The sequence below is a fragment of the Burkholderia anthina genome, assembly GCF_001547525.1.
Classification (GTDB): domain Bacteria; phylum Pseudomonadota; class Gammaproteobacteria; order Burkholderiales; family Burkholderiaceae; genus Burkholderia; species Burkholderia semiarida.
Window position 1 is genome coordinate 630,677 of record NZ_CM003769.1, and the last position, 332,425, is coordinate 963,101.

Consider the following 332,425-nt stretch of genomic DNA (forward strand, 5'->3'; position numbering starts at 1 on the left):
TGCCGCACGAGAAGGTGAACGTGCACGGCGGCGCGTGCGCGCTCGGGCATCCGATCGGCGCATCGGGTGCGCGCGTGATGGTGACGCTGCTGGCCGCGCTCGAGACGCACGGGTTGACGCGCGGTATCGCCTCGCTGTGCATCGGCGGCGGCGAAGCGACCGCGGTTGCAATCGAGCGGATCGCTTGACACGACGCATGACGCGTCGCGTCGTACCCGCGCACGCAAGTGGCAACACGGGCGGCGCGTATCGCACGGGACATCCCCGGGTGATGCGCGCCGCCCGTCTTTTTATTCGGTGGCTCGCCGTGTCGCGCTACGGCTTCGCGTTCGGCGACACCGCGCCGCACGCACGAATCACGAGCTGCACGACCTGCTCGGTCTTTTCGTCGAACGCCTTCTTCGTGAACGCGCGCTTGCCGCTCAGCGCACGAATCTGCGCATCGAAATCCGCATAGTGTTGCGTGGTCGACCAGATCAGGTACATCAGCGCATGCGGGTCGATCGGCGCGAGCAGCCCGCGCGCGATCCAGCCTTCGATCACCTCGACGCGCGTGTCGAACCACGGCTTCACACGTTGCGACAGGATGTCCTGCATGTGCTCCGCGCCGTGGATGATCTCGTTGGCCCAGACCTTCGAGCCGAGCGGGCGCCGCCGCGACAGCGCCATCTTCGCGCGCACGTAGCTGCCGATCGCGTCCACCGGATCGTCGCCGGCCTCGAACGAACCGGCCGCGCGATGCCAATCTTCGAACAGGTCGTCGAGCACGCGGCGGTATAACGCGAGCTTGGTCGGGAAGTAGTAGTGCACGTTCGCCTTCGGCAGGCCGGCGCGCTCCGCGATCATCGCGGTGCTGGCGCCGGCGAGCCCGCGTTCCGCGAATACGGCTTCCGCGCACGCGAGCAGATGTGCTTCGTTGGACTCGCGTATGTGCGCCTTGCGTCGCCGCAAAGGCGCCGGCGTTTCGTCCCGGTCGGTGGCTTCGATCGTCGCCTCGTCATGTCTCATCGTTACCCTCGCGCGGCGGTCATGCCGCGTTGGGCTTCATTCTAGCCGCTGATTCGCATCGCACGCACAGACAGGAATGTCGTGATGCCACGGCGATGCTGCGTTGCGGTGGCACGGTTCTCGCTCTGCCGCGTCACGCAAGAAAGACGTTGCGCTGGTCATTTTGATCGTCTAAAACCTGTCCAATCGGACAGGATTTAACGTGTTTCGCGAACCGGCGGGCACCTGCACCGCATCCGTGCGGCGTGCCCCGAAAGAGGTCTCGCACGCACCGGCACAGACCGGGCCGACGACATCACCGACCCCACAGGAGCGATACGAATGAACGCGGTATCGGAAACAGTGAAGCGGGCAGCTTTCGACACGTCGATCAAGGTCGACGGCAAGCGGTTGTGGGACAGCCTGATGGAAGTCGCGAAAATCGGCGCGACGCCGAAAGGCGGCGTGTGTCGGCTCGCGCTGACCGATCTCGACAAGGCCGGCCGCGACCTGATCGTCGGCTGGGCGAAGGCCGCCGGCTGCACGGTGACGGTCGATACGATGGGCAACGTGTTCATGCGCCGTGCGGGCCGCGTGGCCGACGCGGCGCCGGTCGTCACCGGCTCGCATGCGGATTCGCAGCCCACCGGCGGGCGCTTCGACGGCATCTACGGCGTGCTCGGCGGTCTCGAAGTGATTCGCAGTCTGAACGATCACGGCATCGAGACCGAGCATCCGGTCGAGGTCGTGATCTGGACCAACGAGGAGGGCTCGCGCTTCGCGCCGGCGATGGTCGCATCGGGCGTATTCGCGGGCGTGTTCACGCTCGACTACGGGCTGTCGCGCAAGGATGTGGACGGCAAGACGATCGGCGAGGAACTCGCGCGCATCGGCTACGCGGGCGACGTACCGTGCGGCGGGCGCAAGCTGCACGCGGCGTTCGAACTGCATATCGAGCAGGGGCCGATTCTCGAGGCGGAATGCAAGACGATCGGCGTCGTGACCGACGCGCAGGGGCAGCGCTGGTACGAGATCACGTTCACCGGCCAGGAAGCGCACGCGGGGCCGACGCCGATGCCGCGCCGCCGCGACGCGCTGCTCGGCGCGGCGCGCGTGGTCGATCTCGTCAACCGGATCGGCCTCGATCATGCGCCGTTCGGCTGCGCGACGGTCGGCATGATGCAGGTCCACCCGAACTCGCGCAACGTGATTCCCGGCCGCGTGTTCTTCACCGTCGATTTCCGTCATCCGGACGACGCCGTGCTCGCGAAGATGGACGCGGCGCTGCGCGACGGCGTCGCGCGCATCGCGGCCGATATCGGGCTCGACACCGAACTCGAGCAGATTTTCTATTACAAGCCGGTCGCGTTCGACCCGGCATGCGTGGCGGCCGTGCGCGACGCGGCCGATCGCTTCGGCTACTCGCATCGCGACATCGTGTCGGGTGCGGGCCACGATGCGTGCTACCTGGCGCAGGTCGCGCCGACGTCGATGGTGTTCGTGCCCTGCGTCGACGGCATCAGCCACAACGAGATCGAGGACGCGACGCCCGCATGGATCGAGGCCGGCGCGAACGTGCTGCTGCACGCGATGCTGTCGCGTGCGTGCGAGCCGGCTTCATGACCGACCGGACATAGCGCGACAGGCAGGCCGCGCACCGCTTGACCGTAGCACGCCGAAGCATGACCGCCCCGACTGAGCATTCGCAGCCGGCGGGGACGGCTTTGTCTCCACCCAGTCGAAGGAACGCGTATGACCACTCAGCCAACCGGCGATATCGCCGCGCATCGCCTGTCGTCCACGCAACTCTCGTGCGAATTCGCCGATATCGCGCCGCTGCTCGATCCGACCGCGGCGGCGGCCGCCGCAAGTCGCTGCCACTACTGCTACGACGCGCCGTGCGTGCACGCGTGTCCGACGCAGATCGACATCCCGAGCTTCATCCGCAAGATCGGCAACGGCAACCTGAAAGGCGCCGCGACCGACATCCTGTCCGCGAATCCGCTCGGCGGGATGTGCGCACGCGTGTGCCCGACCGAGATCCTGTGCGAAGGCGCGTGCGTGCGCAACCATCAGGATGCGCAACCGGTCGCGATCGGCGCGCTGCAGCGGCATGCAACCGACTGGGCGATGCAGACCGGCGCGGTGCAGTTCCGGCGCGCGCCCGACACGGGCCGCCATGTCGCGGTGGTCGGCGCGGGGCCGGCCGGGCTCGCATGCGCGCACCGGCTCGCGCTCGCCGGACATCGCGTCACGCTGTTCGACGCGCGCCCGAAGGCCGGCGGCCTCAACGAATACGGGATCGCCGCATACAAAACCGTCGACGATTTCGCGCAGCGTGAAGTCGAGTGGCTGCTGTCGGTGGGCGGCGTCACGCTGGAAACGGGCGTGGCGCTCGGGCGCGACGTGACGCTCGACGCATTGCGCGAGCAGCACGACGCGGTATTTCTCGCGATGGGGCTCGGTGGCGTGCGTGCGCTCGAGATCGACGGCGAGCAACTGGGCGGCGTGATGAATGCAGTCGACTTCATCGAGCAGGTGCGGCAGGCAGACACACTGGCGAACGTGCCGGTCGGGCGACGCGTGGTCGTGATCGGCGGCGGCAATACGGCGATCGATGCGGCCGTGCAGAGCCGCAAGCTCGGCGCCGAGCGCGTGACGATGGTGTACCGGCGCGGCGTGGACGCGATGAGCGCGACGTGGGCCGAGCGCGAGTTCGCGCAGAAGTGCGGCGTCGCGCTCGTCACGCACGCGAAGCCGGTGCGCATCGCGGGCGTGAACGGGCAGGCGACGGGCGTCGAATTCGAGGCCGCATCGGGTGAGCGCTTCACCGTCGACGCGGACATGGTGCTGAAGGCGATCGGCCAGACGCTCGTGCCCGACGGCGTCGCAGCCGAATTGCTGACCGCGGACGGCACGCGTATCGCGGTGGATGCGGACGGGCGTACGGCGCTGCCCGACGTATGGGCCGGCGGCGACTGCGCGGCGACCGACGGCATCGACCTCACGGTCCAGGCCGTGCAGGACGGCAAGCGCGCGGCCGCGTCGATCGACGCGATGCTCGCCGCGCGCGACGCGAAGGCGGCCTGAACGCGCGTCGCATCGTCAGCACACCGAACACGACCCTTCTCACGGAGCCGAATATGGCCGATCTTCGCTGCACCATCGCAGGCATCACCTCGCCGAATCCGTTCTGGCTGGCGTCCGCGCCGCCCACCGACAAGGCCTACAACGTCAATCGCGCGTTCGAGGCAGGCTGGGGCGGCGTCGTCTGGAAGACGCTGGGGCTCGATCCGCACGTCGTCAACGTCAGTTCGCGCTACGGCGCGGTGCAGTGGAACGGCCAGCGCATCGCGGGGCTGAACAACATCGAGCTGATCACCGACCGCCCGCTCGACGTGAACCTGACAGAGATCGCGCAGGTGAAGCGCGACTGGCCGGACCGCGCGCTGATCGTGTCGCTGATGGTGCCGTGCAACGAGCGAGACTGGAAATGGATTCTCCCGCTCGTCGAGGATACCGGCGCCGATGCGGTCGAACTCAACTTCGGCTGTCCGCACGGGATGAGCGAGCGCGGGATGGGCGCGGCGGTCGGGCAGGTGCCCGAATACGTCGAGATGGTCACGCGCTGGGTGAAGGAGGGCACGAAGCTGCCGTGCCTCGTGAAGCTCACGCCGAACATCAGCGACATCCGCATGGGGTCGCGCGCCGCGTACAAGGGCGGCGCCGACGGCGTGTCGCTGATCAACACGATCAACTCGATCGTCGCGGTCGATCTCGACCAGATGGCCCCGATGCCGACCGTCGACGGCAAGGGCACGCACGGCGGTTATTGCGGGCCGGCGGTCAAGCCGATCGCGCTGAACATGGTCGCGGAGATCGCACGCGACCCGGAAACGCCGAACCTGCCGATTTCGGGCATCGGCGGCATCTCGTCGTGGCGCGACGCGGCCGAGTTCATGGTGCTCGGCGCGGGCAGCGTGCAGGTGTGCACCGCCGCGATGCATTACGGCTTCCGGATCGTGTCGGATCTCGCCGACGGGCTGTCGAACTGGATGGACGAGAAGGGCTACGCGACGCTCGACGACATCCGCGGCCGCGCGGTGCCGAACGTGACCGACTGGAAATACCTGAACCTGAAATACGACATCAAGGCGCGCATCGACCAGGACCGCTGCATCCAGTGCGGGCTGTGCCACATCGCGTGCGAGGATACGTCGCATCAGGCGATCACGGCGACGAAGGACGGCGTGCGGCATTTCAAAGTGATCGATTCGGAATGCGTCGGGTGCAATCTTTGCATGCATGTGTGTCCGGTCGAGCAATGCATCACGATGGAGCGCGTCGATTCGGGCGACTACGCGAACTGGACCACGCATCCGAACAATCCGGCGAGCGCGGACGCCGGTGCGAGCGGCGGCCCGGCCGCCGCGCCCGAGAAGCACGCGAAGGCGGCCTGACCGGCGTCCGGCGGCGCGGCAGACGTTGCGCCGCCGCTTTTCGTTTCACCGGGCCGGCATCGTACGATGCCGGCGCCGACGTTTTCGTGGAGCGCGTTCAATGAAACCAGCAGCGATTCCCGCCGATGCCGACAGCGCCGCGGCGCACGGCGGCAGCCTGTACAACGACGACCTCGCGCCGACGACGCCGGCGCAGCGCACGTGGAAGTGGTACCACTTCGCGGCGCTGTGGGTCGGGATGGTGATGAACATCGCGTCGTACATGCTCGCGGCCGGGCTGATCCAGGAAGGCATGTCGCCGTGGCAGGCGGTGATGACGGTGCTGCTCGGCAACCTGATCGTGCTCGTGCCGATGCTGCTGATCGGCCATGCGGGCGCGAAGCACGGGATTCCGTACGCGGTGCTGGTGCGCGCGTCGTTCGGCACGCAGGGCGCGAAGCTGCCGGCGCTGCTGCGCGCGATCGTCGCGTGCGGCTGGTACGGCATCCAGACCTGGCTCGGCGGCAGCGCGATCTACACGCTGCTGAACATCCTGACCGGCAACGCGCTGCACGGCGCGGCGCTGCCGCTCGTCGGCATCTCGTTCGGGCAGCTCGCGTGCTTTCTCGTGTTCTGGGCGCTGCAGCTGTACTTCATCCTGCACGGCACCGATTCGATCCGCTGGCTCGAAAGCTGGTCCGCGCCGATCAAGGTCGTGATGTGCGTGGCGCTCGTGTGGTGGGCGACGTCGCGGGCGGGCGGTGTCGGCTCGATGCTGTCGGCGCCGTCGCAGTTCGTCGCGGGCGGCAAGAAGGCGGGGCTCTTCTGGGCGACGTTCTGGCCGGGCCTGACCGCGATGGTCGGCTTCTGGGCGACGCTCGCGCTGAACATTCCCGACTTCACGCGCTTCGCGCATTCGCAGCGCGACCAGATGATCGGCCAGTCGATCGGGCTGCCGCTGCCGATGGCGCTGCTGTCGGTGGTGTCGGTCGTCGTGACGTCGGCGACCGTCGTGATCTACGGCAACGCGATCTGGGATCCGATCGACCTGACGAGCCGGATGACGGGCATCGGCGTGGGCATCGCGCTCGTGATCCTCACGCTCGATACGATGTGCTGCAACCTCGCCGCGAATCTCGTCGGCCCTGCCTACGATTTTTCGAGCCTGTGGCCGAAGGCGATCTCGTACCGGGCGGGCGGGATGATCACCGCGACGATCGCGATCGTGATGATGCCGTGGAAGATCCTCGCGACGACGGACGGCTATATCTTCACCTGGCTCGTCGGCTATTCGGCGCTGCTCGGGCCCGTCGCGGGCATCCTGATGGTCGACTATTTCCTGATTCGCGGCACGCGGCTCGACACGCGCGCGCTGTTCGACGCGCGCGGCGGCTTCAGCTACGCGCATGGCTGGAACCCGGCCGCGCTGGCCGCGCTCGCGATTGGCGTGCTGCCGAACCTGCCGGGCTTCCTGCATACGGCGTTTCCGGCGTCGTTCCCGAACGTGCCGGCGTTCTTCAACACGCTTTACACGTACGCGTGGTTCGTCGGCCTCGTGCTGGCGTCCGGCGTGTACGGCACCTGGATGAAGTGGCGCGCCGGACAGCGCGCGCAGATCGCGAGCGCATGACGCGCGAGCCGGATGCGACCCGCACGCGGCATGCGGCACCCGACAGTCAACGAGGAGGCAACGAAATGGCAATCCTGATTCGTGGCGGCACCGTGGTCGATGCGGACCGCTCCTATCGCGCGGACGTGCTCTGCGCGGACCCGCAGGACGGCGGCACGATCCTGCAGATCGCGGAGCAGATCGACGCGCCGGCCGGCGCAACCGTCGTCGATGCGCACGACCGGTACGTGATGCCGGGCGGGATCGACCCGCATACGCACATGGAACTGCCGTTCATGGGCACGACCGCGAGCGACGATTTCTACTCGGGCACCGCTGCCGGGCTGTCGGGCGGCACGACGAGCATCATCGATTTCGTGATTCCGAGCCCGAAGCAGCCGCTGATGGATGCGTTCCGGGAATGGCGCGGCTGGGCCGAGAAGTCGGCTTCCGACTACGGCTTCCACGTGGCCGTGACGTGGTGGGACGACAGCGTGCACCGCGACATGGGCACGCTCGTGCGCGAGCATGGCGTGTCGAGCTTCAAGCATTTCATGGCGTACAAGAACGCGATCATGGCCGACGACGAGATTCTCGTGAACAGCTTCACGCGTTCGCTCGAGCTCGGCGCGCTGCCGACCGTGCACGCGGAGAACGGCGAGCTCGTGTTCCAGCTGCAAAAGGCGCTGCTCGCGCGCGGAATCACGGGGCCGGAGGCACATCCGCTGTCGCGGCCGCCGGAAGTGGAGGGCGAGGCCGCGAACCGCGCGATCCGCATCGCGCAGGTGCTCGGCGTGCCCGTGTATATCGTGCACGTGTCGGCGAAGGACGCGGTGGACGTGATCACGCGCGCGCGCAGCGAGGGGCTGCGCGTGTTCGGCGAAGTGTTGCCGGGCCATCTCGTGATCGACGAGGCCGTCTATCGCGATCCCGACTGGACGCGTGCGGCGGCCCACGTGATGAGCCCGCCGTTCCGCTCGGCCGAGCATCGCGAGGCGCTGTGGCGCGGGCTGCAATCGGGGCAGTTGCATACGACGGCGACCGATCACTGCGTATTCTGCGCATCGCAGAAGGCGATGGGCCGCGACGATTTCACGAAGATCCCGAACGGCTGCGGCGGCGTCGAGGACCGCATGTCGGTGCTGTGGCATCACGGCGTGAATCATGGCCGCATCACGCCGAACGAGTTCGTGCGGATCACGTCGACGAACGCCGCGCAGATCTTCAACCTGTATCCGCGCAAGGGCGCCGTGCAGGTCGGCGCCGATGCCGACCTCGTCGTGTGGGACCCGGCCGCGACGAAGACGATCTCGGTGAAGACGCATCACCAGCAGGTCGACTTCAACGTGTTCGAGGGGATGACGGTGCAGGGTGTCGCGACGCATACGCTCACGCGCGGCGCACTCGCGTGGGCCGACGGCGAGTTGCGCGCGGTGCGTGGCGCGGGCCGCTACCTGAAGCGCCCGCCGGCGGCCGGCTACTACGAGGCCGCGCGGATCGCGAACCGGCTGCGCGAGCCGCATCCGGTCGAACGCGCGGGTTGAACGGCGCGTGTCAGGCGGGGCGTGTCCGTTCGAGCGGCGCGCCCCGCGCGTGTTTTCGAAGAGTAGGTAGAACAACTGATCAAGCCGGCGAAGGGCAAAAGAGAAACGATCGATGCCATTGATCGCGGCGATTTTGGCGACGTTGCCTGAGCACATGTCGACCGAGTAACATCCACCCACCCGATCACGCGGGTCGCGGGCACGGGCCGCCCGCCGGACAGTTCAAATAGTGAGAAAGGAGCACAAGGTGGATATTCTGCGCAGTCTCCTCGGCATGCTGTTTCTGTTGCTGGTCGCGTATCTGCTGTCGAACAACCGCCGCGCGGTCAGCGGCCGGACCATGATCGCCGCGCTCTTCACGCAGTTCGCGATCGGCGCGCTGGTGCTGTTCGTGCCGTCGGGCCGCGCGGCGCTGGCCGCGGCCGCGAACGGCGTCAATCGCGTGCTCGACATGGGCAATCACGGCATCGCGTTCGTGTTCGGCGGGCTCGTCGATGCACGCATGTTCCAGTTGTTCGGCGACGGCGGGTTCGTATTCGGCCTGCGCGTGCTGCCGATGATCATCTTCGTCACCGCGCTGATCTCGGTGCTGTACTACATCGGCGTGATGAAGTGGATCGTCGCGATTCTCGGCGCGGGATTGGCGAAAGTGCTCGGCGTGAGCCGCATCGAGGCGTGCTCGGCCGTCGCGACGATCTTCCTCGGGCAGAGCGAGATGCCCGCGCTCGTGAAGCCGTTCGTGCGCAACATGACGAGCGCCGAGATCTTCACGGTGATGGCGAGCGGGATGGCGTCGGTCGCGGGCTCGGTGCTGGTCGGCTATGCCGGCCTCGGCGTGAAGATGGAGTACCTGCTCGCCGCGTCGTTCATGGCGGTGCCGGGCGGGCTGCTGTTCGGCAAGCTGCTGTTTCCGACCGTCGAGCCGAGCCGCGTGGTGGTCGACGGGCTCGACTTCGACGACAAGCGGGCCGCCAACGTGATCGAGGCGGCCGCGTCCGGCGCGTCGGTCGGGCTGCGCATCGCGATCAACGTCGGCGCGATGCTGATCGCGTTCGTCGGGCTCATCGCGCTGATGAACCTGATCGTCGGCGGCGCGGCCGCGTTCGCGGGCTTTCCGCAGGTCACGCTGGTCGGCATCATCGGCCATCTGTTCGCGCCGCTCGCGTGGATCATCGGCGTGCCGTGGCATGATGCGACGCTGGCCGGCAACTTCATCGGCGAGAAGCTGATCTTCAACGAATTCGTCGCGTACGGCGACCTGTCGCCGTACCTGAAAGGCGGCGCGCACGCGGCGGCGGCCGGCCTGCAGGTGCTCGACCCGAAGACGCTCGCGATCGTGTCGTTCGCGCTGTGCGGCTTCGCGAACTTCTCGTCGATCGCGATTCTCGCGGGCGGCTTCAGCGCGGTCGCGCCCGAGCGCCGCTCGGACGTCGCGCGGCTCGGCTTGCGCGCGCTGACGGCCGCGACGCTGTCGAACCTCATGAGCGCGGCGATTGCCGGCCTGTTCTTTTCGCTGCATTGAACCGTGCAGCCGACTCCGACCGATCGAAGCGAGGCAACGATGTTTCTACCGCAGGAATTCATTCGCAGGAAGCGCGACGGGCAGCCGCTCGATCGCGACGGGATGGCCGCGTTCGTGCGCGGCGTGACCGACGGCAGCGTGACGGAAGGCCAGGTGGCCGCGTTCGCGATGGCCGTGTATTTCAACGACCTGAGCACGGACGAGCGCGTCGCGCTGACACTCGCGCAGCGCGATTCCGGCGACGTGCTCGACTGGCGCGCGCTCGATCTCGGCGGGCCGGTGATCGACAAGCATTCGACGGGCGGCGTGGGCGATGTCGTATCGCTGATGCTCGGGCCGATGGTGGCCGCGTGCGGCGGCTACGTGCCGATGATCTCGGGGCGCGGGCTCGGCCATACCGGCGGCACGCTCGACAAGTTGAGCGCGATTCCCGGCTACGACGTGATGCGCGAGACGGACGCGTTTCGCCGCACGGTGCGCGAGGTCGGCGTCGCGATCATCGGGCAGACCGCGCGGCTCGCGCCGGCCGACAAGCGCATCTACGCGATCCGCGACGTGACGGCGACCGTCGAATCGGTCGCGATGATCACCGCGTCGATCCTGTCGAAGAAGCTCGCGGCGGGGCTCGACGGGCTCGTGATGGACGTCAAGGTCGGCTCCGGCGCGTTCATGCCGACGGCGGAGAAATCGGCGGAGCTGGCTCGCAGCATCGTCGACGTCGGCAACGGCGCCGGCATGAAGACGACCGCGATCCTCACCGACATGAACCAGTCGCTCGCGCCATGCGCGGGCAATGCGCTCGAGGTCGCATGCGCGATCGATTACCTGACGGGCAAGTCGCGCCCCGCGCGGTTGCATGACGTGACGATGGCGCTGTCGGCTGAACTGCTCGTGACCGGCGGGTTGGCGCGCGATGCCGCCCATGCGCGAGAGAAGTTGCAGCACGCGCTCGACTCCGGCACGGCGGCCGAGCGTTTCGCACGGATGGTCGTCGCGCTCGGCGGTCCCGCCGACCTGCTCGACGCGCCCGCGCGGCATCTGGCGCGGGCGGCGGTGATCGTGCCGGTTCCGGCGCCCGCGAGCGGCGTGGTGCGGCGCGTCGATTGCCGCGCGCTCGGGCTGGCGGTGGTCGCGCTCGGCGGCGGCCGCACCCGCGCGGAGGACGCGATCGACGTCAGCGTCGGCCTGACGGCGCTCGCGGAGATCGGGCAGCGCATCGAGGCCGGCGAGCCGCTCGGCTTCGTGCACGCCCGCGACGAAGCAACGGCGGCCCATGCGGCGGATGCGATTCGCCGCAGCTATGTGCTCGGCGAGACCGGCGAAGCGCCGCCGACCCTTTACCAGCAGATCGGCTGACCTCTGCTCCGGGAGACATCACACGATGGAACGAGACGAACTGATCGAACAGGCGAAGGCGGCGCGCGAACGTGCGTATGCGCCGTATTCGCGCTTCAAGGTCGGCGCGGCGCTGCTGGCGCAAGACGGAACGGTTTTCCACGGCTGCAACGTCGAGAACGCGTCGTACGGCCTGTGCAATTGCGCGGAACGCACGGCGATGTTCGCCGCGATCGCCGCCGGCTATCGGCCGGGGGATTTCGCGCGGCTCGCGGTCGTCGGCGACACCGACGGCCCGATCGCGCCGTGCGGCGCATGCCGTCAGGTGATCGTCGAGATCGGCAAGCCCGACATCGAGGTGATCCTCGCCAACCTGAAAGGCGCCGTCGAGATCACGACGGCCCGCGCATTGCTGCCGGGCGCGTTCACGCTTTAACGGTGCGCGCGCCGCGGCGAGACCATGCGTCGCCTCACGCGCCGTCGCGCGCGTCGCCGATCGGGATCACGGTGCGCGCGCCGCACTGGCGCAGCAGGTCGCGCAGCTCGTTGATGACCGGAAACACCTCGTGGTTCCAGTCGGCGCCTTGGGCGTCGTGCGCTTCCTGCTCGCGCTCGACGATCCAGCGATCCTCGCGGAAGATGCGCTCGGTGAACCACACGAGCAACGGCCACGCGAGATCGAGCGCGAACGGGATGCCGGGCTTGTGGATCGACAGCAGCCCGAACGTGCGGTTGGTGCGCTGCTCGGCGTCGAGCGGCACGTAGACGATCCAGAGGTCCATCACGAGCGTGCCTTCGCTCGAGCGGATCTGCAGCGTCTGGTACGGATACTCGGTGCGCACCGTCATCACGCTCTTGTTGGCCTGGTCGCCGGGCTTCTTGCTCGAACCGAACACGAGCGCCTCGCCGACCGGCTGCTTGCCTTCCATCCGCGCGAACGTGTAATCGACCTCGACCCAGTCGTCGCCGCGGCGGCGGCCCACCGAGCGCGCGCGCATCTGGCCCATCTGCTTGCGATGCAGGAACTGATGGTTCATGTCCATCAGGTTCTCGTGCATGAACGAGTAGTGACACTTGACCTCGCGGCCGAAGCGGCGCGTCTTGTACGCGGGGTGGTCCGCCGATTCGAGCGCGGGGAACGGGCGTTCGTCGGCGAGCGTGGCGTCGCCCGGGAACACGAAGATCAGCCCGTGCGCCTCGCGGCACGGATACGCACGCACGCCGTTGGGCAAGCGCTCGCGGCCGAGGTAGGGCACGTCGACGCAGCGGCCGCTGTCGCACGCGTAGGTCCAGCCGTGATAGCAGCAGCGCAGCGTTTCGCCGCTCACGACGCCCGCGTGCAGCGGCACCTGGCGGTGCGCGCAACGATCTTCGAGCGCATACACGGCGCCCGATTCGGTGCGCACGAGCACGATCGGGTCGCCCGCGAAGCGCACGCCGAGCGTCTTGCCGCGCTTGAGCTCGCGCGACCACGCGAGCGGGTACCAGTGATCCGGGTGAATGGGCACGCGGCGCAGGTCGCGCACGAGCGCGCCGGTGGACGGTTCTTCGAGGGTATTGCTGTCAGGCAAAGGCACTGCGCGCATGCGTGACGCCTCCTGGCTGGGCGGTTGGTCCGGATGCCGCATCATGCGGCGAGGATCAGGAGAAGTCTACGCGAAGTTGCCGGCCGCCGCGGACGCGATGCGGGTTTGCCCCGGCATCGGGCTCGCCGATTCGTTGACGTGGCGCAAGGCGGCCGCCGCCGATGCATGGCGGCCCGGGGCGCCGCCGTGCGGCGGGCGGCGCCGCGTCACACGCAGCCGCGCGGGTCGGCAAGCGGCTCACGAGTGGCTCACGAGCGGCTCACGAGCGCGCTTCGCGCCACAGCACCGCGTCGGCACGGTACAGCGCCGGGAAGCGCTGCTTCAGCCCGGCGACCTTCGGCAGGTCGTTGAATGCGATATACGGCGCATCAGGATGCAGTTCGAGGTAGTTCTGATGATAGGCCTCGGCCGGATAGAAGCCCTTGTAGGCTTCGACGCGCGTGACCACGGGCACCGGAAACACATGCGCGCTGCCGAGCTGCGCGATGTACGCGGTCGCGACCGCGCGTTGCTGCGCGGTGGTCGGGAAGATCGCGGACCGGTATTGCGACCCTTCGTCGGGGCCCTGCCGGTTCAGCTCGGTCGGGTCGTGCGCGACCGAGAAGAACACCTGCAGCAGCCGGCCGTAGGTGATCTGCGTCGGATCGTAGACGATGCGCACCGATTCCGCGTGCCCCGTCAGCCCCGAGCCGACGAGCGCGTAGTGCGCGGTTTCGGACGCGCCGCCCGCATAGCCGGCGGTGACCTGCTTCACGCCTTTCACGTGCTCGAATACGCCCTGCACGCCCCAGAAGCAGCCGCCGGCGAGCACGGCCGTCTCGTCGTGCGACGCGCCGGGCGTTTCGTCGAGCGTGGGGGCCGGCACGGTGCGCATCGGTTCGGCGGAATTGACGATGCGCTGGTAGCCGAACACGGCGGCCGCCGCGACGGCGACGGCACCGATGCGGCGCAGCAAGGTCGCGCGCCGTCGCGCCGCGGCTTCGCGGGTGGAGATCGGGTTCATCTTTTGCTCCTGTTCAGTGGATGAGAAAACACGGCGGCCGAATGGCGGCGGCGCGCGCGATCAACCGAAAGTGAATGCATACGCATCGACGCCCGGATCGAGAAACTCGATCGCGAACGTGCGGTCGGCGATCGCGCCGGGCTGCCGGACGAGCTGGTACAGACGCTGGCCGGTGACGGTGCCGTAGCCCTGCGCGTCGACGTCGGCGCCGTGCGCGGCACCGGGCGCCGCACCGTCGAGCGTCACCCGAAAGCGCACGGGCCGGCCGTTCGCGCCCGGGCCGAGCACGAGGTGCAGATCGCGCGCATGGAAGCGGTAGACGATCCGGCCGTCCGGCGCGGCGAGCGACGCACGCTCGGCGCCGACGTTCCACGTGCCCGCGAGGCCCCAGTCGTTGAGATCCGGGCGGGTCGGTGCGTCGTAACGGTGCGTCGCATCGCGCACGGCGCCGCCCGGCGACGCGAAGCTCTCCGCGCGTGCATAGCCGACATAGGTTTCGGGCGAACGGACGTCCGCGCTGTCGGCCGCCGCGAGCGCGCCCTTCGCGGGCGCGCCGGCGAGCCCGAGCGGCACGTTCAGCGCGTCCGGATGGCCGGCTTCGGCCAACAGCGACTGGATCGCGCGTTCCGATTGCGCGTATTCGCCTTCGCCGAAGTGGTGATGGCGGATCCGCCCTTGCGCATCGATGAAGTAGTGCGCGGGCCAGTATTGGTTGTCGAAGGCGCGCCAGATCGAATAGCCGTTGTCGATCGCGACCGGGTAGTCGATGCCGAGGTCGTGCACGGCCTTCTTGACGTTGCCGATGTCGCGCTCGAACGCGAACTCCGGCGCGTGCACGCCGATCACGACGAGCCCGTACGGCGCGTACTTGCGCGCCCAGGCCGTCGTGTACGGCAGCGTGCGCAGGCAGTTGATGCACGAATACGTCCAGAAATCGACCAGCACGACCTTGCCGCGCAGCCCGGCCGCCGTCAGCGGCGGCGAGTTCAGCCACTGCACCGCGCCGTCGAGCGACGGCAACGTGCCTTCGACCGGCAGTGCGGCCGCGGTGGCGCCGGCCGTCCGCATCATCGCGCCGCCGGCCGGCGCACCGCCGCCGGTCTGCGCGCCATTGGCTGCCGCGGCCATCATCGCGCCGCTCGTCGCGTTGTCGTTGTCGGTGGCGCCGGTCGCGGCCGGTGCCGCCGGCGCGCCGTTCGCGCGCCCGCCGAGACGGTCGACGAGCTTCGTTTCGAGCCCACCCGTGGTGACGGTCGACAACTGCGCGAGGGCGCCCGTGTCGAGGCCGAGCGCGATCGCGCCGACGCCGGCCAGGAGCGTCGCGCCGATCCCGCGCCGGATCCATTCGCCGGCGCCGAGCGAGCGCTTCATCGCGGCGAACACCTTGCCGCCGATCACGAGCGCGACGCCGAGCGAGGTCGCCGCGCCGGCCGCATACGCGACGAGCAGCAGCGTCGTGCCGACGCTCGCGCCGCGCAGCGCCGCGCCGGTCAGCACGAGGCCGAGGATCGGGCCGGCGCACGGCGCCCACAGCAGGCCCGTCGCGACGCCGAGCAGCAGCGACGACGCCGGGCCGGCCGGGCGGCCGTCGCGTTGCGCGAACCCGGTGAGCCGGTTGCCGGCGGCGACGAGCGGGCGCGTCAGGTGTTCCGCGAAATGCGGCATCAGCAGCGTCAGGCCGAACACCGCGAGCAGCACGATCGCGATCCAGCGGCCAGCCTGGTTGGCCTGCGCGACCCAGCCGCCGCCGACGGCGGCGAGCGTCGCGACGACGGCGAACGTGAGCGCCATGCCGGCGAGCAGCGGCAGGCCGGTGCGCACGAACGGCTGGTCGGCGCGCGCGAACACGAACGGCAGCACGGGCAGGATGCACGGGCTCAGGATCGTGAGCACGCCGCCGAGATAGGCAAGGACGATGAGCAGCATGATGCGTTCTCCAGTCGGACGGAATGGGGCCGGATCAGGCGGCGGCCGGGTGGAAGACGAGCGCGACGCCGTTCATGCAGTAGCGCAGCCCGGTGGGCGCCGGGCCGTCGTCGAACACGTGGCCGAGATGGCCGCCGCAGCGGCGGCAGTGCACTTCGGTGCGGACCATCCCGAACGACGCGTCGGTGTCGGTGCCGACCGCGTGGTCGAGCGGTTTCCAGAAGCTCGGCCAGCCCGTATGGCTGTCGAACTTGGTGGCCGACGAGAACAGCGCGAGGCCGCAGCCGGCGCACGCGAACGTGCCGTGCCGGTGCTCGTCGTTCAGCGGGCTGGTGAATGGCCGCTCGGTGCCGGCCTCGCGCAGGACCGTGTATTGGGCCGGTGTGAGGCGGCGATGCCATTCGGCGTCGCTGTGCGTGATCTCGAACGGGGCGGCCTTCGGCGAGCCGACCGGCGGCGCGGCGAACGCGCGGCCTACCAGCGCGCGGCGGCCGGCGGACGACAGCGCCGCGAGCGCGGCGAGGCCGGTGGCGCCGGCGAACAGCAGATGTCTGCGGGTGGGCATGATGGGCTCCTGGAAGCAGGTCCTGAAAACATGCGCCCATCGTAGGCGGCGGCCGGTGTCGAAGTCCTCACGGAAAGTTAAATGAATCGTGATGTTTTTCGGGTGATCCGGGAAGGTCCGATGAAATCCGTCCAAGCCCCGTCTGACGAGGGTTTGCGGGAAATTGGTGGTCCACCAATTTCCACGGAAATCCGCCACGAGCCGCAACTTTTTGGTGTTTTTTTAGTGTTCGCGATGTGGGGTAGGCTCTGCGTACGAAGGCGCAGGCGGACCTAGTTGCGATATCAAAGGAGGGTGATCAGGCGGGAGCCGTTGACCGTGTGTCCGTAGTCCGCGTGCTGCCGGCGCGCGAACCATGCCTCCGTGCAAAATCCATAGCGAGAGGCCACTACAGCAGGGTCGCACTGGGCTTCAAGTGCCTCAATTCAACCCGCCGTCGGGGAATTTACCTCGATCAGGTATCAAATGGACTATAATCACGTATCATCTGATACCGGATTGGGAGCTGCCATGTCACTCGTTACCCCTGAAGCCGTGGCTGCGGTCATGGGACTGCGACCGGTCCCGCACACACTGGCGGAATTAGAGGCGCTCGTGCGCGACGGCCTCCCTAAGTCTGCGCTGCGTGCCGGCGTCGAACATGCGACGCAAGGTGCCGACGCCCGCCGCGCACTGCTTGCACGCATCATCCCCGAGGCGACCTACAAGCGGCGCCGCGATCGGCTGACGCAAGACGAATCGGAGAAAACCGAGCGCCTGGCCCGGATCGTCGCGACGACCACCTACGTCTGGAACGACGAAGAGGATGCACGAGAATTTCTGTCGACGCCCCACCCTGAGCTGGAGGGACGGGCACCGCTCGATGTCGCGCTGACCGAACTCGGTGCGCGCCGGGTCGAAGAACTGCTCTGGAAGCTGTTCTACGGGCTGCCGGCATGAAGTTGTTTCGCATTGCTGATACGCGACACACGATCTGGAGCGGCACCGGCGCGATGCTTGTCGGTGGCCGCTTTAATAGTCCGGGGCGGCCCGTCATCTACGCGGCGTCGACCTTCGCAGGTGCAATGCTCGAGGTACTCGTGCATGCGCGAATCGGGAAGGTGCCGAAAACACACGGTTGGGTGGAAGCAACTGTGCCCGACGATGTCAGCGTCGAACGCCACACGGCAGAAACGTTGCCGAGAGCATGGGATGCGGCGGCACTGCAGGTAGCACGGCACTTCGGCGACGCATGGCTGACCGAATCGAGGACAGCGCTCCTGATCATCCCTTCAGTCGTCGTCCGGGCAGAATTCAACGTGCTGGTGAATCCGGCGCATCCTGACGCGGCGCGAATCGTCGTGACAGATCCTCAACCCGTGGTGTGGGACGAACGCCTCTTTATCATGCCACCAGCCGGGCAGTCATAGCGCCTCGATGAAGGTCCGCTTGCGGATCATCTCAACACCCGACTCACTGGCTTCGCACAGAACTTGAGCCGCCCGTCGCGGGTCCTCACTTGCTCACAGCACCGCCACGATTCAAAGTTAAATGATTCGTGATGTCTCGCCGGTGGCGGACGGCCAGGCAGGCGCCTGAGCGATTTCATGCGCCGCCCGGAGCGGCCCCCTGCATCGAGTGCCGAATACGACCGACTACAGCGCGGAGAGCACCGCGTCCAGCTCCGTCAGCAGACGGTCGGCGTCGTTGGCGCCAAATACCAGCGGCGGCCGGATCTTCAGCACGCTCGCGTCCGGTCCGGTTGCCGAAATCAGCACGCGACGCTGGCGCAAGCCATTGACGATCTCGAGTGCGGTCGCGATGTCGGTGTCCTTTTTCGTGCGGTCGCGTACGATTTCGACGCCGAAATACAGGCCCGTGCCGCGCACGTCGCCGATACATTCGTATTTCCGTGCCAGCGCGTTCAACCCCTCCAGCAGGATCGCACCGACCCGCTGCACGTTGTCCAGCACCCGTTCGTCGCGCAGCACGTCGAGCGTGGCCTGCGCGGCGGCGATGGCCACCGAATTGCCGCCGAACGTGTTGAAGTAGCGCATGTCCTGGCCGAATCCCGCGACGATCTCGGGGCGCACCACCAGCCCGGCCACCGGATAGCCGTTGCCCATCGGTTTGCCCAGCGTGACGATGTCGGGCTCGACCGCGTGACGCTCGTGCCCCCACATATGCGTACCGCTGCGCCCGAAACCCGACTGCACCTCGTCCGCGATGAACAGGCCGCCCGCGCGGCGTACGACTTCGGCCACCGGCGCCAGCACGTCGGTCGGGTACGCGAATACGCCATCCGACGAGAAGAACGAGTCGGCGATGAACGCTGCCAGACCGCCGCCGTGGCGGCGGATGTCCTCGATCTGCAACGCGACTTGCTCGGCCATGCGCCGGCCGATCTCGGGCAGCGGCACACGGTAGGAATCCGGAGCAGGCACCGTTCGCACATAGGGGCCGAGCAGCGCCTTGCGACCCAGCGACGGCGAAAAGCCCGAGGTGAGATGCGAGTTGCCGTGATACGCCTCGCTGGTCACGATGACGCCCGTCTTGCCGGTGTAGTGCATCGCGATGCGCATGGCCAGATCGTTGGCTTCGGAGCCCGTGCAGGTGAACATCATCTGGCCGTCGCGAATCGACGTATTGAACGTCGCGCGCAGGGCCTCGGCGTAGTCGAGGATCGGCTCCTGCATGTAGCGGGTATGCGTGCAGAGCGTCGAGAGCTGACGGGCAATGGCGTCGACGATGCGCGGGTTGGCATGCCCGACGCAGACGACGTTGTTGTAGGCATCGAGATAGTCGTTGCCTCGATCGTCGTACAGATAGACCTTCTCGCCGCGCACGATCTTCACCGGCTCGGCGTAGAACAGTCGATACGACGGGCTGAGCAGCCGCAGCCGGCGAGCGATGTGCGCCTGCGTGGCGGCGTCGAGGTGAGAGATCGCCGACGGATTGAAGCCGTTCGGCATGTCGCCGCGCAGCGCGTCGGGGGCTTTGCTCGTATCGGCGGCTTCGGCCGGCGTGGTCGGTGTCGATGTCGTGTTCATAGGTCGATCAGGGCGGGTGAGGTGAGCGGGCGAACGAAAAACTAGAGCAACGCACGCGAAACGGTTTCGTGGTCGCGCTGCATGAACCAGCGCAGATGCTCCCATCCGGGACGAGTGAAACGCAGGATGTACGCTTCGTTTTCCGGAAACAGCATCGCACGCCATGAAGTGAGCAGCGCGCGCGCCGCGACGCGCGCCATGGCCAGGTGTGGAATCAAGGCCAGTTCTTCGGCACTCAGCTGAGCATGCACGAGATAGCCACGCAGAAGCTCACGCGCCTGAATGAACAGGTCGTGCGGGGCGTCGGCGTCGAAGTCGAGCGGAAACTGGTTCATGACCGCGGTGGCGACGTCGATGGCGACCGCGGTGTGCACGGTGTCGCCGAAGTCGATGATCCCGTTGACGAATTGCGGGCCGCCCGGGTTTGCGACGATGTTCGAGCGGTTGAAGTCGTTATGTACGACCTGCGTGCGACAACCCCGAAGGGCAGGCTCGATCATCGCGAAGCGGGCGAATGCCTGCTCGATCAGCGAGCGATGCAACGGGTCGGCGATATGGGTTTGCAGCCCTTTCAGGCTCGACAAGTGCTTGACGTCCCACGCCAGTACCCGATGCTCGTTTGGATGACGGAAACTGGCGAGCGCCCGTTGCAACTGCGCCAGCACTTCACCGATCTCGTAATGGTCGACCGTGTCGGCATGCAGCTTGTCGAGCGGCATGCCCTCGAGGTAGCTGTAGAGCCTCGCCGTTCGATGCGGATGGGCCGGTAACGCGAGCGGGACGACAAGCTGCCCCGCCGTACCGGGTATCACGCGCGGCACCGGCAACCGCGGCGCGACCGCGCCGACGTGCCGCATCGCGGCGACCTGCAAATCCAGCTCTTCGGCTGTCTCGCCCGGATTGGAGACCTTCAGTACGTACCGCGCGCCGTCGCGGGCATCGATGCGAAAGGTGTCGTCCTTCTCGGTCGAGAACCGTGTGGCCGATCCGTCGATGCCATAAATGCGGCGTGTGATCGCGACCGCGTCCGATTCGTCCAGACGGGTGAAGCCCACCGACAGGCCGCTGCCCGGCAGTGTGTCGGCGGCAGCCGAAGCAGCGCGGTGCGTGCCGCCGGAAGCAGGGGACGTGGACAACGGCGGCTCCGTGCGAGAGAAGTGGACGACACTGGTGCGGGACATTTTTGACGAGCGATCGGCCTGGGGAACGGCATCATTGGAAACGTGCGAGGCGAGCCCGCGGCAACCGTCGGAGACGGCGCCGGGGCGGTGCGACTTGCTCACAGGCCGAGATGCTCGGCCAGTTCGATGATGCTTTTGACGGGCGTGTAACCGTATTCCGGCGCTTCCGGCTCATGCCCGCGCAGCACATGGGCCTTGTGGACGATACCGAGGTCGTGCGCGGTCATCAGGTCGTAGCGCGGGCTGGACGAGACATGCAGGATTTCGTGAGGCTGCACGTCGAGCTTCCTGAACATGTATTCGAATCCTTGCATTCGCGGTTTGTAAGCGCCGGCGTCTTCCGCCGTGATGACCGCATGAAACGGCGCCCCGAGCTTCTCGATGTTGCTCATGATCTGCGAGTTGTCCGCGTTGCTCAGACCGACCAGCCTGTATTTCTTCGCGAGGCGCGCGAGCCCTTCGGGCACGTCCGGATGCGGTCCCCAGGATGGCACGGCCAGATAGAACTGCTCGGCCTCCCGTTCGACGAAGGCGACGCCGGTGCGCTCGCACGTGCGACGCACCGAATTGACGACGACGTCGCGAAACGGTTTCCATGCGCCGAGCACTTCGTCGCGACGATAGGCGGCGAACAGCTTGACGAAGTTTTCCATGGCGTCGCCACGAAGACGATCGCCATAGATTTCCCGAGCCGTGTCGGCCATTCGGAAGTTGACGAGGGTGCCGTAGCAATCGAAAGTTATGAACTTCGGCTCGAAGTCGATCATGTCGTCAATCTCGATGAGTGGCGAATCCCCATGAGGAATTCTTGAGTGAGGAGGATTGCCGCGATCCGCTTCGGGCAAGCGTCGGTGGCAACGTCGATACGTGAAATTTAAACGGGGGCGACTGCGCTATTCAGCCGAATTGCGCGGCGAGAAAAACAAGATTCCACGCGTTTTCGACGCGATCGACGGCAGCTTCTGCGGTGTGAAACGGCGCGCTGCCGGGTGCCGGGGACAGAACGCAAGATCGTAATTTCGTCACGCCGGCCGGTGGGCTACTATCCGTCTTGGCGCGAGTGCGCAGGCACTCGTCCGGAGGCCCCCGACTGAACGAACGCAGGGCGGAGATGAAAGCGGATTGCACACTTGACCGGCTGGACTTGCGTATTCTGGCCGAGTTGCAGGATCACGGTCGCATGACCAACGTCGAGCTGGCCGACGCCGTCGGGCTTTCGCCCAGCCCGTGCCTGACGCGCATCAAGCGGCTCGAGAACGCGGGATTCATTACGGGCTACGGCGCAACGGTGCGGATCGAGAAGATCGGCGCGTTTCAGATCGTGTTTGCCAAGGTCACCCTCACCGACCATCGTCGCGAAGACTTCGTGCGTTTTATCGACGCCATCAGCGACATCGACGAGATCATGGAGTGCCATCACGCGACGGGCGGCTACGATTATCTGCTCAAGTTCGTCACACGCGACATCGACCACTTCCGCGACCTGATGGAAGGGCTGGTGAAACGCGATATCGGTATCGAAAAGTATTTCAGCTACGTGATCATTGCGTCGCCGATCGTAAAGAGCGGCTTTCGTCTGGACGCGATCTCCGCCGCGGAGTGAAGCAAGCGGTGCACGATCCGTGGCTGAACTGAACGGCAGCGCGGGTTTGCTTCGAGCGAAGTAGCGTGGGGGCGGCCGGTTGCCGGATCGCGTGCCGCTCGTGTCGAGCGGCACGTGTCGACCGGAACCGCGTTCGGGCGCCGCCATGCTACCCGTCTGCCATCCGGGCACCGCATCATCCGGCCTCGTCCGATAGTGCGACAGGCGTTTCGCCTTGACCGCCGCGCTGCGCGGCGGGCTCGTGGCCCCGGCGCGAATGGACGTCGGCCCCGAGCGCGTGGAGAATCGATCGGCCTTTCTTCGTCAGATACGCGCGTCGGCGGCCGGGGGCGCCGTGCTCGAGCATGACGAGTTGCCGTTCGAGCAACGCATCGAGTTCGGCGCGATTCATGTCGAGCTGATCCGGCGCCTGGCACACCAGCATCAGCGTCGCGAATTCGTGCGGGCTCAGCATGGCCGCCCCCCGTCGCGCGCGGAGCCGCCCCCGGCGAGCGTGACGCGGAAAAACGAAACAGGGTGCAGCAGGCGTCCGGGCGCGGCGACCCGACGGCGCGGCGGCTTCGGCCGGCCGATCGCGGCGGGTCGGCCCGCGCCGCGCAACACGAATGGCTTGCGTGTCAAACGTATCCGGGCGCCGGTCGGCGCGAAGCGACCGGTGCCGTTGCGCGCTATCCGCAGGCCGGCCGGCAGACCGGTGACGATGCGGGCGGCGCGTCGTGGTCGGCGGCCGACCCCCGGCAGCCGATCGAAGATGAAGAAAGGATCGTTCATGATTCGCTCCCGGTTGGACCCCGCACGGAGGACGAACCGGACCACGCGCTCCAGTTCGTCGATCCGCGAGCGGTCTCGCTGACAAACAAATCGAAACACGCAGCGCGTAAGCCGCGGCTGCTTGAGCGATACCAAAATAGGACGGGACGCGCGGATTTCAAGCGTCGTCGCGCGACGATTCGCGTGGCCCGGAGCGCCGACCGTCGACGCCGTGTCGACGCTCGTGACGGGGGCGTCGCGGGAACCCCGACCGTTGCGCGAACGTCGCTTTCGCCATGAAACATTTTGTTACATATGCGCGTTCATCGCCCTCTTGAAGCGCGCTTCCCACGCCACTATTTCGCTTTTCGCCAATCGACGGCACGCCGGCGCAGCGCAGCCTTTGCGCGTGCGGGCGCCGGCGGATTCCCTTTTTCAGGTGATCTCATCGCTCAGGAGATGAAAATGCAGATTCGTCCCCTCTACGACCGGGTTATCGTCAAGCGAATCGAACAGCAGCGGACGACGGCCTCGGGCATCGTGATTCCCGATTCGGCCGCCGAACGGCCCGAGCAGGGTGAAGTGATTGCGGTCGGCAGCGGCAGGCTGCTCCAGGACGGCTCGCAGCGCCCGCTGCAGCTCCAGGTCGGCGACCAGGTTCTCTTCGGCAAGTACGCAGGCCAGACCGTGAAGGTGAACGGCGAGGAACTGCTCGTGATGCGCGAAGAGGACGTCATGGGCGTACTCGAACCCGAATCGCAGGCCGCCAGGAAAGCGGCCTGAATGCCGATTCGACCGCGTCGCACGGGTGTCTGCCCGATGCGCGCGGCATCCCGTTCAACGACTGTATCCGGAGCAAGAAAATGAGTGCAAAAGACGTGAAATTCCGCGACGGCGCCCGCCAGCAGATCGTCAAGGGCGTGAACGTGCTGGCCGACGCGGTGAAGGTGACGCTGGGCCCGAAGGGCCGCAACGTCGTGATCGAACGCGGCTTCGGCGCGCCCGTGATCACGAAGGACGGCGTGTCGGTCGCGAAGGAAATCGAGCTGAAGGACCGCTTCGAGAACATGGGCGCGCAGATCGTCAAGCAGGTCGCGTCCAAGACGGCCGACGTGGCCGGCGACGGGACGACCACCGCCACCGTGCTCGCGCAGGCGATCGTGCAGGAAGGCATGAAGCACGTCGCGGCCGGCATGAACCCGATGGATCTGAAGCGCGGCATCGACAAGGCCGTCGGCGCGGTGCTCGACGAGTTGCGCAAGCTGTCGCGGCCGATTTCGACCCACAAGGAAATCGCGCAGGTCGGCGCGATTTCCGCGAACTCCGACGACGCGATCGGCAAGATCATCGCCGATGCGATGGAGAAAGTCGGCAAGGACGGCGTGATCACCGTCGAGGACGGCAAGTCGCTGGAGAACGAACTCGACGTGGTCGAAGGCATGCAGTTCGATCGCGGCTACGTGAGCCCGTATTTCATCAACGACCCGGCGAAGCAGGCGGCCTATCTTGACGACGCGCTGATTTTGCTGCACGACAAGAAGATCTCCAGCGTCCGCGACCTCCTGCCGATCCTCGAAGCGGCGTCCAAGGCCGGCAAGCCGCTGCTGATCGTGGCCGAGGATGTCGAGGCCGAAGCGCTCGCGACGCTCGTCGTGAATTCGATGCGCGGCATCCTGAAGGTCGCCGCCGTCAAGGCGCCCGGTTTCGGCGACCGACGCAAGGCGATGCTCGAGGATCTCGCGATCCTGACCGGTGCGACGGTGATCTCGGAGGAAACCGGCAAGCAGCTCGACAAGGCCACGCTCGAGGATCTTGGCAGTGCGAAGCGTGTCGAGGTGCGCAAGGACGATACGATCATCATCGACGGCGCGGGCGATGCGGCGCGCATCGAGGCGCGCGTGAAGTCGATTCGCGTGCAGATCGACGAAGCGACGAGCGACTACGATCGCGAGAAGCTGCAGGAGCGCGTCGCGAAGCTCGCGGGCGGCGTGGCGGTGATCAAGGTCGGCGCGGTCACCGAGGTCGAGATGAAGGAGAAGAAGGATCGCGTCGACGATGCGCTGCATGCGACGCGCGCCGCGGTCGAGGAGGGCATCGTGCCGGGCGGAGGCGTCGCGCTGCTGCGCGCGCGCGCGGCGCTGTCGGACATCCGCGGCGCGAATGCGGACCAGGACGCCGGCATCCGGATCGTGCTGCGCGCGCTGGAGGCGCCGCTGCGCGTCATCGCGGCCAATGCGGGCGACGAACCGTCGGTCGTGATCTCGAAGGTGCTCGAGGGCAAGGGGAACTTCGGCTACAACGCGGCGACCGGCGAGTACGGCGATCTGGTCGAGGCAGGCGTGGTCGATCCGACCAAGGTCACGCGTACCGCGCTGCAGAACGCCGCGTCGATCGCGAGCCTCGTGCTGACGACCGATGCGACCGTCGCGCAAGCACCGAAAGAGGACAGCGCCGAGCCGGCCTCCGCGCCCGAACTCGGCTACTGACCTGCGTCGCAGGCCCGCCTGCGATGGTCGAACAGCCGCTGGCCGGAGCGGCTTTTGCCGGCGCGCGCGACAGCGGGGGCGCGTCGCGCCGTTTTTTCATGTTTGCGAGACCGACGATGAAGCTCGAACTTTCGATCGATTCCAGGCCGCTGAACGTCGAGATCGACGACGTCATCGCGGGCCTGCTCGCCGCGCGGCTCGGCCTGCCTCCGGACGGCGATCATCGCGGCGCGATCGGCCGCTACCTCGGCGACGCGGCGGGGCCGTGGACGCTCGACGACGACCATATGCGCAAGCGTGTGATGCGCCGCCTGATTCTCGACATCGCCGATCCGACGCTGGTCATCCAGTATCTGATGGCGGACCAGGGCGACCAGAGCCGGTCGGGCGAAACGGGCGCGTGATGCGCGCCGAACGCGCCGCCCGTTCGGCGAGGCGTCGGGCGCGCCGTTGTTCCTGCCGCTTCGCCGGCGCGTCGGCGTCCTCGTCGTACGGCCGGACACATCCGTTCAGGCACTGTCCGGCTTGCCCGGCTTGCGGCCCTGAGGGGCCGGCTGCCCCGCGCCGAGCTCGGCGCCCGTCACCGGGTCGCTGTCCGGATCGGACGCGAGTCGCTGCGCCATCGCCTCGATGGCCTCCGCTTGCTGCGCGTCGAGCATGCCCTCGGCAATTCCGCTGCCGCCGTCGACCGCCGGTTCCGCGGGACGGATTTCCAGTTCGCCGCCGTGGTTCCACGGGCCGACCAGCGGCGCGGCATCCGGCTGCATCCGGAAGTACACGTGATCGTACGGCGCCTTCGGCGGCAGCTTGCCCGGCGGGAAATTCGCGGTGATCGCATACAGCGCCTTCTCGAACGACATCTGGTGCGACACCTCGCGTGTCATCAGGAAGCCCAGCGCGTCGCGAATGTCCGGATCGTCGGTCACGTTGATCAACCGCTCGTAGATGATCTTCGCGCGTGCTTCGGCCGCGATGTTCGAGCGCAGGTCGGCCGTCGGCTCGCCGATCGTGTCGATGTACGCGGCCGACCATGGCACGCCGCCCGAATTGGTCAGCGGCGCGCCCGCGCCGTACAGCACCTGCGTCACGTGGCTGTCGTTGCCCGCGCCGTGCAGCTTGCGGTACAGCTCGGCCTGTTCGTCGACCGCTTCGGCGAGTTCGCCCTTGGCGCCGCGGTTCAGCATCGCGGCCATCGAGCCGATCACTTCGAGGTGGCTCAGCTCCTCGGTGGCGATGTCGAGCAACATGTCCTTGCGGCCCGGGTCTTCCTCGGTGATCGCCTGCGTGAAATAACGCATCGCGGCGGCGAGTTCGCCCTGCGGGCCGCCGAACTGCTCGAGCAGCAGATTGGCGAGGCCGGGATTCGGCGCGCCGACGCGCACCGTGTACTGAAGCCGTGTGTTGTGGATGAACATGGCATCTCCGTGGAAAGGATTGCGCGGGATTCGCGGTGTCGAAACAGCACGAACCGATCCCGCGGGCTGGCCGACGATCCCGGGCATGCGCGATGCTGGCCGCTGCCGGCTACGGTCGACGTGGTGTTGTCGCGGATGCCGAGGCGTGGGTTGTACAACGCGAATGCATCGAGCCAACCGGCAATGGCGGCGCGGCGCGGGTGGCGTCGGGCGCCGACGGCGAACGGTTCGGGAGGGCCGACTTCTCGCGGCGAAGTGGCCGGTTGCCGCCGCAAGCGTGCGGCATGCGCAAGAGCGGAAGCGGTGGTGACGCGAGCACATCGTTGTGACCTGCAATCGTCGTTGCGGGATTTTCAAACGGTTGTCATTTCGGCCGCATGGGCCATGCCATGCCGGCGCGGATGCGGCGCGGCGTGTCGGCGACGGGCGGGGCGAACCGCGTCGGCGGCGCGCGATGCCGGTTTCGTAAAGGAGTGCAGATGGCCACGCTCGACAGGAACGCGGCGACGGAGCGCACCGCGGCGGACATGCGCGCGGTTTTTGCCGGCCGGCGACGCGGGCCGCTGGCGGCGCTGCCGTTCGCTGGACCGGCGATCGTCGCGTCGGTCGCCTATATGGATCCTGGCAATTTCGCGACGAACATCCGGGCCGGCGCGCAATTCGGTTACGCGCTGCTCTGGGTCGTGCTGATGGCGAACGGCATCGCGATGTTGTTCCAGTCGTTGTCGGCGAAGCTCGGCATCGTCACCGGCAGCAATCTCGCCGAACTGTGCCGCGTGCATTTCCCGCGGCCGGTGGTCTTCGGCATGTGGGTCGCGAGCGAGCTGGCCGCGATGGCCACCGAGCTGGCCGAATTCCTCGGCGGCGCGATCGCGCTGTCGTTGCTGTTCGGCCTGCCGACCTTCGCCGGGATGTTCGTGATGGCGCTCGCGACCTACGGCATCCTGCTGGCCGACCGGAACGGGTTCCGGCCGATGGAAATCGCGGTGGGCGCATTCGTCGGCGTGACCGGTCTTTGCTATCTCGCGGAACTGTTCATCGCGCCGGTCGACTGGGCCGAAGTCGGGCGCCATATCGTCGTGCCGGAATGGCCGCGCGGCGAGGCGTTGACGGTATCGGTCGGCATCGTCGGCGCGACGATCATGCCGCATGCGCTGTATCTGCACTCCGGGCTCACGCAGCGACGCGCGTCGGGGCTCGACCACGCGCAGCGCCGGATGATGGTGCGTTTCTCGAACCGGGAAGTGCTCGTCGCGCTGTCCGCCGCCGGCGCGATCAACATGGCCATGATCGTGATGGCGAGCGCGGCGTTTCACGCCGGCCATCGCGATGTCGCGCAGATCGAATCGGCGTACCGGATGCTCACGCCGTTGCTCGGCCAGGCGGCGGCGGCCTGCTTCCTCGTGTCGCTGATGAGCGCCGGCATCTCGAGTTCCGTCGTCGGCACGATGGCCGGGCAGATGATCATGCAGGGCTTCGTGGGGTTTCGGATTCCGGTCTGGCTGCGCAGGCTGGTCACGATGGCGCCCGCGTTCGTCGTCGTCGGGATGGGCGTCGATTCGATGCAGGCGCTCGTGATCAGCCAGGTCGTGCTGTCCGTCGTATTGCCGGTGCCGATGCTCGCGCTGGTTTACTTCTGCGGCCGCCGTGACGTCATGGGCGCCTTTGCGAGCGGACCCATCGCGCGCCGCGCGGCGCTCGGCGCGACTGCCGTCGTCGTCGGGCTGAACGCCGTTTTGCTGGCGCAGCCGATCGGCGCAACGGTTTCGCGATTGGGCGGCAACTGAATGGCCGGGCGCGTCAGCGTCCGGACGGACATGGCGGCCCGTGTTTCGCGCGATGCCGCGCGTGCCGAAGGACGACAGGCGCGCGGGCTGGCTGGCGCTGGCCGGCGTGCGGGGTCATCGCGCTTTCAGCATTTCGTCGGCGAGCCGATAGGCGCTCACCGCGCGCTTCGATTCGTAGTCGGCGATCGTCGACACGTTGCGCCCGGCGTCGCGCGACAGCAATCCTTGCAGTGCGGCGGCCGCGAAGAAATCGCGCAGTTCCGGCATCGCGGATTTCGGCTCGGGCGGCGGGGCTTCGACGAGCGGCCCCGCTTTCCAGAACACAGGCGACGGGGCGGCTGCCTTGGAGACGGCGGCGGTTTGCTTGATGCTCACATCCTGGGAAAACGGCGTCATTTCTTCCCCTTCGATCACGTATCCGTTGGCGAAACAGCGTAACGTCCCCGACTGCATGAGCGAGCATCGTCTCGTGTTGTTTTTGAGCGGTACTAACTGCTTGATCGACGCGAATATTCGCTGGTAATACGGTATTCGTCAAAGAAAATAAATTGGATCCGGGTGGCCGGCGTGCGAGCACGATTCGTTCCCGCTCGCCGCGGAAGGGGGCAGCGCGTTTCGCGAACCACGGTGGAGGGTATGTCGGCGGGAATGACGTTCCGGCGAAACGAAAAGCGGGCGACGGCTCGATGCGGGGCCGGAGCGCGAACGCGCAGCCGCTTGGCCGTTATTGTTCGGGCCGCCCGCCGCTCGTGAGGCCGTTCGGATCCCGCTGCCGGACTTCGGCGGGCGAGCCGGCCGTGTGCATCGCCTGTTCGAGAAGGGCGTGCGCGGCCTGCCACGCGCGGCCGGCCGCCGCGGAATCGTTGAACGCCCGGGCTTCGACCGTGGCGCCGTCCAGCAGCATCATGAAGACGGTCGCGAGCCGGTTGGCCGTTTCGAGCGGCACGAGCGCGGCGATCAGTTCTCCGATCCATTCGACCATCTTGCGGCGATAACGAATCGCGACGTCGGAGATCGGCGCGTAAGCGGTGCCGAATTCGGCCAGCGCCCGCTCGAACAGGCAGCCGGCGAATTCGGGCGTCCTGAACCACGCCGCGTACCAGTCGAAGATGGTCTTGACGCGTTCGACCGGATCGACGACGTGCTGCAACTGCGCGTCGATGCTGCCGACGATCAGGTCGTAGCGCTGGACCAGCACTTCGCGGATCAGCTCGTCCTTGCTCGCGAAATGCCGGTACAGCGTCATGCGGGCGACACCGGAATCGTCGATGATCCAGTCGACGCCCACCGGGTGGAATCCGTGCCTCGAGAACAGTTCGGTCGCTTTGTCTACCACCAGCTGGCGTTTGTTGGCTCGCACGAACGGCTTCCTCCTCGATGTTTCAGCAGCATAGACCGATTATTCTAGCATCATGCTGCTCGATGAAATCGCCTCCCGCTCCTGTCCGACGGTACTTCCGGCTCGGCATGCTTCACGCGGCAAACCGGTTATCGAGTCGTCTTGACTATTGGATAGACCGATATGTATCATTTGAACCGAGTGAGCCGTGGTCGATATTGCGTGGATCGAAGAGACGGAACCGGGGTGGATTTCCGTTTGCGCTTTCCGCCCGATCCCACGCTGCAACGATGCGTCAAGCCGAAAAGAGAACCTGAGAGAGCCTTGGCACGGGGCCCGCGGACGATCTTCACCGCGCCCCGCACCGGCCGGGGGCATGCTCGCGGGGCGAGCGCGCAAAGCAATACGGCGCCAATAAAACTTGAGGATGGTACCCATGTATCGCCGTTTACTCGCACCGGGGCTGCTGTTGCTGTTGGCCGCCTGCGCGCAGGATCCGTCCATCACCAGCAGCACGGTACGGATCTGCGACGACACGGGGTGTTCCGATCGCCCTAAAGATCAGGTCTCCTATCAAAAAAGGGACGATGCGGACGACCGGGAAGATCCGCGCATCGCCGCGCTCAAGCAAACCGCGAAGACCCAGCCGAAGGCCGCCTACGACCTCGGCCTGCGCTATTTCCGCGGCGACGGCGTGCGCCAGGACAGCTACCAGGCCCTCAAGTGGATGCGCGAGGCCGCCGAACGCGGCGACCTGAACGCGCAGAAGGCGCTCGGCAGTTTCTACCTGTTCGGCCTCGAGGAAATGGGCTCGGATGCGCGCGAAGCGGAGAAGTGGCTGTCGATCGCGGCCGGCCGCGGCGACAAGGAATCGAAAAAGCTGCTCGATCTCGCGCGCAAGGCGAAGAAGGAAGACGAAGAAGACTGGAAATGGCGCACGCAGTGGCGTGACGTCTATTACGGCTACTGGTACTCGGGCTATCCGTACTACGGCGTCTGGCAGCAGACGTACTGGTACTACTGACCGGGCATCGGGCCTGAAGCAACGGGGGCAGCCGCGGGGAGACCACCATCGCGCGCCACGCCGGGGGGGCTTATCGAAGTTCGCACGGACCCATAAGCCGAACAACGACTCTAATCGATCGACAACGACATGAAGACCAACCTTTCCCAACGTCTGATTCAAGGTGCGCTGGTTGCAGCGCTTGGCGCGTCCGTCGCGGGGTGCGGCGGCATGGTGACGCCCGGCGGGCAGAACGCCGGGGTGACGGGCGCGGCGGCCGGCGGCGCGAGCGCCGGCGCCGATTCGCAGTTGCAGCGCTGCGCGTCGCCGCTGGGCACGATCGCGGTCGACGACGGCCGCAACGCCGACTGGTGGGGCCCGTTCGGCAGCGCGACGAAGGTGACGAGCATCGACCCGCTGCTGCGGCTGGCCGTGCAGCAGTCGAACTGCTTCGTGATCACGTCGATCGGCAACCAGAAGAGCGACGCGCGCCTGTCGCGCATCACGCAGCTGCAACGCAACTCGGGCGAGTATCGTGCCGGCTCGAAGCAGCAGAAGGGCCAGCGTGTGGCGGCCGACTACTACATGGAGCCGCAGATCGTGATCAACGATTCGCCGATCGGCGGGATCGGCAGCATGATCGGCGGGCTGATCGGCAACAGCGCGGTGGCGGCGGTGGCGGGGCACCTGCAGACGAAGGCGTCGGTGGTCACGCTGACGCTGTTCGACGTGCGCTCGGCGGTGCAGATCGCGGCGTCGGAAGGCAGCTCGACGGCGACGAACTACGGCGCGGCGCTGGGCGGCCTCGGCGGCGGGGTGGGCGGCGGGCTGGCCGGTTTCTCGACGACGCCGGAAGGCAAGGCGACGGTCGTCGCGTTCATCGACGCGTGGAACAAGATGGTCGTCGCGCTGCGCAGCTACAAGGCGCAGGACGTGAAGGGCGGGCTGGGCCGCGGTGGCCAGCTTCAGGTCAACTGACGCCGACGGGCCGGCGGGATGCCGCCGGCCGATTCTGCTTCCTGATTGGTGTGGGGCCGTGCGCGCGGGGCGATCCGTGCGTACCGGTTTCGTTCGTCTTTTTTCGTTTGAAAGGTGATCCCGATGAAAGCCGCTGCACTGATCGCATTGACCTGCCTCGCGCTGACCGCTTGCGGCGGCGACGACCATTCCTCGCCCGCTTCGTCAGGCGGATCGGGTACGAGCAACAACGGTGGCAGCGGCCCGAGCGGCGGGACGCCGACCACGGGCACGCCCGGCGGTGATTCCGGATCGACGGCCGCATCGAATGTCGAATGCGATCCGGTTTACCAGCAAGGCGACACCGTGCAGCTGCACATGTATACGCAAGCGACCGCGCAGAGCCCCGCTGTCGACAACGGCGTGTACACGCGGACCTATGGGCCTGCGACGTTCCAGGGCGTGGCGCTCACGCAGCAGGCCGAAACCACGCCCGGCTCGCCGATTCAGACCAATCATTACTATCTGGTCGGCAACGGCGTGCGCACGAACTATGGCGGCGAGGTCTACAGCGGCAGCACGCTCGTGCTGCGAGACGTGAACTCGCCGCCTTACGTCGAGACGATCGGACTCGCCGGAAGCGAGACAGCGAATTACGTTGATACGCCCGTCTTTCCGTCCGGCGGTGCGCAGACGTCCGTCTCGATCGAGCGGACTTACGTCGCGCGCGAAACGGTCAACCTCAGGAACGGCAAGGCGTTTGCGAACGCATGCCACTATCGCACCACCGAGACCTTCACCAACCCGGCATTGACGAGCAAGACGATCGCGGACGACTGGCTCGCGCCGGGCGTCGGTCTCGTCAAGTCGGTCGCCGACGTCGGCGGCAGCCAGATCATCACGCGCGAACTGGAAGCGGCGACGGTGGGCGGCAAGTCGTATTGAGTGAACGTGGGCGGCACGCCGGGATCGATCGCGTGTTCGGGGTTGTCGACGACCTGCCCGCGGCATGCAGCGGGTCACGTCGCGGCGTGGGCGACCGACCGATTCTCCGGCTTGCACGAGCATGACGACGCGTTCCGCCGTCAGCACCCGAGAGCGCCGGTGCAGCGACGGGAGCGCCGAAGGGGTGACCCGCGCCGGTTCGGGCGAGAAAGTTGCTCGACATCCTTTTGACGTCGTCGCGGCGACCGCAGCAGCAATTGATACATGTGCGGGCCGCTTGATCGAACCGTGTCGACGCGTGCGAGCCTTCGCACCGGACGGCAAAGTGGGCTCGACGAGGAGCGGAACAAAAGGGTTCGCGCTGGACGAATCCCTGCTTGCAGCGGCTCATCTCGTCCGACGAGCGTCTGTACGTTTTGATCGTCATCCCGGCGACGTGGGCGCCGGGGATGCTTCACTATTGCTGGATTCCGCGCCAGGATTCCCTGTCACGACGGTGTTCGCCGATGCGCGGCGCCGGCTTTGAGGGCCCGATTGCCGCGGGCAGGCGCCGACGCTAGGAACGCTCGGCCCGCTAGCGTGCGATCGGTGCTCCGGAGGTGCGTTATGAACTGGATCGGTACGTGGCGTAATCAATACGGCTCCACACTTTCCATCACGGACGACAAGGCGGGCGCCATCCGCGGTGTATTCAGCACCGCGTTGCGCGACAGCGCGTTCTTCGGTCACGATCTGCCTGTCTCAGGTGTCTGGTTTGACGATTGCATCAACTTCGCTTTCGGAATATCGGATGGCCTGGTGAGCGGGATCTGTTCTTTCACCGGCATGCTGCGTGACGGCAAGCTCGAGACGGTATGGCATGTCGTGACCAGCAAGGCGCCTCGGCAAGGTTCGCGAGCATTGGAGATGGGATGGGCGCATGCGGTCCAGACCAATGCGGATACATTCGAGCGAGTCGCTGGGTAACGTGCCCGCAAAACAGGTTCCGGCTTCAGACGGTGAACCAGCCAGTTAATTTGGTGCGCCGGCGCGCCCTGTGAGGGCAACCGCCGCCGCCGGCGCCGGCTCATGCACCGAAATGAGGAATGCGGATCGACGGGTTGCCCGGCTGGGTCGGTGCGGCAAGCGTTGCGCGGGGCGTGGCCCGGTTCTTGCTGGAGTCGTGTCGGGCCGCGCAACGGTTGCGCGCGCCCCGACGACATACCAGACAAGGAAGATTCACCGTGAGCCCGACGACCCGACCGTTCCCCCGACGCACCTGGCTGGCTGCGTTGATCGCCGCACCCGTGATGGCGCTGTTCGCCGCCGCGCCGGCCCATGCCGATGCGCTCGACACCATCGCGAAAAACGGCGCGCTGCGCGTCGCGGTGCCCGAGGACTATCCGCCTTTCGGCTCGGTCGGCACGGACATGCAGCCGCAGGGCTACGACATCGACATGGCCGGCCTGCTCGCCAAGGCGCTCGGCGTCAAGCTGAAGCTGGTGCCCGTGAACAGCGCGAACCGGATTCCGTACCTGACGACCAACAAGGTCGACATGGTGATCTCGTCGCTCGGCAAGACGCCGGAGCGCGAGAAGGTCATCGATTTCTCGAGCGCGTACGCACCGTATTTCCAGGGCGTGTTCGGCCCGTCCGACGTGAAGGTGAGCGCGCCCGCCGACCTGACCGGCAAGACGGTCGGCGCCACGCGCGGCGCGCTCGAGGAGATCGCGCTGTCGCAGCTCGCGCCGAACGCGACGATCAAGCGCTTCGAGGACAACAACGCGACGATCCAGGCGTTCCTGTCGGGGCAAGTGCAACTGATCGCGGCCGGCAACATCGTCGCGGCGGCGATTCTCGCGAAGAATCCGCCGCGCCGCCCCGAGGTCAAGTTCGTGATCAAGAATTCGCCGTGCTTCATCGGCGTCAACAAGAACGAACCGCGCCTGCTCGCGAAGATCGACGATGCGATCGCGCATGCGAAGCAGGACGGCACGCTGGGCGAGATGTCGCGGAAGTGGCTCGGCCAGCCGCTGCCGGCCGGACTGTGACGAATCGCCGTGTCGCCTGACACGTCGCCGCTGCCGGCATGCCGGGCGCGGCGCGTGTCGTTGTCCGAACCCGAATTCATTCCGTTCCCATGAGCTACCAGCTTCAATTCGGCGAGCTCGCCGAATACGTCGGCGTGTTCGCGAGCGGCGCGGCGATCACGCTCGCGCTGACCGCGGTCGCGACCGTGCTCGGCGTGGCGGTCGGCGTGCTCGGCGCGGCCGCGTACAGCGCCGACGCGCGCGCGGCCGTACGATTGCGCCCGCTGATCGGCGCGTACGTCGAGGCGATCCGCAATACGCCGTTCGTCGTCCAGCTTTTCTTCATCTTCTTCGGCTTGCCGGCGCTCGGCGTGCACATCGACGAATACACGGCCGCGATCCTCGCGATGACGCTCAATCTCGGTGCGTACTCGATCGAGATCGTGCGCGCGGGCGTGGCCGCCGTGCCGAAAGGGCATCTGGAGGCCGCGTCGGCACTGGCGATGTCGCGCGCGCAGATGCTGCGCCACGTCGTGCTGCCGCAGGCGCTCGCCAAGGTGTTTCCCGCGCTGTCGAGCCAGATCGTGATCACGATGCTCGGTTCGGCGGTCGTGTCGCAGATCTCGGTGGCCGACCTGACCTATGCGGCCGGCTACATTCAGTCGCGCAACTTCCGCGCGTTCGAGACGTACTTCGTGATCACGCTCGCGTATCTGGCGATGGCGCTGCTGCTGCGCGCCACGCTCGGCGCGATGGGCCGCCGCCTGTTCTCCCGTCGCCTGCGAGGTGCGCGATGACCGATTTCACGTTCGGGCAGATTCTCACGAACCTGCTGCTGGCCGCGCGCTGGACGATCGTGCTGTCGATCGTGTCGTTCGTGACGGGCGGCCTCGTCGGCCTCGGGCTGCTCGTGATGCGCGTATCGAGTTCGACGCTGCTGCGCGGCGTCGCGAAGCTCTATATCGAAGTGTTCCAGGGCACCCCGTTGCTGATGCAACTGTTCATCGTGTTCTTCGGCCTGCCGCTCGTCGGGCTCGACGTGCCGCCGTGGGTCGCGGCCACGGCAGGGCTCACGTTCTTCACCAGCGCGTATCTCGCGGAAATCTGGCGCGGCTGCGTCGAGGCCGTGCCGAAGGGGCAATGGGAGGCATCGGCGAGCCTGGCGATGAGCTACGTCGAGCAACTGCGTCACGTGATCCTGCCGCAGGCCGCGCGCATCGCGATCGCGCCGACGGTGGGCTTCGGCGTGCAGGCCGTGAAGGATACGGCGCTGGTGTCGATCATCGGCTTCACCGAGCTGACGAAGGTCGGCATCGCGATCTCGAACGCGACGTTCCGGCCGTTCGTCGTGTACGGCCTCGTCGCGCTGATCTATTTCGCGCTCTGTTATCCGCTTACCCGTTACGCGCGCACGTTGCAAAGGAGATGGCATGCCGCTCGTTGAAACCCGTGGTCTCGAAAAGAACTTCGGCACCCATCATGTGCTCAAGGGCATCGATTTTTCCGTCGAGCGCGGGCAGGTCGTCTCGATCATCGGCCGCAGCGGCTCGGGCAAGAGCACGCTGTTGCGCACGCTCAACGGGCTCGAGAGCATCGACGCGGGCTCGATCTCGGTCGACGGCGAACGCGTGGATGCGCGGCATGCGGACCTGCGTGCGCTGCGGCTCAAGGTCGGCATGGTGTTCCAGCAATACAACCTGTTTCCGCACCTGAGCGCCGGGCAAAACGTGATGCTCGCGCAGTCGGTGGTGAAGAAGGCGCATCGCCAGCAGGCGCGCGCGATCGCGGAACTGATGCTCGAGCGCGTGGGCCTCGGCGACAAGTTCGACGCGTTTCCGGAACAACTGTCGGGCGGCCAGCAGCAGCGCGTCGCGATCGCGCGCGCGCTCGCGATGAAGCCGAGCGTGCTGCTGTGCGACGAAATCACGTCCGCGCTCGATCCCGAGCTCGTCGGCGAGGTGCTGGGCGTCGTCGAGCAGCTTGCGCGCGAGGACATGACGCTGATCATGGTCACGCACGAGATGAACTTCGCGCGTGCGGTGAGCGACAGGATCGTGTTCATGCACCAGGGCCGCGTGTGGGAGAGCGGGACGGCCGACGAGATCTTCGAGCGGCCGCAGACGGTGGAGTTGACGCGGTTTCTGGGCAGCGTCCGGAACCCGGAGGCGGCCGCGCGCTGATACGCGGTGCCGGCGCGGCTGTACATGTCGATCGACGACTTCGGAACGGGTTATTCGAGCTTGCTGTACGTGTGCACCCGGCGTGGCGGCAGCGCACGCCCGCGCCCGTGTTCCGGGCGCGCCGGCGAGTATCCGTTCCGATGAAGGCCGACGGATGAATCATCCGGATTCGGTTGCCGACGCCGCGCACGGACGCGCCGTTACTCCACGGCCGGAAAATCGAGCGTCGTGTCGTTCACGCGGTTCACGAGATTCGTGAACGTGATCGACGCGATGGCAAGATTGATCTCGATCAGCTGACGTTCCGTATAGCCAGCTGCACGTACTGCATCGACGACTGCACCGGGCACCGTGCCACGCGTGCCGACGAGCGTACGGACATACGTGACCAGCGCATCCCGCGCGGCGTCGCCGGTTGCCTCGCCCGCGCGCACCTGCTTCATCTGATCGCTCGTCAGGCCGGCCAGCTTGCCCATCAGCGTGTGAGCCGCGACGCAGTAGTCACAGCCCGCGTATTCGCTGACCGCCAGCTTGATGACTTCGATGTCTGCCTTGCCGAGCGTGCTCGACGCGACAGCGGTATCGAACGCCAGCGCCGCGACGAGTGCTTCGGGGCTGTGCGTTCCGATGGTTGCGTACGCATTGGGCACCTTGCCGACGGCCTTCTTGATCTTCGCGAATACTTCGGCGGCCGGGCCGGTTGCGTCTTCGGGGCGAATGGTGGTGAGACGGGACATGATCGACTCCTTCGTTCGGATTGAGGGTTGAACCGCTTAGCCATGTCGTATGGCATGGGAGTCAGTGTAGGGGTGCGCGGCGAGTTCTTTAATGCCATAATTCCGCAACTTCATGCCCAAACGTCTCATATGGAACTGCTGGACCGACTGCTCGCGCTGATGCCGGTCACCGGACGACTGGATGTGCGATGCCACTTCGGCTCGCCGTGGCGCATCGACCATCCCGAGTCGAACGAGTGGGAATTTCCCTATCACGTGCTGTTGCGCGGCGAGGCCGTGGTGGAAGGCGACGCCGGCGCGAAAGGCGAACCCGCGCTTCGAATGAAAGCCGGCGATATCGTGCTGTTTCCTTCCGGCAGCGCGCACAGCCTGCGCGACGGCAGCGGCAAGCCGCCCCGCCCGGCACGCGAGCGGCATCAGGACGGCCTGACCATTGTCACGAACGGCCGCACACGCGACGGCGCCGATGTGCTCTGCGGCCGCTTCATCCTCCCGGCGGTGCCGCAGCAGTTGCTGCGCGACCATCTGCCGGGGCGTTTGCTGGTAAGCAGCGTGAGCGAGGGCGACGGACCGGCGCGCGACGCCGCATTCGCGGCCACCAGGCTCGCCCGCGTCATCGAATTGATGCGCGAGGAAGCGTTCGAGCAACGACCGGGCAGCGCGACGGTCGTGAACCAGTTGTCGGGCGCGCTGTTTGCGTTGACCCTGCGATGCGCGTCCGATACCGGCCACGCGCCGCGCGGCCTGCTGGCGCTTGCCCAGCGTCAGCGGCTGCAGCCGGCGCTCGCGGCCATGTTCGATGAACCTGATAAGCCGTGGACGCTTCCGCAACTGGCCGCGCTCTGTCACATGTCGCGTGCCACGTTCGCACGCCACTTTGAAGAGGCAATCAGCCGCTCGGCGAGCGATGTGCTGACGGAAATCCGCATGGCGCTGGCCGGCCGCAAGCTGGCGCAAACGACGATGTCCGTCGCGGAGATCGGCGAATCGGTCGGATATCGATCGGAGGCCGCATTCCAACGGGTGTTCAAACGGCAGGTAGGCATGACGCCAGCGAAGTGGCGCATGCGGTCGTCGCAAACCGCGGAGCCGCAGGCGCGTTCGGCGTGACGGACGATGCGTACGCTATGTTCGCCCGCCGGTTCCGCCCGCGCACGGCGTTCGCGCAATCGCGTGGATGCGGATCGGGCGCGCCATGTTGCCGCGTCGATCGTGGCCGGCCGGCGACCACGCATCCGTCGACGACGCTCGTGCATGCACGAGTCATGATCGTCGCGCACCGATCTGGTACGCGGAGCGGGTTCGAAACTTTGCTATGCTGGCCGCCGCCATGCGGCGACATGGATGCGCACGATACGCACGCTGCGCGTGAGGACACGTTCACTTCACCCGGATATCTTTCAGACATGGACAGGCTCCAGGCCATGGCCCACCTTCGTCACGGTGGTCGAGACGGAAGGATTCGCATCGGCGGCGCGCAAGTTGAACGTATCGCCGTCGGTAATCAGCCGCGTGATGACGGAGCTCGAGGAGCATCTGGGCGTGCGGCTCTTGACGCGGACGACGCGCGTGGTCCGCATCACCGATGCGGGCGCGTCGTTTTACGAAGACTGCCGGTGAATCCTGGCGGACATCGACGCGGCGGAGCTTTCCGCCACCGGCACCGGCAATACGCCACGCGGCCAGCTCACCGTCACCGCGCCGGTGCTGTTCGGCAAGACCTACGTGACGCCGATCGCGCTCGAGTATCTGGAGCAGCATCCTTTCGTCAATCTCAACTGCTGGTTTCTGGACCGCGTCGTCAATCTCGTCGATGAAGGCGCCGACGTGGCCGTGCGCATCGGCGAGCTTCCGAATTCGTCGCTGCAGGCGATCTCGGTCGGCAAGGTGCGGCGCGTGCTGTGCGCTTCTCCCGCTTATCTCAGTGCGCACGGCACGCCGCGGCATCCGGACGAGCTCGCTGACGCTCGCGAATGCGGCCGGCACGTTCAGCGGCGTGATCGGCGGCACCGGCGGCCTGACGGTTGCGGGCGGTACGCAGGCGCTGTCCGGTACGAACGGCTTTACCGGTGCAACGTCGGTCAACGCCGGCACGCTGGCATTGACCGGTTCGGGCAGCCTGGCCGCCTCCAGCGCAATCGCCAACAACGGCACGTTCGACATCTCGGCGACCGCCGCCGGGGCGACGATCAATGCGCTGACCGGCACGGGCACGGTGGCGCTGGGCAGCCGCACGCTGACGCTGGCCAATGCGGCCGGCACGTTCGGCGGAACCATCAACGGGACGGGCGCACTGACCGTCGGCGGCGGTACGCAAACACTGTCGGCGGCGAACGCCTACACGGGCGCTACCACCGTCAATGCCGGAACGCTGGCGCTGACCGGTTCGGGCAGCATTGCGGCCTCCAGCGCGGTCGTCGACAACGGGACGTTCGATATCTCGGTGACGACCGCCGGGGCGACGATCAATGCGCTCACGGGTACGGGCACGGTCGCGCTGGGCGGTCGCACGTTGACGCTCGCCAATGCGGCCGGCACGTTCGGCGGTGTGATTGACGGCACCGGCGGGCTGACCGTGGCGGGCGGCACGCAAACGCTGTCGGGCGCGAACACGTACACCGGGGCGACGACGGTCGACGCGGGCACGCTCGCGTTGTCGGGCGCCGGCCGGCTGGCGTCGTCCACGTCGGTCACGCTGGCCGGCCAAGCGGCCGCGCTCGACCTGTCCGCGGCCGGCAGCCAGACGGTCGCGCATCTGTCCGGCGTGGCAGGCAGCCGCGTGGTGGTGGGCGGCAGCGCGCTCACGCTGGCCGACGACTCGTCGCAAACCTTCAGCGGCAGCCTCGTCGGCACCGGCGGCCTGGTCAAACGAGGCGCGGGCACGCTGACGCTGAACGGTATCAGCAACGCGTTCTCCGGAACGACGACGGTGGCGGGCGGCACGTTGGCCGTTGGCGACGCGGCGAATGCCGGTGCAGTGCTGGGGGGCAATGTCGTGGTCGATGTGCTCGGCACGTTGCGCGGCCATGGCACGGTGGCGGGCGCCGTCAGCAGCAGCGGGGTGGTCGCGCCGGGCGGTTCGATCGGAACGCTGACCGTGGGCGGCAACTACACGCAGGCGGCGGGCGGCACGCTGTCGATCGAGGTCAGCCCGACGGAAGCATCGCAATTGCGCGTGGGCGGCACCGCGACGCTCGGCGGTTCGTTGGCCGTTCTGTTCGATCCCGGCACCTATACCGCCCGCCGCTACACCGTGCTGAGCGCGGCCAACGGCGTGACGGGCCGTTTCTCGAACGTCGGCACCAGCACGGCCGGCGCGAATCTCGGCGCGTTGCAATCGTCGGTGGACTACGGCGCCAATGCGGTCGACCTGCTGCTCGCCGAGCCGGCCGGGCCCGGCACGCCGGCCGGCCCAACGGTCATCGCGCCGACCAGGACGTCGATCTACACGGCGCTCGGCACGACGGCCTTGCTGCAGGCGCAAGACGCCAGTTCGACGCTGCTCGGGCGTCTCGCCGGCCGGCAGGATGACGCGGCGGGTGCCAGCAACGTGTGGGCCGTGGCCAATGGTTCCAGCACCAAGGTGGGCGGCACGGGCGGCGCGCCGGGCTTCCTCACGCACGCGTACGGGTTCCTGGCGGGCGCACAGGGGTGGCTCGGCGAAGCGACGGTCGGTGCGGCCGGCGGCTACACGCACACCACGCTGGCCGAAGACACGACAGGCGCATCGGGCGCCATCGACACGCTGCGCGTCGCGCTGTACGGCGCACGGCCGATCGGCGCCGTCAACCTGTCGGCGGCGCTCGGCTACGGTCTCGATTTCCTGTCGCAGAAGCGGCCGTTCGGCAGCGTGGGTACCGCCGAAGGCGACCATCTCGGCCACGAATTCACCGCCGCCACGCAGGCCAGCCTGCCGATGGAAGCCGGCGGTTTCCGGTTCACGCCGCACATCGGACTGCGGTATGCGTACGTGCGCGGCACCGGCTTCGGCGAGAACGGCGCCAACGGCCAGAACCTGAACGTCGGGCCCGACAGTGCGAGAAGCCTTCAGCCTTACGCGGGCGTGTCGCTCGACAAGGCGTTCGGCGACGCCGTGCGCCCGGTCGGCGTCCAGCTTCGCGTCGGCTATGCGCACGAGGTGCTGCGCGGCAGCCGCGTCGTCCAGGTGCAGAGCCAGGACGGGACCGTGTTCGCGGCGCCGGGTACCGATCTGCCGCGCGCGTTCCTGACCACGGGCGCCAGCGTCACGCTGCAGGCCGCCAAGACGACCACGGTATCGCTCGGGCTGGATGCGACGATCGATACGAGCCATGTTTCGGCGCAGTCCGCGTATGTGCGCGTCAATTCCCGGTTCTGACCGCACGGGAGCCGAGATGGCGAAACTGGGCCGTCTTTTCGAACCGGCCTTTTGGCGTTTGCGCCGGAGCGCGTCGAATCGGGTTCGAGGGGCCGGAGCGGGAAGCCTCGCCGAGATTGGCTCGCATCACGAGTACGATCCAGATTTAAACGATTTGTGATCACTCTCCGCCGCAAAATTTTGCACAATGACGGCAGCGCGGCCTTTCGCCGGGCGGTTGCCGGGCGACCGAGCGCCGCCCGGCAACCGCCCGACAACCCTTACCGAGCGTCGCTCCGACGTGCCGCCGCCCACCGCCATGGACCAACCGAAACGCATCCTGATCGTCGAGGACGACGCCGACATCGCCGACGTGCTGAGCCTGCACCTGCGCGACGAGCGCTACGAGGTCGTGCACAGCGCGGACGGCGCCGAAGGGCTGCGCCTGCTCGAACAGGGCAACTGGGACGCGCTGATCCTCGACCTGATGCTGCCGGGCGTCGACGGCCTCGAAATCTGCCGGCGCGCGCGGGCGATGACGCGCTACACGCCGATCATCATCACGAGCGCGCGCTCGAGCGAGGTGCACCGGATCCTCGGCCTCGAACTCGGCGCCGACGACTACCTCGCGAAGCCGTTCTCGGTGCTCGAACTCGTCGCGCGCGTGAAGGCGCTGCTGCGGCGCGTCGATGCGCTCGCGCGCGATTCGCGGATCGACGCGGGCACGCTCGACGTCGCCGGGCTCGCGATCGACCCGATCGCGCGCGAGGCGAGCGTCGACGGCGTACGCATCGACCTCACGCCGCGCGAATTCGACCTGCTGTATTTCTTCGCGCGGCACCCGGGCAAGGTGTTTTCGCGGATGGACCTGCTCAATGCGGTGTGGGGCTACCAGCACGAAGGCTACGAACACACGGTCAATACCCACATCAACCGGCTGCGCGCGAAGATCGAGGCCGATCCGGCCGAGCCCGTGCGGATCCTCACCGTTTGGGGCCGCGGCTACAAGCTCGCCGCGCCGGGGCAGCGGGACGCATGATGAAACTCACGCTCACGCGGCGGCTGTCGCTCGTGTTCTCGATCCTGCTGCTCGCGTGCTCGGGCGCGTCGGCGTGGCTGCAGATCCGCGCGAACGACATGCGCGAGAAGGAAGTCGTGCAGGCGCTGTCGCGCGATCTGGCCGCCAACATCGCGGGCAGCGCGCCGCTGATGGACGCGAACGGGCTGCGCCCCGACGCCGTGCGCACGCTGTTCGGCCAGTTGATGGGCGTGAACCCGAGCGTCGAGGTATACCTGCTCGACAACGCGGGGCGCATCAAGGGCGACGACGCGCCGCCCGGCCACGTGAAGCGCGACCGCGTCGATCTCGCGCCCGTGCAGCGCTTCATCGCGGGCCAGCCGCTGCCGATTCTCGGCGACGACCCGCGCAGTCCGGACGCGCGCAAGGTGTTCAGCGCCGCGCCGCTGCAGCGCGCGGGGCAGCCGCCGTCGGGCTACATCTACGTGGTGTTGCTCGGCGAGGCGCATGACCGGCTCGCCGCGCGCGTCGACGCCGGCAACGTGCTGCGCACGACGCTGTGGTCGATGGCGATCGTCGCGCTGCTCGGCCTGCTCGCGGGCCTCGTCGCCTTCAGCTTCATCACGCGCCCGCTGCGCCGGCTGACGGCCGCGATGCGCGGTTTCGACGCGAGCGGCGCGCCCGGCGCGCCAGCCATGCCCGCCATGCCCGATACGCAGCCGCCGGTGCTGCGCTTGCCGCCGGGCCGTCGCGGCGACGACATCGCGGTGCTCGAATCCGCGTTCGCGCAGATGGCCGACCGGATCGGCGAACAGTGGCGCGCATTGACGCGCCAGGACCAGCAGCGGCGCGAACTGATCACGAACATCTCGCACGACCTGCGCACGCCGCTCACGTCGCTGCATGGCTATCTGGAGACGCTGTCGCTGAAGGCCGACACGCTGGCCGAGCCCGAACGGCGGCGCTACCTGTCGATCGCGCTCGCGCAGAGCGCGAAGGTCGGGCGGCTCGCGCAGGCGCTGTTCGAGCTCGCGCGGCTCGAATCGGGCGGCGTGCAGGCCGAGCGCGAGCCGTTCTCGCTCGTCGATCTCGTGCAGGACGTGTTCCAGAAGTTCGAGCTGACCGCGCAATCGCGCGGCGTCGCGCTGCATGCGCGGATCCCGCCGCGCGTGCCGGTCGTGTCGGCCGATCTCGGGATGATCGAGCGCGTGCTGACCAACCTGCTCGACAACGCGCTACGGCACACGCCTTCGCAGGGCGAGGTCGAGATCGCGCTCGAGCCTCGGGAAGACCGTGTGGTCGTGACGGTGTCGGATACCGGGGAAGGGATTCCGGCGGCGCGGCGCGAAGGGCTGTTCCAGCGGCCGCAGCGGCCGATCAGCGGCGGCACGGCGACGAGCGGCGGGCTCGGGCTGTTGATCGTGCACCGGATGCTGGCGCTCAACGGCAGCAGCATCCGGCTCGTCGACCGGGCCGGGCACGGCGCGGTGTTCGAGTTTGCGCTGGCGGTCGCGTCGCCGGCCGCCGGCGACGCCCGCTGACCGCCGGCGGCGGCGTTACCCGCCGCGCTTGCGTCGCACGTCGGTCGGCGTCGTGCCGGTCCAGCGCTTGAACGCGTGGCGGAATCCCACCGCATCGCTGAAGCCGAGCGTCAACGCGATGTCCTCGATGCTGAGCGTGGTCGTGCCGAGGTAGTCGATCGCGAGCGCCTTGCGCACGCTCGTCAGTAGCTCGCTGTACGACGTGCCTTCGGCTTCGAGCTTGCGGCGCAGCGTGCGCGAGGTCATGCAGAGGATTTCGGCGATCGCGTCGATGTCCGGGAATTGTCCCGGCGTGCGGGTGAGCTCCTCGTATACGCGTCGCGTGATGCCCGACTGGCTGCGCAATTCGTCGAGCAACCGGGCGCAGTGCGACGACATCTGCGCGGCGGTGATCGGGTTCGCGAGCTGCGGCGCGCGCGCGAGCCATGCCGCCGGATAGCTGAGCACGTGATGCGGCTGGTCGAACGCGATCGGGCATTCGAGCGCGTCGGCCAGCAGCGCCGCGTGCGGCGGCCGCGGCTGCGCGAACTGCGCGCGCGCCGGCACGCACCATCCGCCCATCACGTCCTTGATGACCGTCACGTGCAGCGCGAACTGCATGTCGATCAGGAAACGGTACAGCGGCGCGTCGAGATCGGGCAGCGTGACCTCGTGCCGGGCCGGAAACAGCCACGACGCGGTATCGCCCTGTTCGACCCAGCGGATCGGCAGCATGCCGTTCGCGAGCCGGTGATACTTGACGGCCGAATCGAACGCGCGCGCGAGCGATTCCGAGCACAGCATCGCGTAGCCGTACATCCCGTAGCTCGACGCGTGCAGCCGGCGGCCGACGCGCACGCCGAGGTCGGTGCCGTCGTACCGGTTGACCGCATTGCGCGCGGCCGTCAGGAACTGCAGCGGCGACGTGAGCGTGAACGGGTCCGAGACGTCGGCCGGCGTGAGCCCGGTGCCGGCGAGCACCGTGGCCGGATCGAGGCCGGCGTGCGCGGCCACGTCGACCAGCACGGCCAGCTTGGCCGGCGTGAAGCGCTGCGCGCGCAACGCGTGGGCGGCCTCGGCGTCGGGCAGCCGGGCGGGACGGGCGTCGGTCGGTTTCAACAGCGCGCTGCGCGGCATGGCGGGATCCTGCGTCCGAATCGATATCGTTGACGGTCCGCAATTCTGCTCGGGAACGGTCCCGTCCGCCACAGGGTTCACCCTGATGCAGCGATGGAAAAGGCCGGCCGGACGGGTGTTCGCGGTGTGAGTGGCGCAGGCGCGTGCGTTCGCGTGTCCGTTTCGATCATGTTTTCGGCCGCGCGGATCATTTGCAACGCGCATCGCGCGGGCGATAGTCGCCGGTCAGGCGGCGGCCCGCGTCCTTTCGGCGTGCAGGCCGCCGTGAGAGCGGTACGCACGCTGGCGTGCCGCGCCCAGAGGAGTGAGACATGACGAAGAGACACTGGATCGGGTCGTATGGCTCGATCCCCGCCGAGATCGACGCCGATCGCCATCCTTCCGTAAGCGCGCTGCTGGACGACGCGATGCGCCGCTTCGCCGATCGTCCGGCGTTCCATGCATTCGGCCGCACGCTCACCTATGCCGACGTCGAGCACCTGTCGACCGCGCTGGCCGCATATCTGCAGCAGGTCGTCGGCGTGCGCAAGGGCGACCGCGTGGCCGTGATGCTGCCCAACGTGCTCGCGTTCCCGGTCGTGTTCGTCGCCGTCGCGAAGATCGGCGCGGTGCAGGTCAACGTGAATCCGCACTACACCGCGCGCGAGGTCGAGCATCAGCTCGACGACGCCGGGGTCGAGGTGGCGATCGTCTGCGGCGGGTCGATGGGCACGTTCGCGGACGTGGTCGGCCGCACGCGCGTGCGCATCGTGCTGAGCGTGGGCCGGGAGGATCTCGGCGTCGTCGATGCGCCGGCCGGCACGTGCGACACGCTGCCGCCCGGCTCGACCGCGCTCGCGCACGCCATCGCCGCGGGCGAATCGCTCGCGTGCGAGCCGGTTGCGCTGAGCGGCGCGGACCTGTTGCTGCTGCAATACACGGGCGGCACGACCGGCCTGTCGAAGGGCGCGGCGCTGTCGCATCGCAACCTCGCCGCGAACATCGCGCAGTTCGCGGCGATCGTGCCGGATGCGCGCCGGCCGGGCGAAGAGGTCGTTGTCACGGCGATCCCGCTGTATCACATCTTCGCGCTGACAGTGAACTTCCTGTCCTACTTCGCGATTGGCGCGCAGAACTGGCTCGTCGCGAACCCGCGCGACATGGACGGGTTCATCGACGTGCTGAAGGCCGCGCGGCCGTCGGTGTTCGTCGGCGTGAACACGCTGTACGCGGGGCTCGCCGGCCATCCGCGCCTGAAGGAGGTCGACTGGTCGCGGCTGAAGCTGTCGGCCGGCGGCGGCGCGGCGGTGATCGACGTGATCTCGTCGCGCTGGAAGGCGGTGACGGGCAATTTCATCCGCGAGGGCTACGGGCTGTCGGAAACGTCGCCGGTCGTGTCGTTCAACCCGCAGTCGATCGACCGCTTCACGGGCACCACGGGCGTGCCGCTGCCGTCGACCGACGTGAAGCTGCTCGACGACCAGGATCGCGAGGTGGCGATCGGCGAAGCGGGCGAGATCTGCGTGAAGGGGCCGCAGGTGATGAGCGGCTACTGGCGGAAGCCGGACGCGAACGCGGCCGCGTTCACCGCGGACGGCTATTTCCGCACCGGCGACGTCGGCGTGTTCGACGCGGCGGGCTTCCTGCGGATCGTCGATCGCAAGAAGGACATGATCATCGTATCGGGCTTCAACGTGTATCCGAACGAGATCGAGGCGGTCGCGACCGCGCTGCCGGGCGTCGCCGAATGCGCGTGCATCGGCGTGCCGGACCCGCGCACGGGCGAGGCCGTCAAGCTGTTCGTGGTGTGCGCGCCGGACGCCGACGTGACGGAGGCGCAGCTCGTCGCGCACTGCCGCGCGAGCCTGGCCGCGTACAAGGTGCCGAAGCTGGTGCGCTTTGTCGACCGGCTGCCGAAGTCGACGGTCGGCAAGATCCTGCGCCGGGAACTCGGCCGCACCGACTGATGGCGGCCACGCGCCACGCGGCCGCGGCGGCCCGGCACGGCCCGGTGCGCGTCCAAGCCCGACGGTCGCGCGCGGGCCGCTCAAGTACAATGCGGTCGGTTCGATCGACGGGGACGCGATGACCGGCTCAGATTCACTTTCCGCCCGGCCCGGGCGTGCGCTGCCGTCGCCGAGCGCGACGGTGCCGATCTCGCTCGTCAACGGCTTTCTCGCGAGCGCGGGCGCGCGGCGCGACGTGGTCGAGCGCTACCTGCGCGGCGCCGGCATTCCGATCGAGCTGCTCGGCGAGCCGCATGCGCGCGTGACGGAGGAGCAGTTCTCGACGCTGTACCGCACGCTCGCGATCGACCTCGACGACGAGATGCCCGGCATCTTCTCGCGTCCGCTGCGCGGCGGCACGCTGAAGTACCTGTGCCTGAGCCTGCTCGATGCGCGCAACCTCGAAACGGCGCTGCATCGTTTCGGGCAATTCTTCCATATCCTGCTCGACGACTTCTTCGTCGAATCGAAGCGCGACGAGCTCGTCGCGCAGGTGCTGCTGCGCCCGAACGACGCCATCGGCCCGATCGGCGCGCTCGGCCAGGAGCTGATGCTCAAGCTCGTGCACGGCGTGTGCTCCTGGCTGATCGGGCAGAAGATTCCGCTGCTGCAGATCGAGTTCGCGTGCCCGCGGCCGCGCCATGCGGTCGACCACCTGTACTTCTTCACCGGCGCCGTGCAGTTCGACTGCGCGCGTACGCTGATGCGCTTCAGCGCCGATTACCTCGACGCGCCGATCCGCCAGAGCAAGCGCAACCTGCGCAAGTTTCTCGCGCGCGCGCCGGGCGACTGGATCTTCGAATCGTTCAGCGAACAGCTCGTGTGCCATCGCGTGCGGCAGTACCTGTCGGCGGCGTTGCCCGACCTGCCCGCGATCGACCAGGCGGCCGAGCACCTGCATTGTTCGGTGCGCACGCTGAGCCGCCATCTGGCCGCCGAAGGGACGACGTTCCAGGTGCTGAAGGACGAGCTGCGGCGCGATATCGCGATCCAGCGGCTGACCGACACGCCCGACACGATCGCGGCGATCGGCGCCGATATCGGCTTCGACGATCCGAGCGCGTTTCATCGCGCGTTCCGGCACTGGACGGGCAGTACGCCGGGGACGTATCGGCGCCGGGCGTGACGCGGGCGCGGCGCGGGTATCACCGATTCGCGGGGCCGCGGATGGAATCCCATAACCGGACACCTTGGCGGTTTTCATGGCCGGTTTTTCAGAGGACACTCCCATAACCGGCTCCCTTTGCCGCGCCGAGCCGGGCCGCCGCGCGTACGCGTGGCCGTTTTTTTGGCGCGCTTCACCGCAATCTCCGATACGGGCGGATCGGGCGCCGACGCCCGCGCGACGGACTTCTCCGCCGGGCGGCAGGGTCGCCGCCGGTGCGCGGCGTGGCCGATTTTGTCACCATGTGGGCCGGATATGACAATGAAAATCCGGACCCTCGGCGTTAGGATGGCCCATCACGTCGCCCGGTTCTGGCCGGTTCTGCCGTATCGGACCCCGTGGCGCCCCCAATTCACCGCCTGATTGGAACATCGACCATGAGCTATAACGCCCCCGTCAAGGACATGCTGTTCGTGCTGAAGGAACTCGCGGGCATCGACGCCGTCGCGCAGTTGCCGGGTTTCGAGGATGCGGGTTACGACACGGCGCAGGCCGTGCTCGACGAGTCCGCGAAATTCTGCGGCGAGGTGCTGGCGCCGCTGAACGTCGAAGGCGATCGCAATCCGAGCAGCTGGAAGGACGGCGTCGTGACCGCGACGCCGGGCTTCGGCGAAGCGTTCCGCCAGTTCGTCGAGGGCGGCTGGCAGGGGCTGCAGCATCCGGCCGAATACGACGGCCAGGGGCTGCCGAAGCTGATCGCGACGCCGTGCATCGAGATGCTGAACGCATCGAACCTGTCGTTCGCGCTGTGCCCGCTACTCACCGACGGCGCGATCGAGGCGCTGCTGACGGCCGGCACCGACGCGCAGAAGCAGCGCTACGTGCCGAAGCTGATCTCCGGCGAATGGACGGGCACGATGAACCTGACCGAGCCGCAGGCAGGCTCCGACCTCGCGCTGGTGCGCTCGCGCGCGGAGCCGCAGGGCGACGGCACGTACAAGGTGTTCGGCACGAAGATCTTCATCACGTGGGGCGAGCACGACATGGCGGACAACATCGTCCACCTGGTGCTGGCGCGCACGCCGAATGCGCCGGAAGGCGTGAAGGGCATTTCGCTGTTCATCGTGCCGAAGTTCCTGGTCAACGACGACGGCTCGCTCGGTGCGCGCAACGACGTGCACTGCGTGTCGATCGAGCACAAGCTCGGGATCAAGGCGAGCCCGACGGCGGTGCTGCAATACGGCGATCACGGCGGCGCGATCGGCTATCTGGTGGGCGAGGAGAACCGCGGCCTCGAATACATGTTCATCATGATGAACGCGGCGCGCTTCGGGGTCGGGATGCAAGGGATCGGCGTGGCCGATCGCGCGTACCAGAAGGCGGCCGCATTCGCGAAGGAACGCGTGCAGAGCCGCCCGGTGGATGGCTCGGCGAAGCAGTCGGTGACGATCATCCATCACCCGGACGTGCGCAGGATGCTGGGCACGATGCGTGCGCTGACCGAAGGCGCGCGGGCGCTGGCCTATGTGGCGGCCGCGCACAGCGACATTGCCCACCGCCATGCGGACGACGCGACGCGCGCGCGTCATCAGGCGATCTACGAATATCTGGTGCCGGTGGTGAAGGGCTGGAGCACGGAGATGGTGAACGACGTGGCGAGCCTCGGCGTGCAGGTGCATGGCGGGATGGGCTTCATCGAGGAAACCGGCGCCGCGCAGTACTACCGCGATGCGCGGATCCTGGCGATCTACGAAGGCACGACCGCGATCCAGGCGAACGACCTCGTCGGCCGCAAGACGCTGCGCGACGGCGGCGCGGTCGCGAAGGCGCTGATCGCGGAGATCGGCGAGACCGTCGCGGCGCTCGGCAAGATCGACGGCGCGGCGGCCGCGTCGATGAAGGCGCAACTGGAGAAGGGCGCGCGCGCGTTGTCGACGGTGGTCGACTACGTGCTCGCGAACGCGAAGCAGGACCCGAACGCGGTGTTCGCGGGCAGCGTGCCGTATCTGAAGCTCGCGGGCGTCGTGCTGTGCGGCTGGCAGATGGCGCGTGCGCTGCTGGCCGCGCACGCGAACCGTGCGAGCGACACGGCGTTCTTCGACGCGAAGATCGCGATCGCGCAATGCTATGCGGAGCACGTGCTCGTGCAGGCGGGTGCGCTCGAAGCGTCGATCGTCGGCGCGAAGGGCAACGAGAGCGTGCTCGCGTTGACGGAAGACCAGTTCTGACCGCTGACGGTCGGGACGCAGCAGGAGACAGGATTTTGACCACACAGGACTTGCTCGCGCAGTACGGCCCGCGCGAATCGATGGAATACGACGTCGTGATCGTCGGCGGCGGCCCAGCCGGGCTGTCGGCTGCGATCCGGCTCAAGCAGCTGGCCGCCGAGAAAGGCGCCGAGATCGGCGTGTGCGTGCTCGAGAAAGGTTCCGAGATCGGCGCGCACATCCTGTCTGGCGCGGTGATGGACCCGCGCGCGATCACCGAGCTGTTTCCCGACTGGAAGGAACGCGGCGCGCCGCTCGACGTCGAGGTGACGGAAGACCGCTTCCTGTTCCTGTCCGAGAAGAGCGCGGTCACGACGCCGAACTGGGCGCTGCCCGACAACTTCAAGAATCACGGCAACTACGTGATCTCGCTGGGCAACGTCACGCGCTGGCTCGGCCAGCAGGCCGAGGCGCTGGGCGTGGAAATCTTCCCGGGCTTCCCCGCCGCGGAGATCCTGTACAACGACGACGGTTCGGTCAAAGGCGTCGCCACCGGCAACATGGGCGTGGGCAAGGACGGCGAGCCGACCGAGAACTTCCAGCTCGGCATGGAGCTGCACGCGAAGTACACGCTGTTCGCCGAAGGCTGCCGCGGCCACCTCGGCCGCCAGTTGATCGCGAAGTTCAAGCTCGACGCGAACGCCGATCCGCAGGCGTACGGGATCGGCATCAAGGAACTGTGGGAAATCGATCCGGCCAAGCACAAGCCGGGCCTCGTGATCCACACGGCCGGCTGGCCGCTGAAGTCCGATACGTACGGCGGCTCGTTCCTGTATCACATGGACAACAATCAGGTCGTGGTCGGCTTCGTCGTGGGCCTCGGCTACACGAACCCGTACCTGTCGCCGTTCGAGGAATTCCAGCGCTACAAGACGCATCCGTCGATCCGCGCATTCCTCGAAGGCGGCAAGCGCGTGTCGTACGGCGCGCGCGCGATCACGGCCGGCGGCCTGCTGTCGCTGCCGAAGACGGTGTTCCCGGGCGGCGCGCTGATCGGCGACGACGCGGGCTTTTTGAACGCATCGCGGATCAAGGGCAGCCATGCGGCGATCAAGACCGGGATGCTGGCGGCCGATGCGGCATTCGACGCGGTGCAGGCCGGGCGTCAGTCGGACGAGCTCAACGCGTACCCGGACGCGTTCAAGCAATCGTGGCTGTACACGGAGCTGTACCGCGCGCGCAACTTCAAGCAGTGGATGGCCAAGGGCCTGTACCTGGGCACGCTGATGGTCGGGCTCGAGCAGAAGGTGATGGGCGGCAACGTGCCGTGGACGCTGCATCACCAGCACGCGGACCACGAGATGCTGAAGCCGGCGTCGCAGTGCGAGCCGATCGACTATCCGAAGCCGGACGGCAAGCTGACGTTCGATCGCCTCTCGTCGGTGTTCATCTCGAACACGAACCACGAGGAAAACCAGCCGGCGCACCTGACGCTGAAGGACGCGAGCGTGCCGGTGAACGTGAACCTGCGCACGTACGCGGGGCCGGAGGCGCGTTTCTGCCCGGCGGCGGTGTACGAGTTCGTGAAGAACGACGACGGCGGCGATCGGCTCGTGATCAACGCGCAGAACTGCGTGCACTGCAAGACCTGCGACATCAAGGACCCGACGCAGAACATCGTGTGGGTCACGCCCGAAGGCGGCGGCGGGCCGAATTACCCGAACATGTAACGCAAACGCATCCCCGCGCCCGCGGGCGCGAACGAACCGGAGTGAGACGATGAGCAATGCAGCGAAGGAAGTCGTGGTGGTGAGCGGTGTCCGTACCGCGATCGGCGATTTCGGCGGGAGCCTGAAGGATTTCTCGCCGACCGACCTCGGCGCGAAGGTGGTTGCCGAAGTGCTGTCGCGCGCGAACGTGCCCGGCGATGCGGTCGGGCACGTCGTATTCGGCCACGTCGTGAACACCGAGCCGAAGGACATGTATCTCGCGCGCGTCGCGGCGATCAACGGCGGCGTCGCGCAGCACACGCCGGCGCTGACCGTGAACCGCCTGTGCGGCTCCGGCCTGCAGGCGATCGTGTCGGCCGCGCAGACGATCATGCTCGGCGACGCCGACGTCGCGATCGGCGGCGGCTCGGAAAGCATGAGCCGCGCGCCGTACACCGTGCCGGCCGCGCGCTTCGGCCAGCGCATGGGCGACGCGAAGCTCGTCGACATGATGCTCGGCGCGCTGCACGATCCGTTCCAGACGATCCACATGGGCGTGACGGCCGAGAACGTCGCGAGGAAATACGACATCTCGCGTGAAGCGCAGGACGCGCTGGCGCTCGAATCGCATCGTCGCGCGGCGCGCGCGATCGCGGAAGGCCGCTTCAAGGACCAGATCCTGCCGATCTCGATCCGCACGAAGAAGGGCGAGGTCGCGTTCGACACCGACGAACACGTGCGTCACGACGCGAGCGCTGACGATTTCACGAAGCTCAAGCCGGTGTTCGCGAAGGAGAACGGCACCGTGACGGCCGGCAACGCGTCGGGCATCAACGATGCGGCCGCCGCCGTGCTGATGATGAGCGCGGACGCCGCGCGCGCGCAGGGCGTGAAGCCGCTCGCCCGCCTCGTCGCGTATGCGCACGCGGGTGTCGATCCGGCGTACATGGGTATCGGCCCGGTGCCGGCCACGCAGAAGGCGCTCGAACGCGCCGGCCTGAAGATCGGCGATCTCGATGTGATCGAAGCGAACGAGGCGTTCGCCGCGCAGGCGTGCGCGGTCACGCAGGAACTCGGCCTCGATCCGGCCAAGGTCAACCCGAACGGCTCGGGCATCTCGCTCGGTCACCCGATCGGCGCGACCGGCGCGCTGATCACGGTGAAGGCGCTGTACGAGCTGAAGCGCATCGGCGGGCGTTACGCGCTCGTGACGATGTGTATCGGCGGCGGCCAGGGGATTGCGGCGATCTTCGAGAACATCTGATAATCGACCGCTCAGCCTCCGAATACACAGGAATCGTCATGGCCATCGAAACCGTCGGCGTCGTGGGCGCCGGAACCATGGGTAACGGCATTGCGCAAACCGCCGCCGTTGCAGGACTGAACGTCGTGATGATCGACGTCAGCGACGCCGCGCTCGACAAGGGCCTCGCGACGCTGAAGGGCAGCCTCGAGCGGCTCGTGTCGAAGGACAAGCTCGACGCGGCCACGCGTGACGCGGCGCTCGCGCGCATCACGACGTCGACCGACTACGCGACGCTCGCCGCGGTCGACATCGTGATCGAAGCCGCGACCGAGAACGTCGAGCTGAAGGGCCGCATCCTGAAGCAGATCGAGGCCGTCGCGCGCCCGGACGCGATCATCGCGACCAACACGTCGTCGATCTCGATCACCGCGCTCGCGGCGCCGCTCGCCGATCCGTCGCGTTTCCTCGGCATGCACTTCTTCAACCCGGTGCCGCTGATGCCGCTCGTCGAGATCATTCGCGGGCTGCAGACGAGCGACGCGACCGCGTCGGCCGTGCGCGCGCTGACCGAGCGTTTCGACAAGTCGCCGATCGGCGTGCGCAATTCGCCGGGCTTCGTCGTGAACCGGATCCTCGTGCCGATGATCAACGAAGCGTTCTTCGTGCTGGCCGAAGGCATCGCGTCGACCGAGGAGATCGACGCGGGGATGAAGCTCGGCGCGAACCACCCGATCGGGCCGCTCGCGCTAGCCGACCTCGTGGGCCTCGACGTGTGCCTCGCGGTGATGGACGTGTTCGCGAAGGACTTCGGCGATCCGAAGTATCGCGCGTGCCCGCTGCTGCGCGAGATGGTGTCGGCAGGGCGGCTCGGGAGGAAGACCGGGCGCGGCGTGTACGACTACGGCAAGTGAGCCGGTTGTCCCATGGTGTTTCATGCGGCCGCCTTCGGGCGGCCGCGTGCTTTGTATGGCGCGCGCGGCGTGATGACGCGTCGTGTACCGACAGGTCGCGCTACAGCAGCCGCTCGGACAGGACGCGAAATGCGACGTCGGGCACGACGAAGCACAGCGGTTCGCCGGTCGCGCCGATGCGGGCGAGAAAGTCGCCGCCGCCGGCGGGGCCGACCGTCTTCAGCGGCCGCACCGCGTCGACGTCGATCGGCAGGTCGATCGACGCATACGCGAGGCGGTCGCAGTCCTCGACGTGGGCGACGGCCGCGTGCTGCAGCGACAGCGCGGCCACGGCCGCGCGCCAGTCGTCGAAGAACGGTGCGAAGGCGGCGGGCAGCGTCCGGTCGTGCGACGCTTCGGCCGTGCAGCGGAAGTCGGGTGCGCTGCCGCCGCTTGCCGCCAGCCGCGTGTCGTACCGTCCGTCGCGCGCCTCGTGCGTGAAGGGCCGCGCGAGATGCGACGGCAGCGCGTCGCTGAACAGCCGGCTGCCGAGCGCATAGAGCGGGTGGTCGAACACGTTCTTCACGAACAGCACGGTGCGCTCGGCCGGCACGCCGTCCGGCAGCGCGTCGACGTAGAGCCGCCAGTTGCTTTGCAGCGGCGACGGAAACGCGCGGCGCAGCGGGCCGGCGAGACGCGGGCCGAAGTGGCGATGCCGGTAGGTGAGCGTCGTGAACAGCGTGCGGCCGCCTCGGCTCGCGAGTGTGACGCCGCGCGGCACGAGATGCTGGACGGCCGCGACGTCGACGACCCATGTGCAATACACGACATGCTCGACGTCGCTCGCGAGCTGCAGGAACGGCAGCCGCGACAGCAGCGCGCGGCGTGCGCGCAGCAAGGGACGGCTCGCGACGATCCGGTTGGCGAGCCGCCCGGCGATGCCGGTGGACGGGTAGACGAAGGCGTTGTCGTTGCGCATGGGCGGCATTGTGCCGGGGTTGTCGCATGCCCGGAAGAGGCGGCGCGGCTTGAGACGAACGGCGCGCGTATTTTGCCATCGGCGCGCCGCGTGCTGCCGCTTGTGCAATGGATTCCGACGGCCGAGCCCGACGCATGACGTACGCGCGCAAAGGCCCGCCGTTCGCGCGTCAGTACCCCGACCCGCCGCCGCCCTGGTCGGTCACGATTGCCACGCCCGAACTCGTGCCGAGCCGCGTCGCGCCGGCTTCGAGCATCGCCAGCGCGGCCGCGCGATCGCGCACGCCGCCCGACGCCTTCACGCCGAGCGTCGGCCCGACGGTGCGGCGCATCAGCGCGACATCGGCGAGCGTCGCGCCGCCGTGGCCGAACCCGGTCGACGTCTTCACGAACGCGACGCCGAGATCGCGACACATCTCGCACACGCGCACCTTCTCGTCGTCGGTCAGCAGCCCCGTTTCGAGGATCACCTTCAGCGGCACCGTGCCGCACGCGCGATGCACGGCGTCGATGTCGGCCTTCACGTCGTCGGCGCGGCCGCTTTTCAGCGCGCCGATGTTGATCACCATGTCGATCTCGCCGGCGCCCGCCGCGATCGCGGCGGTGGCTTCGAATGCCTTCGCGGCGGACAACCCCGCGCCGAGCGGAAAGCCGACCACGGCGCAGACGAGCACGCCGGTTTCAGCCAGCTCGCGCGCGGCGAGCGGCACGTTCGCCGAATTCACGCAGACCGAGTAAAAACGATGCTCGGCCGCCTGGCGGCAGAGTTCGCGGATCTGCGCGTCGCTCGCGTCGGGCGCGAGCAGCGTGTGATCGATGGTTTGGGCGAGCTGGGCGTTGGAAAGCGGCATGTGTCAGGACTCCACGGATCGTGTGCGGAAAGGGCACACGGAAAGTTGATGTTTTCACATCGGTTTGTTACAAATACGACATTCCGGCCGGGCCCGCGCGCCCGGCACGACGAACGACTCACGCGGCGGGCACGCAGGATACCGGCATGGAAACAAAGAAGGGCGAACGGATCAAGACCTTGATGAACGTGCTGCAAGGGCAGAACGCGATTCATCTGAGGGAAGTCGCCGAACTGTTCGGCGTGTCCGAAATGACGATCCGTCGCGATCTCGCGGACAACCCGCACGGCTTGAGCCTGATCGGCGGCTACGTGACGCGCCATTTCGCCGCGCAGCGCAGCGACATCGGCGAATACCTGATCAGCGCCGAGAACAACCGGCAGACGGAGGAAAAGCGCCGCATCGGCAAGCTCGCCGCGCAATTCGTGACGACCGGCGACACGATCTTCGTCGACTGCGGGTCGACCACGCCGTTCATCGTCGACTTCATTCCCGACGACCTCGAATTCACGGCAGTGTGCAATTCGCTGAACGTGTTCGCGAAGCTGCAGCAGAAGCCGCATTGCAACGTGATCCTGTGCGGCGGCGCGTATCACCGCCAGAACATGGTGTTCGAATCGGTCGCCGAAACGGGCATCCTCGATTCGGTGCGCGTGTCGAAGGCGTTCATTTCGGCGGCCGGCGTGAGCGAGCGCTGCGGCGTCACGTGCTTCAACTTCCACGAAGTCGACGCGAAGAAGAAAGTGATGGCGCGCGCGCAGAACCGCTTCCTGCTCGTCGATCACACGAAATTCGACGAAGTGCGCGCGGCCTATTTCGCCGAACTGACCGATTTCAACTACGTGATCTCGGACGGGCAGCTGAGCCGTCGCTACGAAACGGCGATCCGCGAGCACGGGATCGCGCTCGTGACCTGATGCGGCGCGGGCGTGCGGCGCGCCATGCAGCGCGCTTCTCGGCGCGCCTCTCATCGCATCACGCATCGCGGGCTTCCGCCGGGCTGAGGTAGCCCGTCAGCACTTCGAAGCGGCGCGATGCGCCCGGCGCGAGCGCCGCGACGTAGCCTTTGCGGCGTTCGGCTTCGTAACCCTCCGGCTCGCAGGTCGACGGCAGCGCGAACGCGGCGACCTGCTGGTCCGCGTTGTGCAGGATCCAGCGCGTCGCATGCGGAAATTGCTCGGGGCGGTATGAGGTGTGGAACGCGCCGCCGTCCGGATGCACGAGCCGGAAATGCGCGACGCCGTCGGCGTCCGTTTCAACGTCGTTCATGAAGAACACGATTTCGGGGTCGTACAGCGCGGGCGCATCGAGCGTCGCGAGCCGCGCCGGATCGCGCGCGAGCGTGGCCGTGTAGTCGCGCCACGCGGCGGTCGGCTTCACATGGGCCGGCACGCTGTCGCGCAGCCGCAGCCCGCTCGGACGCAACGCTTGCACGAAGCGCCCGCCCGGCACGTACGCGTAGTTCAGGTGGACCATGTACATCAGGTCCATCGGCGTGCCGCCGAGGTTCGTCACGTCCATCGCGATCGTCATCCGCGCATCGTGCTCGGCCAGCCGCACCGACGGACGCGCGACGTAGTGACTGCCGAAGCCTTGCACGTATTCGTACCCGCCGGTCACTTCGACCGTCGCGCCGCGCGCATCGGAGCCGACGACGAGGCTCGCGCGGTCCATCGGCGCGCACGGCATCTCGCCGTGCAGCGCATGCGTGTCGTCCGGCCCCGGGCAGCCGTTGCGCAGCAGCCCGCTGTGGAACATGAAGCAGCCGTAGGTATCGATGATCGACGCCGCGCGCTTCGGCTGCCGGAACATGTGCTTCATCGTCAGGTCGCGGCCGTCGAATTCGGCGGCCCAGATCATCTGCCCGAGATACGGCAGCAAGACGAGGTACCCCCGGCGGTTGTCGAGCTTCAGCGCCTCGACGCCGGACGGATATGCGAACGCGGTGACGGTGAGGCCGTCGGTGCGGTACAGCGTGCGCGGCGCTTCGCGGAAGTCGTCGCGCCGCAATTCGATCTCGCCCCGCATGGTCACGCTCCCGACGTGTTGCGCGTCGCGGCGTAGCGCGCGGGCGCATGGCCGTCGGCCGCCGCGTCGGGCGTGGCTGCCGGCAGGTGGCGCAGGCAGTAGAAGCCGTAGTAGACGATCACGACGAAGCATGCGAGCGGCACGACGAACGCGAGCTGCATGTTGCCGCCGGTGTGATCGGAGATCAGCCCCTGGATCAGCGGCACGACCGCGCCGCCGACGATGCTCATCACGAGGATCGAGCCGCCGTATTCGGTGTCCTTGCCGAGGCCGTCGATCGTCAGTCCGTAGATCGTCGGCCAGCACGGGCCGAGGAACATGCTCACGCACACGGCCGCATACACGGCGGTGATGTTGTGCACGCCGATCGTGTACGCGAGCAGCGCGATGCACAGGATGCCGTAGACGATCAGCACCTTGGCCGGGCCGACGCGTTTCATCACGAGCGTCGCGACCAGCTTGCCGACGAAGAACGCGAAGAACGTCGCGAGCAGGTAGCGCGACGCGCCGCGCTCGGTGAGGCCGCCGATCTGCATCGCGAGCCGGATCGTGAAGCTCCACACGCCGACCTGCGCGCCCACATACAGGAATTGCGCGACCACGCCCGCGACGAAGCGCCGGTTGCCGAACAGGCGCGCGAGCGTGCCGCGCGCGTCGATCCGGTGCGTGAGCGCGCCCGCGCCGTTGCCCTTGCACGCCGGGTACGGCGTGAGCGCGAACACGATGAACACGGCGACGAGCACGACGATCAGCCACTTGTACGGTTCGAGCGTGGCCTGGATCATCGCGAGCTGGTGCGTGTGCGCGTCGGCGGCCGACATCGCCGCGAGCTGCGCATGCGAAGCGTCGCCTTCCTTGAAGATCAGGAAGCTGCCCATGTAGACGCCGGCCATCGCGCCGAACGGATAGAACGTCTGCGAGATGTTCAGGCGCCGCGTGCTGGTGTCGCGCGGGCCCATCAGCGTCGAATACGAATTCGATGCCGTTTCGAGAAACGACAGGCCCGCGGCGATCACGAACAGCGCGACGAGGAACATCCCGTACTTCGCCATCGATGCGGCAGGGAAGAACAGCAGGCAGCCGGTCGTGTAGAGCAGCAGGCCGACGAGGATCGTCGTCTTGTAGCTGAATTTCTTCACGACGGTCGCGGCCGGAATCGCGAGGAAGAAGTAGCCGAGATAGAACGCGGACTGCACGAACGCCGATTCGAAATCGGACAGGAAGAACGATTTCTTGAACTGCGCGATCAGCACGTCGTTCAGGTTCGCGGCGGTGCCCCACAGCGCGAACAGGCAGCACAGCAGCGTGAACGCGAAAAACGGCGTGCGGTTCAGGTAATAGCCGTCGGGGGCGTGTTCGATCCGGGCTCGGCTCATGGGTGTCTCCTTCCCAATGTCTCGTCGATGAAGGCGCCGATCAGAGGCCGGCGTCGCGGAGGAAGCGTTCGAATGTCGCGGCGTCGGCGTACGACTTCTGCGTGCCGAGGCCCGTGACCGAATGTGCGGCGTACGCGGACGCGTGGCGCATCGCGTCGAGCGCGTCGCGCGACGCGGCATAGCAGCGCGCGAAGCAGCCGATATACGCGTCGCCGGCGCCCGTCGTGTCGCGCGCGTCGACCGGGACACCCGGCACGTGCCGCGCGCCGTCGCGCGACACCAGCAGCGAGCCGTTGCTGCCGAGCGTGACGAGCACGTGCTTGAGCCCGCGCGCGACCAGCGCTTCGGCGGCACGGGTGGCGCGCTCGCGCGAATCGACCGGCATGCCCGACACGATCGCGAGCTCGGTTTCGTTCGGCACGAAGAATTCGACGGAACGGATGCGTTCGAAATCGAGGTCGGCCACGGCGGGCGCGGGGTTCAGCAACACCGGAATGCCGTGCCGCGCGCCGAATTCGATTGCGTAATAGACGGTGTCGAGCTCGATTTCGAGCTGAAGCACGATCAGCGCGCATTCGGCGAGCATCGGCGCGGCCGCGTCGATGTCGGCGGGCCGCAGGTGGCGGTTCGCGCCCTTGACGATCAGGATGCTGTTGCTCGAATCGGGCTCGACGAAGATCGGCGCGACGCCGCTCGACACGCCGGCGACCTTGCGCACGTGCGTGGTGTCGATGCCTTCGCGCTCGAAGTTGCGGATCGTGTTGTCGGCGAACACGTCGTCGCCGACCTTCGTCACCATCACGACGCGCGCACCGAGCCGCGCGGCCGCGACGGCCTGGTTCGCGCCCTTGCCGCCGCAGCCGAGTTCGAAGTTCGGCGCCTCGAGCGTTTCGCCCCGAACGGGCATGCGCGAGACATAGGTCACGAGGTCGACCATGTTGCTGCCGATGACGGCGATTGTCTCCATCTGTTGTCTCTTCCTTGGTATAGGGGGGGCGACCGCGCGCGTGGTCGGCGGTTCGCGAAACGTGATAATAAAATCACATAAAGTGTGAAAATGCAATCCTGTGATGTTAGTGGGGTCACTTTGGGGACGACGGGCAGGCGGGCAAAAACCCATCCCGCCGCGTCAGGAAGGCTTCGAATTCGTCAGGGGAGCGTGGCGAATCATCACGCGAACGATGTCGGCGGGAGGACGAACTCACCGCGAAGCGGCGCGCATGCCGCGGCGGTCCATGCAGCGTCGCGCCGCAACGACGCAAACGGGAATCGCCGGCGCCTTCGTGCAAGCTGTATTCAGGGTGCTCGCCGCCATGCAGTAGCGCGATGCATGCCCACGCGTCGCGACGATCGGAGCGCTGTCAGCGGTTGACGACCGAGTACACGAGCGTGCCGGAGAACATCAACAGCACGAGCGAGGCGCCGCGCAGCAGCGTCGACGTGCGGGCGGCCCATGCGCGTTGCGAAGTGACGAGGCCGCCGAGGGACGACCAGCCCACGCCGATCGGCGCGAGCACGAGCAGAAATACGACGAGAGTCCATGCGAAATAGTGCGCCGACCGGAACGCCTCCAGCGGAAACAGCGTGCTCGAGAACAGCAGCGCCTTCGGATTCATCATCGTCGCGACGAACACGTCGCGAAAGCTCACCGGCGTGCTCGATATGTCCTGCAGCACGCGGCTGTGCGTCCACATCTTGAGCGCGAGGAAAAAGATGTAGACGGAACTCGCGAGCTTGACCACGTCATAAAGCCAGGGCCGGCCGGCAGCGAACGCGGCCAGGAAGAATCCCCATACGGAAATCGCGATCGCGTAGCCGAGCGCTTCGGCGATCACGAGCGGCCAGGTGCCGCGCAGGCCGACCTTCAACCCGGACGACAGCAGCAGCGTATTGGTCGGCCCCGGCACGATCAGCACCAGCGATACGTACATCGACATCTTCAGCAACGCTTCCTGGATGGGCATGCGGCCTCCTCGATTCGTCAGTGTCGCGGTTTGCGTCCGGTCCAGGCGGGGTGCACCGTTGAACTGGCGGTGGCCCGGTACGCGCAACCGTTCGATCTGCTTACTCGGCGCTTCCTGTCCGATGCGTCTGGCGAGCATCGTTCATGTTCGCCCGGACACATCATGACGAATTTCTCCGCAGGCGCGTTGAATTATTTTGGGGTCGAGATCAAGGCTGCCGAAATGAGAAAAGATCGTCATCTTTGTTTTGGTAATGGCGAAGGTTTTATTTCTTTCCTTTGAATTCGGTTGGTCATTTATCGTTTTTTTGTAAAACAAGTAAATTTGATGATGGACATTGAATGAAAAAGTGAATTTATTCGTTCGATAAAATTGAATCGGTTGATGCGGGATATTTCGTCGAAATTCTTCGGGATTTAGAATTTCTCTGAACAACCCTGGATTGATATGAAATTTTTCGAGATAGACCATCGTGAACGCTGCTATGGTGTGTCCCGGAGGTCAAGTGCACGGTGTGACAATCCTGACTGCAATTAGGGAAATTGATCAAATCCATGCGCTAATGGCGATCGACGCGTCGGCAAGCCAATTTGTCGACGTGGAATCCGTTGCGCGGTGTGCCGCCGCGTGAAATGGGGATTCGCATTGTTGCCTGACTTCGCTGCGATTCACGTGCCTTTTCGACGCCGTTCGTCATGATGGAAGAAACACGTCATGACGTATTGACGAACGATTTTCCGGTTCAACTCGACGAGGCGGCACTATCCATTCAGGTTTCAAATCCCATGGGAAGCGTGTCATGAGCAATCCGATCAGGAATATTGTCATCGTGGGCGGCGGCACGGCGGGCTGGATGTCCGCGTCGTACCTCGTCCGCGCGCTCCAGCAGCAGGCGAACATCACGCTCGTCGAATCCGCGGCGATTCCGCGGATCGGCGTGGGCGAGGCGACCATCCCGAGTTTGCAGAAGGTGTTCTTCGACTTCCTCGGGATACCGGAGCGGGAATGGATGCCGCAGGTGAATGGCGCGTTCAAGGCTGCCATCCGGTTCGTGAACTGGAGGAAGTCGCCCGACGGTTCGCGCAGCGACCACTTCTACCATTTGTTCGGCAACGTGCCGAACTGCGACGGCGTGCCGCTGACCCACTACTGGCTGCGCAAGCGCGAACAGGGCTTCCAGCAACCGATGGAGTACGCGTGCTACCCGCAGACGGAGGCGCTCGACGGCAAGCTCGCGCCGTGCCTGGCCGACGGCACCCGCCAGATGTCCCACGCGTGGCACTTCGACGCGCATCTCGTGGCCGACTTCCTGAAGCGCTGGGCCACCGAACGCGGGGTGAAGCGCGTGGTCGACGAGGTCGAGCAGGTTCACCTGGACGACCGCGGCTACATCTCCCGCCTGTCCACCAAGGAAGGGCGCACGCTCGAAGCCGACCTGTTCATCGACTGCTCGGGCATGCGCGGGCTCCTGATCAACCAGGCGCTGAAGGAGCCCTTCATCGACATGTCCGATTACCTGCTGTGCGACAGCGCGGTCGCCAGCGCCGTGCCCGCCGACGACGCGCGCGACGGGATCGAACCGTACACGTCGGCGATCGCGATGAACTCGGGGTGGACCTGGAAGATCCCGATGCTGGGCCGGTTCGGCAGCGGCTATGTATTCTCGAGCAAGTTCACGTCGCGCGACCAGGCCACCGCCGATTTCCTCGACCTCTGGGGGCTTTCGGACAAGCAGCCGCTCAACCAGATCAAGTTCCGGGTCGGGCGCAACCGGCGCGCGTGGGTCAACAACTGCGTTTCTGTCGGGCTGTCGTCGTGCTTTCTGGAGCCGCTGGAGTCGACGGGCATCTACTTCATCTACGCGGCGCTGTACCAGCTCGTGAAGCACTTCCCGGACACGTCGTTCGATCCGCGCTTGATCGACGCATTCAACGCCGAAATCGTCTACATGTTCGACGACTGCCGCGATTTCGTGCAGGCGCACTATTTCACCACGTCGCGCGACGACACGCCGTTCTGGCGCGCGAACCGGCACGACCTGCGGCTGTCGGACGCGATCAAGGAGAAGGTGGAACGCTACAAGGCGGGGCTGCCGCTGACCACCACGTCGTTCGACGATTCCACGTACTACGACACCTTCGACTACGAATTCAAGAACTTCTGGTTGAACGGAAACTACTACTGCATTTTTGCCGGCCTGGGGCTGCTGCCCGACCGGTCGCTGCCGCTCTTGCGGCACCGGCCGGAGTCGATCGACAAGGCCGAGGCGATGTTCGCGCGGATCCGGCGCGAGGCCGAGCGTCTGCGCACGACGCTGCCGACGAACCATGGTTACCTGCGCTCGCTGCGCGAGGGCGATGCGGGGCTGTCTCGCAGCCAGCCCGGGCCGACGCTCGCGACGCCGGAGATCCTGTAGTGGACCGCGCCCCGGACCGCGTACGCACGATCGCGGCCACGCACGCCGCGGTGGCGGCCTGCGATCCGCTGCAGGCGCGCGCGCTCGTCCTGCGGCTGCCGGGCCTGAACCGTCAACGGGACGTGCCCGGCATCGTCGGGCTGTTGCGCGCGTTCCTGCCGGCACGCGGCGTGCCTTCGGGCTGGGGCTTCGTCGAAGCCGCCGCCGCGATGCGGGACATCGGGTTCTTCCTCGGGTCGCTCAAGCGGCACGGACACGAGCCCGTGGACGTGGTGCCCGGGCTCGAGCCGGTGCTGCTCGACCTGGCGCGCGCGACCGGCCTGCCGCCGCGCGAGACGCTGCTGCACGTGACGGTCTGGAACCCCGCGGCGGCCGACGCGCAGCGCAGCTACACCGGGCTGCGCGACGAGGCGCACCTGCTCGAGAGCGTGCGCATCTCGATGGCGGCTCTCGAGGCGGCCATCGCGTTGACCGTCGAGCTGACCGACGTGCCGCTGAGGTCGCCCGCGTTCGCGCAAGGGTGCGACGCGCTCGCGGTCCATCTGCAGAAAATGGTCGACTCGATCGTCTACGCGTACCGGTTCATCTCGTTGCAGGTGTTCTACGACGAGCTTCGTCCGTTCTACGAACCGATTCGAGTCGGCGGCCAGCACTACCTGGGCCCCGGCGCGGTCGAAATGCCCCTCTTCGTGCTGGAGCACGTGCTGTGGGGTTCGCAGTCGGATCACGCCGCTTACCGGGAATTCAAGGAGACGTACCTGCCTTACGTGCTTCCCGCGTTCAGGGCGATCTACGCGCGGTTCGCCGGGCGTCCGGCGCTCATCGACCGCGTGCTCGGCGAAGCGCAGGCGGCACGCGCGCGGGGCGAGCCCGTCGAGGCCGGACTGGCGGCCCTCGACCGGGTATTCGAGATTCTGCTGCGCTTTCGCGCGCCCCACGTCAAATTGGCGGAGCGCGCGTACGAAGTCGGGCGAAGCGGCCCCACGATCGGCAGCGGCGGGTACGCGCCCAGCATGCTCGGCGATCTGCTCGCACTCACGCGTGCGGCACGGTCGCGCGTTCGCGCCGCGCTCGACGAATCCTGACGCGCGACGCGCGCGGCCATGTGTTCCATCTCAACAGGAGAGTGTGCCCTCATGACTCAACAGAGCCCCGCGAACGGGCGCGACAGCAACCACTTCGATGTGATCATCCTCGGTTCGGGCATGTCGGGCACCCAGATGGGAGCCATCCTGGCCAAGCAGCGGTTTCGCGTGCTGATCATCGAGGAATCGTCGCACCCGCGCTTCACGATCGGCGAATCGTCGATCCCCGAGACGTCGCTGATGAATCGCATCATCGCCGATCGCTACGGCATTCCCGAGCTCGACCACATCACGTCGTTCTATGCGACGCAGCGTTACGTCGCGTCGAGTACCGGCATCAAGCGCAACTTCGGCTTCGTGTTCCACAGGCCCGGCGAGGAACACGACCCGAAGGAGTTCACGCAGTGCGTGATTCCCGAGCTGCCGTGGGGGCCGGAGAGCCACTATTACCGGCAGGACGTCGACGCGTACCTGTTGCAAGCCGCCATCAAGTACGGCTGCACGGTTCGCCAGAAGACGAGCGTGACCGAATACCACGCCGACAAGGATGGCGTCGCGGTCGCGACCGCGCAGGGCGAACGGTTCACCGGCCGCTACATGATCGACTGCGGCGGGCCCCGCGCGCCGCTCGCGACCAAGTTCAATCTCCGCGAAGAGCCGTGCCGCTTCAAGACGCACTCGCGCAGCCTCTATACGCACATGCTCGGCGTCAAGCCGTTCGACGACATCTTCAAGGTCAAGGGGCAGCGCTGGCGTTGGCACGAGGGCACCTTGCACCACATGTTCGAGGGCGGCTGGCTCTGGGTGATTCCGTTCAACAATCATCCGCGTTCGACCAACAACCTGGTGAGCGTCGGCCTGCAGCTCGACCCGCGGATCCATCCGAAAACGGACATCTCCGCGCAGCAGGAATTCGACGCATTCCTCGCGCGGTTCCCGAGCATCGCGGCGCAGTTCCGGGACGCCGTGCCGGTGCGCGACTGGGTCAGGACCGATCGCCTGCAGTTCTCGTCGAGCGCCTGCGTCGGCGACCGCTACTGCCTGATGCTGCACGCGAACGGGTTCATCGATCCGCTTTTTTCCCGCGGGCTCGAGAACACCGCGGTGACCATCCACGCGCTCGCGGCGCGCCTGATCAAGGCGCTGCGCGACGACGATTTCTCCCCCGAGCGCTTCGAGTACATCGAGCGTCTGCAGCAGAAGCTTCTGGACCACAACGACGACTTCGTCAGTTGCTGCTACACGGCGTTCTCGGACTTCCGCCTGTGGGACGCGTTCCACAGGCTGTGGGCGGTCGGCACGATCCTCGGGCAGTTCCGGCTGGTGCAGGCGCACGCGCGGTTCCGTGCGTCGCGCGACGAGCGCGACCTCGATCACCTCGACGACAACCCCCCATACCTCGGGTACCTGTGCGCGGACATGGAGGGGTACTACCAGTTGTTCAACGACGCCAAAGCCGAGGTCGAAGCCGTGAGCGCCGGGCGCAAGCCGGCCGAGGAGGCCGCGGCGCGCATTCACGCCCTCATCGACGAACGGGAGTTCGCGAAGCCGATGTTCGGTTTCGGGTACTGCATCACCGGAGCCAAACCGCAGCTCAACAACTCTAAGTACAGCCTGCTGCCGGCGATGAAGCTGCTGCACTGGACGCAGACCAGCGCGCCGGCGGAGGTGAAAAGGTATTTCGACTACAACCCGATGTTCGCGCTGCTCAGGGCGTACATCACGACCCGCATCGGCCTGGCGCTGAAGTAGTCGGCCGACCTCCGGAATGAAAATGATCGAAGACATTCAATTGAACGAGGCGGGGGCCAGGGAGCGCCCCGCGGGAGCGTACGACGCGACCACGCGCGTGGCCGCGAGCTGGTACGTCGCGATGCGCTCGGCCGACCTCAGGGACAAACCGACGGCGCTGACGCTCTTCGGCCGGCCGTGCGTCGCGTGGCGCGGCGCGTCGGGACGGGCCGTGGTGATGGACCGCCACTGCGCGCACCTTGGCGCGAACCTGGCCGATGGGCAGATCAGGGACGGGTGCATCCAGTGCCCGTTTCACCATTGGCGATACGACGAGCGCGGCCAGTGCGTGCACATTCCCGGCAATAGCCCGGCGGTACACCGGCTGGAGCCCGTTCCGCGCGGCGCGCGCCAGCCGACGTGGGTCACCGCCGAGCGGTATGGTTACGTGTGGGTCTGGTACGGTTCCGCGCAGCCGCTGCACCCGCTGCCCGACATCGCCGCGGCCGACGTCGACAACGACGATTTCATGCATCTGCACTTCGCGTTCGAGACGACGACGGCGGTCTTGCGGATCGTCGAGAACTTCTACGACGCGCAGCACGCGACGCCCGTCCACGCGCTCCCGGTCTCGGCCTTCGAGCTCAAGCTGTTCGACGATTGGCGCGAATGGCCGGAGGTCGAGCCGCTGGCGCGGGCGGGCGCGTGGTTCGGCGCCGGGATCGACTTCACGGTGGACCGGTACTTCGGGCCGCTCGGCATGCTGTCGCGCGCGCTGGGCCTGAACATGTCGCAGATGAACCTGCACTTCGACGGCTATCCCGGCGGGTGCGTGATGACCGTCGCGCTGGACGGAGACGCCAAATACAAGCTGCTGCAGTGCGTGACGCCGATAAGCGACGGCAAGAACGTCATGCACATGCTGATCTCGATCAGGAAGGTGGGCGGCCTCCTGCGCCGCGCGACCGACTACGTGCTGTTCGGGCTCCAGACCCGGCAGGCCGCGGGGTACGACGTCAAGATCTGGAACGGGATGAAGCCGGACGGCGGCGGCGCGTACAGCAAGTACGACAAGCTCGTGCTCAAGTACCGCGCGTTCTACCGGGGGTGGGTCGACCGCGTCGGCTCGAGCGAACCGTGACGCGTGAGTCGACAGCGCCGGCCGGCCCTCGTTTGCGAGGACGGATAGTGACCCGATGCGGCTGCGTGTCAGCGCAAGCCGACCGACATGGCCGGCCATCTTTGCGAAATGTCTGGTCAGGCGGGAGTGCGTACATTGCAGCGAGTTTGCTTGCGTGCCGACATAACGAACAACACCACACGCTGCGCGAGTTGGTCGGCGTATTCAGGATCGGTCGCGCGCTCGCGCACTGACGGGCGCGGCCCCGATGTTCCGCGGGAAGTCGACGCGAGCGGAAGCCGAGCCGCTTCGCGGCTTTCCAGGTGATTGTCGTTGGCGAGTTCCGGCGTAAGCCGCAAACGGCTGCCTTGCCCAGCCGCTATATGGCGATCTGCGTCGAGGAAAAAACCTGTTTGAGCACCATGAAAGTCCGAATCTGGCGCACGCCGGGCAGATAAAGCAGTTGTTCGGCATGGAGTCGGTTGAAGCTTTCGCTATCGCGGGTGCGCAGCATCATGAAGTAGTCGAACTCGCCGGTCACCACGTGGCATTCCATGCAGCCGGATACGTTCTGGGCCGCTTTTTCAAACGCGGCAAAGGATTCGGGAGTCGATCGATCCAGTACGACGCCGATGATGACGACCATGCCCGCATCGAGGGCAGGCGCGTTGAGCAACGCGACGATTCCTCGGATCAAACCCAGGCTCTTGAGCCGTTCGACGCGGCGCAAACACGCCGGCGCGCTCAAATTCACCTTCGCCGCCAGAGCGACGTTCGAGATCGATGCGTCTTTCTGAAGGGCTCGCAGGATCGCTTTGTCCGTACGGTCAAGTTCGACGTGGCTCGCGTCGTCGGGGCGCGATTTGCCAGGAAATTTTGTTGTCGATTTCATTGATTCTAAAAAATATACATTCGTGAGAATGGGGGAAATTGTATTTCAAAGCGTGGCGATCGGCGGATGTTTGCAACCACGTTTCGTGGGTATTTAACTAGAATTTCTTCGTGCCCGGTCGCTCTGACGACATCGGGCGTCGGAATCCACCGCCCACCTTTCGGAGAACCTCCGTGAACCTCGATCGCTTTCCTCGCCACAAGCTGACCTTCGGACCCACCCCCATCCACGAGTTGCCCCGCCTCGGCAAGGCGCTGGGTGGAAAAGTTCATCTCTATGCAAAACGCGAAGACTGCAACAGCGGCCTGGCGTTCGGCGGCAACAAGACCCGGAAGCTCGAGTACATCGTGCCGGACATTCTGGCGAGCGGAGCCGACACGCTGGTATCGATCGGCGGCATCCAGTCGAACCAGACGCGTCAGGTCGCGGCGGTCGCGGCTCATCTTGGCCTGAAATGCGTGCTGGTTCAAGAAAACTGGGTCAACTACTCGGACGCCGTGTATGACCGCGTCGGGAACATTCAGATGTCCCGCATGATGGGCGCCGACGTTCGGCTGGTCAGCGATGGCTTCGACATCGGCATTCGTCCGAGCTGGGAACAGGCGATGGAGAGCGTTCGCAACGCGGGAGGGAAGCCGTATCCGATCCCTGCCGGTTGTTCCGAGCATCGGCTTGGCGGCCTGGGGTTCGTCGGTTTCGCGGAGGAAGTGCGCGCCCAGGAAGCTGAACTCGGATTCAAGTTCGACTACATCGTCGTGTGTTCGGTGACGGGAAGCACGCAGGCCGGCATGGTCGTCGGCTTCGCGGCAGACGGGCGCGCGGATCGCGTGATCGGTATCGATGCGTCGGCCAAACCCGAGCAGACGCGCGAGCAGATTCTTCGCATCGCACGCCACACCGCCGATCTCGTGGAACTCGATCGGCCGATCGGCGACGCGGACGTGGTGCTGGATACGCGCTACGGGGGCCCCGAATACGGCCTTCCGTCGGAAGGTACGCTCGAAGCGATTCGACTGTGCGCGAAGACCGAGGGGATGTTGACCGACCCGGTTTATGAAGGCAAGTCGATGCATGGCCTGATCGACAGGGTGCGCCGGGGCGAGTTTCCGGAAGGGTCCCGTGTCTTGTATGCACACCTCGGCGGCGTCCCCGCATTGAACGCATACAGCTTCCTGTTCAAGAACGGTTGAGGCTTGGCCGCGTTCCGACTGCAAGTGGAGTCGGAACGCGGCGTGTATATCGTCAATTCGGGGTGCAAAGTATGGACATGCAGAATCGACTTCGGACCACGACGACCGATCCCGACCCGGAGGAGCTCCGGGAATGGTGCGACGCGCTCGATGGCGTGTTGCATGCGTGGGGCGGCGATCAAGGCAAGGAACGTGCACGCCATCTTCTCGACTCGTTGTTGGCGCATGCACACGCCCGTCGCGTCGCGTGGAGGCCGCCGCTGGTCACGCCGTACGTCAATACCGTGGCGCCCGACGAACAGCCTGCCTATCCGGGCGATCTGCAAATCGAGCGGCGGATCGCGGCGTTGATACGGTGGAACGCGCTCGCGATGGTGGTCCGCGCCAACCGGGCGCAGGGCGAACTGGGCGGACACATCGCGAGCTATGCTTCGGCCGCGGACCTGTTCGAGGTCGGCTTCCAGCATTTTTTCCGGGGCCCGGATGCGGTGCACGGCGGCGATCTGGTGTTTTTCCAGGCGCACTCCGCGCCGGGTGTCTACGCTCGGGCGTTTCTCGAGGGGCGACTGTCGGAAGAATCGCTGTCCCATTATCGCCAGGAGATCGTGGCGGAGGCCGGCGGCATCCGGGGATTGAGCTCATATCCTCATCCCTTTTTGATGCCGGACTTCTGGCAGTTTCCAACCGGATCGATGGGGCTGGGGCCGCTCAACGCCATTTATCAGGCGCGGTTCATGCGGTACATGGAAAATCGTGGCTTGAAGGCGCACGGCGATCGTCGCGTGTGGGGTTTTTTCGGCGATGGAGAAATGGACGAGCCCGAGTCGATCGCCGCGTTGACACTCGCGGCTCGCGAGCGGCTCGACAACTGCATATTCGTCATCAACTGCAATCTCCAGCGACTGGATGGCCCCGTTCGCGGCAACGGCCGGGTCATCGACGAACTCGAGGCATTGTTCGCCGGCGCCGGATGGAACATCGTCAAATGCATCTGGGGCTCCGAGTGGGATGCGTTGCTCGGCCGCGATCATGGCGGTGTGCTCGAACGCGCTTTCGCGAACACCGTCGATGGTGATTTCCAGACGTTGTCGGCCAATGACGGCGCGTTCAATCGCGAGACGTTCTTCAGCCGGACGCCGGAACTGCGAGCGCTGGTGGATTCGTTGTCCGACGACGACATCGCGATGCTTCGGCGCGGCGGACACGATCCCGTGAAAATCCATGCCGCCTTTGCCGCGGCGACGGTCAGGAATGGTCGGCCGTCGGTTGTGCTTGCCAAGACCATGAAGGGCTATGGCATGGGCACGATCGCGCAAGGGCGCATGACGACGCATCAGCAGAAAAAGCTGGAGCGGGACGACCTGCTTGCCTATCGGGACCGATTCGCGCTCCCGCTTTCCGACGAAGAGGCATCGGAAGCGCGGTTCTATCGGCCGCCGCACGATAGCGATGAGCTGCGGTACTTGCGCAAGCGTCGCGAGACGCTTGGCGGCTATCTCCCTCAGCGACGTGCGGCATCCGAGCGACTGGCGGTGCCCGAACTGGCGAGCGTCGCGGGCTTCTCGCTGAATGCGGACGGCAAGGCCATGAGTTCGACGACCGCCTTCGTCAGGCAACTTGGTGCGCTGCTCAAGGACGCCAGCCTCGGCCCGCGATTGGTTCCGATCGTGGCGGACGAGGCCCGAACGTTCGGCATGGCGAATCTTTTCCGTCAGGTTGGAATCTACGCGCCGTTCGGTCAGTTGTACGATCCGGAAGACAATTCATCGATGCTCTCGTATCGTGAAGCGTCCGATGGTCAAATTCTCGAGGAAGGCATCACGGAGGCGGGGGCCATCTCGTCGTGGACGGCCGCCGCGACGAGTTACGCCGTGCACGGTATTCCGATGATGCCGTTCTATATCTACTACAGCATGTTCGGTTTTCAGCGTATCGGCGACTTGATCTGGGCGGCTGCCGACCAGCGAGCCCGAGGCTTTCTCGTCGGCGCCACGTCAGGCCGCACGACGCTGGGAGGAGAAGGATTGCAGCATCAGGATGGCTCGAGCCATCTTCTCGCGTCGACGATACCGACGTGTCGGGCGTACGATCCGTCCTTTGCCGGTGAACTGGCGGTCCTGGTCGATTACGGGTTGCGGCGCATGCTGAGTGATGCGCACGACGAGTTCTTTTACGTCACCGTGACCAATGAAAACGTCGCGCAACCGAGTATTGCCGATGCGTCGCATGAAGGTATCGTGAAAGGCATGTATCTGTTTCGACGGGGCGGCCGCTTTCAGAGGCGGGTTCAGTTGTTCGGCAGCGGCGCGATCATGGGGGAGGTTCTCAAGGCGGCGGACGAGTTCGAGCGGTTGCATGAGGTGTCCGCGGACGTCTGGAGTATTACCAGCTATGTCGAGCTGGGGCGGGATGGTGCGCGATGCGAGCGGGAATGGCGGCTCGGTTCCGGAGACATCGGGGAATCGTGGATTTCCACCCAGCTGCGCGCCACAGTTGGGCCGATCGTCGCCGCGTCGGACTATGTGAAAGCGCTTCCGGAAATGGTTCGTGCATATATTCCAGAAGGACGGCGATATGTCACGCTTGGGACCGACGGGTTCGGTCGAAGCGATTCGCGCGCGCAGTTGCGGCGGTATTTTGAGGTGGATGCTCAGGCCATCGTGCAGGCCGGGTTGAAGGCCCTCGAGGGGCCGGTGGTGGGGAATGAGGCCCGCCAACGGTCGGGGGCGTCTGGTGTCGTCGGGGTGGTGGCGTACTAACGTGTGCTTTCTGTCGAATATGTGCGTGGGTCGTTGTTTTAAGTGGTTCTCCACGCCCTTGTCGTTGAACCTGTCTTGCTATCGGTCTATCAGCGTCGCCCCTGCGCGGGGCGGCGGTCACTTTTCTTTGTCTTCCAAAGAAAAGTAACCAAAAGAAAGGCGCGTCCTTGGGCGGACGGCAAAGGTGGTTCTGCTCAGGTTCGTGGTTTCTTTGCCCACCGTAGTTCGCGGGATGTCGGGACTCGGTGGGACACGGGTACGGGTCGCCACGTGTCTAGTCGGCCGTATGCAGTTGCTTCACCAGTTCGCCAATGAAGTCGATCAGTACAGTCGACAACTCGCGGCCCGACAAGGTCTGGATCTGGATCGCACGCAACGACATGCCCGGATGGTCGATCGGTATCGCCACCAGGCCGTCCGTCGCCAGACGCGCCCGTACCGTCAGGCGGCTGGTCAGCGACACGACCCCAGACATTTGAGTGAATGCATACAGCGTGCCGGAGTTGTTGCAGGTCAGGACAGGCTCGAAAAGAAGATTCTCGAGGCTCGCCGTCGTATCGAAAAGCTGACGGATCGTCGTGCCACGGTCAAGCAACGCAATCGGGAAATTCCGCAACTCGGCCATCGATACCGTCGCGCGACCAGCCAGCGCGTGAGAACGCGGCATGACGGCGCAAATGGGCGCGCTCTGCGTGTACTCGACGTTGATCTCCGGCTCTCGTACAACACCGAAAGTCAGGCCGATATCCGCTTCGCCGCTCCGTACGTGTGCCGTCACCTCCTTCGGCGCCGTCACCGCCACCTCGAAACGGGTACCGGGCGACTTCTCCAGAAATTGCGTGATGGCGCGAGGGAGAACATCCCGGGCAAACGCTTCCGACGTCGAGACGCGGATCGTGCTCCGATCGAACGAGTTCAGCGCCTTGATCTCCTCGATCACCTGCTGACCTTCGAGCAGGGTTCTACGAACATGGGCAGCCAGCAGCTCCCCGGCCTTGTTGGGGACCATGCCGCGCGCCTGACGCTCGAACAACGGGCAGCCGACCTCCTCCTCCAGCTTCGTGATCTGACGGCTGATCGCCGAGATCGAAACGTGCAGCTTCTCGGACGCCTCGCTCAGCGAACCTGTATTGGCAACGGCAAGGAAGTATCGGAGTGCAGCGTTGTGCATGACGGGCCGCCAAGTTTGCGTTATTCGAAAGCAGGGCACGCAAAAAAGTCAATTGTAGTGCGCGTTTTGGCTCCGTACGCTTGATCCATCAAGGTCGAACAAGCCGCTCTCCCACGATACACGCGAGGATCACCATGACGCGCCATCAAGCAATCGACTCTGCCACAACATATTTCGATTCGGGGGGCTTTCTGAAAGATCTCGCGCGACGCGTCTCCATGACGACGGAAAGTCAGGATTCCGGACGGGAAGGCGAGCTTCGAGCATACCTCGTCGACGAGATCGTCCCATCGATCGACCGTATCGGCTTTGAGTCTCGTATCGTCGAGAACCCGGTTGCGGGGAGCGCGCCGTTTTTGATCGCGACGCGTATCGAGGATCCCTCGCTTCCGACGATCCTGATGTACGGGCACGGTGACGTCGTCCGTGGCCATGACGGACAGTGGAAGGACCAGATGTCGCCATGGAACGTTACGGTTGAAGGAGACCGATGGTTCGGGCGGGGCACCGCCGACAACAAAGGGCAACACACGATCAACCTGGCCGCGCTGGAGCAAGTCATCGAGGCCAGGAATCGACGCCTGGGTTTCAATGCGACGCTGCTGCTCGAGATGGGGGAAGAAACCGGATCGCCCGGGCTGCGCGCGGTCTGCGAGCAGAACAAGGACCTTCTCGCCGCCGACGTTCTGATCGCTTCGGATGGCCCTCGGGCCAGGTCGAACGTCCCCTGCGTTTTTCTCGGGTCGCGTGGATTCGTGAACTTCACGCTTTCCGTCCGGCTCCGGTCGGGCGCACATCATTCCGGAAATTGGGGAGGAGCGCTCGGCAATGCCGGAACCGTGCTCGCGAACGCGATTTCGTCGCTCGTCGACGGGCGCGGGCGGATCCTCGTCGACGCGCTGTTGCCGACGCATATTCCGGCTTCGGTACGCACGGCGCTGAAGCATATTGCCGTCGGTGGCGGGCCCGACGATCCTCACGTCGATGGCAATTGGGGCGAACCCGATTTGACGGCCCAGGAGCGCGTCTATGCATGGAACGCGCTCGAAGTACTGGCCTTTACCACCGGTAACCCGACCAGCCCGATCGGCGCGATTCCGCCCGTCGCGCACGCGCATTGCCAACTCAGGTACGTCGTCGGTACGGATTGCGAGCGTATCGAAGAAGTTCTACGGCATCGCCTCGACGAATGCGGGTTCGACAGGGTCGAGGTTTCGATCGGCGAGCGAATGGGCGCCACGCGTCTGCCGCCGGAAGATCCGTGGGTCGCATGGGCGCTCGATTCGATCGAGCGGACGACCGGAAAGCAGCCGGATTTGCTTCCCAATCTTGGCGGGTCGCTGCCCAACGACGTCTTTTCCGAGGTTCTGGGCCTTCCGACGATCTGGATTCCGCACTCATACGGAGCCTGCTCCCAGCACGCACCGAACGAACACCTGCTTGGAAGTGTCGCGCGTGAGGCGCTGCAGATCATGGCCGGCATATTTTGGGATCTCGGGGAGTCGGCATCCGCCGTCCGGGATCGGCGCAAGGAAGGAGCGCTTGTCGTCCACGCATAAGACGCCAATTTTTTAATGCACTTGTCATCGTAAGTGAACGGAGAATGAGATGCGTACTATGGAAATGGTGGATGCCGCGCCGACGAGAGAACAAGCTCCAAACGTGTTGCGACTGGTGTCCGCCGCAACCGTCGGCAATGCCTTGGAGTGGTTCGACATACTGATTTACGGGTTCTTCGCAATCTCGATTTCAAAGGCTTTCTTTCCTGCGTCGAACAGCGGGGTATCCCTTCTTCTGACGTTCGGGACGTTCGCGATCTCGTATTTGGCCAGGCCGATCGGAGCGCTGGTGCTGGGTTCGTATGCGGATCGTCGCGGCCGCAAGGCGTCGATGATGGTGTCGATCGTGACGATGATGATCGGCACGACGACGATCGCACTGATGCCGAGTTACGCGTCGATCGGCGTGATCGCACCGATTCTGGTCATCTGCGCTCGGCTGCTTCAGGGATTTTCCGCGGGCGGCGAGTTCGGCAGCACAACCGCGTTTCTGGTGGAACAGTGTCCCGAGCGCAAGGGATTGTTCGCCAGCTTCCAGTTCGCGAGTCAAGGATTGAGCTATATGCTCGCGGCCGGTTTCGGCGTTCTCCTCACGTTGATCCTCGATGGAGACGCCATCGACGCATGGGGTTGGCGCATCCCGTTTCTCTTTGGTATGCTGATCGGCCCGGTCGGCCTGTACTTGCGAAAGCACGTGCATGAAGCCGACGGCGCAAGGCGTGAAAGGCCCGCATCGTTCCCGGTGAGGGAAGTGTTCGTCAATCAGAAAGCCAGAGTGTTGCTGGCGATCGGTACGCTCGTTCTTTCCACCGGCGCCAGTTACGTCATTCTTTATATTCCGACCTACGCGGTACGTGAACTTCATCTGCCTGCCAGTTTCGGTTTCATTGCAACGACGTTGACCGGCGCCATCCTGACGTTCGTTACGCCGTTCGTCGGTCATCTCTCGGACAGGATCGGCCGCATCAGGCTGATGATCTGGGCCGGGATAGCCTTCATTCTGACCATTTATCCGGTTTTCAAATTGCTTGGCGCGCATCCCGATCTGGGAAGACTCATTGCGATGATGGCCTGGATGGGGACGCTGAAGGCGGTCTATTTTGGCGCGCTGCCAGCGCTGATGGCGGAAGTATTTCCGACCGAAACGCGAGCGACGGGCATGGCGATCAGCTACAACATCGGCGTCACGCTGTTTGGCGGTTTCGCGCCGCTGATCGTCGCGTCGCTGATCCATCAGACGGGCAATCTGGCATCGCCGGCGTTTTATCTGATACTGCTCGGCGTGCTGAGTCTGATTGCATTGCGCGGCTGTCGATCGATGTTGAATCTCCGATAAGGCAGCGCATCGAGAGAACGCCGTACGACCGGGCGATGGCTTCGCCGGGTGCGGCGCGAGACTTGTTTCGACGACATGCGAGGTGATTGGCATGAGTGCAAGGAAACTGGACGCGGTATCGTCGGGGGCTTCGACGTGGAACTGGCTGTTACCGCCTTCGGAGCGGGCTCGCGTGTGTGTCGTCATGGATCCGAGCCCCGGCGCGGCCGCGGTTTCAGCGGCCGTAGCCCGCTTCGCGGCGATGCCGGAAGTCGCGCTTCTCCAGATTGACGATCCCGTCGATGCGCATCGTGCATGGAGCGAGTCGCTCATGCCGGGTAACGTTCCCGATGCGGCGAAGACGAGGCCGGAATGCCGATTGAGTCGATTGCCGCGAGGCGTGCCGTTGCTGGTGTGGTCGACACGCCCGCAAGACCTCGACTGGCTCGGCGGCATCGACGGCAACAGGGTGCGTGCCCTCGTTACTTTCGACGGCGACGAGGTCGAAATGCAGGTATCTCGTCTGCTCGCGCTTGTTCTGAAGGAGTTGAAGCACGCGATCGCCGAGAACATGTTGATCCATTGAGGCGATGAAAATCGCTTTGCCCGGCCGTTGCAGACCGAGCGGCTGGTCAGTGACTGGTCCCGGCAAATCGGTGTCGCGGTCACGTCGTGGAAACCATGAAGGGCATCAACGACAGCTCCCGCCAAATCTCGGACATCACGGGTGTCATCGACAGCATTGCCTTTCAGACCAACATTCTGGCCTTGAACGCCGCGGTCGAGGCCGCGCGCGCCGGCGAGCAGGGCAGAGGCTTCGCGGTGGTCGCCAGCGAAGTGCGCAGCCTGGCCGGACGTTCCGCCGATGCGGCCAGGGAGATCAAGAAGGTCATCGGCTCGAGCGTGGGGCGCGTGGCTCAAGGTTCGACCGAAGTCGAGCGCGCATGGGTGGCGATGACCGAAGTCGTGAACTCCATTCGTCGCGTCACCGAGACGATGCGTGAAATCAGTGCCGCGAGCGCCGAACAATCGCTCGGCGTGGCCCAGATCGGCGAAGCCGTCGGCCAGATGGAGCGCGCCACGCATCAAAACGCCGCGTTGGTCGAGCAAACGGCGGCGGCGGCGATCAGTCTGCGCCGGCAGTCACGGGAACGGGTGGAGGTCGTCTCGGTTTTTCGGCCTGGACGCGGTGAAGCGCCGTAGAGCCGGCGTGTTTAGGCATACGCGCCGCGATCGCGCTGGACCGACGGGACGGGAATCCTCGGCCTGGCGCCGCGACCGCACGCCAGGCTGACGGGCCGATTACCGTTTTGTCATCTACGCCGCTCGGGCCTGCACGGAGCGCGGCCGTGTCGCCGTTTCCGGGTAACATCGCCGTATGTCCCCACGAATGCGACGGAGCCGGCCATGCGCATCCTGATAGTCGAAGACGAACCGAAAACGGGCGCGTACCTGAAGAAAGGGCTCGAGGAATCGGGCTTCAGCGTCGATCTCGCGAAGGACGGCGCCGAAGGGCTGATGCTCGCGCAGGAAGAGCGTTACGACGTGATCGTGCTCGACGTGATGCTGCCCGTGCTCGACGGCTGGGGCGTGCTCAAGCGGCTGCGCGAGACGCATACGACGCCGGTGCTGTTCCTGACCGCGCGCGACGACGTGCACGACCGCGTGCACGGCCTCGAACTCGGCGCCGACGACTACCTCGTGAAGCCGTTCGCGTTCGTCGAGCTGCTGGCCCGCATCCGCACGCTCGCGCGTCGCGGGCCGCCGCGCGAGACCGAGCACCTGGCGGTCGGCGATCTGGAAATCGACGTGGTGCGCCGCCGCGTGAAGCGCGGCGCCACGCGAATCGACCTGACGCCGCGCGAATTCTCGCTGCTGCAACTGCTCGCGCGCCGGCAGGGCGAGGTGCTGAGCCGCACGCAGATCGCATCGTACGTGTGGGACATGAATTTCGACAGCGACACCAATGTCGTCGAGGTCGCGATCCGGCGCCTGCGCGCGAAGATCGACGACGCGTTTCCGGTCAAGCTGATCCATACCGTGCGCGGCGTCGGCTACGTGCTCGAGCCGAAGGATGGCGCATGACGCGCCCGCGCTCGCTCGCGGCGACACTCGCGCTCGCTTTCGCCGCGACCACGCTGGCCGCGTTCGCGCTCGTCGGCGCGTATGTGTATGCGGGCCTCGAGCGGCAGGTGAACACGCAGGACGATCTCGACATCGTGCTGGCCGCGCGCCATACGCGCCGGCTCGCGGGCGAGCTCGAGTCGCTCGATGCGGTTCGCGCGCACGCGGAGCGGCTGACGAGCCAGGTGCTGGGCAACGAGGCGCTGTCGATGGTCGTCGTCGATGCGCAGGGCGACGTGCTCGCGCGCCACAACGTCCGGCTCGCCGCGCTCGACGATGTACCCGCGGCCGCATCGGTTCCGCTGGCCGACGCGCAACTGTTCGCGCCGCACGCGGCGCCGGTTCCCGCGAACGACCGGATCACGGCCGACCGGCTCGTCACGTGGACCGCCGCCGGCGGCACGCCGATGCGCGGCGTCGCGATCGAGGCCGCGCTCGGCGACCGCACGCCGATCCGCATCGCGATCGCGCGCAACATGCGCGACCGGGCCGAACTGCTCGACGGCTACCGCAACCGGCTCATGCTTGCCGGCGGCGTCGGCGCGCTGTTCGCGCTGCTGCTCGGCTACTGGCTGATCCGCAAGGCGCTCGCGCCGCTGCGCGAGATCGTCGACGACACCGGCCGGATCACGGTCGACAAGCTCGACACGCGGCTCGATGCGTCGCGCGCGCCGCCGGAGCTGCGCGCGCTCGTCGATGCGCAGAATGCGATGCTCGGCCGCCTGCAGCAGGCGTTCTCGCATCTGTCGCAATTCAGCGCCGATCTCGCGCACGACTTGCGCACGCCGCTGAACAACATGCGCGGCGCCACCGAAGTCGCGCTCGCGCGGCCGCGTTCGGCCGACGAGTACCAGACGCTGCTCGAATCGAATCTCGAGGAATACGATCGGCTCGCGCGGATGATCGAGAACGTGCTGTTTCTCGCGCGCGCCGAGCATCCGAGCTTCGTCACGCGGCAGCGCGCATTCGACGTGCGCGACGAACTCGAGCGCATCGCCGAGTATTTCGAGGGGCTCGCCGACGAAGCGGGCTCGGCGCTGCGCGTCGACGGGCACGGGCAGTTGACCGCCGACGTCGAGCTGTTCCGCCGCGCGGTCGGTAACCTGCTCGCGAACGCGCTGCGTTACACGCCCGCCGGCGGCGTCATCACGCTGAGTGTCGATGAAACCGCCGACGCGGTGCGCGTCGTCGTCGCGAATCCCGGCGAGCCGATCGATCCCGCGCTGTTGCCGCGGATCTTCGACCGCTTCGTGCGCGGCGACCCCGCGCGCAGCGGCGGCGCGCCGGGCGGCACGGCAGGGCTCGGCCTCGCGATCGTGCGCTCGGTGATGGAACTGCACGGCGGCACCGCGCAGGTCGAAAGCGACGCGCGCGGCACGCGCTTCGTGCTCACGTTCAATCGGCCGCCGGCTGTGTGACGGCGGGTTCGGGCTGCGCGGCCGCCGCGTGGTCCTTCGTGCCGGCGTTCGAAACAGGGCAGCCGTTTGCGGGGTCTTCAAACGAACCGAATGTAGAATCAATGTAGATACAAACGGCTTGCCATTTCTGCGGCGCGTGTCTACAATGGATAAACATTCGGAGCGTGATATGGAACTCAAAATTCAGAAGTGGGGCAACAGTGCGGCCGTACGGCTTCCTGCTGTGTTGTTGGAGCAGATCGGCGCGTCGGCTGGCAGTTCTCTGCACGCCGATGTACGGCCGGATGGCGTGTTGCTTTCGCCCGCGCGGCGCAAATATTCGCTGGATGAACTCGTTGCGCAATGCGATCCGAAGGCTCCGCAACCGGCAGACCTCGTCGCGTGGGGTGAAGTCAAGCCCGTGGGACGTGAGGCATGGTGAGGCGCGTCAAGTTCGACCGTGGCGATATCGTGCGGGTTAGCCTGAATCCGACAGTGGGCAAAGAACAGCAAGGGGATTTCCGTCCCGCGCTGGTTCTGTCACCCGCCGCGTTCAACACGCTTGGCGTGGCGCTCGTCGCGCCAATTACGCAAGGCGGCGAATTCGCGCGATACGCGGGATTCGCTGTGCCGCTCTCGGGTTCGGGGACGGAGACGCAGGGCGTGGCGCTGGTGAACATGGTCCGCACGCTCGACCTCGAGGCGCGCGGCGCACGCAAAGTCGAGCGTGCCCCCATTGAAGTTGTCGAAGATGCGCTCGCTCGCCTGCAAACCATTTTGGAATGACGGGAAACGCCGGCCTCGCCGGTAAGTGACATCGCCAATCGACAGTGCGATCAACGCGTCGGTTCGCTGCCCAAAATGCGGCGCGCACGGCGTTGGCGCGTGCAACCGTGGGCGGCTGTTCGATGCGGAGCGTCTCGGCGACGTCATTGCCGGCGAATTGGTCGAAGCCCTGCTCGCAGATGGACAATTACGCGAGCACGCCCCAGCATTATTGGAGCTTGATCCAGAACGAGGCCGGGGACCATTCGCTTGCCAGCGGCAGGTCAACCGGACGTACGAGACCGGAGAGTGGCACCCAACTACCGCGAGGCAATCGACCCGGGCGCAAGTGATGGGGAAGACATGGTTCGCATGACTGACGGTGATATGTCGCAGTGTGACGTCAACGAGCCGTCTTACCGACGTGCAACCTTTCGTCCGCCGATCGAAGAGTTGAAATGGTGCTACGGCTGCGCGCCTCTCACGTTCAACCGGCCGCCGGCTGCGTGACGGCGGGTTCGGGCTGCGCGGCCGCCGCGTGTTCCTTCGCGCCGGTGTTCGATTCCGCACCTGATTCCGCGCCCGCGCCCGCCTGCCAGCCGCCGCCCAACGCCTTCAGCAGGCCGACCGCCGCCTCCATCCGGCGCGCGTCGATCTGATCGGCGGTGCGCCGGTTCGTCAGCGCGATCGTCTGCGCGGTCACCACATCGAGATAGCTGACGGCGCCGGCGTTGAAACGATTCGTCGTCAGCCGCAGCGACAGATCGGCCGCGTCGGTCGCGCGTTGCTGGCTGCCGGCTTCGGACGCGAGTGCATCGAGCGCGGACAACTGATCCTCGACCTGCTGGAACGCGACGAGCACGGTTTGCCGGTAATCGGCGACTGCGCCGTCGTATTGCGCATGCGCGCCGCGCAGCGATGCGCTGCGGCGGCCGCCGTCGAACAGCGTGCCGGCGAGCTGCGGGCCGAGCGACCAGAACAGGCTCGGTGCGGTGAGCCACGGCGCGAAGAACGAACTCTCGAGCCCCGCGCTCGCCGACAACACCAGATCGGGAAAGAACGCGGCACGTGCCTCGCCGATCTGCGCGTTCGCGGCCGCGACGCGACGCTCGGCCGCCGCGATGTCGGGCCGCCGCTCCAGCAGTTGCGACGGCACGCCGGCCGGAATGGCCGGCACGTGGAACGCCTGCACGCGGGGCGGCAGCGCGAACGTCGATGCGCTTTCGCCGACGAGCGTCGCGATCGCATGCTGCAACTGCGCACGCGACGCGTCGATGTCGGTGTCCTGCGTGCGCGTCGATTCGAGTTGCGTCTGAGCTTGGGCGACGGCCGACGCGTCGATCGCACCGGCCGCGAGCTGCTGCCTGAGCAGCGTCAGCGCGTCCGCGTACGCGCGGACCGTGTCGTCGAGCAGTTGCTTTTGCGTGTCGAGCGAGCGCAGCGCGAAATAATCGGTCGCGAGTTCGGCCGTGACCGACAGCTTCACGGCCTGCAGGTCGGCCGCGCTCGCGGCCGCGTTCGCCTGCGCGCCCGTCACCGCATCGCGCACGCGACCGAACACGTCCGGCTCCCAACTCGCGGCCACGCCGGCCTGGTAGTCGGGCGTCGTCTTGCCGGCGAGCGACGAGCCGAGCCGGTTCTGCGACACGCGCGCGCGGCTTTGCGCGACGCCCGCGGTGATCGTCGGCAGGAATCCGGCGTGCTGATAGTCGACCATCGCGCGTGCCTGCTGCAGATCGGCGACGGCTTTCTTCACGGTCTGGTTCGACACGTCGACGCGCGCTTCGAGCGCGTTCAGGTCGGCGTCGCCGAACACCGTCCACCACGCGCCGCGCGCGGCGGTGTCGGCCGGCATCGCGACGTGCCAGCCGGCCTGCGCGGCAGGTGCGGCCGGCGCGCCCGCGTAGTGCGCGGGCACCGCGACGGCGGGCGGCGAGTAGGGCGGCAGCGTCGAGCAGGCGGTCAGTGCGGCGGTGGCGGCGAGCGTGACGATGCGACGTGCGAACGGAAGCGGATGACGGAGGCGCATGGCAGGTATCTCGTGATTCGTCGTCGATGGGTCAGCCGCGGGCGGGCGCGGCAGCGGGTGTCGATGTAGCCGGTGCGGCGCCGACCGCGCGCGGCGGCGGCACGTTGCGTGCATCGGCCGCAGACGCCGGTTGCGCGGCCTGCGCGGCCTGCCCGGCCTGCGCGGCGGAAGCGGCGGAAGCGGCCGAAGCCGGCGAAGCAGCGACCGGCGCCGCATCGTGCGCGGTCGACACGATCTTCACGGTCTCCCCGGCCGTGATCGCATCGCCCGGGTTGTCGATCACGCGATCGGTTGCCGCGAGCCCCGCGACGATCTCCACCCGCGTGCCGAAATCGCGCCCGATCTGCACGGTCTTCAGCGCGGTGCGCCCGTTCGCGCCGACGGTGGCCACCGTCACGCCGTTCGGGCGGAACAGCAGCGCGCTGACCGGCAGCTCGAGCGCCGGCGCCGCGCTCGGCACGACGAGATGTGCCTGCGCATACGCGCCGGGCATCAGCGCGCCGTCGCGATTGTCGACGTCGATCTCGACGCGCAGCGTGCGCGTGACGGGATCGATCGCGCCCGCGCTGCGCGCGACGCGCGCGGCGATGCGCCGCCCCGGATACTGCGGCGTCGTCAGGTAGACCGGCGTGCCGGTCGACACGCCCGTCGCGCTGTCCTGCGGCACATCGACGAACACGCGCAGCGTGTCCGTCTGTTCGAGATGGAACAGTTCGCCGGACAGGCCCGGGCTGCCCGGCGTGCCGCCCGCGGTGACGAGCGTGCCGACGTCGACGTTGCGTGCGGTGATCACGCCGTCGAACGGCGCGGTGACGGATTCGTACGACACGAGTTCGGCAAGATGCGCGACGTTCGCCTGCGCGGCGGCGAGCATCGCGCGCTTCGCGTTCATGTCCGCGACCTTCGTGTCGGTGTCCTGCTGCGACACCGATTGCGTCTTCAGCATGTCCTGCCAGCGCTGCGCGGTCGATTTCGCATAGTCGTAGTTCGCCTGCGCGCTTGCTTCGTCCGCGCGCGCCTGGCGCAACTGCGCGTCGAGATCGGGCGCCGAGATCTGCGCGAGCGTCTGGCCGGCCTTCACGTGCGTGCCGAGATCGGCGCTCCAATGCGCGATATAGCCGCTCGTGCGCGCATAGATCGATGCGTCCGCATACGGCGTCACCGCGCCGGGCAAGGTCAGCGTCTGGTCGGCCGGCGCCGTGCCGGGCACGACGACCGACACCGGCAGCGCCCGCTGCGCGGCCACCTGCGCACGCTGCGCGGCGCGCGCGTCGATACGCGGCACGATGCCGAGCGCGAGCAGCGCGGCGGCGAGCGCCGCAACCGCGAGCGGCACGGTCAGTTTGCGGCCGCTGCGGGCCGGCGGGGTGTCGGAGGCGGCGCCGCGCGCGGCAGGCGGCACGGCTGCGGCGGCGGGGGCCGCGGTGGCCGTTTCGGCGGCCGGCGGCGGGGCGACGGGTTCGATCGAGTCGTTCATGATGGGTCCGGGGTCGGGCGAATCGAAGGATGAGAAGGGGCGGCCGTGCGCGCTCAACGCAGCGCCGGCGTATCGGGCGCGGGCTGCGCGCGCCGGGCGGCCGCGGCGTCGCGGCGCCGCGCGAGCCACGCGTGGACGAAGCCGAACAGCACCGGCACGAACAGCAGCGTCGACACCGTGCCGAACGCGAGGCCGCCGATCACCGCGCGGCCGAGCGGCGCATTCTGTTCGCCGCCGTCGCCGAGCCCGAGCGCCATCGGCAGCATGCCGATCAGCATCGCGAGCGCGGTCATCACGACGGGGCGGAAGCGGTTGAAGCCGGCATCGAGCGCCGCTTGCCACGGCGACGCGCCGCCCGCGAGCAGTTCGCGCGCCGCGTTCACGACGAGAATGCTGTTCGCGGTCGCGATGCCGATGCACAGGATCGTGCCGGTCAGCGCGGGCACCGACAGCGTGGTGCGCGTGACGAACAGCATCCATGCGATGCCGGCGAGCGACGCCGGCAGCCCGCCGACGATCACGAGCGGATCGAGCCACGACTGGAAGTTCACGACCATCAGCAGGTAGACGAGCGCGATCGCGAGCGCGAGGCCGCCGAGCAGGCCCGTGAACGACTCGTGCATCGCCTGCACCTGGCCGCGCAGCACGATCGACGAGCCGGGCGGCAGTTGCGCGCGTGCGGCGTCGACGAGCTTCGTCACGTCGGCCGTGACGCCGCCGAGGTCGCGCCCCTGCACCGACGCGAAGATGTCGAGCACCGGCTGCACGTTGTAGTGCGACACCACGGCCTGCTGCGTCGAGCGCGAGAACGTGCCGAGCGAGCCGAGCAGGTTCTGCGCGGGCGCGCCCGCGGCCGGGCCGCCGGCCGGCGTCTGCGGCGCGCGCGCGGTGCCGGCCGGCAGCGGCACGTTCGCGAGCGACTGCAGCGAATTCACCGTGTATTGCGGCGTCTGCACGAGCACCGGGTAGCTGACGCCGTTGCGCGGATCGAGCCAGAAGTTCGGCGTCGTCTGCGAACTGCCGGACAGCGCGATCAGCAGGTTCTGCGCGACGTCGCGCTGTTCGAGGCCGGCCTGGATCGCCTTCGTGCGGTCGACGTTCACGTTGATCGCCGGTTCGTCGCCGGGCTGCTGGATGCGCGCGTCGACGAGCCCGCGCACGCCGCGCAGTTTCGCGAGCAGCGCATTCGCGACCGCGCGGTTCTGGTCGAGCTTGTTGCCGACGATCTGGATGTCGATCGGCGCGGGCAGCCCGAAGTTCAGGATCTGGCTGATGATGTCGGCCGGCAGGAACGCGAACGTCACGCCGGGGAACGACTGCGCGAGCACGTTGCGCAGCTTCGCGACGTACGCGGCCGTCGACGCGTGATTCGGTTTCAGCGTGACGAGCACGTCGGCGTCCTCGGTGCCGATCGGGTCCGACGAGTCGTACGTGAGGTTGATCCCGCTCACCGGCACGCCGATGTTGTCGAGCACGCCGGCGAGTTCGTTCGCCGGAATCACGCCGCGGATCTTGGCTTCGACTTCGTCGGTCAGCCGCGCGGTTTCCTCGATTCGCGTGCCGGTCGGCGCGCGCAGGTGCAGGCGGATTTCGCCGGTGTCGACCGACGGGAAGAAGTCCTGCCCGGCGAACGCGTAGAGGCCCGTCGACGCGACGCACGCGAGCAGGAACGCGGCCGCGAAGCGGCGGCGCCGCGCGATCGCCGCCGAGAGCAATGCGCGATAGCGCAGCCGCACGGCCTCGAAGCGATGCTCGAACGCGGCCTGGAAACGCGCGACGCGCGCGAATACGCCGCGCGGCGGCCGGCCTTGCCCCTTCGCGCGCATCAGCGCCATCGCGAGCGTCGGCACCAGCGTGCGCGAGAAGAAGTACGACGCGATCATCGCGAAGATCACGGCCTCGGCCAGCGGCACGAACAGATAGCGCGCGACGCCCGTGAGCAGGAACATCGGCACGAACACGATGCAGATCGACAGCGTCGACACGAAGGTCGGCACCGCGATTTCGCCCGCGCCGGTCAGAATGGCTTCCTCTAGCGGCGCGCCGAGCTCCAGATGATGCGTGATGTTCTCGATCGCGACGGTCGCGTCGTCGACGAGGATCCCGACCGCGAGCGCGAGCCCGCCGAGCGTCATGATGTTGATGGTCTGGCCGAGCACGGACAGCGCGAGCAGCGACGTGAGCACCGCGAGCGGAATCGATACCGCGATGATCAGCGTCGCGCGCCAGCTGCCGAGAAACAGCAGGATCATCAGCGCGGTCAGGCACGCGGCGATCAGCGCCTCGCGCACGACGCCCTGGACCGCCGCCTTCACGAACACGGACTGATCGTCGAGCGGCGAAATGTGCAGCGCCTTCGGCAGGCCGGCCGCGATCTTCGGCAGCATCGCCTTCACCTGGTCGATGATCGTCAGCGTCGACGCGCTGCCGGTCTTCTCGACCGTCAGCAGCGCCGCGCGCTTGCCGTCCACGCGCACGATGTTGGTCTGCGGCGCGTAGCCGTCGCGAACGTGCGCGACGTCGCGCACGTACACGACATTGCCGCCGATCGTCTTCACCGGCAGGTCGTTCAGCGCGGCGACCGTCTGCGTGCTGCCGTTCATCTGCACGTTGTATTCGTGCGTGCCGATCTTCGCGGTGCCGCCCGGCAGGATCAGGTTCTGCGCGTTGATCGCGTTCACGACGTCGATCGGCGCGAGCCCCTTCGCCTGCAGCGCGCGCGTATCGAGATCGACGACGATCTGGCGGATCTTGCCGCCGAACGGCAGCGGCACGGCCGCGCCCTGGACGGTCGCGAGCTGCGTGCGGATGAAGCTGTTGCCGAGGTCGTACAGCTGCTGCTCGGCGAGCGTGCGGCTCGACAGCCCGAGCTGCAGGATCGGCACCGTCGACGCGTTGTACGTGATGATGTTCGGCGGCAGCGTGCCGGGCGGCAGGATGCGCAGGATCGACGCGGCGTTGCTCGCGGCTTCCGCGATCGCGCGATTGATGTCGGCGCCCGGATGGAAGAAGATCTTCACGACGGACACGCCGTTCAGCGACTGCGACTCGATGTGCTCGATGTCGTCGACGTCGGACGTGAGCGCGCGCTCGTAGTTCGACGTGATCCGCTTGGCCATGTCCTCCGCGGAGAAGCCGTTGTACGACCAGACGATGCTGACGACCGGAATGTCGATGCTCGGAAAAATGTCGGTCGGCGTGCGCAGCAGGGCAAGCGGCCCCGCGATGAAGATCAGCAGCGCGAGTACGACGAACGTGTAGGGCCTGCGTAACGCCAGCCGGACGATCCACATGATGGTGCTCCTCGAAGCAGGGCTCGGATGCGCATTCGATGCGACGAGCATGCAGTCTGCCGGCGCGGCGTTGACCCGACCCTGACCCGAAGATTACGAAGTCGTTATCTGTGCAGGCGCGGCGGCGCCGGCCGCGCCGCTTCGTCCCTATAATGTCCGGCCGTGAACCTTCACGCGTTCCCGTATCCCGCCGCTTTTAGGAGCCTGACCGATGTCGTTGCGCACCGATGCAGATTTCTTCCTCCTTCTCGCCGACTCCTACCGCCGGCTGTTGCACCATCCGCTCGTTCCCGACGGCATGAGCGCGTCCGACGGCGCCGCGTGGCTGTACGAGACGGCGCCGTTCGGCGTGCTAGCGCACGACACGTCGGCCGATCCGGTGTTCGTGTACGGCAACCGGCGCGCGCAGGCGATTTTCGAATACGACTGGGACGAACTGACGGCGTTGCCGTCCCGCCTGTCGGCGGAGCCGATGGAGCGGCGCGAGCGGCAGATATTCCTCGACAAGGTGATGCGGGACGGCTTCGTGTCCGGATACCGCGGCGTGCGGGTCACGAAATCCGGCAAGCGGTTCTGGATCGAGCGCGCGACCGTATGGCAGGTCACGGACGCAGACGGAATCGTGCGCGGCCAGGCCGCGATGATTCCGGAAGTGCGGCCGCTCGACGCGTCCGCATGAACGCGACGGTCGTCCGACGTGCGCGCCTGCGCCGTGCCCGGCGAGCCGGGCGCCCCTGCACAACGGGCGCCGGCGCCCGGATAACAAAACCGTAATCGAAGCCTCACCTTCAGGAAAGCGCGCGAATCGCAGAATGATCCCAACTCTTCATCACATCGATGGGGAGCGGATGTCCGGCCTGATCTGCGGACGCGAACACGCCATCTTTGAGAGGTGAACATCATGAACAACCTGATTCGTGCAGTCCTGCTTTCCTGTGCGCTGAGCGCACCGATCGTCGCATTTGCGCAAACCGCCGACCATGCGCTCACACGGGCCGACGTGCGCGCCGATCTCGTCCGTGTCGAAAAGGCCGGTTATCGGCCGGTCGGCAGCGATCCTTACTATCCCGAGGACATCCAGGCAGCGGAGGCGAAGGTCGCCGCCCAGCATCCGCAGTCGGTCGCTGCACGGCCGGATGCCGCCGCCGCGACGGGCGTGCCTTCGCTCGCGTCGCTCGACACGCAGCAATTGTTCGAGCACCACTGAACGCGGTTTTTTCAGCCGCCGTCCGCCGCCGGCGTCGGGTCATTCGACGCCGGCAACGCACACGTGACGCAACGAATCGCTTTCGCTCGTGCGGTCGTGCCGGCGGCGCGTCCCCATCGAATCGTTCTCGGGAGTGTCATCATGAACCGCAAGCTTGTCGCCGCCGCATTGCTCGCTCTTTGCGTCGGCACGGCCGCCGCCACGCCGGCCTTCGCGCGCGGCCAGCCGCAACTGCCGGATGACGACGGCGGGCGCGCGAGCGTGCTGCACGCGCTCGACCCGGAGTCCGATGCGCCGCGCCGGGCGCATGACACGCGGCCCGCGAACGCTCAGGCCGTGCCCATCAAACGTGCGCCGAGCGCGATTCCGCGCGCGGCGATCGATGCGCTGGCGGCGCGCTGACGGGCGTCCCAGCCCGCCAGCCCGGCGTCCAACGTGCTGCCGGGGGCGACGTCGCGCAACGCCTGCGCGAGACCGACCGCATCGTCGGCCGCTTTCGCGACGCCCGCCGCCGTGTGCGGGCGCACCATGCAGGCGGCGTCGCCGAGCAGCACCGCGCGCCCGAACGCCATCCGCTCGACCGCGAGATCGAGGATCGCCTGCGCGAACGGCGCGGGTGTCGCATCGACGAGCGCGGCGAGCGTCGGCGCGAGCATCCGGTCGGCGGCGTCGACGAGTTCCGCGCGGTTGTCGTCGCGCATCGCGCCGGGCGGCAGCGACCCGTCGCGCTGCGTGCCGTCGCGTGCAAGGAACAGCGATGCCAGCCGGTCGGACGCGAGACGCCGGTACCACACCCAGTTCACGCGCCGCTCGCCCGGTTCGAGCGCGCCGTCGGCGCCGGGCACCAGATAGGTGAGGAACAGGTGCCGGTCGCCTTGCTGGAACGTGAAGCGTTCGCGCAGCAGAACCAGCACCTGCTCGGGCAGCGCGCGTTCGTCGACGAGCCCGCGCCACGCGACATAGCCCGCATACGTCGGCCGCACGTCCGGCAGCAACTGCGCGCGCACGGTGGAGCGGCCGCCGTCCGCGCCGATCAGCAGGTCGGCCGTCTCGGCATGGCCGCTCGCGAAGTGCGCGACGATGCGCTCGCCGTCCTGCTCGAACCGCTCGAACGCGTCGCCGGCGTGGAGGATGCCGGCCGGCAGCGCACGCTTGAGCGCCGTGTAGATCACGTTCCACGCGGTCTGCGTCTGCGGCATCGCGAAGCGTTGCACGATCCGGTCCTGTGCGTCGACGTAGATCCGGTCGATCGAATCGACGCCGGCCGCGCGCGGCAGCGGCACGCCGCCGAACGCGAACGCGCGCTCGATCGGCGGCTGCAGCACGATGCCGCCGCCGCGGCTGTCGAGTTCGTGCGGCGATTGCTCGAATACGCGGACGTCCCAGCCGGCCGCGCGCAACGCGGTCGCCGCGAACAGCCCGCCGACCGATCCGCCGGCGATGACGGCCTTGCGGCCCGATCCGTGTCCCATCCGATGGTCCTCCGATGATGCCGCAGGCAGCGGCGGTGCGTCAGCCGGCCCAGCCGCGCAGGAAATCGAGCAGCAGCATGTTCACGCGCTCGGGCTGCTCCTCGTGCGGCAGGTGTCCGCACTGCGCGATCGGCTCGGCCCGCAGGTTCGCCGCCATGCCTTCCCATACGGCCTTCATGTCGAACATCTTGCCGACCGCGTAGAAATCCTCGCCCCAGATCGCCATGGTCGGGCACCCGATCCTGACATCCGCATCGACGAGATCCTGCTGCACGTCTTCCGCGTTCGCGCGATAGTCGGCCAACGCGCCGCGCACGGCTCCCGGGCGCCGATACGCGCGTACGTACGTGTCGAATGCATCGCCCGAGATCGCATGCGGGTTGTAGCACCAGTCGGCGAAGAAATAGCTGAGCCATTCGGCTTCCTTGCCCGCGATCAGCGCCTCCGGCAGGTCGGGCACCTGGTGGAACAGGAAGAACCAGTACGCGCGCGCCGTTTGCGCGGTCATGTTCTGCGCGACGATGCGCGTCGGCACGTTGTCCATCACGACGAGCCGCTCGACGCGCGCGGGGAAGTCCTTCGCGAAACGCGTCGCGACGCGTGCGCCGCGATCGTGGCCGACGAGCGCGATGCGGTCGATGCCGAGCGCTTCGAGCAGCGCGGCGAGATCGCGCGCCATGTTGCGCTTGTCGTAGCCGGCCGCGGGCTTGTCGGTTTCGCCGTAGCCGCGCAGGTCGGGCGCGATCACGCGATAGTGCCGCGCGAGCACCGGGATCTGGTGGCGCCACGCGAAGCTGGTTTCGGGAAAGCCATGCAGCAGCACGACGACGGGCCCGGCGCCGGCATCGATGACGTGCTGGCGGATGCCGTTCGCGGTAATGGTGTGATGGGTGAGTGCGAGCGTGTCGGTCGTCATGTGGGAGCCCCGGTTCGATGCGGACGGTGCGCGGTACGGCACGCGTCCAATGCTGTCCGAGCATAGGGCAAGCAGCGACCGTCGCGGCTGAATCGTTCTGAATCGGCCCGGGCGCGGTGCAACGCCACGCCGGGCCGCGGCATCACGAGCGGCGGGCGCGCTTCGCGGCTGCGTCGGACGCGACACGCTTCAGCGCGGCCGGCGTGCCGTTCAGGAACGCGTCGATCTGCCGTTCGATTTCCGCGTCGAGATCGTCGGGCACCGGCAGCCCGTATACCCACTTGCGCACGCCGAGATAGAAGATGCTCGCGTGCAGGCTCCACACCAGTTCGATTTCCGCATTGCGCTGCGCTTCCGACGCCGGCGTCGCGATGTCGTACGCGTGCCGCAGCTCGCGCAGCACCGGCAGGAACACGCGTTCGCGCAGCCGCGACAGATAGCGCGTGTTGAAGCCCTCGCGGCTGAGCCCCGCGAAGATGAATGTGCGGATCCATTCGCGCCGCAGGATCGTCTGCGCATACGACCGGTAGAACGCGACGAGCCGCTGCTGCAGCGGAACCGAGCGGTCGGCGATCAGTTTTTCCCACTCGGGATCCCACGTGTAGACCTCGTCGTATACGCGATCGATCAGCGCTTCCTTGCTCGGGAAATACCGGTAGAGCAGCGGCTGGGTCACGCCGATCTGCCGCGCGAGCTCACGCGTGCTGCCGGAAAAACCGTGGGTCGCGAAGTGTTCGACCGCCTTTTCGACGATCTGCCGCTCGCGCGCTTCCGGCGTGAGGCGGCGGCCCGATGTGGCGGCGGTGTCGTCGGCGGTCGCCCCGCGCGTGCGGGGCGCTGCCTTGCGCTTGGTGTCGGTCATGCGTCGGCTCCTGAATGCGGCCATTCTGCACTTATCGATCGAAAAATAGCAAGGCGCGCCATCGCGAAGCCGGCCACGCGGCGCGGGCGTCGCCGCCCCGCGCGTTCAGAACGATTCAGTTCGCCGCCATGACTTTCAGGCCCGCATTCCGTAGTCTTGCTCCCGAGCCGCCGCACGCGGCCGAATCCCTTCGGCCGGCCCGGCCGGCGGCGCAACCGGAACGGACCATGCCTTACCTGATCTCGCCGGGAGCCGGCATCGCAGTCGGCCTCCCGCACCCCCTCGTGCACGTGCAATCGCCCGCGCCGCCGCCGATCGCCCTGGCGGGCCTGCTCGGCCTCGTCTCGCGCGAGCATGCGGTCGCGCTCGCGCGGGCGCAATGGCGCGCGCGCGCCGCGCAGGTCCGCGATGCGGGCACCGTCGACCCAACCGCGGAAGCCACGACATGCAGCCCGCGCAAGTAACGGCAGCGGGCGCGGCGGCCCCCGATCGCCTGCGCGGCGAGGATGTGTTTCTCGCCTCGATCGCCGGCTACGTCGACACGCTCGGCTTCGTCGCGCTGTTCGGGCTCTTCACCGCGCACGTTACCGGCAACTTCATCCTGATCGGCTCGGGCCTCGCCGGTGTCGGCCAGGGCCTGATGATCAAGTGGCTCGCGTTTCCGGCATTCATCGCGGGCATCGTGGCCGCCCGCCTGCTCGATCACCGGATGCGCGTGCGCGGGCATGGCCCGCGGGCGCGCTCGCTGTACGCGCTGCAGACGATCCTGCTGGCCGGCTTCATGCTCGCGGGCGTCGCGGCGTCGCCGATCGGCAGCGCCGATGCGCCCGCGACGATCGTCTGCGGGCTGCTGGGGGCGGCGGCAATGGGCGTGCAGAACGCGCACGGCCGGCTGACCGCGCGCACCGTCGTCGCGAATACCGTGATGACCGGCAACGTCACGCAGGCGGTCATCGATGCATTCGACTGGCTCGTGCCGATCGCCGCGCCGGCCGAACGGGAAGCCGCGCGCGCGCGGCTGCGACGCACGTTGCCGCCGGTCGCCGGGTTCGCGCTCGGTGCGGGCGCCGGCGCGAGCGCCTACCTGTACGCCGCGTTCTGGGCGCTGGCGCTGCCGCTCGCGATGCTCGTTTTCCTCACCTGGCGCGCCGGCCGGACCGGCGACACGTCCGCGGCGCGCTGAGCGCCGATACTGCGCGCGGCGTCGGCTGTGCGCGACATCGGGGGCGGCGAAGCCGCTCCCGTTTCTTCATTCCGTCAACGCTGGCTTCAAGATTGGCTTGATTCAGGTCGGCAAGCGCCAGACGCCTCGACCGTTCACGGCTGATCTCCCGGAAACCGACACTCGGGGTGACGGATGCGCAAATCACGCACAACGCGCGACTTCGCGCGCTGCGCCTTCCGTTCAAGCTGTTCGGCAGCATCGAGAAGATGACGGCCTTCGTCGACGACGACGCGGCCCATGCGCGTGAGCTTCGCTCGACGTGTGCCTGTCACGTCGGTGTCGATTCGCGGTGCTTCACGGAAGCGTCGGAGGTGTGAGCGCCAGGTAACGGGCCGAACATGTGCTGACTGCACTTCGCGTCGCGCCACGCGGTTCCCGGTCGAATGCCGTCGAGCATCCGTCGCACCACGGGAAGAATCTGTTCGCCGGCCAGAATGCCAAGCAGGCCGGCGAGGGCGACGGCGGGCGGCGCCGGCGATTGCACGCCGATCAGCGCGTAGACGACGCCGGCGAGGATGCCGGCGAAAAGCGAAGCAGTGTACGGTTTCATCGTTCTGGAATGAAATGACAGCCGTTAAAAATACGGATACCTACCGGTCTGGCGTCGATCCGAAAGTCTTGGGCCAGCCTATCAGGTCGGCGCGCTCGTCGTTGGCGCATTCAATGAAATTCAGAACTTTTCAGTCTGAATGTCGAGCGTGGCGAGAATCAGAACAATTAACTGGTGCGGCCGCACGTTCGCGTATTGAATGACGCAGGCCGGCTGCCGACGCTTCCGACACCGCGCATTGGACGCCTCGCGGATTCGTCGGCCAGGCGAGTCTCATTTTTCTCCGCGTCAAAGGACATCATCACCATGAGCAATCCCAAGCTTGAAGTACTTACCCCGCACAACAGCCAGCTGATCTTCATCGACCAGCAGCCGCAGATGGCCTTCGGCGTGCAGTCGATCGATCGGCAGACGCTGAAGAACAACGTCGTCGGGCTCGCGAAGGCCGCGAAGGTCTTCAACATTCCCACCACGATCACGACGGTCGAAAGCGAGAGCTTCTCCGGCCACACCTATCCCGAGCTGCTCGACGTGTTCCCGAACCAGAAGACGCTCGAACGCACGTCGATGAACTCGTGGGACGACCAGAAGGTGCGCGACGCGCTCGCCGCGAACGGCCGCAAGAAGGTGGTCGTGTCGGGCCTGTGGACCGAAGTCTGCAATACGACGTTCGCGCTGTGCGCGATGCTCGAGGGCGACTACGAGATCTACATGGTGGCCGACGCTTCGGGCGGCACGACGCAGGCCGCGCACGATATCGCGATGCAGCGCATGGTGCAGGCCGGCGTGGTGCCCGTCACGTGGCAGCAGGTGCTGCTCGAATGGCAGCGCGACTGGGCGCACCGCGAGACGTACGACGCGGTGATGGCGATCGCGAAGGAGCATTCGGGCGCATACGGGATGGGCGTGGACTACGCGTACACGATGCTCCACAAGGCGCCGCAGCGTACCGCGACGCCGCACGAGTCGATTGCGCCCGTTCCGGCGAAGTAAGCGCGGACGGCCTGCAACCGCGGATGCCGGTGCGACGGGTTCGATGCGAACGCGCCGCATCGGCTCCATTGCCGCGGGCGGCGGACGTGACCGAAACACGAATGCCGCCCGCGGCATGCCGTTCGGCACACCGCGCCTGCATTTGAAATTGTCCGGGAGATTGATCGCATGAAACCTTATCTGGTTTCCCTTGGTGCGGGCCTGCTGATCGGTGTGATTTACAGCGCCATCAAGGTTCGCTCTCCCGCACCGCCGCTGATTGCGCTGGTCGGGTTGCTCGGCATGCTGATCGGCGTGCAAGCGTTACCCACCGTGAAACAGCTGTTTGGCTTCTGATCAACAAGAGGTGATGCACATGACCGCAACCGTGACCCAACCGGATCTGATCCTGCATAACGGACGATTCACGACGCTCGACCGCGCGAACCCCGTCGCGACGGCCGTCGCGATTGCCGCCGGCCGCTTCGTCGCCGTCGGCAGCGACGCGGACGTCATGCCGCTCGCGGGCCGCGCGACGAAAGTGGTCGATCTCGGCGGCCGCGGCGTGCTGCCGGGCCTGATCGACAACCACTGCCACGTGATTCGTGGCGGCCTGAACTACAACATGGAGCTGCGCTGGGACGGCGTGCCGTCGCTCGCGGTCGCGATGGAGATGCTCAAGCGCCAGGTCGCCGTGACGCCCGCGCCGCAATGGGTGCGTGTGGTCGGCGGCTTCACCGAGCACCAGTTCGTCGAGAAACGGCTGCCGACGATCGATGAGCTCAATGCGGTCGCGCCCGATACGCCCGTGTTCATCCTGCGCCTGTACGACCGCGCGTTGCTGAACGCGGCCGCGCTGCGCGTGGTCGGCTATACGAAGGACACGCCGGAGCCGCCGGGCGGCACGATCCTGCGCGATGCCGCGGGCAATCCGACCGGCCTGCTGCTCGCGAACCCGAATGCGACGATCCTCTACGCGACGCTCGCGAAGGGGCCGAAGCTGCCGTTCGAGTATCAGTACAACTCGACGCGCCATTTCATGCGCGAGCTGAACCGGCTCGGCGTGACGGGCGTGATCGACGCGGGCGGCGGCTCGCAGAATTATCCCGACGATTACGAAGTGATCCGCAAGCTGCACGACGCGGGCGAGATGACGATCCGGATCGCGTACAACCTGTTCACGCAGAAGCCGAACGCGGAGAAGGAAGACTTCGTGAACTGGACGAAGAGCGTCAAGTACCACGACGGCACCGACTACTTCCGCAATAACGGCGCGGGCGAGATGCTGGCGTTCTCGGCGGCAGACTTCGAGGATTTCCGCGTCGCGCGGCCGGATTTGCCCGCGCAGATGGAGGACGACCTCGAAGGCGTCGTGCGCGTGCTCGCGGAAAACCGCTGGCCGTGGCGCATGCACGCGACCTATGACGAAACGATCAGCCGCGCGCTGGACGTGTTCGAGAAGGTCAACGAAGACATCCCGCTCGACGGTCTGAACTGGTTCTTCGATCATGCGGAAACCATCTCCGAGAAATCGATGGACCGGATCGCCGCGCTCGGCGGCGGCATCGCGGTGCAGCACCGGATGGCGTACCAGGGCGAATACTTCGTCGAGCGTTACGGCGCTCAGGCCGCCGAGGCGACGCCGCCTGTCGCGAAGATGCTCGGCAAGGGGCTCAAGGTATCGGCCGGCACGGACGCCACGCGCGTCGCGTCGTACAACCCGTGGGTGTCGCTCGCGTGGCTCGTGACGGGCAAGACGGTCGGCGGCATGCGCCTGTATCCGCAGCGCAGCCTGCTCGATCGCGAAACCGCGCTGCGGATGTGGACCGAGTACGTGACGTGGTTCTCGAACGAGGAAGGCAAGAAAGGGCGCATCGCGGTGGGGCAGCTTGCCGACCTCGTGGTCCCCGATCGCGATTTCTTCGCGTGCGCGGAAGACGATATCGCCGGCACGACCGCGTTGCTGACGGTGGTCGACGGGAAGATCGTGTGGGGCGCGGGGCCGTTCGCGTCGCACGACGCGCCGATTCCGCCGGCGATGCCGGACTGGTCGCCGGTGCGCGAGTTCGGCGGCTATGGCGGCTGGGGCGCGACGCAGCGCGCCGGCGCGCCGTTGCAGCGCGCGGCGGCCGCCGCGATGTGCGGCTGCGCGAACGAATGCAACGTTCACCAGCATGCGCACGCGAGCGCATGGGCGAACGCGTTGCCGACGTCTGACGCGAAGGGTTTCTGGGGCGCGTTCGGCTGTTCGTGCTGGGCGGTCTGACAGGGCGATGCGTGCCACTTGCGACACCGCGGCGCAGGTCCGCGCGCTGCCGTCGCGGCCATGGGAAATCCAGCAGCGCGTCATCGTGCTCGACGATATACGACGCCAGACCGGCAGCGTTCCCGCCATTCGGTGACGTTGCGGCGACCGCGCTGAAACGACGAGTCTGCGCCGTCTCCCGCCGGGCGGGAAGCCGCGCGCGCCGCTCGTGTTTCTCGCCGGTCGTCCGGCCGCCCGGACGCGTGGCCCGTATCCCGCTGAATCCGAATCCGCGCGCGGCGCTGGCCGCGCGCATCACCATCAAGGAGAAAACCGATGAGTTCATTGAACCTGCGCACCATGCTGCGCATGACCGCCGCGTCGTCGGCCGTGCTCGCCGCGCTGCTGGCCGGCGCGCCGGCGCTCGCCGACGAAACCCATCTCGACGACATCGCGTCGCCGGCCGCCGCGGCGCGGTTCCCCGCCGTTGCGGTCGGCCCGCAGTACGACACGACCCACGTGTGCGTCGCGCCTGAGGACTTCGACCGCTTCACCGACAGCTTCGTCGCGACGTTCGGCGGCAAGAAGTCGAAGCAGGGCGTGTTCCAGGTCACGCCGACGCCAAGCCAGACGATGTCGCAGCTCGTGCTGACGCCGGTCGGCACGATCTCGGTGTTCGGTTTCAAGACACCGATTCCGTATCCGTTCTGCGAGGAGCGCACCGGCTATCTCGTCACCGACATGGACGTCGCGGTGAAGTCGGCGCGCGCGCATGGCGCGGACATCGTCGTGGCGACGTTCCCCGACCCGATCGGCCGCGACGCGATCGTCCGCTGGCCGGGCGGCGTGAACATGCAGCTGTACTGGCATACGCAGGCGCCGAACTACGACCCGCTGCAGACGGTGCCGGAGAATCGCGTGTACGTGTCGCCGGAAAGCGCGGGCAAGCTCGCGCGCGACTTCGCGGCGTTCTCGCACGGCAAGATCGTGTCGGACGTGCGCCATGCGCCGGGCATCGAGATCGGGCGGCCGAACGACACGTATCGCCGCATTCGCATCGAATCGGGCTTCGGCAAGATGACCGTGCTCGCGACCGACGGCCATCTGCCGTACCCGTTCGGCCGTGAGATGACGGGCTACGAAGTGGCCGATCTCGCGGCGACGCTGAAGCAGGCCGAAGCCGCGGGCGTGACGGTGCTCGTGCCGCCGTTCAAGTCGGACGGGCGCGACGCGGCGCTCGTGCAGTTCCCGGGCGGCTACGTCGCCGAGATCCACGCGCGATCGAAATGACGGTGCACCGGCCGATGAAGCGATCGTGGCGCGGCGCGCTGTCGTGCGTCGTGCTGGCGGGCGGTGCCGCGTCGCACGCGGGTACCGCCGTCGGCGCCGAGGCCGATGCGGCGTCGGCCGGCGCGGCCGCGTCGCCGGCTGCCGCCGCCGCGTCGTGCACCGCGAAACGCCCGACGGTGCTGTTCAACCGCTGGCAGGAAGACTGGTCGGCGCTCGCGAATCCGTGCGTGCCGCGCAAGCCGTTCGACGCGCTGAAATACGTGCCGCTCGGCGACGACCCGTCGACCTATCTGTCGCTCGGCGCGAACCTGCGCGAGCGATTCGAGCTGAACAACGCGCCGCTGTTCGGCCTCGGCGCCGCGCACGACGACAACTACGTGATCCAGCGCGCGAACGTGCATGCGGACCTGCGCTATCGCGGGCACCTGCAGGCGTTCGTGCAGTTCGTCGATGCGCGGCCGTTCGGCAAGGATACGGTCGGCCCGGTCGACAAGGACCAGCTCGACCTCGAGCAGGCGTTCGTCGCGTACGTCGATCAACTCGGGCCCGGCACGTTCAAGACGCGGATCGGCCGGCAGGAGATGGCGTTCGACTTGCAGCGCTTCGTGTCGGTGCGCGACGGCCCGAACGTGCGCCAGGCGTACGACGGACTGTGGACCGATTACGAGATCGGCAAATGGCGCGTGATCGGCTATGTGACGCGTCCGGTGCAGTATCGCAACGCGGCCGCGTTCGACGACGTGTCGAACCGGCACCTGCGATTCGACGGCGTGCGCGTCGAGCGCACGGGCACGGGGCCCGGCGATCTGTCCGCGTACTGGTCGCGCTACACGCGCGACAACGCGCGCTATCCGGATGCATCCGGCACCGAGCGGCGCGACGTGTTCGACATGCGCTACGCGGGCAAGACCGACGGGTTCGACTGGGACGTCGAGGCGATGCTGCAGACGGGCCATGTCGGGCAGGACACGATCGGCGCGTGGGCGTTCGGCGCGCTGGGCGGCTACACGTTCGCGAAGACGGCCGGCACGCCGCGCGTCGGCATCCAGGTCGACGGCGCATCGGGCGACGCGCATCCGGGCGACCGGCGCGTCGGCACGTTCAACCCGATGTTTCCGAACGGCTATTACTTCACGCTCGCCGGGTATACCGGATACAGCAACCTGATCCACGTGAAGCCGTCGCTGACCTTCAAGCCGGCAAGCTCGGTGACGGTGCTCACCGCCGTCGGCTTCCAGTGGCGGCAGACGACGGCCGACGCGATCTACGGGCAGGGGATGTCGGCGGTGCCGGGCACGGCGGGCAAGGGCGGCGCGTGGACGGGGATGTACGCGCAGGCGCGCGTCGACTGGCTCGTGAACGCGAACGTCGCGCTCGCGCTCGAAGCCGTGCACTTCCAGCTCGGCTCGTCGATTCGCGCGCTCGGCGCGCGCAATGCCGACTATGTCGGGATGGAAGCGAAGTTCGGCTGGTGACGCGCCGCGCCCGGCTCTCGCGTATCAGGGCTGCGCGCGGGCGAGCGATTCGACGAAATCGATGAACGCGGTCACGCGCTTCGAGCCGCGCTGGTTTGGCAGGTACAGGGCCGTGATCACCGCGCGCGCCGAGCCCGGCGTCACGTCGTACTGGTCGAACAGCCGCTGCAGGCGGCCGGCTTCGATATCCGCCCCGACCAGCCAGTCGGGCAGCAGCGCGATGCCGGCGCCGTCGAGCGCGGCCTCGCGCAGCACCTCGCTGTGATTCGATTTCAGCCGCCCGGTGACGACGACCTGCGTCGTGCGTGGCGGGCCGGCGAACGTCCACGCCTGCTGATCGACGCCGAAATGAAAGCGCAGGCACGCGTGATCGACGAGTTCGCCGGGTGTCGCCGGCGTGCCGTGCGCGTCGAGGTAGCCGCGGCTCGCGACCACGTAGCGCCGGAACGTGCCGAGCGGACGCGCGACGACGTCCGCGGTCGGGGCCGCGTCGCCGAGCCGGATCGCGACGTCGATCCGCGCGGACACGAGATCGACGCGTTCGTCGGTCAGTTGCAGATCGAGGTCGAGCTTCGGATGGCGCGCGACGAACGCGGCGACGTGCGGCGCGATGCGGCGCAGCCCGTAGGCGACCGGGACCGATACGCGCAGCGGGCCGGACGGCGCGTCGCCGCGGTCGGCCACCAGCGCGTCGGCATCGGCGAGCTCGCCGAGCACGCGTTTCGCCCGCGCATAGTAGACGGCGCCCGCGTCGGACAGCGTGACTTGCCGCGTCGTGCGGTTCAGCAGCACGGTGCCGAGCGACGCCTCCAGCGCGTCCACCGCGCGCACGACCGACGAAGCGGCGAGATCGAGCCGGCGCCCCGCGCTCGAGAAGCCGCCGGCTTCCGCGACTTCGACGAACGCGCGCAGCGCGGAGAATTTGTCCATGAGATCGTCCTTGGGCGGGTGGCAACGTCGCGTTGCATGCGGTTCGCATTCTAGCGCCGGGCGGCGCGGCGGCCGGATCGCGTGCGGCGTGTCTTCAGGACAATTCAGGCGTCGCTCAGGATTTTCGCCGCGGCGGCCGATAAGCTGCGCGACATCGCGTGTTGCGCTGGCCGTTCCGTTCGTGACGGGCCACGCGCACGATTCGTCACGGAGATCCGATGAAGAACCTGTTTCGGCACGCGTGCGTCGCGCAGGCGGCCCGTTGGTTGATCGTGGCCGGGTGCGCGGGCCTGTTGGCGCCCGCGGCGCATGCGCAGGCCGGCGTGCGGGCCGATGCGGCGTCCGGCGTGCAGCCCGACGCGCCGGTGCCCGCCGCGGGCCGGCAGCCGCCCGGCTTCTATCGGCTGAAGATCGGCGACTTCACGGTGATCACGCTGTCCGACGGCACGCATCCGTTTCCGGTCGATTCGGTGTTTCGCGACATCTCGAAGGACGAGATCCGGCGCGACCTCGACCGCGCATTCCTCGAGCCGCCCGTGCAAGGGTCGATCAACGCGTTCCTCGTCGATACCGGATCGAAGCGGATCCTCGTCGACGCGGGCGCCGGCACGCTGTACGGCGACTGCTGCGGCAAGCTGCTCGACGACCTGCGCGCGGCCGGCTACGCGCCCGCGCAAATCGACGAAGTGCTGCTCACGCACCTGCACAAGGACCATGTCGGCGGCATTGCGTCGAATGGCGCGATGACGTTTCCGAATGCCGTCGTGCGGGTGAACGCCGTCGAGGCCGCGTACTGGCTCGATCCGGCGAACAAGGCGCACGCGCCGGCGTTTCTCGCGTCGTTCTTCGATGCGGCCGCCGCGGCGGTCGCGCCGTACGTCGCGGCCGGCCGCTTCAAGACGTTTCGCGGCGACGCGACGCTCGCGCCCGGCATTCGCGCGGTGCCGATGCCCGGCCATACGCCGGGCCATACGGCTTACCTGATCGAGAGCGGCCGCGCGGGCCTGCTCGCGTGGGGCGACATCGTGCACGTGGCGGCGATCCAGTTGCGCGACGTCGACGCGACGGTCCAGTACGACAGCGATGCCGAGGCCGCCCGCCGCACGCGGCGGGATACGCTGAAGCGCGTCGCCGAGCGGCGCTATCTCGTCGGGGCCGCGCATATCGCGTTTCCCGGGCTCGGCCACCTGCGTCGGGACGGTGCGCAATACGACTGGGTGCCGGTCAACTACGACGCGACGCCGGTGCGGTGACGTCCCGGCGTGCGGCCCGGCGTGCGCCATGCCGCCGGTCAGCGTGCCCGTGCGCGCCGCCACGCGCCGGGCGGGTGCCCGACGATCCGCGCGAATACGCGGTTCAGGTGGCTCTGGTCGGCGAAGCCGCACGCGACCGCGATGTCGGCCAGCGTCATGTCGGACGTCTCGATCAGCTCGCGCGCGCGCATCACGCGCTGTTCGAGCAGCCACTGGTGCGGCGTGCGGCCGGTCGTGCGCGAGAACGCGCGGATGAAATAGCCGCGCGACAGGTCGCATTCGTTCGCGACTTCCTCGATCGACACGCCGAGGTCCGCCTTTTCCATCAACAGCTCCTTGGCGAGCGCCACCTTCGCGGGAGACAGCGCGCCCTTGTGCTCGAGTTCGCGCGCGCGCACGTTGCCGTAGCGGCGCACGAGATGCGTGCCCATCGCGAGCCCGACCTGCTCGATGAACAGCGCGTTCAGCGGGCCGGGCGCGTCGAGGCTGTCGGCCACCGCGTGCGCGAGATGCCCGAGCACCGGGTCGCGCGCATCGACGCGGCACGTGAGGCCGTCGACCGGGCTGCCGCCGTGTTCGGGGCCGATGCGCGCCAGATACGGGTGCGGCAGCTCGATTAGCACGAAGTCGAAATTGCCGTACAGGTCCGCGTGGAAATGGCGCGAGAAGTCGCGAATGTAGATCGAGTGATGCTGGAACCGGCGTTCGCTCGCGCCGGCGCGCCCATAGAGCGTGCGGCGGTGGCCGCCGTTCAGCGACACGCCGACCAGGAAGCCGCGGTCGCACGCGGGCATGTCGATCCGTTCGACGTGCGCTTCGCGCATGCATTTGCGGTGGAGCTTCAGGCCGCCGGATGCCGTCTCGACATCCTTCGCCAGCAGGCTCGACACGCACCCGAGCGTGTCTTTCGGCCGTGGCGGAGGCGATGCCGTCGGGGCTGCGATGACGGAGTCTGACATGGAATTCCCCAGCGAGGGACTCGGAGCGTGAAATGACGAGTCCAGTTTAGATGCGCGCGCGAACGTTCAAAATGAATTTGCATAAACGTCCGCTCTTCATCCTGACAAATTGCTTTCAATGCGTGCGCGCGGTGAGTGCGTGCCCCGGCGCGACGCCTGCGCGAGCGGCCCGGCAGAGTATAGCGCCCCACTTTTACACGCAAGCGATCGTGCCGGCCGCGCGTGCGCGGCATGCGCGGACAGCGCATTTTCCTTCAAGATTTTCACGGCACGCCCCTCTACACTCGACCCGTATTTCGACATTTATCGTCCGGCGCGGCAGCACGCCGGACTTGGACTCTCCGCCGGGCGAACTGCCGCGTTCACCCGGCGCTCATCCCGAGGTACCCGGAGGCGGCCATGGTCCAGATCGGAACTTTGTCGGTGGATTTCGAGCAGCGGGACATTCGCCGTCACGGCGCGTCGCTGCGCATCGGCGCGCGCGCGCTCGACATTCTCGAGGTCCTGCACCGCGCGAGCGGTTCGGTCGTGTCGAAAGACGACATCATGGATGCGGTCTGGCCGGGCCTGATCGTCGAGGAAAACCGGCTGCAGGTGCATGTGGCGACGCTGCGCAAGGCGCTCGGCGCGAGCCGCGATCTGATCAAGACGGTGCCCGGGCGCGGCTATCTGCTGGTCGCGAGCCCGTCGCCCGGCCCGGACCTCGTGCCCGCGGCCGACGCGCCGGCCGTCGCGGCGCCGCCCGACGCTCCCGCGTCGTCGCTGCTTGCGCCGCTCGTCGGGCGCGACGCCGAAATCGCGCAGATCGTCGACATGCTCGAGCGCACGCCGGTCGTCACGCTCGTCGGCGCGGGCGGCATCGGCAAGACGAGTCTTGCCGTACGCGTCGCGCACGGCGTGCGCAGCCGCTCGCGCGAGCGCGTGCTGTTCGTCGAGCTGGCGCGCGCGTCGACGCGCGACGACATGCTGATCGCGCTGGCCGCCGAGCTCGGTCTCGACACGCAGGGCGTGCCGGCCATCGAGCGCATCGGCGACGCGTTCGCGACGTCGCGCTGCCTGCTCGTGCTCGACAACGCGGAGCACATCGTCGATCTGGTGGCGAGCCTCGTCGAAACGCTGACGTCGCGCGCCGGCTCGCCGCGCGTGCTCGTGACGAGCCGCGAGCCGCTGCACATCTCGGCCGAAGCGGTGCTGCGGATGAGCCCGCTCGCGGTGCCGGACGGCGGCGCGTCCGTCCCGGAAATGGTCCGCTGTTCGGCCGTCGAGCTGTTCCTGGAGCGCGTGCGCACGGCCGCGCCGGATTGTCCGGTCGACGAAGCCGGCGTGCGGGTGATCGCGGACATCTGCCGGCGCCTCGACGGGCTGCCGCTCGCGATCGAGCTGGCCGCGGCGCGCGTGGCGACGCTCGGGCTCGCGGTCGTCGCGTCGCGTCTCGACGACCGGCTGAACCTGCTGACGGGCGGGCTGCGCTCGGCGCTGCCGCGTCATCAGACGCTGCGGGCGACGTTCGACTGGAGCTACGTGCTGCTCGATCCGGCCGCGCGCGCGCTGTTTCGCCGGATGGGATGCTTCATCGGGCCGTTTTCGTTCGATGCCGCACGCGCGGTCGCGACCGAGCCCGGCACGTCGGCCGCGGACATGATCGCGGTGCTCGGCGAGCTGGTGGCGAAGTCGCTGGTGACCGTCGAGTTCCATGGCGCGTATGCGCGCTACCGGCTGACCGAATCGACGCGCGCGTACGCGCTCGAAAAACTGCACAACGAAGGCGAATTCGAACGCATCGTCGCGCGCCACGCGGCGTACGAGCGCGAGCATGCGCCCGCGCGTCCCGCGACGCTCGCCGACGCGCTGCCCGCGGATGCACCCGCGCCGGCCGCGGACGAACCGGCGGAGGCCGCCGTGGCCGCCGTGGCCGCAGGCGTGCCCGAGCCCGACCGGCTGGCGCGCGCGCTGCTCGAGCCGGCGCGGATGCGCGCGTGTACGGCGCGCGCGCGCCAGGTACTCGACGCGCTCGACACGGGCGCCGCGGGCCCGGTCGACGCCGCGCGCGAGATGCGGCTGCGGGCGGCCTGCGCGTCGGCGCTGCTGCATACCGATGGCGATGCGCCGGCCGCCGCCGCTATGTGGAACCGCACGCTCGGTCTCGCCGCGCATATCGGCGACGATGCGTTCGACGCGCGCGCGCTGGTCGGGCTGTGGCATACGATGCTGACGCTGTCGGACATCCACGAATCGCTGCGCTACGCGACGCGCTTCGAGCGCGCGGCCGAGCGGCGCGGGGACCGGTCGCAGCGGTTGCTGGCGAACACGATGGTCGCGACGTCGCTGCATTACTTCGGCGAGCATGCGCAGGCGCGCGAGCGGCTGGAAGCGGCGACGGCCGAACTCGCCGACGCGGACGAACCGGCGTGCGCGCAGGCCGCGCTCGGCGTCGACATGGCGACGCTGGGGCGCACGATGCTGATCCGTCTGCTCTGGATGCAAGGCGAGCCCGAGCATGCGATGCGCGTCGCCGCGCAGGCGGTCGAGTGCGCGCGCCGCGGCCCGTCGGCGCTCACGCTGTGCATCGTGCTCGGTGCGGCCGCCGCGCCGATCGCGCTGCGCTACGGCGATCACGACATCACCTCCGACTATCTCGCGACGCTGCGCGCGACCGCCGACGCGCACGGCTTCGACATCTGGCGCAGTCACGCGGAATGCCTGACCGGACAGTTCGACATCCAGGCCGGCCATCCCGGCGCCGGTCTCGCCCGCCTCGAACCGGCGCTGCGGCGCGTCGAGGCGAGCGGTTTCCGGCGTCTGCTCGCGCCGTTGACCGTTGCGTACGCGGAGGGCCTCGTGCGGACCGGCCGCGCGAACGAAGCGCGCTCCCGGCTCGATGCGACGCTCGCGCGCTGCCGCGCGCACGGCGAGCACCTGTTCGTCCCGGAATTGCTGCGGGTGAACGGCGTCGCGATGCTCGAACAGGCGCGCACCGTCGGCGCGGATCTCGCGGTGGCGTACGAGGCCGACGGCCATCGTCATCTGCAGATGGCGATCCAGACCGCGAATGCGCAGGGCGCCGCGATGTGGGCGCTGCGCAGTTCGCTCGATCTCGCCGATCACCTGATCGAGCGCGGGCACACCGCGCAGGCGTCGACGCTGGTTGCCGCGGGCGCGCGGCACTTCGATCCGGATTCGCGCGCGCACGACGTGCGCCGCCTGCTGCGCGTGCAGAACTTCGTCCGTCAGGAGGCGCCGCTCGCGCCGTGCCGGACGCGCGCGCGACGCGATGCCGCCGACGCGGCGCAGCAGGCGGCATAGCGATGCGCGAATCCGGTGCAGCAGCGCGCCCGCGCGATCGCGGCATGCGTGCCGACGCGCGCGGTGCGGCCGCGTTTCAGGCAGCGGCGCCGAGCAGCGCGTCGCGCGCGGATGCGCACGGGAGGCCCGACGGTGCTTAGGGCGACGGAACCCGCGCGCTCGGCGGACCTCGTCGTCTTCAACGGCAAGATCGCGACCCAGGACGAACGACGCTCGTTCGTCCGCGCGCTCGCCGTGAAGGACGGGACCATCGTCGCGACCGGCGACGATCGCGACGTGCTGCGCCATGCGCGCGACGGCACGACCCGTATCGATCTGAACGGCCGTACCGTGATACCGGGCCTGATCGATGCGCACCTGCAGGCGATCCGCGGCGGCATGAACTTCAACCTCGAGGTGCGCTGGGACGGCGTGCCGTCGCTTGCCGACGCGCTCGAACTGCTGGGCCGGCAGGTGCGACGCACGCCCGCGCCGCAATGGGCGCGCGTGGCGGGCGGCTGGACGGCGCTGCAGTTCGCGGAAAAGCGCGGCCCGACGGTGGCCGAGCTCAACGCGATCGCGCCCGACACGCCCGTATTCATTCAGCATCTGGGCGACAGCGCGTGGCTGAATGCGGCCGCGCTGCGCGCGCTCGGCTACGGCCGCGACACGCCCGATCCGCCCGGCGGCGAACTGCGGCGCGATCGCCACGGGCGGCCGACCGGGCTGCTGCTCGCGCGTCGGGATCCGGCCGTGCTGTTCGCGGCGCTCGCCCGCGCGCCCATGCTCGATGCGGCCGACCGGCTCAACTCCACGCGGCAGTTCATGCGCGCGCTGAACCGCGTGGGCGTGACGAGCGCGATCGACGCCGGCGGCGACGGCCTCGCGTATCCGGACGACTATGCGGCGGTCGCGACGCTCGCGCGGCGCGGCGAACTGACGACGCGCATCGCCTATGCGCTGGGCGCGCGGCACGCCGGCCGCGAGCTCGACGATTTCGCGACATGGATCGCGCGGACGGCGCCCGGCGACGGCGACGCGTTCCTGCGCGTGAGCGGCGCGGGCGAGCGGCTGCTGTGCTCGGCGATCGATCTCGGGAATTTTCTCGAACCGCGCGTCGAGCTGGCCGCGTCGGTCGACGCGGACCTGGCGGCCGTCGTCCGGCTGCTCGTGCGCCATCGCTGGCCGTTCCGGCTGCATGCGACCTACGACGAATCGATCGGCCGCTTCCTCGACGTGTTCGAAGCGGTGGATCGCGACACGCCGTTCGACGGGCTGCGCTGGTGCTTCGACCGCTGCGAGACGATCTCGGATGCCAATATCGCGCGTGTCGCGGCGCTGGGCGGCGGCATCACCGTGCAGCCGCGCATGGCGTTCCAGGGCGAAGCCTTCATCGCCCGCCACGGCGCGGCGGCGGCCACGCGCGCGCCGCCGATCCGCGCGATGCTCGCGGCCGGGCTGCCGGTCGGCGCGGGCTCCGGGGCGACGGGCGCGGCGAGCTACAACCCGTTCGTCGCGCTGTACTGGATGGTGTCGGGGCGCTCCGTCGGCGGCACCGCGCTGTATCCGGCGCGCAACCGGCTCGGCCGGATGGAGGCGCTGCGCCGCTATACGGTCGGCAGCGCATGGTTCTCCGCCGACGAGCACCGCAAGGGCGCGCTGGTGCCCGGCCGGTACGCCGACTTCGCGGTGCTGAGCGACGACTACTTCACGATCGACGCGCGGCGCATCCCCGCGTTGTCGTCGGTGCTGACGGTCGTCGACGGCAAGGTCGTGCACGCGGAGCAGGAATTCGCGCCGCTGGCGCCGCCGCCGCCGCCCGTCAGTCCCGCATGGTCGCCGGTCGCGGAAGGCGGCGTCGGCGGCGCGGCGCTCGCCCGTCCGCATGCGTCGGCGGCGGGCGACGCATGCGCGGCGCCCGGCAGCGATGCGTGCCGGGCGCGCGGTCACGGCCGCCGTTTCGCGCGGCCGCGCTATCCGACGGCAAGTGCGGCCGCCGAGCGCTGCGAAGCGTTCGGCCGCTGCTGCGTCGCGTTTTGAGCGGCGCGTGCCGGTGTGCGACGCGCCGCGCGCCGGACGCCCCCGGGCATTGAACGATTTTCCGCCCCGTGCGCGGGGCATGAAGGAGACAGGATGAATGCTGCGCACCCGCGCGCACCGGCCATCGGCGACGAAGTGGCCGGCGTTCGCATTCCGCGCACGCCCGTTGCGCTCGATGCGGCCGACGCGGCCCGCGCGTCGTTGCCCGCCGTGCTGGTCGATCACGCGGCGCGCGTGTTCGTGTTCGCGTCGCTCGCCGCGCGGCGGGCAGGCGACGCATGCAACGCATGCGACGCCGACGCGCTGTACGTCGCCGCGATGTACGCGAACATGGGGTTGAGCCACGCGTATTGCCGCTCGACCGAGCGCTACGAGCTCGACGGCGCGGATGCCGCATGCGCGCTGCTGTTGCGCCATCGGCGCTCGCGGCGCGTGCGCGACGACGTGTGGCAGGCGATCGCGCTGCATACGACGCCCGGCGTGGCCGCCCGCGCGTCGCCGCTCGCGCGCGCGCTGGCGGCCGCCGTGTCGACCGATCTGATGGCGACCGACTTCGACGCATACACGCTCGACGAGCGTGACGCGTTGCTCGCCGCGTATCCGCGCGGCAGCGGTTTTCGCGAAACGTTCCTCGCGACGGTCGCGCGCGGCGTCGAACATCGGCCGCAATCGACGTTCGGCACGTGGAGCGCCGACGTGCTCGAACGCGCGGATCCGGATTTTCATCGGCCGAATTTCTGCGGGCGCGTGCTGGGCGCGCGGTGGAACGATACGTGACGGCGCCGCTCCGGCACGCGGCGGCCGGACGCGTCGCGGCACCGCGTCCGGCATGCCGGGCCCTGCGCGCCGCATGCGCGGATCATGCGTGCGACTGCACGGCGTCGTGCCGCGCATAGTCAACGTAGCCGGCGCGGTCGCCGCCGTACCAGCCGATGGTCTTCGGCTCCGCGAGCGGTGCGCGGGCCGCGATGCGCTCCACGAGATCCGGGTTCGCGATGTACGCACGCGCAAACGCGACGAGATCGGCGTCGCCCGCGTCGATCAGCGCGTTCGCCGCGTCCGGTGAAATGCCGCCGTTGACGATCAGCGTGCCGCGGAACGACCGGCGCGCGTGCTCGACGATGCGCGGCAGATCGGGCTCGCCGCTCCAGCCGTTGGTATCGGCCGCGTGCAGATAGGCGACGCCCGCCGCGTCGAGCATCCGGCCGACGTAGGCGAGCGTCGCGTCCGGATCGGCGTCGCGCACGTTGTTGTATTTCGCGTACGGCGAGATGCGCACGCCGACGCGGTTCAACGGCATCACGCCGCCGACCGCGTCGACGATTTCCTCGAGAAAGCGCGCGCGGTTCGCGACCGAGCCGCCGTAGCGATCGTCGCGGCGGTTCAGCGTCGACGACAGGAACTGGTGCGGCAGGTAGCCGTTGGCCGCATGGATCTCGACACCGTCGAAGCCCGCGACCATCGCGCGCGCGGCCGCCTGCCGGAACTCGTCGACGGTCGCGACGACTTCATCGGTCGTCATCGCGCGCGACGGCGTCGCATGAATCTTCGTGTAGTAGCCGTTCTGCAACTGTGCCCAGACCTGCAACTGTTCGAGGTCGTCGTTCACGCCGGACGGCGACAGCGGCGCGGCGCCGCCGAGCAGCGTCAGCGAGCTGACGCGGCCGCCGTGCCACAGCTGCGCGAAGATGCGCCCGCCGTTCGCGTGGACGGCGTCGGTGACGATTTTCCAGCCGGCGGCCTGTGCATCGTCGACGAGGCCGGGCGTCAGCTCGAACGCCGCGGAGGCCGCGCTGACGTTGGTGGCCTCGGTCACGATCAGGCCGGCCGACGCGCGCTGCGCGTAGTACTCGGCCATCAGTTCGGTGGGCAGGCCGCGCGACGGCGCGCGCGAGCGCGTCATCGGCCCCATCACGACGCGGTTCGGCAGCGCGAGGCCGCGCAGATCGTAGGCACTGAGCAGGGAAGACATGATGGACTCCTGTGGTTCGACGTGGAGCGGGGCGGCGGCGCGCCCCGCGAACGGATCGATTCGATGGGTGAGGGCGGCTCAACCCGCGGCGTGACGTTGCGCGTGCGGCCGCCCGACGAGCAGGTAGTGGGCGAGCGCGACGATCGGGAACGCGCCGGCCGCCGCGGCGACGAGCGGCCAGCCGCCACGCTCGTACAGCGGGCTCGCGAGCGCGGAGCCGACGGCGCCGCCGACGAAGATGCTCGTCATGTACAGCGCGTTCAGCCGGTTGCGGCTCGCCGCGTGCAGTGCGTAGATCTCGCGCTGGCCGAGCACCATGTTCATCTGCACCGCGAAGTCGAGCACGATGCCGGTGACGACGAGCCCGTACAGGCCGGTGCCGTGCACGAACCCGACCGCATACGACAGCGCGCCGGCCACGAGCGCGATCAGCGTCGCGCGCACCGTATGGCCGGCATCCGCCAGACGCCCCGCTACCGGCGCCGACGTCGCGCCGATCGCACCGACCAGCGCGAACAGGCCGATCGCCGATTGCGAAAGCCCGTAGTGACGCGTCAGTTCGACCGGCACGGCCGTCCAGAACAGGCTGAACGACGCGAACATCAGGCCCTGGTAGAACGCGCGGTGGCGCAGCACCGGCATCGTGCGAACGAGGTGCAGCAGGGAGCCGATCAGCTCGAAATAGGTCGCGCGGTGATCGGGCTGGCGCGACGGAATCGTCAGCGCGAGCACGGCCGTGACGAGCGTCATCAGCACGGCCGCGGCCGCGAACACGAAGCGCCAGCCGAACGCGTCGGCCACCACGCTCGACAGCGGGCGGGCCAGCAGGATGCCGAGCAGCAGCCCGCTCATGATCGTGCCGACGATGCGGCCGCGCGAATGATCCGGCGCGAGGTGCGCGGCGAGCGGCACGAGAATCTGCACGGCCACCGAGCTGAACCCGATCAGCAGCGAAACCGCGAGAAAGAGCCCGGGCGTGCGCACGAGCGCCGCCGCCGCGAGGCTCGCGATCGACACGACGGCCGTCACGATCATCAGCTTGCGGTTCTCGAGCAGGTCGCCGAGCGGCACGATGAAGAACAGGCCGAACGCATAGCCGATCTGCGTCAGCGACACGATCAGGCTCGCCGTGTCGCCGGACATGTGCAGGCTCGGCGCGATGAGCTCCGTGATCGGTTGCGCGTAGTACAGGTTCGCGACGATCGCGCCGCAACTGAAGGCGAACAGCAGGATCAGCCCCTGCGTGAGCCTGGCGCCGTGCGCGGGCGGCGCGAGCGGTGTTGAATCCGTTGACATGGTCGACTCCTGGAAAAGGGAAAGGCCGGCTACCGGAGCGCCGCGCCGTCATGGAGGCCGGCCGCGATACGGTGCACCGCATTGCCGTCAATACTATTGATCAATCGATAAAGCCGGAAGCGGAACGCCGCGCAATCGAGCGTTGCGCGGCACGCAAAGGTGCCGCGCCGGGCGGGTTCAGCCGCGTTTGCCCTGCAGCGTCGGAATCTGCTCGAACAGCCCCGCGAGCCAGTCGACGAACACCTTCAGCTTGACCGGAATGTGGCGATTGGGCGGATACAGCACCGAGATCGGTCGGGCCGGCGCGTTGAAATCGGTCAGCACCTCGCGCAGCCGGCCCGATTTCAGGTACGGCTCGACGAGGTACAGCGACGTCTTGATCAGCCCGATGCCGGCGACGCCGCACTCGATGTAGTTGTCCGCGTCGTTGACGGCCACGGTGCCGCACATCTGCACGATGCGCGGCTCGCCGTCGACCACGTAGTCCCACGCGCGTGGCCGCCCGGTATCGGCGGAGATGTGACTGACCGCGACGTGCCGCGCGAGATCGTCGACGGTCTCCGGCTCGCCGAACCGCGCGAAATACGCGGGCGAGCCGCACGTGCAGGTGGTCAGGCTGCCGATCCGCCGCGCGATCATCCCCGAATCGTCCAGCGCGCCGATGCGCACCACGCAGTCGACCCCTTCGCCGACGAGGTCGATCTGCCGGTCGGTCACGCCGAGTTCGAGCATGATGTCCGGATGGGCGTCGAGAAACGCCGGCAGCGCGGGCACCACGACCTGCTTCGCCATCGCCGGCGGCAGGTTCACCTTCAGCCGGCCGCGCGGCACGTTGCGCGCCTGCGAGACCGACGCCTCCATGTCGTCGATCTCGCGCAGCACCGCGACGGACCGTTCGTAGTAGGCCTGGCCGTCCTCGGTCAGCGAGATGCGGCGCGTGGTGCGGTTCAGCAGCCGGCAGCCGAGGTGCTGCTCGAGACCGCTCAGCAGCGCCGACACGCGCGGCGTGGTGAGGCCGGTCGTGTCGGACGCGCGCGTGAAGCTGCCGGTTTCGACGATGCGCGTGAACACGCGCATCGAAAGCAAGGTATCCATCGTCGGAAGTTCTCCAGCCTGTCGGCATGCGGCGCCGGTGCGTGCCGGCGCCGTCTGGTCGGATATCGGGTATCGCGTAGCGGGGGCGACCGGGCCGCTATGCGTCGATGCGCTTTCTCAGCGCGTCGCCGGCAAACGGCATTTCGCGCATGCGCTGGCCGGTCGCGTCGAAGATCGCGTTGGCCAGCGCGCCGGCGGTCGGCCCCATCGACGCCTCGGCCGCGCCGAGAAACGGCGCGCCGGGACGATTGATCAGATGAACCTTCACGCTTTGCGGCGCCGCCGAGAAACGCAGGATCGGATAGCTGCTCCAGTCGAAGCTGCGAATCCGTGCGGTGTCGTACTTCAGCGCCTCGTACAGCGTCCAGCTCGCGGCCTGCACGATGCCGCCCTCGATCTGGTTGCGGATCCCGTCCGGCGACACGACCTGGCCCGCGTCGACCGCCGCTTCCGCGCGCTCGAGCGTCACCTGGCCGGTTTCCGGCACGACCGACACCTCGACCGCGATCGCGACGTAGGCCATCAGGTTCTTGTACTTGCCGAACGCGAAGCCGACGCCGCGGTTGCGCGCTCGCGGCGGCCGCGGCCAGCCGAAGTGCGTCGCGGCGAGCTTGATCACCTGCCGCGCGCGATGGTCGTCCATGTGGCGCAGCCGGAATTCGACCGGATCGACGCCGGCCGCGTGCGCGAGCTCGTCCATGAAGCTCTCGATCGCCCAGACGTTGGTGTGCGCGCCGAGCGAGCGCATCGCGGAGGTCTGCAGCGGCATCGTCGGCGAGAAGTTGTTGACGATGTGCTGGTTCGGCAGCGCATACAGCGGAATCGCGTTGCGGTCGCCGCCGCCTTCCGGTTGCAGCATCGGCGTCGACGGCGCGGGCACGAACGGCGGCTCCAGCATGCGCGCCGGCAGCAGCCGGCCGGCGTTGACGATCCGCTCGTTGTGCGAGCTGCTCCACAACGCATAGTTCCAGTCGACGATGCGCCCGCTCGCGTCCAGCGATGCGCTGACCTCCGTCACCATCGCGGGCGTGAAGTGGTCCCACGTGTGTTCCTGTTCGCGCATCCATTGCACGCGAATCGGCTTGCCCGGCATCGCGGCGGCGATCAGCGCGGCGTGCGCGGCCGCGTCGTCCGCCGCATTGTGCCCGTAGCAGCCCGACCCCTCGGTGTGAATGCAGCGGATGCTCGCCTTCGGCATCGACAGCATCTCGGCGAGCGCGTCGCGCAGCGGGTAGACGCCCTGCGAGTGCGTCCACACCGTCATCATCCCGTTCTCGAGATGCGCGACCGAACACGACGGCCCGATCGACCCGTGCAGCAGGTAGTTCTTCAGGAACGTCGCATTGAGCGTCTTCACGGCCGGCGCGGTGGCCGCGTGCGTGTTCGCGATCTCGATGCGCTGCGTCGCGATCCGCTTCAGGTCCGCGTGCACGGTGCCGCGCTCGGGCAGCGTGCGGCCCGGCGACCAGCGGCAGCCGGCGGCGAGCGCGCGCTGCGCGACCACCGCCTGCCATTCGCCCTGCGCGACGACCGCGAGCATGCTGCCGTTGCGCACGATCCGCACGACGCCCGGCAGCTTCAGGATCGCGGCTTCGTCGAACGACAGCAGCTTCGCTTCATATACCGGCGGCATCACGACGCGCGCGTGCAGCATGCCGGGCAACTGCATGTCCTGCACGTAGCTGACGCCGCCCGTGACCTTGTTCGGGATGTCGACGCGCGGCAGCGACGTGCCGATCACGGCGAACGTCGCCGGGTTCTTCAGCGGCGACGTGGGCGTCGCATTGCGATGCAGGTCGACCGTGCGGATCGCGTCGCCGTAGGTCATCGTGCGTCCGTCGGGCGCCGTGATCACCGCGTCGGCGGTCGTCAGCGCGCGCGGTTCGACGCCGAAGCGCTTCGCCGCGCCTTCCACCAGCAGCGCACGCACCTGCGCGGCCGCGTTCAGCAGCGCGGAGCCGCTGTCGGCCATCGTGTGGCTGCCGGCCGTCAGGCCCTCGTCGGGCGACGCGCCGGTGTCGGCCGTCAGGAACGTGATCAGCGACGGCTTCATGTCGAGTTCCTCGGCGGCCACCTGCAGCAGCGCCGTGCGCACGCCGGTGCCGAGCTCGACCTTGCCGGTAAACACGGTGACCTTGCCGTCGGGCGCGATCTTGATCCATGCGTCGAGCAGCGGATTGGTCTTCAGGCTGCCGGCGAGCGCCTGCGTGGCTTTCGCCACGTGCACGGCCGCGCCTTCGTCGGCGATCACCAGCTGCGCGGCCGCGCGCGACGCGGGCGCGAGACTGAACGCGACGAACAGCGCGCCGGAGACGATGAAGTGCCGGCGGCCTTCGTCGATGTCGTCGTGGGAATTCATTACAGCCCCTTGCTGATCGTGACAGGAGCGGAAGCGGGTTCGGGGGCCGGCAGCCCCGCGACCGAGCGCACCGCCGCGAGAATCCGCATGTGCGTGCCGCAGCGGCACAGGTTCGGTTCCATGTGCGTGCGCAGTTCCTGTTCGGTCGGTTTCGGGTTGCGTTCGAGCAGCGCCTGCGCGCGCATGATCATCCCGGCGATGCAGTAGCCGCACTGCGCGGCCTGGTGCTCGATGAACGCGCGTTGCAGCGGGCCCGGACGCTCGGCGGTGCCGAGGCTCTCGATGGTGCGCACGCTGCGCGAACCGACCGCGGCCACCGGCATCAGGCACGAGAACGTCGGTTTGCCGTCGACGATCACGGTGCACGCGCCGCACTGCCCGAGGCCGCAGCCGAATTTCGCGCCGTGCAGGTGCAGGTCGTTGCGCAGCGCGTACAGCAGCGGCGTGGACGGGTCGATGTCCAGCGTGTGGCGCACGCCGTTGACGGTGAGGGTGATCATCGTGCGGTGTCCTCTTTTCTGAGCTTCGCGGCCATCGCGTCGACGCCCGACCACGCGGGGCGGTCGGTATAGGTTTCGCGCACGTACGCGGCGAGATCGGCGATCTGCGCGTCGTCGTACTGGTCGATGAACGACGGCATGTAGTTGAGCGTGTCCTCGCCGTGCCAGCCGATGCCGTTGAACATCATCTGGATCGCGTTGCGCGGCGTGTCTGCGTTGACCGCCGTGCTGAACGCGAGCGTCGGCCGTTCGCCGATCGACTGCATCGGCGCCGCCGGCCCGTGGCACTGCGCGCACGATGCCTGGAACAGCACCGCGCCGCGCTGCGCAGCCGGTGTCGTCGCGACGCGTTCGACCGGTTGCGCGGCCGCGGCCGCACGCGCGTTCGCCGGTTTCTGGATCGACAGGATGTAGGCGGCGATCGCCTCGACGTCCTCCACCGGCACCGTCGCGAGGTCGCGCGTGACAGGCAGCATCGGCCCGGCCGCCGCGCCGTGTTCGCTCGCGCGGCCGGTGCGCAGGTAGGTGACGAGCTGCGCCTGCGTCCACGGCCGCGCGGCATCGCCGAGCGCATTGAGCGGCGGCGCTTCCCAGCCGTCGACGATGCCGCCGTCGAACGCGCGGCCGCGCTGCTCGCCGCCGATCGCGTTCAGCGGCGAATGGCACGATGCGCAGTGGCCGAGCCCGTCGACGAGCATCCTGCCGCGGTTCCATTGCGCGGACTGCGCAGGGTCGGGTTGATATGCGCCTTCGCGCAGGAACAGCACGTTCCAGAACGCCACCAGCGGCCGGAAGTTCAGCGGGAATATCAGGTCGTTGGCGGGCGCCGTCGCGCGCACCGGCTCGCGGGTCATCAGGTACGCATACGCGGCGGCGATGTCGTCGTCGGACATCCGCGTGAAATGGATGTACGGAAACGCCGGGTAGAGCGGCTGGCCGTTGCGTCCGATGCCGGTGCGCAGCGCGCGGGCGAACGCGTCGCGCGACCAGCGGCCGATCCCCGTTTCGGCATCCGGCGTGATGTTGGTCGCGTAGATCGTGCCGAACGGCGTCGCGAGCGGCAGCCCGCCCGCGAACGGCTTGCCGTCCTTCGCGGTGTGGCACACGACGCAGTCGCCGAGCGCGACGACGCGCGCGCCGGCGCGCACCAGTTGCGGATCGAACGAAGCGGGGGCGGGCGGGTCGATCGGCGCGATCGACGGCCGCACCATGATGCCGATCGCGATCGCCAGGCCGGCGACCGCGATGCCGCCCGCGCCGAACCAGAGTCGTTTGTGCTTCATGCGCGCTCCGCGCGAAGCGGTACGCCGCACGTCGCGCGCGGCGTGCCCGGGCCGTCGTGCGTCGGCCGGCCGGGCCGCGAACGCGTTGCGGCGAGGCGGTAATTGGCAACTGGATTCACGTCGTCACTCCATCAGTCGAAAAGGCGCGCGGGCTGGCCAGCGCGGTCGCTCTTGCAGCCAGTCTACGCAGACGCCCGCATCATTTCCTGAAGTCCGGCTGAAACGTTCTGAACGGCGGGCCGGGCCGGTTCGGCGACATCCGGCACGCGCGCGCCAGCTAGATCCGCAGCAGCCGGCCCGCATTGCCGCCGAGCACCATCGCGCGCTGGTCGTCGGGCAGGTCCAGCCGATCGAGAAAACGCACCGGTTGCGCGTAGCCCATGTCGAAGCAATAGTCGCTGCCGAGCACCAGCCGGTCGATGCCGACGTTCTCGATCAGGAAGCTCAGCACCGGCCCCGAGTGGGACACCGTGTCGTAGCTGAAGCGCCGCAGGTAGCTGCTCGGCTTGTGCGCGAGCCGGCGCGTTTCCGGCCGGACGGTCCAGCCGGCGTCCAGCCGGCCGACGAGGATCGGCAGCGCGCCGCCCGCATGCGGCAGCGTGACATGCAGCGCCGGATGGCGGTCGAGCACACCGCCGAGTATCAGGTGCGAAGCGGCGATGGCCGTATCGAACGGATTGCCGAGCAGGTTGCTCAGGTAGAAGTCGCCGAGGCGCGCGCCGCCGACGGTTTGCTGCGGATGCAGGAACACCGGCAGCCCGAGCTGTTCGATGCGCGCGAACACCGGCGCGAACCTCGGATCGTCGAGGTCGCGGTTGTCGATGTTCGTGCCCATGTACACGCCGCGCACGCCCGGCAGCGTCGACGCGCGCTCGAGCTCGTCGATCGCGTCGGTCGCGTCGAGCATCGGCAGCGTCGCGAGTACGACGAAGCGCGCCGGATGCCGCTGGTGCACGCGCGACGCGGCCGTATTCCATGCGCGCGCCAGTTTCGCGTTGAACGGCCGGTCGCCCCAGTACGCCATCGGCACGCTCAGCGACAGCGCCTGCACGTCGACGCCCGACGCGTCCATGTCCGCGAGCCGCGCATCGACGTCGATGAATTTCATCGGCAGCGGCCCGAGGCCGCCGGCCGGCGTGCGGAACGTGAACGTCGTGCCGTCGCACGCGAATGCGCCGCCGAAGCGCTTGCCTTCGCCGCCGACGAGGTCGCAGAAGCTTTCCGGGTAGTAATGCGCGTGGATGTCGATCGCGCGCGGACGCCGGCCAGCCAGCGTGGCCGAAGCGGCCGACGCGGCCGACGCGGGCGACGCGGCCGACGCGGGCGCCGGTTGCGCCGCTGCGGCGGGGCGTCCGGCAACGGCCGCGCCGGCAAGCGCGGCGAACGCGCCGAGCATGCGGCGGCGCCCGGCGGACAGACAGCAGGGGCAGGTCATCGAATCGTCTCCAGGTCGGGATTGTCGTGTTGCCGCGCGCCGTGGCGCGGCAGGGTGCCGAGTTCGCATGCGACGAGCTGCGCGTCGAAGCGCGCGCGTTCGCGTCGCGCGCGGGCCGACCTGTCGGTGGCCGATACCGCGACGATCGCGATGAACGCGGCGGCCATCGAGAACAGCGCCGGATATTCGTACGGGTAGGGCGCGTGCGCATGGCCGAGCACCTGGACCCAGACGGTCGGGCTCAGCACGGTGAGCGTGACCGCCGTGACGAGGCCGATCGTGCCGCCGGCCACCGCGCCGCGCGTCGTCAGGCCGCGCCAGTAGATCGAGAGCAGCAGCACCGGAAAATTCGAGCTGGCGGCGATTGAGAACGTGAGGCTGACGATGAACGCGATGTTCTGCTTCTCGAATGCGATGCCCAGCACGATCGCGAGCACGCCGAGCACCAGCGTCGTCGCGCGTGCGACGCGCATTTCGTCGCGGTCGGTCGCCCGGCCGCGGCGCAGCACGTTCGCATAGAGGTCGTGCGAGATCGCGGACGAGCCGGCGAGCGTCAGCCCGGCGACCACGGCGAGAATCGTCGAGAACGCGACCGCGCAGATGAAGCCGAGGAAAAAGTTGCCGCCGACCGCATGCGCGAGATGGATCGCCACCATGTTCGCGCCGCCCGCGACCGCGCCGGACGCATCGTGATACCGCGGGTCCGCCGCGACGAGCGCGATCGTGCCGAAGCCGATCACGATGATCAGCGCATAGCCGGCCCCGACGATGCCCGTCGCATGGAGGATGCTCTTGCGCGCCGCGCCGACGTCGCCGACCGTGAAGAAGCGCATCAGGATGTGCGGCAGGCCGGCCGTGCCGAAGATCAGCGCGAGGCCGAGCGATACCGCGGACACCGGATCGGACACGAGGCCGCCCGGCCGCATGATGGCCGCGTGCTTCGGATGGACGCGCAACGCCTGCGCGAACAGCGCGTCGAGGCTGAAGCCGAAGCGGCTCAGCACCATGAACGCCATGAAGGCCGCGCCGGCGAGCAGCAGCACGGCCTTGACGATCTGGATCCACGTGGTGGCGAGCATGCCGCCGAAGAATACGTAGACGACCATCAGCACGCCGACGATCACCACCGCGACCGTGTAGTCGAGCCCGAACAGCAGCTCGACGAGCTTGCCGGCGCCGACCATCTGCGACACGAGATACAGCAGGACGATGACGATCGAGCTCGACGCGGCGAACGCACGGATCGGCCGTTGCTGCAGCCGATACGACACGACGTCGGCGAGCGTGTACTTGCCGAGATTGCGCAACGGCTCCGCGATCAGGAACAGGATGATCGGCCAGCTCGCGAGAAAGCCGACCGAATAGATCAACCCGTCGTAACCGCTCGTGAACACGAGCGCCGAGATGCCGAGCAGCGACGCGGCCGACATGTAGTCGCCGGCGATCGCCCAGCCGTTCTGCAGCGCGGTGATGCGCCCGCCGGCCGCGTAATGATCGGCGACGCTGCGGTTCTGCCGGGCGGCCCAGCGCGTGATGACGAGCGTCGACGCGACGAACAGCACGAACATGCCGATGGCGACCGGATTGTGCGGATGCGCGAGCGCGGCGGGGCCGGCCGCGAACGCCGGCGCCGTGGCGATCGCGGCCGCGGTGACGAGGATGGCGACGATGCGTTTCATTGGCCGCCTCCGTCGCGGATCGACGCGACGAGCGCGTCGTGCACCGCATTCGCACGCCACACGTACAGCGCGACGAGCGCGAACGTCGCGACGAACATGCCGAAACCGACCGGGATGCCCCACGTGGTCGGGCGGCCCGCCACGATCGGCCGGCCGAGCCATGCCGGCGAGAACGCCAGCGACAGGATGAATGCGAAGTAAAGCGCGAGCATGACCGCGGTCAGCGACCACGCGAATCGCCTCCTTCGCGTGACGAGATGGCGGAAGCGGGCATCGCGCGGCAGCGGATGCGTGGCCGCGGCGGGCAGGTCCGGATCGGGTGCGGGGCCGGCGGCAGCCGGAATCGAGCGGTTCACGGTGTCTCCTTGTCGGTATCGGATGGGGCGCGATGCGGCGGGCGCGACACGTCGTGCATGCGCCCGCCGGTGGTCAGAGCGACGGCGGCACGGCCGTTTCGCGCATCACGACTTCCGCGGTGCGGTAACGCTCGGCCATCTCGCGTTCGGTGTCGTTCTTCAGTTGCGCCTGCATGTACGCGCCGAGATGGCGCGCGTGTTCGACGATCGCGGCGCCGAACGCGGTGCGCGTGTCGCTGTACGCGTGCAGTGCGTCGAGCGGATCGGCATGCGCGGCCAGCGCGCCGACGAGCGCCAGCGCGTCGCCCGCGGCCTTCGTGACGCCCATTCCGCAATGCGGCCGCGCGACGAATGCGGCATCGCCGAGCAGCGCGATGCGGCCGAACGCCATGCGCGGCACCTCGAGATCGTAGATCGGCTGGAACAGCGGCTGCGCGGCGCGCGACACGACTTCCGCGAACTGCGGCGCGAGCAATGCATGCGCGGCGTCTTCCATGTCGGCGAGCACGTCGCGGCGGATCAGCGTCGGTGGAATGCCGGCCGCCCACAGCTTGCCCGTCGCGTCGGTGAGCAAGTTCGGCAGGTCGGTGTCCTCGCGGGTCGCGCGATACCACACGAAGTTGTAGCGGCGCTCGCCGGGCTGCGTGCTGTTGTGCTGGCCGGCGACCGGGTAGCCGAGGATCTGCTCGTGCGGCGGCAGGCCGAACGCGAACTTGTCGAACAGCGCCGCATGCGTGCGCCCGGACAGTTCGCGTTCGTCGACGAGGCCGCGCCACGCGACATAGCCCGCGTACTGCAGACGCGCGTCCGGCAGCAACCGTTCGCGGATCGCCGAACGGAAGCCGTCGGCCGCGACGACGAGGTCGGCATGCACGACCGATCCGTCGGCCAGCGTGAGCGTCGCGCGCTCGGGCCCGTCCGCGACGTCGGCGACGACGGCCCCCGCGTGATGGTGCTGATCGGGCAGCGCGGCGCGCAACACGTGGTACATCTTGCTCCAAGCGGTCAGCGTCTGCGGCTGTGGCCGCTCGGCGGCGAGCGAACCGTCCCGCGCCAGCGTGATGCGCGATTCGACGTTCACGCCGATCGATGCGTCGATGCGCACGCCGGCCGCGCGCAGCACGTCGAACAGCTCCGGATGCGTGACGATGCCGGCGCCGCGGCCGGACAGCGCGTCGGGCACGCGCTCGAACACGTCCACGTCCCAGCCGTGGCGCAGCAGCAGGTTCGCGGCGAACAGCCCGCCCAGCGAGCCGCCGACGATGGCGGCCTTGCGATGCGTCGAAATGGTGCGCATGTCAGTCTCCACGGGTGGCGGCGGCCGCTGCGGCGCCGCGCATGTCGAGGCCGGCGACTTCGGCGGCCGGGTAGTTCAGTTCGATCGTCACGCCCGACGGATCCTCGATGAAGACCTGATGCAGCCCGAGGCTCGGCACGGTGCGGTCGCGCCACGCGATGCGCGCGTCACGCAGCGTGCGCCACATCGCCTCGACGCCGGTCGCGACGAACGCGATGTGGTCGACGGTGCCGGTGCCCGCGGCCGGCACGGGCTTGTCGCCGAGATACGCGGCCAGCCCGTGGGGGTTGGCCGGATCGATGCCGATCAGGTGGACCGTGCCGTAATCGGCTTCGTCGTCGCCGAGATAGAGCCACGCGCCCGGAAAGTCGAACGGCGGGCGGTAGCCGCGTCTGAAGCCGAGCACGCGTTCGTAGAAGCGGCACGAGGCTTCGAGATCGGGCGTGCGGATCGAGTAATGCGCGAGTCGCGAGACAGGCATGGCGAACCTCTTGTTTATCGAAGGATAAGTTATCGTTCGATAAATTCTAGGCCGAAAACGGCGCGGCGCAAAGCCGTGATCCAGCCGTGTTAACCCTTGGCCCGGAACCGGGGGCGAATCGGCGACGAACGGGCGCCGATTGCGCCGCGCGTCACGTTACGACGGCACCTCGCCGGCGACGACTTCGTCCGCGTAGCACCAGATCCAGCGCTCGCCGGGCTCGATCGAGCGGACGAGCCGGTGTCCGGTGTCGCGGAAATGCCGGCTCGCGTGGCGATTCGGCGACGAGTCGCAGCAGCCGACGTGTCCGCAGATCAGGCACATCCGCAAATGCACCCAGCCGCTGCCCGATTTGATGCATTCCTCGCAGTAGTCCTTGTCGGTGTCGAGCACGCGTGCTTCGTCGAGATGCGTACAGGCGTTGGCCATCTTGCGCTCCGGTGCCGGCGCGGGGAACGACGCTTGCGACGCGGCCGGCGCGATGCCGCAAGCGGGGACGGGGATGCCGCATTGTGCGGCGCCGCTCGGCGGCCGCGCCTTAATTGTTATGAAATCGCGCGTGCGGCGCGTCGGCGCGGCGTACAGTCGCGGTGCGTCCGGCTCACCCTTTCACCCTGGCGACGGCCGGACCGTATCCAGCATCGATTTCTTCGGGAGCCGCACATGATTCAGTCGCAACTGGTCCGGATCGTCGGCCTGCCGCACAGCAAGGACGCGTACGCGATCCGCGATTTCCTGCAGCGGCGCATGGTCGCGTACGACTGGTGCGAGCTGACGTCCGACGCGGACTGCGCGCGCGAGCTCGGCATCGCGCCGCTGCGCGACATCCGGCTGCCGGTCGTGATCTTTCCGGACGGCTCGCGCCTGTACCAGCCGACGCTGGCCGACATCGCCGCGCGGCTCGGCTGGGTCGCGCGGCCGCGCTTCGTCGAATACGACGTGTCGATCTACGGCGCCGGGCCGGCCGGGTTGTCGGCGGCGGTCTACGCGGCGTCCGAAGGGCTGCGCGCGGTCGTGATCGAGCGCGGCGCGGTGGGCGGGCAGGCCGGCACGAGTTCGCTGATCGAGAACTACATGGGCTTCCCCGACGGCATTCCGGGCGCGGAACTCGCGGAACGCGCGCGCGAGCAGGCGGTCAAGTTCGGCGTCGAGCTGCTGACGATGCGCGAGGGCGTGCATGCGACCTTCGTCGACGGCAAGATCCGCGTCGAGCTCGCCGACGGGTCGACCCTGGTCGCGCGCGCGAACATCTGCGCGACCGGCATCGAATATCGCAGCCTCGGCCTGCCGGAAGAGCCGGCGTTCCTGAATGCAGGGCTGTTCTACGGCGCCGGTTCGAGCGAAGCGCCGATGTGCGCGGGCGAGCAGGTGTTCATCGTCGGCGGCGGCAACTCGGCCGGCCAGGCCGCGATGAATTTCTCGCGGCACGCGCGTCAGGTGACGATGCTCGTGCGCGGTGCGTCGCTCGCCGACACGCTGTCGCGCTACCTGATCGACCGGATCGAGCGGACGCCGAACATCGAGGTCCGCTACCAGTCGAGCGTCGTTGCCCTGCACGGCGACGGCTGGCTCGAAGCGATCGAGCTTCGCTCGGCGGACGGCACGCGCGAACGGCTGCCGGCCACGCGCCTGTTCGTGTGCATCGGCGGCGCGCCGAACACCGACTGGGCGAAGGATACCGACATCATCCGCAATCCGGACGGCTATCTCGTGACCGGCGGCGACCTGTACGACTGTCCGGCGTTCGAGCGCGTGTGGCCGCTCGAGCGCCGGCCGTACCATCTGGAAACCAGCGTGCCGGGATCGTTCGCGGCCGGCGACGTGCGATCGGGGTCGGTCAAGCGCGTCGCGTCGGCGGTCGGCGAAGGCGCGATGGCCGTGACCTTCGTGCACCGGTTTCTCGGCGAGGACGCGCATCGCCTCGCGAGGGCCTGACGCGCGTGCGAAGGCGTCGCGACCGCCCCGGATCGCCGTTTCATCCGGCGTCGGCCTGCGCCGAATCGCGCGACCCGTCGCGGCCCGCCCGCGCCGGCGGCGTCCACCCGCCGCCCAACGCACGCACGAGGCTCACCGTCGCGATCGCGAGCGCCTGCCGGCTGTGAATCAGCTGGCGCCGCGCGTTCAGTGCGTCGCGATCGGCATCGATGACTTCGAGGTAGCTGACGTAACCGTGCGCGTAACGGCTCAGCGACAGGCGCGCCGCGGCGTCGGTCGCGCGCGCGGCGCTGGCGTAGCGTGCGATCCGTTCCTTTTGCGCGGCGATGTCGTTGAGCGCGTCCTGCACGTCGCGCAGCGCGCCGAGCGCCGTCGCGCGATAGTTCGCGTCGGCGATGTCCGTGCCGGCCCGCGCGGCGGCAATCGCCGCGTCGCGCTTGCCGCCGTCGAACAGCGTCAGTGCGACGTTCGCGCCGAGGCTCCACAGCGAGCTGTTGCGGTCGAGAAACGAGCGCAGGTCGCGGGTGGCGAAGCCGCCGTCGGCGGTCAGCGTCAGCGTGGGCAACCACGCGGTGCGCGCGATGCCCAGTTCGAGCGACGCCGCATCGGCGCGTCGCGCGGCCGCGAACACGTCGGGGCGTCGCGCCAGCAGCGCGGACGGCAGCCCGGCCGGCACGTCCGGCACGCGCACTGGCACCGGCACGGCGCGCGTGTCGACGTCGAATGCAGTCGGCGACACGCCGGTCAGCACCGCGATGGCGTCGACGAGGTTGTCGCGCAGCCGGCGGCTTTCCGCGAGATCGGCATGCGCGGTATCGAGGTCGGCCGACGCGCGCAGCCCGTCGAGGTCGCTCGCCGCGCCGGCCCGCACGCGTGCGGCGATCACGTCCAGCGCGGTGCGGCGCAACCCGATCGCTCTGTCGAGCGTCGCGAGATCGTCGTCGACGTAGCGTAGCGTCAGGTAGTCGACGGCGACTTCGGTCGCGATCCTCAAGCGGATCGCATCGCGATCGGCCGCGGCCTGCAGCACGTTCTGTTCGCCGACGTCGGCGTCGCCGCGCAAGCGCCCCCATAGATCGACTTCGTAGCTCGCGGCGACGGGAACAGACCAGTTGTGCATCGTCCGCTTCGGCAGCGCGTTGTCGACCGTGCCCGATACGCGCGTGCGGCTGAACGACGGATCGACGCGCACGGTCGGCGCGAGCGCGGCATCGCGGATGCCGAGCAGCGCCCGCGCCTGGTCGACGCGCGCGGCCGCCGCGCGGATATCGAGGTTGTGCGCGAGCGCGGCGTCGACGAGGCGGCCGAGCTGCGGATCGCCGAACCACGCGGGCCATGCCGCGAGCGACGGCGCACCCGCATCGGTCGACGGATCGGCATGGCGGAACCCGTCGTGTCCGACCGGGACGGGCGCGAGCGGTTGCGGCGCGATCGAGCACGCGGCCAGCACGCTCGCGGCGACGAGGATGCATGCGCGCTTCATCGCGATTCACCGCCGGGTTGCAGCGTGACGACGACCGACAGCCCGGGCCGGATGCGCGGTTCCGTCGCCGCCGGGCCGTCGAGCAGGATCTTCACGGGCACCCGTTGCGTGACCTTCGTGAAATTGCCGGTCGCGTTGTCGGGCGGCAGCAGCGCGAACTGCGCGCCCGTCGCGGGCGACAGGCTGTCGATGCGGCCGGTGAACGCGCGCTGCGGCAGCGCATCGAAGCGCAGTTGCACGGCGTCGCCGGCGCGCACGTGCCGCAGTTGCGTCTCGCGGAAATTGGCGACGATCCACGGATGCGGCTCGACCAGCGTGAGCAGCGCCTGACCGGGCGCGACATGCTCGCCGGTCTCGACGGTCTTCTTGCCGACGTAGCCGTCCGACGGCGCGACGACCGTCGTGTACCCGAGCTGCAACTGCGCGTCGCGCAGCTCGGCATCGTTCTGGCTCGACGCGGCATCGGCGGCCTGGGCGGCGGCGGCGGCGCTCCGCCGTTGCGCATCGGCCGCCGCGACGCGCGCGCGGGCCGACTTGCGTGCGGCATCGGCCGCATCGAACTCCTGCTTCGACAAGCCGCGCGGCGTTTCGCGGGTCAGCTCGCGGGCACGTGCGTAATCGAGTTCGGCTTTTTCGGCATCGGCGTGCGCCGACACGAGCGCCGCGTCCGCCTGTTCGATCAGCGCGCGTGCGCGACTCGCATCGGCATGCGCCTGTGCGACGCGTGCGCGCTGCGCCGCGACGCGCACGTCGAAATCGCGGCGGTCGATCTGCACGAGCGCGTCGCCGGCATGCACGAACTGGTTGTCGTCGACGAGCACGCGCTCGACCGTGCCGGCCACGCGCGGCGAGATCACGTGCAGGTGGCCGGTCACGTACGCGTCGTCGGTGCCGCGATCGCGTGCGTCGAACTCGTACACGAGCAACGCGACGAGCAGCAGCGCGAGCACGGCGATCGCGACGACGGCCGGCCGGCGCGAGCGCGCGGGCGCGGGCGTGGAAGGCGCGGAGGCCGCGGAAGATCGGGTATCGGGCGAGGGCGGGGTCATGATCGGCACACTCCATCGTACGGACGGGATTCGGCGCATCGCGTTATGCTTGCGCCAGCTTGACAAACGGGAGCCGCTCGACGATGAACACGACGTTCGCCACCGGCAGTGCCGCGCCAGTGCCGGCCGCGGGCGCGGCCTCCGACGTTCCGACGTTCCGGTCGATCGCCGCGATCGCGGCCGTGCTGCTCGGTGCGGTCATCGCGACGCTGACGTCGCGCATCACGTCGCTCGGCTTGGCCGACGTGCGCGGCGCGCTCGGCATCGGCGTCGACGAAGGCGCGTGGATCAACACCGCATTTACCGCGTCGCAGATGTTCGTCGGGCCGCTGGCGATCGCCGCGGCCTACCTGTTCGGCACACGCCGCGTGCTGCTCGCGGGCGCCGTGGTGTTTCTCTGCGCCGAAAGCGTGCTGCCGCTCTGCACGCGATTCGGTGCGTTCATCGTGTTTCAGGCGCTCGCCGGGTGCGCATCGGGCGTGTTCGTGCCGCTGACGATCGGCTTCGTCGTGCGCACGCTGCCGCCGCGGCTCATTCCGTTCGGCATCGCCGCGTATGCGATGAATCTCGAGATGTCGCTGAACCTGTCCGCCACGCTCGAAGGCTGGTACAGCGAGCACCTGAGCTGGCGCTGGCTGTTCTGGCAGAACGCGGTGCTGACCTTGCCGTTCATCGCCTGCCTGATGCTGTCGCTCGCCGACGAGCCGGTCAAGCGCTTCGCGTCCGGCATCGACGCGCGCGGCATGCTGCTCGGCGCGGGCGGGTTCGCCTGCCTGTGCATCGCGCTCGACCAGGGCGAGCGGCTGTTCTGGCTGCAGTCGCCGCTGATCGTCGTGCTGCTGGCCGTCGGCATCCTGATGGTCGCCGCGTTCCTGATCCACGAGCTCGCGTCGCCGCGCTCCGGCATCGATCTCGGCTACCTCGCGCGGCCGAACGTCGCGCTGCTGATCGTGCTCGTCGGCCTCGTGCGCTTCACCGTGCTCAACACGAGCTTCATCCCGTCGCTGTTCCTCGCGAGTACGTACGGGCTGCGCCCGCTGCAGATCGGCGATACGCTGCGCTGGATCGCGATTCCGCAGTTGCTGTTCGCGCCGTGCGTCGCGCTGTTGCTGCAGCGTGTCGACCCGCGCCGGCTGATCGTCGCCGGCTTCGCGATGGTGGCGATCGCGTTCGCGCTCGGCTCGCGGCTCACGCCGGTGTGGGCCGAACCCGACTTCATTCCGTCGCAATTGCTGCAGGCGCTCGGCCAGACGATGGCGCTCACGTCGGTCATCGTCTTCTTCGGCAGGCACGTGACGGCCGAGCATGCGCTGACGTTCGGCGCGGTCGTGCAGACGACGCGCCTGCTGAGCGGGCAGCTCGGCACGACGTCGATCGCGGTGATTCAGCGGATCAGGGAGGCTACCCATTCGAATCTCGTCGGTCTGCATGTGTCGCTGTCGGATCCGGAAACGCTCGAACGGCTGCGGGCCGGCGCGGCGTCGCTGGTGGCGCACGGCGCCACGTTCGCGACGGGCAACGAGGCGGCCTATGCGCTCGTCGATCGTGCGGTGCGCGTGCAGGCCACGACGCTCGCGCTGGCCGACAACTTTCGCGTGGCGATGGCGTTCGCGCTCGCCGGCGCACTGCTCGGCATCCTGTTGCGCCCGGTGCGGGCGCCGTGAATGCGGCGCCGCATGGGCTGAAATGTCCTGAAAAATCCTGAACGGCACCTGCGGCGTCCGTCGCGGCGGCATGCGCGCCGCCGCGACGGACGGCAGGCTTACGCCTGCAGGAACGCGAGCAACTCGGCGTTGATGCGATCGGCGCTCACCACGCACATGCCGTGCGAGCCGCCTTCGATCACCTTCAGCACCGCGTGCTTCACGATCTTCGACGACAGCCGGGCCGAATCGTCGATCGGCACGATCTGGTCGTCGTCGCCGTGCAGCACGAGCGTCGGCACGTCGATCTTCTTCAGGTCGTCCGTGTAGTCGACTTCGGAAAACTCCTTCACGCACAGGTACTGGCCATGGATGCCGCCCATCATCCCCTGCGACCAGAATGCGTCGATCGTGCCCTGCGACACCTTCGCGTTCGGGCGATTGAAACCGAAGAACGGCACGGCCAGATCCTTGTAGAACTGCGAACGGTTTTCCGCGACGTTCTTGCGGATGCCGTCGAATACTTCCATCGGCAGGCCGCCCGGATTGGTCGCCGATTTCACCATCTGCGGCGGCACCGCGCCGATCAGCACCGCCTTCGACACGCGTTTCGTGCCATGTCGGCCGATGTAGCGCGCGACTTCGCCGCCGCCGGTGGAGTGGCCGACGAGCGTCGCTTCGCGCACGTCGAGCGCGTCGAGCAGCGCGGCGAGATCGTCCGCGTACGTGTTCATGTCGTTGCCGTTCGACGGCTGGCTCGAACGGCCGTGGCCGCGGCGGTCGTGCGCGATCACGCGATAGCCGTGCTGCACGAGGAACAGCATCTGCGCGTCCCACGCGTCCGCGCACAGCGGCCAGCCGTGCGAGAACACGACCGGGCGGCCGCTGCCCCAGTCCTTGAAGTAGATCTGCGTGCCGTCCTTCGTGGTGATCGTGTTCATCGTGTGCGCTCCTGAATGCGCGGAAGAGGGGTGGCGGGAGGGCGTGCCGGCCGCGGCCGCCATCGCGGGCAGCGCGGCGGCCGCGACGGCGGTCGCGCCGGCGAGCAGCATGTCGCGGCGGCGAGCCGACGAAACGGCGTCGGTCTGTTCGGGATGCATCTGGACTCCTGAGGTGTGCGGCGGCGAGGCCGCGCGGGATGGTGGATCGGTGGCGGCCGGCCGCGGCCATCCCGCCCGGCGGCCGTCCGGCGTGCGCCGCCGCGTCGGCTGGTGCGCGCGGACGAACGAATGCCGTCAGGAGCGTATCCCGGCGCGGTGCGCGCCGTACTGAAATCCGGCTGAATTTTCTTGAACGCCGCGGCGCCGCGAGCGGCATTGCCGCACTGCAGAAAAATTAAGCGCGCGACCGGGACTCTTCAGCGCACGGCGACTATCGTCAGCATCGGGTCACCCGCCGTGCGTTTGCCGCGACGCGAGCGGGCCCCCACGCCCGCACCGCCCGTCACTTGCCTGGATAAGCCGCCATGGACGCCTTCAATCGTTGGGAGCACATGATCACGTCGCTCAGGCCGTCGCCCGCCGCGAGCCTCCGGATGATGCCGCGCGAGCGGACGGCGGACGGCTCCTGTCGTCCGCATCGGGACGACGCGCCGACGCCATCGAGCGGCGACGTGCGCCGCCGCAGCGCGATCGTCGCCGTCGAGCGGCAGACCGATTCGTCGATGCTGGTGTCATGGAGCGATCCGACGCGCTGTCGCTACGACGAGCAACGCTGGATCTGCGCGAAGGCGCGCAGGCTGGCGCGCTGCGCGCTCACCGGGCAACCGATCCGGGTGGGCGACGTGATCTACAAACCCCAATGGCGCGGCGAGAGACGCCCCGCGAACTGCCGCGAGATGATTCTCGCGGCGGCGCTCGAGCAGTTCGCCTCCCGGCAGTCCCGGGCATGACGCGCCGCGCCGCACGCTTCGGCCGCGCCCACATCCGCGGGCGCGGCTTCCCTATTCGAAAGGAACCCTCATGAGCACGTTCACCACCCGCGACGGCGTGTCGATTCACTACAAGGACTGGGGCAGCGGCCGCCCGGTCGTGTTCATTCACGGCTGGCCGCTGAATGCCGACATGTGGGACGTGCAGATGCACCATCTCGCGTCGCACGGCCTGCGCTGCATCGCATACGACCGGCGCGGCTTCGGCCGCTCCGGCCAGCCGTGGGGCGGTTACGACTACGACACGCTGGCCGACGATCTCGCGACGCTGCTCGACACGCTCGACCTGCATGACGCGACGCTCGTCGGCTTTTCGATGGGCGGCGGCGAGGTGGCCCGCTACATCGGCCGGCATGGCACGAAGCGCGTGTCGAAGGCGGTGCTGATCGGTTCGGTGACGCCGCTCATCGCGCGCCGCGACGATCATCCGGAAGGCGTGGACGTCGCGCTCTTCGACGGCATTCGCGCGGGCATCGCGGCCGATCGCGCCGCCTTTCTCGACGGCTTCTGGCCCCTCTTTACCGGGTCGAACCGCGACGGTTCGACGGTTTCGCGCGCCGCGCTCGACTGGACGTCGTTCATGGCGTGGCAGGCCGGGCTGAAGGGCACGCTCGATTGCGTTCGCGCGTTTTCCGAGACCGATTTTCGGGCCGACCTGCAACGATTCGACGTGCCGACGCGCGTGATTCACGGCGAGGACGACCAGACGGTTCCGCTCGCGCTGACCGGCGCCGCGACGGCGAAGCTGATCCCGCATGCGACGCTGAGCGTCTACGAAGGCGGTCCGCATGCGCTTTACCTGACGCACGCGACGCGGCTGAACGACGAGCTGCTGGCGTTCGCGCGGTCCTGAGCGCGCGCCGCGGCGCCGCGCGGCCAATCGATTCGAGGCGGATGCCGATAATCCCGCGGATATTCGGCCGGTGCAACGGATCGAGCGGAAAATGAATCGGGAATCGGCCGGGCGAATCGAAAAGGAAAATGCGCGGCATTTCCGCGCTCGGCAATTTCGTCTGATATATCGAAATCGCGTTCATGGGCGCATCCATGATTTGCACATGAAACGGGCATCGTCGTGCCGCATGCCGGTGCATGCGGACGTGTCGGGCGCCGCGCCTGCCGCGGCATTTTCGTCATTTCAAAAAATTCGAGCCGTCCATTCTGATAATTTGAATCATTCGATCATGCAAATACCGTAGCATTGATGGCGAACCGGCACCCGATTTCAGCCGGGCGCCGTTGAATGTCACCCTCAAGAAATTCCCATGATCCGGATTGGAACACTTCACGTTTTTCTCGACAGACGTGAAATTCGTTCGAACGGCAAGCTGCTGCGCATCGGCAGCCGCGCATTCGAAATTCTCGAACTGTTGATTCGGGCGAACGGTGCGCTGGTATCGAAAGATGAAATCATGCAGCGCGTGTGGCCGCACACCGTGGTGGAAGAAAACAACCTGCAGGTGCACATCGCATCGCTGCGCAAGGCGCTGGCCGGCGACCGGAACCTGATCGTGACGGTACCCGGTCGCGGCTATCGGCTGGTTTCCGGGCAGGACGCGGGCGCCGCGCCCGTGCGCCCGGCGACGTGGCGGCCGTCCGCCGCGCCGGGCGCGTTGTTCGGCCGCGAACAGACGGTCGCCGACGTGCTGGCCGCGCTGCGCACGGCGCGCATCGTGACGCTCGTCGGCGCGGGCGGCATCGGCAAGACGCGGGTCGCGATCGAAGCGGCGGCGCGCGCCGACGCGCGCTTTCCGGAAGGCACCGTATTCGTTTCGCTCGCCACCGTCGCGTGTCCGCGCTTCGTGCCGGACGCGCTCGCCGGCGCGTTCGGCATCACGCAGCCGACCGGCTCGCTGACGCTCGAAGCGGTGCTCGCCAGCGTCGCGCGGCGCCGGATGCTGCTCGTGCTCGACAACTGCGAGCACCTGCTCGACGCCGCCGCGCGGATCGCGAGCGCGCTCACCGATGCGGACGACGGGCTGTGCGTGCTCGCGACGAGCCGGGAATCGCTGCGCATCCATGGCGAGCGCGTGTGCCCGGTGCCGCCGCTCGACATACCGGGCGAAGACGCCGGCGATCACGAGGCGATGAGCGCGAGCGCGGTGCAGTTGTTCGCCGCGCGCGCCCGCGCGGCCGATCCGCGCTTTCCGCTCGATGCGCGCAGCCTGTCGTTGATGGCGTCGGTCTGCCGCCGCCTCGACGGCCTGCCGCTCGCGATCGAGCTGGCCGCGGCACGCGCCGCCGTGCTCGGCATCGACGTGCTGGCCGCGCATCTCGACGATCACTTCCGGCTGCTCACCGGCGGTTTTCGCACCGCGTTGCCGCGCCATCAGACGCTGCAGGCGATGTACGACTGGAGCTACCGGTTGCTCGGGGAGTCCGAGCGCCTGCTGCTGCGATGGCTCGGCGTGTTCCGCGACAGCTTCGCGATCGAGGCCGTGCGCGAGGTCGTCGGCGCCAACGGGCTGGCCGGCGCCGACCTGCTCGATACGATCGCCGGCCTCGTGTCGAAGTCGCTGCTGATCCTCGAGACCGCGCACGGCGCGCCGCGCTACCGGCTGCTGACGACCACGCGGGCCTACGCGCAACAGCAGCTCGACAGTCACGGCGAGGGCGAGGCTGCCGCCCGCGCGCATGCGGCCTACTTCCTCGCGCTGTTCCGGAGCGCGACCCACGGCGGCGAGCAGCCGGGCGTCGAGCCGGGCGGCACGACCCGGCTCGACGCGGTCCGGCGCGAACTCGGCAATCTGCGTGCCGCGCTCGACTGGGCATTTTCGGCGCGCGGCGACGCGGCGCTCGGCATCGCGCTCGCGGCCGTCGCGGTGCCTTGCCTGTTCGATCTGTCGCTCGTCGACGAATGTCGGGAGCGCGCGCGCGTCGCGCTCGATGCGATGCGCGACGCGGATGCCGCCCTGGTGTCCGACGATGCGCGCGTGCGATTGCTGGCCGCGTATGCGGCTGCGCTCGCGCATACGGCGGAGTCGACGCAGGCGGCGCATGATGCGTGGTCGGAAGTGCACGCGCTCGGATTCGATGCGGCCGAGGCCGAGTTGCCGTCGCGCGAGTCGTGACGCCGGGTTCGCGCGCCGCTCGTCTGTTTCAGAACGATTCAGCCCGGATACAGGACAGCGGCAGGCGGCACGCGTAGATTGCCTGAACGGCGGGCGCCGGCATGCCGTCGGCATGCGCCGCCACGGCGTGCCCGCGCGGCATGCCACCCGGCGCACGCCGCCGTGCATCCCGCTCAATCGACGAAACGCCGCATGAATCCTGCCCACTCCGACCTTTCCAGCCACGCGACCGATCTCGGCCTGCTGTTCCTGCGTGTATCGGCCAGCGTGCTGCTGCTCGTGGTTCACGGCCTGCCGAAGATCCTGCATTACACGGCCGAAGCCGCCGCCATCGAGGATCCGTTCCATCTCGGCCGCACGCTGTCGATCGTGTTCGCGATCTTCGCGGAGGTCGTGTGCCCGATCCTCATGATCGTCGGCCTGTTCCCGAGGCTCGCGGCGCTGCCGGTGATGATCGTCACGCTCGTCGCGCTGGTGTTCGTGCACCCGGACTGGCCGCTGCGCGAAGCGCAGTTCGCATGGATGCTGCTGATCCTGTTCGGCACGATCGCGATCGCGGGCGCCGGCCGCTACGTGTTGCCGTTGCCGGGCGTCGCGCGCCGGCGCGACTAGCCGCGACCGGCGCGACGACGGCCGGCACGCGATGCGTCCGATGATTCCGTTCCCGCGGCGACGTTCGTCTTGCCGCCTTGACCCTTTCGCGCGCCGCGATGGCGATCCGACATGTTGAATTTCTCCGATACGGCGATCTACGGCGCGCCGATCGTGCTGGCCGATCTCGCCGCGTGGCGGCTGTTCGGGCGCGCGCGCCCCGTGACGCGCGCGATCCGGCGCTGTGCGGCGTTCGCCGCGCTGAGCGCCGTGCTGTTCGCGACCGGCGTGAGCCCGCTCGCGGTGCCCGCATCGATCGGCGGGCTCGACAGGATCGCGGTCCAGGCGATCTGCATCGCATGGTGGCTCCAGTGCGCGATCGTGTTCAGCCTGCTGCTCAATCATCTGCTGCTGCCGCGTGCATGGCACAGCCAGCGGCTCTTTCACGACATCGCCGCGGGCATTGTGTTCGGCACGGCTGCGGTGGCCGCGCTGGGCTACGTGCTCGGCCTGCCGTTGAGCGGCCTCGTCGCGACCTCCGGCGCCGTCGCGGTGATACTCGGTCTCGCGCTCCAGAACACGCTGAACGACGTGTTCTCCGGGCTCGTGCTGAATACCACGCAACCGTTCCGGCTCGACGATACGGTGTCGATCGGCGAGCTCGAAGGGCGGATCGTCGAGAGCAACTGGCGCGCGACGAAGCTGATCGACAGCCTCGGCAACCTCGTTGTCGTGCCGAACAGCGCGGCGGCGCGCGCCACGATCGTGAACCTCAGCGAGCCGGCCGGCCTGCACGGCGTCACGCTCGCGCTCGACCTCGATCCCGCGGTGCGGCCGGCCGTCGCCGTCGGCGCACTGGAGCGCGCCGCGGCGAGTTCGCTCGACGTGCTCGCGCGCCCCGCGCCGATCGCCGTCGTGAAGGCGTTCCGCGCGAACGCGATCCAGTACGAACTCATCTGTTACGTCGACGCACTGCAGAAGAAAACCACCGTGCGCAACGCGCTCTACGATCTCGCGCATCGGCACCTGGCTGCGGCGGGCGTCGCGTGGCGGCCGCTCGCGGGCGCCGCGCCGGCGTGTGCGTCGTCATCCACATCGCAAGCGCATCCGGTATCGCGCCGGCTGCTGCTGTTGCGGGCGGTCGAATTGTTCGCATGCGTCGACGACGACGATCTGGCTGTGCTGGCCGATGCGCTGGTATCGCGTTCGTTCGGCAAGGGCGACGTGATCTATGCGTCGAATGCCGAGTCGCGCGTGCTGACGATCGTCGAATCGGGCGTCGCGGCGGTGTTCGTGCCGGGCGCGGCGGGCGACGTCGAAGTCCGGCGGATGGCGCCCGGCGATGCGATCGGGCAGTCGGTCGTGCTCGCCGGCACGCGGCTTCATGCGACCGTCCACGCGGTGACCGCGATGACCGTGCATCAGCTTCGCAGCGAGGATCTGGCGGCGCTGATCGGCAGGAAGCCGGCGCTCGGCAGGCTGATGTGCGAGTCGCTCACCGAACATGTCGCGACCGAGGAAAGGATGATGATGCCGCCGGTCGAGCAGGCGCACGCGGGGTTCAGCCTGATCGGATGGCTCGAGAAGGAAATGAAGCGGCTGCACGATTCGCTCGGCTGACGCGCGGCGTGGATCGTGAGGGTCGCCGGCGGGACGGGATGGACGTGCGCTTGCCGTCGCGGCGCGTGGCGCCGTGCCGGGGCGCTGCGTGACGCGTGCGATGCCGGGCCGTCAGTCGTCGGCGGTCGGCCGGGCGGCAGCGCTTGCGGCCTCGGCGTGCCGGCGGGCGGTGAACGGGCGCGTCAGTCGGGTGTCGTGAAACGCTCGACGAGATCCGGCTGGTCGAGTTGCTCGACCCACCAGTGCAGCGCGCGGCCCGCCTCGTCGCCGCGCCACGCGAGATAGCAGTGCGTGGTGTCGCGCATGCCCGTCACCTGGCGCGCGACGAGCTTGCCGTCGGCGATCGCGCGCGCCGCGATGCATTCCGGCAGCGTGCCGACCGCGAGCCCTTCGCATTGCGCTTCCAGTTTCGCGGCCAGCGTCGGTACCGCGAGGTAAGGCTGGCCCGCATCGATCGCGACCGACTGCGGCTGCAATTCGCGCGACGTATCGCTGATCACCGCGCCGCGATACTGGACGACCGACGCCATCGCGAGCGGTTCGGGCAACGCCGCGAGCGGATGGGACGGCGCGACCGCGAACACGTGCCTGAGCGAGCCGATCGGCCGCGCGACGATGCCCGGCAATTCCGGCGGTTCGCCCGCCGCGCCGACGACGAGATCGGCCCGCCGCGAAATCAGCGCATCCCACGCGCCGCCGAGCACTTCGGTCGACAGCCGCAGCCGCGTGTCCATTCCGAGCGCGTAGAAGCGGTGGACGTACGGCCACAGCGCGCCGAACGGCAGGATTTCGTCGATGCAGACGCGCACTTCCGTTTCCCAGCCCTGTTGCGCACGCAGCGCCTTCAGTTCGAGTTGCTCGGCCGCGCGCAGCAGGCGGCGGCCTTCCTCGACGACGATGCGTCCCGCATGCGTGAGTTTCGCGCGCCGGCCGCTGCGGTCGAACAGCGCCACGCCGAGATCGCTTTCAAGTTTCTGCACGAGGTAGGTCAGCGCGGACGGCACGCGATGCAGCAGTTCCGCGGCTTCGGCAAAGGTTCCGGTGCGGTCGATCGCGTCCAGGGCTTCGAGCGCTTCGAATGACAGCTTCATCGCAAATTCCGGTAGGGGGTGGCTGGCGCATCATACCAGTGCCGCCGCGGCGCGAGCGGCGTGCGTCACCGGGATTTGCTAGAGTGGCCACTCCTGCCATTCGTGTCTTCGCATCGTCCCATGACCACCGCTCAGCCGGACACCGCATCCTCCGATTTCATCCCGGCCGACGTCAGGCAGACCATCGTCACGCAGGCGTTGCCGAAGGGGCAAATCGGTATCGTCCGACTCAAGACCTTGCGCCGGAACATGGGGCTGACCGCGCCCTATGAACTGGAGAATACGGATCTGATCGTCTTGCAGTTGCATGCGTTCGGCGAACAGGATCTGTGGCTCGATGGCCGCCCCGCGCCGTTCGTCCCGTACGACGCGGGAACCGTGTCGATCTACGATCTCGACCGTCGCTGGGTGGCCGACCTGAAGGGCGCGTTCGATTGCCTGCATTTCCATCTGCCGCGCCACACGCTCGAGGAAACGGTCGACGACCTCGGCGGCCGACGGCGGCCGCAGCTTTATCTGCCGCCGCATCTGAGCACCCACGATTCGGTCATCCATGCGCTCGGACGCGCGCTGCTGCCCGCGCTGGCCCGGCCGGACGAGGCGTCGCAGATCTTCATCGATCACGTGGGGCTGGCGTTTCAGGCGCACGTCGCGTGCCGGTACGGCGGCATCGGCGAACGGCGGGAAAAGTCGGACGGCAAGCTCACGCCGTCGCAGGCACGCCGCGCGAAAGAGCTGCTGCTCGCGCATCTCGACGGCAACATCGGGCTGGCCGACGTGGCGAGCGCGTGCGGGCTGTCTCGCAGTCATTTCGTCAAGGCGTTTCATCGGACGACCGGGCTGCCGCCGCATCGCTGGCTCATCGTGCAGCGCGTCGAACGGGCGAAGGAATGGATGCGCAACCCGGACGTGCCGTTGAGCCTGATCGCCGCCGCGTGCGGCTTCGCGGATCAAAGCCATTTCTCGCGAACCTTCACGCGCTTGACCGGTGTCACGCCTCGCCGGTGGCGCGCGGACCATACGTGATCGTGATCGTCGCGATGCGGAGGCGGCGTGCGCCGGTCCGCACCGCGCGCTGCCATGGCGGATCGGCGGCGTATGTTTCGGGCAGCCGGTGCGACTGCGTGGCCAGCACGAGATCGCGGGCCATGGACGGATGCGATGCGTGCGCGTGCAACCATGACGCGGTACAGTGCGTGTTCGCGACCCGCACGAGCGCTGCGCGCTTCGTTGTCTGCGTCGTCCTGCAGCGTCGTCGCGTAGACGACGTCATGGGCCCTTGCCGCGAACTCGATGGCCGGCCACGGCGGTTCCGTACGATACGGCGCGAGGTGCGCGAACAATTCCGCCGGATGCGCGAGCGTGTGATCGAAGCGCCGCGGCTCGCCGTATGCGCGCTCGACGAGCGGCCACACGGCCGCCGCGCCGAAGCAGGCATCGCGGGCGGCGCGCAGCGTGCGTGCGATATCGGCGGAGACGGCGTTCATGGCGGCGCTCGCTCGGGCGGACGATGCGCGCAGCATGGCAAACGTGGCGCCGTGCGGGCATGCAACTTGCGCGCCTGCACGGGCCGCACCACCTTGGAGATTTTCATGAAACGACGCTGGCCGCGACAACCGATGCTCGCGATAGGTGTGTTCGCAACGTTCGGGCTGCACGCAGCCGTCGCATCGGCGGCGCCCGACGTGTCGATCAGCCGCGCCGATTACGGGACGACCGCGAGCGGGCAGGCGGTGAGCCAGTACACGCTCGCGAACCGGCACGGCGTGACGCTGAAAGTCATCACGTACGGCGGCATCGTGACCGCGCTCGACGTGCCCGACCGCACCGGCCACGTTGCCGACATCGTGCTCGGCTTCGATTCGCTGCGCGACTACGAAGCGCACAACGGCAACATCCATTTCGGCGCGCTGATCGGCCGGTATGCGAACCGCATCGCGGGCGGGCGTTTCACGCTCGGCGGCAAGACGTGGACGCTGCCGGTCAACGACGGGCCGAACACGCTGCACGGCGGCCCGGACAGTTTCGACGCGAAGGTGTGGAAGGTCACCGGCACGCACAGCGACGCGGCCGGTTCGAGCGTCACGCTGCGCTACGTGAGCCCCGACGGCGAGAACGGCTTCCCCGGCACGCTGACGACGGACGTCACCTACACGCTGACCCGCGACGACGAGATCCGCATCGACTACCGCGCGACGACCGACCGGGACACGGTCGTCAACCTGACCAACCACAGCTACTTCAATCTGGCGGGGCAGGCGGCCGGCAGCGTCGAGCGGCAACTGATCGAGATCGCCGCATCGCGTTTCACGCCGACCGACGGCACGTCGATTCCGACCGGGCAACTGGCGAGCGTCGCGGGCACGCCGATGGATCTGCGCCAGTTGACGCCGATCGGCGCGCATTTGCGCGATGCGTATCCGCAGCTTGCGATCGCGCATGGCTACGATCAGAACTGGGTGCTCGATCAGGGCGGCCAGACGGCGCCGGCGTTTGCCGCGCGCGCTTACGACCCGGCGTCCGGGCGGTTCCTCGAGCTGTACACGACGCAGCCGGGGCTGCAGTTCTATACGGCCAACGGGTTGAACGGCAGTGTCGCGGGCAAGGGCGGGACGGCCTACCGGCAAACCGATGCGTTCGCGCTGGAGGCCGAGCATTTTCCCGATTCGCCGAATCATCCGGCCTTCCCGTCGACGGCGCTCAAGCCGGGCGAGACGCTGCACGAAGTGACGGTGTGGCGGGTAGGCGCGCGATGAGCGTCGGCGTCGGCATCGGCGGGCGTGCGTCGGTCACACGTTGATCACGCCGCGCCCGATTTCGATCACGCGCCCGCCGACGCCGATTTCGCCCGCGGCATCGACCGACAAGCGCAGCAGGCAGGGCCGGCCGACGGCTTCGCCTTGCTCGACCCGAAACGCGGCCGGCAGATCGTGTCCGGCGGCGAGCAGCCAGCCGCCCAGATTCGCGCAGGCCGATCCGGTGCCTGGGTCTTCCGACACGCCGCCGCCTTGCTTCACGAAGAAGTAGCGGGACACGACCGTTCCCGGGCGCGCGGCGTCGAACGCGAACACATAGGCGGTCTTGCGGCCGAGGCTGCTTCGCGGCCAGACGTCGAGGTGCGCGCTATCGGGCTGCGCGCGCCGCACGGCGGCCGGGTCCTTGAGCGCGACCAGCAACTGGTCGGCACCGGTGTCGACCCACAGCGGCGGCGCGAGCAGATCGCTTTCCGCGAGCCCTAGCAGCGCCGCGACCTGCGCATTCGGCAACGCGCACGGCGCGGTGTTCGGCATGCCGGCGTGCGGCGCGATGAAGGTCCACACGTCGCCGCGCGCGGCGACGTCGACGACGCCGGCCTTGAATTCGAGCGACAGCGCATCGCCTGCCTCGAGCAGGTCCCGCACGACGTGCGCGGTGCCGAGCGTCGGATGGCCCGCGAAAGCCATCTCGTAGCCGGGCGTGAAGATGCGCACGCGTGCATGCGCGCGCTCGGACGGCAGCACGAAGGTCGTCTCCGACAGATTAAACTGCACGGCCAGCGCCTGCATGGTCGCGTCGTCCATGCCGCGCGCATCATCGAACACGCACAGCGGGTTGCCGCCGAACGTCGATTCGGCGAAGACGTTCAGCAGGCGGAAGGTGTACTGGGTCATCGGTATCTCGTGTGGGTCAGCCCTGTTTGTCGAGCGGTGCGAGCATCGCCTGCATGTGGGGATGCTTCAGCACTTTCCGGTATTCTGCCGGACTCATCGCGTCGATCAAGACGCGGCCACTCACGTCGGCCTTGATGGACTCGACCGCGAGCAGCGCGATGACCGGATGGGTCGTCAGCGTCGCGTGGTCGGGCGACTGGTCGCCGAATTCTGCCATCACTGCCTCGGTATTGTCCGCGACCGCGACGGCCAGCCGCCGGCCCGAGAGCCGAAGTCTCGCGCTGGCGCCGCAGGGCATCCGGGGCGTGACCGCGTTCATCCTGAAGTCGCCGCCCGGCCGCGCGCTCGATGCGGCGCGATGAACGCGTGCGTCGCGGCCGGGGTTCGGCACACGTCAACGACGTCAATGCGACGACACGAACACCGCATCGTCGAACGCTTCCGGAATCGCGAAGCTCGCGCGCATGCGCTGCGCTTCCTTCGCCGGCGTCAAGCCGAACAGGCGCTTGAATTCCCGGCTGAACTGCGACGGGCTCGTATAGCCGACCGCATAGCCGGCCGCCTCCGCCGTCAGGTCCTGGCGCACCATCAACAGCCGCGCCTGATGCAGCCGCGTCGATTTCAGGTACTGCATCGGCGACACTTGCGTGATCGCCTTGAAGTGACTGTGAAAGCTCGGCACGCTCATGCCGGCTTCGTCGGCCAGTTGCGACACGTCGAGCGGCCGCGCGTAATCGGCGTGGATCATGCGCAACGACCGCCCGATCCGGCCGTATTGCCCGCGCATCGCCAGCGCGCTGCGCATCGCGTGGCCCTGCGCGCCGGTCAGCACGCGGAAATACAGCTCGCGCAGCAGCGCCGGGCCGAGCACGGCGGCGTCGAGCGGCCGCTGCATCGCGTCGACGAAACGCAGCACCGACGCGTGCATCGCTTCGTCCATCGGCGTCGACATCATGCTCTTCGGCGCCTGCACCGTTTCCGCGACGCCCACGCGGTCGATCTGCGCGGCGAGTTCGGCGGCCAGCGTGAAATCGAGGTGCAGGTACAGCGCGAGCAGCGGGCGCTCCGGCGTCGCGTCGGTTTCCATGCTGAACGGGACCGGCACGGAGACGGCCAGGTAATGGTGTTCGTCGTACAGATAGCACTCGCCGCCGAAGTAGCCGCGCTTCGACCCCTGGCACACGATCACGATGCCCGGGTCGTACAGCACCGGCGTGCGCGACTGCGCGCGGTTCGAGCGCAGGATGCGCACGCTCGGCAGCGCGGTCAGGTTGTAGCCCTCGTTCGGCGCCAGCGCGCGCAGCAGCGCCAGCAGGCGCTTCCGGTCGCGCGGCGACAGCGCTGGAGGTTGGGCGGAGACGGACACGGTGCTCATAGTTTTGTGCAAGAAAATCAGCGGAATCGGGCTTATTTAGCGTCGTTCGTCAGACTAGTATGCACGCTTGAATCGACATTCGGGAGAAGCTCACATGGCATCCGGCAACATCATGCTCATTACCGGCGTCAGCAGCGGTTTCGGCCGCGCGCTGGCCCAGGAAGCGCTGGCCGCCGGCCACACGGTGGTCGGCACGGTGCGCAGCGCGCAGGCGGCGCGCGACTTCGAGGCGCTGTCCGCGCAGGCGGCCGTCGCACGCGTGCTCGACGTGACCGATTTCGAGCGGATCGACGGCGTCGTCGCGGACATCGAGGCGAACGTCGGGGCCGTCGACGTGCTGGTGAACAACGCGGGTTACGGGCACGAAGGGATCATGGAGGAGTCGCCGCTCGACGAGATGCGCCGGCAGTTCGACGTGAACGTGTTCGGCGCGGTCGCGATGATGAAGGCCGTCGTGCCGTTCATGCGCGAACGCCGGCGCGGCCGCATCCTGAACATCACGTCGATGGGCGGGCACATCACGATGCCGGGCATCGCGTACTACTGCGGCAGCAAGTTCGCGCTGGAGGGCATTTCCGAGACCCTCGGCAAGGAACTCGAGCCGTTCGGCATCGCGGTGACGGCCGTCGCGCCCGGTTCGTTCCGCACCGACTGGGCCGGCCGCTCGATGGCGCGCACGCCGCGCTCGATCGCCGACTACGACGCGCTGTTCGACCCGATCCGCCGTGCGCGCGAGGAAAAGAGCGGCAAGCAGCCGGGCGACCCCGCGAAGGCCGCGCGGGCGATGCTCGCCGTCATCGCGGCGGACCATCCGCCCGCGCATCTGCTGCTCGGCAGCGACGCGCTGCGGCTCGTGCGGAGCAAGCTGGCGGCGCTGGACGACGAAATCCGCGCGTGGGAGGCGCTGACGGTGTCGACGGACGGCTGACGCGTGCCGCCGCGTCCGTTTCCTGCTGGTGGAGGATCGGCCATCGCATTGCACGATGGCGTCGTGGTTTCACAATAAAGCCGATAATGGCAGCGGCCCGTTCGCCACGTTCATCCACCTCACAGGAGTACCGCGATGCCATACGTCACCACGAAGGACAACGTCGAGATTTTCTACAAGGATTGGGGTCCGAAAGACGCGCAGCCCGTCATGTTCCACCACGGCTGGCCGCTTTCCAGCGACGACTGGGATGCGCAACTGCTGTTCTTCGTCCAGCACGGCTATCGCGTGATCGCGCACGACCGGCGCGGGCACGGCCGCTCGGCGCAGGTCTGGGACGGCCACGACATGGACCATTACGCGGCGGACGCGTTCGCGGTCGTCGAGGCGCTCGACCTGCGCAATGCGGTGCATGTCGGCCATTCGACGGGCGGCGGCGAAGTGGCGCGCTACGTCGCGAAGCACGGCGAGCCGGCCGGCCGCGTCGCGAAGGCCGTGCTGGTCAGCGCGGTGCCGCCGCTGATGCTGAAAACCGAATCGAACCCCGAAGGCCTGCCGCTGGAGGTGTTCGACGGCTTCCGGAAAGCGCTCGCCGACAATCGCGCGCAGTTCTTCCTCGACGTGGCGAGCGGTCCGTTCTACGGGTTCAATCGCGAAGGCGCGACCGTGCACCAGGGCGTGATCCGCAACTGGTGGCGGCAGGGGATGGAAGGCGGCGCGAAGGCGCATTACGACGGCATCAAGGCGTTTTCGGAAACGGACCAGACCGACGACCTGAAGTCGATCTCCGTCCCGACGCTCGTGCTGCACGGCGAGGACGATCAGATCGTGCCGATCGCGGATGCCGCGCTGAAGTCGATCAAGCTGCTGAAGAACGGCACGCTGAAGACGTACCCGGGCTATTCGCACGGCATGCTGACGGTCAATGCGGACGTGCTCAACGCCGATCTGCTGGCGTTCGTGCGGGCATGACGGTGGCGGCGCCGGCACCCCGCGGCGGGCGGCGCCGCGATTGAAAGCAGGCGATCCGGCCGCGCGTGCAAAAGGGCCGATCGCCCGCCCTCTGTTTCACCCCAAATCGACGAAGCGAACGCCCGGATGCGCGAGGCGCGGCATCCGGCCGGCCAGGAACGCATGCAACTCGCGCACCTGCGCGGCCTTCGCTGAGTCTTCCGGCCACACGAGGTAGTACGCATCGCCGGTGCTCACGGCCGTCTTGAACGGCAGCACGAGCTGCTTCTGGTCGAGGGCCGTCGCGCACAGCGCGAGGTCGCCGATCGACATCCCGTGGCCGGCGATGGCCGCCGCGATCCCCTGTTCGAGCATGTCGAACACCTGCCCGCGCGTGATGTCCACATCGAGATCGTGACCGCTGCCGTTGAGCCAGCGGCGCCAGTCGCGCCGGTCGGGCGACGGATGGATCAGCTCGCACGCGGCGGGATTCGTACGCGCGAGCGTGGCGGTGGCCCGCGAGCACACCGGAATCAGCCATTCGTCGAACAGCTTCACGCAATGCGTGCTTTCGCCGAACTTGCCCGCGCCGAGCAGGATCGCGCAATCGTAGGATTCGCTGAAAAAATCCACGGTATCGACATCCATCCACACGCTCGCGATCTGCACCTCGAACGCCGGCCGCGTGCCGCGAAAGGCGGCCAGCGCGTCGAGCAGCCAGCGCATCGTGAGCGTGGAGGGCGCCTTGAGCCGCAGCACGTCGCGTTGCGTGCGGAACAGCATGCACGCTTCCTCGATCTGCCGGAACCCGCGCCTGAGGCCGGCCGCGAAGATATGGGCTTCCGCCGTCACGGTCATCCTGGGCCCGCGTCGGACGAACAGCTTCCGGCCGAAGTAGGCCTCGAGCGTCTTCACGTGCTTGCTGACCGCGCTTTGCGTCAGGCTCAGTTCCTCGGCGGCCAGCGTGAACGAGCCGGTGCGCGCGGCGCTCTCGAATGCGCGCAACGCATAGACGGGCGGAAGCGGTTTGGCTTTCATGGATTTCGAGTATGAATAAAACTCATGTCATCAGACAGGATTTTCCGTTTTAGCTCGGCAGATCGGGCGCGTGATACTGCTTATCGCCGTGTCTTTCGCGATATCGGGCCTCCATGATGCCACTGTGACGTGTACGTCCGCGACTCATCAAACTGAACTTTTTGTCATGACGTTCCATTACCCGCTGCTGTTCGCCTACCTCGCCGCGATCGTGTTGCTCATCGCGACGCCCGGCCCGGTCGTGATGCTCGTGACGGGCACCGTCGCGCGACGCGGGTTCCGTCAGGGCGTGCTGACCGCGGTGGGCGCGAACGCCGCGAGCCTCGTGATGATCGCGGGTGCGATGCTGATGGTGTTCGGCGTCGTGATGGTCAGCGCCCGCCTGCTTGCCGGGCTGCATGTCGCGGGGTGCCTGTTCATCGCGGGGCTCGCCATCCGGACGCTGCTCGGCGAATGGCGCGCCGCCCGTGAGCGTGGCGGCGACGGCGCGGCCGCGGGGGAAGCGGCCGCGGGCGAACCCGCGGCGGGCGAACCCGCGGCGGGCGGCCCCGGGGCGCGGCCGCGCGGTTTGCCGGGCGTCGTGCGCGGTTTCCTCGTCGGCATCGCGAACCCGAAGGACCTGCTGTTCTTCGTCGCGTTCTTTCCGCAGTTCGTCGCCATCACGCCCGATTCGCGCGTGAGCCTCGCGATCCTCGCCGCGTTGTGGATCGCGGTCGATTTCACGATCCTGACCGGCTATATGGCGGCGATCAACCACCCGGCGATGCATCGGAAGCAGCGATGGATCTCGGCGTCGTCGGCGCTCGCGCTGCTCGCGATTGCGCTCGCCGGGCTCGGCAGCATGATCGCGGGCGCCGCTTAGTGCAGCGTACTGCCGCGGCGTTCGGCGTTACCGCTTCGTTGGCGTCGCGTGCGGCCCGTTATCAGCGTGGACGGGTTTCAGCCGTTGCGCAGGAACACGACGTAGCCGCGGAACCACGGGTTCGTCGCGAGATACGGCGGCGCGTCCCAGTCGCCGCCCTGGATCACGCCGATGCGAAACGGCAGTTGCAGCCGCGCGACGCGCGGCAGGTACGCCGCATAGTCGGGGATCGTGCGGCGGCCCTGGTAGGTCTGCACGACCACCTCGTCGACGATGCCCTTGAGCGCGTTGACCTGGTCGGTATCGATGCGGCTGCTCCAGTCGAGCAGCCCCGTGATGCTGAGCCGGCAATCGGCGGGCAAGGTCTCGCGCAGCGTGCGCAGGAACGCGAGGTAATCCTGCAGGTGGCGCGTGCCCGCATCGAAATCGATCTGGATGCCGGCGATCGTGCGGCCCGATGCACGCCAGCGCGCGAGCTGCGCGAGCATGATCCGCGTGACGCGCGGCGTCCAGCGCAGCGTATGCGCACGATAGACGAGCCACACGCGCGCGTGGGGCGCGGGCGGCAGCGCGACGCCCTGCGCGATCACGCGCACCTGCGACTCGTCCCGCGGCGACGCCTCGATCTGTCCTTGCAGCACGTAGACGATGCGCGCGTCGCGCACGACCGCCTGCGGCTTCACGCCGGCCCATAGCCAGAACGCGTCGTACCGCGCGGCGTCGACGGTGCCGGCCAGCGCGACGCGCGCGGCCAGCAGCAGCGCGACGCACGCGATGCGCTTCATGCGACCTACCAGTAGTAGCGGAGCTTCTGCGCCCACGGGCTGCCCGGATAGGCGGTCTTCAGCGTGTCGAACCAGCGCTTGCGCGTGCTCTTCGACACCTCCTTGCCGCCACATTCGTTGGCGCCGGCCGGCGCATAGCACCTGATCGCACGGTAGAACGCGTACGCGCGATCGTTCGGGTTCGCCTGCGTATCGGCCATCACCGTCACGTAGCTCGACATCCGCTCGTACGGCTTGCCGGCGAACTGCGACGGCGCCGCGCCGAGTGTCGGCGGCACGCGCGTGGCGGCCGCGCTCGATCCGTTGCGGACCCACGCGGGCACCGGATCGATTTCGAGGCCCGACGCCGGCGGATGCACGCGCACGAAATCGGCGAGGCAGTTCAGCCCTTTCGGATCGGCCGGATTCTGCTGCAGCGTCGCGGCGATGTCGCGCGCCGAGGGGCACGTGTAGCCGTCGTCGTTTTTCGCGCCGGCGGCGATGAACGGCTTCAACGGATCGGCGGGCGTGCCCGACACCAGCGCGGTATCGGCGAGGAAGTCCGCGTAGTGCGAACGCGTGAGTTCCTTGTACAGCAGCGTATACAGCGCGGTGTCGCGCAGCGCGCCGCTCGTCGCCTGATTCTGCGCCTGCGCGCGCAACAGGTCGGCATTGGCCGCGCGCTGCAGCAGCACCGCACGGATCGCGGCGTTCTGCACGAGCGAATCGTCGGCGAACGCGTCGTTGACGAGCCCGGCCTGTTCCAGGTTGATCGCGAGCGCGAGTTCCAGCATTTCGCGCTGGAAGCGGAATTTCGCGAGCGGGATCAGGTCGCGCCACAGCTGGCGGGCCGTGTCGTTCTGGCCGCTGTCCTCCAGCGCGAACCCGCGCAGCGCCTGCTGGCTGAGGCCGAAGTAGTCGAGCGGCGCGGCGGGCGTCCGCGGCAGCAGATCGAGGGCGGCGTCCGGCTTGTGCCCGATCTGCACGTACCAGGTCGCGAGCAGGTAGTCGTACAGCGCGGGCGCGTTCGCGAAGCGCGGCTTCTGCGCCTGCAGTTCGTCGAGGGTCATCGGCTTGCGGCTCGCATCGCTGCTGTCCGACGCGCGCATGCGCAGCAGGTCGACGGTGGCGAGCACGGTCGGCGACTGGATCTGGCCGGCGTCGAATTCCGGGCCGAACAGCAGCTTGCTGTCGAGTTCGTTCGCCAGTTGCATCAGCGGTACGTTCGACGTCGCCGGCGACCAGCGCGCGAGTGCATGGCCGTACAGGTCGGCCTGCTGCGTGACGTTGCCGCCGAGCCACGCGACCCGTCGCAACAGCCCGGCCGCGGACACCGCATAGCGTCCCTTCGGATACACCTTCAGGTAGGTGCGGAACACGGTGTTCGCCGCGTCGAGCGACACCTTCGTCACGCGCGCGCGCGTCGGCGTCGGGCTGTCGTGGTCGAATACGTTGGCTTGCGCGGCGTTCAACTGCGCGCGCCCGGCCATGTAGAGGCCGGTTTCCTTCAGCCACGGGTCCGCGCTGTGCGATGCGTTCGCGAACGCGCGGGTCGCGGTGAGGAAGTCGGCGCGATAGAACGCGTTCGTGCCGTCGAGGTACGCGGCGAACTGCTGGCCGAGCGGCGACTTGACCGGCGGCTTCGCCCACGCGGCGCTCGCGGCGCCCGCGCCACAGGTTTTCTGCGCGATGTCGGCGCGTGCCGCGCGCAGGCGGGCGGCTTCGTCGGCGGGCAGGCCGCCGGCGCTGCCGAGTGCTTCGTTGAACGCGTCCGCGCCGGCGCTCATGCTGCGGCAGATGCTGCCTTCGCCGTCCGCGTACCGGTTCGACGACGCATCGGCGTCCGCCGCGCTACCGATCTTGTCGGGCTCCTTCTGGCCGATGTAGATCCATCCGGAGAAATCCATCGGGAACGGCACGACGATCTGGTTGATCCGCTCTTTCGCCGGGATGGTCTTCGGGTCCGGGAACACCTGCGCGACCTTGGCGCTGTCGGCCATCATCAGCATCGCGTTGATGCGCGTGTCGTTGGCGGGCGTCAGCATCGGCACGTTGCCGCACGAGTATGAAGCCTGCCGGAGCGTGGTCGGCACGTAGCAGCCGTCGTCGCCGCTGGCATGGGCGGCCGGCATCCAGAGCAGGCTGGCCGCCAGCGCGGAGAACAGGTGGCGGTGCAGCGTCGGTGTTTTTCGCATTTTTCTTGTGCTGGTTAGGGGCCGCGACGGCCGGGTCTCTCAGGGGGGGGCGCGCTGCCCCGGCGCGTATCGTACCTCACGCCGCGTGACGGCCGGCGGGGCGCCAACCGAGCCGGGCGCGCGCGAGCGTCGCGGCCGTGCCCGCGCCTCACGCGCACACGCTGCTGGCGATGCCTCCGTCGTCCATTTCGTCGAGCGTGGCGCGCAAATCGTCGATGGCCACCATCAGCTCGCGCACTTGCCGCAACGACGGGTACTGATGCAGCACGGCTTGCCATTGCGGCAGCGTCAGCAGGGCATGCCAGATGACGCCGAGGCCGTCCGGATCGGCGTCCGGCCGCCGCGCGAGCGCGCTCGCGTATTCGAGGCTCGCCTGCGCGGACAGCAACTGCATCCGGCTCGCGGCGCCGAGCAGGCGCGGCGTCGCGTCCGCGGACGCGTCGCAGCAATACAGCACTTCGCGCGGCAGCGCCGCTTCGTCGGTCGTCAATGCGTGCAGCGATGCGCCATGCACGCGCACCGTGCCCTGATGCGTCTCGAATGCATAGACCGTGTCGGGATCCGCCTGCGCGAGCAGGTTCAGGCCGCGCAGCAGCCGCGGCAGATCGGTCGTCGCGGCATCCGCGGAGGCCTTCGCCTCGACGAGGAAGCGCACGTTCCACGCAGGCGCCGGGTCGCCGCCGCGCGCCCGTTCGAGCAGGATCGCGTCCCATTCGGTTTTCGCGCGGTCGTGCCGGCCCGGGATCGACGACGGCACGCGCATCGACGTGACCACGCGGTAGGTACGCTGCTCGTCCACCGCGTCGAGCCGGCTCGCCACCGCGCGGAGCGCCTGTGCCGCCAGCGCTTCGACGGCCGCGCCGCGCCGCTGGGACGCGGCGCCTTGCGCGACGGCCACCGTGCTGCCGACGAGCGGCCCTTGCCGCACCCACAGCGCGCGGTAGCGACGGACGTCCTCGTCCGCGGCGAGCGCATCGAGCCGCAGCATGCGTTCGAGCGCGGGGCTGTCCTTGAGCCTGACGATGTCCTGCTCGAATGCCGCGTCGGTCGCCGTCTCGGGCCGCGCGAGCAGGTGCGCGAGCGCCGCGTGCAGTTCGGCCCACGACGCCGCGGCCGCGGCCGCGTGCAGGCGCGCGAGGCCGTCGCGTTGCCATGCGTGGGCGCTGCGCTCGAGCTTGGCCGGGTGCGCGATCGCATTGACGGCCGAGTGCAGCGCGCGCCGGTCCTGCTCCGCGTGCGCGGACAACGACGCGTATTCGCGCACGTTCGGCGCATCGTGGCGCAGCACCGATGCCTGAAACGACGGATCGCCGGACGACGGATCCATCGCATCGCGGATCATCCGCCCGAGCGCGTCGATGAAGCGCTGCCGCAAGTCCGCGCCGGGCGCGTGGCCGTCCGCCCGCATGCTGCGCGCTTCCTCGATCACGATCGCCAGCGCGGTGGCCGGGTTCGTCGCGTCGGTCAGCGCCGACGCGCGGTCGAGCGGCGGCAGCCGGTAACGGCGCGCGACGGTGCGCAGCGTCGCGTCGAGCAGGGCGGGAAGCGGTGTCAGCGACATGGCGGACGGGAGCGTGAAAGCGACCGAACCGTCACGCGGTCAACGTCACCGACAGGCTGCCGAGCTCGCCGAAGCGGACCGTCAGCGCATCGCCGAGCGGCACGTCGATCGCGCCCGCGTACGAGCCGGTCGTCACGATCTGGCCGGCGCGCACCGCGTCGCCGCGCGACGCGAGGAAATTGACGAGCCACACCAGCGGCTTGAGCGGATCGCCGTCCGGATGGCTGCCGTCGATCGTGCGGTTCAGCGCGCCTTCGAACGACAACGCCAGCGTCGCGAGCGGCACGTTCAACCCATCGGGCACGACCGGGCCGACGCACAGGCCCTGGTTGAATTGCCCGTCGGCCAGCAGCTCGAACTTCGACGCGCGCGCGGGCTCCGCGTAGCGGCAGCCGAGCACCTCGAGCACGATGCGCACCTCGCGGATCGCCGCGCGCACGTCGTCTTCGTCGTACGGGTGCTCGCGCGCGGGCAGGTCGCGATCGAGCACGAATGCGATTTCCGGTTCGATCCGCACGATCGGTCCGCCGACGACGCGGTACGGTGCATCGGCTTCGCGGATCGTCGACGCGAAGATCGGCGCGAGGATCACGCGATCGGGCGGCGGCAGCGCGCATTTCCATCCGCCGACGGGTTCGCCGAGCAAATCGGCCACGCGCTGCTGGATCGCGAGCGCGGTCTCGATGTCGTCGGGACGCAGTGCATCGGGCAACAGCGGGCCGGGCGAGCCGGCATGGCGGGCGGCGACGAGATGCTGGGCGGCGCCGTCCACGCGTTCGATAGTCGTTGTCATGTCGGTTGAGCGAGTTGAAAGTGGGGCCGGCAAAAAAGGGCCGGACGAAAGTCGCATGGTTGATGATAGCGCCTTCGGCGCGATGGCTGTTCGGTCGTGTCGGGATCGAGAGCGGCAACGCGAGCACGGAAGCCGGCGGAATCCGCCCGGACGCTCCGACCGACATGCGGATCGGCGGCCTGATCGACGACGTGGCTCGCACTGCCGGTTCCGCTTGGCCGCTTGTCCGGGCGCCCGCGTCGTCCGGTCGCAGGCCGGACGTCTGCCGGCTTGATCGTCGTCAAGACGGGAACCCGCTGTCGGCCGATGATGGTGACATGGCCGCGCGACAGGGCGCACGGCAGTTCACCCCAGCGAGGTTCGCATGTACGAGAAAATCATGGTGGCCGTCGATGGCAGCGCTTCGTCGAAACAGGCGCTTGCCGAGGCCGTGAAGGTGGCGCTGGCGGGCAATACGCACGTCAGCGCCGTGTATGTGGTCGACAAGTCGGTGCTGTTCACGTATGCGGGCCGTATCGATCCGCATGCGCTCGTCGAGGAAATCCGCGACGACGGGCGCAAGGTGCTGCGCGAAGCCGAACAGGTCATCGCGCTGGCCGGCGCGAAGGGCGACGCGGAACTGGTCGAGACCGAGAGCATCGGCGAGGACATCGCGGAACGCCTGCAACGCTACGTGAAGGAGCGCGGGATCGATCTCGCGGTGGTCGGCACGCACGGGCGGCGCGGCATCCGGCGCGTGCTCCTCGGCAGCGTCGCCGAGCGCTTCGTCCGCGGCTCGAAGTGCCCGGTGCTGCTGATTCGCGGCGACGACGCCGACGTGCCGGCCGCCTCGGCCGCGGCATGACGCGGCGCGCGCGATGATACGCCGCCAGTACCGCATCGTCGTCGCGGCGATCGCCGTGTTCATGTCGCTCGCCGGAATGATGGCCGTCGTGACGGGCCTGCTGTTCGATGCCGCGACGGTGCTGCGCGGCGGCGCCCTCGCGTTGATCGTCGGCGTGGCCGGCTTCGTCGTGATGTTGAACCCGGGGCCGAAAGGCGAGGAGTGATGCGTCGCGTCGCGCGCGATGGCGAACGCATCCGCACACGTCGACATGCTCTCCCGCGACGATCCGCGCCAGCTGTGACGTGGGGTTTCCCGACGATCGCGGCTTGCCGCGCGTGTCGTCACGTGCGGCTCGTACCGCGTGCCGTCGCACCGGCCGAGCGCGCCTGCACGTTCAACCGCTTCAACGTTTCCGCCAGCGCGGCGTTCGCCGGCTGAATTTTCTCCGCCTGCGCGAACGCATCGCGCGCTTCATCCCGGTGGCCTAGCTTCCACAGCACTTCGCCCTTGTGCTCGAGTCCGATCGCCAGGGCTTCGCGCGCGTCGTCGTCCTTCGCGAGGATCGCGATCGCGCGGTCGAACCATGCGAGCGCATCGTCGTTGCGGCCGAGGCGATACAGCGCCAGCCCTTGCTGTCGAGCGCATACGCGTCGTCCGGCGATTGCGCGAGATGCGTCGATCATCGCGAGCCCGCGCTCGACCGCGACGCCCGCATTGGCGAGCCGATAGCCGACGTCGTTCAGCCGATCGTATGGAATCCTGTCGAAAGATCGACGTTGCTCGGCGTGCGCGACTGCGCGTAGTCGGTGTATCCGTTCGCATCCGAATGGCCGCCCGCCAGATATCCGTTCTCCACGTCTAGCAGACACGGGACGCCGACGTGCACCTTTTGGCAGCCCGGGTCGACCAGACGGAACGACTCGCCGAGGTCGCCGTCGCCAACGATCGCGTTGAACACCCACTTCTTTTGCGGATGCCATTTCGGCAGGCGGATCCTCGCCGTGCGGCCGGCCGCGTCCGTCGTGCCGAAGATCACGCTGTCGTGCTGGTCCGGCTTGACGGGCACCCCCGCAATGACCTGGCCGGGCAGAAACAGCCGGTCGCGCACGTTCGGCCGCGGTTGTTGCGCGCAGCATAGCAGGCGGCGCGATTCGAGCGCTCTCCCTTTGCCCTCATTGTTGCGGGCAGATGAACGATTCCGTGATTTGTATCAACTTGTGATATTTGGATCCGTCTGACAATGGGTTCGACCACGGTGAGCAGGGCGAAATGATCGAAATCCGATCGTCCTTTACAACCGGCATTTCACCTCCTTAAATAATCAGGGTCTGCAAAAAGACCGGAAAAACGAGATCCCCATGAGCCATTTCCTGGATAGATTGCGTTATTTCTCCACCACGAGGCCACGCTTTTCCGATGGACACGGCGCCGTCACAGACGAAGACCGCAAGTGGGAAGACGGTTACCGGATGCGCTGGCAGCACGACAAGATCGTCCGTTCGACCCACGGTGTGAACTGCACGGGTTCGTGCTCGTGGAAGGTCTACGTGAAAGGTGGGATCGTCACGTGGGAAACCCAGCAGACCGATTATCCGCGCACGCGCCCCGACATGCCGAACCACGAGCCGCGCGGCTGCTCGCGCGGCGCATCGTACTCGTGGTATCTGTACAGCGCGAACCGTCTCAAGCACCCGATGGTGCGCAGCGCGCTCGTGAAGCTGTGGCGTGAACGCCGCCGCACGCTGGGCGCCGTCGACGCGTGGCGCTCGATCGTCGAGGACGACGAAGCACGCCGGTCGTACCAGAGCCGGCGCGGGCTCGGCGGGTTCGTGCGCGCGAGCTGGGACGAGGTCAACGAGATCGTTGCGGCCGCAAACGTCTACACGGTCGAGCGTCATGGCCCCGATCGCGTGGTCGGCTTCTCGCCGATCCCGGCGATGTCGATGGTGTCGTACGCCGCCGGCTCGCGCTACCTGTCGCTGATCGGCGGCGTGTGCCTGAGCTTCTACGACTGGTATTGCGACCTGCCGCCCGCGTCGCCGCAGACCTGGGGCGAGCAGACGGACGTGCCGGAATCGGCCGACTGGTACAACTCGACGTTCATCATGATGTGGGGCTCCAATGTCCCGCAGACGCGCACGCCCGACGCGCACTTCCTCGTCGAGGCGCGCTATCGCGGCACCAAGGTCGTGTCGGTGTTCCCCGACTACTCGGAAGGCGCGAAATTCGGCGACCTGTGGCTGCACCCCAAGCAGGGCACCGACGCGGCGCTTGCGCTCGCGATGGGGCACGTGATCCTGAAGGAGTTCCATTTAGCGGGCAAGAGCGACTACTTCATCGACTACTGCAAGCGCTACACCGACATGCCGGCGCTCGTGCGCCTCGTGCCGCACGGCGACGGCTACGTGCCCGAGCGCCTCGTGCGCGCGTCCGACTTCGACGACGCGCTCGACGAAGCCGCGCATCCGGAGTGGAAGACCGTGATGATCGACGACGCGACCGGTGAATTCGTCGTGCCGGTCGGCTCGATCGGCTTCCGCTGGGGCCAGCAGGGCAAGGACGGATCGAGCGACAAGGGCAAGTGGAACCTGCGCGGCGAGACGTCGAAGGGCGCGGCGCTGTCGCCGCGGCTGTCGTGCACGACCGCGCACGACGACGTGGTCGACGTGCTGTTCCCGTACTTCGGCAACCAGCCGCATGCGCACTTCAATTCGACGCAGCACGCATCCGAGCTGTCGCGCCGGATCGGCGTGCGGCGCGTGGCGAACCGCGACGGCGACATGCTGGTCGCGACCGTCTACGACCTGTTCGTCGCGAACTACGGGCTCGACCAGGGGCTCGGCGGGCGCGACGTGGCCGCGAGCTACGACGACGACCTGCCCTACACGCCCGCATGGCAGGAGGCAATCACCGGCGTGAAGCGCGCGGACGTGATCTCGGTCGCGCGGCAGTTCGCGGAGAACGCGCACAAGACGCAGGGCAAGTCGATGGTGATCATCGGCGCGGGGATCAACCACTGGTTCCACATGGACATGTCGTACCGCGCGATCATCAACATGCTGATCATGTGCGGCTGCATCGGCAAGCCGGGCGGCGGCTGGTCGCATTACGTCGGCCAGGAGAAACTGCGCCCGCAGACCGGCTGGACCGCGCTCGCGTTCGCGCTCGACTGGAGCCGGCCGCCGCGGCACATGAATGCAACCTCGTTCTTCTACGCGCACACCGACCAGTGGCGCTACGACACGATGGACCCGGGCGCGCTGCTGTCGCCGCTCGCGGACAAGGCGCAGTTCCACGGCTCGCCGATCGACTACAACGTGCGTGCGGAACGGATGGGCTGGCTGCCGTCCGCGCCGCAGCTCGCGGCGAATCCGCTGAAGGTCGGCGCGAACCTGGACGACCCGTCGCAGGCCGGTGCGGACATCGCGCAACGGTTGAAGGCCGGCACGCTGCAGATGGCGTGCGAGGACCCGGACGCGCCCGGCAACTTCCCGCGCAACCTGTTCGTGTGGCGCTCGAACCTGCTCGGCTCGTCGGGCAAGGGCCACGAGTATTTCCTGAAGCATCTGCTCGGCACCACCAACGGTGTGCAAGGGGAGGACCTCGGCGCGACGGGCGGCGCGCGCCCCGAGGAAGTGAATTGGCGCGACGACGCGCCGCGCGGCAAGCTCGACCTGCTCGTCACGCTCGACTTCCGGATGTCGACGACCTGCATGTATTCGGACATCGTGCTGCCGACCGCGACGTGGTACGAGAAGGACGACATGAACACGTCCGACATGCATCCGTTCATTCATCCGCTGTCTGCGGCGGTCGATCCTGCATGGGAATCGAAGAGCGACTGGGAGATCTTCAAGGGGATCGCGAAGCGCTTCTCCGAGCTGTGCGACGGGCATCTCGGCGTCGAGCGCGACGTCGTGCTCGCGCCGATCGCGCACGACACGCCGGGCGAGCTCGCGCAGCCGTTCGACGTGCAGGACTGGAAGCGCGGCGAATGCGAACCGGTGCCGGGCCGCACGATGCCGAACGTGATCGCGGTCGAGCGCGACTACCCGAACACGTATGCGCGCTTCACGTCGCTCGGGCCCCTGATGGACAAGCTCGGCAACGCGGGCAAGGGCATCGGCTGGGATACGCGGGATGAAGTGAAGCTGCTCGGCGAGCTCAACTACACGGTCGCTCAAGGCGCCGCACAAGGCCGCCCGCGCATCGACACCGCGCTCGACGCGGCCGAGGTGATTCTCGCGCTCGCGCCGGAGACCAACGGGGAAGTGGCGGTGAAGGCATGGCGCGCGCTGTCCGGCATCACCGGTATTGACCACACGCACCTGGCCGCCGCGCGCGCGGACGAGAAGATCCGCTTTCGCGACATCCAGGCGCAGCCGCGCAAGATCATCTCGTCGCCGACGTGGAGCGGGATTGAATCGGAGCACGTGTCGTACAACGCGGGCTACGTGAACGTGCACGAGCTGGTGCCGTGGCGCACGCTGACGGGCCGTCAGCAGTTGTACCAGGATCACCCGTGGATGCGCGCGTTCGGCGAATCGCTGTGCGCATACAAGCCGCCGATCGACACCGGCAGCTACGCGCACATGGTCGGCAAGCGTTCGAACGGCAACCCGGAGCGCGTGCTGAACTTCCTGACGCCGCATCAGAAGTGGGGGATCCACAGCACGTACACCGACAACCTGCTGATGCTGACGCTGTCGCGCGGCGGCCCGATCGTATGGATGTCGGAGGACGACGCGAAGGCGATCGGCGCGACCGACAACGACTGGATCGAGTGCTACAACTCGAACGGGGCGTTGTGTGCGCGGGCCGTCGTGAGCCAGCGGATTCCGTCCGGGATGGTGATGATGTACCACGCGCAGGAAAAGATCGTGAACACGCCGGGATCCGAGATCACCGGCACGCGCGGCGGCATTCACAACTCGGTCACGCGCATCGCGCTGAAGCCGACTCACATGATCGGCGGCTATGCGCAACTGTCGTACGGCTTCAACTACTACGGCACGGTCGGCTCGAATCGCGACGAGTTCCTGATCGTGCGCAGGATGAACAGGATCGACTGGCTCGACGGGGAAGACGCCGCGAGCGACCCGACAACGCAGGCCGTTCGCATCGGAGAAACGTCATGAAAATCCGCGCACAGATCGCGATGGTGCTGAACCTCGACAAGTGCATCGGCTGCCATACCTGCTCGGTGACCTGCAAGAACGTGTGGACGAGCCGCGAAGGAATGGAATATGCGTGGTTCAACAACGTCGAGACGAAGCCGGGCATCGGCTATCCGAAGGACTGGGAGAACCAGGATCGCTGGCGCGGCGGCTGGCAGCGGCGCGCGGACGGCAGGATCGAGCCGCGCCTCGGCGGCAAGTGGCGGCTGCTCGCGCAGATCTTCGCGAACCCGCACCTGCCCGAGATAGACGATTACTACGAGCCGTTCACGTTCGATTACGCGCACCTGCAGGAAGCCGGCAACACCCGCGCGATGCCGGTCGCGCGGCCGCGCTCGGTGATCAGCGGCCAGCGGCTCGAGAAGATCGAGTGGGGGCCGAACTGGGAGGAAATCCTCGGCGGCGAGTTCGAGAAGCGCGCGAAGGACATCAACTTCGAGAACGTGCAGAAGGACATCTACGGGCAGTTCGAGAACACCTTCATGATGTACCTGCCGCGCCTGTGCGAGCACTGCCTGAACCCGGCGTGCGTCGCGTCGTGCCCGTCGGGCTCGATCTACAAGCGCGAGGAAGACGGCATCGTGCTGATCGACCAGGACAAGTGCCGCGGCTGGCGCATGTGCGTGTCGGGCTGCCCGTACAAGAAGATCTACTACAACTGGCAGAGCGGCAAGGCCGAGAAGTGCATCTTCTGCTATCCGCGCATCGAGGCCGGCCAGCCGACCGTGTGCTCGGAAACCTGCGTGGGCCGCATCCGCTACCTCGGCGTGCTGCTGTACGACGCCGACCGGATCGGCGAGGCGGCCAGCGCCGAGAACGAGAAGGATCTGTACGAAGCGCAACTGTCGCTGTTCGTCGATCCGGACGATCCGGCCGTGATCGCGCAGGCCGAGCGCGACGGCGTGCCGGCCGCGTGGATCGACGCCGCGCGGCGTTCGCCGACCTACAAGATGGCGATCGACTGGAAGATCGCGTTCCCGCTGCATCCGGAATACCGGACGCTGCCGATGGTGTGGTACGTGCCGCCGCTGTCGCCGATCAACGCGGCCGCCAATAGCGGCGACCTGGGGATGAACGGCTACCTGCCGGACGTCGAATCGCTGCGCATCCCGCTGCGCTATCTGGCCAATCTGCTGACGGCCGGTGACGAGGTGCCCGTGAAGCGCGCGCTCGAACGGCTGCTGGCGATGCGCGCGTTCATGCGCGCCCGCCACGTGGACGGCATCGATGCACGCGGCGTGCTCGACCAGGTCGGGCTGTCGCTCGCGCAGGTCGAGGAGATGTATCGCTATCTGGCGATCGCGAACTACGAGGATCGCTTCGTGATCCCGACCACCCACCGCGAATACGCGGAGAACGCGTACGACCTGCGCGCGTCGTGCGGCTTTTCGTTCGGCAACGGCTGCTCGGACGGCCGTTCCGAGACGAGCCTGTTCAGCCCGAGGAAGGGGAACAAGACGATTCCGATTCACGAGGCTGCCCGATGACGAGCACCGCACCCGATCCGACCTATGCGGCGCTCGCGGCGCTGCTCGACTATCCCGACGAATCGCTGGTCGCCGCGCTCGATTCGATCGACGCGCACCTGCGCGAGCGCACGCGTTTGCCGAAAGCGGTGCGCGCGGGCCTCGACCGGTTTTTTGCGTACGTGCGCGAGCGCGATCTGCTGACGCTGCAGGAGAACTACGTCGGGCTGTTCGACCGTGGCCGCGCGACGTCGCTGTACCTGTTCGAGCACGTGCACGGCGAATCGCGCGACCGCGGGCAGGCGATGGTCGACCTGCTGCAGATGTACGAGCGGCACGGGCTGTTCCTGAATCAGGGCGAGCTGCCCGACTACCTGCCCGTGTTTCTCGAATACCTGTCGCGGCTGCCGGCGCCCGATGCCCGCAAGCTGCTTGCCGAAACCGGCGAGATCCTGAGCGCGCTGGCCGGCCAGCTCGCGCAGCGCGGCAGCCATTACAGCTTCGTCGTCGGCGCGCTGCTGCCGATGGCCGGGCTCGCGCCGGCCGACGCGCCCGACGCTGCCGACGACGACGTTGCCGCCGAGCGGCCGAGTGCCGACGACTACCGCACGCTCGACGCGTCGTATGCGGACGAGGCCGTGCGCTTCGTCGGCGCGGCAACGCCGGCGTCGACCGAGCAGACCGTGCGGTTCCACGACAAGCGGCCGGCCCGCGGCGCGTGAGCGCGGGCCCAATTGGGGAATGACATGAACGCTTACTTGCATCAGTTCCTGTTCGGGATCTACCCGTACATCTGTCTCGCCGTATTGCTGGTCGGCAGCCTGATCCGCTTCGACCGCGAGCAATACACGTGGAAAAGCGATTCATCACAGCTGCTGCGCCACGGCATGCTGCGACTCGGCAGCAACCTGTTCCACTGGGGCGTGCTGGTCGTCGTGCTCGGGCACTTCGGCGGTTTTCTGGCGCCGCACTGGCTCGTGTCGCCGTTCCTGTCGGCGTCCGGGCACCAGCTAGTCGCGATGGTTGCGGGCGGCGCGGCCGGCGTCGCGGCGATCATCGGATTGACGATCCTGATCTGGCGCCGCCTGGGCGACGCACGCATCCGCAAGAACAGCCGCACGTCGGACATCCTGATCGTGTTGATGCTGTGGGTGCAGCTCGCGCTTGGGCTCGGCACCGTCGTGCTGTCGACGCGCCACATGGACGGCGTGATGTTCGAACAGCTCACCGATTACGTGAAGGGCGTCGTCACGTTCCGTCCGGACATCGCGAGCCTGCTCGTCGGCGTGCCGCTCACGTACCGGCTGCACATCCTGCTCGGCTTCACGATCTTCCTCGTATCGCCGTTCACGCGGATGGTGCACGTCTGGAGCGGGATCGCGTCGGTCGCGTACCTGATCCGCCCGTACCAGCTCGTGCGCAAGCGCTGAGGAGGCTGCATGAACGACGTTCTCTCCGAAGTCGTCACGGCGCCGCTCACGGTCAACGGCGTAGCGATCGGCAACGACGCGATCGCGGCCGAAGCCGCGCATCACGGCGATGCGCCCGATCCGCTCGATGCGGCGCGGCGCGCGCTCGCGGTGCGCGAATTGCTGCGGCAGCGCGCGGTGTCGCTCGCGCTGCTCGACGAAAGCGCGGCGCTCGACGACGCGGCGGTCGACGCATTGCTCGAACGCGAACTCACACACGTGCCCGACCCCGACCGCGAGGCGTGCGAGCGCTATTACGCGCGGCATCCGGCGCGCTTTCGCCGCAACGACATCGTCTATGCGAGCCACGTGCTGTTCGCGATGACGGACCGCGTGCCGCTCGCGCCGCTGCGGCAGCGCGCGGAACGGGCGCTCGCCGGCATCGTGGCCGCGCCCGACACGTTCGAGGCGGTCGCGCGCGCGTCGTCGAACTGTCCGTCGGCCGAAGTCGGCGGTAGCCTCGGGCAACTTCTGCGCGGCGACACGGTGCCGGAATTCGAGGCCGCGCTGTTCGACACCGACAGCATCGGCGTGCTGCCGAAGCTCGTCAACACGCGCTTCGGCTTCCACATCGTGCGCATCGAGCGCCGCGTGCCGGGCGATGCGGTGCCGTTCGACGAAGCAGCCGATCAGATCGCCGCGCACCTGGCCGCGCGCGTACGGCAGCAGGCGATGCGGCAGTACGTGGCGATTCTCGCGGGCGGCGCACGGGTCGAAGGCGTGACCTTCGACGGTGCGAACGGGCCGCTGGTCCAATGAAAACGAGGTTGACGTATGGCAACTCAACAAGGTAACGCCGGGCCGGTCGTGAGCGCGCCGGCCGTCCCGCTGCGCGCGTGGTCGGTGCTGGCCGCGAGCACGCTCGCATTCATGGTGTGTTTCGTCGTGTGGATGATGTTCGGCGTGCTCGGCGTGCAACTGCGCGCCGATCTCGGCCTGAACAGCACCGAGTTCGGGATGCTCACGTCGACGCCGGTGCTGACCGGCGCGCTGATGCGTTTGCCGCTCGGCACCTGGACCGACCGCTTCGGCGGTCGCATCGTGATGACGGTGCTGCTCGTCGTGTGCGCGGTGCCTGTCTATGTCGTCAGCTACGCGACGCAGCTGTGGCAGTTCCTGCTGATCGGGCTGTTCCTCGGCTGCGTCGGTGCGTCGTTCGCGGTCGGCACGCCGTATGTCGCGCGCTTTTTCCCGCCGCAGCGGCGCGGGCTTGCGATGGGCGTGTTCGGCGCGGGGACGTGCGGCGCGGCGGTCAACCTGTTCGTCACGCCGGTGCTGCTCGACGCGTACGGCTGGCGCGTCGTGCCGCGCATCTACGCGGTCGCGCTGCTCGTCACGGCGCTGATCTTCTGGTTCGCGTCGGCGCCCGATCCGGGCGCGGGCAAGCGCGGCGGATCGATGCTCGATTCGTTCAAGGTGCTGCGCGACCCGCGCGTGTGGCGGCTCTGCCAGTACTATTCGATCACGTTCGGCGGCTTCACCGCGCTGTCGCTGTGGATCCCGCAGTACCTGAAGAGCGAATACGGGATGTCGCTGGTGATGGCGTCCGCGTTTGCGGCCGGCTTCTCGCTGCCGGGCTCCGTGCTGCGCGCGCTCGGCGGCGCGCTGTCCGATCGCTTCGGCGCGCATGCGGTCACGTGGTGGGGGCTGTGGGTCGCGTGGATCGCGCTGTTCCTGCTGTCGTATCCGGCGACCGATTTCGTGATCCACACGATCGACGGCACCGCGACGCTGAACGTCGCGATGCCGGTGGCCGGCTTCGTCGCGCTGACCTTCGTGCTCGGTGCGGTGTTCGCGCTCGGGATGGCCTCGACGTTCAAGTACGTCGCCGACGATTTCGCGGACAATATGGGCGTCGTCACCGGCATCGTCGGGCTCGCGGGCGGGCTCGGCGGCTTCCTGCTGCCGATCCTGTTCGGCATGTTGCTCGACCTGCTGCGCGTGCGCACGACCTGCTTCATGTTTTTGTACGGAATCGTGTGGGTGTCGCTGATTCTCATCTACCTGTCCGAAGTGCGCCGCACGCCTGTCGTCACGGGTTGAGGTCGGTTCGAACGGTCCGATGCGCTCGCGTGATGCCCGGAGGAGGGTTCGGGGTCGCGCACGCGCATCGTTGCGTTCTGGAGATTCGCGCGCGACGTACCCGACCGCCCGTGCTTCTGTCAAACTGGCGCCCATGAAACCGCGCCTCATTTCACAGCTTTCCCCCGGTTCCACGCCTGCGCCCGCAGGCTTTCCCGATGCCGACGAACTGGCCGCGCTGCGCGCGTGGTACGCGGGCATGGCCGTGCGCCAGGCCGTCGAGTGCTATCTGCCCGACCGGCTCGGCGACGGGCGCTCGGCGCGCGGCGTGATCGGCGCGATTCGCCGCCGCCTCGTGCGCGTCGCGCGGCAGGTCGGCCGCCCCGATCTCGCGGAACGGCTCGGCCATCCGGACGGCGAGCGTTTGCGGCAGGCGAAAGCGGCCACCGACGCGATCGGCCAGTTGCGTCATGCGCGCGCGCCGGTGCCGCAGATGGGCGACGATGTCGGCCTGTGGCTGCCGGCACGCGCGGTCGTTGCGTTGCGTGCGCACGGCATCGCGACGCTCGCCGACCTGACGGTGCGGATTCCGCGCCGGCGCCAGTGGTGGCGCGCGATCGCGGGCCTCGGCATGGCCGGCGCGCGGCGCATCGAGGCATTCTTCGCCGCGCATCCGGACCTGACCGAACGGGCGCGTGCGCTGATCGCCGCGACGCCGCGCGGCAGCATCGTGCCGTGGGAGCAATTGAAGCTGCCGCACGAAGTCGACGGCTCGGCCGGCACGTTCCGCGCGCCGCGCGCGACCTGCACGCTCGACGCGGACAACGATTACGCGGCCGTGCACGCGTGGCTGTCGCTGCACGAATCGGCCGCGACGCGGCGCGCGTACCGCAAGGAGGCCGAGCGGCTGATCCTGTGGGCGATCGTCGAGCGCGGCCGGGCGCTGTCGTCGCTGACGACCGAGGACGCGCTCGCCTATCGCGCGTTCATCCGCCGCCCGACGCCGCACGAACGCTGGGTCGGGCCCGTGCGGCCGCGCGGCGCGCCCGACTGGCGGCCGTTCTCGGGTGCGTTGTCCGCGCGGTCGGCGGCGTACACGCTGTCGGTGCTCGGCGCGCTGTTCCGCTGGCTGATCGAGCAGCGCTACCTGCTCGCGAATCCGTTCGCGGGCGTGAAGGTGCGCGACACGCGCGGCGTGACCGCACTCGATACGTCGCACGCATTCACCGAAGGCGAGTGGCTGCTGGTCCGCACGATCGCCGACGGGCTCGAATTCGGCAAGCGCACGGCCGACGGTGCGCCGCGGTCGGGCTGGACGCCGGCCGCCGCGCAACGGCTGCGCTTCATTCTCGATTTCGGCTATGCGACCGGGCTGCGCGCGAGCGAACTGGTCGGCGCGACGCTCGGCGACATCGAGACGGACGCGCACGGCGACGCGTGGCTGAAGGTCGTCGGCAAGGGCAGCAAGGCCGCCCGCGTCGCGCTGCCGCCGCTGGCGCGCACGGCGCTCGATCGCTATCTGGTCGCGCGCCGGTTGCCGGTCACTCCGGCGCGCTGGCGGCCCGATACGCCGCTGATTCCGAGCCTCGCCGAAGACGACGCGGCCGCGATCACGAGCGTGCGGCTGTGGAAGGTGATGCAGCGCTTCTTCGCGCAGACGGCCGATGCCGTCGAAGCCGACAACCCGGCGCTCGCGCACAAGCTGCGCCAGGCGAGCCCGCACTGGATGCGGCATACGCATGCGACGCACGCGCTGGCGCGCGGCGCGGAGCTGACGACGGTGCGCGACAACCTGCGGCACGCGTCGATCTCGACGACGTCGATCTATCTGCATGGCGACGACGTGAAGCGGGCACGGCAGATGTCGAGCGCATTCGGCATCGACAAATGAGTGGAACGGCACGGCATCGACGCAGGTCAGACGAATTTTCGATTCCGGAGATCGCTATGGCATCGAGCCAGGGTACGTCGATTTCATCGTCGAGCAGATCGAGGCGGCCGGTACGGTATCGGCGCGCAAGCTGTTCGGCGATCGCCGGGACGATCGCGCATGGCTGGCGACGCTGATCCGGATCACCGCCGCGCGCTTGCCGCTGCCGGTGAAGCGCGGCCGATGACGAACGCGCCGCATGCCGCACCGCATAGCAGGCAGGCGTATTCTGTGACACATGCGCGCGACCGTCGTGCGCCAGGGAGTACCAACATGGAGACATCCGGAGTTTCGCATGGCATGCGGCTGGCGCGCCGCGCCTGGCGCGCGCTCGTCGTGACCGTGTGCGTGGGCTGGAGCGCGCTGTCGTTCGGCGCGGAGGGCGCGAACGGCGCGGCCGCGCTGCTCGAGCGCTATCGCAGCCTCGGCGCGCAACTGAAGGACAACGCGTTTCACCGGCCGGTGGTGCTCGAATCGTCGGAAGCGTCGTCTTCGCTGAAGGGCGACATCTATGCGGTCGTCGATTATCCGTTCGCAGTGGTGAACGGCCAGCTCAACGATCCCGCGCAAGGCCCCGCGAACTGGTGCGCGGTGCTGATCCTGCACCTGAACACGAAGTACTGTCGCGCGTCGAGCGGCGGCAACGGCCCGGTGCTCGACGTGAACCTCGGCCGCAAGGTCGAGCAAAAGCTGTCGGATACCTATCGCGTGCAGTTCCGCTATCGCGTGGCGGCCGCGACGCCCGATTATTTCCAGGTCGACCTGACCGCCGACAGCGGCCCGATGGGCACGAAGGATTACCGGATTGCGCTCGAAGCCGTGCCGGTCGGCGCGTCGCGCACGTTCCTGCACCTCACGTATTCGTATGGTTTCGGCACGGTCGGCCGGATGGCGATGAAGACCTACCTCGCGACGGTCGGCAGCGACAAGGTCGGGTTCACGCCCGCCAGCGGCGCGTCGGCCGCGCAGCCGCAGTACATCGGCGGCGTGCGCGGGCTGCTGGAGCGCAACACGATGCGCTACTACCTCGCGATCGACACCTACCTCGCGACGCTCGACAAGCCGCTCGACCAGCGCCTCGCGCGCTGGTTCGACGCGACCGAGCAGTATCCGCAGCAACTGCATGAAGTGGAGCGCGGCGCGTATCTGCAGATGAAAGCGCAGGAGGTGCAGCGGCAGCAGACGGCGCGATGACGCCGCCTGCCGCCTGCCGCTCGGCGTCGATCAGTTCGACGCGCCGCCGACCGTGCGAATGCTGCGCCACTGTCCTTGTTCGACACGGAACAGCGTGTACGGCGGCTTGACCAGGTCGCCTCGCTCGTCGAACGAGATCTTGCCGTGCGCAACCGATTCGACGAATACGAGCGACAGCACCTGCCTGCGCTGTCGCGCCATCACACCCAGCGGTAAATCCAACAACCGGTTCAGCAGCGCCAGTGTTGCGTCCCGATATCGAGCTGGCGGACCGGATTCGTCGCGCGGGCACCGGCCGCCGTACGGGGCGCATCGTCGTCGAGCGCGAACGTGGACACGGACACGGACACGCTGACGAGCAGGTTGACCGCACGCGCGACTTCCAAAAACACCACCGAATCAAGCCCGCCTATCGGCAACGGCGCCCCGGCGCGCGCCGTGCCGGTGAAGCGCGGGCGGGCATCCCGGGCCGATCCGGCCGCACGGTGCCGGCCAACCGGCCGTCCGGCCATTTCATAAGACGTACAGTTTCCCCGCGATGCGCGATTCGCGCGGAACTGTACTCTTGTTCGCGCGCTCGATGTGTGTACTCGCCGCCAACTGTTCTTCTCTTAAGATTCCATCATAAAGTGCACAGTGCTGCAGATCCAGCCGTATCGGAACCCTGCCGGCGCATCTTCAAGAGAGAGCCAGTGCGATGGAAAAGGCAAAACCGGAGGGAAAGATCAGGAATCACGGCGGCCCGGTCGGCGGGCGAAACATCTGCAACACGTGCGTATGGGACGCACACGGCGGAGCGGTGCGATGGCGCGTGCCGGCAGGAGAGGCACGATGAAACTCTATGAAAAACTCGCGGACGATATCGAGCGCCTGATCCGCCAGGGCGTGTACCGGCACGGCGACCGGATTCCGTCGGTGCGCCAGGCGAGCCAGCAGCACCGGATCAGCATCACGACCGTGCTGCATGCGTATCTGCTGCTGGAAAGCCGCGGGCTGCTCGAAAGCCGTCCGCAGTCCGGCTATTTCGTGAACCTGCGGCGCGACGACGGCCATGCGCCGGTGCGCGAGCTGCGGCCGTCGAAGCCGATCGCGATCTCGTCGTCGGTCGACGTGAGCCGGCTCGTGCTGTCCACGCTGCGCTCGATCGGCACGGACGATGCGGTGCCGCTCGGCTCGCCGTATCCGGACCCGAGCCTGTTTCCGTTCGAGAAGCTGAACCGCTACGCGTATGCGGCCGGTCGCGACAAGTCGCTGTGGGGCGTGACCGACGGGCTGCCGCCCGGCCATCCGCGGCTGATCCGGCAGATCGCCCGCCGCTACCTGGAAAACGGGATGTCGGTGGACCCGAACGAGATCATCGTGACGGTCGGCGCGACGGAGGCGATCAACCTGTGCCTGCAGGCGGTGGCGAAGCCGGGCGACACGATCGCGGTGGAGTCGCCGACGTTCTACGCGATGCTGCACGCGATCGAGCGGATGGGGATGAAGGCGATCGAGGTGGCCACGCATCCGGAATACGGGATCGACATCGCGGCGCTGGCCGCGATCGCGAAGTCGCAGCCGATCGCCGCGTGCATGGTGATGCCGAATTTCCAGAACCCGCTCGGCTTTCAGATGCCGGACGAGCGAAAACGCGAACTGGTTGAGTTCGCAACGAAGGCTGGCATGCCGATCATCGAGAACGGCGTGTACAACGAACTGTATTTCGGCGACACGCATCCGAGTTCGTTGAAATCCTACGACCGGACCGGGATCGTGCTGCATTGCTCGTCGTTCTCGAAGAGCCTGACAGCGGCGTACCGGATCGGCTGGGCGCTGCCGGGCCGTTACCGAGATCAGGTCGAGAAGCTGAAATTCCTGAATACGCTGGCGACGCCGTCGTTGCCGCAGCTCGCGATCGCGGAGTTTCTCGAACGTGACGGCTACGAGCATCACCTGCGGCGGATCCGGAAGGCGTATGCGCAGCAGGCGAACCTGATGCGCGCGATGGTGTCACGGTTCTTTCCGGAGGGCATGCGCATTTCGAGCCCGGCGGGCGGGTACGTGCTGTGGGTCGAGCTGCCCGCGCAGGTCGATGCGATGCGGCTGTACCAGCTCGCGCTGGAGCAGGGGATCACGATCGGCCCCGGCTACATGTTCTCGATCACGGACAACTACCGGAACTTCATCCGGTTGAACTACAGCAGCCCGTGGTCGCCGGAGATCGAGCAGGCGGTGATCACGGTCGGGAAGCTGGCCGCGGCATGCATGCGGTGAACGGGCGCGCGCGGTACGCCGCGCTTCGATGACACAGCCGGCCTTGTGCCGGTTTTGTTGTTCCCGGCGGGCGCCGACGACCGCGGTCGTGGTTGGGGCGTCGATCGATGCGAAGCGGCTGCATCGAAGCGCGCAGCCCCGCGCGTCCCGTCATCCCCCCGTCACCGGCGGAAAGAACGCAACCTCGCTATCCTCCCGCACGACGAATTCCCCCGTCACCATTTCGAGGTTCACGGCCGCCCGCACGGGGCGGTTCATCCGCAGCGCGTCCGCGCTGCGCGCGTCACGCGCGGCCAGCGTGCCGCGCAGCGCGTCGACGGTGAGTTCGCAGGCATCGATCTCGACGGTTTCTTCGTCGATTGCCAGTTGTTCGCGAATGCTTGCGAAGTATTTGATCGTAAGATAATGTCCGTTCATTTACTCCGCACGGAAAGCATGCCGATCAGCCCTTGCTATCTCTTCAAGAACTCCTTTGAATTTAAGCCACGAGGGCAGGTAGAAAGCGTGCCGGCCTACGTCCGTGGGATCTACGTCTTGTATGAGCAACAAGAGGACGGCGCGATGGATGTGGTCTACATTGGGATGGCTCGCGGCGAGCAGTCCGGCGCTCGTGGGCGATTGCGTAAGCATCTGGAGAATCCGGAAAAGGTGTGGTCACACTTCTCGGTCTACCAAGTCTGGGACAATATTCCGAAAGAACAGATCGAAGAGTTGGAGGGCCTGTTCCGGCATCTGTACCGGAAGGACTCGACGGCGAATCGTTTCAACGTACAGAAGACATATGGCCCTCTAGCTCAGATCAAGCGGAAGTGTGCGGAAGACTGGATTTGAAATGGAAGGCCCGTCCATCCGGAAGTTCGTGGCGGCCCGTAGATCCGCTGGCCTCTTGCCCGGCAGAATTTCAGCAGTCGACCCCTAGTCGTTTTTCTACCCGATGTAGCGTTAATGGCAGCTTCAGAGGTACAACAGCCATTCATCCCTTTGAGTCGGTCGTAAATCATCGGCCTTTGCAGTCATCAGGCCGAGCGTCGACCACGGGTTGCTATTGACGGATCTGCAGTCGTCGATCCAGCGGTTACTTCGAGTAGCGGCTCTATGCCCTAGGATCGGCAGCACAAAGCAGTCGATCGAGTTGGCACTGCATAAAACAGCCTTTTCCGAAGCGCTATCGTCAATTGCACCATCCGTCGCGTAAGATAGCAGCCGCAACGTGGACCCGTTGCTCGACGAAGTTATATCTTTCTCTGCTAGATTAGAGGCTACCGCGCGTCGGAACGTATAGCGGCACGTAACAATTAACTGCATATTGTCGGGGAAACGATGGCAGCCGAACTTCCTTATCTTGCAAGCTACAAGAATGTTGCTGAGCTTTTTCAACGAATTTCGTCAGCGAAGAAGCCGGAAAATTTCACGACTCGGTACTTGTCCGAAACAATTGGACTAAAAAACTCTACTGACCGTCAACTTATCGCTTTTCTTAAGACCCTGGGATTTCTGGACAGTGCTGGGCGCCCAACACCAAACTACGATCAACTAAAAAACTCAAATCGCGCACCGAAAGCCATCGCAGACGCAGTTCGACGCGCATATGAGCCACTATATGCTGCAAATGAGAATGCTCACAATTTATCGAGCTCCGAGCTCAAAGGGCTGATTTCTCAAGTTGCTGGTTCAGATACCGGCATGACGATGAAGATTCAGGGAACGTACACCTCGCTTGTCAAGATTTCCGATTTTAGCGAAGAGAAGTCAATTAAAAATGAACCAAATATAACTGCCACGAAGGAAGCAGATGCATCATCGGTAAACGTCGAGCGAGCACTGGGTGTCCGACTCAAGCCAGAATTTCATTACAACATTCAAATTCATTTGCCAGCCAATGCTACCGAAGAGACGTATTTAAATATCTTCAATGCCCTCCGCCGGTCATTTGAATCATGAACGATCAGCGGCTCGCACTCTTTCTTATGCTAGGCCAAACTGCATCTCGCGAGATGCGAAATTTGCCCGGCCTTGTTCCTCCAGAGCCTCTGCGAGTATCTGCGTCGCACGATTTGGCGGCCACCATGCCAGAAACAGTCCGCGCGGCAATGGAAGCTGCCGAGGCATACAAGCTTTTCTTTGCATTCGAGAATTATCTTAGAGAGTTTACTGTTGAAGTTCTTTCGAATGATGCTACTGAAGACTGGTGGCAGAAATTGCCGCAAGATGTTCGCGATGAAATTATCAAGCTAGAGGAAAATGAGGAATCAAAGAGTTGGATGGCGCTGGGTTCTCGGGATAAATCTGCCCTCATGACGTATCCTCAGATTATCCGAGTGATTGACCATTGCTGGAAAAGTCATTTCGAAGATATGCTGCGTGACAAGGCTCTCATTCAAGAAGCTAGAATGATTGGCCACCTTCGAAATGCCATTTGCCACATGTCCGCCATACCAGACGAAGAGATCGCTCGGGTTCGTCAGGTCATGCGGGATTGGTTCCGACGCATTGCACCGTAGGGGATCGTGAGCCGATCACATTGGCGCGGAGAATTTTTAACGGCAGATCATTGTCTGCCTGGTTCACTCGGATTGGCGTAAATTTACGCGAGCAATCGAGCGTTGAGTCGGGGATTACGAATGATATTATGCTGCTGTAGAATACGGGAAAACTCATTGCGCACAGCTCGGAGATCGACATGACTCACAATTTTGAACGCTTACGGGAGCATATCCTGTCGCTTTCTAAAGCGAAAAATTTCGAAGCAGCGCGAACCGAGTGGATTCTTGAATCCGTTGAGGTCAGTGATGAATTTGATTCTTGTCCATGTGGTCAAGATATCAAGGAGCACTGCTATATTCTCAATAAAGTAACTGGCCATCGAACCTATGTCGGCAACGTATGCGTAAACCGTTTCATTGGGATTGATACTGGTAGTCTCTTTGACGGCCTACGTCGCCTCAGGGAGAATCCAGCGGCAAACGCAAACTTGGCAGTGATTGCCTACGCAGAGGATAGGGGTTTTCTTTTCGACAAAGAACCAGACTTTCTTCGGGCAACAGTTCGAAAGCGGGTTATTTCATCAGCACAGAAGGCTTGGAAAGAAAAAATCAATCGCCGTATTCTGCAAGGAACGGTCGTGAGACGTAGAACGGTTCGGTAAATCGTCGGTGAAACATAGGGAGGCGGCCGTGATTAGGTTGTCGACCGCCAACGCCCAGCGGACTTTCAGATTGCCACGCAATTGCCTGCGACAGATCGTCTACCGCCCTTGCGTAGGGCATAAAGCGCTTACTCGAAGTAACCGATGAGCTAACGATTGCGGATCAACCCAAAACGGCCCTAAGCCGGAGCTCGCCCGGTGATCGCTCGGCCGACCGCGGAACATTCATCTTTAATGACCGGCTGCAAGGCGAAGCCGACGCCTGAACGTCGGACCGACGACGAATGTGAATGGCGGATTGTGGCCAACCGCCGACGTTCCTCGCCGGCCGTCCCCCGGAAATCCGCGAAGAACTTTTGTTTTTCCACGCCGGCACCAATGATCGCGTTCGCGTTCGCGCTCGATGCGTCGATCGCCGCAAAATGACTGCCTACGAGCACGCAGCCCCGCGCGTCCCGTCATCCCCCCGTCACCGGCGGAAAGAACGCGACCTCGCTATCCTGCCGCACGACGAATTCCCCCGTCACCATTTCGAGGTTCACGGCCGCCCGAACGGGGCGGTCCATCTGCAGTGCTTCGGCGCTGCGCGCGTCACGCGCGGCCAGCGTGCCGCGCAGCGCGTCGACGGTGAGTTCGCGGGCATCGATCTCGACGGTTTCTTCGTCGATTGCCAGTTGTTCGCGAATGCTTGCGAAGTATTTGATCTTCAGTTTCATCGGGATGTCTCGAGCAGGAGCGGCGGAATCGGAAAACACGAAGCGGACGCCTTCAGCCCCAGCGCCGCATCGCCTGGTCGTCACGCGCCTTCGCCTCGACCCAGCCGGATTCGCCGTCGTGCCGGATCTCCTTCTTCCAGAACGGCGCATGGGTCTTCAGGAAATCCATCAGGAATTCGCACGCGTCGAACGCACACGCGCGATGCGCGGCGGCCACCACGACCAGCACGACCGGCTGGCCGAGCGGAATGCGGCCGACGCGGTGCACGATCCTGACCGCTTCGAGCCGCCAGCGTGCAGTGGCCTCCTCGACGATGCTCCACAGCGCCTGTTCGGTCATCGTCGGGTAGTGCTCGACTTCCAGCGCGACGACGTCGTCGACGTCGCCTTCCTTGCGCACGACCCCGATAAAATTCACGACCGCACCGACATTCGGATTACGAACGATCGGCGCGAGTTCCGCGCCCGCGTCGATCGGCGCATGCTGCACGCGCACCTCGAAGCCGGCGGCAATCGCGGGCGCCGCGTCGGGGTGCCGGTCGGTCGCGTCGACGGGCGGCGCGGAGCTGCCGGCGCGCAGCGGATCGTCCGGCAGCCCGGCGCGGGATTCGGTGAAGGTGGTCATGACAGGTTCTCCAGTGGGCGGCGCATCCTGTATCGGGCGGCGGCCCGTCAGCCGCCGACGAGCGACATGCGCACGGTCGGATAGGTCTTGCCCGGCGCGCGGGCCGGCCGTAGGGCCCGGCGCTCGGAATAGCGGTCGTCGCGTTGCGTCCAGCGTTCGCGCACGGCGGCCGCGAGCGCGTCGGTCGACGCCGCGTCGTCGAGCCACGGGCGCAAGTCGGTGCCCTGCGTCGCGAACAGGCACGTATAGAGCTGGCCGTCGGCCGACACGCGGGCGCGCGAACAGGTGCCGCAAAACGGATGCGACACGCTCGCGATGAAGCCGACTTCGCCGGCGCCGTCGATGTGCGCGCAACGGATCGCGGTGGCGTCGTGGCCCGGTTCGCCGACGAGCACGAGCGGATAGTGCTCGTCGATCAGTTCGCGCATCCGCGCGGCCGGCACCACCTTGTCGCCGGACCAGAAGCTGGCGCCGCCGACGTCCATGTATTCGATGAAACGCACGGCCACGCCCGTATGTCGGAAGTGCCGCACGAGCGGCAGGATCTGGTCGTCGTTCACGCCGCGCTCGATCACCGCGTTGACCTTGACCGGCGCGAGCCCGGCCGCCTGCGCGGCCTCGATGCCGGCCAGCACGCGCGCGACGGGCACGTCGGTGTCGCTCATCCGGCGAAACACCGTGTCGTCGAGCGCATCGAGGCTCACGGTCACGCGCGTCAGCCCCGCGTCGCGCAACGTGCGTGCCTTCGCGGCGAGCAGCGAGCCGTTGGTCGTCAGCGCGATTTCGACGGGCTTGCCGTCGACGGTGGTCAGCGCGGCAAGCCGTTCGATCAGCGCTTCAAGGTGGCGGCGCAGCAGCGGCTCGCCGCCCGTGATGCGGATTTTTTCGACGCCGAGCGACGTGAAGGCGCGCGCGATCTTTTCCAGTTGCGCGAACGACAATCGCTCGGACGACGGCATGAACGCGTAGTCGGCGCCGAAGCTCTCGCGCGGCATGCAGTAGCCGCAGCGGAAATTGCATCGGTCGATGACGGACAGGCGCAGGTCGCGCAGCGGGCGGCCGAGCGTGTCGGACGGGCGGGAGAAAGCGCCGGGCGATGCGCCGCCGGATGAAGCGGCGGCGGCCGGCGCGGCGGAAACGATGACATTCACGATCGGGTCGTCGGCCTGCATGAAGTAAGCGGAGGGGCGTCGCCGCCCGGCCGTGCGGGTGCCGACGTGTCGGCGCACAGGTCGTGACGAGCCTCATGGTGAGCATAGTCCGCGGCGTTTCGCCGGCAGAGACACAATCGCGCCCGAATGGCAGGAATACAGTTCGCCGCGCGGGAGGTGCTGCACGCACGGCGAATCGGGCGAAGGCGCCGCATCGGGCGGGTATTCGCCGTCGTGCTCATGCGAGCCAGCGCGCGAATTCGTAATACGGTACCGCGTCGCCGCGCGCGATGGTGCGCCCGGCCGGCAGCCGCGCGAGCCCGCTGGCCTGCACCAGCGACTGCAGCGTGCCGGCGCCTTGCTGGCGCAACGTGTCGAGCACCGGCGCGCCGTCGGCGCCCACCGTACAGCACACGCGCACGAACCGATCGCGCTGCGCATCCGGCTCGAAGCCGGTGTCGATCGGCAGCGACGGCACGGACGGCAGGCACGTGTCGCGCCCTTGCAGGCGGCGGATCAGCGGCGCGACGAACAGCGCGAACGCCGTCATCGCGGCGCCCGGATTGCCGGGCAGCAGCACCACGGGCCGCGCATCGAGGCGTGCGAGCGCAACCGGCTTGCCGGGTTTCATGCGCACGCCGGCGACGAGGAGCGACGCGCCGAGTGCGGCCAGCGCGGGGCGCAGCAGGTCCTTGTCGCCGACCGACGCGCCGCCGACGCAGATCACGAGGTCGCACTGCGCGTGCAGGTTGCGCAGCGCCCGATCGACGGCGGCCGCGGTATCGGCCGCGTGCAGGCTCATCGCGACGTCGGCGCCGGTTCCCGCCACCAGCGCGGCGAGCATCGGCGCGTTGCTGTTGTAGATTTGCTGCGGCGCGCGCGGCTGGCCGCACGCGATCAACTCGTCGCCGGTCGTCAGGATACCGACGCGCAGCGCCGCACGCACGTCGATGCGCGCGAACCCTTGCGCGGCGGCCACGCCGACGTGCATCGCGCCCATCCGCACGCCGGCCGGCACGAGCCGATCGCCGGCGCGCACTTCCTCGCCGCGGCGGCGGATGTGGGACCCGCTGCGTTGGGGCGCGTCGAACGTGACGCCGCCCGCTTGTTCGCGCGCATGCTCCTGCATCACGACGGTGTCGGCGCCGGGCGGAATCAGGCTGCCGGTGAAGAGGCGTGCGGCCGTGCGCGGCGCGAGCGGCGCGGGCGTGTCGCCGGCATAGCAGCACTGTGCGACGCGCAGCGGCTCGCCGTGCGCGAGGTCGACGTGCCGCACGGCATAGCGGTCCATCGCGCTCTGGTCGGCCGGCGGCTGGTCGAGCACCGCGGTCAGCGGCGCGGCCAGCACGTGGCCGGCTGCCTGCGCGATCGGCACGGACCGGGTGCTGTCGAGCGGCGCGAACGCGCCGGCGAATTGCTGCTGCGCGGTATCGAAATCGAGCAGGTGTTTCATGACGAATGGGCCGGGTGCGCCGGTGAGGGCGCCGGTGAGTGGAAGGGCGCGGCAGCGGGCGACACGTATTCGACGAAGCCGTCGTTGCGGCAAAAGCCGAGCAGCCGCACGCCGGCTTCGCGGGCGACGTCGATCGCGAGCGACGTCGGCGCCGAGATCGTCGCGACCATCGGGATGCCGACCCGCGCGGCCTTGCGCACCAGTTCGTAGCTCGCGCGGCTCGACAGGAACACGAAGCCCGCGCTCCAGTCGGCGCGGCGGCGCGCGAGCTGCCCGATCAGCTTGTCGAGCGCGTTGTGGCGACCGACGTCCTCGAACACGTCGAGCACGGCGCCGTCGCGGTCGCACCACGCGGCCGCGTGGATGCCGCCCGTCTCGCGCATCAGCGTCTGCCGGGCCGGCAATGCACGGGCGGCGCGTGCGATCGCGTCGGCGCCGATGCCCGCGGCCGCGCCGGCGGCGGCGATGCGCGGCGGCTGCAGGTCGAGTTGCGCGATGCTTTCGATGCCGCACACGCCGCAGCCCGTGCGGCCGGCCAGCGCGCGGCGGTGCGCCTTCAGCGCCATGAACGCCTGCTGCGACACGGTCAGCCGCACTTCGGCGCTGCCGGGCCGGCATTCGCTTTCGATATCGAAGACGTCCGACGCGCGCTCGACGATGCCTTCGCTCAGTGCGAAGCCGAGGCCGAATGCGTCGAGGTCGATCGGCGTCGCCATCATGACCGTGTGCGAGATGCCGTTGAACACGAGTGCAACCGGCGTCTCGTCGACGACGCGATCGACGGTGTCGCGCGCGTCGCCGGCACGGTGGCGCGTCACCCGACACGCGGTGCTGCCGGTCGGATCGTCGCGGTGGATGCAGGACTCCATGCAGGTTTCTCCAGGCGGGGCGGCCGGCGGGCCGGCCGGGCTCGGCGCATGCGCCGAACGACGGGAATCGATGCCGCCGGGCGGGGCGCCGAAGGGCGCGCGACCGCCGCGGGCTGGCGTTGCATCACATGTTAAGTGGAGCGAACAGCGCACCGCAGGCACAGCGCCGCAACGGGGAAAGCAGTACAGCTGAGCGCCCCGCCGGCACGGAAAGTGTTTTCCGTGCACACATCTTTGGCGGAGCGGGCATCACAGTTTCAGCGCACGTCCGAATGATTGCGAGTATCGTTGCAAACGCGATATCGTCATTCACGCTTCGATGCCGTGCGAGCGACCGGTTGCGTTCGCATGTGTCGCCGCCAAGCCGTCGCGCGATTTCCTGCTTCGAGCGTACGTCCTCACAAACCACGAGCAAATTACGGTCATGGAAATCTTCGATGCGTTCCATCTCGCCCGATTGCAATTCGCATTCACGGTGTCGTTCCACATCGTGTTCCCCGCGATCAGCATCGGCATGGCGAGCTTTCTGGCAGTGCTGGAATGGCGCTATCTCGTCACCGGCGACGCCGCCTACAAATCCATGTTTCAGTTCTGGTCGAAGATCTTCGCGATCGGCTTCGGGATGGGCGTGGTCTCCGGCGTCGTGATGGCGTACGAGTTCGGCACCAACTGGTCCGGGTTCTCGCGCGTCGCGGGCAACATCACGGGGCCGCTGCTCACGTACGAAGTGCTGACGGCGTTCTTCCTCGAAGCCGGCTTCCTCGGCGTGATGCTGTTCGGCTGGCAGCGCGTCAGCCCGCGCGCGCACTTCTTCGCGACGCTGATGGTGGCGGTCGGCACGCTGATCTCGACGTTCTGGATTCTCGCGTCGAACAGCTTCATGCAGACGCCGCAAGGCTACAAGATCGAAAACGGCCTCGTCGTGCCGGTCGACTGGTTCAAGGTGATCTTCAACCCGTCGTTTCCGTACCGTCTCGCGCACATGACGATCGCGGCGTTCATCGTCGCGGGCTTCATCGTCGCCGCGTGCGGCGCGTGGCACCTGCTGAAGGGCCGCCGCGACGAGCCGGTGAAGCGCAGCTTCTCGATGGCGCTGTGGATGCTGCTGGTGCTCGCGCCGATCCAGATCTTCGTCGGCGACGCGCACGGGCTGAACACGCGCGAATATCAGCCGGCGAAGATCGCGGCGATCGAGGGGCTGTGGGAAACCGAGAAGGGCGGCACCGCGCTGAACCTCGTCGGGTTGCCCGACATGCAGGCCGAAACCACGCGCTATGCGATCCAGGTGCCGCACCTCGGCAGCCTGATCCTCACGCACAGCTGGGACGGCGAGATCCGCGGGCTGAAGGAATTCGCGCCGCAGGATCGCCCGTATTCGCCGATCATCTTCTGGACGTTCCGGATCATGGCCGGCCTGGGGATGCTGATGCTGCTGACCGCGCTGCTCGGGCTGCTGCTGAGAAAGGGCGGGCGCCTGTACGAGACGCGCTGGTTCCAGTGGCTCGTCGTGTGCATGGGGCCGTCGGGCATCGTCGCGCTGCTGGCCGGCTGGATCACGACCGAGGTCGGGCGCCAGCCGTGGACCGTGTACGGCGTGCTGCGCACCATCGATTCGGTCGCGCCGCTCACCGCGCAGCAGGTCGGCGTATCGCTGCTGATCTTCGTGGTCGTGTACTTCCTGGTATTCGGAACGGGTATCTACTACATGATGAAACTGATGAAGCGCGGGCCGGCCGCCCAGGCCGGGTACATCGAGCTGCACCGGCATCCGGGGCTGCGCAAGAGCGCGCTGTCCACGCCGCTGAACGTCATCGAGGCGGAGTAACCATGCACATCGATCTTCCTGTCGTCTGGGCCGCGATCATCGGCCTCGGCGTATTCATCTACGTGATGCTGGACGGTTTCGACCTCGGCATCGGGCTGCTGTTTCCGTTCTTCGATGCGAAGGCCGAGCGCCAGGTGATGCTCGACACCGTCGCGCCGGTGTGGGACGGCAACGAGACGTTCCTCGTGCTCGGCGGCGCGGGCCTCTATGGCGCGTTTCCGGTCGTGTATTCGACGCTGCTGCCGGCCAACTACCTGCCGCTGGTGCTGATGCTGGTCGGGCTGATCTTCCGCGGCGCGGCGTTCGAGCTGCGCGCGAAAGCCACCCGCACGCAGCACATGTGGGATCTCGCGTTCATCGGCGGCTCGGCGCTCGCCGCGTTCTGCCAGGGGATCGTGCTCGGTTCGCTGCTGCAGGGCATCAAGATCGAGAACAACCATTTCGTGGGCGGGCCGTTCGACTGGCTGTCGCCGTTCAGCATGCTGTGCGGGATCGGCGTGCTCGTCACCTATGCGACGCTCGGCTGCGGCTGGCTGATCCTGAAGGTCGACGGCGAACTGCAGCGCAAGATGCGGTTGCTGATGAAGCCGCTCACGGGCGTGCTGCTCGCGGTGATGGGCGTCGTGAGCCTGTGGACCGTGATCGGGCTGCCGGCCGTCGCGCACCGCTGGTTCGGCAGCGGCAACCTCGGCTGGTTCCTGCCGGTGCCGGTCCTCGTCGTCGCATGCGTGTGGGGCATCTTCCACGCGGTGAAGCGTGCGCACGAGGCCACGCCGTTCCTGCTGACGCTCGCGCTCGTGTTCCTCGGCTACACGGGGCTCGTGATCAGCATCTGGCCGAACATCGTGCCGCCGTCGCTGACGATCTGGGACGCGTCGTCGAGCCATTCGAGCCAGTTGTTCGCGCTGGTCGGCACCGTCATCGTGCTGCCGATCATCCTCGTGTACAACGCGATGCAGTATCGCGTGTTTCGCGGCAAGGTGCGCGAGGGCGACATCGGCTATCACTGAGCGGCACGCGAGGTGACAGGGCGCGGCGCTCGCGTATCATCACGCGCGGCGCGGCGCCCGGCACGGTGCCCGACAGAAAGCGGCCCGCCACGCGCGGGCCGTTGCGCATCGGGTGCGGGCGCAACGGGTTGCGTTGCGCATTCCTTTGGCAGTCGAGAAAACATCATGATCGTCAGACCGCGACAGAACTGGCTCAGGATGCTGTTCGTATGGAACGGCTCCGTGCTGCAATCGATCATTCCGCAGCTCGTGTTCATGGCGATCGTCAGCACGCTGGCGGTCTTCACGAACGGGCGCATCTTCGGCGAGAAGATTCCGCTCAACACCGCGCCGTTCACGCTGTTCGGGCTCGCGCTCGCGATCTTCCTCGGGTTTCGCAACAACGCGAGCTTCGAGCGCTTCAAGGAAGCGCGGCATCTGTGGGGCAACCTGCTGATCGCCGCACGCGCGGTGACGTCGCAACTGCATCGCTACCTGCCCGACAGCGTGAGCGACGCCGAGCGCAACCGGCTCGCCGATCTGCTGATCGCACTCGCGTATGCGTTGAAGCATCAGTTGCGTCATACCGATCCGGCTGCGGATCTGCAGCGCATTCTCGGGGCGGAACGCGCGGCGGCGCTTGGCGGCAAATGCTACAAGCCGGTCGCGATCCTCGACGAACTGCGCGGCGGCATCGTCCGTGCGCTAGGCCGCGCGCCCGGCAGCGACACGGCCTGCTGGATGTTCGAGACGCAACTCGACGAGCTCGGCAAGTCGATCGGTGGTTGCGAGCGCATCCTGTCGACGCCGATCCCGTTTTCGTACAGCGTGCTGCTCCATCGCACCGTGTATGCGTATTGCGTGCTGCTGCCGTTCGGGCTCGTCGATTCGACGGAGTTCTTCACGCCGCTGATCTGCGTGTTCATCTCGTACACGCTGATCGCGCTCGAAGCGATCGCGAACGAAGTGGCCGAACCGTTCGGGCTCGCGCCGAATGCGCTCGCGCTCGATGCGATCACGCGCACGATCGAGCGGTCGGTGCTCGAACTCGGCGATCGGCCGATGCCGGAGGAGTTCGTGCCGGCGTCGACGTATCAGATCACGTAGGCGGCGCGGTCGGTAGTGTAGTCGTCGGTAAGGTTGATCGGCCGGGCCGGGAACGGTTGTGTAGACTCGGGCTCGTTCAATGGAGCCCATACCATGCAACTTCTCGATCACGTGTCGATCAGTGTTCCGGACATCGACCTGGCACGCCCCTTCTACGATGCCATCATGGCTGCGCTGGGCGCGACCAAGGTCTATGACCGCGCCAACGCGCTCGGCTATGGCGAACGTTGCAGCGCGAATGACCCGGAGTCGACTTTTCTGGCGGTGTATCTGGACCCCGCCGAAATCGGGGCGAGCAAGCGGCACTGGTGTTTCAAGGCTGCTTCCCGCGAGCAGGTACATGCGTTCTTCGACGCAGGGCTCGCGACGGGCGGCCAGTCCGACGGCGCCCCCGGCTTGCGGCCGCAGTACCACGGCGACTACTACGCGGCTTTCCTGGTCGATCCGGCCGGCAACCGGATCGAGGCCGTGTGTCATGCGGCGGGGGCGGGGCGCGAGCGGTCGTGACGGTGGTGAGGCCCCGCGGCCGCTAGTTTTCGACTGCGTGGGAGTCCCACGTCCCGAGCGATATCGCTTTACTCAGCATGCCGACGGTCAACGCATGCCGCCGGAACGTATCAGTCGAAATACGTCAACCCCATCGCACCCTTCACCTCCGCGAGCGTCGCGCCAGCCACTTCCCGTGCATGCAGCGTGCCGCGCTTCAGGATCGCCATCACTTCCGCCTTGTCGGCCTCGAATTCGCGGCGGCGCGCGCGGATCGGCTCGATCAGCGCCTGCAGCCGCTCGTTGAGCACGCGCTTGACCACGCTATCGCCGAGGCCGCCGCGGCGATAGTGGGCCTTCAGTTCGTCGACCTTCGCGACGTCGGGCTCGAACGCATCGAGGAACGTGAACACGACGTTACCCTCGACCTGGCCCGGGTCGCTCACGCGCAGGTGGTTGGGGTCCGTGTACATGTCCTTCACGGCTTGCGCGATCTCGTCCGGCGTCGAGCCGAGGGTGATCGCGTTGCCGAGCGACTTGCTCATCTTCGCCTTGCCGTCGATGCCCGGCAGCCGCGTGACCGACGACAGCACGGCCTCGCATTCGACCAGCACCGGCTGCTCGACGGTCGCGTTGAAGCGGCGCACGAGTTCGTTGGTTTGCTCGATCATCGGCAATTGATCGTCGCCGACCGGCACGTGGGTCGCCTTGAACGCGGTGATGTCGGCCGCCTGGCTCACCGGATAGGTGAGGAAGCCGGCCGGGATGTCGCGCTCGAACCCGCGCAGGCGGATTTCTTCCTTGATGGTCGGATTGCGTTCGAGGCGCGCGACCGTGACGAGATTGAGCAGGTATTGCGACAGCTCGGCGAGTTCGGGCACCTGCGATTGCACGACGATCGTCGAGATCGCCGGATCGATGCCGACGGCGAGGTAGTCGAGCGCGACCTCGATCACGTTCTCGGTGACGCGCTGGCGGCGGCCCATGTTGTCGGTCAGCGCCTGCGTGTCGGCGAGCAGCAGGAATTGCCGCGCTTCGTGCTGCATCTGCACGCGTGCGCGCAGCGAGCCGATGTAGTGGCCGAGATGCAGCGGGCCGGTCGTGCGGTCGCCGGTGAGAATGGTCGGGCGGGCGGGGTGAGTCATGGTCGTCGTTGGCTCCGGGTTGTCGAGGCCGCCAGCCATGATGTCGGCGCAGAAACGCGAATGCCGCCATCGCTGGCGGCATCACGTTTGGGACATGCAAAAGGAAACGGGCCGCCTGGGTCAGGCGCGCCACCAGCAATGCACGATCGGCGAGGCGGGTCGGGTTTCCATCGCGGCAGTATAGCGTAGTGCGTCCGGGGACGTGCGCGTCAGCGGATCACCGACTCCATCGCGAGGTAGGCGGTTTCGGCGGACGGCCACAGCAGATACAGCAGGCCGGCCATCAGCAGCCACGCGCCGGCGCGTACGAGCGGCGTGCGGTCCTTGTCGCGTGGGGAATGGATGGGCTGCTTCGATTTCTTCATGCTTGCAGGCGCGAGGTGCGCCACTCCAACGTTACTGCAACGGGTCGCGCGGGGCGAGGCCGGGGTGTTGCGGGGAAATGGGGCTCAATCTGGCTTCCCGTGCGGCGGGGCACGCGCGGGCATTTAAAGGGGAACGATCATGTGTTCGGTGAACGCATCGTTTCGTGCGAAGCGGTGCGCATGCTACCAGTTCGGGGCGGCGCGCACAGTCAGGAATTGTAGGGCAATGGCCCGAATGGATCGCGTCGCGTTCGGTTGGCGAGCCAGGCCGAGGCCGCGGTATTTCTCGGTCGGGTGCGACTGCGGGGGGCCAATGATATCACCCGGAAAAAACCGGATGGACCCGCTGGTCTCGCGCGTGGGCACCATAGTGAGCGGGCGATAATGGGTTCGCTTTTCTTGCGTGGGTATTCGAAATCGTGCGAAATCAATTACGTCCGACTGCTGCCAACCGTATTGGCTTCATGCAATTGGTTTCTGTTTTCCTGTTCTTCGCGTGTACAGCCTGTTCGAGGAACGATGTTCTCCCTCGGAATATGTCGCTGACTGCCTTCAATCCGCATCGCGGGTGGGACGGCAAGAAGGAGACGTTGATCGACGCGGCGAAGGCGGCGACGTCCGCGCCGGTGTCGCCGGTCAAGCCCGCGGCGCATTCCGTGTCGCCGCGTACGGGCCGCGTGCATGTGCCCGATGGCTACATGCCGCGGGAGAAGCCGCAAGCCGCCGATCCTCCCCGAGCGGAAACGACGGCCGCCCCTGTCGGTGGTTACCGGCTCACCTGACACACACCGCCCGCCCGCCCCGCCTCCCGACTTCACATCCTCGTCGCACGGTTCGTCCTTGCAGCGGTCCTGCCGACATTTCCGGCAAGGCCGTCGCACGTCCCTTTCCCGGAGAACACCATGCGATATCCATTGCAGCACCCCGACCTGGCCGCCGTGACGCGGCGCCCATCCGAACCCGAACCGCACGTACCCGCGTCGCGAGCGACCGGCGAGGAGGGGTGAGCCATGAGCACTGAAGAACTGACCCCGCTGCTGCGGCAGCTTGCGGAGAAGCGACTCGGACGACCCCTCGAGCCCGAAGAACAGGCGTTGCTCGAGCGGCTGCCGAGCCGGCAGGGGAACCCGCCGCCGCCCGCCGGCGGCCCGGCCGCGCAGGCGGGCGCCGCGAAGCCGCCATTGCCGCAATTCAAAACGCGGCAAGAGGCGCGCGAACAGATCAAGCATTTCCTGCAGCTCAACCAGCAAAAGGCGTACGAGAAGATGCGCGGGATCCTGCAGACGATCGATACGCAGAACGAGACGACTCTCGGCATGCTCGCGTCGGAGCAGCGGAAAGTATCGGGCGTACTCGACGCGCACGAGCCGGCGGGCGACGCGCAGGCGTCCGGCGCGGTCGAGATCCAGGACAGTACCCGCGAGGCGCTGACGATGATCGGGGAACAACTGACGGGCCTGATCCGGCAGGAAATCGAAGCATGCTTCCGGCAATACGGCGATGCGCTCGCGGAACGGCTCGCTGGAGGGCTCGCCGTCAGGCTCGACGCGATGGAGGACCGGTTGCGGACCATCGGCGCCGGCCCGGCCGGCCCGGCCGAACCCACCGCTGCCGTTCACGATACGCCCGGCGCAGCGTCCATGGAGTAGCACGCGGGTCATGCGGCCGAACGCGAAACCGGCCGGCCCCGAAGTGCGACCTCTCAACTACGTGAACCAAGGAGCAACAAATGGCTGATACGTGTCAAGTGTGCCAGGTCAATCCCGCGATTACCGATGCGGTCACACAGGTCAACGTCAAGGTGGTCGCGGAAGCGCCGGCAATGGCGATGGGCTCGCTGTACCAGGCCCAGAGCCATTCGCTCAGCATCCTGTTCGAGAACGCGGTGCAGCAGCAGTCGCAGGCCGCGATCCAGTCGCAAACGTCGACGAACGTGGGGACGATGCAGCTCTACACGATCGGGCCGGAAAGCGCGGGCGCGGCCGCCACGGAAATCGGCGCGAACGGGATCATTTCGATTCTGGCCGACGTGATCGCGATCGGGAAGGCAGTCAAGGGCTGACGCGCCATCGCAACGCCGTGGTCGAGCGGCGGCGCAAGCGGCGTGAGCCGCCCATGCCACCGCCGTGCCGCGAGTCGGCAGCATGGCCGCCGGCGCCTGAACAGCGGTGCCGCGCGGTGTTCCGGAGCAATCGACAGAACGGGCAGCACCGATTCGATGCGGCGCCCGTTCGCAAATCAGGAGAAATACGATGGCAAACGACGTAGACGATCCGAAAGACCCCTGCAACTGCACGACGTGCGCGGTCAACGCCGCGATCACCGACGCGGTCACGCAGACCAACGTCAAGGTGGTCGGCGAAGCGCCCGCGATGGCAACGGGTTCGCTGTACCAGGCGCAGAGCCACTCGCTGAGCGTGTTGTTCGAGAACGCGGTGCAGCAGCAGTCGCAGTCCGCGGTGCAACTGCCGACCTCGACGAACGTGGGCACGATGCAGCTGTACACGCTCGGGCCGGCGAGCGCCGGCGCATCCGCGACGGAAATCGGCTCGAACGGCGTGCTTTCCGTGCTGGCCGACGTGCTCGCGCTCGGCAAGGCGCTTGCCTGACGCATCACTGGCGCGGACGCCGGGCGGCGGCTCCCATCGGGTGCTGCCGCCCGGCGTCGGACGCCGTGTCGACACGCCCGCGCAAGCGGGCCCCAGCGGGCGCATCGGTGGCGCCGTGTCGCACGCGGCAGCGACCGACCCACTCATGCTTTCGCCGTGACAGCGCGTCAGCGGCGAACCAACCAGGAGCAACGACATGCCGGAACAGGTTTCTCCCGCGATGACCGATGCGGTCACGCAAGCCAACGTGAAGGTGGTGGGCGAAGCGCCCGCCGTGGCGTTGGGCACGCTCATGCAGTCGAACAGCCATGCGTCCGCGATCCTGCTTCACAACGCGGTGCAGATGCAGGCGAACCAGGCGATGTCCAACCTTGCCGCCACGACCGTCGGCGTCATGCAGCTCTATGCCGGGTCGCCGGCGGCGGCGGCGGCCGGCGCGGCGCGCTCGGCGAACGACAGCTTCGTATCGCAACTCGCCGCCGTCGCGCAGTTGATGAACGCCCTCGGTCACGGGCGCGGCTGACCTTCACCGCGCGCCGCATGACCCGGCGCGCATCCGTCCGCCCGGCGGCGCTGCGCGACGCACGCGCTTGCCGCGCTATCAATTGGCGTCGACGATGGTCCGGAGCTGCTCCGGTTTCTGAATCGTCACGCCGTGTTCGTGTAGCCGGATCAGGCCGTCGCGCTGCATCTTCCGCAGGCTGCTGTTCAGTCGCGGCCGGCTGACGTTGAGCATCGCGGCGAGGATGCTCTGGTTCTCCGGCAGCGGCACCTCGAGATCGTTCCCTTGCATGCGGTTCAGCAGATGGCGCGCGAGCCGTGCTTCGACCCGGTACAGGCATGCCGACTCGACGAAGTCGCTCAACTGGTGAATGTGCCGGCACAGCTGCTCATGGATGCGCCCCATGAATTCCGCATTCGCCAGCAGCGGCGCGAAGTACTGGCGATACAGCAGCGAAATGCGGCAGTCGGCGCTCAACTGGGCGGTGAAACTGCGCCGGTGCGCGCGAATCAGCGTGTTTTCGCCGATGAGTTCGCCGGGCATCGAGTGGCCGAGAATGATCTCGCGCCCGCCGGGTTCGTGCAGTGTCTTGTAGACGCGGCCGCTGTGCACGAACGCGACGAAATCCCCCGGATCGCCCTTGAAGAACAACAGGCGATTGCCGTGTTCGGGCCAGGGCGTCACGTGCCGCTCGATGTGGGCGATCAGGCTTTCCGGGAGGCCGGCGAGTATTGGTATATTGCGCAGCGTTTGAGCGTTAGCAAGGGCAGGCATGGTTTCCGCGCGAGGTTGTTTGACGATGCGGCCACCTAGCGAAAAACGCTGCCTCTGGCATTGCGTGAAAAATGAATAATGAAAGTATTGAAATAATCGGCAAGCAGTCCGGACAGGGCGGCGCTCCGGCGGCAAGCGCGCTTGATCGACCGACACGGGAAGCAGCATGCCGACGCACGGACGCATCGCGGCGGTAGTCGTTCTTGTTCATCGCAATGCCGTTATTCAGTCAGGTCCGGCGGAGCACCTGAAACGACGGATCGGGCCATGCCGGCTAATTAAAATTTCCGTTCATAATAATCAAGATAATTTACTGCGCCCGATTATCGTTATATCGGTGTTACGCGGGTAACAGCGCCATTCCCGGCGTCGAATCGATTCTGTGTTTTCCATAAAAAAAGGAAGACACGGGATGACAACCTCGAACCAGCACGCTGCCTCGGCGCCCGAGTCTCCGGCGCAGCAGCTCGACCGCGCATGGCGGGAAATGCAGGGGAAATTACGGCGCCGTGCGCGCCTGTTGTGCAAGGGTGATATTCACCGCGCCGACGAACTGCTTTCCGATACCGCGCTCAAGGTCCACATTTACCTGCAGCGCTCGCCCGAGCGCGTGCGGAACCTGACGGGCTTTCTCTTTCTGGCGCTGAATCACGCGTTCCTCGATGGCGCGCGCCGCCGTGTGCGCGAAAGCGGCATGCTCGAATTCGACTCGGGCTGGGACGACGATCACGCGGTCGAGCTCGCCGGCCACGCGCCGTCGGTGGAGCAGCAACTGCTGCTGCGGCAACAGCTGCTGCGTCTCGAACAGGCGCTGTCGATGCTTTCCCCGCAGCAGCAGATGCTGTTCACGCTGAAGTTCGAGGAGGACCGGCCCTATCTGCACATCGCCGCGACGCTCGGGATCAACGAGCCGCTCGCCAGAAAGCGCGTCGAGCTGCTGCGCAAGAAGTTGCGCGAGGAACTCGCGTGAGCGCGTTCACGAATGCCGGCACGCAGCGTTCCTAACGGCATGCGCGGCGTCGATGGCCTGCCGGCCCGCCCGTTCCTTCAACCGCATGCCGGAGCCGAGATCCGAGGAGGCCTCGTGGCAGACACAGTCAATGAGCAGATTACCGACGCGGTGACGCAGACCAACGTCAACGTCGTGGCGGGATCGCCGGCCCAGGCGCTGGGCATGCTTTACCAGATGTTCAGCCAGGCCGTCGGCATCTCGGCGCAGAACATGACGCAGCAGCAGGCCGCGCTGAACCAGATTTCGAACGCCGTGGTGTCGAAGGCCGTGGCCATGATCCTGTCCGTCGAAGCGTCGCCGAAGCCGGCCTCGGGCGGCGCGTCGCAGCCGGAGGCGGGCGCGCCGAAGACGGGTTCCACGCATTAGTACGCGATGACTCTCGGGATACCTGAATCATGAACATGAAAGGTCTTTTGGGCGGACGCGGCGACGGCGCGACGCCGGCGCCGGACGATGGCGCGGCCGCCGCGGCCGAAGCAACGACGGCGGCCGATGTCGCATCGCAAGCCACGGCTTCGACAGCCGGCACGCGCACGTGGCCGGTCAACCGGCAGCGCAGGTTCACCGACGCGCTGAAGGCGCCGGACCAGATCGCGGGGGCCACCGGGGCCGCCTCGTCGGCGCTGCAGACCGTGCAGGCGATCAACGCGGAGGCGGCGTCCTACGCGACGACGCAGATCGCCGTCGGACCGAACATGATGATCACGCAGGCGGGCGGCATGGTCGCGCAGGCGGCGGCCAACTACTTCGAGGCGACGACGTCGCTGGCGATCGCGGGCAAGAGCGTGTTGATGAAGGACCTGGCGCAGAAGACCATCGACGAGGACGTGAAAGGCATGGCGATGGATGCGGTGGGCCTGCTGTTGACGGACTTGTTCGTCGCGACCGCGGCGATCGTCGCCGGCGCCGCGGAGGCGATCGAAGGAGAAGCCGCGAGCGTCGCGCTCGACAAGATCGACGAGAGCCTGCAGAGGTATCAGGCGCTGCTGGACAAGAAGGGCACGTAGGGCGCGCCAGCGGCGCATGACGATGCCATCGCAGGCCGCGCCCAGCACGCCGACGACGGTGCGGCGTGCTCGACCGGCATCGATCGACACGACCCGCCGGGCCGTCGGGCCGGACGGGATGTGAGCGGCAGGCGCGACGCGCGTTCTTCGTCGAACACGTCGCGGCCTGCTACCGGCAGTGTTGTCCAGTCATGTGAGGAACCCATGTCCTACATCATTCAGAACGTAAACGGTCCCGCGCCGCTGGGGGTTGGCGAGCGCAAATGGGGAGATGCGACGGAAATCGATTTCGGCGCGATGACGAGCTGCATCGCGCTCGTCGAGCAAACGCCGGGTCAACCGACGTTGGTGCGCGGCATTCATCTGTCGATCGTGAGCCCCGACGGCACGAATGTCTACGATCCGGCGGCGGACGTTGCCGGACAGGTCGAGACGATCATGCAGCAGCAGGGCAACATGCGCGCGTGCCTCGGGCGCATCGATCTCTGGCAGGCCAGCACGTCGCAAGAGCTGCAGGATTTCTTCGTCGCGTTGATGATGAGTCTCGACATGACCGAATGGGTGCAGGTGCCGGACGGCAACCTGCGGGTGCGGCTCCACGGCGGCGTGATGCAGTATCAGCACGGCACTGGCGCATGGACCAACGTGTAGCCGAAACGATCGGCTGAAGCCGGCGCCCGCCATGCACGTGGGCGCCGGTGCAGTGTCGTTCGACGGTATCGGCGCTGCGCGCCGGTACGGCCGGCCGTCCAGGCCGTCCCCAGCTTTTTTCTCGTCAACACCAACAAAAATCATCATTTCGCCCCCGGCGGCGTGTCAGCAGAATGTCTCCATTCCAGCTCACGCGACAGCACGCGCGTCGCACCGAGCCGCACTTCCGAAGGAGACAGCCGTGGCAGTCGAAACAACTTCAATCGATACGCTCGTCGTCGGCGCCGGGCAGGCCGGCATCGCGATGAGCGAGCATCTGGGCAAGCTGGGCGTGCCCCATCTCGTGCTGGAGCGCAGCCGCATCGCCGAGCGCTGGCGCACGGGGCGCTGGGATTCGCTGGTCGCGAACGGCCCCGCGTGGCACGATCGTTTCCCGGGGCTCGAATTCGACGGCCTCGCGCCCGATGCGTTCGCATCGAAAGACCAGGTCGCCGACTACTTCGAAGCGTATGCGCGCAAATTCAACGCGCCGATCCGGACCGGCGTCGAAGTGAAGAGCGTCGTGCGCAACACCGGCAAGCCCGGCTTCGTCGTCGAGACATCCGACGGCACGATCGACGCGAATCGCGTGGTGGTCGCCACCGGCCCGTTCCAGCGCCCGGTGATTCCGCCGATCGCACCGGACGACGCGCGCGTCGTGCAGATCCATTCCGCCGACTATCGCAACCCGGGCCAGCTTCCGGAAGGCGCGGTGCTGGTGGTCGGTGCCGGCTCGTCGGGCGTGCAGATCGCCGACGAACTGCAGCGCGCGGGCCGGCAGGTCTATCTGTCGGTCGGGCCGCACGATCGCCCGCCGCGCGCATATCGCGGCCGCGACTTCTGCTGGTGGCTCGGCGTGCTCGGCGAATGGGACAAGGAAGTCGCGACCCCGGGCCGCGAACACGTGACGATCGCGGTGAGCGGCGCGCGCGGCGGCCACACGGTCGATTTCCGCGCGCTCGCGAATCAGGGCGTGACGCTGGTCGGGCTGACCAAGGCGTTCGACGGTGGCGTGGCCACTTTCGAACGCGATCTCGCGATCAATCTCGCGCGTGGCGACGAGAACTACCTGTCACTGCTCGACGCGGCCGACGCCTACGTGGCCCGCAACGGCCTCGACCTGCCGGAAGAACCGGAAGCCCGCCGCATCCTGCCTGACCCGGCATGCGTCGCGCATCCGCTCCTCTCGCTCGATCTCGCCGCCGCCGGCGTCGCGTCGATCGTGTGGGCGACCGGCTATGCGGTCGACTACGGCTGGCTGAACGTCGACGCATTCGCGCCGAACGGCAAGCCGCAGCACCAGCGCGGCGTGTCGAAGGAGCCGGGCATCTATTTCCTTGGCTTGCCGTGGCTGTCGCGGCGCGGCTCCAGCTTCATCTGGGGCGTGTGGCACGACGCGAAGCACATCGCCGATCACATCGTCACGCAGCGCAAGTACCTCGCGTACCACGACGCGGCGCAGCACTGCGCGGCCGCGCACGCGGCACGGCCCGAAGCCCACGCGCTCGCCGAAGCGGCGAACTGACCTCCCGACCCATTCCGCCGCGCCGCGACCGCTTCCGGCGCGGCGGGCGATCATACCGACACTCGAAGGACTTCGATGAGCCAGCCTACCCATACGCGTATCCGCATGTTCAACACGAAGGATACCTACCCGAACCAGACGCTCGACAACGACCTGTGCCAGGCGGTGCGCGCCGGCAACACCGTCTACGTGCGCGGCCAGGTCGGCACCGATTTCGGCGGCAACCTGATCGGCCTCGGCGATGCACGCGCGCAGGCGGAGCAGGCGATGAAGAACGTCAAGCAGTTGCTCGAGGAAGCCGGCAGCGACCTCGCGCACATCGTGAAGACGACGACCTACCTGATCGACCCGCGTTATCGCGAACCCGTGTACCAGGAAGTCGGCAAGTGGCTGAAGGGCGTCTATCCGATCTCGACGGGGCTCGTCGTCTCGGCGCTCGGCCAGCCGCAATGGCTGATGGAGATCGACGTGATTGCGGTGATTCCCGACAACGGGCAGCCGAACCGCGCACAGGAGGCGACATGACTTTCTCCATCGTCGGGCGTTGCCCGGAGACGGGCCAGCTCGGTATCGCGATCAGCTCGTCGAGCATCGCGGTGGGCGCACGCTGCCCGTGGGTGCGCGCGGGCGTCGGCGCGGTCGCGACGCAGAACGTCACGCTGCCGGCCCTTGGGCCGCAGACGCTGGACCTGATCGAGCACGAGCAGCTCGCGCCCGCCGCCGCGCTCGACCGCGCGCTGAGCGCGAACGGCTGGAGCCAGTACCGGCAGGTCACGGTGATCGACGGGCAGGGGCAAACGGCGTGTTTCACCGGCAAGGAAGCGCTCGGCACGCACCACGCGGTGCGCGGCGAGCAATGCGTGGCGGCCGGCAACCTGCTGGCTTCGCCGGACGTGATCGGCGCGATGGTGCGCGCGTTCGAGCAGGCGTCCGGCTTGCTCGCCGATCGTCTGCTGGCCGCGATGCACGCGGCGATGGTAGCCGGCGGCGAGGCGGGGCCCGTGCATTCGGCCGCGTTGAAGGTGGCCGGCGACGTGGTCTGGCCGATCGTCGACCTGCGCGTCGACTGGGCCGATACCGACCCGATCGGGCAGCTCGATGCGCTGTGGCGTGCGTATCGGCCGCAGATGCAGGACTACCAGACGCGCGCGCTGGACCCGACCGCCGCGCCGAGCTACGGAGTGCCGGGCGATGAATGACACGTCGAGCCGCGCGTTGCTCGAACGGCTGATCGCGTTCGCGACGGTCAGCCGCGATTCGAACCTCGGGATGATCGGCTTCATCCGCGACTATCTCGCGGGCTTTGGCGTGGCGAGCGAGCTGTTCCACAACGCGGACCGCACAAAGGCGAGCCTGTACGCGACGATCGGCCCGTACGTGCGCGGCGGCGTGGCGCTGTCAGGCCATACCGACGTCGTGCCGGTCGACGGGCAGGCGTGGACGGTCGAGCCGTTCCGGCTGACCGAGCGCGACGGCCGCCTGTACGGCCGCGGCACGGCCGACATGAAGGGTTTCATCGCGTCGGTGCTCGCGGCCGTGCCGGCGTTCGTCGCGCGGCCGTTGCGCGAACCGGTGCATCTCGCGTTCTCGTACGACGAGGAAATCGGTTGCGTCGGCGTGCGGCCGATGCTCGCCGAGTTGGCCAAGCGTGCGCACCGCCCGCGCGTATGCGTGATCGGCGAGCCGACCGAGCTCAAGCCGGTGCTCGGCCACAAAGGCAAGCTCGCGATGCGGTGCCACGTGAAGGGCGCGGCGTGCCACTCGGCGTATGCGCCGCTCGGTGTCAACGCAATCGACTACGCGGCGAAGCTGATCGGCCGGCTCGGCGAGATCGGCGCGGCGCTCGCGCGGCCCGACCGGCACGACAGCCGTTTCGATCCGCCGTTCTCGACTGTGCAGACGGGGCTGATCAAGGGCGGCCGCGCGCTGAACATCGTGCCGGCCGAATGCGAATTCGATTTCGAGGTGCGGGCGCTGCCCGATTTCGATGCGCACGACGTGCCGAGAACGCTGCAGGACTATGCGGAATCCGAACTGTTGCCGAAGATGCGCGCGGTGCAGCCCGATACCGACATCCGGCTGCAGCCGCTCGGTGCGTATCCGGGGCTGGCGACCGCGCCGGACAGCGATGCCGCGCGCCTGCTCGCGACGTTGAGTGGGTCCGACGCGTTCGGCACGGTGGCGTTCGGCACCGAGGGCGGCCTGTTCGGGCAGGCCGGCATCCCGACCGTCGTGTGCGGGCCCGGCAGCATGGATCAGGGGCACAAGCCCGACGAGTTCGTCACGCTCGAACAACTGCACGGATGCGACGCGATGATGGCGCGCCTCGCCGCATATCTCGCTTGCGCCGGCTGAACCGGCGGCCGACACGCACGCATCGCATCGTGCGGCGCGTGCGTGTGCTTGTTCCCGTTCCTGTTTGCGATCGCGGCGCTTACCGCGCCGCTCGAGCGACGATCTGCGCGAGCCGCTCGCGGCAGAAGTCGACGAATGACTGCGCCTGTTTCGTGAGCTGGCCGCGCTTCAGCCGCGCGCTCACGAGCCCCGACGGGCTCACCGTTTCGCTGAGCGCGATCGTCACGACGCGCTGGCCGTCGTACGTGTATTCGGAGTGCGGACGCGTGACGAGCAGCGAGAAGCCGAATCCCTGGCCGACCATCCCGCGCACCATCTCGATCGACGGCGAGCCGAACACGATGTTCGGCGTGAGCCCGAGTTCATGAAACAGACTGACGAAGTACGTGCGGCTCGGCTGCACGTCGAGCAGGATCATCGGCTCGACGCACAGGTCGCGCAGCGACACGTGCGTCTGGCCCGCGAACCGATGGTGCTCCGGCAGCAGCACGTACGGCTGCTGTGGCGGCATCAGCGGCTCGGTTTCGATCGTGCCGTCCAGATCGTGGTCGTACATCAGCGCGAGGTCGAACGTGCCCGACGTCAGCCCCTGCACGAGTTCCTGCTGGTCGCCGTCGCGCAGCCGGATGTTCACGCCCGGGTAGCGCTCGCGAAAGCCGGCGATCAGTTGCGGCAGATAGAGCGGCGCGACCGTCTCGAAGCAGCCGATGTCGATCTGCCCGGTGACCACGTCGTTGTCGGCGAGCGCGTTCTGTTCGAACTCGTGCGCGATGCGCAGCAGTTCCTGCGCTTTCCGGTAGAAGCGCGTGCCGCTCGGCGTCAGCGACACGCCCTGCGCGTGATGGCGAATGAACAGCTTCACGCCGAAGCTTTCCTCGAGCCCCTTGATCGCGCTGGAAATCGACGGCTGCGCGATGAAGAGCTGGCGCGACGCCTCGGCGACGCTGCCGGATTCGACCGTCGTGATGAAGTATTTCAGTTGCCGCAAAGTGTAGTGAGCCACAAGCACCTCTGATGCCCGGCCCCGGCGTGCCGCCGCGGGCGCACGTGCGTTCCATAGGGAAACAGACCCTGGCACCTTACCCGAAGTCGTCCGGCGCCGAACATTCCGCTGCAGAGCTTTTTCGTATATCCCGAAAATATTTTTAGTATTTTCCGGTCCCCACCCACGTGGCGCACCATCGTCTCCAACCTGGATCGCGACGAGGCCGCGTACGCCGGTGGGCGTCATCCGCCCCCGTCTGCCGCGCATCGCGCATCCGGACCCGATTGCAGGCGCGCATCCCGGCGCGCACCGGCGAAAACGGCCCGCGCGCATCGCCGCGCACGACAGGAGGCATCACCATGACGAACGCGGAACGCAATGCGTCCCCGATGATAGAGAAACACACGATCGGCTACGTGCCGCCCACGGAGCGCCACGGCAAGGTGCGCGACCTGTTCACGCTCTGGTTCGGCGGCAACATCGCGCCGCTGCCGATCGTGACCGGCGCGCTCGGCGTGCAGCTGTTCCACCTGAACCTGATGTGGGGCATCGTCGCGATCGTCGTGGGCCAGGCGGTCGGCGGCGTGCTGATGGCCCTGCATTCGGCGCAGGGGCCGCAGATGGGCATCCCGCAGATGATCCAGAGCCGCGCGCAGTTCGGCTCGTGGGGCGCGCTGCTCGTCACGGTGATCGCGGCGGTGATGTATGTCGGCTTCTTCGCGTCGAACATCGTGCTCGCCGGCAAGTCGGTGCACGGCATCGCACCGTCGGTGCCGGTGCCCGTCGGCATCGTGATCGGTGCGGTCGGCTCCGGGCTGATCGGGATCGTCGGTTACCGGTTCATCCACATCCTGAACCGCATCGGCACGTGGGTGCTCGGCATCGGCATCGCCGTCGGCTTCTGGATGATCCTGTCGCACGTGAGCACGGCCGATTTCCTCACGCGCGGCGGTTTCGACTTCGCGGGCTGGCTCGCGACGGTGTCGCTGTCGGCGCTGTGGCAGATCGCGTTCGCGCCGTACGTGTCGGACTATTCGCGCTATCTGCCGGAGGACGTCGGCGTCGCGTCGACGTTCTGGGCGACCTATCTCGGCTGCACGATCGGCTCGACGCTCGCGTTCATCTTCGGCGCGGTCGCGGTGCTCGCGGTGCCCGCCGGCGCGGACACGATGGATGCGGTCAAGCAGGCGACGGGCCCGCTCGGCCCGCTGATGCTCGTGCTGTTCCTGCTGAGCGTGATCAGCCACAACGCGCTGAACCTGTACGGCGCGGTGCTCGCGGTGATCACGTCGGTGCAGACGTTCGCGTACAAGTGGATTCCGACCGCGAAGGCGCGCGCGGTGGTATCGGTCGTGATCTTCGTCGCGTGCTGCTATGCGGCGATCGGCGCGTCGACGAACTTCGTCGGCAACCTCGTCGATCTGGTGCTTGCGCTGCTGGTGGTGCTGGTGCCGTGGACGGCGATCAACCTGATCGACTTCTACGTGATCCACAAGGGCAAGTACGACATCCAGTCGATCTTCATGGCCGACGGCGGCGTGTACGGCCGCTTCAACCCGCAGGCGCTGCTCGCGTATGCGATCGGCATCGTCGTGCAGATTCCGTTCATGAACACGCCGATGTATGCGGGCCCGATTCCCGCGCATCTGGGCGGCGCGGACCTGTCGTGGCTCGTGGGCCTGCTGCTCACCTCGCCGCTGTACTACTGGCTCGCGACGCGCGACAGCGCGTACCGGCGCCGGCAGGGCGCGGCGCATTTGCCGCCGACGGCGGCGCGGTAAACGCGGCGTCGTTCGACGCGATCGAATGAAACGGCCGCTGCATCGGTAGCGATGCGGCGGCCGCGAGGCCGAGGAGCAGGGCGACAGGCGGGCCGAAGGGCGCGGCGTGTGCCGCGACCCCGCCCGCCCGCGGATCAGACCACCGCCGAGCGCGCGACGCGTACCGGCACCGACTTGTACGACGGCGTGCCGCTTTCCTTGTCGATGTAGTCGAGCGGCACGAGCACGTTCGCTTCCGGATAGTACGCACCGACCGATCCCGGCGCGATGTCGTACTCGATCGCGGTGATCTTCTCGAGGCGCAGTGTGCGGCCCGACGCGGTGACCGTCTCGATGTCGACGAGGTCGCCGTGCTCGAGCCCGTACTTGTCGAGATCGGCCGCGTTCATGAACAGCACGTCACGCCGGCCGAACACGCCGCGATAGCGATCGTCGAGACCGTAGATCGTCGTGTTGTACTGATCGTGGCTGCGCAGCGTGATGAGGCGCAGCACCTGCTCGGCGCCGAGCACGTCCGCGTCCTCCTTCACGCCCTTGTAGACCGAGAACATCGCCTTGCCGGTCGGCGTCGGCCATACGCGCTCGGTGGGCGGCAACGGCAGGCGGAAGCCGCCCGGCGTGCGGATCCGCTCGTTGAACGCCTCGAAGCCGGATACCGTCTTGTCGATCAGGTCGCGGATGCGGTCGTAGTCGGCGATCAGGTCGAGCCACGCGACCTTGCTGTTCGGCAGCGTCGCGTGCGCGATGCCGGCGACGATCGCGGGTTCCGAGCGCAACTGGTCCGACGCGGGCTTGAGCTTGCCGGCCGACGCGTGGACCATCGACATCGAATCCTCGACCGTGATCGACTGCGGGCCGGTGGCCTGCATGTCGAGCTCGGTGCGGCCGAGCACCGGCAGGATGAAGGTTTCCTTGCCGACCAGCAGATACGAACGGTTCAGCTTCGTGCCGAGATGCACGCTCAGGTCGAGCTTCGCCATCGCCGGGAACGACAGCTCGGGATCGGGCAGCGCGACCGCGAAGTTGCCGCCGAGGCACAGCAGCGCCTTCGCAGTGCCGTCGATCATCGCCTGCATCGCCTGTACCGCGTCGTGCCCGTGCTGCGCGGGCGGCGTGAAGCCGCACACGTCCTCGATCTTCTTCAGGAATTCGGCCGACGGCTTCTCGGTGATGCCGACGGTGCGGTTGCCCTGCACGTTCGAATGGCCGCGCAGCGGGCACACGCCGGCGCCCGGCTTGCCGATGTTGCCGCGCATCAGCAGCAGGTCGGCGATCAGGCGCACGGTGGCCGTGCCCTTGTTGTGCTGCGTGACGCCCATCCCGTACGTGATGATCGTCGCGTTCGACTTCGCGTACGCGAGCGCGACCTGTTCGAGCTGCGCCTGGCTCAGGCCGCTCGCGCGCTCGATGTCGTCCCACGACGTCGCTTCGAGGTCGGCCGAGAATGCATCGAAGCCGTTGGTGTGCTGCGCGATGAAGTCGCGGTCGAGCACGCCGCCTTGCTCGGCTTCGAGCTTCAGCAGCGCCTTCATGATGCCCTTCAGCGCGGCCGCGTCGCCGCCCGCATCGACCTGGTAGTACGTCGACGCGATCCGCGTCGAGCCGAACGACGCCATCTCGATCATGTCCTGCGGATCGGCGAAGCGTTCGAGCGCGCGCTCGCGCAGCGGGTTGAACACGATGATCGGTACGTTGCGGCGCGCGCACTCGTGCAGCGTGCCCATCATCCGCGGATGGTTCGTGCCGGGATTGTGGCCGATCGAGATGATCAGCTCGCAGTGGTCGAAATCCTCCAGCGACACGGTGCCCTTGCCGATGCCGATCGACTGCGGCAGGCCGACGCTGGTCGGCTCGTGACACATGTTCGAGCAATCGGGGAAGTTGTTGGTGCCGAGCTCGCGCGCGAACAACTGGTACAGGTACGCGGCTTCGTTCGACGCGCGGCCGGACGTGTAGAACTCGACCTGCTCGGGCGGCAGCGCGCGCAGCACTTCGCCGATGCGCGCGAAGGCGTCGTCCCATTCGATCGCGCGGAACGTGTCGGTCGCGCGGTCGTAGGCGAGCGGATGCGTGAGCCGGCCCATGTTCTCCAGTTCGTAGTCCGACATGCGCAGCAGCGACGACACGGTGTTCGCCGCGAAGAACTCGGGCGTCACGCGCTTGGTCGTCGCTTCCCACGTGACGGCCTTCGCGCCGTTCTCGCAGAACTGGAACGTCGACTTGTGCTCCTTGTCCGGCCACGCACAGCCGGGACAGTCGAAGCCGTCGGGCTGGTTGGTCCGCATCAGCACGATCGGCGCCTCGATGGTTTCCATCTGCGTGCGTACCGCATCGGCTGTCGCGCGAAGCGCGCCCCAACCGCCGGCGGGCCCGTCGTATTTCCTGATGCCTGGCACTTCGCGTCGATTTGTCATGGTGAATCTCCAATAGCCGGGCCCGATGCGGGTGGCTCGGTTGCGCCGTGTCGTGGCGTGGGGCGGCTCCGTCCGGCGGACGGAGCCGGTCATGCGTGCCCCGGGTGGCGGGGCATGCGTTTTTTTAGTGCGCGTCCTTCTTCGCGCCGGACGATTTCTTGCCGGGCTTCGCCGCGGGCGGCGGAGCGTCGGCGGGGGCGTCGTCCGCCTTCGCGTCTGCTGCCGCCTTGGCGGTTTTGCCGTCCGGTTTGGCCTTGCCGTCGGCGTCCTTCGCGTCTTTCGCTTCCTTCGCTTCAGGCGCGGCGAGCTTGTTGAACGTCACTTCGTCGCTGTCCTTGTCGTAGTCGACCTCGCACTTGTCGCCCGACTTCAGCCGGTCGGCGAGGATCTCCTTCGCGAGCCGTGTCTCGATGGTCTGCCGGATCTGACGCTTCAACTCGCGCGCGCCGAACTCCGGCTGGTAGCCGGCTTCGGTCAGGTGCGCGACGAGCGAGTCGCCCATCACGAGCGTGATGTCCTGCGCGGCGGCCGTGCGCACCACGCGGTCGAGCTGGATCTGCACGATCGAGCGGATGTTCTCCTTCGACAGCGCGTGGAACACGATCACCTCGTCGATCCGGTTCAGGAACTCGGGGCGGAAATGCCCTTTGAGCACCTGCATCAGTTCGTCGCGGATCGCCTTGTCGGTCTTGCGCGCGGCTTCCGGCTGCGTGAGGTTGTCCATGATGATCGCCGCGCCGAGGTTGCTGGTCGCGATGATGATCGTGTTGCTGAAATCGACCACGCGGCCCTTGCCGTCGGTGAGACGCCCGTCGTCGAACACCTGCAGCAGCACGTTGTAGACGTCCGGATGCGCCTTCTCGATCTCGTCGAGCAGGATCACGCTGTACGGGCGGCGCCGCACGCGCTCGGTGAGCTGGCCGCCTTCGTCGTAGCCGACGTAGCCGGGCGGCGCGCCGATCAGCCGCGCGACCGCGTGGCGTTCCATGTATTCGGACATGTCGATGCGGATGATCGCCTGCTCGTCGCCGAACACGGTCTCGGCCAGCGCCTTCGCGAGCTCGGTCTTGCCGACGCCCGTCGGCCCGAGGAACAGGAACGTTGCGATCGGCCGGTGCGTCTGGCCGAGCCCCGCGCGCGACAGCCGCACGGCATCGCTGACGGCGACCACCGCATCGCTCTGGCCGACCACGCGCTCGCGCAGTTGCTCTTCCATCTTCAGCAGCTTCTGGCGTTCTTCCTGCGTGAGTTCGGATACGGGAATGCCGGTCAGCCGCGACACGACCTCGGCCACCGATTCGACGGTCACTTCGAGCGTTTCCGAGCCGGTCTTGCGCTGCCACGCCTCCATCATCTCGTCGACGGCCTTCTGCTTCGCGTTGATCTGCTCCTCGAACTGTTTCGCTTCGTCGAAGCGCTTGCGCGACGTCGCATAATCCTGCTCGCGCTTCAGTTGCGCGATCTGCGCTTCGCCTTCCTGAATGTCGACCGGGCGCGACGTCGCGCCGATCCGCACGCGCGCGGCCGCCTGGTCGATCAGGTCGATCGCCTTGTCGGGCAGGAAGCGCGACGTGATGTAGCGGTCGGCGAACTCGGCGGCCGCGACGAACGCGTCGTCGGCGAACGTCACCTGGTGGTGCGCCTCGAGGCTGTCGCGCAGCCCGCGCAGGATCACGATCGTCTGCTCGACGCTCGGCTCCGGCACGAACACCGGCTGGAAGCGGCGTTCGAGCGCGGCGTCCTTCTCGATGTACTTCTGGTATTCGTTGAGCGTCGTCGCGCCGATCAGGCTCAGCTCGCCGCGTGCGAGCGCGGGCTTCAGCACGTTCGCGATGTCGAGGCCGCCTTCGCCGCCGCCCTGGCCCGCGCCGACGATCGTGTGCAGCTCGTCGATGAACAGGATCAGTTCGTCCTGCTTCGCCGTCACTTCGTCGATCAGCTGCTTCGCGCGTTCCTCGAATTCGCCGCGATATTTCGCGCCGGCCACCATCGAGTTGATGTTGACTTCGACGAGCCGCTTGTCGCGCAGCACTTCGGGCACGTCGCCGTTGACGATGCGCTGCGCGAGGCCTTCGACGATCGCAGTCTTGCCGACGCCCGGCTCGCCGATCAGCACCGGGTTGTTCTTCTTGCGGCGGGCGAGCACCTCGATCGTGCTCTCGATTTCCTGCGCGCGGCCGAGCACCGGATCGAGCTTGCCCTGGCGCGCGATCGCGGTGAGGTCGCGGCCGAACTTGTCGAGGTTCGGCGTGCCGGTCGGCGCATCGACGCGGCCGTCCTCGGCGCCCTTGCCGACCACCTTCACGACCTTCTGGCGCAGCGCCTCGGGCGTCACGCCGTATTTCTTCAGCAACGTGCCGGCGACACTGTCCGGCACCGCCGCGAGCCCGATCAGCAGGTGCTCGGGGCCGATATACGAGTGGCCGAGATCGCGCGACGCCTGAAACGCATACTGCACGGCCTTCTTCACGCGCGGCGAGATCGACAGCTTGTCGAGCGGCGCATCGGGGGCGACCGTGCCGGTGTGTGCATGCGCGTCGATGTACGACTTGATGTCGCCCGGCGACAGCTTCAGTTCCTTCAGCAGCGCGGCGCAGACGTCGGTGTCCGCGAGCGCGTACAGCAGATGCTCGGAATCGAGTTCGCTGCGGCGCAATTCATGCGCCTTCTCGGCCGCGCGCTGCAGCAGTTCGAGCGTCTGTTCGCTGAACGCGTCGGTCGGGTCGACCGATTCGCGCGGAATCTCGGCGGCGAGCGGCGATTCGTCGCCGAGCCCGCCGAACAGCGACGACGGGCCGCCACCGCCCAGCAGCGAATCGAACGGATTCAGCATGCTCTGATGCCGCATCAGTTGACGGAAATGGTAATCGCAGATCGAGATCGTCTTGCGCTCGCCGTCCTGCATCACGGTTGCGCGCGCAACGGCCGGCCGCGCGTGGCAGATATCGCAAAGTGCGGGCATGGTGGTCTGGCTCCTGTCGGTGAAGGTGGGTCGAAGGTGCGGCCCGATGCGGTGCGGCGCTCGCGCGTCCCGACCGCACATGCACGGCGCGCACCGCGGCGGCGCGTGCGCCGCACCCGTGCGGTCGCATGGCGCGCGCCGGCGTGGCGCACGGTCGCGGTCGGGGCGGGAAGCGCGAGTGCTGCGAGGAGCCCGCGGCATCGCTTCGACTGCGTTCAAAATAACGAATCGGCGTGGGCCATCCAAGACACAGTTCCTGGCCGGGCCGGCCGCGAATTGCACCCTCACATGGGCGCCCGATTCGGCGGCAAGGAGTACAGACGGGCAAGCGCGCGGCGGCGCGGGCGTGCGCGGCGTGTGCGGCTGGCGGTGGAAGGGGGCGGGAACCGACGGCGTGCGAACGGCACGCGGTGCGACATCGGCGCGCAGGGTGCCGGCCGCCGGCAAACGGGGAGCGAAACGGGGCGCAACACGCGATGCAACACGCGGCGCGGGTGCGAACCGGTGACGTCCGACCGCGCCTGCACCGCAGCCGATGCGCGCCGTGGGGCAGGCGAAGGCAAGGGCGGGTTGCACGGTAGACGCCGGGCATCGCGCAACCATGGTGAGCCGCGATCAGTCCGACAGGTTCATCGCGAGCCGTTGCCGTGCGATCTGTTTCACGTCGGCGGACAGTGCCGCATTCGGCAGACCATTGGCCCAGACGGAGAACGAATCCTCGATCAGGTTGCGCGTGTCGGGCGGCAGCTCGGCCAGCATCAGCGACACGACGGTAAACAGCACGGCGGTGTCGCCGGCCTGGCGGCTCGCGTTGGCGTCGACCGTCTGCTTCAAGGTCGCGACGGACGCCTGCAGCGCCTGTAATGCGTCATTCGATTCGCTCACGACATTCTCCATGCAAGATGGGCTGGATCGGCGACGAACCTGCGGCCGGCGGGGGCGGCCGTCGCGCGCGATGCCCGGGCGGGCACCGCGCGCCGGCAACCGCGCTCAGGCGGCCGCGTTGCCCTGCGGCGCCACGGCCACCGATGCCTCGCTCGTCAGCATCAGGAACGTGAACGTTTCGCGCAGGTACAGGCGGACGCTGTTGTCGGTGTGGCTCGTGTAGCCGATCGACACGTCTTCGCCGAGATGCAGCTCGTAATCGCCGCCGCGCGTGGACAGCACGCAGCCGCCGCTGATCGCCGGCGCCCAGATGATCTCGCCGCTGACGATGCGCTTGATATGGCCGAGGACCGGATAGCCCTGGTCGCGCGCTTCGCTGAGCGCGGTGTATGCGTCCGAACCGAGCACGACCGAGTACGGGCCGTCCACGCCGGCGAGGCGCAGCGCTTCCAGCGCGTCGCTAATCGCGTCGGGGTACGCGGCGACATCCGCCGGCAGCGTGAGCCGGCGGTTCGACGTGCCTTCGCGGATGCCGACGATGCCGGCCGCGCGGTAGCCGTCGAAGATCGCGCCGTCCTCGGCGAACGCGAGCCGCTGCGCGGCTTCCTTCGCCGGCTGCCAGTCGGCGTCGCGCGCGCCGCGCTCGACGCTGTCGATCGCGTCGCGGCTCAGCTCGAACGGCACCGTCAGCTCGACGATCGTGCGCGCTTCGCGCAGCCGCGCGTTCACGAGCTCGCGCGGCGCGGCGACGTCGAGCAGGTGCCCGGTGCCGACCGCCGACAGTTCGGGGCCTGCGGGGCCCTCGACGTCGACGACGCGGCGCCCGGCCACCGAGCGTTTGAAGGTGCGCGCCACTTCCTCCTCGATTTGCTCCCAGGCGGACGACGAGATCGGGGCGAGTTCGCGGTGCAGGTTATTCATAGGTCGGGGTTCCTTTCAGCGAGCCGATGTTCAGCGAGCCGTCGCGCTGCGGTACGGAAAGCGCGGGCGGCGTGGATTCCGGTTGGGCGGCGTCGGCGGCCGGCGCCGCGCGGTCGGCGAGCGCTTCGAGCAGGTCGGCCGACGGCACGAAGAACAGCGAGCCGGTGACCGCGCGGCTGTAGTCGAGCAGGCGGTCGTAGTTGCCGGGCGGGCGGCCGACGAACATGTTCTCGAGCATCTGCTCGATCGGCGCCGGCGAGCGCGCATAGCCGATGAAATAGGTGCCGAATTCGCCGGCGCCCGGGCGCCCGAACGGCATGTTGTCGCGCAGGATCTTCACTTCCTGGCCGCCCTCGTCGAGCGTGGTCAGCGAGCTGTGCGAGCACGACGGCTTCACGTCCGGCGCGAGCTCGATGTCGGACAGTTTGGTGCGGCCGATGATGCGCTCCTGCGTCTCGACCGCGAGCGCGTTCCAGCCGGCCATGTCGTGCAGGTACTTCTGCACGAGCACGTAGCTGCCGCCCGCGAATTCGGCGTCCTCGTCACCGATCACCGTGAAGTCGACGGCCTCGCGGCCTTCCGGGTTCTCGGTGCCGTCGACGAAGCCGATCATCGCGCGCTGGTCGAAATTGCGGAAGCCGTGCACCTCGTCGACGACCGTGACCGCCTCGCCGAGCGCGCCGAGCAGTTGCGTCGCGAGCTCGAAGCACAGGTCCATCGCTTCGGCGCGGATGTGCAGCAGGATGTCGCCGGGCGTCGCGATGGCGACGCGCTGGCCGGCGCCGAATTCGCGGAACGGATGCAGCGACGCGGGGCGCGGCTCGCCGAACAGCGCATCCCATGCGTCGGAGCCGAAGCCGCATACGCACGTGAGGTTGCCGCCCGGCACGCGCTTGCCGACCGAGCGCACGAGCGCGGCGATGTCGCCGCACCATGAACGGATCGTGTCGGCGTGATCGGCGCCGGGATTGATCGTCGCCACGAGAAAGATCGCGCTGCGCGTGATCGGGCTGTGAACGGCCTGGGAAAGCGGGGGGCGGTTGGTTTGCATCGCGGCCTGCCGGTCAGTCATGTCGGGACGGACGGGCCGCGGCAGCCGCGGCGCGCGAAGGCGAACGGTTGGACTGTGTCATGCGACTGATCTCTTTGTGACGTGCGGATGAAGGACGTTGCGCGGGCATCGCGCAACGGGCCGCTGCGGCGGCCGGCCCCCCGGCGCGAAGAGGAGGCAGACGTGGGGGCCGCGCGTTCGCCCGGCGCGTGACCGCCTGCACCGCGTAACGTCGTCGAGCATGCAATCTAGCAGCTTCGGCGGGTCTTTGGAACACGTATCGACGATCTGTCATTCGAATGGGTTGATCGAGGTCCGATTGGGCGCGGCGCGCGTGCAGCTGTACTCCTGAAGCCGGCGACGCTGTGCTCTTGAGCGGGCGTGGCGCATGCAGTAGATTGGGTTCGCTCCGCCCGGCGACGGTCATCATGATGAACCTTTTGGAAGCGATGCGTATTTTCGGTGCAATCGTCGGGCACGGCGGGCCGTCCGGCGCGGGCTTTCCGTTCCCCGAGATCCCTTGCCGCGGCGACGGCGCGTCGATCGCGGCACCTACGACATTGTGAGCGCGTTGAATACATCCACTGCATCCGCCGATACGGCCGCCGAACGCATCCGCCGCCGCTTCGGCCATTTCCTTCATGCGGCCGAGTTGGCCGGGCTGGTCGTGATCGGGCTCGCGACCGCGTTCGCGATGGCGCAGGAGGCGTGGAAGGTCGTGCTCGCGGGCGAGGTGTCGCTGACCGACCTGCTGCTGATGTTCCTGTATCTGGAAGTGCTCGCGATGGACCTGCGCTACCTGCGGCTCGGCCGGTTGCCGGTGCGGTTCCCGCTGTTCATCGCGATGACGTCGCTCGCGCGCGACCTGATCCTGCGCGGCGCGACCGACAGCCCCGAGCGGATGCTGATGACGACCTTCGGGATCGTGCTGCTCGCAGTCGGCGTGCTGATCCTGAGCTTCGGCCAGCATCGCTTTCCGGCGGACGTCGACGATGTCGAGGACGACGTGCATGCCAGCCGGTAACGGGCGGGCGGCGTTCGAAGCGAAGCCCGACGCGAAGCCCGACGCGCCGTACACGGCGCGGCGGCTCCGCCCTCATTCAATCAAGCGAGGTGTTGCATGACCAGACAATTGATCGTCGCCGTGTTCGGCAGCGTCGAGACGGCCTGCCAGGCCGCGCACGATTTCGACGCGCTGTCGGAGAAGAGCGAAGGATTCCACATCGAGAATGGCGTCGTCGTCGAGAAGGACGCGAACGGCACGCTCGCGGTGCTCGACGCCGAATCGCGGCCGTTCAAGGGCGGCGTGATCGGCGCGCTCGCGGGTGGGTTGCTCGGCCTGCTCGCCGGGCCGCTCGGCGTGGTGACCGGCATGGCGGCCGGCGCGGGCGCCGGCGTGCTCGCGCAGGCGGCCGGCAACGCGCTGCTCGACGGCACGTTCGTCGAGACGGTCGCGGCGCGGCTCGTGCCCGGCAGCGTCGCGGTCATTCTCGAAGCGAAGGAGGACACGCCGTTCTCGGTCGACAACGTCGTGACGGGATTCGGCGGCAAGGTTTTTCGCCAGACGCTCGAGTGAGTGCGCACCTTTCGAACCGATTCGGGAGAACCGCATGCGCATCGATCAATCGTACCGGCGCTTCGACATCGCGGCGACGCTGTCGCCGTTACCCGGCAACCGCGCGATCGCGAGCGTCGACGTGACGACCGACGATCCGGGCCGCCTCGCCGATCTCGGCACCGGCCAGTTCCTGCAGATCCGCAAGTGGCTCGAGTCGAACGACGTCGACGACGCGTGAGGGCGAGCGGGCCCGCGCATTCATGGGCGGGTTGCGCTTCGCCGCCGCCGGCGCGCCGCCATCTGCGATGCATGATGACGTGCGCCGGGCAGGCGGCTGCCGCGCGATCGCGCGCGGGCCGCGCCGTCGCATTCGCATCTGTTCACCACGCCGGCCGGATTTGCCGTTTCCCCGCCAAACTGTCACTTACATTCGCCGAAATGACGCAGTAGTAGGATGCCGAACCTTGTCTTCATGAGATTCGCATTGCTATTCGCCTTCAACTTCGGTAACGGACGAGGTTTCAGCCGGGACACCCGCACCCGGCGACGGCTATCCGGCTTCGTGCGTCGGCGCGGCCGTGCCGTCCATGCCGCGCAGGCCGGTTCATCGCTCGCGGGGCGAGGCGGATGAAGCTCTACGAGAAATTTGCGAACGACGTAGAGCGACTCATTCGGCAAGGGGTATATCGGCACGGCGATCGCGTGCCGTCGGTGCGGCAGGCGAGCCAGCAACACCGGATCAGCATCACGACCGTGCTGCACGCGTATCTGCTGCTGGAAAGCCGCGGGCTGCTCGAAAGCCGGCCGCAGTCCGGCTATTTCGTGAACCTGCGGCGCGACGACGGCCATGCGCCGGTGCGCGAGCTGCGGCCGTCGAAGCCGATCGCGATCTCGTCGTCGGTCGACGTGAGCCGGCTCGTGCTGTCCACGCTGCGCTCGATCGGCACGGACGACGCGGTGCCGCTCGGCTCGCCGTATCCGGACCCGAGCTTGTTCCCCTTCGAGAAGCTGAACCGCTATGCGTACGCGGCCGGTCGCGACAAGTCGCTGTGGGGCGTGACCGACGGGCTACCGCCCGGCCATCCGCGGCTGATCCGGCAGATCGCCCGCCGCTACCTGGAAAACGGGATGTCGGTGGACCCGAACGAGATCATCGTGACGGTCGGCGCGACGGAGGCGATCAACCTGTGCCTGCAGGCGGTGGCGAAGCCGGGCGACACGATCGCGGTGGAGTCGCCGACGTTCTACGCGATGCTGCACGCGATCGAGCGGATGGGGATGAAGGCGATCGAGGTGGCCACGCATCCGGAATACGGAATCGACATCGCGGCGCTGGCCGCGATCGCGAAGTCGCAGCCGATCGCCGCGTGCATGGTGATGCCGAATTTCCAGAATCCGCTGGGTTTCCAGATGCCGGACGAGCGCAAGCGCGAACTGGTTGAGTTCGCAACGAAGGCCGGCATGCCGATCATCGAGAACGGCGTGTACAACGAACTGTATTTCGGCAACACGCATCCGAGCATGCTGAAGTCGTTCGACCGCCATGGCATCGTGCTGCACTGTTCGTCGTTCTCGAAGAGCCTGACGGCCGCGTACCGGATCGGCTGGGCACTGCCGGGTCGCTATCGCGAACAGGTCGAGAAGCTGAAGTTCCTGAATACGCTCGCGACGCCGTCGTTGCCGCAACTGGCGATCGCGGAGTTTCTCGAACGCGATGGCTACGAGCATCACCTGCGGCGGATCCGGAAGGCGTATGCGCAGCAGGCGAACCTGATGCGCGCGATGGTGTCGCGGTTCTTTCCGGAGGGCACGCGCATTTCGAGCCCGGCGGGCGGGTACGTGCTGTGGGTCGAGCTGCCCGCGCAGGTCGATGCGATGCGGCTGTACCAGCTCGCGCTGGAGCAGGGGATCACGATCGGGCCCGGCTACATGTTCTCGATCACGGACAACTACCGGAACTTCATCCGGTTGAACTACAGCAGCCCGTGGTCGCAGGAGATCGAGCAGGCAGTTGTCGTCGTCGGCAAGCTAGTCGCATCGTGCATCGACTGAGCGCGCCGCGGCGTGCGGCGCGGCTTGCGCGCCCCGTCGCAGCGCGGCCGGCGTGTTGCGCCGCAACGTCGACCACGTTCCACGCCGGTCATGGAGCGCGTGCAAGCTACAGTCCGCGTTTGCGTGCGCTGCGGGGCGTCTGTACCTGTTTCTTTCCAGGACGAATGCCGATAATGGGATCGTCACCTGACTTTTCGGGAGCCACGTCATGACTGGAAGCGATGCTGCGTCCTCGCCCGATCTCACCCAAGGGATCGCGCTCGACGATCTCGCCGACGGCGCGATGATCGAGGGCCATGTCGGCGACGCGGCGGTGCTGCTCGTGCGCCGCGGCGACGAACTGTTCGCGGTGGGCGCGCAATGCCCGCACTATGGCGGCCCGCTGGCCAAGGGCCTGCTGGTCGGCGACACGATTCGCTGTCCGTGGCATCACGCGGCGTTCTGCCTGCGCACCGGCGAGATGGAGCGCGCGCCGGCGCTCGACGGGCTGCCGTGCTGGCGCGTCGAGCGGCGCGACGGTCGCGCGGTCGTACTCGATGCGCGGCCGGCCGCCGTGCCGCCTGCGTTGAAGACGAGCGGGCTGCCCGCGTCGGTCGTGATCGTCGGCGGCGGCGCCGCTGCGATCGCGGCGGCCGTGACGCTGCGGCAGGAAGGCTATCCGCATGCGATCACGCTGCTGAGCGCCGATGCCGATCCGCCGTACGACCGGCCGAATCTGTCGAAGGATTACCTCGCGGGCACGGCGCAGGCCGACTGGCTGCCGTTGCGCGCGCCGTCGTTCTATACCGACCAGCGCATCGACGTGCGCTGCAACACCCGCGTCGCGCGCATCGATCCGGCGCAACGCGCGGTCGAGCTCGCCGACGGCAGCCGTATCGAGTACGGCGCGCTGCTGCTTGCCACGGGCGCCGAACCGAACCGGCTGAACGTGCCGGGCGCCGATCTGCCGCACGTGTGTACGTTGCGCTCGCGCGCCGATTGCGACGCGCTGATCGCCAGGCTGAAAACGGCGCGCCGCTGCGTGGTGGTCGGCGCGAGCTTCATCGGGCTCGAAGCGGCCGCCGCGTTGCGCACGCGCGGGCTCGACGTGCATGTGGTCGCGCCCGATCCGCATCCGATGGGCCGCGTGCTCGGCGATGCGCTTGGCGACACGATCAAGGCGCTGCACGAAGCGCACGGCGTGGTGTTCCATCTCGGCGCGACGCCCGCGCGGATCGGGCCGGACAGCGTGACGCTGTCGAGCGGCGACGTGCTGCCGGCCGACGTCGTGCTGGTCGGCATCGGCGTGCATCCGAACGTCGAACTCGCGCAGGACGCGGGGCTCACCGTCGAACGCGGCGTCACGGTCGACCGCTTCCTGCAGACGAGCGCGCCTGGCATCCATGCGGCCGGCGATATCGCGCGCTGGCCCGATCCGCTGACGGGCGAGCGGATTCGCGTCGAGCACTGGGTCGTCGCCGAGCGGCAGGGCATCTTCGCCGCGCGCAACATGCTCGGCCAGCAGCGGCCGTTCGACGCGGTGCCGTTTTTCTGGAGCCAGCATTACGACGTGACGATCCGCTATGTCGGGCATGCGGCGCAATGGGATCGCGTCGAGATCGACGGCGACCTCGGCGCGCACGACTGCTCGATCGCGTACTGGCGCGGCAACACGCGGCTCGCGGTCGCGACGATAGCCCGCGATCTCGACAACCTGAAGGCCGAAGCAGCGCTCGAGCGGCAGATGGCTTCCGCATGAAAGCAGCATGACGATGCACGCCGAACCTTGAATGGAGGCGAAATGAACCCTGACGTCCGTGCCCGTTTCGAAACCGAGTTTGCGCCGCGCATCGCGACGCGCCTGCGTGGCCTGTATCAACCCGGCGAAGTGAAGGTCGACGTCGTGCCGCACGACGGGCAGGGCAGCCCGACCTGTGTCGACGTGATCGGCCTCACGTCGACGGTCGGCCTGCCGAACCGGCTGAACGCGCGGCTCGCGTGGCGCGACGACGCGATCGCCGGTCTGCTGGCCGAGCCCGACCACAGCCGCTTCGATCGCTATCTCGCGGCGCTGCCGGTCACGATCGAGCGCTGGCAGATGGAGTTGCCGGTCGATTTCAGCACCCGGACGCAGCGCGATCGCGAGATCCTGATCGGCGACCTCGATTTCGATGCGTGACCTGCATCGTGCGATGCCGGCCGACGCTGCGCGGATGAGCCGAGTGCGGTTACCGGTCGCGCGTCCTGATTATCACGCGCCCCTGGTCGATACCGCCGCGCAGCGCTTCGTCGCATGTCAGCCATTCGGGCGTGACGAGTTCGGGCGCGGGCAGATCGACGGGCGCGCCGTCGCGGAAGATCCGCACCTGCGCGACCCACGCGCCGTTCGCGTTGCGCGTCGCGTCGACGCGAATCTCGTGACCCATGAAAGTGTCGGTGGCTTGCATCGATCGGGGCCCTCCGTCGTGATTGAACGTCGTGCGTGGATCGTATCAGCATGGCGTGCGCCGCGCATCGAAAACGAACCGGCGTGGGCGTTTCACTTGCCGCGCGAGACGGGAGCGACCCTGTGGCCTTCGACCTGACCTTTTCCGTCAAGGTGTTCGCGGCGCTGTTCGCGATCATGAACCCGATCGCGAACATCCCGGTGTTCCTGTCGCTGACCGAAGGCGCGACGGACGGCGTGCGCCGCAAGGTCGCGCTCACGGCCGCGATCGGCGTGACGGTCGGCTGCATCGTGTCGGCCGTCGCGGGCGGCGCGATCCTGCGCGTGTTCGGTTTGACGATCGACGATTTCCGCCTCGCGGGCGGGCTGCTGGTGCTGCTGATCGCGCTGTCGATGCTGCATGGTGCGCCGAGCCGCCAGCATGCGCCGGGCAGCGACGAAGGCGCCGATCCGACGGCCGCCGAAAGCGTCGCGATCTACCCGTTGACGATCCCGTTGCTGGTGGGCCCCGGCACGATCGCGACGATGATCGTGCTCGGGCACGGTGCCGTCGCGACCGGGCAGGAACTCGCGTTCGCGCTCGGGCTCGGCGCGTTTCTCGTGCTGCTGGCCGCGTCGCTGCTGTCGGCGCCGGTGATCGGCCATTACCTGTCGCCGCGCGTGACGGCCGTCACGCAGCGCCTGATGGGGATGATTCTCGCGGCGATCGCGATGCAGATGATCGTCGCGAGCCTGAAGGCCGCGTTCGGGCTGCCGCACTGAGCACGCCCATCCGATTGCATGGAGTCGCCGATGAACACGCTGATCGTGTTGTCCTATCCCGATCTCGACGCGGCCCGTCGCGCGCTGGTCGAACTCGGCACGTTGCGCGACCGGCACGTTGTCGCGCTGTCGGGTGTCGTGATCGTCGCGTGCTCGACCGACGGACAGTTGCGCACGCATGCAATCGACGCGGGCCGCGTGTCGTCCGGATCGCTGCTCGACAGCGTGGTCGCGCGCATCGAATCGTCGCTCGACGCGTGGCGCGAGCGGCCGGTGGACGATGCGCTGACCGATCGGGTCGCGCGCAAGGCGCGCCCCGGCACCGTGTCGCTCGGGCTGGCCGCGACGCAGCTCGACATCTACGCGCTGAGCGCGGCGCTCGCGCCGCTGGGCGGCGACGTGACCGACACGACGCTGTCGATCGACGACGAACTGAAGCTCGTCGAAGCGATCTCGAACGCGCGTGACGTCAACAGCGTCAACAGCGGCAACAGCGGCAACAGCCCACCGACGGGCTGACGCGCGGGCGCGATCCCTCCCCGAAACCGAAGCGCTTCCGCTCCGCGCATCACGGCGCCGCACGCGCTGCACAGGCGCACCCCTTGCTCGATCGGCTCCACGGTCACGTTCACCGTTACCGCTTTCGACAAGGAGGGCCTGACATGAAAGCAGTCGTATTTCACGGCATCGGCGACATTCGCATCGACACGGTGCCCGATCCGGAAGTCTCCGAGGCGACCGACGCGGTCGTGCGCCTGACGGCCAGCGCGATCTGCGGCACCGATCTGCACATGGTGCGCGGCACGCTCGGCGGGATGAAGCCGGGCACGATTCTCGGCCATGAAGGTGTCGGCATCGTCGAGGCGGTCGGGCGCGACGTGCGCAACCTGCGGCGTGGCGATCGCGTGCTGATTCCGTCGACGATCGCGTGCGGCAGTTGCGCGTACTGCCGCGCGGGCTACACCGCGCAGTGCGACGTCGCGAACCCGGGCGGGCCGCGCGCGGGCACCGCGTTCTTCGGCGGGCCGGCCGATACGGGCCCGTTCGACGGGCTGCAGGCCGAATATGCGCGCACGCCGCTTGCGCACGCGAGCCTGATCCGGCTGCCCGACGCGATCGACGACGATCGCGCGATCCTGATGTCGGACATTTTCCCGACCGGCTATTTCGGCGCGCAGCTCGCGGAAGTGAAGCCGGGCGATACGGTCGCCGTGTTCGGCGCGGGGCCGGTCGGCCAGTTCGCGATCGCGAGCGCGAAGCTGATGGGCGCGGGGCGCGTGATCGCGGTCGACCGCATCGCGTCGCGGCTCGAGATGGCATGCGCGCAGGGCGCCGAGATCGTCGATTTTTCGGAGGACGATCCGGTGGACACGATATTGCGGCTGACGGGCGGGATCGGCGTCGATCGCGTGATCGACGCGGTCGGCGTCGACGCGATGCGCGCAACGCACGGGCCGGCCGCGGCCGATCGCGACGCCGCGCGCGCGTTCGATGCGGAAGTCGACGCGGTCGCGCCGCACCGCAAGCCGGACGGCCGCAACTGGGTGCCGGGCGACGGGCCGTCGCAGGTGCTGCAATGGGCGGTGCGCGCGGTCGCGAAGGCCGGCACGGTCTCGGTGATCGGCGTGTATCCGCCGGCCGCACGCGTGTTTCCGATCGGCGAGGCGATGAACCGCAACCTCACGATCAAGATGGGCAACTGCAATCACCGGACGGTCACGCCGCCGCTCGTCGAACTCGTGCGCAGCGGTGCGTTCGACCCGCTGTCGGTGCTCACGCGCAGCGAGCCGCTGACGAACGCGATCGATGCGTATCGCGCGTTCGACGTGCGCGAGCCGGGCTGGATGAAGGTGAAGCTGACGCCGTGACGACACGAACCGAAACGATGCAAACCGAAACCGGGAGCACTGCTATGAACGATCAGTACGACAACTGCATGGCCGCGTGCGACGCCTGCGCGCACGCATGCGACACCTGTGCGGCCGCCTGCCTCGCAGAGCGCGACGTGCACGCGTTGGCCACGTGCATCGCGCTCGACGTCGAATGCGCGCAGCTGTGCCGCTTCGCGTCGGGCGCGATGGCGCGCCGCAGCGGGCTCGCCCCGCGCATTTGCGCGCTGTGCGCGCACGCGTGCGATCTGTGTGCGGCCGAGTGTTCGCGGCATGCGCACGAGCATTGCCGCCGCTGTGCGCTCGCATGTCAGGCGTGCGCGGCGATGTGCCGCGCGATGGCCTGAGCGTGAAGAGGCGCTACGGCGTGCCCTGAACCTCGCGCGCGACGCGCTGCAGCAGCGCGTCGAGGACGGCCATTTCGACGGGTTTCACGAGATGGTCGTCGAAGCCCGCGCTTTCGGTGCGCTCGAGATCGGATGCGCGCGCATGGCCGGACAGCGCGACGCAGGTCGTGTCGCGCAGCGCGTCGATCGCGCGCAGTTCGCGCAGCAGCGTGAAGCCGTCGACGTCCGGCATCGTCAGGTCGAGAATCATCAGGTGCGGTGCATAGTCGCGGGCGAGCGCGAGCGCTTCGTTCGCGTTGTACGCGACGCGCGGCGCGTGCCCTTTCAGTTGCAGCAGCACCGCGAGCGTGTCGGCCGAGTCGCGGTTGTCGTCTACGATGACGATGCGCAGCGGCTCGACGGCCGGCTGCGTGGGCGCGGCAGGCCCGGGCGCGGCGGCGTGCCCGCCGCGGGCCACCTGCGCGATCGGCAGCCATACCGTGAACGTCGCGCCGTGGCCGGGGCCGTCGCTCTCCGCGACGATCCGCCCGCCGTGCAGTTCGACGAACGACCGGCAAATCGCGAGACCGAGCCCGAAACCGCCGGACGGGGAGCGGCCCGTCGCGCCTTCCTGTTCGAATAGATCGAAAATCGTTTCGAGCGCGCCGGGGGCGATGCCCACGCCGTGATCGACGACGCGGATCGCGACCGACGGCCCTTCGACACGCGCGACGACGTCGATGCGGCCGCCGTGCGGCGAGAATTTCGACGCGTTGTCGAGCAGGTTGTGCAACACCTGGACGAGCCGTGCGTCGTCGCCGTGCAGCACCACGGAATCGTCCGGCAGGTCGACGCGAATCCACTGTCCGCGCGCGGCCAGTTTCGGCTGGACGCTCTCGACGCCGCGGCACACGATGTCCCGCACGGTGGTGGGGCGATCGTCGAGTTCGACCTTGCCGGCCGTGATGCGCCCGACGTCGAGCAGATCGTCGACGAGCCGCGTCAGTTGCCCGACCTGGCGGTGTACGGCGTCGCGGCACTGCGCGAGCATGGGCGGCGGATCGGGCAGGTTCTGCAGCACGCCGACCGAATTGCGCAGCGGCGCGAGATGATTGCGCAGCTCGTGCGCGAGCATCGCGATGAACACGCTGAGCCGGTGGGTCGACGCTTCGAGCTCCTCGAGCCGCTTGCGCTCGGTCATGTCGCGCGTGATCTTGATGAAGCCGCACAGCGCATGCGTCGCGTCGTACACCGGCGTGATCGTCACGCTCGCCCAGAACTGCGTGCCGTCCTTGCGCACGCGCCAGCCTTCGTCCTCGAAGTGGCCCTGCGCGGCGGCCCGCGCGAGCCCGTGCGCCGGCCGGCCCGCCGCGACCGCGTCGGCCGGGTAGAAACGCGAGAAATGATGGCCGACGATCTCGGCGGCACGGTAGCCCTTGATGCGCTCCGCACCGGCGTTCCAGGTCGCGACGTTGCCGTGCGGGTCGAGCATGAACACCGCGTAGTCGGTGATCGACTCCACCACGGTCTGGAACCGGAATTCGGCGAAGCGATGCAGCAGATCCCGCGCGCCGGGCGAGCTGGCGGGCGGTGGATGCGGGTGAAGATCGGCGTCGTCTTTCTTCATCGGGGCAGCAGGTCGGAAACGCGGGGGCCGCACGCCGCCCGACCGCCGCCGGGCAAGCCCGTGGCGGCCATACGGTCGATTGGCACGTCCGAAAGAATAAAGGAACTCGATTCAGCTGATCAATGGGTGCGCATCGGCCGTGCCGTGCAGCGTGCCGGCGACGGCGGGGCGCCAGCGGCCGGCGCGGCATGCCGATTGCACGACCGGGGCAGTACGCCTGCCGGGCGGCGGCCATCCGGCCGGTCGCCCGGCGGCGAGCCAGGCAAGGAGGCCGACATGAACAGCACGCTGAATCCCGACAACGAACCGGCCGGCCCGGACGACGACAACGCCAGCCGCGGCCGCGACGGCCGCGCGCTCGGCCCGAGCGACTCGTCCGACAGCGGCAGCGACACGGCGGGCGCGCGGCGCCATCCGTTCGACGTCGATTCGCCGCTGGACGACCACGCGCTCGAACGCGGCGACGCGTCGCTCGACACCGACACGGACCGCGCGGGCACCGGCGAGCGCGCGTCGGCGGACGGCGACTCGACGCTCGAGGAGGGCGCCGACATCGAGCCGGACCGCACCGAGCGGTTGAGCGAGCCCGGCCGCATCGACGAATCGGACGACCCGGACGACGTGCCGTGACGCCCGGCACGCAAAAACTGCAATCGCGTTGCAGATTGGGGCGCATGACGGTGTCCCCGCGCTGCGACGCGCAACCATCGCGGTCCGGCAACTACGCCGGCACGCGATTTGCGTCGCCCCGACCGACGCGCGCGGCGACGCGGCTTGGCGCCGTGCGCGGCGCAGGCGATCAAGGAGAGACACGATGCAACGACGATATCCCGGACGGTACGGCGAGCGTGGCGGCCCGCCCGACTGGCACGCGCGCGACGAACGCGCGTACCGGGGCGCTGGCGAGCGCGGCATCCCGGACGATCCGGCACGATGGCCGGAAGAGGACGACGAATCGGCTTACCGCCGCTTCGCGAGCGAGGACGTGGGCCCGGAAGACTGGGGCAGCGAATGGACCGAGCGCGCGGCGCGGCCGGCCGAGCAGCGGCGCGGCGCGGCCGACGCGGACCGGCAGGGCGGCGCGCGCCCGCCGGCGCGGGACGCCGAGCGTGGCTACGGCGAACCGGGCCGCCGCGTGGAGGGCCGTGAAGGCCGCTATGGCGGCGAGCGCCCGGAATGGCGCGACCAGTACCGGATGAGCGGGTACGGCGGCGAGCGCGATGGCGGCGACCCGCGCTACGGCGGCGCCCCCGATCTGTCGCGTTTCGGCGGGGATGCCGAACGCGATGCGCTGCGCCGTCGGCGCGGGCCGAAAGGCTATACGCGCTCGGACGAGCGGATTCGCGAGGACGTATGCGAGCGGCTCGCGCATGCGCTGGAGATCGACGTGAGCGACGTCACCGTGCAGGTGACCGACGGTCGCGTCGAGCTGGACGGCACGGTGCCGGTACGCTGGATGAAGCACGGCATCGAGGATCTGGCCGACGGCTGCCTCGGCGTGCGCGACGTCGAGAATCGCGTGCGCGTGCGCCGCGAAGGCGAACACGATACGGGCATGGTGCTGCATCCGCACCAGCGGACCGTCACGCCCACGCAGCCCGCCGCGCGTGATCCCGAGCCCGGCACCGTCGTCGGCGGCCGGGAGCGCGAACCGCGCCACTGACTGCCCGTGCGTGAAACGGCGCGCCCCCGACCGCGAGCACTGCCTGCATGACGACCGGAATCGACGAGACGCCAATCAAGGACCGTGATGCGGCCGCGGGCCGCGAGCGCCGGCAGCGCCGGGACGAGCGTGGCTTGAGGCTCAGGATCGCCGTCGAACTCTGGCGCGCGATCTGGCGTTACCGCGCGCGCGTGGTGGCGGCGGTCGTCCTGCTGGTGCTCGCGAAAGCGGCGGCCGTCTCGGTGCCGCTGCTGCTCAAGGACATCGTGGACGGTTTCGGCCGCGCGGCCGCCCAGCCCGTCGCGTGGCCGGTGCTGCTGCTGTTCGCGTACGCGGTGGTGCGCTTCGCGTCGAACGCGCTGAACGAAGCGCGCGACATGACGTTCGTGCAGGTCACGCAGCATACGGTCGCGTCGTTTACCGTGCGCACGTTCGGCCACCTGCACCGGCTCGGCGCGCGCTTTCATGCGCGGCGCGAGACGGGCGCCGTCGTGCGCGATCTCGAGAAAGGCACGGCCGGCATCGGTTATCTGCTCGGCGTCGCGGTGTTTACGGTCGTGCCGACGGCCATCGAGATCGGCTCGGTGCTCGTGATCGTGATCAGCAAGTACGGCGGCGGCTTTACCGCGATCATTTTCGTCACGTTCGCCGTCTATGCCGCGTATACGGTCGTATTCACGCGCCGCCGCATGCGTTACCAGCGGCGCGTCAATGCGCTGGAAGCCGAGTCGAATTCGCGCGTGGTCGACAGCCTGCTGAACGTCGACACGGTCAAGTACTTCGCGCGCGAGGACGTCGAGCGCGACCGGCTCGACCGCGTGCTCGACGCGTGGCGCGAAGCCGGCGTGGACAACCAGTACGCGCTGTCGACGCTGCATATCGGGCAGAGCGCGTGCATCGGCGCGGGGATCGCGGCGGTGATGCTGCTCGCGGGCCAGCAGGTCGCGCGCGGTGCGCTGACGGTCGGGGATCTCGTGCTGATCAACGCGTACATCATCCAGATCAGCCTGCCGCTGAATGCGCTCGGCTTCGTGTTCCGCGAGGCGAACGACGCGATGACGAACATCGAGCGGCTGTTCGGGCTGCTCGACGCGCGCGGCAAGCCGGGCGAGGACGGCGATGCGCCGGGCGCGCAGCCGCTCGTGGTGCGCGGCGGCGCGATCGAGTTCGAGCACGTCGATTTCGGCTACGAGCCGAGCCGGCAGATCCTGTCCGACGTGTCGTTCCGCATCGAGCCCGGGCAGACGGTCGCCGTGGTCGGCGGCAGCGGCTCGGGCAAATCGACGCTCGCGCGGCTGCTGTTCCGGCTGTATCAGCCCGATGCGGGCACGATCCGCATCGACGGCCAGGACTTGCGGCTCGTCACCGAGCGCAGCCTGCGCGATGCGCTCGGCATCGTCCCGCAGGACACCATCCTGTTCAACGACACGCTCGCGTACAACATCGCGTACGGCAAGCGCGACGCGACCCGCGGCGAAGTGATCGCGGCCGCGCGCGGCGCGCAGCTCGACACGTTCATCGAGCGGCTGCCCGATGCGTACGACACGCGCGTCGGCGAGCGCGGCGTGCGGCTGTCGGGCGGCGAGCGGCAGCGGGTCGCGATCGCGCGCGCGTTGCTGAAGGCGCCGCCGATCGTCGTGTTCGACGAGGCGACGTCGGCGCTCGACACGCGCTCGGAGCGTGCGATCCAGCAGGAGCTGATGCGCGTCGCGCGGCATCGCACGAGCCTCATCATCGCGCACCGGCTGTCGACGATCGTCGATGCCGATCGCATCCTCGTGATGGAGCACGGCCGGCTCGTCGAGCACGGCACCCACGACGAACTGCTCGAAAGCGGCGGCGTGTATGCGCAGATGTGGTCGCTGCAGGCGAAGCAGCGCGAACTCGAACGCACGGAGGCGAAGTTCGCGCGGCAGCCGGTGCGCATCAATCCGCTCGTGTCGCAGGTGCTCGATTCGCTGGCGGAGGCGGCCGCGCAGCGCGGCGTGCCGGTGTTCCGCCATCTGTCGGACGAGGATCTCGTCGTCGAGGCCGATCCGGCCGCGCTGCGGCGCTTCGTGTGGGAACTGTGCCGCGGTGCGGTCGACGCGAGCCGCGGCGGGCAACTCGAGGTGCGCACGGGGCGCCACGATCCGGAAGCGCGGATCACGATCGCATGCGCGGGCGTCGACGCAACCGAGCTGTCGCTGATCGATCTCGAACGATTGCAGGACGCGATCGAGGACGCCGGCGGCTACGTCGTGCGCGAACGCGACGACGTCGGCGTGAAGCTGCACCTGTCACTGCCGATCTGCGCGGTGGCGCCGGCGTCGATGCAACCCGGCGACGCCGTGCCGCGTGCGGGCGCCGGTGCGCCGGGCGCGGCCAAGCCGCTCGACGGCCTGCGCATCGCGTGCGTGGACGACCACGACGAGGCGCGCGACGCGCTCGGCGCGCTGCTGAAGGTGGCCGGCGCCGACGTGCGCGCGTATGCGTCGGGCCAGGCGTTGCTGGACGACCTGTGGCGCGCGCGCCGCGCCGACTGGCCGGCGCTGCTCGTCTGCGACATCGACCTCGGCGACGATGAGGAGGACGGCTACACGGTGATGTCGCGCGTGCGCCAGCTCGACGCCGCACGCGATCGCGACGGCCGCGCGCCGCTGGAGGCGCTGGCCCTGTCCGGCCATGCGCGCGATCACGACCGCGCGCGCGCGGTCGAAGCCGGTTTCCACGCGTACCTGACCAAGCCCGCGGTAGCGGCCGACCTGATCGCGGCGTTGCGTGCGCTCGCGTTTTCCTCCGGAGAAATCCATGCCGAACCTTCTGAATCCGACGACACCCGAAGCCCCGAACGCGGCGCGTCGCGGCGGTAGTGCGTTCGCCGACCGCCAGGCCGCGGTGGCGGCCGTCGAGCTGCTGTTGCCGACCTTGTCCGCCGCGCTGCAAAGCGATTTCGTCGGCGACAGCGGCTGCCTGCACATCGTGATCATGGACCCGGCGCTCGGGCCGCGCGACGCGGCGTTCGAGGACGCGATCCTGTATGAGTTTTCGCTGCCCGACCCGAAGGACTGGGACGCCGACTACCGCGCCTACGCGCGCGCCAAGGCGCGGCTGTCGTGGGAAACGGGCCGCGACGGGCATGTCGTGCAGGCGCTGGAGCCGTACCGGCTGCGCGCGGGCGACACGAACCTGTGGGGCGGCGTCGCGCTCGGCGGCATCGTGGTGGGCGTGTCGGGTGCGCAGCCGTGGTTCGACGAGGCGTTCGCGGGCTGCATCGCGCATTGCCTGCGTGCGCTCGCGAAGCACCGCGCGCAGGCGACGCCCGACGCGCTCGCGATCTGAGGGGGCCCCCCGGTGGGGCCGCCCAGATCGGGCCGACCACGCGCGGCCGCCCGGACCCGTTTTTACAGCCGGTTATAAAAAAGCCAGCGCGCGCATGCAGTAGCCCGATGTGGCGCATGCGTGCGCAGGCCGGCACGGTTTTCGCTGTACCTCATGCACGGACGGTTGTCGCGACAAGTGTCGCCGTCAGCCGGATTGTTTTCCGACATCGACAGGAGGTGCAGGTGAACGCGACTCACGATCCAGCCAGACCGCCGCTCGCCGGCCGGACCGCACTCGTGACCGGGGGCGGCCGCGGCCTCGGCGAAGCCATTTGCGAGGAGTTGGCGCGGCACGGCGCGCATGTGGTCGTCGCCGATCTCGACGGCGACCGCGCGGCGGCCGTCGCGCAGCGGCTCGAACGGCACGGCGGGCAGGCGGTGGGCCGGCCGCTCGACGTGCGCGACGAGGCATCGGTGCTGCAGGTCATGCACGATGCGCGCGAGTCGCTCGGCGATCTCGACGTGATCGTGAACAACGCGGCGATCGACGTGACCGCGCCGATCGACGACGTGAGCGTCGACGCATGGCAGCAGGTGCTGATGACGAACCTGTTCGGCCCGTACCTGATGTGCCATGCGGCCGTGCCGATGATGAAGGCGCGCGGCAACGGGCACATCGTCAACATCGCGTCGACCGCGTCGAAGCGGGCATGGCCGAACGCGTCCGCGTATCACGCGACGAAGTGGGGGCTGCTCGGGCTGTCGCACGCGCTGCATGCCGAACTGCGGCCGAGCGGCGTGTGCGTGTCGGCGATCGTCGCGGGCGGGATGCGCACGCCGTTCCTGCTCGATCGCTTTCCGGACATCGACGAGGACACGCTGCAGCCGCCCGAGCACGTCGCGGCCGCCGTGCGCTTCGTGCTGACGCAGCCGCCGGGCACCGTGGTGCCGGAGCTGATGGTGCTGCCGATGAAGGAGACGTCATGGCCCTGAAGCGCGAACGGCGGCTGCCCGGCGCGGTGCTGCTCGACAAGGACGGCACGCTGCTCGACGACGTGCCGTACAACGTCGATCCCGCGCGCATGCGTCTCGCGCCGGGCGCGGCGCGCGCGCTGCGCACGCTCGGCGCGACCGGCATGCCGCTGGCGGTCGTATCGAACCAGTCGGGCATCGCGCTCGGCCGCTTTACCGAAAACGAGCTTGGCGCGGTCCGCCAGCGTCTCGCCGAACTGTTCGAAGCGAACGGCGCGACGCTGGCGGATTTTTTTTACTGCCCGCATCACCCGCAGGGCAGCGTGCCGCGCTATAGCTTCGAGTGCATCTGCCGCAAGCCGCGCCCGGGCATGCTGCGCCGCGCGCTGGCCGCGCTCGGCGCCGTGCCGGAATGGAGCTGGATGATCGGCGACATTCTCGACGACGTCGAAGCCGGCCGCACCGCGCGCTGCGGCACGATCCTCGTCGACCGCGGCCACGAGACGGAATGGCGTGTCGACGCGGCGCGCACGCCGCACCACGTCGTCGATCGCGTCGACCTGGCCGCCGACATCGTCGTGCGCGAAGCCGTGCGCCGGCACGGCGCGTGGGTGCGGCAATGAACACGGCCTGGAGCCGCGCCCGCCGCATCCTGTGCGTGCGGCTCGACAGCATCGGCGACGTACTGATGACCACGCCCGCGCTGCGTGCGCTGAAGGAAAGCGGCAGCGACCGCCGGCTGACGCTGCTGACGTCGCGCACGGGCGCCGCGCTCGCCAGGCATCTGCCGATGGTCGACGACGTGTGGAGCTACGACGCGCCGTGGGTCAAGCATCCCGACGTGCGCGGCGATCCGGTGGCCGATCTCGACATGATCGACCGGCTGCTGGCCGGCCGCTTCGACGCCGCCGTGATCTTCACCGTGTACAGCCAGAACCCGTTGCCCGCCGCGATGATGTGCTGGCTCGCCGGTATTCCGCTGCGGCTCGCGCATTGCCGCGAAAACCCCTACGAATTGCTGACCGACCGCGTGCCGGAAACCGAGCCGGAATCGCACGTGCGCCACGAGGTCGCGCGCCAGCTCGCGCTGGTGCGCGCCGTCGGCGCGAAGACGTCGGACTGGCGGATGGCGTTCGCGCCCGGCGACGCGGCGCGGCATGCGGTGCACGCGCGCTTGCAGGCCGCGTTGCAGCGCGTCGGCGGCGCGCGCGAGCCGGATGCCGGGCGCGCGCGCTGGCTGGTCGTCCATCCGGGCGCGAGCGCGGCGTCGCGGCGCTGGCCGGCCGAGCGGTTCGGTGAAGCGGCGGCCGCCGTCGCGCCGCTGTTCGACGGCATCGCGGTGACGGGCAGCGCGGACGAACGCGCGCTGGTCGACACGGTGTGCGAACGGGCGGGGCCGCGCGCCGTGCCGCTCGCCGGCGCGTTGCCGCTCGGCGAACTGGGCGCGCTGATCGAGACGGCCGACCTGCTGCTGTCGAACAACAGCGGCCCCGTGCATCTCGCGGCCGCGCTCGGCACGCCGGTGGTCGACCTGTACGCGCTGACCAACCCGCAGCACACGCCGTGGCGTGTGCCGCACCGTGTGCTGAACGTCGATGTGCCGTGCCGCAACTGCTACCGCAGCGTGTGCGACCAGCCCGGCCATCCGTGCCTGCGCGGCGTGAGCGTCGACGACGTGGTCGCGGCCGTGCATGCGCTGCTGCGCGGCAGCGCGCGCCATGCGCAACGCGCGGCCGCGCGGGCTGCCGTGCACGGCGAAGAGCCGGCCGCGGCGCACGCATCGAACGTGATTCCGTTCGCGCACGTCATCACGAGGAACTGACGCATGCCAGACCCGATCCATACGCTCGGCATCAACGCCGCCTTCCACGACAGCGCCGCGTGCATCGTGCGCGACGGCGTCGTGATCGCGGCGGCCGAGGACGAACGCTTCACGCACGTGAAGCACGCGAAGCGCCCGGTGCCGTTCTCGACCTGGGAGCTGCCTTTCCACGCGATCGACTATTGCCTCGCGGAAGCCGGCATCACGCTCGCGGATGTCGACCACGTCGCGTATTCGTACGACCCGTGGTTCGAACTCGATCGCGAAGGCACGGCGCCGGCGCTGACCCTGCCGCTGTCGCCGTCCGCGCATGCGCCGCGCGAGGACGGCGCGTCGCCGTGGCATCCGCTGTTCCTGTCGTCGATCGTCAACGCGCCGCGCCAGCTCGCGGGCGGCGCGCCGCATCATCTGCAGCGGCGTTTTCGCGGCGTCACGCACGACGGGCCGTTCCGCTGGCATTTCATCGAGCACCATCTCGCGCACGAGGCGAGCGCGTTTCTCGCGGCGCCGTTCGACCGTTGCGCGGTGATGACGATGGACGGGCGCGGCGAGCGCGCGACGACGAGCTACGGCGTGTTCGACGGCCGCTCGTACCGGCGGCTCGGGCAGGTGAACCTGCCGCATTCGCTCGGACTGCTGTACGAGCGCGTGACGCGCTATCTCGGCTTCCTGCACTCGTCCGACGAATACAAGGTGATGGCGCTCGCGTCGTACGGCAAGCCGGTGTTCGCCGACGAGATGCGCAAGCTCGTGCAGTATCGCGGCGAAGGGCGCTATGAAGTGGTCGACGCGGACCTGGCCGCGCTGTTCGGTGCGCCGCGCGAGCGCGGCGGCCCGATCGAGCCGCATCACTGCGACATCGCGCATGCGCTGCAACTGGTGCTCGAGGAGACGACGCTGCGGGCGGTCGACTGGCTGGCCGCCGAGACCGGCGAGCGGCAGCTCGCGATGGCGGGCGGCGTCGCGCTAAATTGCGTGATGAACGCGCGGATCCGCGATCGCGGCCCGTTCGAAGACGTGTGGGTGCAGCCGGCCGCCGGCGACGCGGGCACGGCGCTCGGCGCCGCGCTGTGGACCGACTTCCGGATGCGCGGCGCGCGCGGCGACTGGCGCATGGATCACGCGTATCTCGGCCCGGCCTACGACGACGACGCGATCGAGGCGTTCCTGAAGGAGGCGCAGTTGCCGTACCGGCGGCTCGCCGACGTCGCCGCGCAGACGGCCGCGCTGCTCGCGGCGAACCGCGTGATCGGCTGGTTCCAGGGGCGCATGGAGTTCGGCCCGCGCGCGCTCGGCGCACGGTCGATCCTCGCGTCGCCGATCGACCCCGACATGCAGCGCAAGCTGAACCGGATCAAGGATCGCGAGGATTTCCGGCCGGTCGCGCCGGTCGTGCTCGAGGATCGCGCGCATCACTGGTTCAGCGGCGGCCGGCGCACGCCGCTGCGCGCGCCGTTCATGCTGTTCGTGTACGACGTCCTGCCCGAGTGCGCCGACAAGATTCCGGCGGTGCGCCACATCGACGGCACCGCGCGCGTGCAGACCGTCGATGAAACCCAGCATCCGCTGCTGCATGCACTGCTGACCGAGTTCGACGCGCTCACCGGCGTGCCGGTGCTCGTCAACACGTCGTTCAACACGCGCGGCGAACCGATCGTGTGCTCGCCGCGCGATGCGATCGAATGCTTCTGGACCTCGCCGCTCGATGCGCTCGTGATCGGCCCGTTCCTGCTGGAGAAGCCGAGATGAACATGCGCGACACGCACGTGGCGCCGGTCGTGTCGGTCGTCGTGCCGACCTACCGGCGGCCCGATCTGCTCGAACGCTGCCTCGATGCGCTGTGCGTGCAGGCGTTCGATCCGGCCACCTACGAGATCGTCGTGGTGGACGACGATCCGGCCGGCAGCGCGCGCGCCGTCGTCGATGCGTGCCGCGCGCGCGTGACCGACGTGCCGGCGATCCGCTACATGACGGCGCCCGACACGCAGGGGCCGGCCGGCGCGCGCAACGTCGGGTGGCGTAGCGCGGACGGCGCGCTGATCGCGTTCACCGACGACGACACGATTCCCGATCCGGCCTGGCTGCGCAACGGCGCGGCCGCGCTGCTGGCCGCGCCGTCGGCGGCGGCCGCGGCCGGCCGGATCGACGTGCCGTTGCGGCCGTGCCCGACCGACTACGAACGCGACGCGGCGGGGCTTGCCCACGCGGAATTCGCGACCGCGAACTGCTTCGTGCGGCGCGCGGCGCTCGAACGCGTCGGCGGCTTCGACGAACGCTTCACGCGCGCGTGGCGCGAGGACGCCGACCTGATGTTCGCGCTGCGCGAGCATGCGGGGCCGATCGTCGAGGCCGATGCCGCGCGCATCGTGCATCCGGTGCGTCCCGCCCGCTGGGGATCGAGCATCGGCGCGCAGTCGAAGGTGTATTTCGATGCGCTGCTGTACAAGAAGCATCGCGCGACCTACCGGCGCCATATCCGGCCCGTGCCGCCGTGGCATTACTACGCGGCCGTGCTCGCCGCGCTCGGCGCGATCGGCTGTTTCGCGGCCGGCTGGCCGGCGCCGGCCATCGTGTGCGCGGCGGTGTGGGCCGCGATTACCGCCGGGTTCTGCGCGAAGCGATTGCGCGGCACGCAGCTCACGCCGTCGCATGTGGCCGAGATGATCGTCACCTCCATCGCGATTCCGCCCGTGTCGCTGTACTGGCGCATGCGCGGCGCGCTTCACTTCCGTGTGCTTTTCCTTTGACGTCCTCCTACCTTTCCTTCCCGCCATCCATGGCGGGGTTTCCCGGAGCAGATCGTGATGAAGCTCGATCCAGACCTCGATTCCGACGGCCCGCGCGGCCCGAAACGGATCGCGGTGTTCCGCGCGCTGCAGCTCGGCGACATGCTGTGCGCGGTGCCCGCGCTGCGTGCGTTGCGGCGCGGCGAACCCGATGCGCGCATCACGCTGATCGGCCTGCCGTGGGCGCGTGAATTCGCGTCGCGCTTTTCGGACTACATCGACAGCTTCATCGCGTTCCCCGGCGCACCGGGGCTCGGCGAACAGCCCGAACCCGATGCGGCCACGCGCGAGGCATTCATCGCCGAATGTCGCGCGCGCGACTTCGATCTCGCGATCCAGTTGCACGGCAGCGGCGCGCACACGAACGCGATCGTCGCGTCGCTCGGCGCGGCGCGCACGGCCGGCTTCGTGCCTGCCGACGGCGGCACGGCCGCGCTCGACTGCGCGCTCGTGTGGCGCGACGACGAGCCGGAAGTGACGCGCTACCTGGCGCTCACGCGCAAGCTCGGCTACGCGGACTGGGGCGACTTCCTCGAATTCCCGCTAGGCGGGCTGGACTACGCGCTGTGGCACGTGCTCTGCGACGAACATGGGCTGGATCCCGGCCGCTACGTGATCGTCCATCCCGGCGCGCGGATGGCGTCGCGCCGCTGGCCGGTCGAGCGCTTCGCGCTGGCGGCGCGGCAGCTCGCCGACGACGGCTGGCAGATCGTGCTGACCGGCACGCGCGCGGAACTGGCGCTGGCCGCCGCATTCGCCGAGCATCTCGGGCGGCCGTGCGTGAACCTGTGCGGCCGCACGCCGCTCGGCGCGCTCGCCGCGCTGATCGCCCGTGCGCGGCTGCTGTTGTGCAACGACACGGGCGTGTCGCACGTGGCGGCGGCGCTCGGCACGCCGAGCATCGTCGTCGCGTGCGGCAGCGATACGGCCCGCTGGGCGCCGCTCGACGTCGAACGACATCGCGTACTCGCGAACTACCCGGCATGCCGGCCGTGCATGTTCGATACCTGTCCGTACGGGCACGAGTGCGCGACGGCGATCGGCGTCGGCGACGTGATCGAGCGGGCGGGCGAACTGCTCGCGGAGGAGAAGCGTCATGTCTGTTAAGCGGTTGCGCGTGCTGACCTGGCACGTGCATGGCAACTATCTGTATTACCTGTCGCAGGCGCCGCACGATTTCTACATCGTGACGAAGCCGCAGCATCCGCCCGGCTATGCGGGCCGCGTCGGGCACCTGCCGTGGGGCGACAACGTGCACGAGGTGCCGGCCGAGTGCGTGCGCGACACCGAATTCGACTGCGTGCTGTACCAGCACGTGAAGCATTACCAGCACGACCGCCTGCGGCTGCTGAGCGAAGCGCAACGTGCGCTGCCGACGCTGTTCGTCGAGCACGATCCGCCGCGCGAGCATCCGACCGACACGCTGCATCCGGTGCAGGACCCGAACGTGTTGCTGGTGCACGTGACGCCGTTCAACGCGCTGATGTGGGACAACGGCGTGACGCCGACGCGCGTGATCGAGCATGGCGTGCTGGTGCCCGACGGCATCGAGTATCGCGGCACGCTGCCGAAGGGCGTGGCCGTCGTGAACAATCTCGCGCGCCGCGGCCGGCGCCTCGGCGCGGATCTGTTCGAGGTCGTGCGGCACAGCGTGCCGATCGACCTCGTCGGGATGGGGTCGGCCGAACTCGGCGGGATCGGCGAGGTGCCGAACCCCGCGCTGCCGCAGTTCCTGTCGCACTACCGGTTCTTCTTCAATCCGATCCGCTACACGAGCCTCGGGCTCGCGGTGATCGAGGCGATGATGATCGGGCTGCCGATCGTCGCGCTCGCGACGACGGAGATGGCGCAACTCGTGAGGACAGGCAGCAACGGCGTGGCCGATACGCGGCCGGGCGTGCTGATCGACGCGATGCGCATGCTGATCCGCGATCCGGACCTGGCGCGCGAGTGGGGCGCGGCGGCCAGGCGCGACGCGTGCGAGCGATTCGGCATCGAACGCTTCGCACGCGACTGGGACGCCGCGCTGCGCGACATGACGGCGTGACGCGCCGACGTGATGGCGGCGGCGTGACCCGCCGCGCTCACGGCGTCGTCGCGGGCGGCGAAGCAGGCGGCGCAGCGGGGGCGCCGCCGCCGTTCGACGCATTCCCGGCCGGTGGCGCGTTGCCGCTTGCCGCGTTGCGCTCGCTTTCGGACAGCAGCGCGAGCCGGTTGTACAGCGTTTTCAGGCTGATGCCGAGCGCCTTCGCGGTGCGCGGCTTGTCGCCGTTGAAATGCCGCAGCGACGCGACGATGAAGCGCTGCTGCGTGTGCGCGAGCGTCGTGCCGATATGCAGCGTCATCGCGTTGTGGCGCACTTCCTCGCGCGGCGGCGGGCGGCGCGGCAACTGCAGCTCGATCTGCTCGTCGGCGAGGATGAACGCGCGCTCGAGTGCGTTGCGCAGTTCGCGCACGTTGCCGGGCCACGTGTAGGTGCGCAGCGCCTTCATCGCCTGGGTGGACAGCCGCTTTCTCGTGCGGTGCCGCGCGTTCAGCCGTTCGACGATTTGCACCGCGATGTCGCCGACGTCGTCCTCGCGCTGCCGGAGCGCGGGCACGTGCAACGCGATCGGCGCGATCCGGTAGAACAGGTCCTCGCGCAGCCTGCCGCTGCGCATCGCCTCGACCGGATCGTGATGCGTGGCCGCGACGATCCGCACGTCGAGCGGAATCGGCTCGTGACCGCCCACGCGCACGATCGTGTTGGTTTCGAGCGTGCGCAGCAGCTTGACCTGCAATTCGAGCGGCATCTCGGCGATCTCGTCGAGAAACAGCGTGCCGCCGCGCGCGGCTTCGAACATGCCCACGTGCTGCGCGACGGCGCCCGTGAAGCTGCCTTTTTCGTGACCGAACAACTGCGACTCCGCGATGTCCTTCGGAATCGCGCCGCAATTGACGGGCACGAACGGCCCGCGACGGCGCGGGCTCATGTCGTGAATGAGCCGGGCGACGATATCCTTGCCCGCGCCGCTTTCGCCGACCACCAGCACACTCACGCGGGTGGCGGCGACGCGCGACACTTTCAGCAGCAGATCCTGAATTGTTCGCGAATGACCGAACAGTCGCGTGCCGTCATCGTCGGATTTCGACATGGGGTAATAACCGGATTGGGAAGTTTTGACCGAATGTGTCGTGGCCAGGTAGAAACGACGTGGCACACGTCGTCTTTCACGTACTCAGAATACCTTTTATGCCGATTCGCCGACATTGAATCTGGCAATGCGGCTTGCATTGGCGGATAGATTTATTCGATGGGCGACGAATGCGAGACACCGTTCTTCTATACTGCTAAGCACGCGTTTTCATTGCAGGACAGCTTGTCTGCGATTCGTGTGCAGCGTGGAGGATGCCGTCGTGGGCTCTGTGACGCGCATTGCGCTGCACGTGTCGCGGCGCCGGCCGATGTACGCGCCGGCCCGCATTACAAGGAGCCTCGATGCCTTACGTCCTGATCGTCGAAGACGACGCCGATACGCGAACGATGCTCGCCACGCTCGCACGCACGCAGCAGCTCTCGTGCGATACGGCCGCGACGCTTGAAGAAGCGCGCACGCTCGTCTCGACGCATACCCCCGATCTCGTGCTGTGCGACCTCGTGCTGCCCGATGGCAACGGGATGGATCTGTTCGACGCATTGCCCAAGCGCGGGCATTGCGAAATGGTGCTGACCACCGGCCACGCGAGCCTCGAAACCGCGATCGACGCATTGCGGCGCGGCGCGAGCGACTATCTGGTGAAGCCGCTCAACATGCAGCGGCTGAACAGCATTTTCGCGCGCGTGCCGCGCACGACCGCGCTGCACGAGGAAATCGCGGAGCTGCGCTCGGAACTGCAGCGCCTCGGCCGCTTCGGCCGCATGCTCGGCAGCTCGCCCGCGATGCAGGCCGTCTACGATGCGATCGGCCGCGTCGCGCGCACCGAAGCGTCGGTGCTGCTCACCGGCGAATCGGGCACCGGCAAGGAACTCGCCGCGCAGACGGTGCACGACCTGAGCCTGCGCCGCCGCGGGCCGTTCCTCGCGGTGAACTGCGGCGCGATCGCCGCGAACCTCGTCGAGAGCGAGATGTTCGGCCACGACCGCGGCAGCTTCACCGGCGCCGAACGCCAGCACAAGGGCTTCTTCGAACGCGCCGACGGCGGCACGCTGTTTCTCGACGAAATCACCGAGATGCCGCTCGAATCGCAGGTCAAGCTGCTGCGCGTGCTGGAAACCGGGCGCGTCACGCGGCTCGGCTCGACGCGCGAGATCGACGTCGACGTGCGCATCGTCGCCGCGACGAACCGCGACCCGGAAGCCGCGATGGCGGACGGCAAGCTGCGGCCCGACCTGTTTCACCGGATCAACGTGTTCCCGATCCCGCTGCCGTCGCTGCGCGAACGCGGCGACGACATCCCGATGCTCGCCGATGCGTTCCTGCAGCGCTACAACGAGGAGAGCGGCCGCAACCTGCGCTTCTCGCCGGCCGCGCGCGAAGCGCTGAAGACCTACGAATGGCCGGGCAACGTGCGCGAGCTGCGCAACTTCGTGCAGCGCGCGAGCATCTTCACCGATGCCGACGTGATCGACACGCTGCCGCCGCCGATCATGGACGAGCTGTCGAGCATGGTCGATTCGCACGAGGATCGCGTGACGGTGCCGTTCGGCACGCCGCTCGAGGAAGTCGACCGCAAGCTGATCCTCGGCACGATCGCCCAATGCGGCGGCGTGAAGGCGCAGGCGGCCGAGGTGCTCGACGTCAGCCTGAAGACGATCTACAACCGGCTCGCGCAACTGGAAGACGAAGCGGAAAAACCCGATTCCTGATGCCGCTACGATCGCGTTCATGTTCCCGCTCATGTGCCCGTTCCGGTCTCGCGGCGCGTATCGCGCTCGAGCAGACGGCGCATGTGTTCGATCCGCGGCGGGATCGTGCGTCGTTCGCGCAGGATCCACGGCAGCCCGGCGAACGTGCGCACGATCGCACGTTCGCGGCGCAGCAGCGGCAGCATGCGCACCGTATGCAGCCACGCGGCGGCGGCCGGCCATCTGAGCCACGCGGTCCACACCGCGTTGCGGGCGGCGGTGTGCGCGCGCGTCTTCCGGTCGCGCCGCGTCGACGGATGGTGATGGACGGTCAGGCCCGGCGCATACACGAGCCAGTGGCCGGCGCGATACAGGTCGAGCGCGAGCAGCGCTTCCTCGCCGCCGAGGAAGTAGCGCGGATGGTAGCCGCCGGCGCGCACGAACGCGTCGCGCCGGAATGCGGTCGCACCGGCCAGCAGCCCGAGGATCGGGCGGCCGGGCAGCGCGACCGGCGCGTCGAGCGGGCTGTCGGCCATCAGCCGGCAGGTCGGGTCCTCGCGCTCGTCGGGGCCGACCAGCACGCGCGCGGTGACGGCCGCGACGTGCGGATACGCGTCGAGCAGATTCGCGGCTTCGGCGATCGAGCCGGGCGCCCACCACGTGTCGTCGTCGCAGAACGCGACGTGGCGCGTGCGGGCCGCGGCGACGCCGAGATTGCGGCCGGCGGCGCCGAGATTGCCGGGTGCGTGCACCAGCGCGACATGCGGGTAGCGCTCGCCGATCAGCGTGGCCGTCTCGGCGTCCGCCGCGTTGTCGACGACCACGATCGCCGGCCGGTCGGGCAGCGCGGAAAGGTGGTCGAGCGTGCGCGCGAGTTCGGCCGCGCGCCGGCAGGTCAGCACGATCGCGGTCACGCGCGGCTCGCGCGGCGGCAGCGCGACGCGCGCGGGCGTTACGCGGACGTGACGTCGCATTCGAGCCGCCAGATCGTTTCGGGTTCGCGGAGAGCGGCACGCATATGAGGCTCGAGCAGCGTGACCTGGCTGGCATAGGCGTTGACGGCGGCGGCTTTCGCGGCGGCGCCGTCCGTCCCGCTGCCGGCCGGCGCGGCGACCGGATGCGCGAGCCAGCCGTGCTCGCGCCAGCCGGCCACGCGCTCGGCCATCAGCCCGTCGATGCGGCGGTAGGGCGCGTCCTCGTAGAAGCGCCAGACGCGCGACGCATCGTCGTCGCGCAGCAGGCGCAGCATGGCTTCGTGCACCTGCAGATGATCGCGGTGGAACAGGCCGGCCGGCGCGAGCACGCCGAAGCCCGGGTGGGCGTCGATCGTCGCGGCCACGCGTGTCGCGATCGCGATCGACGTAGTCGGCATGCCGTACTGATCGTCGAGGAAGTCGAGCCATACGGGGCGGGCGTCGAGCAGCGCGAGCGCGCGGCGGTCTTCGTCGCGGCGCGCGCGCATCGCTTCGTCGGCGTGGCGAAACCCCGCGCGGCGGTCCCACGGCGGCGCGGGCGTGCCGGGTGGCGGCATCCCCGCGAAGACGGTGACGACGATCGAGCCGGGCGCGTGCGCGAGCAGTTGCCCGCAACTGAAGACGGCATCGTCGAGATGCGGCGAGACGACGAGCCAGCGTGTCGGGTCGGGCATGGCGTGAAGATCTCCATCGTGAGCGGCCGGGCCGCCGGTGCGAATCGGCCAGCATGCGGGCCAGCACGCGCCGTGCCTGCCGGCGGCATCCGCGCCGGCCGCCGCCGACTGTCCCCGCAGGAGCGTGTCCGATGACCGAAATTGCACGGCCGCAGGCCGGAAATTACGCGACCGCCGTGATGCTGGTCGCGATCGCGACTGTGCTGCAGACGCTCGCGATCCGCTTCGGCGGCGTGAATCTGCCGCTCGTGTTGTATTACCCGCTGCTCGCCGGCGCCGCGTGGGTGACGTCGTTCCTGTTCGGCATCGTGTCGACGGTGGTCAGCGGGCTGCTCGTGTGGACGCTGTTCCTGTCCGATCCGGCTGCCTATACGGCGCCGCTGCCCGACCGGCTCGTGCAGCTCGGCACGTTCATGCTGATCGGGGCGCTGGTATGCGCGGTCGCGTCGATGCTGCATCGCACGCGCGTCACGAGCGATCGGGCGCGCCGACGCGAGGCCGCCGCGCGCCGGCGGCTCGAAGCCGTGCTGCGCGCGCTGCCGCACGGCGTGATCGCGACCGATCCGACGGGGCGGCTCACCTATCTGAACGCGGCCGCGGCCGAACTCGTCGGCTGCGAGCCGGACGAGGCGATCGGGCGGCCGGTGCGCGATGTATTGCGGATCGTCGATCACGAAGGGCGCCGCGTGCAGACCACGCCGCTCGATCGCGCGCTCGGCGGGGCCGAGGCGACGTCCGACCGGCACTGGCTGCGGGCCGGCGACCACGATCCGGTGCCGATCGTCGCGGTCGCGTCGCCGATCGGCGATGCGGACGGCAACCTCGACGGCGCGGTGCTGCTGCTGCGCGATGCCGGCGCGGAGCGCGCGCGCATGGACGCATCGCGGCTCCAGCAGGCGGTCGTCGAGGCGTCGCCGGACGCGATCGTCGGGATCGACGCCGACGGCCGCATCGCGAGCTGGAACCCGGCCGCGCAGCGGATCTTCGGCTACGACGAGGCCGACGCGCGCGGCCGCCGGCTCGACACGCTGATCGCCCGGCGCTGGCTGCGGCTCAATCCGCTCGCCGACACGTTCGACGCGATGCGCGAGCCGGTCGGGCCGGTCGAACTGCTGTGCGTGCGGCGCGACGGGCGGCGATTTCGGGCGACGGTATCCGCGTGCCCGGTCCAGGGCGACGCGCGGGCCTGCGTCGCGCTGTCGCTGACGCTGCGCGAGACCGGTGCGCAGCGCCGCCGCGACCTGCGGGCGCAGCGCTCGCTGCAAGGCGCCCGCGAGGCGCTCGACCAGGCCGACACGTCGAATCGTCTGAAGGACGAGCTGCTGGCCACGGTGTCGCACGAATTGCGCACGCCGCTGAACGTGATCTACGGGTGGATCGAGGTGCTGCGCAACACGGGCGACCACGCGTTGCAGCATCAGGCGGTCGACGCGATCGACCGCAGCGCGCGCTCGCTCACGCGGATGGTCGGCGACATCCTCGACGCGTCGTCGCTCGCGACCGGCAAGCTGCGGCTCGATGCGACGCCGGTCGACGTCGTTCGGCTGTTCTCCGACCAGGTCGGCACGTTCCAGACCGCCGCGTCGTCGGCCGGCATCATGCTCGAATTCGACTGCGACGCCTCCGCGTGCATCGTGTCGGGCGACGCCGAGCGATTGCGGCAGATGCTGTCGAATCTCATCTCGAATGCGATGAAATTCACGCCGGCCGGCGGCAGCGTGACGGTCCGGCTCGCGCGCGACGATGCGCATGCGGTGCTGACCGTCACCGATACCGGGCAGGGCATCGCGACGGAGTTCGTGCCATACGTGTTCGACATGTTCCGCCGCGCGGACGATTCGCCCGCGTCGCCGCGGCGGGGGCTCGGTCTCGGCCTGTCGATCGTGCGGCACATCGCGGAGCTGCACGGCGGCCGCGTGACCGTCGCGAGCGCGGGCCGCGATCGCGGCACGACGTTTACGGTGACGCTGCCGGCCGGGTGGCAGCCGGCCGGCGCGATGGCGTGGGGCATCGTGCAGGCGAGCGGCCGCCGCGACGCGCTCACGCTCGACACGCAGCGCATCCTGATCGTCGACGACGACGCGACCACGCGCGCGAGCCTCACGGCCGCGCTGACCACGCTCGGCGCGGCCGTCGCGATCGCGTCGTCGGGACGCGAGGCGCTCGCGATGGCGGCCGACATGCGGCCGACGGTCGTGCTGTCCGATCTCGCGATGCCCGACGGCGACGGCTTCTGGCTGCTGGAAGCGTTGCGGCGCGGCGCGCTGAACGGCGACGGGGGGCCGCCCGACGTGCGCGTGCTGGCCGTCACCGCCCACGCGGGCCTCGCCGACGAACGCCGCGCGCTGGAGGCCGGCTTCGACGGCTACCTGTGCAAGCCGGTCGACGTGCGCGAACTGGCGCGCAAGATCGCGCACGTGACGAAGCGCGACGGCTGACGCGCTTCGTCCATCGGCGGTCGGCCGCCCGTCAGGTGGTCGGTGCCGGCCGGTTCTGCGTATGGACCTGCGCGAGCAGATGCGACGCGATTCGCGTGCTACGCACGAGGTCGCCGGGCGTATGGTGCGTGACCTGGCGTTGAATGAAGTACCGCGCGGTGTGCGCGAGCCCGTTCGCGAGGGTGGTCGTCGCCCGCCAGCCAAGCCGCTTCTGCGCGGCGGCGAGATTCGGCCGCCGCTGGCGCGGATCGTCGGCCGGCAGCGGTCGGAACTCGATCGGCACGGTCGCGCCGACGATCCGTACGACTTCCCGCGCGACGTCGATCATCGCGATCTCGACGTCGCTGCCGAGGTTGACCGGCTCGCTCGCGTCGCCCGCTTCGTCCATCAGCCGGATCAACGCGTCGATCATGTCGTCCACGTAGCAGAACGAGCGCGTCTGCTTGCCGTCGCCGTAGACGGTCAACGGCTGTTCCGCGAGCGCCTGCGTGACGAAGTTCGACACGACGCGCCCGTCGGCCGGATGCATGCGCGGGCCATACGTATTGAAGATCCGCGCGATCCGCACGTCGACGCCGTACTGGCGGTGATAATCCGCGAACAGCGTCTCCGCGCAGCGCTTGCCTTCGTCGTAGCACGCGCGGATGCCGGTCGGATTGACGCGGCCGCAATAGTGCTCGTCCTGCGGATGCACGTCGGGGTCGCCGTACACCTCGCTCGTCGATGCCTGCAGGATGCGCGCCTTCACGCGTTTGGCGAGGCCGAGCAGGTTGATCGCACCGTGCACGCTGGTCTTCGTCGTCTGCACGGGGTCGCGCTGGTAGTGAACGGGCGACGCCGGGCATGCGAGGTTGTAGATCTCGTCCACTTCGACGTAGAGCGGAAACGTCACGTCGTGCCGCATCAGCTCGAAGTTCGGCGCATCGAGCAGGTGCGCGATGTTGTCCTTCGTGCCCGTGTAGAAATTGTCGACGCACAGCACGTCGTGGCCCTCCGTCACGAGGCGCTCGCACAGATGCGAACCGAGAAAGCCGGCGCCGCCGGTGACGAGGACGCGTTTTCGATCGTAGCCCTTCATTACGTATTCTCCTTGCGGTGTGCGAGCACGCCTTGCGTGGTGCCGACCGGCGTGCGCCGGCCGGTGGCCGCCGACGTGCCGGCGCGCTGCGCGCGGGCGACGTCGCGGTAGATGTCGACGAGCCGGTCGGCGACGCCTTGCCAGGTGTAGAAGCGGTGCGCGCGCAGGTAGCCGGCGCGGCCGAGCGCCGCGCACAGGTCCGGTTGCGCGCGCAGTTGCACGAGGCGCGCGGCCAGCGCGGCCGGGTCGCGAGGCGGCACGAGATAGCCGGTGGCGCCGTCGTCGACGGTCGTGCGGATGCCGCCGACGTCGCTGCCGATCACCGGCGTCGCGCACGCCATCGCCTCGACCGGCGTGATGCCGAACGGCTCGTACCACGGCGTCGTCACGAACACGTCGGCCGCGCTGTAGTACAGGTGCAGCGCGTCGCGATCGCGCCGGCCGACGAAGGTCACGCGGTTCGCGATGCCGAGTGCGTGCGCGAGGGCGGCGAGCCGCGCGAGTTCCGGGTCGCGCGCGGGGTCGGGCGTGGGCTGGCTGCCGCCGACCACGTACAGGTGCGTCGGCCGTTGCGGATCGCGCGGCATGCGCGCGAGCGCGTCGATCACGGTATCGATGCCCTTGCGCGGCACGAGGCGGCCCAGTTGCAGTATGACGAATGCGTCCTGCGGCCAACCCAGGCGTGCGCGCGCATCGACGCGCGGCACCGGCCGGAATTCCCGCGCGTCGAAGCCGCACGGCACGATCTCGATACGTGCGGTGTCGGCGCGATAGTGCGTCGTCAGGTCGAGCGCGTCCTGCGGGCATTCGGCGATCAGGCGGTCCGAGCGGCGCGCGAGCGTGTCCTCGATCGCGAAGCGCGCGTCGGGGAAGCCGTCGGCCGTGCCCTGGTGCAGCCGCCGCACGCGGCCGAGCGCATGGAACGTCATGACGAGCGGGATGCCGAGCGCTTTTTTCACGCGCAGCGCGGCGTCGCCGGACATGAAGAAGTTCGCGTGCATCACGTCGACGGGGTCGGGCTCGCGCCGCATGCGCGCGATCATGTACTGCGCGAACGCGCCCATGTACGGCAGCAGCCGCTCCTTGGGCACGTCGGTCGGCGGCCCCGCCGGCACGTGGATCACGCGCATGCGCGGGCCGATCGGCACGACTTCCGGCAAGTGCGGATTGTCGCAGCGCGTGTAGACGTCGACGTCGAGGCCGCGCTCCGCGAGCTGCTTCGCGACGTTCGCGACATAGATGTTCTGGCCGCCGGCATCGACGCCGCCGATCACCCCCAGCGGCGATGCATGTTCACTGATCAACGCGATTCTTTGCATGGTCTTGCTCCCGATATCGGGGCCGCGCACACGGGCCGCCGTTACCCGTCGCTCGGCAATCGGCATGCCCGCTGCATTGCGGGGAAAACCGCTTCCCCGTGTGCCGAAAAAATTACAACGCGTTGGATGAAAGGGCGTCTGATCGCGCTGGCGTGCATGCATGCGGCGCACGCGGCGCGGCACGCGACTTGCGCGGCTCCCGTTCACCTGCCGGCGCGTCCGGCTTGACGAAAAGGAGGTCACGATGAAGGTATCCCCGCTACCAGCCCGCTCTCCGCGAATCCGCCGTCAACGCGCGCTGCGCACCGGCATGGCGGTCGCGATCGCCGCGGCCACCGCGTGCATGGTCGTCGCACCGAACGCGGTCGCCGCCGGCGACGACGGCGCTGCATCGTCGTCGACGTCGTCGTCGCGTTCGAGCACCGGCACGAAAATCCGCGACGCGACGATCACGACCAAGGCGAAGGCCGAGCTCGTCGGCACGAGCGGCCTGTCGGCCGGCGACATCCACGTGAAGACCCGGCACGGCACCGTGACGCTCACCGGCAGCGTGCCCGACGAGCAGCAGCGCACGCAGGCCGTCGGCGTCGTGAAGCAGGTCGACGGCGTGCAGGACGTGCGCGACCAGTTGACCATCCGGCCCAAATAACCGCGCGTCGACCGTCACAGGAGTCCAGCGATGAACTGCATGCTCAAACCGGTCGGCGAACAGACGATCGTGATTACCGGCGCGACGAGCGGCATCGGTCTCGTCACCGCGCGCAAGGCGGCGCGGCGGGGCGCGAAGCTCGTGCTGTTCGCACGCAACGAGGACGCGCTGAACACGCTGTGCGAGGAAATTCGCCAGCACGGCGGCCTCGCGGTGTCGGTCGCCGGCGACGTCGGCAACATCGAGGATCTGCAGCGCGCGGCCGCGACGGCGGCCGATACGTACGGCGGCTTCGACACCTGGGTGAACAATGCCGGTGTGTCGATCTTCGGGACGGCGGCCCAGGTGCCGCTCGAGGATCAGCGCCGGCTGTTCGACACCAACTACTGGGGTGTCGTGCACGGCTCGCTCGTCGCGGCCGACCATTTCCGGCGCAAGAGCGATTTCCACGGCGGCGCGATCATCAACATGGGCAGCGAGGCATCCGACGCGCCGGTGCCGCTGCAAAGCGCGTACGTCGCATCGAAGCACGCGGTGAAGGGCTTCACCGATTCGCTGCGACTCGAGATGGAGGCCGACCACCTGCCGGTTTCCGTCACGCTGATCAAGCCGGCCGCGATCGACACGATGTTCGTGATGCACGCGAAGAACTACATGAACGTCGAGGCAAAGCTGCCGCCGCCGATCTACGACCCCGACCTGGTGGCCGACGCGATCCTGTTCGCGGCCGCGCATCCGCGTCGCACGCTGTTCGTCGGCGGCGCCGCGAAGTTCACGTCGGCGAGCGCGTACCACGCGCCGCGCCTGTTCGATCGCGTCGCGGCCACGCTGTTCTCGCGCGGCCAGCGCACGGTGCGGCCCGCGCGGCCGCGCGACGACAACGCGCTGTACGACTCGCGCCATGCGCTGCACGAGCGCGAAGGCATGGAAGGCCCCGTGCTGCGCAGCTGTGCGTACAACACGGTGGTGCAGCGGCCGAAGGTTGCCGGCGCGGTCGCGCTCGGCGCGGCGGCGCTGATGTTTGCCGCGTTCGCGCGCGCACGCCGTCCGTCCGCGTGATTTTCGTTCATTTTCCAAGGAGGCTTTCATGACATCCCGACAACATACGGGCCACGAATACAGCCACTCGCGTGCGCACGAAGGCGAGCGCACGCAGCAGGACCACGACAAGGGCGGCCATCAGACGGGCCACGGCAAGCCGCCGAGCCCGGTCGACGTGCAGAAGGCGCTCAAGGGCATGGACTACCCGGCGAGCAAGTCGGACGTCGTGCAGTGCGCGGAACGCGCGCATGCGGACCGCGAGGTGCTCGACATGCTGCGCAAGATCCCGGAGCGCGAGTACGACACGCCCGCATCGGTATCGAAGGAACTCGGGCGGCTGATGTAAGTGCCGTCCCGTCGCGCCGCGTGCGCGAGCGCGCGGCGCACCCATCACGAGGAGCACGACCATGGCGATGATCGTCGCAGGCCGTTTCACGACGTTCGATGAAGCGGAAGGTGGGGCGCGTCACCTCTACGAGCGCGCGTTCGGGCCCGACGACGTGTCGATCTTCTTCCTGAACCCCGGCGGCCAGCACGCGCGCTTCCCGATCGGCGGCGACGTGTATGCCGACACGGCGGCGAAACCGGGCGGGCGCGGCGCGATGATCGGCGCGATTCGCGGGCTGCTGATCGGCGTCGTCGCCGGATTGATCGTGTATGCGGTCGGCCTGCGCTACTGGTTCGTGCCGGCCGCCGGCGCGCTGGCCGGCGCCTATCTCGGCGCATTCGGCGGCGCGCTCGGCCGGATGCGCGGCGAGCAGGCCGAAGGCAAGGGCACGCTCGCGCAGAGCGAAACCGGCGTGATCCTCGCCGCGCGCGTGACGCCCGACACCGCGACGGCCGCCGAAGACGTGCTGCGCGCGACCGGCGCGAAGTCGATCGAGCGCGTCGAGGGCGACTGGCAGAACGGCGAATGGCGCGATTTCGATCCGGTCCGCCGGCCCGACGAAGCGCCATCCGACGTGCCGCGCTGAATACGCCCTTTTTTCCAAGCGCTTGCAAAGCACACCGTCGAAACCCGGCCGGCGCGCGCGGGCCGGCGTGCGCCGCGCGTGGCACGCCGCTTGCGCAGCATCGACGGCATTCGTTCAAGGAGGAACACATGACCACCGCACAGACTCCACCGCCGCAGAAACAGTCGCATCAGCCGGGCACCGAGCGCGACATGCACCCGAAGCCGCGCGACGAGGCGGCCGACTACGTCGGCAGCGGCAAGCTCGCCGGCAAGGTCGCGCTGGTGACGGGCGGCGACAGCGGGATCGGCCGCGCCGTGGCGATCGGTTTCGCGAAGGAGGGCGCGGACGTCGCGATCGTCTACCTGAAGGAATCCGACGATGCCGCGCACACGAAGAAGCTGATCGAGCAGGCCGGACGGCGTTGCGAGGCGATCGCATGCGACGTCGGCGATCGCCGGCAGGCGCGCGACGCGGTGGCGCGCACGGTCGAGCGGCTCGGCCGGCTCGACGTGCTCGTCAACAACGCAGGCGAGCAGCATCCGCAGCCGGGCATCGAGGACGTGTCCGAGGAGCAGCTCGAACGCACGTTCCGCACGAACGTGTACGGCATGTTCTTCTGCACGCAGGCGGCGCTGCCGCACATGAAGCAGGGCGGCCGCATCGTCAACACGGCGTCGGTCACCGCGTATCACGGCAGTCCGAAGCTGCCCGACTACTCGGCGACCAAGGGCGCGATCGTCGCGTTCACGCGCTCGCTGTCGATCGAACTGGCCGAGCGCGACATCCGCGTGAACGCGGTCGCGCCGGGGCCGATCTGGACGCCGCTGATTCCGTCGACGTTCACGCCCGAGCAGGTCGAGAAATTCGGCTCGAACGTGCCGCTCAAGCGGCCGGGCCAGCCGGACGAACTGATCGGCTGCTACGTGCTGCTCGCCTCGGAAGGCGCGAGCTACATGACCGGGCAGACGCTGCACCCGAACGGCGGCTCGATCGTCGGCGGTTGATGGCCGTTTCCACGCAAGTACCAGGAGAAAGCAGATGAGACAACCCAACTGGACGATCGCGGCGCTCGCCGCCGGCGTGCTCGCGGTGTCGGCGCTCGCCCGCGCGCAGATGCCGAGCGAGCCGCCCGCGTCGAATTCGCATGTGCCGGGCGGCGTGATCAATCCGTCGTCGGGCGCGGGCGCCGCGGGCGACCCCGGCATCGCGAAGGCGCCGAAGGGCGCCGACGCGGAATTCGTCGACAAGGCCGCGATGGCCGGCAAGGCGGAAGTGCAGGCCAGCCAGCTCGCGCTGAAGCAGGCGCAGTCGGCCGACGTGCGGGCGTTCGCGAAACGGATGGTCGCGGACCATGGCAAGGCGAACGCGAAGCTCAGTGAGATCGCCGCGCGCAAGGGCATGAAGCCGCAGGTCGACACGATCTCGGACCCCGACGTGGAGGCGCTGCGCGGCAAGCGCGGGCACGACTTCGACACCGCGTATCTCGCGGCGGCCGGCCCCGATGCGCACAGGAAGGCGGTCGCGTTGTTCGAAGACGAAGCGCGCGACGGCAAGGACGCGCAACTGCGCGCGTTCGCGAAATCCACGCTGCCGACGCTCAAGCATCACCTGAGCATGGCGGAAACGGTCGCACGCAAGGTGGGCGCGCAATAACGCGCGCCCGGTTCCACCCCTGGGCCGCACGTGCGGCCCGCTTTTTCGGAGAAGCAGTCATGGCCCAACGGCAATCGAAGCACGAAGGTATCCTCGAACTGCTCTGCCAGGCATACGAGACCGAGCTTGGCGGCGCGCAGATCTACGAGGCCGCGCTCCAGTGCGCGACCGACGAGGACCTGCACAAGGAATGGGAGAAGTACCATCGGGAGACGCTGCATCACCAGGAGGTGCTGCGCAAGGTATTCGAAACGCTCGGCCTCGACCCGGATACGCAGTCGCCGGGGCGCGCCGCGGTGGCGGCGACCGGCAAGTCGCTGGTGCAGGTGATCGAGCAGGCGAAGAAGCAGGCCGACCCGGCGGTCGCGCAGGTCGTCGCGGCCGAATGCGTGGTGCTGGCCGAAACCAAGGACCACCTGAACTGGGAGCTGATCGGCTACGCGGCCGATCAACTGCCCGACAGTAACGCCGCGAAGGTGTTGAAGGCCGCGCACGATGAAGTCGAGGCCGACGAGGATCATCACCTGTATCACACGCGTGGCTGGGCGCGCGAGATGTGGATCGAGTCGATGGGCTTCAAGGCGGTGCTCCCGCCGCCGGAGGAAGTGAAGAAGGTGGAGTCCGCCGCCGATGCGGCGCGTGCCGAGCGCTCGCGCGGCAAGATGATGTAATGTCGCGGGCCAAGCGGGCGGCGCGGCCGCCCGCTTGCTGGTTGAGAAGGTTGCGCACGCAACCTCGTTCATCTCCGTTCCATCGATCACGTCAGCAGATCGACGATCATCGTCGCCACCGCCGCCGCCATCAGCACGACCGCCAGCCAGCCGAACAGTTTCGACACCGGCCCGCTGCCGGGCTGGCCGGCCGCATCGCGCTTGCGCGACAGCAGCATCACCAGCACGAGCATCGGCACCGCCGCGATGCCGTTGAGCACCGCGCTCCAGTACAACGCGCGGATCGGGTCGATCGGGCCGAAGCAGATCGCGATGCCGACGATCACGCACAGCGCCAGCACGGTGTAGAACGCGGGCGCGCGCTTCACGGGCTCGTTCAGCCCTTCGCGGAACCGCCACGCTTCCGCGCACCCGTAGGCAGCGCTGCCCGCGAACGCGGGAATCGCGAGCAGCCCGCAGCCGACGATGCCGAACGCGAATACGAGAAACGCGGCTTCGCCGGCGATCGGCCGCAACGCCTCCGCGGCCTGCGCGGTGCTGCCGATGTCGTGCCGGCCGCGCGCGAAGAAGACGGCCGAGCCGATCACCATGATGCAGAACGACACCGCGTTGGTGACGATCATGCCGGTCCACGTGTCGAACGTAATGCGCCGCTCGGTCTCGCGGCGCGTGCTGCGCTCGCCGTCCTGTTGCTCGGCCGTGGTTTCCTCGACTTCGAGCGCGGCTTGCCACACGAACAGGTACGGGCTCAGCGTCGTGCCGAGCACGGCGACCGCGGTGGTCGCATACGCATGCGTGAATGCGATCTGCGGCAGCACGATCGCATGCAGCAGGCCGGCCCAGTCGATATGCACGAAGCCGAGTTCGAGCACGTACGCGATCAGGCCGAGCGTCATCCACTTCAGCCAGCGCGCGTAGCGTTCGTACGACAGCAGCACCTGCAACGCGAGCGACGCGATCCCGTAGAGCGGCGCATACCAGTAGCTGCGGCCGCCGACGACGAGCGCCGTCGCATCGCCCATCGCCGCGAGATCCGCGCCGACGTTCACGACGTTGACGATCACGACCATCACGATCAGCGTCTTCGCGACTCGATCGGAAAAGTGCTCGCGGATGCCGGCCACGAGCCCTTCGCGATTGCGCCGGCCGATGAATGCCGACGCGAGCTGCACCGCGACCATCATCGGCAGCGTGACAATGATCATCCACAGCATGTTGAAACCGAACTGGCTGCCGGCCTGCGCGTAGACGGCGACGTTGCTCGGATCGGCGTCCGACGCGCCCGCGAGCAGGCCGGGGCCGAGCCGCCTATACCACGGCTTCGCGGCGGGCGGCGGCGCTTCGGCCGCCGGCCGCGCGTCTTCGTCGAGTCCGCTCATCCGGCGTCCCCATGCGACGGGCGTCCGCCGCCGTGGCGCCGCTCGCGCGCGAGGCGCGACGCCGTGCGCAATGCGTCGACCAGCGTGCGGTAGGCGTGTTCGCGGGAATCGGCGCCGCGCGTGCGCAGCACGTACGACGGATGATAGGTCGCGACGACGAGCCGGCCGTCCTCGGTGCGCACCGGCGCGCGCGTGCGCTCGAGCGTCGCGTCGTTGTCCTGCAGCACCGCGCGCAGCGCCGTCGCGCCGAGCGCGACCACCACGCGCGGCTGTACGGCTTCGAGCTCGCGCTCGAGCCAGTAGTGGCACGCGGCCACTTCGCGCTGCGCGGGCGTCTTGTGCAGCCGCCGCTTGCCGCGCGGCTCCCATTTGAAGTGCTTGACCGCATTCGTCAGGTAGACGTGCGAGCGTTCGATCCCGGCTTCGTCCAGTGCGCGATCGAGCATGCGGCCGGCCGCGCCGACGAACGGCAGGCCCGCGCGGTCCTCCTGGTCGCCCGGCTGCTCGCCGACCAGCATGATCGGCGCGTCGACGGGCCCGGCGCCCGGCACCGGCTGCGTCGCGTGCTCCCACAGCGTGCAGCGGCGGCACGCGTCGAGCGTGGCCGGCGCATCGTCGTCGGTCGGCGGCGGCGTGGATGCCGGGCGCGCGGGCGGTTTGCGCGTCATACGGCGCCCCCGGCCCCGGGCGGGCGAGCGGCGCGCCGCGGTTGCACGGAACATGCCGGCGCGCGTGCTGCCGCACGGGCGGAGGGAAGAGCGGGCGCGGGAAGCCGCATCGTGCGCATGAAAGACTCCTGTGTCGGCGATGCGAAAGAGACAGCAACCGGCATGCCGCACTCGGTCGATATGGGCGCGCGCCTTGCTTGGCAAACCGGTCCAACGACAGGAGAAGCACGATGCAACCCGACCCCGGCGACGATCCGGCCGCCGACGACGTGCTGCTGTGGCGCGCGCCCGACAGCGTGCCACGCCGCCCGCGGCGCGTGCTCGTCGTCGACGACTATCGCGAAGCGGCCGATGCGCTGCGCCTGCTGCTGGAGGCGCGCGGCTTCGAGTGCCGGGTTGCCGACGATCCGTTCGCGGTGTGCGACGTCGCGCGCGACTGGCAGCCGTTCGCGGTCGTGCTCGACATCGCGATGCCGGGCCTCGACGGGCTGCAACTCGCGGCGCGACTGCGCGGCGATCCGCAAACGGCCGACATGCTGCTGGTGGCGTGCAGCGGGCTCGCGTCGCGGCGGGATCAGGAACAGGCGAAGGAAGCCGGCTTCGACGCGCATTGCGCGAAGCCGCTGACGCCGCACCGGCTGCTGGGCTACCTCGAATCGGCGAGCGGCGGTGCCGCGAAGCCGGACGGGGACGTTACACGCTCCTTGTAAAAAGGCTGGCGGCGCGTGGGGTGCGGCACCTGCCGGCACGGCGCGGCGGACAAAAAAACGCCCCGCGCGGAGCGGGGCGTGTCGCATCAAAGGCGCCGGCGCTGCGGCGCCACGTCGTGGCGCGCTCAGTGGCGGCCGCGCGGATCGTTCAGGTCCTCGGTCGGGTCGGTGAGCCCGAGCTCGTCGCCGGCACTCCAGTACGGCGTGCTGCCGTAGAACTCGTGCAGCGGCTCGGCCCATTGCGGATCGGCCATCGCCGGCCAATGGTCCTTGTCGAACCCCGGCGCGTTGCGAATCCGCTCGGACGACACCGACAACAGGAAGCACTTGCGCTCGGTGTCGAGCGTCAGCGCGCTCCACGGAATGGCGTGCAGCTTGTCGCCGATGCCGAGGATGCCGCCGCTCGACAGCACCGCATACGCGATGCGGCCGGAACGCACGTCGAGCATGATGTCCTTGATCTTGCCGACGTCGTCGCCGTCGGTCGTATAGACCTTGTCGCCTTCCAGCGTATCGGCCGCCATCACGTCGGGGCCGGGGCCGGCCGCCGTCGCGGCGCCCTTGCCGATGATGCGGGTCTGACCTTGATTGGAAGTCTGCATGGTTTCCTCCAGGCTGCGTGGGGCGCGACCGTGCCCGGGAGCGGGCCCTGCGGGTCGCGCGGGGTGGGCAGGGCGAAGCGGGAATCGCTTCGTCACGTCTGCTTCGGTTGCGACACGCCTTCGAGCGTGTTCGCCACGTCGTCGCGCTCGGGGCTGGCCGTGCGCGTCGCGATGTCGGCGAGCGACAGCATGCCGACCAGTCGCTTGTCGTGATCGACGACGGGCAGCCGGCGCAGTTGCGCGTCGGCCATGTAGTGCTGGATCTCGTCGAGCGAATCGTCGTCGAAGCACCATTCGATCGGGCCGGACGCGACCTCGTGGATTCGCGTCTCCGGCGGCTTGCCAGCCGAGATCGCGCGCACCGCGAGATCTCGGTCCGTCACCATCCCGACCAGCCGGTTGTTGTCGCACACGGGCAGCGCGCCGATGTCGTAGCGCTCCATCAATTGGGCGGCGTGACGGATCGAGTCGGTCGGCGAGATCCGCACGACGTCCTGCGACATGATTTCGTGGACGCGATGCATGCAATTCTCCTTGCGGGTAGGTGTAGCAATGTGTAGCAATGGGCCGATGCGGCCGCTGCGGTTCAGCAAAGCACATGCCGTGCGCGCGGCCGCCGCGTCACGCGTCGCCGCGGTCGCGTTTGTCCTGCCACGGCCCGTCGTCGTGCGTGCCGGGCGGCGTGTCGGGCTCGATGCGCGTGACGCCGCCCGTCGCGGGCGCGTCGCTCGCCGGAAACGTGTCCTCGAGCTGCTTGTCGATATGACGTTCGGAATGGCGCGTGCGCGTGCGGTCCTGATCCTTCAGCGGCGGTTGCGGATCGGGCTGCCGCTCGTGCGCCGGTGCGTTCTGGCCGGGCCGGGTCGGATCCTTCATGGCGGTGCTCCGTATCGGTGACGATGATGCGCCTGTGCCGCAACCGGCGTTCCCGGTTCGCCCCCCGGCACGCGACTTGCCGCAGCGGCGCAGACGACCATGACGACGATGACGACGCAGGCGCGACGGCGTGTCTGCTGCGCACACATCAAGCGGAGGCACGACGATGATTCCGAAACGACGACCAGGCGTGCGCTATGAGATCAACGTATGCGGGGGCGGATTCGATTCGGTGAAAAGCCATTTCGATACGTGGAAGCGCGAGCCGCTGATCTACCGGCCCGAGCGCCGGATGTTCGAAGGCAAGGCCGACGTGCGGCCGCTCGGCGACGAGACGTTCGGCGCGACCGAGCCCGCACGCTTCGCGCTGCAGCGGGCGTGCGAGCCGTCGGATCCGTATGCGCTCGCCGCGCGCGTGCGGGACGACGGCCGCGAGCTGTGGCTGGTGATGGCCGCCTATGACGCGTAGCGGCGCGCTTGCAAGATTTTCAGCGAACGGTGTAGCGAAGGCATGGCGCTTCGCGCGGCACCGCGCGGCTGCGTATCCGCCTGCGTATCGATTCCCGCGCGGTCCCCGTGCGATCTCCGTGTGCGGGCGGCCCGGCCGCACGGCATGCGGTTTGCGAATCCTCGCCATGAGGCTGTCGCGCCGACCCCGGCTGAATGCCGCAACGATGGAATTGCCGATGAAACACGAACCCGCGCAGTGGCTGCAACGGCCCGAACCGCCGCTTCCCGACGTCGAGCCGGACCCGGAGCCGCCCGACCCCGATGACGTGCCGCCGGACATGCCCGAGCCGTACCGGCAGCCGGAGGGCGATCCGCCCGGGCATGCGCCGCCGGAACGCGATCCGCCGTCGCGCGAGCCGCCGGTGCGGGCGCCGCCGGTGAGCGCGGCGCCGCGAACGAGACCGGAAAGGGAGGGCCTGCGATGAGCATCCGCGTGAAACCCGGCTTGCTGCGCGACATCGCCGAAACGCTGGGCCGGCATTTCGAGGCGCGCGCGATCCCGTTCCATGTCGAGGAGCAACCGGCCGGCGCATTGCATATCGGCTTTCGCGTCGACGGCCGTCCGGCGTCGCTGACCGTGACGTTCGACGGCGATGCATTCGCCGCGCTCGAACGGGCCGACGTCGGCCGGCAACGCGGCTCGCTCACGCGCGTCGCGGCCGAATTCGACACGATGATGGCGCGCCGCGCACCGACCGCGTACGCGGGCGATTTCCATTTCAACCGGCTCTGAGCCGCGCTGCCACGGCGCGGCCCGCAGCCATGGGAGGAGCATTCGATGAACACGATCCAGACGATCCGCATGGGCGCGTGCGCGGTGGCCGCCGCGTGCGCGCTGGGCGCATGCACGCAACCGGTCGGCGGCCCGTACGGCACGCATGCGGCGCCGCCCGCGCCGCCCGACGGCCGCGGCGCGCAATCGACCACGACGATGCCGGACGCGAACACGCGCTACGACACGCGTCCGTCGCCGGGCAACACGATGCCGCCGGGCGCGACCGTCGGCCAACCGGTCGACGCACCGCCGCCCGGCCCGAACGGCACGCAGGGCGATCGGCCGCTACCGGGCACGCCGCCGCCGATGCAGTACTGACAGGACGTTGCGGTGTGGCGCCGCGCCACGGCATGCCGCACCGCGATGCGGCCGGGGCAACGCGATGGCGAATCCGCACGCGCATCCGGCGCCATCTGCCCGGCTCGTCGAGCGCTTTACTCGACCGGTCGGAGGGCGACCGCATCGATGCGAAAGAGGACGGGCAGTCAGCCCAGGGCGGGGCCGCGTTTGCCCGAGCGAAATACGTGCCCCCAAACTTGCCCCGGCCTTGTAAAAAAGCAGGCTCCGGCGCGGGGCGACACGGGGTGCGAACCCCCGAGAGCCGCGCCCTGCCGCGCTTCGCACGACTGGCACGGATGCTGCGTGACGTTCGGTAGAAGACATACCCGAACCGAACCGTCAGGAGGCTTTTGATGCCCGTCTCGCTTGCGCTGCAGATGCGACAGCATCTCGCACTCACGCCGAGGCTTCAGCAGTCGCTGCGGCTGCTGCAGTTGTCCTCGCTCGAATTTCAACAGGAATTGCGTCAGGCGCTCGACATGAACCCGTTTCTCGAAGACGGCCCGGGCGACGACGAGACCGCTGCCGCCGCCCCCGAGCAACCGATCGAAGCGGCCGCGCCTGAAACGGCGCCCGAGCGCGACGAAATGCGTCCGCCGGACGGCGAGGTGCCGTTTACCGCCGCGCCCGCGCCGCGCGGCACGAGTCGTCAGGGCGACGACACGGACGGGCTGTCGCCCGGCGAATGGATGGCCGCCGAGCCGTCGCTGCATCAGCAGCTGCACGATGCGCTGCGGCTCTATCCGCTCAACAAACGCGATCGCGAGGCCGCGCGCCTCGTGATCGATGCGCTCGACGACGACGGCTACCTGCGGCAGGAACTCCCTGAACTGCTGGTCGCCGCCGATCCGGCGTGGCTGCTGTCGGAGCAGGATCTGGCGGTCGCGCTGCGGCTCGTGCAGATGCTCGACCGGCCGGGCATCGCCGCTCGTTCGTTATCCGAATGCCTGGTGCTGCAACTGGACGCGATTCCGGCCGGCACGCCGGCGCTCGCGGAAGCGAAAGCGATCGCGCGCGAGCATCTGGAGCGGCTCGCGCGCCGCGAGACGGCCGAGATCCAGCGGCGCCTCGGCTGCAATCAGCAGACGCTGCAGGCGGCCTGCGCGCTGGTGCGCGGGCTCGACCCGCGCCCCGGCAATCACTACGGCAGCACGCGCGGCGACTACGTGGTGCCCGACGTGATCGTGCGTCAGGTGCGCGACGAGTGGATCGTCACGATCAATCCGGCCGTGCTGCCGCGTGCGCGGTTGCACGAGCGCTATGCGACGCTGTTCGCGCAGTCGAGCGGCGAGCGCGATTCGCCGCTCGGCCAGCAATTGCAGGAAGCGCGCTGGCTGATCCGCAACGTGCAGAAGCGCTTCGACACGATCCAGCGCGTGGGCGAATGCATCGTCGCGCGGCAGCGCGATTTCTTCCGCTACGGCGAGATCGCGATGAAGCCGCTCGTGCTGCGCGACATCGCGGAGGAACTCGACCTGCACGAATCGACCGTGTCGCGCGCGACCGGCAACAAGTACATGGCCACGCCGCACGGCACGTTCGAGTTCAAGCATTTCTTCCCGCGCAAGCTCGAGGCGGCCGGCAAGGGCGTGTGCTCGGCCTCCGCCGCGAAGGTGCTGATCCGCGACATGATCGCGGCCGAGCGGCATACCGATCCGCTGTCCGACGTCGCGCTCGCGGAAAATCTCGCGGGCCGCGGCATTCTTCTTGCGCGTCGGACGGTGACCAAGTATCGCCAGGCGATGAAGATTCCGCCGGCCGACCTGCGGCGCCGCGACGCCGCGTGACGGCCTCATTGTTCCAACCACGCGCGCGCCGTCCGTCGCGTCGGCTCGCGCCAACGAGAGGAGCGCAATCATGCCAGCCAAATCCCAGGCGCAGCAGCGCGCCGCAGGGGCCGCGCTGTCGGCCAAGCGCGGTGACACGAAAATGAAAGACCTGAAGCCGCCGTCGAAATCGATGGCCAAGTCGATGAGTGAGAAAGAGCTCGAGAAAATGGCTTCCACGCCCACGCACGGCAAACCGAAACACAAGCACGATGCGTGAGCGCCGCCGACGTTTAGTGACGACCGCTGTCATCCAGGAGGGTTCCATGCTTCGATACGCCATCATCTTCTTCGTCATCGCGATCATCGCGGCGGTGTTCGGGTTCGGCGGCATCGCCGCCGGCGCGGCCGAGATCGCGAAGATCCTGTTCTACATCTTCGTCGTGATCTTCCTGGTCACGCTGTTGCTGGGGGTCGTGCGCCGATGACGGTCGCGCCCGACCGATCGCGGCGCGTCGCGGAACTCGAGCACGCGTTCGCGATCGGCTTTCCGTCGCAGTCGACCGTCGTCGTTCACGAGGACGACGCGTCGGGCCGGCTGACGATCCACGTATCGTGGGTGCGCGTGCCGTCCGACGAGGATGCGCGCGAATGGCGCTGCACGGTCGACATGCGGTTCGATGCGGACGTGATCGAGCGGTACGCGCTGCTCGACACGGCCGACCGGCTGCGCGTGCGCACGCAACTGTGCGACCGCGCGCGGCGCGCGGTGGACGAGCACAAGCCGCGCGTCGAGGATGCCGCGATCGAATGCAACGTGGCGCTCGACGTGACGGCCGTCGAATTCGACGCGGCGCTGCGCGCGCCCTGACGCCGCCGGCCCGCGGGCGCCCTTCGGGCGCGGGGCCGGCTTTCCCTGCCGTCCGCACGCGCGCGCCGCGGCGCGCCGGCGTGCACGGCGGCTCCCCATTCGAATACCAAGAGGACACCTGACGATGACGAATCCCCCATCCGCCGGCAAGACGCCCCCGACGCAGCCGCACGACAGCGCGAAGTCGCGCCAGCTCGAAGCGAACCGTGCGCGGCCCGACGGCGAGGCGTTGCGCACCAACCAGGGCGTGCGGATCGCCGACAACCAGAATACGCTGCGAGGCGGCGCGCGCGGCCCGTCGCTGCTCGAAGACTTCATCATGCGCGAGAAGATCACGCATTTCGATCACGAGCGCATTCCGGAGCGCGTGGTGCACGCGCGCGGCTCGGGCGCGCACGGCGTGTTCCGCGTCTACGAGCCGATGGCCGACTACACGAAGGCCGCGTTCCTGCAGGACCCGGCCGCCGAAACGCCGGTGTACGTGCGCTTCTCGACCGTGCAGGGGCCGCGCGGGTCGGCCGACACCGTGCGCGACGTGCGCGGCTTCGCGGTGAAGTTCTATACCGAGGAAGGCAACTACGACCTCGTCGGCAACAACATGCCGGTGTTCTTCATCCAGGATGCGATCAAGTTTCCCGACTTCGTGCATGCGGTGAAGCCCGAGGCGCCGAACGAGATGCCGACTGGCGCGTCCGCGCACGACACGTTCTGGGATTTCGTGTCGCTGGTGCCGGAAACCACGCACATGGTGCTGTGGCTGATGTCGGATCGCGCGCTGCCGGCGAGCTATCGCGCGATGGACGGCTTCGGCGTGCACACGTTCCGCTTCGTGAACGCGGCCGGCGTCGAGCGTTTCGTGAAATTCCACTGGCGGCCCGTGAGCGGCGCGTATTCGCTGCTGTGGGACGAGGCGCAGCGCATCGCCGGCCACGACCCGGATTTCAACCGGCGCGACCTGTGGATGGCGATCGAGCGCGGCGACTATCCGGAGTTCGAGCTCGGCGTGCAGATGATCGATCCGGCCGATGCCGACAAACTCGACTTCGACCTGCTGGACCCGACCAAGCTCGTGCCGGAAGAGCTCGTGCCGGTGCGGCCCATCGGCCGGATGACGCTGAACCGCAACCCCGACAACTTCTTCGCGGAGACCGAGCAGGTCGCGTTTCACCCGGGCCACGTGGTGCCGGGCATCGATTTCACGAACGATCCGCTGTTGCAGGGGCGGCTGTTCTCGTACACCGATACGCAACTGAGCCGGCTCGGCGGCCCGAATTTCCACGAGATTCCGATCAACCGGCCGGTGTGCCCGTTCGCGAACAACCAGCGCGACGCGATGCACCGGCAGACGATCAACGTCGGGCAGGCGTCGTACGAGCCGAACTCGACGAGCGACGGCTGGCCGCGCGAGACGCCGCCCGCGCCGTCCGGCGGCGGCTTCGAAACCGTGCCCGAGCCGCTCGAAGGCCACAAGGTGCGCGTGCGCAGCGAATCGTTCGCCGATCATTTCTCGCAAGCCGCGCTGTTCTACCAGAGCATGACCGAGATCGAGCAGCGGCATATTCGCGATGCGTACTGCTTCGAGCTCGGCAAGGTGACGCAGCCGCACATTCGCGAGCGGGTGGTCAACGAAATCATCGCGCGCTTCGACGCGGGGCTCGCCGCGCAGGTCGCTGAACGGCTCGGGCTGCCCGCGCCGCAGGCGGCCGCGACGCCGGCCGTCCCGCGGCCCTCGCCGGCGCTGAGCCTGATCGGCCGCGCGAAGCCCGGCATCCGCTCGCGCAAGATCGCGCTGATCGCGACGCCGGGCGTGAACCCGGTGCTCGTCGAGCAGGTGCGCGACGCGTTGCAGGCCGCGCACGCGGTGCCGACGATCGTCGCGCCGACGCTCGCGCCGATCGGCGGCATCGTGCCGGAGGCGACGCTCGCCGGCATGCCGTCGGTGATGTTCGACGCGGTGTTCGTGTGCGGCGGCGACGGCGATGGCCGCGATCTCGCGCACAGCGCCGACGCCCGCCATTTCGTGCGCGAGGCGTTCAAGCACCTGAAGCCGATCGCGGCCGTCGGCTCGGGGCGGCAATTGCTCAGCGCCGCGCACTTGCCGGATCCGGCTGAAGGCGTGTGCGTCGGGCAGGCCGTCGATCTCGACAAGGTGCTGAACACGCTGTCGGATCACCTCGGCCAGCATCGCGTGTGGGCGCGCGAACAGCAGGCGGCGGAACTGCCGGCATAGGGCCGGCGGCGGTTCGTGCCGGACGGCGCGCCTGCCCTCGGGCGGGCGCGCATCGGGCAAGGAGGAACAGCATGGCACCGCGGATGATATGGAAAGGCGCGATCAGCTTCGGGCTCGTGCACGTGCCCGTGCAACTGTTTCCGGCGACGCGCACCGTGAAGCCGTCGTTCCGGATGCTCGACAAGCGCTCGATGGACCCGATCGGCTATCGGCAGATCAACAAGCGCACCGGCAAGGAGGTCACGCGCGAGGACATTGTGCGCGGCTACGAGTACGAGAAGGAGCGCTACGTCGTGCTGACCGATGACGAAATCCGCGCGGCGAACCCGGAATCGACGCAGACCGTCGACATCCTGACCTTCGTCGACGAGGACGCCGTGTCGTTTCTCTATCTCGACACGCCGTACTACCTGGTGCCGGACCGCAAGGGCGAGAAGGTCTATGCGCTGCTGCGCGACGCGCTGAAGGACAGCGGCAAGATCGGCATCGCGCTCGTCGTGATGCGCGACCGCCAGCATCTGGGCGCGCTGATCCCGGTCGGGCCGATGCTCGCACTCGATACGCTGCGCTGGCAGGAGGAACTGCGGCCGCTCGACGAGCTGTCGGTGCCGGCCGACGACGCGAAGGGCGCGGGCGTCACCACCCGCGAACTCGCGATGGCGAAGAAGCTGATCGACGACATGTCCGGCAAATGGACGCCCGATGAATATCACGACACGTTTCGCGATGACATCCTCGAACTGGTCGAGCGCAAGGTGCGCGCGGGCAAGGTCGAGGAGATCGAGGACCGCCCCGCGCAGACGGGCCGCGCGGCGACCAACGTGGTCGATCTCACCGAGCTGCTGAAGCGCAGCCTCAAGGGTGGCGCCGGCGCGCGCGCGGCGGATCTGCGTGACGAGCGCGACGAAGCGGAAGAGGAGGCGTCATCGTCGCGGGGCGGCGCGCGACGCAAGCCACCCTCGAAAACCGCGTCGAAAGGCACGACGACGAAAACCGCGGCGAAGCGCGGCACCGCGAAACGCGGCGCGGCGAGCGAGCCTGCGGCGAAGAAGACCGCCGCGCGACGCAAGCACGCGGCGTGAAGTCGATGACGCCGACTCCGATTTCGACGAGGTGACGCGATGGCCGGCAAGCTCGATCCGTATCGCCGCAAGCGCCATTTCGGCGCGACGCCCGAGCCCGAAGGGGCGCACGGGAAGCGTCGCGCGAAGGCGGAGGTGAAAGCGGGCACGAAGGCGAAGCCCGCCGCGCGCGCCCGCCACCCGCTGCGCTTCGTGATCCAGGAGCACCACGCGCGCCGGCTGCACTACGATTTCCGGCTCGAGCTCGACGGCACGCTGAAATCGTGGGCCGTGCCGAAGGGGCCGAGCTTCGATCCGCAGGTGAAGCGGCTCGCCGTGCATGTCGAGGACCATCCGCTCGAATACGCGTCGTTCGAAGGCGAGATTCCGGCCGGGCATTACGGCGCGGGGTCGGTCGTCGTCTGGGACGAGGGCACGTGGACGCCCGATGGCGGCGTCGCGCAGGCACGCGAAGGCTATCGGGCCGGCAAGCTGACGTTCCGGCTCGACGGCGAGAAGCTGCACGGCGGCTGGGCGCTCGTACGCAGCGGGCGCCAGGAAGGGCGCCAGGAGCAGTGGCTGCTGATCAAGGAGCGCGACGACGACGCGCGCAGCGCCGATGAATTCGACGTGGTCGGCGAGCGGCCGGGCAGCGTGCATGACGGCGCGTCCAACGGCGCGGCGCGCAAGCGAGCGGCGCGACGCGGCGGATCGACCGGCGCGAACGGCGATTCACGGGCAGCGCGACATGCAAGCCGCGAAGGCAACGAAAGCCAGCGCCCCACCGATCCGTCGCAAGTCGAGGGCGCGGTGCGCGCGCCGCTGCCCGAGCGCGTCGCGCCGCAACTCGCGACGCTGGTCGACGCACCGCCGACGCACGGCGGCTGGTGCTACGAACTGAAGTTCGACGGTTACCGGATCCTCGCGCGCATTGCAGGCAAGGGCGCGCGCCGGCGCGTCACGCTGATGACGCGCGAAGGCCGCGACTGGACCGCGAAGCTGCGCGCGCAGCGCGACGCGCTCGCGGCGCTCGACGTCGACGACGCGTGGCTGGACGGCGAGGCCGTCGTGCTCGGCGAAAACGGCCTGCCCGATTTCCAGGCGTTGCAGAACGCGTTCGGCACGGGCCGCTCGGATGCAATCACGTTTTTCGCGTTCGATCTGCCCTATCTCGACGGATACGATCTGCGCGACGCGCCGCTCACGGCCCGTCGCGCGCTGCTCGAACCGCTGCTCGCGAACAGCGACCCGACGCGCGTGCGTTTCTCGCCCGATCTCGGCGAGGACGTCGCGTCGCTGATCGCAAGCGCCTGCGACACGGGCCTCGAAGGGCTGATCGGCAAGCGCGCGGAGTCGCGCTATCGCGCCGGCCGTTCGCCCGCGTGGATCAAGCTCAAATGCCGGCGCCGGCAGGAATTCGTGATCGGCGGCTTTACGGAACCATCGGGCAGCCGGCACGGCTTCGGCGCGCTGTTGCTCGGCGTGCACGAGCCGCCGCCGGCCGGCAAGCGGCGGCGCGGGCCGGCGCCGCTGCGCTATGTCGGCCGCGTCGGCACCGGGTTCGACGCGCGCATGCTCGACCGTCTCGCCGCGATCCTGCGCAAGCACGAGCGCGACACGATGCCGTTCGACGCACCGCCGCGCGAACGCACGCGCACGCGCGTGCACTGGGTCGAGCCGACGCTCGTCGCCGAATGCGAATTCGCGGAATGGACCGGCGACGGCATCGTGCGGCAGGCCGCGTTCATCGCGCTGCGCGACGACAAGCCGGCGGAGCAGATCGTCCGCGAAATGCCGAAACACACGGAAACGGAGGTGACGATGGATCGACGCGAAACCACGCACGACGACAAACGCAAGCGCCCATCGCCTGCCGCTCACGAAACGGCCGCCCGCAAGCGCCCCGCACGTTCGGGCGCGGCCGCGCGCGCCGAAGGCGACGCGGCTGCGCCAGACTCGCTCGGCGGCGTGCGCATCACGCATCCCGAGCGCGTGCTCGACCCGCAAAACGGCACACGCAAGATCGATCTCGCGCGGTACTGGCAATGGGTCGCGCCGTGGCTGCTGCCCGACCTGAAAGGCCGGCCCGTCTCGCTCGTGCGCGCCCCGGGCGACATCGCCGGCGAACTGTTTTTCCAGAAACACGCGGAGCGCCGCGAGATTCCGTTCGTCACGCAGCACGAAGGGCTCGACCCCGGCCACGGGCCGTTGCTGTCGATCGACAGCGTCGACGCGCTGCTCGGCGCCGCGCAAATGGGCACGGTCGAACTGCACACGTGGAACGCGCATGCGTCGAACATCGAGCGGCCCGACCGCATCGTGTTCGACCTCGATCCCGATCCGGCGCTGCCGTGGCGCACGATGATCGACGCCGCGCAACTGGTGCGCGGCCTGCTCGACGAGCTGGGGCTCGTGTCGTTCTGCAAGACGAGCGGCGGCAAGGGGCTGCACGTCGTCGTGCCACTCACGCGGCACGCGGGCTGGGACGACGTGAAGGATTTTTCGCGCGCGGTCGCGCAGCACGTCGCCGGCACGCTGCCCGAGCGTTTCACCGCGACGATGGGGCCGCGCCACCGGCGCGGCAAGATCTTCGTCGACTACCTGCGCAACGGGCGCGGCGCGAGCACGATCGCCGCGTATTCGGTGCGCGCGCGGCCCGGCATGGGCGTGTCGGTGCCGCTCGAGTGGGACGAGGTGCCGGAGACGACGGGCGGCGCGCAATGGACGATCGACACGTTGCACGCGCGGCTGGACGCGCTGAAGCGCGACCCGTGGGAAGGCTATGCGAAGGCGCGCCAGCGCATCACCGCGGCGATGCGGGCGCGGCTCGGCGCGGACCCGTGAACCGTCAGCGCCGACGCTGCTGCAACCGGTAATACCAGTTCATCAGCGGCGTCGCGGAGACCCCGTGCGCCACGACCGACGCGGACACGACGGCCAGCACGGGCGCCGCGAGCGGGCGCACGGCCTCGGACGGCCCGTGCTCGAGCGCGAACAGCAGATAGTAGAACGAGCCGATCCCGCGGATGCCGAACCACGCCATCAGCCGCCGCTGCGCATGCGTCGCCCGCGACCCCACGAGCGTGACCAGCACCGCGAGCGGGCGCACGGCGACGAACAGCACGGTGGCCAGCGCGGCGGCGCCCCACGTGAACAACGGGCCGGGCAGCGTCGACAGCACGCTGCCGATCATCGTCATCACGATCGCCTCCGCGATCCGTTCGAGCTCGATCGTGAAGCCGAGCACCGATTCGGCCATGAATGCATGTGCCTTGTCCGGATGCTTTTCGGTCGCGACGACGTCTTCCGAATCGATCTGGCCGATCACTTCGCGCGGCGGACGGTCGCCGCTCGCACGATGCTCGACGCGCCGCATCGCGACGCCGGCCGCGAACGTCGCGATGAAGCCGAACGTGTGCGCGAGTTGCGCGGCGCCGAACGACAGCACGATCAGCGCGAGCGCGAAGAAGCCTTCGAGGCCGAGCGCCTGCGCGTGGCGCGTGCGCAGCCAGCCGATCGTCTTCGTCATGGCCCAGCCGAGCCCGCCGCCGATCGCCGTCGCACCGGCGATGCCCCACAGCGCGACCAGCGCGAACGTGCCGGACAGCGGCGGGATGCCGTGCGTCGCGCCCGGTGCGCCGCACAGCGCGAGCCCCGCGAGCGCGAACGGCAGCGCGATGCCGTCGTTCATCCCGCCTTCGCCGGACAACGCGAAGCGCACCAGGTCGCGGTCGCCCGGGTCGTGCACCTGCACGTCGTGCGCGAGCACCGGATCGGTCGGTGCGAGGATCGCTGCGAGCAGCAGCGCGGGGCCCCAGCCGACGCCAAGCGCGAGCACCGTGCACGCGGCGAGCAGCGGCACGGTGACGACCATCGCGAGCAGCCCGAGGCGGCACGGCACGAGCCACAGCTTGTCGGACAGCGGCACGCGCAGCCGCAGCCCGATCGCGAACAGCGATACGAGCAGCGCGACTTCGACGATCGCGCGCAGCAGGGGGCCGTCGCGTTCGAGGTCGAGATGCAGCAGGCCGGCGCCGCTCGGGCCGAGCGCGATGCCGAGCACCAGGTAAATCATGGCCGAGCTGCATGGCAGGTGGCGCAACGCGGACGTCACGACGCCCATGCCCAGCAGCACCGCGCCGATGATCAGGTACCAGAGGGTTTCGTGCATGTGTGATCGCAGCGGAGGGAGACGGGCGACGCGCCAGCCGTCAGGGCTTGCGGCCGAACGCTTCGCGCAGCTTGCGCTTCGCGCGTTCGAGCGTTGCACGGCGCGTTTTCGGCAGGTTGCGGCCCGCGCGGTTCACGTAGAAGTTCAGCATCGACATCGCCGACTGGAACGGCGACGCCTTGCGGCGGCGGCTGTGTTCGGCCGAGTGCTTCAGCGACGCGGCGATCGCCGCCGGATCGTCGGACTTGAAGATGTCCGGCTCGATGTCGAGCGCATCGCTTTTTTGCGTGACTTCGCCGGACCAGCGCTTGCGATGGTTCGGGTCGGCGCCGCGCGCGCGGCCGGGGCGGCGCGTGTGGCGCTTGCCGTGCGCGTGGGAAGCGGAAGCAGAAGCGGAAGGCATAAGGCAGAGGCTCCGTATGGGTCACGGACAAGTCGTGCGCAGCAGGGGAGCAAACCGCGTGCCGCATCGCGAACGTCGCCGGCGGCGGCATGGGCCTTGCTGAAAGACCGGAGCAGGAATTTCCATCACGCGATCGTCCATAGGGAGAAAACGCCATGAAGTCAGTATTCGAATCGAAGTTCGTCGCGCGGCACGTGCTGGGCTGCGCGGCCGTCGCGATCGCCGCGGCCGCGCCGGCCGCGTGGGCGCAGAACTCGCAGCGCTCCGACGAGGGCACCGGCGCGCCAAACCCGTCGATGGACATGTCGACGCCAGGCACCAACGGCAATACGGCCGCGCCGCCGCCACCGGCGGGCACCCAGCGGCATGGCGCGAAGCACGGGACGCGTTCCCACAGCGGGTCGGCCGGCCATGTGAAGCCGGGCGGCGGCCCGAACGGCGCCGGCCAGGGCGGTAGCGGCTCCCCCGGCGGCGGCGTCGGCGGCGGGTCCGGTGGGGCCGGCGGCACGGGCGGCTCGGGTGGCACGAGCGGGACGGGCGCGGGCAACGGCGGCTCGGCGGGCTCGACGGGCACGGGCGGCGGCGGGGCCGGCGGGACGGGCGGCGGTTCCAGCGGTTATTGACGGTGTCGTGCCGGCGCGGCCGGCACGGCGCGATGGCGGCGCGGTTACCCGGGACGGGCGCGCCGTCACCACGCAGGAGGACATCATGCAATCGAATTCCCGGATTTTTCTGGAGCACGACGAGATCGACGACGATGCAGGCGACATGGACGATCTCGACACGACGGTGCACGTGGACGTCGAAACGGGCAGGGTCATGTTTCATGCGGCGTGGGCGAACGCGGTCGAGGCGCCACCCGAGGCGGCGCGGCATTCGGTCGTGCTCGCGCTCGAATGCTCGACGATGGAACGCTATGCGGACCTCGACGACGGCGCGCGGATGCGCGTGCATGCGATGTTGCATGACGCCGTGCAACAGACGCTCGAACAGTTGCCCGATACCGACGAGAATCTGACGCTGACGGTCGAGCTGACCGACGCGATGCTCGACGCCGCGCGTCATTTGCAGTGATCGCGGCGCATCGAACGGGCGCACGGCGGCGGCTTACATCCCGTTGAAAAGTTTGCACCCCCGACCGTGACGAACGGGGCAGGCGAGACGACGACAGGCATACGCACCCCCGGCGCGCGGGTCGCTCCCCGATTGCAGGGCAATATAAGCGCGCTTGGTTGCCGCGGCGTGCGGCAGCCTGCGGCGCCTCGAGCACGCGGCACGCCGATTGCTGCGCGACGAACACGGCACGACGTGTGCCACACCTTCCACGGAGGCATTCATGAGCGGCAGGCTGGATCATTGCAAGGTAGCGATTCTCGCGGTCGACGGCTTCGAGGAAGCCGAGCTCGTCGAACCGCAGCGCGCGCTCGCGGCAGAAGGCGCGCAGGTCGACGTGATTTCGCAGAAGGGCGGCGAGATCCAGGGCTTCAGGCATGTCGACAAGGGCGAGCGCGTGAAGGTCGATCGCACGTTCGACGATGCACGCGAAGGCGACTACGACGCGGTCGTGTTGCCGGGCGGCGTCATCAACGGCGATGCGATCCGGATGGTGCCCGCCGCGCGCGAATTCGTGACGGCGGCGGTGGGCGCCGGCAAGCCGGTCGCGGCGATCTGTCACGGCGGCTGGCTGCTGGTATCGGCCGGACTGGTCGACGGCAAGACGATGACGAGTTGGCCCAGCCTGCAGGACGACATCCGTCATGCGGGCGGCAAGTGGGTGGACGAGGAAGTCGTGCGCGACGGCAACCTGATCACGAGCCGCAAGCCGGCCGACCTGCCCGCGTTCAACGGCGCGCTGGTCGAGCGTCTCGCGGCGCGGGGGGCGTGAGCCGATGACGACAGGTTCCCCGCGCTCCGTTACGCTGACCGACGAACCGCCCGCGTTCGACGGCGCGGCGCTGCAAATGCGCTTCGTCGTCGACGTCGGTGGCGTGCCGCATGACTGCGCGATCACCGTCGAGGCGCTCGAAGACCATTTCGGCGCGCGCTCTGCGCTGGAAGCCGACTTGCGCGACGCATTCGAGCGCGGCCGTGCACGTATTGAAGCCGCATGCGCGGACGTGCTGGCCAGTGGCAACCACGACGTGGTGCTGCACAGCGGGTATTTCCGTGCGCCGGCAGGCGCAGCGAGGGCCGGGCTGTTTCGCTCGCGGCGGCCCTGAATCGGGCGCGTTTCCGCTCGTCGACGCCTTCAGCTTGAAATTCGACAGCCGGCTGACGCTGTTTCGGCGCGGCATGGCGGAAGTCGGGCTGCTTGCCTCTCGCTACGATCATGGTGCAAAGCACGTCAATCAGACCGGTCCGATTTTGCCTGTTCCGTAGCATTTGAGAAACGTTCTCCGTTTCTCAAAAATTATTCCGAATACGGTTCATCGATCTAACAAGTACCAGCGTCAGAGCGATGAACAAAGAGACCTACCGTCTGGTGTATTCCAGGCGCCGAGGGATGGCGGTCGCAGTCGGGGAAACCGCGACCACCACGGGGAAATCAGCGAGCGACGACGCGCGTGCGCGCCGCACATCCCGCCGCGCGTCGATCGCGACGCTGGCCGCCGCGCTCGGTTCCATGCCCGCGATCCCCTGGGCGCAAATCGCACCGACGCCAGGCACCCCGACCCACGTCATCCAGGCGCCGAACGGCTTGCCGCAGGTCAACATCGCCGCGCCGAGCGGTGCCGGCGTATCGGTCAACAACTACGATCGGTTCGATGTGCACAGCAACGGCGCGCTGCTGAACAACTCGCCCGCGATGGTGCACACGCAGCAGGCGGGGATGATCAACGGCAACCCGAACTTCGGCCCCGGGCAATCGGCACGCATCATCGTCAATCAGGTCAACAGCACGGCCGCCAGCCAGATTCGAGGCTATGTGGAGGTCGCGGGCAACCGCGCGGAAGTGGTGCTCGCGAATCCGGCCGGCATCGTGGTGGACGGCGGCGGTTTCATCAATACCAGCCGCGCCACCTTGACGACCGGGCGGCCGTACTATGGTGCCGACGGCTCGCTCGCCGGCTACCACGTGAATCGCGGGTTGATCACGGTCCAGGGCGCGGGTCTGGACGCATCGAGCGTCGATCAGGTCGATCTGATCGCGCGCGCCGTGCAGGCCAATGCAGCGATCCATGCGAAAAAACTGAACGTGATCGCAGGCGCCAGTCAGGTCGATCGCGATACGCTCGCCGCGACGCCAATCGAGGGCGATGGCGCCGCGCCGGGCGTCGCCATCGACGTCAGCCAATTGGGCGGCATGTACGCCGAGCGGATCCTGCTCGTCTCGAACGAACGCGGCGTAGGGGTGGCGAACGCCGGGACGATCGCCGCGCAGTCGGGTGACCTGACGCTGCAGTCGAACGGCCAGCTCGTGCTCGGTGGCAAGACGAACGCGACCGGCAATCTCGCAATCACCGCGCAAGGCGGTATCCGGAACGACGGCACGACGTACGGGCAGCGCAACGTGTCGGTATCGACGACCGGCACGCTGTCGAATAACGGTGCCCTGGCCGCACGGCACGCACTCAACGTCTCGGCCGACAGCGTCGCGTCGACGGGCTCGTTGGGCGCGGGCGTCAATGCGGACGGCGCGGTAACCCATGACGGCGACCTGATCGTCACCGCGACCGGTCAGCTGACGGCGAACGGCCGGAACGTCGCGGGCGGCAACGTCGCGTTCACGGGCAGCGGCATCGACCTGTCGGGCTCGAAGACGGCTGCGAACGCAAACGTTTCGCTGCTTGCTCACGCTGGCGGCCTGAACCTGACGAACGCGACGACCAGCGCGCAACGTGCGATCGATGCACGTGCCGCAGGCGTACTCGTCAACGACCACGGTACGCTATCGAGCCAGGCTGGCACGACGCTCGCGGCCCGCGCGCTGTCGAATCGTGGCGGACAGCTTTCGGCAGTCGGCCCGCTTGCAATCGATACATCGGGACGGCTCGAGAACCAGGGCGGCACGCTCGTCACGGACGGGGCGTTGACGCTCAGTGCCGGCGATATCGCAAACCGTGCCGGCACGATGCAAAGCGGCGGCGCGCTGTCGGTGAAGGGCGCGTCGCTCGACAACTCGGCGGGCCGGATCGTGTCGCTCAATGGCGACGGCCTGACACTGTCGGCGACCGGCCGGCTGACGAATGCCGGCGGCACGACGGCGACCGGTGTGCAAGGTGGCGTGATCGGCGGCAACGGAGACGTGACCGTGCAGGCGGGTAGTGTCGTGAATCACGGCAGCCTGACGGCACAGCACGCACTGCAAGTCACGGCGGCCCTGGTCGACAACCGCGACGGCGCGATGGCGGCGGATCGGCTGAACGTGAAGACCACGGATCTGCACAACGCGCGCGGCACGCTCACGCAGTACGGCAGTCAGGAAACGACGGTCGACGTCAGCGGCACGCTCGACAACGCGAGCGGTACGATCCAGACCAACGGCGCGAACCTCTCACTGGCACCGGCGGCGCTCGACAACGCGAGCGGGATGATCGTGCACGCCGGTACCGGCACGCTGGCGCTGATGCCGGGCCTCGGTTCGGGACTGCTGACGAACGCCGGTGGCACGATCCTGAGCCGCGGCGCCATCGGGTTGTCGGCAGGCACCTTCGACAACATCGGCGGCACGTTGGCCGCGCTCGGTTCGATCTCGGCCCGCGTCGGCGGCGAACTGAACAACACGGGCGGCGCGCTTGCTGCGAACGGTGACGTGACGCTCGATGCCGGTTCCATGACCAACGGACGGGGCGGCCAATTGAACGGCGCGAATGTACTGCTTCGCGCAAATAGCCTGAACAACGACGGCGGCCGAATCACCGGCTCCGGCGGCGACGTCGGCATCACGACTGCCGGCGCAGTCTCCAACGCGGGTGGCCAGATCGGCGCGATGCGCGATCTGTCGATCCGCGCGAGCACGCTCTACGGCGGCGGAGCGTATAGCGCGGCGAACGATCTGGCGTTGTACTTGCGCGGCGATTTTACGAACACGTCGGACTACCAGTTCAATGCAGGCCGCAATCTGGCGTTCACACTGCCGGGGACGTTCAACAACGACGCCGGTCTGATGAGCGTGAACGACCTGAGCGTCGATGCGGGCGACGTCGTCAACAGTGGCGCAATGGCAGCGGGCGGCCGGCTGCGCACGCAGTCGAACACGCTGATCAACACCGGCACGCTGGTGGGCGCAAGCGTGTCGCTCTCGGCTGCGTCTGCGCTGGCGAACGTAGGGCCGACCGCGCTGATCGGGGCGTCTGCCAGCGATGGGCTGCTCGAACTGCTCGCGCAAAACATCGAGAACCGCGACGACACGACGACAACCGATACCCCGGCGCTGACCGCGATCTACGGTCTTGGCCGTGTGGTGCTGGCGGGTGGCAAGGATGCAGCCGGCCAATACACGAAGGCTGCGCATATCCTGAATCAGTCAGGCCTGATCCAGTCGGACGGCGACATGGCGCTGCATGCCGATCTCGTGACGAACACGCGTCGCGAGATGCAAACGGCATGGACCTCGCAAGTCGATGCCACGCTGCTCGAGCGGCTCGGGATCAGTCTGTCCGGCCGCACCGGCCAGGTCGGCGTCAAGGATCCGGACAGCATCGGCGGCGTCTACGTCGAGCCGCCGCATGGTGGCGAGTACAACAGCACGTACCAATACACGACCTATACCGGCACGCCGCTGGCGAACCTTGTCTCGAAGATCAGTCCGGCCGCGCAGATCGTGGTGGGCGGGAGTCTGAACGCGTCGTCCGTCGACACGTTCCAGAACTACTGGAGCCAGGTGACGGCGGCAGGCGATATCGAGATACCGCGCACGCTCGATCAGGATAGCTGGAGGGGACAGCTCGCGCCGCAGGTCAAGGTGACCTACACGGGCAAATATTGGTACCGAAACTACGACGGCACCAAGTTCTGGAGCTATTCGTTCTGCGACACGCCGGGCTGCAATGCGCCATCGGACATTCGCGAGTACGCGCTGCCGAGCTACGAATCGAGCTTCGTCGCGAACGGCACGCTCTCCGGCACGGGCGTAAGTATCGACAACCCGGCCGGCAATGCGGGGCGCCCACCGATCGGCCTGCCGCCGGGTGTCGACGTTGGCGCCGTCGGCGGCGGCATCGACCGCGTGATCGCGAGCGCGACGGCGGTCGACGTGCTGAAGAACCTGACGATTCCGCAGGGCGGCCTGTTCCATCCGAACCCGGCGCCGAACGCGAACTACCTGATCGAGACGAACCCGGCGTTCACGAGCCGACGCGCGTTCATGTCGAGCGACTACTATCTGCAGCAGCTCGGGCTGAACCCGGAGCAGACGGCGAAGCGCGTTGGCGACGGGTTCTACGAGCAATGGCTGGTGCGCAATCAACTCACCTCCCTGACCGGCAAGGCGGTGCTCGGGCCGTACACGGACATCGAATCGATGTATCAGGCGCTGTTGTCGTCGGGTGCCGCGCTGTCGAAATCCCTCGATCTGCCGCTCGGCGCGAGCCTGTCGGCCGAACAGGTCGCGCAGCTCACGAGCAACGTGGTGCTGCTGGAGACGCGTGTCGTCGACGGGCAATCGGTGCTGGTGCCAGTCGTGTATCTCGCACAGGCGAGCCGGCAGGACATGAACGGCCCGCTGATCGCAGGCGGCAACGTCGATCTGAAGGACGTGCAGTCGTTCTCGAACAGCGGCACGCTCCGCGCCGCGGACAGCCTTTCGATCGGCGGCCGGACCCTCGACAACCGCTTCGGTGCGCTGCAAAGCGGCGGCCGGATGACGCTGGCGACGACCGGGACAGTCGATCTGACCTCGGCAAGCGTGAAGGCCGGCGGTCTGGCGCTGGCAGCAGGCGGCGACCTGATCCTCGATACCGCGACGCACACGCGCAGCCAGGCGAGCGCAGACGGCGCGACGCGCGTGTCGACGACGCTCGGGCCGCAAGCGGGCATCGACGTGGCCGGCGACGCGGCGATCGCGACGGGCGGCAACTTCCGGCAGAACGCGGGCAATCTGAGTGTCGGCGGCGATCTCGGGATGCAGGTCGGCGGCGACTGGACGCTCGGCGCGCAGCAGGTCGGCGAGCACAAGGTAGTCGAGCGCGCGAACGGCGTGTCGGACACGGAAGTCAATCGATCCACCGGCAGTGCGGTCAAGGTCGGCGGGAAGTCGGCGATCGTCGTAGGAAGGGATCTCACCGCGAAGGGGGCGCAGATCGAACTGGGCGGTGGCGGTGCGGTCGTGGCCGGCGGCACCGTGACACTGGGCGCGGCGAGCGCGACGTCAACCGTGAACAGTACCAGCTCGGGTAACGAGGGCGGCCGCGGCTATGCCGAGTCGCTGCACACGTCGGATCAGGCCCTGAGCGGCACGACGCTGACCGGTGGCGAAAGCGTGGCGATCGTGGCGGGTAAAGACCTGAACGTGATCGGCAGCGCGATCGGTCTGGACAAGGGCAATGCGACGCTGGCGGCCGCGGGCGACGTGAACATCGGTGCGGCGACCGGCACGCACGAACTGAATGCGCACGAAACGCACAGCCGCAGCGGCGTGGTGAGCGGCACGAAGGTCGCGAGCGGGATCGACCAGACGATGACGCTGAACCAGGGCAGCCTGGTATCGGCCGATGGCGTGACGATCGCTGCTGGCCGCGATCTGAATATCCAGGGCAGCACGGTCGTCGGTACGAACGACGTCGCGCTGAGCGCGGCGCGCAACGTGACCGTCGCGACGACGCAGGATACGCTCGCGTCGTCGAGCTACTACCAGAAGAAGGAAACGGGGCTGATGTCGGGCGGCGGCCTGTCGGTGTCGGTGGGCAGCAGTTCGCTGAAGACGACGAGCCAGACGAGCGAAGTGTCGAATAATGGCAGCGCGATCGGCTCGCTCAACGGCAATCTGAGCATCGTCGCCGGGAACGACCTGCGTGTGACGGGCAGCGACCTGATTGCCGCGCGGAACATCAGCGGCACGGGCGCGAACGTGACGATCGATGCGGCACAGGCCACTGGTCATCGCGCGCAGACGCAGGAAGTATCGAAGAGCGGGTTGACGCTCGCGCTGAAGGCGCCGGTGATCGACGCCGTGTCGAACGTGGTGGGCCAGTCGCGCGCAGCCGGCAAGAGTCAGGATGGTCGTGCGGCCGCACTGCACGGGATGGCAGCCGCGAGCGGGGCAATCGATGCGGTGGGTGCTGGCGCGGCGGCATTGGCCGGAGGCGCGACACCCGAGTTCAAGGTCGAGGTCAGCGTCGGCAGCAGCCACAGCAAGAGCGCGTTCAGCGAGGACAGCGTGACGAATCGCGGCTCGAATGTGAACGCCGGCGGAACGGTGGCGTTTGCGGCAACCGGCAACGGTCAGGCGGGCAGCGGCAAAGTGACGATTGCTGGATCGAACGTGAACGCGAGCGACGTGATTCTGGCCGCGAAGAACGACGTCAACATCGTCAATACGACGGATACGGATTCGACGCGCAGCACGAACGAGTCGAAGAGCGCGAGCGTCGGCGTGTCGGTCGGCACCGGCGGGTTCGGTGTTTCTGCGGCGATGTCGAAGGCGAACGGCGATGGCAACAGCGATCTGGCCGCGCAGAACAACAGCCATGTAACCGCAGCAAACAATGTGACGATCATTTCGGGCGGCGATACGAACATCATCGGCTCGAACGTGAAAGGCAATCAGGTGAATGCCGACGTAGGCGGAAACCTGAACATCGCCAGCGTGCAGGATACGCTGGCGAGCGCGGCGCATCAGTCGAGTTCGGGTGGCGGTTTCAGCATCAGTCAGGGTGGCGCCAGCGCGAGCTTCAGCCAGAGCAAAGGGAATGCGACGGGCAGCTATGCGGGTGTCGATGAGCAGGCCGGCATTCAGGCGGGCGATGGGGGCTTCAATATCAACGTCACCGGCAATACGGACCTGAAGGGTGGGTTGATCGCGAGCAACGCCGATTCGGCGAAGAACTCGTTGACGACAGGTTCCCTCACCTTCTCGGACATCCAGAACCAGTCGCACTACGACGCGAGCTCAAGTGGCTTCAGCGCGGGCGCGACGACAGGCGATGGCGGGATGAACTACAGCACGCATGGAAGCGCGTCGGGCAAGAACGCGGGTGGCGCCGCGCCGATGCTTGGCCAAAACGACAGCGGCAGCGACAGCGCGACGACGAAGAGCGGTGTCAGCGCCGGAACGGTCACGATCACGGATTCGGCGAACCAGAAGCAGGATGCGGCGAGCTTGAGCCGCGATACGACGAACACGAACGGGACGGTCGCCAAACTGCCCGACGTGCAGAACCTGCTGGCCAATCAGTCGGACATGATGGCTGCAGCCAGCGCGGCCGGCGAAGCGGTGTCGCGCCGGATCGGAGACTACGCGGACAAGATGATGAAGGATGCGGCTGCCAACGGTGACCAGGCAGGTGTCGACGCGTGGAAGGAAGGCGGAGCGAATCGCGCGCTGATGCAAGGTGCTGGTGCGGCGCTGGTGACGGGCCTGGCCGGCGGCAACGCGGTTGGCGGTGCTGCCGGCGCGGCGGTCGCGTCGATTGCCGCAGGCAAGCTGAACGAACTGAGCAGCGCGATCGCCGGCAGTGATCCGACCGGCAATGCCAATATGAATCAGGCGCTGGGCAATATCGTGGCGAACGTGATCGCGACGGGGGCTGGAGCGGCTGCGGGTGGCGAGTCTGGAGCGTTCTCGGGGTACAACGTCGATCGGTTTAATCGGCAGTTGCATGTTGAAGACAAGACGCTCGCGAAGCAGCTTGCCGATAAAAGCAAGGGGAAATACTCGCAAGCCCAGATCGAAGACCAGATGCGTATCATGGACGCCAATGTGAACGGGACGAACGCGTCCGGGGCGCCCACGACGCTGATTGGTCAGTTGCCCACCGATTCGGGAGCGCGATGGGTGTCGGGCGGCACGACCAGTGATGGGAAAACGATCCTCACGCAGCTTACAGCACAGCCTAATCCAGAATTGCAGGCGTACATCGCGACGAATGCGGGATCGGTGCCGGCCGGTGACGTGCCGCGCGTTACTTACACTCCCAACGGAAACGGTGGAAGCTGGAACATAACGGGGCCGTTTACGAAGTTTGACAAATCGGATGCGAATTACGTCAAGGCGACGACGGGCGACCTGGCGTCGGCTACGTCGACAACGGCTGGATGGCTCGGAGCCGTCACTGGTGCACTAGCATCGGCACCTACGCCACTCGCCCCGACATTTGCAGGATTATCGTATGCGACCACTGTGGTTGGAGTGGGTGCCGATGCGGTGGGCCAGGCACTAAGTCCCAATGTCGGGCAATATTGGGTCACTGGTGGCGTCAATGTTCTATCCAATTACGTTTCTGGAAGATATCCGATTCTTGCGCCCGTGATTAACGCAATTGGAAACACATTTAACAACGATCAAAGCGTCGGGAAAGTTCAGGGTTGGATGAACTCATATTGGCAAGCCGTGGCAAATGGCATCTCGACCAATGGAGGAGAAGGTGCGAAAAATTAAAATCATTGAAAATGGAAATTTCACTGATTGGGTTAGGTTGATTTTCATTGTTTCGGGTTTTGTGTTGATGTTCTGTGCATTTAAGTTAATTGCCCCGACCATCTTCGGTGGAATGGTTGCACTCATTGGATTCGCTCTCGCTCTGATCGGAGGATTTGCAAGTCGAGCACATATGCTGAATATTAAACCATTCGGCGGTTCGGCATGGCGTAAAGCAAAGAAGACATACCAGGAAGATAACCGTAAATGAGGCTTGTATAAATGGCTATCTTCATAGTAGCCAGTCGCAAGAATCGAATGCAACGTTTAGCCAATCCGGCGGCATCCAATTCCATCGCCATGGACTCTTCAGGGGTTTTCCAGTTGCGGGTCTGGTGAGGGCGGCCGTTCATCAGTTTGGCAATATCGTTCAATTACATCTGCGTGGCGCCTGATACATCCATGAGTAGGTGTGGGTTTTGGCGGACTTACACGTGCGCCAAGTCTGGGTGGAGGGGGCGACCAGTGTTATTTTTCCAGCTTTTACAATTCCTGGCATGCAACCTAAACGGAGATGATTGCTCGCATGGCGAAGATGAAATTCGATAAACGAGCTTGGATGGTTGTTCGATAAAAGTGGGCCAAGATGATGCATAGGCAAGAAATTGCTTACTGGGTTGCTGTAACCGCTGCCGGTGTATTTATTGGTGCACTGCTGATAAGGAAATGGTTTTTTAGGCGTTATACCTACTGACTAGATTAATAGGCGATCGGTAAGCTAAACGAACTGAGCAGCGCGATCGCCGGCAGTGATCCGACCGGTAGTCATATCAGCAGCGCGGAACCCAACGGCGGCGACGTTACACGCCGTTGAAAACTTTGCAGCGGTTCACGATCGCCCCCAAGTGCCCTATCACGCGGCATCGGCGCGGCACGGATACCGGCCGAAGTACGCCACTTGGCACGGTCCCTGCATGCCCCTAACGTCGCCGGCGCACGATACGCGCCGCATGCCGAGGCGACGCCGTCGTCGCATCGAGCGCAGCCGTCAACCGGGGAAACGAGCATGCTGACCGCCCACGAATTCGCCGCACTGTTCCTCGCGCATCACGCGCCCGAACAGATCCAGATCGATCGCGACGACGTCGTCGCGCTCGTCGAACGACGCCTGATCGTGATGGAGCACGACGACGCGTCGGGCGCGCACCGACCCGCGCTGACGGCCGACGGCCTGTCGGTGCTGCGGGGCGTGCAGCGTCATGACGCCGCCGGTGCCCACGCAATCGGCCTGCGCGATGTGACCGACGGGTGATGCGCAGGGCGCGCGCACCGCGCTCACCGCGCGACCGCGACCGGCGCATTGACCTGCACGACGGGCGGCTCGCCTTCGAATGGCGGCGCGTACAGGAAGCGGTCGATCACGCCGGGCTCGAACAGCAGGCAGTAGGTCGAGCCGCCGAACTGGAAGTAACCGATCTCGTCGCCCTTGTCGACGCGCTGCCCCGGCACGACCTCGACCACGCACGACGACACGTCGCCCATCCCGACGAACACGGCCGCCACGGTGCCGATGCCTGGATCGTCGCTCGCGATCGCAATGACCGCGCGTGCGGCCACGGCCGTCATGTAGCCCTGCGAGTCGTTGAGCCCGGCCGGGTCCGGGCCTTCCGCTTCGGCAACCGAATAATAGGTGCCGTCGACTCGATACGCGTGGGTGACGACGCCGCGCACCGGCGCATGCCAGCGGTGATAGTTGTACGCGCTGAGGTAGGCCTGATAGACGTCGCCGCCGACGAAGCGCTCGGCGAGCGGCAGCCACGCGGGCGTGAAGAGGTCGCGCAGCGAATACGGCTGCGATTTGATCCAGAACGTGTCGCGCAGCTTCACGTTGGTTTCGGCGTGATAGGGCGCGGCTTCGCACGCGCTGACGATCACGTGTGGATCGTCCGGGGCCGCGACGGGCCGCGCGCCATCGCGAAAGCGCCGCGTGAAGAAGTCGTTCCACGAATCGAAGCCCCAGTGCGGCTGATCTTCGCGATACTGGAACTGCGACAGCCCCAGGCGCTTGCGTGCTGCGTCGCAGAACCAGCCGTCGGGCGCGGACGTGTCGAGATGCACGCGCGAGTGCGGGCCGCCGAGGAAGTCGCACCAGACGTTCAGCACCCGCTTCAACTGCGCGTTCACGGCCGCGTCGCGAAACACCGCGTGGCCCGACGGCATGCACATTGGCCAGTCGAAGAACGCGTTCAGCGGGCACACGATCAGGCTTTCCTCGCTGAACGGCGGCGTGTAGGTCATCAGATGGTCGAGCACGGTCATCAGCTCGCCGATCGACGTGTAGCCGAGCCGGTATCCCGATTCGCACGCCTCGTCGATCGCGCGGGTCAGGCTCATGCGCAGCACCGCGTTGTCGTCGAACAGCCGCGCGAGGTCCTGCACGGCCGGCGTGCGCAGCCGCTCGCCGGCATGCGCGCGGGCTTCGTTCGCGATTTTTTCGCGGAACGCGGCCATGCGGGATTCCTCGGTGGCCATCCATCCGCCGAGGCGGCGGCGCGTGGCGGGCGGCGTGTTGCGATTCGTCGGCATCGTCACCTCCGGAACGGTTTCGGTCGAATCACCGGAGCAAGATGCTTGCCCGGCCGGCGGCACCGAAATTGCTGCGTTCGGGCGACCGGTTTCTTTCGATGACTCAGGAGAACGGAATGGCTACAGCTTCGAACGCACGACAGACAGACGATGCAGGCTCGACGGACGAGCGTCGCCGCGACGGGCAGCGGACCGTGACGCCGACACGTACGCGGGCTCGAGTGCGAGCGCAGGCGGCGCCGCTCGACGGCGCTCGGCGGGCCGAGCGCGGTGACCGCGGCACAAGCGGAAACGGGCCGGTGACGCCAAGCCGCGGAGAAGAGGCGGCGAAACCGCTGTGGGAAGACGACCGCGGCGAGATGCCGCCGGAAGAGTGGTCGTAAGGTCGCTGACGCAGATCGTCGGCCGAACAAACTGGCTAGCGATCGGACGTTTCGGGTGAAAGCCGATCACGCGTTTGAAAGATCGATTATTCGCGGCCCGTTTTTGCACAAAATCGATCGCGGGCTGCTCGCGGACTACCGTCAATCGGACATCGCCTTCAGTTTTCACTCCGCGCCGCGACGAGCACCGCCACAGGCAACGCGGCCAGACAGCGATCGAGCGCCAGCACACCATCCGGCGCATCGATCGCGTCCCCGGCATTCAACGCGTCTGTCCAGGGCCCTTCGACGCCGCGCGGCAGCACGGCGGCCGTATCACCCCATTGCGCCGGTTCCACGCGCGGCAATCCGGGTGCTTCGCCCAGCAACCGGCACGCGAGCCGCGTCGCGACCACCACCACGGTCGCCGCATCGTCGCACCGCGCGAACGCCACCGCATGCCGCGCCAACTTGCCGCGCACGCGCAGCGGAACGTACACGCCATCCGCGAACGTCGTCGGCCATCGCGCGCGCAGCGCCAGCATCCGCTCGATCAGCGCGCGCTTCACGCGCGCGTCGGGCCATGTCGGCAGATACGACGCAACGGGCGCGTCGACCGCTTCGGCCGCCAGCGTCGCGAACGGCACGTCGCGCCGGTTGTCCGGATCGACGAGCGAGTGATCCCATGACTCGGTACCTTGATACAGATCGGGCACGCCCGGCGACGCGATCCGCAGCGCCGTCTGCGCGAGGCTGTTGACGACGCCGGCCGGCGCGATCCGCGCGACGAACGCATGCAGCCGATGCGGAAAATCCCCGGCGCCGCGCGGCGTCAGGATCGCGCGAACGAACGCCTCGCAGCCGCGCTCGTAGTCGGGCTCGGGCACGAGCCAGTCGGTGTGCTGCTTCGCTTCGCGCAACGCCTTCGTCTGCCATTGCACGACGCGCGTCGCGAGCGCGTCGAGGCCGGCCGCATCGTCGGGCGTGAGCGCGGGTGGCCAGCAGCCGACGAGCGTCTGGTACAGCATTGCCTCGGCGGCCGGCCCGGGCGTCCACGCGAGGTCGCGGTGCGCGCCGCCGCGATGCGGCAGGTTCAGCGCCGACCAGTCGAGCGATGCCGCGCGCCACGCATCGGGCACCTCGCTGAGCACCGCGAGCCGCGCACGCGCGTCCTCGCCGCGCTTGTGGTCGTGCGTGGCCGTCGCGACGAGCCCGTGCGGCACGGTGCGCGCGCGACGCCGGTTGCGTGCATGGAACGCGCCGCGCGACAGGCTGAAGTCGCCGGCGTCGGCGCCGACCTCGTTACGCGACAGCAGCCGGCCATAGCGATAGTTGGCCGTATCCTCGACACCCTTCGCGGCCAGCGGGGCGGTGAGCTGCGCGAACGCGACGCGCGCCGCGACCAGCGCGTCCGCGTTCGCGCGCGGCACGCGCACGACCGGCAGGCCGAGCCACGCGGCCACGCGCTCGAGCGCGAACCGGTCGGTCGGATCGACCGCCGCATACGCACCGTCATACGCGTGGGCGAGCACGCGCCGGTCGGTGTCGGCGAGTTCGTCGCCCGGCGCCGGATACATCCGGTACACGGGCAGCCGCACCGCGAGTTCGCCGAGCACGCGCTGGATCGCGAGCCGGCTCACGTCGCGCGTCGCGGGCGACGCCCGCGCGATCCCGTGCAGCAACCGCGCGACCCGCGCATGCTCGATGGCGAGCTGGCGCATCAGCACGCGCCGCTTGCCGTCGAGCGCTTCCTGCGCGAACGTGCGCGCCGAACCCGACACGGCCGCCCAGTGCGCGGCGAGCGGCGCGGCGCCGGCCGGGTCGTGCAGCAGCGCGCCGACGTCGTTCATGAAGTCGTAGCCGGTCGTGCCGTCGACGGCCCAGTCGCTGCGCAGCGCCTCGCGGGGCGCGAGGATCTTCTCGACCACGATGTAGGGCCGCGCGTCGCGCTGCGCGTCGCGCTGCGCGGCGAGCCGCGCGTGCAGCCGCCGGCAGTACGCGCGCGGATCGGCGAGGCCGTCGACGTGATCGACGCGCACGCCGTCGACCAGCCCGGCCGCGTGGAGGCGCAGCGGCAGCGCATGAACGGCATCGAACACCGCGTCGTCTTCGACGCGTACGGCCGCGAGCGTCGCGATGTCGAAGAAGCGCCGCCAGTTCAGCTCGTCGGCGGCCGTGCGCCACCACGCGAGTCGGTAGTGCTGGCGTTCGAGCAATCGGTGCAGGCAGGCGCGCGAGCGGGCGCGGCGCGGGTCGGCGCCGCGCAATACCGCGTCGAGCGCATGCGGGCCGTGCGCGGCCGCATGATCGCGCAGCGCCGCATGAGCGGCGGCCAGCCGCGCGCTGCCGCGTGCCGGCGCGGCGTCGAAGCGCTCGGCGAGCGCGTTCAGGTCCGCGCGGTTCGCGATGCGCAGGATTTCCGCGTAGGTGGCGGCGGCCACGGGCAGCCGCCGCCCGGGGCACGCGATATAGAAGCGGCCCGCGACCGGATCGGCGCGCAGCGTGATGTCGCCGGCCGCGAGCGCATCGCCGTACGGCGCGCCGAGGCACGGCAGCAGCACCTTGCCGTCGAGCGCCGGGTCGGGCGGATGCCAGTCGATGTCGAAGGTGCGTGCGTACGGGCTCGCCGGCCCCCATTCGAGCACGTCGTTCCACCAGCCGTTCGACGACCCGCCGACGCCCATGTGGTTCGGCACGATGTCGATGATGATGCCGAGGCCGCGCGCGCGCAGCGCATCGACGAGCCGCAGGAAGCCGGCTTCGCCGCCGAGTTCCGCGCTGAGCGCGCCGTAGTCGACGGTGTCGTAGCCGTGCAGCGAGCCGCGCTCGGCCGTCGACACCGGCGACAGGTACAGGTGGCTCACGCCGAGCCGCGCGAAGTAGTCGGCGTGCGCGGCCGCGTCGTCGAACGTGAAGCCCGCGTGCAATTGCAGGCGCAGCGTCGCGCGCGGCGTCATGGGCGGCGCCCCCGCGAACGGCGCGCATGCACGACGGCGGCGATGCGCGTGCGCACGTCGGTGTCGAACAGCGTGTCGACCGTGCGCGGCAGACGCTGCCGCCAGTTCGGATGGCCGCAGGGCGGCCCCGGCAGGTTCGGCTGCGCGTCGAGCGCGAGCAGATCCTCGAGCGGCAGCAGCGCGAGCGGCGACGGGCTGCTCGCGACGTAGCCGAGGATCGCGTTCACCGGCGGCATGTCGGCCGGCGGCACCGCGGCGCCGGCCGGCGCGCACCCGGCCTGTTGCAGCGCGTGCCACAGCGCCGCGCGCTCGGTGGCGCGTTCCGCGTGGGCGGCGAGCAGTTCGGGCGGCGAAGCCGGCGGCGGCGTCGGCTTGCCCGGCTCGGGGCGCTGCACGGTATCGTGTCCGAACGCCATGCGCTGCACGATCTCGTCGGAATCGTGCGCGCTCGCATCGTCCGGCGCCGGGGCGGCCACGTCGCGCGGCGGTGTGTCGTCGCGCCGTTTCCCGGCTTCGGCGTCGGCGGCGACGCGCCGCCATCCGAGATCGACGCCGCGCCACCAGCCGGCCACGGTCGGCAAGTCGTGCGTCGAGGTGGTCGCGATCGCATCGCGATCCCATGCGGACGGCGGCCGGAACGCGCCGTTCGCGTCGCGTTCGAACCACAGCACGCGCATGCCCGCGACGCCCTGCGCGCCGAGTCGTTCGCGCAATCCGGCCGGCACGGTGCCGAGATCCTCGCCGATCGCGATCGCGCGATGGCGGGCCGCCTCGAGCGCGACGAGCCGCACCAGATCGTCGAGCGGATAGCGCAGGTACGCGCCGCTGCGCGGCGAGCCGCCGTCCGGCACGATCCACATCCGCGCGAAGCCGAGCACGTGATCGATGCGGATGCCGCCCGCGTGCGCGCACGCGGCGCGCAGCAGCTCGATGAACGGCACGAAGCCGTCCGCGCGCAGCGCGGCGGGCGTCCACGTCGTCACGCCCCACGCCTGGCCGGCCGCATTGAACAGGTCGGGCGGCGCGCCGAGCGACACGCCGCGCAGCAGCGTCGTGCCGTGCGCCCACGCGTCGCTGCCGGCGCGATCGGAGCCGACCGCGAGATCGGCGATCAGCCCGGTCGCCATGCCAGCGCCGCGCGCCGCGTGCTGCGCGTCGCCCAGCGCGCGCGACGCGCACCATTGCAGGAAGGTGTGGAACGCGATCGTGTCGGCATGCGCGTGCGCGAACGCGTCGACTTCCGCCGATCCCGGCATGCGCCATTGCGCCGGCCATTGCCGCCAATCCGCGCCGATCCCGTGCTCGATGCAGAACGCCTGCAGCGCATCGAAGCGCGCGTGCGCGTCGAGCGCCGCGCCGCCCGCCGCGCGAAACCGCTGGTACGTGTCGCGCGACGGGTCGTCGCTCGCGCGCCATGCGTCGAAGCATGCACGCAGACGGCGCAGCTTCGCCGGCAGCACGCGGGGCCAGTCGATCAGTGCGGCGTCGGCGTCGGCGGCCGATGCGCGCGGCGCGGCATCGGCGCCCGGCACCGCGTCGCAGTCGAGATACGCGACGTTGTGCCAGCGCCTCGACGACGGCGAATACGGGCTGTCGTGCGCGGGGAGGGCCGGAAAGCCGGCGTGCGTCGGGCTGATCGCCACGGCCTGCGCGCCGTGTCGCGCCGCGTGCGCGGCGAGCCGCGCGAGCGTCGTGTAGTCGCCCGCGCCGTCGTCGCCGGTGCGGCGCAGACCGTAGAGCTGCGCGGCGATGCCCCAGCGGCTGTTCGCGTCGCGTGTGCGCGCGAACGTGTCGAACGGCCGCGCCCGCGGCGGTGCGATCGCGAGCCCGATACGCTGCTCGCCGACGTCGAGCGCGTGATAGCCGGCCATCGCGAGCGGCGGCAGCGTGCCGTGTTCGCCCGTGCCGCCCACGCGCCCGTCCACGTGCCCGCCGCTTTCGAGCGAGATCCTGAAGCGCGCGCCCGGCGCCGCGACGGTCGCGGGCAGCGTCAGCGGCAGGCCGGCGTCGCCGGTCACGGTGCGCGGCGGCGCCGCGTTCGCGTCGGCGAGCGCCGCCGCGCTGTCGACCCGCTGGATCGCGGTGCCGCACGGCCAGCCGAGCGCATCGACGAGCGCGACGAGCGCGTCGTCGTCCACGCGCCGCGCGACGCCGCCCGCGTCGGTCCAGTCGGGCTCCAGCCCGGCCGCACGGGCGAGCGCCGCGATCGGAACGTCGGTCGTCATGATGAACTCCGTCCGTTCGCGCGGTGATGCCGCGCATCCTGGTTGACCGCGCCGTCGCGCCACGCGATGCACGCGCGGGGCGGCACGTGCCCGCCCGGCAGCCGGTCGCGCGCGCGCGGCGGCGTCTCGAACACGATCTTGCCGACCGGCAGCGCGGGCAGCGTCGCGTCGTGCGAGCCGAGATTCAGCGCGATCGTCAGCGTGCTGCCGTCGCCGAGGCGCCAGCGCGCGGCGAGCGCGGGCGGGTCGCCGTCACCCGCGAGCAGATCGACGCCGAGCGACCGCGCGCCGGCCAGGTGCGGCGTCACGAGCGCCGCGCGCACGGCCAGCGCGCTGCGGTAGAAGCGCCGCCACGCGGCCGCGTCGGGCCACGATTCGTCGGGCGGATGGTGCGACGACGAGCGCACGAACGTCGCGATGTCGTTCGGATCGGGAATCGCGTCGCGATGCGCGGCATCGGCGAACGCGGGAAACGCGGCGAATTCGCGGCGCCGGCCTTCGCGCACCGCGTCGGCGAGCGCGCCGCGATAGTCGGTGAAGAACTGGAACGGCTGCGTGCTGCCGTCTTCCTCGCCCATGAACAGCAGCGGAATCGACGGCGCAAGCAGCATCAACGCGGTGGCCGCGCGCACCGCGTCGTCGTTCGCGAGCGCGCGCAGCCGTTCGCCGAACGCGCGGTTGCCGATCTGGTCGTGGTTCTGCAGAAACACGACGAACGCGGTCGGCGGCAGGTGCGCGCTCGGCTCGCCGCGCGCGGCGCCGTCGTGCAGCGGCGACGGTTCGCCCTGATACGCGAAGCCTTCGCCGAGCGTGCGCGCGAAATGGCGCAGCGGCGCGTCGGCGTACGCGCGATAGTAGCCGTCGCGCTCGCCCGTCAGCAGCACGTGCGCGCTGTTGTGGAAATCGTCGTTCCATTGCGCGTCGAAGCCGCCCGGGCCGAGCAGGCTCGCGGTATTGCGCTCGTTCTCCAGCACGAGATGCACGTGGCGCGCGTCGCCCGCGTGCGCGCGTACGCGGCGCGCGAGTTCGCGCAGCCATGCGTCGTCGCCGATCGCGTGCGCGGCGTCGATGCGCAGCCCGTCGAAACGGTACTCGTCGAGCCAGTACAGCGCGTTGTCGATGAAGAACGCGCTCGTCTGCGGGCGGGAGAAGTCGATCGCCGGTCCCCACGCGGTCTGCCGGTCCGCGCGGAAGAATTCGGGCGCGTAGCGCGGCAGCAGGTTGCCGTCGGGGCCGAAGTGGTTGTAGACGACGTCGAGGAACACCTGCAGCCCGAGCCCGTGCGCGGTGTCGACCAGCGACTTCAGCTCCTCGGGCCGCCCGTACGACGCGTCGGGCGCGAACGGCAGCACGCCGTCGTAGCCCCAGTTGCGCGCGCCCGGGAACGCGTTGACGGGCATCAGCTCGACGGCGGTCACGCCGAGTTCGGCGATCGTCGGCAGCCGCCGCTCGACGGCCGCGTAGCCGCCGCAGGCGCCGACATGCAGCTCGTACAGCACCGTCTCGTGCCACGGGCGGCCGCGCCATGCGTCGTGACGCCAGCGGTACGCGGTTGGATCGACGATCTGGCTCGGCCCGTGCACGTCGTACGGCTGGAAGCGCGACGCAGGATCGGGCACCGCGAGCGCGTCGTCGAGCAGGTAGCGGTACAGCGTGCCGGGGCCGCACGGCGCGACCGTCTCGAACCAGCCGTCGCCGGCCGGCGTCATCGGAATCGCGCGGCCGCCTTCGTCCTGCAGCTCGACGGCGGCCGTGCGGCTCGCGGGCGCCCACAGCCGGAAACGCGTGTGGTCGGCATCGACGCAGGTCGCGCCGAACGACGATTCGAATGCATGCGTGCCGGTTGGGCGGGCGGAACGGGATGTCATGGCGATCCTCGGGAAGGAGACTGATCGGGCGGCGGCACGGCCGCGACCGCGATCGCGGCCGCATGCGCGGCGACGTCGAGGCCCGCTTCCGGCCACGAGCGCGGGCCCGAGTCGGGCGTCGCGGTGTCGAGCAGGATCCGGTAATCGAGTACGGGCGCGGGCGGCATGAACGTGATGGTGTCGGCCGATGCGTTCAGCATCACGAGCAACGCCTCGGTGCGTCCGGTGCGGCCGGTGCCGACGCGCCGCATCGTCAGCGCGCGGCGTTCGCCGTCTTCCCACGCGGGGACGGTCAGCGCGTCGCCGCGTTCGTCGAACCATTCGATCTCGCGCATGCCCGGCGCGCCGTCGCGGTCGCCCGACGGGTAGCGCGGCGCCGACATCACCGGGTACATGCGCCGCAGCGCGGCGAGCCGCGACACGAAGCGGGTCATCTCCACGCCTTCGTCGCCGTGCGCCAAGTCCCAGTCGAGCCAGGACAGTTCGTTATCCTGGCAATACGCGTTGTTGTTGCCCTGCTGCGTGCGGCCGAATTCGTCGCCCGCCACGAGCATCGGCGTGCCGAGCGCGGTAAACAGCGTCGCGAGCATCGAGCGCGCGACGCGCCGGCGCACGTCGCGGATCGCCGCGTCGTCGGTCGGCCCTTCGGCGCCCCAGTTCGCGCTGCAGTTGTCGTCGCGGCCGTCGCGGTTGTCCTCGCCGTTCGCGTCGTTGTGCTTGCCCGCATACGACACGAGATCGGCGAGCGTGAAGCCGTCGTGCGCGGTGACGAAATTGATCGATGCCCAGGTACGGCGCCGCCCGTGATTGAACAGGTCGGCCGAGCCCGACAAGCGTGCCGCCAGTTCCGGGCGCTGGCCAGCGTCGCCGCGCCAGAAGCGTCGCACGGTGTCGCGAAACCGGTCGTTCCACTCGGCGAAGCCGGGCGGATGGCGGCCGAGCTGATAGCCGCCGGGGCCGAGATCCCACGGCTCGGTGATGAGCTTGCGCTGCGCGAGCACGGGGTCCTGCCGCAGCGCGTCGAAGAACCCCGCGCCGGGTTCGAAGCCGTGATCCTCGCGGCCGAGCGTCACGCCGAGATCGAAGCGGAAGCCGTCGATGTTGAACGCGGTGGCCCAGTAGCGCAGCGAATCCATCACCATCTGCACGACGCGCGGATGCGACATGTTCAGCGTGTTGCCGCACCCGGTTTCGTCGACGTGGTAGCGCGGATCGTCGGGCCGCAGCCGGTAATAGCTCGCGTTGTCGAGGCCGCGCCACGACAGCGTGGGCCCGAGCTGGTTGCCTTCGCACGTGTGGTTGTAGACGACGTCGAGCACGACCTCGATGCCGGCCGCGTGCAACTGGCGCACCGCGATGCGCATTTCGTCGAGTCGCCGCGTCGTCAGATACGACGGCTCCGGCGCGAAGAACGCCGCCGTGTCGTAGCCCCAGTAGTTGCGCAGCCCGCGTTTCACGAGCTCGCGCTGCTGCAGGAACGCGTGAATAGGCAGCAGCTCGACCGTCGTCACGCCGATCGACAGCAGGTGATCGATGAACGCCGGATGCGCGAGCGACGCGAACGTGCCGCGCTCCGGCGGGCGCAGCCCGGCGCGGCGCATCGACGCGCCGCGTACGTGCGTCTCGTAGATCACGGTACTGCGCCACGGCACGTTCGGGCGCCGGTCGTTGCTCCAGTCGAACGCTTCGTCGACGACCACGGCTTTCGGCATCGCGGGCGCCGAATCGCGGCGGTCCATCGACAGATCGGCCCGATTCGAATGCACGCGATAGCCGAACAGCGCGTCCGACCAGCGGAACTGGCCGACCAGCTTGCGTGCGTACGGATCGAGCAGCAGCTTGGTCGGATTGAAGCGATGGCCGTTCTGCGGCTGGTACGGACCGTCCGCACGAAACCCGTACACGGTGCCCGGATGCGCGTTGGGCAGGTAGCCGTGCCACACCTCGTCGGTGCATTCGGGCAGGTCGAGGCGCGCGAGTTCCTTGCGGCCGGTCGGATCGAACACGCACAGCTGAATGCGATGCGCGTGCGCGGAAAACACCGCGAAATTGGTCCCGAGACCGTCCCAGGTCGCGCCGAGCGGATAGCTGCGGCCGGATTCGAGACGGGTGGGGAGGGCGGTCGGCATGGGGCGGTTCTCCGTGTCGAGGGCGCGAGTGAGTGATCAGGCAGGGGTGAGCCACAGCGTCGCGAGCGGCGGCAGGCGCAAGGTCGCCGACCACGCCTCGCCGTGGGCCGGCACGGCTTCGGCCCACACGGCGCCGTCGTTGCCGGCGTTGGTGCCGCCGTACGTCGCGGCATCGGTGTTCATCAGTTCGCGCCAGTGGCCGGGCGCGGGCAGCCCGAGGCGGTAGCCGCTGCGCGGCACGGGCGTGAAGTTGCACACGGCGACGACGAGGTGCCCCGCATCGTCGCGGCGGGCGAACGCGAACACGCTGTTGTCGCGGTCGTCGCCGATCAGCCAGGAGAACCCGGCCGCGTGGCAGTCGAGCGCATGCAGCGCCGGTTCGGCCGCATACGTGCGGTTCAGATCCCGCACCAGCCGCTGCACGCCGCGATGCGCGGGCGCGTCGAGCAAGTCCCAGTGCGGTGTCGCATCGTGCGCGAACTCCGACCATTGCGCGAATTCGCTGCCCATGAACAGCAGCTTCTTGCCGGGATGCGCCCACATGAAGCCGAAATACGCGCGCAGCGTCGCGAGCCGCTGCCACGCGTCGCCGGGCATCTTCGCGACGAGCGAGCCCTTGCCGTGCACGACCTCGTCGTGCGACAGCGGCAGCACGAAGCGCTCGGAGAACGCGTACACGAGCCCGAACGTCATCCGGTCGTGGTGATAGCGGCGATGGATCGGGTCTTCGTGCAGATACGCGAGCGTGTCGTGCATCCAGCCCATGTTCCATTTGAAGTCGAAGCCGAGCCCGCCGTCGGCGGTCGACGCGGTGACGCCGGGCCATGCGGTCGATTCTTCCGCGACGGTGACGACGCCGGCCGGCGCGGACGCACCGTGCAGCGTGTCGTTCAGCCGGCGCAGGAACGCGACCGATTCGAGGTTCTCGCGGCCGCCGTACACGTTCGGCACCCATTCGCCTTCCTTGCGCGAATAGTCGCGATACAGCATCGACGCGACCGCGTCGACGCGGATGCCGTCCACGTGATAGCGGCGCGCCCATGCGAGCGCCGACGCGACGAGGAATGCACTGACTTCGGTGCGCCCGACGTTGAACACGCAGGTGTTCCAGTCGGGATGCATGCCTTCGCGCGGATCGGCATGCTCGTACAGCGCGCTGCCGTCGAATTGCGCGAGCCCGTGCGCGTCGTTCGGAAAATGCGCGGGCACCCAGTCGACGATCACGCCGATGCCGGCCGCATGCGCGCGATCGACGAACCGCGCGAAACCCTCGACCGGCCCGAAGCGCGCGGACGGCGCGAACTGCGCGAGCGGCTGGTAGCCCCACGAGCCGCCGAACGGGTATTCGGCGATCGGCATGAACTCGACGTGCGTGAAGCCCATCCCCTTCACGTATGGAATCAGCCGCTCGGCGAGTTCGTCCCAGGTCGCGCTGCGGTCCATCTGTTCGGGGATGCGCTGCCACGATTCCGGATGGACCTCGTAGATCGACCACGGCACGCGATAGCGGTCGTCGTTGCGCGGCCGCGCGTGCATCCAGCCGTCGTCGTGCCATGCGAACGCGTGGAGCGCCGCGACGTCGGCGACCACCGATGCCGTGCTCGGCGGCGCCTCGGTCGCGCGCGCGCACGGGTCGGCCTTGTGCGGCAGCACGCGCCCGTCGGCCGCGCGCAGCTCGTACTTGTAGCGCTCGCCCGCGCCGATGCCCGGCACGAACAGCTCCCATACGCCCGACGGCCGCCGCAGCCGCATCGGATGGCGGCGCCCGTCCCATGCATTGAAATCGCCGACCACCGATACGCGCTGCGCGTTCGGCGCCCAGACCGCGAAGCGCACGCCGTCGGTATCGTCGATGCGCACCGGTGTCGCGCCGAGGCAGTCGAGCACGGCATCGGGATCGCCGGCCGAGAAGCGCGCGAGCGCCGCTTCGTCGAGCAGCGTGCCGAATGCATACGCGTCGTCGGTGACCTGGTGCGCGTTCGGCCAGTCGATCGCAAGCAGGTAATGCGGCCAGCCGCCGTCGTGCGCGATCGTCCCCGCGAAGCAGCCGGCGCGATCGATGCAGGCGAGCGCGCCGAGCTCGGCGCCGTCCGGCGACAGCGCGCGCACGCGCTCCGCACCGGGCAGCAGCGCCCGCACGACGATCCGGTCGGCCTGTTCGTGCGGGCCGAGGCACGCAAACGGGTCGGGATGGCGGCCGGCGAGCAGCGCGTCGATATCGGCGCGTTCGAACAGCGTGTCGGTCATGGGTTTCCTCCGTCGTCGGGCAGCACGCCGTCGCCGAGCAGCCGGTCGACCAGCGCCGCGAGCCCGCCGACCGGCACGCTCAGCCAGTCGGGCCGGTTCGCGGCTTCGTAGCACAGCTCGTACGACGCCTTGTCGATCAGAAACAGCGCGAGCAGGCGGTCCGCGTAGTGCGGATCGACGAAGCGCGCGGGCGCGAGGTCCGCGGCCGCGCGATAGCATTCGACGAAGCGGTCGGCGGCGGCCTGTCCGAAGCGGTCGAACAGCGCGCGCTTGCGGCCGGCGGCCTGGGGCGGCGCTTTTTCGATCGCGAACTGCGCGGTCGCGCTGACGTATGACAGCGACCGCAGCAGGCCGGCCACGTCGCGCAGCGGATGCGATTTCGCGCGACGCCGCTCGAGCGGTCGTGCGGGCTCGCCTTCGAAGTCGATCAGCAGCGCGTCGCCCTGCACGTCGAGCACCTGGCCCAGATGAAAATCGCCGTGAATCCGCGTGCATTGCGCGTCGAGGGTGCGCGGCACGAGCTCGCCGAGCGCCAGCACGGCCGCGTCGCGCGACGCGAGCAGCGCGTCGGCCGACGCGCGGGTGGGCGCATCGAGCGCATCGAGCCGCGTGCGCAGCACGTCGAGCGCGCGCTCGAACGATGCGATCGCGTCCATGCACCAGCCGTCGATGTGATCGGGCGTCGCGCGCTCCGGCGCGAACGCGGGATCGTCGGACGGCTGCGCGAGCGCGACGTGCAACTGGCCGAGCCGCGTGCCGATGATGCCCGCGAACGCCGCGTAGCCGAGCAGCGCGTCGGGTTCCTCGTCCGTTTCGGCCGCCTCGCCTTCGTCCGCGGCCGGCAGCGCGAGTTCGTCGATCGCGCGCCGCAGGAAGTCGAACGAGCGCGTCCACGCATCGCCCTGGTTGTCGACGTAGCGCTGCAGGATCGCGACCGTATGCGGCGTGCCGTCCGGATCGACGTGCACGACTTCGCCGGCCAGCGTCGCGGTGTTCGCATAGCCGATGCGCGTCAGGTGCCGGCTCATTTCCGCTTCCGGATGAACGCCGTGCGCGACCTTGCGCACCAGCTTCAGCACGATCGCGTCGCCGATCACGAGCGAGCTGTTGCTCTGCTCGGCCGCGAGCCAGCGCACTTCCGCGTCGTCGCCCGGGTCGAGCCCGGCGAGCGCGTCTTCCGGCAGAAAGGTGAGCCGGCCGCCGTCGGACGTGGGCACCGTCGCGCCGTCGCGCAGCTTGCGCAGCATCCCGCGCGCGAACGCCGGCAGCGCGAACGCGTCGGTCAGGTAGCCGACCGTATGGCCGCGCCGCACGCGCGCCAGCGCGAGTTGCGCGAACAGCGGATGGGACGTCTCGCCGCCCCACGCGGCCGCGAGCGGCACCACGTAGCGTTCGACGCCGCCGTCGCTCGCCGACACCCATGCCTCCGCATACTGGAACGGCTCGTCCGGAATCGGCGTGACGACGTTCAGCCACGCGTCGCCGATCTTGCGGTCCTTCGACGCGAACCAGCGCCGCCGTGCGAGCCATGACGCAAGCGCGTCGTGCGCGAGCGTGTGCAGCTGCGAGACGTCCGGCCGCGTGTCGCCGCGCCGCATCACGAGCGTCACGTATTCGGGCAGCGGTTCCGCGTGCGGCTGCCGCCACGACGGCTCGCGGCCGTGCTCGGCGAGCACGAACCAGAGGAATCCGTACGGCGGAAAGGTGAGGAGATACGGGAGCTGGCCGATCGGCGGAAACGGCGAATCGGACGTCATCTCGATCGGCACGCGGCCCGCGAATTCGGACAGGTCGAGCTCGACCGCCTGCGACGCGCGCGACAGGTTCGCGACGCACAGCAGCGGCTCGTGGCCGTCCAGCTCGCGCAGATACGCGAGCACCTTGCGGTTGTCCGGGCGCAGGAAGCGGATCGTGCCGCGCCCGAACGCCTGCGACGCCCGGCGCGTCGCGAGGATGCGCCGCGTCCAGTTCAGCAGCGAATGCGGGTCGCGCGTCTGCGCCTCGACGTTGATCGCGTCATAGCCGTACAGCGAGCCCATCACCGGCGGCAGCACAAGCAGTTCGGGGTCGGCGCGCGAGAAGCCGCCGTTGCGGTCCGACGACCACTGCATCGGCGTGCGTACGCCGTCGCGGTCGCCGAGGTGGATGTTGTCGCCCATCCCGAGCTCGTCGCCGTAGTAGATCACCGGCGTGCCGGGCATCGACAGCAGCAGCGAATTGATCAGCTCGATGCGGCGCCGGTCGCGCTCCATCAGCGGCGCGAGCCGGCGCCGGATCCCGAGGTTCAGCCGCGCGCGCCGGTCGCTCGCATAGGTCTGCCACAGCAGGTCGCGCTCCGAATCGGTGACCATCTCGAGCGTCAGCTCGTCGTGGTTGCGCAGGAACACGGCCCACTGGTTGCTCGGCGCGAGCGCCGGCGTCTGGCGCATGATGTCGAGGATCGGGAAGCGGTCCTCGCTCGCGATCGACATGTAGATGCGCGGCATCAGCGGGAAGTGGAACGCCATGTGGCATTCGTCCTCGTTGCCGAAATATTCCTGCACGTCTTCCGGCCACTGGTTCGCTTCCGCGAGCAGCATCCGGTTCGGGTATTCGGCGTCGATCGTCGCGCGGATCCGCTTCAGGATTGCATGCGTCTCCGGCAGGTTCTCGTTGTTGGTGCCTTCGCGCTCGACCAGGTACGGCACCGCGTCGAGCCGCAGCCCGTCGATGCCGAGGTCGAGCCAGAAGCGCATCACCTGGATCACTTCGCGCACGACGGCCGGGTTGTCGAAGTTCAGGTCGGGCTGGTGCGAGTAGAAGCGGTGCCAGTAATACTGGCCGGCCACCGGATCGTGCGTCCAGTTCGACGTTTCGGTATCCAGAAAGATGATCCGCGTGCCCGCGTACTTCGTATCGGTGTCGGACCACACGTAGTAATCGCGATACGTGGAGCCCGGCTTCGCGCGGCGCGCGCGCTGGAACCACGGATGCTGGTCCGACGTGTGGTTGATCACCAGCTCGGCGATCACGCGGATGCCGCGCGCATGCGCTTCGCGGATGAAGCGCCGCACGTCGGCCAGCGTGCCGTAGTCGGGATGCACGTCGCGGTAGTCGGCGATGTCGTAGCCGTCGTCGCGGCGCGGCGACGGATAGAACGGCAGCAGCCAGATCGTGTCGACACCGAGCTCGGCGATGTAGTCGAGCTTCGCGATCAGGCCGGGGAAGTCGCCGATGCCGTCGTTGTTCGAATCGTAGAACGACTTCACGTGCACCTGGTAGATGATCGCGTCCTTGTACCACAGCGGATCGTCCGCGCAGAGCGCGGGTTCGCGGCGGCGCGCGCGGCGCCGGCGCGGCGTGCCGGCCGGCGCGAGCGACGGGAATTGCGCGCGGCGCACGTCGTCGAGGGAATCTTCGCGTTTCATCATCCGTGGGCTCCCGAGGAAGGTCGGGCGTCGTCCGGCGCGGGCGTCGCCGCCCGCGCGGCGCCCGGAGGCGGCGTGAGCCGCCAGATGGCGTACGGCCGCACGTGCGGATCGAGCGACACGTACTGGCGCTGGCCGCGCCAGGTCTGCGCGTGCGCGGCGTCCTGTTCGAGCGCATCGAGCGGCTCGCCGTCGGCCAGCCCGAGGCCGCGCCACAGCGCCGCATCGAGCGTGAAGTTGGCAGCCTGCGGATGCCACGGGTCGAGGCTGATCGCGACGACCACCACGCTGTCGAACGCGGGCGTCGCCTTCATGAACACGAGCACCGAATCGTTGTCCGCGTCGACGAACGTGAGCCCGAGATGCGTCTGCAGCGCCGGGTGATCGCGCCGCGCGCGGTTCAGCCGCGCGATTTCCGCGCCGATGTGCGCGGCCTTGCTCCAGTCGCGCGCGCGCAGCTCGTATTTCTCCGCATCCGCGTATTCCTCGCTGTCCGGCAGCGGCGCCGATTCGCCGAGCTCGAAGCCCGAGTACAGGCCCCACGAGCCGGCCAGCGTCGCCGCGAGCGCCGCGCGGATCACGAACTGCGAGCGCGGCGCGTTCTGCAGGTGGCGCGGGTTGATGTCGGGCGTGTTGACGAAGAAGTTCGGCCGGAAGAATTCGCGGGCGGGGCCGGCCGTCAGCTCGGTCAGGTAATCGATGAAGTCGCGCTTCGACTCGCGCCACGTGAAATACGTATAGGACTGCGAGAAACCGACTTTCGCGAGGCGATACATCATCCCCGGGCGCGTGAACGCCTCGGACAGGAACACGACGTCCGGATGCCGGCCGCGCACGTCGTCGATCATCCACGCCCAGAACGGCAGCGGCTTCGTGTGCGGGTTGTCGACGCGGAAGATCCGCACGCCCGCGTCGACCCAGAACAGCACCGCGTCGCGCAGCGCGAGCCACAGGTCGGGCAGCGCATCCGGCGCGTAGAAATCGGGATTCACGATGTCCTGGTAGCGCTTCGGCGGGTTTTCGGCGAAGCGCAGCGAGCCGTCGGGCCGCCACGCGAACCAGCCCGGATGCGCGGCGAGCCACGGATGGTCGGGCGAGCACTGGATCGCGAAATCGAGCGCGATCTCGAGCCCGTGCCCGCGTGCGGCATCGACCAGCGCGCGGAACGAATCGAGCGTGCCGAGCTGCGGATGCACGGCCGTGTGCCCGCCGTCGGGCGAGCCGATCGCATACGGACTGCCGACGTCGTCGGGGCCCGCGGTCAGGCTGTTGTTGCGGCCCTTGCGGGCCGACGTGCCGATCGGGTGGATCGGCGGGAAATACAGCACGTCGAAGCCCATGTCGCGGACGCGCGGCAAATGCGCGATCACGTCGTCGAACGTGCCGTGCCGGTGCGGATCGTCGCTCGCCGAGCGCGGAAACATCTCGTACCAGCTCGAGAAGCGCGCCTTGCGGCGTTCGACGTCGACGGGGTAGGTCGTCGCGTCGTGCGTGACGAACGGGCGGTAGCGCAGCGCCGCGTACGCATCGGCGAGTTCGGGCGCGCCGATCAGTGCGAGGCGGTCGTCGGGCGACGCGTCCTTGAGCCCGGCGGCGAGCCGTTCCATCTGCTTGCGCGCGCGCGGATCGACCGGCTCGGCGTGCTCCAGCGCGGTCGCGAGCAGCAGTTGCGCTTCGCGCACCTCCAGCGTGACGTCCTGGCCGGCCGCGCGCTTCTTGGCGATATCGGTGACGAGTGACGCCCAGTCGTCGCGCCACGCGACCACGCGGAATTCATGACGGCCGAGCCGGTCGAGCGTGACGCGCGCGTGCCAGCGGTCGTTCGGCTCGGCTTCGAACGGCACTTCGCGCCAGGTATCGTCGTCGGCGGCGCGCCACTGAAGCACGGCCGCCAGATGCGCGTGGCCGTCGGTGAAGATCGACGCACCGACGACGAGCGGCTCGCCGATCACGCGCTTGATCGCGAAGCGGCCGCCGTCGACCGACGGCTCGACGCGCTCGATCGCGATCCGGTCGGCCGCGAGCGCCGCCGACAGCACGGTGCGCTCACGCGCGGCGTCCGGGCGTGTCGTGACGGGCGGCGCCCGCCACGCGTGCAGCAGCGCATACGCGCCTGGCGCGAGCGTGAACGGTTCGAGCGCGGCAGGCGGATGCGCGTGCGCGCCGGCCTGCGTGACGACGCGCGTGAAGCCGCCCGGCACGCCGGGCAGGATCGTCGCGGGGTCGAGCGTGGCGGGCGCGTCGAGATCGGGATTCAACGCGATCAGCAACGCCGCGTCGTCATGGTCGAGCGACGGGCCCGTACCGCGCAGCAGCGCGGTCGCGTGCGCAGCCGGCGCGCACAGTTGCACGATTTCGCCGCGCGTCGCCGCGACCGGGGTGGCGCGGCGCCACGCATTCGCATCGGCGAGCGCGCCCGACAGGTCGAAACGTGCGTGCTCGAATGCGGCGCGGTAACGTTCGGCATCCGCGTCGCGCGCCATCAGCGGCACCGTCACGCCGCGCTCGAATCCCATCGGCACGAGCCAGCCGGTGCCGACGGCCGCGGCCGTCCACAGCGCGCGGCGATACGCGCGGGCGACGGTGTCGTCCGACGCGTCGGGCCAGTCGTCGGCGAGACGCGGGCCGTCCGGCGCATCGGGGAACGCGATCGGCGCGCCGATCCGACGCAGCAGCCGGTGTTCGTCCGCGAACCACGGCGCGCGCAAGTCCCACCAGCGCACCGATGAAAACACCGCGTCGAACCCGGCGCCTTCGAGCTGCGCGAGCGCGTCGCGCGCATGGCCGGGCACGCCGGCGAGCACCGCAACGTCCGGGCGTGCGCGGCGCAGCGCCGCGCGCCACCCCGGCCACCAGTCGGCCGGCAGATGATGCGGTGCGTCGATCAGGAAGCCGGCCGCGCCCGCGTCGGCGAACGCCGCGAGATGCGCGCACCACCATGCCGACAGCGCGTCGCGCACCGCTTCGTCGCCGGCGTTCGCATGCGCGATATCCAGCGCATGCGCGGTGCCGCGCGGATCGATCAGCGCGTCGTCGTGCGTGTGCTCGACGTACCAGTCCGGATGCTCGGCGCGCAGCGGGTTCTCGCGTGCGATGCGATCGGGCACGACCTCGAGCAGCAGGCGCAGCCCGTGGCCCTTCGCCAGTTGCGCGAGCCGCGAGAAGGTTTCGAGCGCGCTCGCGCGCGTCTCGAACGACCGGGCCGGCCGCCGGAAATCGGCCACGTGGCGCGGAAAGCCGGCGACGCTCGCGGCCCAGAACGCGCCGACCAGCACGTGGTCGAAGCCCATTCCGGCGATATGCGCGAAGGTTTGCGGCCACGCGTCGAGCGGCCCGACGAGGCGGGCGTCGCAGAAGTAGAGGTGCGGAGCGAACGGCGGTGTGGAGTCCATGGCGTGGCGCGGGCGGATGGCGGCGATCGGTAACGCAGCGGCATCGCAATCGGTGTGCCTGCCGCGCGATCACCGGCGGAACAGGGCGTGCACGGGAAGGCGGTTTGAAGGGGCCTGTCGTTTTTACATGACCGCCGAGGCCGCACCTGTATTACATGCGCGGGATGGACCGAATATCCGAGCTGTCGCCCGTCGCCGGATCATCGTCCGTATCCGGAATCGGCACACCGGGGTCATAGCGCACCACCTTGCCGTGTTCGATCCGGTGCGGGAACGACGGCGGCGCGTCCACTTCATCGCCGAAACGCGCACGCACGAACGCGCGCAGCAGCGCCACGCGCGCGTCGCGGCCGTGGGCGCCGCAGGTCGACGGGCCGTCGACGAAGGTGGCGTCGCATTCGACGTCGTCGCCGTGACGCGCGATCCGCAGGTCCTCCACGCGATCGAGCACCGCACCGGCGTCGGCCCACGACGCCGACGGCGCGAACGGCGCGTCGAGATGCCGGAATGCGTCGCAGGCGGCCGTTACGACGACGCTCGGCGCGACGGCCGTGAAACGCAGCGTGTCTTCATCGTCGGCGCACAACGCGCGTGCGCACCAGTAGTCGAGATCCTTTCCGTCGAGTGCGTCGGTTCGCATGGGCTGCCTCCGTCGGAGCGAGAAAAGGCTCACCGCGCAAGCGCCGTGCCCGTCGCGGGCGTCGCGCGCATCCGCGCGACCAGCGGATAGTGATCCGATGCGTGCCGCGCCCGCGCGCTGCGATGCACGACCACGTCGACCAGCAGTTCGCCCGGATGAATCCAGATCCGGTCCAGCGAGAACACCGGGCACACGGTCGGGAACGTGCGCGGCGCCGGCGCCCGCCGGAACCGCGTGACCAGCGCTTGCAGCGCGCGACCGCGCACGAACCACTCGTTGATGTCGCCGAGCAGGATCACCGGCATCGCGCCCGTGTCGAACGCCGCGAGCAGCCGCTGCACCTGCGCGCTGCGTTCGCTCGCCGACAGGCCGAGATGGGTCGCCACCACGCGGATCGGGCCGGCGCCGCACTCGATGTCGGCGTCGAGCGCGCCGCGCGGCTCGCGCGGGTGGAACGACAGGTCGAGCGTGCGCGCCGCGCGGATCGGGCAGCGCGACAGCACCGCGTTGCCGTAGCGGCGCTCCGGCGTGTCGATCGTCGGGCCGGCCACCGCGTGCATGCCGGTCGCGTCGCGCAGATGCGCGAGCACGTCCGGCGCGCGCGTGCCGCCGAGCGGCACCTCCTGCAGCGCGATCACGTCCGCGTCGAGTTCGTCGATCACCGCCGCGATCCGGTCGGCCGCGCGCGCCGGCCACGCGCCGTAGCCGCCGCGGATGTTGTAGGTCGCGATCCGCAGGTCGCGCCCGCCCGGCGCGGCGGCAGGCGCCGCGTCGGCGGTGACGACGTGCGGCGGCGGGGCCGCGTGTTTGCTCAGCGCCATCGTCGCAATATCCTCACGAGCAGGATCGACACGCCGACCAGCGCGAGGCCGATCGCCGCGAGCCACGCGAACGCGCCAGGGCCGGGATGGCTGAGCGCCGCGGTCAACTGATGCGCGAACGTGACGGTCAGCACGATGCCGGGCAGCATCCCGAGCGCGGTGCCGATCAGGAAGTCGCGCAGCCCGATGTGCGACGCGCCGGCGACGAGGTTCACGACGGTAAACGGCGCGATCGGCAGCAGCCGCAGCACGGCCATCGCGACCACGCCGCGCCGGCCGATGTGCTCGCTCAGCCGGTTCGCGCGCGGGCCGGCGAGCCGGCGCACCGCGTCGCGCCCGAGCCAGCGGCCGAGCGCGTAGGTCGCGGCGGCCGCCGCCATCGAGCCGACGCCCGCATACGCGAAGCCTGGCCATGCGCCGAACACGAGCCCCGTCGCGGCGATCAGCAGCGTGATCGGCACCGCGAAGGTCGCCGCGACCACGTAGGCGGCGAGCAGCAGCGCCGGCGCGGCCGGCAGCCGGGCGATGGCGGCCACCGCATGCGACAGCGACGCGACGTTCAGGTGCGCGCCCAGCGGCGTGAAGCGCCACGCGAGCGCGAGCGCGGCGATCGCGAGCACGATCGCTCCGAGCACGAAAAAACGCGCGGTGAGCGAGCGGTGCTGCTCGTGCGGCACGAATTCGCGCACGAACCGGTCCGGCTCGATCGGCTGCTCGGGATCGAGCCGCGCGCTGACCGGCACGAGCGCCTCGAATTGCGGCGACACGGCCGGATCGAGCGTGCGCAGCGTGCGGCCGGGCTTCGCGCGCAGCCGGTCGAGCACGACGTTCGGCCGCTCCCCGCCCGCGAACGCGTCGGCCACCGCGGCGGGCGTCGTGCCGAGATGTTCGGCCAGCAGCCGCTCGCGCATGCCGGCGATCGCCGCGCGAATGCGTGGATCGCCTGCCGCGACGAGCGCGATGCAGCATTCGGTGTCGAGCAGCATCGAGCGGTTGTTCAGGTTCGCGCTGCCGATCACGATGCATTCGTCGTCGACGATCGCGACCTTGCTGTGCACGTTCACGCACGCGTCGCCGAGCCCGTCGACGTGCGGATACAGCAGCCGGTAGCGGTCGAAGCGGTCGGCCGACGCGAGCGTCGCGTGCAGCCGCGCGCGCAGCACGCCCATTGTCGCTTCCTGCAGCCAGCCGCTCTGCACCCGCGGCGCGACGACCGTCACGTCCGGCCCGTGCGCGTCGGCAAGGCGCGCGGACAACGCTTCGCGCACCACCGCCGCGGTGAAGTACTGGTTTTCGATATACAGGTGCCGGTGCGCGGCGCGGATCGTGTCCTCGACGAGCGCGCGCACCTGCAGCACCGGCTCGCGGCCGCCGTGGCGCGGCGCCGTATACGCGATGCCGAGCCGCACGTCGCGCACGTCGACGCGCGCATCGGGCGGCCACGGATCGTCGTCGGCCGCCCGCTCGAGATGCCGCTGCGCGCGGATCGCGATCGGGCGCCCGCAAGCCTGCAGCCAGCGCGAGCGCGCCTGTTCGCCGATCGCGGCGGCCGCGTCGCCGTCGAACATCGCGTGCACGTCGTGGAACGGCGCGTACGGCATGCCATGCTCGTCGCGGCGGCGCGGGTCGTCGGCCGCGTGGGCCGGCGTGTCCCAGCGGGCGCGCGTCAGGTCGAGGCCGCCGACGAACGCGAGCCGGTCGTCGATCACGACGAGCTTCTGGTGATGCGACGCGCCGCGCGGGTGTGCGTCGTCGAGCCGGAACCGGATGCCGCGATGCGCGCGCCAGCCGGCCCGATACACCGGCGGCCAGTCGCGCTCCAGGGCGTAGATCATCGCGAAGTCCCACGCGAGCACGTAGATGCGCAGGTTGTGGCGGGCGGACGCGAGCGCGTGCAGGAAGGCCGCGAGCGTGTCGGGCAGCGTGTCGCCGGCGCCCGCGGGCGCGAGCCGCATCCGGCTGTCCACGTCCCAGCCGACGATGAACACGGTATGGCGCGCGCGCAGCAGCGCCGCGCGCAGCGTCGAGAAGTACGCGTCGCCGTCGACGAGCATCGCGAAGCGGTCCGCGCCGCGGATCGCGTCGCAGTTGCGCCCGCGCTCGAGCAGGCCGTGCCGCGGCGGGCCGTCCGCCGGCGCGGCGTCGATGCGCCGGTCCTCGGCGCGGGTCACGCGGTCCGGCACGATCATCGTGCGCCGACGTCCCGGTCGCCGTCGATCCGCTGCAACAGTGCGTCGCAGCGCGCACGCAGCGCCTGCAGTTCCGGCGAATGCGCGTCGAGCCGCACGCGTTCGCCGTGCACGACCGCGATGTCGTAGATCTCCTGCGCGATCGTCGCCGACGCGTATGCGATCCTGATCCGGTCGAGCCAGTCGCATTCGGCGCGCCGGCACGCGAGCCACGCGCGCAACGCGCCGACCAGCTGGCTGGTCGTGAGCCAGGCGCCGGTGCGCATGCGCGCGGCGAGCTGGCTCGTCACGAGATAGGAGAGCAGGTCGGTCTGGGTCACACGAAACTCCTTGACGAGGTGTCGGGTTGACAGGTCCGCACGCACGCGATGTTTTGCAGCGTCTCGCAGATCGCCGCGAATTCCGGCCCGCTCGTGCGCGAGAACGAGACGGAGATGTCGTCGGTGTCCGGATCGTCGTCCGACTGCTGGACGATGAATCGTTTCACGCGCACGCGGCCGGGGCCGAGCGCTTCGTGCAGCGTGTTGAGCGTCAGGCCGCCGCGCTCGGCCACCAGCAGCAGCGTGCGTTGCTGGCGCTGCGCGATGAAACGGCGCTCGAGCGGCTTCACGCCTGCGAGGATCGCGAGCACGATCGCCGTCGCGCCGACCGACGCAACGACCATGCCGCCGCCCGCGGCAAGCCCGACGCCGGCCACGGCCCACAGGCTCGCGGCCGTCGTCAACCCGCGCACCACTTCGCCGCGCAGCAGGATCGAGCCCGCGCCGAGGAAGCCGATGCCGGACACGACCTGCGCGGCGACCCGCGACGGATCGACCACGACGCCGTTCTGCCCGCGCACGTCCTCGAAGCCGAACGTCGACACCAGCATCACGAGCGCGGAGCCCACGCACACGAGCATGTGCGTGCGCAGCCCGGCGGCCCAGTTCAGGCGCTCGCGTTCGAGCCCGATCACGCTGCCGAGCAGCGCGGCCAGCAGCAGGCGTCCAAGCAATTCGAGGTGACCGATCATGATGTGCATCCGTTCGGGCCCTGCGCGAGGCGGGCCCGGTAGCGCTTCGATGCGGAAAAGGGACGCAAGCAGCGTGCCGGCCGGGCACGGTCCGTGCGCGCAAGGTCCGGGGTGTGCGCGGCGTGCATGCGGCGCGCATTTTTTGCATCGCCATCGCAGATAAGACAGGAGGCCACCTTGGCACATCAACAGGACGCACAGGTTCGGGACCCGTATCGCGGCCACGAGATTCTCGTGTGGGCGCGGCCCAACGAGCGCGGCGCATGGCGCGACGAGGTACAGGTATACGTCAACGGCGCGCGCATCGAGCTGGTGGTGCCGGAGGCAGCCGGCCCCGAATGGCTGACCGAGGTCGAGGCGCTGCGGGCAGGCGTCGAACGCGGCCGCTATTTGATCGATAAGCGCGTCGACGACGACTGATCGGCATGGCGCTTGCGGCGCCGCGTGCCGCGACAGTATCCCGCACCACTCCGAGGACCCATGCCGGCTGGCGCCGGGAGGAAACGATGAGCGATCCGCGCACCCTGCATATCTATCGTTACGACCCCGATCGGGACGCGCAGCCGTACCTGCAGCGCTACGAGATCGACGTGGACCCGGCCGACCGCATGCTGCTCGACGTGCTCGGCCGCGTGAAGCGCGACGACGAGACGCTCGCGTATCGCCGCTCTTGCCGGGAAGGCATTTGCGGCTCGGACGCGATGAACATCAACGGCAAGAACGGTCTCGCGTGCCTGACCAACATGCAGACGCTGCCGCGCGAGATCGTGCTGCGGCCATTGCCGGGGCTGCCGGTGGTGCGCGACCTGATCGTCGACATGACGGATTTCTTCAATCAGTACCACTCGATCCGCCCCTACCTGATCAACGACACGACGCCGCCCGCGCGCGAGCGGCTGCAGTCGCCGGAAGAGCGCGACCAGCTCGACGGGCTGTATGAATGCATCCTGTGCGCGTGCTGTTCGACGTCGTGCCCGAGCTACTGGTGGAACCCGGACAAGTTCGTCGGCCCGGCCGGGCTGCTGCAGGCGTACCGGTTCATCGCCGATTCGCGCGATCTCGCGACGGCCGAGCGGCTCGACGATCTGGAGGATCCGTACCGGCTGTTCCGCTGCCGGACGATCATGAATTGCACGGACGTGTGCCCGAAGGGGCTGAATCCGACCAAGGCGATTTCGGAGATCCGGACGATGTTGGTCAGGCGGACGGTGTGATATGCCACGTCTGAATGCTTGCTCCGGACTTATGAAAATACCGAGATCAGTCGTTGGAGCAAAGGCATTTGGGCCGTCAACCGGTCCATCCTGGAAGGCGGCATGGCGATGAAGCGCAAGGGCGACGACTTCGATTGGTCGTAGTAGAAAATCGTGTCGTCGCCGTACTCCAGTTCCCGAGGAGCTGCATCGTTGATCGTGCGCACCGCGAAATACCTCTCCGCCAGCACATTCCCTGCCGACCCTATCACCCGGAGACGAATTTCGTCGCCGTCGCCAAGAGAGCGAGGTGCCCCACACAGCTCGATTTTGTATTGCTCGCCACCGAACTCTTTCGTTCCCCCGTTAAAAGCTTGAGTATAGTTTTCGCAACCCCCATATGATTCGCGCAACATAAGAGACGGAATCGCCAAGACCAAAACGGCCGAGATCGCGATTAGATTTTTTCTGGTGACCTGCATATTTCGCCCAGACTTAATTATGGCAACGGGAATATATCAGGCTGTTTCGCTGCCGGACGATGCTGGTCAGACGGACGGTGTAGGGTCGCGCGTTCGGCGGGCGCGCCGCGTACATTCCTCCCTTGGCTATTTTTCGGCGACCGTGTCCGCATGCGCGGCCGGGCGCCGCGCCGCGGGCCGCTCGACGCCCGGATAGAACTGCCTCGCCCAGCGCTGAAACACCGGGTACGGTCCGTCACCGGCACCCGGCGTACCGTAGCCCGTGTAGTCGCGATTGTTCCACACCATGATGTCTTCCTTGAACACGGGCACCAGCCACAGCCGGTGCAGCACGCGGCCGAGCGCGGCGTAGACGAGCCGCTGCAACGGCGCCGGCCATCTCGCCAGCCACGAGAAGCGGAATGCGATGCCGTCGCGGAAGGTCCAGCGCAGCGGCGCGATCTGCACGCCGCACGCGAAGATCTTCGCTTCGAGGCCGATCGCCTTCATTTCATGGTCGGACGACACGCAGCCGAGGCCATGAACGCCGATCAGCGTGCTCCATCTGATGTTCTTCCATGCCATGTCCACCTGCATCGAAATGCGCGGCCCGTCGATCACGGGCGCATGCGGTTTCATGTCCTTCCAGCGATGCAGCGCGCCGAAATGTTCGAGGTCGTAGCCGTTTTCCGGCAGGTTCTGCATCACGCCGCGCAGCGTGAATGCCTGGCCGACCGGCGCCGAGAAGCCGGTCATGTCCACTTCGGGCAACTCCCACGTCGGCGCCAGTCCGTCGGCGTTCTGCCATACGAACACGAAGCCGTTCCATTCGCGAACGTGCCATGTGCGAAGCACCAGTTCCTGGCTACCCTTCATGCAGCGGGCCGTGGTGCGCCGGCCGTCGGGGCCGTACGCGTAGTGATGGAACGGACAGACGATCTGCTCGCCGTCGACGGTGCCCCCGTGGCCGAGATGCGCGCCCTGATGCGGGCAATATGCGTCGACCGCACACGCGACGCCCGAGGCCGTCCGGTACAGCACGACATCGCGTCCCATGAAAGGCGTCGTGAGCACGGCCCCGCGCTTCAGCTCGCGGCTGAAACACAGCGCGAACCATCCGTCCGGATAGGGCAGCGGGGCGGCTTCGTCGACGGGGCTGGCTGCATTCATCGCGCGCTCCTGCGTCGGCATGGCGTTCATCGCGCGAATGCCCGGTCGGCGTGGGCGACGGCCGCCGGCACGGCGTCGTGTTGCCCGTGTTGCCCGTCGGGCGCGTCGCCGAGGGCTTGCGGATAGAACTGCGCGGCCCAGCGCCGGAACGTCATGATCGGCATCTCGCCGGCCATCAGCGTCGGGCGCGCGTCGTAGTCGCGGTGATCCCAGATGCGCAGGTCGCGCTTGAATTGCGGCACGAACCACAACCGGTACGCGGCGCTCACGAGCATCTCGTGCAGCGCGCGGCGCAGCGGCGACGGCCACGCCGACGCGCGTTCGACGCGCAGCGCGACGAATTCGCGGCAGGTCCAGCGATCGGGTTCGATCTGCGTCGGGAACAGCACGACGCGCGCGTGCAGCCCGAGGTCCGGCAGTTCCATGCGCGCGGCCATGCAGCCCAGGCCGTGCATCGTGATGTCCAGCAGCAACCGTTGCCCGAGCAGCACGAGCGTCGAGCGCATCGTCATCCGGTGGCCGTCGGCTTGCGGCGGCTCCAGCACGGGATTCGACCACCCGTGCACCGGGCTGAAATGATTGACGTCGACGCCGTTCTCGGCCGGATTCTGCAGGCTGCCGTTCAGCGTGTGGCACTGGCCGCGCGGCCGCGAATAGCCCGTGAGGTCCAACTCGGGCAGCGACCACCGCGGCGCGGCGCCCGCACGGTCCTGCCACGCGAGCACGACGCCGTTCCATTCGCACACGTGGCGCTGCCGCAGCACGGCGGCGGGCGGCTTGCCGTCGCGCCCGGCCCGCACGCAAGTGCCGTCCGGCGCGAACGCGAGATGATGGAACGGGCACACGATCTCCTCGCCGCGCACGATGCCGCCGTGCCCGAGATGGGCGCCGAGGTGCGGGCAATGCGGCGCGACCGCACGAATCAGGCCGGATGCCGTTCGATAGAGCACGACGTCCTCGCCCATGAAGCGCGTGACGACGAGCGCGCCGGGTTTGACGTCGCGGCTGTACGCCAGCGCGAACCAGCCGTCCGGGTAGCGAGGTCGCGCCGCCGCGGCGGGGTCGGGCGGGAAATGAATCGATGAATGCATGCGCATGTCTCCGTTCACCAGCGCGAATCGCGACGGTCGCGCACGGCGATTTCGTCGAGTGTCGGGAGCGCCGTCATCGCGATTTCGCCCCCTGTGAAGCGCCCGCCACCGAAATCGTCGCCGTGGTAGCGGGTGCTGAACGCGTGAAACTCCGCATTGCCCGCACTCATGTAGCCGAGCTCCGTCACGTACGCGTGCGCGTCGGCGTCGCCTGCCAGCACGCCGGTGGCTACCGCCTGCTGTGCGTCGATCAGGCGGCGTTCGTTCGCCGTGCAGAGCGCGGCCAACCGGTCGAGCGCCGCCTGAACGTCCAATTCCTCCACGCGCATCAGGATCCACACGGCGTTGAAGCGCTCGCGTGCGGACCGTTCCTTGCGAAACGAGAACAGGTCGTTGACGAGGATCACCGAATCGATCGCGGCGTTACGCGCGTCGGCCAGTGCCGCGTATTGCGCGAGGCGCTGCCCCATGTCGACGTCGAGCGCATATTCGGTGAGCAGCGTGATCCAGTGTCCGAAGCCCTCGACCCGGCGAAACGCCAGATAATCGGCGAGCGACAGGCGCGCCGCGTCGGTCGCCGTCGGGGCGGCCTGCGTGCGGATCTGTTCGCGGATGCATTCGACGAGCCGCTGCCGGAACGCCGGACGCGCGTCGAGTACGGTGCGCATCGCGCGCAGCGTGTCGTACAGCAGTTGCGCGGCAGGCGCATCGGCCGGCGGCGGCGTGCCGTCGACCGCGGCGAGGAAATGAGCGTGCAACGCGTCGAGCCCCGCCTGATCGCCCGTGCGCGCGAGATGCGTGAAGGCATCGTCCATCAGCGTCGTGACGTTCATCATGCGATGGATCGCGTACACGCGATCGGGCCGCGCGTTCGGGTAGCACAGGCTGCCGTATGCGGGAATTCGCTGCGCGAGGAAACGGCGAGCCGCCGCCTCGCTGCGATAATGCCGCAGGATGTACGGGTAGTCGTCGATCGCAAGCTGCTGCTCGATCGCTTGATGCTGAGGGTGCCGGGCGAGCGGCAGCGACAGACGCGGCAGCGGCAGCACCAGCGTGTCCGTCGCGCCCGATGGGGCGGCCGCGGCGGGCGGCGTTCCGGATGCGTGCATGCGGGCCTCCGGGTTACGCGTTGGGTTTGACCGCGACGATGCTGTAGGTCGACACCTTGTTCTTGATCAGCGCGACGGACCAGTTTTCCGCGAGCACGCGCAACTCTTCCAGCGTGTCCGGCGCGCGGTGCGGAAAATGGCGATCGATGTTGGCCTTGGCATCCATCAGCCAGCGCGCGACGTCGATGTTCGACGGCAGCACGCGCATGTCGCGGATCGCGAACCCGGCGTCGATCAGCACCTGCCTGAAATAGTCGGGCGTCTTGCGATGCTTGCACGCGATCCGGTCGACCTCGTCCGGCGTGTCGGACTGGTATTCGTTCAGATCGACGTTGTACAGATTGTCCGAGATGACGACCGAGCCGCCGCTGCGCACACGCGCATGCAGCGCGCGCATCGCCTTTTCGTACAGCGCGTTCGGGAAATGCGAGATCACGCCGCGGATGATCACGAGATCGTACGGCGTCGCGTGATCGGGCAGCCGATCGACGTCCTGCGCGTTGCACTGATACAGGTTGATGCGCCCGGCGAGCCCGTGCTGCGCATGAAAACGTGCGCAGTACTCGAGCTGTTCGCGACTGACGTTGACGCCGTCGAGGCGCATGCAGCCCGGGAAACGGTCGGCGAGATACTTGAGGATGTAGCCCCAGCCGCAGCCGATGTCGAGAATGCGCTCGACGCGCGCGGGAACGGGATCGTCGAAGCCGGCGAGGCCAAGCTGGCGTTCGAAGTAGCGAATGCCCGACTCGTCGAGCGAGATCGGCGGCGTGGAGCGCGGATCGTCGTAGACGCCGAACTGGAACAACAGATATTCGCCGATCGCCTTGCGCCAGTCGTCCGGGCTGCCGGCGTAGGTCGTCTGCACTTTCCGCTCGTAATCGCTCACCGTGTCGCCATGCAGCACCCGGATCGGCAGGGCGGGCGCCGGATGTGCTGCCCGCATGTCGGCGATCGCCTGTTCGCTGACCTGATTCATCGGAATCCTCGCGTCGTTTATTTTTTGTCAAACTGGACAAAAACAATACCCGCCGATCGAGCGGCAGCACACGTCTTCACGAAACGCCGGAACGAAAAAAGCACGTGCCGATACGTACGATCGTGCGATTGAATAAAACGATGTAATGCTTTCGTTGAAACGTTATGAAGGTGAAAGATCCGTGCGCATTTATAGAATCCCCGGATAAATGGCGGAAAGGGCGCCGTGACGCGGCATCGCGAGGCAGGCCCGATCATGCGCGGGATGCCTGGCGACGCGGGTTGCACCGGCTGGCCGGTTCGGCTCCGTATGTGACTCGCATTTTCACGATTCGGATACTGCGATCGTGAACCGGAAACGAAGTGTCTTTGTTATATGAGAGGCGATTCGATTTTTCAAGAATCTTCCCGTCTGTTTTAAAAACACGGGAAAACAGGCGCCGATAAAGATATTGAAATCGCGATCGTCAATGACGGTGGGGATCGTTTCGATTCGATGAATCGAAAAAGCAGCCGCGCCGCGAACGAATCGCGCACGCGGCTGCCTCGGCCGGACGAGGCCGTGCGGACACACGGCGTCCGGCCCGACTGAAACGCCGCTCACGCACGGACGGACCGGGCGCGACCCAACTGCGCCTACGGCCGCGCGGCGACCTCGTCCAGATGCCAGAGCAGATCCGCAGGATCGTCGTACACGCGCAGCGCGCCCGCCCGCTCCAGCTCGTCGCTGCCGTAGCCGCCCGACAGCAGCCCCACGCCGAGCGCGCGGCAGCGGGCGGCGGCGAGCATGTCCCAGATGCTGTCGCCGACCACCACCGTATGCTCGATCGGCACGTTCAGTTTCGCGGCGGCGGTCAGGAACAGGTCCGGGTCCGGCTTCGCATACTTCACCTGATCGCGCGTGACGACGACGTTCTTCGCCGGATCGACGCCGAGCGCCTCGAGATTGATCGCCGCGGTTTCCATTCGCCCGCTGGTCGCGATCGCCCAGCGAATGCCGGCATTCGACAGCGCGGCCAGCAACTCACGCGCGCCCGGCAGCGGCCGGACCTGCGCGCGCAGCCGCTGGTACGCGGCCGCATGCAGCCGTGCGAGCCGCTCGACGCGCTCGGCGTCGATGTCGCCGGCCGTCTCGCGCAGCAGCTGATTCAGGAACAGGCCGCCGCTCATCCCGATCTTGCGATGGATGCGCCACACCGACAGTTCGATGCCTTCGGCATCGAGTGCTTCCTTCCACGCGAGCACGTGCTGATAGACGCTGTCGACGAGCGTGCCGTCGAGATCGAACAGAAATGACGTTTCAATGCGCATGTAACTCTCCTGGCCTGATGGTGGTCGGGCAAATCGTCGGTAAAACCCGATTCGTCACATTATCGGCGCGCGGCCGTGTCACCGCCATGTCCCGCGCCGCACGCGCCGCGCCCGGCGGCGGCGTGTCGAACAGCGCTGGTACAATCGCGCCGATGCGCCGGGCGGGCCGCCCGCGCGCGCCCAACCTTCGTCGAATCCCCGTATGGCAACCCCCGACGCCGTCAGTTCCGAACAATCGTGGTGGGGCGTTCTGGCCCTGGCACTCTCCGCCTTCATCTTCAATACCACCGAATTCGTGCCCGTCGCGCTGTTGAGCGCGATCGGCGACAGCCTGCAGATGCAGCCGACCGCCGTCGGCCTGATGCTGACGATCTACGCGTGGGCCGTCGCGGTCGTGTCGCTGCCGCTGACCTTCGTCACGCGGCACGTCGAGCGCCGCAAGCTATTGAGCGTCGCGCTGCTGGTGTTCGTCGGCAGCCACGTCGTGACCGGCTTCGCGTGGAATTTCACGGTGCTGATGATCGGCCGGCTCGGCATCGCGTGCGCGCATGCGGTGTTCTGGTCGATTTCGATCCCGCTCGCGGTGCGGCTCGCGCCGAGCGACCGCAAGAGCCGCGCGCTCAGCCTGATCGCGATGGGCTCGGCGATCGCGATGGTGGCCGGCATTCCGCTCGGACGCGTGATCGGCGAGGCGTTCGGCTGGCGCATCACGTTCCTGATCATCGCGGGCGCGGCGGGCGTCACGCTGCTGTTGCTGCGCGCCACGTTGCCGTTGCTGCCGAGCCAGGGCGCCGGGTCGCTGAGCAGCATCGGCGTGTTCCTGCGCAAGCCGGCGCTGGTCGCGCTGTACGCGATCACCGTGCTGGTCGTGTCCGCGCACTTCACGTCGTACACGTACATCGAACCGTTCGTGCAGAGCGTCAACCATGCGAGCAACAGCCGGATCACGTACGTGCTGATCCTGTTCGGCGTCGCCGGCCTGCCGGCCGCGGTCTGCTTCAATCGCGTCTATCCGCACCGGCCCGACGATTTCCTGCTGGCGTCGATCGTCGCGCTGTCGGGCTGCCTGCTGATCCTGTTCCCGTGCGCGCTGAACATCGTCACGTTGTCCGTGCACACGCTGGTGTGGGGCGGCGCGATCGTCTGTTTCGGGCTGGCGATGCAGGCGTGGGTGCTGAAGCTGGCGCCCGAGGCGACCGACCTGGCCGTGTCGATCTACTCCGGGCTGTACAACGTCGGCATCGGCGCCGGCGCGCTGCTCGGCAACCATATCGCGGGCGACTTCGGGCTGCCGTGGATCGGCACCTTCGGCGGCGTGGTCGCGATCTTCGCGGCCGGGATCGCCTGGGCCGCGTTGCGGCTGCATGAGCGGCGGGCAGTGGCTTAGCACCATCGCCACACCGCACTTCATCCCGCATGGTCAATGCGCCCCGCCGTGCCTGATCCCCGCCGCATCGCGCTGTCGCAGCTTCGCATACAGCGTCGTGCGTGAAATGCCGAGTTGCCGCGCGGCCGCCGACACGTTGCCGTCATGCTCGTCGAGCGCGCGCCGGATCGCGTCGAGCGACTGTTCGCGCAGGCTGGCGTTGGCGTGAGGGCGGCCGGCCGGCGCCGCGTGGCACACGTCCTCCGCGTCGGCGAGCACGTCGGCGTGCCGCGCCGCGGTCGCGCGATCGAGCGGTGCACGCACGGTGCGCACCCATACGTGGCTGCCATCGTCGCGCGCGATCCGCTGCGCCGTGCGCGACGGTGTCAGCAAGCGACGCTGCTGCGCGGGTGTCGCGCCGGGAAACAGTTGCCGGTGACCGACCGGCGCGACCGGCCCTTCGGGCGCGAGATCGAGCATCCGGCGCGCCAGGCGGCTCACCGCGCGCACGCGGCCCGCTTCGTCGAGCGCGATGACGCCGGCGAGCGGCGTGCCGAGCCAACGCGGATCGAATTGCACCTGCAGCAGATGGCAGTCGCGCAGCATCGCATAGAGCCGCTGCTCGGCCGACAGCGACGCATGCCGGAACGGCTCGTGCAATTGCGCGACGTTGCGCCGGCCGATCCCGGTGATATCGAGCGCGCCGATCACTTCGCCGTCGAAACCGACGAGCGGCACCGCGAGACAGAATACCCGCGCGAACTCGTCGAGATAGTGCTGCGCGCCCGCGACGACGGCTTCGGCGCCGTCGTGAATCACGCAGCTCGGCGCGGTCGTGCCGATGTTCGGCTCGACGATCCGGCGACCGGCGACGATCGGCGTCAGCAGCGCGTCGTCGCATTGCGGGCTGCGCCGCGCATGCACGATCGTGCCGCGTGGGTTGACGCACATGATCGCCCATTCGCGGCCGCCGAACGCGGCCCACAGCGGCTCGATCTCCTGCGCGACGCAGCGATAGAGCCGCCGGTCGTCGCGGGATTCGTCGCGCTCGCGCTGCATTTCATAGCGGGCGGCTTCCCACGGCCGCAGCCCGGCCGCGCGCGAACGCAGCCACGAGCGCGCGACGCTGGCCGGCAACGCCGTTTCCGGCAGCGGCTCGCCCGCGGCGAAGCGGGCGCGAAGCCGGTCGAGGTCGACCGGCCGTGCAGGGGATTCGGGGGCTGTATTCACGCTGCGCTCCAGTTGGGGTCGAAGGTCGGGGCTGTACGTGCGGGCCCCGTGTCGCGCGAATGCGTAATATAGCCCGGCGCCCCCGGCGCGGTATTTTCGCGGCGGCTACGCCGCCGTGCGCGGCCGTGCGTGGCCCCGGACGGTCGCGATCTACCGCGCGGTCGACGGCGCATCGCCGCTCAATGCGGCAAACGCAGGATCGGCTTGAGCGTGCTTCCGTTGCTGCTGTCTTCCGCCGCCTGGTTGATCTGGTCGAGCGGATAGAACTTCACCAGCCGGTCGAACGGAAACCGTCCTTGCAGATACAGTTGCACGAGCTGTGGAATGAACGTCTGCGGCACGCTGTCGCCTTCGACGATGCCGCGGATCGTGTGGCCGCCGAGCAGCAGGCTGTTCACGTCGAATTCGCCCTTCGTGCCCAGCTTCGGCGCGCCGACCACGCCCATCGTGCCGCGCGAGCCGAGCGCGTCGATCCCTTGCGACAGCACGGCCGGCAGCCCGGTCGATTCGAGCGCGTAGTCGACGCCGCCGCCAGTGATCTCGCGGATCGCGCCGACGACGTCGACTTCCCGGCTGTTGATCGCGTGCGTTGCGCCGAGCTCCAGCGCCAGCGCGAGCCGTGACGGCACGATGTCGACCGCGATGATCGTCGTCGCGCCGGCGATGCGCGCGGCCATCACCGCGCTCATGCCGACCGCGCCCGTGCCGAAGCTCGCGAAGCTGCTGCCCGGGCGCACCGCGAGCGAATTGATTACCGCGCCCGCGCCGGTCTGGATTCCGCAGCCGAGCGGGCCGAGCAGTTCGAGCGGCGCTTCCTTCGGCACCTTGATCGCGTTGTTCTCGCGTGCGAGCGCGTAGCTCGCGAACGACGACTGCGCGAAGAAATGATCGTGCAGCGGTTGCCCGGCCTCGTCCCGCATGGCCGTCTGGCCCTCCGAGTCGGCGCCACCGAAATTCAGCGCGAAGAACTGCCGGCAATACGCGCCGTGACCGCCGACGCACGACGCGCAGTGGCCGCACGCGCCGTAGGTCAGCACGACGTGATCGCCGGCCGCGAGCGTCTTCACGTTCGGGCCGACCGCCTCGACCACGCCGGCGCCTTCGTGGCCGAGCACGGCCGGCAGCGGCACCGGGTAGTACTGGTCGCGCACGATCAGGTCGGTATGGCACAGGCCGGTCGCGACGACGCGCACGAGCACCTCGTCGCCGCGCGGCGCGCGAATGCGGGCGGATTCAATGGAGAAGGGTGCGCCGGCCGCGCGCGCGACGGCGGCGGTGACGGCGCGTGTATCGTGTTCGGTGTACATGATCGGTCTCCTCGTCAGATCGGATACAGCGGCGCTTCGCCCTTGATCGTCAGCCACTGCCACTGCGTGAATTCCTCCCAGTTTGCCGGACCGCCGATGCTCGAGCCATTGCCCGATGCGCCGACGCCGCCGAACGGGTTGATCGCTTCGTCGTTGACCGTCTGGTCGTTGATGTGCAGCAGCCCGGTGTTCAAGCGCTCGCCGATCCGCAGCGCGCGGCCGACGTCGGCCGACAGGATCGCCATCGACAGCCCGTATTCGGTTTGATTGGCGAGTGCGATCGCGTCCTCGTCGGTATCGAACGGCACGACGATCGCGACCGGCCCGAAGATTTCCTCGTCGAATGCCGGATTGCCCGGCGCGACGCCGCTCAGCACGGTCGGCTCGAAGAACAGGCCGCGATGGCCGCCGCCCGTCTCGACGCGTGCGCCCGCGCGGCGGGCCGCGTCGACCACGTTCGCCGCGTGGTCGCGCTGCGCGGCGTTGATCAGCGGGCCGAGGCCGACGTCGCCGGTGGCCGGGTCGCCCACGCGCAGGCTTTGCGCCTTTTCGACGAGCTTCGCGACGAAGCGGTCGTGAATCGCGCGCTGCACGAGCACGCGGCCGGTCGCCATGCAGATCTGGCCTTGATGCAGATACGCGCCCCACGCGGTGTTCGCGACCGCGCGGTCGAGGTCCGCATCGTCGAGCACGATCAGCGAGTTCTTGCCGCCGAGTTCGAGCGACACCTTCTTCAGATGGCGGCCCGCCGCTTCGCCGACCTTGCGCCCGGCCGCGGTGGAGCCGGTGAACTGGATCATCGCGACGTGCGGATCGGCGACCAGCGCCGCGCCGGCCGCGCCGTCGCCGGGCAGCACGTGCAGCACGCCTTCGGGCAAGCCGGCGAGCTCGAACACGCGGGCGATCGCGACGCCGCCGCACACGGCGGTGCGCGGATCGGGCTTCAGCACGACCGCGTTGCCGAGCGCGAGCGCCGGCGCGACCGCGCGTATCGCGAGGTACAGCGGGAAATTGAACGGCGAGATCACGCCGACCACCCCGCGCGGGCGGCGGCGCGCGAGCGACAGCCGGCCGGCCGTCGACGGCAGTACCTCACCGGCCGCGCGCGACGGCAGTCCGGCCGCTTCGTGCAGCGCCTTGATCGTGACGGACGTTTCGAACGACGCCTTCGCGCGGGTCGAGCCGCTTTCGCGAACGAGCCAGTTGACGATCGCGTCGAAGTGCGTTTCGGCGACGGCCGCTGCGCGGCGCAGGACCGCCGCGCGGTCGTCGTAGGGCAGGGCGAACCACGCGGGCTGTGCGCGATGTGCGGTGGCCGATGCGTCGGCGATGGCCGCGCTATCCGCGAGACCGATGCGGCCGAGCGTGTTGCCGGTCGCCGGTTCGATCACGTCGGCCGCATGCGGGCTCGCGTGCCAGCGTCCGGTGAAGATCTTGCCGCGCCAGATGTCGGTGTCGAAGAGGGCGGGGTTGCTGCTGCTATCCATGTGCGCTCCTGGGGAAATTCGGCTCGCCGGATCGGGTGTTGCCTGGCGTCGACCGGCGTGCGCGCGAGGGTAGGCCGGTGTGGGGAAACGGGGCTATCCGGGTTTCTTCCCACGCGCGGCGGGCGCATGGTTTGGAGAGCGTTCGCGATTCGGTGTACGGAAACTGGACAGTCGGTGGGTGGATTGTTGCGGCGTGCCGGCTGATGACGCGGCAGGTAGAGCAGGTGCGGCGCGACGTGCGCCGTATCCGAAGGCTCGGCGCGCAAAGCGGCGCCAAGGCCCATGCTCGGCTTTTCTCGAGCCAGGCCACCTCCACCAGCAACAAGGCGCCAGACCTGCGCGTGATCGTCTCAGGCGTCGAGACCGGCGCCGCCTGCCGCCGGAACGCGACGCACACCAACTGCTCCTGCCATTCCGTCAAACTGGACGAATCCGTCCTTCACCTCGCCGATCCACGCCAGTCGCTTCGAAGGGGGCGATGCGACCGGAGAACGGAATCCGCGTGCTCAAACCAGCATCGATTGTTGGGCGAAGATACCCGCCATCGCGCCCTGCGATGATGCCTGGGTGACCGAGGGCAAGAATGGCGTGGCGAGGTCGCCGGCGGCGTAGATACCGGGCATGCTGGTCTGGCGGCGCGCGTCGACCTCGAGGACGATGCCGGTGGGCGTATCGACCGTGGCGAGGCCCAGCGATTCATGCAGGCTTGCGGACGGCTTGTTGCGCGGCTGGGCGAACAGGATGTCGACCGCGACATGGCGGCGGGTATCGAGATTGACGGTGGTGATATGGCCATTGCGATGGGCGATCTCCACGATCCGGCCATCGACGACAGGGATGTTGCGGCGGGCCAGATCGGCCTGGATCTCAGGCGCGATGTCGTGACCATCGGCGAAGACGGTCAATTTGTCGGTCCAGTCGCGGAACAGCCTGACAGACTGGTGCGACTGCGGGCCGGACCAAACGAGCCCCCAATGCTGGCCGGCGGCTTCAAAGCCGTCGCAATAGGGGCAGGGTACGATGGACGTGCCCCAGCTTTCCGCAAAGCCCGGAACATCGGGCATCTGATCGGCGACGCCATAGCTCAGGATCAGGCGGCGCGCCGTCAGGATTTCCTGATCGCCCGTGACGACACGGAAATCGTCGATCGCGCCGGACACGCTCTCCGCCCGGGCATTGACCAGCCGGATCGTCGGATAGCGCGCCAGTTGCCGTCGCGCCTCGACCAGGATGTCCAGCGGCGGCTTGTGATCGTGGCCGAGCAGGCCATGCGAATGGCCGGCAAAGCGGTTGCGCGGCCGGCCGGTATCGAGCACGGTGACCGCGCGGCGGGCCCGACCGAGCTGCAGGGCGGCGGCGAGGCCGGCAAAGCTGCCGCCGATGATGATGACGTCGTTCATGGTGATGGGCTCCGTGTCCCGGATGGAGGGGTGGGCGGCCTGCTGCGCAATATCGTCCAGCGATACGCGAAGCCGACCCCATTGGCTTGCACATTTCTGATACTGCGTGGTATCGTAATGCTCGAATTTGAATACTGTCAAGTACTGGAATTGTCGTGACCGAAAACAACCTGGGCCGGCGCGGCCGGCCGGCCAACGAAGCGCTTCGCCAGACGATAGTCGACGCCGCCTCCGAACTCTTTGTGGAATTGGGTTTTCAAGCGACGACCATGGACAAGGTCGCCCAGCGCGCGAAGATATCCAAGCTCAGCATCTATCGGCACTTCGAGAACAAGGAGGCGCTGTTCAGCGCGGCCATGGTGGCTCGTTGCGATCAATTCGCACCGCAGACCCTTTCCGAAGGCGTCGACGGTTCGGTCGAAGATCAGCTCATGGCGGTGGGATCATCGCTGCTTCGCACGCTGTTGAGCCCGGACGTCCGCAGTGTCGAAGCCATGGTTTTGGCCGACAAGACGAATCAAAGGTCGTTGAGCAAGCTCCATTACGAAGCCGGGCCGGCCCGTGTCATCGCTCAAATCGAGGCGGTGTTGCGTCAGTTGCACGCGAAAGCGATTCTGAACGTACCCGATGCTCACCGATCCGCTCGCCTGTTTGCCGCGCTTTTCAAAGGATCCGATCTTCTGCTTGTCGCGCGCTTCGATGAGGCGCGCGCAGAGGACGACGACGAAATCGAGTCCTATTGCCGGTCGGCCGTCGCCATGTTCATTGCCGCGCACGGTGGCATCTAGCCCGGGAACGAAGGTCGCTTTCTGGGCGATAGCGCTCGTCAGCTTCTGACAGACGACGAGGGTCGTTCAAGAACGTCGATAATCCGCCGACCCATTTCCTTCCGATCATTCGCAGCAACCGACATCGAAGCTGAAGACCGGACGACCAGCCACACCCTTTTTCCCATCAGGATAACCCTGATCGCCTTGGCAGGCCACCGGTTTCAGCGGGCTTTCCGGCTGCCAAAAGCAGTAGCAGTAAGCTTCCGCTCAAACACCACCCCGAACCTGCACGACCGCGCTCCATCAAGCCTCCCAGCCAGCATACCTATCCAAAGCAGGTATGGCGCACTGCAATAGTTCGTGCTGTCTGTGCGATTTCAATACCCGTCAGGTATCGAAAATCCCGCCCAAAAGTATTGGACGCCCCGTTTCCCCGCCGCGTATAAATCCGTCCCATGAACCACCCTCACGCAGCGCATCCCATGTCCTCCGCCACCATCGAACGCATCGAAACCCGCCTCGTCGATCTGCCGACGATCCGCCCGCACAAGCTGTCGGTGGCCACGATGCACGGCCAGACGCTGATGCTCGTGAAAGTGTTCTGCAGCGACGGCGTGACCGGTATCGGCGAAGGCACGACGATCGCCGGAATGGCCTACGGCCCGGAAAGCCCGGAAGCGATGAAGCTCGCGATCGACGTGTACCTCGCGCCGGCGATCGTCGGCCGTGACGCGACGCGCGTCCAGGCGCTGATGGCGCATGTCGGCAAGCTCGCGAAGGTCAACCACTTCGCGAAGAGCGCGCTCGAAACCGCGTTGCTCGACGCGCACGGCAAGCGTCTCGGCGTGCCGGTCAGCGAACTGCTCGGCGGCCGCCGTCGCGACCGCCTGCCGGTTGCATGGACGCTCGCGTCGGGCGATACGGCCGCCGACATCGCCGAAGCCGAGCGGATGCTCGATCTGCGCCGCCACAACGTATTCAAGCTGAAGATCGGCGCGAAAGCGCCGGAAACGGACATCCGCCACGTGGCCGAGATCAAGCAGGCGCTCGGCGAGCGTGCATCGGTGCGCGTCGACGTGAACATGGCATGGAGCGAAACGCAGGCCGCGCGCGCGATCCCGGCGCTCGCCGATGCGGGCTGTGAGCTGGTCGAGCAGCCTGTGGCGTCGGCCGCGGCGCTCGCGCGCCTGATGCGCCGCTTCCCGGTCGCGCTGATGGCCGACGAAATCCTGCAAGGCCCGGACAGCGCATTCGAGATCGCGAAGCATCACGGCGCCGACGTGTTCGCGATCAAGATCGAACAGAGTGGCGGCCTCTTTGCCGCGCAGCGCGTGGCCGCGATCGCGGACGCGGCCGGCATCGAGCTGTACGGCGGCACGATGCTCGAAGGCGCGTTCGGCACGGTGGCGTCCGCGCACCTGTTCGCGAGCGTCGCGAACCTGCAGTGGGGCACCGAACTGTTCGGTCCGCTGTTGATCACCGAGGAAATCCTGACGCAACCGCTGGACTACAGCGACTTCGAACTGACCGTGCCGGACGGCCCCGGTCTCGGCATCGCGCTCGACGAGGACAAGGTCAGGCGCTTCACCCGCGACGGGCTGACGAAAGTCGTGCGGTAATCGAGTCAGGCAAAGACCGTCATCCCCCAATACACATGGAGACAGCATCATGAGCGTCAAGGTTTTCGACACGAACGAAGTGCAGGATCTGCTGAAGGCCGCATCGAACGCGAGCGGGAGCGGCGGAAACGGCTCGAAGGGCGACGCACGTACGCAGCAGATCGTGCTGCGCCTGCTCGGCGACCTGTTCAAGGCGATCGACGATCTCGACATCACGCCGGACGAAGTGTGGGCCGGCGTGAACTACCTGAACAAGCTTGGTCAGGATGGCGAAGCAGCGCTGCTCGCGGCCGGCCTCGGTCTCGAGAAGTATCTCGACATCCGGATGGACGCCGAGGACGAGGCGGTCGGCCTCGACGGCGGCACGCCGCGCACGATCGAGGGGCCGCTGTACGTGGCGGGCGCTCCGGTGCGCGACGGCGTCGCGAAGATCGACCTCGACGCGGACGACGGCGCGGGCCCGCTCGTGATCCACGGCACGGTGAAGGATCTCGACGGCAAGCCGGTGGCCGGCGCGCTGGTCGAATGCTGGCATGCGAATTCGCACGGCTTCTATTCGCACTTCGATCCGACCGGCGCGCAGACCGACTTCAACCTGCGCGGCGCGGTGAGGACGGGCGCCGACGGCAAATACGAATTCCGCACGCTGATGCCGGTCGGCTACGGCTGCCCGCCGCAGGGCGCGACGCAGCAACTGCTGAACCGTCTCGGCCGTCACGGCAACCGTCCCGCGCACGTGCACTTCTTCGTGACGAGCGACGACCACCGCAAGCTCACGACGCAGTTCAACATCGACGGCGATCCGCTGATCTGGGACGACTTCGCGTATGCGACGCGCGAGGAATTGATTCCGCCCGTCACGCAGAAGACCGGCGGCACGGCGCTCGGGCTCAAGGCCGACGCATACCAGGACATCGAATTCGACTTCGTGCTGACGCCGCTCGTACAGGGCAAGGACAACCAGATCGTCGAACGCCTGCGCGCGTCCGCCACGGCATAACGCGCCCGACGGCACGGCGGCGCGCGTGCGCCGCCGCTGCCGGCCGGTTCCCCCGAGACTCAACCGATACCGATGCGAGCGTGCTTGCAGGACGCGGCACGCGCATGGAAGGAGCCATCATGTCCGTCACGATCAACCCTGCGAACGAACTGGATCACCTGCTCGAAACCGCCGTGCAGGATGACAAGGAGGCCGGCATTTTCCGCTGCCGCCGCGACATCTTCACGAACGCGGCGCTGTACGAGCTCGAGATGAAGCATATCTTCGAGGGCAACTGGGTGTATCTGGCGCACGAAAGCCAGATTCCCGACAACAACGATTACTACACGACGTGGATCGGCCGCCAGCCGATCGTCATCACGCGCGACAAGACCGGCGAGCTGCATGCGGTGATCAATGCGTGTGCGCACAAGGGCGCGATGCTGTGCCGCCGCAAGCACGGCAACAAGGGCAGCTTCACGTGCCCGTTCCACGGCTGGACCTTCTCGAACACCGGCAAGCTGCTGAAGGTGAAGGACGAGAAGACGACCGAGTATCCGGTGCAGTTCAACACGCACGGCTCGCACGACCTGAAGAAGGTCGCGCGCTTCGCGAACTATCGCGGCTTCCTGTTCGGCAGCCTCAACGCCGACGTGCTGCCGCTCGAGGACTACCTCGGCGAAGCGCGCGTGATCATCGACCAGATCGTCGATCAGGCGCCGAACGGGCTCGAAGTCCTGCGCGGCAACTCGTCCTACATCTACGAAGGCAACTGGAAGATGCAGATGGAGAACGGCTGCGACGGCTATCACGTCAGCACCGTGCACTGGAACTATGCGGCGACGATGGGCCGCCGCAAGGAAGCGGGCACCAAGGCGGTCGACGCGAACAGCTGGAGCAAGTCGGTCGCGGGCGTGTACGGCTTGGACCACGGCCACATCCTGCTGTGGACCAAGACGATGAACCCGGAAGTGCGGCCCGTGTACCGGCACCGCGACGAGATCCGTGCGCGCGTCGGCGACGTGCAGGCCGATTTCATCGTGAACCAGACGCGCAACCTGTGCGTGTATCCGAACGTGTTCCTGATGGATCAGTTCAGCACGCAGATCCGCGTGGTGCGTCCGCTCGCGGTCGACAAGACCGAAGTCAGCATCTTCTGCTTCGCGCCGAAGGGCGAGAGCGAAGCCGACCGCACGACGCGCATCCGCCAGTACGAGGATTTCTTCAACGTGACCGGCATGGGCACGGCCGACGATCTCGAGGAGTTCCGCGCGTGCCAGGCCGGCTATGCGGGCATCACGGCGATGTGGAACGACCTGTCGCGCGGTGCGCCGCTGTGGATCGACGGGCCGGACGAGAACGCGAGGAAGATGGGGCTGAACCCACGCATTTCCGGCGAGCGCAGCGAGGACGAAGGGCTGTTCGTGTGCCAGCACGAACACTGGGTGCACGTGATGCGCGATGCGCTGAAGAAGGAACGCGGGGAGGTGGCGGCATGAGCTTCGATTACCGGACGATTTGCGCGACGCTGTATCGCGAGGCGCGTCTGCTCGACGATCGCGAGTGGGACGCATGGCTGACCTGCTACACGGAGGACGTCACGTACTGGATGCCCGCGTGGGACGACGACGATCGGCCGACCGACGATCCGCAGCGCCAGATTTCGCTGATGTACTACCCGGATCGCGGCGGGCTCGAGGATCGCGTGTTCCGGATCAAGACCGAGCGCAGCGGCGCATCGACGCCCGAACCGCGTACCAGCCACAACGTGACGAACGTCGAGGTGCTGGCCGAACGCGACGGCGAGGTCGACGTGCGCTACAACTTTCATACGCTGAATCACCGCTACCGCGTGACCGACCACTTCTTCGGCACGGTGTTCGTCACGCTGCGGCAGGCGGGCGACGCGCTGCTGATCTCGCACAAGAAGATCGTGCTGAAGAACGACTACATCCGGCAGGTGCTCGACGTCTATCACGTCTGACGCCCGTTGTTTGCCATGAAAGGAAGTGGAGGTGATGCGATGTCCAGCTACAAGATTGCATTGAATTTCGAGGACGGGGTAACCCGCTTCATCGACTGCAAGGCCGGCGAGAAGGTGCTCGATGCGGCTTTCCGCGCGAAGATCAACCTGCCGATGGATTGTTCCGACGGCGTGTGCGGCACCTGCAAGTGCCGCGCCGAAAGCGGCCGCTACGACCTCGGCGACGACTACATCGACGATGCGCTCAGCGAGGACGAAAAGGACGGCGGCCTCGTGCTGACGTGCCAGATGGTGCCGCAAAGCGACTGCGTGATCGCGGTGCCGACGTCGTCGGTCGCGTGCAGGACCGGGCAGAGCAGCTTCGCCGCGACGGTCACGAAGGTTGAGCAGCACAACGATGCGGCCGTCGTGCTCGAGCTCGATGTCGGCGCGAGCGCACCGGCGTTCCTGCCGGGCCAGTACGTGAACATCGGCGTGCCGGGCAGCGGCCAGCATCGTTCGTATTCGTTCTCGTCCGCGCCGGGCGATACGAAGGTCGGATTCCTGATCAAGAAGATTCCGGGCGGCGTGATGAGCACGTGGCTCGAATCGGCGAAACCCGGCGACACGCTCGAACTGAACGGGCCGCTCGGCAGCTTCTACCTGCGCGACGTGCAGCGGCCGCTGCTGTTCCTCGCCGGAGGCACGGGCCTCGCGCCGTTCCTGTCGATGCTCGACGTGCTCGCGCGCAGCGGGTCGCAGCAGAAGGTGCACCTCGTCTACGGCGTGACGCGCGATCTCGATCTCGTGCTGGTCGACGCGATCGAGGCGGTTGCGGCGAAGCTGCCGAACTTCAGCTTTGCCACCGTCGTCGCGGACGCCGCGTCGAACCATCCGCGCAAGGGTTGGGTCACGCAGCACATCCCGGCCGACGCGCTGAACGACGGCGACGTCGACGTCTACCTGTGCGGGCCGCCGCCGATGGTCGATGCGGTGCGCCAGTATTTCGACGAAGCGGGCGTGAAGCCGGCCAGCTTCCACTACGAGAAGTTCACCCCCAACGTCACGGCAAAGGCGGCATGATCATGCAACGATTCTCCGGCAAGGTCGTCGTCGTCACCGGCGCGGCGCAGGGCATCGGCCGCGGCGTCGCGCTGCGCGCGGCGGCCGAGGGCGGCAGGGTGCTGTTCGTCGATCGCGCGGATTTCGTCGCCGAGGTGGCGGCCGAAGCGAGGGAGAGCGACACGGCGGGCTGCGTCGCCGATCTCGAAACGTACGAAGGCGCGCATGCGGCGATTGCGCACGCGGTGCGGACGTTCGGCGGCATCGACATCCTGATCAACGGCGTCGGCGGCGCGATTCGCATGCGGCCGTTCGCCGAGTTCGAGCCCGCGCAGATCGACGCGGAAATCCGCCGTTCGCTGATGCCGACGCTCTATACCTGCCATGCCGTGCTGCCGCACCTGGTCGCGCGTGGCGGCGGCACGATCGTCAACATCTCGTCGAACGCGACGCGCGGGATTCGCCGCGTGCCGTATTCGGCTGCGAAGGGCGGTGTGAACGCGCTGACGTCGGCGCTCGCGATGGAGTACGCGGAACACAACATCCGCGTCGTCGCCACCGCGCCGGGCGGCACCAGCGCGCCGCCGCGCCGCGTGCCGCGCAATGCGGCCGGCGACACCGAGCAGGAACAGGCGTGGATGGGGGAAGCGGTGCGGCAGGTGACCGACTCGACGTACTTCAAGCGCTACGGCACGCTCGACGAACAGATCGCGCCGATTCTGTTTCTCGCATCGGATGAAGCGAGCTATATCACCGGGACGGTGCTGCCGGTGGCGGGCGGCGATACGGGTTGAGCGGCACGCGTGCCGCTTCCGGCATGCGCGCCGCGACAGGGCGGGGCGCGCACCGATCCTCACACGAACAATCGGCCGGCGCTGCGAGTCCGGCCACGGAGACACTCATGCAACAACGCGAAGCGATCATCCCGGCCGGCATGGAAGCCGTGTACGAAAAAATCGGCTATGCGCCGGCGGTCAAGGTGGGCGATACGTTGTACGTGTCGGGCCAGATCGGCCGCGACGCGGCGATGCAACTGGTCGAAGGCCGTGAAGCACAGATCGTGCAGGCGTTCGAGAACCTGAAGCGCGTGCTCGAAGCGGGAGGTGCGTCGCTCGACGACGTCGTGGATCTCACGACCTTCCACACCGACATGCGCGACCTGCCGCTGTTCATGCAGGTGCGCGACCGCTACCTCCGCGCGCATCCGAAGCCGGCGTGGACGGCGGTCGGCGCGCAGATGCTGGGCGGCGCACCCGGCTATCTCGTCGAGATCAAGGCGGTGGCGGTGTTGCAGCGGTGAGTGTCGGCGTCGCGGCTTGCTTAGCATCGTCTTCGTCCCCGGCGGCCGTCATCGCGAGGCGCCCCGGCGTTCCGGCTGCCGCCCCCAGCCGGTGCGCAAGCCGGTTCCGATGATGCCGATTTCCATGGCGGGTGCCTCGTCCACGGACGTTTCGTCGGCCGGCCGCGTCACGCGAGCCGGAATTTTTTCCGCAGGCTCGCATCGACCGGGCCGGCCGGCATGAAGCGCCGCAACCTGCGCAGCAGCGACGCCTCGCCGTTGGGCGTACGCCGCATCCGCCACGTGCCGAGCGCCGCGTCGACGACGGTGGCGGCCACGCCGTCGGGGTGCGGCGCGGCTTTCACGCTGTCGCCGACGGCGCGCGCCGCGAGCGTGCGCTCGCGGTCGTAATCGGCGATCGGCGCGCTCGCCTGCGGCGCGTTGACGTCCAGGTTGGTCCGCGTAAACGACGGCTCGACCAGCGTCGCGCGAATGCCGAACTGGCGCAGCTCGTGATCGAGCGATTCGGTCAAACCTTCCACCGCATGTTTGGACGCCGAATAAAGCCCCATGTACGGCGCCGGCAGAAAGCCGAGCACCGAGCTGACATTGACGATCCGGCCGCGCCGTTGCGCCCGCATGTGCGGAAGTACCGCGCGGGTCGTGCGCAGGATGCCGAATACATTGGTGTCGAACAACGCCTCGGCTTCGTCCACCGACGTTTCCTCCACCGCGCCGATCAGGCTCATGCCCGCATTGTTCACGAGCACGTCGATACGCGCGGCGCGGTCGATGATCGTCCGGATGCCGGATCGAACGGACGCGTCGTCACGCACGTCCATCTCGATCAGCTCGACGCCGGCGACGGGCGCCGTTCGCGCGATGCTGCGCACGGTGCCGAACACGCGGCAGCCCCGTTTGGCGAATCGTTCTGCGGCGACGCGCCCGATGCCCGACGACACGCCGGTCACGACGACAACGGTGGAATTCGACATGGCTGTTTCCTTCGATACGGGGAATGGGGAATATCAATCGCGCGCATCCAGCGCGGGCTGAAGTGCGGTCGTGGCAGGCGCTGCCGGTTCATGTCCGCCGTGGCGGGCGGCGGCGGAATGACCGGGCCGGATCCTGAACCAGATCGCATACATCGCCGGCAGGAACATCAGCGTGAGGATCGTCCCGGCGAACGTGCCGCCGATCAGCGTGTACGCGAGCGTGCCCCAGAACACCGAATGCGTGAGCGGAATGAACGCGAGCACGGCCGCCAGCGCGGTGAGAACCACCGGGCGCGCCCGCTGCACGGTCGCTTCGACGACCGCGTGGAACGGATCCAGCCCCGCCTGTTCGTTCTGGTGAATCTGGCCGATCAGGATCAGCGTGTTGCGCATCAGGATCCCCGACAGCGCGATGAGGCCCACCAGCGCATTGATGCCGAACGGCTGCCGGAACAGGATCAGCGTCGGCACCACGCCGATCAGGCCGAGCGGGCTCGTCAGGAACACCATCACCATCGCGGAGATCGAGCGCACCTGGAAGATGATGATGATCAGCGTCACCGCCAGCATGATCGGGAACAGCGGCAGCATCGCCTTCGTGGCCTTGCCGGATTCCTCGATCGAGCCGGCTTCCTCGATTCGATAGCCGCTCGGCAGCGCGGCGACGATCGGCTGAAGCTGCTTCGTGATCGCGGCCGACACGTCCGGCGGCTGCAGGCCGTCGGCGATGTCGCCGCGCACCGTGAGCGTCGGCACGCGATCGCGCCAGCGCATGATCGGCTCTTCCATGCGCACGTCGACCTTGCCGACCTGCGACAGCGGAATGCGCTGCCCGTTCGCGCCGGCGAGCGTGAAGTCGTCGAGCCGCGCCGGGTCGAGCCGTGCATCGCCGCCCGAGCGTGCGACCACCTGCACGGTCCGGATATCCTCGCGCACTTCGGTGACGGGCACCCCGGTCAACAGAAACTGCAACTGCTGCGCGACCGCGCTGGACGTCAACCCGACGGCCTGCAGGCGGTCCTGCTCCAACGTGAAATGCAGCGCCGGCGCGCGCGTGCCCCAATCGGCATTGACCGTGCGCATCATCGGGCTGCCGGCCATCACGCGCTCGACGTCGGCCGCGATGCCGCGCAGCGTGTCCGGATCGGGGCCCGTGACCCGATACGCGACCGGGAACGGCGAATACGGGCCGAACACGAGCTGCGTCACACGCACGCGCGCGTCGGGCGCGAGGCCGTCGGCGATGGCCCGCCGCAGGCGTGCCTTCAACGCGTCGCGCTCGTCCTGGCTGTCGGTGCGCACGACGATCTTCGCGAACGACGGATCGGGCAGCTCCGGCCCCATCGCCAGATAAAAGCGCGGCGCGCCCTGGCCGACGTACGCGGTGACGATCCTCGCTTCCTTCTGCTTCGCGAGCCACGCTTCGACCTTCGACGTGGCCGCGCTCGTTTGAGAAATCGACGTGCCGTACGGCATCTGCACCTCGACGAGGACCTCGGGGCGATCGGAGATCGGGAAGAACTGCTTCTTGACGACGGCCATGCCGAGAATGGCGAGTACGAACAGGCCGACGACGGACCCCGCAACCAGCCATTTACGCGCAATCACGCGCGTCAGCACCTGTCGGAAACGGTTGTAGCGCGGCGTGTCGTAGATCGCATCGTGACCGCCTTCGAACTTCTTGAGGTTCGGCAGCATCTTCACGCCGAGATACGGCGTGAACGCGACGGCGACGACCCACGATGCGATCAGCGCGATCCCGACGATCCAGAACATGTTGCTCGTGTATTCGCCGGCGGTGGAGCGCGCGAAGCCGTTCGGCATGAAGCCGACCGCGGTGACCAGCGTGCCGGCCAGCATCGGCGCGGCCGTATGGCTCCACGCGTAAGCCGACGCGGCCACGCGGTCGTAGCCTTCCTCCATCTTCACGACCATCATTTCGATCGCGATGATCGCGTCGTCGACGAGCAGACCGAGCGCGAGGATCAGCGAACCGAGCGTGATTCGATCGAAGTTCTTGCCGGTGGCGGCCATCACGACGAACACCACGGCCAGCGTCAGCGGCACGGCCGCGGCGACGACGAGGCCGACGCGCCAGCCCATGCTGACGAAGCTCACCAGCATCACGACGAGCAGCGCGGCGAAGAACTTGACCATGAACTCGTCGACGGCCGAGCTGATGTTCACGGACTGGTCGGTGACCTTGGTCAGACTCATGCCGAGCGGCAACTCCGCGTTGATCGCGCCGACTTCCCGGTCCAGCGCGCGGCCGAGGTCGAGCCCGTTCCAGCCGTCGCGCATCACGACGCCGAGCAGCAGCGCGGGTTCGCCGTTGTTGCGGATCATGAAGGTGGACGGGTCTTCGTAGCCGCGCTCGACGGTGGCGATGTCCGACAGTTTCAACGTGCGGCCCTGCGCGACGATCGGCGTGTCGCGAATCTTCTGCAGCTTGTCGAACGCGCCGTCCATGCGAATGAAGATCTCCGGCCCGCGCGTCTCGACGGAGCCGGCCGGCGTCAGCGCGTTCTGGCCATTGAGCGCGGCGAATACGTCCTGCGGGCTCACGCCGAGCGTCGCGAGCCGGTCGTGCGACAACTGCACGTAGATGCGCTCCGCCTGTTCGCCGATGATGTCGACCTTCTTCACGCCCGGCACATGCAGCAGCCGCTGGCGCTGCGTCTCCGCATCGCGCACCAGCAGGCGCTGCGGTTCGCCCTTGGCCTTCAGCGCGAACAGCGCGAACGTGACGTCCGCGTATTCGTCGTTGACCATCGGGCCGATCACGCCGGCCGGCAGATCGTTCGCGACGTCGCCGATTTTCTTGCGCGCCTGATAGAACTGCTCCTGCACCTCGGACGGCGGCGTGCTGTCGAGCAACGTCAGCGTCGTGAACGCGAGGCCGGGGCGCGTGTAGGTTTCAGTGCGGTCGTACCAGCGCAACGCCTGCATGCGCTTTTCGATCTTTTCGGCCACCTGGTCGTGCATTTCCTGCGCGGTCGCGCCCGGCCATGCGGTGACGATGGTCATCACCTTGACGGTGAAGGCCGGGTCTTCCGCGCGCCCCAGCTTGAAGAACGATACGAGCCCCGCGAGCGAAATCAGGCAGATCAGGAACAGCGTGATCGCGCGCTCGCGCACCGCGAGCGCCGACAGGTTGAAGCGGCGTTCGCTCACGGCCGTGCTCCTTCGTGTGCGGCCGTGGCAGCCACGCGAACCGCTTCGCCGTCGCGCAGCAACTGCGCGCCGAGCGCGACGACCCGCTCGCCTTGCTTCAGTGCGCCGGACACGCGTGCGCTGTCGTCGTCCAGATGCTCGACCGTGACGGGCCGCCATCCCACCTTGGCCGGATCGCCCGAGACGACCCACACGCCGGGCCCTTTGCCTGCATCCAGCAACGCGCCGATCGGTACCTGCACGCCGGCTTGCGGCGTCGCGCGCGCGTCGTCCGGCATGCGGATCGTGACGGTCGCGCCCAGCGGTGCGGCGGCCAGCGCGCCCTGCAACACGTAGCGCGCTTCGAACGTGCGCGTTCGCGCATCCGCGGTGTCGGACAACTGGCGCAGCGTCGCGGGGACACTCGCGCCCGGCTTGCCGAACAGTTCCGCCTGCGCGATGGATCCGACCGCGGGGCGCAGCGTTTCCGGCAACTGGATCACCGCTTCCCGGTTGCCGGCGTGCGCGAGCCGCACGACCGGCTGGCCGGCGCTGACGACCTGGCCGGGCTCCGCGAGCGTTTCCATCACGACGCCGTCGCCGTCCGCGACCAATTCCGCATAGCCGGTCGCATTGCGCGCGACGTCGGCGTCGGCCTCGGCGGCGCTCAACTGGGCTTTCGCGGCGTCGGCCGCGGCCTTGACCTGGTCATAGGCCGATGCCGATATCGCGCCGGTGCCGCGCAGGTCGCGGTAGCGCGCTTCGTCTTCGGCGGTCTGCCGCGCGCGTGCCCGTGCCGCGGCCACCGCTTCGTCGCGTGCGCGCGCCGCGAGCTTCAGGTCGACCGGGTCGATGCGCATCAGCGGCTGGCCGCGGCGGACGGTTTGCCCGGTATCGACGAGCCGCTCCAGCACCTTGCCGGACACCCGGAACCCGAGGTCGCTCTGCACGCGGGCGGCGACGGTGCCGGTAAACGACCGCGACGCGGGCGCGGCTGCGTGCACGATGGCGGTACGCACGAGCGGCGCTTCCGTGCGCGGATCGGAAGGCGCTTTTCCGCTGCAGGCGGCTAGCGCGAGGGGCAGCGCGGAAGCGACTGCAAGGAGAGCGAGGCGACGCCGGACCATGAAAGACCCACTGACGAGGTGATCGGGGCTTTCATTGTGTATCTAGTGACCAAAATAGTCAATGGTCACAAACGGTGCCGGTTCATGGGGCGAGGCTGCGGAGCACCAGGCTCGACAACTGCGCGGGCGCGGCGTCGGTCGTGTCGAGGTTGTACTGCAGCAGCAGCGGATTCAGGTACGGCCGCATCACGAGGTAGATCGCCGTCGCGGTTTCGTCCAGCGGCGTCTTGCGCTCGAACTCGCCGCTTTGCCTGCCTGCCTGCAGCACCTCGCGCAGCAGCTTCTGCACACGGGCCTCATAGGCCTGCACCGACTGCCAGTTGCCGGTGGCGGCCGACGCGGCGATGTCGTACAGCTTGCGGTCGCGGAAGAACAGCCGCAGGCTCGCTTCGGTAGAAACCTTGAACATGCGCCGCAACTTTTCGGTCGGCAGTTCCGCTTCGGCAACGGCGGCGCGCACGTCGGTCTCGATTTCATGCAGGCAGTTCGCGCAGATCATCTCGCCGATCGCCTGTTTCGACTCGAAGAACTTGTAGATATAGGCCTTCGAGAAGCCGATGGACTTCGCGAGGTCGGACACGGTCGTCTTCTCGTAGCCGTACCGGCTGAAGTGCTCGGTGGCGGCGGCCACGATCTGATCGCGCACGTCGTGATCGGCCGGGCCGCGTGCGGGCGCGGGGGAAGCGGTGTTTTCTTTCATGGGTTGCGGCTGGCAGGGATGGACAACGAGTGACTATTTGGTATTATAGTCACTACCTGATCTTGACTGAAACCGTCATGCTACCGAAACCCATCGTTGCCGCGCTGCTCGCCGCGCTCCTGTCTGCGGGATGTGCCGTCGGTCCCGACTACGTGCGGCCGGACGTCGCCATGCCGCAGCGCTTCCAGGGCCAGAGCGCCGTGGAGCAGCGGCGCGCGGCGGCCGATGCCGAACTCGCGACGTGGTGGACGGGCTTCGGCGATCCGCAGTTGACCCGGTTCGTCACGCTCGCACTTGCACGGAACCTCGATCTCGCGCAGGCCGCGGCCCGCGTCACGCAAGCGCGTGCCGGGCTCGGGGCGGCCAATGCGGCGCTGTTGCCGTCTGGCAATGTGACCGGCCAGGCCGCGCGCGCCTACCAGTCGGTCGAAACGCCGTTGGGGCGCGTTCTGAATTCGACGCCCGGTTTCGACCGTCACGGGAGCGCCTACGAAGCCGATTTCAACGCGAGCTGGGAGCTGGATGTGTTCGGCGGGCTGCGCCGCGGGCGGCAAGCCGCGCTTGCCGACTATCAGGCATCCGAAGCGGCGGCGGTTGCCACGCGCTTGGCCGTCGCCGCGCAGACGGCAGACATCTACATCACGATTCGCGGGTTGCAGGGCCGGCTGGAGGTCGCGCGGCATCAGGTGCGGACCGAACAGGATCTGTTGTCGACGATCAACCTGCTGTACGGGAAGGGGCTCGCGGCGGAGCTTCAGGTCAGGCAGGCCGAAGGTGCGCTCGCGCAGGTTCGTGCGACGGTGCCGGTGCTCGAGGCGGCGCTGGACACGGCGATGAATGCGCTCGACGTGATGCTCGGTGCGCAGCCCGGCACGCATCGCGCGGAATTGCTCGACGGCGGCGACGTGCCGGTGGCGCCGCGGATCGCGGCGACGGGCACGCCGGGCGAATTGCTCAGGCGGCGGCCCGACCTGATGGTCGCCGAGCGACGCCTTGCGGCGTCGAACGCGCGCATCGGCGTGGCGATTGCCGAGTATTACCCGAAGTTTTCGCTGAGCGGATTGCTCGGCAGCGCGACGACGATGGGCGCGGGCAACCTGTTTGCCGGCGGCGCGAACCAGGCGGCCGGCGTGCTCGGCCTGCGCTGGCGCCTGTTCGACTTCAGCCGGATCAATGCGCAGATCGCCGACGCCAAAGGAAAGGAAGCCGAAATGCTGGCCGCGTATCGGCTCGCGGCGCTGCACGCCACCGAGGATGTCGAAAATGCGTTCTCTGCGCTCGTCAAGCGTGACGAACAGGCGGCCGTGCTGGCCAGCGGCGTCGATTCGCTCGGCCGCGCGCGGGCCGCGTCGTTCGCGGCTTACCAGAAAGGCGTCGTCAGCCTGATCGAAGTGTTGCAGGCCGACGAAAGCTTGCTGCGCGCGTCCGACGAACGCGTGCAGGCGCGAACCGAATCGGCGCGTGCGGCGGTCGCGGCGTTCAAGGCGCTCGGTGGAGGATGGCAGGCGCCGGAGGCCGAGGCCGTTGCGAGCCGGTAGCGGTAGCGCCGGAGCCTCTGATCGGCATCGTTCGGGAAGCCCTGCATGCGGCACGCGACTATCGATGGATCGCTCCCCGCAACCGCCTCACATCCTGCTCCGACACCGGCGCCGCCCGATTCCCCCACGCGCCGCGCACGTAACTGACCACCGCCGCGATTTCTCCGCTCGTCAACGTGCCGCGCATCGCCGGCATCCGCTGCACGGGGCCGTTTTCACCCGGCGCCGGCCGAGCGCCTTCGACGACGATCCGAATCGTGCTCGTCGGATCGGCGGCCAGCACGACCGAACTGCTCGCGAGCGCCGGCCCGTGATCGCGCACGCCCGTGCCGTCCGCACCGTGGCAACGTGCACAGAACCCCGCATACACACCGGCCCCGGGCGCTTGCTGGCCGCTTTCCGGGCGCGGGCCGGCGGGCGTCAACCGCGGCACGCCGACGCCCAGCGGATTCGTCGCGGCGGTCGGTTGCGCGGGCAACGATTTGAGGTACACGGAGATCGCCCGACGATCGTCCTCCGTCAGCAATGCAGTGCTTTCGCCGACGACCGGGGCCATCGCGCCGAACACCGAGCCGCGCGCCGCATGGCCGCTGCGCAGGAACGCGGCGATGTCGTCGGTCGACCAGCGGCCGAGGCCGTCCGAGTCCGCGCCGGTCAGGTTCGGCGCGAACCAGTGATCGTTGATACCGCCGGTCAGGAACGCGGGGCTGCGTTCGTCGTAGCCGCGTTCGTTGTAGGCCGGCCCGCGCGGCGTATGGCATGCGCCGCAATGGCCGAGCCCCTGCACGAGATACGCACCGCGATTCCATTGCGCTGATTGCGACGGCTGGGGCGTGAACCGGTCGCGGTTCGCGAACGCGAGGCTCCACAGCCCGAGGGCCCAGCGCTGGTTGAACGGAAACGGGAGTTGCGTGAGCTTCGCCGCGTTCGGGGAAGGCGCGACGCCGCGCATGAAATACGCGTACAGCGCGCGCACGTCGTCGTCGGTCAGGTGCGCGAGCGACGGGTACGGCATCGCCGGATACAGCCGGCTGCCGTCCGCGCGCACGCCGCGCCGCAACGCGTCGTCGAACTGGCGCAGCGTGTAGTGGCCGATCCCGTGCGTCGGGTCCGGCGTGATGTTCGGCGCATAGATCGGCCCGAACGGCGAATTCACCGGCTGGCCGCCCGCGTACGGCGTATGGTCGGCCGCGTCGTGGCACGCGGCGCAATCGCCGGCCAGCGCGAGATAGCGGCCGCGCGCGATCGTCGCGGCGTCGGCGCTCGCCGCCGCCGCAGCAATGACCGGGCGGCGGGCGGTCGACGCGGAAGCGGAGTCCGGCGGCGGGGCGGAAGCGCCGGACGCTGCCGCATTGGCGACACTCGCCTTCCGCTTGCGTGAAAGCCGCGGATCCTCTCTCGCACGAGCGGACATCGACGCACCGGCATCGGCCGCCGACGCGTGAATCCGCACGAACCGCCAGCCAGACGCTGGCTCGGGCGCTTCGGCCGCCGACGCGGCGTCGGCCGTATCGCCGGCTGCCGCTGCGTTGTCGTCGGGCTGCATGTCGCACGCGCCGAGCATGACACACAGCGCGAGCGCGACACCCGCACGGCGGCCGGGAACGCAGCACGAAGCGAACGAGATCAGCGCCATGGACTGCAAGGCCCCACGAAAGCCGTGACGATTCCCGTGAACACGAGACCGATCACGAAGCCGAGCGCGGCGAGCATTCCGCAGCGCGCGAGAAAGCGCGTACTATCGTCGCGCGTCACGGCGGGCGCATCGGCATCGCGTCGATATCGGTGCCGCCACGCCCGCGCGAGCCACGTCGCGCAGGCCGCGGCCAGTGCGAACGCGCCCGCGGCGATCAGTGCGAGCCACACGCCGACATGCGTCCAGCGCGGCGCGGCCTGCGCGACGCCGAGCGGATAGCATGCGGTGGACGCGAGCGTTTCGGACACGAGCATCTGCGCAAACCACAGCGCGGGCGCGCCGACGAGGCCGGCCGCGATCGCGAGCAGCGGGGTCCACGCGCGTCGGGCGTCGCTCATCCCGTGCTCCTCAGCCAGAACGGCGATACGTACAGCGCGGTGAAGATGAACAGCCACACGATGTCGACGAAGTGCCAGTAGAGCCCGCCGACCGTCAGCGCGACGCGTCGCTCGCGGCTGAAGAAACCGGCGGCCGTCCACCCCGCGAGCAGCGCGAGGATCGCGAGGCCGGCCACGACATGCGCGAGGTGGAACCCGGTGATCGTGAAATAGAGGCTGCCGTACAGGTGCGCGGTCGGGCCGTACGGATGGTCGCGCCATTCGTGAAGCTGGACCAGCGCGAACGCGGTGCCGAGCACCAGCGCGACGACGAGCATCGCGACCGCGCGGGCCTGCCGCTCGGCCCGCACCGCGCGCTCGGCGAGCCACACGAACACGCTGCTCGACAGCAGCACGACCGTGTTGACGGCCGCGAGCCCGATCTTCGGCATCCCTTCGGGCGGCCACGGCGCGGACCATTGCGACTGCAGGTAGAAATAGCAGAACAGCAGATAGCCGAACAGCCCGGCCTCGGTCACGATCAGCGTGAGCACACCCGACCAGCCGCCCGCGCGTTCGCCGCAACTGCCGACCGGCAGCGGGTCGATGCAGCCGGCCGGCGCGCCGGCCGGTACCGTGGCCGACGGCGGTTCGGCCGGCTGCGGCCCGGCGGCCGCGGCAGGCGTCTGCGTGTTCGCGCGGGCGGGCAGGTGAGCACGTTGCCCGAGCGCGCGGCGCGGCCACAGCCACACGGCGGTGGCGACCGCGCAACCGGCCGCGGCCACGCACACGAGCGTCGGCGAGCGCACGAGCATCGCCGCGAACACGGCGGTCGCCAGCAGCGCGAGCACGAACGGCACGCAACTGTCGTCGGGCATCTTCAGGATCGCGCTCGGCGCCGCGGCGAGCGGCGTGACGGCGAGCGCCTCGCGCCCGTGTGCGAGCCGGTAGCCGACCCGCAGGCTGGTGCGCGTCGGATCGTCGCGCGTTTCCCACAGCGGATGCCGCGACGCGACGAGCGGGAGCACCGCGAAGTTGTACACGGGCGTCGGCGACGCGACCGACCACTCGAGGCCCGCCGCGCCCCACGGATTGTCGCCGGCGCGCACGCCGCGCCGTGCGCTCACCAGCGCGTTGACGACGAACATCACGATGCCGATCCCGAACACGAACGAGCCGATCGTCGTCAGCAGGTTAGACGTGTCCCAGCCCATCCCCGATGGATACGTATAGATGCGTCGCGGCATCCCGAGCAACCCGGAAACGTGCATCGGGAAGAAGCCGAGGTTGAAGCCGATCAGCACGACCCAGAAGGTCCAGCGGCCGAGCCGCTCGTTCATCATCCGCCCGGTGAACTTCGGGAACCAGTACGCGACGCCGCCGAGCACCGGGAACACGTTGATGCCGAGCAGCACGTAATGCAGGTGCGCGACGACGAAGTACGTATCGGTGAGCTGCCAGTCGAGCGGCACGGCCGCCGTCATCACGCCCGACACGCCGCCGATCACGAACATCAGCACGAAGCCCGCGAAATACAGGAACGGCGTGCGAAACACGGGGCGGCCGGTCCAGATCGTCGCGATCCACGCAAACACCGCGACCGCGCTCGGAATCGAGATCAGCATGCTCGCGGCGCCGAAGAACGCGAGCGCGAGCGGCGCGATGCCGGTCGCGAACATGTGGTGGACCCACACCTCGAAGCCGATCAGCATCGTCGCCACCGTCGATACCGCGACGGCCTCGTACGCGACGAGCGGCCGTCGACAGAAGGTCGGCAGGGCGTCCGACACGATCCCCATCGCCGGCAGCACGACCACGTACACCCACGGATGCGCGAACATCCAGAACAGGTGCTGCCACAACAGCGGCCGGCCGCCGTGCGCGACGTCGAAGAAGTGCGTGCCCGCATTGCGGTCGAGCCACAGCAGCAGGAACGCGAGGCTCACCGACGGCACCGCCACCAGGTTCGCGACCGACGCGGTCAGCGTGCCCCACACGATGATCGGCACGCGGTCGATCGACATGCCGTGCGCGCGCATCCGCAGCAGCGTGACGACGAAGTTCGCGGCGCCGCCGGTCGTCGAGATGCCGAGCAGGATCATCCCGAGCGCATAGATGTCGATGTTCGCGCCGGCGCTGTAGTCGAGCGACGTGAGCGGCACGTAGTTGAACCAGCCGCCGTCCGGCACCGCGCCGAGCGGAAAGCTCGCGTACAGGAACAACCCGGCGAACAGGAACGACCAGTACGAGAACGCGTTCAGCCGCGGGAACGCCATGTCGCGCGAGCCGAGCATCAGCGGCCACAGGTAGTTCGCGAAGCCGGACAGCACCGGCAGCGCGTACAGGAAGATCATCGTGACGCCGTGCATCGTGAACAGTGAATCGTATTGCGCGGGCGTGAGCAGCGTCGCGTTCGGTCGTGCGAGCTGGATGCGCATCACGAGCGCCTCCACGCCGCCGAGCAGCAGGAAAGCGAACGCGGTGACGATGTAGCGCAGCCCGATGCGCTTGTGATCGACGGTGCCGAGCCAGCCGCGCCAGCCGGGTTCCGATTCCCACAGCTCGGCCAGCGCGCGCTCGTGCGCGGAACCGGGCGGCGCTTCGCCGAGATCGGGTACGCGGTTGAGCGGGGCCGGCGTGTCGCGGGCAATGGCCATCGGCATCCTCGATTCAGTGCAGCGTCGCCAGATACGCGGCGAGATCGTCGGCGTCGCGCGGCGCGAGCGCGATCGACGGCATCAGCGACTGCGGCTTGATCTGCTGCGCATGCGCGACCCAGCGGCGCAGGTTGTCGGGCGTGTTGTCGAGCGTGCCGGCCGCGAGCAGCCGGCGCGTGCCGACGTGCGTGAGATCGGGGCCCGCGTCGCCCGCCGCGTCGGTGCCGCGCACCGCGTGACAGCCCGCGCAGCGCGCGGCGAACACGCGCTGGCCGCGGCGTTCGGCGCTCGCCGCGGGGGCCGGAGCCGGTTGGCGCTGCGCGGCGAGCCACGCACGGAACGCGGCCGGCGGCTCGGCCACGACTTCGAACGCCATGTGCGCGTGCTGCGCGCCGCAGTATTGCGAGCACTGCCCGCGATAGACGCCCGGCCGGTCGGCCTGCAGCCATTGGCGATTGGTCTGGCCGGGTATCGTCTGCGTCTTGCCGGCGAGTTGCGGCACCCAGAACGCGTGGATCACGTCGGCGCTCTTCAGTTCGATTGCGATGGGTTCGCCTACCGGAATATGGATCTCGTTCGCCGTGACGAAGCCGGCCCCGTCAATATCGTCCGGATAACGCACGGCCCACCACCAGTCCTGCGCGGTCACGGCGATCGTCCAGCGCGGGCGGACGCGGCGGCGCCGCGACGGCACCCAGCACCCGCAGCATGTAGACGAGCGCGCCGAACAGCAGCACGATCGAGATCGCGGTGCCCACCGGTCACGATCGTCAGCCCGCTGCCGTGGCCGGCGCCTGCCTGCGCGCGACGGCGAAACAGCGCGATCAGCCAGCAGCACCGCGATCGCGACGCAGACGAACGTGCACAGCGCGAGCAGCGCCCAGCCGAGCACGAAGACCGGCTGCGCCGCAGGGCCGGCCGCGTGCACGACGTACGCGAGCGGCAGCGGCGCGGACGGATTGCCGGGCTCGGCAGGCGCGGCGGCCGCGCGCGCGACGATCGGCACGATCGTCCACGCGACCGGTGCGATCCATGCGGCATGACGGGTTTTCAGGAACGGCGGAACGGGCAACGCGACTCCTTGCCGGGTTGGGCGGCATGACGACGGCCGTTCGCGGCGGAGCAAATTTCATGCGCACGCGGCTCGCACGCATGCGGCTGTGGAAGGGCGGGATGACGTGCACGACGGCCGGTGCGTTACAGCCGGCTTGTAAATTTGGGCGGCCATTCACGTCGCCGAACGCGCTTTTCCGCGGCCGGCTTCCGGCTCGTGCAGGTGTACCGGATACAGCGGCGCGGACGACGCGCACGCGCTGTTCGAACGGCCACTCGGCTTCCGTGACGATGTCGGGCTGCGATCCGAGGAGTACGACGTGAGGGCGCGGCCCATGTGCGGGATTTCCCGTTCACACTCGCGCAAGTCAGGCGTCGTAAACGCGGTGCTCGGCGGTGCTCGGCGGTGCTCGCACGGCCGGGCGACGGGCGAGACGACGCCGACATCGGCCAGCACCGTCCCGCGCGCTTGCCTTACGATTCGCCTTTGCCGCGCTTGTCGCCGTGTTCGCCGTTGCCGGGCAGCACGGCCGACAGCACCTGCCGCGCGGTCTCGACGATCACGTTCGCTTCACGCGGGTCGCCTTTCGCCAGCGTTTCGGCAAAATGCTTCGCCTGCTGCAGCGTCACGTGCGGCGGCAGCGGCGGCACCTCGGGGTCGCTCTTCACTTCGAGCACGACCGGCCGGTCGGACGCGAGCGCTTCGTCCCACGCCGGCGCCGAGCTGTTCCGGATCGTCGACGTAGATGCCCTTGAGGCGAGGGAGGGTCGCGAAGCGGTAGTACGGCACGTTCGGGATCTGCTGCGACGCGGTCGAACTTCGGGTCGCCCTCCATCACGCGCTGCTCCCACGTGACCTGGTTCAGGTCCTCGTTGTTCAGCACCATGCAGATCCAGCGCGGTCGGGCCACTGGCGCCAGTATTTCGCGACCGTGATCAGCTCGGCCATGTTGTTCATCTGCATCGCGCCGTCGCCGACCATCGCGATCACCGGGCGCACCGGTGCGCGAACTTCGCGGCGATCGCGTAAGGCACCGCGGCGCCCATCGACGCGAGGCCGCCGGACAGCGATCCCATCATCCCGCGCCGCATCATCAGGTCGCGCGCATACCAGTTCGCGCAGGAGCCCGAATCGCTCGTCAGGATCACGTCGTCGGGCAGGCGCGGCGACAGCTCGGTGAACGCGCGTTGCGGATTCACTCCGCGGCCCGCGCTGGCCTTCGCGGCCGCGCGGGCGGCGAGCGTCTCGCGCCAGTCGCGGTTCCATTTCGCGATCCGGTCGCGCCATGCGGTGTCGCGCCGCTCGTTCAGGAGCGGCAGCAGCGCGCGCGCAGCGTCTCGGCGCTGTCGCCGACCAGATTGACTTCCATCGGATAGCGCAGGCTCAGCATGTCGGCCTTCAGGTCGATCTGCACGCCGCGCGCCTGGCCTTCCTTCGGCAGGAACTCCGAATACGGAAAGCCGGAGCCGACGACCAGCAGCGTGTCGCGCATTCGGTCATCAGCTCGTAGCTGGGCTTCGTGCCGAGTAGCCCGATCGAGCCGGTGACCCACGGCAGGTCGTCCGGCAGCGCGGCCTTGCCCAGCAGCGCCTTCGCGGCGCCGGCGCCGAGCCGGTCGGCCACCGCGATGACTTCGTCGGTCGCCTTCAGCGCGCCGGCGCCGACCAGCAGCGCGACTTTCGATCCCGCGTTGAGCACGTCGGCCGCGCGCCGCAGGTCGTCCGCGTACGGGACGACTTTCGGTGCCGTATAGCCTACCCCCGAATGCACGGTGCCGTGCGCGCGCTTCGGTGGCGCGTAGTCGAGCTCCTGCAGGTCGTTCGGCAGCACGAGCGCGGTGACCGTGCGCGCGCCGAGCGCGGTGCGCACCGCGCGGTCGACCAGGTGCCGCACCTGGCCCGGTACCGTCGCAAGCTGAACGAATGCGCCCGCAACGTCCTTGTAAAGGGCCGGCAGATCCACTTCCTGCTGGTAGTGGCCGCCGAGCGCCGCGCGCGCCTGCTGGCCGACGATCGCGAGCACGGGCATGTGGTCGAGCCGCGCGTCGTACAGGCCCGTCACGAGGTGCGTGGCGCCGGGGCCGGAGGTCGCGACGCATACGCCGAGCTCGCCTGTAAATTTTGCATGCGCGGACGCCATGAAGGCCGCCATCTCCTCGTGGCGAGCCTGGATGAATTCGATCTTGCCGTCCGCGCGGTTCAGCGCGCCGAAAAAGCCGTTGATGCCGTCGCCCGGGTAGCCGTAGATGCGGCGCACGCCCCAGTCGTACAGCCGCTGGACGATGAAATCCGCCACTGTCGCCATGCCGTTTCTCCTTGGTTCGGGATGAGCCGATGCGGGGCTGCCGCGCAAGGCACGTGCCGCGCCGCGTGCGTCGGGCACGGCGGTTGCACGCGGCATCCGCGAGCAACGAGCAAGCTGACCGGAGCGCAACGATGGCCGCATTCGCACGCTGGTCGCGCCCAGCGACGCGCGTGCGTGGTGGCGGTAACGCGGGTCGCGCGGCCTCAGCCGTTTCAATGCGTGCGAACGGAAGGGGGATGACGCACGCGGACCGTTCACTTTCTTGTCGAGGATTCGTCTCATGCGTGCATTCAACCGTTCATCCATACGCCGTTGTGCCGCCAGCGCGCTGCTCGCGGCGTGCGCGTCGGCGCTGCCCGCGGCCGCACAGTTGCGCCCGGCCAATCCGGTCAGCGTGCCCGACACGTCCACGCAGGCGTTCAAGCGCGCCGACCGAAAAATGATGGAAGCGATGGAAAGCGCGCCGTATACGGGCGACGCCGACCGCGATTTCGTCGCGCACATGGCGCCGCATCACCAGGGCGCGATCGACATGGCGCAGGTCGAACTCAAATACGGCAAGGACCCGACGCTGCGGCAGCTCGCGAGCCGGATCGTCGCCGCGCAGCGCGACGAGATCGCGTTGATGGAGCGCTGGCAGAAGGAGCACGGCAGCACGCCGTGAACCGCGATGCGAGACGGCGATACGCGGGCGGCCGTACCGGTGGTTCCGCATCCGGCAAGCGGCGACGTCGGACGCGCGCCGAGTCGATGGCCGCGTGGACGGGCAGGCGCGACGGGAGGTGCGATGCATGGACGGTAAGCGCGAGAGCACAGGCCGCTCGATCGACAGCGTCGCCGACTACATGACCATGATCGGCGCGCAGCGGCAGACGATGGCGCTGCGGCTTTTTTCGCGGCCAGTGCAATGCCGGCTGGCCGCTCGCGCCGGGCATCGCGCGGCAGCACGCGTCGCCCGACGTCGAAGCGCGGATGCTCGACGAATTCACGCGGCGCGCGCTGCCGCATCTCGAACCCGGGCAGAACCTCGAGGCATGCGACTGGCTCGCGCTCGCGCAGCAGCACGGGATGCGCACGCGCCTGCTCGACTGGTCCGGCAACGCGCTGGCCGCGCTGTGGTTCGCGGTCAGGCGCGCGGGCGAATCGGGCGGCGACGGCGTGGTGTGGTGCCTGTCGCACGACGCCGACGACATCGCGACCGCCGCGGACCGGCGCGCCGCTGGAGGTCACGCGCACCAAGGTGTTCCGGCCGCGTCACGTCATGCCGAGGATCACCGCGCAGGACGGCTGGTTCACGATTCACCGTTATGACGCGCGGCGGGCGCTTCGTGCCGCTCGACGAGGACGCGGATCTCGCCGGCCGCCTCGTGCGCATCGCCGTGCCGGCCCGCCGGTTCGCGTCGATCAGGCAGGAGCTTGCCGGCGTCGGCGTGAGCATCGCGACGATCTTTCCGGATCTCGACGGCATCGCCCAACTGACCGACACGCGCTATTTCCCGGACGACGAGGACACGCACGCACCGCGCTGAAGCCGGCGCTGCGTGGGCGTACGGGGCGGGCACGCGTGATGCTTCTCCCGACGGCGCACGCGGACCGAACCCCGAGTGGCCGCTGGCGTACGGTTCGCGGCGGGCGGCGAGGCGGCTCATGCGCGCATTCAAACAGTCTATCGATCCGG

288 protein-coding genes and 9 pseudogenes (1 of these 297 only partly in view) are annotated in these 332,425 nt (G+C 68.2%); 173 read left to right on the forward strand and 124 right to left on the reverse strand.

The window, feature by feature from the left end:
• On the forward strand, positions 1–188 hold the final stretch of the coding sequence (locus WS64_RS18970; protein WP_060967300.1) for an acetyl-CoA C-acetyltransferase. The gene continues 1,003 nt to the left of window position 1, outside the view; only the last 188 of its 1,191 coding nucleotides appear in the window; its start codon lies beyond the left edge, outside the window; its stop codon occupies positions 186–188.
• 127 nt (positions 189–315) lie between these two features.
• Here the strand turns inward: WS64_RS18970 and WS64_RS18975 are convergent, their stop codons facing one another.
• On the reverse strand, positions 316–1,008 hold the full coding sequence (locus WS64_RS18975) for a TetR/AcrR family transcriptional regulator (protein WP_059644942.1): 693 nt from the start codon (positions 1,006–1,008) through the stop codon (positions 316–318).
• Between the two features lie 321 nt (positions 1,009–1,329).
• On the opposite strand from WS64_RS18975, the gene WS64_RS18980 reads away from it, so the two are divergent.
• The 8 genes from WS64_RS18980 (at position 1,330) to WS64_RS19015 (ending at position 11,872) form a co-directional block, all read left to right on the forward strand.
• On the forward strand, positions 1,330–2,610 hold the full coding sequence (locus tag WS64_RS18980) for a Zn-dependent hydrolase (protein ID WP_059578877.1): 1,281 nt from the start codon (positions 1,330–1,332) through the stop codon (positions 2,608–2,610).
• A gap of 129 nt (positions 2,611–2,739) precedes the next feature.
• Positions 2,740–4,077: an NAD(P)-dependent oxidoreductase gene (locus WS64_RS18985; RefSeq protein WP_060967301.1), complete on the forward strand. Its 1,338-nt coding sequence runs from the start codon at positions 2,740–2,742 to the stop codon at positions 4,075–4,077.
• A gap of 53 nt (positions 4,078–4,130) precedes the next feature.
• Positions 4,131–5,447 (forward strand): NAD-dependent dihydropyrimidine dehydrogenase subunit PreA, encoded by a 1,317-nt coding sequence (preA, locus tag WS64_RS18990; RefSeq protein WP_060967302.1) that lies wholly within the window; start codon positions 4,131–4,133, stop codon positions 5,445–5,447.
• A gap of 100 nt (positions 5,448–5,547) precedes the next feature.
• A complete protein-coding gene (locus tag WS64_RS18995; protein WP_060967303.1) occupies positions 5,548–7,056 on the forward strand; it encodes an NCS1 family nucleobase:cation symporter-1 in 1,509 nt (502 codons plus the stop codon).
• Between the two features lie 65 nt (positions 7,057–7,121).
• Complete coding sequence (gene hydA / locus WS64_RS19000; protein ID WP_060967304.1) at positions 7,122–8,579, forward strand: dihydropyrimidinase; 1,458 nt, start codon at positions 7,122–7,124, stop codon at positions 8,577–8,579.
• A 247-nt stretch (positions 8,580–8,826) separates the two neighbouring features.
• The gene (locus WS64_RS19005) at positions 8,827–10,101 is read left to right on the forward strand and encodes a NupC/NupG family nucleoside CNT transporter (protein ID WP_059578863.1); all 1,275 of its coding nucleotides are present in this window, start codon (positions 8,827–8,829) and stop codon (positions 10,099–10,101) included.
• Between the two features lie 39 nt (positions 10,102–10,140).
• The gene (gene deoA, locus WS64_RS19010; RefSeq protein ID WP_060967305.1) at positions 10,141–11,457 is read left to right on the forward strand and encodes a thymidine phosphorylase; all 1,317 of its coding nucleotides are present in this window, start codon (positions 10,141–10,143) and stop codon (positions 11,455–11,457) included.
• 25 nt (positions 11,458–11,482) lie between these two features.
• Complete coding sequence (locus tag WS64_RS19015) at positions 11,483–11,872, forward strand: cytidine deaminase (RefSeq protein WP_059578857.1); 390 nt, start codon at positions 11,483–11,485, stop codon at positions 11,870–11,872.
• A gap of 34 nt (positions 11,873–11,906) precedes the next feature.
• On the opposite strand, the gene WS64_RS19020 is transcribed toward WS64_RS19015, so the two are convergent.
• The 4 genes from WS64_RS19020 to msrB all read right to left on the reverse strand — a co-directional run bounded on the left by WS64_RS19020 (position 11,907) and on the right by msrB (position 16,516).
• Positions 11,907–13,022 (reverse strand): aromatic ring-hydroxylating oxygenase subunit alpha, encoded by a 1,116-nt coding sequence (locus WS64_RS19020; protein ID WP_060967496.1) that lies wholly within the window; start codon positions 13,020–13,022, stop codon positions 11,907–11,909.
• A gap of 259 nt (positions 13,023–13,281) precedes the next feature.
• Positions 13,282–14,025 (reverse strand): peptide-methionine (S)-S-oxide reductase MsrA, encoded by a 744-nt coding sequence (gene msrA / locus WS64_RS19025; RefSeq protein WP_060967306.1) that lies wholly within the window; start codon positions 14,023–14,025, stop codon positions 13,282–13,284.
• 60 nt (positions 14,026–14,085) lie between these two features.
• Positions 14,086–15,951, reverse strand: coding sequence for a cytochrome c biogenesis protein DipZ (locus WS64_RS19030; RefSeq protein WP_060967307.1), 1,866 nt, complete (start codon positions 15,949–15,951; stop codon positions 14,086–14,088).
• A 34-nt stretch (positions 15,952–15,985) separates the two neighbouring features.
• Positions 15,986–16,516, reverse strand: coding sequence for a peptide-methionine (R)-S-oxide reductase MsrB (gene msrB / locus WS64_RS19035; protein WP_060967308.1), 531 nt, complete (start codon positions 16,514–16,516; stop codon positions 15,986–15,988).
• A gap of 510 nt (positions 16,517–17,026) precedes the next feature.
• Here msrB and WS64_RS19040 point away from each other — a divergent pair.
• Both WS64_RS19040 and WS64_RS19045 read left to right on the forward strand, forming a co-directional pair.
• Complete coding sequence (locus tag WS64_RS19040) at positions 17,027–17,455, forward strand: antitoxin Xre/MbcA/ParS toxin-binding domain-containing protein (RefSeq protein ID WP_059578845.1); 429 nt, start codon at positions 17,027–17,029, stop codon at positions 17,453–17,455.
• Complete coding sequence (locus tag WS64_RS19045; protein ID WP_059578842.1) at positions 17,452–17,925, forward strand: RES family NAD+ phosphorylase; 474 nt, start codon at positions 17,452–17,454, stop codon at positions 17,923–17,925. The genes WS64_RS19040 and WS64_RS19045 overlap by 4 nt, the downstream gene beginning before the upstream one ends.
• Before the next feature lie 225 nt (positions 17,926–18,150).
• Here WS64_RS19045 and WS64_RS19050 read toward each other — a convergent pair whose 3' ends face one another.
• From WS64_RS19050 to WS64_RS19060, 3 genes are all read right to left on the reverse strand, one after another.
• Complete coding sequence (locus WS64_RS19050) at positions 18,151–19,467, reverse strand: aspartate aminotransferase family protein (RefSeq protein ID WP_060967497.1); 1,317 nt, start codon at positions 19,465–19,467, stop codon at positions 18,151–18,153.
• Positions 19,468–19,586: 119 nt separating this feature from the next.
• Positions 19,587–20,828, reverse strand: a complete 1,242-nt coding sequence (locus WS64_RS19055) for a phosphotransferase (protein ID WP_208606858.1) — start codon at positions 20,826–20,828, stop codon at positions 19,587–19,589.
• Entirely contained in the window at positions 20,825–21,493 is a 669-nt protein-coding gene (locus tag WS64_RS19060) for a haloacid dehalogenase type II (protein ID WP_059644914.1), read from the reverse strand. Before WS64_RS19060 ends, WS64_RS19055 begins: the two co-directional genes overlap by 4 nt.
• A 344-nt stretch (positions 21,494–21,837) precedes the next feature.
• On the opposite strand from WS64_RS19060, the gene WS64_RS19065 reads away from it, so the two are divergent.
• Positions 21,838–22,329, forward strand: a complete 492-nt coding sequence (locus WS64_RS19065; RefSeq protein ID WP_060967309.1) for an Lrp/AsnC family transcriptional regulator — start codon at positions 21,838–21,840, stop codon at positions 22,327–22,329.
• 175 nt (positions 22,330–22,504) lie between these two features.
• Here WS64_RS19065 and WS64_RS19070 read toward each other — a convergent pair whose 3' ends face one another.
• Both WS64_RS19070 and WS64_RS19075 read right to left on the reverse strand, forming a co-directional pair.
• On the reverse strand, positions 22,505–22,783 hold the full coding sequence (locus tag WS64_RS19070) for a hypothetical protein (protein WP_060967310.1): 279 nt from the start codon (positions 22,781–22,783) through the stop codon (positions 22,505–22,507).
• Positions 22,777–23,100 carry a hypothetical protein gene (locus WS64_RS19075; protein ID WP_060967311.1) on the reverse strand — a complete coding sequence of 108 codons (324 nt, stop codon included), beginning with the start codon at positions 23,098–23,100 and terminating at the stop codon, positions 22,777–22,779. The genes WS64_RS19070 and WS64_RS19075 overlap by 7 nt, the downstream gene beginning before the upstream one ends.
• Positions 23,101–23,544: 444 nt before the next feature.
• On the opposite strand from WS64_RS19075, the gene WS64_RS19080 reads away from it, so the two are divergent.
• From WS64_RS19080 to WS64_RS19090, 3 genes are all read left to right on the forward strand, one after another.
• Positions 23,545–23,862, forward strand: coding sequence for a co-chaperone GroES (locus WS64_RS19080; protein ID WP_034209415.1), 318 nt, complete (start codon positions 23,545–23,547; stop codon positions 23,860–23,862).
• 80 nt (positions 23,863–23,942) lie between these two features.
• Positions 23,943–25,565 carry a chaperonin GroEL gene (gene groL / locus WS64_RS19085; RefSeq protein WP_060967312.1) on the forward strand — a complete coding sequence of 541 codons (1,623 nt, stop codon included), beginning with the start codon at positions 23,943–23,945 and terminating at the stop codon, positions 25,563–25,565.
• Between the two features lie 116 nt (positions 25,566–25,681).
• On the forward strand, positions 25,682–25,969 hold the full coding sequence (locus tag WS64_RS19090) for a hypothetical protein (RefSeq protein WP_059644964.1): 288 nt from the start codon (positions 25,682–25,684) through the stop codon (positions 25,967–25,969).
• 105 nt (positions 25,970–26,074) lie between these two features.
• On the opposite strand, the gene WS64_RS19095 is transcribed toward WS64_RS19090, so the two are convergent.
• Positions 26,075–26,980, reverse strand: coding sequence for a manganese catalase family protein (locus WS64_RS19095; RefSeq protein WP_059578827.1), 906 nt, complete (start codon positions 26,978–26,980; stop codon positions 26,075–26,077).
• Positions 26,981–27,459: 479 nt separating this feature from the next.
• Between WS64_RS19095 and WS64_RS19100 the strand changes: the two genes are divergently transcribed.
• The gene (locus WS64_RS19100; protein ID WP_060967499.1) at positions 27,460–28,767 is read left to right on the forward strand and encodes an Nramp family divalent metal transporter; all 1,308 of its coding nucleotides are present in this window, start codon (positions 27,460–27,462) and stop codon (positions 28,765–28,767) included.
• A gap of 114 nt (positions 28,768–28,881) precedes the next feature.
• Here WS64_RS19100 and WS64_RS19105 read toward each other — a convergent pair whose 3' ends face one another.
• Entirely contained in the window at positions 28,882–29,163 is a 282-nt protein-coding gene (locus WS64_RS19105; protein WP_059644903.1) for a hypothetical protein, read from the reverse strand.
• 328 nt (positions 29,164–29,491) lie between these two features.
• Positions 29,492–30,127 (reverse strand): TetR/AcrR family transcriptional regulator, encoded by a 636-nt coding sequence (locus WS64_RS19110; protein ID WP_060967313.1) that lies wholly within the window; start codon positions 30,125–30,127, stop codon positions 29,492–29,494.
• A gap of 415 nt (positions 30,128–30,542) precedes the next feature.
• On the opposite strand from WS64_RS19110, the gene WS64_RS19115 reads away from it, so the two are divergent.
• The 9 genes from WS64_RS19115 (at position 30,543) to WS64_RS19150 (ending at position 37,200) form a co-directional block, all read left to right on the forward strand.
• Positions 30,543–31,130 (forward strand): tetratricopeptide repeat protein, encoded by a 588-nt coding sequence (locus WS64_RS19115; protein WP_059644760.1) that lies wholly within the window; start codon positions 30,543–30,545, stop codon positions 31,128–31,130.
• 129 nt (positions 31,131–31,259) lie between these two features.
• Positions 31,260–32,087: a hypothetical protein gene (locus WS64_RS19120; RefSeq protein WP_059581218.1), complete on the forward strand. Its 828-nt coding sequence runs from the start codon at positions 31,260–31,262 to the stop codon at positions 32,085–32,087.
• A gap of 123 nt (positions 32,088–32,210) precedes the next feature.
• Positions 32,211–33,011, forward strand: coding sequence for a hypothetical protein (locus WS64_RS19125; protein WP_059638608.1), 801 nt, complete (start codon positions 32,211–32,213; stop codon positions 33,009–33,011).
• 121 nt (positions 33,012–33,132) lie between these two features.
• Complete coding sequence (locus WS64_RS34405) at positions 33,133–33,537, forward strand: hypothetical protein (RefSeq protein WP_155720453.1); 405 nt, start codon at positions 33,133–33,135, stop codon at positions 33,535–33,537.
• Positions 33,538–33,617: 80 nt separating this feature from the next.
• Positions 33,618–33,977, forward strand: a complete 360-nt coding sequence (locus WS64_RS19130) for an avidin/streptavidin family protein (protein WP_059638610.1) — start codon at positions 33,618–33,620, stop codon at positions 33,975–33,977.
• Between the two features lie 257 nt (positions 33,978–34,234).
• The gene (locus tag WS64_RS19135) at positions 34,235–35,041 is read left to right on the forward strand and encodes a transporter substrate-binding domain-containing protein (RefSeq protein ID WP_060967314.1); all 807 of its coding nucleotides are present in this window, start codon (positions 34,235–34,237) and stop codon (positions 35,039–35,041) included.
• Between the two features lie 89 nt (positions 35,042–35,130).
• Positions 35,131–35,817 (forward strand): amino acid ABC transporter permease, encoded by a 687-nt coding sequence (locus WS64_RS19140; RefSeq protein ID WP_060967315.1) that lies wholly within the window; start codon positions 35,131–35,133, stop codon positions 35,815–35,817.
• Positions 35,814–36,464 (forward strand): amino acid ABC transporter permease, encoded by a 651-nt coding sequence (locus WS64_RS19145; protein WP_059638614.1) that lies wholly within the window; start codon positions 35,814–35,816, stop codon positions 36,462–36,464. Before WS64_RS19140 ends, WS64_RS19145 begins: the two co-directional genes overlap by 4 nt.
• The gene (locus WS64_RS19150) at positions 36,451–37,200 is read left to right on the forward strand and encodes an amino acid ABC transporter ATP-binding protein (RefSeq protein WP_059578922.1); all 750 of its coding nucleotides are present in this window, start codon (positions 36,451–36,453) and stop codon (positions 37,198–37,200) included. Before WS64_RS19145 ends, WS64_RS19150 begins: the two co-directional genes overlap by 14 nt.
• A gap of 200 nt (positions 37,201–37,400) precedes the next feature.
• Here WS64_RS19150 and WS64_RS19155 read toward each other — a convergent pair whose 3' ends face one another.
• On the reverse strand, positions 37,401–37,937 hold the full coding sequence (locus tag WS64_RS19155) for a carboxymuconolactone decarboxylase family protein (protein ID WP_060967316.1): 537 nt from the start codon (positions 37,935–37,937) through the stop codon (positions 37,401–37,403).
• A gap of 129 nt (positions 37,938–38,066) precedes the next feature.
• Between WS64_RS19155 and WS64_RS19160 the strand changes: the two genes are divergently transcribed.
• The 5 genes and pseudogenes from WS64_RS19160 (at position 38,067) to WS64_RS19180 (ending at position 44,832) form a co-directional block, all read left to right on the forward strand.
• On the forward strand, positions 38,067–39,047 hold the full coding sequence (locus WS64_RS19160; RefSeq protein ID WP_059578927.1) for an AraC family transcriptional regulator: 981 nt from the start codon (positions 38,067–38,069) through the stop codon (positions 39,045–39,047).
• A 296-nt stretch (positions 39,048–39,343) separates the two neighbouring features.
• A pseudogene (locus tag WS64_RS19165) lies at positions 39,344–39,899 on the forward strand (LysR family transcriptional regulator); the annotation flags it as partial.
• Positions 39,895–42,294, forward strand: a pseudogene (locus WS64_RS19170) (autotransporter outer membrane beta-barrel domain-containing protein); the annotation flags it as partial. The pseudogenes WS64_RS19165 and WS64_RS19170, both read left to right, overlap by 5 nt.
• A 298-nt stretch (positions 42,295–42,592) precedes the next feature.
• Positions 42,593–43,312 (forward strand): response regulator transcription factor, encoded by a 720-nt coding sequence (locus WS64_RS19175; protein WP_059578940.1) that lies wholly within the window; start codon positions 42,593–42,595, stop codon positions 43,310–43,312.
• On the forward strand, positions 43,312–44,832 hold the full coding sequence (locus WS64_RS19180; protein WP_060315351.1) for a sensor histidine kinase: 1,521 nt from the start codon (positions 43,312–43,314) through the stop codon (positions 44,830–44,832). Before WS64_RS19175 ends, WS64_RS19180 begins: the two co-directional genes overlap by 1 nt.
• A 15-nt stretch (positions 44,833–44,847) precedes the next feature.
• On the opposite strand, the gene WS64_RS19185 is transcribed toward WS64_RS19180, so the two are convergent.
• On the reverse strand, positions 44,848–45,948 hold the full coding sequence (locus tag WS64_RS19185) for an AraC family transcriptional regulator (protein ID WP_060967317.1): 1,101 nt from the start codon (positions 45,946–45,948) through the stop codon (positions 44,848–44,850).
• Positions 45,949–46,259: 311 nt separating this feature from the next.
• On the opposite strand from WS64_RS19185, the gene WS64_RS19190 reads away from it, so the two are divergent.
• The 6 genes from WS64_RS19190 to WS64_RS19215 all read left to right on the forward strand — a co-directional run bounded on the left by WS64_RS19190 (position 46,260) and on the right by WS64_RS19215 (position 55,111).
• Positions 46,260–47,894: an AMP-binding protein gene (locus tag WS64_RS19190; protein WP_060967318.1), complete on the forward strand. Its 1,635-nt coding sequence runs from the start codon at positions 46,260–46,262 to the stop codon at positions 47,892–47,894.
• Positions 47,895–48,012: 118 nt separating this feature from the next.
• Positions 48,013–49,059, forward strand: a complete 1,047-nt coding sequence (locus WS64_RS19195) for an AraC family transcriptional regulator (RefSeq protein ID WP_059578948.1) — start codon at positions 48,013–48,015, stop codon at positions 49,057–49,059.
• Between the two features lie 416 nt (positions 49,060–49,475).
• The gene (locus WS64_RS19200; protein WP_059638624.1) at positions 49,476–51,266 is read left to right on the forward strand and encodes an acyl-CoA dehydrogenase; all 1,791 of its coding nucleotides are present in this window, start codon (positions 49,476–49,478) and stop codon (positions 51,264–51,266) included.
• Between the two features lie 80 nt (positions 51,267–51,346).
• Positions 51,347–52,975 carry an electron transfer flavoprotein-ubiquinone oxidoreductase gene (locus WS64_RS19205; protein WP_432206250.1) on the forward strand — a complete coding sequence of 543 codons (1,629 nt, stop codon included), beginning with the start codon at positions 51,347–51,349 and terminating at the stop codon, positions 52,973–52,975.
• A gap of 49 nt (positions 52,976–53,024) precedes the next feature.
• The gene (bktB, locus tag WS64_RS19210) at positions 53,025–54,218 is read left to right on the forward strand and encodes a beta-ketothiolase BktB (RefSeq protein WP_059578954.1); all 1,194 of its coding nucleotides are present in this window, start codon (positions 53,025–53,027) and stop codon (positions 54,216–54,218) included.
• 38 nt (positions 54,219–54,256) lie between these two features.
• Positions 54,257–55,111, forward strand: a complete 855-nt coding sequence (locus WS64_RS19215; RefSeq protein ID WP_060967320.1) for a 3-hydroxybutyryl-CoA dehydrogenase — start codon at positions 54,257–54,259, stop codon at positions 55,109–55,111.
• A 100-nt stretch (positions 55,112–55,211) separates the two neighbouring features.
• On the opposite strand, the gene WS64_RS19220 is transcribed toward WS64_RS19215, so the two are convergent.
• The gene (locus tag WS64_RS19220; protein WP_060967321.1) at positions 55,212–56,078 is read right to left on the reverse strand and encodes a DUF2071 domain-containing protein; all 867 of its coding nucleotides are present in this window, start codon (positions 56,076–56,078) and stop codon (positions 55,212–55,214) included.
• 160 nt (positions 56,079–56,238) lie between these two features.
• A complete protein-coding gene (gene deoC / locus WS64_RS19225) occupies positions 56,239–56,919 on the reverse strand; it encodes a deoxyribose-phosphate aldolase (RefSeq protein ID WP_059578964.1) in 681 nt (226 codons plus the stop codon).
• Positions 56,920–57,065: 146 nt separating this feature from the next.
• On the opposite strand from deoC, the gene deoR reads away from it, so the two are divergent.
• A complete protein-coding gene (gene deoR / locus WS64_RS19230) occupies positions 57,066–57,836 on the forward strand; it encodes a DNA-binding transcriptional repressor DeoR (RefSeq protein ID WP_012337409.1) in 771 nt (256 codons plus the stop codon).
• 58 nt (positions 57,837–57,894) lie between these two features.
• On the opposite strand, the gene WS64_RS19235 is transcribed toward deoR, so the two are convergent.
• The 4 genes from WS64_RS19235 to WS64_RS19250 form a co-directional block, all read right to left on the reverse strand.
• Positions 57,895–58,947, reverse strand: coding sequence for an aldose 1-epimerase family protein (locus tag WS64_RS19235; protein WP_060967322.1), 1,053 nt, complete (start codon positions 58,945–58,947; stop codon positions 57,895–57,897).
• 2 nt (positions 58,948–58,949) lie between these two features.
• A complete protein-coding gene (gene fucP / locus WS64_RS19240; protein WP_060967323.1) occupies positions 58,950–60,323 on the reverse strand; it encodes an L-fucose:H+ symporter permease in 1,374 nt (457 codons plus the stop codon).
• Between the two features lie 40 nt (positions 60,324–60,363).
• The gene (gene rbsK, locus WS64_RS19245; RefSeq protein WP_060314402.1) at positions 60,364–61,290 is read right to left on the reverse strand and encodes a ribokinase; all 927 of its coding nucleotides are present in this window, start codon (positions 61,288–61,290) and stop codon (positions 60,364–60,366) included.
• Positions 61,291–61,684: 394 nt separating this feature from the next.
• Positions 61,685–62,287, reverse strand: coding sequence for a LysE family translocator (locus WS64_RS19250; RefSeq protein WP_060967324.1), 603 nt, complete (start codon positions 62,285–62,287; stop codon positions 61,685–61,687).
• Positions 62,288–63,086: 799 nt separating this feature from the next.
• Between WS64_RS19250 and WS64_RS19255 the strand changes: the two genes are divergently transcribed.
• Genes WS64_RS19255 through WS64_RS19270 form a run of 4 tightly spaced genes read left to right on the forward strand, consistent with a single transcriptional unit; the run spans position 63,087 to position 68,660 of the window.
• Positions 63,087–64,703 carry a tryptophan halogenase family protein gene (locus WS64_RS19255; RefSeq protein ID WP_060967325.1) on the forward strand — a complete coding sequence of 539 codons (1,617 nt, stop codon included), beginning with the start codon at positions 63,087–63,089 and terminating at the stop codon, positions 64,701–64,703.
• A 50-nt stretch (positions 64,704–64,753) separates the two neighbouring features.
• Positions 64,754–65,788, forward strand: coding sequence for a monodechloroaminopyrrolnitrin synthase PrnB family protein (locus WS64_RS19260; protein ID WP_185723067.1), 1,035 nt, complete (start codon positions 64,754–64,756; stop codon positions 65,786–65,788).
• 51 nt (positions 65,789–65,839) lie between these two features.
• Positions 65,840–67,540 carry an NAD(P)/FAD-dependent oxidoreductase gene (locus tag WS64_RS19265; protein ID WP_059579034.1) on the forward strand — a complete coding sequence of 567 codons (1,701 nt, stop codon included), beginning with the start codon at positions 65,840–65,842 and terminating at the stop codon, positions 67,538–67,540.
• A 25-nt stretch (positions 67,541–67,565) separates the two neighbouring features.
• A complete protein-coding gene (locus tag WS64_RS19270; protein ID WP_060967500.1) occupies positions 67,566–68,660 on the forward strand; it encodes a Rieske 2Fe-2S domain-containing protein in 1,095 nt (364 codons plus the stop codon).
• Positions 68,661–69,018: 358 nt separating this feature from the next.
• Here the strand turns inward: WS64_RS19270 and WS64_RS19275 are convergent, their stop codons facing one another.
• Positions 69,019–69,531 carry an Lrp/AsnC family transcriptional regulator gene (locus WS64_RS19275; protein WP_059579037.1) on the reverse strand — a complete coding sequence of 171 codons (513 nt, stop codon included), beginning with the start codon at positions 69,529–69,531 and terminating at the stop codon, positions 69,019–69,021.
• A 173-nt stretch (positions 69,532–69,704) separates the two neighbouring features.
• On the opposite strand from WS64_RS19275, the gene WS64_RS19280 reads away from it, so the two are divergent.
• Both WS64_RS19280 and mdeB read left to right on the forward strand, forming a co-directional pair.
• Entirely contained in the window at positions 69,705–70,721 is a 1,017-nt protein-coding gene (locus tag WS64_RS19280) for a 1-aminocyclopropane-1-carboxylate deaminase (RefSeq protein ID WP_060967327.1), read from the forward strand.
• Positions 70,722–70,792: 71 nt separating this feature from the next.
• On the forward strand, positions 70,793–73,480 hold the full coding sequence (gene mdeB, locus WS64_RS19285) for an alpha-ketoglutarate dehydrogenase (protein WP_060967328.1): 2,688 nt from the start codon (positions 70,793–70,795) through the stop codon (positions 73,478–73,480).
• Between the two features lie 274 nt (positions 73,481–73,754).
• Here the strand turns inward: mdeB and WS64_RS19290 are convergent, their stop codons facing one another.
• Positions 73,755–74,651 carry a LysR family transcriptional regulator gene (locus WS64_RS19290; protein ID WP_059641190.1) on the reverse strand — a complete coding sequence of 299 codons (897 nt, stop codon included), beginning with the start codon at positions 74,649–74,651 and terminating at the stop codon, positions 73,755–73,757.
• Positions 74,652–74,785: 134 nt separating this feature from the next.
• Between WS64_RS19290 and WS64_RS19295 the strand changes: the two genes are divergently transcribed.
• From WS64_RS19295 to WS64_RS19325, 8 genes and pseudogenes are all read left to right on the forward strand, one after another.
• Positions 74,786–76,210 carry a M20 family metallopeptidase gene (locus WS64_RS19295; RefSeq protein WP_060967329.1) on the forward strand — a complete coding sequence of 475 codons (1,425 nt, stop codon included), beginning with the start codon at positions 74,786–74,788 and terminating at the stop codon, positions 76,208–76,210.
• A 49-nt stretch (positions 76,211–76,259) separates the two neighbouring features.
• Positions 76,260–77,546, forward strand: coding sequence for an MFS transporter (locus tag WS64_RS19300; RefSeq protein WP_060967330.1), 1,287 nt, complete (start codon positions 76,260–76,262; stop codon positions 77,544–77,546).
• Between the two features lie 184 nt (positions 77,547–77,730).
• The gene (locus tag WS64_RS19305; RefSeq protein ID WP_124659076.1) at positions 77,731–78,111 is read left to right on the forward strand and encodes a hypothetical protein; all 381 of its coding nucleotides are present in this window, start codon (positions 77,731–77,733) and stop codon (positions 78,109–78,111) included.
• Positions 78,112–78,194: 83 nt separating this feature from the next.
• Positions 78,195–78,728 (forward strand): annotated as a pseudogene (locus WS64_RS19310) (methyl-accepting chemotaxis protein); the annotation flags it as partial.
• A gap of 204 nt (positions 78,729–78,932) precedes the next feature.
• Positions 78,933–79,610, forward strand: a complete 678-nt coding sequence (locus WS64_RS19315) for a heavy metal response regulator transcription factor (RefSeq protein ID WP_060314447.1) — start codon at positions 78,933–78,935, stop codon at positions 79,608–79,610.
• Complete coding sequence (locus WS64_RS19320; RefSeq protein ID WP_060967332.1) at positions 79,607–81,067, forward strand: heavy metal sensor histidine kinase; 1,461 nt, start codon at positions 79,607–79,609, stop codon at positions 81,065–81,067. The genes WS64_RS19315 and WS64_RS19320 overlap by 4 nt, the downstream gene beginning before the upstream one ends.
• Positions 81,068–81,236: 169 nt before the next feature.
• Positions 81,237–81,488 carry an AbrB/MazE/SpoVT family DNA-binding domain-containing protein gene (locus tag WS64_RS33135; RefSeq protein ID WP_081059215.1) on the forward strand — a complete coding sequence of 84 codons (252 nt, stop codon included), beginning with the start codon at positions 81,237–81,239 and terminating at the stop codon, positions 81,486–81,488.
• A complete protein-coding gene (locus tag WS64_RS19325; RefSeq protein ID WP_059579063.1) occupies positions 81,482–81,832 on the forward strand; it encodes a type II toxin-antitoxin system ChpB family toxin in 351 nt (116 codons plus the stop codon). Before WS64_RS33135 ends, WS64_RS19325 begins: the two co-directional genes overlap by 7 nt.
• A gap of 466 nt (positions 81,833–82,298) precedes the next feature.
• On the opposite strand, the gene WS64_RS19330 is transcribed toward WS64_RS19325, so the two are convergent.
• From WS64_RS19330 to WS64_RS19340, 3 genes are read right to left on the reverse strand one after another with little or no spacing between them, the layout of a single operon-like run.
• Positions 82,299–83,840 (reverse strand): efflux transporter outer membrane subunit, encoded by a 1,542-nt coding sequence (locus tag WS64_RS19330; RefSeq protein ID WP_060967333.1) that lies wholly within the window; start codon positions 83,838–83,840, stop codon positions 82,299–82,301.
• A 31-nt stretch (positions 83,841–83,871) separates the two neighbouring features.
• The gene (locus WS64_RS19335; RefSeq protein ID WP_060967334.1) at positions 83,872–85,317 is read right to left on the reverse strand and encodes an efflux RND transporter periplasmic adaptor subunit; all 1,446 of its coding nucleotides are present in this window, start codon (positions 85,315–85,317) and stop codon (positions 83,872–83,874) included.
• A gap of 53 nt (positions 85,318–85,370) precedes the next feature.
• Entirely contained in the window at positions 85,371–88,610 is a 3,240-nt protein-coding gene (locus tag WS64_RS19340) for an efflux RND transporter permease subunit (RefSeq protein WP_060967335.1), read from the reverse strand.
• A 211-nt stretch (positions 88,611–88,821) separates the two neighbouring features.
• Here WS64_RS19340 and WS64_RS19345 point away from each other — a divergent pair, with 211 nt between their 5' ends.
• The 3 genes from WS64_RS19345 to WS64_RS19355 all read left to right on the forward strand — a co-directional run bounded on the left by WS64_RS19345 (position 88,822) and on the right by WS64_RS19355 (position 90,219).
• On the forward strand, positions 88,822–89,289 hold the full coding sequence (locus WS64_RS19345; protein ID WP_060967336.1) for an MEKHLA domain-containing protein: 468 nt from the start codon (positions 88,822–88,824) through the stop codon (positions 89,287–89,289).
• Between the two features lie 222 nt (positions 89,290–89,511).
• The gene (locus WS64_RS19350; RefSeq protein WP_060314497.1) at positions 89,512–89,817 is read left to right on the forward strand and encodes a DUF4148 domain-containing protein; all 306 of its coding nucleotides are present in this window, start codon (positions 89,512–89,514) and stop codon (positions 89,815–89,817) included.
• A gap of 141 nt (positions 89,818–89,958) precedes the next feature.
• Positions 89,959–90,219 carry a hypothetical protein gene (locus tag WS64_RS19355; protein ID WP_060967337.1) on the forward strand — a complete coding sequence of 87 codons (261 nt, stop codon included), beginning with the start codon at positions 89,959–89,961 and terminating at the stop codon, positions 90,217–90,219.
• Here WS64_RS19355 and WS64_RS19360 read toward each other — a convergent pair.
• The 3 genes from WS64_RS19360 to WS64_RS19370 all read right to left on the reverse strand — a co-directional run bounded on the left by WS64_RS19360 (position 90,147) and on the right by WS64_RS19370 (position 93,067).
• Entirely contained in the window at positions 90,147–91,289 is a 1,143-nt protein-coding gene (locus WS64_RS19360) for an FAD binding domain-containing protein (protein ID WP_060967338.1), read from the reverse strand. The two genes, WS64_RS19355 and WS64_RS19360, sit on opposite strands and share 73 nt — an antisense overlap.
• A 40-nt stretch (positions 91,290–91,329) precedes the next feature.
• Complete coding sequence (locus tag WS64_RS19365) at positions 91,330–92,205, reverse strand: alpha/beta fold hydrolase (RefSeq protein ID WP_060967339.1); 876 nt, start codon at positions 92,203–92,205, stop codon at positions 91,330–91,332.
• A gap of 142 nt (positions 92,206–92,347) precedes the next feature.
• Complete coding sequence (locus WS64_RS19370) at positions 92,348–93,067, reverse strand: TetR/AcrR family transcriptional regulator (protein ID WP_060314486.1); 720 nt, start codon at positions 93,065–93,067, stop codon at positions 92,348–92,350.
• Positions 93,068–93,294: 227 nt separating this feature from the next.
• Here WS64_RS19370 and WS64_RS19375 point away from each other — a divergent pair, with 227 nt between their 5' ends.
• Both WS64_RS19375 and WS64_RS19380 read left to right on the forward strand, forming a co-directional pair.
• The gene (locus tag WS64_RS19375; protein ID WP_059579090.1) at positions 93,295–93,531 is read left to right on the forward strand and encodes a DUF1427 family protein; all 237 of its coding nucleotides are present in this window, start codon (positions 93,295–93,297) and stop codon (positions 93,529–93,531) included.
• Complete coding sequence (locus WS64_RS19380) at positions 93,513–94,250, forward strand: YoaK family protein (protein WP_060967340.1); 738 nt, start codon at positions 93,513–93,515, stop codon at positions 94,248–94,250. Before WS64_RS19375 ends, WS64_RS19380 begins: the two co-directional genes overlap by 19 nt.
• A 173-nt stretch (positions 94,251–94,423) precedes the next feature.
• Here WS64_RS19380 and WS64_RS34410 read toward each other — a convergent pair.
• Together WS64_RS34410 and WS64_RS33140 are read right to left on the reverse strand one after the other, a co-directional pair.
• Positions 94,424–94,552: pseudogene (locus WS64_RS34410) on the reverse strand (LysR family transcriptional regulator); the annotation flags it as partial.
• Positions 94,553–94,560: 8 nt separating this feature from the next.
• On the reverse strand, positions 94,561–94,842 hold the full coding sequence (locus WS64_RS33140) for a XapX domain-containing protein (protein ID WP_081066619.1): 282 nt from the start codon (positions 94,840–94,842) through the stop codon (positions 94,561–94,563).
• Between the two features lie 306 nt (positions 94,843–95,148).
• Here WS64_RS33140 and WS64_RS19390 point away from each other — a divergent pair, with 306 nt between their 5' ends.
• The 5 genes from WS64_RS19390 (at position 95,149) to WS64_RS19410 (ending at position 100,824) form a co-directional block, all read left to right on the forward strand.
• Positions 95,149–95,835, forward strand: coding sequence for a hydrolase (locus WS64_RS19390; protein ID WP_059579098.1), 687 nt, complete (start codon positions 95,149–95,151; stop codon positions 95,833–95,835).
• A 168-nt stretch (positions 95,836–96,003) separates the two neighbouring features.
• The gene (locus WS64_RS19395; protein ID WP_059579100.1) at positions 96,004–96,171 is read left to right on the forward strand and encodes a DUF1427 family protein; all 168 of its coding nucleotides are present in this window, start codon (positions 96,004–96,006) and stop codon (positions 96,169–96,171) included.
• Between the two features lie 19 nt (positions 96,172–96,190).
• Complete coding sequence (locus WS64_RS19400) at positions 96,191–98,080, forward strand: amidohydrolase (RefSeq protein ID WP_060967342.1); 1,890 nt, start codon at positions 96,191–96,193, stop codon at positions 98,078–98,080.
• Between the two features lie 315 nt (positions 98,081–98,395).
• Positions 98,396–99,349 carry a VOC family protein gene (locus tag WS64_RS19405; protein WP_060967343.1) on the forward strand — a complete coding sequence of 318 codons (954 nt, stop codon included), beginning with the start codon at positions 98,396–98,398 and terminating at the stop codon, positions 99,347–99,349.
• A 14-nt stretch (positions 99,350–99,363) separates the two neighbouring features.
• A complete protein-coding gene (locus WS64_RS19410) occupies positions 99,364–100,824 on the forward strand; it encodes an alginate export family protein (RefSeq protein ID WP_060967501.1) in 1,461 nt (486 codons plus the stop codon).
• Positions 100,825–100,848: 24 nt separating this feature from the next.
• On the opposite strand, the gene WS64_RS19415 is transcribed toward WS64_RS19410, so the two are convergent.
• Positions 100,849–101,754, reverse strand: a complete 906-nt coding sequence (locus WS64_RS19415; protein ID WP_060967344.1) for a LysR family transcriptional regulator — start codon at positions 101,752–101,754, stop codon at positions 100,849–100,851.
• Positions 101,755–101,972: 218 nt separating this feature from the next.
• On the opposite strand from WS64_RS19415, the gene WS64_RS19420 reads away from it, so the two are divergent.
• On the forward strand, positions 101,973–103,007 hold the full coding sequence (locus WS64_RS19420; protein ID WP_060967345.1) for an MBL fold metallo-hydrolase: 1,035 nt from the start codon (positions 101,973–101,975) through the stop codon (positions 103,005–103,007).
• 38 nt (positions 103,008–103,045) lie between these two features.
• On the opposite strand, the gene WS64_RS19425 is transcribed toward WS64_RS19420, so the two are convergent.
• The gene (locus tag WS64_RS19425) at positions 103,046–103,966 is read right to left on the reverse strand and encodes a helix-turn-helix domain-containing protein (protein ID WP_060967346.1); all 921 of its coding nucleotides are present in this window, start codon (positions 103,964–103,966) and stop codon (positions 103,046–103,048) included.
• A gap of 399 nt (positions 103,967–104,365) precedes the next feature.
• Between WS64_RS19425 and WS64_RS19430 the strand changes: the two genes are divergently transcribed.
• The 3 genes from WS64_RS19430 to WS64_RS19440 all read left to right on the forward strand — a co-directional run bounded on the left by WS64_RS19430 (position 104,366) and on the right by WS64_RS19440 (position 110,065).
• Positions 104,366–107,269 (forward strand): ATP-binding protein, encoded by a 2,904-nt coding sequence (locus WS64_RS19430; RefSeq protein WP_060967347.1) that lies wholly within the window; start codon positions 104,366–104,368, stop codon positions 107,267–107,269.
• Positions 107,270–107,401: 132 nt separating this feature from the next.
• Entirely contained in the window at positions 107,402–109,288 is a 1,887-nt protein-coding gene (locus WS64_RS19435; RefSeq protein WP_060967502.1) for an amidohydrolase, read from the forward strand.
• Between the two features lie 93 nt (positions 109,289–109,381).
• A complete protein-coding gene (locus tag WS64_RS19440; protein ID WP_059574825.1) occupies positions 109,382–110,065 on the forward strand; it encodes an HD domain-containing protein in 684 nt (227 codons plus the stop codon).
• A gap of 82 nt (positions 110,066–110,147) precedes the next feature.
• Here the strand turns inward: WS64_RS19440 and WS64_RS19445 are convergent, their stop codons facing one another.
• The 12 genes from WS64_RS19445 to WS64_RS19500 all read right to left on the reverse strand — a co-directional run bounded on the left by WS64_RS19445 (position 110,148) and on the right by WS64_RS19500 (position 123,470).
• Positions 110,148–111,260 carry an alkene reductase gene (locus WS64_RS19445; RefSeq protein ID WP_060967348.1) on the reverse strand — a complete coding sequence of 371 codons (1,113 nt, stop codon included), beginning with the start codon at positions 111,258–111,260 and terminating at the stop codon, positions 110,148–110,150.
• A gap of 78 nt (positions 111,261–111,338) precedes the next feature.
• Positions 111,339–112,556 carry an MFS transporter gene (locus WS64_RS19450; RefSeq protein WP_059640766.1) on the reverse strand — a complete coding sequence of 406 codons (1,218 nt, stop codon included), beginning with the start codon at positions 112,554–112,556 and terminating at the stop codon, positions 111,339–111,341.
• A 177-nt stretch (positions 112,557–112,733) separates the two neighbouring features.
• On the reverse strand, positions 112,734–113,651 hold the full coding sequence (locus tag WS64_RS19455; protein ID WP_059640765.1) for a LysR family transcriptional regulator: 918 nt from the start codon (positions 113,649–113,651) through the stop codon (positions 112,734–112,736).
• Positions 113,652–113,748: 97 nt separating this feature from the next.
• The gene (locus WS64_RS19460) at positions 113,749–116,010 is read right to left on the reverse strand and encodes a xanthine dehydrogenase family protein molybdopterin-binding subunit (RefSeq protein WP_060967349.1); all 2,262 of its coding nucleotides are present in this window, start codon (positions 116,008–116,010) and stop codon (positions 113,749–113,751) included.
• Complete coding sequence (locus tag WS64_RS19465) at positions 116,010–116,510, reverse strand: (2Fe-2S)-binding protein (protein WP_060310513.1); 501 nt, start codon at positions 116,508–116,510, stop codon at positions 116,010–116,012. The genes WS64_RS19460 and WS64_RS19465 overlap by 1 nt, the downstream gene beginning before the upstream one ends.
• On the reverse strand, positions 116,507–117,793 hold the full coding sequence (locus WS64_RS19470) for a c-type cytochrome (RefSeq protein WP_060967350.1): 1,287 nt from the start codon (positions 117,791–117,793) through the stop codon (positions 116,507–116,509). The genes WS64_RS19465 and WS64_RS19470 overlap by 4 nt, the downstream gene beginning before the upstream one ends.
• Before the next feature lie 277 nt (positions 117,794–118,070).
• A complete protein-coding gene (locus tag WS64_RS19475) occupies positions 118,071–119,228 on the reverse strand; it encodes an amidohydrolase family protein (protein WP_060967351.1) in 1,158 nt (385 codons plus the stop codon).
• A complete protein-coding gene (gene actP / locus WS64_RS19480) occupies positions 119,225–120,907 on the reverse strand; it encodes a cation/acetate symporter ActP (RefSeq protein ID WP_060967352.1) in 1,683 nt (560 codons plus the stop codon). The genes WS64_RS19475 and actP overlap by 4 nt, the downstream gene beginning before the upstream one ends.
• Positions 120,904–121,263: a DUF485 domain-containing protein gene (locus tag WS64_RS19485; protein ID WP_060310509.1), complete on the reverse strand. Its 360-nt coding sequence runs from the start codon at positions 121,261–121,263 to the stop codon at positions 120,904–120,906. Before WS64_RS19485 ends, actP begins: the two co-directional genes overlap by 4 nt.
• Before the next feature lie 73 nt (positions 121,264–121,336).
• Entirely contained in the window at positions 121,337–122,560 is a 1,224-nt protein-coding gene (locus WS64_RS19490) for an FAD binding domain-containing protein (RefSeq protein ID WP_059640754.1), read from the reverse strand.
• A gap of 1 nt (position 122,561) precedes the next feature.
• Positions 122,562–123,041, reverse strand: a complete 480-nt coding sequence (locus WS64_RS19495; protein WP_059640752.1) for a VOC family protein — start codon at positions 123,039–123,041, stop codon at positions 122,562–122,564.
• Positions 123,042–123,197: 156 nt separating this feature from the next.
• Complete coding sequence (locus WS64_RS19500) at positions 123,198–123,470, reverse strand: UBP-type zinc finger domain-containing protein (protein ID WP_060967353.1); 273 nt, start codon at positions 123,468–123,470, stop codon at positions 123,198–123,200.
• 234 nt (positions 123,471–123,704) lie between these two features.
• On the opposite strand from WS64_RS19500, the gene WS64_RS19505 reads away from it, so the two are divergent.
• Positions 123,705–124,976, forward strand: a complete 1,272-nt coding sequence (locus WS64_RS19505) for an NAD(P)/FAD-dependent oxidoreductase (protein WP_060967354.1) — start codon at positions 123,705–123,707, stop codon at positions 124,974–124,976.
• Between the two features lie 40 nt (positions 124,977–125,016).
• Here WS64_RS19505 and WS64_RS19510 read toward each other — a convergent pair whose 3' ends face one another.
• Positions 125,017–126,459 carry an efflux transporter outer membrane subunit gene (locus WS64_RS19510; protein WP_060967355.1) on the reverse strand — a complete coding sequence of 481 codons (1,443 nt, stop codon included), beginning with the start codon at positions 126,457–126,459 and terminating at the stop codon, positions 125,017–125,019.
• Positions 126,456–127,508, reverse strand: a complete 1,053-nt coding sequence (locus tag WS64_RS19515) for an HlyD family secretion protein (protein WP_060967503.1) — start codon at positions 127,506–127,508, stop codon at positions 126,456–126,458. The genes WS64_RS19510 and WS64_RS19515 overlap by 4 nt, the downstream gene beginning before the upstream one ends.
• An 83-nt stretch (positions 127,509–127,591) precedes the next feature.
• Between WS64_RS19515 and WS64_RS19520 the strand changes: the two genes are divergently transcribed.
• Positions 127,592–129,172, forward strand: coding sequence for an MFS transporter (locus WS64_RS19520; RefSeq protein ID WP_060967356.1), 1,581 nt, complete (start codon positions 127,592–127,594; stop codon positions 129,170–129,172).
• A gap of 98 nt (positions 129,173–129,270) precedes the next feature.
• Here the strand turns inward: WS64_RS19520 and WS64_RS19525 are convergent, their stop codons facing one another.
• Positions 129,271–130,251 carry an alpha/beta fold hydrolase gene (locus WS64_RS19525; RefSeq protein ID WP_059574858.1) on the reverse strand — a complete coding sequence of 327 codons (981 nt, stop codon included), beginning with the start codon at positions 130,249–130,251 and terminating at the stop codon, positions 129,271–129,273.
• A gap of 365 nt (positions 130,252–130,616) precedes the next feature.
• Between WS64_RS19525 and WS64_RS19530 the strand changes: the two genes are divergently transcribed.
• From WS64_RS19530 to WS64_RS19550, 5 genes are all read left to right on the forward strand, one after another.
• A complete protein-coding gene (locus WS64_RS19530) occupies positions 130,617–131,042 on the forward strand; it encodes a DUF3331 domain-containing protein (RefSeq protein WP_060967357.1) in 426 nt (141 codons plus the stop codon).
• Between the two features lie 70 nt (positions 131,043–131,112).
• Positions 131,113–131,934 (forward strand): alpha/beta fold hydrolase, encoded by an 822-nt coding sequence (locus WS64_RS19535; protein WP_060967358.1) that lies wholly within the window; start codon positions 131,113–131,115, stop codon positions 131,932–131,934.
• 412 nt (positions 131,935–132,346) lie between these two features.
• The gene (locus WS64_RS19540; protein WP_060967359.1) at positions 132,347–134,152 is read left to right on the forward strand and encodes a winged helix-turn-helix domain-containing protein; all 1,806 of its coding nucleotides are present in this window, start codon (positions 132,347–132,349) and stop codon (positions 134,150–134,152) included.
• Between the two features lie 192 nt (positions 134,153–134,344).
• Positions 134,345–134,764 (forward strand): DoxX family protein, encoded by a 420-nt coding sequence (locus WS64_RS19545; RefSeq protein ID WP_060967360.1) that lies wholly within the window; start codon positions 134,345–134,347, stop codon positions 134,762–134,764.
• A gap of 111 nt (positions 134,765–134,875) precedes the next feature.
• On the forward strand, positions 134,876–136,363 hold the full coding sequence (locus WS64_RS19550) for a mechanosensitive ion channel family protein (protein WP_060967361.1): 1,488 nt from the start codon (positions 134,876–134,878) through the stop codon (positions 136,361–136,363).
• Positions 136,364–136,545: 182 nt separating this feature from the next.
• Here the strand turns inward: WS64_RS19550 and WS64_RS19555 are convergent, their stop codons facing one another.
• Positions 136,546–137,454, reverse strand: a complete 909-nt coding sequence (locus WS64_RS19555) for a LysR family transcriptional regulator (protein ID WP_059574869.1) — start codon at positions 137,452–137,454, stop codon at positions 136,546–136,548.
• A 120-nt stretch (positions 137,455–137,574) separates the two neighbouring features.
• On the opposite strand from WS64_RS19555, the gene WS64_RS19560 reads away from it, so the two are divergent.
• Positions 137,575–138,480: a helix-turn-helix domain-containing protein gene (locus tag WS64_RS19560; RefSeq protein ID WP_060967362.1), complete on the forward strand. Its 906-nt coding sequence runs from the start codon at positions 137,575–137,577 to the stop codon at positions 138,478–138,480.
• On the opposite strand, the gene WS64_RS34415 is transcribed toward WS64_RS19560, so the two are convergent.
• A complete protein-coding gene (locus WS64_RS34415) occupies positions 138,446–138,604 on the reverse strand; it encodes a hypothetical protein (RefSeq protein WP_155720454.1) in 159 nt (52 codons plus the stop codon). The two genes, WS64_RS19560 and WS64_RS34415, sit on opposite strands and share 35 nt — an antisense overlap.
• Positions 138,605–139,046: 442 nt before the next feature.
• On the opposite strand from WS64_RS34415, the gene WS64_RS19565 reads away from it, so the two are divergent.
• Positions 139,047–140,210 carry an aldose epimerase family protein gene (locus WS64_RS19565; RefSeq protein WP_060967504.1) on the forward strand — a complete coding sequence of 388 codons (1,164 nt, stop codon included), beginning with the start codon at positions 139,047–139,049 and terminating at the stop codon, positions 140,208–140,210.
• A gap of 33 nt (positions 140,211–140,243) precedes the next feature.
• Here the strand turns inward: WS64_RS19565 and WS64_RS19570 are convergent, their stop codons facing one another.
• The 3 genes and pseudogenes from WS64_RS19570 to WS64_RS19580 form a co-directional block, all read right to left on the reverse strand.
• A complete protein-coding gene (locus WS64_RS19570) occupies positions 140,244–141,104 on the reverse strand; it encodes a PhzF family phenazine biosynthesis protein (RefSeq protein WP_060967363.1) in 861 nt (286 codons plus the stop codon).
• Positions 141,105–141,120: 16 nt separating this feature from the next.
• A pseudogene (locus WS64_RS19575) lies at positions 141,121–141,396 on the reverse strand (TrmB family transcriptional regulator); the annotation flags it as partial.
• 111 nt (positions 141,397–141,507) lie between these two features.
• A complete protein-coding gene (locus tag WS64_RS19580; RefSeq protein ID WP_060967365.1) occupies positions 141,508–142,479 on the reverse strand; it encodes an AraC family transcriptional regulator in 972 nt (323 codons plus the stop codon).
• A gap of 94 nt (positions 142,480–142,573) precedes the next feature.
• Between WS64_RS19580 and WS64_RS19585 the strand changes: the two genes are divergently transcribed.
• The gene (locus WS64_RS19585) at positions 142,574–143,407 is read left to right on the forward strand and encodes an oxidoreductase (RefSeq protein ID WP_060967366.1); all 834 of its coding nucleotides are present in this window, start codon (positions 142,574–142,576) and stop codon (positions 143,405–143,407) included.
• Between the two features lie 135 nt (positions 143,408–143,542).
• A complete protein-coding gene (locus WS64_RS19590; protein ID WP_059640728.1) occupies positions 143,543–144,379 on the forward strand; it encodes an alpha/beta fold hydrolase in 837 nt (278 codons plus the stop codon).
• Positions 144,380–144,475: 96 nt separating this feature from the next.
• Here the strand turns inward: WS64_RS19590 and WS64_RS19595 are convergent, their stop codons facing one another.
• Positions 144,476–145,396, reverse strand: coding sequence for a LysR substrate-binding domain-containing protein (locus tag WS64_RS19595; RefSeq protein WP_060967367.1), 921 nt, complete (start codon positions 145,394–145,396; stop codon positions 144,476–144,478).
• 166 nt (positions 145,397–145,562) lie between these two features.
• Between WS64_RS19595 and WS64_RS19600 the strand changes: the two genes are divergently transcribed.
• Complete coding sequence (locus WS64_RS19600; protein ID WP_060967368.1) at positions 145,563–146,258, forward strand: LysE family translocator; 696 nt, start codon at positions 145,563–145,565, stop codon at positions 146,256–146,258.
• A 77-nt stretch (positions 146,259–146,335) separates the two neighbouring features.
• On the opposite strand, the gene WS64_RS19605 is transcribed toward WS64_RS19600, so the two are convergent.
• From WS64_RS19605 to WS64_RS19620, 4 genes are all read right to left on the reverse strand, one after another.
• Positions 146,336–147,043 (reverse strand): DUF3142 domain-containing protein, encoded by a 708-nt coding sequence (locus tag WS64_RS19605; RefSeq protein ID WP_060967369.1) that lies wholly within the window; start codon positions 147,041–147,043, stop codon positions 146,336–146,338.
• A 5-nt stretch (positions 147,044–147,048) separates the two neighbouring features.
• Positions 147,049–149,217 carry a PA5441 family protein gene (locus WS64_RS19610; RefSeq protein ID WP_060967370.1) on the reverse strand — a complete coding sequence of 723 codons (2,169 nt, stop codon included), beginning with the start codon at positions 149,215–149,217 and terminating at the stop codon, positions 147,049–147,051.
• Positions 149,218–149,365: 148 nt separating this feature from the next.
• Positions 149,366–150,778 (reverse strand): hypothetical protein, encoded by a 1,413-nt coding sequence (locus tag WS64_RS19615; RefSeq protein WP_060967371.1) that lies wholly within the window; start codon positions 150,776–150,778, stop codon positions 149,366–149,368.
• Positions 150,779–150,809: 31 nt separating this feature from the next.
• Entirely contained in the window at positions 150,810–151,571 is a 762-nt protein-coding gene (locus WS64_RS19620) for a 2-keto-4-pentenoate hydratase (RefSeq protein ID WP_060967372.1), read from the reverse strand.
• 364 nt (positions 151,572–151,935) lie between these two features.
• On the opposite strand from WS64_RS19620, the gene WS64_RS19625 reads away from it, so the two are divergent.
• Together WS64_RS19625 and WS64_RS19630 are read left to right on the forward strand one after the other, a co-directional pair.
• Complete coding sequence (locus tag WS64_RS19625) at positions 151,936–152,415, forward strand: universal stress protein (protein ID WP_060967373.1); 480 nt, start codon at positions 151,936–151,938, stop codon at positions 152,413–152,415.
• A 13-nt stretch (positions 152,416–152,428) separates the two neighbouring features.
• Positions 152,429–152,620: a DUF2964 family protein gene (locus tag WS64_RS19630; protein ID WP_060967374.1), complete on the forward strand. Its 192-nt coding sequence runs from the start codon at positions 152,429–152,431 to the stop codon at positions 152,618–152,620.
• A 118-nt stretch (positions 152,621–152,738) separates the two neighbouring features.
• Here WS64_RS19630 and WS64_RS35290 read toward each other — a convergent pair whose 3' ends face one another.
• Together WS64_RS35290 and WS64_RS35295 are read right to left on the reverse strand one after the other, a co-directional pair.
• Entirely contained in the window at positions 152,739–153,080 is a 342-nt protein-coding gene (locus WS64_RS35290; RefSeq protein ID WP_060967375.1) for a tetratricopeptide repeat protein, read from the reverse strand.
• A gap of 56 nt (positions 153,081–153,136) precedes the next feature.
• Entirely contained in the window at positions 153,137–153,505 is a 369-nt protein-coding gene (locus tag WS64_RS35295; protein ID WP_060967376.1) for a hypothetical protein, read from the reverse strand.
• A gap of 250 nt (positions 153,506–153,755) precedes the next feature.
• On the opposite strand from WS64_RS35295, the gene WS64_RS19645 reads away from it, so the two are divergent.
• The 8 genes from WS64_RS19645 (at position 153,756) to WS64_RS19680 (ending at position 165,655) form a co-directional block, all read left to right on the forward strand.
• On the forward strand, positions 153,756–157,535 hold the full coding sequence (locus WS64_RS19645; RefSeq protein ID WP_060967377.1) for a nitrate reductase subunit alpha: 3,780 nt from the start codon (positions 153,756–153,758) through the stop codon (positions 157,533–157,535).
• Positions 157,532–159,061 (forward strand): nitrate reductase subunit beta, encoded by a 1,530-nt coding sequence (gene narH / locus WS64_RS19650; RefSeq protein WP_060967378.1) that lies wholly within the window; start codon positions 157,532–157,534, stop codon positions 159,059–159,061. Before WS64_RS19645 ends, narH begins: the two co-directional genes overlap by 4 nt.
• Positions 159,058–159,762, forward strand: a complete 705-nt coding sequence (narJ, locus tag WS64_RS19655) for a nitrate reductase molybdenum cofactor assembly chaperone (RefSeq protein WP_060967379.1) — start codon at positions 159,058–159,060, stop codon at positions 159,760–159,762. Before narH ends, narJ begins: the two co-directional genes overlap by 4 nt.
• Positions 159,763–159,786: 24 nt before the next feature.
• Entirely contained in the window at positions 159,787–160,470 is a 684-nt protein-coding gene (narI, locus tag WS64_RS19660) for a respiratory nitrate reductase subunit gamma (protein WP_059574909.1), read from the forward strand.
• A 9-nt stretch (positions 160,471–160,479) separates the two neighbouring features.
• Positions 160,480–161,268, forward strand: coding sequence for a peptidylprolyl isomerase (locus WS64_RS19665; protein ID WP_060967380.1), 789 nt, complete (start codon positions 160,480–160,482; stop codon positions 161,266–161,268).
• Positions 161,269–161,283: 15 nt separating this feature from the next.
• Complete coding sequence (locus WS64_RS19670) at positions 161,284–162,552, forward strand: MFS transporter (RefSeq protein ID WP_059574912.1); 1,269 nt, start codon at positions 161,284–161,286, stop codon at positions 162,550–162,552.
• 133 nt (positions 162,553–162,685) lie between these two features.
• On the forward strand, positions 162,686–164,422 hold the full coding sequence (locus WS64_RS19675; protein ID WP_060967381.1) for a site-specific integrase: 1,737 nt from the start codon (positions 162,686–162,688) through the stop codon (positions 164,420–164,422).
• A 312-nt stretch (positions 164,423–164,734) separates the two neighbouring features.
• Positions 164,735–165,655, forward strand: a complete 921-nt coding sequence (locus WS64_RS19680) for a hypothetical protein (protein WP_060967382.1) — start codon at positions 164,735–164,737, stop codon at positions 165,653–165,655.
• A 30-nt stretch (positions 165,656–165,685) separates the two neighbouring features.
• On the opposite strand, the gene WS64_RS34955 is transcribed toward WS64_RS19680, so the two are convergent.
• Together WS64_RS34955 and WS64_RS35095 are read right to left on the reverse strand one after the other, a co-directional pair.
• On the reverse strand, positions 165,686–165,877 hold the full coding sequence (locus WS64_RS34955) for a hypothetical protein (RefSeq protein ID WP_167351626.1): 192 nt from the start codon (positions 165,875–165,877) through the stop codon (positions 165,686–165,688).
• Positions 165,878–165,885: 8 nt separating this feature from the next.
• Positions 165,886–166,047: a hypothetical protein gene (locus tag WS64_RS35095; protein ID WP_208606859.1), complete on the reverse strand. Its 162-nt coding sequence runs from the start codon at positions 166,045–166,047 to the stop codon at positions 165,886–165,888.
• 439 nt (positions 166,048–166,486) lie between these two features.
• On the opposite strand from WS64_RS35095, the gene WS64_RS19685 reads away from it, so the two are divergent.
• The gene (locus WS64_RS19685) at positions 166,487–167,911 is read left to right on the forward strand and encodes an aminotransferase-like domain-containing protein (protein WP_060967383.1); all 1,425 of its coding nucleotides are present in this window, start codon (positions 166,487–166,489) and stop codon (positions 167,909–167,911) included.
• 150 nt (positions 167,912–168,061) lie between these two features.
• Here the strand turns inward: WS64_RS19685 and moaD (WS64_RS19690) are convergent, their stop codons facing one another.
• Positions 168,062–168,328, reverse strand: a complete 267-nt coding sequence (moaD, locus tag WS64_RS19690; RefSeq protein ID WP_059642898.1) for a molybdopterin converting factor subunit 1 — start codon at positions 168,326–168,328, stop codon at positions 168,062–168,064.
• 18 nt (positions 168,329–168,346) lie between these two features.
• Between moaD (WS64_RS19690) and WS64_RS19695 the strand changes: the two genes are divergently transcribed.
• The 5 genes from WS64_RS19695 to WS64_RS19700 all read left to right on the forward strand — a co-directional run bounded on the left by WS64_RS19695 (position 168,347) and on the right by WS64_RS19700 (position 171,482).
• Positions 168,347–168,742, forward strand: a complete 396-nt coding sequence (locus WS64_RS19695) for a GIY-YIG nuclease family protein (protein ID WP_081059265.1) — start codon at positions 168,347–168,349, stop codon at positions 168,740–168,742.
• Between the two features lie 489 nt (positions 168,743–169,231).
• Entirely contained in the window at positions 169,232–169,852 is a 621-nt protein-coding gene (locus WS64_RS34430) for a DUF5343 domain-containing protein (protein ID WP_155720456.1), read from the forward strand.
• Positions 169,849–170,412: a Swt1 family HEPN domain-containing protein gene (locus WS64_RS34435; protein WP_124864242.1), complete on the forward strand. Its 564-nt coding sequence runs from the start codon at positions 169,849–169,851 to the stop codon at positions 170,410–170,412. The genes WS64_RS34430 and WS64_RS34435 overlap by 4 nt, the downstream gene beginning before the upstream one ends.
• 179 nt (positions 170,413–170,591) lie before the next feature.
• The gene (locus WS64_RS33150) at positions 170,592–171,056 is read left to right on the forward strand and encodes a hypothetical protein (RefSeq protein ID WP_081059263.1); all 465 of its coding nucleotides are present in this window, start codon (positions 170,592–170,594) and stop codon (positions 171,054–171,056) included.
• Between the two features lie 234 nt (positions 171,057–171,290).
• Positions 171,291–171,482 (forward strand): hypothetical protein, encoded by a 192-nt coding sequence (locus tag WS64_RS19700; protein ID WP_059642893.1) that lies wholly within the window; start codon positions 171,291–171,293, stop codon positions 171,480–171,482.
• Between the two features lie 32 nt (positions 171,483–171,514).
• Here the strand turns inward: WS64_RS19700 and moaD (WS64_RS19705) are convergent, their stop codons facing one another.
• From moaD (WS64_RS19705) to fdhD, 5 genes are all read right to left on the reverse strand, one after another.
• Positions 171,515–171,772, reverse strand: coding sequence for a molybdopterin converting factor subunit 1 (moaD, locus tag WS64_RS19705; RefSeq protein ID WP_060967384.1), 258 nt, complete (start codon positions 171,770–171,772; stop codon positions 171,515–171,517).
• A gap of 52 nt (positions 171,773–171,824) precedes the next feature.
• The gene (locus WS64_RS19710) at positions 171,825–172,397 is read right to left on the reverse strand and encodes a molybdenum cofactor biosynthesis protein MoaE (protein WP_060967385.1); all 573 of its coding nucleotides are present in this window, start codon (positions 172,395–172,397) and stop codon (positions 171,825–171,827) included.
• A 47-nt stretch (positions 172,398–172,444) separates the two neighbouring features.
• The gene (gene moaA, locus WS64_RS19715) at positions 172,445–173,569 is read right to left on the reverse strand and encodes a GTP 3',8-cyclase MoaA (protein ID WP_060967386.1); all 1,125 of its coding nucleotides are present in this window, start codon (positions 173,567–173,569) and stop codon (positions 172,445–172,447) included.
• A gap of 217 nt (positions 173,570–173,786) precedes the next feature.
• Entirely contained in the window at positions 173,787–175,001 is a 1,215-nt protein-coding gene (locus tag WS64_RS19720) for a molybdopterin molybdotransferase MoeA (protein ID WP_060967387.1), read from the reverse strand.
• Positions 174,998–175,870 (reverse strand): formate dehydrogenase accessory sulfurtransferase FdhD, encoded by an 873-nt coding sequence (gene fdhD / locus WS64_RS19725; RefSeq protein WP_060967388.1) that lies wholly within the window; start codon positions 175,868–175,870, stop codon positions 174,998–175,000. The genes WS64_RS19720 and fdhD overlap by 4 nt, the downstream gene beginning before the upstream one ends.
• A gap of 424 nt (positions 175,871–176,294) precedes the next feature.
• Here fdhD and WS64_RS19730 point away from each other — a divergent pair, with 424 nt between their 5' ends.
• The 4 genes from WS64_RS19730 (at position 176,295) to WS64_RS19745 (ending at position 180,298) form a co-directional block, all read left to right on the forward strand.
• On the forward strand, positions 176,295–177,695 hold the full coding sequence (locus WS64_RS19730) for a cytochrome ubiquinol oxidase subunit I (RefSeq protein ID WP_060967389.1): 1,401 nt from the start codon (positions 176,295–176,297) through the stop codon (positions 177,693–177,695).
• 2 nt (positions 177,696–177,697) lie between these two features.
• Positions 177,698–178,705, forward strand: coding sequence for a cytochrome d ubiquinol oxidase subunit II (cydB, locus tag WS64_RS19735; protein WP_059574936.1), 1,008 nt, complete (start codon positions 177,698–177,700; stop codon positions 178,703–178,705).
• Between the two features lie 165 nt (positions 178,706–178,870).
• Positions 178,871–179,791: a bestrophin family protein gene (locus WS64_RS19740; RefSeq protein ID WP_060967390.1), complete on the forward strand. Its 921-nt coding sequence runs from the start codon at positions 178,871–178,873 to the stop codon at positions 179,789–179,791.
• Positions 179,792–179,884: 93 nt separating this feature from the next.
• Entirely contained in the window at positions 179,885–180,298 is a 414-nt protein-coding gene (locus WS64_RS19745; RefSeq protein ID WP_060967391.1) for a VOC family protein, read from the forward strand.
• Between the two features lie 110 nt (positions 180,299–180,408).
• Here the strand turns inward: WS64_RS19745 and trpS are convergent, their stop codons facing one another.
• Together trpS and WS64_RS34960 are read right to left on the reverse strand one after the other, a co-directional pair.
• On the reverse strand, positions 180,409–181,422 hold the full coding sequence (gene trpS, locus WS64_RS19750; RefSeq protein ID WP_059575188.1) for a tryptophan--tRNA ligase: 1,014 nt from the start codon (positions 181,420–181,422) through the stop codon (positions 180,409–180,411).
• A 209-nt stretch (positions 181,423–181,631) separates the two neighbouring features.
• Complete coding sequence (locus tag WS64_RS34960) at positions 181,632–181,787, reverse strand: hypothetical protein (protein ID WP_167351636.1); 156 nt, start codon at positions 181,785–181,787, stop codon at positions 181,632–181,634.
• A 464-nt stretch (positions 181,788–182,251) separates the two neighbouring features.
• Here WS64_RS34960 and WS64_RS19755 point away from each other — a divergent pair, with 464 nt between their 5' ends.
• The 5 genes from WS64_RS19755 (at position 182,252) to WS64_RS19775 (ending at position 184,919) form a co-directional block, all read left to right on the forward strand.
• Complete coding sequence (locus WS64_RS19755; protein WP_244166596.1) at positions 182,252–182,569, forward strand: hypothetical protein; 318 nt, start codon at positions 182,252–182,254, stop codon at positions 182,567–182,569.
• Positions 182,570–182,797: 228 nt separating this feature from the next.
• On the forward strand, positions 182,798–183,436 hold the full coding sequence (locus WS64_RS19760) for a hypothetical protein (protein ID WP_060967393.1): 639 nt from the start codon (positions 182,798–182,800) through the stop codon (positions 183,434–183,436).
• An 80-nt stretch (positions 183,437–183,516) separates the two neighbouring features.
• Positions 183,517–183,849, forward strand: coding sequence for a RebB family R body protein (locus tag WS64_RS19765; RefSeq protein WP_059574945.1), 333 nt, complete (start codon positions 183,517–183,519; stop codon positions 183,847–183,849).
• A gap of 190 nt (positions 183,850–184,039) precedes the next feature.
• A complete protein-coding gene (locus WS64_RS19770; protein WP_059574947.1) occupies positions 184,040–184,396 on the forward strand; it encodes a RebB family R body protein in 357 nt (118 codons plus the stop codon).
• Between the two features lie 220 nt (positions 184,397–184,616).
• A complete protein-coding gene (locus WS64_RS19775; protein WP_244166597.1) occupies positions 184,617–184,919 on the forward strand; it encodes a RebB family R body protein in 303 nt (100 codons plus the stop codon).
• A gap of 78 nt (positions 184,920–184,997) precedes the next feature.
• On the opposite strand, the gene WS64_RS19780 is transcribed toward WS64_RS19775, so the two are convergent.
• Complete coding sequence (locus tag WS64_RS19780; protein ID WP_244166598.1) at positions 184,998–185,840, reverse strand: Crp/Fnr family transcriptional regulator; 843 nt, start codon at positions 185,838–185,840, stop codon at positions 184,998–185,000.
• A 244-nt stretch (positions 185,841–186,084) separates the two neighbouring features.
• On the opposite strand from WS64_RS19780, the gene WS64_RS19785 reads away from it, so the two are divergent.
• The 8 genes from WS64_RS19785 (at position 186,085) to argE (ending at position 192,261) form a co-directional block, all read left to right on the forward strand.
• Positions 186,085–186,642, forward strand: coding sequence for an RNA polymerase sigma factor (locus tag WS64_RS19785; RefSeq protein WP_059574953.1), 558 nt, complete (start codon positions 186,085–186,087; stop codon positions 186,640–186,642).
• Positions 186,643–186,756: 114 nt separating this feature from the next.
• Positions 186,757–187,050, forward strand: coding sequence for a RebB family R body protein (locus WS64_RS19790; RefSeq protein ID WP_059574955.1), 294 nt, complete (start codon positions 186,757–186,759; stop codon positions 187,048–187,050).
• 35 nt (positions 187,051–187,085) lie between these two features.
• On the forward strand, positions 187,086–187,691 hold the full coding sequence (locus WS64_RS19795) for a hypothetical protein (protein ID WP_244166599.1): 606 nt from the start codon (positions 187,086–187,088) through the stop codon (positions 187,689–187,691).
• 204 nt (positions 187,692–187,895) lie between these two features.
• Positions 187,896–188,342, forward strand: coding sequence for a hypothetical protein (locus tag WS64_RS19800; RefSeq protein ID WP_060967396.1), 447 nt, complete (start codon positions 187,896–187,898; stop codon positions 188,340–188,342).
• A 241-nt stretch (positions 188,343–188,583) separates the two neighbouring features.
• Positions 188,584–189,906, forward strand: a complete 1,323-nt coding sequence (locus WS64_RS19805; RefSeq protein ID WP_060967397.1) for a flavin-containing monooxygenase — start codon at positions 188,584–188,586, stop codon at positions 189,904–189,906.
• A gap of 75 nt (positions 189,907–189,981) precedes the next feature.
• On the forward strand, positions 189,982–190,431 hold the full coding sequence (locus WS64_RS19810) for a RidA family protein (protein ID WP_060967398.1): 450 nt from the start codon (positions 189,982–189,984) through the stop codon (positions 190,429–190,431).
• A complete protein-coding gene (locus WS64_RS19815) occupies positions 190,428–191,105 on the forward strand; it encodes a DUF1028 domain-containing protein (protein ID WP_059642824.1) in 678 nt (225 codons plus the stop codon). Before WS64_RS19810 ends, WS64_RS19815 begins: the two co-directional genes overlap by 4 nt.
• The gene (gene argE, locus WS64_RS19820; protein ID WP_060967399.1) at positions 191,098–192,261 is read left to right on the forward strand and encodes an acetylornithine deacetylase; all 1,164 of its coding nucleotides are present in this window, start codon (positions 191,098–191,100) and stop codon (positions 192,259–192,261) included. The genes WS64_RS19815 and argE overlap by 8 nt, the downstream gene beginning before the upstream one ends.
• A gap of 79 nt (positions 192,262–192,340) precedes the next feature.
• Here the strand turns inward: argE and WS64_RS19825 are convergent, their stop codons facing one another.
• Positions 192,341–193,264 carry a LysR substrate-binding domain-containing protein gene (locus WS64_RS19825; RefSeq protein WP_059574969.1) on the reverse strand — a complete coding sequence of 308 codons (924 nt, stop codon included), beginning with the start codon at positions 193,262–193,264 and terminating at the stop codon, positions 192,341–192,343.
• Between the two features lie 341 nt (positions 193,265–193,605).
• Between WS64_RS19825 and WS64_RS19830 the strand changes: the two genes are divergently transcribed.
• A complete protein-coding gene (locus WS64_RS19830) occupies positions 193,606–195,027 on the forward strand; it encodes a purine-cytosine permease family protein (RefSeq protein ID WP_059642907.1) in 1,422 nt (473 codons plus the stop codon).
• A 134-nt stretch (positions 195,028–195,161) separates the two neighbouring features.
• Here WS64_RS19830 and WS64_RS19835 read toward each other — a convergent pair whose 3' ends face one another.
• The 5 genes from WS64_RS19835 to WS64_RS19855 all read right to left on the reverse strand — a co-directional run bounded on the left by WS64_RS19835 (position 195,162) and on the right by WS64_RS19855 (position 203,281).
• On the reverse strand, positions 195,162–197,441 hold the full coding sequence (locus WS64_RS19835; protein WP_060967400.1) for an FdhF/YdeP family oxidoreductase: 2,280 nt from the start codon (positions 197,439–197,441) through the stop codon (positions 195,162–195,164).
• A 124-nt stretch (positions 197,442–197,565) separates the two neighbouring features.
• Positions 197,566–200,403, reverse strand: coding sequence for an ATP-dependent Clp protease ATP-binding subunit (locus tag WS64_RS19840; protein ID WP_060967401.1), 2,838 nt, complete (start codon positions 200,401–200,403; stop codon positions 197,566–197,568).
• A 615-nt stretch (positions 200,404–201,018) separates the two neighbouring features.
• On the reverse strand, positions 201,019–201,288 hold the full coding sequence (locus tag WS64_RS19845; protein WP_060310547.1) for a hypothetical protein: 270 nt from the start codon (positions 201,286–201,288) through the stop codon (positions 201,019–201,021).
• A gap of 105 nt (positions 201,289–201,393) precedes the next feature.
• Complete coding sequence (locus WS64_RS19850; RefSeq protein ID WP_060967402.1) at positions 201,394–202,209, reverse strand: family 1 encapsulin nanocompartment shell protein; 816 nt, start codon at positions 202,207–202,209, stop codon at positions 201,394–201,396.
• Complete coding sequence (locus tag WS64_RS19855; RefSeq protein WP_060967403.1) at positions 202,202–203,281, reverse strand: Dyp-type peroxidase; 1,080 nt, start codon at positions 203,279–203,281, stop codon at positions 202,202–202,204. The genes WS64_RS19850 and WS64_RS19855 overlap by 8 nt, the downstream gene beginning before the upstream one ends.
• A 550-nt stretch (positions 203,282–203,831) precedes the next feature.
• Between WS64_RS19855 and WS64_RS19860 the strand changes: the two genes are divergently transcribed.
• From WS64_RS19860 to WS64_RS19885, 6 genes are all read left to right on the forward strand, one after another.
• Complete coding sequence (locus WS64_RS19860; RefSeq protein WP_059642901.1) at positions 203,832–204,284, forward strand: phosphate-starvation-inducible protein PsiE; 453 nt, start codon at positions 203,832–203,834, stop codon at positions 204,282–204,284.
• A 96-nt stretch (positions 204,285–204,380) separates the two neighbouring features.
• Complete coding sequence (locus tag WS64_RS19865; protein WP_060967404.1) at positions 204,381–204,836, forward strand: DUF1269 domain-containing protein; 456 nt, start codon at positions 204,381–204,383, stop codon at positions 204,834–204,836.
• 34 nt (positions 204,837–204,870) lie between these two features.
• Positions 204,871–205,056 (forward strand): hypothetical protein, encoded by a 186-nt coding sequence (locus WS64_RS19870; RefSeq protein ID WP_060967405.1) that lies wholly within the window; start codon positions 204,871–204,873, stop codon positions 205,054–205,056.
• A 389-nt stretch (positions 205,057–205,445) separates the two neighbouring features.
• Positions 205,446–206,870, forward strand: a complete 1,425-nt coding sequence (locus WS64_RS19875) for an aminotransferase-like domain-containing protein (protein WP_060967406.1) — start codon at positions 205,446–205,448, stop codon at positions 206,868–206,870.
• 208 nt (positions 206,871–207,078) lie between these two features.
• Complete coding sequence (locus tag WS64_RS19880; RefSeq protein WP_060967407.1) at positions 207,079–208,608, forward strand: FAD-dependent oxidoreductase; 1,530 nt, start codon at positions 207,079–207,081, stop codon at positions 208,606–208,608.
• A 42-nt stretch (positions 208,609–208,650) separates the two neighbouring features.
• The gene (locus WS64_RS19885) at positions 208,651–209,028 is read left to right on the forward strand and encodes a DUF5594 family protein (protein ID WP_059574984.1); all 378 of its coding nucleotides are present in this window, start codon (positions 208,651–208,653) and stop codon (positions 209,026–209,028) included.
• Between the two features lie 49 nt (positions 209,029–209,077).
• Here the strand turns inward: WS64_RS19885 and WS64_RS19890 are convergent, their stop codons facing one another.
• Entirely contained in the window at positions 209,078–209,296 is a 219-nt protein-coding gene (locus WS64_RS19890; protein ID WP_006481288.1) for a DUF6566 family protein, read from the reverse strand.
• Between the two features lie 122 nt (positions 209,297–209,418).
• Between WS64_RS19890 and WS64_RS19895 the strand changes: the two genes are divergently transcribed.
• From WS64_RS19895 to WS64_RS19910, 4 genes are all read left to right on the forward strand, one after another.
• Positions 209,419–210,057 carry a MarC family protein gene (locus tag WS64_RS19895; protein WP_060967408.1) on the forward strand — a complete coding sequence of 213 codons (639 nt, stop codon included), beginning with the start codon at positions 209,419–209,421 and terminating at the stop codon, positions 210,055–210,057.
• A 30-nt stretch (positions 210,058–210,087) separates the two neighbouring features.
• Positions 210,088–210,576 (forward strand): hypothetical protein, encoded by a 489-nt coding sequence (locus WS64_RS19900; protein WP_060967505.1) that lies wholly within the window; start codon positions 210,088–210,090, stop codon positions 210,574–210,576.
• A 143-nt stretch (positions 210,577–210,719) separates the two neighbouring features.
• Positions 210,720–211,925, forward strand: a complete 1,206-nt coding sequence (locus WS64_RS19905) for a zinc-dependent alcohol dehydrogenase (RefSeq protein WP_059574991.1) — start codon at positions 210,720–210,722, stop codon at positions 211,923–211,925.
• A 44-nt stretch (positions 211,926–211,969) separates the two neighbouring features.
• On the forward strand, positions 211,970–212,293 hold the full coding sequence (locus WS64_RS19910) for a four-helix bundle copper-binding protein (protein ID WP_196755050.1): 324 nt from the start codon (positions 211,970–211,972) through the stop codon (positions 212,291–212,293).
• Positions 212,294–212,306: 13 nt separating this feature from the next.
• On the opposite strand, the gene WS64_RS19915 is transcribed toward WS64_RS19910, so the two are convergent.
• The gene (locus WS64_RS19915) at positions 212,307–213,899 is read right to left on the reverse strand and encodes a hybrid sensor histidine kinase/response regulator (RefSeq protein WP_060967409.1); all 1,593 of its coding nucleotides are present in this window, start codon (positions 213,897–213,899) and stop codon (positions 212,307–212,309) included.
• A 276-nt stretch (positions 213,900–214,175) separates the two neighbouring features.
• Between WS64_RS19915 and WS64_RS19920 the strand changes: the two genes are divergently transcribed.
• The 11 genes from WS64_RS19920 (at position 214,176) to WS64_RS19970 (ending at position 226,491) form a co-directional block, all read left to right on the forward strand.
• Complete coding sequence (locus WS64_RS19920) at positions 214,176–214,529, forward strand: hypothetical protein (protein ID WP_059637110.1); 354 nt, start codon at positions 214,176–214,178, stop codon at positions 214,527–214,529.
• A 184-nt stretch (positions 214,530–214,713) separates the two neighbouring features.
• Positions 214,714–215,562 (forward strand): BON domain-containing protein, encoded by an 849-nt coding sequence (locus WS64_RS19925; RefSeq protein WP_060967410.1) that lies wholly within the window; start codon positions 214,714–214,716, stop codon positions 215,560–215,562.
• 47 nt (positions 215,563–215,609) lie between these two features.
• Positions 215,610–218,414: an ABC transporter transmembrane domain-containing protein gene (locus WS64_RS19930; protein WP_244166600.1), complete on the forward strand. Its 2,805-nt coding sequence runs from the start codon at positions 215,610–215,612 to the stop codon at positions 218,412–218,414.
• Complete coding sequence (locus tag WS64_RS19935) at positions 218,353–218,883, forward strand: hypothetical protein (protein WP_060967411.1); 531 nt, start codon at positions 218,353–218,355, stop codon at positions 218,881–218,883. Before WS64_RS19930 ends, WS64_RS19935 begins: the two co-directional genes overlap by 62 nt.
• A gap of 224 nt (positions 218,884–219,107) precedes the next feature.
• Complete coding sequence (locus tag WS64_RS19940; protein WP_060967507.1) at positions 219,108–219,857, forward strand: SDR family oxidoreductase; 750 nt, start codon at positions 219,108–219,110, stop codon at positions 219,855–219,857.
• A complete protein-coding gene (locus WS64_RS19945; RefSeq protein WP_060967412.1) occupies positions 219,848–220,459 on the forward strand; it encodes a D-glycero-alpha-D-manno-heptose-1,7-bisphosphate 7-phosphatase in 612 nt (203 codons plus the stop codon). The genes WS64_RS19940 and WS64_RS19945 overlap by 10 nt, the downstream gene beginning before the upstream one ends.
• Positions 220,456–221,658, forward strand: coding sequence for a glycosyltransferase family 9 protein (locus tag WS64_RS19950; RefSeq protein ID WP_060011143.1), 1,203 nt, complete (start codon positions 220,456–220,458; stop codon positions 221,656–221,658). Before WS64_RS19945 ends, WS64_RS19950 begins: the two co-directional genes overlap by 4 nt.
• 3 nt (positions 221,659–221,661) lie before the next feature.
• Positions 221,662–223,407, forward strand: a complete 1,746-nt coding sequence (locus WS64_RS19955) for a carbamoyltransferase family protein (RefSeq protein ID WP_060967413.1) — start codon at positions 221,662–221,664, stop codon at positions 223,405–223,407.
• Positions 223,404–224,405 carry a glycosyltransferase family 2 protein gene (locus tag WS64_RS19960; protein WP_060967414.1) on the forward strand — a complete coding sequence of 334 codons (1,002 nt, stop codon included), beginning with the start codon at positions 223,404–223,406 and terminating at the stop codon, positions 224,403–224,405. The genes WS64_RS19955 and WS64_RS19960 overlap by 4 nt, the downstream gene beginning before the upstream one ends.
• 57 nt (positions 224,406–224,462) lie before the next feature.
• Positions 224,463–225,551, forward strand: coding sequence for a glycosyltransferase family 9 protein (locus WS64_RS19965; protein ID WP_060967415.1), 1,089 nt, complete (start codon positions 224,463–224,465; stop codon positions 225,549–225,551).
• Positions 225,541–226,491, forward strand: a complete 951-nt coding sequence (locus tag WS64_RS19970) for a glycosyltransferase (protein WP_060310446.1) — start codon at positions 225,541–225,543, stop codon at positions 226,489–226,491. Before WS64_RS19965 ends, WS64_RS19970 begins: the two co-directional genes overlap by 11 nt.
• Before the next feature lie 37 nt (positions 226,492–226,528).
• Here the strand turns inward: WS64_RS19970 and WS64_RS19975 are convergent, their stop codons facing one another.
• Complete coding sequence (locus WS64_RS19975; RefSeq protein WP_060967416.1) at positions 226,529–227,578, reverse strand: sigma-54 interaction domain-containing protein; 1,050 nt, start codon at positions 227,576–227,578, stop codon at positions 226,529–226,531.
• A 344-nt stretch (positions 227,579–227,922) separates the two neighbouring features.
• On the opposite strand from WS64_RS19975, the gene WS64_RS19980 reads away from it, so the two are divergent.
• Positions 227,923–229,290 (forward strand): sigma-54-dependent transcriptional regulator, encoded by a 1,368-nt coding sequence (locus tag WS64_RS19980; RefSeq protein WP_059575013.1) that lies wholly within the window; start codon positions 227,923–227,925, stop codon positions 229,288–229,290.
• Positions 229,291–229,319: 29 nt separating this feature from the next.
• Here the strand turns inward: WS64_RS19980 and WS64_RS19985 are convergent, their stop codons facing one another.
• Together WS64_RS19985 and WS64_RS19990 are read right to left on the reverse strand one after the other, a co-directional pair.
• Positions 229,320–230,243, reverse strand: a complete 924-nt coding sequence (locus WS64_RS19985) for a glycosyltransferase family 2 protein (protein WP_060967417.1) — start codon at positions 230,241–230,243, stop codon at positions 229,320–229,322.
• Positions 230,222–230,917: a PIG-L family deacetylase gene (locus tag WS64_RS19990; RefSeq protein WP_060967418.1), complete on the reverse strand. Its 696-nt coding sequence runs from the start codon at positions 230,915–230,917 to the stop codon at positions 230,222–230,224. The genes WS64_RS19985 and WS64_RS19990 overlap by 22 nt, the downstream gene beginning before the upstream one ends.
• 131 nt (positions 230,918–231,048) lie before the next feature.
• Between WS64_RS19990 and WS64_RS19995 the strand changes: the two genes are divergently transcribed.
• The gene (locus WS64_RS19995) at positions 231,049–233,355 is read left to right on the forward strand and encodes a hybrid sensor histidine kinase/response regulator (RefSeq protein WP_060967419.1); all 2,307 of its coding nucleotides are present in this window, start codon (positions 231,049–231,051) and stop codon (positions 233,353–233,355) included.
• 31 nt (positions 233,356–233,386) lie between these two features.
• Here WS64_RS19995 and WS64_RS20000 read toward each other — a convergent pair whose 3' ends face one another.
• Together WS64_RS20000 and WS64_RS20005 are read right to left on the reverse strand one after the other, a co-directional pair.
• Entirely contained in the window at positions 233,387–234,433 is a 1,047-nt protein-coding gene (locus tag WS64_RS20000; RefSeq protein WP_059575017.1) for a UDP-glucuronic acid decarboxylase family protein, read from the reverse strand.
• A complete protein-coding gene (locus WS64_RS20005; protein WP_059637146.1) occupies positions 234,433–235,752 on the reverse strand; it encodes a glycosyltransferase family 4 protein in 1,320 nt (439 codons plus the stop codon). Before WS64_RS20005 ends, WS64_RS20000 begins: the two co-directional genes overlap by 1 nt.
• A 244-nt stretch (positions 235,753–235,996) precedes the next feature.
• Between WS64_RS20005 and WS64_RS20010 the strand changes: the two genes are divergently transcribed.
• The 7 genes from WS64_RS20010 (at position 235,997) to WS64_RS20040 (ending at position 240,722) form a co-directional block, all read left to right on the forward strand.
• Positions 235,997–236,401, forward strand: coding sequence for a BON domain-containing protein (locus tag WS64_RS20010; protein WP_059575206.1), 405 nt, complete (start codon positions 235,997–235,999; stop codon positions 236,399–236,401).
• Positions 236,402–236,431: 30 nt separating this feature from the next.
• A complete protein-coding gene (locus tag WS64_RS20015; RefSeq protein WP_060967420.1) occupies positions 236,432–237,460 on the forward strand; it encodes an SDR family oxidoreductase in 1,029 nt (342 codons plus the stop codon).
• A 28-nt stretch (positions 237,461–237,488) separates the two neighbouring features.
• Complete coding sequence (locus WS64_RS20020; protein ID WP_034209262.1) at positions 237,489–237,788, forward strand: DUF2795 domain-containing protein; 300 nt, start codon at positions 237,489–237,491, stop codon at positions 237,786–237,788.
• Positions 237,789–237,849: 61 nt separating this feature from the next.
• Complete coding sequence (locus tag WS64_RS20025) at positions 237,850–238,416, forward strand: hypothetical protein (RefSeq protein WP_059575020.1); 567 nt, start codon at positions 237,850–237,852, stop codon at positions 238,414–238,416.
• Positions 238,417–238,544: 128 nt separating this feature from the next.
• Positions 238,545–239,402, forward strand: a complete 858-nt coding sequence (locus WS64_RS20030; protein ID WP_059575021.1) for an SDR family oxidoreductase — start codon at positions 238,545–238,547, stop codon at positions 239,400–239,402.
• A gap of 34 nt (positions 239,403–239,436) precedes the next feature.
• Positions 239,437–240,051 (forward strand): DUF4142 domain-containing protein, encoded by a 615-nt coding sequence (locus WS64_RS20035; protein ID WP_060967421.1) that lies wholly within the window; start codon positions 239,437–239,439, stop codon positions 240,049–240,051.
• A gap of 59 nt (positions 240,052–240,110) precedes the next feature.
• Positions 240,111–240,722 (forward strand): DUF892 family protein, encoded by a 612-nt coding sequence (locus WS64_RS20040; RefSeq protein ID WP_059575023.1) that lies wholly within the window; start codon positions 240,111–240,113, stop codon positions 240,720–240,722.
• A gap of 86 nt (positions 240,723–240,808) precedes the next feature.
• On the opposite strand, the gene WS64_RS20045 is transcribed toward WS64_RS20040, so the two are convergent.
• The gene (locus WS64_RS20045) at positions 240,809–242,101 is read right to left on the reverse strand and encodes an Nramp family divalent metal transporter (protein WP_060967422.1); all 1,293 of its coding nucleotides are present in this window, start codon (positions 242,099–242,101) and stop codon (positions 240,809–240,811) included.
• Positions 242,098–242,769 carry a UdgX family uracil-DNA binding protein gene (locus WS64_RS20050; protein WP_060967423.1) on the reverse strand — a complete coding sequence of 224 codons (672 nt, stop codon included), beginning with the start codon at positions 242,767–242,769 and terminating at the stop codon, positions 242,098–242,100. Before WS64_RS20050 ends, WS64_RS20045 begins: the two co-directional genes overlap by 4 nt.
• Before the next feature lie 230 nt (positions 242,770–242,999).
• Here WS64_RS20050 and WS64_RS20055 point away from each other — a divergent pair, with 230 nt between their 5' ends.
• Positions 243,000–243,479, forward strand: coding sequence for a response regulator (locus WS64_RS20055; protein WP_060967424.1), 480 nt, complete (start codon positions 243,000–243,002; stop codon positions 243,477–243,479).
• Between the two features lie 125 nt (positions 243,480–243,604).
• Here WS64_RS20055 and WS64_RS20060 read toward each other — a convergent pair whose 3' ends face one another.
• The 3 genes from WS64_RS20060 to WS64_RS20070 form a co-directional block, all read right to left on the reverse strand.
• Positions 243,605–244,081 carry a PRC-barrel domain-containing protein gene (locus tag WS64_RS20060; protein WP_059575026.1) on the reverse strand — a complete coding sequence of 159 codons (477 nt, stop codon included), beginning with the start codon at positions 244,079–244,081 and terminating at the stop codon, positions 243,605–243,607.
• Positions 244,082–244,173: 92 nt separating this feature from the next.
• On the reverse strand, positions 244,174–244,605 hold the full coding sequence (locus WS64_RS20065) for a CBS domain-containing protein (RefSeq protein ID WP_059637162.1): 432 nt from the start codon (positions 244,603–244,605) through the stop codon (positions 244,174–244,176).
• A 97-nt stretch (positions 244,606–244,702) separates the two neighbouring features.
• Entirely contained in the window at positions 244,703–244,957 is a 255-nt protein-coding gene (locus tag WS64_RS20070) for a hypothetical protein (protein WP_059637165.1), read from the reverse strand.
• Positions 244,958–245,123: 166 nt separating this feature from the next.
• On the opposite strand from WS64_RS20070, the gene WS64_RS20075 reads away from it, so the two are divergent.
• The 11 genes from WS64_RS20075 to ligD all read left to right on the forward strand — a co-directional run bounded on the left by WS64_RS20075 (position 245,124) and on the right by ligD (position 255,353).
• The gene (locus WS64_RS20075; protein ID WP_059575029.1) at positions 245,124–245,426 is read left to right on the forward strand and encodes a hypothetical protein; all 303 of its coding nucleotides are present in this window, start codon (positions 245,124–245,126) and stop codon (positions 245,424–245,426) included.
• Positions 245,427–245,643: 217 nt separating this feature from the next.
• Positions 245,644–245,892, forward strand: coding sequence for a hypothetical protein (locus WS64_RS20080; protein WP_059637853.1), 249 nt, complete (start codon positions 245,644–245,646; stop codon positions 245,890–245,892).
• Complete coding sequence (locus WS64_RS20085; protein ID WP_059637167.1) at positions 245,889–246,200, forward strand: hypothetical protein; 312 nt, start codon at positions 245,889–245,891, stop codon at positions 246,198–246,200. Before WS64_RS20080 ends, WS64_RS20085 begins: the two co-directional genes overlap by 4 nt.
• Positions 246,201–246,245: 45 nt before the next feature.
• Positions 246,246–246,560: a hypothetical protein gene (locus WS64_RS20090; protein WP_059637170.1), complete on the forward strand. Its 315-nt coding sequence runs from the start codon at positions 246,246–246,248 to the stop codon at positions 246,558–246,560.
• Positions 246,561–246,934: 374 nt separating this feature from the next.
• Entirely contained in the window at positions 246,935–248,368 is a 1,434-nt protein-coding gene (locus WS64_RS20095) for an RNA polymerase factor sigma-54 (protein ID WP_059637173.1), read from the forward strand.
• A 70-nt stretch (positions 248,369–248,438) separates the two neighbouring features.
• Positions 248,439–248,627: a DUF3008 family protein gene (locus WS64_RS20100; protein WP_006498333.1), complete on the forward strand. Its 189-nt coding sequence runs from the start codon at positions 248,439–248,441 to the stop codon at positions 248,625–248,627.
• A 46-nt stretch (positions 248,628–248,673) separates the two neighbouring features.
• Positions 248,674–248,835 (forward strand): DUF1328 family protein, encoded by a 162-nt coding sequence (locus WS64_RS33165; RefSeq protein WP_006498332.1) that lies wholly within the window; start codon positions 248,674–248,676, stop codon positions 248,833–248,835.
• Positions 248,832–249,218: a DUF3022 domain-containing protein gene (locus WS64_RS20105; RefSeq protein ID WP_059637176.1), complete on the forward strand. Its 387-nt coding sequence runs from the start codon at positions 248,832–248,834 to the stop codon at positions 249,216–249,218. The genes WS64_RS33165 and WS64_RS20105 overlap by 4 nt, the downstream gene beginning before the upstream one ends.
• A 124-nt stretch (positions 249,219–249,342) precedes the next feature.
• On the forward strand, positions 249,343–251,448 hold the full coding sequence (gene katE, locus WS64_RS20110) for a catalase HPII (protein WP_060967425.1): 2,106 nt from the start codon (positions 249,343–249,345) through the stop codon (positions 251,446–251,448).
• A 71-nt stretch (positions 251,449–251,519) separates the two neighbouring features.
• On the forward strand, positions 251,520–252,530 hold the full coding sequence (locus tag WS64_RS20115; RefSeq protein WP_060967426.1) for a non-homologous end joining protein Ku: 1,011 nt from the start codon (positions 251,520–251,522) through the stop codon (positions 252,528–252,530).
• Between the two features lie 39 nt (positions 252,531–252,569).
• Positions 252,570–255,353 (forward strand): DNA ligase D, encoded by a 2,784-nt coding sequence (gene ligD, locus WS64_RS20120; RefSeq protein ID WP_060967427.1) that lies wholly within the window; start codon positions 252,570–252,572, stop codon positions 255,351–255,353.
• Positions 255,354–255,357: 4 nt separating this feature from the next.
• Here ligD and WS64_RS20125 read toward each other — a convergent pair whose 3' ends face one another.
• Positions 255,358–256,680 carry a cation:proton antiporter gene (locus WS64_RS20125; RefSeq protein ID WP_059637185.1) on the reverse strand — a complete coding sequence of 441 codons (1,323 nt, stop codon included), beginning with the start codon at positions 256,678–256,680 and terminating at the stop codon, positions 255,358–255,360.
• Positions 256,681–256,720: 40 nt separating this feature from the next.
• The gene (locus WS64_RS20130) at positions 256,721–257,083 is read right to left on the reverse strand and encodes a DUF3175 domain-containing protein (RefSeq protein ID WP_060967428.1); all 363 of its coding nucleotides are present in this window, start codon (positions 257,081–257,083) and stop codon (positions 256,721–256,723) included.
• A 155-nt stretch (positions 257,084–257,238) separates the two neighbouring features.
• Between WS64_RS20130 and WS64_RS20135 the strand changes: the two genes are divergently transcribed.
• The 5 genes from WS64_RS20135 to WS64_RS20155 all read left to right on the forward strand — a co-directional run bounded on the left by WS64_RS20135 (position 257,239) and on the right by WS64_RS20155 (position 267,620).
• The gene (locus tag WS64_RS20135; protein ID WP_060967429.1) at positions 257,239–257,706 is read left to right on the forward strand and encodes a hypothetical protein; all 468 of its coding nucleotides are present in this window, start codon (positions 257,239–257,241) and stop codon (positions 257,704–257,706) included.
• An 85-nt stretch (positions 257,707–257,791) separates the two neighbouring features.
• Entirely contained in the window at positions 257,792–258,157 is a 366-nt protein-coding gene (locus tag WS64_RS20140; protein ID WP_059575213.1) for a DUF3022 domain-containing protein, read from the forward strand.
• A gap of 262 nt (positions 258,158–258,419) precedes the next feature.
• On the forward strand, positions 258,420–258,968 hold the full coding sequence (locus WS64_RS20145; RefSeq protein WP_060310426.1) for a type 1 glutamine amidotransferase domain-containing protein: 549 nt from the start codon (positions 258,420–258,422) through the stop codon (positions 258,966–258,968).
• Between the two features lie 4 nt (positions 258,969–258,972).
• On the forward strand, positions 258,973–259,302 hold the full coding sequence (locus WS64_RS20150) for a DUF1488 family protein (RefSeq protein WP_060967430.1): 330 nt from the start codon (positions 258,973–258,975) through the stop codon (positions 259,300–259,302).
• A gap of 284 nt (positions 259,303–259,586) precedes the next feature.
• Positions 259,587–267,620 (forward strand): hemagglutinin repeat-containing protein, encoded by an 8,034-nt coding sequence (locus WS64_RS20155; protein WP_060967431.1) that lies wholly within the window; start codon positions 259,587–259,589, stop codon positions 267,618–267,620.
• Positions 267,621–267,919: 299 nt separating this feature from the next.
• Here WS64_RS20155 and WS64_RS35655 read toward each other — a convergent pair.
• Positions 267,920–268,063 (reverse strand): annotated as a pseudogene (locus WS64_RS35655) (IS30 family transposase); the annotation flags it as partial.
• A 602-nt stretch (positions 268,064–268,665) separates the two neighbouring features.
• Between WS64_RS35655 and WS64_RS20160 the strand changes: the two are divergent.
• Positions 268,666–268,911 (forward strand): hypothetical protein, encoded by a 246-nt coding sequence (locus tag WS64_RS20160; protein ID WP_060967432.1) that lies wholly within the window; start codon positions 268,666–268,668, stop codon positions 268,909–268,911.
• Between the two features lie 23 nt (positions 268,912–268,934).
• Here the strand turns inward: WS64_RS20160 and WS64_RS20165 are convergent, their stop codons facing one another.
• The 13 genes from WS64_RS20165 to WS64_RS20225 form a co-directional block, all read right to left on the reverse strand.
• Entirely contained in the window at positions 268,935–270,185 is a 1,251-nt protein-coding gene (locus tag WS64_RS20165; RefSeq protein ID WP_060967508.1) for a phosphatidylserine decarboxylase family protein, read from the reverse strand.
• A gap of 541 nt (positions 270,186–270,726) precedes the next feature.
• Positions 270,727–273,504, reverse strand: coding sequence for a malto-oligosyltrehalose synthase (gene treY, locus WS64_RS20170; protein WP_060967433.1), 2,778 nt, complete (start codon positions 273,502–273,504; stop codon positions 270,727–270,729).
• Positions 273,501–275,729 (reverse strand): 4-alpha-glucanotransferase, encoded by a 2,229-nt coding sequence (gene malQ / locus WS64_RS20175; RefSeq protein WP_060967434.1) that lies wholly within the window; start codon positions 275,727–275,729, stop codon positions 273,501–273,503. Before malQ ends, treY begins: the two co-directional genes overlap by 4 nt.
• The gene (gene treZ, locus WS64_RS20180) at positions 275,726–277,597 is read right to left on the reverse strand and encodes a malto-oligosyltrehalose trehalohydrolase (protein ID WP_060967435.1); all 1,872 of its coding nucleotides are present in this window, start codon (positions 277,595–277,597) and stop codon (positions 275,726–275,728) included. The genes malQ and treZ overlap by 4 nt, the downstream gene beginning before the upstream one ends.
• Positions 277,594–279,726, reverse strand: a complete 2,133-nt coding sequence (glgX, locus tag WS64_RS20185) for a glycogen debranching protein GlgX (protein WP_059575046.1) — start codon at positions 279,724–279,726, stop codon at positions 277,594–277,596. The genes treZ and glgX overlap by 4 nt, the downstream gene beginning before the upstream one ends.
• Before the next feature lie 36 nt (positions 279,727–279,762).
• Positions 279,763–281,973 carry a 1,4-alpha-glucan branching protein GlgB gene (glgB, locus tag WS64_RS20190; RefSeq protein ID WP_060967436.1) on the reverse strand — a complete coding sequence of 737 codons (2,211 nt, stop codon included), beginning with the start codon at positions 281,971–281,973 and terminating at the stop codon, positions 279,763–279,765.
• On the reverse strand, positions 281,970–285,380 hold the full coding sequence (gene treS / locus WS64_RS20195; RefSeq protein WP_060967509.1) for a maltose alpha-D-glucosyltransferase: 3,411 nt from the start codon (positions 285,378–285,380) through the stop codon (positions 281,970–281,972). The genes glgB and treS overlap by 4 nt, the downstream gene beginning before the upstream one ends.
• Entirely contained in the window at positions 285,380–288,772 is a 3,393-nt protein-coding gene (locus tag WS64_RS20200) for a maltotransferase domain-containing protein (protein ID WP_060967437.1), read from the reverse strand. The genes treS and WS64_RS20200 overlap by 1 nt, the downstream gene beginning before the upstream one ends.
• 151 nt (positions 288,773–288,923) lie before the next feature.
• Positions 288,924–289,412 (reverse strand): phage protein NinX family protein, encoded by a 489-nt coding sequence (locus tag WS64_RS20205; protein WP_060967438.1) that lies wholly within the window; start codon positions 289,410–289,412, stop codon positions 288,924–288,926.
• A gap of 29 nt (positions 289,413–289,441) precedes the next feature.
• Complete coding sequence (locus WS64_RS20210) at positions 289,442–290,233, reverse strand: endonuclease/exonuclease/phosphatase family protein (protein WP_060967439.1); 792 nt, start codon at positions 290,231–290,233, stop codon at positions 289,442–289,444.
• On the reverse strand, positions 290,224–292,422 hold the full coding sequence (locus WS64_RS20215) for a VTT domain-containing protein (RefSeq protein ID WP_060967440.1): 2,199 nt from the start codon (positions 292,420–292,422) through the stop codon (positions 290,224–290,226). Before WS64_RS20215 ends, WS64_RS20210 begins: the two co-directional genes overlap by 10 nt.
• Entirely contained in the window at positions 292,419–292,742 is a 324-nt protein-coding gene (locus tag WS64_RS20220) for a hypothetical protein (RefSeq protein ID WP_059575052.1), read from the reverse strand. The genes WS64_RS20215 and WS64_RS20220 overlap by 4 nt, the downstream gene beginning before the upstream one ends.
• Complete coding sequence (locus tag WS64_RS20225) at positions 292,739–293,434, reverse strand: MgtC/SapB family protein (protein WP_059637859.1); 696 nt, start codon at positions 293,432–293,434, stop codon at positions 292,739–292,741. The genes WS64_RS20220 and WS64_RS20225 overlap by 4 nt, the downstream gene beginning before the upstream one ends.
• 177 nt (positions 293,435–293,611) lie before the next feature.
• Between WS64_RS20225 and WS64_RS20230 the strand changes: the two genes are divergently transcribed.
• Positions 293,612–293,854 (forward strand): DUF6566 family protein, encoded by a 243-nt coding sequence (locus WS64_RS20230; RefSeq protein ID WP_059637224.1) that lies wholly within the window; start codon positions 293,612–293,614, stop codon positions 293,852–293,854.
• 86 nt (positions 293,855–293,940) lie between these two features.
• A complete protein-coding gene (locus tag WS64_RS20235) occupies positions 293,941–294,648 on the forward strand; it encodes a succinate dehydrogenase/fumarate reductase iron-sulfur subunit (RefSeq protein WP_059500499.1) in 708 nt (235 codons plus the stop codon).
• 29 nt (positions 294,649–294,677) lie between these two features.
• Here the strand turns inward: WS64_RS20235 and WS64_RS20240 are convergent, their stop codons facing one another.
• The 6 genes from WS64_RS20240 to WS64_RS20265 form a co-directional block, all read right to left on the reverse strand.
• On the reverse strand, positions 294,678–295,109 hold the full coding sequence (locus WS64_RS20240; RefSeq protein WP_059575054.1) for a hypothetical protein: 432 nt from the start codon (positions 295,107–295,109) through the stop codon (positions 294,678–294,680).
• Between the two features lie 126 nt (positions 295,110–295,235).
• On the reverse strand, positions 295,236–296,258 hold the full coding sequence (locus tag WS64_RS20245; protein ID WP_244166601.1) for a Rieske (2Fe-2S) protein: 1,023 nt from the start codon (positions 296,256–296,258) through the stop codon (positions 295,236–295,238).
• A 26-nt stretch (positions 296,259–296,284) separates the two neighbouring features.
• Positions 296,285–297,349 (reverse strand): Rieske 2Fe-2S domain-containing protein, encoded by a 1,065-nt coding sequence (locus tag WS64_RS20250; protein ID WP_060967510.1) that lies wholly within the window; start codon positions 297,347–297,349, stop codon positions 296,285–296,287.
• A gap of 14 nt (positions 297,350–297,363) precedes the next feature.
• Positions 297,364–298,458, reverse strand: coding sequence for a terpene synthase family protein (locus WS64_RS20255; protein WP_060967442.1), 1,095 nt, complete (start codon positions 298,456–298,458; stop codon positions 297,364–297,366).
• A 13-nt stretch (positions 298,459–298,471) separates the two neighbouring features.
• Positions 298,472–299,434: an SAM-dependent methyltransferase gene (locus WS64_RS20260; protein WP_060967443.1), complete on the reverse strand. Its 963-nt coding sequence runs from the start codon at positions 299,432–299,434 to the stop codon at positions 298,472–298,474.
• Positions 299,435–300,069: 635 nt separating this feature from the next.
• The gene (locus WS64_RS20265; protein WP_027785977.1) at positions 300,070–300,744 is read right to left on the reverse strand and encodes an HAD family hydrolase; all 675 of its coding nucleotides are present in this window, start codon (positions 300,742–300,744) and stop codon (positions 300,070–300,072) included.
• 202 nt (positions 300,745–300,946) lie between these two features.
• Here WS64_RS20265 and WS64_RS20270 point away from each other — a divergent pair, with 202 nt between their 5' ends.
• Positions 300,947–302,131: a sugar transporter gene (locus WS64_RS20270; protein WP_060967444.1), complete on the forward strand. Its 1,185-nt coding sequence runs from the start codon at positions 300,947–300,949 to the stop codon at positions 302,129–302,131.
• A 33-nt stretch (positions 302,132–302,164) separates the two neighbouring features.
• On the opposite strand, the gene WS64_RS20275 is transcribed toward WS64_RS20270, so the two are convergent.
• The 4 genes from WS64_RS20275 to WS64_RS20290 form a co-directional block, all read right to left on the reverse strand.
• Positions 302,165–303,340, reverse strand: a complete 1,176-nt coding sequence (locus tag WS64_RS20275) for a helix-turn-helix domain-containing protein (protein WP_244166602.1) — start codon at positions 303,338–303,340, stop codon at positions 302,165–302,167.
• A gap of 179 nt (positions 303,341–303,519) precedes the next feature.
• Entirely contained in the window at positions 303,520–304,647 is a 1,128-nt protein-coding gene (locus WS64_RS20280) for an NAD(P)-dependent alcohol dehydrogenase (RefSeq protein ID WP_060967446.1), read from the reverse strand.
• Positions 304,648–304,661: 14 nt separating this feature from the next.
• Positions 304,662–306,134 carry a benzaldehyde dehydrogenase gene (locus WS64_RS20285; RefSeq protein ID WP_060967447.1) on the reverse strand — a complete coding sequence of 491 codons (1,473 nt, stop codon included), beginning with the start codon at positions 306,132–306,134 and terminating at the stop codon, positions 304,662–304,664.
• Between the two features lie 506 nt (positions 306,135–306,640).
• The gene (locus WS64_RS20290; protein ID WP_059637254.1) at positions 306,641–307,534 is read right to left on the reverse strand and encodes an NAD(P)/FAD-dependent oxidoreductase; all 894 of its coding nucleotides are present in this window, start codon (positions 307,532–307,534) and stop codon (positions 306,641–306,643) included.
• Positions 307,535–307,689: 155 nt separating this feature from the next.
• Here WS64_RS20290 and WS64_RS20295 point away from each other — a divergent pair, with 155 nt between their 5' ends.
• The 8 genes from WS64_RS20295 to WS64_RS20330 all read left to right on the forward strand — a co-directional run bounded on the left by WS64_RS20295 (position 307,690) and on the right by WS64_RS20330 (position 315,227).
• On the forward strand, positions 307,690–308,322 hold the full coding sequence (locus WS64_RS20295) for a TetR/AcrR family transcriptional regulator (RefSeq protein ID WP_060967448.1): 633 nt from the start codon (positions 307,690–307,692) through the stop codon (positions 308,320–308,322).
• Between the two features lie 464 nt (positions 308,323–308,786).
• Positions 308,787–309,923 carry a muconate/chloromuconate family cycloisomerase gene (locus WS64_RS20300; RefSeq protein ID WP_059637260.1) on the forward strand — a complete coding sequence of 379 codons (1,137 nt, stop codon included), beginning with the start codon at positions 308,787–308,789 and terminating at the stop codon, positions 309,921–309,923.
• A gap of 49 nt (positions 309,924–309,972) precedes the next feature.
• A complete protein-coding gene (gene catA / locus WS64_RS20305) occupies positions 309,973–310,923 on the forward strand; it encodes a catechol 1,2-dioxygenase (RefSeq protein ID WP_060967449.1) in 951 nt (316 codons plus the stop codon).
• Between the two features lie 119 nt (positions 310,924–311,042).
• A complete protein-coding gene (locus WS64_RS20310) occupies positions 311,043–312,401 on the forward strand; it encodes a Rieske 2Fe-2S domain-containing protein (protein ID WP_060967511.1) in 1,359 nt (452 codons plus the stop codon).
• Complete coding sequence (benB, locus tag WS64_RS20315; protein WP_059637266.1) at positions 312,398–312,886, forward strand: benzoate 1,2-dioxygenase small subunit; 489 nt, start codon at positions 312,398–312,400, stop codon at positions 312,884–312,886. Before WS64_RS20310 ends, benB begins: the two co-directional genes overlap by 4 nt.
• Before the next feature lie 39 nt (positions 312,887–312,925).
• Positions 312,926–313,948, forward strand: a complete 1,023-nt coding sequence (benC, locus tag WS64_RS20320) for a benzoate 1,2-dioxygenase electron transfer component BenC (protein WP_060967450.1) — start codon at positions 312,926–312,928, stop codon at positions 313,946–313,948.
• Positions 313,945–314,721, forward strand: a complete 777-nt coding sequence (gene benD, locus WS64_RS20325; RefSeq protein ID WP_060967451.1) for a benzoate diol dehydrogenase BenD — start codon at positions 313,945–313,947, stop codon at positions 314,719–314,721. Before benC ends, benD begins: the two co-directional genes overlap by 4 nt.
• A gap of 107 nt (positions 314,722–314,828) precedes the next feature.
• Positions 314,829–315,227, forward strand: a complete 399-nt coding sequence (locus WS64_RS20330; protein ID WP_060967452.1) for a RidA family protein — start codon at positions 314,829–314,831, stop codon at positions 315,225–315,227.
• A gap of 167 nt (positions 315,228–315,394) precedes the next feature.
• Here WS64_RS20330 and WS64_RS20335 read toward each other — a convergent pair whose 3' ends face one another.
• The 4 genes from WS64_RS20335 to WS64_RS20350 form a co-directional block, all read right to left on the reverse strand.
• Entirely contained in the window at positions 315,395–316,201 is an 807-nt protein-coding gene (locus tag WS64_RS20335; protein WP_060967453.1) for an oxidoreductase, read from the reverse strand.
• Between the two features lie 33 nt (positions 316,202–316,234).
• A complete protein-coding gene (locus tag WS64_RS20340; protein ID WP_060967454.1) occupies positions 316,235–319,375 on the reverse strand; it encodes an efflux RND transporter permease subunit in 3,141 nt (1,046 codons plus the stop codon).
• Complete coding sequence (locus WS64_RS20345; RefSeq protein ID WP_060967455.1) at positions 319,372–320,481, reverse strand: efflux RND transporter periplasmic adaptor subunit; 1,110 nt, start codon at positions 320,479–320,481, stop codon at positions 319,372–319,374. Before WS64_RS20345 ends, WS64_RS20340 begins: the two co-directional genes overlap by 4 nt.
• An 82-nt stretch (positions 320,482–320,563) precedes the next feature.
• Positions 320,564–321,181, reverse strand: coding sequence for a TetR/AcrR family transcriptional regulator (locus WS64_RS20350; RefSeq protein ID WP_060967456.1), 618 nt, complete (start codon positions 321,179–321,181; stop codon positions 320,564–320,566).
• A gap of 77 nt (positions 321,182–321,258) precedes the next feature.
• Between WS64_RS20350 and WS64_RS20355 the strand changes: the two genes are divergently transcribed.
• Positions 321,259–322,719, forward strand: a complete 1,461-nt coding sequence (locus WS64_RS20355) for an efflux transporter outer membrane subunit (RefSeq protein WP_060967457.1) — start codon at positions 321,259–321,261, stop codon at positions 322,717–322,719.
• Positions 322,720–322,777: 58 nt separating this feature from the next.
• Here WS64_RS20355 and WS64_RS20360 read toward each other — a convergent pair whose 3' ends face one another.
• The 5 genes and pseudogenes from WS64_RS20360 to WS64_RS20380 all read right to left on the reverse strand — a co-directional run bounded on the left by WS64_RS20360 (position 322,778) and on the right by WS64_RS20380 (position 330,747).
• Positions 322,778–324,355 carry a c-type cytochrome gene (locus WS64_RS20360; protein WP_060967458.1) on the reverse strand — a complete coding sequence of 526 codons (1,578 nt, stop codon included), beginning with the start codon at positions 324,353–324,355 and terminating at the stop codon, positions 322,778–322,780.
• Complete coding sequence (locus tag WS64_RS20365) at positions 324,346–324,753, reverse strand: hypothetical protein (protein WP_059575088.1); 408 nt, start codon at positions 324,751–324,753, stop codon at positions 324,346–324,348. The genes WS64_RS20360 and WS64_RS20365 overlap by 10 nt, the downstream gene beginning before the upstream one ends.
• Positions 324,750–327,389, reverse strand: coding sequence for a cytochrome c oxidase subunit I (gene ctaD / locus WS64_RS20370; RefSeq protein WP_060967512.1), 2,640 nt, complete (start codon positions 327,387–327,389; stop codon positions 324,750–324,752). Before ctaD ends, WS64_RS20365 begins: the two co-directional genes overlap by 4 nt.
• A gap of 13 nt (positions 327,390–327,402) precedes the next feature.
• A pseudogene (gene coxB / locus WS64_RS20375) lies at positions 327,403–328,461 on the reverse strand (cytochrome c oxidase subunit II).
• 455 nt (positions 328,462–328,916) lie between these two features.
• Positions 328,917–330,747: pseudogene (locus WS64_RS20380) on the reverse strand (thiamine pyrophosphate-requiring protein).
• Between the two features lie 280 nt (positions 330,748–331,027).
• Here WS64_RS20380 and copM point away from each other — a divergent pair.
• Positions 331,028–331,411, forward strand: coding sequence for a CopM family metallochaperone (gene copM, locus WS64_RS20385; protein WP_059575094.1), 384 nt, complete (start codon positions 331,028–331,030; stop codon positions 331,409–331,411).
• A gap of 127 nt (positions 331,412–331,538) precedes the next feature.
• Positions 331,539–332,276, forward strand: a pseudogene (locus WS64_RS35605) (FRG domain-containing protein).
• Positions 332,277–332,425: the final 149 nt, after the last annotated feature.

Coding starts and splice junctions, on each gene's coding strand:
- WS64_RS18975 (WP_059644942.1), bottom strand. CDS start 1,008: ATGAGACATGACGAGGCGACGATCGAAGCCACCGACCGGGACGAAACG.
- WS64_RS18980 (WP_059578877.1), top strand. CDS start 1,330: ATGAACGCGGTATCGGAAACAGTGAAGCGGGCAGCTTTCGACACGTCG.
- WS64_RS18985 (WP_060967301.1), top strand. CDS start 2,740: ATGACCACTCAGCCAACCGGCGATATCGCCGCGCATCGCCTGTCGTCC.
- preA (WP_060967302.1), top strand. CDS start 4,131: ATGGCCGATCTTCGCTGCACCATCGCAGGCATCACCTCGCCGAATCCG.
- WS64_RS18995 (WP_060967303.1), top strand. CDS start 5,548: ATGAAACCAGCAGCGATTCCCGCCGATGCCGACAGCGCCGCGGCGCAC.
- hydA (WP_060967304.1), top strand. CDS start 7,122: ATGGCAATCCTGATTCGTGGCGGCACCGTGGTCGATGCGGACCGCTCC.
- deoA (WP_060967305.1), top strand. CDS start 10,141: ATGTTTCTACCGCAGGAATTCATTCGCAGGAAGCGCGACGGGCAGCCG.
- WS64_RS19015 (WP_059578857.1), top strand. CDS start 11,483: ATGGAACGAGACGAACTGATCGAACAGGCGAAGGCGGCGCGCGAACGT.
- WS64_RS19020 (WP_060967496.1), bottom strand. CDS start 13,022: ATGCGCGCAGTGCCTTTGCCTGACAGCAATACCCTCGAAGAACCGTCC.
- msrA (WP_060967306.1), bottom strand. CDS start 14,025: ATGAACCCGATCTCCACCCGCGAAGCCGCGGCGCGACGGCGCGCGACC.
- WS64_RS19030 (WP_060967307.1), bottom strand. CDS start 15,951: ATGCTGCTCATCGTCCTTGCCTATCTCGGCGGCGTGCTCACGATCCTG.
- msrB (WP_060967308.1), bottom strand. CDS start 16,516: ATGCCCACCCGCAGACATCTGCTGTTCGCCGGCGCCACCGGCCTCGCC.
- WS64_RS19040 (WP_059578845.1), top strand. CDS start 17,027: ATGTCACTCGTTACCCCTGAAGCCGTGGCTGCGGTCATGGGACTGCGA.
- WS64_RS19045 (WP_059578842.1), top strand. CDS start 17,452: ATGAAGTTGTTTCGCATTGCTGATACGCGACACACGATCTGGAGCGGC.
- WS64_RS19050 (WP_060967497.1), bottom strand. CDS start 19,467: ATGCCGAACGGCTTCAATCCGTCGGCGATCTCTCACCTCGACGCCGCC.
- WS64_RS19060 (WP_059644914.1), bottom strand. CDS start 21,493: ATGATCGACTTCGAGCCGAAGTTCATAACTTTCGATTGCTACGGCACC.
- WS64_RS19065 (WP_060967309.1), top strand. CDS start 21,838: ATGAAAGCGGATTGCACACTTGACCGGCTGGACTTGCGTATTCTGGCC.
- WS64_RS19070 (WP_060967310.1), bottom strand. CDS start 22,783: ATGCTGAGCCCGCACGAATTCGCGACGCTGATGCTGGTGTGCCAGGCG.
- WS64_RS19075 (WP_060967311.1), bottom strand. CDS start 23,100: ATGAACGATCCTTTCTTCATCTTCGATCGGCTGCCGGGGGTCGGCCGC.
- WS64_RS19080 (WP_034209415.1), top strand. CDS start 23,545: ATGCAGATTCGTCCCCTCTACGACCGGGTTATCGTCAAGCGAATCGAA.
- groL (WP_060967312.1), top strand. CDS start 23,943: ATGAGTGCAAAAGACGTGAAATTCCGCGACGGCGCCCGCCAGCAGATC.
- WS64_RS19090 (WP_059644964.1), top strand. CDS start 25,682: ATGAAGCTCGAACTTTCGATCGATTCCAGGCCGCTGAACGTCGAGATC.
- WS64_RS19095 (WP_059578827.1), bottom strand. CDS start 26,980: ATGTTCATCCACAACACACGGCTTCAGTACACGGTGCGCGTCGGCGCG.
- WS64_RS19100 (WP_060967499.1), top strand. CDS start 27,460: ATGGCCACGCTCGACAGGAACGCGGCGACGGAGCGCACCGCGGCGGAC.
- WS64_RS19105 (WP_059644903.1), bottom strand. CDS start 29,163: ATGACGCCGTTTTCCCAGGATGTGAGCATCAAGCAAACCGCCGCCGTC.
- WS64_RS19115 (WP_059644760.1), top strand. CDS start 30,543: ATGTATCGCCGTTTACTCGCACCGGGGCTGCTGTTGCTGTTGGCCGCC.
- WS64_RS19120 (WP_059581218.1), top strand. CDS start 31,260: ATGAAGACCAACCTTTCCCAACGTCTGATTCAAGGTGCGCTGGTTGCA.
- WS64_RS19125 (WP_059638608.1), top strand. CDS start 32,211: ATGAAAGCCGCTGCACTGATCGCATTGACCTGCCTCGCGCTGACCGCT.
- WS64_RS34405 (WP_155720453.1), top strand. CDS start 33,133: ATGACGACGCGTTCCGCCGTCAGCACCCGAGAGCGCCGGTGCAGCGAC.
- WS64_RS19130 (WP_059638610.1), top strand. CDS start 33,618: ATGAACTGGATCGGTACGTGGCGTAATCAATACGGCTCCACACTTTCC.
- WS64_RS19140 (WP_060967315.1), top strand. CDS start 35,131: ATGAGCTACCAGCTTCAATTCGGCGAGCTCGCCGAATACGTCGGCGTG.
- WS64_RS19145 (WP_059638614.1), top strand. CDS start 35,814: ATGACCGATTTCACGTTCGGGCAGATTCTCACGAACCTGCTGCTGGCC.
- WS64_RS19150 (WP_059578922.1), top strand. CDS start 36,451: ATGCCGCTCGTTGAAACCCGTGGTCTCGAAAAGAACTTCGGCACCCAT.
- WS64_RS19155 (WP_060967316.1), bottom strand. CDS start 37,937: ATGTCCCGTCTCACCACCATTCGCCCCGAAGACGCAACCGGCCCGGCC.
- WS64_RS19160 (WP_059578927.1), top strand. CDS start 38,067: ATGGAACTGCTGGACCGACTGCTCGCGCTGATGCCGGTCACCGGACGA.
- WS64_RS19175 (WP_059578940.1), top strand. CDS start 42,593: ATGGACCAACCGAAACGCATCCTGATCGTCGAGGACGACGCCGACATC.
- WS64_RS19180 (WP_060315351.1), top strand. CDS start 43,312: ATGAAACTCACGCTCACGCGGCGGCTGTCGCTCGTGTTCTCGATCCTG.
- WS64_RS19185 (WP_060967317.1), bottom strand. CDS start 45,948: ATGCCGCGCAGCGCGCTGTTGAAACCGACCGACGCCCGTCCCGCCCGG.
- WS64_RS19190 (WP_060967318.1), top strand. CDS start 46,260: ATGACGAAGAGACACTGGATCGGGTCGTATGGCTCGATCCCCGCCGAG.
- WS64_RS19195 (WP_059578948.1), top strand. CDS start 48,013: ATGACCGGCTCAGATTCACTTTCCGCCCGGCCCGGGCGTGCGCTGCCG.
- WS64_RS19200 (WP_059638624.1), top strand. CDS start 49,476: ATGAGCTATAACGCCCCCGTCAAGGACATGCTGTTCGTGCTGAAGGAA.
- WS64_RS19205 (WP_432206250.1), top strand. CDS start 51,347: ATGGAATACGACGTCGTGATCGTCGGCGGCGGCCCAGCCGGGCTGTCG.
- bktB (WP_059578954.1), top strand. CDS start 53,025: ATGAGCAATGCAGCGAAGGAAGTCGTGGTGGTGAGCGGTGTCCGTACC.
- WS64_RS19215 (WP_060967320.1), top strand. CDS start 54,257: ATGGCCATCGAAACCGTCGGCGTCGTGGGCGCCGGAACCATGGGTAAC.
- WS64_RS19220 (WP_060967321.1), bottom strand. CDS start 56,078: ATGCCGCCCATGCGCAACGACAACGCCTTCGTCTACCCGTCCACCGGC.
- deoC (WP_059578964.1), bottom strand. CDS start 56,919: ATGCCGCTTTCCAACGCCCAGCTCGCCCAAACCATCGATCACACGCTG.
- deoR (WP_012337409.1), top strand. CDS start 57,066: ATGGAAACAAAGAAGGGCGAACGGATCAAGACCTTGATGAACGTGCTG.
- WS64_RS19235 (WP_060967322.1), bottom strand. CDS start 58,947: ATGCGGGGCGAGATCGAATTGCGGCGCGACGACTTCCGCGAAGCGCCG.
- fucP (WP_060967323.1), bottom strand. CDS start 60,323: ATGAGCCGAGCCCGGATCGAACACGCCCCCGACGGCTATTACCTGAAC.
- rbsK (WP_060314402.1), bottom strand. CDS start 61,290: ATGGAGACAATCGCCGTCATCGGCAGCAACATGGTCGACCTCGTGACC.
- WS64_RS19250 (WP_060967324.1), bottom strand. CDS start 62,287: ATGCCCATCCAGGAAGCGTTGCTGAAGATGTCGATGTACGTATCGCTG.
- WS64_RS19255 (WP_060967325.1), top strand. CDS start 63,087: ATGAGCAATCCGATCAGGAATATTGTCATCGTGGGCGGCGGCACGGCG.
- WS64_RS19265 (WP_059579034.1), top strand. CDS start 65,840: ATGACTCAACAGAGCCCCGCGAACGGGCGCGACAGCAACCACTTCGAT.
- WS64_RS19275 (WP_059579037.1), bottom strand. CDS start 69,531: ATGAAATCGACAACAAAATTTCCTGGCAAATCGCGCCCCGACGACGCG.
- mdeB (WP_060967328.1), top strand. CDS start 70,793: ATGGACATGCAGAATCGACTTCGGACCACGACGACCGATCCCGACCCG.
- WS64_RS19290 (WP_059641190.1), bottom strand. CDS start 74,651: ATGCACAACGCTGCACTCCGATACTTCCTTGCCGTTGCCAATACAGGT.
- WS64_RS19295 (WP_060967329.1), top strand. CDS start 74,786: ATGACGCGCCATCAAGCAATCGACTCTGCCACAACATATTTCGATTCG.
- WS64_RS19300 (WP_060967330.1), top strand. CDS start 76,260: ATGCGTACTATGGAAATGGTGGATGCCGCGCCGACGAGAGAACAAGCT.
- WS64_RS19305 (WP_124659076.1), top strand. CDS start 77,731: ATGGATCCGAGCCCCGGCGCGGCCGCGGTTTCAGCGGCCGTAGCCCGC.
- WS64_RS19315 (WP_060314447.1), top strand. CDS start 78,933: ATGCGCATCCTGATAGTCGAAGACGAACCGAAAACGGGCGCGTACCTG.
- WS64_RS19320 (WP_060967332.1), top strand. CDS start 79,607: ATGACGCGCCCGCGCTCGCTCGCGGCGACACTCGCGCTCGCTTTCGCC.
- WS64_RS33135 (WP_081059215.1), top strand. CDS start 81,237: ATGGAACTCAAAATTCAGAAGTGGGGCAACAGTGCGGCCGTACGGCTT.
- WS64_RS19325 (WP_059579063.1), top strand. CDS start 81,482: ATGGTGAGGCGCGTCAAGTTCGACCGTGGCGATATCGTGCGGGTTAGC.
- WS64_RS19330 (WP_060967333.1), bottom strand. CDS start 83,840: ATGCGCCTCCGTCATCCGCTTCCGTTCGCACGTCGCATCGTCACGCTC.
- WS64_RS19335 (WP_060967334.1), bottom strand. CDS start 85,317: ATGAACGACTCGATCGAACCCGTCGCCCCGCCGCCGGCCGCCGAAACG.
- WS64_RS19340 (WP_060967335.1), bottom strand. CDS start 88,610: ATGTGGATCGTCCGGCTGGCGTTACGCAGGCCCTACACGTTCGTCGTA.
- WS64_RS19345 (WP_060967336.1), top strand. CDS start 88,822: ATGTCGTTGCGCACCGATGCAGATTTCTTCCTCCTTCTCGCCGACTCC.
- WS64_RS19350 (WP_060314497.1), top strand. CDS start 89,512: ATGAACAACCTGATTCGTGCAGTCCTGCTTTCCTGTGCGCTGAGCGCA.
- WS64_RS19355 (WP_060967337.1), top strand. CDS start 89,959: ATGAACCGCAAGCTTGTCGCCGCCGCATTGCTCGCTCTTTGCGTCGGC.
- WS64_RS19360 (WP_060967338.1), bottom strand. CDS start 91,289: ATGGGACACGGATCGGGCCGCAAGGCCGTCATCGCCGGCGGATCGGTC.
- WS64_RS19365 (WP_060967339.1), bottom strand. CDS start 92,205: ATGACGACCGACACGCTCGCACTCACCCATCACACCATTACCGCGAAC.
- WS64_RS19370 (WP_060314486.1), bottom strand. CDS start 93,067: ATGACCGACACCAAGCGCAAGGCAGCGCCCCGCACGCGCGGGGCGACC.
- WS64_RS19375 (WP_059579090.1), top strand. CDS start 93,295: ATGCCTTACCTGATCTCGCCGGGAGCCGGCATCGCAGTCGGCCTCCCG.
- WS64_RS19380 (WP_060967340.1), top strand. CDS start 93,513: ATGCAGCCCGCGCAAGTAACGGCAGCGGGCGCGGCGGCCCCCGATCGC.
- WS64_RS33140 (WP_081066619.1), bottom strand. CDS start 94,842: ATGAAACCGTACACTGCTTCGCTTTTCGCCGGCATCCTCGCCGGCGTC.
- WS64_RS19390 (WP_059579098.1), top strand. CDS start 95,149: ATGAGCAATCCCAAGCTTGAAGTACTTACCCCGCACAACAGCCAGCTG.
- WS64_RS19395 (WP_059579100.1), top strand. CDS start 96,004: ATGAAACCTTATCTGGTTTCCCTTGGTGCGGGCCTGCTGATCGGTGTG.
- WS64_RS19400 (WP_060967342.1), top strand. CDS start 96,191: ATGACCGCAACCGTGACCCAACCGGATCTGATCCTGCATAACGGACGA.
- WS64_RS19405 (WP_060967343.1), top strand. CDS start 98,396: ATGAGTTCATTGAACCTGCGCACCATGCTGCGCATGACCGCCGCGTCG.
- WS64_RS19410 (WP_060967501.1), top strand. CDS start 99,364: ATGAAGCGATCGTGGCGCGGCGCGCTGTCGTGCGTCGTGCTGGCGGGC.
- WS64_RS19415 (WP_060967344.1), bottom strand. CDS start 101,754: ATGGACAAATTCTCCGCGCTGCGCGCGTTCGTCGAAGTCGCGGAAGCC.
- WS64_RS19420 (WP_060967345.1), top strand. CDS start 101,973: ATGAAGAACCTGTTTCGGCACGCGTGCGTCGCGCAGGCGGCCCGTTGG.
- WS64_RS19425 (WP_060967346.1), bottom strand. CDS start 103,966: ATGTCAGACTCCGTCATCGCAGCCCCGACGGCATCGCCTCCGCCACGG.
- WS64_RS19430 (WP_060967347.1), top strand. CDS start 104,366: ATGGTCCAGATCGGAACTTTGTCGGTGGATTTCGAGCAGCGGGACATT.
- WS64_RS19440 (WP_059574825.1), top strand. CDS start 109,382: ATGAATGCTGCGCACCCGCGCGCACCGGCCATCGGCGACGAAGTGGCC.
- WS64_RS19445 (WP_060967348.1), bottom strand. CDS start 111,260: ATGTCTTCCCTGCTCAGTGCCTACGATCTGCGCGGCCTCGCGCTGCCG.
- WS64_RS19450 (WP_059640766.1), bottom strand. CDS start 112,556: ATGTCAACGGATTCAACACCGCTCGCGCCGCCCGCGCACGGCGCCAGG.
- WS64_RS19455 (WP_059640765.1), bottom strand. CDS start 113,651: ATGGATACCTTGCTTTCGATGCGCGTGTTCACGCGCATCGTCGAAACC.
- WS64_RS19460 (WP_060967349.1), bottom strand. CDS start 116,010: ATGAATTCCCACGACGACATCGACGAAGGCCGCCGGCACTTCATCGTC.
- WS64_RS19465 (WP_060310513.1), bottom strand. CDS start 116,510: ATGATCACCCTCACCGTCAACGGCGTGCGCCACACGCTGGACATCGAC.
- WS64_RS19470 (WP_060967350.1), bottom strand. CDS start 117,793: ATGAAGCACAAACGACTCTGGTTCGGCGCGGGCGGCATCGCGGTCGCC.
- WS64_RS19475 (WP_060967351.1), bottom strand. CDS start 119,228: ATGACCTGCCCCTGCTGTCTGTCCGCCGGGCGCCGCCGCATGCTCGGC.
- actP (WP_060967352.1), bottom strand. CDS start 120,907: ATGAAACGCATCGTCGCCATCCTCGTCACCGCGGCCGCGATCGCCACG.
- WS64_RS19490 (WP_059640754.1), bottom strand. CDS start 122,560: ATGCGCACCATTTCGACGCATCGCAAGGCCGCCATCGTCGGCGGCTCG.
- WS64_RS19495 (WP_059640752.1), bottom strand. CDS start 123,041: ATGCCTGTCTCGCGACTCGCGCATTACTCGATCCGCACGCCCGATCTC.
- WS64_RS19500 (WP_060967353.1), bottom strand. CDS start 123,470: ATGGCCAACGCCTGTACGCATCTCGACGAAGCACGCGTGCTCGACACC.
- WS64_RS19505 (WP_060967354.1), top strand. CDS start 123,705: ATGATTCAGTCGCAACTGGTCCGGATCGTCGGCCTGCCGCACAGCAAG.
- WS64_RS19510 (WP_060967355.1), bottom strand. CDS start 126,459: ATGAAGCGCGCATGCATCCTCGTCGCCGCGAGCGTGCTGGCCGCGTGC.
- WS64_RS19515 (WP_060967503.1), bottom strand. CDS start 127,508: ATGACCCCGCCCTCGCCCGATACCCGATCTTCCGCGGCCTCCGCGCCT.
- WS64_RS19520 (WP_060967356.1), top strand. CDS start 127,592: ATGAACACGACGTTCGCCACCGGCAGTGCCGCGCCAGTGCCGGCCGCG.
- WS64_RS19525 (WP_059574858.1), bottom strand. CDS start 130,251: ATGCATCCCGAACAGACCGACGCCGTTTCGTCGGCTCGCCGCCGCGAC.
- WS64_RS19530 (WP_060967357.1), top strand. CDS start 130,617: ATGGACGCCTTCAATCGTTGGGAGCACATGATCACGTCGCTCAGGCCG.
- WS64_RS19535 (WP_060967358.1), top strand. CDS start 131,113: ATGAGCACGTTCACCACCCGCGACGGCGTGTCGATTCACTACAAGGAC.
- WS64_RS19540 (WP_060967359.1), top strand. CDS start 132,347: ATGATCCGGATTGGAACACTTCACGTTTTTCTCGACAGACGTGAAATT.
- WS64_RS19545 (WP_060967360.1), top strand. CDS start 134,345: ATGAATCCTGCCCACTCCGACCTTTCCAGCCACGCGACCGATCTCGGC.
- WS64_RS19550 (WP_060967361.1), top strand. CDS start 134,876: ATGTTGAATTTCTCCGATACGGCGATCTACGGCGCGCCGATCGTGCTG.
- WS64_RS19555 (WP_059574869.1), bottom strand. CDS start 137,454: ATGAAGCTGTCATTCGAAGCGCTCGAAGCCCTGGACGCGATCGACCGC.
- WS64_RS19560 (WP_060967362.1), top strand. CDS start 137,575: ATGACCACCGCTCAGCCGGACACCGCATCCTCCGATTTCATCCCGGCC.
- WS64_RS34415 (WP_155720454.1), bottom strand. CDS start 138,604: ATGGCCCGCGATCTCGTGCTGGCCACGCAGTCGCACCGGCTGCCCGAA.
- WS64_RS19565 (WP_060967504.1), top strand. CDS start 139,047: ATGAAACGACGCTGGCCGCGACAACCGATGCTCGCGATAGGTGTGTTC.
- WS64_RS19570 (WP_060967363.1), bottom strand. CDS start 141,104: ATGACCCAGTACACCTTCCGCCTGCTGAACGTCTTCGCCGAATCGACG.
- WS64_RS19580 (WP_060967365.1), bottom strand. CDS start 142,479: ATGAGCACCGTGTCCGTCTCCGCCCAACCTCCAGCGCTGTCGCCGCGC.
- WS64_RS19585 (WP_060967366.1), top strand. CDS start 142,574: ATGGCATCCGGCAACATCATGCTCATTACCGGCGTCAGCAGCGGTTTC.
- WS64_RS19590 (WP_059640728.1), top strand. CDS start 143,543: ATGCCATACGTCACCACGAAGGACAACGTCGAGATTTTCTACAAGGAT.
- WS64_RS19595 (WP_060967367.1), bottom strand. CDS start 145,396: ATGAAAGCCAAACCGCTTCCGCCCGTCTATGCGTTGCGCGCATTCGAG.
- WS64_RS19600 (WP_060967368.1), top strand. CDS start 145,563: ATGACGTTCCATTACCCGCTGCTGTTCGCCTACCTCGCCGCGATCGTG.
- WS64_RS19605 (WP_060967369.1), bottom strand. CDS start 147,043: ATGAAGCGCATCGCGTGCGTCGCGCTGCTGCTGGCCGCGCGCGTCGCG.
- WS64_RS19610 (WP_060967370.1), bottom strand. CDS start 149,217: ATGCGAAAAACACCGACGCTGCACCGCCACCTGTTCTCCGCGCTGGCG.
- WS64_RS19615 (WP_060967371.1), bottom strand. CDS start 150,778: ATGTCGCTGACACCGCTTCCCGCCCTGCTCGACGCGACGCTGCGCACC.
- WS64_RS19620 (WP_060967372.1), bottom strand. CDS start 151,571: ATGACAACGACTATCGAACGCGTGGACGGCGCCGCCCAGCATCTCGTC.
- WS64_RS19625 (WP_060967373.1), top strand. CDS start 151,936: ATGTACGAGAAAATCATGGTGGCCGTCGATGGCAGCGCTTCGTCGAAA.
- WS64_RS19630 (WP_060967374.1), top strand. CDS start 152,429: ATGATACGCCGCCAGTACCGCATCGTCGTCGCGGCGATCGCCGTGTTC.
- WS64_RS35290 (WP_060967375.1), bottom strand. CDS start 153,080: ATGATCGACGCATCTCGCGCAATCGCCGGACGACGCGTATGCGCTCGA.
- WS64_RS19645 (WP_060967377.1), top strand. CDS start 153,756: ATGAGCCATTTCCTGGATAGATTGCGTTATTTCTCCACCACGAGGCCA.
- narH (WP_060967378.1), top strand. CDS start 157,532: ATGAAAATCCGCGCACAGATCGCGATGGTGCTGAACCTCGACAAGTGC.
- narJ (WP_060967379.1), top strand. CDS start 159,058: ATGACGAGCACCGCACCCGATCCGACCTATGCGGCGCTCGCGGCGCTG.
- narI (WP_059574909.1), top strand. CDS start 159,787: ATGAACGCTTACTTGCATCAGTTCCTGTTCGGGATCTACCCGTACATC.
- WS64_RS19665 (WP_060967380.1), top strand. CDS start 160,480: ATGAACGACGTTCTCTCCGAAGTCGTCACGGCGCCGCTCACGGTCAAC.
- WS64_RS19670 (WP_059574912.1), top strand. CDS start 161,284: ATGGCAACTCAACAAGGTAACGCCGGGCCGGTCGTGAGCGCGCCGGCC.
- WS64_RS19675 (WP_060967381.1), top strand. CDS start 162,686: ATGAAACCGCGCCTCATTTCACAGCTTTCCCCCGGTTCCACGCCTGCG.
- WS64_RS19680 (WP_060967382.1), top strand. CDS start 164,735: ATGGAGACATCCGGAGTTTCGCATGGCATGCGGCTGGCGCGCCGCGCC.
- WS64_RS19685 (WP_060967383.1), top strand. CDS start 166,487: ATGAAACTCTATGAAAAACTCGCGGACGATATCGAGCGCCTGATCCGC.
- moaD (WP_059642898.1), bottom strand. CDS start 168,328: ATGAACGGACATTATCTTACGATCAAATACTTCGCAAGCATTCGCGAA.
- WS64_RS19695 (WP_081059265.1), top strand. CDS start 168,347: ATGCCGATCAGCCCTTGCTATCTCTTCAAGAACTCCTTTGAATTTAAG.
- WS64_RS34430 (WP_155720456.1), top strand. CDS start 169,232: ATGGCAGCCGAACTTCCTTATCTTGCAAGCTACAAGAATGTTGCTGAG.
- WS64_RS34435 (WP_124864242.1), top strand. CDS start 169,849: ATGAACGATCAGCGGCTCGCACTCTTTCTTATGCTAGGCCAAACTGCA.
- WS64_RS33150 (WP_081059263.1), top strand. CDS start 170,592: ATGACTCACAATTTTGAACGCTTACGGGAGCATATCCTGTCGCTTTCT.
- WS64_RS19700 (WP_059642893.1), top strand. CDS start 171,291: ATGACCGGCTGCAAGGCGAAGCCGACGCCTGAACGTCGGACCGACGAC.
- moaD (WP_060967384.1), bottom strand. CDS start 171,772: ATGAAACTGAAGATCAAATACTTCGCAAGCATTCGCGAACAACTGGCA.
- WS64_RS19710 (WP_060967385.1), bottom strand. CDS start 172,397: ATGACCACCTTCACCGAATCCCGCGCCGGGCTGCCGGACGATCCGCTG.
- moaA (WP_060967386.1), bottom strand. CDS start 173,569: ATGCAGGCCGACGACCCGATCGTGAATGTCATCGTTTCCGCCGCGCCG.
- WS64_RS19720 (WP_060967387.1), bottom strand. CDS start 175,001: ATGAAACACCTGCTCGATTTCGATACCGCGCAGCAGCAATTCGCCGGC.
- fdhD (WP_060967388.1), bottom strand. CDS start 175,870: ATGGAGTCCTGCATCCACCGCGACGATCCGACCGGCAGCACCGCGTGT.
- WS64_RS19730 (WP_060967389.1), top strand. CDS start 176,295: ATGGAAATCTTCGATGCGTTCCATCTCGCCCGATTGCAATTCGCATTC.
- cydB (WP_059574936.1), top strand. CDS start 177,698: ATGCACATCGATCTTCCTGTCGTCTGGGCCGCGATCATCGGCCTCGGC.
- WS64_RS19740 (WP_060967390.1), top strand. CDS start 178,871: ATGATCGTCAGACCGCGACAGAACTGGCTCAGGATGCTGTTCGTATGG.
- WS64_RS19745 (WP_060967391.1), top strand. CDS start 179,885: ATGCAACTTCTCGATCACGTGTCGATCAGTGTTCCGGACATCGACCTG.
- trpS (WP_059575188.1), bottom strand. CDS start 181,422: ATGACTCACCCCGCCCGCCCGACCATTCTCACCGGCGACCGCACGACC.
- WS64_RS34960 (WP_167351636.1), bottom strand. CDS start 181,787: ATGAAGAAATCGAAGCAGCCCATCCATTCCCCACGCGACAAGGACCGC.
- WS64_RS19755 (WP_244166596.1), top strand. CDS start 182,252: ATGCAATTGGTTTCTGTTTTCCTGTTCTTCGCGTGTACAGCCTGTTCG.
- WS64_RS19760 (WP_060967393.1), top strand. CDS start 182,798: ATGAGCACTGAAGAACTGACCCCGCTGCTGCGGCAGCTTGCGGAGAAG.
- WS64_RS19765 (WP_059574945.1), top strand. CDS start 183,517: ATGGCTGATACGTGTCAAGTGTGCCAGGTCAATCCCGCGATTACCGAT.
- WS64_RS19770 (WP_059574947.1), top strand. CDS start 184,040: ATGGCAAACGACGTAGACGATCCGAAAGACCCCTGCAACTGCACGACG.
- WS64_RS19775 (WP_244166597.1), top strand. CDS start 184,617: ATGACCGATGCGGTCACGCAAGCCAACGTGAAGGTGGTGGGCGAAGCG.
- WS64_RS19780 (WP_244166598.1), bottom strand. CDS start 185,840: ATGCTGCTTCCCGTGTCGGTCGATCAAGCGCGCTTGCCGCCGGAGCGC.
- WS64_RS19785 (WP_059574953.1), top strand. CDS start 186,085: ATGACAACCTCGAACCAGCACGCTGCCTCGGCGCCCGAGTCTCCGGCG.
- WS64_RS19795 (WP_244166599.1), top strand. CDS start 187,086: ATGAAAGGTCTTTTGGGCGGACGCGGCGACGGCGCGACGCCGGCGCCG.
- WS64_RS19800 (WP_060967396.1), top strand. CDS start 187,896: ATGTCCTACATCATTCAGAACGTAAACGGTCCCGCGCCGCTGGGGGTT.
- WS64_RS19810 (WP_060967398.1), top strand. CDS start 189,982: ATGAGCCAGCCTACCCATACGCGTATCCGCATGTTCAACACGAAGGAT.
- WS64_RS19815 (WP_059642824.1), top strand. CDS start 190,428: ATGACTTTCTCCATCGTCGGGCGTTGCCCGGAGACGGGCCAGCTCGGT.
- argE (WP_060967399.1), top strand. CDS start 191,098: ATGAATGACACGTCGAGCCGCGCGTTGCTCGAACGGCTGATCGCGTTC.
- WS64_RS19830 (WP_059642907.1), top strand. CDS start 193,606: ATGACGAACGCGGAACGCAATGCGTCCCCGATGATAGAGAAACACACG.
- WS64_RS19835 (WP_060967400.1), bottom strand. CDS start 197,441: ATGACAAATCGACGCGAAGTGCCAGGCATCAGGAAATACGACGGGCCC.
- WS64_RS19840 (WP_060967401.1), bottom strand. CDS start 200,403: ATGCCCGCACTTTGCGATATCTGCCACGCGCGGCCGGCCGTTGCGCGC.
- WS64_RS19850 (WP_060967402.1), bottom strand. CDS start 202,209: ATGAATAACCTGCACCGCGAACTCGCCCCGATCTCGTCGTCCGCCTGG.
- WS64_RS19855 (WP_060967403.1), bottom strand. CDS start 203,281: ATGACTGACCGGCAGGCCGCGATGCAAACCAACCGCCCCCCGCTTTCC.
- WS64_RS19865 (WP_060967404.1), top strand. CDS start 204,381: ATGACCAGACAATTGATCGTCGCCGTGTTCGGCAGCGTCGAGACGGCC.
- WS64_RS19870 (WP_060967405.1), top strand. CDS start 204,871: ATGCGCATCGATCAATCGTACCGGCGCTTCGACATCGCGGCGACGCTG.
- WS64_RS19875 (WP_060967406.1), top strand. CDS start 205,446: ATGAAGCTCTACGAGAAATTTGCGAACGACGTAGAGCGACTCATTCGG.
- WS64_RS19880 (WP_060967407.1), top strand. CDS start 207,079: ATGACTGGAAGCGATGCTGCGTCCTCGCCCGATCTCACCCAAGGGATC.
- WS64_RS19885 (WP_059574984.1), top strand. CDS start 208,651: ATGAACCCTGACGTCCGTGCCCGTTTCGAAACCGAGTTTGCGCCGCGC.
- WS64_RS19890 (WP_006481288.1), bottom strand. CDS start 209,296: ATGCAAGCCACCGACACTTTCATGGGTCACGAGATTCGCGTCGACGCG.
- WS64_RS19900 (WP_060967505.1), top strand. CDS start 210,088: ATGAACACGCTGATCGTGTTGTCCTATCCCGATCTCGACGCGGCCCGT.
- WS64_RS19905 (WP_059574991.1), top strand. CDS start 210,720: ATGAAAGCAGTCGTATTTCACGGCATCGGCGACATTCGCATCGACACG.
- WS64_RS19910 (WP_196755050.1), top strand. CDS start 211,970: ATGAACGATCAGTACGACAACTGCATGGCCGCGTGCGACGCCTGCGCG.
- WS64_RS19915 (WP_060967409.1), bottom strand. CDS start 213,899: ATGAAGAAAGACGACGCCGATCTTCACCCGCATCCACCGCCCGCCAGC.
- WS64_RS19920 (WP_059637110.1), top strand. CDS start 214,176: ATGAACAGCACGCTGAATCCCGACAACGAACCGGCCGGCCCGGACGAC.
- WS64_RS19925 (WP_060967410.1), top strand. CDS start 214,714: ATGCAACGACGATATCCCGGACGGTACGGCGAGCGTGGCGGCCCGCCC.
- WS64_RS19930 (WP_244166600.1), top strand. CDS start 215,610: ATGACGACCGGAATCGACGAGACGCCAATCAAGGACCGTGATGCGGCC.
- WS64_RS19935 (WP_060967411.1), top strand. CDS start 218,353: ATGCCGAACCTTCTGAATCCGACGACACCCGAAGCCCCGAACGCGGCG.
- WS64_RS19945 (WP_060967412.1), top strand. CDS start 219,848: ATGGCCCTGAAGCGCGAACGGCGGCTGCCCGGCGCGGTGCTGCTCGAC.
- WS64_RS19950 (WP_060011143.1), top strand. CDS start 220,456: ATGAACACGGCCTGGAGCCGCGCCCGCCGCATCCTGTGCGTGCGGCTC.
- WS64_RS19955 (WP_060967413.1), top strand. CDS start 221,662: ATGCCAGACCCGATCCATACGCTCGGCATCAACGCCGCCTTCCACGAC.
- WS64_RS19960 (WP_060967414.1), top strand. CDS start 223,404: ATGAACATGCGCGACACGCACGTGGCGCCGGTCGTGTCGGTCGTCGTG.
- WS64_RS19965 (WP_060967415.1), top strand. CDS start 224,463: ATGAAGCTCGATCCAGACCTCGATTCCGACGGCCCGCGCGGCCCGAAA.
- WS64_RS19970 (WP_060310446.1), top strand. CDS start 225,541: ATGTCTGTTAAGCGGTTGCGCGTGCTGACCTGGCACGTGCATGGCAAC.
- WS64_RS19975 (WP_060967416.1), bottom strand. CDS start 227,578: ATGTCGAAATCCGACGATGACGGCACGCGACTGTTCGGTCATTCGCGA.
- WS64_RS19980 (WP_059575013.1), top strand. CDS start 227,923: ATGCCTTACGTCCTGATCGTCGAAGACGACGCCGATACGCGAACGATG.
- WS64_RS19985 (WP_060967417.1), bottom strand. CDS start 230,243: ATGCGACGTCACGTCCGCGTAACGCCCGCGCGCGTCGCGCTGCCGCCG.
- WS64_RS19990 (WP_060967418.1), bottom strand. CDS start 230,917: ATGCCCGACCCGACACGCTGGCTCGTCGTCTCGCCGCATCTCGACGAT.
- WS64_RS19995 (WP_060967419.1), top strand. CDS start 231,049: ATGACCGAAATTGCACGGCCGCAGGCCGGAAATTACGCGACCGCCGTG.
- WS64_RS20000 (WP_059575017.1), bottom strand. CDS start 234,433: ATGAAGGGCTACGATCGAAAACGCGTCCTCGTCACCGGCGGCGCCGGC.
- WS64_RS20005 (WP_059637146.1), bottom strand. CDS start 235,752: ATGCAAAGAATCGCGTTGATCAGTGAACATGCATCGCCGCTGGGGGTG.
- WS64_RS20010 (WP_059575206.1), top strand. CDS start 235,997: ATGAAGGTATCCCCGCTACCAGCCCGCTCTCCGCGAATCCGCCGTCAA.
- WS64_RS20015 (WP_060967420.1), top strand. CDS start 236,432: ATGAACTGCATGCTCAAACCGGTCGGCGAACAGACGATCGTGATTACC.
- WS64_RS20020 (WP_034209262.1), top strand. CDS start 237,489: ATGACATCCCGACAACATACGGGCCACGAATACAGCCACTCGCGTGCG.
- WS64_RS20025 (WP_059575020.1), top strand. CDS start 237,850: ATGGCGATGATCGTCGCAGGCCGTTTCACGACGTTCGATGAAGCGGAA.
- WS64_RS20030 (WP_059575021.1), top strand. CDS start 238,545: ATGACCACCGCACAGACTCCACCGCCGCAGAAACAGTCGCATCAGCCG.
- WS64_RS20035 (WP_060967421.1), top strand. CDS start 239,437: ATGAGACAACCCAACTGGACGATCGCGGCGCTCGCCGCCGGCGTGCTC.
- WS64_RS20040 (WP_059575023.1), top strand. CDS start 240,111: ATGGCCCAACGGCAATCGAAGCACGAAGGTATCCTCGAACTGCTCTGC.
- WS64_RS20045 (WP_060967422.1), bottom strand. CDS start 242,101: ATGAGCGGACTCGACGAAGACGCGCGGCCGGCGGCCGAAGCGCCGCCG.
- WS64_RS20050 (WP_060967423.1), bottom strand. CDS start 242,769: ATGACGCGCAAACCGCCCGCGCGCCCGGCATCCACGCCGCCGCCGACC.
- WS64_RS20055 (WP_060967424.1), top strand. CDS start 243,000: ATGCAACCCGACCCCGGCGACGATCCGGCCGCCGACGACGTGCTGCTG.
- WS64_RS20060 (WP_059575026.1), bottom strand. CDS start 244,081: ATGCAGACTTCCAATCAAGGTCAGACCCGCATCATCGGCAAGGGCGCC.
- WS64_RS20065 (WP_059637162.1), bottom strand. CDS start 244,605: ATGCATCGCGTCCACGAAATCATGTCGCAGGACGTCGTGCGGATCTCG.
- WS64_RS20070 (WP_059637165.1), bottom strand. CDS start 244,957: ATGAAGGATCCGACCCGGCCCGGCCAGAACGCACCGGCGCACGAGCGG.
- WS64_RS20075 (WP_059575029.1), top strand. CDS start 245,124: ATGATTCCGAAACGACGACCAGGCGTGCGCTATGAGATCAACGTATGC.
- WS64_RS20080 (WP_059637853.1), top strand. CDS start 245,644: ATGAAACACGAACCCGCGCAGTGGCTGCAACGGCCCGAACCGCCGCTT.
- WS64_RS20085 (WP_059637167.1), top strand. CDS start 245,889: ATGAGCATCCGCGTGAAACCCGGCTTGCTGCGCGACATCGCCGAAACG.
- WS64_RS20090 (WP_059637170.1), top strand. CDS start 246,246: ATGAACACGATCCAGACGATCCGCATGGGCGCGTGCGCGGTGGCCGCC.
- WS64_RS20095 (WP_059637173.1), top strand. CDS start 246,935: ATGCCCGTCTCGCTTGCGCTGCAGATGCGACAGCATCTCGCACTCACG.
- WS64_RS20100 (WP_006498333.1), top strand. CDS start 248,439: ATGCCAGCCAAATCCCAGGCGCAGCAGCGCGCCGCAGGGGCCGCGCTG.
- WS64_RS33165 (WP_006498332.1), top strand. CDS start 248,674: ATGCTTCGATACGCCATCATCTTCTTCGTCATCGCGATCATCGCGGCG.
- WS64_RS20105 (WP_059637176.1), top strand. CDS start 248,832: ATGACGGTCGCGCCCGACCGATCGCGGCGCGTCGCGGAACTCGAGCAC.
- katE (WP_060967425.1), top strand. CDS start 249,343: ATGACGAATCCCCCATCCGCCGGCAAGACGCCCCCGACGCAGCCGCAC.
- WS64_RS20115 (WP_060967426.1), top strand. CDS start 251,520: ATGGCACCGCGGATGATATGGAAAGGCGCGATCAGCTTCGGGCTCGTG.
- ligD (WP_060967427.1), top strand. CDS start 252,570: ATGGCCGGCAAGCTCGATCCGTATCGCCGCAAGCGCCATTTCGGCGCG.
- WS64_RS20125 (WP_059637185.1), bottom strand. CDS start 256,680: ATGCACGAAACCCTCTGGTACCTGATCATCGGCGCGGTGCTGCTGGGC.
- WS64_RS20130 (WP_060967428.1), bottom strand. CDS start 257,083: ATGCCTTCCGCTTCTGCTTCCGCTTCCCACGCGCACGGCAAGCGCCAC.
- WS64_RS20135 (WP_060967429.1), top strand. CDS start 257,239: ATGAAGTCAGTATTCGAATCGAAGTTCGTCGCGCGGCACGTGCTGGGC.
- WS64_RS20140 (WP_059575213.1), top strand. CDS start 257,792: ATGCAATCGAATTCCCGGATTTTTCTGGAGCACGACGAGATCGACGAC.
- WS64_RS20145 (WP_060310426.1), top strand. CDS start 258,420: ATGAGCGGCAGGCTGGATCATTGCAAGGTAGCGATTCTCGCGGTCGAC.
- WS64_RS20150 (WP_060967430.1), top strand. CDS start 258,973: ATGACGACAGGTTCCCCGCGCTCCGTTACGCTGACCGACGAACCGCCC.
- WS64_RS20155 (WP_060967431.1), top strand. CDS start 259,587: ATGGCGGTCGCAGTCGGGGAAACCGCGACCACCACGGGGAAATCAGCG.
- WS64_RS20160 (WP_060967432.1), top strand. CDS start 268,666: ATGCTGACCGCCCACGAATTCGCCGCACTGTTCCTCGCGCATCACGCG.
- WS64_RS20165 (WP_060967508.1), bottom strand. CDS start 270,185: ATGCCGACGAATCGCAACACGCCGCCCGCCACGCGCCGCCGCCTCGGC.
- treY (WP_060967433.1), bottom strand. CDS start 273,504: ATGACGCCGCGCGCGACGCTGCGCCTGCAATTGCACGCGGGCTTCACG.
- malQ (WP_060967434.1), bottom strand. CDS start 275,729: ATGACGACCGACGTTCCGATCGCGGCGCTCGCCCGTGCGGCCGGGCTG.
- treZ (WP_060967435.1), bottom strand. CDS start 277,597: ATGACATCCCGTTCCGCCCGCCCAACCGGCACGCATGCATTCGAATCG.
- glgX (WP_059575046.1), bottom strand. CDS start 279,726: ATGCCGACCGCCCTCCCCACCCGTCTCGAATCCGGCCGCAGCTATCCG.
- glgB (WP_060967436.1), bottom strand. CDS start 281,973: ATGACCGACACGCTGTTCGAACGCGCCGATATCGACGCGCTGCTCGCC.
- treS (WP_060967509.1), bottom strand. CDS start 285,380: ATGAAACGCGAAGATTCCCTCGACGACGTGCGCCGCGCGCAATTCCCG.
- WS64_RS20200 (WP_060967437.1), bottom strand. CDS start 288,772: ATGGACTCCACACCGCCGTTCGCTCCGCACCTCTACTTCTGCGACGCC.
- WS64_RS20205 (WP_060967438.1), bottom strand. CDS start 289,412: ATGCGAACCGACGCACTCGACGGAAAGGATCTCGACTACTGGTGCGCA.
- WS64_RS20210 (WP_060967439.1), bottom strand. CDS start 290,233: ATGGCGCTGAGCAAACACGCGGCCCCGCCGCCGCACGTCGTCACCGCC.
- WS64_RS20215 (WP_060967440.1), bottom strand. CDS start 292,422: ATGATCGTGCCGGACCGCGTGACCCGCGCCGAGGACCGGCGCATCGAC.
- WS64_RS20225 (WP_059637859.1), bottom strand. CDS start 293,434: ATGATCGGTCACCTCGAATTGCTTGGACGCCTGCTGCTGGCCGCGCTG.
- WS64_RS20235 (WP_059500499.1), top strand. CDS start 293,941: ATGAGCGATCCGCGCACCCTGCATATCTATCGTTACGACCCCGATCGG.
- WS64_RS20240 (WP_059575054.1), bottom strand. CDS start 295,109: ATGCAGGTCACCAGAAAAAATCTAATCGCGATCTCGGCCGTTTTGGTC.
- WS64_RS20245 (WP_244166601.1), bottom strand. CDS start 296,258: ATGAATGCAGCCAGCCCCGTCGACGAAGCCGCCCCGCTGCCCTATCCG.
- WS64_RS20250 (WP_060967510.1), bottom strand. CDS start 297,349: ATGCATTCATCGATTCATTTCCCGCCCGACCCCGCCGCGGCGGCGCGA.
- WS64_RS20255 (WP_060967442.1), bottom strand. CDS start 298,458: ATGCACGCATCCGGAACGCCGCCCGCCGCGGCCGCCCCATCGGGCGCG.
- WS64_RS20260 (WP_060967443.1), bottom strand. CDS start 299,434: ATGAATCAGGTCAGCGAACAGGCGATCGCCGACATGCGGGCAGCACAT.
- WS64_RS20265 (WP_027785977.1), bottom strand. CDS start 300,744: ATGCGCATTGAAACGTCATTTCTGTTCGATCTCGACGGCACGCTCGTC.
- WS64_RS20270 (WP_060967444.1), top strand. CDS start 300,947: ATGGCAACCCCCGACGCCGTCAGTTCCGAACAATCGTGGTGGGGCGTT.
- WS64_RS20280 (WP_060967446.1), bottom strand. CDS start 304,647: ATGTACACCGAACACGATACACGCGCCGTCACCGCCGCCGTCGCGCGC.
- WS64_RS20285 (WP_060967447.1), bottom strand. CDS start 306,134: ATGGATAGCAGCAGCAACCCCGCCCTCTTCGACACCGACATCTGGCGC.
- WS64_RS20290 (WP_059637254.1), bottom strand. CDS start 307,534: ATGAACGACGTCATCATCATCGGCGGCAGCTTTGCCGGCCTCGCCGCC.
- WS64_RS20300 (WP_059637260.1), top strand. CDS start 308,787: ATGTCCTCCGCCACCATCGAACGCATCGAAACCCGCCTCGTCGATCTG.
- catA (WP_060967449.1), top strand. CDS start 309,973: ATGAGCGTCAAGGTTTTCGACACGAACGAAGTGCAGGATCTGCTGAAG.
- WS64_RS20310 (WP_060967511.1), top strand. CDS start 311,043: ATGTCCGTCACGATCAACCCTGCGAACGAACTGGATCACCTGCTCGAA.
- benB (WP_059637266.1), top strand. CDS start 312,398: ATGAGCTTCGATTACCGGACGATTTGCGCGACGCTGTATCGCGAGGCG.
- benC (WP_060967450.1), top strand. CDS start 312,926: ATGTCCAGCTACAAGATTGCATTGAATTTCGAGGACGGGGTAACCCGC.
- benD (WP_060967451.1), top strand. CDS start 313,945: ATGATCATGCAACGATTCTCCGGCAAGGTCGTCGTCGTCACCGGCGCG.
- WS64_RS20330 (WP_060967452.1), top strand. CDS start 314,829: ATGCAACAACGCGAAGCGATCATCCCGGCCGGCATGGAAGCCGTGTAC.
- WS64_RS20335 (WP_060967453.1), bottom strand. CDS start 316,201: ATGTCGAATTCCACCGTTGTCGTCGTGACCGGCGTGTCGTCGGGCATC.
- WS64_RS20345 (WP_060967455.1), bottom strand. CDS start 320,481: ATGGTCCGGCGTCGCCTCGCTCTCCTTGCAGTCGCTTCCGCGCTGCCC.
- WS64_RS20350 (WP_060967456.1), bottom strand. CDS start 321,181: ATGAAAGAAAACACCGCTTCCCCCGCGCCCGCACGCGGCCCGGCCGAT.
- WS64_RS20355 (WP_060967457.1), top strand. CDS start 321,259: ATGCTACCGAAACCCATCGTTGCCGCGCTGCTCGCCGCGCTCCTGTCT.
- WS64_RS20360 (WP_060967458.1), bottom strand. CDS start 324,355: ATGGCGCTGATCTCGTTCGCTTCGTGCTGCGTTCCCGGCCGCCGTGCG.
- WS64_RS20365 (WP_059575088.1), bottom strand. CDS start 324,753: ATGAGCGACGCCCGACGCGCGTGGACCCCGCTGCTCGCGATCGCGGCC.
- ctaD (WP_060967512.1), bottom strand. CDS start 327,389: ATGGCCATTGCCCGCGACACGCCGGCCCCGCTCAACCGCGTACCCGAT.
- copM (WP_059575094.1), top strand. CDS start 331,028: ATGCGTGCATTCAACCGTTCATCCATACGCCGTTGTGCCGCCAGCGCG.